We start from the raw sequence: 458,714 nt of genomic DNA on the forward strand, positions 1-458,714 counted from the left end.
GAAAATTCTCGACATCCACGTCTTCGCCGAGCCAGTCCGCATGGGTCTCGATATCGATCCAGACGAAGCAATCCCCCGGGTGGCGCGCGGCCAGCGCGGCAAACCCGGCTTCGTATTCCTTGCAGGTGCCGCACCACGCCGCGCACAGGCAGGCGACCAGACGCCCCTCGGGTCGGGCGGCAAGGGCCTGGCGGACGGCAGCGACATCTTGCTCGGGAAAGTAAACGGTCATAACGATGGAAACATGAGCCTCTGAAGTCACCGGGTGCGGCACATTGTATCGGTGCTCGCGCAATTGGCGCTGTCGCCCCTGTCGCCCCTGTCGTCTGTGTCGCCCCTGTCGCCCCTGTCGTCCATAACGCCGCTCGCATCGTTTCAGCCCAGACGCCGGAACAGATTTCCCGGTAGACGCTCCACAGCGCCCGCCAGTTCCAGCTGCAACAGTGCCGCCGCGACCGTATCCGGGCTTTTGCCGCTGCGCGCGCAGATGGCGTCGAGCGTGACAGGATCATAGGCGAGCGCCGTCCCGAGCGCGTCGGGTGCGGTGTCCGCCACGCCGCCGACGGCCCCGCCCGCCGGGTCCGACTGGCCCGTCAGATGCGCCAGGTCGGCGAACTCCTCGAACACGTCGCGCGGCGACTCCACCAGCTTGGCGCCATCGCGGATCAGCAGATGGCAGCCGCGCGACAGCGGCGCATGGATCGAGCCGGGGATGGCAAACACTTCGCGGCCGAGCTCGGCGGCCTGGCGGGCGGTGATCAGCGAGCCCGAACGTTCGGCTGCCTCGACCACCAGCACGCCGCGCGCCAGCGCCGCAATGATCCGGTTCCGACGGGGAAAATGGTGGCCGGCCGCCCGGGTTCCAAGGGGGAACTCGGTCACGATGGCGCCATGCGCCACCACCTCGTGCGCGAGTGCGCGATGGCTGGCCGGATAGACGATATCGGCACCGGTGCCCACCACGGCCACCGTACCGCCGGCGCCGCGCAGGCCCCCCGCATGCGCAGCCGCGTCGATGCCCAGCGCCAGTCCGGACACCACGGTCTGCCCTGCCGCCGAGAAGGCCGCCGCAAATGCCGCGGCATCGCGCACGCCCTGGGCGGTGGCCTTGCGCGCACCGACGATGGCAAGCCCGGGTCGCGCGAGGACGTCGAGCCGGCCATTCACGTGGAGCAGCAGCGGGGGATCGTGCAGATGGCACAGGCTGGCCGGGTAGGCCGGGTCGTCAAGCGCGAGCAGGAAATGACCGGGCGCCTCGCGCCAGGTCAGCGTGCGCGCAACCAGGGCCTCCATCGCCGGGTCCGGCGCCGCTGCCAGGGCTGCGGCCACTGCCGGCGGCACGGCACGCGCCAGCGTGGCCGCATCCTGATCCAGCACCGCCTGTGGCGTGCCATGGCTGGCCAGCAGCCGGCGCGCGCCGACCGGACCCAGGCCCGGCGTGGCGACCAGACGCATCCACGCCGCGACGTCCCTTTCGGTCAGGGGCGTGTGCGGCGGTGGTGAGGAAAGTGCGAGGGGAGCCGGCGCGGGCAAGCCCGCGCAGTCGTCGCTCACAGCCGGCAGGTCAGGCTGGCTGCCTAGTGCGGCGTACGCGCGTGGTCGCCGATCATGACGGTGCCCGCGGCATCGGTCACAAACGCGTAGGCCACGCCCGGGAACACACGGAACACGAAAGCCAGCCCGTAGCGGTCATCCGGCAGCACGATGGGCTTGTTCTTGTCCGTCGCGTCCTTGATCACGCCGCCATTGCGCGCGAGTGCCACCACATGGCCAGGCTCGAGCCCGGCGTTGGCGCCCTGGTTGAGCAGCACCACCTGCTTGGCGCCGCCGTACTGCACGCCCCCGTAGACCTTGGCCACGCGCGCGTCGACTTCCACCTCGGGCGCATGTGGCACGTAGCGCACCAGTTCGCGCGGCGGCTGCGGCAGCATCAGCGTGCCCACGCCCATTTCCTGCTGGGCCTGGGTAGCCTCGACCGTGGTCACCGCATCGGGGCCTTCCGGCCCGTGCGTGACACGCAGGTTGCCCTGGTATTCGGCCTCGAAGCCAAGGACTTGCCTGGTGATCGGATCGCGGATCGCCTGCACCGGCCGGAATGCCTGCCAGTCGCTGCCGACGGTGGCGTCGGCGGGATCGATGCCGCGCGCATAGCCGGCTTCGCCGCGGCCCATGTAGACGCGGGAGTCGGGCAGCGCCACGATGCGCGCAGAGGTCTCGAGCGTGCCTTGCGAAACGAACAGCGGGCGGATCAGGAACGGCTCGATGTCCTTGGCCGGAATGGTCAGGATGGCACCGCCCTCGGCCTCGTCGCCACGCACGCGCGGCGACAGGCGTACGGTATCGCCGCCGGCCGCACCGCTGGGCGCGGTGGTCGACAGGTAGGCGCGACCGTCGCGCTGAACCAGGTACAGGACCTGGCCCGGAAAGATCAGATGCGGATTGCGAACCTGCTGCCGGTTCATGCCCCACAACTCGGGCCAGCGCCACGGCTGGCGCAGGAACTTGCCCGAGATGCCCCACAGGGTATCGCCGCTGCGCACGGTATATTGCGAGGGTGCGTCCTTGGCGAGATCGGAAACGGGGATGCCTTGTTGCGCCGTGCGCTCGGCCTGGGCCTGCTGTGCCGGTGTCACCGTCAGCTGGGTCGGCGAAGCCGGATTGGCCGGCTCGGCGCCGTGGACGGCCATGCTCATTCCGGCAGTGATGCCGGCGACACTCAGCATGGCAAGGGTGAACGCGTGCAGCCTGCGGCGGGACGCCGCCTGTTCTTTGGTAAGATCGCGCATTTTCGTGAACCGGTCGGTGTAGCGACCGGATTGACCCTGGAGAGCGTGCCTGCTGCGGCGCGCCTTGAATTTTTGTACTAGCGCCCCGATTCTGCATGTAAATACCCGTCGCCGCAACGCGATGGAGTTCCTGAGTGCAGCCGGCGTTGCGCCCGAGCATCATGGCAAAACTGGACATCCTGACCTACCCCGATCCCCGTCTCCACATCGTGGCCAAGCCCGTCGCGGAGGTGGACGACCGCATCCGCCAGCTGGTGAAGGACATGGCCGAAACCATGTACGAGGCGCCCGGCATCGGCCTTGCCGCGACCCAGGTGGACGTGCACGAGCGCGTGATCGTGATCGACGTGTCCGAGACGCGCGATGCGCTCCAGGTCTTCATCAATCCCGAGATCGTCTGGGCCAGCGACAACCGCAAGGTGTGGGAAGAGGGCTGCCTGTCGGTACCCGAGATCTACGACCGCGTGGAGCGCCCCGACCGCGTGCGCGTGCGCGCGCTCAACGAGCGCGGCGAGACCTTCGAGCTCGATGCGGACGACCTGCTCGCCGTATGTATACAGCACGAGATGGATCACCTGCAGGGCAAGGTATTCGTGGAATACCTGTCGCCGCTCAAGCAGACCCGCATCAAGTCCAAGCTGCAGAAGCGCACCCGCGCACGGATGTAACAGTCCGCTGCCAGGGGCCCGGCCGCCGCGCCGGGTCTGCTATCGTAATGCTGTCCGAATAACACAAGTACCGGCCGCCATGCGGCCGGTACTGCTTTGTAGCGGAACAACTGCCATGTCCCAAGCCCAGCCACTGCGCGTCGCCTTTGCCGGAACCCCCGAATTTGCGCGTGTCGCCCTTGAGGCCATCCATGCCGCCGGCTTTCCCGTGGTCGCCGTGCTCACGCAGCCCGATCGACCCGCCGGCCGCGGCATGCAACTGCAGGCCAGCCCCGTCAAGCAGTTCGCCGTGGCCGAGGGCCTGGCGCCAATCCTGCAGCCGCGCTCGCTGCGGCGCCAGGGCAAGTATCCGGAAGAGGCCGGCGCAGCCGTGGACGCGCTGCTGGCCGCCGCGCCCGATGTGATGGTGGTGGCCGCGTACGGCCTGATCCTGCCGGCCGAGGTACTGACGCTGCCGCGCTTTGGCTGCCTCAATATCCATGCCTCGCTGCTGCCGCGCTGGCGCGGCGCGGCGCCCATCCACCGCGCCATCGAGGCGGGCGACGCCGAGACCGGCATTACGCTGATGCAGATGGACGAGGGGCTCGACACCGGTGCCATGCTGGCCAGCGAGGCCGTTCCCATCGGGCCGCTCGATAGCACCGGCACGCTGCACGACGCGCTCGCGGCGCTGGGGGGCCGCATGGTGGTCGATGCGCTGCACCGCCTGGCGGCGGGCACGCCGCTGCCGGCCACGCCGCAGCCGGCGGCCGGCGTGACCTATGCCGAGAAGATCGCCAAGGAAGAAGCCCCGCTGGACCTGACCCGACCGGCGCCGGCGCTGGCCAACCAGGTCCGTGCATTCAATCCGTTTCCGGGCGCCACCGTGCAGGTGGGCGAGACCGTCATCAAATGCTGGCAGGCGCTGCCGCTAGCCGCCGGGAGCGCCACGCTGCCGCACCCGCCCGGAACCGTGCTCAGCGCCGACGCGGCCGGCGTGATCATCGCCTGCGGCGACGGCACCGCGCTGCAGGTCACCGAGCTGCAGAAGCCCGGCGGCCGCCGCCAGCCGGCCCAGCAGTTCCTGCAAGGCATGCCGCTGGTGCCGGGCACGCGCTGCCTGATCCCGGGGCTCGCCATGGCGGGACACATGCAGGGCGCCGCGGTGCGTGCCCCGCAGGCATAATCGTCGATCGTCCCCTCCCGGCGGTCTTCGCGCGCACCCGCGCCTGCCATGCCCGGTATCACCGACTTGCGCGGGCCGGCACGCTCACGCGCCGCGTGGGCCAGGCGCGCGCCTGAAGTGCCGGGTCGATCGTGTGGTGGCCACGGCCTTTATCGGACCGGGCGCACGCCTGGCGTTTACCTGGCGCTAGACCCAGGGCTAGACCCAGCGCTAAACCCCTGCCGCGAACATTGAATTTCCCGGGGCCTGCCCCTATCTAACGGACATCGCGCGTCCGCATGGGCGGACTGGCGCCGATCGCTATACGGAGATCACTGCAATGTTCAACTGGGTCAAGACCTTCATGCTGATGGCCGCCATTACGGCGCTGTTCATCGTCATCGGCGGCATGATCGGCGGACGCGGTGGCATGATGCTCGCGCTGTTGATTGCGCTGGCAATGAATTTCTTTTCTTACTGGTTCTCGGACAAGATGGTCCTGCGCATGTACAACGCGCAGGAGGTCGACGCCAGCACCGCGCCGCAGTTCTACGGCATGGTGCAGGACCTCGCGCGCCGCGCCAACCTGCCGATGCCGCGCGTGTACCTGATCAACGAGGACGCGCCCAACGCGTTTGCCACCGGACGCAATCCGGAGCACGCGGCGGTGGCCGCCACCACCGGCATCCTGCGCGTGCTGTCCGACCGCGAGCTGCGCGGCGTGATGGCACACGAACTGGCGCACGTGCGCCATCGCGACATCCTCACCTCGACCATCGCGGCCACCATGGCCGGCGCCATCTCCGCGCTCGCCAACATGGCGATGTTCTTCGGCGGCCGCGACGAGAACGGCAACCGTACCAATCCGATCGCCGGCATCGCGGTAGCCATCCTGGCACCGCTGGCAGCGTCGCTGATCCAGATGGCGATCTCGCGTGCGCGCGAATTCGAGGCCGATCGGGGCGGTGCCGAAATCAGCGGCGATCCGCAGGCCCTGGCGAGCGCGCTCGACAAGATCCATCGCTATGCGCAGGGCATTCCGTTCCAGGCGGCCGAGGAGCACCCGGCCACCGCGCAGATGATGATCATGAATCCGCTCTCGGGCGGCGGCATCGCCAATCTGTTCTCGACACACCCGGCGACAGAGGAACGGATTGCCCGCCTGATGCATATGGCGCAGACCGGCGCCTATCCCGCCTGACTGGGCTGCCCGGCCCGCGCCGGGCGCCGCTCAGGGACTTCACTGCGCGCTGAAAACCGGGCGCGATCGCGGCAACGGGTAAACTGCCCGCTGTTTCCGGCTCTCGGCCCGGGACCAGCGGGTTTTTACTACCGGCCCGCGCCCTTGCCGACCCGCTTTTCCGTATTGGATTTCAGACTGTATGCGCCTGCCTCACGATTCCCTTGCCTTCCAGATGCTCGGCGCCGCCGCGGCGGTACGTGGCGTCAATGAGGGCACGGCACTGCCGCAGGCCATCGACGATGCCGCCGCGCAGTTGCGGCTCGACCGCGTGCGCGATGCCGCCACGCGCGGCGCGATCCAGGACCTTTCCTATCGCACCATGCGCCAGTTCGGCGCCACGCGCGCGCTCGTCACGCATCTGGTCACGCGGCCGCCTGGCCCGCTGGTCGATTCGCTGCTGGCCGTGGCCCTCGCGTTGCTGCTCGATGGCGAGCAGGGCGATGCGGACCAGCCTGGCCGCGGCTATAACAACTTCACGATCGTGGACCAGGCCGTCAGCGCGGCCGCTTCGGAGCCGAAGAGCGCGCACGCGCGCGGCCTCGTCAATGCGGTCCTGCGCCGCTTCCTGCGTGAACGCAAGGCGCTGCAGGCGCTGATTGCCCAGGACGACGAAGCCCGCTGGAATCTGCCGGCATGGTGGCTCAAGGCGCTGCGCGACGCGTATCCGGAGCGCTGGCGTGAGCTCGCCGAGAGCGTCAATGCGCGGCCGCCGATGACGCTGCGCGTGAACACCGCACGCCAGTCGATGCCGCAGTATCTGACGCGGCTGGCCAACGCCGGCATGGCCGGTGTGGTGATCGGCCCGCAGGCGGTACGCCTGGTGCGTGCGTTTCCGGTGGCGCAGATTCCCGGCTTTGCGGAAGGCGACGTGTCGGTGCAGGATGCCGGCGCACAACTGGCCGCGCCGCTGCTCGAAGTGGCCGACGGCATGCGCGTGCTCGATGCCTGCGCCGCACCGGGCGGCAAGACCGGCCATCTGCTCGAACTCGCGGATATCGAGGTGACGGCGGTGGAAAGCGACGCGCAGCGCGTGGCACGCATTCACGACAATCTCGCGCGCCTCGGCAAGCAGGCCCACGTCGTGACCGGCGACGCGAGCCGCCCCGGCGACTGGTGGGACGGCCAGCAGTTCGACCGCATTCTGGCCGATGTGCCATGCTCGGCGTCGGGCATCGTGCGGCGCCATCCCGATATCCGTTGGCTGCGCCGCGAATCAGATATCGCGAGGCTCGTCAACGAACAACGGCGCATCGTTTCCCAACTTTGGCCCCTGCTCAAGCCCGGCGGCATACTGGTCTATGTAACCTGTTCGATTTTTCCAACGGAGGGCGAACAGCAGGCGCAGTGGTTTGGTGCCCAGCTACCAGATGCGATACGATTGCAGGCGCCGGGGCAACTGCTGCCCGGCACGAAGGCGCCTGAACCGGCCGGTGGCAATGCTGCCGGCGAGGCAAGCCTGCCATCGGACCACGATGGCTTCTACTACGCCCGCTTCCAGAAACGCGCCTGACCCAAGCCGATGCCAATTCCGCTGCGCATGTCCGTTTACCGTGTCCATGGCGACGCAGCGCGCGGGTTTCCGGCGGTATGGCGCTGGTGGCTGGTGGCGGCGTGCCTGCTGCTTGCCCTGCTGTGCCATCCAGGGCGGAGCGCGGCGCAGTTGATCGAGACCACCGAGACCCGCGTCGAATACCAGGACGGCGGCTTCGACCTCGCCGCATCGTTCGACTTCGACCTGCCACCCGCGCTCGAGGATGCGCTGCATAAAGGCATCTCGCTGTATTTTGTGGTCGACTTCCAGCTGACGCGGCCGCGCTGGTACTGGTTCGACGAGAAGCCCGTCAATACCAGCCGCAGCGTGCGGCTATCCTTCCAGCCGCTTACACGCCAGTACCGGGTCTCCACCGGCGGGCTGCAATTGCCATTCACACGTCTCAAGAGCGCGCTGCAATTCATTCAGCATGTGCGCGGATGGCGCGTGTTCGAGCGCAATGCGGTCAAGCCGGGCGAAACCTACCAGGCGCAGGTGCGCATGCGGCTCGATCTGTCGCAATTGCCCAAGCCGTTCCAGATCAATGCGGTGAACACGCGCGAATGGAACCTGTCGTCAGACTGGAAGCACTTCCACTACACGGTGCCATCCAATCTCGATGCGCCGCCGTTGCCAGCGCCGGTGGTACCGTCATCGGCGCCGTCATCAGCGCCGTCCATGTCATCCACGTCATCCACGTCGTCCGCCCCCACTGCGCCCGCCATGCCCGCCGCGCCGGCGACGCCAGCAACACCGCCAGCCTCGGCGCCGCCGACATCCGCTTCCGCACCTGCCGCGTCCGCTGACCCACGCAGCACGCCGTTCTCGCAAACGGTATCGACGGTGCTGTCTCCGAGCCAACTGGTCCAGCAGCCCGCGAGCCAGCCATGAAGGCCAGCATGTGGGATAGCAGGTTCCGCCGCGTGCTCTATCGCATCGTGGCGAGCATCATCGTGTTTCTCGCGCTGGTGCTGGTGGGTCTGCTGGCCGGCGCCTCGGCCAATACCGAGTTCTTCGATCGGTATTTCACGCTGCTGTTCAAGGTCAACTTCGTCGTCGGCGTCCTGCTGATCCTGACCATCGGCGCGCTCGCGTTCACGCTATGGCTGCGCTATCGCCGCGGCAAGTTCGGCACGCGCCTGATGACCAAGCTCGCCGTGTTCTTCGGTGTGGTGGGCGTGCTGCCGGGCGTGCTGATCTACCTGGTGTCGCTGCAGTTCGTCTCGCGCAGTATCGAGTCGTGGTTCGATGTGCGCGTGGAAACGGCGCTCGAGGCCGGCCTGAACCTGGGCCGTACCACCATCGACAGCACCCTTGGCGACGTGCAGAGCCGCGCGCGCCTGATGGCGGACCAGCTCATGGGCGCTTCGGGCATGGCCACATCGCTGCAGCTCAATCGGCTGCGCGAGCAGTACGGCGTGCAGGAAGCCGCGATCTTCACCGGCAGCGGGCGCGTGCTGGCCACGGCGTCGAGCAGCTATGCCTCGCTCGTGCCGGACCTGCCGTCGGGCATGCTGGCCGAGCAGGCGCGGCTCGGCGGCGGCTATGCCGCGGTCGAGGGCGGCACCGAGCCGGCGAGCGCGGGCAAGCGGCAGATCGAGGGTACGCCGCTGTATCGAGTACGCGTGATCATCCCGCTTGGCGCGGCGCCAACACCGGCCCCGCAGGCAAACGCGAACACCAGCAGCACACAACGGCCGCCGCGCCTGTCGGTTGCGCCGGGCAAGGACCAGTGGGCCGGCTCCGGCCTGTCCGTCGAGCGCCGGCCCGAGGATGCCCCGCCCGCGGGCTTCGGGCTGATGGGCGACACCGTGCGCGAGGAGCGCTACCTGCAGGTCATCCAGCCGGTGCCCGCCGCGCTGGCGCGCAATGCCGACGAAGTCCAGCGCGCGTACCAGGAGTATCAGGAGAAGGCGCTGGGCCGCACCGGCCTGCGCAAGATGTATATCGGCACGCTTACGCTGACGCTGTTCCTCGCCGTGTTTATTGCCGTGATGCTGGCCTTGCTGCTCGGCGGACAGCTGGCGCGGCCGCTGCTGATGCTGCTGCAGGGAACCAAGGAGGTCGCGGAAGGGGACCTCTCGCCCAAGCGCGAACTCAAGAGCCGCGATGAGCTCGGCATGCTGACGCAGCAGTTCAACCAGATGACGCGCCAGCTGGCCGAGGCGCGGCTGGCGGTGGAGCAGAATCGCACCGCGCTCGAGCAATCCAAGGCGTACCTGGAAAGCGTGCTGCAGAACCTGACGGCCGGCGTGCTCGTATTTGACCGCCGCTTCGTGCTGCTCACGGCGAATCCTGGCGCCGAGCGCATCTTCCGGCAGCCGTTCTCGGCGGTGCTCGGTCAGTGTTTCGATCAGATTCCGAATCTGGCGGAGTTTGGCGGCATCGTGCGCCAGGCGTTTTCCGAGCAGACCACGAGCGAGGTGCTGGGCGGCGCGCAGCACTGGCAGAAGCAGATCGAGCTCTCGCAAGGCGACGAGGAGCAGGCGCTCACGCTGCTGGTGCGCGGCGCGCGGCTGCCGGCGGCCAACCGCGACGAACCCGGTTACGTGGTGGTGTTCGACGATATTTCCGACGTGATTTCGGCCCAGCGGTCCATCGCGTGGGGTGAGGTGGCGCGCCGCCTGGCCCATGAAATCAAGAATCCGCTGACCCCGATCCAGCTGTCGGCCGAACGGTTACAAATGAAATTGTCACCAAAACTTACGGAAAACGACGCGGATGTCCTAAAGCGCGGGGCTGCGACGATCGTTAACCAGGTAGCGGCGATGAAGCGCATGGTCGACGATTTCCGCGACTATGCACGTACGCCGCCGGCGGTCGTGCAGTCGCTTCAGCTCAACAGTCTGGTGGCTGAAGTCCTGCACCTGTATGGGATTGACGACCCTTCCGTACCCGAGCATCCGGTGATTCATCCGACGCTGGGCACGGCGTTGCCGGAGATAAAGGGCGATCCGACACAGCTGCGGCAGGTGATCCACAACCTGTTACAGAACGCCCAGGATGCGGTGGCGGAAAACGTGTCGGCGGGCAGGGCGTCGCCCCATATCACTCTGCACACTGAGACTGTAGAATACAAAGATTCTGCCGGCGAAGTGCGGCAGGCCGTCAAGCTGTCCATCGCGGACAATGGTCCGGGATTCGCGCCTCGCATTCTTAGCCGGGCGTTCGAACCGTACGTGACCACCAAAGCCAAGGGTACGGGTCTCGGGCTTGCGATGGTGAAGAAGATCATTGACGAACATGGCGCCCGCATCGAATTGCGTAACCGCATGGACGGGGCCGACATCATCGGGGCACAGATCTCGATCCTGTTCGTTAAACTGGCATAGTCAAACTTGCGCCGTCGTCATGACGATGACGGTGCTGCGGTGGGGTTAAGAGGGCAAGTATGGCAACCATCCTCGTAGTCGATGACGAAATGGGTATCCGGGAGTTGCTCTCGGAGATCCTGAGTGACGAAGGCCATGTGGTGGATCTGGCCGAAAATGCGCAGCAAGCGCGCGAGTATCGCGCGGGCAGCACGCCCGACCTCGTCCTGCTCGACATCTGGATGCCCGATACCGACGGTGTGAGCCTGCTCAAGGAGTGGTCCGCGCAGGGCTACCTCACCATGCCGGTGATCATGATGTCCGGGCACGCCACCATCGATACGGCCGTCGAGGCCACCAAGATCGGCGCGTTGAACTTCCTCGAGAAGCCGATCGCCCTCCAGAAGCTGCTGTCCGCCGTGGAACAAGGTCTGGCGCGCGGCATCGAACGTCCGCGCGTGGCCCCGGCCACGGCCAGCGCGACTCCCGCCGCCACGACCGTGCCAGATGCCGTGTCGCAGTCGGCCCCCGCCGAGACGCCAGCGGAAACCGCCAATGGCAACGCGGCACGACTGCCTGAGGCTGAGATGCACTTCTCCTTCGACATGCCGTTACGCGAGGCGCGCGACCTCTTCGAACGCGCCTACTTCGAGTACCACCTGATGCGGGAGCACGGCAGCATGACCCGCGTGGCGGAAAAGACCGGCCTCGAGCGTACCCACCTGTACCGCAAGCTCAAGCAGCTCGGCGTGGAGCTGGGCCGCAACAAGCCGGAGCCGACCGAACAGTGATGGGCTTGCGCAGATTAGCAATCGGTGAAGCGCTGGGCGCTTGACCGAGTCAAAAAGCGCTGCTATAGTTTCGCTTCTTTGGCCCGGTAGCTCAGTCGGTAGAGCAGAGGATTGAAAATCCTTGTGTCGGCGGTTCGATTCCGTCCCAGGCCACCAGGTTGAAAAAAACGGACGCTTCGGCGTCCGTTTTTGTTTTGTGGTTTTGCTGCGGCCTTCATCGCCGCTGCGCCAGCCAGATTCCCCCAGCGATCGCCACCAGTCCCACGTAGTGATACCACTGCGGCCAGTCGCCCAGCAGCAGCGTCGAGAGCAAGGCCGCAAACACTGGCGTCAAGGTGATGAAAAACACCGGCAACTGCGCGCCCGCGCGTGCCACGGCGCGATCCCAGGCGAAGTAGGCCAGCAGGGAAGGGACGGTTCCCACGTACAGCAGGATGCCGGCGACCTTGCCGGTCCATTGGAACGACTGCGTCATGGTTGCCAGTTCCCATGCCGTGAAGGGCAGGCTGACGGTGACACCGGTGACGATCTGCGCGAACAACAGCGTGGGCAGCGGGACCTCGGGCCGGTGTTTGCGCAGCAGCCACGTGAATGCGCTCCATGCCACGGTGGCGGCCAGCATGAACAGGTCGCCAGGGACGAAGTCCAGTTGCGTCAGGCGACCGAGCTCGCCGCGCACGAGCACGAACGAGACGCCGACCAGGCATAGCAGCGCGCCGGCCACGTGCCACGACTTCACGCGCTCGCGAAAGAAGATCGCGCCGATCAACAGCAGGAACAGCGGCGTGGACGCACCGATCAGCGTGACGTTGATCGGTGTGGATGTGGTGAGCGCCAGGTACTGGAACGAGTTGTAGCTGGCGATCGAGAGTACGCCCATCGCGATCAGCACCGCGGCATGCCGGCGCAATGTCGCCCAATGCTCAACGACACCACGCCAGGCATAAGGCGCCAGCAGCAGGCCCGCGATGACCCAGCGCACGAGGTTCAGCGTAATCGGCGGCACCGTACCGGCCGCGAGCCGGCCGACGATGGCGTTGCCCGCCCACGCGAACGGTGGGAAAGCCAGCAGAAACAGCGTAGTCCAGTCGAGGCGTCGTGTGGCGCTTGCGGGCATGGGGAGCGGTTGTTCTGATCGACGGCGCATTATGCGCCAGAAGCGCCATGCCGCCGTGAATGCCCATGCCAAGGCACTAGTCACTCATACAACTAGTCACTCATACACATGGCGCGCAAACGATGCAGGCGCCTGCAACCAGGGCGGTGGCCGCCAACGACGAGAATGCGATGATGCGCCAGGTCACAGCCGTCAGCTCTCGATGAAGGTGTTCCCCGGCAACGTTGTATCGGGCTGGCCATCGATTGCCGACACGCGATAGCCCGATGCTTCAGCAGAACAATATCCCGCCATGGCATCCTCCTCGGCCATCGACAGACCGTGCCACGCGCGCGCGACCGAGGATGGCGGCAGGGTACGGTGCACGTGCCGGATTTATCCGAACAGCTCTTCCGCCACCGTCGGATGCAAGGGCAGCGTGGTCTTCAGGTGCGACATCTTTACACCAAGGCGCAATGCCACCGCGAAGGTCTGGACGATTTCAGGGGCGGCGTTGTCCATGAGGTGGGCACCGAGTACGCGGCCGCTGCGGGCGTTGAAGACGAGCTTGAACACCGATGCCTGCGGGATGCCGCCGAAGCGGTTCTCGAGCGAGACGAAGCGTCTGATCTCGGTGCGGATCCGTTCCGGCTTGCCCGCCGCTTCGATGGCCTGGTCTTCCGTCAGGCCCACCGCGCCGATGGCCGGCTCGCAGAACACGGCGGTGGGGACGTAGTCGAAGTCGGCCATGTCGCCACGCTTGCCGAACAGCCGGTCCGCGACCCAGCGGCCCTGTGCGATGGCAACCGGCGTGAGGTGCAGCGTGTCGGTGCAATCGCCGACCGCATAGACCGAGCGCACGGTGGTGCGGAACTGGCGGTCGACGCGGATACCGCCGGGGCGTCCGTCGCGCGCGCCGCGTTCGATGCCGAGCGCATCCAGGCCCAGGCTGTCTACGTTAGCATCGCGGCCGATCGCCGCCAGCACCGCCTGCGCGCGTACCTTCTGCGTGCGACCACCCTGTTCGTAGCACACCTCGTACGCGCCGTTGGCCTGCGAGATCAGTCTGGTGTCGACATTGAGATGGATGCGTACGCCCTTGGCGGTCAATGCCTCCGCGAGCGCCAGCGAGATATCGCGATCGAAGCGTTGCAGCAGACGGTCCTGGCGCACCAGCAGGTCGACCTTCACGCCATAGCGCGACAGGATCGAGGCCTGCTCCACCGCGATATAGCCGCCGCCGATAACGATGATCGAACCCGGTACGGTCTGCCACGTGAACACGTCGTCCGAGGTGCTGGCCAGCTCGCCGCCCGGGATTTCGAGCTGGCGCGGGTGCGCGCCGGTGGCGATCAGCGTGCGGCGCGCATGCACGGTCTCGTTGCCGATGCGGATCTCTCCCGGCCCTACCAGCTCGGCCTCGCCATGCAGGATCTCGACGCCCGCTTCATGCAGGCGCTGCGAATACGAGGCGTTGAGGCGCGCGACCTCGGCGTTGACGCGCACGATGGCGTCGCGCCAGTCCTCCTTGCCACCCGTATGCGCGAGGCAGGTCGACAGGATGGCCGCCCAGCTCGCGCCATACGACAGCATCTTCTTGGGTACACAGCCGCGATTGACGCAGGTACCGCCGATCGCGCCGCGTTCGACCAGGATGGTGCGCGCGCCCAGCGACGCCGCGCGCCGAGCCGCCGCCACACCGCCCGAGCCGCCGCCGATGACGACAAAGTCCACTTCGCGCGGACGCGCCGGTTTGCGCGCGCGCGTGCGGCGCGGCACATTCTCGATGGGCGTCTCGGCACCGACCGCGCGGGCACGGCGCTTTTCCTGTCGCGCTTCCTGACGAGCGGCGCGCGATGCCGCACGGGCCGCGTCGCGGTCCGGCGCGATGGGTGGTGTGTCCGATGAAGGCTGGCGCTTGGGCATCCATATCTCCTTGATTCGCGGCTGGCGCCGCTTCTCCACAACACGACCAACACCGGCTCCACGTGGCGCAATTGGCTAGGACGCCGGCAACAGTTCTTCCTGCCGGATCGACGGCCAGGCGCGCAGAAAGGCCTCGCCGTCGCGGCGGCCCAGATCGTAGGCGGCCGTCATGCCATCCGGCCGCGTGTAATCCCAACTCGATATCGGCACGCGCTGCGACGGTTGCAGATACAGACGCTGCTGCCCCTGCGTGCGCATCACGAACCGTTGCGGACGCGGATACGGCCGCGTCACCAGTACCAGCACATTGCCGGGCGCGGGATCGAGCGCATCCACCGGGACATTGTCGACCAGACCGCCGTCGAGCACGGCCCGGCCGTCGCGGTGCAGCACCGGCGTGAAGGGCGGGGTGCACGCCGATTGCAGCAGCAGGTCGGCCAGCGCCTCCACCGACGCGCAGTCCTGTGCACGCACGAATTCGGGATGAAAGCCAAGCTTGCGGCCGAGGCGCGGGTGCAGCGTCTTGAGAATGTGCTTGTCGATGTTGTACGCGAGCAGCCCGGCTGCGACCGCGAGCCGCGGCCCGCTCCAGCGCGGGATATGCGCCACGCCGATGCGGATCTCGGGCGCCGACTGCAGCCGTGCAAGGCGGCCTTCGTCGAACAGCGACAGCAATGCGCCACGATAGATGCCGTAGTGCGGAAACACACGTTCGCGGCGCAGCAGGTTGCCCCAATACGCATTGCGCGCGTTGCCAGCCAGCACCTTGCGGTAATACGCCATGGTCTGGTGCGAGTCGTGCGCGTAGATCATGCAGGCGGTGGCCGCGCCCGCGGAAATCCCGGCAATCACGCGCGGCGCCAGGCGCAGCTCCGGCGCGACGGTATCCCACCAGCCCGCTTGCCACCAGCAGCGGTTGCCGCCGCCGGCAAAGACGATCTGGTCGAACGGTTGCGCCGGCATCAGAGCAGCGCGTAGGTGGTGGTGGCCTGCACGGCGAGCTTGCCGTCCGCACCGGTCAGTTCGATCTCGCCAAAAACCACCGTCTTGCCCAGGCGCAGCACGTTGGCGCGCACCTGCACATCGCCATCGATAACGGGACGCATGAAGTTGGTGGTGAGCGTGACCGTGGTCATCGGGCGGAAGCCGCCGAGCGCGCTGGAGATGGCGACGATCATCGCCGTATCGGCGGCGGACATCAGCACCTGTCCGCACACCACGCCGCCGGCATGGCGGAAGCGTTCATCGAATGGCAGGCGCAGCGTCACGCCGCCCGCATCGACCGCCTCGGTGCGCAGGCCAAGCTCGCGCACCCACGGCGCGAGCACACGCGCCAGCGTGGCATCGGCTTCGGCGACGGCATCGGTCACGGCAACGGACGACGGGCTCGGCTCTGGCATGGCGCTTCCTCTTCGGCGTGCGGGCTTGCGCCATGATACATGCGGGCCGCAACCCGCGTCAGAACCCGATCACGATCCTGTCAGGACCGTACCAGAACCCCGGGAGCGCATCATGCCGCGTTGTCGGCTTCCGCACGCGCCGAGGTGCGGCTGGCGTGCCAGCGCAGCACGCGCGGAATGACCACTACGCCCACCGTCATCGCGAGAATCGTCGCCGAAATCGGCTGCTTGATAAAGAGACTCCAGTCGCCCTGGCCGATCGACAGCGCATTGCGCAGCTGCTTCTCCGCCATCGGCCCGAGGATCAGGCCGACGATCACCGGCGCGGTGGGAAAGTCGAAGCGGCGCATCACCATGCCGAGCAGGCCGATCACGAACAGCAGGAACAGGTCGAACCACGACTGGCGGATACCGTACGCACCCAGACCGGCAAAGATCAGGATGCCGCCGTATAGCAGCGGCGTCGGTACGCGCAGCATGCGCACCCACAGGCCGATCGCCGGCAGGTTCAGTACCAGCAGCATGACGTTGCCGATATAGAGCGAGGCAAGCAGGCCCCACACCAGGTCGCCCGAGGTCTGGAACAGCATCGGTCCCGGTTGCAGGTTGTAGTTCTGGAACGCCGCCAGCAGGATCGCGGTGGTGTTGGAGGTGGGAATGCCGAGCGTCAGCAGCGGTGCCAGCGTGGCCGTCACGGCCGCGTTGTTGGCGGCTTCGGGGCCGGCCACGCCTTCGATGGCGCCCACCTTGCCGAATTCTTCCTGGTGGTTGGAGAGCTTCTTCTCGGTCGCGTACGAGAGGAAGGTCGGAATTTCCGCGCCGCCGGCCGGAATCAGGCCGAACGGAAAGCCGATCAGCGTGCCACGCAGCCAGGCCGGCACCGAACGGCGCCAGTCCGACTTGTTCATATGCACCGAGCTCAGCTTGTTGAAGGTGCCATCGGGCTGCGGGAAGAACGCGTTGAAGAGCGCTTCGCCCACGGCGAACAGCCCCACCGCCACCACCACGATGTCCACCCCGTCATAGAGCTCCTGGATGTTCATCGAATAGCGCGTCTGGCCCGACAGCGAGTCCATGCCGATCAGGCCGATGCCGAGGCCCAGGAACAGGCTGGTCATGCCGCGCAGCAGCGACGAGCCAAGCACCGCCGACACGGTGGTGAAGGCGAGCAGCATGATCATGAAGTACTCGCCAGGCCCGAACTGCAGCGCGACATCCGCGGCCACCGGCGCGAACATCGACAGCAATACGGTGGCGATGGTGCCGGCCACGAACGAGCCGATGGCGGCGGTCGCCAGGGCCGGACCCGCGCGGCCGTTCTTGGCCATCAGGTTGCCCTCCATGGCCGTGACCATGGTCGACGATTCGCCGGGCGTGTTCATCAGGATCGAGGTGGTCGAGCCGCCGTACATCGCGCCGTAATAGATGCCGGCAAACATGATCAGCGCGGCGGTCGGTTCCACCTTGGCGGTGAGCGGCAGCAGCATCGCCACGGTCAGGGCCGGCCCGATGCCGGGCAGCACGCCGATGGCGGTACCGAGAAAGCAGCCCACCAGGGCCCACATCAGGTTGATCGGTGTGATGGCCACCGCAAAGCCGTGCAGCAACTGGTTCAGCGTATCCATGTCAGTTTCCTGGAAGTCCGGTCAGAAGCCGGCAATCGGCAGCAGCGGCAGGTTGATGCCGAGCAGGAATTCGAACAGCACCCACATCGGTACCGTGATGAGCAGGCCGATCAGCGCGTCGCGCACGATACGGCGGCTGCCGTAGCCACGCGCCACACAGACCATCATCAGCGTCGAGGCAAACACAAACCCGAGCGTCCCGATCAGAACCATGTTGAGCACCAGGCCAGCCGCGACCCACAGGAAGCCCTTGAAGTTGTGCGGCGCCGAGGGCAGTTCCGCATCTTCTTCCGGCATGTTGCGGAATCCGCCGCGCACGCCCTGCCAGGTCAGCAGCGCACCGCACACGGCCAGCCCGATGGCGACCAGGGTCGGCACGAAACGTGGAGACAGGCCGGCGTAGCCTTCCTCGCCGGAGATACCGGGAAGGCCGGCGAAGAAGAACGCCGAGATCGCCAGTACGGCGATGCCGATGACAACGTGAGAGGGTTTCATAGAAGCTTCCTGCAGGAGCCCGCGGCGCGCACGGTGGTGGCGTCGGGTGACGTACATCGAGGGCGGGATTGCGATGGCGCACCGGAGCCCATGCCGCCCACGCGCGAAGGTGCGCGGCGACCGAACCGGACCAGGGGCGGACCGGGGTCAGACACGCATCAGACACGCATCAGACCGCGGCACTACCAGATCCAGACAAGGCGGCGACGGCCGGGACGAAGACCTGCCAGGGTCCCGGCCGCGGGGCGAGATTACTTGGCCACGCCCAGTTCGCGCAGCGTCGCACCCAGACGCGTGGATTCGCTGTCGACGAACTTGCCGAATTCGTCGCCGGTGAGCAGGAACGGCGTCCAGTCGTTCTTCTTGACCGCCTCCTTCCACACGTTGTTCTCGGTGGCCTTGACCACGGCGTCGATCAACGCCTTGCGCTGGTCGGCGCTGATGCCGGGCGCGCCATACACACCGCGCCAGTTGTAGATCTCCACGTTGACACCTTGCTCCTTGAGCGTGGGGATGTCGGCGGTACGGTCCTTCGACGTGACCGCAAGCGCGCGCATCTTGCCGCTCTTGATAAACGGCAGGAACTCGGACACGCCGGCAATGCCGACCGTCACGTGGCCGCCCAGGATCGAGGCGGACGCTTCGCCGCCGCCGGCAAACGGCACGTAGTTGATCTTCTTCGGATCGACGCCGGCGTCCTTGGCGATCAGGCCAGCCAGGATATGGTCGATCGAACCCTTGGAGCCGCCGCCCCAGCTCACGCTGCCGGGATTGGCCTTGAGCTGCGTGGTCAGGTCCTTGATGGTCTTCAGCGGCGAGTTGGCTGGCACCGTCAGCACCATGGTGTCGGCATACAGGCGCGCGATCGGCGTGGCGTTCTTCAGCGTCACCGGCGGATGGCTGGTCTCGATCGCACCCACCATGACGGCGCCGGTCACCACCAGCGCGTTGGGGTTGCCCTTGTCCGTGTTGACGAACTGCGTGAGGCCGATGGTGCCGCCCGCGCCGCCCTTGTTGTCATAGGACGCGCCCTTGGCCACGCCCGCGGCGATCATCGCCGCGCCGAGCGAGCGGCCGGTCTGGTCGTAGCCGCCGCCGGGGTTGGCGCCGATCATGACCTTGACGGTGTCCAGCGCCCACGCGGGGGCGGCCGTTACCGCCATGGCGAAGGTGGCCGAGGCAAGCGCAAGGTGGGCAATACGGTGAAGCGAGCGAGGCATCGCGGTCTCCTGTGTTTTTTGAGTATGGGCAAATGGCGTGAATCCGGGGCACGCGCGGGGCCCGGCGCATGGGCAGGATTCTAGAAGCGCGAAACTGTCAAAAGGCTGTCAATTCACGCGCGGAGCGCTCGGGGTTTACGTGATGTTGTCTGCCAATGTCTGGATGAGAGACAGGGCTTCGACGCGCGCCATCGTGATTTCGCCATTTTCGCCACACTCGCCGGAGCTAATGCAGATCTAAACATCTTTGACTTGGCGGCCGATAGACAACTCTCTACGATTGCTTCGGTGGCCTGCAACACTTAGTTACAGATACAAGACAGGCCGCGATCGGGGAACATCCGCAAGGCAGGACAAAGCGGGTGGCCATTGTGGTGTCATCAGGGGTCAATCATGGATACGACGATCAGGGCAGCCGACGGCTGGCCTGCGGAACTGGATGCGGATGGGGACCGCACCCTGTGGAAGAGCACGATGGCGGCCGCCAGCCAGGCCATGGAAGCGGCCAAGGGCATGCACCAGTCGGTGGGCCAGGCGCTCAAGCTCCAACGCAAGATCATGGCGCTGCGCGATGAACTGCATCGCGCCGAGGCCGAGCGCGATCTCTACCGCGATCTGCATTCGCGCACGGTCGACGAACTCAACCAGACGCTCGATCTCAGCCCCGCCGAATGGCAACGGCTGCGCGCCGAGACCGAAACCCTGCAGATCCGCCATCGCGCATACAAGCTGCTGGTCCAGCATTACGCGCGCATCGGCGCGATCATCGATCCGGCGATCTTTGCCGAACAACGCAGCCGTGTGCAGCAGCACATCCTGTTCCAGCGCCGCAAGGGCATCCCGGTGTCCGTGATCACGGTCGAGGATATTGCCTTCCTGCTGCGCTGATTGACGCGAGTGGCGGTGCGTCGCAGGGGGACGCTCCGTCAGCCGTGATCGCGCGTACGATCGGTGCGGAAGTAAAGCAGCGCCAGTGCCGGACAGGCAAAACCGATCCAGCTCGCCAGGGGCCAGCCGCCGCGCGCATACGCCCACGCACCGATCGACGATCCGGTGGCGCCGCCGATAAAGAAGATCGCCATGTAGAGGCCATTGAGACGGCTGCGGTGCTCGGGGCTGATGGCGAAGATGGCGCGCTGGCCGATCACGAGATTTGACGACACAGCGAAGTCGAGCACGATCGCGGCCGCCGTCAACGCGCCCAGCGACAGCAGCGAGCCTTCGGCCCCCACGCGGCTGAGCAGGAACGAGGCCGCGCCGAGGGCCAGCGCGAGCGCCGTCATCAGCCGCGTATGGCCCTTGTCGGCAAAGCGGCCAGCCATGGGCGCGGCAATCGCGCCGGCCACGCCGACCAGCGCAAACACGGCGATGCCTTTCTGCGACAGATGGAACGCGGGTCCGGCCAGATACAGCGGGGCCGTGGTCCAGAACATGCTGAACACGCCGAACATGGCCGCCTGGTACAGCGCGCGCCGGCGCAGCACGGGCTGGGTCCGGACCAGATGCCACATCGAGGCCAGCATCGGCAGATAGCGCACGCCCGGCGGCGGCTGGCGCCGCGGCAGCTTGCGCAGCAGCACCAGGCCGAGCAGCACCATCGCGACCGCCGACACCGCAAAGATCATGTGCCAGCCAAAGACGTCCGCGAACACGCTGGAGACCGGCCGTGCCAGCATGATGCCCATCAGCAGGCCACTCATGACATTGCCGACCGCGCGGCCGCGCGCGTGGTCCGGCGCCAGGTGCGCCGCAAACGGTACCAGCACCTGCGCGGCAACCGAGCAGAGCCCGATCGCGCAGCTCGCGAGCAGGAATACGCTGGCATGCGTGGCAAACCCCGCGGCGGCGAGGGCGATCGCATTGCCACCGATCAGCGTCACGATCAGGCGGCGATTCTCCACCAGGTCCCCGAGCGGCACCAGCAGCAGCAGGCCGACGCAATAGCCGATCTGGATCAGCGTGACGATCAGTCCCGCAATCTCGGGGGATAGCGACAGCGCATGCGCGATCGGCCCGACCAGCGGCTGCGCATAGTAGAGATTGGCGACGATCATGCCGCAGGCAACGGCAAGCAGCGGCGTCATCCAGGCGGCCTGCGGCGGCATCGCGACGGTAGCCGGCTTGGCCGGGGTGGATTCGGTGGCGGTGGACATCGTTTCTTCAGGAGGACGCCGGGGCGCACCGGCGTTGTATGTCACGCATGACGGCGCGGGCAGGGGAAAGAGCCGAGGCAGGCTGGCGTGGGACCCACGCGCCCGAAAAACGCGATTCTACGCGGGGTGGATAACACGCATTGTGTCAGGGTTAATACCAAAGCACGGCGCCGTGATCGACACCGAATGCCTTACCAGCGTCGGTTCAGCTGCACGCCGAAGATCGAGCCGCTGGCCTGGGAGGCCCAGGCGTCGGCGGGCGCGGCGAAGGTAATGCCGTCGACGTCGTTGGCGCGGCTATAGGTATAGAACGCGCGCAGATTGGTGTTTCCCGCCGACTTGCCGAGCGTGAAAGTCGGCGCCACCGTCAGCGCCGTACGCTGGCCGCCCACGCCAAACCCCGACGAGATCTGATCGTGCGCAACCTCGAAAGTCAGGCGGAACTGGTCATTGGCCACATATGTCGGGCGCACGCGCGTGGCCGCCCATTGCAGCGTGCCGATGGCCGAGCGATCGAGCTGCAAGCTCGACTCCACCGAGCCGCCAATGCCGGAGGGCGTCTTCCATTCCATCGACTCCGCCACGCGTACGCGCGACAGCTCGGTGCCCATACCCGTGTAGCCCGTCATGGCCAGGCGCGATCCCTGGCCATACTGCAGGCCCAGGCGATTGGTGCCGTACAGCACGTCCTTCTGTTCGTGCATGGCCGAGGCCCACCAGGCACTGCCGGTGTTTTCCATGGCCGAGAGCGGCTCCACGCGCGTAAAGCCGACCTGCACCGAGCCCTTGTCGTTGGTACCGACCGGTGCCGTGCGCACGGTGTGATAGCTCGGCAGGTTGGCGCCGTTGAGGTCGGACCGCGCCGTGTACTGGTAGTTGAGGCCGAAGTCGCCGAGCTTGGCATTGTCGACGCCGAATCGCAGCGACGGCGAACTCGGCGGCAGCAGCCCCGACGACATCAGGAACGGATTGGTATCGCGCCGGCCGGCCCAGATGCTGGCATCGTCGAGCACCTTGAGACCGCCGCTGGAGAAGCCGCTGACCGCGGTATAGAACTGCGGCAGCAGTGCATACGGATCGACCGCGGTGGCACGCCCATTGACGGACGTGGCATCGGTGCCGCGCGCCTGCGCGACCAGTTGTACCTGGGCGCCGCCACTGAGGTCGACCAGCGATTCCCGCACCTTGACCTCGCCCGTGCTGGTACAGGCAAGCCCGCCGCCCACACCGGTCGACGGCGTGCCGCCACCCGAGCAGGCGCGTGCATTGCGGGGCTGGTCCGCCGCCACGGCACGGCCACTGTAGCCCAGGCGCCAGACCGAGGCCCCGGCGGGATCGTCGGCCGGCAGTTGCGAGCGCAAGACTGGCGGCTTGTCGGACGGCGTGGCCTCGGCATTCTCGCCTGCCCCTGCCTGGGCGGTCGTGGCCGCATCGGCCGGCTGCGCGGGGAATTCACCGAGCCGGTGCGGAAACAGGACCAGCGGAGGCGGAGGTGGAGGCGGCGGGGCGAGTTCGTCGGGCGGGCCGACGAAGTCGGGATCGACATTGGCCAGCGTGGTGGCACCAGGGTTGTCCGCGGGCGCCGCATCGGCGCTGGGGGAGGCGGCCGTGGCTGCCTTGACTTCCGCCTCGGGCGCCACGGAGGGCTCGCCCTCCTGGGCGCCGATCAGGTCGCCGAGCGGATCGGCGGAGGTGTCGGCGGAAGTCGCGGTGGAAGGTGCGGCGGGCGCGGCGGAAGGAGCGGAAGTCCCGGTAGAAGGAGCGGGAGTCCCGGTAGAAGGAGCGGGAGTCCCGGTAGGAGCGCCGGCGGGCGCGGCTGCCTCGCCGGTGGACGACACCGCGGCCACGGCCGGCACCACGGTCCGGGTCAGCTGCGGCGGCGGCGCCACCGTGGGACCGGTCTGCGCACACGCGGCGACACCCCACGCGGCCATGATGGCAACCGTGAGACGACGGGAACGCAAGCGGGCAGGAAACGGTACGGGATGCTGCATGACTCAAGATAACCCACGCGAACCAAGTCCAGATGAAACGGCGCGGAACGTCGAGGGCGGGCTCAGTTTTTAACAGGCGACCTTTTGGACCGCAAGCGGGGTTACAAAATCCATCGGGCCGTCCAGTTCTCACAATACGAAAACCCGCGCCGATTGTGTGCGACATGTCCATGACAACGGTGCGCGAGTGCTCGCATCGACCGTTGCACAAGTACCAACGACTAGCGAAAACCCGGACGCTCGCAGCGACCCGTGACCAAAAGGCCACCGCTATAATCGGCAGACCCTGCCGCCCGGGACACATGCGACGCGTTTTCCGCATGTCGCTTCGCCGCGACAGCCAGCAATACAGATCTATAACGAGGAGATATCTGATGGAACGTCGTTCCTTCCTGTTGAAGGCGGGCGCTGTTGCCGCCACCGGGGCATTGGCCGCATGCGGCAAGGATGAAAAGGCGGCTGCGCCGGCCGCGGCCGCGAGCGGTCCCGCCGCGCCCGCCGTCATCGGCAGCAACCCCGCCGTGGAATGGCGCCTCGCGTCGAGCTTTCCGAAGTCGCTCGACACGATCTATGGCGGCGCCGAAACGCTGTCCACGCGCGTGAAGGAGCTCACGGACGGCAAGTTCAACATCAAGGTGTTTGCCGCCGGCGAGATCGTGCCGGGCCTGCAGGTGCTCGACGCCGTGCAGAACCAGACCGTGCAGATCGGCCATACGGCCGGCTACTACTACTTCGGCAAGAACCCGACGCTGTGCTTCGACACGACCATCCCGTTCGGCCTGACCGCACGCCAGCAGACCGCGTGGATGATGCAGGGCAACGGCATGAAGCTGATGCGCGAGTTCTTCAAGGAATACAACGTCATCAACTTCATGGGCGGCAATACCTGCGCCCAGATGGGCGGCTGGTTCCGCAAGGAAATCAAGACGGTGGCCGACCTGCAGGGCCTGAAGTACCGCGTGGCCGGTTTTGCCGGCGTGGTGCTGGCGCGCCTGGGCGTGGTGCCGCAGCAGATCGCCGGCGGCGACATCTATCCGGCGCTGGAGAAGGGCACCATCGATGCGGCCGAGTGGGTGGGCCCGTACGATGACGAAAAACTGGGCTTCTACAAGGTGGCGCCGTACTACTACTATCCCGGCTGGTGGGAAGGCAGCGCGCAGCTGTCGTTCTACGCGTCCGCGCCCGAGTACGAAAAGCTGCCCGCGCTGTACAAGCGTGCGCTCGAGACCGCCACCATCGAGGCCCATACCACGATGCAGGCCAAGTACGACACCTTGAACCCGCAAGCGCTGGCCCGCCTGCTGGAGAACGGCGTGAAGCTGCGCCCGTTCTCGCGCGAAATCCTGGAAGCGTGCTTCAAGGCGACGCAGGCCTCGTACGCAGACGAGTCCGCCAAGAACCCGTCGTTCAAGAAGATCTACGACGACTGGCGCGTCTTCCGCAACAACGAGGCGCAATGGTTCAACGTGGCGGAGCAGGCTTTCGCGCAGTTCAGCTTCACGCACAAGCTGTAAGCCGCGTCGCGATCTGTCAGCAGAAGAAGCCCGTGTTCGTCACGGGCTTTTTTGTTCCTTGTAGAATCCGCCGCAACCATCGGATCTTCCCATGCAACTCGGCGTTCTCTACGCACTGCTCGCGTACATCATCTGGGGCCTGCTGCCCCTCTATATCAAATCGGTCCACGGCGTGGCACCGCTGGAAATCCTGCTGCACCGCATGGTGTGGTCGCTGGTGTTTCTGGGTGCCATCCTGGCGTGGCGCCGGCACTTCGGCTGGCTGCGCGAGGTGGCCCGCAACCATCGGCTGCTGCTCGGGTTTGCCGCCAGCGCGTCGTTGCTGGCCGGCAACTGGTTCCTTTATATCTGGGCGGTCTCCAACAACCGCGTGGTGGACGCCAGCCTCGGCTACTTCATCAATCCGCTGTTCAGCGTGCTGCTCGGCGTGGTGTTTCTCCATGAGCGCCTGCGCCCGGTGCAGTGGCTGTCGATCGCGATCGCGGCGGCCGGTGTGCTATGGCTGACCGTGTCGGCGGGGCAGTTGCCCTGGATCGCGCTGGCGCTGGCCGGCACGTTCGGCGGCTACGGACTGCTGCGCAAGACCGGCGCATTGGGCGCATTGGAAGGGTTGTCGCTGGAAACCCTGATCCTGTTCCCGGTCGCGGCAACGGCGCTCGGTTACCTGATCCTTACGGGGCAGGACACCACGCGGCACGCAGCACCAGGTACGCAGGTCCTGCTGCTGCTGGCGGGGCCCATCACCGCCGTGCCGCTGCTGTTCTTCGCGGCCGGTGCCCGGCGCCTGCCGCTCTCGCTGCTCGGCCTGCTGCAGTACACCGGTCCGACCCTGCAACTGCTGCTCGGGATCTGGCTGTGGCATGAACCGTTTCCCGAGCAGAAGCAGATCGGCTATGCGCTGATCTGGGTATCGCTGCTGCTCTACGCGGCGGAAGGCTTCTGGCGATCGCGGCGGCCGGCGGCGCCGATTATCGAAGCCAGTAATGATGCGCGGTAAAAGTTAGGATGGATGATTTCTGCCGCTGATGTCATGGCGGTTTTATACTGTACATTTATACAGTAACCCAGTGACGCCATGACCCTGGCCGCGCGGCGCATCGCACATCTCGATATGGACGCGTTCTACGCGTCGGTAGAGCTGCTGCGGTATCCGGACCTGCGGGGCCAGGCGGTAGTGATCGGGGGCGGGCGCAATGCCATTCCCGAAACCCTGGCCGACGGTACCCGGCGTTATGCGCGCCTGCGCGACTACGCCGGCCGCGGCGTGGTCACGACATCGACTTACGAAGCGCGCGCACTGGGCGTGTTCTCCGCCATGGGCATGATGAAGGCGGCCAGGCTCGCGCCGGACGCAATCCTGCTGCCGCCGGACTTCGATGCCTACCGGCACTACTCGCAGCGCTTCAAGACCGCCGTCAGAACATTCACCCAACAAATAGAAGACCGCGGCATCGACGAGATCTATATTGATCTGACTGATGTTCCGGGCGAGGTCGCGGCGGTCGCGGCGCAGATCAAGGCGGCCGTGCATGCCGCGACCGGGCTGACCTGCTCGATCTGCGTGGCGCCCAACAAGCTGCTGGCCAAGATCGGTTCCGAGCTCGACAAACCCGATGGCCTGACCATCCTGACGCCCGCCGATATTCCGACCCGGATATGGCCGCTGGCGGCGCGCAAGGTCAATGGCATCGGACCCAAGGCGGCAGACCGGCTGACCGCGCTTGGCATCGGCACCGTGGGCGATCTCGCCCATGCCGATCCCGGCCTGCTGCAGACCCACTTCGGTCGCAACTATGCGGCGTGGCTTGCGCAGGTGGCGCAGGGCCACGACGAGCGCCAGGTGGTGGTGAGTTCGGAGCCCAAATCGATGAGCCGCGAGACCACCTTCGAGCGCGACCTGCATCCGCGCCACGACCGCCCGGCCCTGTCGGAAGCCTTCACCAGACTCTGCATGCGCGTGGCCGAGGACTTGCGGCGCAAGGGCTATGTGGGCCGCACCGTCGGCATCAAGCTGCGCTTCGACGATTTCAGGACGGTCACGCGCGACCTCACGCTGACCGCCCATACCGCCGATGGCGGCGCGATCCGGCGCGGCGCGACCGAATGCCTCAAGCGCATTCCGCTCGACCGGCGCATCCGTTTGCTCGGGGTACGCGTCAGCGCGTTATTGCCTGCCAGCCAAGCCGCGCACGAACCGGTGCAGGAAGAACTGCGCTTCGACGGCAACTGAAGCCGCACCGTACCGGCTTCAGCCCAGGCCCTTGGTCTGCGCATGCAGACGCACCAGCCCCAGCAGCGCATCGAGGTTTGGCGTACCAATGCCCACGCGCTGCCCGATCTCGCGTACCGACGCCACCAGCGCATCGATCTCCAGCACGCGTCCGGCCTCGGCATCCTGCAGCATCGAGGTCTTGAACGCCCCCAGGCGACGTGTTACCTGGCAGCGGTCCTCACCGCTCTGCGCAATCGGATAACCGATTGCCTCGCCGATGCGGCTGGCCTCCGCCATGACGTCGAGGCAGAAGCGGGCCACCAGCGGGTCATCCAGAATGCGGTCGCAGGTGGCGCCGGTCAGCACTGACACCGGGTTCATCGTCATATTGCCCCACAGCTTGAACCACGCGTCGCGCTGGATGGCCTCGCTACGTTCGATCTCGATGCCGCCCTGCAGCAGCTGGTCCGCCACGCGATCGACGCGCGGGTCCGGGCCGCCCGCGGGCGTGCCGAGGATCAGCCTGGCGCCGAAAGCATGCCGGATCACGCCGGGTTCCGGGCTCGACGCCGACAGGTGCACGACGCACCCGACGACCTGCGCGACCGGCAGCGCGTGCGCAATGCGGCCATCGGGATCCACGGTCTGCAGGCGCTCGCCCGATAACGGGCCCGGCCTTTCGAAGAACCACCATGGCACGCCATTCATGGCCGGCACGATGATCGTATGCGGGCCGATCAGGGGCGCGATGCGCTGGGCCAGCTCGGGCAGGGCGGGCGCCTTGACCGCGAGCAAGACGATGTCCTGCGGTCCGAGCCGGGCCGGATCGCCCTCCGCCCGGACCGGATAGCTCGCCTGCCCGGCCTGGTCGATCAGCGTGATGCCGCGCGCCTGCAGCGCCGCGAGTGTCTTGCCGCGGGCCAGCACGTTGACCGGATGACCCGCGCGCGCCATGCGGGCCGCGATAAAGCCACCAATGGCGCCCGCGCCAACGATACAAAGGGAGGTCATGCAGAAGCTCCTTTTACCGCTTTATCATTCGTGAGATTAATGTCCCGTAACGCATTTCGCATGGCTTGATTTCTCATACCGATGACCACAGTGCCGTCGCTACTGCAGGTTGTTGCGCATGATCAGCAGCCAGGGCGTATGCGAGTTGGTAAACGGGTCGAGCTTGCCGGAGTCGCCGAGTTCGATCACGTCCATCGACACCGATTGCTGGACGTTACCGCCGATCGCCCGCACCTCGCGCGCGGCGGGATCGACCTCGACCACGATATCGCAATGCATGGGCGTGGTGCCAAAGCGGATTTCCGATGGATCCTCGATGTACTTGTCGCGCCCGCGCGCGGCGCAGATCACGTCGCCGGGTCGTGGCAGCGCGGGAACGGGTTCGATATGGAAGGCCGGCGCAGGCAGGATGCCGTCGCGCGCATCCACCACATACATCGAATGTGACTGGCCGGTCAGGAATTGACGTTCATCGAGCCCCGCCTTGCGCATGACCCATGAAATAAAGACGGCCGACCAGGCCCACGCACCCTGCGTGATCTGCTGGCAGTTGGGCGACTGGCCCACGATATGCCAGTAGCGTTGCGCCATCGCACAGCCCTGCGCGGTCGCCTCCATGCCGGTGCCATCGGGAAAGCGGATGCAATTGGGATCGTTGCCTGCGTCGGCTTCGGTATCGGCGGATGGCGCGCCGGCAGTGTCGGCGCCGCCCGCATCGGCATCGAGGGCGGGTATCAGAGGCGCAGGCAGGGGGCTGCGCGTTACGCACGCGGTGTCGTCGCGCCCGATGCGTACTACCTGGCCGCCCCAGCGCTGCCATTCCTCGCGTGCGATCTCGACGATGCGCTCGCGCGGGGTTGCACCCGGGGTGGTGGCGATCTGTTCGCGGTCGGGCAGGGGCGCGGCCTGGGGTCGCGCCGGCTTGATCGGGGTGGCGCAACCACACAGCACAGCGACCGCCGAGACCGTCAACACGGCCTGAAACAAGCGCCCCAGGCCCTGTGGAGAAGATTGTGGAAGCTTGTGTGGAAAGCGCTGTGAATAACGCTGTGGAAATCTGGCGGAAAACCGGCGCGGCAGCATGGGAGGCACTTCGGGCGTCGGCCCCGACGAGGCAAGTACTGGCCTTGTGCGAGCGCCGTTCTTCAGCATGTCGTGGCAGCCTTCACAAGCAGGCTGCCGCCTGTGCGGTAGTCCGCGGCGCGGAGCCGGGCTACCTCTGTGGATAACGTTCCCCGCCTGGCGCACACCCCACCCGGCGAGGCGTCCGGTGGCGGCATGGCGGGGTCATGTGGGCGGGCTGTCATGCGACGGCCCGGCCAGCGTCACTGATTGACGGCGTCCTTGAACTTCTGGCCCGCCTTGAACTTCACGGTCTTGGCTGCTTCGACCTTGATTTCCTCGCCGGTGCGCGGGTTACGGGCCATGCGCTCGGCGCGCTCGCCCTGGCTGAACGTGCCAAAGCCAATCAGGCTCAGCGTGTCGCCCTTGGCCACGGCTTCCATGATGGCGTTCAGGGTTACGTTGAGGGCCTGTTCGGCCTTGGCCTTGGTCAGACCGTCCACGCCAGCAGCGATCGCGTCGATCAGTTCGGTTTTCGTCATGCTTCACTCCGTCTCGAGTTGAAAAATCACAGACGCCCGCCTGGGCGGATCCGGCTGGAACCCGCCTCGGCAAAGACGCCGCGGGCAACATCATACCGTGTCGGACAAGGCGCACCGGGACGAGAATGTTACGAATGCGCGCAGCGCCGCCGGGTGAGGCGGTCGGTTTGAGGAAATGCGGGCGCTTTCGGGAAGGCTTTGGCGCCGTCCTGGGGCCGGCATGGCGCGAGGTATGGGCGCCGCGTGCGAGGCCAGCGCAGTGCGGTATACGGCCGCCCGGCTCGCGCATGCCCGCAGGAGGCGCCAGGAGGCCCTCAGCGTCGCGCAGGCCCATCCCGGGGGCTCGGGGACGCGCGGACGTCCCTGGGCGCCTTGCGGCGCCTCTGAGGCCTCTGGCGCGTGTTGCGGCCTTTGGCCCGTTCGGGGCCGGCCTGGCGCGCTCATCACGGCTCGCGACGCCGGCCGCGACCCAGTCTCGCCCCAGTCGAGACGGCCAGTCGCGACGTATACGCGCGTTCCAGGCCACGCCAGCGCATGCGATGGCTGTCGCGTCGCGGACACAGATCCGCCCGCTTTTTCATCCGTCACGATTTTCCGCGCAGGGCAACCGGACGCGTCATTCAGAACGGGGCGTTCCGAGCGTATACGACGCTCGGGACCGGTCTCGTGCTTTCGGTTTACATCTTTCTTTCATGTATACAGATAGTAGTGATAGGTAAACGTCGCCCTGATCTGTGGATAACCACGTATACATCAGACAGATCAAGGACTTGCGTATACGGTAACCACAGGGACGGCGTGTTGGCCGGCGGGGATGACTCAGCCATTGGTATGAGGGCAGGCGAGGTATACCTCCAACTTGTTCCGTATACATCCCCATCCCAGCCCCAGGGAACCCACACCGAATCCGCGTACTTTTCCACAGCCGCAGGGGTGGTTATCCACATCGCGCGAATCTCGCCGCCTCCGTCTCAGCCTTTTCCGAACGTAATTCGGAAAATATCGGAATTTATCTTGATATAGGCCTGTTTAATATCTCTATTACTGGCGGATCTATGATGGACGCATAACAACCGTTTTAGATATTAATTGGCGCTTTATTTATTACTGCCTTTTCCCAAAGGTGGAAAAACGATGAATAGAACGCTCTCCGTACCCGGCTTGTTACACCCCGTCGCCGCCTCCGGGCGCCCGCTACAAAGGGGCCGCCACCGGCTCACCGCGACCGCGATCCATGCCGCCGCTTGCATGGTGGCTTCGGCCGCGTCGGCGCAAGCCCATCACCCGTCGTCCGTGCGCCCGCCAATGGAGGTCATTCGCCCGGCGCCACTCCCAAGCCTGCTGCCGTTCGGTCTTTCGCTGGCTGGCATTACGTCCTGGCGCGGCCGGGTGCGCCCCGATATTTCGGGCCGTGCCGGGCTGAAAATAGAAGGCCGCGGGAACCAGATTATTCGTGGGACAGATTCAGGACTTTTTTATGACAAGGACACGGCCAAACAGACCAATGTCGGCATTTCCAATACGACCTTCGGCCAGAGCGGCCTTAGCAAGGAGGGACTGTTTCACGACCTGGGCGGCACCCATACCGCGACCATCGAGCTCGATGGCGTCCGTTTCGAAGGCCTGTCGGGCGACGCGGGCAGCGTCTTCTCGCTGGCCGGTAGCGGCCCCGGCACGGTCATGAACGTCGTGGCGGGCAATGGCGGTGTCGCGGTCATCAACAACACCGTGCTCGAGACCGGCGCGGCCGTCGCGGTGCAGGCAGGGACCTTCGGTCTCGATGCGCGCAAGGGCTCGATCGTCTTCGAGGGAAACCGCCAGGGACCGCTGGCGAGGTATGGGCGGCTCGTGCGCAAGGGACTGGTGCGCAGGCAGCGGCCGGGCCTGCCGCCGGAGCAGCGACCTGGAGAACCCAACGCGGTGTTCCTCGGCCCTGGTGCGGTACTGAACCTCAATGCCGATGCCGGCCAGCGGATCGTCTTCGGCGACCCGGTTGCCTCCAAGCCCGGCGAGACCGTGACCATCGCCAAGACGGGAGCGGGCGAGGTCGTCTTCCACCGGGTGATCCGCGCCGACAACGGTATCGCCGTCGGGTCGGCGGTGCAGGCCAATACCACGGTCAATGGCGGCCGCTTCACGCTCGCGGACAATGCGAGCTTTGGCGTCGCCGACGCCGGCAGTATGGTCGTCAACGCGGGCGGCACGCTCAGCGGCAACCACTTGTCGCGCCTGCTTGCCCGCCGGGTCACGGTGCACGACGGCGGCACGCTCGAAGGCTCCGGCGGCCATTTTACGATCGATGCCCGCGGTGTGTCGCTGCGCGATGGCGCCCAGGTCACCGGAACCGGCAAGCTGGCGACAACCGGCGACATCGTGCTCGACGGCATCACCGCCGCGAGGGTCGACAAACGGGAGGCGCTGGAGATCGCCGGCCGGCTCACCGGCCCCGGCGGCCTGGCCAAGCATGGCGACGGCGTGTTGCATCTGAGTGCGGACAACACCTACACCGGCACCACCTATCTGCATGGCGGGGTGCTCGAGTTCTCCCGCCCGAACCAGCTCGGCACACTTGGCAACCCGATCGTCTTCGATGGCGGCACGCTGCGCTACCTGTCCGGCGGCTTTGGCTTTCTCGGTCGCAAGACGACGCTGCGCGAGCAAGGCGGCACGCTCGACAGCAATGGCTATTCCACCGAATTTCGCGGTGTGCTGGACGGCGCAGGCGATCTCACCAAGACCGGTGACGGCACCATCGTGCTGAGTGCAAGAAACACCTACACGGGTGCGACGCACGTTCGCGGCGGGACCTTGCGCGTGGATGGCGGCATCGCCAGCCCGTTGACCACCGTGAATAACGATGCAACGCTGGCCGGCACCGGTACGGTCGGCGGCAAGGTGGCCGTCGAGCCGGGCGGCCGGATTGCGCCAGGCGCCAGCGCGGGCACGCTGACGATTGCTGGCGACCTGGCCTTGTCTCCGGGTACCGTGCTCGACTACGAGCTGGGCCAGGCCGATACCGTGGGCGGCGCCCTGAACGACCTCATCAAGGTGGGCGGCAACGTGCGTCTCGACGGTACCCTGAACGTGGCGGCTTCCGCGGGCGGTCAGTTCGGACCCGGCGTCTACCGGCTGATCGACTATGGCGGCACGCTCGACGATCGCGGCCTGGAAATCGGCACGCTGCCGGCGGGTACGGCGGCCAGCACACTCCATGTGCAGACCGTCGTGCCGCGCCAGGTCAACCTGGTCAACCGGCAGGGCATGTCTTCGCTGACGTTCTGGGATGGCGGCAGCGGCCGTGGCCTGAACGATGGCCGCGTCGACGGTGGCAGCGGCACATGGTCCGCTGCGGCGCACGGCAACGACTGGGCCGACAGTACCGGCGCGGTCAACGGCGGCTGGTACCGCGATGGCTTTGCCGTGTTCCAGGGCGCGCCGGGAACGGTTGCGGTGGATAACGCCGAGGGCCCGGTGGTGACCGGCGGCATGCAGTTCGCCGTCGACGGGTATGTGCTCACGGGGCAGGCCCTGGCCACCGCGCAGCCGAAGACGGTGATCCGTGTTGGTGACGGCAGTGCGGCCGGCGTCGCGATGACGGCCACCATTGCCGCGCCCCTGGAAGGGGCGGGCGGTCTTGAAAAGACCGACGCCGGCCGGCTTGTGCTGACCGCCGCCAACACCCTTGCCGGCGGCACCACGATTCGCGAAGGGGCGCTACAGCTCGGCGACGGGGGCACCACGGGCAGTGTCATCGGGCCGATCGACAACCGCGGCACGCTGATCGTCAACCGCGCCGACGTGGTGACCCTCGATGCTGCCAGCGGAGCCATCGGCGGCCCCGGCGCGTTGGTCCAGGCCGGTCCCGGCACGCTGGTGCTCAACGGCGAGCATGCTTACAGCGGTCCGACCACGGTGGCGGCCGGTACCCTGATGGTGGGCGACAGCGCGCACGCGCAGAGCGCGCTGAGCGGCGGCGGGGCCCTTACCGTGCAGGCGGACGGGATACTCTCCGGCCATGGCGCGGTGAAAGCCTTGGTGCGGAACCATGGCGAGATCCGCCTCGGCGGCTCGTCGTCGGGCGCCGGCAGCGGCGTGCCGGTGACGTTCGGCATGACGGGTGGGCTCGATAACCGCGGCAACGTGAATATGGTCAACGGCGTGGTAGGCGATCGCCTGCGGGTGCAGGGAGACTATGTGTCGAACGGCGGGCGGGTGCAGCTCGATGTCGTGCTCGACGATGATGTCATGAACAGGCGCGGCGACCGGCTCGAGGTTTCATCCGTCACGCGCGGCAGCGGTGCCACGCGGGTCACGCTGCAGGCGGTGGGCAGCGCGGCGGTGCAAGCCAAGGCAAGGACCGACGGTATTCAGGTGATCGCCGTCGCCGACCGTCAGCGTTCGCCGGCCGGTGTGTTTGTACTGGATGGCCGCGTCGTGGCGGGACCCTATGAGTACCAGCTGTACCACGGTGGCGTGACGGACCCGCACGATGGCCAGTGGTATGTGCGGCCGAAGCAGGTAGAGTCGGACATCGACCCCCGGGTGCGGCGCAGCCCGGTTGCGCCGCCCACCCCGGCTGCGCCGCCCGCTCCGGCTGCGCCGCCCGCTCCGGCTGCGCCGCCTACCCCGGCTGCGCCGCCCACCCCGGCTGCGCCGCTGGTGCCCTCCCCGGAGGTCCGGACACCCGAACCATCGTCCGGATCGGCAGCCGGTCGGACCGCCGAAGCGACTTCACAGGTAACGCCGGCGGCAACGCCCGAGGCAACAGCCGCGACGCCCTCCGGGACGACCTCCGCCGCGCCGGCGCGCGCCGACTCCGGGGCAGCCTCGGCGTCGCTCGCCGCCGCGGCAGCGCCCGCCGACGCTATCCCGGTGGCACGACCGGTGTACCGGCCCGAAGTGGCCACCTATCTTGCCAACCGGCAGATGGCCGCGCAGATGTTTGTGCACAGCCTGCAAGACCGTGAAGACGATGGGGGGCTCTCCGGTAGCGAGGGGGCCGACTCAGGTCAGCGCGACGCGGGCCACCCCGGCGCCTATCCACGCGCAACGTGGCTGCGCACATGGGCCCAACGCGTGCGTGCCGGCCTTCAGCCTGACCAGGGCGGCCTGCAGGCCAGTACCGACGTGCTGGGCTTGCAGGGAGGCCTGGAACTCGCGCAATGGCAGCTCGGCTCCGCCGGCCGCCTGCATGTGGGAGCCATGGGCGGCTATGGCCATGCCAGCAGCCGTGGCGCGGCACTCGGCAACACGGCCGGCGCCACCGGCCAGGTGCAGGGCTGGCAGGCCGGGGGCTACGCTACGTGGTTCGCGGACGATACGCGTCGGCATGGTGCCTACGTCGACAGTTGGGTCCAGTACGGCTGGTTCAGCAATCGCGTGCAGGGCGACCAGCTGCCGACGGTGCGCTATCGCCATCAGGGCTGGGCGGTATCGGGCGAGGCCGGCTACGGCATTCCGCTCGGCCAGGGCTGGGTGGTCGAGCCCCAGGTCCAGTGGCTGTACCTCGATGCGCGCCACGACGACGTCACCGAGGCCAACGGCACACGCGTGAGCGCGAGCGGCGCGGACGGCTCGATCACGCGCGTCGGCCTGCGTGGCCGCCGCCAGTTCGCCACGGCAGGCGGCGGCAATGCGCAGGTATCGCTCGCTTTCAACTGGTGGCATACGCGTACCGGCAACGCCATGACGTTCGGCGAGGTCCCGGTCGGTGAACTCTATCCGGCCTCGCGCTACGAGCTGAAGCTGGGGGTCCAGGGTGCCTTGAGCCGGCGCTGGTCGGCGTGGGCCAACGTATCGGGCAGCCGTGCCGCGGGCGACTTCGAGCAATACGCGCTACGCCTCGGCGCCCGCTATGTGTGGTAACGCGGTGTGGTAACTGCATCGTGCCTGCGTGGCGACATCGTTCCTGTCATGCCACGCAGGTATCATTCGATGCGCGCCGGATTTCCCCGGCGCTCTACCATTCGGGACGGAACATGGCGGACAAGGGCGTGCGCAAGCATACGGACAGTGACGGCAAGAAGGACAAGGACATCAGGTCCGGCAAGTCCGGCAAGGATGTCAGGAAAGCGGACAAGAAGAAGACCGCGAGCGACCGTATCGAGGTGCGCCAGTCGGGCGTGCATGGCCGCGGCGTGTACGCGATCGGCGCCATTGCCGAGGATGAACGCATCATCGAATACAAGGGCGAGCATATTTCCTGGAAGGAAGCGCTCAAGCGTCATCCGCACGATCCGGACGATCCCAACCACACGTTCTACTTCAGCCTCGACGACGGCAGCGTGATCGATGCCAAGTACGGCGGCAATCGCGCACGCTGGATCAACCACGCGTGCGAGCCGAACTGCGAGGCGCGCGAGAAGAAGGGCCGCGTATATATCCACGCGCTGCGCGATATCGCGCCGGGCGAGGAGCTGTTCTACGACTATGGCCTCGTGATCGACGAACCGTACACCAGGAAGCTCAAGAAAGAATTCGAATGCCGTTGCGGCAGCCCGCAATGCCGCGGCACGTTGCTCGCGCCGAAGACACGCGGCAAGAAGAAGTAAGCGGCGGGCTACGGCCGGACCGGTGACGGCGCCGGGCGGGACCCGCGGGCCGGTTCAACCGCCACTCAGGCGCCGGTGCCGGCGGCCTCGCACGGGATCCGGATCACGAAGCGCATCGACGGGCGGCGCGGCGCGGGTTCGCCACCCTCGGCCGTCGCCATGCTCTCGTCGGCCCGGCCCTCATCGGCGCCGGCATGCACCGACGTCGTCTCGGTCAGACGATCGGCCTGGCGCACACTCTCACGCTCGGGCACGGTGGCCGGCACATCCTCGATGCGAATCGTGCCCTGATGCAGCGTGACGATTTCATGCACGATGGCCAGCCCCAGGCCGGCCCCGCTCGGCGCCGCCTGCCGCGCCACGCCCGGGGTGTCGTCGCCGCGGAAAAAGCGCTTGAAGACTTCATCGCGCCGCGCTGGCGGAATGCCGGGCCCGTTGTCCTCGATCATCACCACGGCCATGCCGCGATGACCCATGGTCTCGCCGCCGGCGCGCACCGTGATGCGGCCACCGGCCGGCACATACTTCACCGCGTTATCGATCAGGTTGCTGAGCGCCTCGCGCATCAGCAGGCGGTTGCCGCGTACCGTGGCAGGCGCGCCGCCGGTAAAGGTGGGGCCGGGCAGGATCTCGAAGCCCAGGTCGATGCGCCGCGCCAGAGCCTGTGGCACCCATTCGGCACCGATCTCGAAGGCGAGTTCGGCCAGGTCGAAATGCTCGACCGGCCCGAGCCGCTCCAGCGACAGACCCGGCTCCGCGCGCGCCAGCGACAGCAGCTGGTTCGACAGCCGTACCGCGCGGTCCGCGGCGGTCTGCACTTCGCGCAGCGCGTGCCGCGCGACGTCGAGCGTATCGGCCTCCACGGCGCGATCCGCATGCAGCTTGACCGCCGTCAGCGGCGTGCGCAACTGGTGGGCGGCATCGGCAATGAACTTGCGTTGCGCATCGAGCGCATCGCGCAGGCGCGACAGCAGCGCATTGAGGCCGCGAATCAGCGGTTCCACTTCGGCCGGCACCTGCGTTTCGTCGAGCGCGGCGAGCGAACGCGCGGTCTGCCGGTTGAGCTTGTCGGTCAGGATCTGCAGCGGCACCAGCTCTTCCTTGAGCACGTGCGACAGGATCAGGCTGCCCAGCAGCAACAGCAGCAGCAGCGGGACCGATACCGACAGCAGGATTTCATTGGCGGCGGTTTCGCGGCGGTCGAGCAGTTCGGCCACCTCCACCACGATGGGGCCGCGCGGGGCCACCCCCTCGGCCGACGTACCCAGTTCATCGGTAGCCGGACTCGGCAGCGTGACCGGCAGCCGTACCGCGCGCACCTGGCGGCCGCTGAACCACGCATAGAACAGCCGCGCGTCGTGCAGCGAGGTCTGTCCCGTGCCGTAGCCAAGCCAGGTGTCCATGCCGCCGATCAGGCCGTCGGGGCCGTGGATGCGCCAGTAGATGCGGTCGCTGCCTTCGGCCTCGACCAGCGTCTGGGCGATCATCGGGATGTCCTGTTCCAGGCGCGGGCCGGCAATGCGGATCTGCTGCGCGATATTGTTGGCCACGCCGTAGAGCGCGCGGTCGAACACCTGGGTGGTGTAGTGCGCGGCCAGCCAGTACGACAGCGAGCCGCTGGTCAGTACCAGCGCGAACAGCGGCGTGGCCAGCGCGCGCAGCAGGTGGATGCGCAGGCTGGGATTGGTCGAGACGCGCTGGCCACCGCGCGCACGCGTGCCACCGGACGCAGGTGACGACGTCGACGCGGGTGCTGAAGTCGAGGGCGGTTGATGACGCGGCCACATGACGGACGGCTTGTCTCAGGATGGCAACGGCAGGCCGCGGCGCACGCGCACCGCGGAATCAGTGTCCCGCACGCATCTGCAGCAGGTAGCCGAAGCCGCGCACGGTGACGATTTCCACATCGCTGTCTTCAAGCTTCTTGCGGACACGATGCACATAGACTTCGATTGCGGTATCGCCAACCGTATCGCCGCCTTCCCCGGCGGGATGCGCGAACGTGGCGAGGTGGTCCTGCATCTGCGCCTTGCTGACCACACGGCCCTGGCGCTGCAGCAGCAGCTCCAGCACCGCGAATTCGCGCGGCGACAATTCAAGCGGACGGCCATCAACGAACATGCGGCGATCGTTGCCCGACAGGCGCAGGCGGCCAAGCCGCACATCGCGCTCCGGCGCGGCCTCGCCGTGCTGGCTGCGCCGGAGCAGCACGCGCACGCGTGCCTCCAGCTCAGGCAGGGCGAAAGGCTTGACGAGGTAATCGTCGGCGCCCGCGTTCAGGCCCGAGAGCTTGTCTTCGAGTTCGTCGCGGGCGGTCAGGATCAGGACCGGCGTGGTGCGGTTGCGCGCGCGGTAACGTGCCAGCAGCGTCATGCCGTCGATACCGGGCAAGCCCAGGTCGAGAATGACGAGGTCGTGCTGGTCGCGCAGCAAATGGTCGGTGGCGTAGACGCCGTCATGGACCACGCGTACCTGATGGCCGGCGCGGGACAGGCCAGCTTCGACGCCACTGGCGATTTGACGGTCGTCCTCGATCAGCAGGATACGCATGGCTCTGAAGGTCTCGATGGGCACGTGCCGACTGTCACGCCGGCAGGGGCCCGGGGCAAGTCGACAATGTTGCCGATTGTACAGGGCCCTGCCTTTCAGCGACCTAACAGGCTGTGGCCCTTTGCGGGCCGGCCCGGCGGCCGCGGCGGATCAGCGCGCGAGCGGGGCCGCGGCGGACTCGATAAAGGTGGCGAGGTCGATATCGCGCTGGGTCAGGCCGTCGGCGTCGTGCGTGGACAGCGTGATGTCCACCCGGTTGTAGACATTGAACCACTCCGGATGATGGTCGACCTTGTCGGCCTGAAGCGCCACGCGCGTCATAAACCCGAACGCGGCATTGAAGTCCGCAAAACGGAACGATTTCTGGATGGCGTCGCGGCCCGCTACGGGCGTCCAGCCGGGCAGGCCGGCAAGCAGGCTCGCGCGAGCCTCTGGCGAGAGAGGAGTCATGATGGGCTCGATCGGAAAGACTTCGGCAAACGGAAAACCGGCCCGCCGGGCCAGCGGACGGGTGCGGTCCGATGGCCGGCATGCCGGCATTGTTTCACAACGGCAGGAGACGGTCAGATGTCGTCGCTGTCGCTCCAGCCTTCGCGCGTGCCGGTGTGCAGCACGCGGTCGCCGTCGGCAATGTCGCCGGCGCCGAGCGTCGGCAGCGCGCGCAGTGCCGGGTACAGCGGCGTGAAGTCCGGCCGCGTGGCGTCGAACAGCTGTTCGAAGCTGTCGATCACGAAATACGTTTTCTGGAAGGTGTCGATGCGATATCGCGTGCGCATGATGCGGCGCACGTCGAAGCCGATGCGGTTGGGGCTCGCGGCATCGAGGCTGTAGACCGATTCGCCCTGGCTCGACACGATGCCGGCGCCATAGATGCGCAGGCCGGCGGGCGTACGGATCAGGCCAAACTCCACCGTGTACCAGTACAGGCGCGCCAGCATGTCGAGCGCGCCGAGGCCGGCCGCCTTGAGACCGCCCTTGCCGTACGCCTCCATGTAGTCGGCGAAGATCGGGTTGATCAGCAGGGGCACATGGCCAAAGACGTCATGGAAGCAATCCGGCTCCTGCAGGTAGTCGAGCTGCTCGGGCTTGCGCATCCACCAGCTGGCGGGAAAGCGCCGGTTGGCCAGATGCTCGAAGAAGACCTCGTCGGGCACCAGCCCGGGCACCGCCACGATCTGCCAGCCGGTGGCGCGCATCAGGGTCTCGTTGAGCGCTTCGAAGTCGGGTACGCGATCCTTGTCCATGCCGAGCGTCGCCAGACCGTCGAGGAATTCGTCGCAGACCCGGCCGCGCAGCATGGCCGCCTGCCGTTCGTAGAGCTGGCGCCAGACCGCGTGGTCCGTGCTGGTATAGCGGTGCACCGGCTGGGCGATGGTGAAGTCCGGGCGCAGGGCCTGGCCGGACAGCAGGCCGGCCTCGAACTGCTCGCGCAGCTTGTCGGTCATGGTGCCGGCAAACTCGGCGGTCGCGCCTGCGCTGGCGGGTGCGGCGGCGGGTGCGGTGGCGGAAGGGGTCATCTCTACGGCTCCAGCGATGCGGAATTACTGCGTAGTCTAGCGAGGAGAGGGCGCGATCTGGCCGCAAAATCCACAGCGAATTGGCCGCCAATGCATATAATCTGCATCTGCGGCTATCTAAATGCGGGATTTGCGTATGACCGACCTCGATCCCTATGACCTCGCCCTGCTGGCCGCCCTACAGGTGGACGGCCGGTCCACCCACCAGCAACTGGCGGAGCGCGTGCACTTGTCGCCGAGCCAGGTGGGGCGGCGCATCGCCCGTCTGGAGTCCGACGGCGTGATTACCGGCTACCGGGTGAACCTGTCGCACCAGGCGCTGGGCCTGGGTGTGCTGGTATTCATCAGCGTCAAGCTGGCCCACCACGGCGACACCGCGGTGGAGCGGTTCCGCGAGGAGATCCTGCTGCTCGACGAGGTGCAGGAGTGCTACTCGGTGGCGGGCGAGGCCGACTACCTGGTGCGCGTGGTGGTGCCCGACCTGCCCACGCTGGCCGACTTCACCATGAAGAAGCTGATGCGCGTCCCCGGCGTGGAAAGCGTCCGGTCCAATATCGTGCTGACCGCGCTCAAGCGCGAGGGACAGCTGCCGCTGTCACATTTGCGCTGAAAAAGCTATCCGGCGGCGCCGGAATGTGCGCAGACTTGCGCTTGCCATCGCCCCATGTCACGCTCGCCGGGTGCCATCAGGGGGAGGGGACAAGCATGAAAAGAATCGTCACCGTCGGGCTTGCCGCACTGGCCACGATATGCGCGGCCGGTCAGGCATGGGCGGCGCAGATCACCCGCTTTTCCCCCGAAGGGGTCGTGCCGCGGGTGCGTCAGGTGGCGATCCGCTTCGACGAGCCGATGGTGCCGATGGGCGACCTCAAGGCGACTGCTCCGGCCGCGCTCTCGTGCCAGGGCGGCAATACCAGTGGCCAGGGGCGCTGGGTCGATGGCAGCAACTGGGTGTTCGACTTCGAACAGGACCTGCCGCCCGGGGTGCGCTGCAGCGTGCGCATCGCCAGCGGCCTGCGCAGCGTCGCCGGCAAGGGGTACACCGGCAAGCCCGAATACCGCTTCGAGACCGGCGGGCCCACCGTGCTGTCGGCGCGCCCGTCCGGTGGCCAGGTCGAGGAGGACCAGGTCTTTGCCATCCGCTTCAATGGCGCGGCCACGGCCGGCTCGATCCAGGCGCATACGTGGTGCCAGGCCGAGGGCCTGGGCGAACGCATTCCGGTCCGGCTGCTCGGTGGCAAGGACCGGGACACGGTCTTGCGCGCCATCTACTGGACCGACTACGCCAGGCAGAACCCCGATGCGATCCACCTGCTCGCGTGCCAGCAGCGCCTGCCCGCCGGCGCGCGCATGCAGCTGGTGTTCGATGCCGGCATCGCCACGCCCTCCGGCATTGCCACGCGCGAGGCGCGGCGCTTCGACTACACCGTGCGCGAGGCATTTGCGGCCGGCTTCACCTGCGAGCGCGAGCGTGCCGAGGCACCCTGCACGCCGTTGCGCCCGCTCCGCGTCACCTTCACCGCCCCGGTGCCGCGCAAGGCGGCCGAGCGGATCGTGCTGAAGACGCCCCAGGGCACGCGCAACCCGACGTTCGAGGCGGACCTGCCGGCCGATGCGCTGGTGGAGTCGGTCTCGTTTCCGCCGCCGTTCGCCGAAAACGCGACGCTGACCATCGAGGCGCCGAAGGATCTCAAGGACGACAGCGGCCGCGCGCTGGGCAACGCCGATCTGTTCCCGCTCAAGGTCACCATGGGCGCGTTGCCGCCGCTGGCCAAATTCGCCGCGGCACCGTTCGGCGTGGTCGAGCGCTTCGCCGACGTGCCGCGCGGCAAGGCGCCCGACGACTATCCGCCGCTGCTGCCGGTGACGCTGCGCAATGTGGAAGCGGATCTGCCGGCGACCACCGTGCGCGCGCAGGCCGGCACCGTGGCGCGGCTCAGGGTCGACGACGATGGCGCCATCCTGCGCTGGCTTGGCCTGGTGCGGCAGATGCACGAACAGACCTGGACCCGGCCGGAGCTCGATGCGGTGCTTGCCGGCAACTCGCCGTACGACGTGAGGAATCCGCGCAACGCGCCGCGGATCGAGACGCGCGCGGTCTCGCTGCTGGAGCGCGCGCCCGGTGTTCGCAAGCTCGATATTCCGCGGCCCGCCGGGGGCGACCCGCGGCCCTTCGAGGTGGTAGGCATCCCGTTGCCGGAGCCGGGCTTCCATGTGGTCGAAATCGCGTCGCCGCGACTCGGTGCCGCGCTGCTCGGCAAGCCGGCGCCGATGTACGTGCGCACCGCCGCGCTGGTGACCAACCTGGGCGTGCATTTCAAGCTCGCGCGCGGTGCCGCCGACGGGGACATGAGCGGCCTGGCCTGGGTGACGTCGCTCGACGAAGGCAAGCCGGTGGCCAACGCCGCGGTGGCCGTGCGCGGCTGCGACGGCAAGCTGCTGGCCGAGGGGCGCACCGACGCCAGCGGCATCGCCCGCTTTGCGCGCCTGCCGGACGTGCGCAGCCGCGGCTGCGCCAACGGACTGGACGGCTATTTCGTCTCGGCGCGCATCGCCGCCGACCATCCCCAGGCGCGCGGCAAGGCCGATATGGCCTTCGTGCTGTCGGGGTGGAATCGCGGCATCGAGACCTGGCGCTTCAATGTGCCGACCGACGCCAGCGCCACGCAGACGCTGCGCGCGCATACCGTATTCGATCGCACGCTGCTGCGCGCGGGCGAGACCGTCTCGATGAAGCATCTGTTGCGAACCGAGACCGTGCAGGGCTTCGGCCTGCCCGGCGGGGTGCGGGCCAGCCCCGCCAGGGTCGTGATCACGCATCAGGGCAGCGGGCAGACCTACGAGGTGCCGCTGCAATGGCGCGTCACCGCCACCGGCGGGCGCAGTGCCGAGAACACGTTCCAGATTCCCCCGGCGGCGAAGCTCGGGGTCTATTCCACCGCGCTGGTCTATGCCGATGGCCAGTCGCTCGACTCGGGCAGTTTCCGCGTCGAGGCGTTCCGCTTGCCGGTGCTCGCCGGCACGCTGCAGGCCGAGAAAGATCCCAAGGCCAGGGGCAATGCCCTGGTGGCGCCGGGCGCGGTCCCGGTCGGCATGGAAATCCACTATCTGTCGGGGGGCGGCGCTGCCGGCTTGCCGGTGCAATTGTCGGCGCTGCTGCGGCGCAAGGCCGTGACCTTTGCCGACTACGACGACTTTTCGTTCGACGCGCCGCGCGCACAGGCGCAGAGCGCGTCCGGCGACGAGGATGCCGCGCAGGAGTCGCCATCCGAGTCGGAACGGCTGGTCGCGGACAAGGTCCCGGTGACGCTCGACCGTAACGGCGCGGGCAAGGCTACGCTGAAGGACCTCCCGAAGATCGAGGAAGCCAACGACCTCGTGCTCGAGGCGGGCTTTGCCGACCCCAATGGCGAGATCCAGACGCTGCGCCAGACCGTGCCGGTGTGGCCGGCGGCGGTGGTGGCCGGCATCCGTGCCGGCAGCTGGGTCTCGGTCAGCCGGAAGATCGGCGTGCAGGGGCTCGCGCTCGATACGCAGGGCAAGCCGATGGCCGACATGCCGGTGCAGATCCAGGCGCGCCTGCGCATCACCACCTCGGCGCGCAAGCGCGTGGTGGGCGGCTTCTACCAGTACGACAACCGCAGCGAGAGCAGGGACCTCGGCACCGTTTGCGAAGCACGCACCAATGCCCAGGGCCGGGCCCACTGCGATGTGGCACTCACGCAGGCCGGCGAGGTGGAACTGGTGGCCGTGGTGCGCGATAGCGAGGGTCGCATGTCGCGCGCCGCCACCACGGTGTGGGTCACGCGCCAGGGTGAACTGTGGTTCGGCGGCGAGAACCACGACCGCATGGACGTGATTCCCGAGAAAAAAGCCTACGCGCCCGGCGAGACCGCCGTGTTCCAGGTACGCATGCCGTTCCGCCGCGCGACCGCGCTGGTGGCGGTGGAGCGCGAGGGCGTAATCGATACGCAGGTGGTCGCGTTGCGCGGCGACGATCCCACCGTGCGGCTCAAGGTCAGGCCGGAGTGGGGGCCCAACGTGTACGTATCGGTGCTGTCGCTGCGCGGACGCCTGCGCGAGGTGCCGTGGTATTCGTTCTTCACGTGGGGCTGGCGCCAGCCCGTCGACTGGTGGCGCGCGTTCCGCAGCGAGGGGCGCGAGTACGTCGCGCCGTCGCCGCTGGTCGACCTGTCCAAGCCGGCCTTCCGCCTCGGCCTCGCCGAGATCCGTGTGGGCAACGAGGCAGCGCGTCTGGACGTGGCGGTGACGCCGGACAAGACGTCCTATCCGGTCCGCGGCAAGGCCCGTGTCAACGTGCAGGTGAAGCTGCCGGACGGCAAGCCCGCGGCCAATGGCGAGGTGGCCTTTGCCGCGGTCGACCAGGCGCTGCTCGAACTGATGCCGAATACGAGCTGGAACCTGCTCGATGCCATGCTGCAGCGGCGCAGCTATGGCGTGGAGACCTCGACCGCGCAGATGGAGATCATCGGCCGCCGCCACTATGGGCGCAAGGCCGTGCCTGCCGGCGGCGGCGGTGGCAAGAGTCCGACGCGCGAACTGTTCGACACGCTGCTGCTGTGGAATCCGCGCGTGCAGCTCGATGGCGAAGGACGCGCCACGCTCGAGGTGCCGCTCAACGATTCGCTGACGAGCTTCCGCCTGGTGGCCGTGGCCGACCTCGGCGTGGGCCGCTTCGGCAGCGGCGGAGCCACCATCGCCGCCACGCAGGACCTGCAGCTGATCGCGGGCCTGCCGCTGCTGGTGCGCGAGGACGACCGCTACCGCGCGATGTTCACGCTGCGCAATACCACGCAGCGTGCGATGACGGTGGAAGCGAGCGCCAGGGCGACGCTGGTCGATGCCCAGACGCTGCCGGCCCAGACCGTGCAGGTGCCCGCCGGCGAGGCGCGCGAGATCGGCTGGGACGTGACCGCGCCCGCGATGCTCGCCTATAGCCGCAGCGGCACCATCCAGTGGGAGGTGCAGGCGAACGAGCGTGGCACCGGCAATGCGAGCGACCGGCTCAAGCTGTCGCAGCAGATCGTGCCGGCGGTGCCGGTGACCGTGCAGCAGGCCACGCTCGCGCAGCTGGCGCCGTCGCTGTCGATCCCGGTGCAGGCGCCGGCGGAAGCGCTGGCCGACCCGGCCGGCAAGCTGCGCGGCGGCCTGCAGGTGGCGCTGCAGTCGTCGCTGGCCGGCGGCATGCCGGGCGTGCGCGAGTGGTTCCGCGTGTATCCGTTCACGTGCCTCGAGCAGCGTACGTCGAAGGCGATCGGCCTCGGCGATGCCACGGCGTGGGATGCGTTGATGGCGCAACTGCCGTCGTATCTCGACGGCAACGGCCTGGCCTCGTACTTCCCGTTATCCAGCGATGCCAGCGCGGGCAGCGTGCCACTTACGGCCTACCTGCTCTCGGTCAGCGACGAGGCGGTGCGCGCCGGGCTGCCGATGCGCGTGCCCGAGGCACAGCGCCAGCAAATGGAGCGCGGGCTGGTCGCGTTTGTGGAAGGGCGCATCCAGCCGCCGCGCTGGGCGCCGCAGTCGGCGACGATGGACCTCGAGGTGCGCAAGCTCGCGGCGCTGGAAGCGCTCTCGCGCACCGGCCATGCGCAGGCGCGCATGCTCGGCTCGATCCAGATCCTGCCCGCGCAATGGCCGACTTCCGCGCTGATCGACTGGCTCGCGTTGCTGACCCGCATGCCGGATATCCCGCAGCACGAGGCACGCCTGGCAGAGGCGCAGCAACTGCTGCGCGGCCGCCTGACGGTGCAGGGTACGCGCCTGGCGTTCTCGACCGAACGCGATGACAACTGGTGGTGGCTGATGGCCAACGGCGACGTCAATGCGGCACGGCTGCTGGCGCTGGCAGCGCAGTTGCCGGGGTGGAAGGACGACGTGCCGCAGCTTGTCACGGGGCTGCTCGGCCGGCAGACGCGCGGTGCGTGGAATACCACCACGGCCAACGCGTGGGGCGTGCTGGCGATTGCGCGCTATGCGCAGGCGTACGAGCGTGTGACGGTGGCCGGCACCACGCGCGCGACTCTCGGTACCGAGAGTCGCGGCTTCGACTGGAGCCGTGCCACGCAGCGCGATGGCGTGGCCACCGGCATGGTGGACCTCGCGTGGCCGGCGGGCGGCCCGGGGCGACTGTCACCCTCGTCACCCGCGTCACCCCCGGCGGCGGCGCCGGGCACGCTGCAGGTCGAGCACACCGGCAGCGGACGTCCGTGGGCCACCGTGCGTGCGCTCGCGGCCGTGCCGCTGCGCGAGCCGATTGCCGCGGGCTACCGCGTGCGCCGCAGCGTCACGCCGGTGGAGCAGGCGGTGGCAGGCAAATGGTCGCGCGGCGATACCTATCGCGTCAGGCTCGATGTCGAGGCCCAGGCGGACATGACCTGGGTGGTGGTCAGCGACCCGGTACCGACCGGCGCGACCATTCTCGGTAGCGGGCTGGGACGCGATTCGGCCATCGCCACGCGTGGCCAGGGTGCGGGCACGAGCTACGCCACCTTCACCGAACGCACCCCGGAGGCATATCGCGCTTATTACGCATATGTGCCGAAGGGCGGGTTCGCGGTCGAATACACGGTGCGTCTCAATAACGCCGGCGAATTCGCCATGCCGCCGGCGCGCGTGGAAGCCATGTATGCGCCCGATGTCTTTGGCGCGCTGCCGGTGGAGCGTCTGACTGTGGGAGCGCGTCCGTGAGCTGGCTGGCAATGAAGATGCCCGCGCGCGTGCGGGAGTGGTGGATCGCGGGCACGCTGGCCGGCATCGTGTACGGCGTGATGCTGATGCAGGCCACGATGGCACTGCCCGCGGGATCGTCGGCGACGGTGCAGATCGTCTTCCAGCCGGTGTGGAAGGCCGCGATGACGCTGCTGCTGGCGCGCGCGGCACGCTTTCATCCCTACGTGCGCGAGCGCCGCTGGCTGATGGCGGCGTTGTTGCTGTCGTCGGTCGGCGATTTCCTGCTCGCCATGCCGGTGTTGCGCATCTCGTTTATCGGCGGACTCGGTGCGTTCCTCCTCGCGCATCTGGCGTATTTGGCGCTGCTGGTCCCGCTCGGTCCCGACCTGCGTCCGCACCGGCTGGTCGGCTGTGGCCTGGTGATCGGCGCGGCCGGCGCGATGCTGGGCCGGTTCTGGCCCAACCTCGGCGAGCTGATGCTGCCGGTCACGATCTATGTGTGCGTGCTCGCGGCGATGGCATGCGCGGCGCTGCTGGCAAAGCTGCCGACGCCGATGACCGCGCTCGGCGCGCTGTGCTTCGTGGTGTCCGATGCACTGATTGGCACCTCGCGCTTTCTGTCGGCGTTCGACACTTACCAGCTCGGCATCTGGTGGTTCTACGCGGCTGCGCAGGTGCTGCTGGTGGCGGGCATCGTGGCGGAGCGGGAGGCATAGCGCATGCGCCGCGTCGGCCCGCTCGCCTTCTGCAGGTGGATCTGCACGGTTGCGTCGCTGGCGGCCACGCCCGCGCTCGCGGTGCCGAACTTCCAGGCCGTCAAGGCCGACTGGCACAGCACCGACGTGATCGTGACCGACCGCCATGGCGAGACCGTGGCGCGCGTGCGCGACGACTTCCGGGCGCGCCGCGGCGACTGGGTCGCGCTGGCCGATATCTCTCCGGCCGTGCGCACCGCCATCGTGCTGTCGGAGGACCGGCGCTTCTACGCGCATAGCGGCGTGGACTGGCAGGGCGTGGCGGCGGCGGCCTGGGCCAACCTGTGGAACACCCGCACGCGTGGCGCCTCCACGCTGACGATGCAGCTCGCCGGACTGCTGGACGCCGACCTGCGCGCGGGACACGGCCGCACGCTCGGCCAGAAGGTCGGTCAGGCGATCAGCGCCACCTCGCTCGAGCGTGGCTGGGCCAAGGACCAGATCCTCGAGGCGTACCTCAACCTCGTGCCGTTCCGCGGCGAACTGGTGGGCCTGTCGGCGATGTCGCAGACGCTGTTCGGCAAGGTGCCGAGCGGGCTTGACGCGCGCGAAGCGGCGCTCGCGGTGGCGCTCGTGCGCGCCCCCAATGCCAGCGCCGCGCAGGTCTCGCGCCGCGCGTGCGGCATCCTGCGCGAGATGCAGTTGCCGCGCGAATGCGATGGCCTGGCCGGCTTTACCGAACTGGCCTTGCTGCGCGCCAGCGCCGCCGCCGCGTGGCGGCCGCCTGGCGCCAGTCTCGCGCCGCACCTGGGACGGCTGCTGGTGGCACGCGCGCCGGGAACCCGGCGCATCGTCTCCACGCTCGATGCGGAGATCCAGCGTGTGGCCGTGGCGAGCCTCGACCGGCATCTGCGTGAACTGGCCGGGCGCAACGTCGAGGATGGCGCGGTGGTGGTGATCGACAACGCCAGTGGCGATGTGCTGGCCTACGTCGGATCCTCGGGCACCTTGTCCGGGGCGGCGCAGGTCGATCACGCGGCCGCGCTGCGCCAGGCGGGCTCCACGCTCAAGCCGTTCCTTTACGCGCAGGCGCTCGAGGAGCGCCGGCTCACGGCGGCGTCGCTGCTCGACGACCGGCCCGTCAACCTGCCGACCGGCGGCGGCCTCTACATCCCGCAGAACTACGATCATCGCTATGCGGGCTGGGTCAGCCTGCGCGCGGCGCTCGGCGCATCGCTCAATGTGCCGGCGGTGCGCACGCTGGTCATGGTCACGCCGTACCGGTTTCATCGCCGCCTGGTGGCGCTCGGCCTGCCGCTGACGCAGGCCGGCGACTACTACGGCTACAGCCTCGCGCTCGGCAGCGCCGACGTGCCGCTGCTGGCGCTGACCAATGCCTATCGCGCGCTGGCCAATGGCGGTGCCTATGCGCCGCCGCGCCTGCGTGCCGACGCGCGTGCGGCCGCGCCCACGCAGGTGATGCTGCCCGCGGCCGCCTATGTGATCGGGGACGTGCTCGCCGACCGCCATGCGCGAGCGCGCACCTTTGGGCTCGACAGCCCCCTTACCACGCGCTTCTGGACCGCGGTAAAGACCGGCACCAGCAAGGACATGCGCGACAACTGGTGCGTGGGGTGGTCGCAGCGCTATACGGTGGGCGTGTGGGTCGGCAATGCCAGCGGCGCGAGCATGCACGACGTGTCGGGCGTATCGGGCGCGGCGCCGGTATGGCACGACGTCATGGCAGCGCTGCACGGCACGGTGCCGAGCCGCGCGCCGGCGATGCCGACGGGCGTGCGGCGCGTGGCGCTGACGTTCGACCAGGACCTCGAACCCGCGCGCGAGGAAGTGTTCCTGGCCGGCACCGCCCTGACGCGCGTGAGTGTGGGCAGTGCGCCCGCGCGCGCGGCCGGCGCCGCGATCGCCAGCCCCGCCGACGGCACCGTGTTCGCGCTCGATCCCGATATTCCGCCGGCCGCCCAACGCATCTGGTTCCATGCCGACGGCGTGGCCGGGGACACCGCCCGGGGTGTCGGCTGGCGCGTGGACGGCCGGCCGATGGCACGCGGCGGCATGGTGTCGTGGCTGCCCTGGCCGGGCCGGCATCGCGTGGAACTGGTCGACGCCGGCGGCACCGTGCTCGATCGCGTGGCGATCGAAGTGCGCGGCGCGGGCGTACGCGAGGAGGCGCGCGGGTCCGGGCGCAAGCGCGGGCGTTGAGCCATCCATAAGTCCGATAAATATTCTGTGCGTATATTGGCGGCAGATATTCAGCGTGAATATGTGTCATGGCGATGCGCCAGATGTGAACGGCAGTCAGGCACGGCGGGCGGACACACAGGTAGACCCAGCCCAGCACGCGTGCGCTATCGGCTTCACGTGCCTTCGGCGACAATCGTCACCTTCGTTCTCATTGCCTTCCCGGGGTCTCATGTCCGCAGCGACCATCGTTCCGCTCGATGCCGCGGCTACTGCCGCGCGCCTGCCTTATCCAGCGCTTGCCGCCGCCATTGCCGCCATGCTCGGCGAATTGCGCGCCGGCACCGCGAGCGCGCCGCCGCGTATCGCCTTGCCGGTGGGCGAGGGCGGCACGCTGCTGGTAATGCCTGCCCGCAACGGCACGCTGGCGATGACCAAGAACATCACGGTGCATCCACGCAATCCTGCGCGCGGACTGCCTTCGATTCTCGGCGAGGTAGTCGTGGCCAATGCCGACACCGGGGAGCGGCTGGCCATGCTCGACGGCCCCACCGTGACCGGTCGCCGCACCGCGGCGGTATCGCTGCTGGCCGCGCAGTCGTTTGCGCCAGCACCTGACGGTGACCTGCTGATCGTCGGCGCGGGGGTGCAGGCGCAGACGCACCTGGAAGCGTTTGTGGCCGGCCTGGGCGTGCGGCGCGTGTGGCTGCATTCGCGTACCCGCGACAAGGCCGCGGCGCTCGCCGCGCACGCGCGCGCGCTTGGGGTGGAAGCGGAAGTGACCGACGCGGTGGCGGACGTGCTGCCGCGCGTGTCGATGGTGGTCACCGTCACGTCGAGCCGCACGCCCGTGTTGCCCGACCTCGACAGCGGCCTGTGGACCGACCGGCATTTCGTGGCGGCGGTCGGCGCGTTCCGGCCCGACATGTGCGAACTGCCGCCGGCGCTGTGCCACGCGGCCGCGCGTAGCGGCCGGCTGCTGGCGGACACCTTGTTCGGCATCGAAGACGAAGCCGGCGATCTGCTCCAGGCCGGTATCGACTGGGCCACGGTGCAGCCGTTCGAGACCGCCATCCTTGCGGCGGCGACGATTCGTGCGCGCGTCGGCAGCCCACTCGTCTTCAAGAGCGTGGGCTATGCGTTGTGGGACCTGGCTGCCTGCATGCTCGCGAGTGGGGACGCCGTCACTGCCTGACCGGTGGTTTCAATTGTGCGTTTGCAGCATTTGGCCCTCGCTGTGCGAGGGTCTTTCGCTAACACCGGGCAAAGCGTTGCGCGGATGCATCTCGCATTGATGAAATCGCCCGTTTTCTCCGTCAATTTTTTGGGTTAACCCTCGCTTTAGGGCGTTCCTTCTAGCCATGCGTTTCATGTTTGAAACAGTCCGCCAGTGCGGAGCGGGATAATGCGTGCCTTGCAGCAACGATGAGGAGTAAGAGGAACCATGACAACGATCTATAAGAAGATGCTGGTAGCAGCCGCGGCCCTGACGATGGCCGGTCTGGCGCAGGCACAATCGGCGGGCAGCAACATCGTGAGCCTTGGCTGGTTCCGGGTCATGCCGACCGGACACAGCGAGAACCTGACCATCGATAGCCTGGCCGGCCGCCCCGTCAATCAGCAACGTCCCAACACCGGCGCCACGATCGATTCGGCGGACACGCTGGGTCTGTCTTTCGACCACTTCTTTACCGACAACTTCTCCGCCGAATTCGTGCTCGGCGTGCCGCCCAAGCACGATGTGAGCGGCGACCGCGGCTACGAGAAATACGGCAAGCTCGGCGAGGTGCGCCAGTGGAGCCCGGCGGTAGTGTTCAAGTGGCACTTCTTTGATGCCAAGACGCGCTTCCGTCCGTACGTCGGTATCGGCGTGAACTACACGTGGTTCACGGGCGAGACCGTGACCAACCAGACCTTCGTGCAGAACGAGTTCGGTCCTGGTTCACGCATGACGGCCAGTGCCACCCCATCGTGGAACCCGGTGTTCAACCTCGGTGCCAGCTACGCCATTACCGACAAGTGGTATGTCGGCGTATCGGTCTCGTACGTGCCGATGTCGACCCGGGGCAATTTCGAAACCACGCTCGGCAACGGCGCGGTGGTGCGTTCGCATACCAAGATCGACATCAATCCGGTGGTGACGTATCTCAACGTCGGCTACCGCTTCTGACGCGGACGGCATTGGCCGATGCGGCCATGCAAAAGGCGCCCCACGGGGCGCCTTTTTTGTCCGCATGCCGGCAGCCATACGCGTCTGATGCCGCTGCCGGCGGGTTCGAATTACTTCGTACCCTTGACCGGATAGCCGGCGCCTTCGATGGCCTGCCGCAGCGCACCCTGGTCGGCCTGACTGTCGACCTTGACCGCCTGCGTCGGCACATCGGCGCTGACGCGCGCCGCCGGGTCCACCGCCTGCACGGCACGCGTGATGGCGCCGATACAGTGGTTGCACGACATACCTTCGACCTGGAATTCAATCATTTGCTGCTCCTGAGGAAAGTGGGGACGACCGCCGTAGTGTGAACCTTCCCACCATGGCAAGCGCAAGCGGAAATCCCGCTCGGCGCCAGCCTTGACCTTCCAATGATGGTAAGGTCCACCATGCAGACATTCCTCTCTGCAATGGCAGGTTTCCATGTCAACTCCCGCTTCCGCCTCACCCTCCTCCTTTGCCGCCGCCGTGCCTGACAGTCCGGAATGGCGGTTTCCGGTCGACGGCATGACTTGCGCGTCGTGCGTGCGCCGCGTCGAAAACGCGCTGGCCAAGGTCCCGGGCGTGCACGATGCCACCGTCAACCTCGCCACCGAACAGGTCACCCTGCGCGCCGACAACGGCACCGCGCTGTCCGCCGCCGCCCAGGCGGTGGCCGACGCCGGCTACGCGGTGCCGCGCGAGACCATCGAGTTCGCGGTATCCGACATGACTTGCGCCTCGTGCGTCGGGCGCGTGGAACGCGCGTTGCGCGCGGTACCCGGTGTGGTCGATGCGCAGGTGAACCTCGCCACCGAGCGCGCCGCCGTCAGCGTGCTGCGTGGTGCCGTCTCCACCGAGGCCCTGGCCGATGCCGTGAGCCGTGCCGGGTACGGCGCGGCACCGGTCACCGCGCCCGTGGGGACGGCCGAGCCGGCGCGCCACGATTTCTGGTCCGGCCCGTACGCCGTCACGGTGCCGGCGTTGCTGTCGCTGCCGCTGGTCGCGCCCATGGTGCTGGCATGGTTCGGCATCGAATGGATGCTGCCGGGCTGGGCGCAATGGCTGCTGGCCACGCCGGTGCAGTTCGTCTTCGGCTGGCGCTTCTACAAGGCGGGCTGGAAAGCGGTGCGCGCGGGCGCGGGCAATATGGACCTGCTGGTCGCGCTCGGCACGTCGGCGGCCTATGTCCTGTCGGTCTGGATGTTGCTCGGCGGCCATGGCGGTCACGCCGGCCACCTGTACTTCGAGAGCGCGGCGGTGGTGATCACGCTGGTGCGGCTCGGCAAATGGCTGGAGACGCGCGCCAAGCGCCAGACCGCCGACGCGATCCGCGCGCTGGCGGCGTTGCGGCCCGATACCGCGCAGGTACGCCGCGACGGGCAGGTGGCCACGGTACCGCTCGCCGCCGTGCGCGTGGGCGATGAGGTGGTGATACGCCCCGGCGAACGCATTCCGGTCGATGGCGAGGTCGTCGAAGGCAGCAGCCATGTCGACGAATCGATGCTGACCGGCGAATCGGTGCCGGTGCCGCGACGCGAAGGCGACCGGGTGACGGGCGGGGCGATCAACGGGGAAGGGCTGCTGGTCGCGCGCACCACGGCGGTCGGCGCGGAAACGGTGCTGGCCCGCATCATCCGCATGGTCGAGCATGCCCAGGCCGCCAAGGCGCCCATCCAGCGGCTGGTGGACCGCGTCAGCGCGGTGTTCGTGCCGGTGGTGCTCGTGATCGCGCTGGCCACGTTGCTGGGCTGGGGTGTGGCCAGCGGCGACTGGTCGGCGGCGCTGCTCAACGCGGTGGCGGTGCTGGTGATCGCCTGTCCGTGCGCGCTCGGGCTGGCCACGCCTACCGCGATCATGGCCGGTACCGGCGCCGGCGCGCGCGCGGGCATCCTGATCAAGGATGCGGAAGCGCTGGAGGTGGCGCATCGCGTATCGGTGGTGGCCTTCGACAAGACCGGCACGCTGACGGTCGGCAAACCGGAAGTGGTGGCGCTGGTCGCGGCCGATGGCGACGACGCCGCCTTGCTGGGCCGGCTGGCCGCGTTGCAGGCCGGCAGCGAGCATCCGCTCGCGCGCGCGGTACAGGCCGCGGCGCAGACGCGCGGGGTGGCAGTCCCCGCGGCGCGGGACGTCCGCGCACTGCCGGGGCGCGGCATCGAAGGCCAGGTCGAGGGCGTGGCGCTGCAGCTCGGCAGCGAGGCGCAGCGCGCTGTCCTGGGGGCGGACGCCGGCCCGCTGCAGGCCGAGGCCGAGCGCCTGCGCGGCGCGGGCCGCACGGTCTCGTGGCTGATGGCGGTGTCGCCGCCGCGCGTACTCGGGCTGGTGGGCTTTGGCGATGCGCTCAAGCCGAGCGCCGCGGCCGCCGTGGCGCGCTTGCGCGAGGCCGGCATCCGCACCGTGATGCTGACTGGCGACAATGCGGGGGCCGCGCGCCATATCGGCGCCGCGCTCGGGCTCGACGAGGTGCAGGCCGAGGTGCTGCCCGAGGACAAGGCCGCGCGCGTCAATGCGCTGCAGCGCGACGGCGCGGTGGTGGCCATGGTCGGCGACGGCATCAACGACGCGCCGGCGCTGGCGGCGGCCGATGTCGGCATCGCGATGTCCACCGGTACCGACGTGGCCATGCATGCGGCCGGCATTACGCTGATGCGCGGCGATCCGCTGCTGGTGGCCGATGCGCTCTCGGTCTCGCACCGTACCGTGCGCAAGATCCGGCAGAACCTGTTCTGGGCGTTCGTCTATAACGTCATCGGCATTCCGCTGGCCGCCGCCGGCCTGCTCAATCCGGTGGTCGCGGGCGCGGCCATGGCATTCTCGAGCGTGAGCGTGGTGACCAATGCATTGCTGCTGCGGCGCTGGCGTGCCGCGGCGGCCGGGCCTGGCCAGGAGGGCGCACCATGAATATCGGGGAAGCGGCGGCCGCATCGGGCGTGACCGCCAAGATGATCCGCCACTACGAATCGATCGGGCTGGTTGCCGCACCGCCACGCAGCGAGGGCGGCTATCGCCGTTACGACGAGCGCGCCGTGCACACCTTGCGCTTCGTGCGCCGGGCTCGTAATCTCGGATTCTCGCTCGACGAGATTCGCGACCTGTTGTCGCTGTGGCACGACCGCGCGCGGGCGAGTGCCGATGTGAAGGCGCTGACGCTACGGCATGTGGCCGACCTCGAGACGCGCATCGCCGAGCTGAGCGCAATGCGCGACACGCTGCGCGGGCTGGCCGAGTCGTGCAACGGCGACGCGCGACCCGATTGTCCGATCCTTACCGATTTTGCCGGCGCGGACGGCGATGCATCGTGCTGTCATCCGCGCGACGCAGACTGACGGTGGCGGCACGCGCTGCGGTCGGGCGCCTCGCGCCTGGCTGCCTTTGCGGCCGTTCGATCGGGCCTGACGCACGACACCTCGCGCATCACGCATCGGGCCTTACGCTTCAAACATTACGGATCAAGCATTACGCATTGCGCATCACGCAGCGCAGCAACAATAACAGCAGGCATACCCAGCAATTCCAGCAAGGAGCGAGTGGGATGGATGAACCTGTGACGACCGCGGAGCCCGGCATGGCCCTGCCGCCAGCCACCAGTACCGCCCCCGCCGCCAGCATGCCGGCGGAGAGCCGCCAGCGCATGCGCGATGGCACCGAGCTGTTCCTGCGCACCTGGCTGCCCGACCCCATGCGCTTTCCCGATCCGCTCGGCACCCTGCTGCTCGTGCACGGCCTGGGCGAGCACTGCGGCCGCTACGATCACGTGGTGCAGGTGCTGTGCGGGCTGGGCCTGCGCGTGCGCGCCTACGATCAGCGCGGCCATGGCCGCAGCGGCGGCCCGCGCATGGTGGTGCCGCATGCCGATGCCTACGTCGACGACCTGGCCGAAATCCACGACGGGGCGGTGCGGCAATGGAACGAGTTGCCGATCGTGCTGGGCCACAGCATGGGCGGACTGGTGGCGGCACGCCTGGCCACCGCGCGCGTACGGCCGATCCGGGCGCTGATCCTGTCCTCGCCGGCGCTCGCGCTGTGGCTCTCGGGCCGCATGCTGACGCTGCAACGTGTGCTGATGGCCCTGGCGCCGCGGCTGCGCGTGCCCACGCGTCTCGATGCCGCCGCGCTATCGCACGATGCCGAGGTAGTGCGTGCCTACCGCACCGATCGCCTGGTGCAGGCCACCGTCAGCGCGGGCGTGCTGGAAACCTTCGTGCGTGGCATGGCGCAGGCGCAAGCCGATGCGCCGCGGCTGGAGGCGCCCACGCTGATGCTGGTGGCGGGCGCCGACCGCATCGTCGATCCCGCGGGCAGCCGCCTGTTCCACGACAACGCGCCCGCCGACCTGCGCGAGATGGTCTGGTACGAGGGCGCCTGTCACGAGTTGTTCAACGAGGCCGAGCCATGGCGTGGCGAGGCGCTCGCGGCCATGTCGGAGTGGCTGCGGCGGCATCTGGAACCGCAAGGGGCGGCGGTGCCCGTGCCGGCTCCGGCGGCGGCGGCGGCGGGGGCTACGGCAAGACCCTGACGGCCGCCGGCGGCCAGTCGTGCGATGATCTCCGGATTCCGATAACAAACCGATGCAGGACCAAGGGACATGGAGACATACGACTACATCATCGTGGGCGCCGGCTCGGCCGGCTGCGTACTGGCCAACCGGCTCACCGAGGATGCCGACGTCAACGTGCTGCTGCTGGAAGCGGGCGGCAAGGACGATTACCACTGGATTCACATCCCGGTCGGCTACCTCTATTGCATCGGCAATCCGCGCACCGACTGGCTCTATCGCACCGCCGCCGAGCCCGGCCTCAACGGCCGTTCGCTGGGCTATCCGCGCGGCCGCGTGCTGGGCGGCTCGTCCTCGATCAACGGCATGATCTACATGCGCGGGCAGCGTGAGGACTACGACGACTGGGCACGCATCAGCGGCGACGACGGCTGGAAGTGGGACAACGTGCTGCCGCTGTTCAAGCGCAGCGAGGACCATCACCGCGGCGCCAGCGAATTCCATGGCGGCGGCGGCGAGTGGCGCGTGGAAGCGCAACGCCTGCGCTGGGACATCCTGGAGCGCTTTATCGACGCGGCGGAGCAGGCCGGCATTCCGCGCACCGACGACTTCAATCGCGGCGACAATTTCGGCGTGGGCTACTTCGAGGTCAACCAGCGCCGCGGCATTCGCTGGAACACGGCCAAGGCGTTCCTGCGCCGCGCCGCCGACCGGCCCAACCTGACCATCATCACCGGCGCGCAGGTGAGCACGCTGACCTTCGACGAGGGGGCGGGGCGCCGCTGCACCGGCGTACGCTACCTTGGCGGCGGCGTCGAGCGCGAGGCGCGCGCGCACGAGGAAGTGATCCTGGCCGCCGGCGCCGTCAACTCGCCGCAGTTGCTCGAACTGTCCGGCATCGGCCAGCCGGAACGGCTGCAGTCGCTCGGCATCCGCGTGCGGCATGCGCTGCCGGGCGTCGGCGAAAACCTGCAGGATCACCTGCAGCTCCGTACGGTGATCAAGGTCGATGGCGTGCGCACGCTCAATACGCGCGTCGCGCACTGGTGGGGCAAGCTCGGTATCGGCCTGCAGTACGCGTTCAACCAGAGCGGCCCGATGAGCATGGCGCCGTCGCAGCTGGGCGCGTTTGCGCGCAGCGACGCCGGGCAGGCGCGGCCCAATCTCGAGTACCACGTGCAGCCGTTGTCGCTCGACAAGTTCGGCGATCCGCTGCATGCGTTCAACGCCTTTACCGCGAGCGTGTGCAACCTGCGTCCGACCTCGCGCGGCAGCGTGCATATCGAGGCCGCCGACTTCCGTGCGGCACCGCGCATCGCACCCAATTACCTGTCCACCGACGACGACCGCAAGGTCGCGGCCGATTCGATCCGGCTGACGCGGCGCATCGTCGCATCGCCCGCGCTGGCGCCGTACCGGCCGCAGGAATGGCTGCCCGGCACGGCGTTCGAAACCGACGAGCAGCTCGCCGAAGCGGCCGGCGCAATCGGCACCACCATCTTCCATCCGGTGGGCACGTGCCGCATGGGCCAGCCCGACGACGGCGACGCGGTGGTCGACCCGCGCCTGCGTGTGCGTGGCGTCGAGGGCCTGCGCGTGGTCGATGCATCGGTCATGCCGCTTATCACGTCGGGCAATACCAACTCGCCGACGATCATGATCGCCGAGCGTGCAAGCGACATGATTCGCGCCGATCGCAAGGCTCGCCATGCGCACACGGGCACCGTTTCGGCGCATGCCGACACGCCCGCGGATGTGGCGCAGACCTAGGCGCGGAAATGTCCGCGGCAATATCCGCAGCATTGTCCGCGGCAATGTGAGCGGTAATGTATTACGCCTAGTGCAAACCCCGATGTTTTGCGACGCAACAGGCGCAGACAATAGTCGCCGGTAAACGGTGCGCCAGCCTGCACATGTCACGCATGGGCAATATGGTTCGCACCGTCGACCGCGGTAGCCGCACCGCACAAATGCCATACGAAGGGCACCTATAACAACGCGGCAAACATGGCGACAACCGCGCCGGAGATCCAACCATTGTCAGTGCCGGGCACAATCCGGTGGCGCAGCAAAGGGCGGGCAGGAGACTATGAATCAGGAAAACATCCTGGAAACGAAGAACCTCACGAAAGAGTTCAAGGGGTTCACCGCAGTGAGCGACGTCAACCTGCGCGTGCGGCGCGGGTCGATCCATGCATTGATCGGCCCCAACGGTGCGGGCAAGACGACCTGCTTCAATCTGCTGACGAAATTTCTCGAGCCGACCCACGGCACGATCCTGTTCAACGGCATCGATATCACCCGCGAGAAGCCCGCGCAGATTGCGCGCCGCGGCGTGATTCGGTCGTTCCAGATCTCGGCGGTGTTTCCGCACCTGACGGTACGCGAGAACGTGCGCATCGGGCTGCAGCGGCAACTCGGCACGTCCTTCCAGTTCTGGCGCAGCGAACGTTCGCTCGATGTGCTCGACGCGCGCGCGATGGATCTGCTCGAACAGGTGGGCCTCACCGAGTTTGCCAGCACCGTCACCGTCAACCTGCCGTATGGCCGCAAGCGCGCGCTCGAGATCGCCACCACGCTGGCGATGGAGCCCGAACTGATGCTGCTCGATGAGCCGACGCAAGGCATGGGCCACGAAGACGTGGATCGCGTCACGCAGCTGATCAAGAAGGTCTCGGCCGGCCGCACCATCCTGATGGTCGAGCACAACATGAACGTGGTGTCGTCGATCGCCGACAAGATCACGGTGCTCCAGCGCGGCGCCATCCTCGCCGAAGGCCCGTATGCCGAGGTCTCGAAGGATCCGCGCGTGATGGAAGCCTATATGGGCACGGCCGACGCCGAGCTCCAGGGCGCGCACTGAACGCGAGGACACCGACATGACAACTTCGATGACTCCGGCCCTGGAGATCAGCGGCCTGCACGCCTGGTACGGCGAGTCGCACATCCTGCACGGCGTCGACCTCACCGTGAATCCTGGCGAGGTGGTCACGCTGCTCGGGCGCAACGGCGCGGGCCGTACCACCACGCTGCGCGCGATCATGGGCCTCACCGGCGCGCGCAAGGGTTCGATCAAGGTCAACGGCCACGAAACCATTGGCCTGCCGACGCACAAGATCGCGCACTACGGCATTGGCTATTGTCCCGAGGAACGCGCGATCTTCTCGAGCCTCTCGTGCGAGGAGAACCTGTTGCTGCCGCCGCAGCTCAAGGCCCGCAACGATGGCAAGAGCGGGCAGGCGGGGCCGAAGACCGGCATGAGCGAGGCCGAAATCTACGAGATGTTCCCCAACCTGGCCGAACGCCGCCAGAGTCAGGGGACCCGCCTTTCCGGCGGCGAGCAGCAGATGCTGGCGGTCGGCCGCATCCTGCGCACGGGTGCCAACCTGCTGCTGCTCGACGAAATCTCGGAGGGGCTTGCGCCCGTGATCGTGCAGGCGCTCGCGCGCATGATCCTGACGCTCAAGAAGAAGGGCTACACCGTGGTGATGGTCGAGCAGAACTTCCGCTTTGCCGCACCGCTCGCGGATCGCTTCTACGTGATGGAACACGGCACCATCGTCGAGCGCTTCGCCGCCGACGAACTGCAGGCAAAGATGCCTGTGCTCAACGAACTGCTTGGGGTCTGACCGTACCGGCGCGCATGCCGGACGATCACACGATTGCTGTTGGCAGGAACGGGTAGCTTTGCGCTGCCGCAACTCAGGAGACAAAACATGAAGATGACTCGGCTGGCGGTCGCAGTGGCGGCGACTGTATTGGGTACCGTTGCGACGGGCGCATCGGCGCAGGTTTCGAACGACACGGTGAAGATCGGCTTTATCACCGACCTTTCGGGCCTGTATGCGGATATCGACGGCCAGGGCGGCCTCGAAGCCATCAAGATGGCGATCGAGGACCACGGCGGCAAGGTACTGGGCAAGCCGATCGAACTGATGTCGGCGGACCACCAGAACAAGGCCGATATCGCCGCATCGAAGGCGCGCGAGTGGATGGACCAGCAAGGCCTCGACCTGCTGGTGGGCGGCACCAACTCCGGTACCGCGCTGGCCATGAACAAGGTCGCTTCCGAGAAGAAGCGCGTCTACATCAACATCGGTGCCGGCACTGCCCGCCTGACCAACGAAGAGTGCTCGCCGTACACGGTGCACTACGCGTACGACACGGTGGCGCTGGCCAAGGGCACCGGCAGCGCGGTGGTCAAGCAGGGCGGCAAGTCGTGGTTCTTCCTGACCGCCGACTACGCGTTCGGCCACTCGCTCGAGAACGATACCGCGGCCGTGGTCAAGGCCAACGGCGGCACGGTGGTCGGCTCGGTGCGTCACCCGCTGTCGGCGTCGGACTTCTCGTCGTTCCTGCTGCAGGCGCAGGCGTCCAAGGCACAGATCCTGGGCCTTGCCAACGCCGGTGGCGACACCATCAATTCGATCAAGGCCGCCAAGGAATTCGGCATCACCAAGACGATGAAGATCGCCGGCCTGCTCATGTTCATCAACGACGTGCACAGCCTGGGCCTGAAGAACACCGAAGGCCTGCTGATGACGGACAGCTGGTACTGGGACATGAACGACGATACGCGCAAGTTCGCCAACCGCTATTTCGGCAAGATGAAGAAGATGCCGAGCTCGCTGCAGGCGGCGGACTACTCGTCGGTGAGCACCTACCTGAAGGCGGTGGAAGCGGCCAAGACCGACGATCCGGACAAGGTCATGGCCGAGCTGAAGAAGATGAAGCTCAACGACTTCTACTCGAAGGGCTACATCCGCCAGGACGGCCGCTACGTGCACGACATGTACCTGATGCAGGTGAAGGCGCCGGCCGATTCCAAGAAGCCGTGGGACTACATGAAGGTGGCGGCCACGATTCCGGGCGACCAGGCGTTCACCACGCCGGCGGAATCGAAGTGCGCCCTGTTGAAGAAGTAAGCGCAGGCGGCTTCGCCCCGGCCGCATGAGCGGACGCGGGCGTGGCCACCCTTCCCGACCCCTTCCCGCCCCATTGGCTGCCCGCCTGCCGCAGGCAGCGCGGGGCGGGAAGAGGGGGAAGCAAACAGACTGACGGCACACACCGCCATGGACATTTTCGGTATTCCCCTTCCCGCCATGCTGTCCCAGCTGCTGCTGGGCCTCGTCAATGGCGCCTTCTATGCGATGTTGAGTCTCGGGCTGGCGGTGATCTTCGGCCTGCTCAACGTCATCAATTTTGCGCACGGCGCGCTGTTCATGCTCGGCGCGGTGCTTGCCTGGGCCGGCATGGAGTACGCCGGTCTCAACTACTGGGTGATGCTGGCGCTCGCCCCGCTCGTGGTCGGCGTGATCGGCGTGATCATCGAGAAGAGCATGCTGCGCTGGATCTACAAGCTCGACCATATCTACGGTCTGCTGCTCACGCTCGGCATCACGCTGGTGATCGAGGGCGTGCTCCGCTCGATCTACGGCGTGTCGGGTCTGCCGTACTCGCCGCCCGACGCACTGCAGGGTGCCACCGATGTCGGCTTCATGATCCTGCCGAACTATCGCGCGTGGGTCGTGGTGGCCTCGCTGGTGGTGTGCTTCGCCACCTGGTACGTGATCGAGAAGACCAAGCTCGGTGCCTATCTGCGTGCCGGCACCGAGAACCCCAAGATGGTGGAGGCGTTCGGCGTCAACGTGCCGCTGATGGTGACGCTGACATACGGCTTCGGCGTGGCGCTGGCCGCGTTTGCCGGCGTGCTGGCGGCGCCCGTTATCCAGATCTCGCCGCTGATGGGGCAGAACCTCATCATCATCGTGTTTGCCGTGGTGGTGATCGGCGGCATGGGTTCGATCATGGGCTCGATCCTGACCGGCCTCGGGCTTGGCGTGATCGAAGGCCTGACCAAGGTGTTCTACCCTGAGGCATCGTCGACCGTGGTGTTCTTCATCATGGTGATCGTGCTGTTGCTACGACCGGCCGGACTGTTCGGGAGGGAGAAGTGATGAGCGGACAGACGGGACAGACGGGACAGACTGCGGTGGCCGTTGGCGGCGACCGCGTCAAGGAAGGAACTGGCGTGCAGAAGAAAGTATTGTATGGCCTGCTGCTGCTGGGCCTGATCGCGGCGCCGCTGTTGGGCGCGTATCCGGTGTTCGTGCTCAAGGTGCTGTGCTTCGCGCTGTTTGCATGCGCGTTCAACCTGCTGATCGGCTATACCGGACTGCTGTCCTTTGGCCACGCGGCGTTCTTCGGCGGCGCGGGCTATGTGGCCGGGCAGGCGATGAAGGTGTGGGGCGTGACGCCGGAGATCGGGCTGGTGCTCGGTACCGCGGCCGGCGCGCTGATCGGTTATGTGGTTGGCTCGCTTGCGATCCGGCGCCAGGGCATCTACTTCTCGATGATCACGCTTGCGCTGGCGCAGATGCTGTTCTTCATCTGCCTGCAGGCGCCGTTCACGGGCGGCGAGGACGGCCTGCAGGGCATTCCACGCGGCAAGCTGTTCGGCGTGCTGTCGCTGTCGGACGACCTTACGCTGTACTACGTGGCGCTGGTCATCATCGTGGCGGCCTTTGCGCTGATCGTGCGCACCGTGCATTCGCCGTTCGGGCAGATCCTCAAGGCGATCAAGGAGAACGAGCCGCGCACCATCTCGCTCGGCTACGACACCGACCGCTTCAAGCTGATGGCCTTCGTGCTGTCGGCCGCGCTGTCGGGCCTGGCGGGATCGATCAAGGCACTCGTGCTCGGCTTCGAGACGCTGACCGACGTGCACTGGTCGATGTCGGGCTCGGTGATCCTGATGACGCTGGTGGGCGGTCTCGGCACACTGTCGGGCCCGGTGGTGGGCGCTTTCGTGATCGTCGCGCTCGAAAACAAGCTTGGCGATATCGGCGCGTTCCTGGCCTCGGCCACGGGCGTGGAATGGTTCAACGTGCTGGGCGAATCGGTGACGATGGTGACGGGTGTGATCTTCGTCATCTGCGTGCTCACGTTCCGCCGCGGCATCATGGGCGAACTCATCGCGCTGACCGAGCGAAAGAAGCGCTGAAGGCACTCAGGCGGCGCAGACATGCCCGGTTTTGGGGCTAGGGTTTGTTCTAGCTTGTTTCATACGCACCGCTTAGTTACATTGCATATACGGTTTTCGCAGGTTACTTGGAGGCGGAAGCGAGGAGACGACAGGCGCGCACCCGGTGTCGGGTAGCAAGTGCCAATAAGCATAAAAGGCGTTGCCGGCAAAGTTCGGCAACGCCTTTTTTATTTCCTTCGTCACGCAATTCCTCTCATCACGATGCTTTCCACCGCGCAGCGCTGGGTACGCCTGGCCGAAACCACCGATGCCGCGCTGCTCGACGACTGGCTTGCGATGCTGCGGCCGCTGCCCGTTCCCGAGGCCCGTGCACGCCGGCTCGCGCTTGCCGCGCTGCTGGCGCAGGGCGGGCAGGGACTCGCGGTGATGGCTGGCACCGATGCGGTGCAGGCGCTGATGCCGGCCACGCTGGTCCACGATCTCTCGCACGCCGGACGAGTGGCGATGGTGGCCGACTGGTGGTGCGCGGAAAGCGCCGCCTTGCCTGCCGCGTCCGTCGCCCCGGACCGCTCGCCCGCGCCACCCGGCTGGTTTGCCTGCTGCGCCAATCTGCTTGCCGACTGGTGTCGCGCGCACGGCATCCGCCATCTGCTCATCGCCCCCGCGCTGATTCCCGATGCGGCACGCACCGACGCCTACCAGCGCGACCCCAGTGGCCTGTGGCGGCGCGACTGCATGCCCGCGCCCAAGGCCCTTGTTTGAATCGGGCCACACTGCGGGTTAATCCCGCCTTTTCGCCACAAAACGCTGTGTTAGACTCGATTCGCATTCCCGACCGGGCGGTCGGCGAATGCGCGCTGCGCCTCCGGGGGTAAGAGACGCGCAGGACGGGAAAAGCGGGACGTACTTCGTTCCGGACAAGTCGGGCGTGGATGCCAGCGCTGCATCCGCAACACGCCACACAGAGCCTGCATCACAGGCCGATATCAGGAACTGGAGGCATCCGTCGGCCGGAAGTCGGCGGATGCCTTTTTTCATTTCTGGAGCCGAAGGAGAGGACATGACATTGAAGCGCGCCAGCTTGCTGGCCATTGCCGCCGCCTGCCTGTTCGCTACCGCTGCCAGCGCACAGGTCAAGGTCGGGGTCACGGTATCCGCCACCGGACCTGCCGCGTCGCTGGGCATTCCCGAAAAGAACACTTTCACCTTGCTGCCCCGACAGATCGGCGGCAAGACCGTCGAGTACATCGTGCTCGACGACGCGTCCGATACCACCACCGCGGTCAAGAACACGCGCAAGCTGATCAGCGAGGACAAGGTCGACGTGGTGGTCGGTTCCACGGTCACGCCGAATTCGCTGGCGATGATCGACATCGCCGCCGAGAACGAAACGCCGATGATCACCATGGCGGCCTCGGCGCGCCTGATCGAACCGATGGACAGCAAGCGCGCGTGGGTCTTCAAGACGCCGCAGAACGACTCGCATATGGCCACCGCCATTGCCGAGCACATGACCAACCATAACGTGAAGACGGTGGCGTTCATCGGCTTTGCGGATGCCTACGGCGACAGTTGGGCCCAGGAGTTCGCCAAGGTGGCGGAGCTGCGCAAAATTCGCGTGGTGGCCAACGAGCGCTTTGCCCGTACGGACACCTCGGTGACGGGGCAGGTGCTCAAGATGTTGGGCAGCAACGCCGATGCCGTGCTGATCGCAGGCTCGGGTACGCCGGCCGCGCTGCCCGCCAAGACGCTCAAGGAGCGTGGCTACAAGGGCAAGATCTACCAGACCCACGGCGTGGCCAATGCCGACTTCCTGCGCGTATGCGGCAAGGATTGCGAAGGCACGTTCCTGCCGGCCGGTCCGCTGCTGGTGGTCGAGCAACTGCCCGACAGCAACCCGGTCAAGAAGCCCGCGCTGGCCTACAAGACCGCCTACGAGCAGGCGTTCGGGCCGGTATCCACGTTCGGCGGCCACGCCTGGGATGCCGGCCTGCTGCTGCAGAACGCGATTCCCGAAGCGCTCAAGAAAGGGCAACCTGGCAGCAAGGAATTCCGCAAGGCGCTGCGCGACGCGCTCGAGCAGACCCACAACCTGCCGGTTTCGCACGGCATCATGAATATGAGCGCCACCGACCATCTCGGCATGGACCAGCGCGCGCGTGTCATGGTGCAGATCGTCGACGGCAAATGGAAGCTGCAGACGCGCTGATCCACGGAGGTCGGTGCGGCAGACGCCAGCGGGCGCATGATCCAGTGTCATGCGCCTTTTTTTTGCCCACTGGCACGGCGATTACCATCACGGCAGGCTTCGCTCTCACGGAAGACAATGGACCTCTCGATAGCCGCCATCCTCGCGCAGGATGGCATCACCTCCGGTGCGATCTACGCGCTGCTGGCATTGGCCCTGGTGCTGGTGTTCTCGGTCACGCGCGTCATTTTCATCCCGCAGGGGGAATTCGTTGCCTATGGCGCGCTCACGCTCGCCGCCATGCAGGCGGGCCACGCGCCGCAGACCACATGGCTGTTGCTGGCGATGGGGGCGCTGACCTTCGTCTATGAGTCGGTGACGGTGCTGCGCAGCGCGGAGCTACGGCGGCAACTGGCGCGGCGGCTGGCGGTACTGGCCGGCAAGTACCTGCTGTTTCCCGCCGCCGTGCACGTGGTGGTGCAGCACTACGGCGCGCAGCCGCTGCCGATGCTCGTGCAGATCGCGCTGACCCTGCTCGTGGTGATTCCGCTCGGCCCCATGCTGTACCGGCTGGCCTATCAGCCGCTGGCGGAAGCGAGCACGCTGGTGCTGCTGATCGTATCGGTGGCCGTGCATTTCGCGCTGGTCGGCCTCGGGCTCGTGATGTTCGGCGCGGAAGGCTCCCGGACCAATGCGTTCTCCGATGCGCGCTTCGACGTCGGCACGCTCAGCGTATCTGGCCAGAGCCTGTGGGTGATCGGCGTATCCGCGCTGCTGATCGCGGCGCTCTACTGGTACTTCGAGCGCACCATCCAGGGCAAGGCGCTGCGTGCCACCGCGGTCAACCGGCTGGGCGCGCGGCTGGTCGGCATCGGCACCACGCAGGCCGGGCGCCTGTCGTTCACGCTGGCCGCGGCCATGGGCGCGCTGTGCGGCATCCTGATCGCGCCGCTGACCACGATTTACTACGAGTCGGGCTTCCTGGTCGGCCTCAAGGGCTTTGTCGGCGCGATCGTCGGCGGCCTGGCGAGCTACCCCGTCGCGGCGGCTGGCGCGCTGCTGGTGGGCTTGCTCGAATCGTATTCGTCGTTCTGGGCTAGTGCGTTCAAGGAGGTGATCGTGTTCACGTTGATCCTGCCCGTGCTGTTGTGGCGCTCGCTGTCGAGCAAGGCCGTCGAGGAGGAGGAATGACGATGCTCACCGACAAGCCCATGGCCCAGGTCGCCGTGAAGCGCCAGGTCCCCAACTGGCATCGCCTGCTGACCGCGCTGTTCGTGCTCGTGCTGGCCGCGCTGCCGGTGCTGCCGACGCCGGAGTTCTGGATCACGCTCGGCAACTACATCGGCCTCTACAGCATCGTCGCGATCGGGCTGGTATTGCTGACCGGCGTTGGCGGCATGACCTCGTTCGGACAGGCCGCGTTTGTCGGACTCGGCGCCTACAGCACCGCGTACCTGACCACGCAGTTCGGTCTCTCGCCGTGGTTCGGCCTGCTGGCGGGGCTTGTCATCACGATGGCGTCCGCTTATCTGATTGGCCTGCTCACGATGCGCATGTCGGGCCACTACCTGCCGCTGGCCACCATCGCGTGGGGCCTGTCGCTGTTCTACCTGTTCGGCAATCTCGAGTTTCTCGGCAAGTACGATGGGCTCAACGGCATTCCGGTGCTGTCGGTGTTCGGGTTTCGCCTGCAATCGGGAAGAGCGATGTTCTGCCTGATCTGGATCGTGGTGTTGCTGGCCGTGCTGGCCACGCACAACCTGCTGAATTCGCGCCCGGGCCGCGCCATCCGCGCGCTCAAGGGGGGCAGCACCATGGCCGAGGCGATGGGCGTGCATACCGCCTGGATGAAGGTGGTGGCGTTCGTTATCGCGGCGGTGTTGGCGTGCCTCTCGGGGTTTCTGTACGCGCATCTGCAGCGCGCGGTCAACCCGACGCCGTTCGGCCTCAACTACGGCATCGAGTACCTGTTCATGGCGGTAGTGGGAGGCGTGGGGCACGTCTGGGGCGCGGTGCTCGGGGCCGGCGTGCTGACCCTGCTCAAGGACGTACTGCAGGGGCTGCTGCCACGGCTGCTCGGCGCCAACGGCAACTTCGAGATCATCGTATTCGGCGTGATCATGGTGCTGCTGTTGCAATATGCACCGGATGGCATCTGGGCCTTTTTGCGCCGGCTGGTGCCGGCCGGCCCGGTGGCGCGCGCACCGGACGCTGCGCCGGCGCTGCCGGTGCGGCACAAGCCGGACGCGGGCGAGGTAGTGCTGGACGTGCGCGCGGTGCGCAAGACGTTTGGTGGCCTGGTCGCGGTCAACGACGTCAGCTTCCAGGTCCGCGCCGGTGAGATCGTCGGGCTGATCGGTCCCAATGGCGCTGGCAAATCCACCACGTTCAACCTGATCACCGGCGTCACCCCGCTGACGGCAGGTGAGGTGCGCTACCGCGACACGCGCATTTCGGGACTTGCCTCACGCGATATTGTGCAGCGCGGCATCGGCCGCACCTTCCAGCATGTACATCTGCTGCCGAGCATGTCCGTGCTCGAGAACGTCGCCATCGGCGCCCATCTGCGTGGCGACTTCGCCGCGCAGGGCGGGGTGCTGGCGTCGGTACTGCGCATGAATCGCGGCGAGGAGCAGAAGCTGCTGTTCGAGGCGCGCCGGCAGCTCGAACGGGTCGGGCTGGCCGATCAGATGTACGCCGAGGCCGGCAGTCTCGCGCTTGGCCAGCAGCGCGTGCTGGAGATTGCGCGCGCACTGTGCTGCGATCCGGCGCTGCTTCTGCTCGATGAGCCTGCGGCCGGGCTGCGTTACCAGGAGAAGCAGGCGCTTGCGGACCTCTTGCGCCGGTTGCGCGGGGAGGGCATGAGCGTGCTGCTAGTCGAGCACGACATGGACTTCGTGATGAACCTGACCGACCGGCTGGTGGTGATGGAATTCGGTACGCGTATCGCCGCGGGTACGCCGGAGCAGGTGCAGCGGGACCCGGCCGTGCTGGAGGCGTACCTGGGCGGAGTGGAGTAGGCGAGGCAGCGTAGCGGCCGGCAGCACGGCAAGTCCCAGCGGGACTCATGTGGAACAAGCGCAGAACAGGAGCAGTGCAGCGATGGACCCGATTCTCGAAGTGAGCGATCTCCATATCCGCTATCGCAAGGTCGAAGCCGTGCATGGCGCCAGCCTGCGCGTGGGCGCGGGTCAGATCGTGACGGTCATCGGCCCCAACGGCGCCGGCAAGTCGACCCTGCTTAACGCCGTCATGGGCGCCTTGCCGGCCTATGGCTCGGCCAGCGGCCGGGTCAGTTACCTCGGCCAGGACATGGCCGGCATACCGGTGGAAGGACGCGTGGCGCGCGGCATGTGCCTGGTGCCGGAGAAGCGCGAGCTGTTTGCCTCGATGAGTGTCGAGGACAACCTCGTGCTGGGCGCCTTCCGGCGCAAGCGGGCCGGGGACAAGCGCTTCCTCGACCAGATGGATGTGGTCTATGACCTGTTTCCGCGCCTGCGCGAGCGTGCGCGGCAGGAGGCCGGCACGCTGTCTGGCGGCGAGCGCCAGATGCTGGCGCTGGGGCGCGCGCTGATGGCAAAGCCGCAACTGCTGATGCTCGACGAGCCTAGCCTGGGGCTGGCGCCGCTGATCGTCAGGGAGATTTTCCACATCATCGACCGTCTGCGCGAAACCGGCGTGGCCACGCTGCTGATCGAACAGAATGCGCGCGCCGCGCTGCAGGTGGCCGACTATGGCTATGTGATCGAGACCGGAGAGGTCGTGATGGCGGGTCCCGCCGCGGCGCTGGCCGGCGACCCCAAAGTCATCGAAACCTATCTCGGCCTGGCCCGACGCGCGGCCTGACATCACGCCACGCCCGTGTTTGCGCCGGGCGCAATGGCTGGGGCGAGGGGCGGTAGCGGGGCGGGATGCAGCGCGCTTCTGGCGGCAATGTGTTTCACGTGAAACACAGCACGCGCCGCTTGCGCCATGTTTCACGTGAAACATCCCAATGGCCGAAAGTCCGGCATGCGATTGCCGCTATAATTCGACATCCCAAATTTCCCGCGTCAAACCTCCCGGAGGAGGTGTCCCATGCTTTACCCAAAAGAATTCGATGTCATCGTCGTTGGTGGCGGCCATGCCGGCACCGAAGCAGCCCTGGCCGCCGCCCGCATGGGCTGCCAGACGCTGCTGCTGACCCACAACATCGAGACGCTGGGGCAGATGAGCTGCAACCCGTCGATCGGCGGGATCGGCAAGGGACACCTGGTCAAGGAAGTGGACGCCATGGGCGGCGCGATGGCCGCGGCCACCGATGAGGCCGGCATCCAGTTCCGCATCCTCAATTCGAGCAAGGGGCCGGCCGTGCGTGCCACACGCGCCCAGGCCGATCGCGTGCTCTACCGCCGCGCCATCCGTACGCGCCTGGAGAACCAGCCCAACCTGATGCTGTTCCAGCAGGCGGTGGACGACCTGATGGTGGAAGGCGATCGTGTGGTCGGTGCCATGACGCAGGTGGGCATCGCGTTCCGCGCCCGTGCCGTGGTGCTGACGGCCGGTACGTTCCTGGACGGCAAGATCCACGTTGGGCTCGACAACTACACTGGTGGCCGCGCCGGCGACCCGGCTTCGGTCTCGCTGTCGGCCCGGCTCAAGGAACTCAGGCTGCCGCAGGGCCGGCTCAAGACCGGCACGCCGCCGCGTATCGACGGCCGTACCATCGACTTTTCGGTCATGGAAGAGCAGCCTGGCGATCTTGACCCGGTGCCGGTGTTCTCGTTTCTGGGCCGGCCCGAACAGCATCCGCAGCAGTTGCCTTGCTGGATTACCCACACCAACGCCAGGACCCACGACATCATCCGGGGCGGGCTCGACCGCTCGCCGATGTACACCGGCGTGATCGAAGGGGTGGGGCCGCGCTACTGCCCAAGTATCGAGGACAAGATCCATCGCTTTGCCAGCAAGGAAAGCCACCAGATCTTCCTGGAACCGGAAGGTCTGACGACCAACGAGTTTTACCCCAACGGCATCTCGACGAGCCTGCCATTCGATGTGCAGCTCGCGCTCGTGCATTCGATCCGTGGCATGGAGAACGCGCATATCCTGCGCCCCGGGTACGCCATCGAGTACGACTACTTCGATCCGCGTGCGCTCAAGGCGTCGCTGGAAAGCAAGGCTATCTCCGGCCTGTTTTTTGCCGGCCAGATCAACGGCACCACCGGTTACGAAGAGGCGGCTGCACAGGGCCTGCTGGCCGGTATTAACGCTGGCTGCTACGTGCGCGAGCGCGATGCGTGGACGCCGCGACGTGACCAGGCTTACCTCGGCGTGCTGGTGGACGACCTGATCACGCGCGGCGTGACCGAGCCGTACCGCATGTTCACCAGCCGGGCCGAGTTCCGTCTGAGTCTGCGCGAAGACAACGCCGATATGCGCCTGACCGAAATCGGCCGCGAACTCGGCGTGGTCGACGATGCGCGCTGGGACGCGTTCAATCGCAAACGCGACGCTGTTTCACGTGAAACAGAGCGACTCAAGAGCACGTGGGTCAATCCCGCGATGCTGCCCGAGGCTGACGCCGTGCCGCTGCTGGGCAAGGCGATCGAGCGCGAGTATTCCCTTGCGGACCTGCTGCGGCGGCCGGCCGTCACCTATGACGCGCTGATGGCGCTGCAGGATGGCCGGCATGCGCCGGAGGCCCCCCTCGATGCGGAGCCGCTGCTGGCCGAGCAGATCCGCGAACAGATCGAGATCGGCATCAAGTACCACGGCTATATCGCGCGCCAGGCGGCGGAAGTCGACAAGCTCGAAGCCAATGAAGCGACGCGCCTGCCGGCCAACTTCGACTACACCGAGGTCCGCGGCTTGGGCTTCGAAGTGAGCCAGAAGCTCAACCAGCACCGTCCGGAAACGCTGGGCCAGGCTTCGCGGATCTCGGGAGTGACCCCGGCGGCGATTTCGCTGCTGCTGGTGCACCTGAAGAAAAAGGGCATGGGCCGCGGCACCGTTGGCAACCGGGGCGAGGCGGGCGCGAGCCCAGACGCCGGCGGCCAGGAGGCAGCCTGAGTGGCGGCCCCGATGCGTGGCACCCGGGGTGGGGCGCCTGGTGTCGCGGCTGCGGGTGCGCAGTCCGGAGCGCCGGCGGGCGGGGCCCCCGGCCGGAACGGCGTGGCCGATCCGGCGGCCCAGCGCGCGCGACTCGAAGCCGGCCTCATCGCCATCGGCCTGACGCTGGCGCCGGCGCAGGTCGAGACACTGCTGGCCTACCTGGCGCTGCTGGGCAAGTGGAACAGCGTGTACAACCTGACTGCGATCCGGCATGCCGACGAGATGCTGAGCCATCATCTGCTCGATTCGCTGGCGGCGGTGCCGGCGCTGGCACATGCCGCGCGGGATGGGGCCGTCGCGACAGCGGCGCGGGGCAGGGTGCTCGACGTCGGTTCGGGCGGCGGCATGCCCGGCTTGCCGCTGGCCATCGCCTGTCCGGATCTGTCGGTGCTGATGGTCGATATCGTGCAAAAGAAGACCGCGTTCCTGACGCAATGCCGCGCGCAACTGGGGCTGACCAATGCGTCCGCACACTGGGGACCGGTCGAACAACTGCAAGACACGCACGGCTTTGCCGTGATTACGTCGCGCGCGTTTGCCGAACTGACCGACTTCGTGACGCTGTCCGGGCATCTGCTGGCAGCGGGCGGCAAGCTGGTGGCGATGAAGGGCGTCTATCCCCAGGCCGAGCTGGACCGCATGGAAGCAGCTGGCCTGATGGCCGCCTGGCAGGTGGAAGCAGTGCCACGCCTGACCGTCCCTGAACTGGATGCGGAGCGCCATCTCGTGGTGCTGTCGCGTCGAGTGGATAATTAAGCACATGTCCGGGCCTGTCGCTATCGATATTCCCGGACCCATTGAGGAGCAGCTGGAGCCTATGGCCAAGGTATTCGTGATCGCAAACCAGAAGGGCGGCGTCGGCAAGACCACCACCACGGTCAACCTTGCCGCGGGCCTCGCCGCGCAGGGCCAGCGCGTGCTGCTGGTGGACCTCGATCCGCAGGGCAACGCATCGATGGGCTCGGGCATCGACAAGCAGCACCTCGAACACAGCGTGTATCAGGTGCTGGTAGGGCTCTCGACGGTCGCGCAGGCGCGCCAGCGCTCCGAGGCCGGCAAGTACGATGTGCTGCCCGCCAACCGCGAACTCGCCGGCGCCGAAGTGGAACTGGTCGAGCTCGACCAGCGCGAACGCCGTCTCAAGCAGGCCCTGGCCGAGGTCGACGAAGAGTACGACTTCGTGCTGATCGACTGCCCGCCCTCGCTGTCGCTGCTGACGCTGAACGGTTTGTGTGCCGCGCATGGCGTGATCGTGCCGATGCAGTGCGAGTACTTTGCGCTCGAGGGCCTCTCCGACCTCGTCAACACGATCAAGCAGGTGCACGCCAATCTCAATCGCGACCTCAAGGTGATCGGCCTGTTGCGCGTGATGTTCGACCCGCGCGTCACGCTGCAGCAGCAGGTGTCGGCCCAGCTCGAGGCGCACTTTGCCGACAAGGTATTCAAGACCGTGATTCCGCGCAACGTGCGGCTCGCGGAGGCGCCGTCGTACGGCATGCCCGGCGTGGCCTTCGACGTGTCGTCGAAAGGGGCCAAGGCCTATCTCGATTTCGGCGCGGAGATGATTGCCCGCGTCCGGCAACTCGGCTGAGTGCCGACATCCGAAGGATTGCGTTGATGAGTACCGCAAAGAAAAAGGGCCTCGGCCGCGGGCTGGAGGCATTGCTGGGTGGACCGGCCGAGATCGTCGAGAGCGCAAGGCAGGAGGGCGCGCCGTCGGTGCTGCGGCTGGAACAGCTGCAGCCGGGCAAGTACCAGCCGCGCACGCGCATGGACGAGGGTGCGCTGCAGGAACTCGCCGCGAGCATCCGCGCGCAGGGGCTGATGCAACCGATCCTGGTGCGCCGCGTGGCCGAGCCCGGACGCTACGAGATCATCGCGGGCGAGCGCCGCTTCCGCGCGTCGAAGCTCGCGGGGCTCGACCAGGTGCCGGTGCTGGTCAAGGACGTGGCCGACGAAGCCGCGGCCGCGATGGCGCTGATCGAGAATATCCAGCGCGAGGACCTCAATCCGCTGGAGGAAGCGCAGGGCATCATGCGCCTGATCCGCGAGTTCCGTTTCACACACGAGCAGGCTGCGGAGTCGGTGGGGCGCTCGCGCAGTGCGGTGTCCAACCTGCTGCGTCTACTGAACCTGGCCACGCCGGTGCAGACCATGCTCATGGCCGGCGATCTCGACATGGGACACGCACGCGCATTGCTCGCCGTCGATGGTGCCAACCAGATCACGCTGGCCAACCAGATCGTCAACAAGCGACTGTCGGTGCGCGAGACCGAGAAGCTGGTGGCGTCGACGCTGAAGCCGTTCGACCTCAAGTCGCTCAAGCAGAAGCGCGGCAACGGCACGCGCGACGTGGCGCGGCTGGAAGAAGAACTGTCCGATTCGCTCGGGCTGCCGGTGCAGATCAAGCTCGGCGCACGCGGCAAGGGACAGTTAACGATTCACTTCACCAGCAACGATGCGCTCGACGGTGTGCTTACGCGTCTGCGCGAGCCGGGCGGCGAGGCACCGGCCGCGTAAAAAAGCCGCTCGCACAAAAATTGGGCGATAGCCGGACAGGCGCGTGGCGACGCGATCGGCGCGCCTGCGTCCGGCGGCGGACACGTCGCGCGAATGCGTACCAATTCGCCATCATGCCTGCCGACGCACGCGCAATTCGATTACGTCCTACATCATTGCCGCGCAATTTCACAACAGCCATCATGGATGCGTGATAGCAACCGTTGTGCGAAATTCACTGCAAGCTAACTGAAAGCAGATTGACTCGCATCGACGATTGCTCGTAGAATCGTGCGGTTTGAATTCTGGCCGGGGTTGAAGAATTCCGGCCTGGAACGAGGCTACGCAGGTGGTGGTTCGAGACCGTCAGGAGTGGGACGATCGTCGTCGCGAGTCGGGAAGTTTGTCCGAGGAAAATTTGCCTGAGGACAGTATGGCCAAGCCGGCTCCCGATACGTGGGACGATACGTGGGACGACGATGACCGCGAACGTGAAGACCAGGTTGTCGACCCGCTGTCGCATGCCGAAGCGGTGAAGCTGCTTGGCGAACGCGCGTTGCGTCCGTCGCGCATGACACCCGGCAAGGTGGTACTGGCACAGGCAATCGTGACCCTGCTGTCGGCAATCGCCTGGGCCGTGTTTGCGCGTGAGCACGCACCGTATGGCTGGTCGGCGCTCTTCGGTGGCGCGGTATGCGTGATCCCCAGCGGCTTCTTCGCGTTACGTCTGTGGATGTCGCGCGCGCAGCCGTCGGTCGGCGGCCTGGTGGCCGGCGAGGCGATCAAGGTGTTCGGCACCGTCGCACTGTTCGTGCTGGTGGTGGTGCTATACCGCGAGCTGCGCTGGGTACCGATGCTCGTCACGTTCCTGCTGGCACTCAAGACATATTGGGTGGCATTGGCGATTCGTTGATTCGCCGGGCTGCCGACCGAGTGGGTTTCCATCTCAGATGGGGCCCTCATACGTGATATCAAGATTTTTCCGCGCGGCGCTTCACAACGGTGACGTGCCACGCGGCCAAGGTGGTGCCCGAACAATAACCGGCGTCCTGCCTCGCGGTGACCGGCCATGTGGCCGAAGGCGAAGCAAGACCCATACCGAAGCCCTGCCCCAAGGCGGTGCCGGTGCAAAGATTTCGCAATATACCGTTCCCTCTCGACATGTCAGAAGCTACTCAAGCCGCCGAGCAAGCGCTCTCACCCTCAGGCTATATCGCCGAACACCTGAAGAACTTGAATTCGGTGGGCGGCAAGCAGCATAACGTCGTGGACTTCAGCATCCTGAACTACGACACGGTCTTCTGGTCGGTGCTGTGCGGCGCCATCGCCGTGATCTTCCTGTACGCGGCCGCGCGCCGCGTCACGCCGGGGGTGCCGGGCCGCTTCCAGGCCTTCGTCGAGATGATCGTGGAAATGGTCGACGACCAGGCCAAGGGCATCATCCATGGCGACCGTTCGTGGATCGCCCCGCTGGCGCTGATGGTGTTCTGCTGGATCACCATGATGAACGCGATCGACCTGATTCCGGTCGACTGGGTGCATGGCGTGAACCATCTGCTCGGCCTGTTCCATATCCATCTGCCGCACCACCGCGCCGTGGCTACCGCCGACCTCAACGGCACCCTCGGCATGTCGGCCTCGGTGCTGGTGCTGATGATCTACTACAGCTTCAAGATCAAGGGCGTGGGCGGCTTCGCGCACGAACTGTTCTCGGCCCCGTTCGGCGCCAAGTGGTATCTGGCCCCGTTCAACCTGGTCCTGAACATCATCGAATTCCTGGCCAAGGCCGTGTCGCTGGGCATGCGGTTGTTCGGCAACATGTATGCCGGCGAACTGGTGTTCCTGCTGATCGCGCTGCTGGGTTCCATGTGGACGTTCGGTGCGGACCTGTCCGCGCTGGGCTTCGTCGGCCATGTGATCGCCGGCGCTGTCTGGGCCATCTTCCACATCCTGATCGTGCTGCTGCAGGCGTTCATCTTCATGATGCTGACGCTGGTGTATATCGGCCAGGCACACGATCACCACTGATTTCGGTTTTTGGGTTTTTTGGTTTTTTGGTTCTAAGTCTCTCTAAATTAAAGGAGTCATCATGCAAGCATTTCTCGCCAACATCCAGGGTCTGACCGCCATCGGTATCGGCATCATCATCGGCCTGGGCGCTATCGGCGCCTGCCTGGGCATCGCCCTGATGGGTGGCAAGTACATCGAAGCCTGCGCACGTCAGCCCGAACTGATGAACCCGCTGCAGACCAAGATGTTCCTGCTGGCTGGCCTGATCGACGCTGCATTCCTGATCGGCGTGGGCGTTGCCATGCTGTTCGCGTTCGCCAACCCGCTGCTGGCTGTCATTCAGTAAGTCTTTTCGGTCTGCATGATGCTGACGGGCGGCGCTGGCCTTCGTCCAATGGCCTGGCCGCCCTTGTGCATTTATCTGTAGTTTGATTACCGAAAGGAACACACCATGAATCTGAACGCAACGTTTTTTGCGCAGATGGTCGTGTTCTTCATCCTGTGGTGGGTTGTTGCCAAATTCATTTGGCCGCCGCTGGTGAAGGCGCTCGACGAACGCGCAAAGAAGATCGCCGATGGCCTCGCCGCTGCCGAAAAGGGCAAGGCGGAGCTCGAGCTCGCCAACAAGCGTGTGGACCAGGCCCTGGCCGAAGCCCGCACCGAAGGCGCGCAACGTGTCGCTGACGCAGAGAAGCGCGCCCAGCTGACGGCCGACGAGATCAAGCAGAACGCCCAGGCGGAAGCCGCGCGCATCATCGCCCAGGCCAAGGCCGAGGCGGAGCAGCAAGTGACCCGCGCGCGCGAAGCGCTGCGCGACCAGGTGGCTGTGCTGGCCGTGAAGGGCGCCGAGCAGATCCTCAAGCGTGAAGTGAACGCGCAGGTGCATGCCGACCTGCTCAATCAACTCAAGGCTGAGCTCTAATCATGGCAGAAACCGCAACCATTGCCCGTCCCTATGCCGAGGCGCTGTTTCGCGTCGCCGGCGCAGCGGGTGCAGGCAACCTGGGTGCATGGTCCGAGCTGGTGTCGGAAATGGGGCAGGTTGCCGCCAATCCCGACATGCGCGCGCTGGCCGACGATCCGAACGTTCCCGGCCAGAAGCTGGCCGAGTTGTTCCTGTCGGTGCTGAAGTCTCCGGTCAATGACGAAGCCAGACGCTTCGTGAACCTGCTGGTGGAAAACAACCGCCTGACGGTCATGCCCGAGATCGCCGAACAGTTCCATGCGCTCAAGAACGCCCGCGAGGGTTCGTCCGACGTCGAGATCACCAGCGCGTTTCCGCTGGACGGCTCGCAACTGAACGACCTGGTCGCCGCACTCGAACGCAAGTTCGGCCGCAAGCTGCACCCGACCGTGACGGTGGATTCGTCCCTGATCGGTGGCGTGAGCGTCAAGGTCGGCGACGAAGTGCTCGACACCTCCGTGCGCGCGCGCCTGGCTGCCATGCAGACCACGCTGACCGCCTGACCGCAACGGCCGACGGATTGAAGAATTAGGAGCATTGTGATGCAACTGAACCCCTCAGAAATCAGCGAGCTGATCAAGTCCCGCATCTCGGGTCTTGGCGCCGAAGCTGAAGTGCGCAACACCGGCACGGTGATCTCCGTGACCGATGGTATCTGCCGCGTGCATGGCCTGTCCGGCGTGATGCAGGGCGAGATGCTGGAATTTCCCGGCAACACCTTCGGCCTCGCGCTGAACCTGGAGCGTGACTCGGTCGGTGCCGTGGTGCTGGGCGAGTACGAACACATTTCCGAAGGCGACACGGTCAAGTGCACCGGCCGCATTCTGGAAGTGCCGGTGGGCAAGGAACTGCTGGGCCGCGTGGTCAACACGCTGGGCCAGCCGATCGACGGCAAGGGCCCGATCAACGCGAAGGAAACCGACGTGATCGAGAAGGTCGCGCCGGGCGTGATCGCGCGTCAGTCGGTGAGCCAGCCGGTGCAGACCGGCCTGAAGTCGATCGACGCGATGGTGCCGATCGGCCGTGGCCAGCGTGAGCTGATCATTGGCGACCGCCAGACCGGCAAGACCGCCGTGGCCGTCGACTCGATCATCAACCAGAAGGGCAAGGGCGTCTACTGCGTCTACGTGGCAATCGGCCAGAAGGCTTCGACGATCGCCAACGTGGTGCGCAAGCTGGAAGAGCACGGCGCCATGGAATACACGATCGTCGTGGCCGCCTCGGCCTCGGACTCGGCCGCCATGCAGTACCTGGCCGCCTACGCCGGCTGCACGATGGGCGAATACTTCCGCGACCGCGGCGAAGACGCGCTGATCGTTTATGACGACCTCACCAAGCAGGCCTGGGCCTACCGCCAGGTGTCGCTGCTGCTGCGCCGCCCGCCGGGCCGCGAAGCCTACCCCGGCGACGTGTTCTACCTGCACTCGCGTCTGCTCGAGCGTGCCGCTCGCGTGAACGAAGACTACGTGGCCAAGTTCACCAACGGTGCCGTGACCGGCAAGACCGGCTCGCTGACCGCGCTGCCGGTGATCGAAACGCAGGCCGGCGACGTGTCCGCGTTCGTGCCGACCAACGTGATCTCGATTACCGACGGTCAGATCTTCCTGGAAACCGACCTGTTCAACGCCGGTATCCGCCCCGCTATCAACGCCGGTATCTCGGTGTCGCGCGTCGGTGGTGCCGCCCAGACCAAGGTCATCAAGAAGCTGTCCGGCGGTATCCGTACCGACCTGGCGCAGTACCGTGAGCTGGCTGCGTTCGCGCAGTTCGCTTCCGACCTCGACGACGCGACCCGCAAGCAGCTCGAGCGTGGCCGCCGCGTGACGGAACTGCTCAAGCAGCCGCAATACCAGCCGCTGCAGGTATGGCAGCTGGCCGCGTCGCTGTACGCCGCCAACAACGGCTTCCTCGACAACGTGGACGTGAAGGACATTCTGCCGTTCGAGCGTGGCCTGCACGACCATCTGAAGACCAAGTTCGCCGATCTCATCAACCGCATCGAAGATACCAAGGATCTGTCGAAGGACGATGAGGCCGCCCTGCGCGCCGCGATCGAGGATTTCAGGAAGTCCGCCGCGTTCTAACCGCGTGATTCCACGGACCGTGGCGCGTGGCCCGCAAGGGCGCGCGGCACGGCACGAATGGAGAGGAAGATATGGCCGGAACGAAAGAAATTCGAACCAAGATCAAGAGCGTGCAAAACACGCGCAAGATCACCAAGGCGATGGAGATGGTCGCCGCATCCAAGATGCGCAAGGCGCAGGAGCGGATGCGTAATGCCCGTCCTTACGCCGAGAAAGTGCGGAACATCGCGGCGCACCTGGCTTCCGCCAATCCCGAGTTCAAGCATCCGTTCATGCAGGCGCGCGACGTCAAGCGCGCCGGCATGATCGTGGTGACGACCGACAAGGGCCTGTGCGGCGGCCTGAACACGAACGTGCTGCGTGCGGTGACCAACGAGCTGAAGACCCTGCAGGGCCGCGGCGTGGACGTGCAGTCCACCGCCATCGGTACCAAGGGCATGCAGTTCCTCGGCCGTATCGGCGCGAAGGTGGTTTCGCATGTCGTGCATCTTGGCGACACCCCGCATCTGGAAAAGCTGATCGGCGCGATCAAGGTCCAGCTCGACGCCTTCACCAACGGTGAAGTCGATGCCGTGTACCTGGCGTACACGCGCTTCATCAACACGATGAAGCAGGAGCCCGTGGTCGAGCAACTGCTGCCGCTGGCGGCCGACAAGCTGAGCCAGACCGAAGACGAAAAGCGCGCCTACTCGTGGGATTACATCTACGAGCCGGACGCCCAGACCGTGGTCGAGGAACTGCTCGTCCGCTACGTCGAGGCGCTCGTGTACCAGGCGGTGGCCGAGAACATGGCGTCCGAGCAATCGGCGCGCATGGTGGCCATGAAGGCTGCATCCGACAACGCGAAGAACGTGATCGGCGAACTGCAACTGGTCTACAACAAGACCCGTCAGGCAGCGATCACCAAGGAGCTGTCGGAAATCGTCAGCGGTGCGGCGGCGGTCTAAGGCGTCAAGAATTCAAGCTATCGGAGATACGAAATGAGTATCGGAAATATTGTGCAGTGTATTGGCGCCGTGGTGGACATCGAGTTCCCGCGCGATGCCATGCCGAAGGTGTACGACGCCCTCGTGCTGGAAGAAGCCGGCGACACGGGTTCGTTCGCCGAGAAGGGCCTGACCTTCGAAGTGCAGCAGCAGCTCGGTGACGGCGTGGTGCGTACCATCGCCCTGGGCTCGTCGGACGGCCTGCGCCGTGGCATGTCGGTGAAGGCCACCGGCGCCCCCATCTCCGTGCCGGTTGGCCACGGTACGCTGGGCCGCATCATGGACGTGCTGGGTCGTCCCATCGACGAAGCCGGTCCGATCGCCGCGGACGAAAAGCGCGCGATTCACCAGAAGGCGCCGAGGTTCGACGAACTGTCGCCGTCGGTCGACCTGCTGGAAACCGGCATCAAGGTGATCGACCTGGTGTGCCCGTTCGCCAAGGGCGGCAAGGTGGGCCTGTTCGGTGGCGCCGGTGTGGGCAAGACCGTGAACATGATGGAGCTCATCAACAACATCGCCAAGCAGCACAGCGGTCTGTCGGTGTTTGCCGGCGTGGGCGAGCGTACCCGTGAAGGGAACGACTTCTACCACGAAATGAAGGACTCGAACGTGCTCGACAAGGTGGCCATGGTGTTCGGCCAGATGAACGAGCCGCCGGGCAACCGTCTGCGCGTGGCGCTGACCGGCCTGACCATGGCCGAGCGCTTCCGTGACGAAGGCCGCGACATCCTGTTCTTCGTCGACAACATCTACCGCTACACGCTGGCCGGTACCGAAGTGTCGGCACTGCTGGGCCGTATGCCGTCGGCCGTGGGCTATCAGCCGACGCTGGCCGAGGAAATGGGCAAGCTGCAGGAGCGCATCACGTCGACCAAGACCGGCTCGATCACCTCGATCCAGGCCGTGTACGTGCCGGCGGATGACTTGACCGATCCGTCGCCTGCCACGACCTTCCTGCACCTGGACTCGACCGTCGTGCTGTCGCGTGACATCGCCGCGCTGGGTATCTACCCCGCCGTCGACCCGCTCGACTCGACCTCGCGCCAGCTGGATCCGCAAATCGTCGGTACGGAACACTACGAAGTGGCCCGCCGCGTGCAGCAGACCCTGCAGCGCTACAAGGAACTGCGCGACATTATCGCGATTCTGGGTATGGACGAACTGTCGCCGGAAGACAAGCTCGCGGTGTCGCGTGCGCGTAAGATCCAGCGTTTCCTGTCGCAGCCGTTCCACGTGGCGGAAGTGTTCACGGGTTCGCCGGGCAAGTACGTGCCGCTGAAGGAAACCATCCGCGGCTTCAAGATGCTGGTGGACGGCGAATGCGATCACCTGCCCGAGCAGGCGTTCTACATGGTCGGCACGATCGACGAAGCCTTCGAGAAGGCCAAGAAGCTCCAGTAAGCCTTGCCTGTCGTTCCCGCCGCTGGCGGGACGAAAGCGGTGACGCGCCGTACGTATCGGATGCATGGTGCGCGCGGCACCGCGCAGGGCAACGCGATTGGACAAAGGAGTTCACATGGCAACCATTCTTGTAGACGTCGTCAGCGCGGAAGCGTCGATCTTCTCCGGTCAGGCGAAGTTCGTGGCGCTGCCCGGTGAAACGGGTGAGCTGGGCATTCTGCCCGGCCATACGCCGCTGATCACGCGCATCACGCCGGGCGCGGTGCGGATCGAGAAGGAAGACGGCAGCGAAGAGTTCGTGTTCGTGGCCGGCGGCATTCTCGAAGTCCAGCCGAAGCACGTGACCGTACTGGCCGATACCGCGATTCGCGGCACCGACCTGGACGAAGCCAAGGCGCAGGAAGCCAAGCGTGCGGCCGAGGAGCTGATGCAAAACCAGAGCAGCGATCTGGATCTTGCGCGCGCTCAGAGCGAACTGGCCGTGGCCGCCGCACAACTGGCTGCGATCGCTCGTCTGCGTCGGAAGAAGTAACGCGCGGCGCTTTGCGCGGCGGTGGGAACCGCACCTGTTGTATTTTGGGTGCGACATGGAAAAAGGCAGCCGCACGGCTGCCTTTTTTCACAGAGCAACGCTATATTGCTTTGCCTGGACCAAAAAAAAGCGCGCGGGCCGGGGAGGCTCCGCGCGGACGGGAAAATCCCTTCGAGGGGTCAATTCGAAGGAACGGGTTCGATCCAGGTCAACGGGTGTTAGAAAAGACGCTTTTATCAAAGACGTCGATTTCAATAGACGCATGGGACGTTTGTCCACGGGACTCTCGTCCATCACAAAGGCTCGCGATCTCTAAGACTGATCTCTACGATCGATCCCTGAGCTCGTTCTATCGAAGCCTCGCGTCACCGGTCTTCCTGGTGGTCCGGGCCAGCGGCTTGCAATGTCTGCTGGTCCGGGTAATCAGGTTGCTGCTCGGGTCACTGCTCGGTTACTGCTCGGTTACTGCTTGGGTAACTGTGCCGGATTAAATCCCGGTTACTACGCAGATAAATCTAATTCGGGCTTTCTTCAGCCTGGCTCGCACCTTATAAATCAACGCTTTGAATCAACGCTTTGAATCAATGCCTTGAATCAATGCTTTGCCGGCGGTATCGCCACACACGATCTCGGGTGTGTCAATGCATTGTGGGGGAAACTTTAGGGTAAGGCAGTAACAAAATGTATCGTTTTGCAAGAAGTTGAAAGGCCGAGGACGAAAAATCCGGCGAACTGGCCACTTCAGAGCGATTCTCGCTAACACTTCGCCACTTTCATTCGCATTTTGTAGCGCCTTCCATGTTAAGACATTTTGGCGCTAGCGTACTGAATGCATTACGTTTTTTACGCTTCAATATTTGCGGGACCCTACTTTTGGGGGATAAGGATTTTGTCGGACCAGTAATTGTGTGCGATAACGCATCTACGGTTACGATTCGAAACGGTTATCGGTACACCTTGCCTTCCCGGCGGCAGCCTGCATCGCGCGCAGTGGCGCGCCGACCAGGCGGGCCAGGCGGTAAACTGCCGCACGCGTCCTACCGTTCCCCCTTCCCGCCATGGCCATCGATCCCCAACTGCTCGCTTACTACCACCGCATGGCCGAACGCTATGCCGGTCAACCGGCCGCGGTCACACCGGCCGCACGCCGTGCGCGTTTCGACGAGATAGCCACCGCGTCGCAATGGGCCGATGCCGACGGCATGGCCGTTACCGAACTGACGCTGCCGCTCGCCGGCGTCAGCCTCTCCGGACGGCTGTTTCGCCCCGCGGGCGTTGCGCGCCCGCGCCTGATCGCTTACTTCCACGGCGGCGGTTGGGTGGTGGGTTCGCCGCGTACCCACCATACGGTCGCGGCATTGCTCGCGGCCGACACCGGCTGTGCCGTGGCCAGCATCGACTACCGCCTGGCACCCGAACATCCATTTCCGGCGCCTTGCGACGATGCCACCGGCGCGGTGCGCTGGCTGGCCGGGCAGCGCGATGCGCTTGGGTGCGATCCCGGTTTCCTTGCGGTGGCTGGCGACAGCGCGGGCGGCCATCTGGCCGCGCAGGCAGCCGCCACGGTCAATGACGAGACCGATGCCGACCTGGTCCAGGCGCAGTTGCTGATCTATCCGGTCGCCGCACCGGTGCTCAGCACCGAGAGTTATCGCGCCTTTGCCGACGGGCCGGGTCTGACACGCGACGAGATGCAGTGGTACTGGACGCAATTTATCGGCGCCGAGGCGCTCGATCTCGGCGCGACCCATACCGACCCGCGCGTTCACCTGATGGCGCGGCCGCCACGCCGCCCGCCGCCCGCAAGCGTGGTGATGGTGGCGGCCAACGATGTGCTGCGTGACGATGGCCTCGCCTATGCCGACTTTCTGGTGCGGCACGACGCACCGCACCGGTGGTCACCATCGAGGCGAGCGGCATGACCCACGGTTTTGCGCGCCTCCAGCCGGACGCGCCGCGTGCGCGCGAGTGGATGCGGCGCGCGGCCGACGCGTTCCGCTCGCTCGCCGACGATATCTGAGCGTCGCGCGAATCCTTGGCGGGCGCCCGTCCCGTAGAATAGGCGGTCTTACGAGGACGACCATGACCGTACTGCAGAACGACACCTTCCTGCGCGCGCTGCGCCGGCAGCCGACCGAATACACGCCGCTCTGGCTGATGCGCCAGGCAGGGCGCTACCTGCCCGAATACAACGCCACCCGTGCCCGCGCCGGCAGCTTTCTGGGGCTGGCCAAGAATCCCGCGTACGCGACCGAGGTCACGCTGCAGCCGCTCGACCGCTATCCGCTCGATGCGGCCATCCTGTTCTCCGACATCCTGACCGTGCCCGACGCCATGGGTCTCGGCCTGTCGTTTGCCCAGGGCGAGGGCCCGCGCTTTGCGCACCCGCTGCGCACGGAAGCCGATGTCGCCAGGCTGGCCGTGCCGGATATGGCATCGCTGCGCTATGTCTTTGATGCGGTGGCGGAAATCCGCCGCGCGCTGGTGCGTGACGGCAAGCAGCGCGTGCCGCTGATCGGCTTCTCGGGCAGCCCGTGGACGCTCGCGTGCTATATGGTGGAGGGCGGCGGCTCGGACGACTTCCGTACCGTCAAGGGCATGATGTACGGCCGCCCGGATCTGATGCACCGCATTCTGGAGATCAACGCCGAAGCGGTAGCCGCATACCTGAACGCGCAGATCGAAGCCGGCGCCCAGGCCGTGATGATCTTCGACACGTGGGGTGGCGCGCTGGCGGACGGCATGTACCAGGCGTTTTCGCTCGCGTACATGCGCAAGGTGCTGGCGGGTCTGCGGCGTGAGCATGCGGGCGAGCATATTCCCGCCATCGTCTTTACCAAGGGTGGCGGTCTGTGGCTCGAGGACATCGCGGCCATCGGCCCCGACGCCATCGGGCTCGACTGGACCGTAAATCTCGCGCAGGCGCGGCGCCGTACCGGCGGGCAGATCGCGCTGCAGGGCAATATCGACCCGACCGTGCTGTTTGCTTCCGAGGAAGCGATCCGCACCCAGGTACGCGGCGTGCTCGACAGTTATGCCGCGGGCGGCGGCGCCGACGGGCACGTGTTCAACCTGGGCCATGGGATTTCGCAGTACACGCCGCCGGAAAATGTGTCGGTGCTGGTGGATGAGGTCCACGGCTACAGCCGCAAGCTGCGCGCGAGGGGTTGACGGCGTAACACCCGGTGGGCGGCGGAGGGCGCAGGCGCGGCAGCCATGGCGACGGCCGCGCGCGTCGTCGCAAGCGCCGCGATGACCGCCAATCCCCGCAATCGCCACCTGCCGCCGTGCGCGCGCTGCATGTTCGCATCGCGCCGCAGCGACGGGCCATCACCCGTTTGGGTGGTATCCCCAGAGGCGCATCGCGCAGGCTGTCAAGTAAACTATTTCGCGCTCTTTCGCCAAAAAGGTGCGCACCGGTGGCTGTCAAGGCTTGACTTATGCACACCGATAGGTTTGCCGCAGTGCAAGAGCGGGTTACCCCTTAACTCCGTTGGGGGATGTTGGCAAGTGCTTGATTTGAAAGGATTTGAATCTTCTTCAAACGGATGGCGCATGTCGGTGGAAGCCTTGATTTGCGGGCGTTGCGGGGCAGCGGCGGGGACTTTTCAACAAAGTTATCCACAGGCGGCCGGCGCGAAGTGGAAAACCATTCATCTATCATCGACTTAGGGTCACATTTGAAGTTTTACTTTAAGTTGATGTTGCGTTGCACACCGTCGCCGGCACGCCAGTTGCGCGCGCGGCGCATGCACAATCGCTGCGCACTACGCGTGCATTTTCGAGGTATCGCTCATGGCGCCTGACGAAGCGCCCGACGTGGCCGATGCGAACGGCGCGGCGCCCGTCGCAGCGCCGCCACAGACAAGCGGCGAACATTCGCTGCAATGGCCGCAGTCGTCGCCGCCGAAGATCGCCCGCGTCGCCCTCGATACGCCCGCCGACGACTGCTTCGACTATCTGGCCGAAACTTCGGTCGTGCCCGGCCAGCTCGTGGTGGTGCCGTTTGGCCGCCGCCATGCCGTCGGGGTCGTGGTGGCGCTCGCCGACCAGACCGACGTGCCCGAGGCACGCCTGCGCCCGATCACCGCGCGCATCGACTGGCTGCCGCCGCTGAGCCCGGACTGGCTTGCCCTCGCGAACTTTGCCGCGCGTTACTACCATCGCCGCCTGGGCGAAGTCATGCTGCCGGCGCTGCCGCCTTCGTTGCGCGAACCCGAGACCTGGGAGCGGCTGGGTCAGCGCGCGCGTACCACGCAGTACCGGGTACGCACGGGCCAGGCCGACGCGCTGCGCGGCGCCGTCCCGGCACGCGCCCGCTCCGTCCATGCGCTGGCACAGGCCCTGCTCGCGGACGAGGGCTGGATGACCCTGGCCGACGCGCGCGCACGCTGCACCGCGGCGCCGGCGCGCCTGGCCGAATGGGAGGCGGCCGGCTGGGTCGAGGCGACGCAGGTGCGGCGGCCGCTGCTCGCCATCGCGCCGGCGCAGGCCCCATCGGTGGCGCCGGTGCTGCACGACGAGCAACGCGCCGCGGTGGACGTTATCGGCAGCGCCACCGGCTACGCGCCGTTTCTGCTGCACGGTGTGACCGGCAGCGGCAAGACCGAGGTCTACCTCCATGCGATGGCCACGGTGCTGGAGGCCGCGCCGACCGCGCAGGTGCTGATGCTGGTCCCCGAAATCAACCTGACGCCGCAGCTGCAGACGCGCATCGCACAGCGTTTTCCGCACCTGCCGCTGGCCGTGCTCCACAGCGGGCTCGCGGACCAGGAGCGCAGCCTGCAATGGCTGGCGGCCCACGGTGGCGAGGCACGCATCGTGCTGGGCACCCGCATGGCGGTCATGGCGTCGATGCCGAACCTGCGATTGATCGTGGTCGACGAGGAGCACGACACCTCGTACAAGCAGCAGGAGGGCTTGCGCTATTCGGCGCGCGATCTCGCCGTCTGGCGCGCCAAGCAACTCGCTATCCCGGTGGTGCTGGGCTCGGCCACGCCGTCAATGGAGACCTGGTGGCGCGCCGAGCAGGGCGCCTACCGCAAGCTCGTGCTGCGCGAACGCGCGCAGGCGGAGGCCGCGCTGCCGGTGGTGCGGCTGATCGACCTCAACCACGAGCGCCAGCGCCAGCGCGCGCTGTACGAAGGGCTCTCGGTGCCGCTGCTCGATGCCATCGCGGCCCGCCTTGCGCGCGGCGAGCAGAGCCTGCTGTTCCTGAACCGGCGCGGATATGCCCCGGTGCTGGCTTGCGACAGCTGCGGCTGGCTGTCGGGCTGCCCGCGCTGCTCGGCGTACCTGGTGCTGCACCGGCCCGAGCGACGCCTGCGCTGCCACCACTGCGGACTGGAGGCACCGGTCCCTCATCACTGCCCGGACTGCGGCAATGTCGATATCGCGCCGCTTGGGCGCGGCACCCAGCGCATCGAGGAAGCGCTGGCTGCGCGTTTTCCACAGGCGCGCGTGGCCCGCATCGACGCCGACTCCACGCGCCGCAAGGGCAGCGCCCAGGCCATGTTCGACGAGGTGCACGCGGGCGAGGTCGATATCCTGGTCGGCACGCAGATGGTCGCCAAGGGCCACGACTTCCAGCGCGTGACGCTGGTCGGCATCGTGCATCCGGATGCCGCCATGTTCAGCCACGACTTCCGCGCGGCCGAGCACCTGTTTGCCTCGCTGATGCAGGTGTCGGGGCGGGCCGGGCGCGCCGGGCTGGCGGGCGAGGTGCTGATCCAGACCCGCTATCCGGACGCGCCGGCGCTGCAGGCGCTGGTCCGGCACGACTACGATGGCTTTGCCGCCAGCCAGCTGCGCGAGCGCCGGCAATCCGGCCTGCCCCCGTTTGCGTACCAGGTGCTGCTGACCGCCGAGCATGCCGAGCTCGACCGCTCGCTGGCCTTCCTTCAGGCCGCGCGCATGGCAGCCGACAGTTGCCCCGGCGCGGCCGAGGTGCAACTCCACGATCCGGTGCCAATGTCGATGGTGCGCATCTTCAACAAGGAACGCGCGCAGATGCTGGTCGAGGGCGGCTCACGCCCGACCCTGCAACGCTTTGTCGCGGACTGGCTGGGACTGCTCGGCCAGCTCGGCGCACCGGCGCGGGGCGTACGCTGGCAGCTGGAGGTCGATCCGCTGCGCATCTGACGGGTGCTACCCATGCTGCGGGCCGGGCAGGGGTGTGGCGAAAGTGCAACCTCTGCCGGTGCGATTCACCTAGTGGTTGCACTAGGTTGCACCTCGGATCTTTCCGAGCGTAAGATGCCGCCATTGTCAGACTCGCGCGCGTCGTGTCTGCCTGCATTCGGCATTCCTCGCTGTTACGCTTCTCCCGGAGATTTTCCGCATGGCCACCACCACGCTCGGCGTCAAACTCGACGACGCTTCGCGCGAGCGCCTCAAGCGCGTCGCCCAATCCATCGACCGCACGCCGCACTGGCTGATCAAGCAGGCGATCTTCGCCTACCTGGAGCAGGTCGAGCGCGGCCATGTGCCGCACGAAGCGGGCGCAAGCAGCGCGACGGACGCCGACGGTGCCGACGGTCATGACGCCGGCGGCGCCGACCTCGCGCCCCAGCCGTTCCTGGAATTCGCGCAGAGCGTGCAGCCGCAGTCGGTGTTGCGCGCGGCCATCACCTCGGCCTATCGCCGTCCGGAAAGCGAATGCGTGCCCGTGCTGCTGGAGCAGGCGCGCCTGCCGCAGGCGCAGGCCGACGCTGCCATCAAGATGGCCAGGACGCTGGCCGGCCGGCTGCGCGAGCAGAAGGTGGGCAGCGGCCGTGAAGGGCTGGTACAGGGTCTGATCCAGGAGTTCTCGCTGTCGTCGCAGGAAGGCGTGGCGCTGATGTGCCTGGCCGAGGCGCTGTTGCGCATCCCGGACAAGGCCACGCGCGATGCGCTGATCCGGGACAAGATCAGCGGCGCCAACTGGCAGTCGCATCTGGGCCAGAGCCCGTCGCTGTTCGTCAACGCCGCCACCTGGGGCCTGCTGCTGACCGGCCGCCTGGTGGCCACGCATACCGAGGCGGGCCTGACCAGGGCGCTGACGCGCATCATCGGCAAGGGCGGCGAGCCGCTGATCCGCAAGGGCGTGGACATGGCGATGCGGCTGATGGGCGAGCAGTTCGTGACCGGCGAGACCATCTCCGAGGCACTCGCCAACGCACGCAAGTACGAGGCCGAAGGCTTCCGTTACTCGTACGACATGCTGGGCGAAGCGGCCATGACGGAGGCCGATGCGCAGCGCTATCTGGCCTCGTACGAACAGGCCATCCATGCCATCGGCCAGGCCTCGCGCGGGCGCGGCATCTACGAAGGCCCGGGCATTTCGATCAAACTGTCGGCATTGCATCCACGCTACAGCCGCGCGCAACACGAGCGCGTGATCGGCGAGCTGTATGGCCGCCTGAAGGCGCTGACGCTGCTGGCGCGCCAGTACGACATCGGCATCAATATCGATGCGGAAGAAGCCGACCGCCTGGAGATTTCGCTCGACCTGCTCGAACGGCTCTGCTTCGAACCCGAACTCGCGGGCTGGAACGGTATCGGCTTTGTGGTGCAGGGCTACCAGAAGCGCTGCCCGTTCGTGATCGACTACCTGATCGACCTCGCGCGCCGCAGCCGCCATCGCCTGATGATCCGCCTGGTCAAGGGCGCCTATTGGGACAGCGAGATCAAGCGCGCGCAGGTCGACGGCCTGGAGGGTTATCCGGTCTATACGCGCAAGGTCTACACCGACGTGTCGTATATCGCCTGCGCGCGCAAGCTGCTGTCGGTACCCGATGCCATCTATCCGCAGTTTGCCACCCACAACGCGCATACGCTGTCGGCCATCTACCAGATCGCGGGCCAGAACTACTACCCCGGCCAGTACGAATTCCAGTGCCTGCACGGCATGGGCGAGCCGCTGTACGACCAGGTGGTGGGCACCGTGGCCAACGGCAAGTTCGGCCGGCCGTGCCGGATCTACGCACCGGTGGGCACGCACGAGACGCTGCTGGCGTACCTGGTCCGCCGTCTGCTGGAGAACGGCGCGAACACATCGTTTGTGAACCGCATTGCCGACGAAACCATCGCGCTCGACGATCTCGTGGCCGATCCGGTCGCCGTGGTCGAGACGATGCATCGCGACGAGGGCGCGCTCGGCCTGCCGCATCCGCGCATTCCGCAGCCGCGCGCGCTGTATGGCCGCGCGCGTGCCAATTCGGCCGGCATCGACCTGTCGAACGAGCATCGCCTGGCGTCGCTGTCGTCGGCGCTGCTGGCCGGCAGCAGCGAGCAGGTGCGTGCCGAACCGATGCTCGGCGCCGAGGTGCCACGCGAGGGCGCCAGCTTTGCCCCGGTGCTGAACCCGGCCGACCGCCGCGATATCGTCGGCGAGGTCAGCGAGGCCACGCCGGCCGAGATCGAGGCCGCGCTTGCCGCGGCCGTCAATGCCGCGCCGATCTGGCAGGCCACGCCGCCCGAGGTGCGCGCGGCCGCGCTGGAACGCGCCGCCGACCTGATGGAAGCGCAGATGCAGTCGCTGATGGGCGTGATCGTGCGCGAGGCCGGCAAGACCTTCTCGAACGCGATTGCCGAAGTGCGCGAAGCCGTGGACTTCCTGCGCTACTACGCGGTGCAGGTGCGCGAGACGTTCTCCAACGACACCCATCGCCCGCTCGGCCCGGTGGTCTGCATCAGCCCGTGGAACTTCCCGCTGGCGATCTTTACGGGCCAGGTGGCGGCCGCGCTGGCGGCGGGCAATCCGGTACTGGCCAAGCCGGCCGAACAGACGCCGCTGATCGCCGCGCAGGCCGTGCGCCTGCTGCGCGAGGCCGGCGTGCCGGCCGGTGCCGTGCAACTGCTGCCGGGTCGCGGCGAGACCGTGGGCGCGGCGCTGGTTGGCGACGTGCGCGTCAAGGGCGTGATGTTCACTGGCTCGACCGAAGTCGCGCGCCTGCTGCAGCGTAACGTCGCGGGCCGCCTCGATGCCGCCGGCCGGCCGATTCCGCTGATCGCCGAAACCGGTGGCCAGAACGCGATGATCGTGGATTCGTCGGCGCTCGCCGAACAGGTGGTGGGCGATGTCGTGACTTCCGCCTTCGACTCCGCGGGCCAGCGCTGCTCGGCCCTGCGCGTGCTGTGCCTGCAGGAGGACGTGGCCGACCGCGTGCTGGAAATGCTCAAGGGCGCGATGGGCGAGCTGACGCTCGGCAATCCGGATCGCCTGTCGACCGATGTGGGCCCGGTGATCGACGAAGACGCGCGTGCCGGCATCCTGCGCCATATCGAGGCGATGCGCGCCAAGGGCCGCCGCGTCCATCAGGCCGATCCGGATGTCGCGCAAGCGGCGGCGTGCCGCCATGGCACCTTTGTGCCGCCGACGCTGATCGAACTCGACAGCATCGAGGAACTGCAACGCGAGGTGTTCGGCCCCGTGCTGCATGTGGTGCGCTACGAGCGTGCCGCGCTCGACGCCATGATCGGTCAGATCAACGGCACCGGGTATGGCCTCACGCTCGGTATCCATACCCGTATCGACGAGACCATTGCCCATATCGTCGGCCGCGCCCATGTGGGCAACCTCTATGTCAACCGCAATATCGTCGGGGCCGTGGTGGGTGTGCAGCCGTTCGGCGGCGAAGGTCTGTCCGGCACGGGGCCGAAGGCTGGCGGTCCGCTCTATCTGCATCGCCTGCTGTCGGTGTGCCCGCAGGATGCGGTGGCGCGCGCGGTACGCGCGGCCGACGTGGCCCGCGCGGAAACCGAAGGCGCGGTGCCGGGGGTGGCTGCCGCTGCGGCCATGGCGCCGGCCCTGAGCGCGCTGCGCGGCTGGGCGCAAGGCAGCCAGCCGGAGCTGGCCGCGCTCTGCGACAGGTTTGCGGCGGCCTCGCCGGCGGGCCTCTCGGTCACGCTGCCTGGCCCCACCGGCGAGCGCAATACCTACTCGCTGCTGCCGCGCGAGCGCGTGCTGTGCCTGGCGCAGCAGGAGGGCGATCTGGCCGTGCAACTGGCCGCGGTGCTGGCGGTGGGTGCGTCGGCGGTATGGGCCGACACACCGCTCGCGCGGGGTCTGTTGGCACGCCTGCCCGAGGCAGTACAATCGCGCGTCCGCCTCGCTGGAGCGGCCGACTGGTCGTCGGCGGAGGCCGCGTTCGATGCTGTCCTGCACCATGGCGATTCGGACCAGCTGCGCAGCCTCTGCGAGCAGATCGCGGTGCGGCCGGGTCCGATCGTCGGTGTCCAGGGCCTCGCGCACGGTGAACCGAGTATCGCGCTCGAGCGTTTGCTGATCGAACGTTCGCTCTCGGTGAACACCGCGGCGGCGGGTGGCAATGCAAGCTTGATGACGATCGGCTGAGATCCTTGGCCGGCGTCTTGTCGAAGCGCGCGGCGGCACGGCGATCCCGTGGCGCTGCGCAACCAGGAACGGACCGGTGCTGCCTACGCCGGACCGCAATACACGCCGACTACATCGGCACATATGGGACCAAGGAGAACTGATGAGCACCACCTTCCACAAGACCGCCATGACGATCGCCATGGCCGTGGCCGGCCTGACCACCGCTTCGGCCGCGTTTGCCCAGGCGCAGGAAATCAAGCTGGGCTTTGCCGCCCCGATGACCGGCGGCCAGGCCCAGTACGGCAAGGACATGCAGAACGGCGTGGTCCTCGCGATCGAGGACATGAACGCCACCAAGCCGAAGATCGGCGGCAAGGAAGTGAAGTTCGTGCTGGTCTCCGAGGACGACCAGGCCGATCCGAAGACCGGTTCGGTGGTGGCACAGAAGCTGGTGGACGCGGGCATCCAGGGCATGCTCGGCCATTTCAACTCGGGCACCAGCATCCCGGCCTCGATGGTCTACAACCGCGCCGGCATTCCGCAGATCGCCATGGCGACGGCGCCGGAATACACCCGGCAGGGTTTCAAGACCACGTTCCGCATGATGACGTCGGACACCCAGCAGGGTTCGGTGATCGGCGCGTTCGTGGTGAAGAAGCTGGGCGCCAAGAATATCGCGATCGTCGATGACCGCACCGCCTACGGCCAGGGCCTGGCCGACGAGTTCGAGAAGGCCGCCAAGGCTGCCGGCGGCAAGATCGTGCGCCGCGAGTTCACCAACGACAAGGCAGTGGACTTCAAGGCCGTGCTGACCAACATCAAGCGCAGCAACCCGGACGTGATCTTCTATGGCGGCGCCGAGACGCAATCGGCGCCGATGGCGAAGCAGGTCAAGGAACTGGGCCTGAAGGCACCGCTGGTATCGGGCGAGATGTCCAAGACCGACAACTTCCTGAAGCTGGCCGGCTCGGCCGCGGACGGTACCGTGGTGTCGCTGGCCGGCCTGCCGCTGGACCAGATGCCCGGTGGCGCCAACTACGAGAAGAAGTACGAGAAGCGCTTTGGCAGCAAGGTGCAGACGTATTCGCCGTACGCGTATGACGGCGCCACGGCCATGATGACCGCGATGGTCAAGGCGGGCTCGGCCGATCCCGCCAAGTACCTGCCGGTGCTGGCTGCGACCAACATGCAGGGCGTGACCACCAAGACGCTGGCCTACGATGCGCGCGGCGACCTGAAGGACGGCGGTATCACCGTCTACAAGGTGGTGGACGGCAAGTGGACCGTGCTGGAAACCGTGGGCGGCAAGTAAGCCCACACCTGCGGCGCCCGGGCCAGTGGATGGCGCCGGGCAGCCGGCAGGTTGCAGGGGACCTCGACACCCGAGGGCCCGGCGCACGCCACCCGCGAGGGTGGCGTTTTTGATGGTGGGAGGCGTTTATTCCTCATCGTCGAGCGTGAGCACCAGCCGCGCCTGCTCCACCACGTCGCGGGTCTCCGCATCGCCGCGCGCGCCGGCCTCGAGGCCGGCCAGGCGCTGCAGCATGGTGTCGCGCTGGCCGCGCGCGGCGATCACCTCCGCGACTTCCAACGCGTCGGGCAGGGCCGCCAGCGTGGCCACCGCGCGCGCGTCGAGCGTGGGGTCGAGCAGGTAGGTCGCGAGCTGTTCGAACAACTCGCCGCCGCGTAGATGGGCCTCGACGTCGGCGCGGGCGGTCAGCCAGTCGCCATAGCGCTCGGCATCGTCCATCGCCACGTGCGTACGGGCGCCATCGAAGGCCGGCGGATTGCGCGCCAGAAACTGGCCGACCGCCTGCAGCCGTGCGGTATCGAGACGTGCCAGCAGCGCGCCGCGCACGGCCGGATGGGTGGCTTCGATCAGCGCATGACCGACGGCCTGGATATCGCCGAGATCGGCCGGGGCCCCTGTGAGGGCGTTGTCCACCGGGTTGTCGATGGCATCGGCCATGGCGTGGGGGGTGGCCGCGGCGGGGTTGCGGCCGGGCGCGCCGGCTGTGGCAAGACCTGCCGCGCCATCTTCCGCGCCTGGTATCGGCGGGGTCCCGGAGGCCGGCCGGTGCACGCGCACGACCACGGCCACCGTGGCTCCGGCCAGCAATAACAGCAACACCCCCTTTGCGATCCATCGCAGCATGTCGGTCTCCGTCGCTTGGAAAGCGGACACTTATAGCCGGGCGGTCCGGCGCCGCATATCGCTGCCCGTCCAATTGCGCTGGCGCGTATCCGTTGCCTCGGGGCGGGTGGGGCGGGTGGGGCGGGGTTGGTCGGTACCGCGGTGGCAGTGCCTCCGCGGGCCGTGGGTGGGGGGCGGGGTACCGATCCGGGGCGGCGTATGCAAGCCGAAACAGGCGGGTTTTCCCGCTTGTTCTCGTCTTCGACCGTCATGTCGATGGCGCATAATCGCGCACTTGCCTATTTTTTCTGCGAAGGAGCCGTCGGTGCAGGATGTGAGCTACGAGCACGCGATCGCGCTGGCCAGCGCGGGGCGCCTTGACGAAGCGCTCCACGTCGCCGATCAGCTGTGGCAAAGCCAGCCCGAGGTGGTCGACCATGCCACGCTGCGCGCGCAGCTGCATGCCGATGCGGGGAACGTGCCGGCGGCGCTGGCGGCGCTCGATCAGGCCATGGCCGCCTTGGCGGGATCCGCGCTGGCGCCGATGCATCGCTGGGCCTCGCAGGGTCTGCTCGCGCACCAGTACGGCACGCTGCTGCTGCGCGCGGACCGCGCGCGCGAGGCGCTGCACTGGCTGCACGAGGCCGCGCAACGCAACGGCCTGGCCACCGGAGAATGGGCCGCGCATTTCTACGCCGGGCTGGCGGCCTGCCAGGCTGGCGATGCCGAGCGCGCTGGCCGTTACTGGCACGACCTGCTCTATCGCGCGCCCGACCTCGGTGCCGCCGATATCCTGCCGCATGTGCAGGCTCATCTGGCCGAGGCGGCCGCCGCAGGCCAGCCGGCCGCGCCGCTGATGCGCGTATGCCTGGGCCGCATCGCGCTCGACTCGCCCGACCTGCTCGACCTCGCGCCGGAAGCCGGCGACGCGCTGGCCGCCGAACAGGCCGCCGCGGTACTGGCGGACCACCCCGATCATCCCGAAGCCCGCCGCCTGCGCGCGCCGCTACGCCTGGGCGCGGGCGACCTGGCCGGTGCGCTCGACGACATGGCCACGTACCTGCGCCAGCAGCCCGATCCGCAGGCACAGGTACGCGAGCTGGCCTGGCGCCACCAGGCTGCCACGACCGGTGCCGCCGAGGCAGCCGCTCCCGCCTGGCAAGGCTTTGCCGTGACCCAGGACGCCGACGATGGTGCCGGCTATTACCGGTGCGCCACCGCGCTGCGCGACTTCATCGGCGAAGTGCCGGCCGCCCGCGCGGCGCTGCGGCCGGCGCTGGAAGCGGCCTGCCGCACCGGCCTCGCGCGCTTCGAGCAGTACTTTGCCAGCGGCGATGGCGATGCGCGCGGCCATGGCGGCAACGCGGATCCGCACGTGTACTCGATGCTGTGCGGCCTGCTGGCCCGCAGCCTGCCCGCCGACGCCGCGCACCTGGAAGAACGGCTCGCGCTGCATCGCCAGGGGCTCGCCGCCAGCGAATTCATCGATCACTGGAACGGCATGCTCGATGCCTATGCCGATGCGCGGCAACCGCAGGAAGTGGTGCGGCTGGCGGGCGAGGTGCTGGAACACCATCAGGTGGAGCGCGATCCGGCGCCGGTGGCGTGGGCGTTCAGCCGCATGGTCGCGGCCTGGGCCACGATCGGCGGTGGTGACAGCGTGGCCACCGCACGCGAGGCGCTGGCGCGCATGGATGCCCGACTCGACGCGTTGCCGGTGGAGGCCCGCAGCGAAGCCGGCCACGCCATGGCGCATGCGCGGGCGGATCTTGCCGCGTTGCTGGCAGCGGCGGCGCCGACCATGGATCCGCACGACCGCACCGATGCCCTGGCGGAGATCGAGACGCTGCAGCGACGCGCGCTCGTGGTCGAGGACGCGTGGCTGTACAACCGCTTCGGCGGCGTCTGGCGCGACCTCGGCGATACCGAACGGGCGCTCGCGCTGTTCGAGGCCGCCATCGCGTTGACCGAGGGCGATGCCGGCGACCAGGCGCCCGCGCGCGTGCAACGCGCACGGATCCTGGTCGGCCAGGAGCGCTTCGAGGAAGCGCTCGCCGATTTCCAGGCCGCACACGCGGCATGGCAGGCCTGCGGCGAGGCCGGCCAGTGGGATGCCGAAAGCTGCCTGATGGCGGTGCAGGCCGCGCTCGGCCTGGCGCAACGCGACACCGCGCTCGCGTGGTTCGAGCGGGCGCGCGCGCTCGGCGCGGACAAGGGACGCACGCGCGGTCTTTATGCCAAGGTGGAAGCCTCGCTCAAGACCACACGCCCCGCCTGGAAGCTGTGGGGCGTTTGAGCCGCCCCGTTCCCGGGGCCGCCTTGCCCGAGCGTGCGGAATGAAAAATCTACAAAATCCGCATAGGGAAAGTTGGCCGATTTTGAAAGAAGTTGGCGCGATATTGACGCAGAATGCACGCAGTGTCGGACAAACCCCGACACGGAAACTTAAGTGCTTCCGTTACCATGTCGCCCATGAATGGATTGAGCCAACTTTTCCCGACGTTGCCACTGCCCCTGGGCGGCTTGTTCTGGGTCGGACTCGCGCTGATTGGTGCCGGACTGGCCGGTGAGCTGGGCCGGCGCTGGCTGGGTTTTCCGCGCATCGTCGGCTATGCCGTGGTGGGTTTGTTTGCGGGCACGCTGGGCCGCAGTATCGTCGACGACTACATGATCGCGCAGACGCGCGTGCTGATCGACATGGCGCTCGCGCTGGCGCTGTTCGAGCTTGGCCACCGACTGTCGCTGTCATGGCTGCGCGCCAACCGCTGGCTGCTGTTTACGAGTGCCGCCGAGAGCCTGCTCACCTGGGGTCTGGTGTCGTCGGTGCTGCAATGGCTGGGCGCTTCGCCCGGGGTGGCGATCCTCGCCGGCGGCATCGCCGTGAGCACGTCGCCGACCATCGTCCTGCAGCTCAAGAACGAGTTGCGCGCCGAGGGCCAGGTCACCGAGCGGCTGATGGCGATGGCTGCGCTCAACAGTATCTATGCCGCGGTCATCGTGCAGGTGGCCACCGGCTGGCTGCACTCCGAATACGGCAATATCGGCGCCGCGCTGCTGCATCCGCTCTACCTGCTGGTGGGCTCGTGCCTGATCGCGTGGGTCATGGGCAAGCTCGGCCACGCGCTCTACGCGCGCATGTCGGCCGACGATCACTACAGCTTTCTGGTCCTGGTCGGACTCGTACTGTTCACGCTGGCGCTGACGCGCGGCCTAAAATTGTCGATGCCGCTGACGTTGCTGATCACCGGTATCGTGTTCAAGCACCAGGACCGCCAGCCGCATGTGTGGCCTACGCACTTCGGTAGCGCCGGCAGCCTGCTCATCATCGTGATGGTGGTATCGCTGGGCCTGCCTCTGACCGCGCATGACTGGGTGGTCGGCGGCATGCTCGCCATCGTGCTGGTGGCGATGCGTCATCTGGCCAAGGTGCTCGGCGTGGTGTCGCTCGGTTCGTTCTCGGGCCTGAGCCTGCGCCAGTGCATGGCGCTTGGCCTGGCGCTGGGGCCGATGTCGGGCCTGGCGTACCTGCTGATGAGCGATGTGGCGCGGCTCTACCCCAGTACGGGCGCGCCGCTCGCCTCGATCATCCTGTGCGCGCTGGCCATCGAACAACTGCTGGGCCCGGTTCTCGCGGCCTGGGCCCTACGCTACGCGGGCGAGTCGCGCAGCAATGGAGGAGGGCGCTGATGTCGCTCGAACCGTTCAAGCATTCCGAGGCGCTGACCTTCGGCGTCGAGCTGGAATTGCAGCTCGTCAATCGTCACGACTACGATCTCGCACCGTTCGCGCCAGACCTGCTGCGCGCGCTCAAGGGCGCGCAGCATGCCGGCGACATCAAGCCGGAGATCAGCCCGTCGATGATCGAGATCAGCACGGGCATCTGCCATACCTATGCGCAGGCGCTCGAAGAGCTGACCGTCATGCGCGACCTGATGGGCGCGGCCTCGCGCTCGCTCAACCTCGGCATCTGCGGCGGCGGCACGCATCCGTTCCAGCAATGGTCGGAGCGCACCATCTCGGATTCGCCGCGCTACCAGTACATCTCCGAACTCTACGGCTATCTCGCCAAGCAGTTCACCGTGTTTGGCCAGCACGTGCATATCGGCTGCCCGAGCGCGGACGAATCGCTGTTCCTGCTCCACGCGATCGGCCGCTACGTGCCGCACTTTATCGCGCTGGCGGCGTCGTCGCCGTACGTGCAGGGGGTGGATACCGGCTTTGCCTCGGCGCGCCTCAATTCGGTGGCGGCCTTTCCGATGAGCGGACGCGCGCCGCACATGCTCACGTGGGACGCTTTTACCGCGTACTTCGAGAAGATGCGCAAGACCGGCGTGATCGAGAGCATGAAGGACTTCTACTGGGATATCCGCCCCAAGCCCGAGTTCGGCACGATCGAGGTGCGCGTCATGGATACGCCGCTGACGGTGGCGCGTGCGTGCGATATCGCGGCCTATATCCAGGCGCTTGCGCGCTACCTGTTGCTGTCGCGACCGTTCATGCCACAGGAGGACGACTACCTCGTCTACACCTTCAATCGCTTCCAGGCCTGCCGCTTCGGCCTGGAGGGCGAATACGTGCATCCGAACGAGCTGACGCGCATGCCGATCGCCGACCATATCCTGTCGATCTGCGATGCGCTGGTGCCGCACGCCGAGGCGCTCGGTTCGCTGCAGGCGCTGGCCAATATCCGCGCGCTGGCGGAACGGCGCGCGGGCGATGCGAGCTGGGTACGCGCCGCCGACGAGGCCGCGCATAGCCTGCGCGATACGGTGCGGCTGACCTGCGAACGCTGGGAAGCGTAGGTGCGCGGTGGGTTGCCCGCCTGGCTCGACCTGCTGGGTCTCGCCGAGGGTCTCCGCTTTCTGACGGCCCAGGCCGCCCACGCTTATCACGCTGACCGATTACCCGAGCCGATTGCGCGGGCTTACCGCGCGGCTTACTGCGCGCGCTCACGACCCACGCTGACGACGCCCGCCTATTGCACGGTATAGCCGCGTCCGGTCATGCAGGCCCGCCACGCCTGCCAGTATGTCCCCATCGCCTGCTGCTTGCCGGCCGCCATCTGCGCGTTGGCGGCCTCGGTCTGCCTGCGCTGCTGACGATGTTCCATTCCGCCCGCCATGGTGCCCGCTGCCGCGCCGATGGCCGCGCCCTTGCCGGCATCGCCGCCAATCGCGCCCGCCACCGCGCCCATCGCTGCGCCACCGGCCGCACCGCGTACCCGCTGACCGCTCGGCGGCGGTGCCGGCGCCGGGGCCACCGCCGCGACCTGGGCCGGATCGATGCCGGTCTGTTGGCGGGCCCAGCCATAGCAGGCGCTGTCGTCGCTGGCCTGTTGCTCGGCCGACTGGCCCTTGGCCGGATAGGCGACCGGTTTGGTTTGCGCATGCGCGCTCGCAAGCGCGAGGGCCGCGATGCCGATCATGGCCTTCGCCATTGGCCTGATGGTAGTCCTCGCCATTGCCCCGCTGAAGAATCTGACTCGCTTCATGTCCTGCTCCACACGCGATTGGTCTCGCGCATGGCCGCAAGTATTTGCAGCGGGCAGGGTCAAGTCAATTGAATAAATTCGTGCGCGCGCCGCGTGCGTGATGCGGAATCTTGTCACTGTCGCATGCTTGCGATGACACTGACATGGCCGACACTGTCGCCGCGATTGTTGTGTGGCATCCCCGTTCGCAGACGCAGGCTCAGGCGGGATAGACCGGCTCGCAGCGTACCTCCGTCCTGACCGAGTTCGCGATATAGCAGGCATCGTGCGCGGCATGATGGAGTTCATCGATGTCGGCACGCGTGGGTACGCGCTCGCCCGAGAACGCCACGTCGGGGCGCAAGGTGACCACCGTCATCGCCATGCGGCCTTCGGCATCGCGCGCCATCACGCCCACGGCCTTGTCCTCATAGCGATCCACGCAAAAGCGCCGCCTGGCCGCAAGCCCGAGAAACCACAACATATGGCACGCAGACAGCGAGGCCACGAACGCCTCCTCGGGATCGACCGCGGAAGCATCCGACATCGGCAGCGGCACCACATGCGGCGACGAAGAACCCGGCAACTCGACGCCACCGTCGAAGCGGATGCGATGCCGGCGGCTATAGCGGTTGTCGAGAAAATCCTGCCCATCGCGTTGCCACAGCAGTTCGGTCGTGTATTCGGACATGGAATAGGCTCGCTGCAAAGATGTCGTCGGGGGGAAATCCGTCACGCACCGTGCGGCACGCGTTCGCCATCGCGCTCGCCGCCGTGCAGGCCCAGGCGCTGGTTGGCGGGCACCGCCACATCGATCAGCCTGGGGCGCGGCAGGTTCAGCTGCTGCATCATTGCGATGAACTCGTCGCGCGTGCGGCCGGCCACGCGGCTGTTGTGAGCGCGTTCGTGGCCGACGGTCGACGAGGTGCGGCCCTTGTAGTCGTGCGCGGGAAATACCAGCGTGTCGTCGGGCAGGCGAAAGAGGCGCTGCGTCAGGCTGTCGTAGAGCGTGCCGGCATCGCCGGACTGGAAGTCGGTGCGGCCGCAGCCGTCGATCAATAGCGCGTCGCCGGTAAAGACGCGGCGCACGGTGCCCTGCGGCGTGTTCTCATCCCACAGGTAGCTCATGCTGCCGGCGGTATGTCCGGGCGTATGCAGGGCGCGCAGTACCTGCTTGCCGAAGACGAGCGTGTCGCCATCGATCAGTTGCTTCTGCGCGGGCTTGATATCGCAACCCGAGGGGGCGGCGGTGTGCGCGCCGGTCTGCAGGGCGACGTGGCCGGCCGAGGTGATATGGTCCGCGTGGGCATGGGTCTCGACCACCCACGCGAGGTGCGCGCCGGTGGAGGCAAGCAAGGCCATATCGCGCGCGAGTTGCCGGTCCACCGGGTCGATCAGCACGGCATCGTGCGTTTCCGCATCGATCAGCAGGTAGGTGAATGTGGACGAAGTCTCGTCGAACAGCTGATGGAAGGTCTGCATGGCGGCGGCCCCTGGCATGGCTTGGCGGGTGCGATGGCGTCTCTGGTCCGGCGACGTGAATCGCATGATACGCCCGCGCGTACGCTACGCCTATATGCGCACCCATGCGTGCCCGTACGTGTGCCCATACGTGTGCCCATACGTGTGCCTATCCGCGTGCCTATCCGCGTCTCCCGACGTTGCCTGTACCCAGCGCCGGCCACGGTGTAGCCCGCAGCCCATCAGCACTCCACGATATTGACCGCCAGGCCGCCGCGCGCGGTTTCCTTGTACTTGGTTTTCATATCGGCGCCGGTTTCGCGCATGGTCTTGATCACCGAGTCGAGCGACACATAGTGCGTCCCATCGCCGCGCAACGCCATGCGCGCCGCGTTCACCGCCTTGACCGCCGCCATCGCATTGCGCTCGATGCACGGAATCTGCACCAGCCCGCCGACCGGATCGCAGGTCAGGCCAAGATTGTGCTCCATGCCGATCTCGGCGGCATTCTCGACCTGCTCCGGGGTGCCACCGAGCACGGCGGCCAGCGCGCCGGCCGCCATCGAGCATGCCACGCCGACCTCGCCCTGGCAGCCCACCTCGGCCCCCGAGATCGAGGCGTTGAGCTTGTACAGCAGCCCGATCGCACCGGCCGTCAGCAGGAAATCCACCACGCCCTCGCGGCTGGCACCAGGAACGAAGCGGTCGTAGTAATGCAACACGGCCGGTATGATGCCGGCGGCGCCGTTGGTCGGCGCGGTCACCACGCGCCCGCCCGCGGCGTTCTCTTCGTTGACGGCGATGGCATAGAGATTGACCCAGTCCATCACCGAGAGCGGATCGGACAGCGCGCGTTCGGCGCGTTCGGTCAGGCTGCGATAAAGCTCGGGCGCGCGCCGGCGGACCTTGAACGGCCCCGGCAGTTCGCCATCGGTGCGGCAGCCGCGCGTCACGCAGCGCTGCATCACGTCCCAGATATGCAGCAGGCCGTCCGTGACCTCGGCTTCGGAGCGCCACACGAGTTCGTTCTCGAGCATCAGGCGCGCGATCGATTTGCCGCTGCCGCGTGCCATGTCGAGCATGGCGCGCCCGCTCGTGAACGGATGGGGCAACTGCCGGCTGGCGGCCAGCACCTGCGTATTGGGCGCACCCGCGGTTACCACGAAGCCGCCGCCGACCGACAGGTAGCGCGCCTCGCGCAACGGCGTGCCGTCCGCGTCGAACGCGTGGAACTTCATGCCATTGGGATGCTCGGCCAGGGCCTCGCGCCGATAGAACGCGATGTGTTCGCGCTCGACAAACGGCACCGTGTGCGTGCCCAGCAGCGCCATCGTGCGCGCCTGCCGCACCGCGGCGAGCCTGGCATCGATGCTGTCGGGGTCGATGGTGTCCGGTGCCTCGCCCATCAGGCCGAGCATGACACCCTTGTCGGTACCGTGGCCCTTGCCGGTGGCGCCGAGCGAGCCGTACAACTCCACGCGCACGTTAGCCACGCGCGCCAGCAGGCCATCGCGCTCCAGGCCCTGCGCAAACATCAGGGCGGCGCGCATCGGTCCCACGGTGTGCGAGCTCGACGGGCCGATACCTACCTTGAACAGATCGAAAACACTGACGGCCACGGTCTCTCTCCAGTATGGCGCGCGGGCTCTATACCTGCGCGTCGATCTCGGGCTTGTCCGGCTCACGCCAGAGCGTGCCGGGTGCCGGTTTGTCGCTCGGCGGCGCCTCGCGCTTGATCACGCTGACGGTGCCGTCGATTTCGAGGACGGCAAAGTGGACGTCGCCGATGTGCTCGCAGCCGGCGCGCCGCAGCACCTTGTGCAGCTCATGCATGCTGATGCGCTCGCGCCGCATCACGTCCTCGTAGATCTTGCCTTCGTGAATCAGGAGCTGCGGCTTGCCGCCCACGAAGGCCTCGAAGCGCCGGCTGCGCCAGGTGAAGTAGCCCAGCACCACGTCGGCCGAGAACAGCGTGACGGCGAGGATCAGGCCCGCCGCCACCGAGTTGTCGCCGGCGTTCATGGCGTTCTGCACCGCGTTGGAAATGATCAGCAGCAGGATCAGGTCGAACGGGGTGAGCTGGCCGATCTGGCGCTTGCCCGACCATCGCATCAGCACGAGCAGGGCGCCGTAGACGATCAGGCCGCGCAGGACGAATTCCCACCAGGGCGCTTCGAGGTTCCACATGGACGAGGTCTCCGCTCAGGATGCGCCGCGAACATGGGCGCCTCCTCAGCATAGCGCTTCGGCACCGCCGCTGTGTGTCCGGCGGCGCCTGACAGGCCGCCATCCCCGGCGGCCCGCGCTTACTCCTCGTACGCGCTCATCGGAATGCACGAGCAGAACAGGTTGCGGTCGCCGTACACGTTGTCGGCACGGCCGACCGGCGGCCAGTACTTCTGCGTGCGCAGCGAGGCCACCGGATACGCGGCTTCCTCGCGGGTATAGGCGTGCGTCCATTCGTTGGCGGTGACCACCGCGGCGGTGTGGGGCGCGTGCCTGAGCGGGTTGTCCTCGCGATCGAAGCTGCCGTCTGCCACCCGGCCGATCTCGGCACGGATCGCGATCATCGCGTCGATAAAGCGGTCGAGTTCGTGCAGCGATTCGCTCTCGGTCGGCTCGATCATCAGCGTGCCCGGCACCGGGAAGCTCATGGTCGGCGCATGGAAGCCGTAGTCCATCAGGCGCTTGGCCACGTCCTCGTTGCTGATGCCGGTGTCCTTCTGCAGCGGGCGCAGGTCCAGGATGCACTCGTGCGCCACCAGGCCGTGCTGGCCGGTATAGAGCACCGGATAATGCGGCGCCAGGCGGCGCGCCACGTAGTTGGCGGCGAGGATGGCGTTTTCGGTGGCGGCGGTCAGGCCGTCAGAGCCCATCATGGCGATATACATCCACGAGATCGGCAGGATGCTGGCCGAGCCGAACGGCGCCGCGGACACGCCGCCGATGCCGTTGTCGTCGCGGCGATAGCCGACGCTGTCCTGGTTGGGCAGGAAGTCCGCGAGGTGCGCGCCCACCGCCACCGGGCCCACGCCGGGGCCGCCACCGCCGTGCGGAATGCAGAAGGTCTTGTGCAGGTTGAGGTGCGACACGTCGCCACCGAACTGGCCCGGCGCGGCGGTGCCCACCATCGCGTTCATATTGGCGCCGTCCACGTACACCTGACCGCCATGGCGGTGCACGATCTCGCAGATCTGCTGCACGCCCTGTTCGAACACGCCGTGCGTGGACGGATAGGTGATCATGATCGCGGCCAGGTTGCTGCTGTGCTGCTGCGCCTTCTTCTCGAGATCGGCAAGGTCGACGTTGCCGTTATCGTCGCAGGCCACCACCACCACCTGCATGCCGGCCATCTGCGCCGAGGCGGGATTGGTGCCATGCGCGGACGACGGAATCAGGCAGATATTGCGGTGCGCCTCGCCCCGGCTCGCGTGGTACTTCTGGATGATCAGCAGGCCCGCGTATTCGCCCTGCGAGCCCGCATTCGGCTGCAGGCTCACGGCGGCATAGCCGGTGGCCGCGCACAGCATGGCTTCGAGCTGGTCGATCATCTCGCGATAGCCGACGGTCTGGTCGAGCGGCGCAAACGGATGGATGCGGCTGAACTCGGGCCAGGTGACCGGGATCATTTCGCTGGTGGCGTTCAGCTTCATCGTGCACGAGCCGAGCGGAATCATGGTGCGGTCGAGCGCCAGGTCCTTGTCGGCCAGCATGCGCAGGTAGCGCAGCATTTCATGCTCGGCATGGTGCGTGTTGAACACCGGATGCGTGAGGTACGCGCTGGTACGCGCGAGCGTGTCCGGATAGCCGGCGCCGGCAGCGGCCTCGATGGCATCGAAGTCGGGCAGCGGCTTGCCGTGCGCAAAGATCTCCCACAGCGTCAGCACATCCTCGCGCGTGGCGGTTTCATCGAGCGAGATGCCGATGCGCGTGCCGCCCGCATGACGCAGGTTGATGCCGTGCGACGTGGCGGCGGCGTGGATGGCTTCGGTCTGGAAGCCGGTATCGAGCGTCAGCGTATCGAAAAAGGTCTGGTTGAGCGGGGTATGGCCGAGCTGCCTCAGGCCCGCGGCCAGCGTGGCGGTGAGGCGATGCACGCGCTGCGCAATGCGCTTGAGGCCCTGCGGACCATGGTAGACCGCATACATCGACGCCATCACGGCCAGCAGTACCTGCGCGGTACAGATGTTGGAGGTGGCCTTCTCGCGGCGGATATGCTGCTCGCGCGTCTGCAGTGCAAGCCGGTAGGCGCGGTTGCCCTGCGCGTCGATGGTCACGCCCACCAGGCGGCCCGGCATCGAGCGCTTGAACGCGTCCTTGACCGCCATGTAGCCCGCGTGCGGGCCGCCAAAGCCGAGCGGCACGCCAAAGCGCTGCGAGTTGCCGACCGCCACATCCGCGCCCCATTCGCCCGGTGCGGCCAGCAGCGTCAGTGCCAGCAGGTCGGCGGCGGCCACCACCAGGCCGCCCGCGGCGTGCACGGCGTCGGCGATCGCGCGGTAGTCGGTCACATCGCCGTTGACGCCCGGATATTGCAGCAGCACGCCGAACGCATGCGCCGAGGCCGCTTCGGCGGCGGGGCCGACCCTGACCTCGATGCCGAGCGGCAGCGCGCGGGTGCGTACCACTTCCAGCGTCTGCGGCAGGACGTCATCGGCCACGTAGAAGGTATTGGAGGCATGCTTGTTGACGCGTTGCAGCAGCGTCATCGCTTCCGCCGCGGCGGTGCCTTCGTCGAGCATCGACGCGTTGGCGATATCGAGGCCGGTCAGGTCGGTCACCATCTGCTGGAAGTTCAGCATGGCTTCCAGGCGGCCTTGCGAGATCTCCGGCTGGTACGGCGTGTACGCGGTGTACCAGGCCGGGTTCTCGAAGATATTGCGCAGGACCACGCCCGGCGTGAGCGTGTTGTAGTAGCCCTGGCCGATAAAGCTCTTGAATACCTTGTTCTTGCTTGCCAGCCCGCGCAGCTTGGCCAGCGCGGCTTCCTCGGTCAGCGGTGCGGTGAATTCGCCCAGCGGCATGCCGTCGCGGCGGCGGATGGCGGCGGGAATCACGGCATCGATCAGCGCGGCGCGGCTGTCGTAGCCGAGCACCTTCAGCATGTGCTGCTGTTCGGCGTTATCGGGACCGATATGGCGGGTGGAGAACGCGTCGCGCGCCTCCAGGTCGGCCAGCGTGGGCCGGGATTGCGCGGCGTTCATGGGCAGCGGGGCGTTCATGGCAAGGAATCTCTTGGTCGCGGCAGTGCCGGTGGTCGGCCGGCGCTGCCAGGTACTTCATCGTTGCGCGCCCCGCTGGCTCGGCGGGGCGCGGCGTCAGTGTCAGGCGCCGACGCTGGCCTTGTAGGCGTCGACGTTCATCAGGCCGTTCACGTCGTCGGCGTTGGCCGGCTTGAGCTTGAACAGCCACGCGTCGAACGCGTTGGCGTTGACGCTCTCGGGGGCGGCGGTGGCAGCCTCGTTCACGGCGATCACTTCGCCGGCCACGGGCGCGTAGATGTCGGAAGCGGCCTTCACCGACTCCACCACGGCGAGCGCGTCGCCCGCGCCGACCGCACGGCCCACCTCGGGCAGCTCGAGGAAGACGATGTCGCCCAGCGCGTCCTGCGCATGGTCGGTGATGCCGATGGTCAGGGTGCCGTCGGCTTCGACGCGTACCCACTCATGCGACTCGGTGTACTTGAGGTCAGCGGGGAAATTCATGAAGGTTCTCCGGAAATCAGTGGTGTCTGTTCTTGGGTGACTTGGATGCCTGCCGGACAGCCATGCCGGCGGGCGGGTCTGGTGACCGTGGTGTGACCGTGGTTAGCGAGCCGGGGCCCGGGCGGACCATCAGCTCACGAGTGCCTTGCCATTGCGCACAAACGGCAGTTTAACCACAGTTGCGGTCAGTTTGCGGTCACGAATGGCCACCTGGACCTCGCTGCCGATCGCGACTTCCTTCGGTAACCGTGCGAATGCGATAGACAGCGACAGCGACGGGCTGAAGGTGCCGCTGGTGATCTCGCCGTCGCCGGCGGGGGTGATGACCTTCTGGTGCGCGCGCAGCACGCCACCCTTGTCGCGCAGGATCAGCCCGGCAAAGGTCTGGCGCTGGCCGTCGGCCAGCAGCGCGGCCTTGCCGGTGAAGTCACGCTCGCTTTGCAGATCGACGGTCCAGGCCAGGCCGGCGTCGAGCGGCGAGGTATGGATGTCCATGTCCTGGCCGTAGAGGTTCATGCCGGCTTCCAGGCGCAGCGTGTCGCGCGCGCCCAGGCCGGCCGGGCGCACGCCGGCGGCCTCCAGCTTTTCCCAGATGGCGGCCACGTTGGCCGCGGGTACCACCAGTTCGAAACCGTCCTCGCCCGTGTAACCGGTGCGGGCGACCATCAGTTCGCCCACGGCGGGGTCCTGCACCACCAGCGCATTGAACGGCTTGAGCGCGTCGGCAGGGCGGGTGGAGGGGAAGGCCGCGTACACGCGGCTGCGCGCATTGGGGCCCTGCACGGCGACGATCGCGAGCGCGTCGGTGCCGGCCGGCGCCACATCGCCGCGGCGCGGCGTGATGGTGACATCGCTGCCGGTGGCGGCATTGCGCGCGCGGATCCATTCGATATCGCCGAGCGCCGTGCTGGCGTTCACCACCAGGCGGAAGCGGTCCTCGGCAAAGAAATAGACGATCAGGTCGTCGATGACGCCGCCTTTCTCGTCGAGCATGCAGGAATACAGGGCCTTGCCCGGCGTCTGCAGCTTGTCGACGTTATTGGCCAGCAGGCCGCGCAGGAAAGTACGGGTATTGGCGCCGGTCAGGTCGACCACGCACATGTGGGAGACGTCGAACATGCCGGCGTCGCTGCGCACGGCGTGATGTTCCTCGATCTGGGAGCCGTAGTTGACGGGCATGTCCCAGCCGCCAAAATCGACCATGCGGGCGCCAAGGGCGCGGTGAATGGCGTTGAGGGGCGTGGCCTGAAGTGTCATGGAGTCCTCGGAGGCGGCGTGGTTCGGGTCGCGAAAACAATAAAGGGGTCATCCGTCGCGAACGCTTTCGCAGCGTCCGCGACGGATGACCCCTCTGTCCTCGATACCTGAGAGATTACGACGCGCCTGTGCGCGTCGTGCGCCCCTTCGGTGGACACGCTCATCATGCACGGATGCTATGACGGGTGTCGCTCTCCAGAGTTCTGCATGCATCGTGTGCATGTTGCATGCAGATCCGACCGGTCCATGGTGCCTGAGAGTTTTCGGGTGATACCCCTTCGGCGGCGCAAGTCTGCGCGCTCTCCCGGACGGATGCGCGTGAATGTACGGGAGCGCGGAGGGCGTGTCAACGCCGGGAGCGCCATCGCGGCCGCGCCAGGGAACGGTCGGCTGGGCCTTCCCTGCGCCCCGGCTGCCGGCCAGGCCGGGCGCGTGACGCCTCCGGAAGGCACCTGGAGGTAATTATTTCCTGTCCTTGGTAATGACGTTACCCACCACGCCGCCGACGGCTGCCCCGCCGAGCGTGCCCAGTGCACTGCCGTCGGTCAGCACGGCACCGCCGGCCGCGCCGACGCCGGCGCCGATTGCGGTATTGCGCTGGCGCGGCGTCCAGTCCGCGCAGCCTGCGAACATCGTGACGGTGACACCCACGAGCGTGGCGCGGGACAGGATCTTCGAGATCTTCATGATGGCCTCCATCGGTTGTTGAGGTTGTGGAACTCGTCGACGGCGCGGGCGCCCGGCAACGCGGGCCCCGTGCCTTCGTGCTCCTCAGAGGCAACAAACATGCCCCGGGTTGCGCATTGCTTACGCCCGTTGGCAGTTGTTACTTCCGTGAAACAGGTGGGCCGGCGGAGCGGTGCATGCGGCGATTGGCGGGGACGCGCGTGTTAACATCGTCCGCTTTGCACACCGCCCCCGCATCGCTCTCGCACGTGCCTGAGCCGGCACGTCGAGCCGGTGCCGCACGTCGGTGCCTCGGTGCGCCAGCGCCCCAGCCGCCTACCCCTCGCCACCTCTAGCCTCATGACCCACGGACTCAACGCCGCCCAATCCGAAGCCGTCCGCTACCTGGACGGACCGTGCCTCGTGCTGGCCGGCGCGGGCTCCGGCAAGACGCGTGTGATCACGCAAAAGATCGCGCACCTGATCGAGGACAAGGGCTTCGAGCCGCGCCATATCGCCGCCGTGACCTTTACCAACAAGGCGGCCAAGGAGATGCAGGAGCGCATCGCCAAGCTGATGGAGGGCAAGACCACGCGCGAGGGCAAGCGCATTCCGCTCAAGCAGCTCACGGTTTGTACTTTTCACTCGCTGGGCGTGCAGATCCTGCGCATGGAGGCCGAGCACGTCGGCCTCAAGCCACAGTTCTCGATCATGGATTCGGACGACTGCTTCGGCCTGGTGCAGGAACAGCTCGCCACCACCGACAAGAAGCTGATCCGCAGCGTGCAGAGCACCATCTCGCTGTGGAAGAACGGCATGATCGATCCGGAGGCCGCGATCGCGCAGGCCGCCAGCGCCGAGGAGCACCAGGCCGCGCTGGTCTACCGCAACTACGTCGCCACGCTGCATGCGTACCAGGCGGTCGACTTCGACGACCTGATCCGGTTGCCGGCCGAGCTGTTCGCGCGCGACGAGACCGTGCGCCTCAAGTGGCAGAACCGGCTGCGCTACTTCCTGGTCGACGAATACCAGGACACCAACGCCTGCCAGTACCAGTTGCTCAAGCAGCTGGCCGGTGGCTCGCACCTGCGCGCGCCGGCATTCACCGCGGTGGGCGACGACGACCAGGCCATCTACGGCTGGCGCGGCGCCACGCTCGACAACCTGCGCCTGCTGCAGACCGACTACCCCGACCTCAAGGTCATCAAGCTCGAGCAGAACTACCGCTCGACCGTGCGCATCCTGGAGGCGGCCAACGCGGTCATCGCCAACAATCCCAAGCTGTTCGACAAGAAGCTCTGGAGCGAACACGGCATGGGCGATCCGATTGCCGTGCACCCGATGAACGACGAGGAGCACGAGGCCGAGTCCGTGGTGTTTCGCCTGTCGGCACACAAGTTCGAACGGCGCGCGCAGTTCCGCGACTACGCCATCCTCTATCGCGGCAATCACCAGGCGCGCCTGTTCGAGCAGATCCTGCGGCGCGAGCGCATTCCCTATGTGCTGTCCGGCGGCCAGAGCTTCTTCGACAAGGCCGAGATCAAGGACATCTGCGCGTACCTGCGCCTGATCGCCAACCCCGACGACGATCCCGCCTTTATCCGCGCCATCACCACGCCCCGGCGCGGGGTGGGCAATACCACGCTGGAAGTGCTCGGCACTTTTGCTGGCCAGGCCAGGGTGTCGCTGTTCGAGGCCGCGATGATGGGCGGCATCGAGGGCAAGCTGCAGCCGCGCCAGCTGGAGCCGCTGCGCGTGTTCTGCGAGTCGATGGTGCGCCTGGCCGATCGCGCGGCACGCGATCCGGCCACCGAGGTGCTCGACGACCTGATGGAAGGTATCCACTACGAAGCGTATCTCTACGACACCTTCGACGAGCGGCAGGCGCAGTCGCGCTGGACCAATACGCTCGAATTCCTCGACTGGCTCAAGCGCAAGGGCACCAGGCCGGAAGCCGCCGATGGCGCCGAAGCGACCGGCTTCGACCATGCCGACGGCTTTGGCGACGAAGGCAAGAACCTGCTCGAACTCACCCAGACCGTGGCCCTCATGAGCATGCTCGAAGGGCGCGAGGAAGATCCCGATGCGGTGCGGCTGTCCACGCTGCATGCGTCCAAGGGACTCGAATATCCGCACGTGTTCCTGGTGGGCGTGGAGGAGGGCATCCTGCCCCACGCGCGCGAGGACGAAGACCTGGGCGACGACAAGATCGAGGAAGAGCGCCGCCTGATGTACGTGGGCATTACGCGCGCGCAACGCAGCCTGCAGATCAGCTGGTGCAAGAAGCGCAAGCGTGCGCGCGAGACCTATTCCTGCGAGCCGTCGCGCTTTATCGCCGAGATGAAGCTCGAAGAAGCGCCGGCCCCGGTCGACGCGACTCCGGCGATGAGCCCAAAGGACCGTCTCGCGGGCCTCAAGGCGCTGCTCGGCAACGCCGGCAAGACGGCCGCCGCCGAGAGTTGACGCCGAGAGTTGACGCCGACACCTGACGGCGAGAGCTGGTCCGGCGCCGGGCGGCGCCCCGGCACCGTGCAATACATCCGATACAAGCCGGACAAGACCCGTTACGCGCGCCCGCCTAGGATGGCGGTGCGCGAGACGTCTCGGCGTCTTGTGTCGCACCGCGCTCGCCCTTCGGTTGCGGTGCGGCCAGGCATGCGAGCCTGGCTTCTTCCCTGTTGAACGCTCCCGGCGCGGCAGCACCGGGGGCGCTTTTTTTCCGGACCGCCCGCCGGTGGCCGCCAAGGCATGGCGTGGGCATCACGTGTCGACGCTGATACAAAACGCTCTCGGCACGTCACTGGCAAACTGGTACAGTGATTCGCCGGCACCGCGACCCACCTGAAGCGCCCCTGGCCCGGCCCGCCATCTCGACTTGCCATGGAACTCTCCCCCTCGCTTCCCATCCGCCTGCTGATCGTCGACGACGATCCCCAGATTCGCGCCATGCTGGCCGAATATCTCGCCACCTTCGGCATGGAGGCCGACGGTGCCGAGGGGGGCGTGGCGATGCGGTCGGCGATGAGCCAGAACGCGTACGACCTGGTGATTCTCGATCTGTCGCTGCCCGGCGAGAACGGCCTCACGTTGTGCCGCGAACTGCGCGAGCATGGCGATACGCCGGTCATCATGCTGACCGCGCGCGCCGAGCTTGCCGACCGTGTGGTGGGCCTTGAAGTCGGCGCCGACGACTACGTCACCAAACCGTTCGAGATGCGCGAGCTGGTGGCGCGCATCCACACCGTGCTGCGCCGCAGCCGCGCCGACAGCAAGCGGCCGGCCGCCGTGGCGGGGCACGAGCTGCGCTTTGCGAGCTGGCGTCTCAACACCACGCTGCGGCAGCTCGTCGATGAAGAAGACACCGTGGTGCCGCTCTCGAATGCGGAGTTCCGCCTGCTGCTGACGTTTATCGAGCATCCCAATCGCGTGCTCGACCGCGAGGTGCTGATCAACCAGGCCCGCGGCCGCGACCTCGACGTGTTCGATCGCAGCATCGACCTGCTGGTCTCGCGACTGCGCCAGAAACTGCGTGACGATCCGCGCGATTCCGCGCTGATTCGCACCGTGCGCGGCGAGGGCTACGTCTTTACCGGCAACGTGGAGCACTGAACGCCATGCCCGAGCCGATTGCCCAGGAGGCGGGGGCGTCGGCGGTGCATCCCGAGATGCGCGCCGAACCTGTCCCGCTGGAACGCCGCCACGACTCGATGTTCGTGCGGCTGTTTCTCGTCATGGCGGCAATCATGCTGGCGGTGCATGTGCTCGGCGTGACCGTGATCGAAGGGCTGTTTCCGCGCCCCGGCTCCGAGCGCCACCAGCAGTTGATGCGCAAGGCCGCTTCCACTTCCGCGCCCTCTTCCTCTTCCTCTTCCGCAGCCGCGGCCGGTGACAGCGCGACGCCGGGATCGGACCAACCCTCCGGCCCGGCGCCGGATGCGCGGAGGCGTCCTGCGGCCGGCCAGGCCCCGGTGCCATTGCAACGCGTCGATACCGACGGCGATGGCGATATCGACGACGACGACTATGGTCCGCCGCTGCGGCCCGGCTTCCACCAGGGCCCGCCCGGCGAGCCGCCGCCCAATGGCATACCGCACCTGCGTGGCATCTGGCCGCCGCACCTCGGCATGGTGTTCCAGCTGGCGGCCATCCTGATCGCCTCGTGGGTCGGCGCCCGCCTGCTGGCGCGGCCGGTGCAGCAGCTCGCGCGTGGCGCGGGGCGCCTGGCGCAGGACGTTCACGCGCCGCCGCTCGACGAGCAGAGCGGCCCCGCCGAAGCCCGTGCCGCCACCCAGGCGCTCAATCGCATGCAGCAGCGCATCCGCACCCAGCTCGCGCAGCAGTCGCGCTTTCTGGCCGCGGTGTCGCATGACCTGCGTACCCCGCTCACGCGCATGAGCCTGCGCATCGAACGCATCGAGAACAACGACGTCCGCTATCGGCTGCGGCAGGATCTTGCCGAGATGAACGGCCTGATCGATGCCACCCTGTATTACCTGCGCGAGCGCGACGATGCCACCGGTCCGCGCCAGCGCGTGGATGTGCATGCGCTGTTGCAGGCGGTGGTCGACGATGCGCAGGAGATTGGCCAGGACGTGGTGCTGGTCGGCAGCGCGCAGCCGATGTTCGCGTATCCGGCCGAGTTGCGCCGCGCGGTGGTGAACCTGGTGGAGAATGCGCACCGCTATGGCGGTGCCGCGCAGATCGTGCTGTCGGATCGTCCCGAGCGCGTCGTCATCGACGTATGCGACAACGGGCCTGGTATTCCGCCGGCGGAACTGCAGCGCGTGCTGGAACCGTTCTACCGTGTGGAGTCGTCGCGTAGCCGGGCTACCGGCGGCGTGGGCATGGGCCTGGCCATCGCGGCCGATATCGTCGCGCGGCACGGTGGCGAGCTGACGCTGGCCAATCGGCTCGAAGGCGGCCTGCGCGTGCGCATCGACCTGCCACGCGCGTAAGACGTCGGGACGTCGGGCCGTCGGGCCGTCGGGCGCGGCGGGCCGCCTGCACCGCGCCGGGCGGACATCCCGTACCGGGCTGCGCTTGCGCGCTACGCCTTCTGCGGCACGCCGGCCTTGCCGATCGCCGCGAGCTGTACGTATTGCGAGCCGCGCAGGCCGCGTGTGAAGTCGAGCGTGAAGTCGCCGATATCGATGCGCGTCTGCATGGCGCGCCGCAATTCGAGCGCACCGGGTGCACGCGCCGCGGCGGCCACACGCACCAGCCATGCGGCGCCGATATAGCCGGCCAGGGTGGCAGGCGAGGGCGGTTCGTCGAGATACTGCTTCATGCGCGCGACATGTTCCTTGACCACGCGTAGCGTGGACTCCTGCGGTCCGGGCGCGACCTGCGTGAGGACAATGCCGCCCGCATAGCCGGTGCCCAGGATCTCGCGCGCCGAAGCCGGACTCACTGCCGACAGCCCCACCAGAAAGCCAAACCAGCCATTGGCCGCGAGCGCACGGCCAAGGTTGCCGTAGGCCAGCGTATCGCCCGCAATCAACACCGCGCCGGGCCGACTGGCCGCGATGCGTCGCGCACTGTCGGCGACATCCCTGCCCAGCACAAAGGCGCGCGTGGCGAGCTGCTGCTCGATGCGCGCCAGCCACGGCGAACCATCGGCGAGCGTCCCCGCCGCGAAATCGGGCGCTACCGCGAGCGCAATGCCGGAGAGCCCATAGCTGCGCAGCTGTCTGACCGCGGCATCGAGTTCCGACTCGTAGTCCACGCGGGTGTACCAGATGTTGTCCGCCGGCAGCGCAAGGCCGGACAGCGGCGCGACGATCTGCACGCCACGGCGCGCCAGCTCCGGCGCCGTGGTCAGGCCTGGCAGCAGGCCGTCGCCGGGACCGAACAGGACCTCGGCCTTCTCGTTCTCGACCAGCGCAAGCGCCTGCCGGGCCGCGCCGCGCGGATCCGGATCGGCATCGCGCACGATATGCACGATATGCAGTCCCGCGCCGCCGGCCTTGACGGCCGCGTTGGCAGCATCGAACTGGACCTTGGCGCCGGCCAGATAGTCGCGCGCGAGATCGGCCTGCGGGCCGGTGCGATCCACCAGTTGCGCCACGACGAGCTGCCGGCGCGGACTGGTCGCCGCCATCTGCGCGTACGCGGGCCCGGCGAGGCCACCGCTCAGCGCACTCACCGCGGCGAGCGCCGCCAGGCATCGGCGCCGGTCAGGCGAAGCCAGGTGTTCATGCTGCGGGGGAAGCGGGTGCGACTGCGACGGGACAGGGCGCATGGCAGCGAGCGTGAAAGGGATAGGGCAGGGCTCCGTACCACGCGACCGCGATACCGCAATATCGCGATACCGGGCGCGGTACGGCCAGGGAGCGGCGCGAACGCGAGGCAAAGCGCCGTGTGCCGGCCGGAGCGTAGCCCGCGATCATGTCCGCCATGTGACGCCGCACACGCAGTCCCCGCGGTTCCTGCGGCCGGCTTGACGTCCATCAACGTAGGTGCGGATTCGTGCGAATACGATTCCTGATTGTCGTCATCGATTGTTACGCCCCGCCATGTCAATCTCGAACTCCAGCGCTGCGCCAGACTCGCAGTCGGTGCCGGTACTCGCATCGATGTCAGGTGCCAGCGCTGCCACCACCGCCACCACCATCGCCGCCGCGGTCCCCGCAGGGTCGACCAACGAACCGTCCGCCCAGCCGCTCTCCCGGCCGTTCATCAAGTCCCCCGCCTTCGACCGCGCCGCGCTGGCCGACTTCCGCGCGCTTGCGGGCCGCATCGATGGCAACGGCCCGCGTTATACGTCCTACCCCACCGCGGACCGCTTTACCGCCGGCTATCCGGCCGAGGCTTATCTCGCCGCGCTCGCCGACTGCCGCCGGCAAGCCCCGGCACCGCTGTCGCTCTACCTGCATATCCCGTTCTGCGACAACATCTGCTACTACTGCGGCTGCAACAAGATCATCACCGGCGACCACAGCCGCAGCGCGCGCTATGTCATGTATCTGGCCAGCGAGATGGCAATGGTCGCGGCACAACTGGGTGAGCGTCGGCCGGTCATGCAGTCCCATTGGGGCGGCGGCACGCCAACGTTTCTCGATCCCGAGGAGATGCGCGCCGTCATGGCTGCGCTGACCGGGCACTTCGATCTGCTGCCCGATGGCGAGCATGCCATCGAGATCGACCCGCGCACCGTCGATGACGCGCGCATGAAGCTGCTGCGCGAGCTTGGCTTCAACCGCATCAGCCTGGGCGTGCAGGATTTCCATCCGGAGGTCCAGCAGGCGATTCACCGCGTGCAGCCCTTTGCGCAGACGCGCGACGCGGTATTCGCCGCGCGCCGGCTGGGCTTCCGCTCGATCAGCATGGACCTGATCTACGGCCTGCCGCACCAGACCACCGCGCGCTTCCAGGAGACGCTCGATCGGGTGCTGCTGCTGATGCCGGACCGCATCTCGGTCTACAGCTATGCGCATCTGCCGCACGTCTTCAAACCGCAACGGCGCATCGACGAGGCCGCGCTACCCGCACCGGCCGAGAAGCTCGAGATTCTGGCGTCGACCATTGAACGGCTGACGGCGGAGGGCTACGTCTATATCGGCATGGACCACTTTGCGCTGCCGGACGACGAGCTCGCGCGCGCCCAGCGCCAGGGGCGGCTGCAACGGAATTTCCAGGGGTACGCCACCCATGCGGGCTACGATCAGCTGGGGTTTGGCGTCTCCGCCATCGGCGCGGTTGCCGGTCGGTATGTCCAGAATGCGCGTACGCTGGACGACTACTACGGTGCCCTCGACGCGGGGCGGTTGCCGATCGCCCGCGGACTCGATATGACGGCCGACGACCACTTGCGCAAGGCCGTGATCGGCGAGCTGATGTGCAACGGTGCACTCGATCTCGCGCAGATCGAGGCACGCTTCGGCATCGATGCGGCAACCACCTTCGCGAGCGAGCTGGCCGAGCTCGACGCCCTCGCCGCGCAGGGGTTGGTACGCCGCGAGGCGGCGCGCGTCGAGGTCACGGCCCTGGGCCGCCTGCTGGTCCGCCGCATCGCCATGGTGTTCGACCGTTATTTGCGCGAAGCGGAAGCGGTGCCGCTGCGGTACTCGCGCGTGGTCTGAGTCCGACGCCGACGAACGGCGGATACCAATGACAAAGCCCACTTGCAGTCATGCAAGCGGGCTTTTTTTGCACCGGCACACCGGATGCCGGCGGCAGCGTCCGAGGCCGCCGCCGCAGCAGCAGCGGGGTTACTTCGCGGCGTTGGCCATGTAGTCGGCTGCGGCGATCACGTCGGCATCCGGACCGGCGTAGCCACCCTTCGGCGGCATCACGCCCTTGCCCTTCAGCGCGTAGTTGTGCACAGCGTCCATGCCTTCCTTCAGACGCGGCGCCCAGGCAGCCTTGTCACCGAACTTCGGCGCACCGGCCACACCTGCCGCGTGGCAGGCAGCGCAAACCTGGTCGTAGACCTTCTTGCCAACCTCGGCCGAAGCGGCCGCGGGCGCTGCAGCCGGCGCAGCCGCCGCCGGCGCGGCAGCAGCCGGAGCCGCGGCAGCCGGTGCGGCAGGGGCCGGAGCCGCCGCAGCAGGTGCTGCCGGTGCCGATGCTTCCGCCTGGGCGGGCGCGGGGGCGGCCGGTGCCGGCGCGGGCGGCTCGGGGAACTTGGCACCGCCGGCATCGGCCATGTAGACCACGGCGCGACCCAGTTCGTAGTCGGTGTAGTCGTCCGGCGTGGTACCGGCACGGGCCGGCATCGCGCCCTTGCCGTGCAGCACCGAGTTCAGCAGGCCATTGAAGCCCTGGCCGATACGCGCGGTCCAGTCTCCGGCATTACCGTACTTGGGCGCACCGGCGGCGCCGGTGGCGTGGCACGCGGCACAGACTTCCTTGTAGACCTGCTCGCCGGTCTTGAAGACGCGCGGCGCGTTGGGATCCTTGATTTCGAGAGAGGCAACCGGCTTGATCCGGTTATTGACCGCTTCCGCGCTTTGCGTCGAGCCGGCGCCTTCACGGCTGCCGTGTCCGACAAAGCTGACCAGCAGGATGATGACGACGATCGGGATAACAAAGGCAGCAATCACTACTGCAATCAACTGCTTGGGCGTCTTGATGGGAGACTCGTGATGGTCGTGTTCGTTTTGGACGTCACTCATACAGAACTCTCGATTTTGCAGGAAACCTGGTGCAGCTCGCGAATACGGCTTGCTTTATAAGGCCCCTTGGTCGGGGGTGGATTCTGTCGCCATCTGCGCCATCGGACTGTCCCGGGTCACGCTCGGGCAAGCTTGCCAGGAGGCAACGCAAGAGCCACGAATCGACGCAAATAGCGAGGGATTATAAGCCCAACGCCGGTGCGTCGGGGCCAAAAGCGGCGGCTCCGCGACCTCCGGACTTCCCCATCGGGCCACGCCCGCATGGACGCCGCCCGGCAAACGCTGTATCCTATGCGACTTTCCGGCAGCGGCATTCGCCCGCGGCCACCGTGGCTTCTCCGGATTTCGCGAGACTTGGTTACCAAATTGGTGACCAACCTGGCGATCAACTTGGTTACCAATCCAAGTTGTCAAACGCGATAGCGAGGAAGCGGCATCAGGAAGTAGCCCCAAGGCGCCCGTAGCTCAATGGATAGAGTACTGCCCTCCGAAGGCAGGGGTTGCTGGTTCGATCCCAGCCGGGCGCGCCAAATCACCGTTTCAGCCCTGCGATGTCCACGTCGATGACGGACGGAAGCCGTCCGCGCGCGTCCCTACATCCGCCCCGCCAGCAGTCCCGCCAACACCACCACCGCAACCCCCAGCCCCAACGCCAGCGTCTTCCAGAACCGCAACGGATCGCGTTCGAGCAGCGGTGGGGTGGCGCGCGGCCGGGAAGCGTCGGCCGGCGTGCGTAGGGCCTGCACGAATTCCGACAATGCCTCGGGCCGCTTGGCCGGGTTCGGATGCAGGGCGCGGTGGAGGGCTTCGTCGACCCAGGCGGGGAGGTCCGGCCGGCGCTCGCGCAGCGAGGTATAGCGCAGGCGCTTGAGGTCGGCGCGGTCGCGTACGCGTGTGACCTGCAAGCCGTAGGGCAGTTCGCCGGTCAGCATCTGGTAGGCCAGCGTGGCGAGCGAAAACAGATCGGCGGCGGCGGTGGGCGTTGCGCCGACAAAATACTCGGGGGCGGCGTACTGCAGCGTGCCGACGGGTGCGGCAGGGTGCGGCTGGCGCGCGCCTTCGGCGAGGCCGGCCACATGGACCGAGCCGAAGTCGATGATCTTGACCGTGCCTGCGCGGTCGATCATGACGTTTTCCGGGCGCAGGTCCTGGTGCAGCATTTCGCGCCGGTGAAACGCCTGCAGGCCGGTCGCCAGTTGTTCGATCAGACCGCGTACCACGTCGAGATCGGGGCGCGGATGGTCGATCATCCATTGCGTCAGGGTCTGGCCGTCGACGTACTCCATGGCCACGTACAGATGCCGGCGCGGCCGCTCGAATGCCTGTGGCTTGAGCACGTGCTGATTGTCGATGCGCCGGGCAACCCATTCTTCGAGCAGAAAGCCCTCCAGATGCGTCGCATCGTCATGGCGGTCGACCGCAGGCGTCTTGAGCGCGACGAGCTGGCCGGTCTCGTCGTCGGTCGCCAGATGGATGTGGCTTCGTGCGCTCGTGTGCAAGGCGCGCAGGATCGTATAGCCCTCGAACTTCATGCGCGGCGCCAGCGCGGGCGGCAGGGCCAGTCGTCCGGCCTGCGCGAACGCATGCTGCGCGTCGCCATCGGGCAACGATTCGATTTGTGCGATCTGGATGGTGACGTTGTCCTCGCTGCCCCGTTGCAACGCAAGGGCCGTCAGCGTGCGCGCGGCGAGATCGAGGTCGTTGCCGGCGGCATGCAAGGCGTCATGTACGTCGCTGGCTTCCAGATGCTCGTAGGCGCCATCGGTGGCCAGCAGGTAGATCTCGCCCGTTTCCACGCCGAAGCTGCGGTAGTCGATTTCGATGGTAGCGCCGGCGCCGAGTGCGCGGCCGAGATAGACCTCCGCGGACGATACGCGTACGCGATGGTCGGCGGTCAGCTGTTCCAGCGTGTGTGGGTGCAAGCGATAGACGCGGGTGTCGCCGATATGCAGCAGGTGCGCCTCGCGCGCCTTGAAGATCAGCGCACTGAAAGTGCAAACGTAGCCTTTGTCCGTATCGAAGCGCGCCTCGCCCTGGCGCGTCTGCGCGTACAGCCACGAATTGATGGCCGACAGCACGCACTGCGCCGCGCGGCGCACGGTCCACGCTTCGGACGTGCAGTAGTAGTCTTCGAGAAAGGTGCGTACGGCAGCGGCGCTGGCCACCTGGCTGACCGCACTGGAACTGATGCCGTCGGCTACCGCGAGCGCGACACCCTTTGCGGCCTGTTGATAACCGCCAGGCTGCCGCACGCCATGAAAGTCCTGGTTGACCGGCTTTTTGCCGGCCGCGGAATGCTGGCCCACACCGACCGCGAGCCCCCTTCGTTCGTCACGCTCACTGCGTTCGCTACGTACGATGCTTGCGTCAGGCCCGCCGCCAGCCAGCGCGTTGCGCTGCGCGGGTGCCGTGCGTGGTTCGGTGTGGGACAGGTCGCTCATCAGCCCAGCGCGCGCTTGCTGGCCGTCTTGTAGTGCGTGCTGTACAGCGTGGCACCGACAAACGTCAGGCCACCCACGAGGTTGCCAAGCACCGTGGGGATTTCGTTCCAGATCAGGTAGTCCATGATCGTGAAGTTGCCGCCCAGCATCAGGCCCGACGGGAACAGGAACATGTTCACGATCGAGTGTTCAAAGCCCATGTAGAAGAACACCAGGATCGGCATCCACATGCCGATGACCTTGCCCGAAACGGACGTCGACATCATGGCCGCGACCACGCCGGTGGAAACCATCCAGTTGCACATCACGGCGCGAATGAACAGCGTCAGCATGCCGGCGGCACCGTGCGCGGCGTAGCCGACCGTGCGGCCTTCGCCGATATGGCCGATCTTCTGGCCGATGGCATTGGGCGCCTCGGAGAAGCCGAAGGTGAAGATGATCGCCATGAAGATCGCTACCGTGATGGCGCCGGCAAAGTTGCCGCAGAACACCAGGCCCCAGTTGCGCATCACGCCGCCCCAGGTCGCGCCCGGACGGCGGTCGAGCACGGCCAGCGGCGCCAGCGTGAAGACGCCGGTCAACAGGTCGAAGCCGAGCAGGTACAGCATGCAGAAGCCCACGGGAAACAGCAGCGCGCCGACCAGCGCATTACCCGTATTGACCGTGATGGTCACCGCAAACGCGGCCGCCAGCGCGAGGATGGCACCTGCCATATAGGCCCGGATCAGCGTATCGCGGGTGGACATGAGCAGCTTGGACTCTCCGGCATCGACCATTTTGGTCACGAATTCGGTGGGGGCAAGGTAGGCCATGGGTATTCCTCTTCTGTTTGCTCGGTTGGCTCGAAAGAAAACAAAAGGCGTCCGCCCGCGTCGGCACGAGGCCGACGTGGAACAGGACGCCGTTATCCTTGATGTCTGCTTGGGTATGGACTTGCCGCGGGGCAGCGCTCCGTCGTTGCCCCGTATCAGGCCGTCGTCAGCCCGATGCGCGAGGTGGACGCACGTTCCGTGCCCGCGCCCGGGTGATGCATTGCACAAGATTCATGGCGCTGCTGGTGCACGATGCGCCCGTGTTTGGTGCAGATTGGCTGCCGCGCGCGCAAAGCGGTGCGGGTCCAACGGGCCGATGCGGCTCAATCGTGCGGCGGCAGCCGCAGGCCCGATAGCGAGAGCGTGGCCTCGGCGATGTCGACTAGGCGGCGATTGTTGTCCATGGACGCCTTCTGCAACGTGCGGAACGCGGCCTCCTCGGTGATACCCATGCGTGCCATCAACGCGCGCTTGGCGCGTTCGATGATCTTGCGTTCGGCCAGACCGCGCCGTGCCGCATCGAGTTCGGCTTCCGTCTGGGCCAGACGGGCCGCCTGTCGCCGTAGCAGGTCTTCCAGCGATACCGCGCCGGAGGCCAGGTGCGCGGTTGCATCCGACCCATCCGATGCCTGCGGCATCCCGCGCAAGGTGGGCGCGGCACCCAGCGGCGCATCGGCGTCGAAGAAGCGCTCCACGGCGTGCGTGTGCGGCGGCGGGTTGTCGAGCAACTGGCGCAGCAGGCCCGCCGCGTCGTTGAGGTCGGCCTGGCATTTGCGCACCTGCTCGTCGCAAGCCTTGCGCAGCCCTTGCACCAGTTGTTTTTCGAACGCCCACATATCGGCGATGCGCGCGCTGCAGACCTGATACCAGGTCTCGCTGGTCTCGGTGTCGAGCGCGCCCTCCGCGGGTGTGGTGAGCAACGTGCGCCGCAGCTGTTCGAGGGTCGCGACGGTCGTGCTGCCTTGCCATTGTCGCCACGCCGGCAGCAATGCAGGGTCGGCAAAGCGCTCCAGCATCTGGAAGCTGTTCTGCTGGGCGTCGATCAGATGATGGATACGCTGCTGCAGCGCTTCCGTGGACTTGCCCGACGCAAACGCCTGCGCGCCCACCGCGCGCTCCTGTCCCGCGGCTTCCTTGCCTTGCACGAGGTACACAAAGGCGACCAGCGGGCGTGCGATGCCCGGATAAATCGCCACGTCCGCGAGGTGGAAGATCAGCTCCAGCAGCGCGGCGATGAGGCGGCTGAATGCGGCGACGACTTCATGCGCGGTGGCGGTGCCTTCACCGATGCGTTGGCGCAAGGCCGGCAGCGTGGCGAGGTCGAGCTGCACCCAGGCCATCAGCGAGACCATCGACGCGTTGCATTGGGATTCGGGCTCGGCCTGGTGTGCAATGCTTTCGCCGAGTTGCGCTTCGAGCCGGACGGCGTCGCGCATGGCCGCCAGCCGTTCCTCGCAGAGGCGCTGGCAACCGGACGAGAGAAAGAGGCTGCTGGCGCCGCGCTCGCGTTGCAGCGCGTGGATGGTCTGACCGATCAGGCTGGCCAGCTCGACGCGCGCGCCCATACGACCGACGGCCTCCATCTCGAGCTGTTTCGATCTGAGTACGAGTTGGGAGGCGGTGAGAGGCATTGCGCGGCGCTAAGGCATCGGATGCCCGGACATTGGCAATAAATGTGCCAGTGCCCGGGAACGAGTCCAGGGAGGCGGCTCGGTGGAGGCGGCTCAGTGAAGGCAGTTCAGGGACGCAGGAGGTCGAAGCCTGCCAGCGTCACGATGCCGCTCAGTGCGACGAAGGCCGAGGAATCGCCTCCGATCAGCAGAATGGCGGCGGCGACCCACGTGGTCAGGGTAAAGGCGATGGTGCGTTTCATGATGCGGCGGCGGCAGGCAGGCCCGGCGCATCGATGGAATGGGGGCTGGCCGGGCGAAAAGCCTTGTCAGTATAAACCCGTATGCGCAGCATTGCCGCGGTGCAGCATGCAGCGCTTGACCTGGCACTTGACCTAGCGCTTTGCGTCGCTTCGCACCGGAAACAGCACCTGTGCCACCTTGACCGCCGCAGCCTCCAGCAGCGGACGCCGCTCCAGCATTTCGGCCAGCGGCAGGCGCGCGGAAGGCGCATGCACGGCGAGTCCGGCCAGGACCCGCCCGGAGCTGTCGCGGACTGGCACGGCCATCGCGTTCAGGCCCAGCGAGTCTTCTTCCTGGTTGATCGCAAAGCCCTGGTTGCGGATCTCGGCCAGCGCGGCGTCCAGGCCAGACACGGTGACGAGCGTGTTGCGCGTGTATGCGGTCAGGTCGAGCTGTGGCAACAACTGGCGACGTTGCGCCTCCGACAGGTGAGCCAGCAGCAGCTTGCCGATGGCGGTGCAGTGCGACGGTACGCGGCTGCCGGGGCGCAACTGCACGCGCAGGGGCCAGTGGCATTCGACGCGATCGACGTAGAGCACCTGCTCGCCATCGAGCACGCCGATATTGCAGGTCTCGCCAATCTCGTCGACCAGCTCGGTCAGGATCTGGCGCGTGGCCAGCGACTGACGCGGTGCCGCCAGCGCGGCCGCGCCGATCTGGCGCAGGCGCGCGCCAAACACGTAGCGGTCGGCGCCGGTTTCGCGCGTGACCAGATCGAGCTCTTCCATCTGGCGCACCACGCGGTGCACGGTCTGCTTGGGCATGGCCGTCAGTTCGGCCAGATCGCTCAGGCTCAACGGTCGCACCTGGTCGGCGAGCACTTCGAGAATGCCCACCGCCTTTTCCAGCGCGGAGCCTGTGGTGCGCGCGCGTTCGTTGTCTTCGGTATCCATCGTCAGGGGAAAATCTATCGCCATAGCGGTACCAGCGTGAGCAGCGCCGATGCCATCAAGACCAGCAACACATAGCGCCGGAAACCGGCGGCACCGGCCAGCGCAAACAGCCGCTCGCCGGCAAGGTGGCCGAGGATCATGCCGACCGCGGCAATCGCGTAGTCGCCCAGGCTCATTACGTTGAAAGCGCCGTGCAGCCCCAGCGTCGTGACCGAGACCACGCCAAGAATCAGGAAGACCGACGTGGCGGTCAGGCGGATGACGCGCGGCTCCAGATTCGGCATGGCCATCAGGCCCGCCATCAGCGGCGGCCCGGAGACGCCCGCCATGCCCTGGGCCACGCCCGCGCAGACGCCCACCAGCGTGAGCCGCGCCGGCGTCATGGTGCGGATCAGGCGCCGGCCCACCATGATGATCGCGATCGACAGCAGCAGGATGCCGGCCAGCGCCAGGCGCATGGCCGTATCCGGCAGCCACTGCAACAGCGCCAGGCCGGGCAGCATGCCGACCAGGCCGCCCGCGCAGATGCGCCCGAGCAGACGCCAGTCGAGCAGGCGATAGCCGCCCGCGACGATCGGAATCGTGCTCAGGGTCTGGAACAGCACGGCAATCGCCACCGCCTGCGCCGGCGTCCATACCAGCGACAGCAGCGGCACCGCGACCAGCGAGAAGCCGAGGCCGGACACGGCGCGTACGAGCGTGCCCGAGAACACGATGGCGGTGGTCGCCGCGAGCGGCAGCAGGGCCGTGCTAGACATCGGCGGACCCGGCGACGAGGGCCTCGACCCGCGCGGCCATCTGCAGCAGGCCGGCATCCTCGCCAAGGCGGCCGATCAGCTGGAGCCCGACGGGCAGGCCCTCGGAGATGCCCACCGGCACGGTGACGGCTGGCAGGCCGGACAGCGTCCACAGGCGTTGCGGCGCGCGTGAACCCGTGCCTTCGCTCCGCAGCGGCGCGAGGCCGAGGGTGGCCGGGGCCAGTGCCACCTCGCCGGGCTGCAGCATCGCATCGAGCCTGGCCGTGAATTCGGCCTGTTGCGCCACGGCGGCGTCGAAGCGCGCGGCGCTCACCGCTTCGCCCCGCGCCACCATCTCCAGCAGGCGGTCCGACACCTTGCCTGGTGCGCCACGCAAGGTGGCGCCATGGCGCTGCGCGAGTTCGTAGGTGAGCAGCGTGTCGGTCAGCTCGGTTTCCGCGGCGGCGATATCGGCGTCGATCGCCAGCGGTTCCAGTGCGTAGCCGGCCCGGCGCAGTTGCTGGTAACACGCGTCAAGGGCGGTCGAGACCGCGGGTATCACCTCCTCGGTGAACCACGGCCGCAATACGCGCAGGCGCGGCGTGCCGGCGATGATGGCGACGCCGGCATCGTCTGCCAGCACGCGATCCGCGGCGATCACGTGTGCCACACTGGCCGCCAGCACCCCGGCGTGATCGAGCTGTTGCGACAGGCACAGCACGCCGTCCGTCGCATAGCGGCCGTAGCTCGGCTTGAAGCCCACCACGCCGCAGTACGCAGCAGGGCGAATGATGGACCCGATGGTCTGCGTGCCCAGCGCGAGCGGCACCAGCCCGGCGCCGACCGCCGCGGCCGAGCCGCTCGACGATGCGCCCGGCGAGCGCAGCGCATCGCGCGGATGCACCGTGGCCGCCATCGCGGCGAGCGCGTATTCGGTGGAGGCCGTGGTGCCCAGCGGTACCGCGCCGGCGTCGAGCAGGCGGCGTACCAGCGCGGCATCGGTGGTGGGACGCCGGCCGCTGTGCACGCGCGAGCCCCACGGGCACAGCCAGCCCGCGGCATCGAAGACTTCCTTGATGGCGACGGGCCAGCCATGCAGCGGTCCGCGTGCCGAGGCGGGCAAGGCATCGAGTTCGGTGGCGCGCGCCATCGCGCGCTGCGAATCGAGTTCGACGAACGCATGCAGCGTGCGCTCACGCTGGCGCGTGCGGACCAGCGCGGAGGCGATGCGGGCCTGGACGCCGTCGGCAGCATGGGCGGGCAGCAGGGCAGGCGGCGACGAGGCGGCGGCCGGCGAGGCGTCGGTAAGTGGCTCGGTAAGTGGCTCGGCTGACGGCTCGGCTGGTGACGCGATGAGCGGGTCGGGCCTTGCCTGCGCCAACGGTTCCGGTAGCGACGGTGAGGACGAGGGCGTAATGTGGGAATCCATATCGTTATCAGTCCGACACCATCGCGGGCGCGGTTCCGTACGTCTTGCGCAGCTCGTCGTCGAGCGCGGTCAGTATGGTGCTCTCCAGTTCGCGGAAACCCGGTGTGGCGAGGGTCCGCGGGTACGGCAAATCGACGCGCTGGTCCAGCTTGATACGCCCCGGCCGGCTGGTCATGACCACCACGCGCGTAGCCAGGAACAGTGCCTCCTGCACGGAGTGGGTAACGAGCAGCACGGTCTTGCGATGCTCGCGCCAGATCCTGAGCAGCTCCTGCTGCAGGAAGCCGCGCGTCAGCGCATCGAGCGCGCCGAACGGCTCGTCCATCAGGATCGTGCTCGGCTCGGTAGCAAACACCCGCGCCAGCGCCACGCGCTGCTTCATGCCGCCCGACAGCGCATCGGGCCGCGCATCGCCAAAATCCTTGAGGCCGACCAGCTCCAGGTAGCGGTTGGCCACGGCCTCCCGCTCCTTGCGCGGCATGCCCTTCTGGCGCAGGCCAAAGGCGATATTGTCGCGGATGTTGAGCCATGGGAACAGCGCGTATTGCTGGAACACCATGCCACGCCGCATGTCGGGCCGCACCACCTTGTCGCCGTCGACGAGCACGGAGCCCGCGCTCGGCGCCTCGAAGCCCGCCACGATATTGAGCAGCGTACTCTTGCCGCAGCCGGACGGCCCGATCAGCGCCACGAATTCGCCGGCGGCGATATCGAGCGAGACCGGGCGCAATGCTTCCACGGGTTCGCCCGTGCGCGTGTGATACAGCTTGGAAACGTGTTGGATGACCACGCCCTCGCGGGTCGTGGCGGACACAGCGCGATCCATTGTCTTACTCCTTGTGGCCCAGCCGCTGGCCGAGCATGCGGAAGCCCGCGTCGATCAGGATGCCGAGCAGCGCGATGATCACCATGCCGGCCAGCACCTGGTCGGAACGCAGAATCTCCATGCCGTTGGCAATGAGGTAGCCGAGGCCCTTGTTGGCGGCCACCAGTTCCGCGGCGATGATCGCGGCCCAGCCGATGCCGAACGAGATGCGCAGGCCCACCAGGATGGTCGGCATGGCGGCTGGCAGGATGACCTGCCAGAACAGGCGTGCATCCGAATTGCAGCCGAGCACGCGGCCGGCCCGCACCAGCACCGGGTCCACCGCCTTGACCCCGGACACCGTGTTGAGCAGGATCGGGAAGAACGTGGCGATAAAGATGATGAACACCTTGCCGGCCTCGCCGATGCCGAACCACAGGATCGCCATCGGGATCCACGCCAGCGGCGAGATCGGCCGGAACAGTTCCACCAGCGGTTCGACCACGCGCGCCAGCCGCGGGCGGGTGCCCTGCAGCAGGCCGAGCGGAATGGCCACGCACGCGGCCAGCACCCAGGCGGCCAGCACACGGCCCAGGCTCGCGCCGATATCGCGGAAGATGGTGCCCGATGCGAACAGCTCGTACAGCGTGCGTGCAGTCAGTTCCGGCGATGGCAACACCGCCGGGCTGGGATGGGTCAGGACCACCACGATTTCCCATACCAGCACCACCGCGATCATCGCGGCGAGGTAAGGGAACGCGCGGCTTGCCACGGCCCGGGAAAGCGAAGCCATCAGCCTCTCCTATGCGTTGCGGTGAAGATCAGGGCTTCTCGGCCGCCAGCGCCTGACGCGCGGGCTCCGGGGCCAGCTTGGGCTCGTCGCCTTCCTGGAGGATGCCGGCCTGCTTGAGGAACGATGCATAGACCTTCATGGTGTCCGCATCCGGCACGATGTCGGTCGAGTAGACCGAGATGCCTTCCTTGAGCGAGTACTCGATCACCTTGGGCGGAAAGCCGATTTCCTTGGCCCACATCTCCACGGCCTTATGCGGCTCCTTGTTGATCAGCTTGATGGCGCGGATCTGCGCCGCCATGATGTCGCGCACGAGATCGGGGTTGGCATCGATAAATGCGGTGCGCCCGTAGAAGCCATCGCCGACGTAATGGCCGGACTTGAGCGGCAGGATCTTCTCGGCCTTGAGCAGCACGCGCGTCTTGCCGCTGGCGAGCGCCATCGAGATATGCGGATCCCACGTAATGCCGGCATCCACGCTGCGCTGTTCCACCAGCGTGCCGACCTGCGAGCCGGAGGTCTTGAACAGTTGCACGTCGGCCGCCTTCAGGCCCGCTTTCTGCAGCGCCTTGAGCAGGAGCGGATATTGCTGCGAACCTTCGCCGGGGTAGGCGATGCGCTTGCCCTTGAGATCGGCAATGGTGCGGATCGGGGAGTCGGCCGGGACCACGATCGCGGTCTGCTCGAGAATCGTGATGCCCAGCAGCTTGGCCGGCAGGCGCGCCGAGGCGACCACGGCCGGGCCCATGCCGGCGGAGGCGAGGTCGAGGTTGCCAGCCGCCATGGCCTGGTTCTCGGGCGCGCCGTACGGGAAGCTGTGGAACGCGAACGTGACGTTGTACTTGGCTTCCAGCGGCGCCAGGTAACCGGCGGCCTTGGCGATATAGATGGGCTGGGTGGCGGGCTGCACACCGATATTGACGACTTGCGCGGCGCTCGCGGACAACGCGAACGCGGCCAGTGCCAGGCCCACGGCGGCCCGTGCGGGGCGGGTCAAGAGACGACTGAACATGCTGACTCCCGGCGCACTGGCCGTCGGGGCTGTGCGCGATGATGGATCGGATTTTCAATTTTCGGGACGAATTGTCTCGAAAATTTGCTTCCCAATACGCAAGAGTCGGGCCAGCGTGAAACCGTGCGCAAATGGCCACGTTGGCCGTCTGGCGTGCGCCATTTGCGGGACGAATGGGCATGGGCGAGAGCGCGCGATGATGAACCATGGTGCGGCGCCCCGCTTTGGGGCGCCGCGCGCACGGTTGTGGTATCGGTCGCGGGGGTCCCGCATGTCGCGTCCGGGCCACCTCAGGTCTGCAACCATTCTGACGAATCCGTCTCGACCGGTCGCGGTGCCGTGCGCACCGGCCAAGGCCTGGCAAGGGTTTGCGGGCGATGGCGCGCGCATTGCATGAGAGGCCTCCCGGGCTTTGCGAGGTGGGAGGTGTGCCATGCCGACGATACCTGCTGGACATCTGGACGCACTGCGGCAGTCGGTGCGCGGGCGTGTGCTGCTGCCGGCCGACGACGGCTACGAGCTGGCGCGCACGGTATGGAACGCCACGGTCGACCGCCGGCCGGCCCTTATCGTGCAATGCACGGGCACGACCGACGTCGTGCAGGCGATGGCCTTCGCGCGCGACCAGGGCTTGCCCCTCGCGGTTCGCGGCGGCGGCCACAATATCGCCGGCAGCGCCATCTGCAACGATGGCCTGGTGATCGACCTGTCGATGCTGCGCGGCGTGAATATCGACGAAGCCGAACAGACGGCCTGGGTCAGCCCCGGCGCCACGCTGGCCGACTTCGATCACGAAGCCCAGGGGAGCGGTCTGGCCACCCCGCTCGGCATCAACTCGACCACGGGAGTGGCCGGGCTGACGCTGGGCGGGGGCTTCGGCTGGCTCACGCGCAAGTACGGCATGACCGTCGACAACCTGCTCGGCGCCAAGGTAGTCACCGCGGATGGCCAGAAGCATTGGGCCAGTGCCACCAGCGAGCCCGACCTGTTCTGGGCGTTGCGCGGCGGCGGCGGCAACTTCGGCGTGGTGACGATGTTCCAGTTCAAGCTGCACAAGGTCGGCCCGCAGGTGCACGCGGGCCTGATCGTGTTTCCCGCGGCGCAGGCGCGCAGCGTGCTGCAGCAGTACGGCAAGTTCACGCAGGCCATGCCCGAGGACTTCAACGTCTGGGCAGTTCTGCGCAAGGCGCCGCCGCTGCCGTTCCTGCCCGCCTCGGCGCACGGCACCGATGTGGTGATCCTGGCCACGTTCCACCTGGGCGAGGCCGCCCAGGCCGAAGCCGACTTTGCGCCGCTGCGCGGATTCGGCCAGGCGATTGGCGAGCATTTCGGGCCGGTGCCGTACACGGCGTGGCAGCAGGCCTTCGATCCGCTGCTCGGCCCTGGCGCGCGTAACTACTGGAAGTCCCACAACTTCAGCCGGCTCGACGACGCGGCCATCGATGCCATGATCGATTTCGCGCTGCGGTTGCCTTCGCCGCTGGCCGACATCTTTCTTGGCCACGTGGGCGGGGTGGCCAATCGCGTGCCGCCCGATGCCACGGCATACCACCATCGCGACGCGCGTTTTGTCATGAACGTGCATGCGCGCTGGGAACGGGCCGACGAGGACGCCAGGTGCATCGCGTGGGCGCGCGATTTCTTCAAGTCGACCGCGCCGTACGCCAGCGGCGGGGTCTACGTGAACTTCCTCACCGAGGACGAGGCCACGCGCACCGGCGACGCCTACGGCAGCAACTATGCGCGCCTGGTCCAGATCAAGCGCCAGTACGATCCCGCCAACCTGTTCTGCACCAACCAGAACATCGCGCCGACGCCATAGTCGCCATCGTCACCCATGCTGCCATGCGCGTTGCTATCATCACGCGCATGGCCAGCGCAATCGTCATCCCTCACCACGAGTACGAAATTACCGCGATCCGCGCGCAAGGCGCGGGCGGGCAGAATATCAACAAGGTGTCCAACGCGGTACACCTGCGCTACGACGTGCGCGCGTCCTCGCTGCCGTCCGATCACCAGGCGCGCCTGCTCGCGCTGCACGACCATCGCATTACGCGCGATGGCGTGGTGGTGATCAAGGCGCAGCAGCATCGCAGCCTGGAAATGAATCGCGAAGAGGCCATCCGGCGCCTGCACGAACTGGTGCAGAGCGTGGCCGTGCCGCCGCGCGCCCGCCGTGCCACGCGGCCGACGCTGGCCTCGCGCAAGCGCCGGCTGGAGGGCAAGACCCAGCGTGGCCAGGTCAAGGCGCTGCGCGGCAAGGTGTTCGACACCTAGGGACGTGGCGCATCGTCGCGCCGCCCGCGCGGCGTTTGCGTTCCCAGGCCGCGCTCCGCTCTCAGTCCGCACCCGCTCAGCCCGACCGCTCAGCCCCCTTGCATCAGCGCCTGCCGCACAAAGGTGGCCGCTTCATCGAGCGCGCGGCGCGCTTCAGGCAGGAACGGGTGGTAGATCTGCCAGACATGCGGCACGCCCTTCCAGATACGCAGGTCCGCCTTGCCGCCCGCGGCCCGCACCCGTTCCGCCAGGCGCCGCGAGTCGTCGAGCAGCACCTCGCGATCGCTGGCCTGGATGAACAGCGGCGGTAGCGCGGCCATCTCGGCGGCGCTCGCGTACAGCGGCGACACCAGTGGATTGGTGGCGCTGATATCGCCCAGGTAGAAGCGCGCCGCGCGCGCGATGGATTCGCCGTGGAACATCACGTCGCTGCGATCGTTGGTGCGCAGCGTCTCGCCGGTGGCCGCGAGGTCGGTCCATGGCGAGAACAGCAGCCCGCCCGCCGGCAGCGGCAAGCCCTCGCGCTGCAATGCGATCAGCGTGGCCAGCGCGAGCCCCCCTCCGGCCGAGTCGCCGGCGATGACGACATGCCGCGATGACAGGCCCTTGGCCAGCAGCGCGCGATAGGCCAGCACGGCATCGTCGAGCGCCGCCGGATGCGGATGCTCGGGCGCGAGCCGGTAGTCGAGCGAAAACACCGGCATGCGAGCCTTCGCCGCGAGTGCCAGGGTCAGCGGCCGATGTGTCTGCGGCGAGCAGAAGTAGTAGCCGCCACCATGCAGGTAGAACAGCGTGGGCTCGTCCGCGATCGCGTAGCCGTCGCGGCGCGTCCATTCGCCCGGCAGGTCGGGCGCGGTCGAGGCCTCGATGCGCCAGCCCGCCGGCACGCGCGCGTTGTGGCCAAACTGGCTCATGGCCCGGCGCGTCGCCGCGATATCGATCGATTCAGGCGGCGGCCCCGGCTTCAGTCTTTTGCGGAGTCCAAACGACAGCAGCAGGTTCTGCAGGCTCATGGGTGCACTCCATGCTTTACGAAAGCTTTCTCGCTCCTGGCGTGGGCCGCGCCGTTGCGGCCAGCGCCCCGGGCGACGCTGCGCCGGCGCTGGCGCCAACCAGCAGCCAGCGGATCAGCTGCGTGGACTGCTGCATCAGGCGGCGGCGTCCGGCGACATCGGCTTCGAGGTAATCGGCGGAGGTGTGGAACAGGTAATCCACCACATAGCGGCTGAAATCGTCGAGCGCGGCGCGTGGCAGGGCGGGACAGAGGTCGAGGCGCTCGATGTCCTCGGCCATCTCCGTGGCGATGGCACTCAGTAGGGCACGCACGGCCGCGCGCAGGGCCGTCTGCGGACCGGTGATGCCGCACACGCCCATCACGAAGGCGTCGGCATGCGCGCGCGCATATGCGAAAAACGCCTCGCACGCGCGCGTGGCCACCTCCTGCGGATTGTCGCGCGCCGCGGCCCAGCGCACCGCACGCAGCATCGGTCGCAGTTCGTCGCTGACCTCGGCGAGCGCGGTGATCGCAAGGTCCTCCATATCGCGGAAATGGCGATAGAAGGTATTCGGGTTGAGCCCGGCCTCGCGCGCCAGTTCGCGCAGGCCCAGCGCGGCAAAGCTGCGCCGCGCGGCTGCCAGCCGCAGGGCCGCATCGATCAGCCGGCGCTTGCCGTCGGCAATGTCTTCCATATCTGGTGGATACGCTATGGGTGGCTCGCTATGGGCGGCATTAAGGGTGGCCCGTTAAGGGTGGCGCATTAAGGGTGGCGCATTAAGGGTGGCCCATTAAGGGTGGCCCATTAAGGGTGGCGCATTAAGCGTGGCCTGGGCATGGGCAGGTGGCCCGGCTTTGCCGCGCACCGCGCCGGTTTGCCCATTCGAACGATCATTCGGTGCATATCGGTCGACTTGGTACGTCACAGGCGTTGACTTTGCCCGCAAAGTAGACGATTGTCTACTGGTGCTTCTGCGCGGCGCCTGCTTGCCTTCCCGTGGGGTGCGTGCCCGTATCGCGCATACGCCCGTTCGCATCCGTCTGGCCCGATTCCGACATGACCGCACGTTCGACCGCTGACTCGCCCGCCCGCACCGCCGCCATCGCTACCACCACCGCGCAACTCGAGCCCATCCCGCGCGACCCCGGCCTGCCGATCGTCGGTAACCTGCTGCAGATCACGCCCGGTGCGGTGGGCCAGCACCTGCTCGCGCGCAGCCGCCATCACGACGGCATCTTCGAGCTCGACTTTGCGGGCCGGCGTGTGCCGTTCGTCAGCTCGGTGGCACTTGCGGCCGAACTGTGCGATGGCCAGCGCTTTCGCAAATTCATCGGACCGCCGCTGTCCTACCTGCGCGATATGGCCGGCGATGGGCTGTTTACCGCGCACAGCGACGAACCCAACTGGGGCTGCGCGCACCGCATCCTGATGCCCGCGTTCAGCCAGCGCGCGATGAAGGGCTACTTCGATGTGATGCTGCGCGTCGCCAATCGCCTGGTCGACAAGTGGCATCGCGCGGGTCCCGATGCGGACATCGCCGTGGCCGACGACATGACGCGCCTGACGCTCGACACCATTGCGCTGTCCGGCTTTGGCTACGACTTCGATTCGTTCGCGAGCGAGCGGCTCGACCCATTTATTGTGGCGATGGCCGGCGCCCTCGGCGAAGCCATGAGCAAGCTCACGCGCATGCGCATCCAGGACCGCTGGTTCGCGGGCGCGGCGCACCGGCAGTTTGCGGCCGACATCGACTATATGCGCAACGTGGTCGACGACGTCATCCGCCAGCGGCGCGCCGCGCCCACGCCGGGTTCGGACCTGCTGAACCTGATGCTGGACGCGCGCGACCCGGAAACCGATGCGCGCCTCGACGATGCCAATATCCGCAACCAGGTCATCACGTTCCTGATCGCGGGCCATGAAACCACCAGCGGCCTGCTGACCTTCGCGCTGTACGAGCTGCTGCGCCACCCGGGCGTGCTGGCGCAGGCGTATGCGGAAGTCGATGCGGTCTTGCCGGGCGACACGCAGCCGGTCTATGCGGACCTCGCGCGCCTGCCCGTGCTTGAGCGCGTGCTCAAGGAAACGCTGCGCCTGTGGCCCACCGCACCGGCCTTTGCGATCGCGCCCTACGAAGACACCGTGATCGGCGGCCGCTATTTCCTGCCGAAGGACCGGCGTGTCTCCATCGTGCTGACGGCGCTGCATCGCGACCCCAAGGTGTGGGCCCATCCCGAGCGCTTCGATATCGACCGCTTCCTGCCCGAGAACGAGGCCCGGCTGCCGGCGCATGCGTATATGCCGTTCGGCAGTGGCGAGCGCGCCTGCATCGGGCGCCAGTTCGCGCTGACCGAAGCCAAGCTGGCACTGGCGTTGATGCTGCGCAATTTCGCCTTCAGCGATCCGTACGACTATCAGTTCCGGCTCAAGGAAACGCTGACCATCAAGCCCGACAACTTCGTGCTGCGCGCGCGCCGGCGGCGGCCCCACGAGCGCCTCGCGAGCGCGCCGGCGGCACCCGTCGAGCATGCCGCGGGTGCCACCGCACGCGTGCGCGGCCATGGCCAGGCGCTCACCGTGCTGTGTGCATCGAGCCTGGGCACCGCGCGTGAGCTGGCCGAGCAGATTCATGCCGGCGCGGTGGCGGCGGGCTTCGATGCGACCCTCGGCGATCTCGATACGCTGGTCGATGCGCTGCCGTCGCAAGGCCTCGCCGTCATCGTCGCATCCACCTACAACGGCCGCGCACCGGACTCCGGACGACGCTTCGAGGCGATGCTCGATGGCGAGCGCGCGTCCGGCTATCGCGCCGATGGCCTCAAGCTCGCGCTGCTTGGCTGCGGCAATTCGCAATGGTCCACTTATCAGGCGTTTCCACGCCGCGTGTTCGATTTCTTCGTCGCCGCCGGTGCCACGCCATTGCTCGCGCGTGGCGAGGCCGATGGCAATGGCGACTTCGACCACGCTGCCGAGCAGTGGCTCGCGCAACTGTGGCAGGCGCTGCAGGCCGATAGCGGCGTCACGCCGGCAGGGCTCGGCATCGAGGTGGATATGCGTAGCGTGGCGGCGATTCGCGCCCATACGCTGCCGGCCGGCACACAGGCCTGTACGGTGCTCGCCAACGAGGAGCTGGTGCAGGACCCGGCCGGGCTGTGGGATTTCGCGCGGGAGGCGCCGCGCACGTCGACGCGCCATATCCGCCTGCAGTTACCGGCGGGCACCACCTACGTGGCCGGCGATCATGTCGCCGTATGGCCACGGAACGCGCCCGCGCTGGTGACGGCGCTGTGCGAACGGCTCGACCTCGACCCGATGGCGATGGTCACGCTGTCCGCGCCGCAGGGCACGGCACGCGGGCTGCCGCTGGGCGAAGCGTTGCCGCTGGGCCAGTTGCTGACCCACTTTATCGAACTGCAGGACGTGGTCTCGCGCCAGACGCTGCGCGCGCTGCTGCAGGCCACGCGGTGCCCGGTCACGCGTCAGGCGCTCGAGCGCCTGGCTTCCGACGATCCCGGGCACGGCTACGCCGCGCAGGTCGCCGCGCGCCGGCTGGGGTTGCTCGATGTCCTGAGCGCGTACCCGGCCATCGAACTCACGCTGCCGGGCTTGCTTGCGTGCACGGTGCCGATGCGCCCGCGTCTCTATTCGATCGCGTCGTCGCCGCGCGTGTCGCCAGATGTGGTGACGCTGCTGGTCGGCACGGTGTGGGCGCCGGCGCTGTCCGGCCGCGGCCAGTTTCGCGGCGTGGCCTCGACCTGGCTGCAGGGGCTGGCACCGGGCGCGCAGATCGCGGCCTCGATCCGCACGCCCAATCCGCCTTTCGCGCCCGAGCCGGACCCCACGGTGCCGATGATCCTGATCGGGCCCGGCACCGGCGTGGCGCCGTTTCGCGGCTTTATCGAGGAGCGCGCCGCGCAGCAGGCGGCCGGCACCGCCGTGGCCACCAGCCAGCTGTACTACGGCTGCCGTCATCCGCGTCACGACTGGCTCTATCGCGACGACTTCGAACAGTGGGCGCGCGACGGCGTGGTGGAGATCCATGCCGCCCATTCGGTCGTCGATGGCGCGCCACGCTATGTGCAGGACCTGTTGTGGGCGCGACGCACCGATGTCTGGGCGCGACTGCAGGCCGGCGCCACGGTGTACGTCTGTGGCGACGGCCGGCGCATGGCACCCGCCGTCCGGCAGACCCTGATCGAGATTGCCGCGGCGGAAGGCGGCATGGAGGCGGCAGCCGCGTCCGACTGGCTCGCCGCCATGGTTGCGCAGGGCCGCTATCGGCAGGACGTTTTCAACTGAGCATCGCCGATCATCATGCGGGCGGCGAACCATGGGGCCTGGAATCGCGGGCTCGGGATCCGGCACCGCCAGATCACCGACTTCGCGGCTGACAGCATGGCCGACTTGGCGGCCGGCCCCCCACGCAACTGACTCGCACCCGACCACGCGCCTGACCAGTCCCGAGCAGGCACTTGGCAGAAATCCGCTGAACCTTGTCCGCTGCACCGCACGCGCGCGCCGTACGCTGAACCCCATCCTCCCCGTTCATTCCGGAGACTCCGATGGCTGTTGCCGCAATCCGGCAGGCGCGCGTGCTCGCGCTGTGCCAGGCGCTCTATACCGCTGCAATCTCGGTCGACCTCACGCTGACCGGCCTGGTCGGCTACACGCTGGCGCCAGACAAGGCGCTGGCGACCTTGCCCTTCGCGCTGATTACCGTGGCATCGGCACTGACCGCGATTGCGGCCGCCTTCCTGATCGACCGGCTCGGCCGTCGCGCCGCCTTTGTGCTGGGCGGGCTGGCCTGCACCGCCGGCGGGCTGGTATCGGTGTGGGCGATCTACCACCATGACTTCGTCGCGTTCTGCGCCGGGACCGCGCTGGTGGGCGTATTCCAGGCGTTCGCGCGTTTCTATCGGCTCGCCGCCGCGGATACGGCGGCGCCGGCAGACAAGCCGCGCGCCATCTCGGCGGTATTGACCGGTGGCGTGATCGCGGCGGTGTGCGGGCCCGCCATTGCCGCGTGGAGCGCCGACCTGATGCAGCCGCTGCCATTTGCGGGCTCCTATGGCGTGGTGGCCGTGTTCGGCCTGCTCACCGTGCTGCTGCTTGCCCTTGCGTACCGCGAGCCGCCTGCCGCGGCGACGGGTGCGGTCGACGATGGCCTGCCGGCGCGCCCGCTGGTGCAGATCGCGCGCCAGCCGATCTTCCTCGCCGCCTTTGCCAACAATGGCATCGGCAATGCCGTGATGATGTTCGTGATGACCGCCACCCCAATCGCCGCGGTGGCGTGCCATCACAGCATCGGCCAGGGCGCGCAGATCATCGAGTGGCACCTGGTGGGCATGTATGCGCCGTCGTTCTTCTCGGGCTGGCTGCTGCAGCGCTTCGGCAACCCCGTGATGCTGATGGCGGGTATCGCACTGTCGGCGCTCGCTTCCGTGATCGCGCTGTGCTCGACGAGTCTGTCTGCGTTCTTCGTGGCCCTGTTATGTCTCGGCGTGGGGTGGAATTTCATGTTCGTCGGCGGCACGACCCTGCTCGCCGGCAGCTATCGCAGCGTCGAGCGCGCCCGCACGCAGGCCGCCAGCGAATTCTCCACGGCGGTGCTGACGGCGCTGGCCACGCTCGCCGCCGGCCAGGTACTCGCGCATTGGGGCTGGACCGGGGTGAACCTTGCCGCGCTGCCGTTGCTGGCCATCGCGCTGCTGTTCACCCTGGGCTGGATGCAGCGCGAACGGACCGCACCCGCGCCGGCGCGCGTATGATCGTCGGCGAGCGCTCCCCTTGCCGCAGAGACCCGTACCCGCCATGCCTTCCGACCTCCGCCTCGTTACCGATGCCTCGCGTGCGGTGGTGATCGTTGCACCCGATCCCGCGCAGGAACTCGACGTGACCGGCCCGAGCGCGGTGTTCGGCGCGGCCAGTCGCCTGTGCGGCAAGGGCCGCGCGCGCCAGGGGGGAACCCCCTATACGGTGCATATCGCCAGTGCCAGCGACGACGGCATCGTGCGCACCGAAAGCGGCGTGCGCATGCTGGCGGAGGCGCCGTATCACCGCATTGCCGAGGCCATCGGCCGACCCATCGACACGCTGCTGGTCGCGGGCGGGTCGGGTCATGCGCAGGCGGCCGCAGACGCGCGCCTGGTGGCGTGGATCCGTGCCCAGGCCGACGCGGTACGGCGCGTCGGCGCGGTATGCACCGGCGCCTTCGTGCTGGCGCAGACCGGCTTGCTCGATGCGCGCCGCGTCACCACGCACTGGCGCCATGCGGCGCGCCTCGCCGCCCGGCATCCACAGCTCGAGGTCGATGCCGACCCGATCTGGGTCCGCCAGGGCCGCTTCTATACCTCCGCCGGGGTGACGGCGGGCATGGATCTCGCGCTGGCGCTGGTGGAAGAGGACCTGGGCTACGCGGTGTCGCTCGAAGTCGCGCGCGAACTGGTGCTGTTCTTGCGGCGGCCGGGCAACCAGGCGCAGTTTTCCACCTCGCTGCGCGCACAGGCGGCGCAGACTCCGGTGCTGCGCGAGTTGCAGGGCTGGATGGCGGACCATCTCGCGGATGACCTGTCGGTGCCCGTGCTGGCCGAACGCGTGGCCATGAGCCCACGCAATTTCGCGCGCGTGTTTGCGCGGCAGGTCGGCGAGACCCCCGCGCGGTATGTGGAACAGCTACGGGTGGAGGCGGTACGCCGCCTGCTGGAAGGCAGCGACCGCCGGCTGGAGGGCATTGCGCACGCCACCGGCTTCGGCAACGCGGACATCATGCGGCAGGCGTTCCTGCGCCACTTGCACACCACGCCGGAACGCTACCGCGCGGCATTCCGTGCGCATGGCGCCAACGGCACCAGTGGCGTGGAAGCCGGCCGCGCGGAGGGCGTCCACGGCGACCGCCGGGGTGCCGCGGACGCGGCCTGAGGCTTACCGGCCGCTGCCCTGCAGGGCAGCGATACGCGCTTCGATCGGCGGGTGGCTCGAAAACAGCGCAAGCCACGACTTGCCGCCCGAGATACCCATCGCCTGCATGTTCTGCGGCAGGCCATCGGCATCGAGGCCGCCCAGGCGGCGCAGCGCATTGACCATCGGCGCCGTATTGCCCATCAGGCCGGCCGCGCCGGCATCGGCGCGGAATTCGCGGCGTCGCGAGAAGGCCGCCACGATGATGCTGGCCAGGATGCCGAACACGATTTCGCAGACCACCACGGTGATCATGTAGCCGATGCCCGGGCCGCTGGATTCTTCGTCGTTGCGGCGCAGCCAGGAATCGACGAAGTAGCCGACCACGCGCGCAAAAAAGATCACGAACGTGTTGACCACACCCTGGATCAGCGTCAGCGTGACCATGTCGCCATTGGCGATGTGCGCCACCTCGTGCGCCAGCACGGCCTCCACTTCCTCCTGCGACATCGATTGCAGCAGGCCGGTGGAAACCGCCACCAGCGAGCTGTTCCGGGTCGCGCCGGTCGCAAAGGCGTTGGGTTCGCCATCGTAGATGGCCACTTCCGGCATCGGCAGGCCCGCGCGCGTCGCGAGCTTTTCCACCGTCTGCACCAGCCAGAACTCGGTGGTGGTGCTCGGGTGCGTGATGACCTGCGCGCCGGTCGACCATTTGGCGATGGTCTTCGACATCAGCAACGAAATAAAGGCACCGCCAAAGCCCATCAGCGCGGCGAATACCAGCAGCATGCCGAGGTTGAGACCGTTGGCCGTGAGGTAACGGTTCACGCCAAGCAGGCTGGCCGTGATACTGAGGACGAGCATGACGGCGAGGTTGGTCGCCAGGAACAGGAGAATACGTTTCATGGTTGTGGGGCAAGACTCGAAAAGTCGCGGACAGGCCGCGGGAGCGCGGCACGCCGACGGCGCACCACGCGGATCGTGGACGGCGCACGGCATACCTGCCGCGCGCGAAAGCGGGTCAGCCGCGCGGTGGGCGCGGCAGGCGAGGCAGGTCGGGGTCCGGCAAGGTCATGCCGGCATAGCGTGGCACGGTGCCGCGCGCATCGTGGACTACCATGCGAAGCGCGGCGGCCGGCAGTAACTGCTCGGCAAAGTCGGAAGCGGGTGAAGACGGCTCGGCGGTGTCGCCCGACGGACGGGAGTCGGCGGGAATGTCGCCATCGCCACCATCGATGCCAGTACCGTTGCCGGTCGTTGCGCTGGCCACGGCGAGGTCGGCAAGTGTGTCGGCCGGCACCGTGATGGCGGTCGTGGCCCGCGCCTCCTGACCGGTTTCCACCGATACCATCGCGGCGCCAATGCCAGCCCAGGCCTGCAGGGGCAGGAAGGCAAGCAGCGCGATCGTCAGCATGAGCCGGAGGGTATGCACGGTAAAAAGGTGGTGCGGGCGATGATGGCAGGAATTCTACAGGATGCCGTGCAAGACATCTGCGCGCCGCTCGACCATCTCGGCTTGCCAGCTGGTGCCAGACCACACCCGCAGCACGGTCATCACGCCCGCGCACAGATTGGACTACACTCGCATAACCCTGTAATCGCTACAGGGATTGCCCTTCAGGAGTGATGTCATGCGTATCGGCGAGTTGTCCCGCCATAGCGGTTGCGACGTCGAAACCATCCGCTACTACGAGCGCGAAGGGCTGCTCGATGCCCCGCAGCGCGAAGACAACGGCTATCGCCGCTACGGCGACGGTCATCTCGTGCAGCTCAACTTCGTCCGCCACTGCCGCTCGCTCGGCATGAGCCTCGCGGACGTGCGCCGGCTGCGCGACTTCCAGCGCAATCCGTCGCTGGCCTGCGACGATATCAACCATTTGCTGGACCGCCAGATCGAGCAGATCCATACGCAAAGAGTGGCGCTTGAGGCGCTTGAAGACCAGCTGCGCGCGCTCCGGCATACCTGCGTTACCCCGCATCCGGCCAGCGAATGCGGCATCCTGCAGAACCTCCAGCAGGCAGCCGAAGGCGCGCCCTGCGAGTGCCACGCGCCGCAGTCGGCCCAGCACTGAGCCGCGCGATCCCCGCCCACCGCATCGTCTTCCACCCCGCCGCCGGCGCTGGCTGACATCGCCGCTCGCGCCGGCACGGCGCCATTCGTCACCGGGTCCAGCGTTTCACGGCGTGCAACGCACCATTCGTCGCAGCGGTATTTCTCGTGACGAACGGACCCACTAACCTTCAGCCTGTCCTTGCATCGCCACGTAGATGGCAGATGACGCAGCCCGCAGTGATTCGTACCGGGGTGCACCAAAAAGAAGCTGTTATCAGTTGAAGGAGTCCCAAATGAACGCCAAACGCATGCTTGGTGGCGCTCTCGTGTTGGCTGCCGTTGCCGGCTTTACCGCCTCGACCGCCGCGATCGCTGCCCCCGCCGCCGCCAAGGTCGGCAAGTTGAAGGTCTATGCAGACGCCTCGCGCGCCGGCCAGTTCGACGTCTACACGGACGGCGCCAAGATCGGCAAGTTCGATCCGTACACGGACGGCGCGCGCCAGGTCGGCGACAAGTTCGACGTCTTTACGGACGGCCTGCGTCAAGGCAAGTTCGATACCTTCAGCGAAGGTACGCACAGTTTCAGCGGCGAGATTTCCGCGTCCGCGCTCGACAACGCCCGCAACGGCGATCTGTACGGCTATCGCGTCTGATCGCCGGTCGCGCATGCCCTGTGCGCGACCAAGTCGGCCAACTGGAGGTGTCTCCGCTGGCCGCACCGTTTTCTCTCCCACCTGCCCGGCCGACCTCCTCCTCCTTCTCTCTCCGCCGGGCAGGTGATTTTTCCCCGCCTCAGTCTCTTCCCACGTTTCTAGCCATTACAGCTGCTTCGCGGCAAACGTATCGCATTTGCGGATATCGCCCGAGGTCAGGCCTTGTCGCAACCAGCGTACGCGCTGCTCGCTGCTGCCATGCGTGAACGCTTCCGGCACCACATAGCCCTGCGCCTGACGTTGCAGGCGATCGTCGCCGATGGCGGCGGCTGTCTTCAGTCCTTCCTCGACGTCGCCCGGTTCCAGCAACTGCTGGTTGGCGCGCTGCGCGGTCGCGGCCCATACGCCGGCCAGGCAATCGGCCTGCAGCTCCAGCCGCACCGACAGCTGGTTGGCCTGCGCCTCGCTCATGCGCCGGCGCGCGCTATCCACCTTCTGCGAGACGCCGAGCAGATTCTGCACATGGTGGCCGATCTCGTGCGCGATCACGTACGCCTGCGCAAAGTCGCCGCCGGCGCCAAAGCGCTGGCGCAACTCGTTGTAGAAGGCCAGATCGATATAGACCTTCTGGTCGCCAGGGCAATAGAACGGGCCCATTGCCGACTGGCCGGTGCCGCACGCGGTCGGGGTTGCGCCGGAAAACAGCACAAGCGTCGGCGGCGCATAGCGACGGTTCAGCTCGGTCTCGAAGATGTGCTCCCAGGTCCGCTCGGTATTGCCGAGCACCTTGCGCGTGAACACGGTGAGCTGGTCGGTGGCCGGCGGGCGATGCGGCGCCTGCGCCTGGGGCACATGCTGTTGCTGCTGGCCCTGGATGACCGAGGCACCCTGGAAAATCAGCGAGGGATCGATGCCAAAGAAGTACGACGCGGCCAGTGCCACGATGACGGTACCAATGCCGATCGTGCGGCCACCGATGGGCAATCCGAATCCGCCGCCACCGCCGTAGCCGTCACCGCGGCGGTCTTCTACATTCTGGCTTTCGGCTTCGTCGTCGAGACGCATGGGAACTCCGTGGGGTCAGTCAAGCCGGCGGCCACCAGGCCTCGACCTGGCAGCCGCCATCTGCCGTGGAGTATAGCAATGGCGCCCTTGACCACCCCTGGCGAGCCCGGCGCTTCCGCGCTCAGGCCCGGGCCGGTTCGCGTGCCAGCGCGGGCGTGCCCACCGCCAGTTCGGCGCCGACCTCGGCCACCCGCAGCAGGTTGGTCGTGCCGCCCTGGCCAAACGGCATGCCGGCCGCAATCGTGATCTGGTCGCCGGGCTCGGCGTAGCCTTCGATCAGCGCGGCGCGCGCGGCGGCTTCCACCATCTCGTCCACGCTCTGCACGTCGGGGCTCACCGTCGAATGCACGCCCCACGTCATGGCCAGGCGGCGCGCGATCTCAACGTTGGGCGTGATGCTGACGATCGGCGCGCACGGCCGTTCGCGGGCCGCGCGCAGCGCCGTGGCACCCGACGAGGTGTACGTCACCGTGGCCTTGGCGCCGATGATCTGCGTGACTTCACGCAGCGCCGCACAGATCGCATCCTGCCGCGTGGAGAGCGGCGCCTCATGCTGGGCGTCGAGCATGTTGCGGTAGAGCGGGTCGCGCTCCACCTCGTTGGCGATGCGATCCATCATCGCCACCGCTGCCACCGGATAGCGGCCATTGGCGGACTCGGCCGACAGCATCACCGCGTCCGCGCCGTCGTAGATCGCGCTGGCCACATCGGACGCTTCCGCGCGCGTGGGCACCGGCGAATCGATCATCGACTCGAGCATCTGCGTGGCAATCACGATCGGCTTGCCGAGCTGGCGGCATACACGCAGGATGCGCTTCTGCACACCCGGCACGCGCTCCGGCGGCAACTCCACGCCAAGATCGCCGCGCGCCACCATGACCGCGTCGGAGACGCGCACGATCTCGTCGAGCTGCTGCAGCGCCGCGGGCTTCTCGATCTTCGACAGCACGCCGGCGCGCGTGCCGATGATCTCGCGCGCCTCCGCGATATCGGAGGGCCGCTGCACGAACGACAGCGCGATCCAGTCCGCGCCGAGCGACAGCGCAAACTCCAGGTCCTTGCGATCCTTCTCCGTGAGTGCCGGAATCGGAATCACCGCATCGGGCACGTTGACCCCCTTGCGGTCCGACAGCGTGCCGTTGTTGACCACGCGGGTCACGATGCTGCCGCTGGAGACCGCCTCGATATGGAGACGCACCTTGCCATCGTCGATCAGCAGCGACTGGCCCGCGCTGGCGGCGCGGAACAGTTCGGGGTGGGGCAGGCAGACGCGCGTGGCATCGCCGGGCGTCGGGTCGCTGTCGAGCACGAAGCGGTCGCCGGCGCGTACCGCGACCTTGCCTACCGCAAACGTGCCGATGCGCAGCTTGGGACCCTGCAGGTCGGCGAGGATCGCGATCGGGCGGCCGGTCTCGGCCTCCACGCGCCGCACGGCGTCATAACGCTGGCGGTGGTCCTCCTGCGTCCCGTGGCTGAAGTTGAGCCGGAACACGTCGGCGCCCGCCTCGAACAACTGGCGGATCACCGCAATATCGCTACTCGCGGGACCGAGCGTCGCGACGATCTTCGCTTTGCGCTGGCGTCTCATGGTTGTCTCCTTGGCTGGTATATCGCGCGTCAGACCACGAGGATCGCGCGGAAGTCGTTGACGTTGGTGCGGGTGGGGCCGGTCACGATCAGGTCGTCGAGGCCGGCAAAGAAGCCATAGCCATCGTTGTTGGCGAGGTGAGCACGTGCGGAGAGGCCGCGCGCCGCGGCGCGCGTGAGCGTATCGGGGCCGAGCAGCGCACCGGCATTGTCCTCGGAGCCGTCGATGCCGTCGGTATCGCCGGCGATCGCATGCACGCCGGGCAGACCGTCGAGCGCCACCGCGAGCGACAGCAGGAACTCGGCGTTGCGGCCGCCGCGGCCGGTGCCACGCACGGTCACGGTGGTCTCGCCACCGGACAGCAGCACGCAGGGTTTGGCAAACGGCTGGCCGTGCGCGACGATCTGCCGCGCGAGCGCCGCATGCACCTGCGCCACGTCGCGTGCTTCGCCTTCGATGCAGTCAGACAGGATATGGGCGGTCAAGCCGAGCTGGCGCGCGCGCGCGGCGGCCGCTTCCAGCGACTGCTGGGCGGTAGCCAGCGTCACGCTGCGGTGGCCGGCAAAGCGCGCATCGCCAGGCTTGGGCGTCTCGCCGGCGCCGCTCTCCAGATGCGCGCGCACCGTGTCCGGCACCTCGATGCCGTACTTGGCGATTACCGCGAGCGCGTCGGCGCAGGTGGTGGCGTCGGGTAGCGTGGGGCCGCTTGCAATCAGCGTGGGATCGTCGCCGGGGATATCGGAAATCAGCAGCGTCTCCACGCGTGCCGGCGCGCAAGCCAGCGCGAGGCGGCCGCCCTTGAGCGCCGACAGGTGCTTGCGCACGCAGTTCATCTCGCCGATGTTGGCGCCGCTGCGCAGCAGCGCCTTGTTGACCGCCTGTTTGTCCGCGAGCGTCAGGCCCGGTGCGGGCGCGGCCAGCAGCGCGGAGCCGCCGCCCGAAATCAGGCACAGCACGAGGTCGTCGGCGGTCAGGCCACGCACCAGCTCGACCATGCGCTGCGCGGCGCGCTGGCCTGCTGCATCGGGTACGGGGTGCGCGGCTTCCACTATCTCGATGCGCCGGCAGTCGGCACCATGGCCATAGCGCGTGACCACCAGGCCGGACAGCTCGCCCTGCCAGTGCGCCTCCACGGCCAGTGCCATCGCGGCGGCGGCCTTGCCGGCGCCGATCACCACGGTGCGTCCCCTGGGCGGGGCCGGCAGGTGAGGCGGCAGGCAGTGCGCGGCGCTGACCGCGGCGATGGCGGTATCGAACAGGTCCTGCAGGAGGGCACGCGCCTGCCTGGCATCGCGATAGTCGATGGACTGGCGCGTGGGGCTCAACAACGCGGCATTGGCGTCTGAGGTGAACATGGAGAATCCTGATACGGTCGCCGCGCGCCACATGGGCGCGCGGTGACGAGCGTTGCTGGGCAGGTGCGGTCGCGCGGGGGGCGCACCAGACTCCCGCGCGGCGCGACCCCGAGTCGCTACCGCTTCGAGGCGGCTGGTGTTACGCCCCGGCGTTAGACCCGGCGTTACGACCCGGTGTGGCGCACCGGTGTTGGGGGCTTACTTCGGCGTCTTGGCGATCTCGTGGTTCGACATGATCTCGATGGCCCGGCACAGCGCCGAGTGATCGGCCTTGCCAAAGCCATTGGCTGCGCACGCATTGAACAGCTCCTGCGCGGTCGCCGTATTGGGCAGCGATACGCCCAGCGCCTTCGCGCCCTGCAGCGCAAGGTTCAGGTCCTTCTGGTGCAGCTCGATGCGGAAGCCCGGGTCGAAGGTACGCTTGACCATGCGCTCGCCATGCACTTCGAGGATGCGCGACGAGGCAAAGCCGCCCATCAGCGCCTGGCGCACGCGCGCGGGATCGGCGCCGGCCTTCGAGGCAAACAGCAGCGCCTCGGACACGGCCTGGATATTGAGCGCGACGATGATCTGGTTGGCCACCTTGGTGGTCTGGCCGTCGCCATTACCGCCCACCAGCGTGATGTTCTTGCCCATCAGCTCGAACAGCGGCTTCACTTCGTCGAACGCTTCCGCCGGGCCGCCGACCATGATCGTCAGCGAGGCCGCCTTGGCGCCCACTTCGCCGCCCGACACCGGCGCGTCGAGGTACGACGCGCCCAGCTTGTTGATGCGCGCGGCAAAGTCCTTGGTCGCGATCGGCGAGATCGAGCTCATGTCCACCACGATCTTGCCGTAGGTCGCCTCCTTTCCCGCGGCCTTGTACGCGGCGGCCACGCCGCGCTCGCCAAACAGCACGGCGTCCACGTGCGGGGTGTCCGGCACCATGATCACCACGATGTCGGCGCGCTTGGCCACTTCCTCGGCGCTGGTGCAGACCGTCACGCCGGCATCGACCAGGGCCTGCGGCGCCGGATTGACGTCATGCACGAACAGCGTGTGACCGGCGGCACGCAGATGGCCCGCCATCGGCGCGCCCATGATGCCCAGGCCGATGAAGCCGATGTTGCGTTGGTTTGCCATGAAATGTCTCCTCTATTGAATGATGAAAATTCCGGTGCCGCGCCGGGGTTACCGCACGCCGTGCGCCGCGCGCCAGCCCAGGCCTTCCTCGGTCGAGGTGCGCGGCTTGTACTCGCAGCCGATCCAGCCCTGGTAGCCGATCTCGTCGAGCAGGCCGAACAGGTAGCGGTAGTTGATCTCGCCCGTGCCCGGTTCGTTGCGGCCCGGGTTGTCGGCCAGCTGCACGTGGCGGATCTTCGGCAGGTTGGCCTTGATCGTCGCCGCGAGCTCGCCTTCCATGCGCTGCATGTGATAGATGTCGTACTGCACGTACAGATTGGGCGCGTTGACCTGGTCGATCAGGTCGATTGCCTGCTGCGTGCGCGACAGCACAAAGCCCGGAATATCGAATGTGTTGATCGGCTCGATCAGCAGATCGATCTGTTCGGCAGCAAGCGCCCTGGCCGCAAAGCGCAGGTTCTCGACCAGCGTCTCGTGCGCCGCCTCGCGCCGCACCCCCTGCGGCAGGATGCCGGCCAGGCAGTTCAGCTGGCGCACGCCCAGCACCTTGGCGTACTTGATGGCTTCGCCCACGCCGTCCTGGAATTCGCTCACGCGATCGGGATGACAGGCAATGCCGCGCTCGCCCGCTTCCCACTTGCCGGCCGGCAGGTTGTGCAGCACCAGGTCGAGCTGGAAGCGGCTCAGCCGGTCCGCAATCTGGTCGGCATGGAACGCGTACGGGAACAGGAACTCCACGCCGCGAAAGCCGGCGCGCGCGGCGGCCTCGAAGCGGTCCAGGAAGGCCACTTCGTTGAACAGCATGGTCAGGTTGGCTGCGAGTTTCGTCATGGTGTTGTCTCCTCGGACCGGCGCGCTCAGGCGTTGGCCACTTCTTCCGACAGGATCGCCTCGTCGGCTTCCTCGATATCCTCGATCGGCTCGAATTCGTTGATGTTGTCGATCTCGGTGCCCATCGCGATATTGGTCACGCGCTCCAGGATCACCTCGACCACCACCGGCACCGAGAACTCGGCCATCAGCTCGCGCGCCTCGGCAAACGCCGGTGCGATGTCCTCGGGCTTGAACACGCGCAGCGCCTTGCAGCCGAGGCCTTCCACCACCTTGACGTGATCCACGCCGTAGCCTTCGAGCTCGGGCGCATTGACGTTGTCGAAGGCAAGCTGCACGCAGTAGTCCATCTCGAAGTTGCGCTGCGCCTGGCGGATCAGACCCAGGTACGAGTTGTTCACCACCACGTGGACATAGGGCACCTTGAACTGCGCGGCCACGGCCAGTTCCTCGATCATGAACTGGAAGTCGTAGTCGCCCGAGATCGCCACCACATCCGAGTTCGGCGATGCGGTCTTTACGCCGATCGCGGCCGGAATGGTCCACCCGAGCGGGCCGGCCTGGCCGCAGTTGATCCAGTGGCGCGGCTGGTTCACCGAGAGGAACTGCGCGGCGGCGATCTGCGACAGGCCGATCGTGGTCACGTAGCGCACATCGCGCGGGAAGTACTGGTTCATCTCGCGGTACACGCGTTGCGGCTTGACCGGGACGTTGTCGAAATCGCTCTTGCGCTTCATGGTGCGGCGACGCTTCTGCACGTCGGCGACCCATGCCTTGCGGTCGGGCAGGCGGCCCGCCATCTTCATTTCGCGCGCGACTTCCACAAACAGTTCCAGCGCGGCCCTGGCGTCGGACACGATGCCCAGGTCGGGGCCGAACACGCGGCCGATCTGCGTCGGTTCGATATCGACGTGCACGAACTTGCGGCCCTTGGTATAGACGTCGATGCTGCCGGTATGGCGGTTGGCCCAGCGATTGCCAATCCCCATCACGAAGTCCGAGGCCAGCAGCGTGGCGTTACCGTAACGGTGCGAGGTCTGCAGGCCGACCATGCCCGCCTGCAGCGGATGGTCGTCGGCGAGCACGCCCCAGCCCATCAGCGTCGGCACCACCGGCACGTTGACCAGTTCGGCAAACTCGACCAGCAGCTCGGACGCATTGGCGTTGATCACACCGCCGCCGCAGACGATCAGCGGGCGCTCGGCCGCGTTCAGCATCGCGATGGCCTTCTCGATCTGCGCGCGCGAGGCGGCCGGCTTGTACGGCTGCAGCGGCTGGTACGTTTCCGGATCGAATTCGATCTCGGCCACCTGCACGTCGAACGGCAGGTCGATCAGCACCGGGCCCGGACGCCCCGAACGCATCAGGTGGAACGCCTGCTGGAACACCTGCGGCACCAGCGCCGGTTCGCGCACGGTCACGGCCCACTTGGTCACCGGCTTGGCGATCGATTCGATATCGACGGCCTGGAAGTCTTCCTTGTAGAGGCGCGCGCGCGGCGCCTGGCCGGTGATGCAGAGGATGGGGATCGAGTCGGCCCAGGCCGAGTACAGGCCCGTGATCATGTCGGTGCCGGCCGGGCCCGAGGTCCCGACGCACACGCCGATATTGCCCGGCTCGGCGCGCGTATAGCCCTCGGCCATATGCGAGGCACCCTCGACGTGGCGCGCCAGCAGGTGCTTGATCGAACCGGCGCGGCGCATGGCCGAGTAGAACGGGTTGATGGCGGCGCCCGGAACGCCAAACGCGGTGGTGATGCCTTCCTTCTCGAGGACGGCGATGGCGGCGTCGACGGCTCTCATCTTCGGCATGATTTGTCTCCAATGATGGTGGTGGATTTCTGTTGGGAACGATCCTAAGGCGCGTGCCGGCCGCGATAAACGGAACCGCGATCAATTGATTCGATACCTGTGGTTTGGAATGCTGGCATTGCCCGTCAAGAATATGGCGTATCAGGCATTCACACGGCGCTGCAACAAATCCCCCCACAGCGTAGGGAATCCGTGCGAACTCGCACATTTGCGCTACCCGTCGCATCACATGCCAGCCAAAATGTCGGGTTGCGATTTGTCCCCGATGTTTCCGCTCACATTTCCGCCATGTACGCCCGGTTGCCGCCTACCTACGAACTGATTGAGGCACTCCGCAACGCCGACCCCGCTACGGCCTCCGTTGCAGGGACGACCAGTGCACTCGCGCGCCTGCTGTGGGCGGCTTTTGTCGCCGCGCTGGTGCCGGCGGTCATGACCGGCAGCGCGCTCGCGTACTGGCACCTGCTGCTGCGGCAGGCGCCGCCCGCGTGGCTGCCCGAGGCGTTTCAGGTGGCATTGGCGGCCAGCGCGGCCTGCTACCTCGGCGCCTGGCTTGCCCGCATGGCCGTCGGTCGCGGCGCATGGCGGCACCCGCTGCGCTGGTTATCGGCGCGCGTCGATGCCCAGAGTTCGGTGGAGAATGCGCTGCTGTTGCGGCTCGGGCGGATTCCGCCGCTGCAGCTGCGCGCGCGCCAGCGCCGCATCGCGCTGCAGGCAAGGATGTGGGAAGGCGCGGCGCGCACGGTGGCGCTGCTGCTGGCGGTGGGGCCGGCGGCGTTCGTGTTGTTCAATGGGCTGGCCGATGCGCCCGGCACGGCCGCAGGCTTCGACGTGCAGCAGATCGTCGCGGTTTATGGCGCGGTGCTGGTCACCGGTGCGGCCTTCGCGCTGTTTGCCCAGTTGCAGTGCTCGGGACCGCTGCGGCGGCTGGCCCATGTCCTGGCCGAGGCGGCCGAGATCAACGAAGCGGTGGGGCGCGGTCTCTGATGCCCGCCCGATGGCGGCTTCAGGCGCGCCCTGATACCTGCCCCGATACCTGCCCCGATACCTGCCCCGATACCCGCCCCGATACCCGCCCCGATACCCGCCGTGATGTCACCTGATGCCGTCTGATGCCGTCTGATGCCATGCGCGGGCGCGCATGACGCCCATCGCAAGCATGGGATGCGCAAGTGCCTGCCGATGCCTCACAATGTGCCAGCAGGAGACACAGGCAAGCTGGCCAACATGGATAAATTCAAACAGATCGAGGCATTTATCGCCGTGGTGGAGCAGGGCAGCATGGCGGCCGCCGCGCTGACCCAGAACGTGACGCCGGTCATGATCGGACGGCGCATCAATGCGCTGGAGGCGCGCATCGGCGTCAAGCTGCTGCATCGCTCCACACGACGCATCGTCGTGACGGAAGAGGGCGCGGCGTTCATGGAGCAGTGCAAGAAGGCGCTATCGGACCTCGACCGGGCCGAGATGCTGATTGCCGAGGGCCGGCACAAGGCCACCGGGCACCTGATCGTCTCGGCGCCGGCGGCGTTCGGCCGCAAGCACGTGGCGCCGCACGCGCCCGCGTTTCTGAGCGCCAATCCGGACGTGCGCATTTCGTTCAACCTGACCGATCGCGTGGTGGATCTCGTGCGCGAGGGCTATGACGTGGGCATCCGCATCGGCGGCGCCATCGACCCCAACTTTGTCGCGATCAAGCTCTCGTCGAACAAGCGCGTGGTCTGCGGCACGCCAGCGTATTTCGCCAGGTATGGCGTGCCCCATACGCTCGAGGATCTGGAGCACCACAACTGCCTGTCGTTCAACCTCCAGGGCGGCCAGCAGCGCGGCTGGTACTTTCAGCAGAACGGCAAGACCGTGACCGTGCGGGCCACCGGCAATCTCGATTGCAACGACGGCGAGCTGTTGCATCGCTGGACGGGGGAAGGGCTCGGACTCGGCTGGCGCTCGACCTGGGAAATCCTGCCGCAGCTGGAGAGCGGGGAATTGATCACCGTGCTCGACGAATTTGCGCTGCCCGACTACGACATCCTGGCGGTGTACCCGCAACAGCGGCCGGTGCCCGCCAAGATCCGCTTTTTTATCGAGCATCTGAAGACACAGTTTGCGCGGCCGGGATATTGGAGCGGTCGGACAGAGGACTAGCAGAGAGAGGAAGAACGAGGAAAAGGAAGAACGAGGAAAGGGAGAACGAGGAAAGGGAGAACGAGGAAAGGGAGAACGAGGAAAAAGGCAGGAAGACGGCAGGAAGACGGGGAGAGAGGGGGGAGGCGAAAGAGAAAAAAAGAAAGCCCGCAGAGCCATTGCGGTCTGCGGGCAGCCCTTCTTGCGAAGGACGGGGAGAGCCGATGAAGTGCGCCCCCGCAACTTCATGGCCAGACGAATAATGCGCCTGGGCCGGCCTCCCGACCTTGATCGAAATCAAGTCAGATGCAATCCGTTACGCCAGCAGCGCGGCGACGAGGTCCTTGCCGCGCGCGGGATCGGGCATTTCATCGAAATGCAACGCCGCCTCGACGTGCGCGAGGTGGTCCACCATCAGCGCCACCGCGCGTTCCACATCGCCGGCGCGCGCCGCCTCGATAAAATCGCGGTGTTCGTCGGACGAGCAGGTGGCGTCGCGCCGCGATTGGTACAGCATGGTGATCACCGCGCTGCGCATCGACAGTTCCTGCATGATCTCCGTCAGCACCGTGTTGCCGACCACTTCCGCCAGCACGATGTGGAAATCGCCAAGCAGCCGTGTACGGGTCTGGGCGTCGTTGCCGCCCAGCGATTTGCGCTCGGCGGCCAGATGCTTGTCGATACGCTTGTAGTCGGCCGGCGTGGCCTTGCTCACGAACTCGCGCGCCAGCGCCGCTTCCAGGATGCGCCGCACCGCAAACACCTCGCGCGCTTCCTCCGCGCTCGGCTTGGCGACAAAGGCACCCTTGTCGGGCACGATCTGGATGACCTTGTCCTTCGACAGCATCAGCAGCGCCGCGCGCACCTTGGTACGGCTCACGCGGTAGACGCTGGCCAGCGCCTCCTCGCGCAGCTTGGTGCCGGGAGGCAGGCGGTGCGAGACGATGGCGGCGACGATATCGTCGGCAATCGCCTCGGCGGTCATGTCTGGATCGATATGCTCGGGCATGGTGGCGCGCATCGGGCGTGGCCCCGCGCGTAGACGGGAATGCCGAGATTCTAGCGCCCCACGGCGGTCCCGGGCAGCCGGGCATCGGCTGCGCTCTCCGGACCGGGCACGGCCGGCGCATGCATGCCTTCGTCGAGCTCGCTCGCGGCGATGGTGCGGTTGAGCACGCCATGCGCGCGTTCGCGATCGATATCCTTCTCCCACGACGCCACCACCACGGTCGCCACGCAGTTGCCGACCAGGTTGCCAAGCGCCCGGGCAATGCCAATAAACCAGTCGACCGACAACACCAGCACCAGCCCGATGGCCGGAATGGCCGGGTGCGCGGACAGCGTGGCGGCCAGGATCACGATGGCCGAGCCCGGAATGCCGTGGGCCCCCTTGGACGTCACCAGTGCCACCGCCAGAATGCCGAGCAGATCGCCGAGCGCGAGCGGCGTGTTGGTGGCCTGCGCGATAAACACCGCGGCCAGCGTCAGATAGATCGAGAACGCATCGAGGTTGAACGAGTAGCCAGTCGGGATCACCAGGCCGACCACGGACTTGCGAATGCCCATGAACTCGAGCTTGCGCATGACCTGCGGCAGCACGCTGTCGGACGATGCCGTGCCCAGCACCACCAGCAGCTCGGCGCGCAGGTAGCGGATCAGCTTGAAGATCGAGAAGCCGCACATGCGCATGATCCCGCCCAGCACCGCCACCACGAATACGAGCACTGCGCCGTAGAACAGGATGACGAGAAAGCCAAGCTGCTTGAGCGAACCGATGCCGTACTTGCCCACCGTGAACGCCACCGCGCCGAGCACGCCCAGCGGCGCAAGCTTGATGATGAAGCCCATCATGCGGAACAGTGTCTGCGAGAACGTGTCGATCAGCCGCACCAGCGGCTGGCCCGGTACACCGACCAGCGACAGCGCGCAGCCAAACAGTACCGAGATCAGCAGCACCTGCAGCACGTCGCCGCTGGCGAAGGCGCCCATCACGGTATTCGGAATCAGCTTGAGCAGGAATTCGACGGTGCCGGTGCTGCGCACCTTCTCGGCGCCCTGCACGTAGGCGGCCATGGCCGACGCATCGAGCGACTGCGGATTCACGTTCATGCCGGCGCCCGGCTGGAACACGTAGGCCAGCACCACGCCAAGGGCCAGCGCGATGGTGGTCACCACCTCGAAGTACACCACCGCCTTGATGCCAACGCGGCCCACCTTCTTCAGTTCGCCGGCGCCGCAGATGCCGGCCACCACCACACAGAAGACGATGGGGCCGATCAGCATCTTGATCAGCTTGATAAAGGCGTCGCCGAGCGGTTTGAGCTTGGCGGCAAATTCGGGCGCCAGCAGCCCGAGTACCGTGCCAAGCACGAGGGCGATCAGAACCTGGCCAAAGAGGGAGCGGGTGAATCGGGTGTGCAGGCGCGCGCCCGACGCGTGCCGCGTTTGAACTCCATGCTGCATTGCTGTCTCCGTGCGGGCCGATCGCTGCCGGCCCTGTCTGGTTCAGGAACGCCGGCATGTCAATGGTCGATGCCGGCCGGCCGCACGCTGGTCCGGGGCCTCGCGTGGACGGCCCCCCTGTTGAGGCGGAGTCCACGCAACCGGCTGTCCGGACCGGATTGTCCGCAGCCGATTGTTCGTGCGTGCAGGCCAATATAGTGCATATAAATTTTGTATGCAATTTTTGAATTCACTGTGCTACCATGAATCGCAGAGAATAAGGCTCGGGGCCGTGCTGCCTGTGCGCAGCGCAGGGGAAGGGGAGGCGGGAACGTCGGTGAAGCCGGCGCTCCCCCAACCCCGCCAGGCCGGCAGCCTTGATCCATCGAGCAGGAGACTACGCATGGCAGCACATCCAACGCCCGACGCCGGCCCGCGCCTGGGTGCACGCATCATGGACTGGGCCGACGCCCTCGCCGTCCACACCGAGCAGCCCGGCATGCTCACCCGTACCTACCTGACCGACGCGCATCACGGCGCCGCCGCGCAACTGAGCGCGTGGATGGCGGCCGCCGGCATGACCGTGCGGCGCGACGCCGCCGGCAACGTGATCGGCCGCTACGAGGGCACCACGCCCGAGGCGCCGGCGCTGCTGACCGGCTCGCACTTCGACACGGTACGCGACGCCGGCCGCTACGACGGCAACCTCGGCGTCATTCTTCCCATCGCGTGTATCGCCGAATGGCATCGCGTCGGGCGCCGCTTTCCGTTCGCCATCGAGGTGGTCGGCTTTGCCGAGGAGGAAGGCGTGCGCTTCAAGGCCACGCTGCTCGGCAGCCGAGCCATTGCCGGGACATTCGATACGCGTGTGCTCGACAACCTCGACGACGAAGGCCGCACCATGCGCGACGTGATGGCCGCCGCCGGCTTCGACGCCACGCGCCTGCCCACGGCCGCACACGAGCGCGCCAAGGTGCTCGGCTTTATCGAGGTGCATATCGAACAGGGTCCCGTGCTGCTCAACGAAGGACTGCCGGTCGGCGTGGTCACCGCGATTTCCGGCGCGTCGCGCTTCCTGGTGGAGCTGGAAGGCCTGGCCGGCCACGCCGGCACGGTGCCGATGGACATGCGCCGCGACGCCGCCATGGCGGGCGCCGAGATCGGCCTGTACATCGAACGCCGCTGCGGCGGGAAGCCGGGACTGGTGGGCACGGTCGGCCAGTTCAACGTACCCAACGGGGCCACCAACGTGGTGCCTGGCCGCGCGGTATTCTCGATCGATATCCGCGCCGGTGCCGATGCCGAGCGCGCAGCGGCCGTGGCCGACGTGCTGGCGGAGATCGAACGGGTTTGCGCCCGCCGCCAGGTGCGCGCGCAGATACGCAAGACGCATGAAGCCGCGAGCGTGCCCTGCGCGCCGTGGCTGCAGGCGCAATGGGCCGCCGCGATCGAGCGCGCGGGCGTGCCGGTGCGGCACCTGCCGTCGGGCGCCGGGCACGATGCGATGGCCATTGCCGCCTTGACCGACGTGGCCATGCTGTTCGTGCGCTGCGGCAACGGCGGCATCAGCCATCACCCCACCGAAACCATGACCGCCGAAGACGCCCAGGTGGCGGCGGACGTATTTACCACGTTCGTCGAGCACTTCCGGCCCGCGCCATGACTCCGCAGTGATCCTGTTCTCCCCATACGAGCCATATCATGACCGCACGCGACAACATGAACCCCATCGAATCCACGCTCACGCAGTTTGTCGATGAGCATCGCCCGCAGCAGGAGGCCTTTCTGGCCGAACTGGTGAAGGTACCGTCGGACAATCCCCCCGGCGACTGCGATGCCCATGGCAAGCGCGCGCGCCAGTTGCTCGAGCAGCTCGGCTTCACGGTCGAGGCGTACAAGGTGCCGGACGACAAGGTCAAGGCCGCGGGGATGATCAGCGCCACCAACCTCGTGGTGCGCAAGCGCTTTGGCAGCGGTGGCCCGACCATCGCGATGAACGCGCACGGGGATGTGGTACCGCCGGGCCTCGGCTGGACGCGCGACCCGTACGGCGGCGAGATTGCCGACAGCGAGCACGGCCCGGTGATGTATGGTCGCGGCGTGGCGGTGTCCAAGTCGGACTTCGCCACCTATACCTACGCCACCCTGGCGCTGATGGCCGCCGAGAAGCAGGGCGCCCAGCTCAACGGCACGGTCGAACTGCAATTCACCTATGACGAGGAAACCGGCGGCGACATCGGGCCCAGGTTCCTGCTCGACGAAAACCTGACCAGGCCGGACTATGCGATCTCGGCCGGCTTTTCGTACGGCATCACCTCGGCCCACAACGGCTGCCTGCATGTGGAAGTCACCGTGAAGGGCAAGCAGGGTCATGCCGCCATGCCGCACACCGGCGTCGACGCGATCGAGGCCGCCACTCACATCCTGCAGGCGATCTATGGCCTGCGCGCCGAACTGGCCACGCGCAAGAGCAAGGTCCCCGGCATCGACCACGCCACGCTGAACGTGGGCCTGATCAAGGGCGGCATCAATACCAACGTGGTGCCCGACCTCGTTACCTTCCGCGTGGACCGCCGCATGATCCCCGAGGAAATCGGCTTCGACGCGGAAGGCGAGCTGCGCGCGGTGGTGGAGCGGGCCGCGCAGGACCGGCCGGGTATCGAGGTCAAGGTCGAGCGCATCATCCTGGCCGAGCCGCTGTCGGAACTGCCCGGTGTGGACAAGCTGATCGGCGCCCTCAAGTCGCGCGCGGAAGCGGTCTTCGGCGTGGACATCCCGGTCCACGGCGTGCCGCTCTATACCGACGCGCGCCACTACACGAGCCACGGCATTCCGACCGTGCTCTACGGCGCCGGGCCGCGCACGCTGATGGAGGCCCGCGGACACAACTCGGACGAGAATCTGCGGCTCGACGACCTGAACCGTGCCACCAAGGTGGTGGCGCTGGCCCTGGCGGACCTGATGCGCTGACCTGATGCGCTGACCTGCGGGCTAACTGACCTACTGACGCGCCGCGGCAGCAAGCCGCAACATCACGGCGCGCCCGCACATGGTCAGGCCCGCCGTACCATTCCGTAGTACCCCTGCCCGCGCGACTTCGGTCGCGCTTTTTTTATGGCAGCGTGCCCTGATTGCCGCACGCGCGCCGGCGCGGCTCATGCCTCCTTGGCCAGCCCCGTCAGCCAGCGCCGCACGATCTTTTCCTCCTCCTCGTTCAGGCCGGCGCGCAGATGCGCCTCGAGCGCCTGGGCGTGCTCGCGGCAGTCGGCCAGCAGGCGCCGGCCGTGTTCCGTCAATGCGATGGTCTGGATGCGTCCGTGCTCCGGATGCGGCTGGCGCACGATCGCTCCCATCTTGTCGAGGTTGGCCATGATGACGCTGACGGTCTGCGGCGTCAGCAGCGACAGGCGCGCCACGTCGGCATTGGACAGCCCGGGATAGGCGCCCAGCATGGTCAGCACCACGAACTGCGGCTGCGTCACGCCGACCGTGCCGAGCGCGCGCTCCAGCCGCAGCCGATTGGCCGCGTTGGCCTGCCGCAGCAGGTAGGCCAGGTACCCGGCCTCGCCTCGCTTGCCTTCGCCGGCGGCAGGCAACGGTGCCCCTGAACCCGCCATGGTCTTTTGCATATTGTCAGAGCTCTTATATCATTATCAGTGCTCTGACAATATACCCGAACCCATTGACCCATATGAAGACCGCACCCATCACGTTCCAGGATTTCACCCGCGCCGCACCGGAGGTCTATGCCGGCCTGGCCGCCGTCGGCAAGGCGATCGACGCCGCCGGCGTCGACAAGGCCCTGAGCGAACTGCTCAAGCTGCGCGTATCGCAGCTCAACGGCTGCGCGTTCTGCCTGCAGTTTCACCTCGATGTGGCGCGCCGCATCGGCGTGGACGCCCGCAAGATCGACCTGCTGGCGGGCTGGCGCGATGCCGGCGTGTTCAGCGAACGCGAGCAGGCCGCGCTGGCGTGGGCCGAGGCGTTGACCGGCCTTGGCGACCACGTCGGCTACGCGGCAGCGCAGGCGCAGGTACGGGCTCACTTCGAGGGAGGCGAATTCGTGCACCTGACGGCGGCGATCGCTTCGATCAATGCCTGGAACCGCATCGCGGTGGGGCTCCATATCGCCCCTTGAGCGGCCCGCCGGATGCCGATCTGGATGCCGATCCGAACGCCGACCATGCCCCGCCGCGCAGACGCTTCTATATAGTGCGGGGTGAAACTTCCCGAAAGAGGCCCGCAATGATCACGATTTACCACAACCCACGCTGTTCCAAGTCGCGCGAGACCCTCGCGCTGGTGGAAGCCGGTGCCCAGCGCCTGGGCGAATCGGTGGAAATCGTGGAGTACCTCAAGACGCCGCCGACGCTCGCGACGCTGCGCCAGCTCCATACGATGCTCGGCGTACCGGTGCGCGCGATGCTGCGCGACAACGAGGCTGCCTACCAGGAGCTCGACCTTGCCGACCCGGGACTGACCGATGCCGAATTGCTGGCGGCAGTGGCGGACAACCCGATCCTGCTGCAGCGGCCGGTGGTCGTGCGCGATCGCCGAGCCGTCATCGGGCGTCCGCCGGAGAACGTCAACACGCTGCTCGCCTGAGCGGCGCGACCAGTTGCCGCCACCGGAAGCAAACCGGCCCCCAACGCAATGTGGGGGCCGGCCGGTCAGACGAGGGGGATCGCTTCAGGCGAGTCGTCTTAAGGAACACCCAGCCAGTGCATGGCCTCCTGACCGAAAGAGATCCCTGCCAGCACGACCAGCAGCACGACCAGCGTGACCGTGCTCACGTAGAGGGTGGCCTTGGCGATTTCCGCGTCCTCGTTGGCGGAATGCGAGCCGGAAATGTTGGAAATGCGTTCGGTGGAAATGCGTTCGTCGGAGCGTCCGTGCGGCCAATGCGTCCAGTGTGGCCAATGCAGCCTGCCGGTCCAATCCTTGATGTGGTGTTCAGGATGAAAGCGCATGATCTACACCTCCTCGGGCATAGCGGCCCGGGTTGCCATCGGCACACCTCTACTATAGGCAAACCGGCGCAAAATGTGCCCCGTACCCACCGTACCGGCTCGGCCCGCCTGTGTTGCCACTAGGGTGCAGATGCCGGAGGTGGGGGATCGCTTTCGTCGGAAGTGTTGCTGGAGGCTGCTTCTGTCACCTGCGCCAGCATGGCCTCGCGCTCGCGCAGGGCGGCCAGCATGTTGCAGAAAAGCGCCCCCTGTTCCAGCGCATCGTCGATTGCAACGTGCGTATGAGGCAGCGGGTCCTTCCAGTGGTCCGGCAGCGCTGGCTTGACGGTCTTGCGAAACGGCAGCCCGGTCAGCGCAAAGCCCAGCGTCTTGATATCGAGCGCGGCCCAGCCGAACGGCGACCGGCCGGCAAAGCGCATCATGTACCAGAACATCCAGGTGAAATCGAAGCCGGCCGGAAATGCCACGAATACCGGCTTGCCCGGCAAGCGCTCGACCCATTCCACGTAGCGGACCATCGCCTCCTCCGGCCGCTGCAGGTCGCGCCGGCAGGCGGCCCAGGCCTCGGGCTGGGTTTGCCACCACTGCATCTGCACGGGATGGCCGACCGCGCCGGGCAGCGTTTCCAGGTTGGCCGAGAACGTGTCGATCACGGTCTTGTCCGCGCGCATCGCCGCCGAGGCGAACGACAGCATCGAATGCGGTCCCGGGATCGGGCCGTCCGCCTCGACGTCGGTGCTGACGTAGATCTCGGGACGGGTATCGGGAGCCTGGCGTTTCGCCATCGGTCAGTCCGCCCCGACCACGCGGTCGCCCACATACGGGTTGGAGCGCCGCTCCTCGCCGAAGGTCGAGACCGGACCGTGCCCTGGCACGAAGGTGACATCATCGCCGAGCGGCCACAGGCGCGTGCGGATCGAACGGATCAGGTCGGCGTGATTGCCGCGCGGAAAGTCGGTGCGGCCGATCGACCCGGCAAACAGGACGTCGCCGACGATCGCCAGCCGGTTGGCGCGGGAAAAGAACACTACGTGGCCGGGTGTATGGCCGGGGCAGTGGTAGACCTCGAGCGTCTCGCCGCCAAAGGTCACCGTGTCGCCGTCCTCGAGCCAGCGGTCGGGCTCGAACGCCTCCGCCTGGCCGAAGCCGAAGCGGCGGGTCTGCTCGGGCAACTGCTCGATCCAGAAGCGCTCGTCCTGCTGCGGTCCCTCGATCGGAATGCCGAGTTCGCGCGCCAGCGCCGCCGCGCCCGCGCAATGATCGACGTGACCATGCGTGAGAAAAATCTTCTCCAGCGTCACGCCTTGCTCCTTGACGGCGGCATGGATGCGGTCGAGGTCGCCACCGGGGTCGCACACCGCGGCGCGGCCAGTGGTCTCGTCGATCAGCAGCGAGCAATTCTGCTGGAACGGTGTCACGGGGATGAGAAGAACTTTCATGGATCCGAAGGCAATTCGCGTGGCCGCGGCAGGTGGGTCATTGTAGCCGCGTGCCGGTTTGAGCCGCCGCGCCTTGCCGCCATCGCGCGTTCGAAGGCAATGAGAGTTATCTTAAAAGTGTGTCAGACATCACCCGTTTTGCGCGCTGCCGCAATCCCCGCAATCCCTTGCCTGGCCAAGGATTGCGGGCCTTTGACAGTTTCTGACAAGTCGATTTCTTAAATTTCGTAACAAAATCAACGGCATAGCGTCTGGTGGTCGGTGTTAGACTGCGCCGATGCTCAATCTGTCCGTATTCCGCCCCGCCGTTTTCGAGGGGGCCAATCGTCTGCTCCGCCGGTGCGCCGTCATTGCGTCCGCCCTGGTGATGGCCGCGTGCGCGACGCCGCCGGGCGGCGACGGAACGGACGCGACGAGCACCAGCAATGCCATTTCCACCACGGGCTCGGCCGCCGGCACGCGCGCCGGCCGCCAGGCAAAGGCCGATGCCAGGAACGACAAGTCCGCCGCGAAGACCGCCGAGCACGGCGACGAGCGGGGTAGCTGGGACCTGTTCGGCTGGGGCAAGCAGGATGGCGACAGCGCCGGCCAGACCTCGCTCGACGGCCTGCGCCCGGATCTCGGCACGTTTGAGCAGCGCGGCATGGCGTCGTGGTACGGCAAGGGCTTCCACGGCCGCAAGACCGCCAACGGAGAGCGCTTCGACATGCGCGCGATGACCGCCGCGCATCCGTCGCTGCCGCTCGATAGCTGGGTGCTGGTGCGCAACCTGCGCAACAACAAGGTGGCGGTGGTCCGCATCAACGATCGCGGGCCCTATCACGGCAACCGCATCCTCGACCTGTCCTATGCGGCCGCCAAGCGCCTGAACTTCGTCGACCATGGCGCCACGCAGGTGGAAATCCGCCGCCTGTCGCGTACCGAAGTGGCGGCGTTGGGGCCGGAGATCGACGCGGGTGCAACCGAAGCCGGTGACGGCACCGGCGCGGACGATCTGAGTCCGCCCGAAACCGCCAGTACGCTGGCGCCCAAGGCCAGGAAAGCCAAAGCCAAGGCCAAGCCGGTCGTCAAGCACAAGCGCTGAGGCGCTGAGCCGAGTCACTGACGTGCCGGCGCGCTTGCCCAGTGTGAGGCGCCTGGCGTGAATCCACCTGGCGCCACCTGGCGGGTATGCCACCGCGCGCCGCGCCTTCCCAACCTCCGGATGTCCCTCCAGCGTGCGCGCCAATCCGACCCGGTCACTCCTCGCCGCCCTGATCCTCTTCCTGCGCCGACGGCTCGCCCGCACGCCGCGCCAGTGCGCGCTGATAGAGCGCCTGCGTGCCCGCGCCGGTGATGGCGCTCGCCAGCTTGGCCGCGCGCTTTGCCGGCAGCTCCGCCAGCAGCAGGTCGAGCACGCGCACGGCATGCGCGTCGGGCGCGTCATCGGCACCTGCGCTGGCGCGCGGCGCGCCTTCCACCACCAGCACGAATTCGCCCTTGCCACGCGTGGCCTCGCCCGCGAGCCAGGCCGGCGCGTCGGCAGCCTTCAGCACGGGCGTTTCCTCGAACAGCTTGGTCAGCTCGCGGCCGATCATCAGGCGGCGCTCGGGCACGGCCGCCGCGAGCGCGGCAAGCGTATCGGCAATCCGATGCGGGGCCTCGTAGAGAACCCATGGATGATCGAGCGGCGCCAGGGCGGCGATCGCCTCGGCGCGCGCCTTGGTCTTGCCGGGCAGGAAGCCGACAAAGGTAAAGCGCCCCTCGCCGTGCTCCAGCATGTCACCGGCCACCGACAGCGCGGTCACCGCGGCGCTCGGGCCGGGCAAGGGCACCACGCCCAGGCCCGCCGCGCGCACCGCTTCCACCAGACGCGCGCCCGGATCCGAAATGCCGGGCGTACCGGCGTCCGAGACATAGGCAATGCGTTCGCCGGCCGCCAGCCGCTCGACGATGCGGCCCGCGGCTTCACGCTCGTTATGCTCGTGCACGGCGACGAGCGGACGCTGCAGGCCCACGCGGCTCAGCAACTGAGCCGTATTGCGCGTGTCCTCGCACGCAATGGCATCGGCCAGGCCGAGCACGTGGAGCGCGCGCAGGGACAGGTCGGCGACGTTGCCGATCGGTGTGGCCACCACGTAGAGGGTCCCGGTTGGGTAGGTCTGGCCTGCTGCCAGCGAGCTCCAGTCAGCCATGCTTGAGAACTTCCCTTGAATCGTTCATTCAAAATCACCACGACGCAGGCCGGCGCGCAGGCCGAGGCGCGCGCGCTGGCCTGGCTGGAACGCCAGGGCCTGACGCTGGTGGTTCGGAATTATCGCTGCAAAGCCGGCGAGATCGACCTGATTCTGCGCGCGTCCGACGGTACGCTGGTGTTTGTGGAAGTGCGCAAGCGGCGCGGCGCCACGCATGGCGGCGCCGCGGCGAGCGTGACCCTCGTCAAGCAGCGACGGTTGCTGGCCGCCGCCGAGCACTACCTCGGCACCCTGGAGCGATGGCCGCCATGCCGATTCGACGTGGTGGCGATGGAGGCAGGACGGCTCGAATGGCTGCAAAACGCCTTCGATCTCGATGCGGCTGCGTCATAATGCGGCGGAAATCGCCGGCTCCTGCCGCCAGGGCCGGCGGGCATATCGACATAGAGGAATAGCGGGCAGAATCACCCCATGAGCATCGAGAGTATCCAGCAGCATTTCCTGGACAGCGCCGACACTGTGCGCCAGGCCGCCACGACGATGGCGCCGCAGATCGACGCCGCCGTGGAACGTACCGTCGCCGCACTGACCAGCGGCAACAAGATTCTTGTGTGCGGCAATGGCGGGTCCGCCGCGGACGCGCAGCATTTTGCCGCCGAGCTGATCGGCCGCTTCGAGCGCGAACGCCCGGGCCTGGCCGCCATCGCGCTGACCACGGACAGCTCCATCCTCACGGCGATCGGCAACGACTACGATTTCACCGTCGTGTTTTCCAAGCAGGTGGAGGCCATCGGCCAGCCCGGCGACGTGCTGCTGGCGCTTTCCACCTCGGGAAATTCGGAGAACGTCATCGCGGCCATTCACGCCGCACGCCAGCGCGAAATGCTGGTGATCGCGCTCACCGGCAAGGGCGGTGGCCGCATTGGCACCATGCTCGACGAATTCGATATCCACCTGTGCGCGCCGAGCGACCGTACCGCGCGCGTGCAGGAGGTGCATCGCGTGACGTTGCATTGCCTGTGCGATGGCATCGACGAAGCGCTGCTGGGCGAGGCCTGATGCCAGGCTGCCGCCCCCGCCACCAGGCTTGCCACCAGACTTATCCCGGGTTGTCCACAGCGTCTTCCACAGCCCGCCCGCTCTTTATCCACGCTTTGTCCACCGGCAGGATGCCGTTATCCACCGGTTATCCACAACACGCTTCCGACTTTTGCCCAGAGCCAAGGACCGCATGAAGAACGTGCCTCTCCCACCATCCGCTTCCGTCCAACGCCACACCGCCGGCCGCACCCGGCGCCTGGCGCGCACCGCCGTCACCGTTGCTGCCCTGGTGGTCTCCGCCACCCAACTGGCTGGCTGCTTCCCGGTGCTGGCCGGCGCCGTGGCCGGTGGCGTGCTGCTTGCCACCGATCGCCGGCCCACCGGTACGCAGGCCATCGACCGTGGCCTGCAACTCGAAATCGAGAACACCATCAAGACGCGCTACAGCGACGGCCAGGCCAGCGTCAGCGTGACGGTCTACAACCGCAAGGTGCTGCTGACCGGCGAAGCGAGCAGCGAGCAGGTCAAGCAGCAGATCGACCAGTACGTGCGCGGCCTGCCCAACACGCGCGAGCTGATCAACGACCTGCAGATCACCTCGACGCCGGGCTTCATGACCGCCAGCAACGATGCGTACCTGACCAGCAAGGTCAAGACGCTGCTGGCCACCGCGGAGGGCGTGCCTTCCAACTCGATCAAGGTGACGACGGACAAGGGCGTGGTGTACCTGCTCGGCGTGGTGACCCAGAAGGAAGGCGACCTTGCGACCGACGTCGCACGCAACGCCAGCGGCGTGGTGAAAGTGGTCAAGGCGTTCGACTACGTGAGCGAGGAAGAGCGCGCCCGTCTGGACGCCGCCGCGACCTCGCAGAACGGCAACCCGGGCGACACGCCGGTGGGGCAGCCGGCGCCGGTGCAATCGGTGCCGGGCAGCGCGCCCAACGCGCCCGTCACCAACGACGCGCCCGCCGGTACCCCGGCCCCGGGTACGCCCGGGGCCACGGGCACCAATGGCACCGTCAGCACGCCGGTGGGTTCGCCGGTCACGCTGCCGCCGGGCCGCAATCTGCCCTGAGGCAAGCGCCATGATGCGCACGGGGATCGCCATGCCCGCCATGACCGCCATCATCGGCAGGCGCGCCGCGCGGCTCCGCGTATGGCTGGCGGGCGGGGCGTGCCTCGTGCCATGGCTGGCCGTCGGCCAGCCGGCGGAGCCGGATACGCGTACCACCGTCGGCGCACAGGCCCTGCGCACGCTGCAGGCGCGTCAGCAGGCGGCCAGTTGCGCGGGGTGCCATGGGCCCGACGGCCGCGCGCCGGCCGGGAGCCCGATTCCAGGCCTGGCCGGGCGGCCGCAAGCCGAGCTGACCGAACGAATGCTGGCATTCAAGGCGGGGCGGCGCAGCGGCACCGTCATGCCGCAGCTCGCGCGCGGCTACAGCGATACCGACATCGTGGCCATGGCCGCGTGGTTCGCCGAACAGAAATAGCGCCATGCAACGACGAACGTTTCTTGGCGCGCTGTCCGGCGCCGCATCTCTCGCTGCGCTGGGTACGCTCGCTGGCGTCGCCGGCCTGACCGCGCGCCAGGCGCGGGCCGCCGCCCCGGCCCGCGTGGTGGTCATCGGCGGCGGCTATGGCGGCGCCACCGCGGCGCGCTACCTGCGCGTCTGGAGCGGCAACGCGATCGACGTCACGCTGGTCGAGCCGGACGCGTCGTTCGTCTCGTGCCCGCTGTCGAACCTCGTCATCGCCGGGGGGCGCGGCATGGCGGATATCACGCGGCCGTATGACATGCTGGCCAGCCGCCACGGCGTGCGCATCGTGCGCGATACGGCGACCGCCATCGACGCCGACCGTCGCACGGTCCGGCTCGCCGGCGGCTCCACGCTGCCGTACGACCGCCTGGTGCTGTCGCCGGGCGTGGAAATGCAGACCAGCGCGATTCCCGGCCTGGCCGGCCCCGGCGGCGACCAGATCCTGCACGCGTGGAAGGCCGGGCCGCAGACCACGGCACTGGCGCGCCAGCTCGCGGCCATGCGCGATGGCGGCACCTTCGCCATCACCGTGCCGCTGGCGCCGTATCGGTGCCCGCCCGGCCCTTATGAGCGCGCCAGCCTGGTGGCGGACTACCTCAAGCGCAACAAGCCGCGCGGCAAGGTGCTGATCCTCGACGCCAACCCGGACATCACCTCCAAGGGTGCGCTGTTCCGACAAGCGTGGCAGACCCGTTATCCGGGGATGATCGAATACCGGCCGCAGTACGAGACCGTGGACGTGGACCCGGCCACGCGCACGCTCAAGTTCGAGGTGCAGGACGACGAGACCGCGGACGTGATCAACCTGCTGCCGCCGCAGCGCGCCGGCGCCATCGCGGTGGCCAGCGGCCTGGCCACCGCCAATGGACGCTGGTGCGAGGTCGATTTCCTGACCATGGAGTCGCTCGCGATACCGCGTATCCACGTGCTGGGCGATGCGGTGCAGATCGCGCCGCTGATGCCCAAGTCCGGCCATATGGCCAACCAGCACGCCAAGGTGGCGGCGGCGGCGATCGTGGCGCTGCTGTCGGACCAGGCGCCGAACCCGGTGCCGGTCTACAACAACACCTGCTACAGCTTCACCTCGACGGACGAGGCGGTGCATATCGCCAGCGTGCACCGCTACGATCCGACCCAGAAAACCATGCTGACCGTACCCGGCGCAGGCGGGTTATCCACAGCCCCGAGCGCGCTCGAGGGCCGTTACGCGCAGGCGTGGGCGCAGAGCATCTGGGCGGACATGCTAGGCTAGCGGACCCATCCGTGTCCCTGCCATGCAAGCCAAAGACCGTCTACTCGCCCTCGGCATCATCGTCGTGTGGGGCGTCAATTTCGTCGTCATCAAGGTCGGACTGAACGGCGTGCCGCCCATGCTGCTGGGCGCGCTGCGCTTCAGCCTGGTGGCGCTCCCCGCCATCTTCCTGGTGCCGCGTCCGCGCGTGCCGTGGTCCCGGCTGGTGGCCTATGGCGCCACCATCAGCCTGGGGCAGTTCGCGTTCCTGTTCTATGCGATGGCCGTCGGCATGCCGGCCGGGCTGGCGTCCCTGGTGCTGCAATCCCAGGTGTTCTTCACGGTGGCGTTTGCCGCGTTGTTCCTGCGCGAGCCGGTCCGCTGGCATCATGTGGCGGGGATGGCGGTGGCCGCCGCGGGCCTGGTCCTGATCGGCAGCGGCGTACAGACGCATGCCGGTGGTGCCGGCGGCATGACGGTGGCCGGCTTCCTGCTGACGCTGTGCGGCGCTGCCTGCTGGGCCACCGGCAATATCGTCAGCAAAACGATCGGGCCGGTGGACCTGCTCGGCCTGGTGGTGTGGGGGGCGCTGGTGCCGATCGTGCCGTTTGCGCTGCTGTCGCTGGCGTTCGAGGGACCGGCCCGCATCGTCGACAGCCTGTCCCATATCTCCATGCTCGCCGTGCTGGCGGTGTGCTACCTCGCGTTTGCGGCCACCATCTTCGGCTACACCATGTGGGGCCGCCTGCTGACCCGCTACCCGGCCAGCAAGGTGGCACCGCTGACGCTGCTGGTGCCGCCGGTCGGGCTGATCTCGTCGCACCTGCTGCTCGGCGAGGATCTCAGCGCCGCGCAGTGGGGCGGGGCGGTGGTCGTGATGGCGGGCCTGCTGCTCAGCGTATTTGGCGGGCGCCTGGCGATTTCACGGAAGTTCGCGCGGCGATAGCTGCCGGATGCCCTGCCCGGAGCGCGGGTTAACCCTGATCGCACGGGCTCTCCCCGACGGCGCGGCATATCGATATCACGGGACCGTCCGTAAAGTGGCGGATTCTTCAGGCAAAATATCGGACTGGCCGCTTACGCCCGGGATACATCGGGCATCGCCCCCGACGGTGGCCAGCGCGTGCCGCGACCGGATTGCCCGGATGCGGCGCTCTTTGCCGTCCCCACGGCTTTATGAGCTTGGAGCCAAAACAATGAAGCAGTTCGTAATTGCAACGCTGATGCTGGCGGGTGCCGCGTCGGCCCACGCCGCGGTCGATGCAGCCAAGGCGCAGGATATCGCCAACAAGAACGCATGCATGGGGTGCCACCAGGTCGACAAGAAACTGGTCGGCCCCGCATTCAAGGACGTTGCCGCCAAGTACAAGGGCGACAAGGGCGCGCTGGCCAAGCTGAGCGCGAAGGTCAAGAACGGTGGTTCGGGCGTATGGGGTCCGGTGCCGATGCCGGCCAACGCCGGTGTCAGCGATGCGGACATCAAGACCGTGGTGGAGTGGGTTCTGGCCGGCGCACCTGCCAAGTAATGCCGCGCTAGCGTACCAGCCCTGACGAGAAGAGACGGCGGCGGGCCCCGGGCCCGCTGCCCGCAACAGCAGTAGAGCAGCAGTAGACAAGAGACGAAATGAACCAGAAACGACGAGACGTCCTCCGGGTCACCGCGGTGCTGTCGCTGATGGCGGCCACCGGCCTGATCAGCGAGGCGCAGGCCGCCGAATGGAACAAGACCGCTTTTGACGGCAAGAGCGTGGCCGACGTGATCAAGGCGCTCGGCGGCAGCGGCACCGAGAAAAGTACCGCAATCACCTTCACTGCCCCGGACATCGCCGAGAACGGCGCGGTGGTACCGGTGGCCGTGACGAGCAATATCCCCGATACCGAGCAGATCGCGATTCTGGTCGAAAAGAATCCCAACACGCTGGCCGCGGACTTCACCATTCCGGCCGGCACCGAGCCGTTCGTCTCCACGCGGGTGAAGATGGGGCAGACCTCGGTCGTGTACGCCGCGGTCAAGGCCGGCGGCAAGTGGTACGTGGCATCGAAGGAAATCAAGGTCACGCTGGGCGGCTGCGGCGGCTGAACGCCACCACGCCCCGACCATTGCCCCCATCCACGACCAGCAGGAGAGAACACCATGGCAGATCCGATGCGCGTCCGCGCCACCGAGAACGGTGGCGTCGTCGACGTCAAGATTCTGATGAAGCACGATATGGAAACCGGCCAGCGCAAGGACGCGAACGGCAAGACCATTCCGGCCTGGCATATCCAGACCGTGGTCGCCCAATGCAAGGGGCGCGAGGTCTTCCACGCCCAGTTCGGGCCGGCCGTATCCAAGGATCCGTTCCTGAACTTCAAGTTCAAGGGCGGCGCCAAGGGCGACAAGGTCACCGTGACCTGGGTCGACAACCGCGGTGACAAGCGCACCGACGAAGCGACCATCGCGTAAGCGCCCGGCGCGCGGCAATACAGCAAGACAAGGAGCCAAGATGCGGCGAGCATTCTTCAAGGCCACCGCGGCACTGGCCGCGATCGGGTTGTCGGCCCGGGCGGCGGCGCAGTCGGCCCCGGCCGCGCGCGGCAAGGGTAGCCAGGTGAAGGTGGTGTACCAGCTGTCGGAAGGCATCGACCAGGCCGTGCGCGCGATGGGCAATTTGCGCAACCACCTGAACGGCGCGCCCGGCACCAAGATCGTGGTGGTGGCGTTCGGCTACGGCGTGGACTTCCTGCTGGAAGGCGCCAAGGATTCGCGCGGCAACACCTTCGATGCGCCGGTGGGCGCGCTGGCAGGCGATGGCGTGGAATTCCGCGTCTGCCACAACACGCTGACGGCGCGGCGTATTCCCGAGTCGAGCCTGTTGATGGAAGCCAAGGTGGTGCCGGCTGGCGTGGTGGAAGTGGCGCGCCTGCAGTTCGACGAAGGCTTCGCCTACATCAAGCCCTGAGCCGGGGCCCGGAACCCGTTCCCGCGCCGGCATCGCACCGGCAGGCGCGCGCGGACCGGACCATCGAAAGACAAAAAAAGCGATCGGCCACGCCCCCGCGCACGGCAAGATCGCCAGGAGAAATCCCATGCAGAACAATCGACGCCGTCCAGGCGCTGCGCTGCTGGCCATGGCGGGTACCGTTGCCGCCGTGGCTGCCACGGTCGCCGCGTTGCCCGTGCAGGCACAGGGCAGTACCGCCGAAGAACTGGCCAAGTATCGCCAGATGCTAGCCGAAGGCAATCCCGCAGAGCTGTGGGAAGCCGCCGGTGAGGAACTGTGGAAGAAGCCGGCGGGCCCCAAGAACGCGTCGCTGGAGCAGTGCGACCTCGGCAAGGGCCCCGGCGTGACCAAGGGCGCGTATGCCGAACTGCCGCGCTACTTCAAGGACACCGGCAAGGTGATGGACCTCGAGCAGCGCCTGGCATATTGCCGCGTGACGCTGCAGGGCCTGACGCCCGAGCAGGCCACCGCCAATCCGTTCTCGTCGTCGGGCAAACCGTCGGATATCGAGCGCCTGGCCGCGTATCTGGCCGGCGAGTCGCGCGGCGTCAAGATGAACGTCCAGCTCACGCATCCCGAGGAAAAGAAGGTGTACGCGCTGGGCCAGAAGATGTTCTTCTACCGTGGCGGCGCCTACGACTTTGCCTGCGCCACCTGCCATGCGGTGGACGGCCAGCGCATTCGCCTGCAGGACCTGCCGAACCTGCTGCACGCATCGGGCGCGCAGGCGGCATACACGACGTGGCCGGCCTATCGGGTCTCGCAGGGCGAGGTCCGCACCATGCAGCATCGCCTGTACGACTGCCTGCGCCAGCAGCGCTTTCCCGAGCCCGCCTACGGCTCCGATGTGATCACCGCGTTGAGCCTGTTCCTGGCGAAGAATGCCAACGGCGGCACGTACGATGGTCCGAACCTGAAGCGCTGAAGCGGGAGAGCTGACGATGAATCGAATCCAGTCATGGATGCTGGCGGCCGCGGTTGCCGGCGTATCGACCCACGCGCTGGCGCAGGATGCCAAGCCCGCGCGCGAGGGCAGGCCAGCCGCCACCAAGGCGGCCAGCACCGGCGCCACCGATGCCGAGTTGCGCAAGATGATCGAGGACTCCTTCACCTCGAAGGGGCCGGCCACGGTGGAAGGCGTGCTCAACCAGGACGCCGCGCAGAAGGCATGCAGCCGCTATCCGGACCGCACCAAGGTGCCGGCCGCGGTGGCCAGGAAGGTGGAAGCCGGCGAGCTCAGGCAGATCAAGTACCCGGCCGACAGCAACTGGATCGGCGACTGGAAGGAAGGCGAGAAGGTTGCGCAGAACGGCCGTGGCATGCAGTTCACCGACAAGGTCGGCAGCGTCAACGGCGGCAACTGCTACGCGTGCCACCAGCTGACCAAGGCCGAGATCTCGTACGGCAATATCGGCCCGTCGCTGTACCAGTACGGCAAGCTGCGCGGCAATTCCGAAGCGGTGCTGAAGTACACGTGGGGCAAGATCTGGGACTCGAACGCCTTCACCGCATGCTCCAACATGCCGCGCTTTGGCCATAAGGGCATCCTCACCGAGCAGCAGATCCGCGACGTGATGGCGCTGTTGCTGGACCCGGCCTCGCCGGTTAATCAGTAAGCCATGCGCATCGGCCGCCTGCTTGGCCTGCTGGCACTGACGTGCGGCCTGCTGTCCGCCGCCGGCGCCGGTGCGGCCGAGGTGGGCGACGTGATCCGGCTGCCGGCGCTGAAGCTGCTCGATGGCCGCACCGTGCCGCCTTCGCAATGGGCCGGCCGGCCCGTCGTGGTGGAGGTGTGGGCCTCGTGGTGTCCGTTCTGCGCATTGCAGAATCCGCGCCTGCAGGCCCTGTATGAGCGTACCCACGCAGCCGGGCTGCAGATGCTGACCATCAGCATCGACAAGGACCCGCAGGTGGCCACGGCGTACCTGAAGCAGCACGGCTATACCTTCCCCGCCACCATCGACTCGCCCGCCTTGCGCGACGCCTTTGGCCCGCGCAGGGGCCTGCCCGAACTCTACGTCCTCGACGCACGCGGCCGCGTGGTCCAGAAGGAAGTCGGCGAGATGCTCGACGACGACGTCGCCGCGCTCGCCCGTTACGCCAAACCATGAATCGCCGCGAATTCCTCCAGGTGCTGGCCGTCGCGGGTGCCGGCGGCATGACCTTCCCCGCCGCCGAAGCCCAGGCCGCCAACGCCGCGCAGTCCCTGTACGACGTGCCGCGCTTCGGCAACGTCCACCTGTTGCACTACACCGATTGCCATGCGCAACTGCGGCCGGTGCATTTCCGCGAGCCGAGCGTCAACCTCGGTGTCGCGGAATGGGCCAACAAGCCGCCGCACCTGGTGGGCGAGGCGTTCCTGCGCCAGTACGGGATCGCGCCCGGCAGCGCGGCCGCACATGCCTTTACCTGTCTCGACTTCACGGAGGCCGCGCGCCGCTATGGCAAGGTCGGCGGGTTTGCTCACCTCGCCACGCTGGTGCGCCACATGAAAGCCAGCCGGCCGGGCGCATTGCTGCTCGATGGCGGCGATACCTGGCAGGGCTCCGCCACGGCGCTGTGGACCAAAGGGCAGGACATGATCGACGCGGCCTTGCTGCTGGGCGTCGACATCATGACCGCGCACTGGGAAATGACGCTCGGCGCCGAACGCGTGCGCGAGGTGGTGGACAAGGACTTCAAGGGCCGCGTGGCCTTTCTGGCGCAGAACATCAAGACCAGCGACTTCGGCGATCCGGTCTTCGACGCGTACACCCTGCGCGAGATGAACGGCGTGCCGGTGGCCATCATCGGCCAGGCCTTCCCGTACACGCCCATCGCCAATCCGCGCTACCTGGTGCCCGACTGGACTTTCGGCATCCAGGAAGAGAACCTGCAGCAGGTCATCGACGCGGCGCGTGGCAAGGGTGCCCAGGTGGTGGTGCTGCTCTCGCACAACGGCATGGACGTCGACCTCAAGCTAGCCTCGCGGGTGCGCGGGCTCGACGCCATCCTCGGCGGACATACCCACGACGGCATTCCCGCGCCCGTGCATGTGCGCAACGGTGGCGGCACCACGCTGGTGACCAACGCCGGCTCCAACGGCAAGTTTCTCGGCGTGCTCGATTTCGATGTGCGCAACGGCAAGGTGGCGGACTTCCGCTACAAGCTGCTGCCGGTGTTTGCCAACTACCTGCCGGCCGATGCCGAGATGAACGGCCTGATCGCCCGCGTGCGCGCGCCGTACGAAAAGCAGCTCGGCGAGGTCCTCGCGGTCAATCGCGGCCTGCTATATCGGCGCGGTAACTTCAACGGCACCTTCGACCAGTTGATCCTGGATGGCCTGATGGCCGTGCAGGACGCCGAAATCGCGTTCTCGCCGGGCTTCCGCTGGGGCACCACGCTGCTTCCCGGCGAAGCGGTGACGATGGAGGCGCTGATGGACCAGACCGCCATCACGTACCCGTACACCACGGTCACGGCCATGACCGGCGAAACCATCAAGACCGTGCTGGAGGACGTGGCGGACAACCTGTTCAACCCGGACCCGTACTACCAGCAGGGCGGCGACATGGTGCGCGTGGGCGGGCTCCAGTACACCATCGACCCCAACCAGACCATCGGCCACCGCATCCAGGACATGCGCCTCAACGGCCGCCCGCTCGATGCCGGCAAGGCCTACAAGGTCGCCGGCTGGGCCCCCGTCTCGGAAGAGGCTCGCCAGGCCGGCGGCGCACCGATCTGGGACGTCATGGCGCAATGGCTGCGCACCAGCAAGGAAGTCACGGCCCGTCCGCTCAACGTGCCAAAAGTGGTCGGCATGGACGGCAACACCGGCATGACGGCCTGACCGCCCCCGATTGAAAGCCGCGACGGTTTTAGGCTACAATTCGCGGCTACGGGCCGATAGCTCAGCTGGGAGAGCGCTGCGTTCGCAATGCAGAGGTCGGGAGTTCGATCCTCCTTCGGTCCACCACTATTCAGCGCCCAACCGTTCCCGGTTGGGCGTTTTCCTTTGCGGAATCCGCACACCACGCGGAGGTCCCGGCCGTTCTGCGTGTGCCACCAGCCGGTCGCTCGACCGCCACGCCGCAACCAGTTCGCCCCTATTCCACCCTATCTTCTCTCGACCTGCGCCAACTTCTTCGCCGCTAGGGCCTCCCGGCGGGACCTTCCGTCTTGCGCCTGAAAACCCGAAATGGCTCGACCAGAGGGCGAGCGCTGCCACGAGGTGCCAATGCGAGACAGGCGCTGGAATTCGAGAAACTGCGCGGCGCGAACCGCATGGCCGAGATCGGCGCGAGTGCAGACGCAGCGTGGAACCGCATTGAGGAGAAAATCAGGAACATCGCGCCCCTGGATGATGCGGCGATTGTCCGCCACATTCGCCGCATATAACGCGGAGAATAAGGTGTTTAATCTCCGCATGGATAGCGGAGAAAAGCTTTACATCTGGCAAGCCGGCGACTGGCCGAAATGGCGCTACGACCTGTCGGCGCTCGCTGGGCCGTTGACCGAGGTCAGCCGCGCCCAGGGCGTGCTGCTGGGCCGTCTGGCCGACGTGGGCATGGCGCTGCGCGATCAGGCCAGCCTTGCCGCGCTGACCGAGGACGTGGTCAAGACCAGCGAAATCGAAGGCGAAGTGCTGAACGTGGAATCCGTGCGCTCGTCCATCGCCCGGCGTCTGGGCGTGGACATTGGCGCGGTCGCGCCGGTGGATCGGCGCGTCGAAGGTGTCGTGGAGATGGTGCTAGATGCCACTTCGCGTAGCGCCGAACCGCTGACCGCCGAGCGCCTGTTCGGCTGGCATGCAGCCTTGTTCTCGACCGGGTACTCGGGCATGAACAGGCTCGCCGTGGGCCAGTGGCGTGACGATGCCGCCGGACCGATGCAGGTGATTTCCGGCCCGGTGGGACGGCGCCAGGTTCACTGTCAGGCACCGCCCGCCGACGTGCTGCCCGCCGAGACGGCACGGTTCCTGGCATGGGCCAACGAGGAAACCGGCGAGCCCATGCTCATCAAGGCCGGGCTGGCGCATCTGTGGTTCGTGACGCTGCACCCCTTCGACGATGGTAACGGACGCATCGCCCGCGCCGTGGGCGATCTGTTCCTGGCCCGCGCCGACGGCAGTCCGCAGCGCTTCTACAGCCTGTCGGCGCAGATCCAGCGCGAGCGTAAGGACTACTACGACGTGCTGGAGCGCACCCAGAAGGGCACGCTCGACGCCACCGCCTGGTTGTCGTGGTTCCTTGGTACGCTCGGGCGCGCCGTCACCAGCGCGCAGTCCACGTTGGACGCCGTGCTGGTCAAGGCGCGTTTTTGGCAACGCTGGGCGGGCACGTCGCTGAACGAGCGGCAGGCGAAGCTACTCAACCACCTGCTCGATGGCTTCGAGGGCAAGCTCACCAGCAGCAAGTGGGCCGCCATCGCCAAGTGCTCGCCCGACACCGCGCTGCGCGACATCACGCAACTGCTGGACCTGGGCGTGTTGAAGAAATCGCCCGGCGGCGGCCGCAGCACGGGCTACGAGCTGGCCGACCAGTAGGCGCATGGCGCGGATGCAGTGATCAGACGGGCAGCGATGCCAAGGCATGCAGCAACGATCTGCTCTGACTGGCAGGATTTGCCTTCACATCGATACCCCGATCTTGGACCTCAGTCGCTGTGCGATCCCCAGCGTACCCACCGCAGCGAGACCGCACCGGTTCCCGATGCGGCCGTCGGCCCACGCCGCTCCCGCTCCCCGCTGTCAAACGGTGCTACCGTATGACTCACACGCGACACCCGACCACCTTCAAGTCATGCGCGATAGCCGTCTGGAAGACATTTCTATAGTTGCCGATGACACCGTCCACCAGCGCCATCTCGCCGGGCGGCGCAGCACGCTGGTCAGTGTGGGAGTCAATATTGGCCTGACGGCCGTGCAGGGCGTGATTGGCGTGGTGGCCGGTTCGCAGGCGCTGATTGCCGATGCCGCCCATTCGCTGTCCGACCTCGTGTCCGATTTCGTGGTGCTGATCGCGGGTCATCACAGCCGCAAGGACGCCGATACCGATCATCCCTATGGCCACCAGCGCTTCGAGACCGCAGCCTCGCTCGCGCTGGGCGTGCTGCTGCTGGCGGTCGGCGTCGGCATGCTCTGGTCCGCGATCAACAAGATCGAGCATCCGGACGGCGTGCCGCCGGTCAAGCTGGTAGCGCTATGGGTGGCGCTCGGCGCGCTGGCCGCCAAGGAACTGCTGTTCCGCTACATGTTGCGGGTGGCCGAGCGCGTGCGCTCGAGCATGCTGGTGGCCAACGCCTGGCATGCGCGTTCCGATGCGGCGTCGTCGCTGGTGGTGGCCTTGGGGATCGGCGGCAACCTGCTCGGCTACCACGTGCTCGACCCGGTCGCGGCCATCGTGGTCGGGTTGATGGTGGCCCGCATGGGCCTGCGCTTCGGCTGGCAGGCGCTCGACGAACTGATGGACCGCGCCGCCGACGACGAGACCGTCACCGCCTTGCGTCAGATCATGCTGACCACGCCCGGGGTGCTGGGCGTGCACGACCTCAAGACCCGCAAGATGGGCGACATGATTCTGGTGGACGTGCATCTGGAGGTTCGCGCCGACCTCACGGTCGAGGCCGGCCACGCGATCGCGCTGGCCGCGCGCGCACGGGCGATGGAACGCGACGACGTACTCAATGTGATGACGCACGTCGACCCGGTGCGCGTACGGCAATAAGGCCGGCAGGCGGGCGGCGCCAGGCAGCGACTACCCGGCGACTACCCGGCGCCCCCCCCCAGCGCCCACCCAGCCACTAACCGGCGGCTACCCTTGCCTCAGCGCAGCTCCGCCCGCCGGTACAGGCTCAGCCCCACCGCCAGGAACGCCAGCATGCCGGCGCAACTGCGGTTGATCCACGTCAGCGTACGCGCCGACAGCGTCCGCACCGCATGGCGGCCGCCCAGCGCGTAGATCGTCATCACGATCAGGTTGATGGTGGCGCTGATCAGCGCCAGCACCGTGTACTGCAGCGCGATCGGGCCATCGGCGTGCACGAACTGCGGCAGAAACGCCGATACGAACAGCAGCGCCTTGGGATTCGACAGCGCCACGAACAGCGCGCGCAGGAACGCGGCGCGGCCGCTGGCCGAGGCGTCGCCCCGTTCGGCCACCAGCGTGTGGGTCGGCGAGCGCCAGATCACCCATGCCAGATAGAGCAGATACACCGCGCCGATCCACTTGATGGCCTCGAACAGCCGCTCGGACGCCAGCAACAGCGCGCCCAGGCCGCAGCCCACCGTGCCGATCAGGATCAGGTCCGCCAGCACCGCGCCGGCCATACCGCACGCAGCCACCCGCATGCCGCGCGTGGCCCCGTTATTGAGTGCGAGCAGCACCGTGGGTCCGGGGGTGACGATGACCGCAGAGACGGCAATCGTATAGAACAAGAGCGTGGTGGCATCCATCTGGGCAAACTCCGGCGGCAGGACGGTGAACGAAGCGTAAGCCGACAGTGTGCCCGCATCCGCCGCCAGATGCATTCGCCACCTTGTGGAAAACCACGGGGACAACGCTGTGGCCTGCGTGGGCATGCGCTGTGGGACGTATACGTATAACCGCGGGACAAGTCGGCGCCCATTCCGGGCCGTAACGCGAGGGCTGTGGATGACCCCACGTATACGCACATCGTTGCCCAACCCCTTGTCTGTGCGCCAAACCACTGACGCAAAAGCGAAAGTTACGGTTATCCACGGCCGGGCAGGCCTTCTATCTATTACTACTATTGTTGTATACGTAAACAATACGGAACTACATAACCAGGACCATTGCGCCGGACGCAAAATCTCCACAGCACTGTTGCTACCACGCACGTCCCGGTCGCACCCCGCTCGCATCTCCGCAGCGGCAGCGCCTAGAATGGCCGCTCCATCGGCAGATGCCTCGCAGGCCGGTCACGCCATGAACAAGAACCATGCACCGGACGACTTTCGCCCCATCTCCTTCCAGTGGGCGCTGGCACTCGCCTTTGTGGCGTGGTTCATCGAGATCGTGATCAGCATCGTCCTGCGGCCAACGCTGATCCGCCATGGCATTCAGCCGATGGCGGCCGCCAGCGTGATTCGCGTGCTGTGCTATGGCGGCGTGTTTTCCTTCATGCTCCACGGCAGCCGCATGAGTTACGGGCAACTGCTGCATCCCACTCGCGCGAGCCTGCGCGCCACGCTCGGCATGCTGGCACCGCCCATCCTGATGCTGGTGCCGGTAATCCTGCTGGTGGATGTGGCGATGATGTGGGTACTGGTGCAGGTGCTGCCGATGTCCGACGGCGAAGCACGCTGGCTCTCGCGTGGCATATCGGGTGGCATCGGCAGCTGGGTCCTGGTGTGTGCGATCGCGCCGATGATCGAGGAGATGTTCTTTCGCGGCATCCTCCTGCGCGGCATGCTCCGGCGCTATGCCACGGCCGACGCGATCGTCTACTCGGCGTTCGTCTTCGGCTTTGCGCACCTCAACGTCTACCAGTTCGTCGTCGCGTTCTCGATGGGCCTGTTCGCGGCGGTGCTCTACTGCCGCACGCGTTCACTCTGGCCCGGCATCGTGCTGCACGCGGGTCTCAATACCGGGGTGATGGTGTGGTCGACCGCCAGCGCGGCCTGGGTCGATCCGGAGACGGGCTTTCCACCGGTCTGGGCGTGCGTGGCCGCTGTGACCAGCGGCTTGCTGGGCGCGTGGATACTGCGCCGGGTGTTGTGGCCGGCGCGGCCCGAGGCGGAGCTTTCGACGGACGTCGATCCGACCTTGCCGCCGCCGGACGCGGTCTGAGTCCGCTGTCCGCCTGGCGGTCGGCGTGGCGCGGCGTAGCGTGGTGTTAGTACGGTGTTGGTGCGATGTTAGTGCGGCACCTTGAAGTCCTTGCGTGCGCGCAAGGCCTCGGTGCGCGTCCAGCAGCCTTCGACGTGGTCGTTGACCAGCCCCATGGCCTGCATCAGCGCGTACATCGTGGTCGGGCCCACGAACTTCCAGCCACGCTTCTTGAGGTCCTTCGAGAGCGCGATCGACTCGGGCGAGGTGGTCATGGTCGCAAGCGCTTCGCGCGTCAGCTTGCGCGGGCGGCTCTTCGGATCGGGTTCATAGCGCCAGAAATATGCGGCCAGCGACGATTCGGTCTCAAGCAGTTCCAGCCCGCGCTGCGCATTGTTGATGGCCGCCTCGATCTTGCCGCGATGGCGCACGATGCCGGCATCGCCGAGTAGCCGTTCGATATCGCGCTCGCCAAACCGCGCCACCTTCTCCATCTCGAAATTCGCAAACGCCTTGCGGAACGCCTCGCGCTTGCGCAGGATGGTCAGCCAGCTCAGGCCCGACTGAAAGCCTTCGAGGCAGAGCTTCTCGAACAGCCGGCGGTCGTCCGCCACCGGGAAACCCCATTCGTTATCGTGATAGTGGCAATAGTCCTCGAGGGTGCCGCACCAGCTGCAGCGTTCGCGCACCGCGACGGAGGATTCATTCTTGGCCATGCAGGGTGGCTCCTGTACGTTCTTGTGGTGGTGGACAGCAGCGAGCATGATCGCAGCAATCGGCCGGCGTAAGCCAACAATTTCCAACAGTTGGTTCCGCAACGGACAACAGTTGGGCCAGTGGATACCACGGTGGCGGGCGCCGGGCGGCGAAGGAGGGAGCCACTTCCGCGCCGGACCGGATGGTCCGACGCGGGAGAGGCAGGCAAGGCGGATGAGCCGGGAAGGGAGGAGACGGGACGGGAGAGGGGCCATGCCGGACCGGCATCGGCCCCCCGGGGGCATCAGGCGATCGCCTTGCCGGTACGGTCGTGCATGAACAGCAACGCGACAAAGCTCAGTGCCGCCGCGGCAATCGCGTAGTACGCCGGCGCCAGCTTGTCGCCGGTCGAGGCGATCAGCCACGTCACGATCAGCGGCGAGAAACCGCCGAAGATCGTCACCGCAAAGTTGTACGCGAGCGAAAGGCCGGTGGATCGCACATCGGTCGGGAACTGCTCCGCCAGTACCGCCGGTGCGGGGCCCGTGAAGGCCGCGAGCAGGATGCCGAGCACGATCTGCACCTGGAGCAGCGTGGTCGTGGTGGGCGACACGTTGAGCCAGTGGAACAATGGGTACGCCAGCACGCCGATGATCAGCGCGACGGTGCCGAGCATGCGCTTGCGGCCGACCCGGTCCGACAGCATGCCCATCAGCGGGCACAGCACCAGAATGATGGCGCCGCAGATCGCGGTGGACTCGAAGGTCGCGCCGAGCGGCAATCCCAGTTGCTGCTTGGCATACGACGGCATGTAGAACACCAGCACATAGGTGCACACCGTCCACAGCACGGTCACGCCGAGCCCGGCCACGACCTCGCGCGGATGGTCGCGCAGCACCTGCGACAGCGGCGAGAACTTGACCCGGGCGGCGCGGCGCTCGGCCTGACGCGCCTCGAACTCGGGCGGCTCTTCCAGTTGCGAGCGGATATACATGCCGACCGGCGCGATCAGCAGGCCGAACAGGAACGGAATGCGCCAGCCCCAGGCATCGATCTGCGCCGGTTCGAGCCCGTTGGTCACCAGCGCGCCCATGGCGGCACCGAGCATGAACGAGATACCCTGGCTGGCCTGCTGCCAGCTCGCGTAGGCACCGCGCTCGTGATCCGGCGCGTGCTCGATCAGGAAGGCGGTGGCACCGCCCACCTCGCCGCCGGCGGAGAAGCCCTGGATCAGCCGCGCGAGCACGATCAGCGCCGGCGCCCACGGCCCGATGGTCGCGTAGGTCGGCGTCAGGCCGATGATCGCGGTGCCCAGGGCCATCAGCAGGATGGTGAGCGTCAGGGCCGCCTTGCGGCCGACGCGGTCGGCATAGACGCCCAGCACGATGGCGCCCACCGGCCGCATCACAAAGCCCACCCCGAAAGTGGCCACGGTCAGCAGGAACGAGGTGATGTCGTTGCCGGTGGGAAAGAACAGTCGCGCGATGATGACCGCGAAGAAGCTGTAGACGGTGAAGTCGAACCATTCGAGCCCGTTGCCGATGGTGGCGGCGACGATGGTGCGTCGTCGCGCCGCGGCGCTGGGCAGGGAAGCAGTGGAGGCGGTCGCTTGCATATGTTTTAGGAATCGAAAGTGCCGGAGGAAAGTGCGGGGCAGGCGCCGGGGAAAGGGCGTGTAGCGCCAGGATGGTGTCGGCGGCGCCCACCCTCATATTAAGCGATTCCTTACATCGGACTGCAAGCGGTCAGACACTGACGCCGATGGCGGGCGATGGCGTGCCAACGAGGCGTCAACGCGGCGCCAATGGCCCGACCAGGGCGTCAAGCGGGCGTCAATGGCGCGTCAATGGCGCGTCAATGGGGGCGTAAATGAGACGTCAATGGGACGTCACTGCGGCGTCACTGCGGCGGCTGCGGCCGGTGCGGGGCGGTCGGCGCCGCTGGCGGCGGCACGTCATGGGGATGCTTGCGCGTGAACCAGAGCCAGGCGGCGCTGGCGAGCCAGCCGGTCACGAACACGGTATCGCCGGCGTGGTTGAGCAACGCCGCCGCCGCGGGGTGTCCGAAGACCGCGGCCAGCAGGTCCGCTGGCAACCGCGCGGCAATCCACAGCAATACCGCGGGCCCGCTGCCGTAGACACCGGGCTGCCACCACAGCGCGTGGGGCAGGTCATGCCGGGGCGAGATGCGCTTGACCACGAGATTCTCCAGCGGACCGTCCTGAACGGTCGCGTCCTGCGTTGCGGGGCAGCGCTTCCGCGCGGCGATGCGTCGCGCACGCCGGCCGCGGAGCCAGCAAGCTCCCTGTCTTTGCATCATAGGCCGAATCGGCGTAACGAAAACATCTCACCCGCGTGACACGTGTGCGCCTTGGTGCGCTGGCGCACCCTCGGCTCATCTTGCGGCAGGCGCCGCCCACCGGCTCTTCAAGTTTTTTGCATGACCTCTTCGTATTTGGCAGGCTCCAATGCGGTGCATCTTGGCCACACTGGAAGCATCCAACCAAAGCATCTGAAGGGTGCAACCATGCTTCCCGCAATCTATGTCTCCCACGGATCGCCCATGCTGGCGATCGATCCCGGCCCCACCGGCGCCGCCTTCGACGCGCTCGGCGCCCGCCTGCGTGCGCTCGCGCCCAAGGGCGTAGTGGTGATCTCCGCGCACTGGATCTACAGCACGCTGGCCGTCAGCACGCGCGAACGCCAGGAGGCCTGGCACGACTTCGGCGGTTTTCCGCGCGAGCTCTACGCGCTGCGCTATGACGTACCGGGTTCGCCGGCGCTGGCCGCGCGCGTCAAGGCGCTGGTCGAGGCGGCCGGCATTACCGGCGCGCGCTTTGTCGCCGAAGATGCCGATCGCCCGCTCGACCACGGCGCCTGGATGCCGCTGCGCTACATCTTTCCCGATGCCGACGTGCCGGTCGTCCAGCTGGCGCTCAATCCGTACCTGCCGCCCGCGCGCCAGATCGAGATCGGGCGCGCGCTCGCCGCGCTGCGCGAGGAAGGCATCCTGGTGATGGGTTCAGGCAGCTTTACGCACAACCTGCAGGAAGTCTTCGGTGGCGAGCGGCCCGTGCAGCACGGTACCGAGACGGCGCCCTATGTGGAGGCGTTCCGTGACTGGATGCGCGCGGCGCTCGACGAAGCGCTCGCCACCGGCGATACCACACGCCTGGCCGACTACCGCGCGCAGGCGCCTTATGCGCGCCGGGCGCATCCGACCGACGAGCACCTGCTGCCGTTCTATGTGGCGCTGGGTGCCGCGCTCGGACCTGAAGACCAGGCCGGCGATGCCAGCGTGGCTCGCGTGGCCGACGAGGTGACCTACGGGGTGCTGGCGATGGATACCTTCGTGTTCGAAGGCATCGGCGCGGGAGTGGCCGTACCGGGTTGACCGGACGCGTTAAAGCGCCGCGGCGGTGACCCCGCCGAGGGCCCTTACTGGAAGGGCCGACCGGAAGCCCGACCGGAAGCGCCACCAGCAGCCCCCGGCGCAGGCGTTGGATGAGTGCTAGCCAAGGTAGCGCCGCGCCGCGCGCGCACCGAATACCGCGATCCAGCCCATTGTCAGCGCGACCAGCGCCAGGCCGATCCGCAGGTTGGACAGGTGTGCCACGCCGCCGATCAGCACCGGGCCCAGCAACAGGCCGATATAGGCAAAGCGCGCCACGCGCGCGATCGCTTCCGCCGGCGCCACGCCGGGCAGCCGCGATGCCGCCACGAAGAAGATCGGCACCATATTGGCCGCGCCCAGGCCCATCAGCGTAAAGCCCGCCAGCGCCGCCACCGGCACCGGCACGGTCAGGGCCAGCGCGATGCCGGCAAAGCCCAGCCAGGCGCTTGCCGTCAGCGTGCGCGCATCGCCAAAGCGGGCACGCAGCCAGTCGCCACCAAAGCGGCCGGCGGCCATGCCGCCGGAGAAAGCTGCATAGCCAAAGCTCACCCAATCGGGTGAAGCGGTGGCGACGTCGCGCATATAGACGCTAGTCCAGTCGTACATCGCGCCTTCGCCGATCAACCCGAGAAAGGCCATCAGGCCGAGCAGCCATAGCGCACGCGTGGCATGTTCGCGGTGGTGCGCCGCCGATGGCGCGACCGGATGGTCGGCCAGCAGCCCGGCGTGGTACCCCACGGCGACCGCCGCGGTCAGCGCCGCCATCATCGCCGCATGCGCCAGCGGCGCCACGCCGACCGACAGCATCAGCCCGCCAAACGATGCGCCCGCCATGCCGCCCAGGCTGAACATGCCGTGCAGGGAGGACATGACGGGCCGGGTGCGGCTGGCTTCCACCGTGGCCGCCTGCGCGTTCATGCCGACGTCGAAGCCGGCATTGCACATGCCGAACAGTAGCAGGGCCGGCAACAGCAGCACGTAGGACGGCATCGCGAGGATCGCCACGGTGGCCACGGCGTAGGCCAGACCGCTCAGCATCGACGCGCGCGCGCTGCCCACCCGTGCCACCCAGCGCCCTACCGGGCCCATGGCGAGGATGGCGCCACCGGCGACGGCAAGCATGGCAATCGACAGCATGGCGTCGGACAGGCCAAAGCGCGCCTTGATGGTCGGGATGTGCACGCCCCAGGTGGCGAAGGTGGCGCCATTTACGAAGAACAGCGCCATGGTGCCGCGTGTGGCACGCGCCACGCTACGTGCGGACGGGGCGGCGGCTGCGGTGGCGCCGGGCTGGGCGGCGGACTGGGCGGCGGGCTGGACGCCGGACTGCGCGGCGGGTGTTTCGGGCGAAAAATCGGACATCGGGGCGGATCGACTGCGAGCAATGCGGGCCTGCACGGGGCCGCTGACCGGGCCCATCAGGGACTACCGAGGGCTACCGAGGGCTACCGAGGGCTACCGAGGGCTACCGAGGGCTACCGAGGGCTGCCGAGGGCTGCCGATGGCTGCTGACGGTGCGGTGCGTGGCCAAAGACGGCGATGGTCTCACATCGGCACGACGCGCGGCTGTCGTCGTCTGTCGGATGTCGATGCCACCCCGTCAACACGCCCGGGCCTTCACGCGGGTACCGCCTCGGCGCGCAGCAGCCCACGCCGGTGCAACGCATAGCTGAATGCCAGCAACCCGCCGAGCGCGAGCGCGACCATCGACCACAGCATCAGCCAGTAGCCGCCGGCCGCGCGCCACATCAGCGCCCCCAGCCATGGTGCAACCGCCTGCATCAGCAGCACGGGCGTCATCATCAGCCCATTGAGCGTGGCGTAGTGGCTGCGCGAGATCAACTCGGGCATGGCCATCGCACGCAGCATCGTGTTCACGCCATTGGCGCAGCCATACAGCACCGCCGCCACCATCAGCCACAGGCCATTGCCGAGCGCGAGGCAAGCCAGCCCTGCACTCATCACCGCATAGGTCGGCAAGGAGAGCCGTACCGGGTGCCGCACCGGCCGGCGCATCATTAACAGCCGGCCTGCCACCTGGGCCGGGCCGATCAGCGCCGCCACCGCGAGCTGTTGCGCCACCGGTAAGCCCTTCTCGGTCAGCATCGGAATCAGATGGGCGCCGAGCAGCGAGGCAATGACCGCGGTGGCAATAAAGGCCAGCACCACCGCCCAGAACACAGGCTCGCGCAGCGTGGCACGCGCAATGCCAGGGTTTGCGGCGGCTCCCGACGCAGCGGCCGGCGCCGCATGGTAGGTCGGATGGAGCGCGTAGCGCAGACGCGCATGCAGCGGCGCGCAAACCAGCAGGTTGAGCGCGGCAAAGCCGACCAGCGCCGGCCGCCAGCCGACATGCAGAACCAGCCATTGCGCAAGCGGAATGAAGATAGTGCTCGACAAGCCGGCCAGCAGCGTCACATGCACGATCGGCTTCTGATAGCCGTCGCCGTACGCCTGTCGCAGCACCACGAAGGCGGGTTCGTACAGCGTCGATGCCATGGCGAGACCGAGCGGAATCCACATCAGCAGGAAGACCGCCGGCGACGGCGTCCACGCCCATAGCAGCAGGCCCAGCGCGCCCAGTACCGAGCCGCACCCCATGACCTTGCGCGCCGGCACGCGGTCCAGCAACCGGCCCACCGCGAACGAGCACAGCGCCCACACCAGCAACCCGAGCGAGAAGCCGCCTGCCAGGAACGGCTTGCCGTACCCGAGTGCGGCCTGCATCGGGTCGATAAACACCGTGAACGAGAAGTAGAGCGTGCCCCAGCTGATGATCTCGGTCAGTCCGAGCGTCCAGACGAGGTGACGCGGCACCTTGGATGCGCCGCTGTCTAGCCGGGGCCCCGCGCGAGCGCCGCCGCCAGATGGCGGCTCAGGGGACGTCATCGGCAAGATCGGCTGGACCCTTCAGTTCGACTGTATTGCCGTCGGGGTCGGTGACGTAGATGGACGGGCCAAGACCCTCGGCGCCATACCGCTGCACGGCCTCGCCGGCATCCACGCCATGAATACGCATATGCGAGCGGACCACATCCGCATCGAACGGATCAATACGCAGGCAGAAGTGATCGAGGTTGCGGCCTTCGGCGCCGGGCCCCGCGCCGCCACCGCGTCCAAGCGGGCCGTCGAGCGACACCAGGTCGATCAGCGCGCTGCCCGCCCGCAATTGCGTCAGCCCGAGCGCGGGCTGCTCGCGTTCGACATGGCAGCCGAGCACGTCCACATAGAACCGCACCAGCCGCGCCACATCGGCGGTGCGCAGCACGAGATGATCGAGACCGACGATATGGAACATGATGGGCAGCCTGCTATCGGTGAGATCGGATGCAATCGGTCAGATATCGGGAATCAGGCGTTTGCCCAGGCTGACCGCCGCATCGCGGCCATAGCCGAGCTTGTCGTAGAACGCCATCACGGCATCGTTGCCTTCGCGCACAAGCAGGTTGATCTTGGGGCAGCCCCGCTCGATCAGCAGCGCTTCCGCGCGCGCCATCAGCATACGCCCATGGCCGAGGCCCTGGAAAGCCGGATCGACCGCGAGGTAGTAGACCCAGCCGCGATGACCGTCAAAGCCGATCATGGCCGAGGCCATCACGCGGCCGTCGGTCTCGCCCACGAGAAACAGCTCGGGCTGCTCGGTCAACTTGCGTGCGATATCGCGCTGCGGGTCATTCCACGGGCGGGTCAGGCCACAGGCCTGCCACAGCGCGATAACGGCGGCTTCGTCGGTCGGTTGGAAGGGGCGGATCAGCATGAAGGGCTCGGCATGGAGAGCGAGGGCCGGAAAGCGGGGACGGCCAAAACGAAGGGGAGGGTCCAAAGCCCCCAGTGTAGCCGGGCTTCATGACGCCTCCCCTCGTGCCTGGCCGTGCCAGCGTCTCGCTGGCACGGCCAGGCACCGACCCTACTCAAGCCATACCCAAGCCGGCCTGAAGCTGCCCTTCAAGCTGCTCCCGCAGCTGCCCTGCAAGGCGCCCCTCAAGCTGCCTGCCGACCGCTCTCCGGATGGCGGAACTGCTCCAGCAGCCTGGCCCACTTGCCACGCACGGCCGCCAGGTTGTTGGCCTTGACGTGGCCAAAGCCGCGAATATCGTCCGGCAGGTTGGCCAGGGCAACTGCCGTCTCGTGGTTGGCCGGCGTCAGCCCTGCCACCAGTTCGTCGAGCAGGGCCCGATACTCGCCGATCAACGCGCGCTCGGTGCGGCGCTCCTCGGTGCGTCCGAAAATATCGAACACGCCGCCACGCAGCCCCTTCAGCCTGGCCAGCAAGCGGAACAGCGTCATGGTCGACGGCCCGAACCGACGCTTGATCAGGTGACCCTTGTCATCGTGCCTGGCCAGCAGGGGTGGCGCCAGCCAGAAGTTGAGCTGGTAGTCGCGGCCCGGCTCGCCCTCGAACTGCGCACGCAGTTTGTCGAGGAACACCGGATCGGTATAGAGCCGCGCCACCTCGTACTCATCCTTGTACGCCATCAGCCTGGCCAGATTGCGTGCAGCGGCCTCGGTCAGCGGCAGCGGCTTGCCCGCGCCTACCAGCGCGGACTCAGCCGCACGCACGCGCTGCACCACCGCGCGATACTGCTCGGCGTAAGCCGCGTTCTGATACCTGGTAAGCAGCTCCGCGCGGCTGGCGATCAGTTTTTCGAGCAGCGCACCGCTCGAGGTGGGCAGCTTGACCACATCGGCGCCTTCGGCCGAGGTCTTGAGCTTGCCCGTCAGCGACAGCACGTGCTCGGGGTCGTGTGCCATATGACGGCCCCAGTCGAAGGCCGCCTTGTTCTTCTCGACGGACACGCCGTTGAGTTCGATGGCACGTTCCAGCGCCTGCAGGCTGAGCGGGATCCATCCCTTCTGCCACGCATAGCCGAGCACCAGCGGGTTGGTATAGATGGCATCGCCGAGCAGTGCCACGGCGAGCGCGCTCGCGTTGATGAAGTCGCACGACTCGCCCACCGCATTGCGCAGGTCCTGCTCCGCCGACAGGCCCGGGAATTGCCATTTGGGATTCTTGATGAACTCGGCGGTCGGCGTCTGCGCCGTGTTGACCACGGCACGCGTGCGCCCCGCCTGCGTCTTGGAGATGACCTCGTCGGTGGCCGACACGATCGCGTCGCAGCCGATCACCAGATCGGCCTCGCCCATGGCGATGCGCGTCGCATGCAGATGCTCGGGCCGCGCAGCGATCTGCACATGCGACAGCACCGCGCCCCCTTTCTGCGCCAGGCCTGCCATATCGAGCACCGTCACGCCCTTGCTTTCCAGGTGCGCAGCCATGCCGAGCAGCCCGCCGATCGTCACCACGCCGGTGCCGCCCACGCCCGTTACCAGCACGCCGTACGGGTGGTGGAGCGAGGGCAGGGTCGGCTCCGGCAGCGTCGGCAGGCCCGACATCGAGACGCCATGCGCCTCGGGCTTGCGCACCTGAGCGCCTTCCGCCGTGACAAAGCTCGGGCAGAAGCCGTTCAGGCACGAGAAGTCCTTGTTGCACGACGACTGGTTGATCTGGCGCTTGGTGCCAAGTTCGGTTTCCAGCGGCTCCACCGACAGGCAGTTCGACTTGACCGAGCAATCGCCGCAGCCCTCGCACACGGCGTCGTTGATAAACGCGCGCCGCGCCGGATCCGGATAGGTGCCGCGCTTGCGGCGCCGGCGCTTTTCCGTGGCGCAGGTCTGGTCGTAGATCAGGATGGTGCAGCCCGGTACCTCGCGCAGCTCGCGCTGGATCCGGTCGAGCTCCTCGCGCCCATGTACGGTCACACCCTCGGGCAGCTTGATCGCGCTGTTGTACTTCTCGGGCTGGTCCGTCACGATGACCAGCCGCTTCGCGCCTTCCGCATGCACCTGGAAGGCAATGTCCTGGACCGACAGCTGGCCGTCGACCGGCTGGCCGCCGGTCATTGCCACCGCATCGTTGTAGAGGATCTTGTAGGTGATGTTCACCCCGGCCGCGATCGAGGCGCGGATGGCGAGCAGGCCCGAGTGGAAGTAGGTGCCGTCGCCAAGGTTGGCAAACACGTGCTGGTCGCCCGCAAACGGCGCCTGGCCGATCCACGCCACCCCTTCGCCGCCCATCTGGCTGAACGTGCTGGTGTTGCGGTCCATCCAGACCGTCATGTAGTGGCAGCCGATGCCGGCCAGCGCGCGCGAACCCTCGGGCACGTTGGTCGAGGTGTTGTGCGGGCAGCCCGAGCAGAACCACGGCTTGCGCTCGGCGGTCACGCGCGGCGTGGCCAGCGCCCGTTCCTTGGCTTCGATGATGGCAAGGCGGGCCGCGATGCGCGCGCGCACGTCCACCGGCAGTTCGAACTTCTCGAGCCGCGTCGCAATCGCCTTGGCGATGATCGCGGGCGACAGTTCATAGTGCGCGGGCAGCAGCCAGTTGCTCTGCGGAATCGACCATTCGCCGCCGGCGTTGTCCTTCTCGTCGAACTTGCCGTAGACCTTGGGGCGTACGTCGTCGCGCCAGTTGTACAGCTCTTCCTTGAGCGCGTACTCCATGATCTGGCGCTTTTCCTCGACCACCAGGATTTCCTGCAGGCCCTCGGCAAAGGCGCGCGCGCCGTGGGCTTCCAGCGGCCATACGCAGCCCACCTTGTAGAGGCGGATGCCGATCTGCGCGCAGGTCGCGTCGTCGAGACCCAGGTCGCAGAGCGCCTGGCGCGTATCCAGGTAGGCCTTGCCGGCCGTCATGATGCCGAAGCGCGCGTGCGGCGAATCGAGCACGATGCGGTCGAGCTTGTTGGCGCGTACGTAGGCCAGGCCTGCATACCACTTGTAGTCGAGCAGGCGCGCTTCCTGCACCAGCGGCGGATCGGGCCAGCGGATATTGAGGCCGTCGGGCGGCATGATGAAGTCTTCCGGCAGCGCGATCTGCACGCGATGCGGATCGAGCTCCACCGATGCCGACGATTCCACCACGTCGGTGACGCACTTCATCGCCACCCACAGGCCCGAGTAGCGGCTCATGGCCCAGCCGTGCAGGCCGTAATCCAGGTACTCCTGCACGTTGGACGGAAACAGCACCGGCAGGCCGCAGGCCTTGAAGATATGCTCGGACTGATGGGCGAGCGTGGAGGACTTGGCCGAGTGATCGTCACCGGCCAGCACCAGCACGCCGCCATGCGGCGAGGTGCCGGCGGAGTTGGCATGCTTGAAGACGTCCCCGGTGCGGTCCACGCCGGGACCCTTGCCGTACCACATGCCGAACACGCCGTCGAACTTCGCGTCCGGATACATGTTGACCTGCTGCGAGCCCCACACCGCGGTCGCGGCGAGGTCTTCGTTGAGCCCGGCCTGGAATACCACGTTGTGCGCCGCCAGGTGTTTCTTCGCTTTCCATAGCGACTGGTCGAGCGCGCCGAGCGGCGAACCGCGATAGCCGGAGATGAAGCCCGCGGTGTTGAGGCCGTTGGCAACATCGCGCTCGCGCTGCAGCATCGGCAGGCGGACCAGGGCCTGCGTGCCGCTGATATAAATGCGGCCGCGTTCCAGCGTGTATTTGTCGTCGAGGGAAACGTTATCGAGCGCGCGACGGATGGCGTCGCTGACCGGGGCGGTCAGGGGTGCATTCATGGGAGAAGGCTCCTCTATGGGGCATGCTGTCGGGATCACCGACACATCAGTTATGGGCAGTCGTGCCGCGTTCTCTTGTGGAGGATAGGCAAGACCGTGTCTCTGCGCGGCATGGTAGCACCGCCGCCACGCCGGCGGTACCTCGCAATGCAGCATAAAACGGGCCAGTGCCCCCGGAATCTCCCTAGCCACTGAACCTTCGCGTGTACACTGCGTTGCATTCCATACGGCGCGCGCCCGCCCCGGAACAAAGGGAGCAAGATGCGCATGCGCCGCACCGGACGGTGCAACCCGCCGGACGGTGCAACTTTTCCCGATTCCATCATGAGCAATATTCCCCGCCAGGGCACCGCAACCCTGGCCGTGCTGATCGACGCCGACAACGCGGCGCCCGCCATCGTCGAAGGCCTGCTGGCCGAGGTAGCCAAGTACGGCGTAGCCGCCGTCAAGCGCATCTATGGCGACTGGACCAAGCCCAACCTCGCCGGCTGGAAAGAAAAGCTGCTGTCGCACTCGATCCAGCCGATCCAGCAGTTCCGCTACACGGTGGGCAAGAACGCCACCGACAGCGCGATGATCATCGACGCGATGGACCTGCTCTACACGGGGCGCTTCCATGGCTTCTGCATCGTCTCGTCCGACAGCGACTTCACGCGGCTGGCCTCGCGCATCCGCGAGCAGGGACTGATCGTCTACGGGTTTGGCGAGCGCAAGACGCCCAAGCCGTTCGTGACAGCGTGCGACAAGTTCATCTATTCGGACGTGCTGCGCGCGGAAGTGGAAGCCGAAGGCGCCGCCGCCCCCACGCGCCGCCGCAGCACCGGCGAGCTGCGCCAGGACGCGCGTCTCGTGCGGCTGCTGCAGAACGCCTCGCAGGCAGTATCGGACGATGACGGCTGGGCCACGCTCGGCGGCATCGGCAACCATATCGCCAAGCAGGCGCCCGAATTCGACTCGCGCAACTACGGGTACGGCAAGCTGTCCGAACTGGTGCTTGCCACCGAGCTGTTCGAGGTGGAAACGCGTAACGGCGGCAACAACAAGACCATCTGGGTTCGCCTGAAGAAGCGCGGCAAGAGGCCGGCACCGGGCGCACAGATGGCCGAGTTGCCGGAGCGGTCCGAGACCGCCGGGCTGGCGGAGGCATCCGAGCCGCGCGACATGCGTGACCGACGCGAGATTGCGGAGCCGGCGCCGGTGGCGCCCGAGCAGCAGGACACGGCTGACGATACCGAGCAGGTGGACGCGGAGGTGGGCGCCGAGGTGGGCGCCGAGGTGGACGCCGAGGTGGACGCCGAGGTGAATGAGGGGGGTTACGAGGGGGGGCGCAACGACGTGCTCGACGAGGGGGCGATGGGCGCCACCGCATCGACGCTGATCGCGGAAACCGTGGACGAGGTGCCCGCGGACACCAACGGCAAGGGCAAGTCGCGCGGCAAGCGTGCCAGGCGGCCGGAGGTCACGCTCGGAGACAACCCGTGGCCGATCGAGGCCTCGGTGTTTGCCGCACCGGGTACGACCGTGCTGTCGGCGCAGCCGCAGGCCACCCCACCGGCACCGGAGCCGACCCCTGCGCCAACGCCTGTACCGGCCACAGCGCCTGCTGCCGAACAACCGGCCGGCAAGGCGGGTGCGCCAAAGACTGCGGCGTCACCCGCCGCGTCCAAGCCCGCCGCAAAAAAACGCGCCGCACCGAGAAAGCGCGCGGCCAGCAAGACCGCCGGATAGTTCCGGCATGCGCGGCGGGACCACGGCCTGCCGCGCGCCGTAGCGCTACACGGCACCGCTGGGCATCGTCAGCCGTGGCGCGCGCAAGCAGCCGCACGCGCACGCAACCCGTTTCGCCGTCCGGCCGTTACCGCACCAGCTGGTTGATCTCGATAATCGGCATCAGCACCGCCAGCACGATCAGCAGTACCACCACCCCCATCGTCAGGATCAGCAGCGGTTCCAGCAGGCTGGTCAGGAACAGCGTGCGCCGCTCCAGCTCCTGCCCCTCTCCGGTGGCGGCGCGTTCAAGCATGATCGGCAGATTGCCGGTGGCCTCGCCCGAGCGGATCAGATGGACCAGCACCGGCGGAAACTGGTTCTGTGCCGCCAGCGCGCGCGCCAGCGAGGCGCCTTCGCGCACGCGCGTGGTGGCATCGTCCACGTTGGCGCGCAAGGCCTCGTTGGTCAGCGTCTCGCCCGCGGCCTGCAGGCTGCGCAGGATCGGCACGCCGGCCGATACCAGGATGGCCAGCGTGCTGGCAAAGCGCGCCGTGTTGTAGCCCCGGATCAGCTTGCCCATGAGCGGTGCCGTCAGCAGCCAGCGGTGCCACGCCAGCCGCACGTCGGGCTGCCTGAGCAGGCTGCGTACCAGCAGCGCGGCCGCGCCGATGACGCCGAGCGCCGCCCACCACCAGTTCCGCACGAAGTCCGACAGCGCCAGCATGACGATCGTCAGGGTCGGCAGCTTCTGCTTGGTATTGGCAAACACGCTGACCACCTGCGGCACCACATACGACAGCAGGAAGATCACGATCGCAAATGCCACCACCGTGACGATGGCCGGATAGGTGAAGGCGAGCCGGATCTTCGAGGTCAGCGTATTGCGCGTCTCGATATACGTGGCCAGGCGCTCCAGCACCAGCCCCAGGTGGCCCGAATGCTCGCCGGCCGATACCAGCGCACGGTAGATATCCGGAAAATCCTTGGGGTGCTGGGCCAACGCCACGGACAGCGAGCTGCCCCCCATGACTTCGGCGCGAATCCCCGCCAGCAACTCGTGTACATAGGTGCGTTCAGCCTGGTCGGCCAGCGCGCCCAGCGCTTCGTCGAGCGGCAGGCCGGACACGATCAGGCTGGCCAGCTGGCGCGTGAACAGCGCCTGCTCCTGCGTGGTCAGGCGGCGCACCAGCACGCCGGCCGCGCCGCGCTGTGCGGTGCCGCTGCCGGCGAGCGGATCCACGGTGATCGGTGTCAGTCCGCGCGCGCGCAGTTGCGTGCGCGCCTGCTTGGGACTGTCGGCCTCGATGACGCCGCGATCGGCGCGGCCGGCGGCGTCGGCCGCTTCGTAACGATAGGCGGGCATGCTCCGTGCGGCTCCGGCTATTCGCGCGTCACGCGCAGCACTTCCTCGAGTGCCGTGGCGCCACTGTCGATCCAGCGCTGGGCGTCGCCGCGCATCGTATGCATGCCCTTGGCGAGCGCGGCCTGCTTGATCTCGGACTCGGGCACCTGGCGATGGATCATGGTGCGGATCTCGTCGTCGACGGTCAGCAGTTCGTACACGCCCATCCGGCCCTGGTAGCCCGAGTGGCCGCATTTGTCGCAGCCCACGGCATGCCACACGCGCTGCAGCGGCTTGCCGTCGGGATGCGCCTCGGCCTGCAGCACGCCGGCTTCGGCGGCGGTCACCTCGATCACTTCCTCGCGCTTGCAGTGCGGGCACAGCCGCCGTACCAGCCGCTGCGCCAGCACACCGAGCAGCGACGACGACAGCAGGAACGGTTCGATCCCCATGTCCACCAGTCGCGTGACGGCCGAGGCCGAGTCGTTGGTGTGCAGCGTGGCCAGCACCAGGTGGCCGGTCAGCGACGCCTGCACCGCGATCTGCGCGGTCTCCAGATCGCGGATTTCACCGATCATGACCACGTCCGGGTCCTGGCGCAGGATCGCGCGCAGGGCTTTGCCGAACGTCATGTCGATGCGCGGATTGACCTGGGTCTGGCCGATGCCGTCGAGGTCGTATTCGATCGGATCCTCGACCGTCATGATATTGGTCGTGTGCGAATCGAGCCGCGACAGCGCCGCGTAGAGTGTGGTGGTCTTGCCGGAGCCGGTCGGCCCCGTCACCAGCACGATGCCGTGCGGCTGGTGCACGAGGTGGTCAAAGCTGACCAGCGTCTCGCGCGACATGCCGAGCTTGGCGAGGTCGAGCCGGCCCGCTTCCTTGTCGAGCAGACGTAGCACCGCGCGCTCGCCATGCCCGGTCGGCAGCGTGGAGACGCGCACGTCCACCGGACGTCCCCCCACGCGCAGCGTGATGCGGCCATCCTGCGGCAGGCGCTTCTCGGCAATATCGAGCTGCGCCATGATCTTGATGCGCGAGATCAGCGCGCCGTGCAGCGCCTTTTTCGGCCGCACCACGTCGCGCAGCGTGCCGTCCACGCGGAAGCGCACCACCGACGACGATTCGAACGGCTCGATATGGATATCGGACGCGCCTTCGCGCGCCGCCTGCGTGAGCAGCGCGTTGATCATGCGGATGATCGGCGCGTCGTCCTCGGATTCCAGCAGGTCCTCCACCGCGGGGATGTCCTGCATCAGCCGCGACAGATCGACTTCGCCTTCCACTTCGCCCACGACCTGGGCGGCGCTGCCGTCCTGGCGGTTGTAGGCGTCCGACATGGCGCGTTCCAGCGCGTCGGGCTCCAGCACGCGCAGCCGCAGCGCGCCATGCACGCGTGTGAGCTCGGCCAGCGCCGCCGGGGCCGTGGCACGGCTGACCCAGACCTCGAGGCCGTCGGTACGCTGGTGCGCGATCAGCAGCCGGGCCTCGCGGGCAAAGCTGTACGACACCAGGCGCGCGGCCATGGGCGAGGGCGGCTCAAGTGCGTCGATCGCCTCCGGGGCGATCTCGGTCTCGTCTGGCGGGGGTGGAAACGTCGGTGGCCATGACAGGACTTTAGTTGATGGGTCCGCGCGCGAACGCATCGGCCAGCGCCAGCGCCGGGTTATTGCCGCGTGCCGCCTGCGGGCGCGCCGCGCCGGCCGGCGCGGCGCGCGGCGGGATCTGGGTCGGCGTCGGGGCAGAGGTCGTGGCCGGTGCCGCCGGCTGGGGTGCTTGTTGCGCCGATTGTGGCGCCGATTGTGGCGCCGGCGTTTGCACCGACGGCTGCACCGCTTGCGGTACCGGTTGCTGCGCCGACTGCACGGTCTGCACGCCGGCGGCGGCCGCCGGCTCCGGCAGTTCGCGCGGAATCTGCGGCTCGTACGTGGCCACGCGCCGGGTCTGTATCTGCACGGTGCGCTGCGGCGGCAAGGCCTGCGAGATCGGCGCGGCGGACGGTTGCGGCACCGGCACCGGCTGGACCGGTTGCGGTACCGCGGGATCCGTCACCTGCGGTGGCGGCGTGTACGGCTGCGCGTTCTGCGGCAGCGGCAGCGGCGGTGCCAGCGGCGCGGCACTGCGCGGATCGACGAACGGGGCGGTCGGATTGTCCGGCGGCGGCAGCACCGGCTTGTCCTTGTCGTAAATCATGATGTTCGGCGACACGTAGCCGGTCTGCAGATTGCGCATGTAGTCGTAGCGATCCTGCGCCAGGCGGTCGGTCTGGCTGCCGGTGCGGATGATGTACGGCCGCAGGAACACCAGCAGGTTGGTCTTGGAGCGGCTCTTGTTCTCGTAGCGGAACAGGCCGCCGATCCAGGGCAGGTCGCCCAGGCCGGGCACCTTCTGCACGCTGTCGTTGTTGCTGTCCTCGATCAGGCCGCCCAGCACGATGATCTGGCCATCGTCGACCAGCACGTTGGTCTCGATCGAGCGCACATTGGTGGTCGGACCCGACGTGTTGGTGAGCGTGCCCTGCACCACCGACGACGACTCCTGGTAGATCTGCATCTTGACCAGTCCGCCTTCGGTGATCTGCGGGCGCACGCGCAGCGTGATACCGACGTCCTTGCGGTCGAACGTGTTGAACGGCGTCACGGTCGAGGTATTGCCGGTCTGCGCATACGAGCCGGTCGTGATCGGGATGTTCTGGCCGATCAGGATCTTGGCTTCCTCGTTCTCGAGCGTAATCAGGTTCGGCGTCGACAGGACGTTGGTGCTGGTCACGCTGCTCAGCGCGCGCAGCAGCGCGCCCAGGCCGAGCGCGCGGTTGACGATGCCGAGGTTCAGGCCGGCCAGGTCGGGCACCAGCTGGCTCGCCGCCACGATACCGGCCTGCTGGTTGTTGTTGATGGCCGCGACCGCGCCGGTCAGGTTGATGATGTTCTGGCCGCCGGTGCCGAAGTTGGTGCCGGCAAAGACGCCCGTATTGCCGCCCGACGACTGCAGCAGGCCTTGCCACTGGATGCCGAGCTGGCCCAGGTCGTTGCCCGTCACCTCCACGATCATCGATTCGATATAGACCTGCGCACGGCGCTGGTCGAGATCGTCGATCACCGTACGCAGGTTGCGGTAGACCGCCTCGTTGGCCGTGATGATCAGCGTGTTGGTCGATGGGTCGGCCTGGATGATGCCGCCCGTGGTCGGCTGCTGGTTGGTGGCGAACGAGGCCGAGAAGGCATTGCTGCCGCCGCCGCCAAAGCTGGAGCCGCCCGAGCCGCTGGAGCGGCCACCAAAGCCGCCATAGCCACCGCCACTGCTGCCACCGGCGAACTGGCTCCCGGTCGAGGACGTCGGCGTCTGCGCATAACCACCGCCCGCGACGCCGGCGGCCCCGCCCTGGGCGCCGGGCTGGCCGGTGGTGGCAAAGCTGGCGTCGGCGGCGACGATCGCGCGCAGCGTGGCGGCCAGCTTCACCGCATCGGCATTGCGCAGCGGCACTACCCAGATATTGCCCGGGCGCGCATATGGCTGGTCGATCTTCTCGATCAGCGTGCGTGCCTGCTGGACGCGCGCGCGGCTGGACGCGCGGATCATCAGCGAATTGCTGCGCGGCTCGGCCACCACGGTCGTGCGCAGGCTGGCGTCGCCAGAACCCGCGGTCGCCGCGCCGCCGGCAGAGGCGGGGTCGAGCAGGCGCTGCAGCGTGAGCGCCGCGTCGCTCGCGATCGCATTCTTGAGCGGAACGATCTCCACCTCGCCGCTCGCCGGCGCGTCCACGGCGGCAATGATGCGTGCCAGCCGGCGCAGGTTGTCGGCATAGTCGGTAATGACCAGCGTGTTGTTGGCGGGATAGGCGGTGATCGTGTTATTGGGCGCGATCATCGGCCGCAGCACCGGCACCAGATTGTTGGCCGACTCGTAGTTGAGGCGGAACACCTGCGTCACCACCTGGTCGCCGCGGCCGGCCCCGCCGCCGATCACGGTGGGCGAGCCCTGCAACTTGGCATCGGCTTCCGGCACGACCTTGGTGAAGCCGTTGCTCTCGACCATCGCATAGCCCTGCATGCGCAGGACCGAGCCGAGCGTCTCCAGCGCCTGGGCGCGCGACACCGGCTGTTCGGTCACCAGATTGACGGTGCCCTTTACGCGCGGGTCGATCACGAAATTCTTGCCCGTGGCCTGTCCCACCGCCTTCACCACGGAGTCGAGGTCCGCATTGACGAAGTTCAGCACGACCTGGTCGCGATTGGGCGGGGACACGTCAGGCTGCTGCGCCCAGAGCGGAGCCGGCGCGAGCAGGGAAAGACCGCACAGCAGGGCGGTGGCGCGCGCACAGGCAGTGCGGATCAGGTGTCGGTGTGCTTGGGTTTTCATCATCAGTTTCAGCTGGCTTCCGCTCGGTCCGCTATCAGAAGTTCAGCCTTGTCACGTTGTCTTCTCGTCTGCCCAGCAGGCTCAACAGGCCTGCCAGCTGTGCGGCGGCCTCCGGGTCGGCATGGGCCGTCCCGGTAAAGCGCGCCTGTCTTCCCAGCGTGCCGCTGCCCTCCAGGTACAGCGGGCCCGCCAGGGTCTTCAATTCCATCCTGCCAGCAGCGCCGGTCCAGTCGATCTCCGCGCGGTAGCTGCCCAGCGGCCGCAAACGGCTGACCGCCGATGATACTTGTTCGATCCTGAGGGTCAGGTGACCCTCGCGCGTGCCGTCGGCAAACCGACCCTGCAGGCCCGACCAGTCCAGCCGCATCTGGCCGTCCGGACGCAGCGTATTAAACGGTGCGCCAACGCCCTCCAGCAGCGAGGCGGGCAGGCTGATGGCGCCGGTCTGCACGGTCCAGCGGCGTGGCGTCACCGTCAGCGCTACCGGAGCCGCCAGCGCCCGGTCGTGCGACACCACCACCCGCAGGGTGCCCTGCAGCAGCGGCCAGCCCGACACGGCCCAGGTCAGCCGTCCCGGCAGGACCGTCGCGGTCTGGCTGCCCGCGCCGGCGGAGAGCGCCAGCGTCGCGCTGCCATGCCAGATCGTGCCCGCCGCATCGGCCAGCAGTACGCGCTGGCCGGTGCGCGTCGCCACGCTGTCGGCCAGCCAGGCGGCCGGCAACTGCACCACCAGCGTGATGGCAACCACTACCAGGCCCAGCAGGGTCCAGCGCACGCGCCGCCAGGCATGCGACTCGCGCCGGCGTCGACGCGGCAGCCGCAGGGACTCCAGCCTCGCCATCACCGGGATCCGTTGCCACCGGGGCCTTGCAGCGTGGCCGTGACGTTGACCAGCGCCGTGGCGCCAACATAGGTAAAGCGCGCGTCGGTCACCTTCAGCCGCTGCTGCAGCCGGACGTCCTGCAACCAGCTCGATACCGCGCCGAATGCCGCCTTTTCCAGTTGCACCTGCACCGCGTTGTCGCCGGTGGTCGCCAGGCGCGTGGCCTTGAGTCCGTGCTGGCCGAGGCTGTCCTGCAGCGCCTGCGTGAGCGCATCGCCGCGCAGCGACGGCGCCGGGCTGGCGGACAGGCCGCGCGCTTCCTGCGCCAGCGTCTCCATTTCCACAAGGTCGGCGCGCAGAGCGGGCAGGCGCTTCGCCAGCGCCACGCGTCCGCTGGCGGCGGGCTCCCACAGCAGCGTGTAGCCGATCACCAGCAGCAGCACCAGCGCCCCTCCGCCCAGGATGGCCTGTTCGCGCGGATTGCGCGCTTCCCAGAACGTATCGAAGCGTTCGCGCCAGCGCTCGGGGACGCGCGGGCGTAGCCGTGCGAGCCGGGCGAACGGATTGCCGCGGGCCTTGCCGCCGCGGCCGGGGTTCGTCGTGTCTTTCATGATCCGGGCTTCACCGTCCAGCGCGAGCCGGCCGGCGCGGGCGTGCCGGTGGCGCGCGCGAGGGCGTCCGGCGGGTTCTTGTCTTCTTCCATCTGCAGGCCGGCCTGGCGCACGGTGTTGCGCAGCGCATTGGTGTCGGTGCCGGGCTTCAGCGTCACGTACATGGTGCGGCCGCGGTATTCGAGCGCCTGCAAGGTGTCGGGCGCGAGGCCGCGCGCGGCGCCGGCAAAGCGGTCCGCGAGCGGCAGGAAGTCATCCGGGGTATTGCGGCCGGAGGCGAGCCGCAGTTGCTCCACCTGGCGGCGCATCTGCAGCGGCGGGTCGATCACCACCGGAATCTGCGGGAACGCGCTCTTCAGCGCCTGCAATTGCGCGGCTTCCAGCCGGTCGCGCTCCTTGCGCAGCATCAGCCAGTGGACGTTCATGCCGATCAGCTGTACCAGCAGCACGCCGCAGGCCAGCGCCAGCGGCAGGCGCCATGCGCGCAGGTTCCAGCGGTCGATGCGGCCCTGCGCGAATTCAAACTGGGCGAGGTCGAGATCGCGCTGGCGCAGGCAATCCTCGGCGCCTTCCAGCCAGACCCGCCAGTCGTCGAGCGGACGCGGGGCACGCCCGGTATGGCGTCGCTCGTATAGCGCCGGAACCGGCGCGTGGGCCAGCGCGGCGCGGTCGCCATGCCAGCGGCCGGCCGGAGCGAGGGCCTGCCATGCGGCGAGCGCGTCGTCGCCGAGCAGCAGACCATAGCCTTCGTACGCGCCGGTGCGCACGGTGATCTGCCAGAGCCGGCCGTTGCCGATGCGGGTTGGCGGAGCGTTCTCCAGCAGCTCGGCCGATGGCGCCAACGCGGCGGTGGCGGCTTCCACCACCAGCGTGGCCAGCTGCACTGGCGCGACGTCGGGACCGGCCGCGGCGGCTTCGGTCGGTGTGTCGTCGGCCTCGTCTTCCGGTTCCGCGAGCGGATCGGGCTCGGCCCCCACCGCCTCGGTGGCGAGCTTCGGCTCGTAGCGGCGCAGCACCTGCGGTGAAGCCAGCGGCGTCAACGGCAGGCATAACTGCGCCGGCACCACATGGCGCCGGCGATGCTTGTGTTCGGCAAAGGCGTCGAGCACCGCGCGCAACCAGGCGCGGTCGGCCACCATCAGCAGGCGGCGGCGCGCGCCCCGGGCCGGTGCCCCCGGCTCGAGGCCAGGACCCAACGCGATATGGCACGGCTGCGCATCCGAGGCGAGGACATCCTCGACCAGGTTCGGAAGCGCCAGCTTGAGCCGCGCCGGCGGTAGCGGTGGCACCATCGCCGTCGTGAGCAGCACATCGCTGGCGGCCACGATCAGCACGAGGCGGTCCGCGGCCGGCAGTTCGCCGACCGACGCGTGGCCTTCACGCAACAGATCGAGCGCGGCAGTCTCGCCCGCCCGGCGGTTCTTGTCCGCCACGGGCGTGCGTACCAGGGCAAACGGCATCGCGCCGAGCTGCCACGGTTGCGGCTGGTCATGCGGCCGTTGCGGCAGGCGGACGTAGAGGGTGGTACTCAAAGTTTCCTTGAATTCATGGCTCTTGTTGCGCCGGATCGTGTCGCGCCGGATCGGGCCGGATCACCCCGGCTGCGCCGGATTCTATCGCCGGCGGCCCGCCCGCTGGCGGCTTTGCTGACGGAAAGGCATCTGCGCCCGAGCGCTATCGCATCTTGCCGAATATGGTTTCGCTGGTCGGGATGCGGGCCCGCCCGGTTCTGCCTGCCCGGTTCCGCCGGTTCGCTCGGCCTGCCGGCTTCTGCCGCCTCTCTTCCGCCGTTTGGGTTCCCCCGCTTGGGTTCCCCCGCTTGGGTTCCCCCGCTTGGCTTCCCCCGCTCGGCTCCCGTCCCCCGTCCCCGGGTCGGGCGGCACCGCCCGGCCTTGCCCTGGGCGTAGGCGCAGCAACATACCTTGCCTGTGTGACTAACTCGCGTCAATAGCATGCTGTCTGATTGCGTTTGCGCCAAAACGACGCTAGCCAGTCGCAGCGGCCCGGCCGCTGCCTACCGCACTTCCGGCAGCCGGTCGGCATCGTGGACCCAGATCACGCGCGTGGTATTGCCACTGCCCAGTACGTCGGCGCGGAACACCAGCGACACCTGCAGACGGTTGGCACGCTCATGCCGCACCAGTCCGTAGATGAAGAAATAGTGGGTACGCACGTCGAGCTGGTTGTTCACGTTAGTGGGGTTGGCCTGCGGCGCCACGGCGGACAGCTGGGTGGTGATATCGCCCGTGTTGTTGAAATAGGCACGGTCGCGCTGGCGGACCAGTTCGCGCGCGCGGTCGAGCGACAGCTTCTCGATCACGGCGGACAGCACTTCCGGCTCCGCCGTATTGGCATTGACCTTGGTACGCTCGGGCAGCACCGCCACGAACGGCTCCAGTACGGCCACCATGTCGGGCGTATAGCCGGGTACCGCCAGCAGGTCGTCCACCGTATCGGGCGGCCGCGGCGCCGGCTGGCCGTCGGAACTGGTGTTGCGCGCGGCGCGCAGCAGGTACTGCGCGGTGGGCTCGGCCAGCCCGGCATTGAGCCCGACCGTCTGCAGCAGGCGCTGGAACTGCGTCAGGGCGGTCTGGTCGATGCTGGCCGAACGCCCCGTGCCGTCAGGATTGGCCGACCAGAGCACGAGGTTGGTCAGGTTGAAACGTGCCTGCGCGTCCATGATGCGGCCCGACAGAAACGAGGTCTCGCCGGCCTGATCGGTGCGCAGCCCGGCGCCGAGGAAATCCGACAGCCTGGTTTCCGCCACCGGCACCGACCACGGCTCGCCGATGTAGTCCACCTGCGAGCGGCGCTGGTCGTCGCGCAGGATCAGGCGCGCCCAGTCCACCGCCGCGCGCTCGATCCAGGCGGCCTGGGCCACGAGGCGCTGGTTTTCGATCGAACGGATCTGCACCTGCTGCCGCCACAGCATGCCGGACACCACCACCACGGCGAGCGTCACCATCAGCAGCGCGGTGACCACCGCGGCCCCGCGTTGCCGCGGCCGCCGGGGCAGGGGAGAGATCGAACGCGCGCGCATGGTCATAGGCCGGTCATGCAGACTTTCTGAAACTGGCGCGGCGTATCGCCGTCGCCCATGCGCGCGAAGATCGTCAGTTCCACCGCGCGCAGCGCGGTCGAGGTGGCGACGTTGCCGATGCCGGTTTCCACGTCGCTCGCGCCGGTGGCAGCGGCCAGCGTCGACTGGGCCGCGGCCACCGCGCTGGCGGCGGCATTGCCCTGGATCAGCGCGCCATAGATGCGGCCGGTGTCGGCCTGCCACCCGCCGGGTTCCACCCAGGCGCGCGCCGACAGGCTGTTGACGTCGTTGACCAGCGGCCGCACCTGCATCGCACGCCCGGCGGCCTGGCGCATATTGAGCAGCGCGCCGCGTACCTCGTTGCGCGTGGTCAGGTACGGGCTGGCGGCACGCACCACGGTATTGCCGTCGAGCCGGTAGGCAATGACCTGCCACGCGGTCGGCTGGCCGGTCTCGCGGCGGTCGCGCACCATCAGCAACTGGCCCGGGCCCAGTTCGAGCGGGCTGGCCTGCAGCAGCACGGGCGTGGCCAGGTGCTCGCAGTCGGCCTGGAACTGGCCGTACAGCACCTTGAGCGCGTCCAGTCGCAGGTCGTGGTCGGTCAGCCGCTCGCGGCTGCGCGTGAGCGAATCTAGCGCGCGCCAGCCGATCACGGCCATGACTGCCAGCAGCGTGATGGCGACCAGCATCTCCAGCAGCGTAAAACCGCGGCGGCCATGCGGGCCATGCGGGCCATGCGGGCCACGTGGGCGGCGGGCGGGGCTGGCGCGCTCAGAGCATGTTGCGCGTTTCATTGGGAACGATCGTGACCAGCCAGGCAAGCCGCACGGATTTGTTGCCGGCGGACGGGTACACCGCGATCTCCACGCGGCGGAACGACGGATTCGGTGTGCCGGAGACGGTTTCCTCGCACCACAGCGGCGTGCCGCCCTGCGGGCAGTCGTAGCCGCGCGTGCCCGGCGCGGGCCAGGTTTTCGACAGGCGCAGGGTGGCGAAGTGGTTCTCGGCGCTCCATTCGGCCAGCATGCGGCTCTGCAGCGCCATGCCGGACTCCACCATCGAGCCCATTGCGCGCATGGCGGCGGTCAGCGCCACCGCCAGAATGGTCAGCGCCACCAGGACCTCGATCAGCGTGAAGCCCGCGGCCGGGCGACGGCAGGGTTGCGCTCGCTTCATGGCAGCGCCGTGGCGGTATAACGGCCGCTGCCGTCGCCGGTCACGTCCACGCGGATGGGGCCGCGCACGAGGACCAGCCGCTGCGGACCGTCGACCAGCTCGCGGCCGAACACGAGGCGCATCGCGCCATTGCCGCCATTGCCGGCGGAGCGCCCGCCCTCGGTAATGGTCACGCCGTCCATCGCCAGCCGCCATCGGCCCGGGGCGAAGACGTCGGCGCGCATCGGCTGCCAGCCCTGGGGCGTGGCTTCCAGGAAACGCCAGCCGGACCGGTCGCCCTCCCATGCCAGCGGCCGGGCGCCGAGCTGCGCTTCTTCCTGGGCAAGTTCGAACAGGCGGGCGATGCGCTGGCCGTCGTCCAGCACGCGGCCGCGCTCGTTGGGCGAGGCATTGACCGCCACCAGCGAAATGACGATGCCGGCGATCACCATGACCACCAGCAATTCCAGCAGGGTGAAGCCGGCCGGCCGGCGCCGTGGAAAGAGAGCGGCAGGGCCGCGCGACGACGCCGGCAACATGAGCGGGGAGGGGCTTATTCCCAGTTGCCGATATCGGCGTCGTTGCCATTGCCGCCGGCCTGGCCGTCGGCGCCGAAGCTGAACACGTCGATCTCGCCGCGCACGCCCGGGTTCAGGTACTGGTACGGGTGGCCCCAGGGATCCTTGGGCAGCTTCTCGAGGTAGCCTTCCCCTTTCCAGTTGTTGGGCACCGGCTCCGTGGTCGGCTTGCTCACCAGCGCCGGCAGGCCCTGCTCGGTGGTCGGGTAGCGGCCGTTGTCGAGGCGGTACAGCTTGAGCGCCTGCATGATCGAGGAGATGTCCTGGCGCGCGGCCACCACGCGGGCTTCGTCCGGGCGGCTCATGATCTTGGGCACCACCAGCGCCGCCAGCACCCCGAGAATCACGATCACCACCATGATCTCGATCAGGGTGAAGCCACGCACGCGGTGGGCGCGGGAACAACGGTTCAGCCGGGTCGGACGGGTCGGTTGCGAACGGGGTGCGGAGGTGACGAATCTGTGCATCGTGTCTGGCCTTGTGCCGTGTCTGCCGGGTCATCCGCGCCGGGCAACATCGGCGAGGCCGGAATGGCCAGCCAGTATAACGCCACGGGCATGACCGTTTTATGTGCGGGCGCATTCCGTTGCACATTTCGTCGAACGTTGTCGCGAACATATCTTGCATTCGCGATGCACCTTATCTATCATTGGCCTCACGATGCAACTGACCCGCTTTTCCGACTACGCGTTGCGGATGCTGATGTATGTCTCCCGCGGCGACGGCAGCCGGCCGATCACCATCGCGGAGGTCGGCCAGCAATTCGACATCTCGCATAACCACCTCGTCAAGGTGGCGGCGCGATTGTCGAAGCTCGGCTGGATCGCGGCCACGCGCGGACGCCACGGCGGCCTGCAACTGGGCCCCGGGGCCGAGCGCCTGTCGGTCGGCACCATCCTGCGCGAGCTGGAAGGGCACAAGTCGGTGATCGACTGCTCGGATCCGCCGTGCGCGCTCAACGGCAACTGCCGGCTCAAGCGCGCGCTGGAAGAGGCAGAGGAAGCGTTCTACCGGTCGCTCGACGGCCTCACGCTCGCCGATGTCTCCGGCAACAGCCGTACCGCCGAGTCGATCATCAGTCTGCATCGCGATTACCTGAGCCGGCGCACGGCCTGAGGTCGCCCGAATCAACCGGGTACCGCATCCGCGCGCGCCGGCTTTATTGTGAGCAAAATCATGCATATTGGATGCATGATTAAACCGGAGTTATTCCAGATGCTGTCCGCTGCTTCCCGCCCCTACATCGACGCGAGCGTTCCCGTCCTCCGCGAGCATGGCCTCGCCATCACGACGCATTTCTACCGCGAGATGTTCGCGGCGCGCCCCGAGCTGACGCGCCTGTTCAACATGGGCAACCAGGCCAACGGAGCGCAGCAGCAATCGCTGGCGGCGGCGGTTTTTGCCTACGCGGCCAATATCGACCGTGCCGACGCGCTTGCGCCGGTGCTGGAGCGCATCGTGCACAAGCACGTCTCGGTGGGGGCTGACGCCGGCGCACTATCCGATCGTCGGCAAGTACCTGCTCGGCGCCATCTCGGCCGTGCTCGGCGCCGCCGCCACGCCCGACCTCATCGCCGCCTGGGACGAAGCCTACTGGCTGCTCGCCGGTGAACTGATCGCCGCCGAGGCGCGCCTGTACCAGCGCAGCGGCATGGCCCCGGGCGAGCTGATTCCCGTGCGCGTGGTGGCCCGCGAGGACCAGGGCGAGACCGTGGTCGCATTCACGCTGGCCGCCGCGGATGGCACGCCGTTGCGCGATTTCGCCCCTGGCCAGTACATCACCGTCGAGGTGAACTTTGCCGACGGCGGCCGTCAGCTGCGCCAGTACTCGCTGTCCGGCGAGCGCGGCCTGCCCACCTGGCGGATCTCGGTCAAGCGCGAGGCCGGCGGTGCCGAAACCCCGGCCGGCGCCGTCTCCAACTGGCTGCACGACAACGTCGAGGTCGGCACGACCCTGCACGTGAGCGCGCCTTACGGCGACTTCGCCCCCGAACTGGACGACAAGGCGCCGCTGGTACTGCTGTCCGCGGGTATCGGGGTCACGCCCATGATGTCGGTGCTGCGCACACTCGCGGTGGAGAATCCCCATCGGCCGGTGCTGTTCGCCCACGCCGCGCGCCATGGCGGCCATCACGCGCACCGCAACGATCTGGTCTGGGCGCGTGGCCGGATGTCGAAGCTTCATACGCACATCAGCTACGAGACGCCGGCCGCGACCGACGTCTCCGGGCAGGACTACCATCACGCCGGCACCATGCCGATCCGCGCGCTGCTCGATCATCAGGACACCGCGCACTTCGCCGACGGCCGCTTCTATATGTGTGGCCCGCTCGGCTTCATGCAGGCACAGCGCCATGCCCTGATCTCCGCCGGCGTGCCGGTCGAACATATCCACCGCGAGGTGTTCGGCCCCGACCTGCTCGACGATCTGCTTTGATCGGGTGAGCGCGGGCAACTGTCGGTCGTGTGTGACAGACAGTTGCCTTGTGGCTCTGGTACGCTTGTCGCTGAATCGACCCGACCACCCGTACCCGTGCCTGCGATCTCCCGGCCCTTGCGGCCTGCATTCCGCCTCGACCCCTCCGCCGCCTGGCTGCCGCGTCTGGCCAGCCTCGTCTGCTTCGTGGCGCTGTGCGCGCTGGCCACGCACTGGGTGCTCACGTTCAGTGCGATGAAAACCATCGCGGTACCGCAGACCGCGCGTGTGGCCCAGACCGAGGCGATGGAAACCGGTGCGCTCGGTACACTGTTCGGCGGCACGGTGCAGGCCGGCGTACGCGACGTCAAGCTGATCGGCGTGGTGGCCGATGTCGACGGCGGCGGACCGAGCGCCGCGATTCTCGCGCTCGACGACGGCACGCCCAAGGCTGTGCGCGCGGGTGCCGCACTGTCGTCGCAGATCAAGCTGGTCGAAATCCGCAGCCGCGGCATCGTGATCGAACGCAACGGCGTGCGCCAGGAAATCGCGCTGCCGGTGCAGAACGTGGCGGTGCCGGGCAAGATCGGCAGCGTCGCCGCGGCGCCTCCGTCGGGCGCGGCCGCGCCGCTTTCCACACCAATGCCCGCGCCGGCCCCGCCGGCGCCCGTGGTAACGCAGGCCGCGCCGGTACAGTCGGCCCCACCATCGGCCCAGCCATCCGCGCAGCCGCAACCCCAGTCCCAATCCTTCCAGCCGCCGCAGTTCCAGCACGGCCAGAGCATTCCGGCCCCGCCCGGGTATAACCCCCAGGGCATTCCCAACGAGCAGGCCGTGCCGCGCCAATAATGCGGCGCCGCGCAATATTTGACTTTGATTTCGCGCGATTACGGCATTCCCGCCCATCTGTGAGCCCGGTAACATCGTATTAAATCCGCCAACTTCGTCATCAGGTCTGCGTTCTAATCCGTACATGCCCAACGCATGAAAAGGAGCACGGACAATGCTACGCAACCACAAGACGCAGACCATCAAGACCTTCCTGGCCGCTTCCGCGGCGTTCCTCGCCGTGGGCACTGCCTTTGCCCAGACGACCCCCGCACCGACGACGTCGACCGCACCCGCCGCCACCCAGGCGATGCCCGCTCCGGGCGGCGCGCGACATCACGGTGGCAAGCATCATCACCATGGCGGCGGCATGTGGCTGAAGTCGGTGGACACCGACGGCGATGGCACGATCTCGAAGGCAGAGGCCGACGCGCTGTTCAACAAGATCGATACCAACCACGACGGCAAGCTGGACAAGTCCGAACTCGCGGCCTTTCACAAGGCGCAGTGGGAAGCCCGGCGCAGCCAGATGAAGGCCGAGTTCGACGCCAGGTTCAAGGCAGCGGACAAGAACGGCGACGGCGCGCTGACACGCGACGAAATGAAGGCCGCCTTCCCGCGCATGGCCAGCCGCTTCGACCAGATCGATGCCAACAAGGATGGCAAGGTCACGCAGGATGAAATCCGCTCGGCGATGCAGAAGATGCACCGCGACCGCATGCAGCATCGCGGCCCCGGTGCCTCGGCACCGGCCGGCGCACCGTCCACTAGCGGCAGCTGAGCGATCGGCCGCGAGGCCTCGGCGAAACTCACGACGCGACCTTCGGGTCGCGTTTTTTATTGCCGGCGCAAGGCGTTGGCACCACTCTTGCCTCTCTTTCGCGGCCGCACGAGGTCGTGCGAGCTAGGGAAAGTACGGGTCCGGCATCAAAAAAATTGCAGGCTTGTGCACGACTTGTTAAATTTGCGCAAAAAAATTGCCGACATACATATTGCGGAGCAACAAACCGTGAGCAAGGTGGAGCTGGATAAGATCGATCGAAAGATCCTCGAGGTATTGCAGACCAACGGGAGGCTGACCAACCTCGAAGTGGCGGAGCGTGTGAATCTGTCGCCGAGCCCCTGCCTGCGCCGCATCCGGCGGCTCGAGGAAATTGGCGTGATTCGTCAGTACGCCGCCTTGCTGGAGCCCAACAAGATCGGGCTCGGGCTGCTGGCGTACATCAACGTCAGGCTGGAGAAGCAGGGCGGCACGCCCAAGGGCAAGGCGCCGCTCGACCTGTTCCGCGCCGCCATCGCCACCTGGCCCGAAGTCGCCGCCTGCCACGCGATGACGGGCGAGATGGATCTGCTGCTGAAGGTCTATGTCGAGGACATGGAGCACTTTGCGCGCTTCATGCAGGAACAACTGCTCGCGCATCCGTCCGTGATCGACGTCCGCTCGAGCTTTGCGCTCGAATCCATCAAGGACACCACCGCCCTGCCGGTGGCCGGAGGCTGACGTTTGCTGCGGCGGACCGCATTACGCCCGCCGCCCGCACGCCTGGCACCCAGTTCAGGCCCCGAAAGCAAAACGGCGCACCATCGCGGTGCGCCGTTTGTCTGTTGCTGCCAGGTCGCGCGGGACCGTCAGACCGTGCGTTTCTGCGGTAACAGCGACCGCCAGAAACGCAGGCCAAAGCGGCGCGCGTCGCGCAGATTGCGCCGGACCATGTAGTCGAGGTCGGCGACCTGTTCGTCGAGCGCCTCGGTCAGCCGGCTGACCGTATCGGCCGGCGGCAGTTCCAGGTACGCATCGGCTTCGCCGTACGCGTACTGCACCTTCATGCCGGCCTTCTTGGCGATATGCATCATCGCGGCGTTGCGCGACAGGCAGTGCATGTAGAGCGTACGCACATTGTTGTTGCGGCCGTGGATGGCGGCGCGTTGGAACAGGGCGCTGCCGATGCCACGGCCACGCGCGCTCCGCGAAACCGAGACGCCGAATTCGGCCACGCGGCCCTGGGCATTGTCACGCAGATTGGCAAAATGGCCGACGCCGACCAGTTCCAGATGCTCGTCATACACGCCAAACACACTGTCATGATCGAAGTCGATGCTGTCGACGTACGCCTCGATCACGTGGTTGCCCACCGACTGGCCAAAACGGAGCAGGCGATCCTCCTCGCCGAGGGCGAGAAAATGCTTGGCAAGCCGGGAGCGATGATGAGCAGCCAGCTCGCGCACCAGGACGGTGGCACGCTGGGCAGCCTGACTGGCCTCGGCGGCACGGCGAAGATCTTCGTCGGAGACGGCACCGACGGCCTTGCTCAGTTCGAGCGGATTCACTTGGGTTTCCTTGACAGGTATTCAGTATAAAAATAGCGTCCGTATCGGCCCGGAAAACCCGAGGCCCGGAAAACCCGACTTCGAGCAAGCGCTCGGGTAGACCTTCGAGCAAACTTCGGGCAAACCTTCGGGCAAACACTAGGTTGCTGCATTGCGGAAAGTATTGTAGTGGATTTGTCAGCCTCGCGTAAGTTACCGTCGCGCCATCCCGGGCCCGCCCGCGGGCGTGTTTATAAAAATCAACAATTTCAACCACTTACCTGTGCGCCTGCGGCGTCACGTGTTGTCGCGCTGTGGATTTGCTGCAACGCGACACGGACGCCCGCTTCGCCGCCTAGAAAATTTTGACCGCTCCGAATGCTCCCGAATCGATCGACGAGCCGCCGATCGTAGTGATTTATGCGCATCCTGCGCCACGCCGCTCACGCGTCAATCATCCGCTCGCGGAAGCCCTGGCAGAGTTGCCGCACGTGGAAGTCCGTGATCTCTACCGCCACTATGTCGACTACGACATCGACGCCGTGGCCGAGCAGCGCGCCGTCTCCGCCGCCGATGTCATCGTGCTGCAGTTCCCGCTGCGCTGGTATAGCGTGCCGGCGCTGCTCAAGCTGTGGCTCGACGATGTGCTGGAATTCGGCTGGGCCTATGGTCCGGGTGGCACCGCGCTGCGCGGCAAGTCGATGCTGGTCGTGGTCAGCACAGGTGGCCAGGCCGACGCCTACGGCCCGGATGGCATGCACGGCCGGCCCATCGAGGACTTCCTGCTGCCGCTGCAGCAGACCGCCACCCGCTGCGGCATGGACTGGCTCGACCCAATCGTCCTGCACGACGCCGACAATGCCGACGCCGACGCGCTCGCGCACCATATCGAACACGTCGCACGCCATCTGTCGCCGTCCTCGCCGCTGCCGCCCGATATCGAGCCGGAGACAGAAGCCTCGCAGGAGGTCGAGCCATGAATCAGCACGACTTCCTGATCGCCCTGCTGGTATTCCTTGTGGCCGCCGTGGCGGTGGTGCCGCTGGCGCGCCGCCTCGGCCTGGGCGCGGTGCTGGGGTATCTGCTCGCGGGCGCGGCCATCGGGCCGTTCGCGCTGCGTCTGGTCACCAATGTCGAATCGATTCTCCACTTCTCCGAATTCGGTGTGGTGATGATGATGTTCGTCATCGGGCTCGAACTCGAGCCGCGCAAGCTGCGCGTGCTGCGCAAGACCATCTTCAGCTACGGCACCATCCAGCTGGCGGCGTGCGCGTTGGCCATCGGCCTGCTCGCGGCGCTGATCGGCGCGCCGTGGCAGGTTGCGCTAGTAGCCGGGCTTGGCCTCGCGCTGTCCTCCACCGCGATCGCGTTCGCCACACTCGCCGAGCGCAACCTGATGGGCACGCCGGCGGGAGCCGCCAGCTTCGGCATTCTGCTATTTCAGGACATCGCCGCGATCCCGATGATCGCGCTGCTGCCGCTGCTGGCCATGGATGCGCCGGCGGCGGTAGGCGCGGCCGGCACCGGTACCCCGCACTGGATCACGGCCGTCAAGGCGGTGGGCGTGATCGGTGCCGTGGTGGTCGGCGGCCGCTACCTGGTCCGGCCGGCGTTGCGCTTTATCGCGCGTACCGACATGCGCGAGATGTTCACCGCGTTTGCGCTGCTGCTGGTGGTCGGCATCGCGCTGATGATGGACGCGGTAGGCCTGTCGATGGCGCTTGGCACCTTTGTGGCCGGCGTGCTGCTGGCGGACTCCGAGTACCGCCACGCGCTCGAGGCCGATATCGAGCCGTTCAAGGGCCTGCTGCTGGGCCTCTTTTTCATGGCGGTCGGCATGTCGATCGACTTCGCCATCCTGGCTCAGGCGCCCTGGCGCGTGCTTGGGCTCGTGGCCGGCTTCGTGCTGGTCAAGACGGGTGTCCTCGTGCTGCTGGCGCGCCGCTTTGGCGTCGCCCGCAGCCAGTGGCTGCTGTTCGCCCTGCTGATCTCGCAGGGCGGGGAATTCGCGTTCGTGGTGTTCTCGGTCGCCGGCGGCGCCGGGCTGCTGCCGGCGCGGATCGAGGCGCTGCTGGTGCTGATCGTGGCACTGTCGATGGTGGCCACCCCGCTGCTGCTGCTGCTGTATGACCGCTTTGTCGCGCCAGGCATCAAGAGCACGCGCCGACCGGATGATGTGATTCCGCCGCAGAACAACCCGGTGATCATCGCCGGCTTCGGCCGCTTCGGCCAGATCATCGGTCGTTTGCTGTACGCGCAGGGCATCGGCGTCACCGTGCTCGACCACGATCCCGACCAGATCGAATTCCTGCGCGAGTTCGGCATGAAGGTGTTCTATGGCGACGCCACCCGCGTCGATCTGCTGGAAGCCGCCGGCGCCGGCAGCGCCAGGATCCTCGTGGTGGCCATCGACGGCATGGAAGACAACCTGCAACTGATCGATCGCGTGCGCGAACGCTGGCCCGATCTCAAGATCTACGCACGGGCCCGCCATGTCTCGCACGTCTACCAGCTCAAGGACCGCGGCGTGGATACCTTCGAGCGCGAGATGTTCGAAGGTTCGCTGATGATGGGCCGGCGTGTGCTGGAAGGGCTCGGCTTCGACCCGACCGACGCGCGCAATTCGGCGCTACGCTTCCGCCGGCACAATATCGCCGCCATCGACCGCTTCTACCCGCACTACACCGACAAGAAGAAGCTGTTCTCGCTGGCACGCCAGGCGCGCGACGAGCTTGAGGAAATGTTCCGGCAGGATCGCGAACAGCGCAAAAAGCGCGAAGAATCGGAGTGGACCTGAATCGGAGTGGACCGGCGACCCGGCGCGATGCCGCGCACGCACCGGCGCGCCGGTGCGCTAGCGCGGCGGCCGCGCCAGCCCGCCTTCCAGCAGGTCGATCACCATCTCCGCAAACGCGGCGTACGACAGCCGGCCGCCGGGCTTGAGCCAGGTGAAGGTCCAGTTGATCATGCCAAACACCGTCATGGTCAGCGCGGTCTGGTTCTCCGCGGTCACCCGCGTGGGATAGGCCAGCCGCAGCTGTCGGCCAAAGGCGGCCACCACATCGCGCTCGCGCTGCAGGATCTGGTCGCGCTGTGCCGCGGCCAGAAACTTCACGTCGTTGATCAGCGCGATATGCCGGGTCTGCGAGGTTTCGTACTCGCCCAGGAAGGCGCGCAGCAATTCGGCAAAACGTTCCTGTTCGGAGCGGCCCTTGCGTTCGCCCTCGGCGGGCACCTCGGTGGCGATCCGCATCAGCCGACGCGTGTAGCGGTCGAGCAGGTCGAACAGGATCGCTTCCTTGCTCTCGTAGTAGTGGTAAAGCCGCGCCTTGGACGTACCGCATGCGGCGGCCAGGTCCGACATCGAGGTACTGGGATAGCTGCTCGCGGCAAAGGCGGCCGCGGCCAGCTCCAGAATCTGTTCGCGCTGCGCCTCGAAGTCGGGCGCCTTGGTTCTGGCCATGGAGGCTCGGGTCCGTGCGGTTATTCGGCGCTCAGGGCCGGATGGCGGCGCAGCTCGCAGGTCTGCAGCGAGTCGGCATTGCCGCGCAGCTCCAGTTGCCCGCTGCTGACCAGCTCGCGGCAGCGCCAGAACACAAACCAGTCGCTGGCCAGCAATCCCTCGATGGCGCCCATCACGCTCCCCACCACCTGTGCCGCCGGGGTCCACGCGTCGGGAGCGCGTTCCAGGATCACGTCATCCACGTTGTGATAGGCGGCCGGTACGATGGTGTTGCCCTTCCACAGCCGCACATCGGCGTTCTCCTTGACGTTCTGCTGCCATTCGTAGCCCAGCCGGCCCAGCCGCAGGACCGACACCGGAGCGATGGTCGAGAAACGGCGCGCGAGCCGGGCTGCCGGATACATGCCGATGGCCGTGAGATTGCCGTGCACGGGCGCTTCCAGTTCACGCAGGTCCATCGCCACCTCGTTGATCCGCTGCGGCGCCTGGTACAGGTGCGACACCACGCGGCGCAGCATCAGCTGGTCCGAGGCGCTCTGGCCGTGCCAGATGGCGACCTCCATGTCGTCGCGCCGCAGCGCCTGCAGCTGGTCGAGTGCCTGGCGCATTTCGGCTGCGAAGTCGATGTCGGTGTGCGGCGCCACGCGCTGCCAGAATCCCGAGCGGATCAGCCCGGTGCTGTCGACATCGACGATGGGACCGACTGCGAGGTCGTCGCGCAGCACGACCACCGGATCGGGGCGCGCCGCCTGTGCCAGTGCCTGGCGCATGGTGTTGCCCGCGACATCGCCGTTGACGACATGGATATATTGCATGGCCGTGATGGTATGAGTAAGTCGACGCGTCCCGGATCGCCGGCGCCGCAGGGCAGCGGCGCGTCTTGTTCGCCATTGTAATCACGGCGCGCGGCCAAGCGCGACCCTTCAGCGTTCGTCGTAGCTCACCACCACGCGTGGCGTGAGCGCGCGCGCCTGGCAGGTCAGCACGAATCCCTTGTCCATCTCCCACGCCTCCAGCGTGTAATTCTTCTCCATTGCCACCTGGCCCTCGAGCACCCGCGCACGGCAGGTACAGCAGACCCCGCCCTTGCACGCATACGGCAGATCGAGGCCGGCCGCCAGCGCGGTGTCCAGTACCCTGGCTCCGTCCATCGGCAGGCGCATGCGGTGCTGCTTGCCGTCCAGCACCACCACCAGTTCGGCGGTGCCGGCCGGGGCGCCATGCCCGGCGTGGTCGTCCGGCCGGCGTTGCTGCGGGGTGACGGGCACCCCGAAGCGTTCGGCGTGGATCCGATGCGGATCCACGCCGGCATCGCGCAACGCCGCCTCCACCTCGTCGATCATCGAGGCCGGTCCGCAGACGAAGGCCGCGTCGATATCGTCCGCCGGAATTAGCGTGGACAGGAATGCCGCCACCCGTTCGCGGTCCAGGCGGCCATGCAGCAGTTCCACCTCCTGCGGCTGGCGCGACAGTACGTGGTAGAGCGTGAAGCGCGACAGGTACTGGTTCTTCAGGTCCTCGAGCGCCTCGGAAAAGATGATGCTGTCCACGGACCGGTTGCCGTAGACCAGCGTGAACCGGCTGGCAGGCTCATGCGCCAGGGTGGTGCGGATCAGCGATAGCACCGGCGTGATACCGCTGCCGGCCGCAAACGCGACGTAGTGCCGCGCGGCGCCGGCATCGAGCGGCACATGGAACCGGCCGTCCGGCGTCATGACCTCGAATGCCTGGCCCGGCGCCACGGTGTCGTGCAGCCAGCGCGAGAACACCCCGTCCGCGACACGCTTGACCGCCACCCGCAGTTCGCCGCGCTGATCGTAGTCCTGTACGCCGCAGCAGATCGAGTACGAGCGGCGCAGTTCGTGCCCGTTCACCGCGGCCTTCAGCGTGAGGAACTGCCCCTGCGTGAACCGGTATGCGTCGCGCAGCGCGGCCGGCACCTCGAACGCGATCGAGACCGTATCGGCGGTTTCCGGGCGCACCTGCGCCACACGCAACGGATGGAACTGTGGGGTCATGGCTCAGTAGGGTTTGAAATAGTCGAACGGCTCGCGGCAGTCCAGGCACCGGTACAGCGCCTTGCAGGCGGTCGAGGCAAAGCGCGCCAGCTCCTCGGTATGCGTGCCGCCGCAGCGCGGGCAGGGTACGCCCGCCGCCGCTGCGCCGGCGCCCGTCGCGGCCCCGATCCGCCCCCGGCCGACAAAGCGCAGGGGCTGCGGGCCGCTGGCCGCCTGCGCGCCCGGCGGCGCAATGCCGTACTCGCGCAGGCGCGCGCGGCCCGCCGCCGAAATCCAGTCGGTGGTCCAGGCCGGTGCCAGCTCGGTCCGCACGCGCCAGGGCGCGAGGCCGGCCCGATCGAGCGCGTGGCCGATATCGGCCTCGATCTGCGCCATCGCCGGGCACCCCGAGTAGGTGGGGGGTGATCACCGCTTCCAGCGTCGCGCCATCGGCGCCGAGCCGTACCTCGCGCAAAATGCCGAGATCCCGGATCGAAACCACCGGGATCTCGGGGTCGGGCACGGCTTCGAGCGCCGCCCAGGCCCGCGCGATGCGATCGCCGCCGTGCGGCGCGCCTGGCATCCTCACCGCGTCGCTCCGCGTTACCATTGCGCGCCGGGATGGGCGCGCGCCAGGCTCTGCATCTCGCCCAGCAGATAGCTCATATGTTCCGAATGCACGCCGAGCTTGCCCGTGGACAGGAAGGCCGTGGGCGCGGGCAGGCGCAGCGTGGCCGCCTCCACCACCTCGCGCACGGTGGCGTCCCATGCGCCGTACAGATCGGCCGGTGCCACCCCGACGCCCTGCGTGGCCGCTTCGCGTTCCACGCCGTCGGCCTCGAAGCATTCGTTGGTGTACGGCATCAGGTGGTCGAGCGCCTGCTGCATGCGGGCGTGCGACGCTTCGGTGCCATCGCCGAGCCGCACCATCCAGCCCGCCGCATGCTGCAGGTGGTAGCGCGCCTCCTTCACCGATTTGGCGGCAATCGCCGCCAGGCCAGGGTCGCGGCTGGCCTCCAGCGCCGCCCATAGCTCGGTCATCAACGCGCTGTAGAGGAAATTGCGCACGGTCGTCACCGCATAGTCGCGCGGCGCGCGCGCGGTGCCCGCCAGCGGGCCGTGGTGCGGCAGCTCGAGCAGCGTCCAGTTGCGGAATTCGCGCTCGTCGCGCCAGTACGCGTAGTCGTCTTCCTGGCGCGCGCGCCCGGTCAGGTCCTCCTCGAGCGTGCCGGCGTGGGTGTAGAGCAGGCGCGCCTGCCCGATCAGGTCGAGGCTGATATTGGCCAGCGCGATATCTTCCTCGAGCGCGGGCCCGTGGCCGCACCACTCGGCGTTGCGCTGGCCGAGGATCAGCGCATTGTCGGCCAGGCGCAGCACATATTCCAACCCGGTCGTGCGCGCCAGCGACAGCTCGTCGTCGACAACGGTGGAGAGCGATGACGTCATGATGCAGCCCTACATGTGATTGACTTCATCCGGCAACGCATAGAACGTCGGGTGCCGGTAGATCTTGTCGGCCATGGGGTCGAACAGCTCGGCCTTCTCTTCGGGCGCGCTCGCGGTGATCGCCGTCGACGGCACCACCCAGATCGAGACACCCTCCTGGCGCCGCGTGTACACGTCGCGCGCCATATGCAGCGCCTGCCGGGCGTCCGCCGCGTGCAGGCTGCCGCAATGCTTGTGCTCGAGTCCCTGCTTGCTGCGCACGAACACTTCCCACAGCGGCCACTCCTTGCGCCCGGCCTTGTGCACCTCCTTGTGCACCTCCTTGCGCCCCTCGTCGTGCATCTCTTTGCCATCCATCTGCATTCCTCCTCAGGCCGCTTTGGCGTCGTCGTGCCGCGCGGCATGGGCCAGCGCCGCCTCGCGGACCCAGGCGCCTTCCTCATGCGCGCGCACGCGCGTGGCCAGGCGCTCGCGGTTGCACGGCCCGTCGCCGTTGATCACGCGCCAGAATTCGTCCCAGTCGAGCGGGCTGTAGTCGTAGTGGCCACGCTCCGCATTCCACTGCAGGCCGGGGTCCGGCAGCGTCACGCCCAGCACGCGCGCCTGTTCCACCGTCGCATCGACAAACTTCTGGCGCAGGTCGTCGTTGGAAATCCGCTTGATGCCCCAGGCCATCGTCTGCGCGCTGTTGGTCGAGGCCGCGTCGGGCGGGCCGAACATCATCAGCACCGGAAACCACCAGCGGTCCACCGCGTCCTGCACCATCGCGCGCTGCGCCTCGGTGCCGCGCATCATCGCCAGCAGCGCGTCAAAGCCTTGGCGCTGGTGGAACGACTCCTCCTTGCAGATGCGGATCATGGCGCGCGCATACGGGCCGTAAGAGCAGCGGCACAGCGGGATCTGGTTCATGATGGCGGCGCCGTCTACCAGCCATCCGATCACGCCGACATCGGCCCATGTGAGGGTGGGGTAGTTGAAGATCGACGAATACTTGGCGCGGCCCGTATGCAGCGCATCGACGAGGGCCTCGCGCGAGACGTCCAGCGTCTCCGCCGCGCTGTAGAGATAAAGTCCGTGCCCGCCTTCGTCCTGCACCTTCGCCAGCAGGATCGCCTTGCGCTTGAGCGACGGCGCGCGGCTGATCCAGTTGCCCTCCGGCTGCATGCCAATGATCTCGGAATGCGCGTGCTGCGAGATCTGGCGCACCAGCGTCTTGCGGTACGCCTCGGGCATCCAGTCCTGCGGCTCGACCTTGTGATCCGCCGCGATGCGCGCGTCGAACGCCGCCTGGCGGTCGTCGACGTTCACTTCCACGGCGTGGGGCTGGCCGGGCAGATCCAGGCTCTGGGTGTACATGACGCCTCCTTGCCTCCGGGTTGGGGACAGCCGTGCGCGGCACGGCGGCAACGTGGCTACTATATATATAAGCCGACCGGTCGGTCAATTTAAGTGGGGGCCGATGGACGGAATCTGCGGCGGCACCGGCGCACCAGGCTGCCGGGGGCCTGATATGGCGCAAGCCGTAGGCATTTGCCTGCGCATTTTCAGTGTGAGGTTACTTACGCTGCGCAATCGGCGGAGTAGTATCCATACGAGTTCACTTGGGAGACAGCGCAATGACGAAAGCAGCTTACGGCAGGATCGTGGTCGCGGTGGATGGGAGCGCAACGTCGGATCTCGCGCTCGATGAAGCCATCCGCGTGGCCGGCAGTAGCGGGGCGACCGTACTGGCGATGTTCATCGTCGATCGCGGCGTGATGTTGTTCGACGCCGGCTATTTCGATATCACGCAGATGGAGCAGGCGTACGTGGACAGCGGCAAGAAGGCGCTGGAATCCGCCGCGGCGCGGCTGACGGCCGCCAACATCCCGTTCGAGACGCGCCTGGTGACTGAACCGGCGGTAGTTGGCGATGTCGCCGCGTCGCTCTCCGAAGCCGCGCGCGAGTGGGGCGGCGATCTGCTCGTCATCGGCACGCATGGCCGGCGCGGTGTGCGGCGGCTGGTGCTTGGCAGTGTGGCCGAAGCGGTGATTCGCCAGGCAACGATGCCGGTGCTGCTGGTGCGCGGCCAGGTCGCCGAATAGGCGTCCGGTCGGCCCGGCGCTCAGTCCCGGCAGTCAGTCGGCAAGATCAGCCCGCATCAGCCTGCAAAGCGAAAGTGCCCGCTGCGCAGGCAGATCTGGCGCGCGTGGGTCAGCTCGAACAAGGTTTCGGCCAGTTGCTCGATGCGTGGACGATGGGTCGTAAACGCCGCCACCAGGTCCTCCTTGCGCGGCGAACGCGCGCCGAAATGACTTTCCAGGGCTTCGGCCGTGATCGAGTAGAGGGTGTCGTTGCCATCGACCAGGGCCGGACACGAGAGCGTCAGGCTGGTGGCGCAATAGGTGGGAGCGCTGCTCGGAAACGATACGTCGGCCATGGCAATACCTCGTTCGGTAGGACCGCGGGTGTGTCGGAGAGTTATCCACACATTCTAGGATATGGCCGTGCTCCGCAAAGGGCTGTGCAGGGCCGCCACCGCCGCGCGCATGGTTTGCACCGCAGCATGGCCGGCATCGATGCCCGCGCCCGCAAAGCGCGCCTGTTCGACCAGGAACAGCTCGTGCTCGCCGAGCGCTCCAGGCGCTTCCGGCAGCGGCAGGGCCGGCTTGCCGATACTGCCGCCAGGCCGCGCAGCTACCTCGGCCAGCCGTGTTTCCACTTCGGCCAGAAGCATTTGCACGGGCTCCGCGGGCGGCGCGGCTGCCTCGCCTGCTTCCACCCCCGCCCGCACCACGCCCGCCAGCGCGGCCATGCGGCGCGCGGCGGCATGGATCTGGCGATGCGCGCCCGCAAGGTCCGCGCTCATATCGGCGGCGCCCTGGGCAAGGGTCTCCTCGGCGCGCGTCGAAGCGCGCCCGGCTGCTACCCGCAGCGCCTCGAGCCGGGCCGTCGGGGCCGCTAGCGTGCGCGCGGCCGCGATGGCCGCGCGCAGATAAACCGCATTCACCGCGAGTGCATCTAGACTGTGCCGGAAAGCGCGCGACAACTCGGCGCGTGGCGACAGCACGTAATAGCTGGCCAATGCGATGAGGCAGCCGAGCGCGGTATCGATGCCCCGTAGCGCCGCCACGACGCTGCTGCTGGCCCCGGCCGGCTCGCCCGTCCACGAGAACAGGATGACCGCTGGCGTCAGGCAGAATGCAAACGCGGCGGCATTGCCCGCCAGCCGGCCCGCATAGGCGCCGGCCAGAAACATTGCGCTGATGCCGAGCGCCGCTGGCGCTGACGGTTGCGTCAGGCTGATCAGGCAGGCCACCAGCGCGCCCCCGAGCGAGCCGGCAAAGCGCTTGAACGAGATCTGGCGCGTAGTCTGCAGCCGTGGGCTCAGCACCATGATCACGGTCACCGCCACCCAGTAGCCGTGGCCCAACTGCCAGATCTGCGCGGGTAGCAGACTCAGTCCGCCGGCCAGCGCCAGGCGCACCGCATGGCGCGTCACCTGCGCATCACGCGCCGCGAGCTCGGTCATCCAGAGCCCCACCTGGTCGATCGCATCCGGCAGCCCGCGCCGCGGCCATGCAAAGCTCTCGCGCCACTGGGCGAATGCCGGTAACTGTCCAAGCGCCGCCAGCGCCGAGCGGTAAGTCGGTGGTGCGCCCGCATTGTTGTGCTCGCTGCGCAGACGCCGCAGTTCCTGCGCCAGCATCGCGCACAGCGCGGGCAGGTCAGGGGCATGCTGGGACAGGTTTTGCCGCACCAGTTCGTCGATATCCGCGAGGCATCGCGCCATGTGGGGCAACGGCAGGCGGTGATCGCTTCCCGCGCGTTCGCGCAATTCGGCGACCACGATCAGCAGGGCGAAGATGGCATCCGCCACGGCCACGGCATAGGCGTAGCGCAGCATGCCGACCGGATCCCGCCAGCCGCGCCGCGCCTGCACGGCGGCGCGCGCGGCTTCGATGCGCCGCCGGATTTGCTGCTTGTACGGCATGGTGTCGGCCGGGAAGGCGGGCGCGGCAAGGGCGGTGGCAAAGCGATGCAGCGCCTCGTATGCAGCGGCGATCTGCGCCCGCGGCCGCGCGTCGCGCTGCGAAGGAATCAGCAGCAGGCTTACCAGGCACGCAAACAGCCCGCCGCGCAGATAGTCGACACTCGCGGTCATGGCGTGGACCAGCATCGGCACGTCGGCGACGGGCGGCTGCAGGCAAGCCGCGATCAGCACCACGTACAGGAGCTTGAAGCACAGCGACGCCGCCGCTCCCCGCAATTCGGCCAGGCCCGCTATCACGCCGCCCACCAGCACTACCAGCAACGCCAGCGCGGGCATCGCCGAGACTGCCGTGCCAAGCGCACACACCAGACCGCCGCCGATTCCGACCGCGCCGAGCACGCGCATGCGCGCCGCCGCAGTGCCCTCGCGGTCCGCCAGGCAGGTCCAGATCGATGCGGTGGCCGACCAGAGGTAGCTGCTATCGCCCACCAGCCAGCCGGTGCCCGCCAGCGCCAGAAATGACAACGCGTAGACCACGCCGCGCCGCGCGAATGCGGCACCGGGCCAGTATCGGAGCAGGCACGACAGGAAGGCGGACATGGGCAGCAACGGACGCTTGGGGACGATACAACAGATGCATCACACTGTAATGGATGCAATGTTGCGTCGCAACAAAATGGCTTCTATGGCCGCGTTTGCGCCGCAACTGTGCGGCGGCGCACCACGCATGGGAGGAAGTGGCCCTGAATGGTGCGGACCAAGCGGGTGGCGCCGCATTATTGAAAAAAGTGCCGGTGATCAGGCGTTTGCCGCGTGTCCGTTCCGGGTCAGGACAAAAAATAGGCAAAAAAAACCCGCGCAGGTTAGTGCGCGGGCTGGAATCCACCGAGGTGGTGGAGGAGACAGACTTCAATATACACGACTTGTTGCGACGCACCAAGTAGTGTTTGTTTAAATGGCTGCAAGTGCGCACATTCATGTTGCGGTCACGCAACAAGCTAGCGAAAGAGATAGGCAATCCACACCGCGGCGACCAGCCCCACCAGGTCCGCGAACAACGCGCAACCGAGCGCATGGCGCGTGTTACGCACATTCACGCTACCGAAGTAGACCGCCAGCACGTAGAAGGTGGTCTCCGTCGATCCCTGGATGATGGCCGCCAGACGGCCCTGGAAGGAATCGACGCCATAGGCCGTCATCACGTCGACCATCAGCCCACGCGCGCCGGCGCCCGACAGAATCTTCATCAGTCCGACCGGCAGCGCTGGCACGAAATCCGTATTCAGCCCGCTCCAGGCGAACAGCGCCGTCAGGCCATGCATCAGCACATCCATGCAGCCAGTGACGCGGAACAGTCCGATCGCGACCAGGATCGCCACGAGATAGGGAATGATCTGCACCGCCACGCCAAAGCCTTCCTTGGCGCCATCGATAAAGGCGTCGTACACATTGATGCGCCGGATCGCGCCGCATACGAGGAAGACCACGATCAGCGACAGGATGAAGCCACTCCCCGCCAGCGCGGTCATCTGGCTGACCTGCTCGGGCGGGGCGTGACGCAGCCATAGCAGCAACCCGCCGAGCAGGCTCGCGACGATGGCAAACGCCACCAGCACCGCAGGCTTCAGCAGATTGAGCCGCTGCACCCACGCCACGGCCAGAAATCCCGCCAGGCACGAGGCGCCGGTCGCCAGCAGGGTAGGCAGGAAGATATCGGCTGCATTGAAGCCCACCAGCCCCTGCTTGACCGCAATGGCCTGCCGGATGGCGATGACCGAGGTGGGGATCAGCGTCAGGCCCGCCGTATTGAGCACGATGAACATGATCTGCGCATCGGTCGCCGTATCGGGCTTGCGGTTCAGCGACTGCAGCTCGCGCATGGCGGTCAGGCCCAGCGGCGTGGCGGCGTTGTCCAGGCCGAGCAGGTTCGCCGAAACATTCATCATCATGGCGCCCTGCGCCGGATGGCCGGGCGGCACGCCGGGAAAGAAATGCCGCAGCAGCGGGTTCACCAAGCGGGCGAACAGGTCGATCACGCCAGCCCGTTCGCCCACGCGCATGACGCCGATCCACAGGCTCATCACGCCGGCAAGCCCGAGCGAGATCTCGAAAGCGGTGCGGGCGCTGTCGAACAGGCTCGCAAGCATGGCGGGGAAGACCGCGGTGTCGCCAAGCGCCAGCTTTACGCAGGCGGCAAGAAAGGCAAGCAGGAAAAATCCGAGCCAGACCAGGTTCAGGGCCATGGGATATCAGGAGCCGGCAAAGCTACGCATCATAGCGCGGCCGGGCCTTGTATCAGGTCATCCCGCGATCAACGCCGCGCCGCGCTTGACCAGCAATTCGCGCAGGATCGAGCGATGGCAATGCGCCTCGTCCTCGCAATAGCAGCCCATCGAAAAATTGGTCTGATGAGAGAGTGCCGCCAGCAGATCGAGCGTACGGCTGGCGTCGGGCGCGGCCATTTCCGCCCGAAAGCGCCGCACGAACGCGCGCCATGCCTTGTCGTCGCCGGCATCCTGCGCGGCCAATGCTTCCGCCACCAGTTCGGGCGTCGGCGAGAGCAGCGGATACCAGACGTCGTAGTAGTCGCGCCTGCCAAACTCGGACTTGGGCACGCCCCGCGGCGGCCGCCGCACGGTGCCGAGCCGCAGTCCTTCATCCTGGCTGCGAGGGGAACCCAGACGGACGATGCGAATGGCCATGACGCACGCACTCCTCGACAGTGGCGGCCCGCGCGGGCCGGACGCGGACCATTGTCGCGCGCCTTATCAAGATGCGCACACTGGTCCCTCGCATCGTTTGCGCTGCATCGCAAAAAAGGGCTTGCCAAGATGGGGCGGCCCGCTTAATATTCGCCCCCTCGCAACACAACGCCGAACGGAAACGACCAGACGGCGCGGGTTTGCGGGTGGTAGTAGAGGTAGAAGCAGGAGTCGGCGGAACGTCAGCGCAGCAAAATAAAACTGACGAAGCTGTTGACGAGTAGTGAAAAGCGCAGCATAATCTCGCTTCTTCGCTGCTGACGCAGAAACAAGCGCAGCAGCGGCGCGAACGGCAAAGCCGGAAGCGCAAGGTTCTTTAACAAACAAACAACCGATAAGTGTGGGCGCTTGATGACGGACGCACCGGAGTCTCGATCTGATCGAGGGTTCGGGAAGCTTCAAAAGTTATCAGTGCTCGCACAGTAAAACATGTTGGTTCTGTCTTCGGACGGAGCCAGTCAGTTTTCTGAGAGTGAGCGACCGCTCGAAAGAGCGAGGTGCTTCGGCACCACACAGGTATTGAACTGAAGAGTTTGATCCTGGCTCAGATTGAACGCTGGCGGCATGCCTTACACATGCAAGTCGAACGGCAGCGCGGACTTCGGTCTGGCGGCGAGTGGCGAACGGGTGAGTAATACATCGGAACGTGCCCTGTTGTGGGGGATAACTAGTCGAAAGATTAGCTAATACCGCATACGACCTGAGGGTGAAAGCGGGGGACCGTAAGGCCTCGCGCAATAGGAGCGGCCGATGTCTGATTAGCTAGTTGGTGGGGTAAAGGCCCACCAAGGCGACGATCAGTAGCTGGTCTGAGAGGACGATCAGCCACACTGGGACTGAGACACGGCCCAGACTCCTACGGGAGGCAGCAGTGGGGAATTTTGGACAATGGGGGCAACCCTGATCCAGCAATGCCGCGTGTGTGAAGAAGGCCTTCGGGTTGTAAAGCACTTTTGTCCGGAAAGAAATCGCTCTGGCTAATACCTGGGGTGGATGACGGTACCGGAAGAATAAGCACCGGCTAACTACGTGCCAGCAGCCGCGGTAATACGTAGGGTGCGAGCGTTAATCGGAATTACTGGGCGTAAAGCGTGCGCAGGCGGTTTTGTAAGACAGGCGTGAAATCCCCGGGCTCAACCTGGGAATTGCGCTTGTGACTGCAAGGCTAGAGTGCGTCAGAGGGGGGTAGAATTCCACGTGTAGCAGTGAAATGCGTAGAGATGTGGAGGAATACCGATGGCGAAGGCAGCCCCCTGGGACGTGACTGACGCTCATGCACGAAAGCGTGGGGAGCAAACAGGATTAGATACCCTGGTAGTCCACGCCCTAAACGATGTCAACTAGTTGTTGGGGATTCATTTCTTCAGTAACGTAGCTAACGCGTGAAGTTGACCGCCTGGGGAGTACGGTCGCAAGATTAAAACTCAAAGGAATTGACGGGGACCCGCACAAGCGGTGGATGATGTGGATTAATTCGATGCAACGCGAAAAACCTTACCTACCCTTGACATGCCACTAACGAAGCAGAGATGCATCAGGTGCCCGAAAGGGAAAGTGGACACAGGTGCTGCATGGCTGTCGTCAGCTCGTGTCGTGAGATGTTGGGTTAAGTCCCGCAACGAGCGCAACCCTTGTCTTTAGTTGCTACGCAAGAGCACTCTAGAGAGACTGCCGGTGACAAACCGGAGGAAGGTGGGGATGACGTCAAGTCCTCATGGCCCTTATGGGTAGGGCTTCACACGTCATACAATGGTGCGTACAGAGGGTTGCCAACCCGCGAGGGGGAGCTAATCCCAGAAAACGCATCGTAGTCCGGATCGTAGTCTGCAACTCGACTACGTGAAGCTGGAATCGCTAGTAATCGCGGATCAGCATGCCGCGGTGAATACGTTCCCGGGTCTTGTACACACCGCCCGTCACACCATGGGAGTGGGTTTTGCCAGAAGTAGTTAGCCTAACCGCAAGGAGGGCGATTACCACGGCAGGGTTCATGACTGGGGTGAAGTCGTAACAAGGTAGCCGTATCGGAAGGTGCGGCTGGATCACCTCCTTTCCAGAGGCGCGTGTCCTGGAGTCAAGCGTTCACACTTATCGGTTTGTTTGCTGTTACAGCCAAGGGTCTGTAGCTCAGGTGGTTAGAGCACCGTCTTGATAAGGCGGGGGTCGTAGGTTCAAGTCCTACCAGACCCACCAAGTTATCGCGGGGGGATTAGCTCAGCTGGGAGAGCACCTGCTTTGCAAGCAGGGGGTCGTCGGTTCGATCCCGTCATCCTCCACCACTACCCTGGTAGTCCAAATGAAAGCGCTGCTTCGAGAAGCAAGAGAGAGCGCTTTCATTTGGCATTGCCAAGCAATCGCAAGATTGGCTGTTCTTTAACAATATGGGATGTAGTAAAGGTGTCGCGTGCGCATTGATGAGATGCGCGGCAGTATGCGCGATACCGGGTTGTGATTGTATCAACCAAAATGTAATCCAGTGATCGAAAGATGACTTGGAATACGGCACAAACGCGAGAACTCAGACCTGTAGTGAGCGTGTCGGAGGATGTAAATCCTGGAGACACACTTGTTATAGGGTCAAGCGAACAAGTGCATGTGGTGGATGCCTTGGCGATCACAGGCGATGAAGGACGCGGTAGCCTGCGAAAAGCTTCGGGGAGCTGGCAAACGAGCATTGATCCGAAGATATCCGAATGGGGAAACCCGGCCCGAATGGGTCATCCCTTGCTGAATACATAGGCAAGGGAAGCGAACGCGGCGAACTGAAACATCTAAGTAGCTGCAGGAACAGAAATCAACCGAGATTCCCAAAGTAGTGGCGAACGAAATGGGAAGAGCCTTGTACTCTTTAGCAGTGGTGTTAGCAGAACGGGATGGAAAGCCCGGCCATAGCAGGTGATAGCCCTGTATGCGAAAACACGATTGTGGAACTAGGTGTACGACAAGTAGGGCGGGACACGTGAAATCCTGTCTGAAGATGGGGGGACCATCCTCCAAGGCTAAATACTCGTGATCGACCGATAGTGAACCAGTACCGTGAGGGAAAGGCGAAAAGAACCCCGGGAGGGGAGTGAAATAGATCCTGAAACCGCATGCATACAAACAGTCGGAGCCCTTTCGGGGGTGACGGCGTACCTTTTGTATAATGGGTCAGCGACTTACATTCAGTGGCAAGCTTAACCGATTAGGGAAGGCGTAGCGAAAGCGAGTCCGAACAGGGCGTTGAGTCGCTGGGTGTAGACCCGAAACCAGATGATCTATCCATGGCCAGGTTGAAGGTGCGGTAACACGTACTGGAGGACCGAACCCACTAGTGTTGAAAAACTAGGGGATGAGCTGTGGATAGGGGTGAAAGGCTAAACAAATCTGGAAATAGCTGGTTCTCTCCGAAAACTATTTAGGTAGTGCCTCGTGTCTCACCTTCGGGGGTAGAGCACTGTCATGGTTGGGGGGTCTATTGCTGATTACCCCGCCATAGCAAACTCCGAATACCGAAGAGTGCAATCACGGGAGACAGACATCGGGTGCTAACGTCCGGTGTCAAGAGGGAAACAACCCAGACCGCCAGCTAAGGTCCCCAAGATTGGCTAAGTGGGAAACGAAGTGGGAAGGCTAAAACAGTCAGGAGGTTGGCTTAGAAGCAGCCACCCTTTAAAGAAAGCGTAATAGCTCACTGATCGAGTCGTCCTGCGCGGAAGATGTAACGGGGCTAAGCCAGTCACCGAAGCTGCGGACGCAAGCAATTGCGTGGTAGGAGAGCGTTCTGTAAGCCTGTGAAGGTGTCTTGTAAAGGATGCTGGAGGTATCAGAAGTGCGAATGCTGACATGAGTAGCGATAAAGGGGGTGAAAGGCCCCCTCGCCGTAAGCCCAAGGTTTCCTACGCAACGTTCATCGGCGTAGGGTGAGTCGGCCCCTAAGGCGAGGCAGAGATGCGTAGCTGATGGGAAGCAGGTTAATATTCCTGCACCGTCGTATGATGCGATGGGGGGACGGATCGCGGAAGGTTGTCCGGGTGTTGGAAGTCCCGGTCCCTGCATTGGAGAAGGCGCTCAGGCAAATCCGGGCGCGGAATTCAAGGATGTGGGGCGAGCGGCTTTATGCTGCGAAGCAATCGGAAGTGGTTCCAAGAAAAGCCTCTAAGCTTCAGTCATACGAGACCGTACCGCAAACCGACACAGGTGGGCGAGATGAGTATTCTAAGGCGCTTGAGAGAACTCGGGAGAAGGAACTCGGCAAATTGGTACCGTAACTTCGGGATAAGGTACGCCCTGGTAGCTTGACTGGCCTGCGCCAGAAGGGTGAAGGGGTTGCAATAAAATGGTGGCTGCGACTGTTTAATAAAAACACAGCACTCTGCAAACACGAAAGTGGACGTATAGGGTGTGACGCCTGCCCGGTGCCGGAAGATTAAATGATGGGGTGCAAGCTCTTGATTGAAGTCCCGGTAAACGGCGGCCGTAACTATAACGGTCCTAAGGTAGCGAAATTCCTTGTCGGGTAAGTTCCGACCTGCACGAATGGCGTAACGATGGCCACACTGTCTCCTCCCGAGACTCAGCGAAGTTGAAGTGTTTGTGATGATGCAATCTCCCCGCGGCTAGACGGATAGACCCCATGAACCTTTACTGTAGCTTTGCATTGGACTTTGAACCGGTCTGTGTAGGATAGGTGGGAGGCTTTGAAGCGAGGACGCTAGTTCTCGTGGAGCCGTCCTTGAAATACCACCCTGGTTTGTTTGAGGTTCTAACCTTGGCCCGTGAATCCGGGTCGGGGACAGTGCATGGTAGGCAGTTTGACTGGGGCGGTCTCCTCCCAAAGTGTAACGGAGGAGTTCGAAGGTACGCTTGGTACGGTCGGACATCGTACCTAAAGTGCAATGGCAAAAGCGTGCTTAACTGCGAGACCGACAAGTCGAGCAGGTGCGAAAGCAGGACATAGTGATCCGGTGGTTCTGAATGGAAGGGCCATCGCTCAACGGATAAAAGGTACTCTGGGGATAACAGGCTGATACCGCCCAAGAGTTCATATCGACGGCGGTGTTTGGCACCTCGATGTCGGCTCATCTCATCCTGGGGCTGTAGCCGGTCCCAAGGGTATGGCTGTTCGCCATTTAAAGAGGTACGTGAGCTGGGTTTAAAACGTCGTGAGACAGTTTGGTCCCTATCTGCCGTGGGCGTTGGAATCTTGACGGGGGCTGCTCCTAGTACGAGAGGACCGGAGTGGACGTACCGCTGGTGTACCTGTTGTCTCGCCAGAGGCATCGCAGGGTAGCTATGTACGGAAGAGATAACCGCTGAAAGCATCTAAGCGGGAAACTCGCCTGAAGATGAGGATTCCCTGGAGGCTTGACCTCCTTGAAGGGTCGTTCGAGACCAGGACGTTGATAGGCTGGGTGTGGAAGCGCAGTAATGCGTTAAGCTAACCAGTACTAATTGCCCGTAAGGCTTGATCCTATAACTGGTGTGTCTTGCCCAGTGACGAGTTCAGCTGTGCCGCCTTGGCCAGTACAAGCACAACCCCAATACACAAGCAGTACCCAACCTTTACTACACCCCGATTCGCCGCGCTGACCGCATTCGCGTCAGCCCGGCAACCCCTCATGCCTGGTGACCATAGCGAGTTGGAACCACCCCTTCCCATCCCGAACAGGACCGTGAAACAACTCCGCGCCGATGATAGTGCGGACTACCCGTGTGAAAGTAGGTCATCGCCAGGCTCTTATCCCCAGAACCCCCCAGCTTTACCGCTGGGGGGTTTTGTTTTTTACGCGTCGCAAGCCAACTGCTGGCGCTATGATCGTGGCTGTCGCTCAATGAATCCCTGCCAATGACGGCTGCAGACGATCAATCCTGGTTTCTCTATCTGCTCGAGTGCGAAGGCAACTCGATCTATACCGGCATTACGACGGATGTTCAGCGCCGCTATGCGGCGCATGTTGCCGGTATCGGCGCCAAGTACACGCGTGCCAGGAAGCCGGTACGGTTGCTGGGCTGGATGCGCTTTGCGACCAAATCGGAGGCGTTGAAAGCGGAGATCGCGACCAAGCGGATGACTGCGCAGCAGAAGCGCGCCTTTTGCGATGGGCTCGAGACCGAGCCCACGCCGACCTGAAAAGACCTGAAGAAAGAATAAAAAAACGCCGGCTAGCGCCGGCGTTCTGCTTTGATGCCACCCGAGCGCTTAGACCAGCGTCAGCGTGACGTCGATGTTGCCGCGCGTAGCGTTCGAATAGGGGCACACCTGGTGCGCGTCTTCGATCAGCTTCTGTGCGACCTGGCGATCCATGCCCGGCAGCGAAATCTTCAGTTCGGCCGAAATGCCGAATCCGTTGGGGATCTGACCAATCGAAACCGCGCCGTCGATCTTGGCGTCGGCCGGAACGTTGATCTTCTGCTGGCCGGCGACAAAGCGCATGGCACCGATAAAGCAGGCGGAATAGCCCGCGGCAAACAGTTGCTCGGGGTTCAGGCCGCCGCCGGCACCGCCCATTTCCTTGGGCACCGCGAGCTTGATGTCCAGTTGACCGTCGGACGTCTGGGCGCGGCCATCACGGCCACCCGTAGCAGTTGCGTGGGCGGTGTACAGGACTTTTTCCAATTTCATTTGTCGCTCCTTGATATGCCCCGAGGGCAGGTTGATCTCACGCATTTCACATAAGCCGCACAGGCGGCGGTTCAAACATCGGTCCGCGCGTTCTCCAGCGTAGACCGCAAATCCTGCAAACGCAGTGTCAGCGCCTGAATTTCCTCGACCGTGCACTGCGTAGCGCACAACATCTTCTCCGGAATGCCAGCGGCGGCCTGCTTGAGATGGCGGCCGGCCGGCGTCAGGCTGACCACTACCCGCCTTTCATCCGCGGGGTCGCGCCCGCGCGTCACCAGGTCGCTTGCCTCCAGTCGCTTGAGCAATGGGGTCAAGGTGCCCGAATCGAGGGTCAACCGGCTGCCGAGCTCCGACACCGTCAACGGCGCCTGTTCCCACAACACCAGCATCACCAAATATTGCGGATAAGTAAGTCCAAGCTCACCTAGGATCGGCTTGTACACCTTGGTCATAGCCAGCGACGACGAGTACAGCGCAAAGCAGAGCTGCCGGTCCAGAAGGAGCAGTTCGTCTGCGGCGGAGGTGTCATTGACGTGGTCCATGGCACATATCTTATACGCAATTCAATTGCGTGCAAGATAAATTTTGCGTTGCCCATACGTCATGTGGGGACATTGTTCGACCAGATACCACGCCTTCATGCGAAGCGCTCCGGACCCTTAAGTCTGGTTTAAGTCTGCGTCTCTAGGATGACATCGTCGCGCAAGGAATCCCCCAGCGCCAGGACAACAGAAAGGATGGACATCATGATTCGTCAGACGCTTGCTCGCTCTGCCTTCGGTATCGCAGCACTCGCCGCTATCGCCGGGGGCTACACCTACCTGCAGAAGGAAGTCATCACGCCGGGCTATGCGGCGCCCACGCCGGTGGTTGCCCAGTCGTCCCCGGTGGCGGTGGCAACGCCGACCGACTTCTCGTCGATCGTTGACCAGTACGGTCCGGCGGTCGTCAATATCAGCGTGACGGCGCGCGCCCAGCGTACCTCGGCACAGGGTCCGGGCATGGACCCGGACGATCCCCTCTTCCAGTTTTTCAAGCGTTTTGGCCCGCAGTTCCAGATGCCGCAGAATCCGCAGCCGCAACTCGTGCGCGGGCTGGGCTCCGGCTTTATCGTGAGCCCGGACGGTCTGATCCTGACCAACGCGCACGTGGTGGATAACGCCACCGAGGTGACCGTCAAGCTGACCGATCGTCGCGAGTTCAAGGCCAAGGTGCTTGGCTCCGATCCGCAGTCCGATATCGCGGTGATCCGCATCGACGCCAAGAATCTGCCGACCGTGCGCCTGGGCGATCCGTCGCGCACTCGCGTGGGTGAGCCTGTACTGGCGATCGGCTCGCCTTATGGCTTTGAGAATACGGTGACGGCAGGCATCGTCAGTGCGAAGTCGCGCTCGTTGCCGGACGATACCTATGTGCCGTTTATCCAGACCGACGTGGCGGTGAACCCGGGCAATTCGGGCGGGCCGCTGTTCAACCAGCGCGGCGAAGTGATCGGCATCAACTCACAGATCTATAGCCAGACCGGTGGCTACCAGGGCCTGTCGTTTGCAATTCCGATCAATGTCGCGACCAAGGTCGAGGAGCAACTGGTGGCGCACGGCAAGGTCACACGCGGTCGGCTTGGCATCTCGGTGCAGGAAGTGAACCAGGCGCTGGCGCAGTCGTTCAATCTGCCGAAGCCGAGTGGGGCACTGGTCAATTCGGTCGAGGCCGATAGCCCCGCAGCCAAGGCGGGCCTGAAGCCCGGCGATGTGATCGTGCAGATCGGCGACGACGCCATCGACCATTCCGGCGACTTGCCCGAACATGTGGCGGACATCAAGCCGGGTACCGATGCGCAACTGAAGATCATTCGCAAGGGCGAGCCGATGACGCTGACCGTCAAGGTGGGCGCGGCGAAGGATGCAGCCGTCGCGCAGAAGGGGAATTCGGGCGAAGCGGGTGGTCGTCTGGGCCTGGCCGTGCGACCGCTGACGCCGGCCGAGAAGCGCGATAGCGGCATCGACGGGGGTCTCGTGGTCGAGGACGTGGCTGGGCCGGCGGCACGGGTTGGCATCCAGCCGGGCGACGTGATTCTGTCGCTGAACGGTACGCCGATCAGCTCGGCCGACCAGCTGAAGTCGCTCGTGGCGAAGTCCGGCAAGCAGATTGCGCTGCTGGTGCAACGCGATGACGCACGCATCTTCATCCCGCTCGACCTGGGCTGATCGGGCAGACCGGAAGGTGGTGCGCGGGTATGCGCGCGATGGGCGCGAGCGGTGTCGAGGGAGCGCGGGAGCGGTATGCGCAGGGCAGGTAGGCCGTCCTCGCGCCGCCCCCGCGCGTACCTCGGAGGCCGTCGCCGACCGAGCCGGAGTACGTCGATGGAGTACGTAGCGTATACCTCCCGCAAACCCTTGCCACAGGCCGCTTTCAGGGCAATAAAACACACCCGTAACGCGCGCGAACAGGTATGATCTCGACTGCGATGCATGAAGCGTGTGGTGGCTTTGGCCACCACGTCTGGTTCCTGCTGAATCGACAGAAGAAGGAAGTCTATGCAGTTGGATTTCAACCGCGCCCCTGCCGTGCCGGGTACCGAACGGGTCCGGCACCCCTCGTCGGGCAAGTCGACGAGCGCGACGTCGCCACGGCGACGCAAAAAGGTTGAGCCGCCCCACTGGGAGCGCGGCTATCGTTCCCACTACTACCGCAACGAGCGCGGTGAGAAACTTGGCGAAGTCCGCTTGTCGGATCGCGGTGAAGTGCCCGTGGTCTACCGCTGGGCCGCCGGCAACTATTCGGGCACCGAAGGTTCGCTCGTGCATGCGCGCGCGCGCGTCGAGGAAACCGTTGGCTTTGGCATGCGGCAGCTCTCGCTGTTCTGACGCCACTCTGGACTTGTTCTCGCGGCTGCGTCAATGCGCCAGTCGAGCCGAGATAGTCGCATCAAGTTTGCCGACCAAGTTAGCGGACCAAATTAGCGGCCAAGGTAGCGAACCAAGGTAGCGAACCAAGGTAGCGACCAGCCTAATCGAGCCGCCGCTGTACCAGCATGAACACTGCCGCCAGCAGCGACAGTGCCGCGATCAGACGGTAGAGATCCTCGCAGGCAATCAGGCGCGCCTGCTGCGCCACCATTCTGCCGAGTTCGGCCAGCGCCCCCGCATGAGCGTGGCTGATATCCATCCCGCGTGCGACCAGCGTGGCCTGGGTCGACGCCATCCATTGCGCCGTTTCCGCGGGCCGTTGCCCGAGCGCCTGCACAAGGCTGTCATGCACGGCGAACTCCCGGTTCTGCAATAACACCGCCCCCAATGCCGACGCGAACGAGCTGGCGACCTGCCGTAGCAGGTTCTTGCTGCGGTAACCATGGCCGAAGTCTTCCGTGCTGAGCGAGCGGAATGTCAGACCCGCGATCGGGATGATGACCATCACGCCGAACAGGCCCTTGCCGACCAGGCCGACGATCAGCCCCGCTGGGCCGATATCGGGCGGCATGCATGAGAAGTACCACGTGGCCGCCGCCATCACGAGCAGGCCGCTCACCATGATCGGCTTCTTGCGCGGCAGGCGGCGCGCCACGCGCAGATACGCCATGATGCCGAGCAGGCTGATGCCTGCCGCAAAGGTATTGAGCCAGCCGGTGGTGGCCAGCGGAAACCGCAACGCCTGCTCCGCGAACACCGGGAACACGTAGTTGCTCAGATTGCTGATCATGTAATAGACGAAGTACATGGCCAGCCCAGTCAGGTACACCGGGTCGCGCAGGACGCGCAGTGGCAGCACGGGCGTGGGGTGATGCCATTGCTGCCAGAGAAAGATCGCCAGCAAGCCGAGGGCGAGGGCGGTAATGGCGGCCAGCCGCAACGGGTGCGAGAAGATGTCGAAGCGCGCCTCGGTCAATACCGCCTGCAGCGTGACGATGGCCACGCCGAACAGCAGCAGCGGCGCCAGCGCGGGGCCATCGACATCCGGCCGGGGTTCGGCATCGGGCAGCAGCAGCCACGCGCCCACCGTGGCCAATGCCGCGAACGGCAGCACGCCGTAAAAGACGTCCTGCCATACGCCACGCTCGATCAGGATGGCGGCGAAGGCCGGAGCGAGCGCAGAAGCACCGAAGATCCCGAGCATGAAGATGCGCGTGGCGCGCGGCCGGTCGACGGGCCCGAACAGCAGGTTGACCAGGATGCGACAGCTTGTGAACAGCGCGCCGCCACCCACGCCCTGGATAAAGCGCGCCGCCACCATTTGCGGCAGCGCCGGACTCGTGGCCGCGGCGAGCGTCCCCGCGATAAAGACGAGCAGCGCGCCGGTAAGGTAACGGCGATAGCCGAAGCGTTGCGCGAGCCAGTCCTGCTTGAGAATCATCAGCATGCTGCCGACCGCATAGGCGGCCTGCACGAGCGCGAAGCTGCGGGGGTCGGCGTCGATGCCGCCCACGATATGGCTCGATGCGAACACGAACATGATGTTCTCGAGAAACTCGACGCCCGTGGCGAGGCCGAGCAGCATCATCAGCAGCGTCTGGCGGTGCCGATGGCCCAGCACGCGCATGCGGCGCATGCGCTGCCACGGTGAAGCCTGCGGGTTCAAGACTGTTCGGCTTCCAGCGCCGCGAGCGATTGGTGAAGCTTGCCGAGCGTGCGGGTGGCGGTGGCAAGGCCGCTCTCTCCAAACGGTGCCCAGGCACTGGCATAGGCGGCGTGCACGACGGGAATGGCACGGTCAAGCAGGCGCTGGCCCGCTGGCGACAGGCTCAGCTCGAGGCTGCGCCGATCGTGCTCGGAGGCGGTGCGGCGTACCAGCCCGCGGGCTTCGAGGCGATCGACCAGCCGCGTCATCTGCGTGCGCGTGGCGTCGATGGCGATGCCGAGTTCCGACGGGATATTGGACGCGCCGGCGTCGGTGGCCAGCATGCTGAGCACGAGGTACTGGCCGAGATCGAGTTCGAAGTCGGCGAGCGCGCGCTCGATGTGGTTGCGCAGCAGGCGCGCGGAACGCAGCAGCAGGCGGGAGGCCAGGATCAGATCGCGCGGTGCTTGCGGATGCAGGGCGCAGAACCGGTCGATGCGTTGTTCGAAAGACATGGGAATATTAATTTCATATGTAATAGTTACGTATGAAACTATATACCGGATGACGGCGCGATGCAATGACCGCCCCAGCCACCCCGCCCCAGCCGCTCCGCCCCAGCCAACCCGCAGCATCGGGCGCAGGCGAGGGCATTGTCAGCGTTGCGCGGCCTGCCGGCTGACGTCGTGGAGCGCGCGCCGCAGCGCGTAAAGCTGGCGTGGTGGAATCTTGCCGGCGCCGATCGCACCGGCGCTGCCATAACGCAGCGCGACGTAGCGCGCGGTGAAGGTTTCCAGGGCCGCCGCCGCGTGCGGCAGGGCGGCCGCCGCGCGTTGCGCGAAGTCCTGCGGGCCCTCGGCCGCGCCACGCTCGCAACCATGGCGGGCCAGTACGCGGCAGAACTGCGCGTAGATTGCCTGCAACGGATCGAGCCGGCGGCGGCGCAGCCAGAGCGGTACCAGGCCGAACAGGGTCAATGCCGCGAGTCCGCCAACCAGCAGTTGCGGCAGACGATCGTCCATGCCGAACTGGCGTAACAGCGTCAGTTGCCGATTGTGGTCGTAATCGAGCACCCAGCGCTGCCACGTGTAGACCAGGCCATCGAGACCCCAACGCAAATCGCGCAACCAGCCCGGCTGGCGCAGCGCCCGCACCGCGCTGCCCTCGTCGCCGGCGAGCGCCGCGTCCACACCCTGTTCGACGCGGCTCGGTGCGACCGCGCTGGTGGGATCCACGCGCACCCAGCCGCGGCCGTCGAGCCAGACTTCGGCCCAGGCGTGCGCATCGGACTGGCGCACGATGTAGTGCTGGCCGATGGTGTTGTACTCACCGCCCTGGTAGCCGGCGACGACGCGCGCGGGCACGCCGGCCGCGCGCATGAGGAAGACGAAGCTGCTCGCGTAGTGCTCGCAGAAGCCGCGGTGCGTGTCGAACAGGAACGTATCGACCTGATCGTGGCTTAGCGGCGGCGGCGACAGCGTGTAGTAGAACGCCTCGCCCGCGAACATGCGCAGCGCCGCCTGCACGCGCTGGGCGGGATCGGCGAACTGGCCGGCCCAGCGCGCCGCCAGCGCACGGCTGCGCGGATTGCCGGGCGGCAACTCGAGCGCCATCATGCGCAGGCGCGGGGACAGGGGCTGCGGCGTGTGCGCAAACGCCGAGCGGGCGCGGTAACGCAGCGCGCGATCGACGGGATTACGCGCAAAGAATTCGCCATCGGTCGACATGCGCGCGCCCAGGGACGCGCCAATGGCCACGCCGCGATCGAGCAGGTAGAGCCACGGTTGCTGGCTGGCTTCGAGCGTGACGTGATAGTCGACCATGCCCGGCGGCGCGGTATGCGCGGCATCGTCGGGCAACGGGGGCGCGGCGGTGATGATCCGTTGCGCCTCGGTGGTGCGCCATGCCTCGCCGTCGTAGCGCCACAGCACCAGCGCGCGCCAGTAAAGCGCGCTGGCGGGCAGGGGCTTGCCGGCGATATCGGCGCGGAACGCGACATCGGTCGAGCGGATCAGTTGCCCGATGCTGCCGGGCCGCATGGTGTCGGTGATGCCCGTGCGTGCGGTCGGCTCGGTTTGCGGCAGGCGCCAGAGCGGATGGTCGAGGCGTGGAAACAGCACGAACAGGAACAGCGCCCACGGCAGGCCGATCAGCGCCATGCGGCCGAGCAGGGGCCAGATCGCAAGCCGCCCCCGGGCTTCGGGATGATGGAGCAGCAGCCAGTTGCGCAGGATCCAGGCGCCGATCGCCATGCTGTACAGCGCAAGCCAGAACGGCTGGTCCGACAGATAGAGCGTGAGCAGCAGATAGAACGACAGCTGTGTGACCATCGTCGCATCGGACAACTGCCGGCACTCCAGCAGCTTGAGGATGACGAACGCCGCCAGCAGCGCCACGCACAGGTCGCGGCCGAGGCTGCCGCCGGCTTGCCAGACCAGCGCGGCCGCGATGCCGAGCACGAGCAGGGCGCTCGCGCCGAGCATCAGGCGCGAAGGCAGCGGCGCGCGTTGCCGCCACAGCAGCCAGCGCCACGCGAGCAGCACCAGCAGCAACAGGCTCACGGAGACCGGCAGCGTGCGCGCCTGCGGCGCCAGCACAAGCGCCAGCTGGCCCATCAGCATGCCGTGCTCCTGGTGGGCGAGCGGCCGCGGGCGTTGGGCTTGGGTGGGCTTCATGACGGCCGGCGGTCCTGACGCAGGATCGGTTCGCGCGGCGTGGGTCGCCCGGACCGGCGGTCTCGCTCAGGCTGCTCAGGCCACACCGGCCGCTCAGGCCGCTCAGGCCATAGCGCCAGCGCCTCGAGACAGGCGCGGCGGTGCGCGGCGCCATGGCCCGGCGCGATTTCCACCGCGGGCAGGCGCAGGCCGAGGTCCATGTCGTCGCCGGCGGCCACGACCCACGCGCACAGGCGTGCAAGCCGGGCCTCGTTATCGAGCGTGTCCGGCAGCGTGTGCCAGTCGAGCCAGCAGGCGGGATCGCGCGTCGCCTGGCCGGTGCGGGTCAGCCAACGGCCGGTACGGGCACTGTGCTTCCACGCGATGCGATGGAGCGGATCGCCGGTGCGATAGCGCCGCAACTGGTCGATACCGTCCTCCCCCGCGACCGCCAGCGCGCCGTCGTCGGCGTCGTCGGGGCGCGCCAGCAGCGGCAACGGGGGCGCGCCTGCTTCGGGCGCCGGATAGACCATCGTCGCGAGGGGCATGTCGGCATAGCTCCAGACGCGGAACAGGCCGAATGGAAAGCGGCTGACAAGCGTGACGCGCGGCAGCACAAGCCGGCCGCGGTGCGTGGTGGGGACGTGCAGCGCGAGCGTGCCGCTGGCGCAGGCATCGAGTGTCAGGGTGGCGGGCGCGATGTCTGCCTCGGCCACGGTACTGCGCGCGGCGCGGCCGCGCCGGTGACGCTGACGCCTGACATGCGCCTCCACCCCGATGCGCGCGATGCGGTCGTGGTTGTCCACCTGCAGCGCAAAGCAGGCCATGTCGCCGGCAAACGCCGGTGAGACCGCGCCGGCCGAGACCGCGAGGTCGAGCATATTGCGATAGGCGGTCCACATGCACGCCATGGCAATGCCGGCCAGCAGGAACGTGAGCGCGAAGCCGAGGCTGATGTTGTAGTTGAGCGATGTCATCAACATCGTTAGCAAAAGCACGCCAAAGCCCACCCCGCCACGCGTGGGCAGGATGTAGAGACGCCGGCGGTGCAGCGCGACCACGCCGTTGACCGGCGCGTGGCTGCGTCGCAGCCAGTCGCCTGGCGAAAGGAGGGGCGCGGAGGCACGCCGCATGGCGAACGAGCGGGGCCGGCGGCTCAGGGAATCGGCACCGATGCCAGCAGGCGGTCCACGGCCGTGGCCTGGTTCCGCGCGCCGCCGCTGCCGGACGGCAACAGCCGATGGCCGGCCACGGCCGCGAATACGGCCTGCACGTCCTCGGGTATCACCATCTCGCGCTGTTCCAGCAATGCCCAGGCGCGTGCACAGGCCAGCAGGGCGAGGCCGCCGCGTGGCGACAGGCCCGCCGCGAAGCTGCTTTCCGCGCGCGTGGCCTGCACCAGCGCCAGCACGTAGTCGACCAGCGCCGGTGCGGCGTAGACCTTGGCGGCGGCGGCCTGCAAGGCCACCACCTGTTCCGCGTCCATGACGGGTGTGGCCTCGGGCGTGGTGGCGCCGCCGAGATACAGCACGCGCTCGAACGACGGGTCGGGATAGCCGAGCGAGATACGCATGGTAAAGCGGTCCAGCTGCGACTCGGGCAGCGCGTGTGTGCCGATCTGCTCGAGCGGGTTCTGCGTCGCGATCACGAAGAACGGCTGCGGCAGCGCATGGGTGGCACCGTCATGCGTGACCTGCCGCTCGGCCATGGCCTCCAGCAGTGCGCTTTGCGTCTTGGGCGGGGCGCGGTTGATCTCGTCGGCGAGTACCAGCTGCGCGAACACGGGGCCACGGTGGAAACGGAACTCGCCGGCCTCGCGCAGGAACACCGAGACGCCGATCAGGTCGGCCGGCAGCAGGTCGCTGGTGAACTGCACGCGCTGGTACTGCAGCCCCAGCGTGCGCGCGAGCGCGTGGGCAAGCGTGGTCTTGCCCACGCCCGGCACGTCCTCGAGCAGCAGATGGCCGCCGGCGAGCATGCACGCGAGCGACAGGCGTACCTGGCGCGGTTTGCCCAGCACGATGCGGCCGAGCTGCTGTTGGGCCTCGGCCAGCGAGGCGACGATCCTTGGGCGGGCAGTCACGTTGACCTGTCTAGTCTTTGTCTGGTCTGGCGATGGATTGGAGTGGCCTCGCATGCGTCGCCGGGACTCGCGCGGCACGGATGCCGGGGGCGATGCGGGCGGACCTGGCCATTGTAGCGGCGCGCCGCGGCGGGGGGACGGTCTGTTGCCGCACGTTATCCCGCCTATAGATAAATTGAATGTCCGGAACTGACGCCAATTTGCACGATGGCACGCTGGTTCTGGCATTATCGGCATGTCGGCGCGTCGTCGGCGCATGACAGTTTCAGATTGCTCTTACCTGCCGCAGTGACTTTTCTGCATGCTTTCTGCATGCCTCTTCCGCAATGACTCTTCCACAAGTGGCCGCACCTGACGCGTCCGTTTCTCTGGAATTCGATTCCTCGGCGCCGCTGGCCGACCGGGCCGGGCTGGCCAGCCTGGCGCGCGCGTTTCACGCCGGCGGCTATGTGATCCTGCGTGGCTTTGCCAGCGAGCAGACCTGCGCCGACCTCGAGGCCGTGACGCGCGCCCACCTTGCTGCCGCGGTGCCGCCCGTGGAATTCGAGGCCGACCTCGGCTATCCGGGCGCGCCCGCGTCGCGCCAGTCGGCTGGCGGCGCTACCGTGCGCCGGCTGCGGCAGGCCTACGGCCGCGACGAGGTATTCCGGCGCTGGGCCGCCGATCCGCGTATCGTGGCGACCGTGGAGGCACTGCTGGGCGAACCGGCGCGCCTGACGCTGGCGCACCACAACAGCGTGATGACCAAGCATCCGCATTACGGCAGCGAGACCGGCTGGCACCGCGACACGCGTTACTGGTCGTTTGTGCACCCCGAACTGGTGACGGTCTGGCTCGCGCTCGGCGACGAGGATGCGCGCAATGGCGTGCTGCGCGTGATACCGGGTTCGCATCGGGCCAGGCTGGATCCCGCGCAGCTCGATGCGGCCGAATTCCTGGTGGAATCCCATCCGGCCAGCCAGGACTTGCTGCGCGGCACGGTGCCGCTGGTACTGCATCGCGGCGACGTGCTGATCTTCGACAGCCGGCTGTTCCATAGCGCCGGCCGCAACCAGTCGGATGCGGTCAAGCTGTCGCTGGCGTTTGCCTATTTTGGCGCGAGCAACCGGCCCGTCGCCGGGACCCGCTCGGCCGAGTTCGGCAGCGTGGAGCTGCCGCCCGTCACGCTCTGACCGGACCCTGGTTCAGGTACGCAGCTGGACCAGGCCTGAAATCTTCCCGGACGCTTCCAGCAGCGGCGGCAGGAAGCGCTCCACCATCTCCGGCGCGCTGGTGCGGTTGGCCTGGCCGCTGATATTGATGGCTGCGATGACCTGGCCGGAGCGGCTGCGGATCGGCGCGGCAATCGACACCAGTCCTTCCTCGAGTTCCTGATCGTTCTGCGCCCAGCCGCGCGTGCGAATGTCCGCGATCAGGGTCTTGAGCTGGTCGATATCGGTTACCGTGCGGCTGGTACGCGCGCGCAAGTCGGACGCCCGCAGCACGCGGTCGAGCTCGGCGTCGTCGAGGCCGGCCAGCAACACCCGTCCCATCGACGAGCAATAGGCCGGCAGGCGGCTGCCGATCGACAGGTTGATGGTCATGATCTTGCGTGCCGGTACGCGCAGCACGTAGACCACCTCGGTGCCGTCGAGCACGGAGATCGAGCAGCTTTCGTGGACGGACTGCGATAGCGCTTCCATGATCGGCTCGGCCAGATTCCAGAACGGCATCGACGTCAGGTAGGCAAAGCCGAGATCGAGGATCTTGGGGGTCAGCCGGAACAGGCGGCCATCTGCCTGCACGTAGCCGAGGCCGACCAGAGTCAGCAGGATGCGCCGCGCGCCGGCGCGCGTGAGGCCGCTGGCCTGCGCGATTTCCGTGAGCGTCTGGGCGGGATGCTGTGCGTTGAAGGCTCGGATGACCGAGAGGCCGCGCGCGAACGATTGCACATAGCTGTCGCTGGGTTTTTCCGCGGCGGCGCCCGGAGGCGCACTGGAGTCGTGATCGGCTTGGCTCGCCATCGATCTGGCACAAAGGAATATGAGTGGGGGGACGGGGCCTGAGCCCTGCTCGCGGCGCCCGAAAGGCCGAAAGCGTAGTGGAATTATGCCGAAATCGCCAGCGTGGACCGGTCCGTCGCGTGGCGGCGATGGTTTTGACGGCGGCATTGGACTGACCGCCGGCGGCGCGCGCGGCGCCGATGCGCAAGCGGAATTGAGGCCCGGCGCGGCCCGTGATCGCGCTGACGGACGCCGCGCTCTCGCTCATAATGCACGTTTGCACAATGTTGCTGGCACGCGTCACAGGCGAATGCCAGGCTGTATAGGAATCCGTACCCGGTGAACGAAACAATCCAGTGGAATGATTGGGAGGCGTTCTGCAGTGTGGTCGAGCAAGGCACCTTTACGGCGGCGGCGGCGCAACTGGACTGTCCGAAGTCGCGCGTATCGGCCGCGGTTGCGCGGCTTGAAACCGCGATCGGCGCCAAGTTGCTCGAGCGTACGACTCGCCGCATGCGGCTGACCGATGCGGGCGGGGCGGTCTATCGCGATGTGGCGCCGCTGTTTGCGCGCCTGCGCGAGATCCGGCAGGAAACCCTGGCCCGCGAGGAACGCGTGCAGGGCATGTTACGCATCGCCACGCCCTATGAATTCGGTGCCCAGCAGCTGGGGGGCGTGATCTGCCGCACGCTGGCCGCGCATCCGGCGCTCGATATCACGGTGGAAATCTCGCAAGGCCTGGTCGACCCGATCCGCGAGGGATTCGATATCGCGTTTGTTACGGTGGAGTCGGACCTGCCGGATTCGGGCACGATCGCGCGCCGCATCTGGCACGTGGAGCGTGGCCTGGTGGCGGCGCCGTCGCTGGCGGCGAGCCTGCCGGCGCAGATGCAGCCGGAAGACCTGTCGAACATGCCGACCCTGGCCACGCCAGGTGCTGCCTTCTGGGAGTTCACTCGCAATGGGGAGCGGATTTCGGTGCCGATTCGCCCGCGCATGCAGACCTACAACGCCGAGTTGCGACTGCAGGCCGCGCTGGCGGGACTTGGAATCGCGCGGGTACCGATGACTTACGCGGAGACGGAAATCGCACAGGGGCGGCTGGTACGGGTCATGCCCGAGGTGCCGTTGCCGCCGCTGCGCGTATTTGCCTTGTTGCCGGATCGTCGCCTTCAGCCGCGCAAGGTGCGCGCGTTCATGGAGGCCATCGAGTCGATGATGGGGGACGACGAGGCGGGCAAGCTGAGCTGGTAAAGCTGGAGAAAGCTGGCGAGGTGGCCTGACTTAGGCGCCTTCGCCGAATGCATCGCGCTGTTCGGTCACCGTGCGCGCACCGTCGCTGTACGGGCTGCGCGGCTCGGTTACCGAGCGGGCGCCGTCCGAGTACGGGCTGCGGGGGTCGTTGATGCCACGGGCGCCATCGCTGTACGGATCGCGCGCGCCAATGTGGCCGATGCTGCCGTCGAGGCGGGCCAGGTCGGTGACGGGTTGAGCTGCGTGGGCAGCGCTGGCGGCTAGGGTGAGGCCAAGGGTGCAGAGCACCGCGGCGGCCGTGCCTTGGAGCTGGGAGAGGGTCTTCATATCGTGCTGTGCTGGTAATTCTTTGTGTGATGCCGTGGTCGTTGCCACGGTGGCTGTAATGTAGGCGCCAGCACGCGCGGGAAAAAGGGCTTATCCACGACAGTCTGTCCATGTGTCTGGACAATCGGTATTAACCCTGATGCCGTCCTGCTCTTCCGGACTCCCGGCCGCCCCAGGGCGAGGCGCCGGAATACCCTCACTGGAGGTGATTAAAGCATCATACCGAGCCCAGGCTGATGCGGGCGATGACCATCAGCAGGATCTGGGCAATCACGAACAGGATCAGCGGCGAAATATCGAAGCCGCCCAGACGCGGCACGATGCGGCGCAGCGGGCGCAGCAGCGGCTCGGTCAGGTGGTAGATCGCGGGCGTCACCGGGGACTGCGGGTTGACCCACGACAGGATGGCCATCAGCAGCGTGACCCACATGATCATGCTGATGCCCCACTTGAGCACATGCAGCACGGCCACGGCGAGAATGACCGGCAGGAAGCCGAGCGGATCGCCCCCGAACAGCAGCGTGCGGCAGACCAGGTAGACCACCGCGGTCAGCCACGCGGCGATCAGCGTGGCCCAGTCCACGCCGCCGAAGCCCGGGATGATCCGCCGCAGCGGCCGCACCAGCCAGTCGGTGACCTGGAAGATGCCCTGCGAAATCGGATTGCGGGAAGGCAGGCGCGTGAGCTGCATCCACAGGCGCAGCAGCAGCGCCATGCCGAACAGCGTGAAGACGATATCGAGCAGGAACTGGACGATTTCCGTGAACATCGGGCGGATTTCCGTTGGCGGTTGAAGGTGTCTGCGACCGCACAGATTCTGCCACACCTCGCTATGCGCGCGACCGTACGTGGGGCGGGCATCGCCTGGCGATTCTCCAACCTATAATGAGCGACGATTTTTTCCGGCCACGATTTTCGCGTGGCGCCCCTGCCCGACCCCACAACATGACCCGAAAAGCCGCCGCCCAACCATTGACCAAGCAGGAGTTCGAGGCCTTGTCCGACTTCCGCTACCAGTTGCGGCGTTTCATGCGTTTTTCCGAGGATGCTGCCCGCGCCGAAGGCGTGACCGTGCAGCAGTACCTGCTGATGCTGCATATCCGCGGATTTCCGGATCGCGACTGGGCCTCGGTGGGCGAGCTGGCCGAACGCATGCAGACCCAGCAGCACGGCGTGGTGGCACTGGTGAATCGGTGCGAGGCGGCCGGACTGGTGACGCGCAAGGTCAACGCCGACGATCGCCGCATCGTGGAGGTGCACCTGCTGGCCAAGGGCGACCGCAGCCTCAACCGTCTGGCCATGCGTCACCGCGCGGAACTGGAGTCGTTGCGTCATACGTTCCGCGTGGCGCGGATCACGGCGTTCAACGACGATGGCGAGGCCGAGCGGCCCTAGCCGCAGGCCTGCATCGCGCCCTCGATGCGGCCATCCCGGCGCGGTGGCACCGGGGGCCTGGCGCGGAGCTCAGCCCAGCGTGTCGGCGAGGAAGGTCAGTGCGCGCCCATGCGCGAGCGCGGCCGAGTGGCGATGGTACGAACCACGCGCCCAGCAGTTGAAGCCGTGATCGGCCTGCTCGTACACGAATACGTCCGTACCGGGTTTGCCAGCGACGGCCTTGCGGATATCGGCGACGTGATCGAGCGTGATGTGCGTGTCGCGCGCGCCGAAGTGGAATTGCACCGGCACCTTGAGATTGGCGGCTTCCTGCAGGTTGGCGTGAATGCCGCCACCGTAGTACGGCACCGCCGCGTCGACCAGCCCGCGTGCGGCCGCCAGGTACGACAGCAGGCCACCGAAGCAGTAGCCCACCGCGGCGACCTTGCCGCCCGCGCCGATTTCCGCGCGCAGTGCCTGGATGGTGGCCGCGATATCGGAGACGGCCGCGTTCACGTCGACCGACTTGCGCAGCGTCATGGCTTGCTCCATGTCGGCGCTGGCGTAGCCGAGTTCCACGCGCGGGGCCTTGCGCCAGAAGATATCGGGCGCGAGCACGACGTAGCCATCGGACGCGTACTGGTCGGCCACCGAGCGGATATGCGCGTTGACACCAAAGATTTCCTGAACGAGCACGATGCCAGGGCCGCCGGGCTGCTTGCCCGCGGGCGGCAGGCTCAGATAGGCGTCGAAACCGCCGTCGTTGGTCTCTACGCGAATCCAGCGGCTGTCGGGCGTGGTTGTCATGATGTGAACTCTCCGGATAAGGAAACTGCGAGGTAACTGCACGAGGCAAGGCGCAAGTTTGCCACTGGTAGTGGCTTCATGCAGGCGCCATGCGGCGCGCGCTTTCAGTTGGCTTACAGGCACGGTCCGGCGCGACGTGTGGCCGCGCGCGGGCCGTGGCGGGCCGCCTTCACTTTCGCGGTTTTCCGACAGCCAACGGTCAGACGCTGTGCAAAGGTGGAGCGTTACCTGTTAGCTCTTCCTTGCCATGGACACCAGACCGATTGTCGTGTTCCCGGGCTTCATGCCCGGGCCGCTGGCCGCGATGCGTGCGATGGGTGCGTTGCGTGCATCGTCGGCACGGATGGCCTTGCTGACCATGGTGGCGATCTGCGCGCTGCGCGCGGTTTCCGCCCACGCCGAGGGCAGGCACGATCGGCAGGATCGGCGGGACCAGTTATTGCGGCGCGACCAGCTTATCGAGAACCAGCAGCTCGATCGCCTGCAGGAAGACCGGGAACGCGCGCTGCGCGCCGTGCCGCCGCCGGATGGCGCCGATCTCGATGCCGTGGCTCCCGCGGTCACCGCGCCCGCCATCGATGTGCCATGCCGCGAGATTCGCGAGATTCGCCTCAATGGCGATGCGCAACGTGTGCCGGCCGACGTGCGCGCGCATATCGAACAGGCCTTTGCCGGTCGTTGCCTCGGTGTCGCCGAGCTCGAGGCGATTCTCGCGCTGCTGACGCGCAGCTTCATCGAGCGCGGCTATGTCACCACGCGCGCCTACCTGCCAGCGCAGGACCTGCGCGCCGGCACGCTCACCGTGACGGTGGTCGACGGGGTCATCGAGCGCTATGACGTGGACAGCAACCGGCCCCGCGCGATCTGGCCGCGCGGCGTTTTTCCCGCCAACCCGGGGCAACTGCTCAACCTGCGCGATCTGGAGAACGCCATCGAGCAGATCAACCGGCTGGCGTCGAACGATGCCAGGCTGGAGTTGCGGCCGGGCAGTGCACCGGGCCAGACCGTGGTGGTGGTGCGCAATCGCGCGACACGGCCGCTTCATCTGCAGGCGTCGCTCGACAACATGAACCCTGCCGCGACCGGGCGCAATTCGCTGTCGGCCACGCTTACCGCGGACAGCCTGCTCGGGGCCAACGAGCTGTTCGCGCTCACGCGTCGTCAGTCGGTCTTTCCGCTGGAGGGCGGACATCGCGCCGAGGCCACCGCGTTCTATGCGCAAATGCCGTATGGATACAACCAGTTCTCCATGCAGATTGCACGCAGTGGCTATGTCAACACGGTCACGCTGCCGAGCGGACGTACGCTCAAGGTGGAGGGGCGGACCGATGTGGTGGCGATGGGCGCCGAGCGCGTGGTGCATCGCGGTCAGTTCAGCAAGCTGCAACTGTCGGCGCGGCTGACGATGCAGACGGGCAAGACCTGGGTCGCCGGACAAGCCCTGCGGGTGAGCAGCCGCGATTTCACCTTCCTGGATGTCGGCGTGCAAGGCAGCACCGCCGTGCTCGGCGGTTCGCTCGCCGGCCGCTTCGGGCTCGTGCAGGGCCTGGCCGCGCTGGGTGCCTATCACGATCCGCCGGGTCTGCCGAAAGATGCGCCGCATGCGCAGTTCAGCAAGCTGACCTTGATGTTCGGCTATGGCCGGCGCATCGGCATCGCGGGCCGGACCCTGGTCGTGTCCTCGCAATGGAACGGGCAGTATGCCGGCGACACCTTGTACGGTACCCAGCAGATCCTGATCGGCGGGCCGTCGTCGGTGCGTGGATTCCTCAACCATACCCTCGCCGGCGACCATGGCTACTACGTGCGTAATGAGCTGAGCCTGCCCTGGCAGGCCGCCGCCTGGAATGTGCGCGGGCGCCTCTATGCGGGCCTCGACTGGGGCACCGTGATCAATCGTGCGGCCGGCATTCCGTCGGGTGCGCTGACGGGTACCGCGGTGGGGCTGGCGATGACGTGGAAGCGTGTCAGTCTCGACGCCTCGGCCTCGCGCGCGGTGCGCACGCCGTACCCCCGAATGCGCGAAGGCACGCTGTTCGGGCTGCGCCTGACCGGCGAGATCTGACGCGCATCGTGCCGGACAAAAAAATGCCGGAAACCGACGGGGACGGTTACCGGCATGCGGGCCGCGGGGCGGCCACAGTACTACGTATCTACGTATCCGCGGTGGCGGGTCAGCGGCGGCGCCACTTGCCGCGGTGCCGCCTGACCGGCGCAATGGCTGACTGGCGCAACGGGCAAGGCAATTACCAACGCAACTGAACGTTCTTCTCGCCTGGGCTCAGCGTGGTGCGCTTCGACGTCCCGTCGTAGGTGGCAATCACCTGGTACGCGCCGCGCGGGCCGCGAATCAGGCAGCGCGGACCGGTTGCGTTGAATTCCGCGAGCTGGCGGCCATTGCGCAGGAGCTTGACGTTGACGTCGGCAAGATATTCGCCACGTGCGCCCTGCGTAAACAGCAGGCCCATGTCGTAGTGGCTGGCCTCCGAGCGCAGTTCCTGCTGCTCGTCGGCGGCAATGCCACCGCAGACATAGGCAAACGGACCGGACGTGGACGATGTGATCTCGGCTTGCGCTGCCAGCGGCGCCGCGAGCGCGGCGGTGGCGGCGAGCGTGCCCGCCATGCAGGCCAGTCGGGTGCGGATTGACACGGTTTTCATCTTGGCTTCCTCCTGCGGCGCGGCCGTGCAACGGCCGGAACAAAGGCGTCCGCTCTGTATGACTCCAGTACACACGCCGCGCGCCGCGGCGTCTGTCCGTGTTTGGCTGAATCTGGCGCGGGAGGATGCCGATGGACCATGCGCCGGCCAGGCGTCTTATCGATAAGTGCTGGCCGGCGGGCGTGCCGCGTTCAATAGGGCGTGGACTGGCGGAAGCGGATGTTCCAGTTGTCGGTATAGGCACGCACCACCGCGCCGTCGCCACGAATCAGCATGCCGTTTTCGGCGTTGCGCTGCTGGGCAGACTTGGTGAAGTTGAACGAGCCGGTGAACACGGCCTGGTCGTCGAAGACCATGACCTTGTTGTGAGCGATGGCCGGCTTGGTATCGACCACCACGGGAATGCCCGCATGCTTCAGGAACGTGGCGCTGGTATAGCGCTCGGAGACCTGGCTCTTGTCGACGATCACCCGCACGTCCACGCCGCGCCGGTGAGCCTGGGCCACCGCCTCGGCGATCGGCGCGCTGGTAAACGAGTAGGCCTGGATCAGCAGCTTGTGGCGCGTCCTGCCGATGGCGTCCACCAGCAAGTCCTGGCAGCTTGCCCCATCGGGCACGAAGCAGAGGGTGTAGGTGCTGCCGTTGACGAACGGCGCGGGCCGCGCGGCGGGCGCGCCGATGGCATCGACGAGGTTCTCCAGCGTGGAGGCCAGGCGCGCGTGGGCGATGCCGGTGGCGGTGAGCATGACCGGCGCGAGCAGCACCAGCGCGGCGCGGCGACGAATCTGGGAGCGCGGGTGAGTTTGCAGAAAAGCAGGCAAGGAAGAAGGCACGGAAGAAAACACGGAAGGAGGTACGGAACGAGGCACGGCCGGCCGGCAATGTAGCAGGGCATGCCGTCACGGGCAACCGGCATCACACATGCTTACCAGTTGTCTATGATGAAGGAAGCGTCCAACCCAGGAGACATGACATGACGAACCATACGTACAAGCTGGTTGACATCGTCGGCACTTCGGCCGATGGCTGCGATGCGGCGATTCGCAATGCCATCGCCAAGGCGGGCGAGACCATCAAGAACATCGACTGGTTCGAGGTGGTGGAGACCCGCGGCCATGTGGCCGACGGCAAGGTGGCGCACTTCCAGGTCACGCTGAAGATTGGCTTCAGGGTGAACTGACTGGTGTCTTGAGCATTCTTTGGATTCGCCGCTGACCAGAATCAGGATTCAGCCAGAGGCAAGAGAAGCCGTCGCATGGATAGTTGAGGTTCCACATCCAGCGAGGGCTTTGCATGAATCGAATCTATTGCGTGGTTTGGCACGCGGCCTCCGGCACGTTGGCGGCAGCGGCCGCGTCGGCGCGGCGAGGCGGCCATCGCCCAGGATGCGGCAGCCGGTCCGGGTGGACACTTGCCATCGGCATGTGCGTGGCCACGCCAAGCGTGCTGGCGCAGTCGGTGTCGGTGGCAACGGGTACGGCGGCCAGCACCTATGTCACGCATGGCGGTGTCACGGTGGTCGACATCGCGCGGCCCGATCCGGCTGGACTGTCGCACAACCGCTATGAGCGGTTCCATGTGAACGCGGCCGGGTTGATCCTCAACAATGGCGTGGCCGCCGGCACCTCGCAACTGGCCGGCCGGCTCGACGCAAATCCGCACCTGGCGGAAGGCAATGCCCGCGCCGCCGGCGTGATTCTGAACGAAGTGGTCGACCACGCCCCGAGCGTACTGGCGGGCCTGACCGAAGTCGCGGGTGCGCGCGCCGATGTGGTGCTGGCCAACCCGCATGGCATCACGTGTGCCGGGTGTGGATTCCTGAATACGACGCGCGTGACGCTGAGCACGGGCGTGCCGTACCTCGATGCCAGTGGTGGCCTGGCCGGGTTCGATATCGGCCAGGGTCAACTCTCGATCGAGAAGGCGGGGCTCGATGCGAATGACCAGTGGCTCCAGCTGCTGGCACGCGCGATCAAGGTGGATGCCGTGGTGCGCGCCGGCGAACTCGTGGCCGTGGCGGGGGCCAGCCGTGTGGACCGCAACGGGCAGGTGCTGGGCAAGCTCGCGGGCAGCGGACCGGCCGAGCCGTTCGCGCTCGACAGCACGGCGCTGGGCGGGATGCATGCTGGCAAGATCGCGCTGGTATCGACGGAAGCGGGCAGCGGCGTGCGCCTGCGCGGTGCGGCGAGTGCCACGCAGGCCGGCTTCCGGGTCGAGGCCGAGGGCCGGATTCTCGTCGCGGGTCAGCTCGAGGCCGCGAAGGATCTGTCGCTGCATGCGGGCGAGTCGTTCGTCAACGAGGGCGCGATCCGGGGCGACGACCATATCCACATTCGTGCGCCCAGTGTGGAGAACGTGGCGGCCGGCGCCGACGCCGGCACGTGGCTGTATGGGGCGGACAGCATGGACCGGCACGGCAGGCCGACCCAGACGCGGCATTTTCTGTATCCACCGTCGATGCGCGCCGCCACCATCCACGCCCGCCATGCGGTAACGCTCGATGTGGGCAGGCGCGGGCGCAACGTCGGCGGCACCGTGACAGGGGGCAATGCGGTGGTCCTGACGGGCCAGGCCGCCGATGGGAGTACGCGCTTCCTCAACCAGGGTGTACTCGAGGAGACGCAGCTGCACGGCAGCGCCTGGCGGCCTTATCGGGCCACCTTCCTGCCGCGGCTGGCGGCGAGGATCGAGGCGCCGTCCGTGCGCGCCACCAATCTCGCACTGGAAAACCGCGGCACGCTGACGGCCACGCACACGCAAGCCGCGGTGATCGCCGGGCAGGAGGTCCAGCTGCATCTGCAATCGCTCGCCAACCTGGGCGGCACGATCGCCGGCACGCGCCGGCTGGAGGTGACCACGCGCGGCGATATCGTCAACGAATCGGGCGATATCGAAGGCGGCGCGGTCGCGCTGCGCGCACAGGGAAACGTGGCGCACTACACCTCGCCCGGTACCGTGCGCTGGAATCAGGAATACGAGGCGGGGCGCGGACCGGCGGCGACGATCGCCGCGGCCGATGGGCTGACGCTGGAGGCGGGCGGGCAGGTCCGGCAGTACGGGGCGGATCTGCTGGCCGGTGGCCGGCTGACGCTGCGCGGCGCGCACGGCATTCTGGTCGACACGGCGCAAGCCAGTTTCGGCCGGACGTCCGGCAGGCGGGCTGGCAACGGCGTGGCGAGCACCGATCGCACCGAGACGCAGTCATTCGTGCGGCATCGACGCGCCCGCGTGTTTGCCGGCGATGGCCTGACGTTGTCCACACGCGGCGACGCGATCCTGGCCGGCGCCATCGCAAGCGTCTTTGGCGAGGCGACCATGCGGGTCGGCACCCTGAACATCATGGCGCGCGAGGACGTGACCCGTACGGAGGCCAGTCACAGCGCCAGGGGCCTGGGGGTGGACGGCTCGCTGTATGGCCGCAAGACGTCGGCGAGCACCACCGAAGCGCGTCAGCCGGTCGGGACGATCCTGCATGGCTACGGCGGGCTGAGCGTGCACGCGGCGGGCGATGTCGATGTGACCGGCGCGTGGATCGACGTGAGCGGCGCAGGCACGATCGTGTCGGAGGGCGGGCAGGTACGTCTCGGTGCCGGCCTGGGCCGGGCTGCGTACCAGGGGCAGAGCGACACGCTCCACGTCCTGCGGTTCGATGCGTCCCGGCAGGAAGCCGGCGTCCGGCTCGCGGGTGCCGATGGCAGGCAGGGGGCGGCGGAGAAGCGTACGGCGACACCCGCGCGGCTGAGCGTCGGCGCCGACCTGACGTTGCGCGCGGAGGGCGGCGCAATCGGCTTGCTGGGCAGCCTGGTGGAGAGCCATGGCGACATGACGGTGCGGGCGCGCGATGTGGTGCTCGACGCGCTGGCCACGCGCCATCGGTCCGCCGCGTCCGATGCCGATTGGGCGCTCGGATGGATGGCCCGCGCCGATGCGGAGGGGCAGGCGCGCGGCGATGCCAGTCTGGGTAGCCGGGCTAATCGGGGTAAGGGTCCACACTGGAAGGCGGACCAGCCGGACTGGATGACCTTGCGCGGCAGGGCCGATGCGTCGTTCCGTGGCGCGCTCGATCTGTTCCGCAGCGGATCGACGGGACAGGTCGCCCGCGAAAGCGGCTCGTTGCGCGCGGGCCTGACGGCCGGGGGTGGGCTGCAGGTGGAAGCGACAGGCAAGCTGATGACGCGCGCGTCGACGATGGCCGCCGGCGCGACGATGCGACTGGCTGCCCACGACATCGAAACACTGGCGGGTGGCAACGAAAGCCGCCACGTGACTGCCACCCGGGATACCACGCTGGGTTGGTTCCTGACCCTTGGCGCGAGCGCGCAGGGCGGCCTTGGCGCGCTCGGCGACGGCGAGCAGCCCATGGGCCTGCCGTCGGCGAATGTCAGTGGCGAAGGCGGCATGATGCTGGCGCACGGCGAATCGGAGCGGTTGCGGGCGGCCTCGGTGGCGGTGGTGTCGATCCTGCGCGCTGGCGGCAACCTCGAGCGGGTGGCGCAAGGCAACCTGCGCGACGTGGGTACGCATGTCGAGGCGGGGGGCGACCTCGTGCAGACGGCGAACCGCATCGCGAGCGAGGCCGCGGAGGAGCAGGACCAGAGCGCGACGGACAGCCGGACCCAGGCGCTGCGTGCCGGCATCTATGGCTCCGTGTCGGTCGGCTTGCCCCAGTACCGGCCCGGCGAAGGGGCGAGCGCGGCCAGGACGGGGCTGGGCGCAGGCGCGGGCGGTGTGCTCGGCTATCGGCAGGACGCTGCGCAGGCGCGCGACGCGGCAAGCCGGCCTGTGGCCGCGCTGCTCAAGGCCCGCAATGTGTCGAGTACCTCGTCGGCCGGGACGACGCTCGCCGGGACCGTGATCGAGGCCAGCGGCGACGTCCGCATCCGCGCGCGGTCGCTGGACTATCGGGTGGCGCGCGGGTCGGCGCGGCGGGACAGCAGCGATGCTGCCTCTGGCGGCGACTTGCGCGCCGACAAGCTGAACCATGCGATCAGTCTCAGCGTGGATCATCGGCAGGGGCAGTCGAGCCGGAGCGAGCAGACGGCGCAGGTTGGCCGCATTCATGCCGGGGGCGCGCTGATGTTGAAGACCGACGACGGCATGACGCTGGAAGGCAGCGAGCTGCTGGCCGGCGGCAACATGGACCTGATTGCCCTGGCCGGCGATCTGACCTACCGGGCGTTCTCGCTTACCCGCGAGCGGAGCGAGGATCATCATGCCGGCAATGGCTCGGCCACGCTGGGAGCGGGATTCGCAGGCGCCGAAGGCGGCCATGGCGCCGGCTCGACCCGCATCGCGGAGGCCTTGCCGCTGCGCGGCGGCATGCGGTCGGAACAGGGGAGCATCTATCTGGCGGGAGGCTTGCGGACGATGCTGGCAGGCACCCGCGTGGCGGCGCCGTCCGGCAAGGTGGACCTGCGTGGGAATCACGGCCTGTTCCTGAAGGCCGTGTACGAGAGCGGGCAGCGGCATGCCACCCGGACCGACGCGCACGCCGGCGTCGGCAACCTCGGTGTCAGCAGCGGGGGCGGCTTCCATGGCGTGCGCATGCGCGACCGGGTCAAGGCGTTTGCCGTGCAGGTGACAGCCCGGGATGCGATCCGGCTATTCACGCGGGGCGACGCGTGGCTGGAAGGGCCGGTATGGTCGGCGCCGACGGTCAGGAAGACGGTATGGGGCGGCACGACCGAGGTGGAGGTAAAGCCCGAGCAACTGCGCGAGAAGAATGACGATGCGGTGGTGCCAGGTTTCATCGCCCCGCTGCGCGCCGCGCGCGGGCGCGCGCCGACCATGCGGCGGGCCGGCCTGATGGCGGGCGGCGCGCAGGGCCGGTACGACCAGCGCTTTGTCTTTCTGCTCGGCGCTGACGATGCCGCGACCGGCCTTGCCGCGCGTCGGCTGGCGGACAAGCACGCGGGCACGCAGATGGTGCGCGTGGGGCGCGACGGCAAGCTGCTCGATCCGTTGCTGCCAGGTGCCGCGCATGGGCGGGTGAAGTTCACGATGGTCGGGCATGGCGATGGCAAGGCTGCGACGCTCGGCGGGATGGGACCTTCCGAGATGGCGGATCTGGTGAGTACGGTCATGCAGCGCAATCCGCGAGCCACGCTCGCCAAGCTGAACCTTGCCGGATGCGATACCGAATGCATGACCGGGCCGGCCCGGAAGGCGTTGCAGAAGCGCGGTCTCGAGCCCGTGGTGACGGGCGAGGAGGGTCTTGCGAAGATCGACGGCGCTGGCCACAAGGTGGCCGCGAAGCCGGGTGACACGCAATCGCTCGGTGGCGGGGTTCCCGCCAGGCATCCGCCCCACGTGGATGCGGACGAGATCGAAAGTCATATCTTTGACAGGATGCGCCGGCAGTTCGATCCGGATCAGGCCGCCGACGAAGAGGCGCAGGCCCGCCGACGGGTCGCGGACCGGGGCATGGGCTGGTCGACCGCAGGGGAGCAACGCCTGCTGGCCAGGCTCTCGACGGAGATCACGAGTCCCCGCGATGACGATGGTGGCTGGCACACCGCGATGGCGCGTGCGCTGCATCCATTGCCGGACTTCGAAGGCACCACCTATCTGGCGGGCGCGTTGCCGGTGGATGTGTACGGAAAACGCATCGTGCGCGGCGATGTGGTGGCGAGCCGTGACTTCCTGCCCAGTCTGGCATCCGTGACGCAGATCCAGGAGTACGTTGCCGAGCTGGTGCCGCAGGTGGGGGCGGGCGAAGAGAAGCCCGTGTTCATTGGCATCGAGGGCAAGCGTGGCAAGCCCGTTGGCGCCTATGCGCCCGACAACAGCGAAGGGCAAAAGTCGTTGGTCATGTTCCCGCGTGGCGTCAAGTTCAAGGTGCGCGATATCCGGGATACACCCGATGTCACCTACGTCTGGTTTGCCGAGACGGACGAGGCCACGCACGGCATCTACAAAGATCCGGCGAGCGGAGCCGAGCATCGCGATTATCGCCACCGCATGGTGGTCCCGCTCGAGTCCGATAGCGCGGTGAAGCATGCCGCGGAGCGGCTTGCCAACAAGCACGCGGACACCATCGCGATTCCGCTGGGGGCCGATGGTCGCCTCGACCTCGGCGATACGCGACTGACGCGCGGTGGCTCACGCAAGATCAGTCTGGTAGGGCACGGGGAGCCGGAAAAGCTGGGCGGTAAAAGCGTGGCCGAGCTGGCCGATCTGGTTCAGCAGGTCAACCGCGCATCGAGTCCGTGCAAGGTCAGCCTGGTGGGCTGCAACAGCATTCCGCTGGGCGTCAGCCTGCAGCGCGAGTTGACCAGGCGGGGCGTGCATGCGCAGGTCAGGGGCACGTACTCCCACGTGGCGGTGGCCGATGACGGGAGCGTGTTCCCGATCGATGGCAACAACCCCGACGCGCTTGGGGCCGGGGGCCGATAGCGGCGCCAGCATGGGATGGGCCGCTCGCCCTTCGAAGCCGCGATGGCGGGCGTCAAGTGAGCGGGGCGATCGAGGGAGGCGACCAGGGGCGCCAACCCACGGCGCCAACCCCGGGGCGTAACCCCGGGGGCGCCAACCCGGGGGCATCAATCGAACTGATATGACCATAGCAGGTTGATGCGCGGCGAGCGACGGTCGGCATTGACGGGCTTGTCCGCCACGGGCTGCGCCACCGATACGTCCATGGTGTAGAAGCGCCGGTCGGAAAAGCGCAGGCCGATGGCGACCGATGCGAGGCTGCGATGCGACAGCGAGACGCTGTTGGAGAACACGCGCGCCATGTCGTACGAGATAAACGGCTGCAGCGTCTTGAGGTAGGTGAAGTCGACGGTGAACAACCGGTTGATCTCGGCCGAGGCGCCATAGCCCTTGTCGCCCGCCACTTCACCGGCGGGATAGCCGAGGCCGAAGAAGCGCCCGCCAAAGCTGATCTGCTCGCTGGAGGCCAGCCGCTGGGCGCTGTACTGGCCGGCGGCGGAGAACGCGACACCGAAGCCCGCGGGCAGGTCGTTGGCCTGTGACACCAGCAGCCGCGTGCGCAGGAAGCTGAGGTCGTTCTGATTGTTTTCGCGATTGGCACCGAGGCCGTCGATGCCCTTGAACAGCCCGAGCGTGGCGCTGCGCGTCACACCCTGGCCACGGAACTGGTAGGCGAGTTCCGCGCTGGCCACGCGCACGTTGGTGGCCAGCGTGACCTGCCGGCCCGCGCCCGGCTGTACCGCCTGGGTATAGCGCTCGAACTGTTCGTTGAGGTAGAAGCCGCCGGTAGCGGTGAGCGAATGGCGATTGTTGAGAAGGAATGGATAGCTCAGCGAGGTGCCGACGCGCTTGCTGTCGTTGACATAGCGCGACTCGAAGCCGATCGGAGCGAGCGTGGCGTTCTGCGGATTGCCGCGGTAGTGCATGGCATACAGCTTGGCCAGCATGCCTTCGGTGCCGAGCGGCTGCGCATAGCTGGCCGCGTAGTACTCCTCGCTGTCGCGGCCCCTGGGGTATAGCGCCGATACCGAGATCTGCTCGCCCAGCGGCGTGAGGCTGTTGGTGGTGGCGGTGGCGATACCGCGCACGCCCGGCGACACGTATTCGAGGCCGGTGCCGAACGTGAACGGCTTGCGCTTGACCTCGAGCACCATCTCGGAGGCACCGTCGGTGGTGGTCGGCGGCTGCACGGTGGCGGCGACCTGCATGCCTGGCTGCTGCGCCAGCACGTTGACATAGTGCTCGAAGCTTTCGCGGCGCAACGGGCGCTCGCGCTTCAACTGCTCGGCGATCTTGCGCAGGCGGCCTTCCGCCGGGCCGGGTTTGCCGCGTACCACCACGTTGGCGACGTAGCCCTCGACCACGGTGACCAGCACGTTGCCATGCTCGAAAGCTTGCGCCGGCACGAAGGCGAATGACAGCGGATAGCCGGCATTCTGGTACATGGCGGTGACGTCCTCCGCGGCCTTGAGCAGTTCCGCCACGGTGATCTCGCGGTTGGCGAGCGGCGCGAACCTGGCGGCGATCTGGTCGAACGGCAGCGTCTTGACGCCCTCGATCTGAAAACGGCGAGGCGTCAGGCGCGCGGCCAGCAGGTTCTGCAGCGCGTTATCGGGACGCTCGACCTGCACGGTGACGTTGCTTTGTGGCGGCTTGCTCGGCTCGATGCGTGGCAGGGTCTGGGTCGGATCGCCCTGGACCGGGCTGCGTTCGGCAAAGGCGAACGGATGGTGGCAGGCGCCGACGCCGATCAACAGCGCGGCAACACGGATACGTGTACGCATGGCATTACCCCAGGAAAAAATGCATTGCGGCTGTCGCATGGCGCGCCACGCGCGACAGGGGTGCCGCTCCCCCTGCCGCCATGTCCGGTGGCTGTCATGCCTTGCTGGATACGCCGCGACGGCAGGTGCCGTCGCGGTGGAGGCGGCGCTTAGCGCCGGTTGCCGCCAAGTGCGCCGGTGAGGCCGCCGAGCAGGCCGCCGACCGCGCCCGTGACCGGGGCCAGCGGACCACCTCTGGTGCCACCAGTGCCAGCAGCGCCGCCCGCACCGCCCGTGCCGCCCGCGCCGCCGCTGGCGGGAGCGTTGCCGCCGGTGAGGCCACCGACGAGACTACCGACCGCGCCGCCGACGAGGCCGGTAACGGGTGCCAGCGGGCCGCTGCTGGCGCCGCCGCTGCCGGCGCCGCCCGTCAGTCCAGCCGTCACGCCGCCTACGAGGTTCGTGACCGGGGCGAGCGGGCCGGCACCGGCGCCGCCGGTGCCACCGCCGGTGAGACCTCCGGTGAGGCCACCGACGAGACCGGTGACCGGCGCGAGCGGACCGGCGCCCGTGCCACCGCTGTTGCCGCCAGTGAGGCCGCCAGTGAGGCCGCCGACCAGGCTGGTGACCGGCGCGAGCGGACCGCCGCCGGCACCGCCGCTGCCGCCGCCGGTGAGGCCGCCGGTGAGGCCGCCGACGAGGTTGGTGATCGGTGCCAGCGGGCTGCCGCCGGTGCCACCGTTGGGGTTGTTGACGACGCCGCCGAGCGCGGCGACCGTGGTGCCGGTATCGGCAACGATGCCGCCTGCACCGGACACCACCGGCGTGTGGGTCTGCTGGATCGTGTTGCCGCCGTTGGCGAGGGCGCCGCCAAGCGTGGCAAGCAGGTTGCTGACGGGTACGCCGAGACCGGTGGCCGCACCGACGTTCTGCGTGACGCTCGTGAGTTGCGAGGTCAGTGGCACGATGGCGCGGCTCACCGTGCTGGTGACCTGTTCGACCGGGCCGGTGGAGAGCACGTCGCCGACCTTGTCGCCGGCATTGCCAACCGCGCCGCCCAACTGCGTGACAAGGTTGCCGACGGGCGCGGTCACCGCGCCGAGCGGCGCGAGCGGGCCGCTGCCGAGACCGCTCACCGCCACGCCCGTATTGGCGACCGCATTGCCTACCTCGCCGACGACGCTGCCGGTGCTCGCCACTGTCGTGCCGAGCGGATTGGGGTTGTCCGGCATATTGCCGAGCCCGTCCTTCAGGCCATCGCCGAGCGCGCCGACGGCACTGCCGACCGAACCCAGCACATCGCCGAGGCCGGTCTTGGTCTGTGTCGACACGACCGGCAGCGGCGCGTTCTTGACCTGTTCGCCAACGTCCTTGACCGCGTCGCCCACGCCGTTGAGGATATTGCCGGCGTTGTCCACGACCACGCTGTTGGGCGTCTTGACGACGGTCTCGCCCCCGTTGTTGCCGCCATTGTTGCCTCCGTTGTTCGCGCCGTTGTCGCCGCCGGTGTTGCCTCCAATGTTGCCGCCGTTATTGGCGGTATCGGTGCCGCCGCCGGCAGCGCCCGTGCCCCCACCGAGGGTACCCGTGCCGCCGCCGCTGCCGGAAGCGCCCGCGGTACCCATCGACGTTGACCCGCTGCCGCTCGCACACCCACCCATTGCCAGCAGGGACCCTACCAGTGCCGCCAGGGCGAGCCGGTTGGCGACGCGATTCACTACATGTTGGTTGCGCATGACCTGTTCTCTCTTGTCTGATTTTCCCGAATCAAGGACTCACGACGCGTGTTGCCGCTGTTGTCTGCTGATGTGCCGGCGCGCCGTACCCGTGAGTCGATAGCGCAAGCGATGTGCCAGTGGCATGCGGATCTACTGCCTCAGTGGGGGACGATCGTGCCAGCCCGCGTGGCACAAGGCTTTGCGCGCAACGACTGAAACGCGCGCATGAAGCGCAGGGAGCCGGCACGCGGCGGGTTTCGCGTTACGTGTTACGTAGCACGTAACGCGCACGGGACCACGCGGGAGCGGGGCGCAAGCATCGGGGGCGCGCCGCGACGCGGCGCGCAAAGCCGCATGGCGCAAGGCATGGCGGCATCCCGCACAAGATCGTTTGAGACGCATGTCAGCGGCTGGCACGCGCTTTGCGCTCAGGGCCTTCACACCGACGTCGACGCGGACCCCTTGCACAGCACAACAGAGGAGAAATCATGAAGGTCACGACGCAACGCCAGCGTTCCCTGAACGCGATGACCATTGCCTGCGCGGCCGCGCTTGCCATGCTTGCGGGCTGTTCCTCGAGCGGCGGTGGCAGCGGCGCCAATCCGGGCGATCCCACGCAACCGACCACGCCGAACAACCCAACGCCGCCCGCACAGACGCCGCAGACCACGCCACTGGGCCAGGTCGGCAACGGCGCCGGCAATACGGTGGTGGCGACCGGTAACGCCGTGAGCGAGATCGGCAAACAAGTGCAGGACGCCAATCTGCCGCTGGTACCGGATGCCACGCAGAACGCCACCGGCGGCGTGCTGATCAAGGCGGGCGAGACCGTGGCCACGCTCGGCGATGGCGTGCGCAATGGCCTGGGCAGCATTGGCGCGGTGGACAACCCGCTGGGCGTGACGGTTGGCAGCACGGGCAACGTCGTGCAGAAGGCCGGACAGACCGTGTCTTCGGTCGGCAATGTCGTGACCTCGCTGGGCACCGATCAACTCGCGCCGCTGGCACCGGTGGTGAATCCGGTGGGCGGCCTGGTGCAGCAGGTCGGCGGCGTGGTGGAGGGCGCCGGCACACAGCTTGGCAGCGCGCTCAACACGGGACCGGTGGCGCAACTGACGGGCACGGCCAGCAAGGCGATCGTCCCGCTCACCACGCAACTCACCAATGCTACGCAGACCGTTGGCGGTGCCGCCGGTGTTGGCGCGCCGGTGAACAACCTGCTGGTGACGTTGGGCGGCACTGTGGCCAGCGGCGGCAGCATGCTGACCAACACCAATACGCCGGTCGTTGCGCCGCTGGGTGGCGTGGTGACGGAAGCGGGCAAGACCGTGGCCGCGGCAGGCGTGCTGCTCAATGGCAATGGCAGCGGTGGCGGCAATCCGCTCGGCGGTTTGCTCAACACGTTGCCGCTTACAGGTTTGACGGGTGGTGTCGGCGGTGTCGGTGGATCGGGTAGCGCAGGCGCCAGCCCGCTCGCTCCGGTCAACGGACTGCTGGCGCCGGTAACGGGTCTGCTGGGCGGGCTTGGCGGCGCGGCGGGCGGCACCGTTGGTGCGGGTGGCAGCGGGGGCGGGAGCCCGCTGGCCCCGGTCAATGGCCTGCTCGCGCCCGTGACCGGTCTGGTGGGAGGGCTGACTGGGGGGCTCGGTCAGGGCGTGGGCGGCGCGGGTTCCGGTACCAGGAATCCGTCCACGCCAGCGACCGGCACCGGTCTGCCCAATCTGCTCGGCCTGGCGCGCTGACACGCGCGGCGGTTGCCGCGCAACCGGCTGACAGGGATTTCCCTATTCCCCTATTTACGGTGCGCTGTCGTCCTTACCCCGCGCGGCGCATCCTTTTATTCGCGGTATGCAGCGTCCTGCTCATGCGAGCGGCGGGACGCTGCAATGGTCAGGACAATTACGGAAAAACCGCGATGGTCTGATCTATTGCTCTTTAAAAATTCGGTGAATTCAGCAAGGGCTCACTCTGCAAGCGAGCGTTGCTTCAAACGTCTGTCAGGGATTAGTCTCGGAGCATCCTTAGTCCGAATGGGGGGTATGGCGGAGGCTTGGTATGGCTTATAAATTCATTACCAGCAAATAAATAATCAATAGTCAATCCACCAAAGAGTTGGATCAGGACGGGATAAAAAAAGCAACGCTGGAGTCGCGAACTGTGACATTGACGTCGGGAGTCAGATCATGAAAAAAGTGCTGGTGCGCTTCAACAAGCGACAACGCGGTGCGACCGCGATCGAATACGCCCTCATCGTGGGTCTGGTAGCGCTGGGCATTGCAGCAGGTGCTACGCAACTCGGTTCGGACATCAGCTCGGGTTTTTCTTCGCTGGGTACCACGGTCAAGAACCTGATGGCGGGTTTTGCGCCTAGTAAAACCTGAGGGCCCGAGTCACGCGAAAAGCGTGCGCGCGGCAATCGACGCACCGGAATCGAATGCATTGAAGCGTTGGCCAGAACCGTGGCAAGCGAGGCTGTCGTCCATCGCGGTGCCGCTCTCGTGCCAGCGGCATGTGGCATCTGCTTTTGCCGCATGAACCGACGGCACCGCGCATGACCGGCCAGGGCCGGCGTGCAGGTGCCGTTCGCTTCGATCGTTCGCTCCAGTCCGGCTGTCTCGCTGGCACGCTTGCCCATGCGGATGGCGTTCGCCATCGATGAACCGTCTCTCATTCAGGGTCCGCGTCACCGGTTTGGCGCGCAGGAATATGCTGCTACGTGGAAACCGGGGCCAGCGCCGCACCGCGGGGGTCGCGGCGCTGGAGTTCGCCGTCGTGTTGCCGATCTTCCTGGTGGTGGTATTGGGAATCGTCTACTACGGCATCGTGCTGGCACTGCAGCAGTCGCTCACGCTGGCTGCGGCGGAGGGCGCGCGCGCCGCGCTGCGCTACCCGCTGTCCGCCAATGGCGGCAACGCGGGGGCTACCGTCGCCTTGCGTGTCCAGGCGGCTGCGCAGACGGCACAGGCAACGTTGCCGGATTCCATCCGTACGCTCGTCAGCAGCACAGGCATTGCGCAGGCCGTTGCATGCAGCACGCCGGCGGGCGCGGTCTGTGTGCGCGTGACCCTGAACCTGCCTACCAGCACGCTGCTGCCTTCCGTACCGCTGGTGCCGGTGCCCGATACCTTGACGGGCAGCGCCATCGTGCAGCTGTCGCCGGACACATAGCGCATCCGCATCGCTCACTTCCACCCCACTGATATCGCTCCATGACGTGATCACGTAGCCGCATGGCTTTACCGATTCACCGCATCTCATTACAACAACACAGGGTCAATGCATGAGCAGCAAGTACATACGGATGATCGCCATCGGCCTGCTCGTGCTCGCGGGCCTGCTGGCACTGCTGGCGTGGCAGGTGGGGCGGCAGACCAGACCGGTAGTCGCGCCGCAGGGCGCGGCTGCGCTGCATCCGGTGGTGATCACGACCCGGCCCGTAGCAGCCGGCAAGCCAATCGCCGCGGATGCGGTCAAGATCGAGCAGCTTCCCATCGATCCCGCCGGTGCCTATCGCGACGTGACGCGTGTGGTGGGACAGGTGCCGCTGGTGGACCTCGGCGCCAGCGTGCCCGTGCTCGAGAGCCAGATGCTGGGTGGACTCGCACGGCAGGTGCCGGAAGGCGAGCGCGCGGTGGCGGTGGCCGTGGATGAAGTCATTGGCGTGGGCCATCAGGTGCAGCCCGGAGATTTTGTCGACGTGTTCGTGGTGCTGCGCCGCGATGGACAGGAGGTGCCGGAGAGTCAGACCCGCATGCTGCTGTCGCGGCTACGCGTGCTCGCGTATGGGACCGGCGCCGTCAACGAGGCGCCCAGGCATGAGGCCGAACAGATGATGACGCGCCGCGAAGGCGCCCGGACCGCGGTACTGTCGGTGCCGCTGGCGCGGGTCGACCAGCTCGTGATGGCGCAGACCGCCGGCCGCCTGCTGCTGGCGTTGCGCAACCCGAAGGATGCGGAGGTACCGAGCGACGGCATGTTTGCCGAACCGCCGGGCGTACTGCAGGCCCGCGCGGGGGTGCCGCCGGAGGCGGCGCGTTCGGCCGCGGATCGTGCCATGGCGGGTGTGGCGCTGACCAGCATGCTGGGCCCGCCTTCCGCGTCGGGCGCTTCCGCCGCATGGCGAGCCGCGCCGGCTGCCGCCGTGCGATCCGCACCGGTCGCCGCGGCGCCGCCGCGGCGCGAGCCCGCCCACCAGAGCGCCGGCGTGGAAATGATCCGCGCCGGCAAACGCGATATCGAATGACGAGCCGTACGGTGCCCAACATGATGCAATTCCGTGCGGATGCACGCCTTGACCGAGGGCTGACATCGGTCGTTGCCACCGCATGGATGGCGATGTGCCTGTGGATCTCGCCGTGCGCGCACGCGCAGGACGCCACGGCGGGCGGACGTACGCTGCGCATGCTGGCTGGCGCGCAGCAGGAGCTGCGTCCCGGGCAAGGGCTCGAACGCGTGGCGGTCAGCAACCCGGCGGTCGCCGATGCGCTGCTGCTGAAGCATCGCAACGGGCCGCCCTCGGTACTGGTGGTCGCCAAGGCGCCCGGCACGACCGATCTCATGATCTGGCATGCCAATGCCGCGCCGGTCAGCTATGCGGTGCTGGTGGATGCCGTGGCGCCCGATCCGGCCGGTGCCGAGATGGCACTCACTACCGCCGGGGCGGCGATCAGCGGACAGTCGGCCGATGCGGCGGCGGCCGCGCGCGTGCAGCGTGCCGCGCGTCATGCCACGGCCGCGCGCGGCGCCGACGCCAAGGGCGCTGCGCTGGTGGTCGACAAATCGACGGTGCCGCTGTCCGGTACCGTGCAGGTCGACGTCAAGGTGGTGGAGATCAGCAAGACCGTGCTGAAGGAAGTCGGCCTCAATTTCCTCAAGCGCAATGGTGGCTTTACGTTCGGCACGTTCAGTCCGTCCACCATTTCGAAGATCACGCCGAGTCCCGACGGCATGGCGATCGAGGGCACGGTACCGATCGCGAGCGCGTTCAACCTGGTGGCGACTTCGCTGTCGGACCGCTTCTTTGCCAACCTGAGCATTCTGGAGTCCAACGGGCTCGTGCGCGTGCTGGCGGAACCGAGCCTGGTGACGCTGTCGGGCCAGAGCTCGAGCTTTCTCGCGGGCGGCGAGATTCCGATTCCGGTGCCGCAGGCGCTCGGCACCACCACGATCCAGTTCAAGCCGTTCGGCATTGGCCTGACGGTATCGCCGACCGTGATTTCGCGCGACCGCATTGCGCTGAAGGTGGCGCCGGAGGCAAGCGACCTCGATCCTTCGCGCGGCATCCAGCTCAACGGCGCCTTCGTGCCGGCCATTGTCACGCGGCGTGCCGATACCACCGTCGAGCTTGGCGACGGCGAGAGCTTCGTGATCGGCGGGCTGGTCAGCCGCAATACGGTGAGCAACGTCAGCAAGGTACCGTTCCTCGGCGACCTGCCGATCATCGGCAGCTTTTTCAAGAACCTGAACTTCCATCAGGAAGACCGCGAACTGATGATCGTCGTGACGCCGCGCCTGGTGAAGCCGCTGGCGAAGGATGCGCCAGCCGTGGCGGCGGTGGGAAACGATGGCCGCACGCGCGCGAGTCCCAACGTTTGGGGCCGCTTCGTGGCCGGTGAATACGCCGATCCGACCCTGCCGGGTTTCTCGCGATAGGACACGGATCACGATGATGCAGCGAGATGTGGAGATCGATTACTTCCTGCTGAATACGCGCCGCGACGCGGTGCGGCAGTGGCTCGGCGGCGCGCTCGCGGGTGTGGGGGCGTTGGTGGCGGAAGACGGTTCGCACGAGACGTTCGTCGATCAGGTGGGCGCGATCCGGCCAGGCCTGGTGTTCCTGGACTTCGCGGCGGAGCGGGCGCAGGCCTCGGCGCGACTGGCCGAGCATATCGTGCGGTTGTTCCCGTCCCTGCCGCTGGTGGCGGTGGGCCATGCCTCGGAACCCGACGCGATGCTGGCGGCGCTGCGCGCGGGCGTGCGCGACTTTGTCGACCTGCGTGGCGAGCCGGGCGACGCGACCGCGGTGGTGCGGCGCCTGATGTTGCCGCGCGCGCAGGTCAAGCCGGCGGAGCCAACCCGGCGCGGCAAGATCGTGGCGCTGCTGGGCGCGCGGCCCGGCGTGGGGGTGACGAGCCTGGCGGTGAACCTGGCCGCGTCGGTGCGCCGCAGCGCAGCCGCGGAAGTGCTGTTGCTCGACCTCGGCCTGCCGGTGCGCGACGGGGCCCTGTATTGCAATATCGCGCCCGAATTCCACTTCGTCGAAGCCGTGCGCAACCTGCGCCGCTTCGACCAGGTGTTTGTGCAGACCGCGCTGGCACGCCATGCCAACGGGGTCTCGGTATTGCCGTTGCCGGCCACGCTGGGCGAGTTGCGCGACATCTCGTATTCGGAGGCGCTCGCGCTGCTGGAACGGTTGCGCGCGTTCTTCGATCTGCAGGTGATCGATCTGGGCGGCTTTACCAATATGGACTTCATGGCGCAGATCGTCGACGCCGCGGATCATGTACTGGTGATCGCGGAGCAGAGCCTGGGCGCGATCGTGTCAGCGGCGGAACTGCTGCAGGAGCTCAGGAAGCGCGAGATCGAGCGTGACGACCTGCGCCTGGTGGTCTCGCGCTTTGACGCGCGGCTTGGCATCGACGCCGCGCATATCGCGGAGCGTGTGGGTGTGCGGGCGGTGGAAGTCCTGCCGGAGCGGCGCGAAGCGCTGCTGCTGGCGACGAATCGTGGTGCGGTACTGGCCGACGATGCACCTGCCGATCCGTATGTGCGTGCCGTGGGCGCACTGATGGCGCGGCTGGGTTACCAGGCGGGACCGGTGGCCGAGCGTGGCCTGCTGGCCCGAATGAAGGAGAAACTGCCGGACGCATGGCGCGTTGCGCGCACGCCGAGGGCTGGGAACTGACATGACGCAAGCGATCGAATTCTCGGACAACGCCCCCGCTCCGTTTCCTGTTTCGCAGGAGTTCCATACGATCAAGGAAGCGGCGCACGAGCACCTGCTGACCCGCATCGAGGAACTTGGCGCCGAGTTCGGCCGGTGGTCGCGCGCGGCGATCCAGCGCTTTGTCGACCTCGAGCTGGAGAGCTTTACGCGCTTGCGGCGTATTCCGATCAACGAGGTGGAGTTGCGCCAGATCTCCGAGGCACTGACCAACGAGCTGGCTGGCTTTGGCCCGATCGAGGATCTGCTCAACGATCCGGCGGTGGAAGACATCCTGGTCAACGGGCATATGGATGTCTATGTATCGCGCCATGGCGTGCTGGAGCGCATTCCGGTGCGGTTTGCCGATGGCGGCCACCTGCTGCGCATCGTGCGGCGTATCCTCGCGCCGATTGGGCGGCGCCTCGACGAATCGAACCCGATGGTCGATGCGCGTCTGCCGGACGGCGGCCGCATCAACGTGATCATCCCCCCGCTGGCGCTGGAAGGGCCGGTGGTATCGATCCGCAAGTTCCGCAAGGACCCGCTGACGCCAGCGGACCTGCAGTCGCTCGGCACCATGAATGCGGACATCGCCGAGCTGCTGGAGGCGGCCGTGAAGGCGCGCTGCAATATCCTCGTGAGCGGCGGCACGAGCTCGGGCAAGACGTCGCTGCTCAACGCGCTGGCCACCTTTGTGCCTGCCACGGAACGCGTGATCACGATCGAGGACACCGCGGAGCTCGCGCTCAACCATCCGCATGTGGTACGGCTCGAGAGCCGTCCCGGCGGTTTCGAGGGCACCGGTGTGGTGACCATCCGCGATCTGCTGCGCAACAGCCTGCGCATGCGTCCGGACCGCATCATCGTGGGCGAAGTGCGCGGCGGCGAGGTGCTGGAAATGCTGCAGGCCATGAGCACCGGACACGATGGCTCGATGGGTACGATTCACGCGAGCAGTCCGCGCGAATGCCTGTATCGCCTGGAGATGCTGGCGGGCTTTGCGGGCTTCCAGGGCAGCGAGATCAGCCTGCGCCGGCAGATTGCCAACGCGATCGACTTCATCGTGCAGATCGGCCGCCTGTCCAATGGCAAGCGCCGCATCCTGTCGATCACGGAAATCACGGGCCTGGGCGACAACATCATCTCCACCCAGGAGCTCTGGCGGCACGAGCCCGTGATGGGTCCAGACGGGACCGAGACCGATCGCTGGCAGTCGCTCGGCCTGCTGCCCCACTCGCCCAAGCTGGCGCGCATGCGCCCGACCGGGTTCCTGCTGGACGATCGCTTCGATGTCTAGCGCCGGCCTCATGCTCGCCGCCATCGCGCTGGTGATACTCGGCGCGGGCTTGCTGCTGCTTGCCACCGCGCGCGGCCGGGCGCAGGCGGAGGTCGCCCGCGCGCACTTGCAGGCGCAGACCGAGCAGGTGCGGGCGCGCTACGCCAGCGCGGTGGAGCCGGGGCCGCAGTCGACCACGCGCGACCTGCGCCGGCGCTGGGCCGACCTGCTGCGGCGCGCCGATCTCGCCGACACGCGCCGCACCTGTCTGCGCTGGGGCGTGCCGCCGCTGCTCGCGGTGGCGCTGGGCGCGCTCGCGGGCGGCACCCTCGGTGCGGCGGCGATGCTGGTCATGGCCGTGGCGCTGCTCGCGTTCCTGGTCTGGCTGCGGATTCGACGGCTGAAAGAGAAGATGCTGCGCCAGTTGCCGGGTTTTCTCGATGGCGTGGTGCGGCTGATGGCGATCGGCAGCAGCGTGCCGGCGGCATTCCAGAATTCGGTGGCCAATACCGAGGCACCGCTACGGCACTGCCTGGTGCAGGCGATCCATCTGCAGCGCGCGGGCAAGGAGCTCGACCAGGCGGTGCTGCAGGTGGGCCGCCTGTATCGCGTCGACGAGCTGATCATGGTCGCCGCCGTGCTGCGGCTATCCACGCGCTATGGCGGGCGCGCCGATGTGGTGATGGAGCGCACGGCAACCTTTATGCGCGATCACGAGGAAGCGCAGCGCGAATTGCTGGCGCTCTCGGCGGAGACGCGACTGTCCGCGTGGGTGCTCGGGCTGCTGCCGATGGTGGTCGCGGGCGCGCTGTTCGTGATCAATGCCGGCTACATCCTGCAGATGTGGCGTGACCCGGCCGGGCGCGCGATGCTGCTCACCGCCGCCGGACTTGAGGTCGTGGGCGCCTTCATGCTGTACCGGCTGGCCAGGTCGATCTAGGAGCGCGCATGGAGACCTCGACCCTCTTCTCGCTGAGCCTGCTGTTGCTAGCCCTGGCGGCGGTTCTGCTGGCGTGGCCGCTGCTCGGGCAATGGCGGCGACGCCAGGCCGCCGAGCAGGTCATCGACAACGCGCTGGTGCGGCAGGCGGCGGCACAGGCGGCACAGGCGGCCGCGGGAGCCACCGCTAACGCCTTGCCGCCGGCACAGCATGCGGCGGCGATGGCGGCGGCGCGGCCGGCCGCGACGCAACTGGGTGCCCAGCTCGGCGAGAAGCTCGAGAAACGCTTTGACCAGCATTGGCTGGAGACGCGGCTCGGCCGCGCGGTGGTGACCGCGGAAGAGCAGCAGTTGCTGGAGCAGTGCGGCTACTACGGCGCGCGCACACGGGCGATTTTCGGCGGGGTGCGGGTGGTGCTGCCGCTCGCGCTGGCACTCGGAACGCTCCCGTGGCATCTGCACGAAGGTGTGGGACATGCCTTTACGTGGGGCTTTGTGGTCTTTGCACTGGGCTTCTTCGCGCCCAAGGTGTGGCTGCGCCGGCGCGCGCGGCAGCGCTTTGCGCAGGTGGACGAGGAATTGCCGGTGCTGATCGACATGCTGCGGCTGCTGCAGGGCGTGGGACTTTCGATCGACCAGAGCCTGCAGATCATCGTGGTGGAGTTTGGCGCGTTGCTGCAGGTACTGGGGCCGGAACTGCAGCGTGCCAACCAGCAGTTTGCGTCGGGGCGCTCGCGCGAGCAGACGCTGCTGCGCATCGGCCGGCTGTTCGACAACGAGGATCTCAAGGGCCTGATCACGCTGCTGACGCAGGTGGATCGGCACGGCGGCGCGGTGCAGGAGCCGCTGCGGCAGTTTGGCGAGCGGCTGCAGGTTGCGCGCAAGGCGCGCATGAAAGACAAGATTGGCCGGCTGACGGTCAAGATGACCGGCGTCATGGTGATCAGCCTGTTGCCGGTGCTGCTGATCATCACGGCCGGGCCCGGCTTTCTGGGCGCGATCCGGATGCTGGCACATATGAATGGGGTCAAATGATGAGGCAAGCGGTAATTTGCGCGCGGACGGTTGCATGGAAGGTGGTGGCGACGGTGACCCTGCCGGTGGCGCTGACAGTGGTGCTCGCCGGTTGCGCCGGCCTTGGCAACAACGGCGCCGAGCGCATGGCGGAGCAGGCCGAGGCACAGATCGAGCTGGCCCGGCTGCGCGACAAGGAAGCCCGCGCGGAATACAACGACCAGGCGGTCTATCTCGGCCTGATCGGCAGGATGCAGCAGGAGGGGCTGTACTACGCGTCGCTTGCGCATATCGATGCCTATCAGAAGCGCTATGGCGCCAATGCCGAGATCAGGCTGATGCGCGCCGATGCATTGCGCGAGACCGGACAGGACGAGGCCGCCACGCTCGCGTACCGCGAGCTTGTGAGCACCGACCGGGCCGCGCGCGCCTATCACGGTCTTGGCCTGATCGCCGGGCGGCAGGACGATTTTGCCCATGCCGTCATGGCGTTGCGCCAGGCGGCCGCGCTCGATCCGATCAACGCGCAGATCGCCAACGATCTCGGCTATGCGCTGATGCGCGGCGGCGCGTTGCAGGAAGCGCGTGTGCCGGTGATGCAGGCGCTGCAGCTCGACGGCTCCAATCCGCGCATCGTCAGCAATGCGGCGGTATGGATGCTGGCCGATGGCAAGCGGACACAGGCAAACGCGATGATGCAGCAGGCCAACCTGCCCGAGGCCACGCGCACTGCCATTCGCAAGGAGGCGGACCGCGTGACGCGGGCCGCTGCGGGGCGCGCGGGCACCCGACCCGCGGCAAGCAAGCCGCTCGCCATGTCGACCGAGTCGCGCAGTCCGAACCCATGACATCCACAGGAGCCGCCATGTTCCCATTCCATCGTCGTTCGCGCCTCGGGCGTCCCGGAGGTCCCGGACGCATCGCGCGGGGCGCCACGGCGCCCCGCATGCCGTCCCTTGCCCTGCGGCCGGTGCTGGCCTGCGTGTTCGGCCTGGCGTTGTGCCTGCCGCTCACGCAGGCGAGGGCCCAGCCGGCGCAGCCCGCCGAGGCGCAGGCCGTGCTCGATCACGCCGCGCAGCAACCTGTGGGCAGCACCACGCGCGCGCTGCTCGAGATCCAGCGCAGCGGTGCGCAGGCCGGCCCGGGCCTGCCCATGAGCGGCGAGCAGGCGGCGCTGGCGTATGAACGCCATATGGCGAGCTTCCGCTACGCGATTCCGGAGTTCTTTACCAGCCAGGCCACCGGCAGCGCCTTGCGCGGCGGGTCCGGCGGCGTGGTGGTGAATGGCAAGTAGGGGCGACGCCATGCCACGCGGGCTTGCGCTCTCCATCTGCCCCGGCGCCGTCGCGCGCGGGCGCGGGGTTGGTACGCGCCGGTGGCAGGCGGGCGCGATCAGCGTGATGGCGGTGATCCTGCTGGCCACCATCGGGGTGGCGGCGATGATCTCCGTCGATGTGGGCTATGTCTTCTACAGTCAGCGGCAGTTGCAGAAGATGGTGGACCTGGCGGCGGTGTCAGGCGCGCAGCAATTGAAGCGCGCGGACGAGGTGCCGGTAGTTGCGGCCAGTGTGCTGGCGTCGGTGCAAGGCGCCGCGAGCCAGAACGGGTATCCCGCCGGGGTGGCGAATGGCTGCGCCGATGCGACGGCGGGTGGCGCGGATGGCATGACGAGCTGCCTCGGCCTGTGGGATCCGGGCAATCCGGCCAATGGCGACAGCACGCGGCATTTCAACGCGGCTTACGATCCCGCCCGGGTCACGCCCAATGCGGTGCGCGTACAGGCCACGCTGACGCTGCCCGTGCTGTTCGTGTTTCCGGGGTCGGGCGGACGACAACTGCGGGCGGAGGCCATTGCGGCGGCCAGTCCGCCGGTGGCGTCGTTTTCGGTTGGCAGTGGGCTGCTCGATGTCGACACGGCCAATGGCTTCCTGAGCGCGCTGCTGGGTCCCAACGTGGTCGTGAAGTTCTCCGCGGCGGACTGGTCCGGACTCGTCAATACGCAGATCACGCTGGAGCAATTGCGGCTCGCGGCCGGGGTGGGCACCATCGACCAGTTGCTGGGCCTGCAGTTGTCGTTGCCCGACTTCGACGCGCTCGTACTGAAGGCCGCCGGCCGCGACGCGCTGCTGAGTACCGCGCTCGGCAGTCCTCCCACCACGCTTGGCGCGGGCGGCGCCGGTGCCGTCATCCGATTGTCCCAGTTGCTCGATCTGGGCCTGCTGGCACCTGCGGCATCTTCCGCCGCGGAGGTGGGGCTCAACGTGGCGACGTTACTCGGACTTGGCGCGCAGGTCGCGCGCGGGGACATGGCGACGGAGCTCAACCTGGTGCTGTCGCTGCCCGGTGAGCTGCTGGGCGTGAAGACGATGCTGAAGGTCATCCAGCCGCCGCAGTTCGCGGTCGGGCCGGTGCGGCAGACCAGCGGACCGATACCATGGGCGACATCCGCCGTAACGGGGCAACTGGGCGTTGGCGTGATCGCACAGGCCAAACCGTTGGACCTGTCCGTGCCATTACTGCCGCCATTGAAACTGGAACTGCGGCTGCCCCTGTTCGTGAAGGCCGCACAGGCATCCGCCGCGTTGACCGGCCTGCAATGCAGCGCGGCTTCGGCCGACCGGCGCGCGACGCTACAGGTGCAGCCGCAACTGGCCACGGTGTGCCTGGCCAATGACGCCGGCACCGACTGTGCAACCGGGCCGGCGACGCTCGGCGTGATACCGCTGGTGGGGACGCTCAAGGCGACGGCGACGTCGTCGCCGGTGTCCTTCTCCGGCACGAACCTGACGCTGGCGCCGGCGACCCAGAGCCAGGTGGCGGCGCAAAGTCCGCTGGCGGATCTCGTATTGCAGCTGGTTGCCAGCCTGCAACTCCAGCTGGACGGCGGCGTGGGGGGCATTGCGCAACCGCTGGTGGACGCCGTGCTGGCCGCGGTCAAGCCCGTGGTGAAGCTCGGGCTGGCGCCGCTAGTCGACGTCATCGACGACATCCTGGTCCATACGCTGGCCTCGCTTGGCATTCAGCTGGGCAACGCCACGGTCTGGATGCATGGCATCGATTGCAACAACGCTGAACTGGTGTACTGACGACGACAAACATGAAAGCCGACCGCTGGGCCTATGAGAGCCTTGAAGTCTATGTGTGGGAAGGCAAATATGAGATTGCCGACCGGGTGGCGCGCTTTCTCACGCCGCTGGGGGTCGAGGTCATTCGCGCGGGCGCGCTCGATGCGCTGCCGTCCGAGCCGCGCACCAAGCCGTGCGTGGCGGTGATCAGCGCTTCCGCGCTGGGCACGGCCAAGTTCACGCTCGACTGGGAGGCCGCGCATGGCATGCCGGTGGTGTGGGTGGCCGCGCCCGACCGTGAAGTCGATCCCGGCCGCTTTCCGCCCGAGTACGCGCACATCCTGCCCCACGATTTTTCCGGCCCCGACCTGCGCGCGCAGATCGGCAAGCTGCTGCCGCAACTGCTCGCGGCCGCGGACACCGGCCCCGATGTGGCCGACCTCGTGGCGGGATCGCCAGCCATGATGCAACTGCTGCAACAGGTCGATACGTTTGCCGACTTCGACAGCAATGTGATGCTCTACGGTGAGACCGGCGCCGGCAAGGAACGTATCGCGCGACTGTTCCACGAGCGCAATCGCACCTATGGCAAGGGCCCTTTCATTGCCGTCAACTGCGGCGCGATCCCGGATGGCCTGTTCGAGTCGCAGTTCTTCGGCCACGCCAAGGGCGCCTTCACGGGCGCGATGTTCGCCCATCGCGGATTCTTCGAGCAGGCCAACGGCGGCACGCTGTTCCTCGACGAAATCGGCGACCTGCCGCTGTTCCAGCAGGTCAAGCTGCTGCGCGTGCTGGAAGAGAATGCGCTGACGCGGCTCGGCTCCGCACTGCCGGTAAAGCTCGACTTCCGTCTGGTGGCGGCCACCAACAAGGATCTGCGCGAGGCGGTGGGCGCGGGCCGCTTCCGCGCCGACCTGTATTTCCGCCTGGCCGTGATCGAGCTGCGCATCCCCAGCCTGGAGGAGCGCGGCGCCGCCGACAAGGTGGCGCTGCTGCAGTCGTTTCTGCGCCATATGCTGGGTGCGCCGGGCTACGACGCGCTGCCGCCGATGCCGGACTGGCTCAAGGGCGCTGTGGGGACCGCGTTCTTCAACGGCAACGTGCGCGAACTGCGCAATCTGGCCGAGCGGATCGGCATTACCGTGCGGCAATGCGGGAGCTGGGACGAGGCGCGCATCCGCCCGCTGTTCCGTACCCTGCGGCCCGGCGCGTTCGATGGCAATGACCGTGGCGCGGAGCGCGGCGAGCGTGGCGACGCGGAGGAGCGCCGCCGCATCATCGCCGCGCTGGACGCCAATGGCTGGCGCCGGCAGGACACCGCGGCGTGTCTCGGCATCAGCCGCAAGGTGCTGTGGGAGAAGATGCGCAAGTACCAGATTGCCGACAGCGAGGCCGCCGACAGCGAGACAGAATCCGCCTGAAGGCCGGCGCGACGTTATGATGCGGCACTTGTTGTCGTACCGACGTTGTTCAAGGATTCAGAGTGCGCTTTCTCCACACCGCCGACTGGCATCTTGGGCGGCTGTTCCATGCCCGTAGCCTGATCGAGGATCAGGCCCACATTCTCGACCAGTTCGTCGCCCTCGTGCGCGACGTACGGCCGGACGCCGTGCTGATTGCCGGCGACGTCTACGACCGCGCGGTGCCGCCGCCGGACGCGGTGGCCCTGCTCGACGATGTGCTCGCCCGTATCGTGGTGCAGGCCGGCGTGCCGGTGGTGATGATTGCCGGCAACCATGACAGCGCGCAACGGCTCGACTTTGGCGCGCGCCTGATGACGGCGCAGGGCCTGCACGTGGCCGGCCGCACCAGCGCGGCCGCCAGTTGCGTATCGTTGCGCGACAAGCACGGCGAAGTCCGCATCTATGCGTTGCCCTATGCCGAACCCGCCGTGGTGCGCGACGCGCTCGGCCTGGAGCTGCCCAGCCACGAGGCCGCGCTCGCCGCGCAACTGGACGCCATCCGCGCCGCGCATCCGGCCGGCGTGCGCTCGGTGGCGGTGGCTCACGCATTCGTGGTGGGCGGCGCGGTGAGCGAATCGGAGCGGCCGCTGTCGGTGGGCGGTAGCGGGGCGGTGGCGGCGGAGGTGTTCGCGGGCTTCGACTTTGTCGCGCTCGGGCATCTGCATCGTCCGCAGACCATCGGCGCGCGCGTGCACTATGCGGGTTCGCTGCTCAAGTATTCGCTGTCGGAGGCCAGCCATGCCAAGAGCGTGTCGCTGGTGGAACTCGATGGCGACGGTGCGGTTCGCATCGAGCCCATTGCGCTGCAACCGGCGCGCAACCTGCGCGTGCTGGAAGGCAAACTGGCGACGCTGATTGACGGTGCCGCGGCCGATCCGCAGCGCGACGACTATATCCATGCGGTGCTGACGGACACCGGCGCGCTGCTCGACCCGATGGCGCGCCTGCGCCAGGCCTACCCCAATGCGCTCGCCATCGAGCGCGCCGTGCTCGCGCGGACCGGCAGCGCGGGCGAAGCCGGCCGCCGTCTGCGCGAACTCGATACCGGCGCGCTGTTCGCGAGCTTCTTTCGCGAAGTGGCCGACGCGGATCTCGATCCGGACCAGCGCCGTACGCTGGATGACCTGCTAGCCGCAATGACGGCAGCGGAAAGGGAGTCGGCATGAAACCGCTGCACCTGAGGCTGCAGGCGTTCGGACCATTCGCCACCAGCGAGGAGATCGATTTCACGCGGCTCGGCGACCAGGCCTTCTTCCTGATTCATGGCCCCACCGGGGCGGGCAAGACCACGCTGCTCGATGCCATCTGCTTTGCGCTGTATGGCGATACCTCGGGCGGCGAACGCGATCCGCGCGACATGCGCAACGCCAATGCCGATCCCGCGCTGCGCACCGAAGTGACGCTCGAATTCGCGCTCGCCACCAGCCGTTACCGCGTGACGCGCTCGCCCGCGCAGGAGCGCCCCAGCCAGCGCGCGGCGGGCACGCTCGTGCGCGAGACGCCCAAGGCCCAGCTCGACGAGATGGGCGATAACGGCTGGGTCAGCAAGGCCACGCAGCCGAACCGCGTGAGCGATGCGGTGCGCGATCTGCTGGGCTTTGACAGCGCGCAGTTCCGTCAGGTCATCGTGTTGCCGCAGGGGCGCTTTCGCGAATTGCTCACGGCACGTTCGCAGGAGCGTCAGGCCATTCTGGAGCGGCTGTTCCAGACCGAAATCTATCGCCGCGTGGAAGCGCTGCTCAAGGAGCAGGCGGCCGCGATCCGGCGCGAGGCCGACAGCATCGCGCTGCGCCGCAAGACCCTGCTGGAGCAGCATGAACTGGCATCGACGGATGCCCTGGCCGCGCGTGTCGCCGGACAAGAGGACGCGCTGGCGCATCTGACGCAGCAGGAGCAGATGGCGCGCGCCGACAGCGATGCCGCGCGTGCCGCGCTGAGCAAGGCCGAGCTGGAGACGCAGCAGCTGAAGAAGTGGCGCGAGGCGGAGGACGCGTATGGACGCCTGGCCGCGCGCCGCGAGGCAATGGCGGCGGAGCGCACCCGCTTGCGCACCGCACAGCGCGCGGCGCAGGTAACGCCGCTGGCCGAGCATCTGGCCACCGCGCGGCGCGACCAGGCGGAAGCAAGACAGGCGCTGACCCGGCACGACGACGCCGTGGTCACCGGCACGCAGGCGGCGCATCAGGCGGCGGCCGCGCTGGCGCACCAGCAGGCGCGCGCCGAGGCGCGCCAGGCGCTGCAACGCGACATCGCCGCCGCCGAGGGCATGTTGCCGCGCGCGAGAGAGATGGGTGCGTTGCGGCAGAGGCTGGCGCAGGCACGGGACGCCACGGCACGGGTGACCGCGCTGCGCGACCAGGCGGCTGGCGTGGTGGTCGACCATGCCAGCCGCCAGCAGGCGCTCGACCTGGAACTGGAACAGGTCCGGCGCGAGGCGGCCGCGCTGCAGGCGCTCACGTTGCAGCTGGCGCAGGCCAGGGAGCGCCAGACCCGTCTGGCGCGCCATGCTGCTGCGGCGGCGGCATTGCCGGCGCTGCGCGAGGCGTTGCAGGCGGCAACGCATGCCGAGCGGCGTGCCGCGGCGGCGCGTGACGGCGCGCGCCAGACGCTGGTCCATGACGAGCAGGCCTGGCGCGCTGGCCAGGCCGCACGGCTGGCCGCCGACCTTGCGCCCGGTCAGGCGTGCCCGGTGTGTGGCGGCACGGAACATCCCACGGTCGCGGTACACGCGGATCTGCTGTCGGTGAGCGATGCCCAGCTCGACGCGAGCCGCGATGCGGTGCGGCGCGCCGATGAAGCGGTGATGGCGGCCGCCGCCGCCCGCCAGGCCGCGCAGGGCAATCTCGCGCAGGCGGAAGCGCGCCTGGCGGACCTGGCGGAGCTGGTGGACGTGGTGGACGTGGTGGACGTGGCGGAAGCCCCGGGCGCGCGGGATCAGGGAGGGGAGGCCGCCGCGCAGGCGCTCGCCGCGGCGCAGCGCGCGCAAGCGCGGCTGCAGGCGCTGGAGCCGGCCAGCCGCGCGGCGCGCACCAGCCATGAGGCCGCGGTGGTGCGCGCGCGCGACGCCGAGGTGGCCTTGCAGCGCGAGGCGCAGGCCGCCGCACAGCTCGAAGGCGAATGGCGGGCCGCATGCGCGCAGGTACCGGAGGACTTGCGCGATCCCGTCGCGCTGGAAGCCACGCTGGCGCGCGTACGCGCCCAGGCGGCGGCCCTCGACGCGGCCTTGCAGGCGGCCCAGGCCGCCGAACGCGAGGCGGCCTCGCGGCTGGCGGCGGCGGTGGCCGCGCGCGATGCCGCGCGCACGCACCTGACCCAGGCCGATGCCCGCCACGCGCACGCCGAGGGCGCGCTCGCGCAGGCCATTGCCGCGGCCGGCTTTGCCGACGCGGCGACGTGGGAGGCCGCCTGCCTGCCGCCGGCCGCGATGGTGGCGCTCGACGAGGCCGTACGCGATTTCGAACTCGAACTGGCGCGCGCGGCCGATCGGCGCGAACGCGCCGAGGCAGAAGCCCGCGATCTGCAGGTCCCCGACCTGCCGGCCCTGCAGGCGGCGCGCGATGCCGCGGCGGCGCGGCTGGAAGCCGCGATTCGCCAGCGCGGCGAGCTGATGGCCGCGCGCGACGCCTTGCTGCAATGCCAGCGGCTGCTCAACGCGCTGGACGCGGACGGGCGCGAAATCGAGAGCCGGTATGCGGTACTGGGACGCCTGTCGGAAGTGGCCAACGGCAACAATCCGCGCCGCATCACGTTCCAGCGCTTCGTACTGGCATCGCTGCTCGACGAGGTGCTGGAGGCCGCGTCGCAACGGCTGATGCGCATGAGCCGCGGCCGCTATACCTTGCAGCGCATGCGCGAGCAGACCGACCAGCGCGCGGCCGGTGGCCTCGACCTGGAAGTGTTCGATCACGATAGCGGCAGCACGCGGCCGGCCAATACGCTGTCGGGTGGGGAAGGCTTCCTGGCCTCGCTGTCGCTTGCGCTCGGGCTGGCCGACGTGGTGCAGTCGCGCGCCGGCGGCATCCAGCTCGATACGCTGTTCGTCGACGAAGGCTTCGGTACGCTCGATCCGGAAAGCCTCGACTTCGCCATCCGGACGCTGCTCGATCTGCAGCAGGCGGGGCGGCTGGTCGGCATCATCTCGCACGTGACCGAGCTGCGCGAACGCATCGACGTGCGGCTCGAGGTCCGGCCGGGTGCGGCGGGCAGCCACGCGGTGCTGCGACTACCCTAGATCGGGGTGGCCCGTGGGCGCGGGAGGGCGGCTTGACCGGGGTTGATCGCAGGTGTAATCTGTTCATTGTGCGAATTCAAGTTCTAATAGCGAACAAACTGGATTCCACGCCGAACACCTTGCAGCCATCAGGCCGCATGCGCCCAGACAACGTCAAGATTGTCGGACCCTGTCCCGCCCTCAGCCGTACATACGACAGGAGCGGACTTTCCGTCCAGCCAGACTCCGGAGACATGCTTTGCGTGCCGCGTATTGTGGCCGGTCCCGGAACCCTGCCCGGACCCTTCCGTGATTGGAACGCAAGTGATCAACAAGATTTATGACTCGGTGGAAGCGGCAGTGGCCGGCATCCACGACGGCGCCACCATCATGATCGGCGGCTTCGGCCTGGCAGGCATGCCTGCCCAGCTGATCGACGCGCTGATCGCGCAGGGCGCGCGCGACCTTACCATCGTCAACAACAACGCCGGCAACGGCGAGACCGGCCTGGCCGCGCTGCTCAAGGCCAAGCGCGTGCGCAAGATCATCTGCTCGTTCCCGCGCCAGGTCGACTCGTACGTGTTCGACAGCCTGTACCACGCCGGCGAAATCGAGCTGGAACTGGTGCCGCAGGGCAACCTGGCGGAGCGCATCCGCGCCGCCGGCGCCGGCATCGGCGGCTTCTTCACGCGGACCGCGTACGGCACGCCGCTGGCCGAAGGCAAGGAAACGCGCATCATCGACGGCAAGGGCTATGTGTTCGAAAAGCCGATCCATGCCGACTTCGCGCTGATCAAGGCCGAGTGCGCCGACCGCTGGGGCAACCTGACCTACCGCAAGACCGCGCGCAATTTCGGGCCTATCATGGCCACGGCAGCCAAATGCGCCATCGTGCAGGTGAGCCGTATCGTCGAACTTGGCGAGCTGGATCCCGAGCATGTCGTCACCCCGGGCGTCTACGTCAAGCGTGTGGTGAAGATCGACGGCGCCGCTGGCGCGACGAACCCCAAGGCTGCCTGAGCGCGCACAAGGAGAACCGAACATGCAACGCCTGACCCGCGATCAGATGGCCGCCCGCGTGGCCAACGACATTCCCGACGGTGCCGTGGTGAACCTCGGCATCGGCCTGCCCACGCTGGTGGGCAATCACCTGCCCGCCGACCGCGAAATCCTGCTGCAGAGCGAGAACGGTGTGCTGGGCATGGGCCCGGCACCGGCGCCCGGCCAGGAAGACGGCGACCTCATCAACGCCGGCAAGCAGCCCGTGACGATCAAGGCCGGTGGCTCGTACTTCCACCATGCCGACTCGTTCGCGATGATGCGCGGCGGCCATCTCGACTTCTGCGTGCTGGGCGCGTTCCAGGTCTCGGAGAAGGGTGACCTCGCCAACTGGCACACCGGTGCCGAAGGTGCGATCCCCGCCGTGGGCGGCGCGATGGACCTGGCCATCGGTGCCAAGGAGGTGTTCGTGATGATGGAGCACCTGACCAAGCAGGGCGAGAGCAAGATCGTGCCCGAATGCACCTATCCGCTGACCGGCATCGGTTGCGTGACGCGCATCTACACGGACCTCGCCACCATCGACGTGACGCCGGACGGCCTCGTCGCGCGCGACCTCGTCGAAGGCCTGAGCTTCGACGAACTGCAACGCCTGACCGGCGTGCCGCTGAAGCAGGCCGTCGCGGCCTGATCCCCAGCCCAGCCACCAGAACCGAGAGAGACAGAACATGACCGAAGCCTTTATCTGCGACGCGATCCGTACCCCCATCGGCCGTTACGGCGGCAGCCTGTCGGCGGTGCGTCCCGACGACCTCGGCGCGGTGCCGCTGCGCGCGCTGCTGGCGCGCAACACCGGCCTCGACGCGGCGGCGATCGACGATGTGATCTTCGGCAACGCCAACCAGGCCGGCGAAGACAACCGCAACGTCGCGCGCATGTCACTGCTGCTGGCGGGCCTGCCGGAAGTCGTGCCGGGCTCGACCATCAACCGCCTGTGTGGCTCGGGCATGGACGCCACCGGCACCGCCGCACGCGCCATCAAGGCCGGCGAAGCCAACGTGATGATCGCCGGCGGCGTGGAGAGCATGAGCCGCGCGCCGTTCGTGATGGGCAAGGCCACCTCGGCCTTCTCGCGCGATGCGCAGATCTTCGACACCACCATCGGCTGGCGCTTCGTCAACCCGGCCATGCGTGCCGCGTACGGCGTGGACTCGATGCCCGAGACCGCCGAGAACGTCGCGACCGACTACAAGATCAGCCGTGAAGACCAGGACCTGATGGCGCTGCGCAGCCAGGAGAAGGCTTCGCGCGCGCAGGCCGACGGCACGCTGGCGCAGGAAATCACCGCGGTGACGATTCCGCAGAAGAAGGGCGATGCGATCGTGGTCGAGCGCGACGAGCATCCGCGTGCGACCAGCATGGAAGCGCTGGCCAGGCTGCGTGGCGTGGTCCGTCCCGATGGCACGGTGACCGCCGGTAACGCTTCGGGCGTGAACGACGGCGCCTGCGCGCTGCTGCTAGCCAGCGAGGCTGGCATCAAGCAGCACGGCCTGACGCCGCGTGCACGCATCGTCGGCATGGCGACCGCGGGCGTGGCGCCGCGCGTGATGGGCATCGGTCCGGTGCCGGCCACGCAAAAGGTGCTGAAGCAGCTCGGCATGACCATCGACCAGATGGACGTGATCGAGCTGAACGAAGCCTTCGCCGCGCAAGGCCTGGCCGTGCTGCGCCAGCTCGGCGTGGCCGACGACGACAAGCGCGTCAACCCCAATGGCGGCGCGATCGCGCTGGGCCACCCGCTGGGCATGAGCGGCGCGCGCCTGGTAACGACGGCGATGTACCAGCTGCACCGTACCGGTGGCCGCTTTGCGCTGTGCACGATGTGCATCGGCGTGGGCCAGGGCATCGCCATGGTGATCGAGCGCGTGTAATGCCACGGGCGCCGGCAACGCGTGGCTACGCGGTTGCCGACGCTATCGCGACACGCCCGGAACATGTTTCGCAATATGCGTGTGCGCGCGTTGACATGTGCATACATTGAAGCGTGCGCTTAATGTTCTGCGCTTTCCGCCGTTATTGCTGGTGGGAAGCTTCAGTGGTGTCTCTTCCCCAACGAGGTAGAGCAAATGCGGCCGGGCCGACAGGCTCGCCGGCCTTGCCGCATCTTTTTTCTGATGGACCCGGCGCTTCCTGCCGGTGCGGAGTATTGAGATGTCCCTTCCCGTTGCCACGCTCGTAACCGGTGCCAGTTCCGGTATCGGTCGCGCCATCAGCGAAATGCTGCTGGCCGATGGCGTTACCCAGGTGATCAACGTCGACTACGTCGCGCCCACCTGGTCGCACCCTAACATGACCTTCTTCCAGGCCGACCTGACCAATGCCGCGGCAACGCGCGCGGTGGCGGAGCAGGTGACCGCGCGCTTTGCCGTCACGCGGCTGGTGAACAATGCCGGCGCAACGCGCCCCGGCACGGCGGACACCGCCACGGTCGAGGATCTGGACTATGTCGTGGGCCTGCACCTGCAGGCCACGATGCTGCTGACCCAGGCTTGCCTGCCCGCGATGCGCGCGGCCGGTGCCGGCCGCATTGTCAACATGGCCTCGCGCGCGGCGCTGGGCAAGCCGGAACGGGTGGTGTATTCCGCCACCAAGGCCGGCCTCGTTGGCATGACCCGAACGCTGGCGATGGAGCTGGGCGGGGACGGTATCACCGTCAACGCCGTGGCACCGGGTCCCATCGCCACCGAGCTGTTCCGCCGGAGCAATCCGGAGGGCAGCGAACAGACACGGCGGATCCTTGCGAGCATCGCCGTGAAACGCATGGGAACGCCGGAAGATGTCGCGCGTGCCGCGCTGTTCTTCCTCTCGCCCGATAACGGTTTCGTGACGGGACAGGTCCTGTACGTCTGCGGCGGAACCACGCTGGGCGTCGCACCCATTTAAGCGATTCAGCACATGCCTGCGGCTGCACGACGGCCGCATGGCACCATCGATCCTGGAGTCAAGATGAGCAATTCCCAACATCCTTCGAAGGTGCGCAGACACCTGCTGGCCGCCGGCGTGGCACTTGCCACCGGCTTTGCCCTTGCTGGCGGCGCGTACGCGCAAGGCAACTATCCGAGCAAGCCGATCACGCTGATCGTGCCGTTCTCGGCGGGCGGTACCACCGACATCCTGGCACGCATCGTCGGCCTGGAACTGGGCAAGGCGCTGGGCCAGCCCGTGGTGATCGACAACCGTCCGGGCGCGGGCGGCAACATCGGTGCGAGCCTGGCCGCCAAGGCCCCGGCCGACGGCTATACGCTGTTCATGGGCACCATCGGTACGCATTCGATCAACCAGTCGCTGTACTCGAAGCTGCCGTTCGATCCGGTGAAGGACTTCGCACCGATCACGCGTATCGCCATGGTGCCGAACGTGGTGGTGGTGAACCCGAAAGTGCCGGTCCACAACATCAAGGAACTGATCTCGTACGTGAAGGCGAATCCGGACAAGCTGTCGTTCGGCTCGTCGGGCAGCGGCTCGTCGATCCACCTGTCGGGCGAACTGTTCAACATGATGACCGGCCTTCATATCCAGCACATCCCGTACAAGGGTAGCGCGCCGGCCGTGAACGACCTGCTGGGCAACCAGATCGGCCTGATGTTCGACAACCTGCCGTCGTCGTACCCGCACGTGAAGGCCGGCAAGCTGCGTGCCATCGCCGTGACCTCGGCCAAGCGCTCCCCGGCACTGCCGGACGTGCCGACCGTGGCCGAAGCCGGCGTGCCTGGCTACGAAGCGACGTCCTGGTTTGCGCTGTACACCGTGGGTGGCACGCCGCAGCCGATCGTCGACCGCCTCAACGCCGAAGTGGTCAAGATCCTCGGCATGCCGGATGTGAAGAAGAAGCTCGCCGAGCAGGGTGCCGAGGCAAATCCGGAAAAGCCGGCCCAGCTGGCTGCCTTCATGAAGACCGAAGCCGCCAAGTGGGCCAAGGTCGTGAAGGCCTCGGGCGCGACGGTGGACTGAGCGACGTCCTCCCTCGTAGTGTCGGAAGCCGGCCGCCAGGCCGGCTTTTTTATTTTCTGCACGCTCCGCATGTCACTTCGCAGTTATAAACAATAAAAAAATCACTGCAAAAAAATATCGGATTACTTGTACTTTATTAAATCCGAATATGTTTACAGCGGTAAATAAATGCCTTGTGAAAATGATGCCGGTAGCCTACTAAATATCTGAAAGGCCGCGCACGTATTGGGTTTACGGGAATCATCCGAATAAGACCAGCGCAATCTTTCAAGAATAAAGATAGTGGGAGAAGGCGTGATGAAAAGAGTCAGAAAATACCGCAACGCCCTGTGCGCGGCGCTTCTTTTTTCGGTTCATGCAGCCACGGTGTCGGCAGCGGAGTGGCAGGAAGGCACCACGTATTCCGCCGGCACCACGGTGACCTACAACGGCCGCACTTACCAGGCGTTGCAGACCCACACCGCGTATCCCGGTGCGGGGTGGACCCCGGCGAGCACGCCCACGCTGTGGCGCGATCTGGGTTCCGCCGCGCCGGCACCGGCACCCGCGCCATCGCCAACTCCGACGCCTGCTCCGACGCCCGCTCCGGCGCCTGCGCCGGCCCCGAGTCCCACGCCCGCACCGGCGCCCACCCCCGCGGGTTGTTTTGCGCCGTGGTCGAGCACCACCGCCTATGCACAGGCCGGGACGCGCGTGACCTATAACGGCCGCAACTATCGCAACAAGTGGTGGACGCAGGGCGATAACCCGGCCCAGTCGGGGGCATACGGCGTATGGGAAGATCTTGGCGCGTGCGGCGGCGGTACGCCGAGTCCCGCGCCGGCGCCCGCACCGAGCCCGAGCCCGACCCCGGCGCCTGCACCCACGCCGACGCCCGCGCCGACGCCGACGCCCACGCCGACACCCGCCCCGGCACCCGCCCCGGCACCTACCCCGACCCCGACCCCGACCCCGAGCCCGACGCCGACGCCTGCGCCTGTGCCTGTGCCGACCCCGACACCCGCGCCGACACCTGCGCCCGCGCCGAGCCCCGCGCCCACGCCGAGCCCCGCACCCGCGCCTGCGCCCGGGCCATCGAGCGGGCGCGAAGTCGGCGGCTATTTCGCGCAATGGGGCATCTACGACCGCAACTACAAGATCAAGAACATCGATACCTCGGGGTCGGCAAAGATGCTGACCTTCCTCAACTACGCGTTCGGCAACCTGTATCCGAAGAACGGTGGCTACGAATGCGACATCATCAACAAGGCCGACCCCGGCGCGACCGATCCCAACCATCCCGATGCAGGCAGCGGCGGCGATTCGTGGGCGGACTACCAGAAGGGCTTCTCCGCCGGCGAATCGGTCAACGGCACGTCGGACCCCTGGGGCTATGCGTGGGACGATCCCCGCAACGGCAAGTCGGGTCCGCTCAAGGGCAACTTCAACCAGATCAGGCAACTGAAGGCAAAGCACCCGCAACTGCGCGTGGTGATCTCGCTGGGCGGGTGGACGTGGTCCAAGTGGTTCGGACGCGCGGCCTCGACCGACGCGCTGCGCAAACAACTGGTGACCTCCTGCATCGACGTCTACATCAAGGGCAACCTGCCGTTCGACGCCAGCGCGAATGCGGGCGGCGAGGGGGTCGCGCAGGGCGTGTTCGACGGCATCGACATCGACTGGGAATTCCCGGGCGGTGGCGGCCAGCCGTACAACGTCGTCGACCCCAACGACAAGAAGAACTACACGCTGCTGCTGGCCGAGTTCCGCCGCCAGCTCGATGCGATCGGCGCGCAGACCGGCAAGCGTTACCTGCTGACGGTGGCGATCGGCGCCGGCACCGACAAGATCGAGAACACCGAGCCCGGCGAATACAGCAAGTCGCTCGACTGGATCAACATCATGTCCTACGACTTCCATGGCGGCTGGGAGGCTACCGGCCCCACCGACTTCCACGCGCCGCTCTACAGCGATCCGGACAGCCCCAACAGCAAGTCCACCTATGGCGCCACCTACAACGTGGACGGCGCGGTCAAGGCGCTGCTGGCCAAGGGGGTGCCCGCGTCCAAGCTGGTGGTGGGCATTCCGTTCTACGGGCGCGGCTGGACCGGCGTGACCGCGGGCCCGCAGGGCGACGGGCTGTACCAGAAGGCGACCAAGGCCGCGCCGGGCAAGTACGAGGAAGGCATCGAGGACTACAAGGTGCTGAAGGCCGCGCCGGGACAGGTCTACGAGCATCCCGTGGCAAAGCAGACGTGGAAGTTCGACGGCAAGACCTGGTGGTCCTATGACTCGCCCACCGCGGTGCGCGGCAAGGTGAACTACGCCAGGCAGCAGAACCTGCGCGGCGTCTTTACCTGGGAACTCGATGGCGATACGGCCGATGCGGAACTGCTGAAGGTGATGGACGAATTCAGCAAGTAGTCCGGTGCGACCACGAATGAAGCGAGGGCGTCATGGCTACCTGGACACTATGGCGGCGCGCCGGCCCCGGCGTCGTAGGGACGCATGCCGCGCGTCGTGGCTTCACGCTGCTCGAACTGCTGGTGGTCCTGCTGATCCTGGCCCTGCTGGCCGGCTACGTGGGACCGAAGCTGTTCGGTGAAGTCGGCAAGGCACGCAGCAAGACGGCCGCGTCGCAGATGAAGGGTCTGACCAGCGCGCTCGATCGCTACCGGCTCGACACCGGTCGCTATCCGAGCGCGGAAGAGGGGCTGCCGGCCCTGATGACGAATGCCGGCAATGCGCCGGGCTGGGACGGTCCCTACCTCAGCGGCGAGCTGCCGCCGGATCCGTGGGGCAAGCCCTACGTGTACCGCGTTCCGGGCGACAACGGCAGGGACTACGATCTTCGCACGCTGGGCGCCGACGGCAAGCCCGGTGGCACCGGCGAAGACGAAGACATCATCGCAAAATGATGCCGGGAGCGGCGGCGATGCGTTACCGCGTAATCATCGACGACGGCGGCAAGGAGCAGGAACTCGAACTCGACGCCGAGGACGAGCTGCAACTGAGCCAGGCCGTGAAAGACATGGGACTGGTGATGGTGAGCGCGTCGCCCGCCACGGGGGGCGGGCTCAAGCTTGCCCTGCGCAAGGCCACTTTCGATCGTTCCTTGTTCACGCAGGAACTGATCGCGCTGCTCGAGGCCGGTCTGAGCCTGGTGGAGACGGTGGAGACGCTGCGCGACAAGAGCAAGGACGACGTCAACCGGACCGTGCTGCAGCGTATTACCGGCGCGCTCTACGAAGGGTTGCCGCTGTCGCGGGCACTCGAGCGCCAGCCCGCGGAATTTCCGCCGCTCTATGTGGCCACCGTGGCCTCGGCCGAGCGCACCGGCGACCTGGCCGAAGCGCTCAAGCGCTATCACCACTACGACGCGCGGCTCGCGGCGGTGCGCAAGAAGGTCTTCTCGTCGATGCTGTACCCGTCGATCGTGATCACCGTCGGCGCCCTGATCATTCTCTTCATGGCGTTCTTCGTCGTGCCCAAGTTCAGCGAGGTGTTCGGCTCGATGAAGGAGCCGCCGCTCTCCGCACGCATGATGGTGTGGTGGGGACAGATGGTCCACCAGCATGGCCTGGCGATACTGGCGGTGCTCGTGGCCTGCCTGGTCGGCATCGGGCTCGCGTTTCGCAGCGGTGCGTTTCGCGCGCGGCTGATGGGCACGCTGATGCGGCTGCCGAGCCTGGCCGCATACCAGCGTCTGTTCGCGCTGACGCGCTTCTATCGCACGCTCGGCCTCCTGCTCTCGGGCGGCATGTCGGTGGTGGCATCGCTCGACCTGTCGGCACAACTGCTGCCGGCGCAGATGCAGGGCGCGCTCGCGCAGGCCCTTGACGATATCCGCGCCGGCAAGGCGTTCTCGGCCGCGTTGCCGGCGGCGGGCCTGACCACGCCGGTGGCCGAGCGGCTGATCCGCGTAGGCGAACAAAGCGGCGAGTTGGCCGGTATGATCACGCGCTCGGCCGAATTCTGCGACGAGGAACTCGACCGGGCGATCGACACGCTGATGCGCGTGGTCGAGCCGGTCCTGATGCTGGTTGTCGGTGGCATCGTGGGCACGGTGATCTTCCTGCTCTACATGCCGATCTTTCAGTTGGCCGGAAGCGTCGGGTGAAAACGTGGAACAGCAGCCAGCGGTATCGGGCACACAAGGCACACAGGGCTCGCAAGGGACGGTGGGAGCGGCTGGCGCGTCGATGCAGGCGCGCGTCTGGGAGGAAGTGGGCAAGGAGCCGGAAGATTATTTCCGGCGTGTCACCGGCGCGATCGGTCTGCGCGGCTTCGATGCCGCGGCGCTGGAGGCGCTTGCGCCCCGCTTCGACCTGCTGCCATTCGCCGAGGCCACGGCGCGCCGCTGCCTGCTGGCCGAAGAGCATGCCGGCGCGGCGAACGGCGCCAGTACGGACGGCGGCGCCAGTGCCGACACTGCCGACCGCGGCGATCGCCTGGTCCTCGTTCTCGCCGACCCCTTCGATGCTCATCTGCGTGCCTGGGCCATGCAGCGCATCAAACGAGCCTTCACTTTCGCCTACTGCGTACCAGCCGATCTGCTGGCCTACCTGGCGATGCACGAGGCCGCGCACCAGGCCCTCACCCAGATCCATGTTGGCAGTGCCGAAGCCGTTGCCGCCGACACCGGCGTCGAGATCACGCTCGCGACCCTGGCTGCAGACGTCCACCCGGTGGTCAGGCTGGTCAACTCCTCGCTCTATGACGCACTCAAGGCACGCGCATCGGATATCCACATCGAGAGCACGGCGACGGGGCTGGTGATCAAGTACCGCATCGACGGCGTGCTGCAGACCACGGCCACTGCCGCCGGCATCGACGTCGCCGAGCAGGTGCTGTCGCGCCTGAAGGTGATGGCGGACCTCGATATCGGCGAGCGTCGCGTGCCGCAGGATGGCCGCTTCAAGGCATTGATCAACCAGCGCGAGATCGACTTCCGCGTCTCGATCATGCCGTCGATCCACGGCGAAGACGCGGTCCTGCGCGTGCTCGACAAGCAGCGCGGAGAACAGAGCAACGCCGCGCTGCGCCTCGATTCGATCGGGCACGAGCCCGATATCGTCGATGCCATCCGCGGCATCGCGCACGAGCCTTACGGACTGATCCTGGTGACCGGGCCGACCGGCTCGGGCAAGTCCACCACGCTCTACGCCACGCTGTCGGAGATCAACACCGGCGACGAGAAGATCATCACGATCGAAGATCCGGTGGAATACGAGCTGGCCGGTGTGCTGCAGATTCCGATCAACGACAAGAAGGGCCTGACGTTTGCACGCGGGCTGCGCTCGATCCTGCGCCACGACCCGGACAAGATCCTGGTCGGCGAGATTCGCGATGGCGAGACCGCGGGCATCGCGGTGCAGGCCGCGCTGACGGGGCACCTGGTGCTGACCTCGGTCCATGCCAACAACGTGTTTGCCGTGCTCGACCGCTTCCTGCATATGGAAGTGGACGTGCACAGCCTGGTCGAGGCGCTGCTCGGCGCGATGGCGCAGCGGCTCATGCGCAAGAACTGCCCGCACTGCGTGCGCGATGACGTGCTGCCCGACGAGGCCACGCTCAAGGCCTCGGCGCTGACGCGGGAGCAGGTGGCCGGATGGCGCTTTCGCAAGGGTGCCGGGTGCGAGGCGTGCCGGCATACCGGCTATCTTGGCCGGCAACCGATCGCGGAGGTGCTGCGCTTCAATGATCTGCTCAAGCAATGTTTCGTGGAACGGCGGCCGGTGCTCGAACTCAAGCAGGTGGCGAAGGACAGCGGCTTTGTGCCGATCCGCGAGATTGCCCTGCGTGCGGTGGCCGATGGCCGCACCACGCTGGCCGAGGTCAATCGCGTGACCAAGGTGGACTAGCCATGAACCTCGGCCGCTTCCTCCCTCCCTTGCCACGCCAGCACAGCGCGCAGCAGGGCAATGCACGCCGGGATGGCGCAGGCGCCCGCACGGCGGGTACAGCGGGCGCGGGTGTGGCCGGCAAGGCCGTTACCGCGCGGCGCAACCAGTCGACGCTCTGGCTCGATGGCACGCGCGCCTGCGTGCTCGGCCCAGCCGGCGGCATCTTGCGCAATCTGCCGCTCGACGCTGCTGGCGATGTGGCAGCAGCGCTCAAGGTGCTCGACAGCCTGATCGTGAAATCCGAGAAGACATTGCTTGGCGTGCCGCGGCTCAGGGTGCTGCTCGGTGCCGGGTTCGTGCAGTACGTGGTGGTGCCGTGGCAGTCCGGCCCGCCCAATGCCCGACCGGCGGACTGGATACCGCTGGCGCGGCGGCAGCTCGTCCAGCACGGCGTGGCAGGCGGCGAATCCTGGCGCCTGGCGATCTCCGACGGACCGTGGGGGCAGAGCCGGCTGGCGGTGGCGGTACCCGAGCCGCTGTGCGCGGGCATCCAGCGCCTGGGCAAAGCGCGCGGCATGCGTGCGATTGCGATCGAGCCAGCGTTTACGCTTGGCGTGGCCAGTTACGCGCGACGTATGCACGAAGGCGAGATTGCGATTGTCGAGCTCGAACCGGCGGGCGCGCATACGGCGCTCGCGCAGATCGGCTTTCGTCGCGGCGGGCAATGGACCGGCTTCATTGCGCTGCCGGTCGCCGGCGCGCTCGACGCGGTGCTGCGCGACGCCGGCATGCTGTGCGCGGCCGGCACACCGGAACACGTCTACGTGATTGCCTCCACCGGCGCCGCGAGCGACGCGTTCCGGCCGGTGGCGCAGACGCCCGGCGTGGAATGGTGGCCGGCCCCGTGGGGAGCGATCGAATGAAAGCCGCGCCTATGGACCTGATGCGTGCCAATGTGCCGGGCGTCGCCTGGGGGTTGACGGTGCTGGCCATCGCGGCACTGTTGCTGGTGGCGGTCATGCAGTACCTGGACGGACTGCGGCAGACCGGCGCGGCGCTCGATGCGCGCGAGAGCACCGTCGCGCGGCAGGAGCAGCAGCGGCAGGCCATCAGCAAGGCGCACCGCACGCGTAACGATCCGCGCGCGGCGGCATTGATGGCGCAGCAGCGCTATGCGGTGGAGCCGGCACGGCAGTTGATCGAAGATGGCTGGCGTCCCGATATCGCGTTTCTCTCGCTGGAGGTAAAGACCGCCACGCGCGAGATCACCATGATCTTCGAGACCCGCTCGGTGCAGGAGGCGCTGTCCTATGCGGACTGGATCGAAGCGCAGCCCGTCACGGAGAATCTCGTGGTCAAGCGGCAGGTGGAAAAGCCGGGCCCACCGGTGAAGTCCGTCGAGACCACGTTGCAGGTGACATGGCGCGCGTTCCAGCCCGGCGCCGCGCATGCGGGGCCAGCGCCGGCCTCGCTGGCCGCACCATCGGCCGCACCATCGGCGGCACCATCGGCCCGCGCGGGAGCCGCACCATGAACCGCGTCGCATGGGAACTGCGCCGCGGCATGTGGCGGCTGGGCAGGCTGGGGGCGCTGGGCCTGCTGCTGCTGGGCGTCACGCTCGTCATCGCGCTGGTGGAGATCGTGCCGCTGCGCAACGATATCGCACGCCGGCAAGCGGACCTCGACGCGCGCACGCTTGCGTTGCGCGAGCCACCGCCGCCGCCGCCGGACGAGGCCATCGGGCCGAGCAACGCGAATCAGCGCTTTTTCCGCTTTCTGCACAGCTTTCACGCGATTGCCGCCAGCAACGGACTGGCCATTCCGCAGGTGTCATATGGCACCACGGCCGAGCCCAGGAGCACGGTGCAACGCTACCTGATCGAGACCTCGTTCCAGAGCAGCTATCCGCAACTGAGCGGCTTTATCCGCGAGCTGCGGCGCCTGCCGGGCACGCATTGCGAGCATGTGAGCGCGGCGCGGCCCAACATTGGCGTGACGCAGCTCGACATCCGCATGCAATGCGTGTTCGCGGTGGAGTCCGCATCATGACCGGCCGCGCCACACACGGTGCGCGGATCTCCAGACCGGTACTCGGACTGCTGATCGTCACGCTCGGCCTGATCGCGTTCGTCTACTGGCGCGGCGAGCGCGACGACGCCGGTGGGCAGGACGGCGCGGCCCCGGACCTGCCGGCCAGCGTGGCCATGCATCCGATCCAGCCCGGCTCGTGGCAGGCGGCGCCGCCGCTGCCGTCGGGACCTGCATCGTCGGCACCGGCCGGTGCCCCTGACGGCACGCCGATGGTGGACGTCTTTCCGAGCCAGACATGGCTGCCGCCGGCCCCACCACCCCCACCCGCCACCGCGGCGGCGGCGGCGGGACCCGCGGCGCAGGAGCCGCCGCCGTTGCCATTCGTCGTGCGCTCGCTGTGGCTCGACCAGGAGGGCGACCTGTATGTCGTCCTGGCGGCGTCGAACAACGAATTTGCGCTCTGCACGCGCTGCCGCACCAAGGGGTTCCTGCGCCGTGGCGATGTCCTGCTGAATGCCTGGCGTATCGAGGAGATCAACAGCCGCACCGTGCGGCTTCTGTATCTGCCCATGAAGCGCCGGCAGCAACTGTCCTTGGGGGGGGTAGGAAAATGAGCCGACTCAAACAGGTGACGATGCTGGCCCTGATGCCGCTGCTGGTCGGTTGCGCGAGCGAGTTGCGCCACCAGGATCTGGAGAGCCGGTTGGCCGGCCTGCCGCCCGACGCGGCGCTGGAAGTGCTGGCGCAGGAATCCGCGCAGTATCCCGACGATATCGAGATCCGCAGCCGCTACCTGCAGATGCGGCGCCAGCTGACGAGCGACTACCTGACGCGGGCCACCGTGGCCTACGAGGCCGGGGACAGCACGCAGGCACTGGCATGGGCGCAGAAGGCGCAGCAGACCGCGCCCGGCGACGATATCGCGCGCTCGACGGTGGCATGGATCGAGAAGCAGTCCGCGCTCGATGCCGCGATCCGCAATGCCGAAGCGCTGCGCGGCGAGCGGCCCGAGGAAGCGCTGGAAATCCTGGGCGACGTACTGGCGCGCCAGCCCGGCAATGTGCGCGCGGCCAACCTGCGCGACGAGCTGATGACGGTACGGGGCCAGCAGCTGGCGCCCAAGCTCAATCGCGACCTCGACCAGCCGATCTCGGTGCAGTTTCGCGATCAGCCGCTGATCAGCATCTTCGAGCTGGTGTCGAAGATCACGGGGCTCAACTTCACCTTCGACAAGGACGTGCAGGGCACCGCGCCCACCACGATCTTCGCCACCAATACGCCGGTGCGCCAGGTCCTGGCGCTGGTACTGCAGGCCAACCAGCTCGCGAGCAAGGTGATGAGCGGCAATTCGCTGCTGGTCTATCCCAGGCGGCAGGACAAGGATACGGAGTACCGCGACCTGGTGGTGCGCACGTTCTACCTGCAGAACGCGCAGGCGCCGCAGGTGCTGGCCGTGCTCAAGCAGATGGTGAAGACACGCGACGTGGTGCTCGACGAGCGCACCAACGCCATCATCATGCGCGACGCGGCCGACACCATCAAGGTGGCCGAGCGCCTGATCGCGGCGATGGACGTCACCCCGGCGGAGGTGGTGATGGAGGCCGAAGTGCTGGAGGTCAGCGCGTCGGACCTGCTGAACCTCGGCATCCAGTATCCGAACGGCGCCGAGTTCTCGCTGCAGACCTTCGATGCCAATGGCAGCGCACGCGCACCGGGCTACATCACGCTGGACCAGCTGCGCCATCTCAACAGCAGCGACGTGCTGGTGCGGATCGGCTCGGTGGGGGTGAACTTCCTGCAGACCCACGGGCTGACCACCACGTTGGCCAACCCGCGCATCCGTGTGCGCAACCGCGAAAAGGCCAAGGTACTGATCGGCGACCGCCTGCCGGTGGTGACCACCACGCTGTCGAGCAACTTCAGCTCCGAAAGCGTGAACTACCAGGATGTGGGACTGACCCTCGAAGTCGCGCCAGTCATCGTCGGCAATAACGAGGTGCAGGTCAAGCTGCGGCTCGAGGTCTCCAACGTGACGGACACCATCACCACCAGCAGTGGCCTGGTGGCCTACCAGATCGGCACGCGCTCCGCGGAAACCGTCATGAGCGTGCGCAACAACGAGACGCAGGTCCTGGCCGGCCTGCTGCAGCGGAACGAGCGCGGCACGGGTTCGGGGCTGCCGGGCCTGAGCCGGATCCCCGTGCTCGATCGCATCTTCGGCACGCGCGTCAACGACGATCACAAGACCGAGCTGATCCTGTTGCTGACCCCGCGCGTGGTGCGCAACCAGGCCATTCCGGCCGGCAACGTGGTGGCGTTCGACTCCGGCACGGAGGCGCGCATCAGCACCGAGCGCGATGCCTTCGGCAGCAACGAGAGCGTTCGCATTCCGCCCCGCGGGGTGGCGACGCCCCCGCCGCCGCTGCAGCCGCCCGGCGGCAAGCAACAGTAGGAGGCGTGCGATGAGCCGCGGCTTTACGCTGATGGAACTCCTGGTCACGCTCGCCATCATCGCGGTGCTGGCGATGGTGGCCATGCCGCTCACGCAGATCGCCGCCCAGCGCGATCGCGAGGAGGAACTGCGCCGCCAGCTCTGGCGCATCCGTGATGCGATCGATGCCTACAAGACCGCCGCCGAGGCCGGCAAGCTCGATCGCGCCGTGGGCGACAGCGGCTATCCGCCCTCGCTCGACGTGCTGGTCGAGGGCGTGGCGGACAAGACCAGCCCGACGCGCGCGCGCATCTATTTTCTGCGACGCATTCCGCGCGACCCGATGTGCGACTGTCCGAGCCGCGGCGATGGCCAGACCTGGGGCAAGCGCAGTTATGCGAGTCCGCCCGATTCGCCGAGCGAAGGCGACGACGTGTACGACGTGTATTCGCTCGCCGACGGCGTGGGACTCAACGGCATTCCCTACCGCAGATGGTGAACGTCATGACTCCCCGCTGGCAGGTCTTCCGGCACGCCATGCGTGCCCGCACGCTGTGCCGCGCTTTCACGCTGATCGAACTGCTGGTGGTGATGGCCATCATCGCCACGCTGCTGACGCTGGTGGTGCCGAACTACTTTGGCCAGTCGGACAAGGCGCGCGACACGGTACTGCGCGAGAACCTGACCATGCTGCGCGACTCGATCGACCGTTTTCGCGCCGATCAGGGGCGCTATCCGCAGAGCATGGACGAACTGGTCGAACGGAAGTACCTGCGCGAGGTGCCGATGGACCCGGTCACGCGGAGCCGCACCACCTGGCAGGTAGTGGCGCCGCCGGACGGCAAGCCGGGCGTGTACGACGTGCATAGCGGCGCAAAGGGCAAGGGCAAGGATGGCACCGACTACAGCGGCTGGTAGACGAGCCGGGCAACGCGCGCAACGTGGGCGACATCGGTGCGGGTGCCCACCGCGCGTACGCTCGCGCGGCTTCGGCGTGCTGTGGGCGCTGCTGTGCGTGGCGTTGATGGGCATCTACCTGATGCAGGCGGGACAGATGTGGTCCACGCTCGCGCAGCGCGCGAAGGAGGACGAGCTGCTGCGTCGCGGCGATGCCATCCGCCGTGCGATCGAGAGCTATGTGAAGGCCGACACGAGCGGGACCTATCCGAAGTCGTTCGAGGAATTGATCAGCGATCCGCGTGTGTCGTTTGCGCGCCGCCATCTGCGCGCGGCCTATGACGATCCGGTGACCAATGGTCCGTGGCAGGTCATTCGCGGCCCTGCGGGCGAAATGTACGGCGTGTACAGCGCATCCACCGATGCGCCGCTCAAGCGCGACGAGTTTCCCGACCAGTACGCGAGCTTTGCGTTGCAGACCAGCTATGCCGAATGGAAGTTCACGTTTTTTCCGAGCACAGGGTTGATGCGGCGATAGCCCTGCTTACCGTATGGAGGTCACACGATGTCATCGATCCGAAGCAGCCTCTTGCTGATACCCGCGGCCATGGTGCTCCATGCCGGCGCCGGTTATGCCCAGCAGGCGTGGCAGGAAGGGGCGACGTATGCCAGCGGCACCACCGTGACCTATAACGGGCGCCAGTACCAGGCGCTGCAGACGCATACCGCGTTCGTGGGGGCGGGCTGGAATCCGGCGGCGTCACCGACGTTGTGGAAGGATCTCGGTCCGGCGGGGACGCCATCGCCATCGCCAGCGCCAACGCCAACGCCAACGCCAACGCCGACCCCGACCCCGACCCCGACCCCGACCCCGACCCCGACCCCAACACCAGCTCCCGCTCCCACCCCGGCCGGTTGCTACGCACCGTGGTCGGCCACGCAGGCCTATGCGCAGGCCGGCACCCGCGTGACCTACAACGGCCGCAACTATCGCAACAAGTGGTGGACGCAGGGTGACAACCCGGGGCAATCGGGATCGTGGGGTGTTTGGGAGGACATGGGCGCGTGTTCGGGTGGCGGGACGCCAGCGCCAACGCCAGCACCGACGCCCACGCCCACGCCAGCGCCCACGCCAGCACCAGCACCAGCGCCAGCACCAGCGCCGGCACCGGCACCCTCGCCAGCACCAGCACCAGCACCAGCACCGGCACCAGCACCAGCACCAGCACCAGCACCGGCACCAGCACCGGCACCGGCACCGGCACCGGCACCGGCACCAGCACCAGCACCGACGCCATCGCCATCGCCCGCGCCCGCCCCGGCGGCGTACAAGCCCAGGATCACCTATGTCCCCGCGCCGGCAGGCTACCCGAGCACAGCACAGCTCGCCGCCGACGAGAAGGCGCTGATCGACCAGTCGCAAGGCCAGATCGAGCGCATTCGCGAGGCATTGCGCGTGTTGCCCGATGAAGAGGTCGATGCCGTGGTGCCGGGCCGCGCCGCCAATCCGTCCAATGTGCGGCGCGTCGAGGCGATCCTGCCCGAGCAGGCGTTCGATGCCCTGTTCCCGGTGCGCCATGTCAAATACTCGTACATCAATCTGCTGCGCGGCATCGCCAAGTTCCCCGCGTACTGCGGCGACTACCAGGACGGCCGCGATGCGGTGGCGATCTGCCGCAAGCTGCTGGCCACCTCGTTCGCGCACTTCGTGCAGGAAACCGGCGCCAACTGGGAGTCGCTGACGCCCGCCCAGGCGCGCGCGGGCAACCCTGACCACGACAACGCGGTGCTGGCCAGGATGCCGCAGGACACGCCCATCCCATTCTGGCGGCAGGCGTTGTGGTTCCTGCGCGAGTCCGGCTACGAGGAGGGCTCGGCGGTGGGCGCCTATCAGCAATGCGAGCCCGGATCGCATGCCACCAACTGGATCTTCTATCCGTGCGCGAAGAACAGCGCGGGCCGCTACCTCGACTACTTCGGACGCGGCAGCAAGCAGCTGTCCTGGAACTACAACTTCGGGCCGTTCTCGTATGCGCTCTATGGCGACGTCAATATCCTGCTCGACAACCCCGGGCGGGTGGCCGACACATGGATGAACTTCGCCTCGGCGGTGTGGTTCGCGGTCACGCCGCAAACGCCCAAGCCGCCGATGACATGGGTGGTGGACGGCACGTGGAAGGCGAACAGCGTCGACCTTGCCAACAACATGAAGCCCGGCTTCGGCGCCACCGTCTACATCATCAATGGGGGCATCGAGTGCGGTGGCGGTGGCGCGGAACGACCGCAGGTGCTGAACCGGATTGCCGCGTACAAGGAAATGACGCGCGAGCTCGGCGTGACCATTCCGCCGGACGAGCCGCTCGGCTGCGCCAATATGCGCGGCTTCCAGGAGGGCTCGGCGGGCGCCGTGAAGGGCTATCTGGACAAGGACTGGTCATGGCGCGACGGCAAGCCCGCCATTGCGTGCAAGCTGGTGGATTACCAGATGCCGTTCTCGCTGGTGAATACCGGCGACTACAAGGCCTGCGTCGACTATTTCTTCCGCGGCAAGGTTGAGTACAACGGACAGGTCGTGATCGACAATACCAAATAGCGCGCAGGTCGGTGCTCCGTTCAGCGTGGCGGTGCCGGCCGGGCGCGGGCGCGATAGCGCTCGGCCAGCGTTTTCACGCGGGTGACATAGGTCCGTGTTTCGGCGTAGGGCGGCATGCCGCTGTACCGGTCGATGGTGGCCTCGCCGGCGTTGAAGCTGGCCAGCGCCAGGTCCACATTGCCGTGGAAGCGCTTGAGCAGCCAGGCCAGGTACGCCACGCCGCCACGGATATTCTGCGCGGCGTCGAACGGGTCGCTGACGCGGAAACGGTGCGCGGTGGACGGCATCAGCTGCATCAGGCCCTGCGCGCCGGCCCGCGAGATGGCATGGGGTTTGTAGCCCGATTCCGCATGGATGACCGCGCGCACCAGCGCGGCTTCCACGCCGAAGGCGGAGGCGGCGCGTTCGATGTCCTGCCCGTACGACACGGTGTCCAGAATGGGTGCCGCCATGGCGGGATCGCCGGCGGGCCCGCACAGATAGCACGTCTCCAGGAATGTCAGCTCCACCACCTCGATCACCGCCGCGCCCCGGGTACCGCCCACCGGACGCGTATTGGAGTACTGGCGGATGCCGTCTTCCTCGGTGACATAGATGCGGCTGACGGTCTTGCGGAGCGCGGGCCGCGTGGCAGGCGGGGTGGCGGAAGGGAGGGGGGAACGGTCGACGAAGCGCGCGAGCGAGGCGCTACCCGTGCCGACACGCGTGCATCGGTCGCCCGCGATCCGGCTGCTGCTGTAGCGCACGGAGCGGTCCGCGGCCTGGCATTCGAACATGGCGGCGGCCGCGCGCGGCAACAGAATCAGACTCACCATAACCGGGAGCGCGCGCACCAATGCCCGCGCGGGGCACCATGGCGGTTTGCGGGTGCACCGGCATCGCACGACAACCTCCCGGGCTGGCAGCCTGTTCGATACTTACGCCAAGCATAGGCCGACATCCGCGCCAGCGCGCGCAGCATCTGATGGTGATGGTGGCGATGGTGGCGGTGGTGGCGATGGTGGCGGTGGTGGCGATGGTGGCGGTGGTGGCCTTATTGCCGCCGTCAGGTGTGGCCACCCATAAAAAACCCGCGACATCGTCGCGGGCGAATTCCCTGACCCCTGTCGAGGTGGGAGGAGACAACTGGTTGGGCGGTCAGGACAGGCTGTACTTCACGACCTGTTCTTCCACGCCGACAAAGCGCACCAGCTGGCGCAGGCCGCTGGCGTATTCCTTGATATGGTGGCCCTCCGGTGTATCGGGCAGGCGATAGTAGATCGGTGCAGAGGTAGCGCGCCGCTGGAGCGGACCCGGTCGGGTAGTGGGCTGCGCCCTTCCTGTGTTCAGGTCTGCACTGAGGTCGGCACTCAGGCCGCCATCCACGACACCATCCACGACACCATCCGCGGCCGCGAGCGGATCGCCAAGGAGGTCCACCACGGTCGGCAGGGCGCCACGAAGCTCACCGCTACGCAGTTCGCCACTACGCAGTTCGCCGCTACGCAGTTCGCCGCTGTGAAGGTTAGCGACGTGAAGGTTACCGAGATCCGGTCTTGCGTTCATGAAGGACTCCCCGGAAACGCATGACGCGGAACGTTGGGCCGGCAAAAGGGCACGCGCATGCGGGTTGCAATGTATGGAATGTATTGCATATTTACGGGGAATGCCATTTCGTATTTTTTAAATCTGGTTCGCGTTAATCGACTAAATTGTCACAAATGCGTTGCCGGTAAATTTGCGGCCATCATGCCGGTCTCATGCCGTTAACGGCATGACTGGCGCGGACTTGCGCGCTACCATAGCGCGGTCCCGGCGTACCCCGGCTCCTGTCAGCAAACTCCGTGCCCGCGCAGCGCACGTTCCGGAAGACCCGCTCCGAATGTCCACCCAGCACGCCTTACTGATTTCACTTATCGAGAAGCCATCGTCCGGATACGACCTCGCACGGCGTTTCGACCGGTCGATTGGCTATTTCTGGCATGCCACGCACCAGCAGATCTATCGTGAGCTGGGCCGTATGGCGGAGCACGGCTGGATCGCAGTGGACGACGGCGGCGCCGTGTCAGATGCGGAGGAGGCGGAAAAAAAGAATCGTAAAAAGGTGTACCGGGTCTTGCCGGCCGGACGCCAGGAGTTGGCGCGATGGGTGCTTGCGCCGGGGCATGGACTGGACCAGCGCGAGGAGATCCTGGTCAAGCTGCGCGCGGATGCCGCGATCGGCCCGCTCGGCCTGACCGACGAAATGCAGCGATTGATCGCGTTGCACGAGGCGCGGCTCGAGACCTATCGCACCATCGAACGCAAGGATTTTGCGGTGCCGCGTCTGGATCGCGCACAGCAGCTGCGGTATGCGCTGCTGCAGCGGGGCATCCGCTTCGAGGAGGACTGGGTAGCCTGGGGGCGTGAACTGCTGCCGTTGCTGGCCACTGCCCCGAGCCCTGCGGTACCGGCGCCCCCGGCCGCCGGCAAGGACTGAACGCCGCCGCTCAGGACACGCTGGTCACGGCGTGACCGCTGCTGGCACCGGCATCGGCCAGGCCCAGGCGGCGGCGAGCCAGCGCGTACTCTTCCACGAACCGGCGCACCAGCTCGGCAGCCGGTACCACGCGCTTGATCGCACCGACGCCCTGGCCGGCGCCCCAGATGTCCTTCCAAGGCTTGACGCGCGTCGAGCCGAAGTTCATCTGCGACGGATCGGATGCCGGCAGCGCATCGGGGTCGAGCCCCGCGCGCACGATGCTGTCGCGCAGGTAGTTGCCATGCACGCCGGTAAAGAGATTCGAGTAGACGATATCGTTGGCGGTGCTGTCCACGATCATCTGCTTGTAGGCCTGGTCGGCATTCGCCTCCAGCGTCGCGATAAAGGCCGAGCCGATATAGGCAAGGTCGGCCCCGGCCGCCTGCGCCGCGAGAACCGCGTCGCCGCTGGCGATGGCACCCGACAGCAGCAGCGGGCCATCGAACCATTCCCGGATTTCATGCAGCAGCGCAAACGGGGACAGCGTGCCCGCGTGGCCGCCCGCGCCGGCGGCGACCGCGATCAGTCCGTCGGCCCCTTTCTCGATGGCCTTGCGCGCGAACGTATTGTTGATCACGTCGTGGAGCACGATGCCGCCGTAACTGTGCACCGCCTGGTTGACCTCCGCGCGCGCGCCCAGCGACGTAATGACGATCGGCACCTTGTAGCGCACGCACAGTTCCAGGTCGTGTTCCAGGCGATCGTTGGAACGGTGCACGATCTGGTTGACCGCGAACGGCGCCGACGGACGGTCGGGGTGGCGCGCGTCGTGTTCGGCCAGTTCGCTGGTGATGCGGTCGAGCCAGACTTCGAGCTGTTCCGCGGGCCGGGCGTTGAGCGCCGGGAACGATCCCACCACGCCCGCCTTGCACTGCGCGATCACGAGGTCGGGATTGGAAATGATGAACAGCGGCGAGCAGACGGCCGGTAGTGACAACCGGTGTTGCAGCAGCGCGGGCAGGGCCATGGCGGGGTCTCCGTAAGTCCGAATGGTGGCGCGGGGGTGGTGTCGATGGCGGCGGCAAGTCCGTTACCGCGAGGGTCGTCGCTTGATGTGCGGCATTTCATGCGCCCCTTTCATGCGCGCTTTCATGAACGCTTTCATGAACGTTTTCTTGAACGTTTTTATGCAACTGGTTGCATGATGCTGGCAAAGGTAGCACGCGGGAACGCCCGTCGCAAGCCGGACGCGTGGGCAACGCGCGCAAGTCGTTCGAAACGCGTGTCGGGTGGCGAGTTGTGGCGCCTTGTCTACAATGAGCGCATTGCCCCGCAGGCGTCACGAAAGAGAGTCAGTGAGCACCAACTTGAGTGCCGACCATATCGGCGCCGTTCCCCTCCCGCCTGGCCGGTCGGAAGACCTGTTCGATGCCGACCTGGCGACCTGGCGCACGCAACCCGAGCGGGCCTTCGACGGGTGGCTGGCCCATCACGGGTTTGGCCACGGCACGGCCGTGGTGTACCGCTCGATGTGGGGCAAGCTGCTGCGCTGGTCGGGCGAGCAGGGCCTGCTGCCGCTGACCTGGTCGGCCGGACAGATCGCCGACTTCCTCGACGCGCAGAATCTGCACAAGACCCATCGCTATCGCTATGCGCGCCTGATCGAGCGGGTGTTCCAGCATCTGTCGCTGCTGCAGCAGGACCTGCACAATCCCGCCAGCCAGGCGGTGCGGGCCAGGCTGGCCGATGGCGAAAACGATCCCACCGCGTTTCTGCTGCCCGGCGAGCGCGACCTGCTGGTGGCCCGCATCCTGGCCCCGGCCGCCGGCATGCGGCTCGATGGGCGCAAGGGCCTGTCGCCGACGCAATGGAAGCGCGCGCGCGATGTGGCGCTGGTGTCCGTGCTGCTTGGCGGGGGTCTCAAGGTGGCGGAGGTGCGCGCGCTGCGCATCGATGCGATCGACGGCGTGGCCGAGCGCGAAGGCCAGGGTGCCCTGGCGCTGCGCATGGTGCGCACCGACAATGGCCGCGCCTATACGGTGCCGCTGTTCCCCTTTGCCCATGTGCCGCTGCGGCGCTGGCTGGCGGTCCGCGCCCAGGCCGGCACGCTGGGCGACCTGGCCTTTCCTGCCATGGCGAGCGGGCGCGCGATGCATCCGGCCTCGGTTTACCGGCGTGTGGAAATGCTGCTCGACGAAGCCGGCGTGCTCGCCGGCCGCAGTGAGCGGGCTTCCCCACAGACGCTGCGCAATACCTGTGGTGCCATTCACTTTGACGCGGGCGCCTCACCGGCGGCGGTGGCCCAGCTGCTCGGCATGCGCGATCTCGAATCGGGCTGGCGCTTGCATGCGGCGTACCAGGCGTGGCGGTCGCGCGCGGGTTTGCCGCCTGCGCTGCACCCTGCCGAGTCCGAGGGCGGACGCGACACCGGTGTATCTTCGGCGTAACCTGTCACAGGTATGATGGCCGCCCGCTCAACGCTTTTGCCTTCTGAACGATTCCATGTCTGAGACCCTACTGCTGACCGGCGCCACCGGCTATATCGCTTCCCATACGTGGGTGGCGTTGCACCGCGCGGGCTACAACGTGATCGGCCTCGATAATCTTTGCAACAGCAATCGCGTGGTGGTGGAGCGGCTGGCGCGGATTACCGGTGCGCCGCCCAACTTCGTCGAGGGCGACGTGCGCAATCGCGCGTTGCTGGACCGGCTGTTCTCCGAGCACCGGATCCGCGGAGCGATTCATTTCGCCGCGTTGAAGGCGGTGGGCGAATCGGTAAGCCAGCCACTGGCGTATTACGACAACAACCTCAACGGGCTGCTGACGCTTTGTTCGGCCATGGACGCCGCCGGGGTGCGCCAGCTGGTTTTCAGTTCCTCCGCCACCGTATATGGCAATCCGCATACGGTGCCGATCCTCGAGAATTTTCCGCTGTCCGCCACCAATCCCTATGGGCAGACGAAACTCATGGGGGAACAGATACTGCGTGACCTCGAACGTTCCAATCCCGCCTGGCAAATCGCCTACCTGCGCTATTTCAATCCGGTCGGCGCGCATGAGAGCGGGCTGATTGGCGAGGATCCGGGCGGCGTGCCGAACAACCTGATGCCGTATGTGGCGCAGGTGGCGGGCGGACGGCGCGAGAAACTGATGGTCTTTGGCGGCGACTATCCGACGCCGGATGGCACCGGCGTGCGCGACTATATTCACGTCAGCGATCTGGCCGACGGCCACCTGGCCGCGCTGGTGTACCTGCGCGAACGCGGCGCGGGCATGACGGTAAATCTCGGCACCGGCCGCGGCTACAGCGTGCTGGAGGTGGTCAAGGCGTATGAGCGCGCAAGCGGCAAGCCGGTGCCCTACGAAATCGTGGACCGGCGCCCCGGCGATATTGCCTCGTGCTATGCCGACCCGGCACTGGCGCAGGAACTGCTGGGCTGGCGCGCCCGGCACGATATCGATCGCATGTGCGAGGATTCGTGGCGCTGGCAGTCGATGAATCCGCGTGGCTTTGCCGGCTGAGGACGACAGCGGGCGTGGCGCGGTAGCGATGGCAAATAAGCGTGACAAACAACGGTGACAAATAAGAAAAAACCGGGCATCGGCCCGGTTTTTTCTTGTCGCCGCGACTCAGCGGATGAGGAAATCCTCGACGCTTTTGCCGTTGGCCAGGGCCTGGGTCAGCCAGCCCGGGCGCTTGCCGCGGCCGGTCCAGGTATTGCCGGCGCCGTCACGATAACGCACCGGCACCTTGCGGCTGGCCTTCTTGCCCGCGACGGGTTTGCTGCCAAAACCGAGATCGTCGGCGGTCAGGCCATATTGTTCGATTTTCTCGCGAATATCGGCGATCACGGCCGCCTGTTCGCGGGCCTTGATCTCCTCAGCCTGCTTCTGGAGTTCGCTGATTTTCTGAACGATTTCCTGATAGGTCGCCATCGTATGCCTCGTATTCCTTGCCTGCCTCGATTGATGTTGCCCGGATAAATCAGGGCTCGGTGAATGCCGTGAAGAATTATAACTACTCATCGCAACTCTGCAAATCCCCTGTCTGTTAGTCCGAGAAAAGACTGCGAAATCAGCCCATTTCAAATGAGACGATGAACTTTCTCCGGCCGCACTGGTCGCGGGGGGTTATTTTGTTGACGCCCCTGTCATATGCGTGCCGAATTTGTAAAAATCTCTGTAAATCGGTGCGGATCTACCGGCAGTGCGCCATGGCGGCACGGCGACCCCGCCGAGTGTTCAGCAAGCGCTTAAGCCGCTCGACCCCCGAAAGATTTTAGGCACACATGTTGAGGATTTGTGTCTGTGCCCGCGGCGGGTTTGTCGCCGGGTTTGCACCGCACGCGCGCTTGCATGCAAGCTGGTACTGATACCGAAAATCAATATCGACGGGCGGGTGAAGTGCAGGAGGCGGCATTCCCGTTAAGGGTATTTGCTCCATTGCTCAAGGATGTACTGCCATCGCCGTTATCCCCCCTGAGCGGATTGCCACGTAGTCATCCGCCGGAACGGGGGTCGAGGGAGTGCCCTCGCGGTTTCCACCTAATGGCTTCGGCGCATCATGTCTTTTCACCAAAATATCCAGATCAAGACCCTGCTGAGGGGTGCGATGGCCATGTTGACCGCGATTCTGCTGCTGGTCGGCGCAGCCGGCCTGCATGGCATTTCGCAGTCGAACGACGCCCTTAAGGAAACCTATTCGAATCAGCTGGCGTCGGCGCAGGCGCTGAGCGAGGCCATTCTGGGTACCACGCGCATGCGCCTGGCGCTGGACCGTGGCGTCATGCCCGGTTCTGAAACCGAAGAGCCGAAGAAACACGTGGATCGCTCGATGGTGTTCGTCGAATCCTCGGAGAACGCGTGGAAGCACTATATGAGCCTGCCCCAGGGCGACGAGGAAAAGGCGCTGGCCGCCGAACTCGGGCGCAAGCGTCAGGATTTCATGGAGAAGGGCATCGTGCCGTTGCAGAAGGCGCTGCTGGCGCAGAACCGCGAGGAGTCGTCGCGCGTGGCGCGCGACGTGTTGCCGGACCTCCAGCGCGCGATGGCCGCCGCGCACGAAAAGCTCGAGAAGTTCCAGATGGAAACGGGCAAGAACAACTTCGAGGGCGCGCAGGCACGCTTCACGTCTATTCGTATGCTGACCATCGCGCTGACCGCGCTCGGCATCCTGATCGCCGTGGCCGGCACCATTGCGCTGCATCGTGCGATCGTGCGTCCGGTGGAGGAGGCGCTCGGCGTATTCGAGCGCATCGCGCGCGGTGACCTGACTTCGCGTATCACGAGCATGTCGAAGAACGAGATCGGTCGCATGATGCAGGCGCTGGTCGCCATGCAGGAAAGCCTGACCGGCATCGTCGCCGAAGTGCGCGGCGGCACCGATGCGATCGCCTCGGCCACCCAGCAGATTTCCGCCGGCAATACCGACCTCTCCCAGCGCACCGAGGAGCAGGCGTCGTCGCTGGAGCAGACCGCCGCCAGCATGGAAGAACTGACCACGGTGGTGCGCCAGAACGCCGACAACGCGCGCCAGGCCGGCGTGCTGGCCGGCGAGGCGTCGCAGATCGCCCTCAAGGGCGGCGACGTGGTCGGTCGTGTGGTCGATACCATGAACGAGATCAACAACGCCTCGCGCAAGGTGGTGGAGATCATCGGCGTGATCGAGGGCATCGCCTTCCAGACCAATATTCTGGCGCTCAACGCCGCGGTGGAAGCCGCGCGTGCGGGCGAGCAGGGCCGGGGCTTCGCGGTGGTGGCCGGCGAGGTACGCAGCCTGGCGCAACGCTCGGCCAACGCGGCCAAGGAAATCGAGGCGCTGATCAGCGAATCGGGCCAGCGCGTGGAATCGGGTACGCGCCTCGTGGCCGAGGCCGGCCAGACCATGGGCGAGATCGTGCAGGCGGTGCGCCGCGTGACGGACATCATGAACGAGATCGGGGCAGCCTCGCAGGAGCAGACCACCGGTATCGAGCAGGTCAACCAGGCCGTGAACCAGATGGACGAGGTCACGCAGCAGAACGCGGCCCTGGTCGAGGAAGCCGCTGCCGCCGCCGGTGCGCTCGAGGAGCAGGCGCAGAAGCTCAAGAGCGTGGTGTCGGTGTTCACACTCGCGGCAAGCGGCACGCGACCCGCCCCTGCCGTGGCCGCAGTGGTGGCACGTGTGGCCTCGGACCTGCCGGCCCCAGCCTTGCCGGCAGGCACGAGCGGCGCGCGCAAGCCGGCGCGTGCGGCCACGGCGCGGCCCCCGGTGGTACGCAAGCCGCGCGTGACGCGCCTGCTGCGTCCCGATGTGGCGGTTGCCGCGTCGACAAACGCCACCGACGACAACTGGAGCGCGTTCTAAATGGCGACGATTTGAGCGGTCTCCTGTTCACACGGCGTCGGCAAAATGCCATGATTCGGGCTTTTGTTCCGCCCGACGGTCTGCGTTGCACACGCGTTCCACAGGTTCGCTATTCCGGATTCGCGCAAGCCAATGATTGCCACGACTTCTAGTCTCCTGCTGCTCGCAGTCCTGCTCGGCCTGGCGGCCGCGCTCGGCGCGCGCGCGGTCAGGCTGGATGCCAGCCGCGACGGCAGGTCGCTGCGCAGGCTGGCGTGGTCGGCCGCACTGGTGTCGCAGGCCACCATCGGCATGCCGCTGTGGGTGGCGATTGCATCGGGCACGCTGACCGCGTTGCAGGACCCGGCCGACACGGCCGCGGCACTGGTGTCGGCAGCCGCGGCGACCATCGCCTCCTCGCAAGTGTTCGCGCTGCTGTTGCAATGGCTGCGTGGCGCCACCCGGGCGTGGCGCGTCGCCGCGGCGATGGCGATGGTGACCGGCGCCGGCATGATCGCCGTGGCCGGGGCGCGCATGGGCCGGCTGTGCGGCAGCGGTTCGCTGACCGGGCGCGCATGCCTCGACGCCGCCGTGCTGCCCGACCCCGGCTGGCTGGGCGGCGGCATCGCCTTGCTCTGCTTTGCCATGTTTGCCTTTCATCGCGCGCAGCAGCGTGGGTGGGTGCCCGCGCCCGCGCGCATGGAAACCAGTATGCTCGACGACAGTCCCGACGACTTTCCCTCGGCCGCAACCGCGCCGCGCGGCACCGGCACGCGGCGCCGCGGCGGCACCCGCATTCCCGGCCTGACGGTACGGCCGACCGCGCGTGGCCAGGATACGGTGGGCGAGTACAGCGTTGCCACCGACCTGCCCGACCGCGCGGCATTCGGCCGCTGGCTGGATCAGACCCTGGCGCAGGCGCGCCTGACCGATACCGGCTGTGCGGTTCTCCTGATCCATATCGCCGACTTCCGCGAGGTCGATGAAGTGTTCGAGGTTCGTGCCGACGACATCCTCGCGCAGGATGCCGGCGCGCTGGCGCAGGCTGCGCTCGAACCGCACGACTTCCTGGCGCGCCTGGCGCGCGACGAGTTCGCGGTGGGCGTGCCGGAGCTGGTCCATCACAGCCGCGCGCATGACCTCGGCTCGCGCGTGCTTGGCTCGCTGGCGGAATTCGTGGCGGCGCGGGGCCTGCAAATGCAGATCGGCGTCAATATCGGTATCGCGATCTATCCGCGCGACGCCCAGACCTCGGAAGCGCTGATGCAGGCCGCGCGCGTCAGCCTGTCGGAAGCACGCGAGAGCGGCTCCAACCAGGTGCGCGTGTTCAATTCCGCCGCCGGCGAGCGCGCGCGCCGCATGCGCGTGATCCGGCGCGACCTGTGGCTGACCATCCAGGACGATGGCCTGTCGCTGCAGTATCAGCCCAAGTTCGACGTCAGGCAGCGCACCGTGGTGGGCGCCGAGGCGCTCTGCCGCTGGCGGCATCCGACCCTCGGCGTGGTCAATCCGGCCGAATTCATCATGGTGGCCGAGCAGTCCGGGCAGATCGACAAGCTCGACGACTGGGTGATCGCGCGCGTCTGCGCGCAAGTTCGCCAATGGCAGGATGCCGGCCTGCCCGTGGTGCCGGTGGCGATCAACGTGTCCGGGCTGCGCTTTGCCAGCCGTAACTTCCCGCAATACCTGCTGGAGCAGATTCACCAGCACGATATTCCGCCGTCGGCGATCACGCTCGAAATCACCGAAACCGCGGCCATGAAAGACATCGGCAAGTCGCTGGAGACGCTGGCCGAACTGCAGGCGCTCGGTATTCACGTGGCGCTCGACGATTTCGGCAGCGGCTACTCCAGCCTGGGCTACCTCAAGCGGCTGCGCGTCGGCACGCTCAAGATCGACCGCACGCTGATCGGCGGGCTCGACGCCGACCCGCAGGGCCGGGCCATCGTCGGCTCGATGGTGGCGCTGGCGCACGAACTGCGCATGAAGGTCGTGGCCGAAGGGGTGGAATCGGCATCGCAACTGGAAATCCTGCACGCGATGGGATGCGACGAGGTGCAGGGCTACCTGATGGCCCAGCCGCTCGACGTGTCGTCGTTCGCCGAAGTCCTGCGCGATGCGCGGCCCTTGCGTCTGTAAGTCCGCTATCGACTGGATACCGCGCCATTAGAGTGTTTACTCTAATTCCTCCTGTCCCCGCCTCGCCGCACTAAAGGGGACGGCGGCGGCGACGATATGTTCATGACAGGCTCACGCCTGCCGTCCAGGACCGCTTCCGGAGCTTGCCCATGTCCCGCCCCACCATCCTTGTCGTCGACGACTCGCCGTCCATTCGTCGCATGATCGGCGCCTGCCTGCGCGCGGCCGGCTACGAGGTCACCGAGGCCGCCGATGGCAAGGAGGCCCACGAGGTCGCGCTCGAAGGCGGCTTCGGCATGCTGGTGACCGACCAGGTCATGCCGGGCATGGACGGACTCTCGCTGATCCGTGCGTTGCGTGGCACCGCCCACTACGCAAGTGTGCCGATCCTGATGCTCACCACCGAGGCCGACGGCCAGATCCGCGAGCAGGCACGCACTGCCGGGGCTTCCGGCTTTCTGGCCAAGCCGTTCGATCCCGACCAGCTGATCGCTTCCGTCGAGGCATTGCTGGCCCCTCCCACGGTGGGGTAAGTCCGGGGTTGAAGTCGCCCTTCATCCACCCGCTCAGCAGCCGTTAACACGGGAGGACGATATCGCGCGCCGCGCTACGGCGCGGGCTGCGGATCGGCATGCGCACGACCGGGGCGCCCATGGGTGACCCTGGCAGCGATCAATACTGCCAGCGGGGAGCAACATGACTATCCAGACCAGGGCTGACAAGAACGATGGCGCAGGAGAAGAATTCCTGGCCTTCCGGCTCGGCCGTGAAGAGTACGGAATCGACATCCTCAAGGTGCAGGAGATCCGTGGCTACGAGTCGGTCACGCAGATCGCCAACGCGCCGGACTATCTCAAGGGTGTGATCAATCTGCGCGGCACCATCGTGCCGATCATCGACCTGCGCATCAAGTTCCGCCAGGAGCAGGTCACCTACGACCAGTACACCGTCGTGATCATCGTCGACCTGAACCATCGCACCACCGGCATCGTCGTTGACGGCGTGTCCGACGTGCTGACGTTGTCGCATTCCCAGATCAAGCCCACGCCGCAGCTCTCGGGCGGCATGGAAACCGACTATATCCGTGGGCTGGGCTCGGTGGAGAACCGCATGCTGATCCTGGCCGATATCGAGAAGCTGATGGACGTGGAAGATCTCGCGGCCATCGACGCGGCGGCTCGCACCGCCTGAAGGAACCCTGCGAGGGGAGCGGAAGCCGGTGCGTCGCGGCCCGGTTTCGGCCGCCACCGGCCAGACATGCGGACAGCCAGTGGTGGAACGGGGATAAGTGGCCGACGTGGCCACGACAAACAATGCGGGAGAGCGCAGTCATGTCTCCCGGCTTTTTCTGACAGAAGGGGGTAGTTCTATGCAGTGGTTCAATCAACTACGCGTTACGACCAGGCTCATAGCCGGCTTCCTGGTCGTATCCGTCATCGGCGCCATCCTGGGCCTGCTTGGCGTGATCAACATGGGACGCATGGCGGAGTGGACCGGCAAGATCTACAACGAGGACCTGCAGGCGCTCAAGGCCGTGCAGGACGGCAACATCAACCTGGTGTACGCCAGCCGTGCGCAGATCGCGCTGCTGTCGGCCTCGACCATGGGCGAGCGCGCGGCGGAGAAGGAGCGCATCGAGAAATCGCTGGCGACGATGGACGCCCGCGTCAAGGAAGCCAAGGGTTCCTTTGCCACGGCGGAAGGCCAGGTGCTGGTCAAGCAGTACGACACGCTCGTGCCGCCGTTCCGCGATCGCATGACCAAGTACATCGCGCTGGTCAACAAGCAGCCGCTGGATACCTCGCAGTTCGAAAGCACCGTATTCACCGAGAGTGCCGACCTGCTCAAGGACAGCCGCACGCTGGAGGATGTGCTGTTCAAGATGGTCAAGCGTCGCGACGACCGTGCGCGCGCCAATATGGATGAATCGAGCGGCGTCTACAAGAGCTCGCGCGTGCTGATGCTGGCCCTGGTGCTCGGTGGCGTGGTGCTGTCGGTGCTGCTGGGGCTGTTCCTGGCCCGCGCGCTGTCGCGCCAGCTCGGTGGCGAGCCCGGCTATGCCGCCGGTATCGCGAGCCGGATCGCCGACGGCGATTTCTCGGCCAAGGTCGACTTGCGCAAGGGCGACAAGTCCAGTCTGCTGCATGCGATGAGCGAAATGCAGCAGCAGCTGTCGCGCATGGTGCGCGACTTCAAGGACGCGGCGGAATCGATCGGCACCGCCTCGCGCGAAATCGCCGCGGGCAACAACGACCTGTCGCAGCGTACCGAACAGCAGGCCGCCTCGCTCGAGGAAACCGCCTCGAGCATGGAGGAGCTGACCAGCACCGTGCGCCAGAACGCCGATAACGCGCGCCAGGCCAGCGGCCTGGCGGCCAATGCCTCGGAAACCGCCGTGCGCGGCGGTGAGGTGGTGGGCCGCGTGGTGCAGACCATGGACGAGATCAACGAAGCCTCGCGCAAGATCGTCGACATCATCGGCGTGATCGAAGGCATCGCTTTCCAGACCAACATCCTGGCGCTCAACGCCGCGGTGGAAGCCGCGCGTGCCGGCGAACAGGGCCGTGGCTTTGCCGTGGTGGCGGGCGAGGTGCGCAGCCTGGCGCAACGCTCGGCCAATGCCGCCAAGGAAATCAAGGGCCTGATCGGCGATACCGTGGCCCGCGTGGACAACGGCTCGACGCTGGTCGGCGAAGCCGGCCAGACCATGGGCGAGATCGTGCAGGCGGTCAAGCGTGTGACCGACATCATGGGCGAGATCAGCGCCGCCTCGGCGGAGCAGAGCTCGGGCATCGAGCAGGTCAACCAGGCCGTGGCGCAGATGGACGAAGTGACGCAGCAGAACGCCGCGCTGGTGGAAGAAGCCGCCGCCGCCGCCAGCTCGCTGCAGGAGCAGGCCAGCCGCCTGCAGGATTCGGTGTCGACGTTCCGCCTGGCCCAGGAAGAAGAAGCCCGGGCCGGCGGCCATACGCTGCCGGGTGCCGCCGGCCATGCCGTGGTCCCGGCCGTGCGTTCGCTGGCCAAGCCGGCGGCCCGCCTGACCACCTCGGGCAAGCCTGCCGCGCGCGGCAAGCGTGCCGCCGGTGCGGCAGCCGCGGCTGGCGCGGCTGCGGCGGCGGCCACGGATTTCGAGGAAGTGGACGGCAACGATGCGCCGCCCCTGCGCCCGGCGGCGGCCGGCGCTTCCGACAACGGCGACTGGAGCGCGTTCTGAGCGGCCATGTAAGCCATTCGTGAACCTGCTGTTGCGCGACGCGTCCCCGTCCACGCGCCCTCCCCGCTGCCGCGGGGAGGGCGCGCGCCGGGGCGCTTTTGTTCCATGACATCATGACCACCGACATCAACCTGTCCTTGTCAGCCGAGGCGACGGCGCGACTGAGAGCGGATTTCGACGCGTTTGTAAGGGTCTCGACGGGACTCGACGGGCAGTTCGTACCGCCCGCCTTCGACGACTTCCTGCGCGCGCGCCTGCTGCAGCAGGACGGACCCCTGACCGAGCGCGCCGTCATGCGGCTGCTCGCCAGCGGCGAGTATGGATGGGCCAGGAAGGTGTTCGACAAGCAGTTGCCGAACGCGCTATCCGCGCTCATGCGCGATGCACAGCGTTTCGGCTTCGGCCTCGCGGTGCAACCGGAATGGACGCCCGCGCAACGCGTGGAGCACGCGCGCGAATGGGCCACGCAGATCCTCACCGAAGCCGGTGCCGATACCACCTTCACGGAAGCGCTGGCGGCGCAGATCGCGGCGTCGGCGGTGGATATCCGCACCATCGAGGAACGCATGCGTACGCCGGCCTGGCGGCTGGCGGACAGCCTGCGGCAACGCGCGTACGACCTGATGTATGCCTTGCAGACGGAACAGAGCGAGGCGCTCGGCCGCAGCAAGGTGGGCGAGCTGCGCGCGCTGCTCGGGCTCGCGCTCGAATACGGTTCTGTCAGCGCCGACGAGGCCGGCCGCGTTCTGGAGCAGGTGGAACGCGCGCGGCCGCATCTGTTCCGCGAGGCGCCGGACGATATCTTCGCGCGTCTTGCGGCCTGGTTGCGGCAGCTCTTTAGCCAAGGCGCCCCGGTGCGTCAATAGTGGAATCTCAGCAGGTTTGCGCGGTGTCCGAGCGGCGCGATGGCGCGGCGTGCCTGCGTGGTACCTCATGCGTCACAGCGCGGTGTCGGCGTGGTGCCGGACGAGTATCCGCGGTGACATGTGGCATGTGAAAAGTTGAGGTCGGACAACTTGCCCGTTACAAAGTTAACGACCTATGTCTTTTCTGTACGACATTTGTTCTCCCCCAACTCAAGTAGGGATTGGCATTGCGGGGCGAAAGCCGATATAAACGTAACAGTTTCACTTACACTCTGTAACAGTTGTAACGCTTCAGAGATGCGGTGTAACCGGGCGTAGTTCCTATTGTCGTACGTCGTACCCATCGAACACGCACACCAACGATCTGGTCGCCGGCACAGCAGCACCGTGCAGGTAAGCGCCGGACAAGCGGTCGAGGGGTTTTTTGGTAGCGGGGAAAAATTGGAAAGCAGTGAAGTTCTCCAGGAGATCAGGGAGGTCAACCTCGCCTATCTGCTGCTCGCGCAACGACTGGTGCGCGAAAACCAGGTGGAAGCCATGTTCCGGCTTGGCGTCAGCAAGGAAATCGCTGACATCCTCGCCAAACTGACTTCAGCGCAACTCGTCAAGCTGGCGGCATCGAACATGGTGGGACGTGTCAGGAATTTCGTGTGCTGAGGTCGGTTAAAAGATCTCAGCTGATGGCGGCGGTGAATCGCTCGCCGAACAGAATGGCGAACTGATTGACTGCTTGCCGCCAGGTGATAGGCGGCATCTTCCAATCCTTTTCGATGTTGCGCAAGGCCAGAAACAGCAGTTTGCTGGCGGCTTCGTCGCTCGGGAAGTGGCCGCGGTTCTTGACGATCTTGCGCAACTGCATGTGCATGCTCTCGATGGCGTTCGTCGTATATACGATTCGACGCACCTCGGGCGGATAGGCGAAGAAGGGGATCACCTGTTCCCATTGGCGCTGCCACATGGCCGCGACGGTAGGGAATTTGCGCCCCCACTCGCTCTGCGCAAAGGCGTCGAGCGCCGCTGCCGCCGCCTCGGCCGTGGCGGCCTGATAGATCGGCTTGATCGCGGCAGCCAGCGACTTGCGGTCCTTCCAGCTCGCCAGATTCAGCGAATTGCGGATCAGATGCACGATGCAGGTCTGGATTTGGGCGGCCGGATAGACCGCCTCGATCGCTTCGGGGAAGCCGCGCAAACCATCGACCACCGCGATCAGGATGTCGTGCAAGCCGCGGTTCTTCAACTCGTTGAAGACCTTCAGCCAGAACTTGGCGCCTTCCGTTTGCTCGATCCACAAACCCAGCACTTCCTTGCGGCCGTCGGCGCGGATGCCCAACGCCAGATAGACCGCCTTGTTCTTGACCGTGCCTTCGTCGCGGATCTTCAGCCGCAGCGCGTCAAAGTACACGATCGGATACATGGCCTCGAGCGGGCGTTGCTGCCATTGCTCGACGTCGGCCAGCACCTCGTCGGTGACCGTGGAAATCAGATCGGGCGACACCTGCAGCCCGTACAGTTCCAGCAGATGGCCCTGAATCTCGCGCACGCTCATGCCGCGCGCATACATGCTGATGACGTGGTCGTCGAAGCCCGGCAGCCGGCGTTGATACTTGCCGACCAACTGCGGCTCGAACGTCGCCTGCCGATCGCGTGGAATATCCAGCGTCAGTTCGCCGTTGGGCGTGAGGACCGTCTTGCGGCTTGTGCCGTTGCGGTGGTTGCCCGCCTTGCCTTGCTCGGCCTCGGTTTCCAGATGGTGGCTCAACTCGGCCGCGAGCATGCGCTCGGCCAGTTGCTTCTTGAGCTGGCCGGCCAAGCCCGATTCGCCCAGGATCGACTCGGCATCCTTGCTCTGCACCTGGGCAAGCAGTTGATCGATCAGCTCATCGGGGAACAGCTTCGGCGCCTTCGGGTTCTTGCTCTTCTTGGTCACGGTTGCATCGGTCATAGGACGTTATTTCCGTTATCGTCTCATGGCCTCGGCACACTAAAAATCTGACAGGCCCACATGGTGCTGTGCAGGTTCCGCTTCGACGACCATGCGCTGCTCTCCACACTCACACACACGGCCAAGAGCCATGATATGCAGCAGATTCACGCTGCTATCCTGCTGGCCCGGCAACCTGTGGAGTCGCTCAATTGACCGCGCTCCTGCAGACCCAGCCGGCCCGCACCTTCACGGCCACACCCGTTCCCAACCGCAAGAGTGTCCTTCAGGACGCCAACCAGACCCAGCTTGCCATCGAGCTGATCGGGCTGGGCGCGCGCCTGCAGGTGCTCGAAGCCGAGACCACGCTCTCGCGCGACCGGTTGATCCGACTCTACAAGGAGCTCCGGGGCGCATCGCCGCCCAAGGGCATGCTCCCGTTCTCGACGGACTGGTTCACGACCTGGCTGCCGAATATCCACTCCTCGCTGTTTTTCTCCGCGTACCAGTTCATGGTGCAGGAAGGCGAGACGTCGGGCATTCGCGCCGTGGTGGCGAGCTATCGCCTGTACCTCGAGCACGTTTCGCTGCTGGGCGGCGAAATTGTCTTAAGTTTCACCCGTGCCTGGACGTTAGTACGGTTTTTCGAGAGCAATATGCTGCAGCTTTCCACGTGCACGTGTTGCGGCGGACAGTTCGTGACGCATGCCTATGAGCCGCACGCGAACTTTGTCTGCAGCCTGTGCCGTCCGCCCTCGCGGGCCGGTAAAGTCAAGAAGCTCTCGAAGGACGCCGTAGCCGCACAGACCGAAGCCTGATTCCTGGGCGACGTCGGCGGCGGCAAGGCGGGCCCTGGGAGACGGGTGCGCGGTGACCCCGCGCGTCCATACGATGGGCCCTTGTGCGTGCCTGACGCGTGTTTTTAAGACGGGGATCCGATCGTGCTAGTAGTTCTTGGCTATATCGTCGTGCTGGCTGCGGTGCTGGGCGGTTATGCCATCACCGGCGGCCATATGGGCGCGCTTTACCAACCGGCGGAACTCATCATCATTGGTGGTGCGGCGGTTGGCGCATTCATCAGTTCCAACAGCGGCAAGGCCATCAAGGGGACGATGAAGGCCATGCCCAAGCTTCTGCGTGGCTCCAAGTACAACAAGGAGCTGTATCTGGACGTGATGGCGCTGCTGTATGTGCTGCTGTCCAAGGCCCGCCGCGAGGGCATCCTGTTCCTCGAGAAGGAAATCGCCGATCCGGCCGCGAGCAGCGTGTTCAGCCAGTATCCGCGCATCCTGGCCGATCCGGTGATGATGGAATTCCTCACCGACTACCTGCGCATGATGGTCAACGGCAACATGAACGCCTTCGAGATCGAGGCGCTCATGGACCACGAAATCGAAACGTATCGCCACGAAGCGGAAATTCCCGCCCACGCGCTGTCGCGCGTCGGTGACGGCCTGCCCGCGTTCGGCATCGTTGCCGCGGTGATGGGCGTGGTGCACGCGCTGGCTTCGGCCGACCTGCCGCCGTCCGAGCTGGGCGCGCTGATCGCCCACGCGATGGTCGGTACGTTCCTGGGCATTCTGCTGGCGTACGGCTTTGTCTCGCCGCTGGCCTCGCGCATCGAGCATCAGGTGGACGAGAGCGTGAAGATGTACGAGTGCATCAAGGTCACGCTGCTGGCTTCGCTGAATGGATATGCACCGCTGGTGGCGGTGGAATTCGGCCGCAAGGTGCTGTACTCCACCGTGCGCCCGTCGTTCCTTGAACTCGACGACCACGTTCGCGAAGTCAAGAGCCTGACCTGACGGGAGAGCAGTCATGAGCAGCGCCCAAGATCTGCGGCCCATCGTCATCAAGAAGGCCAAGTCGCACGCGAAGCCGCACGGCAATCACAGCTGGAAGATCGCCTACGCCGACTTCATGACGGCGATGATGGCGTTCTTTCTGGTGCTCTGGCTGCTGAGCTCGGCATCGCCGAAGGCGCTCGTCGGTGTGGCGGAGTACTTTCGCACGCCGCTCAAGGTAGCGATTGCCGGCGGCGACAAGAGCAGCATGTCGAAGAGCGTGGTGCCCGGCGGCGGCAAGGATCCGCTGGCCAAGGACGGCGAGGTCATGCGTGCGCAGACCAACGATCCGAGCTTCGAGCAGCGCCGCCGCGAGCAGGTGGAGTCCGAACGCCTGCGTGCGCTCAAGAACCGGCTCGAGCAGACCATCGAAAGCAATCCCGTGCTGCGCGCGTTCCGTCCGCAGCTGTTGCTCGATATCACCAGCGAAGGCCTGCGCATCCAGATTCTCGATACGCAGAACCGGCCGATGTTCCGGACCGGCAGCGCCGCGGTGGAGCCGTACATGCGCACGCTGCTGCGCGAGATCGGCCCGGTGCTGAACGAAATGCCGAACAAGGTCAGCCTGTCGGGCCATACCGACTCGCAGACCTACATGGCCGGCGAGCGCGCGTACAGCAACTGGGAGCTGTCGGCCGATCGCGCCAACGCCTCGCGCCAGGAACTGATCGCGGGCGGCATGAACGAGGGCAAGGTTCTGCGCGTGCTCGGCCTGGCGGACACCATGCCGCTGGACCGGAACGACGGGATGGCGCCGATCAACCGGCGCATCAGCATCGTCGTGCTGAACAAGCGGGCGCAGACGCAGTTCGAGGCCGAGAACGCAAGCGCCGCCGATGTCTCGGTGGCGGCGCAGAAGGGCAAGGTCGGTCAGGACCTGCAGGCGGGTATTGCGGCGGCGGAGGCGCGGCCGGCATCGGCGGCGGCTGGCAAGCCGGCGGCGCCCGCGGCAGCAGGCAAGAGCGAATGAGGCGTGCCGCCCGCGGGGGCGGCGCATCTTCCAGGGCAATTTAGCGGATCAGGACGGCCATGTCTGTCGATATCGATATCACCCAGTTCTATCAGACCTTCTTCGAAGAGGCCGAGGAACTGCTCGTAGAAATGGAGCAACTGCTGCTCGGGCTGGACATCGACGCCCCCGACGCGGAGGAGCTCAATGCGATCTTTCGCGCGGCGCACTCGATCAAGGGCGGTGCCGCCACGTTCGGCTTCTCGGCGCTGACCGAGACCACCCACATTTTCGAGAACCTGCTCGACCGTGCGCGCCGGCAGGAAATTGCCCTGACGCGGGCCATCATCGACACCTTTCTGGAAACCAAGGACGTGTTGCAAGACCAGCTCAACGCCTATCGCAACGGGACCGAACCCGATCCGGAAACCCTCGCGCGGATTTGCGCGGTCCTGCAGCAGCTCGCCCAGGAAGCGGGTGGCGAAGCCGCGGCGCCCGCGCCGGCTGCGGTCGCGGCGCCGGCTCCCGCTCCGGCGGCAGCGCCCGCGGCCGGCGCCGGCAACCTGAAGGTGCGCCTGCTCAAGGTATCGGCGGCCGACCAGGCCCTGCTGCGTGAGGAAATCGCCAACCTCGGCGAGATCACCGGCCAGCAGGAAGCCGATGGCGAACTGACCATCTGGCTGAACAGCCAGTGCAGCGCCGACGACATCATCGCGGTCTGCTGCTTCGTGATCGACGGCGACCAGATCGTGGTGGAAGCCGCCGATGGCGCGGCCCCCCCCGCCGCCGCACCGGTCGCCGCCCCGGCGGCGGCCCCGGCGCCCGCGCCCGCACCGGTGGCAGCGGCCCCGGCGGCGGCCAAGGAAGCCCCCAAGGACAAAGCCAAGCCCGCGGCGGCGGCGGCCCACAGCCCGGACGCCGGTTCGATCCGCGTGCCGACCGAGAAGGTCGACCAGATCATCAACCTCGTCGGCGAACTCGTGATCACGCAGTCGATGCTGGCGCAGACTGCGTCGTCGCTCGATCCCGTGCTGTTCGACCGTCTGTTCTCCGGCATGGGCCAGCTCGAACGCAACGCGCGCGACCTGCAGGAAGCGGTGATGTCGATTCGCATGATGCCGATGGACTACGTGTTCTCGCGCTTCCCGCGCCTGGTGCGCGACCTCGCCAGCAAGCTCGGCAAGCAGATCGACCTGGTGACGTTCGGCAAGGCCACCGAACTCGACAAGGGCCTGATCGAGCGGATCATCGACCCGCTGACCCACCTGGTGCGCAATAGCCTGGACCATGGTATCGAAACGCCCGAGAAGCGCATCGCCGCCGGCAAGGAACCGACCGGCCAGCTGATCCTGTCCGCGCAGCACCATGGCGGCAATATCGTGATCGAGGTCAGCGACGACGGCGGCGGCCTCAACCGTGAGCGGATTCTCGCCAAGGCCATCCAGAACGGCCTGCCGGTCTCGGAGAACATCAGCGACGAGGAAGTCTGGCAACTGATCTTCGCGCCGGGCTTCTCCACCGCGGAAGTGATCACCGACGTGTCCGGCCGCGGCGTCGGCATGGACGTGGTGAAGCGGAATATCCAGGAAATGGGCGGACATGTGGAAATCTCCTCGCGTCCGGGCAACGGCACCACGACCCGCATCGTGCTGCCGCTCACGCTGGCGATTCTCGACGGCATGTCGGTACGCGTCGGCGAGGAGACCTTCATCCTGCCGCTGAATTGCGTGATGGAGTCCCTGCAACCCAAGTCCGACGACGTGCACACCGCGGCCAATGCCGAACGCGTGATGAACGTGCGCGGCGAATACCTGCCGCTGCTGGAGCTGCACCGCGTGTTCAACGTGAACGGCGCGCTGCAGGAGCCGACCCAGGGCATCGCGGTGATCCTGCAGGCCGAAGGCAAGCGCTTTGCGCTGCTGGTGGACCAGCTGATCGGCCAGCACCAGGTGGTGCTGAAGAACCTCGAAACCAACTATCGCAAGGTGCCTTGCATTTCCGCCGCGACCATCCTCGGCGACGGCAGCGTCGCGCTGATCGTGGACGTGGCCGCGCTGCAGCGCACGGGCGTGCGCCGCCAGGACCCGGTGATCGCTTAAGGCAATTTACAGACAAGGAGCACAGACATGGCCGGCATCGGACACATCGATACCCAGGGGAGCGAAGCCTCGGGCCAGGAATTCCTGGTCTTTACGCTCGGCACCGAGGAGTACGGCATCGACATCCTCAAGGTGCAGGAGATCCGCAGCTACGAGACGGTGACCCGCATCGCCAACGCGCCCGACTTCCTCAAGGGCGTGACCAACCTGCGCGGCGTGATCGTGCCGATCGTCGATCTGCGCATCAAGTTCCGCCTCGGCAACGTGCGTTACGACCATCAGACCGTGGTGATCATCCTCAACGTGGCTGGCCGCGTGGTGGGGATCGTGGTCGATGGCGTGTCGGACGTGCTGACGCTGACCGGCGACGATATCAAGCCGGCGCCGGAGTTCGGCGTGTCGGTGTCCAACGAGCACCTGACGGGTCTGGGCTCGGTGGACAACCGCATGCTGATCCTGATCGACATCGAACGCATGATGACGAGCCCCGAAATGGAGCTCGTCGAGGCGGAGGCGGCCTGAGCTGTCCCGTCCGACTGATACCAGCAACACACGCCCCCCGGGCGCGCCCCCATACCGACTACCGCCATGACGCAGCTCCGTTCTTCCTCCAGTACCATCGGGAAGCCAGCGGGCGCTGCTTCGCCCGCTGCGCCAGCGATGCCTCCCGTCATCACGCCCCTGCGCGATGACATGCGCGATTTCCTGCTGACGGAGCGGGATTTCGAGAAGATTCGCGCGCTGATTCACCAGCGCGCCGGCATCTCGCTGGGCAGCCACAAGCGCGAGATGGTCTACAGCCGTCTCGCGCGGCGGCTGCGCACGCTGCAGCTGACAGACTTCGGCAGCTATCTCGCCATGCTGGAGTCCGACAGCGGCTCGCAGGAGTGGGAGTTCTTCACCAACGCGCTCACCACCAACCTGACCTCGTTCTTCCGCGAGGCGCATCATTTTCCGCTGCTCGCCGAACATGCCAGAAAGGTCGGGCGGCCGTACAGCGTCTGGTGCGCGGCTGCCTCCACCGGCGAGGAACCGTATTCCATCGCCATCACCCTGGCCGAGGCGCTCGGCGACCGCGCGGGTACCGTGCTGGCAACCGATATCGACACGCAGGTATTGGCCAAGGCCCGTAACGGCGTCTACACCACCGAGCAGGTGGCGCGACTTTCGCCGGAACGGCTCAAGCGCTTCTTCCTCAAGGGCACCGGCGCGCGCGCGGGTGCGGTCAAGGTCAAGCCGGATCTGGCATCGACCATCACGTTCGAGTCGCTCAACCTGCTGGCGCCCGACTGGGGCATCCGCGAGAAGTTCGACGCGATCTTCTGCCGCAACGTGATGATCTACTTCGACAAGCCGACGCAAGGCCGCATCCTGGAGCGCTTTGCACCGCTGCTGAAGCCGCATGGGCTGCTGTTTGCCGGCCATTCCGAGAATTTCTCGTACGTCACGCGCGCCTTCCAGCTGCGCGGCCAGACCGTGTACGAGCTGAGCGGCCGCTCCGGCGGAGGAGGTGCGTGATGCGAACCCCGCAGATGCCGGAAGCGATTGCCACGCGCAAGTATTTCGACCGCGAGTTCGGCAAGCAGGCGATCAAGCTGCTGCCAAACGAGTACTACGTGAGCGGCGACGACGTGGTGCTGACCACGGTGCTCGGCTCGTGCGTGGCCGCTTGCATTCGCGACGAGGTGACCGGCGTCGGCGGCATGAACCACTTCATGCTCCCCGACGACGAGAATGCCGGACCCGACCGCGTACTGTCGGCCTCGATGCGGTACGGCTGCTATGCGCTGGAAGTGCTGATCAATGAACTGCTGAAGTTGGGCGCGCGACGCGAACGGCTCGAAGCAAAGGTTTTTGGCGGTGGCGCGGTGCTGGCGAACATGACGACCCTCAATATCGGGGACCGGAATGCCGATTTTGTACTGAAGTACCTGAAGACGGAAGAGATTCGCGTGGCGGCGCAGGACCTGCGCGGCCCGCACGCCCGACGGGTCAGCTATTTCCCCAGAACGGGGCTGGCGCTGGTGCGCCGGCTGACCCGTCAGGACGATACGGTAGTCGTGGAGCGCGACGAACGTGCCCTGGCGCGCGCGCTGTCCACCTCCACAAAGACGCCCGCACGAGGCGGCGTGGAGCTGTTTACGCGGCAGACGACGACAAGACCGTCGTCCTGAAGAACGAAAGAAGCAGAACTATGACCGCCGCTAAGATCAAGGTGCTGTGCGTGGACGACTCCGCGCTGATCCGCAGCCTGATGACGGAGATCATCAACAGCCAGCCGGACATGGAGGTGGTGGGTACCGCCCCCGACCCGCTGGTCGCGCGCGACGCGATCAAGCGGCTCAATCCGGATGTGCTGACGCTGGACGTGGAAATGCCGCGCATGGACGGGCTCGATTTTCTCGAGCGTCTGATGCGCCTGCGGCCGATGCCGGTGCTGATGGTGTCGTCGCTGACCGAGCGCGGCTCGGAAATCACGATGCGCGCGCTGGAGCTGGGCGCCGTCGACTTTGTGACCAAGCCCAAGCTCGGCATCCGCGATGGGCTGATCGAGTACACCGACACCATCGCCGACAAGATCCGCGCTGCCTCGCGGGCGCGCGTGCGCGCCGCGGCCGTGGTGCCGGCGGGCGAGACCGCACCGCCGCCGTTGCTGCGTAGCCCGCTGCTGTCGACCGAGAAGCTGATCATCGTGGGCGCATCCACGGGCGGCACCGAGGCCATCAAGGAATTCCTGATGCCGCTGCCGCCGGATTGTCCCGCTGTCATGATCGTGCAGCATATGCCGGCCGGCTTTACGCGTTCGTTCGCGCAGCGGCTGAACGGCCTGTGCCGCATCACGGTCAAGGAGGCCGAGCATGGCGAGCGGGTGCTGCCGGGCTATGCCTATATCGCGCCCGGCGATTCGCACCTGCTGCTTGCGCGCAGTGGCGCCAACTACGTGGCGCACCTGTCGCAGGACCCCCCGGTCAACCGTCATCGCCCGTCGGTGGACGTGCTGTTCGATTCGGCGGCCGAGCATGGCGGCAAGAACGTGACCGGTGTGATCCTGACGGGCATGGGCAAGGATGGCGCGCGGGGCATGCTGCGCATGCGCGACGCCGGCGCCTACAACCTTGCGCAGGACGAACAGACCTGCATCGTGTTTGGCATGCCGAAGGAGGCGATCGCCGCCGGCGGCGTGCATGAAGTGGTGCCTTTGCAGTCGATGAGCCAGCGCGTGATGGCGCACCTGGCCACCTTCGGCGCACGGGCACAGCGTGTGTAAATCCAAGGGGCCGGCCGCCGCCCGCAGGCGGCAGCCGGTCCCGATCGTAATCATCCACAACGTTTTTTTGGAGCCGTAGAGTGGACAAGAACATCAAGATCCTGGTGGTCGACGACTTCCCGACCATGCGTCGGATCATCCGTAACCTGCTCAAGGAACTGGGCTTCACCAACGTCGAGGAAGCCGAGGACGGCGCCGCCGGCCTGGAGAAGGTGAAGGACGGCAGCTTCCAGTTCGTCGTGTCCGACTGGAACATGCCGAACATGGATGGCCTGACCATGCTGCAGTCGATCCGCGCGATTCCCGAGGTTGCCAAGACCCCGGTGCTGATGGTGACGGCCGAGGCGAAGAAGGAAAACATCATCGCGGCGGCGCAGGCCGGCGCCAACGGCTATGTGGTCAAGCCGTTCACCGCCGCCACGCTGGACGAGAAGATCACCAAGATCTTCGAGAAGCTGGGTAAGGAGTAAGGTGACGCCATGTCGACGACTCAGACTTCCATCGACTCCGCCGAGCAGATCATTCATCGCATCGGCAACCTTACGCGGATGCTGCGCGACAATATGCGGGAGCTGGGGCTCGACAAGGAAATCGAGCGCGCGGCCCAGGCCATTCCTGACGCGCGCGACCGCCTCAGCTATATCGCGACCATGACCGAGAAGGCTGCCGAGCGCAGCCTCAATGCGGTGGAAATCGCGCAGCCGCTGCAGACGGCGCTCGAGGAGGGCGCCGAGGCGCTCGACAAGCGCTGGGAAGAGTGGTTCGCCAAGCCGGTAGAGCTGCAGGATGCGCGCGCGCTCGTGCTCGACACGCGTGAGTTCCTGACCGACGTACCGGTCAAGACGCGCGCGACCGGCAGCCAGCTGCTCGAGATCATGATGGCCCAGGACTTCCAGGACCTGACCGGCCAGGTGATCAAGAAGATGATGGACATGATCCGCTCGCTGGAGCAGGAGCTGCTCCAGGTGCTGATCGACAACGTGCCGGCCGATCGCCGTGTGGAAACGCAGAACAATGCGGCCACGCTGCTCAACGGTCCGCAGATCAATCCGGAAGGCAAGGCGGACGTGGTGTCCGACCAGTCGCAGGTGGACGACTTGCTGGCCAGCCTCGGCTTCTGAGCGGTGCGCCCTCTCCCGGCCGGCGGGTACGGGCCGGAAGAGGGTGGCCTCCCGCCGCCGTCGCCGCACCGTCGGCACGGCAAGTCTCCATCACGGCGCCGGTTTGCAGCCCCGCCCGGTCACGCACCCGTGCGCCGGTGCAGCACCGTCGTATAGCTGAAGCGATCGGCCGGTTGCAGGCTTACCGATACCTCGATCAGCGCGCCAGCCTGATCGTAGTACTGGCGCACGAATTCGAGTGCGTGCGCGCCGGCATCGGCGGCAAGTTTCTGGCTTAGCGCGGCCGGCACCCCCACCGCGCGAACGGTCTGGCGAATCTCCGTCACATAGCCATGGCTGACCTCGCAGATCAGGTCGCAGATCAGCTGCTGGGTCTGGCGCAGCTTGCGGCGGATCTTCTCGCCGTCCGCGCTGCGCACATAGACGTGATACCAGGTCATGGCATGGTCCGGGCGCGCGGGGTCGATGCGCGCGGCCTGGATTTCCATCCAGCGCGTGCCCGGCTCGCAGCCCAGGTGCCGGGCGAGCTCGACGTCCACCACGAGATGGCGAATGCTGTGGATCGCGCGCTCGGTGTTGGCGCTGTACTGCATCAGCTCTTCGACGGTGGAAATGCTCGGCGTGTACTCGGGCGCGCGTGGCGTCAGCGACTCCACGCGCGTGCCGACGCGCTTGCGCCGCGAGATCAGTCCCAGCGTCTGGATCTGGTCGAGCGCCGCGCGCACGGTGCCCCGACTCACGCCGTATTGCTCGGCAAGATCGAGTTCTCCGGGCAGGCTGCTGCCCACAGGGTAGGTGCCCGACGAGATTTCGCCGAGCAGCTGCCCCGTCAACTCGAGGTAACGCGGCTTCATGAAATGCAGATGGCCCTGGCGGGCCGAATGGAAATGGCCCGCCGATTATATCGCCGGCGTCGCGTCATTCGAGCTTGATATTGGCGTCCTTGACCACCTTCGCCCAGCGCGCCATCTCCTGCTTGACATAGTCCATGAAGCCACCGGGCGTGGAACCGGTGGGGATATAGCCAAGGTCGTTCATGGTCTTGCGGAAGTGCGGATCGGCCAGCACCTGCGCCACCGCCTTGTTCAGCGTATTGATTACCGGCGCCGGGGTCCCCGCCGGTGCCAGCAGGCCATACCAGCCTTGCACTTCGTAGCCCTTGAGTCCCGCTTCCTGGATGGTCGGGGTATCGGGCGAGAGCGTCAGCCGTTCGGTGCTGGTGACGCCGATCACGCGCAGCTTGCCGGCGCGGGCCTGGTTCAGGCTGTCCGGTCCGGCAAAGACCGCGTTGACCTCGCCACCCATGGCCGCCGCGATCGACGGGCCGCCGCCCTTGTAGGGCACGTGCAGCAGCTTGACGCCGGCCATCGTCGAGAACAGTTCGAGCGCGAGGTGGCTGGTATTGCCGTTGCCCGCCGAGCCCACCGATACCTGGCCCGGATGTTCCTTCGCATAACTGATGAGCTCGGGCACGGTCCTGGGGCCGAACTTCGGATTGGTGTAGAGCACCAGCGGCAGCTTGGCAACCATCGAGACCGGCGCAAAGTCCTTGACCGAGTCGTACGGCAGGTTCGGGTACAGGGCGGGGTTGATTGCATGCGCGGCCAGCACCATCACCAGCGTATAGCCGTCGGGATTGGCGCGGGCCACGTACTGCGTGGCGATCGAGCCGCTGGCGCCGGCCTTGTACTGCACCACCACCGGCTGGCCAAGCACTTTCTGGAGGCCGGCCGACAGCGGCCGCGCGACCACGTCCGCGGTGCCGCCGGGCGGATAGGGAATGACCAGTTCGATCGGCCGGTCGGGGAAGGTGGCCGCGCTGGCGGCCGCGGCGGCAACGAACATCGCGCCGCCTAGCAGTTGCTTGATCCGGATATGCATGTGTCTCGCTCCATCTGTCTTGTTTGAATGATTTACCCCGTTCGCATGGCGCCTACAGGCGGATCATGTCGTCGGCAAAGGTCAGCCTTGCCTCCGTCACCGCCTGCAGTGCTTCCTGCGTGAGTCCCTCCACCATCGCGCGTACGACGAATCCTGCTTCCGGCTCCACCGAGACGATGGCAAGGTCGGTGTAGACCACGTCGACGGCAGCCTTGCCGGTCAGCGGGAACGTGCAGCGCTCCAGCAGTCTTGGCTTGCCATCGCGCGTGGTGTGTTCCATCACCACGATGACCTTGCGCGCCCCGGCCACCAGGTCCATGGCGCCGCCGATACCGGGCACGCCTTCGGTGTCGTCGGTGGCCCAACTGGCGATGTCGCCGTCGCACGAGACCTGGAACGCGCCCAGGATGGTGGCGTCGAGATGGCCGCCGCGCATCATCGCGAACGACAGCGACTGGTCGCAGATCGACGAACCTGGAATCAGCTGCACACGCGCCTTGCTGGCATTGATCAGGTCCTCGTCGCCTTCGTCGCCGGGCGTGAGGTCGCCGATGCCCAGAATGCCGTTCTCGCTGTGCAGGACGATCTCTTTGCCGGGATCGAGGTATTTCGCGACCAGCGTCGGCATGCCCAGCCCGATGTTGACGTAGCTGCCTGGCGCGATATCGTCGGCCACGCGCCTGGCCACGCTGTCGCGGCTCAGTTTCCGGATCTCGTTCATTGCTGGCTGTCCTTCCGCACGACCCTGCTGACAAAGATGCCCGGCGTGACGATGTGCTCGGGCGGCATGAAGCCGAGTGGCACGATGTCGTCCACCTGGGCGATGGTGCACCGCGCGGCGGTGCACATGACCGGCCCGAAGCCGCGCGCCGCGAGACGGTAGGTCAGGTTGCCCCAGCGGTCGGCGTGATAGGCCTTCACGAACGCAAAGTCCGCATGCAACGGTTCCTCCAGCACGTAACCGCGGCCGTTGTAGACCGTCTGCGGCTTGCCCTCGGCGATGGGTGTGCCGTAGCCGGTGGGGGTGTAGAACGGGCCGAGGCCGGCGCCGGCCGCGCGCATGCGCTCGATCAGCGTGCCCTGCGGCACCAGTTCGAGCGCGATCTTTTTTGCCTGGTACAACGCGCGGAAGACGTCACCGCCGGACGACTTGGGATAGGTACAGATCATCTTGCGCACGCGGCCCGCGGCCAGCAGGGCGGCCAGACCCGTGGTGCCGGTGCCGGCGTTGTTGCTGATGATGGTCAGGTCCCTGGCGCCCTGCTCGATCAGCGCGTGCAGCAACTCGCGCGGCAGGCCGGCATCGCCAAAGCCGGTCACCATGATCGAGGCGCCGTCGGGAATGCCGGACACCGCGTCGCGCAGGGTCGGGGATATCTTGTTGATCATGTCTGGGTTCTGGTGGCGTCTGTTTCCGTTACAGCGTGGCGGCGGTGCCGAGGATGGCGGTGGACTGGCTCGACAGGGTGGCGCCGTTGCCATGCACCAGGGCCAGTTCGGCCCGCTGCTGGCGCGCACCGGCCTCGCCGCGCAACTGGCGCACGGCCTCGATGACCAGGAACACGCCATACATGCCGGGGTGCCCGAACGACAGGCCGCCACCGTTGGTATTGACCGGCAGCGAGCCGCCCGGCGCGATATTGCCGCCGGCAACGAAGCGGCCGCCTTCGCCCTTGGGGCAGAAGCCGAGGTCTTCGAGAAACAGGATGGTGTTGATGGTGAACGCGTCGTACAGGCACAGCAGGTCGATATCGTCCTTGCCGACGCCGGCCATGGCATAGGCACGCGTCCCCGACTCCGTGGCCGCCGTGACAGTCAGGTCGTGCATCGACGAGATCTGCCGGTGCCATACCGCCGTGGCATTGCCGAGCACATAGGCCGGGGCGTGTGGTGTGTCCCTGGCGCGGTCGGCGCGGACCAGCACGAAAGCGCCGGCGCCGTCGGTCAGCAGGCAGCAGTCGCGGATGGTCAGCGGATCGCAGATCATGCGCGAGGCCAGTACGTCTTCCACCGTCAGCGGATCGCGCGAGTACGCCTCCGGGTTGAGCTGCGCCCATGCCCGCGCGGCAACCGCGACTTCGGCGAGCTGTGCGCGCGTGGTACCGAACTGCGCCATATGGCGCGCAGCGGCGAGCGCGTAGGCGCTGATCGGCTGCATGGGCTGGTAGGGTGTCTCATAGGGCTGCGGGTCCAGGACCTGGCGCATCTTCGTGACCGCGGCACGGTCGACGGCGCCGGTGCGCTGCGTGCTGCCGTAGCAGACCAGGACCGCGTTGCACTCGCCCGCTGCCAGCGCGTGCATGGCGGGGAGGAGATGCGCAACGAAGCTCGAACCGCCAAGCATGGTGCTGTCGAGGAAGGTCGGCCGGATGCCGAGGTATTCCGCGACGGGCATGCCCCACATCGTGGCGGATGCGCTGCAGGTGCAAAGGCCGTCGATATCGGCCATGGTCATGCCGGCGTCGGCTACCGCGCGGGCGGCGGCTTGCGCCAGGATTTCCATTTCGGTAAAGCCATGCGCGGCGCCCATGCCAGCCTGGCCAACACCGACGATCGCGGTGGCGCCGCGCAGAGGGGAGCGACTCATGCGCGCACCTCCGGCACGAATACCACGAGGTGGCTGTCGCCCTGCTGGCGCAGCGTGGCGCGCACGCGGTCGCCGATGCGCGGCGCGGCCGGGTCGGCCGCTTCCACCTGGCTCATCATGCGAAAGCCGTCATCGAGATCGACCAGGCACAGGTTGCGGTCGCCGCCGGCCTCGGCGGGACGACGCATGACAGTGGTCGAGTAGATCGTGCCGGTGCCGCCGGGCGCGACCCAGTCGAAGGACCCGGCGCCGCAGGCGAGGCAGTTGACGCGCGGATAGAACACCATTGCGCCGCAGTCGCGGCACTTCGGCACGCGCCATTCGCCGGCCTGCAGATAGCGGAAGTAGGTTTGCTCGGGGCCCGCCGGCTGGGTGTCGTCGCGGGAATCGGATGTGGCCATCGTGGCTCCTCGTTCTCAGATGGGGTCCCAGCACACGACGTCGGGCGAGCGCTCGAGGGCATGGAAGCTGGTCTGCATGGCGGGGATCGCGACCTGCGCGATCGACTCGGGGGTCCAGCCATCGCTGCAATGCACCGAGCGGATCGGGCGCGGCTGGCTGAACAGCAGGATCTCGTTGGCACGCACACCGAAAATCTGGCCCGTCACCGCGCTGGCGGCATCGCTGACCAGGTAGACCGCCATCGGGGCGATCTTGTGCGCTTCCATTTTCTTGAGCTTCTCCACGCGCGCCGCTTCTTCCGGCGTGTTGGCGGGAATCGAATCGGTCATGCGGCTCCAGGCGAAGGGCGCGATGCAGTTGGAGCGCACGTTGAACTTCTGCATGTCCAGCGCAATGGACTTGGAGAGCGCCGCGATACCGAGCTTGGCGGCAGAGTAGTTCGACTGGCCGAAGTTGCCGATCAGCCCGGAGGTGGAGGTCATGTGCACATACGCTCCGCCATGCTGCGACTTGAAATGCGGGGCGGCGGCACGGCTGACGAAGAACGTGCCATGCAGGTGCACGTCGATGACGGCGCGCCATTCCTCCTCGTACATGTTGTGGAAGAAGCGGTCGCGCAGGTTGCCCGCGTTGTTGATCACGCCGTCGATGCGGCCGAAATGATCGAGCGCGCTCGCGACGATATTGGCCGCGCCGTTCCAGGTGGTCACGCTGTCGGTGCTGGCGACGGCCGTGCCACCCGCGGCGCGGATCTCCTCGACCAGCCGGTCCGTGACGGCGGTGTCGCCGCCCTGTCCGGTCAGGGACACCCCCACGTCATTGACGACGACCTTTGCACCGGCCCGCGCCAGCGACAGGGAAATGCCCCGGCCGATTCCGCCGCAGGCGCCGGTCACGACGACTACCTTGCCTTCCATCTTGTCTGCCTCGCTGTCCATCGGCACTGCCGCTTTGCCCGGGAGCCTGCGCGCTGGTGCCTGTTCGTTTATGTTCGAACATATTCTGTGGGATGAACATATGGATGTCAAGGCGGCGCGAGTCTGCGGACGGCATGTATGGCCGGGTCGACTTTCTCCGGAACCGTTTGCCGCGCGAGTCCGGCGAAACTGCGGGGCCGGGCTTACGGGACCGACAGCGTCCGCATGTCCCGCACCAGCTCGCGGTCGTCGATCGGCCAGTGCAGGAGGGCGGCGACCACGCCGAGCCCCATTGCGCACAGCCATACCAGGTCGTACGAGTGCGTCGCATCGAACACGAGGCCACCAAGCCATACGCCGAGGAACGAACCGAGCTGGTGGCCAAAGAACACGAAGCCAAACAGCGTGGCGATATAGCGCACACCAAAAATCTGCGACACGATGCCGTTGGTCAGCGGCACGGTGCCGAGCCAGAGAAAGCCCATGACCGCGGCAAACGCATAGAGGCTGCAGGAAGTGAGCGGTAGCAGCACGAACAACGCCATTGCCGAGGTGCGCAGCAGGTAGATGCCGGCCAGCAGGTACTTGCGCGTATGCCGCGCGCCGAGCAGGCCGCACACGTAGATGCCAACGACGTTGGACAGCGCGATGATGGCGAGCGCCGCCATGCCGTCGGTCGGACGCATGCCCTTGTCGACCAGGTAGGCGGGCAGATGGCTGGCGATAAAGGCCAGCTGGAAGCCGCAGGCCAGAAAGCCGAAGTTGAGCAGCCAGAAGCCGGAATGGCCGAAGGCTTCGCGCAGGGCCGGCAGCAGGCGCGGCTGCGGTGCGGCATCGCTGGCCGAACCGGTTGGCGCGCCCGATGCGGTGCGGCCCGGCAGGCGATCGTTGAACGGCAATCCCAGCGGCAGCAACAGGGCCGCGACGATCGCCAGCGTGAGCAGTGCCTGATGCCAGCCCACCGTGGCCAGCAGGGCCTGCGCGGTGGGTACCAGCAGGAACTGGCCGATGCCGCCGATCGCGCCAGCCACTCCAAGCGCCCAGCTGCGGCGTTCCGGCGCCACCATGCGGCTCAACGCGGCATAGACCACGCCGAACGTGGTGCCGGATTGGGCGATGCCGATGCAGACGCCGGCGCTCAGCACGAACGTGTGGTTGTCGGCGGCCTGCGTCATCAGCAGTATGCCCAGCGCGTACAGCACCAGGCCGGCGATCATCACCTTCGACGCGCCGAAGCGGTCGGCAATCATGCCGGTGAACGGCTGCATCAGGCCCCAGGTCAGGTTCTGCACGGCCATGGCAAAGCCGAAGCTTTCGCGGGTCCAGCCGCGCTCCATGATGATCGGCAGCATGAACATGCCTTGCACATGGCGCACGCCGAGCGCCAGACCCATGATCAGGCCGCCGGCGAGCACGATGATCCAGGTCTGGTGCCACCAGCGCGAGGTGGGGGGAGACAGCGCGGAAGAGGTCATGGGTGGGCCAGGGAATGAACGCATGGGCGTGATGGCCTTCATTTCACGTAAGCAGGGCGCAATGTTCAACCGACATTTTTGCCGTCCAGACATTCCCGTTACGCATGGCAGCGGACGAGCGGGAGTCGTGTTGTAATGCTGACGTCGATATCAGCATGAGGGACAGGCATGTCAACGCCACTTGCCAGACTGTTCTCGCTGGACCTGCTCAAGGGATTTGTCGCGGTGGGCCGGCGGATGAGCATTACCCAGGCAGCCGATGACCTGTGCCTGACGCAGTCCGCGGTAAGCCGGCAGATTCGCGCACTGGAGGATCAGCTACGCGTGCAGCTGTTTGTGCGCCAGCACCGCGGCGTGGCATTCACGCCCGAGGGAGAACGGCTGTTTCGCAGCGCCGATGGCGCACTGCAGCAGCTGCAGGATGTGGCTGGCGAGATTCGCCGCAGCGATGGTCATCAGCCTGTCACGGTGACCGCGAGCATCGGCGTGTCGGGGCTGTGGCTGCTGCCGCGGCTGAGCCAGTTGCAGCGCAAGTATCCGCATCTCGACGTGCGCCTGTCGGCGAGCAACCAGGTCAGCGAATTGCGTGCCGACGGCATTGACCTCGCTATTCGCTACTGCCGTGCCGCGGCCGCGCCGCCCGGCGCGTTGCGGTTGTTTGGCGAGACGCTGGTGCCGGTGGCCCATCCATCGTTGGGGGCACACCATGCCGCTTCGATCGACGCGCTGGCGCAATTTCCGTTGCTCGAATTCGACGATCCCCGGCCATGGCTGCAGTGGCGCAGCTGGCTCAACCAGCGTGGCTATCGGCAGGCCAGCAAACGGGGCATCCTGCGCTTCAATCTGTACGACCAGATGATCCACGCGGCGTTGGCGGGGCAAGGCGTGGCGCTCGGTCGCATCGAGTTGCTGGAGCCGCTGATCGCGGGCGCCCAACTCGTGATGGTGGAACGGATGACGGGCGCCGTTCCGAGTCCAAACGCTTATTGGCTGATCCACGCCGCCGAGCATCCGCGCACGGACGTGCGCCGGGTGGCGGAGTGGATCGAGGCGGAAGCGAGAAAGGTCGATGCCGTCACGGCCTCGTTCGCGCGGGGCCAGCCCACCTGAGCCAAGGCATCGCCGCGGCCTGCTCAGCCGAGCGGTCGACGTGACAGACCACGCGATTGTCGCGCCCGGGCGCACTGAGAAAATAATCCCCGGGCTCGACGATACGCAGTGCGTCCCCGGCGGTCAGCACCACGTCCGGCGACTGCCGTGGCTGTCGCGATTCCATGGTGATCCACAACACGCCCTCCCGGCAATGAATGGTCGCGCCGGGCCGCAGGGCCGTGGCATGGCAAGTGTTTTCGATGCGCAGCGTTTGCATGAGAAGCTCCAATAGGCATCTCCAGTGTGGCGTCTGCCCATTCGCGTGCCATGAGAAATCCAGTCACGCCGCATGCGCAACGCGCATGGGATCGTCGCCTTCTCCACCGGCCAGCCCGGGCGCGCGCGCGTGCGTTGCCCATGCGAGACAACGGCATGCGCAAGATCGTTGGCGCTGGCAGAATGCCGAAGGCTCCACGCCGACGGCGTGGATTTTTCATGCGGTACTTACACAAACTTCAGCCCCCATGAAAGTTCGTCGTTGTTCTGGTGCATCCATGCACCGTTCTGCTTCCATTCTCCTGGCCACGCTTGCCTTGGCATGCACCACGGCCAGTGCCCAGGGATTGCAGGTGCCATCCGTATCGCCGGCGGTTGACAGTGCCTACACGCAGTTGGAGGCAGCGCCCGTGGTGAAGAAGGTGCTGGCCGATATCCAGGCCGACGATGCACGGACGCTCGGTGAGTTGAAGACGATCACGCAGATTCCGGCGCCGCCGTTCAAGGAAAAGGTGCGCGCGGAATACTTCCTGTCGCGGCTCAAGGCGCTGGGGCTGTCCGATGCGCATATGGACAGCGAAGGCAATGCCATCGGCATCCGCAAGGGTACCGGCACCGGGCCGAAGCTCGTGGTCTCCGCGCACCTGGATACGGTGTTCCCGGAAGGCACAGACGTCACCGTCAAGGCGCGCGACGGCAAACTTTATGCGCCCGGCATTGCCGATGACACACGTGGCCTCGCGGTGCTGCTGTCGATGATCAAGGTGCTCAACGACAACAACGTGCGCACCACGGGCGACCTGATTTTCGTCGGCAACGTGGGCGAGGAGGAACTCGGCAACTTGCGTGGCATGAAGACGTTGTTCCGCGCCTATCCCGATATCGATGGCATGGTCGGCCTGGAGCCGGGTACCGGGGCGAGCGTGCTGTCGCAAGGGACCGGCAGCCATCGCTATGAAGTTACCTTCCGTGGGCCCGGTGGTCATAGCTTCGGTGCATTCGGCCTGCCGAGCGCGATCCAGGCGATGGGGCGGGCCATCGGCAAGATCAGCGATGTGCGTACGCCGACGGACCCAAAGACCACCTTTACGGTCGGCACGGTGGGCGGCGGCACGTCGGTCAATGCCATTGCCGGCGACGCACGCATGGCGATCGATATCCGCTCGAATGGCACACCTGCCTTGCTCGAGACCGAAAAGCAGATCATGGCTGCGATCGAGGCTGGCGTGAAGGAGGAGAACCAGCGCTGGTCGGCCGAGGCCAAGAACCAGATCACGTTCGAGAAGACCCTGATCGGTGACCGGCCCGCCGGACAGACGCCGACCGATTCCGTGATCGTGCAGTCGGCAATTCGCGTCATTCGCGGCAACAGCAAGGAAAAGCCGGCGCTGCGCGGCGGCAGTACCGATGCCAATGTGCCGATGTCGCTCGGTATTCCTGCCGTGATTCTTGGCAGCGGCGGCAAGGCGGGCGGCTCGCACTCGCGCGACGAGTGGTTTGATCCGGCCAATGCATGGGAAGGCGCGCAACTGGCGACGACCACGGTGCTGGGGCTGGTGGGTGTGGAAGGCGTGGTGCCACCGGTGCTGCCACGGCGGGCCAGGTAGTCGCGTGCTGGCGTTACCTTCCGAGCGCGTGGCGCGGGTCCGGTTCCACGCTGACGGTGCGGCGAGAGATGTACCCCGGAGCGCGGCACGCCGAGCGTGAGTCGCAACGGCTCCCGTCATCATCAGATTGGATGATGACGGGAGCGGAACCCTTGCCGCGCGACGTAGTCGATGGGTGCCCACAAGAGTGGAACACGGATTGCAAGCAGTGGCTGGAAGCAGGCACTAAGGGCAAGGCAGTCAAGCAGAGCCCGAATAGGGGGGCGCCGGACAAAAAAGGGGCACGGCCAATGACGGCCGCACCCTCTGTGCGTCGGGCTTGTGCGTACAGGCGTACTAGTGCATTTGCGCCCCCTTGCCTGACGCGCCATTCGATGCGTTGGCGGGCGGCCTGTCGGAGAACGGTACCACGACATCCAGCCACGCGCGGATCTCGGCGGGAGGATCCTTTTCAGCGCGGATGTCATACAGGACGTCTTTGCCGAGGCTCACATAGCTCGTCGTGAAAGCCTGCGACGGGTCGCGACTGTTATCCACGAGCACTGCCGCATCGGCGATTGGTATCGCATGGCGAATGGCCTGCTGGGTACGACTGAAGCGACTGACGAGCTTGCGCTGCGCGACATCGTGACCGCCTCGCGATACCCTTAGGGCGACGCGCGTGCAGGACAGTGTCGCATTGGAAAGTCCCACGAAGGTCAGCACGACAAAGTAGCCGGCGGCTTGAAGCGTCTTGATCAGCTCGGCCTTGCTTGCATAGCTACCGTCAAATCGCCTGCGCCAATGCGAGAAAACCGTTTCGATTGCAAAGGGCACTTGCTGCGCCGTGGCATGAGCCGTAAAGCTCTCCACACCTTTTTGTGACACAGACATCCATTTGGCGTCGGTGTCGCGCAGTCGAATGGCCCAGGATGGCAGGTCGCCTTGCCCATCGGGCGGAGGCAGGATGGAAGCCATCATGCGGTCTGCATTGATCATCGGCACTTTGAGGTCGCTGGCAAGACACTCGTACCACATGGTGGATTTGCCAGCCCCGTTATGGCCCGCCACGATGATTGCCAAAGGCTTGCCACAACTCCTCGAGCAGATATCTGCAAGGACGTCGGCGTCCAACGTCTGGTTCATCGAAACATCGGTCATGCCGAGACGACCTCCGGCGTGAATGTGTCGCCGATGAACTGACCGCGCTCGGCTCGTCCGTGCCACATGCGTACAACGCGGGAAGGATCGACCGGGTCGGCGACGAAGAGAGCGACATCGTCGCCGAAGTTCAGCTTGACACCGGCGGTACCGAGCCGTTTGACAAACGCCTGGAGCACGACGGCACTTTCCTGGACGCCACGCTCGACTTCTTCGGCGCTGGGCTTGCGCACCATCACCGTTACCGCGCCGCACGTCGACGCGACGTACTCGCACTGTTCCTCCGCCTCGGCGTGATCGACCGGCGGCTCGTGTGTTGCGGCAGTGGTGCCGGCGGTGTTGGGGGCAACGCGTGCATCGGTGGTACTGGCGGCGCTCGTTGCGTCGGCAGCGTTCGTGGCGATGGCGGGATGAAGCATCTCAAGCATCTCAGGCGTGTTCGACATGATCGACCTCTCCAAGGAAAAATGGAGTCATTGACTCCGTCAAAATGTGAGAACGATTCTGCGCCGGAATGTTGGGGTTTGGTGCGCGCAGACACACACCGACACAAAAATCAGAGTCGTCTCATTCGCTGTTTAGCGAAATACAGAGTCATGTATTGCGCTTGCCCGCGAAAAGCTTCATATCGACACGAAGAATTCTTCAGAACGGCGCACCGCGGGCTCGGCTAACCTGCGGCTATCGACACGCTCGCCGGATGATCGCTCGATGCCGCGCTTGCTCCTATCATCGATCCTGCGATCGCTCTCCTCCTCGATCGCGCCATCGATGCCGCCATCGCCCCCGACGCGCCGTAGGTTCCTGGTGCGCGTCCGCCTGCGCAACCAGATGCGAACCCACATGCGCACCCACATGCGCACCCACATGCGCACCCACACGTCCGTCATTGCCGCGCTGGCATCATGCGTCATGCAGGCGGCCATCGCGGCCGACAAGCAGCCGGTGTCGTTCATCGATCCGGAAGACGGCGCCTTCGATACGAGCGACTATCTGCTGCATCACAAGGGCGCCCTGGTGGTGCCCACAGTGATTACCGAGCCGGCGGTGGGCTACGGTGGCGGTCTCGGGCTGATGTTCTTCTCGCAATCGATGGCCGAGGCGGCGGCAAGCACAAGAGCCTCCAGCCATGGACTGACACCCCCCAACATCACGGCCATCGGCGGCGCCTACACGGAGAACGGCACCTGGGGCGCCGGGCTTGCGCACTTCCATACCTGGCGCGGCGACAGCATCCGCTACCTGGGCGCACTCGCCAAGGTCGACGCCAATCTCGACTACTTCGGCCTGCGCAACCAGCCGCGCGCGTACGCGCTGCGCGGCGTGGCGCTGCTGCAGCAGGTGCTGTTCCGGCTCGGCAACTCGCCCTGGTACCTCGGCCCGCGCTATATGCTGTTCGACTCCAGCGCGACCTTCCGCGGCAACGGTGCGCCCGAGCTGGGTAGCATCGAGAAGGACCAGCGCATCGGCAAGGGTGGCGTCGTGCTGGACTACGATACGCGCGACAACATCTTCTATCCGGGCCGGGGCGTCTATGCCGAAGTGGAGATGCAATTCGCGCGCGGCGGCTTTGGCAGTACGCAGTCGTTCGACACATACGACGCGCGCGCCTTCACCTGGCTGCCGGTGGCACGCACGTTGATCCTCGGCCTACGTGCCGACACGCGCTTCTCCAGCGGTGATATCCCGTTCTACGCGCAGCCGTTCGTCGATCTCCGTGGCGTACAGAAGGGCCGCTACCAGGACCGCAACGCGGTGGTCGCGGAGGTCGAACTGCGCTGGGATATGACGCCACGCTGGTCATTGCTGGCATTCTCGGGCGTGGGCCGGGCGTACGGCAGGTGGTACAGCTTCAGCGATGCCAGCACGGTGGCGAGCGTCGGCACCGGCTTCCGTTATCTGATCGCGCGCAAGCTCGGCCTGTCGATGGGCATCGATGTTGCCCATAGCCGCGATCAGAACGCGTTCTACATCCAGATTGGCAGCGCCTGGCATTGACGACCACCGCCCGCCTCCCCGGCGTGGCCGGCCACGCCCGCGTCCGGCCCTTCAGCGCGCCCGCAACGCGTCGACGATATTCATGCGCGCCGCCCGCAACGCGGGCAGGAACCCGCCTATCAGGCCCATCGCCATGGAGAACAGCAGCGTCTTGACGAAGACCGACGGTGTCAGCAGAAAGCGGAACGACAGATCGGCAAAGGTCTGGAAGTTGGTGGTCGAGAACGAGGCAAACTGCATCAGCGCTGCCCCGCACAGGCCGGCGATGCCGCCGGCCAGCCCAAGCAGGATCGCCTCCAGCAGAAACGCCGCCAGCACGTTGATGCGCTTGAAGCCGAGCGCCCGCAGGGTGCCAATCTCCGCCACGCGATTGGCCACCGACGCATACATCGTGATCATGGCGCCGATCATCGCGGCGATCGAAAAGATGGTGGTAAGCGTGACGCCGAGGATATTGATGAAGGTGGACAGCGCGCGCGACTGGTCGCTGTAGAAGGTCTGCTCGCGCTTGGCTTCGTTGGCCAGGCGCGGGTCGACATCGATATCGGCGCGGAAGCGCTCGAACATGTCGCTGCGTGCGAGGCGCACCACCATGGCGGAATAATTGGTACGGCGGAACGACTGCATGAGCTGGTCGACATCGCCCCAGATTTCCGAATCGAAGCCACTGCCACCGGCATCGAAATGCCCGACCACGGTCCAGTCGCGCTGGGCAAAGCGCAGGTGGTCGCCGATCTGCGTATGGCCAAAGCCCTTGGCGATGCTGCTGCCGACGATGATCTCGGAAGACCCTGGCCGGAACATGCGGCCCGCCACCAGGTGGATCTGCGGGCGCAGCGCGACGCCCATCGGGGAGACGCCGCGGATCACCACGTTCGAGGCCTTGTCGGAGCCGAGCTTGTTCAGCGAGAACAGCACCACCGCCTCCTTGGACGACATCGGGCGGCCATCGCCGCCGATCGCTACCGCCGGGTGCATCTCCATGATGCTGGCCTGGTCGCGATAGATCGAGCTCTGGATCTCCGTCTCCGCGCCCTTGCGAATCACCACCACGTTGTCCTGCTCGCCGGTGGTCACCAGTGTCTGCTTGAGGCCGGCATCGAGCATCAGCATGGTGGCGTAGACGAACACCACCAGCGCCAGCCCGCCGGCGGTCAGCGCCGTGGTGAGCCGGCGCGCCCACAGGTTGCGTGCGATGTAGCTGACCGGAATCGCCATGCCGTTGCCCGTCAGCCGATGGCCCGCAGGCCCTCGACGATGCGCACGCGCGCGGCCTGGATGGCCGGCACCACGCCTGCCGCCACGCCCACTGCAAGGGCGCACAGCGCCTGCAGTTGCATGGTCTGGGGTGACACGCTGAATACCGGAAAGACCCCACCCACGGCCTGCTTGAAGAACGCGGCCATGGGCGGCGTGGCCAGCATGCCGAGCGCGCCGCCCACCATGCCCAGCAGGATCGATTCACCGAACACGATCAACGCCAGGAACCCCGGCCCGAAGCCAAGCGCCTTGAGCGTGGCGTATTCGACCGTGCGTTCGCGTGCGCTCATCGCCATCGCGTTGGCCATGACCGCCATGATGATGACGATCACCACGTACGACACCAGCCGGATGGCCGCGATGATCTGGTTGGACATCGCCACAAAGCCGAGCTGGAACGCCTGCTCGGTTTCCGTCAGTGTCTCGGCCAGCGAGTTCTTGAACACCGCATCGACATTGCGGGAAATCGTCGCGGCGTCGTCGGGATTGTCGATGCCGATGACGAACACGCCGACCTGGTCCGCCTGGCGCGCCACACGCTTGCGCACGGTTTCATTGAGGTAATCCCAGTGGAAGATCATCGTGCGCGTGATCGTGCTCGGATCGCGGCCCTCGAAGATGCCACGTACCACGAACTCCCACGTGCCGGGATAGATCGTGCCCTTGAGCGGAATGACATCGCCGACCTTGAACCCATACTGGTCCGCCAGCTGCCGGCCGACCAGCGCCCCCTTGCGGTCGCGCTGATAGTCCACGCGCTGTGCCGGCGGCAGCACGAACTCCGGGTACAGGTCGAGGTAGTTGTCCGAGACCGCGAACTGGGCGAAGAAATTTTTGGGATCGCGATACGTCCCGCCAAACCAGCTGGAGCGCGCGATGGTCGTTACCCCCTCCACGCCGCGAATACGGTTCTCGTAGCTCAGCGGCAACGGAAACACCAGCGAGATGGCATTGCGCGTCACCAGGCGCGCATTCGAGGCCGCCGCGGCGCCGGCGTACCAGGCGTCCACCACGGTCTGCAGCAGGCCGAACGCGAGTACGGCGATCACCAGCCCGAGCAGCGTCAGCGAGGTACGCAGCTTGTGGCGCGTCAGATTGCGGGAAATCAGCTTGAGCCCGTACATGGCTGGTGCCGCCTCAGGGATGCAGTTGGCCACGGGCCGGGTTACCGCTCGTCGGGTCGCCCTTCGGCAACTCGCCCCTGGATAACTCACCCTTCATCAGCTCGCCTTTCTCCAGATGGACGAGCGACCGTGCGGCATTGGCGGCCTGGGCATCGTGGGTCACCATGATGATGGTCTTGCCGAGTTCGCCGTTCAGGCGCTGCATCATGCTCAGGATCTCGGTTGCGGACGCGCGATCGAGGTCGCCGGTGGGCTCGTCCGCGACGATCAGCATCGGATCGGTGATCAAGGCACGTGCAATGGCCACGCGCTGCTGCTGGCCGCCTGACAGCTCGGAGGGGTAATGATCCATGCGGTCGGCCAGGTTGACCATGTCGAGTACGAGCTCCACGCGCGCGCGTCGTTCCGCGCGCGGGAGGCGCGTCATCATCAGCGGCAGCTCCACGTTCTCGAATGCCGTAAGCACCGGCATCAGGTTGTAGAACTGGAAGATAAAGCCGACATGGCTGGCCCGCCAGTCCGCCAGCGCGGCTTCCGGCAAGTGCGTGATATCGAGCCCGTCGACCAGCAGCTCGCCGCTGTCCGGCCGGTCGATGCCGGCAATCAGGTTCAGCAGGGTACTTTTGCCCGAGCCCGACGGCCCCATCAGCGCAATAAAGTCGCCTTCGGCGATTTCCAGCGAGATATCGGTCAGCACCGGTACGATCTGTGCGCCGCGCCGGTACGACTTGGCAACGTGGCGGATATCCACCAGCGGCGTCGTCATGCGCGCACTCCCCGCAACGTTGGCATGCTCATGACTTCCTGGCCGCGGTGACGCGGGTCCCGTCCCGTACCTTGTCGTCGGGCGACAGTACCAGCGTATCTCCCACCTTGACACCCTGCACGGCAATCAGATCGCCCACCTTGGCGCCCGTGGTCACCGGCACTTCACTCGCCTTGCCGTCGCGGATCACGAAGACCACCTGCTTGCCGTCGCGCGTGACCACGGCAGCCGGTTGCACGGCGACCACCGGCTTGCGGTCCTCGGGTGGGGCCGGCCTGGAGAGAAAGGCGATCTTGGCGCTCATGTCCGGCAGTACGCGCGGGTCCCGGTCGACAAAGCGGACCTTGACCAGCACGGTCGCCTTGGAACGATCGACCGTCGGCACGATGCGCGAGACCTGACCGGCAAAGCGCATGTCCGGCAGCGCGTCCAGCAGCAGCTCGCACGGCTGGTTGAGCGTGATTCGCGCGATATTGGACTCGGCCACGTCGGCTTCCACTTCCAGCGTATCCATGTCGGCGATGGTCACGACCGCGCCCTTGGTGTCCGACGCCTGCGAGAACGGCGTGATGTTGTCACCGACGTTGGCATGCTTGATCAGCACCACCCCATCGAACGGCGCGCGAATCACGGTCTGGTCGACCGCCACCTGCGCCGCGCGCGCATTGGCCTCGGCCGAGGCGATCGCCGCGGTGGCGTTGCTGACGGACGCACGCGCCTTGTTGACGCGGGCCAGGTCGGCGTCGTACTGCGCCTGCGAGATGGCCTTGGGCTCCAGCAGGATCTGCGAGCGACGCAGATTGATCTCGGCATCGCTGAGTTCGGCCTTCTGCAGGGCCAGATTGGCCCTGGCCACTCCCACCTGCGCGGTGGCCTGGGCCAGCGTCGCTTCCACGTCCCGGCTTTCCAGGCGGGCGATGACTTCATCCTTCCTGACGCGCGAGCCTTCCAGCACGCCGAGCCACTCGAGCCGGCCCTGCGCCTTGGAGGCCACGGCCGCCTTGCGTTGTGGCACGACGTAGCCAGTGGCATTGAGCAATGTGTAGTTCTGCGTCGGATAGGCGCTGGTCACGGTGGCGGTGGTCACGGCCTGCGGACTTGTCAGGCGCAACCCGATGCCGATCAACAGCAGCACGACCACGGCGATGATCGTGTTGCGCAGCCACGGGCGCCGGCGGCGCGGTACAGTCGCGCTGGCGCTGGCTTTTGCTCCGGTACTCGCCGCGGTACTTGCCGCGCCGGTACGGCGGTCGATTTTCAGCCTGGACAGATCCTGGTCAGCCAATTTGGTGGGCCCTTCCCGATGGGTGAGGACGCCTGACCGTTGGAGATGGGAAATGTCGGGCGTCGCAGAGGTGATCGAGACGGCCAGTATAGCGCCGCGGCCCGCGCTTCAGGAGCCGGCCCGGCTGCCGCCGCCATCGCGCTCGCCACTGGAACTGTCGCTGCGGTCTTCGTAGACCATGTCTTCATCGTCGAAGTCGTCGACCAGGCGGAAGCCCGCATTCTGCTTGGCCAGTGCGGATGGCAGGCTGACCGCGTCGGCGAGCACGACCTGCATGCCACGGCCGGCCGCATACCCGAGGAAGGTGTGCAGGGCAAAGGAGCCGGCGCGGCGGATGGCCCCTTCATGCAACGGCGCGAGTACGTTGGGCGGGGCGCTCACGACGAGGTCGACCTCGGCGACGAGCGAGTGCTGTGCCGGCACCGTGCCGAGCAGGACCGCCACCGGTTTGCCCCGGAAGCTCACCACCACATACTCGGCGTCCTTGCGGTTCTCCTCGATCATTTCCGCCAGGCCGGTGGCGATCGATGCGCCCGCATCCGCCAGGAAATCGCGATTGCCGTAGGCATTGCGCGCGCACGGCGACAGCGCCCGTGCATTGTCCAGCTCCGCCTGATTCGCGGGCAGGGTGAGGTATTGCCGGGCCCAGTTCCGCATGAGTTCGGCAATATCCCGCAGCGCTTCCGTCTGCGTGGCATGGAGGTGCTGCACCGTGAACGGCTCGTGCGAGATGCGCCAGCCGTCGCCGTGCCGCAGCAGGGGCATCACGATGCGCGGGACATAGTCGCGGAGGTTGAGCCGATAGAGCCCCAGTACTCCGCGCCGCCTCAGGGCCGCGGCATCGGCATCCGCCCCGCACGTGTTCAGCAGCTCCGCCGCGGGTACGGCGCGCGCGGCATGCGTGGCCAGGTCCATGGTCCGCGCGAGCGAAAAGCGCTGCAGCACATCGGCATGGCGGAACGCCCGCAGCGCGTCTGCCCGGCGCGTATCGTTGGGTCCGGTCTGGCTCCGCACGGCGGCGACAAAGCGGGCTTCCAGGCCGGCATTGACCCCGGCGACGCCGGTGGTGCCGCTGCCGAGCGCCTGGTCGACGATGCGGCCAAACGAGGCCAAGTCCCAGCGGGCCGGAAACAGTTGCTGGTACAGCGTGACGATGTCGGCGACGCGGGGCATGCAACGCGTCTGCGGCGGAGTCGGCGGCGGTGGCCGCGCGGCCGACGGCGGTGATTGCTCCATGGTCTGCCGCCGCCGGCGTACGCCGGCAAGCGATTCAAGCGGAACTCCGCAGACGCGCGCGGCGGCGTGCACCGCAAAGGGATTGCGGCCGTCGGCGATGGTGCGTTCCAGCTGCATGACGTCGACGTCGGCACGTAGGCGGCCGCTCACCATCGTCTTGCGCCCGGACGGAAGCGGAGCGCCCGCCAGCGCCAGGAAATCCTGGTGCGCCGCCGCCACGGCGGGCGCTGCCGGCAAAGGAAGCGGGGCCGGCTCGCAGAGATGAAATAACGTGTTGACCACCGCGAAGATCGGGATGTCGTTGCATCGGACGCCGCGCGCGTGCCGGCTGGATCGATGCGCCACGCCGAACAGGATGTTCGCAAGTCTGGCAACGCGCGCGGTGGTGGCGTTGCGGATGGATACGGTGTCGGCCAGGTATGCTGGCCACGGCACGGTAGCAGGCGCGGTCGCATGAAGCAGCTGGTGCTGTGCGTCATGCTGGATCAGCTGGATGTCGACGGCCTGATCGACATGAAAGGAAAGCGCTACGGTCAGGTATCGCGCCGCCGCGGTCGGCTCCAGCGTGGCGATCTTCCGCGGCGATGACAGGTTGGGCAGCGCGCTCGCGCCAGTCCCGACCATGCTGATGAACAGATCCGGTCCGTACTCGATAACGGCGCGGGTGTCCGCGTCGACGTCGAACGTGAAGGCCAACTGCGGGATGTCCTCATCGTCGGCATTCCAGTAGCCGCCAAAAACTGCCGCGAGGTCGAACGCGTCGCCGGCGGGAATCGTGCAGTCCGTCGTGCATGCCAGCGAGGTGCGCGTCACCTGTAGCGCGCGGATCGCATCGTGGGCACGGAGCGCGGCAAGTTCGACGGCGGTGCGGCTCCGACGCAGCGTGACGGGGAGCGTGCGCGTGGCGGGTGCGGTAAGGACCCGCATGCTCAGCGACGACGGTATGCGGATCGACGAGATGGCATGGTCCAGGCCGGGCGGCAGACGGTCGATGAGCTGGCCGGGCGCAAAGCACATGCGCTTGCCCTGGAACGCGTCTTCCTCGAAGACGCATGCGGTCGGCAATAGCTTGAGGGAGCCGACATTGCCGAAGGGCAGGCCGCGCCGGGCGAGCCCGGCGTTATCGGTCGACTGGGAAAGATAACGGATGCGCCCGGTGAACCGCGCACCCGACGAGACCGCGACCAGGGCGTCGTCATCTAGCTGGATGCGCCGCACCGGAAACTCGACAAGCCCGCGCTGTTGCGCGAGTTGATGCAGATCGAGTTCACCATCGGGCGCGACACATAGCCGTGGCGGCACCCCTCCCTTGCTGGCGAATACGCAGGCGTCGGCGTGCACGATGCCCGGCCCGGCGATCCAGCCCAATGCCGCGCTCGCGATGGCGATCCGCAGCAGACGAACGGCGCGGGCAAGTCGAAATGGAGCCATGCTGACGATTCCTGATCCGGTACGCCTAGATTCCCGGATCATCATAGGCAGCACGGTCAGGCCGGTATGTGGTCGAACCGCGAGATTTGGGCCAGGCTGCTTGCATCGGCCCGGCGCACGTCGCCGACGTGATCGGCGTGCATGGCACGACAGCGCGGCGATCACCGTGGCACGGTCGCCGCCAAGGACGCCGCACGGTCGTCAGCGTTGCCCGTCGTCGACGATCCTGAAGCCGGTGCGCCCCGACTCCAGCAGCGGCACGTCGGTGGCGGCCTCGGCGCGGATCGACGTCACGCCACGCGCGCGCGCCAGTTGAACGAACGCGTGCAGCACATAGGCGCCGCCGCCGCGCAGTGCACCGTCCACGAGCGGAAACAGCACGTTGAACGGTGCGCTGACGACGAAGTCGATTCGGGCCTCCCGTGGCGTGGCGCGGGCCGGCGGCAGCGTCGCCGCCAGTACCGAGACCGGGCGTCCTTCGAGCCGCGCGATCAGGTAGATGCTGTGCTCGTCGTCCTCGCGGGCGGCGTCCTCGATGCCCATCGCGATCGAATTGCCGGCCGCGGCGAGAAACTGCCGACGGGTGTAGACGGTTTCCATGCGCGCGTCGCGCGGCGTGCCGGCGTCGCCGACAGGCGGGCAACTCGCGGCGGCGGGATCGGCCGCGTCCTGTGCCGGTGCCGTGTGGTGGAGGTAGTCGTAGGCCCACGCCTGCATCGTTTGCCGCAACGAAGCCAGCCGCGTGTGGTCGTGCGGACTGATGATCTCGAGGGAAAACGGGCTGTCGACCGGTTCGTCCCGGCCCTGCCGGTGCATGCGCGGGACCACGACGATCGGACGATACTCGTCGATATCGAGCCGGTAGCTGCCGAGCAGTCCGATCCGCATGAAAGACATCGGCCGCATCATGTCCTGCGGCGCGATGCACGCCGCTGCACCGGCCTCGGTTGCGGCCTCGGTAGCCGCGGCTTCGAGGTCGAGACGGCGGACCACGGCATAGGTCTGCAGCACATTGGCAAGGTGAAAGGCGGCCACCGCGTCCGCCAGGCGCCGGTCGGCGGTGCCGGTGGGGCGCTGCACGACGTCGATGAAGCGGCGTTCGTCCTCGCGGCTCACGGCCGGCACGCCCGTGGCACCGCGCTGCAGTACGCTCTCGATGATGGCGCGGAACTGCGCGAGCGTCCACATGCCCGGAAAGAGCGTCTGATAAAGCGCGATGAGTTCCTTGACGCGCGCCATGCAGGCGCCGGGGTCGGCCGGATTGCCCGGGTGGCGCCGCATGCGCGGATGGAGGACGAAGTCGATCGGTACGCGGCACACGCGCATTGCCGCATACAATGCCGCGGGACCATGCACGTCACGCACGGTGCGCGACAGTTGTGCCGGGGCAGGGAGCGCCTTGGTTGGACCGGCGATCAATGGCGTCGCCGGACGACCGGCAATCAACGGAGTCGCCGGACGACCGGCGATATGGATCATCGACGCCGGCAGCGGCGGCGTGGTCGGCGTCGGCGCCGGACCCGCCGGCGAGGCGCAGGTCTGGATGGGCAGGACATGGAGATCGCCGCAGGGGACTTCACGCACGACGCGACTGCCGGGCTGCGCCACTGCCAGCGTCAACTCGACCAGCGCTGCAGCGCGCGTTTCCGACAGATTGCGAATCGACAGGATATCGCCCGGCGTGTTGCCCCAGGGCAGCTGCAGGATGGGCATGCCTGCCCGGTAGACCTGGTCGGTGCCACGCAGGTACACCTGGATCGCAAGCATCATGCCGGGCAAGAAGGCCATGCCGATCACCGCGAACGGATTTCGGTCCCGGATCGGCAGGCTGGCCAGCGGAGCGGGCTGCGTGCCGGCGGTCACCCTGACATTGCCGTCGTGGAAATGCACACGCGCGATATTGCCGAGCTGCAGCCGCAGGTTGCTCTCCTTGTCGATGCGGAACACGAGCAATGCCATGGCCACGGCGCCTGCATCCTCGGACCAGTACTTGCCGAAGATGGCCGGCAGGTCGTAGGCCTCTGACGAGGGCAGGGGGCACCATGTGCTGCAGTTCACGCGGGTCCGCGCCACCTGCACCGCGCGGATGGCCCGGTCCAGGCGGAGCTTGCGCAGCTCCACGATGCTGGTGTCGCGGTACAGCGTGACCTGCCGCTCGCCGTCGCCGACGCCGGTGAATGCCGTTGCGCTGAAGGACCCCGGCACCTGCAGATAGGAAACCCGCCGGCCCGGCACCGACAGCCCTTCCACACGCTCTCCCGCCGGAATGCAAAGGCGCTTCTCCGTGGCATTTGCCTTGCCGAACAGACACGCGGCGGGGGGGCGCCAGACCACGGAGGCGTGGATCCGGCTCGCGCCAAAATGGGCGAGCTCCGATGCGCTAGTGGTCTTGCGCACGCGCCAGATATGCCGGGTGAAATCCGGCACGTCACCGATCAGCAGTTCGTCGCCGTCGTCGACGCGGATCTTCGCCAGCGGGTATTGAAGCGTGCCCTTGTCCATGGCGAGGCTGTCGAGATTCAGGATCTCGCCCGGTTCCAGGCACGCCTTGAGTGGAAAGGACGGATCGTCAGCGTAGATGCAGGAAGCACCCGACGCAGCCATCGGTGCCGCGCACAGGCCGAGGCAAGTGAGGCGGGTAAGACCGGTGAGTCCGGTGAGCCCTGTGAGCCCTGTGAGGTGGATGAGGCCGGTGAGCCGGCTCAGGCAGGTCAGGCTCATTCGCGCGCTCCATCAGGTGGCCGAAGGTTGCTCCCTCAGGCCCACAGTAGACCGCGGGCAACGCGCGAATAATCGCTATATGCCGAATCTGACGTCGGCGCGGCGCCCTGCGCTACTTGCGCGGGGCGGGCGCGTTGGCGCGGAACGCCGGCACCTCGCGCAGTCGCTCGACGATCGCGGCCACATGCGGCCACTGGTCGAGCGGCAGGCCCGCGCGCTCGGTATTGATCGCCTGCGGGAACAGGAAGATGTCACCGACCGTCGGTGTGTCGCCGGCGACGAAGCGGCCGGGCTGGCGTGCATGGCGTGTGCGCAGCAACGCTTCCACCGCGCCCAGCCCTTCACGTATCCAGTGGCGGTTCCACTCGCCGATGGCAGGCGCGTCGAGGCCCAGCGTGCCGAGCCGCGCGGCCACGCGCGGCGGCACCAGTGCATGGATTTCCGCGGCAATGGCCAGCGCGACCGAGCGGGAAAATGCGCGCGCCTCCAGATTGGCCGGCAGCAGGGCAGGGTGCGGATAGCGTTCGTCGAGATACTCGACGATCGACAGCGACTGCGTGATCAGCGTGCCGTTCTCGGTCAGCAGCGCCGGCACCAGCCCCTGCGGGTTAACGTCGAGGTATCCCGCCTGGCGGTTCTCGGCGTCGGGCCCGAAAATCGACACCGGCAGCACCTCCGGCGCGAGGCCCTTGAGTGCCAGCGCGATGCGGACGCGCGAGGTGGCCGAGGAAACTTCGTTGGCATATAACTTCATGGCAATGCTCCTGGTCTGCATGGTCAGCGATCAAAGGTCAGCGATCAAAGGTCAGCGATAAAAGCAACCGGAAGGGCCGCGCTCAGCCGAAGGTAAACACGTAGGCCTGCGCGCCTGGGTCGAGGAAGCGGATCTCGAACGTGTGTTCGCCGACGTCGCCGGCCTGGCGCACCAGCTGGTAGAGCCGCGTGGCCGTGACCGCGCCATTGCCGGCGGCATCGGTATCGGCGCCATGGCTGTTGCCGGGCGCCTTGCCGTCGATGGTGACGAGAAAGCGCACGGCCTTGCCATCGGCGGCCGGCCCGAGCACGAGGTGCAGGTCGCGGGCACGGAAGCGGAACACGATGCCGGCATCCGCGCGGTTCGCGGTGGCCTGCTCGGCGCCGACCGTCCAGTTGCCCTGCAACCCCCACTGATTGAGGCGCGGCGTGCCGGCCGCGTAGTCGCGCGGCGCGTCTGGCCGCACGCCGCCTGGCGAGACCAGGCCGGACCCCTGCTGGTAGCCGAGATAGGTCTCACCCGAGCGAACGTTGTCCAGGTCGGGCGCGGCCTGCGCGCCGCTGGCGTCGGGCGTGACCGTATCGCGTGCCACCGACGCGCTGCCGGCTTCCTTCAGCAGGGCCTGGATGACCTGTTCCGAACGCGCATAGTCGCCCTCGCCAAACTGGTGGTGGCGGATCTGGCCCCGTGCATCGACGAAGTACGCGGCCGGCCAGTAGCTGTTGTGGAACGCGCGCCAGATGCGGTAGTCGCTATCCACCGCGACGGGAAAGCCGATGCGGAAGTCGGCGAGGGCACGGCGAATGTTGTCCAGTTTCTTCTCGAACGCGAACTCGGGGGTATGCACGGCAACGAGCTGCAGGTCCGGATACTTCGCGGCCCATGCGCGCAGATACGGCAGCGTGCGGATGCAGTTGATGCACGAGTAGGTCCAGAAGTAGACCAGCGTGGGTTTGCCGCGCAATTGCTCGCGCGTGAGCGGCGGCGAGTTCAGCCATGCGACCGCGCCGTCGAGCGACGGCAGCTCGCCCTCCACGGGCAATGCACTGCGATATCCCTGGTTCATGTCGGTACGAATGTCGTTGGCGGCCAGCAGCACGCCGTTGCTTGCCGGCGCGGCGTCACGGCGCGCATGCAGATGATCGATCAACGCCTGCTCCAGGCGGCCGGTGCGGTCGCCAGTCAGGCGTGCGAGCACGCCGGTATCGGCGCCGAAGCCGATCGCCAGCACGCCGCCCAGCACGCCCACGCCAAGGCCCCGGCGCAGATGCTGTGCCACGCCCGCGGAGCGGCGCATGGCGCCGTGCAGCATCGGTCCCAGCAGACGACCGCCCAGTCCCAGCGCGAGCGCCAGCGAGGTGGCGGCCCCGACGGCATAGGCGGTCAGCAGCAGCGTGGTCTCGGCGCTAGCACCCTGCAGCGCGGCACCGGTCAGCACGAGGCCGAGGATCGGCCCGGCACAAGGCGCCCACAGCATGCCGGTGGCAATGCCGAGCAGCAGCGAGCCGAGCACGCTGGCGGCGGTGGAGGGGGATGCCGAGGCGGATGCCCGCGTGGACGCCATGCCGCCGGCCCGCTGGCTCAGCCCATTGCCCAGGGCGACCAGCGGGCGCGCCAGCGCATCCGCCAGGCGCGGCACCAGCAACGCGATGCCGAATGCTGCCAGCAGCGCCAGCGCGACGATGCGCCCGTACTCGTTGAGATGCACCACCCAGCCGCCCGCCACCGAGGCCAGCGAGGCCACCGCGGCAAAGGTCAGCGCCATGCCGGCCAGCAGCGGCAGCGTGCTGGTGGCAAAAGGCCGCCCGGCACGGGCAAAGACGAAGGGGAGCACGGGCAGGATGCAGGGGCTCAGGATCGTCAGTGCGCCGCCCACAAAGGCAAGAAGCAGGAGAGTCATGATCGGTGTCCTCGGGCTGCGTTGGTCATGCCCGCCATGAGACCGCGCGCGCTTATCCGCGATGTGTCGCCGGCGGTCGCGTTCGTAAGCCAGTGTGCCCGGACGGGCGCCGGATACATTGCGATACACAACATTGCGGATACAAACGAATACAATGCGTCGCAGGCCATCTTCATTCATTCCGCCAGGCAGACTCCATGGACGCGCATGTTGATCACATCCTTATCGTCGACGACGACCGGGAAATCCGGGAACTGGTTTCCACGTACCTCACCAAGAACGGACTGCGCGTGACGATGGCGCCGGACGGGCGCCATATGCGGCAGTTCCTGGAGACCAACGCCGTCGACCTGATCGTGCTCGACGTGATGCTGCCCGGCGACGACGGCCTGGTGCTCTGCCGCGAGCTGCGCAGCGGCAAGCACAAGGCCACGCCGATCATGATGCTGACCGCGCGCGACGACGAGACCGACCGCATCATCGGCCTGGAGATGGGCGCCGACGACTACCTGGCCAAGCCGTTCGCCGCGCGCGAGCTGTTGGCCCGCATCAAGGCCGTGCTGCGCCGCACGCGCATGCTGCCTCCAAACCTGCAGATCACCGAAGCCGGCCAGTTGCTGGCTTTCGGCGACTGGCATCTCGACACCACCGCACGCCACCTGATCGACAAGGATGGCACCGTGGTGGCGCTGAGCGGCGGCGAGTATCGCCTGCTGCGCGTATTCGTCGATCATCCGCAGCGCGTGCTCAACCGTGACCAGCTGCTGAACCTGACGCAGGGACGCGAAGCCGAGCTGTTCGAGCGTTCGGTCGATCTGCTGGTGAGCCGCCTGCGCCAGCGCCTGGGCGACGCCGCGCGCGAGCCGATCTATATCAAGACGGTGCGCAACGAGGGTTACGTGTTCTCGGTGCCAGTAGAAATCAAAGAGTCGCGCCAATGAGCGGGGCCGCGCTGTTGCAGCGGCTGCGGCCGTGGCCGCGCTCGCTCGGCTCGCGGCTGTTCGTGATCCTGCTGGCGGGACTGATCGTGGCGCATGCGATGTCCTTTGGCGTGCTGTTCTACGAGCGCTACATGTCCGCGCGCGAGGTCATGCTCGGTACGCTGGAAACCGATGTGGCCACCTCGCTCGCCATCCTCGACCGCCTGCCCGCCGCCGAGCGGCCGCAATGGTTGCCGCTGGTCAACCGCGGCAACTACCAGTACGTGCTGGGCCCGGGCCTGCCCGGCGTGCCGGCGCTCACGCAGCGCAGTCGCGATATCGCCGCGCGCATCACCGAGGCGAGTGGCGGGCGCTTCAAGGTCCGCGTTGAATCGATCCCGAACGAGGGCAAACGGCTGCAGGCCCACCTGACGCTAAGCGATGGCAGCCCGCTGACCATCGATGTCCATCCGCGCATGACGCCGGTGGCGCAATGGTTGCCCTATGTGCTGGTGGCGCAATTGCTGTTGCTGATCCTGTGCTGCTGGTACGCGGTGCGCCAGTCTATTCGTCCGCTGGTGGCCCTGGCCGATGCGGCCGATGCGCTCGACCCCAACGCCAAGGGCCCGCCGCTGGCCGAGACCGGGCCCACCGAGGTGGCACATGCCGCCACCGCGTTCAATGCCATGCGCAACCGCATTGCCAGGTTCGTGGAGGAGCGCGTGCAGATTCTGGCCGCGATCTCGCACGACCTGCAAACGCCGATCACACGCATGAAGCTGCGCGCGGAAATGGCCGAGGATTCGGTCGAAAAGCGCAAACTCGTGAGCGACCTTGCCGAGATCGAGCGCCTGGTGCAGGAAGGGCTGGCCTACGCGCGCACGACGCAGGGCGATAGCGAGAAGCCGTCGCGCGTCGATATCGGTTCGTTTGTCGAAAGCCTGGCCTATGACTACCAGGACACCGGCAAGGACGTGACCATCCTTGCCAATGCCTCCGGCGCGGTGATCACGCGCCCACATGCGCTGCGGCGCGTGCTGACCAACCTGATCGACAACGCCATCAAGTTTGGCGGCGCGGCCGAGCTCGAGGTCGAGCGCCACCAGGAGCAGGTGATGATCAGGGTCATGGACCGCGGCCCGGGCATTCCCGAGGACAAGCTCGAAGCCGTGCTGCAACCGTTCGTGCGGCTCGAACACTCGCGCAGCCGCGAGACCGGCGGCACCGGTCTCGGTCTGGCCATTGCTCATCAACTGGCCATCGCCATTGGTGGATCGCTGACCTTGCGCAATCGCGTGGGTGGCGGGCTCGCGGCTGAAATCCGGCTCGGCTGAGTTCCTGATTCCCGCATCGGTCGCACGCACATCATGTCGTCCCGGCGCCGCTCATGGCGCAGGGACGGTGGACGACGGGGGAACAGCTTTCCCGCCGCCCCATCCCCTCCCCATCCCTCCCCATTCCTCCTCATCCGTCAGCATTCGGCGCCCGGCGTCACTCGCGCGTGACGCGATGTATCCCGTCTGTTTCGCCGACCGCCGGTTTTGCAAAGTTTCTTGTCGGGCCGAGCGACAGATACATGGCGATACATGGGCCGGTCCGGCCCGTCACATAATCCGCTCACCGCGCGTGTCCGCGCATTACCGCCGCTGTGCGGAGCCGCCATGACCTTGCCCGACCATATCCTCGTTGTCGATGACGATCGCGAGATTCGCGAACTGGTGGGAACCTACCTGGAAGGACAGGGCCTGCGCGTCTCGCTGGCGGCCAATGGCCAGCAGATGCGCGCTGCGCTCGACAAGGGATCGGTCGATCTTGTGGTGCTCGACCTGATGCTGCCCGGTGAAGACGGTCTGGCGCTGTGCCGCGACCTGCGGGCCGGCGAAAAGCGCCATACGCCGGTCCTGATGCTGACCGCGCGCAACGAGGAGACCGATCGCATCCTCGGCCTGGAAATGGGCGCCGACGACTACCTCGTCAAGCCGTTCGCGGCGCGCGAACTGCTGGCCCGCATCCGCTCGGTGCTGCGCCGCACGCGCATGCTGCCGCCCAACCTGCAGGTGACGGAGGCGGCCACAATTCTGTCGTTCGGCAGCTGGCGGCTCGATACCACGGCTCGTCACCTGGTCGACGAGCGCGATGTCATCGTCGCGCTCAGCGGCGCGGAGTATCGGCTGCTGCGCACGTTCCTCGATCATCCGCAGCGTGTGCTCAATCGCGACGAGTTGCTCAATCTGACGCAGGGCCGCGACGCCGAACTGTTCGAGCGCTCGATCGACCTGATGGTCAGCCGCCTGCGGCAGCGCCTGCGCGACGATGCGCGCGAACCCCGCTATATCAAGACCGTGCGCAACGAGGGCTATGTGTTCTCGTCCGCGGTGGAAATCCGCGAGGCACGCGCATGAAGCTCGCAACCCATACCCTGCGCTGGTGGCCGCGCACGCTGTTCGCGCGGCTGATGGTCGTGCTCGTGGTGGGGCTGACGCTGGCCCAGGGGCTCTCGTTCGGGCTCGTGCTGATCGAGCGCATGGACGCCGCCAACAAGCTGATGCTCGGCAATCTGGAACTCGACGTGGCGGGGTCGGTGGCCATTCTCGATCGCTTGCCTGCCAGTGAGCGACCCATGTGGCTGGAACGACTGCGGCGCGGCAACTACAGCTACCTGCTCGGCACCGGCGCACCGGGCCAGCCGATCACCGACCCGGCCTCGCGGCGTGCCGCCGCCGCCATCACGCAGGCGCTGGATCATCGCTACGCGGTGACGGCGATGGCGGTGCCGGGGCCGCGCGAGCATCTGCAGGTTCACCTGCGCCTGTCCGACGGCAACCCGCTGACCATCGACGTCATGCCGGGCGGCATTGCGCTGTCGACGTGGCTGCCGGTCCTGTTCTGCGTCCAGCTGACCTTGCTGGCCGCTTGTGCATGGATCGCCGTGCGGCTGGTCACGCGGCCGCTCAAGCAACTGGCGCAGGCCGCGGAAAAGCTCGGACCGGATCTCAAGGCGGATCGCATTCCGGAGCAGGGTCCGGCAGAAGTCGTGCATGCGGCCACCGCGTTCAATGCGATGCAGCGGCGCATCGCCGGCTACCTGTCCGAACGGCTCCAGATCCTCGCGGCGATCTCGCACGATCTGCAGACACCGATCACGCGCATGCGCCTGCGCCTGGACCTGATGGAAAAATGCGAGACGCGCGGCAAGCTGCACGAAGATCTGCGCGCGATGGAACACCTCGTGAGGGAAGGGGTGGCCTATGCACGCACGCTGCATGGCGGTGCCGAAACACCGGTACGGATCGATCCCGATGCGTTGCTCGACAGCATGGCCTGCGACTATCGCGACGGCGGTCAATGTATCGCCATCGAAGGCAAGGTGGACGCGCCCATCGTGACGCGCCCGCAGGCACTGCGACGCATCCTGACCAACCTGATCGACAACGCGCTCAAGTTCGGCACCGAGGTCACGGTCGCGGTGACCCGGGGTGGCGACGGAGGGGTCGTCATCGCGGTGCGCGATCGCGGCCCCGGCATTCCCGACGCCGAGCTCGAACGCGTCATGCAGCCGTTCTATCGGCTGGAAGCGTCGCGCAATCGCGGCACGGGGGGCACCGGCCTGGGGCTGGCCATTGCCCAGCAGCTCGCGCAGGCGCTCGGCGGCAGCCTGGCGCTGTCAAACCGCGCCGATGGCGGCCTGCAGGCGACCTTGTCGTTGCCCGCCTAGTTACCGGCGTAGTCACTGCCGTAGTTAGCGGCCCGCTTGGTCCATTTGTACGCCTGTGTATCAGCCGACGCCGACGATACGTGGCCTGACAGAAACGGCGCCAGGCCGATACGGGCGCGATACGTCGATGTCCTTAAATGCATTCCGTGGCCACGACACATCGACAGCGATGCCAGGCCGCGGAACACCAACCTGAACCGCATACGAACTCTTGAGGATATCGATCATGACCCGCAACTTCGCCCAACGCCTTGTGCTCTCCCTCGCCCTCGCTGCCGCCGCCGCAGGTGCCCAGGCCGCCGGTATCGGCGCCCGCGACGTGTACAGCGACGGTGCCCGTTCCGTCACGGATGCGCGCAGCCCGTACTACGACGGCGCGCGCTCGGTCACGGACGAGCGCAGCCCGTTCACCGACGGTGCCCGCTCGGTGAACGAACCGCGCAGCCCGTATTCGGACGGCGCCCGCAACGCGGATCCGTACCTCGACGGCGCGCGCACGGTCGCTGGCCTGGACCGCACCGGCGTGTCGGCCGACCCGGCCCGCACTGCCGATCCGTACCTCGATGGCGCCTACGCCTGACTGGCAGCGTTGCCGTACCGCCGATCCATCGAACCACCGTCCCTGACACTGAACGCAAGGAGCGCATCATGACCCGCATCGAAAATGTCCTGTACACCGGCAAGGTCCACACCAGTTCCGGCGGCCGCGACGGCGAAGCCCATAGCGACGACGGCCGCCTGAACATCCAGCTATCGTCGCCCGGCACCACCGGTTCGGGCACCAACCCCGAGCAGCTGTTTGCCGCGGGCTGGTCGGCCTGCTTTATCGGCGCCATTGGCCTGGCCGCCAACAAGGCGAAGATCAAGCTGCCGGAAGACCTGAGCGTGGATACCGAAGTCGACCTGGGCAAGAACGGGGACGCCTACCTGCTGCAGGCACGCCTGAACGTCCGCATCCCCGGCGTCGATCGCGAAGTGGCGCGGCAACTGCTGGACACGGCGCACAACACCTGCCCGTACTCCAAGGCCACGCGCGGCAATATCCACGTGGAGATCAACCTCGCGTGAGACCGCGCCCGGTGCCGGGCATCGTGCGATGCCCGGGCAGTGTTAGCACCCGCAACCTTCGTTGCGGGTATTTTTTGGTTCTACGCCGCTTTAAGGGCTGGTCTCTACCGAGGCCGCCATACGCTGCGAGATATGATTCCAGTCATCGTGCGCGGGCAATTGCCGCGATGGACTGCGGCTGCGCGCGAGACTGGAGACTTTCATGGCACGCACATCAGCGATTCTTCTATACGCCGCAGTAAATTTGGCCGGGACTCTGGCTTTACCCTGCACCGCAGAGACGGTCCGCCAGACTGACGTCGCGCAGCGCGGACACGAGGTGATGCCGTTTTCCCTCGCGGCGACCACCCACGTCTTTACCAAAACCGCAGACGGCGGCGTTCAGCAGGTCATCACCAGGCGCGACGACTCCAATCAGGCCGCGCTGATTCGCCAGCATCTTGCGATGATTGCGCAGCAGTTCGCCGTCGGCGACTTCAAGGGGCCGGAACATATTCACGGCCAAGACATGCCAGGTCTGACTGCGCTTCGCGCGGCGAAGACTGGCGAGCTGAGAGTCGCCTATCACGACCTGCCCAATGGTGGCGAGATCGTCTATCAAAGCAATGAACCTCAGTTGGTTGCCGCGTTGCACCAGTGGTTTGACGCGCAACTGGCCGATCACGGTCATGACGCCATGGCGGGACAGGGCTCAGGCGCAATGCATCATCACGGGAGCGGCGCTGAAAAGGCTCAATAGCAAACCGTGGTCAAGAGCCTGCCGGAGGATACGTCTAATCCCAACGACTGCCGTCCCGGTTGGCTGCCTGCCATCCACATGGCCGCGGGATTGCACGAGTATGACGCGGCGGGACTTGGGCCCCGCTCGGCAATTCGTGCTGGAGCGTGGTCTCTAATGCGTTTGTGCCCGGCTAGCAATGGGGGAAAGCGCGGTCGTATCGACATCGCGACAAGATTTCCTGTAACGCTTACATAACTTCATGGCGTGATCTACCATCGACTCGCTACGCCTTTGTAGCAAAAACAATACAAATAAAGGTAGACCCATGCCGTCCAACATTTGTCGTGGAATCCAGCGCCCAGGGGTGTGCGCACCGCAAGTTTCCTCCATCACGCTGGCCGTCGCACTGCTCTTCCCGGTTGGCGCCTCGGCGGCCGTGTACTCGGTCAGTAACGAAGCCGAACTCCGTACGGCACTCGCGAACGCCAATGCCGATAGCGACGCCAGCGCCACCATTCGCCTGACGTCAAGCTTTCTGATTTCGGACCCCACGGCATTCGTTGCGCCGAGCAAGCCAATCACTATTGATACCCAGGGATTCGTGCTGACGAAAGCCGGGTCTGGCTTGTTCACCACCAGCACCACTGCTCCGCTGACCTTCAACGGCACCTACGTGGGTGCGGACGGTGCGACGCCTGGCAACGCAATTTCGCTGACCACCCCGAATGGTCTCGTGACCAACAATGGTTCGATCACCGGTGGAACCCAGACCACGGCAGGCAACGGCGGCGGTGCCGGCGTCGCCTTAAATACTGGCGTTACGCTCACCAATAACGGAAGCATCAAGGGTGGTGCTGCCACGGGGTGGGCAGGCGGGAATTTGTCCTCGCTGAGCGCCGGTGTTTCCGTGGCCAGCGGAGCCGACGTCGTCAACGCGGCGTCCGGCACTATCGTCGGTGGCGACGGATTCGGCGGCGTTGCCGGCGCGGGCGTCGCGTTCTCCTCGTCGCCGAGCCGCGCCACGCTGGTGAACTATGGAACGATCCGTGGCGGTGCCGACCTGAGCGGCGGCACCGGCGGAGGTGCTGCCGTCCGCTTGACAAGCGGCGTCTACACCATCGAAAACAGGGGGATGCTGGAGGGTGGGCGCGGTAATGCCGCTGTCTACGCCACAGCAGGTGGCGCAAGTGCTGCTACTACCTTGATCAACTCCGGAACCGTGCTTGCCGGCGAGGGTTCCGACACGGCAATCGATTTCGGGTCCACCAACGGTGGCTTCTCGATTCTGGAACTGCAAGCAGGTTCGCGCATTGTCGGAAACGTGCTCGCGAAGGTGACGGCAACCAACGACACCTTTCGCCTGGGCGGCGACACCAACAGCGTGTTCGACGTCTCCACCATCGGCGACACGGCGCAGTACCGCTACTTCGACAAGTTCGAGAAAACCGGCGCCAGCACCTGGGCGCTGATCGGCACGGGCACCTCTCCCACGGCGTGGACGGTCAACCAGGGCACGCTGCAGATCGGCAATGGCGGCACCAGCGGCAGCATCGCCAGCGGTGTCGTTCTCGCTGCCGATACCACGCTCGCCTTCAACCGGTCGGACGCCTATACGTATGGCGGCATCGTTTCGGGCGCGGGTGGGCTGGCGCAGAACGGCACCGGCACCACGGTGCTGACGGCGGCACAGACCTACACCGGCCCCACGACGATCAACCTGGGCACGCTGGCCATCGACGGCTCGATCGCGAGCCCGGTGACGGTGAACGCGGCCGGTACGCTGTCCGGCACCGGCACGATTTCCGGGAATGTCACCAACGCCGGTACGGTCACGCCGGGCGGCGGATCGGGCGTCCTGACGATTGCCGGCAACTACATCGGCAATGGCGGCACCGTGCGCGTAAACACCGTGTTTGGCGGCGACAACTCGGCTACCGGGCGCCTGGTGGTGACCGGCGACACGTCGGGTACCGGCCAGATCCGCGCGGTCAATGTAGGCGGCGGCGGGGCGGCCACCGTCGAAGGCATCAAGGTCATCGACGTGCAGGGCGCATCGAATGGCACCTTCACGCTGGCCGGCGACTATACGTTTCAGGGCCAGCCGGCCGTGGTGGCGGGGCCGTACGCGTACCGGCTGGTCAAGAACGGTGTGTCCACCCCGACCGACGGCGACTGGTACCTGCGTTCGACGCTGGCCGAAGCCCCGGCCGCCGGCACCCCGGCGGCGGTGATCAACACCCCGCTGCTGGCGCCGACCGTGCCGCTGTACGAGGCCTATTCCAGCGTGCTGCAGCGTTTCAATGAACTTGGCACACTGCAGCAGCGCGTGGGCAACCGGTCGTGGTCGCCCAACGCCGCCGTGCAGGCCGAGCAGGACGCCGGCAAGCCGATCATCGGCCGGGGCGCCTGGGCGCGCGTGGAAGGCTCGAACACCCATATCGATCCGTCCACCAGCACCACCAGCGCCAGCTACAACGTCCGCATGTGGAAGTTCGAGGGCGGTGTGGATGCGCCGGTCGTCCAGAACCAGTCCGGCACGCTGGTGGTCGGCCCGACGTTCCACTACGGCATTGCCAACTCCAGCGTCTCGTCGATGTTCGGCAACGGCTCGGTCGATGCCACCGGCTACGGTTTTGGCGGAACAGCTACGTGGTATGGCAACAATGGCTCGTATGTGGATGCCCGCGCCACGGTGACCTGGTACGACACGGACATCCGCTCGTCGACGCTGGGCACCAAGCTGGCCAACGGCAACCGCGGTAGCGGCGTGGCCACCAGCGTGGAAGCTGGCCATCAACTGGCGCTGGGTGGCAACTGGTCGATCACGCCGCAGGCGCAGCTGGCCTGGTCGCAGGTGCGCTTCGACGCGTTCACCGATCAGTACGGCTCCAGCGTGTCGCGCGACAACGGCAACAGCCTGGTCTCGCGCCTCGGCGTGTCCCTGGACCACGAGACCAAGTGGGCCGGCGCCAACGGCAAGGCCACCCGCTCGCACGTGTACGGCATCACGAACCTGTACTACGACTTCCTGCATGGCACGTCGGCGCGCGTGGCGGATATCAGCGTGGTCAGCAAGGAACAGGCGCTGTGGGCCGGCCTGGGCGTGGGTGCGTCGCTGAACTGGAACGCCGACCGCTACGCGGTCTACGGCGAACTGCTGGCGCGTACGAGCTTGCAGAACTTTGGCGACAGCAATGCCATCGGCGCAAAGCTGGGGGTGCGTTACCGCTGGTAAATCCTAGCGAACTATGGCCGGGCGCGGGCTTATGGAGGTATGCCCGGCCGCATTTCAGCGCGGGAATGGCTAATGGGTCAAGGCACTGTACCTAAGCGCCGCCCGACTGCCATGTCAACGGACATGCCGATTGTGCGCCAACACCAAATGGACGGGGTTGCATCAAGACCGATTCCCACCTTCCTGGCGGATTGCCCGACGGCCGGGATCGGGCCGACGCAACCCATATAGGCGACTCGATGCGCCTAGAGACCTGATGCTTGCTGGAGCGGCCCCACGTATCTGATAGTTGCCGGTGCCATATATCAGTACCCGTCGCCGTACGATTTCACCGTTGGGCCGGCGAAAGTTCGCATGGAACCCAAGAAAGAGGAGGCTGCTACAATACTGGTAGACAATCTGTGCTCCTGCAGTGATGCCGGCCGTATGGAACGCCTGGGGCTTGTACACCGGAGCACCCAGGAAAACGTCGTAAGAAGCGCCACCGAATTTCTGCGTGCCGATGCCGCCCCGCATGCCAATCACTGCGCCAGCCAGTTGTGTACCAACCAGGCCCCGCGTGGATGGACCGTGCACCCGGCCATAATCCATACCGACGTAGAGTGCCTGCCCGCTGCCACCGAGCGGCGCCTGCAGTTCATTACGCCAATAGAACCCTCGTTCGCCCGCAAGTTGGCTTTCGCCATCGAAGCCACGCACCGTATAGCGGCTGCCGATAGTCAGGTCATCGACGTAGTAGAGCCGGTCATTGGTGAACTGGCCCCGCACCGTGGTCACATATCGGAACGGCTGGTCCGCGACCTTGAACGGCACTGACAGGTTGGCATCGAGGACCATCATGCGGAAGCGCCATGTCGGACCATCGTCAGCGGCCAGCGCATCAGGCTGTGCTCCGAATGCGCCGATGCCCTGACGGAATGCCAGCGTGGCATCGAGCTGCGACTGGCCGAAGTAATGACGGTCGGTCAGCCCGAACTCGAGAATCGTGTTGTTGCGATGCTGCTGCGGAATCTCGGCGTCTTCGATATAGCTCTTGCCGAACCGGCGCGTCAGCCGCACCTGCATGCCGAACACATCGTTCTGGCTGCGGCTCAGCACCCGGTGCAGTTTCAAGTCGACGTTTTCAGACTTGCCACTGGAAACGAACGTCGTGTTCACCCCCGCGATCTGCTGGAAGTAGTTGCTGCTGTAGGCCGACAGCGTCGCCGTCCAGTAGCCCCACGGAATCGAGTAGAAGCCGTTCCATCCCCGTGTACCGTGCTCCTTGTTGCTAAACATCAGATCCTGGTTGTACCCGATGTTGAACATGTCGCTCAGGCCCAGCGGGTTGTCGATACCCACGCTTACGTTGCCCTGCCACTTGCCCGTGGAACGCGATCCGGAATTGTCGACGGAGGCTACCAGCGTCCATGGCTTGCCGCGTTTGACAGCGATCACGACGTCGCTGCGCCCCGGCACCGAAGTCGGCACGATCTGCATGTTGACATCCTGGCTGGCCACGCGCTTCATCTGCTCAAGACCTTGCTCCAGATCGCGCAGATTCAGCAGTTCGCCAGGGCTGGTCGGGAAGGCAGTCTTCCAGGTACCCCAGAGATCGGGCTCGCTGAAGCGGATGTCGCCGATCACGCCCGGAATCAGGGCCAACTTCAGCGTGCCCGATGACAGGTCCTGCTCAGGCACTAGCACGCGCGTGGTGACGTAGCCTTTTGACAGGATCGTTTGGGATATGCCCTTGACCAGCGTTTCAACGCCTTGTTTGCCGATGCACTGACCCTGGTAGTGTTCGAGCCAGAGTCGCGCGAACGCGAAGGGGTCCATCGGCAGGGCCGAGGCGCCGCTGGCTTGCAGGTCGCCCGGCAGGTCCTTGGGGACTTCGAGGATGAAGCGGTCGATGCGGAAGCACGGCTCTTCCGTTGGCAGTGGCGGATACTCGGCCCGTGCGATGGCCTCGGCACGCACGGCCGGTGCATCGACAATGGCGGCCCGTTCTCGGGCTTCCTGTTGCTGGCGGTTGCGTTGCTCCTGCTCGGCGTTGCTCAGGGCGGCGGCTTGGCCGGGGGTCGGCGGGACTTGCGCCGTCACGGCTGAAGGCAAGCTCGAAAGGCCCAACACAAGTGATGCGGCGGTGGCAATGTGCGACGGTTTGAAGGACATCGATGTAATTGGGGCCCGACGGGACTTTCGCACCCATCAAAGCATGGCGAACGATCCGAATTGGAAGCGACTTGGTGATTGCCCTAACGGCTCAGCTGCGGGTTCGACTGCCGGCGCGACTGCAGACTCGGAAGCTGCCGCTTCGGGCGCCGAAGCGGCCTTCAGCGATCCCTCGTCCTTCACACGCAGGACCGATCACGCGGCTACGCATTTGTTGTTTCAATCAGTCTTCGCTTAATAGTTCCCAGCCACGGAGAAGGTTTTCAAACTGAGCCAATCTCATAGACAACGCAGCAAAATTTTGAACATTTGACTCGAAGACCCATCGATTCAATCCGAGACTGCGTGGCTGATCTATCCGGGCCGCCTTTGCATCCGCTAATGCTTCCAGCAATGTCGGATACTGTGCCAACCAATCTACGTCCTTGCTTTTACCTAGATTCGCCTGAATCTCGGCCTCAAGCAATTGAGCGTACTTCTTCAGTTTGATCGCGTCCATTTAGCGTAGCCCCTTAATTTTTCCAATCTTTTTGACCCACGCGTCACTTGGTAGGCAATGTTCTAAGGACCTCCCTCACTCGGTAGTGTCCATCCCCAAAGTAGCATTTCAAATTGCGCTAATCGTTCAGCCTGTGCTAGCTCCGTTTGCGCCGCGATCTCCGAAGTGAGCAGCAGCCCCGTTGACCATGCAGGGATTGGGGCGGCTCAGGCGCGACATTGGGTCCGACGTACACTGCGCGAGGCGAGATAACCTGCCCCCCATTGTTTGCCGTCACGTCAGGCCGCTGCCGCCAGCGCCCGCTCAAGCGCACCTTGCAGCGTGGGGCCGTCGAGGTCCTGGCCGATCAGCACCACGCGTGTCTCCTGTGCCTCGCCGGGGCGCCAGGGTCGATCGAAGTAGCTGTCGAAGCGCTGGCCCACGCCATGGAGCACCAGGCGCATCGCCTTGCCGGGTAGCGTGGCAAAGCCCTTGACGCGATAGATCGTATGGCCGGCCACCAGTTGCTGGAGCGCGCCGATCAGCGCATCGCGTTCGACCGTGCCGGCCTGCACCACCACCGAATCGAACGCGTCATGATGGTGGTCGGCATGGTCAGGGTCGTCCGCGTCGCCGTGATGGTCCACACGCAGGTGGATGGTGTCCTCCGACGCGCGTTGCAGGCCGAGCAGGCCGTGCACGTCCAGCTTGCCAGCCTGCGCCGGCACGATTTTCACCTCGGCAGGAATCTCGGGGCGCACCAGCGCCTCCACCGCCGCGATCTGCGCGGCGTCCATCAGGTCGGTCTTGTTCAGGATGACGAGATCCGCGCTGGCAAGCTGGTCTTCGAACAGTTCGTGCAGCGGAGATTCATGGTCGAGATTGGGATCGGCGCGGCGCTGCGCATCCACCGCGACCGGATTGGCGGCAAACTGCCCTGCCGCGGCGGCCGGGCCATCCACCACCGTCACCACGGCATCGACCGTGAACGCATTGCGGATGCTGGGCCAGTGGAACGCCTGCACCAGCGGTTTGGGCAGTGCCAGCCCCGAGGTTTCGATCAGCACATGGTCGATCTGGTCGCGCCGCTCGAGCAGTTGCTCCATCACCGGAAAGAATTCTTCCTGCACCGTGCAGCACAGGCAGCCGTTGGCGAGCTCGTAGAGCTGGCCGGTGGGCTCGCCCTGGTCGTCGCAGCCGATGCCGCAACCCTTGAGGATTTCGCCGTCGATGCCGAGCTCGCCGAACTCGTTGACGATCACCGCAATGCGGCGGCCATTGGCGTTGTCGAGAATATGGCGCAGCAGCGTGGTCTTGCCGCTGCCGAGAAAGCCGGTGACGATGGTGGCGGGAATCTTGGCGCTTTGCATGCGGTTACCTGTGAGTCGGAAGGGGAGAAAGCGGGGAAGCGTGGGCGCGATGGGTGGCGCGGCGCAAGCGTCGCCACCCCACCACCACGCCGCTCAAGGACACGACGAGGCCGACCGTGGACAGCAGCCAGACCACGATATCCCAGAGCGGACGGTGCCGCGTGAGCACGACAAAGTCGTAGCTATGCGCGGCGTGGAACAGCCAGCGATATAGCCGCCGGCTGTGGTCGCCACGGCCGAGTACCTGGCCGGTGGCGGGATCGAGATAGGCCCAGGTGCGGTCGGCATCGTCAAAGCCCACGCGCACTACCGGCAGGCGGCGGACGGTATGGTGCGAGTACCAGTAGGCGTCGGGCGCGGTCTGCAGCGTGCTCTCGACCACGCGCGCCGCGGGCAGCAGGGCGGCGGCGGCCTGGGCCAGACGGGCCTGGTCCCACGCCAGCGGCGTCGCGGTGCGGGCGTCGAGCGCACGGATCGCGTCGGGTGCCGATGCCGCCAGCAACACCGGCACGCCGGCCACCCACTGCATGCGCACCTCCCGCACGTCGGCGCTCCGATCACCGCTGCTCCGTTCACCCCCGCTCCGATCACCGGCGCGTTGCAGCAGGGCGTGCCAGTCGGGCGTCGGAAAGGTCGGCTCGGCATGCGCGCCATACCGCTGCAATGCCGCACTGTCGAAGCCGCGTCCGCTGAACCAGCGATTTGGATTGACCGAGAGCCAGCCGCTGATCAGCCACGCCAGCAGGAACAAGGCACCCACCAGGCCGGCCACGTGATGCCATGCCATCCAGCCGTGATACGGCGAGGTGCCGCCCATGCTGCCGTGGGCAAAGCGGCGGCGCACGCGCAGCCGCAGCCAGCCGATCCAGATGCCCGTCACCGCCACGGCGATGCAGGCGCCCGCGCTCCACAGCACCAGCTGACGCCAGCGCGGGGCGTGCTGCCGGATCGGTGTGAAGTACAGCCAGTGCGGTACCGCCCCCAGCCAGTTCCAGAACCGCTCGCTGCGATGGGTATCGCGCACGACTTCGCCGGTGCGGGCGGAGACGTAGAGTTCGGTGCCGCGTCCGTCGTCGATGCCGATGCGATGCAGGGGGCGCCATGCGTTGAGACTGTTCGGCACAGTCCATTGATCGCGCTCGGCCGTGTCCAGCCAGCGCGCCGGCCGGCCCGCAAAGCGCTGCGCGATGGCCTGCGCGGCCATGGCGTCGACTTCGGTGATGACGCTGCCGTCGCTGGCCGATACCGTCCGCGGACGCCCGCCTTCATCGACGAAGCGATAGACCGGCTGCGCGCCCGCCATCTCCAGCCGCAAGCTGCGTGGAAAGGCGGTAAGCCCGGCGGCGCGCAGCGCGGCATCCGGCGTCACGGCGATGCGCTGCGGATCGAGCGGTGGCAGTCCCGCCAGGCGTTCGGCCTCGGTCAGCGCGGGAAAGCCCACATACATCATGACCAGCCCGGAGCCAAACCACATCGCGATCAGCAGGCAGCCGGCAATCCCCATCCAGCGATGGATGAGATAGAGCCAACGCCGCAGCTTGTGCCACATGTCCCTGGCCTCAGAAATAGAAGTTGGCCGACAGCTCCGCCGAGCGCGGGCGCCCCAGCAGCCATTGCTGGCCGCCGTTGGAGAACGACTCGGCGTAGTCGCGGTTGAGCAGGTTATAGATGCGCAGGGTCAGTGCCGCCTGCCGGGTGACGCGCCATGACAACGCCGTATCGACGGTCGTGTAGCCCGGCACCCGCACACGATTGGCATTGTCGGCATAGCGGCCGCCCACGTAGCGCAGGCCGGCCGCCGCCGTCCACTGCGGTAGCACGTTCCACGTCAGCCATGCGTTGGCCGCCTGTTGCGGCACGCTGGTCGGCACATTGCCCGCGCGCGAGATTAGCACGCCGTTCACGGCTTCGTTGAAGTCGTCGAAGCGCGCTCGCAGTACCGTGCCGTTGATGTCCAGGCGCAGGCCACGCAGCAGCTCCACACTGGCGGACGCCTCCAGGCCGCGTGAAGACTGCGCACCGACCTGCTGCGTGACGGTCGGATTGAGCGGATCGCGCGACAGCAGGTCGTGCTTGCGGATCTCGTAGGCGGCAAAAGTCCATTCGCCGCGCTTGCCCCAGAAGGCCTGCTTGACGCCGACTTCCACCTGCTTGCCGGTGGCGAGGTTGAAGCTGCGCTGGGCATCGCTGGTGGTGATCAGCGCGCCGAGGGGATCCGTGGCCGTAGCGTATTGCGCGTAGACCGCGAGGTCGGGCGTGAACTGGTACACGGTGCCGGCACGCCAGGTTGTGTTGGCGAATGACTTGTCCCACGACGAGCCGGCCAGCAGATCGGTGCGCGTCAGCGAAGCGTGGTCGAAACGTACGCCGCCGATGACCGACCATCGTTCGGTAAGAGCGATGCGGTGTTCGCCAAACAATGCGTACTGCGTGGTATGGGTGCGGAAGCGCGGCGAGGTGACGATGCCGGGGGGGCTGAAGAACAAGCCGGGGTCGAAATCGCGCGCATCGACCGTGGAAGTACCGCCATAAGGCGAGTTGTTCGAATGGGTGAAGTGGATGCGATTGACGTCAAAGCCGACCGTGGTGGCATTGTCCAGGCCGAACAGCCGGCTACGCACGGTCATGTCGGCGCGGTTGCCGATCTGCTCCTGGTCGTGCAGGATTTCCAGGTAGTCGCCGCGCCGCACCCGGTCGGTGGCCGGCAGATAGGTATAGCTCTCGCTGTCGCGCCAGTGGCGATGGCTCGTCAGGTAGTAGAACTGGTTGCGCACGGTGACGCGCTCGTTCGGCGTCCACTCGGCATGGAGCCGCGTCCAGCGGTCGCGATAACTGATCCGGGCATCGCCGACGTTGTAGTTCTTCTTGCGCAGCGAAGTATCGAGGCTGCCGTTGACCAAAGGCGTGCCCAGATACTGCTGCGGATGCTGGGTGCCGTCGTCGTACGACAGCGTCAGGTTGACATCGCGGTTGACGTCCAGCCGTACCGATGCCGACACCATCAGGTTGTCGGCATCGCCGCGGTCGACCCAGCCCGCCGAGCGGTTGTAGGCGGTGGCGAAACGGTACGACAGATTGTCGTTGACCTTGCCGCCGCTGTCGAAGGCGACGCGCGCGGTCTTCTCGGTACCGCCGGTAATCTGCAGTTCGTTCTCGATCGGGCCGCGCAACGGTTGCTTCGGGACCACGTTGATCACGCCGCCGATCGCGCCCTCGCCGTACATGACCGACGCCGGGCCGCGCAGCACCTCGATACGGTCGGCCGCCCACGTGTCGAACGGGAACGTCACCGTGCCCGACGCCACGTACATGCGCGTGCCATCGTAAAGCTGCATGACCGAGCCCTGGCCCGCGAAGCCGCGTGCGGCCAGCGAGGTGCCGCCGTTGCCGGGAGCCGGATTGGCGGTAATGCCGGTGGCTCGCGTCACGGCCTCGCGCACACTCTGATCGCCGCGCGCGCGCATGGTCTCGCCGCTGATGACTTCGACGCTGGCCGGCGTCTCCAGCGGCGTCAGTCCCAGGCGGCTGCCCGTGTACGCCTGCCGGGATAGCGCCAGTCCGGGCTGCGCGGATTCGCTGACGACGACGGCAGGCAGTGAGGTCTCGCCGGTTGCGGCCGCGCTTTGTGCCACGTTTCTGGCCACGCTTCCGGTCGCGTCTTTGGGCGCGATCTCCGCGACGATCTCGGCGACGATGTCGGCCAATGCATAGGGACTACTGAGGCTGGCAAGCGTGCCGAGCGATGCGATGACGGCACGGCGGGGGCGGCGATGGGCCGGGCGTGACGACCGGTTGGCCGGGCGCAAGCAGCCGGCGGAGGGCGCGGACGGGTTGTATGTCATCGTAAAGCCGGGCGACCCCGCCCGGGCAAATGGTGTCGATGAGGAATACAGGCCGGTATCCGGGCTGACAGGCAGGGAGCGCTGGACTCCCGGAATGGGTCGCCTTCCCGCGCGGCTATCTCTTGCGCAGTGGCTGTCGAAGCGCCTGCCGGCGCCCGACCCGATCCATTCCAGACCTGCTTACCGTTGCGGGGGCAGCACAGGCCTTGCTACGCCGGTCAGCCGACGTCGCGCACCTGTTTCCCGTTTCACCCACGACCACGTGGGCACCTGCATTGCGGTCAGGCGCGCACTGGGCGTGCCATCGGCGCGCATTGTACTCAGAACTCGCGGCGACAAGTAATTCCGATGGCTCCGCCATTGGCAGGCGCGGGCCGGCTCTCGGTTCGGCGAGACCTGAGCCCGCACGACCGCCGGCATTCCTGCCGCCTGCCGCAATGTGCGGGGCGTTCCGCTATCCCGCCTTGTGCGCGGGTTTGCCCGCAATCCCCGCGCCCGCTTCCGGCGACAGGCGCGCGAACATCGGCAGCGATGCCAGCACCACCATCGCCGTGGCCAGGAAGGCGCAGGCAAAGTCGAAGCGATTCGCGCTGGTGCGCCCGCCCCACAGCATCGTCACCTGCAGCGAGCCGGCCGCGATCGCCACGCCTACCGCCTTCATCATCTGCTGCGCCGTGCCCTGGAACGAAGTTGCTGCGGAGAGCTGCGCCTGCGGCACGTCGGCAAAGGCCAGCGCACCCATCGAGGCAAAGCTCAGCGAGCGTGACAGCCCGCCCAGCAGCAGCACCACAAAGATGGCCGCCGCGGGCCAGGCCGGCGACAGCGCCGTGCACACCAGCAGCACCGCGCCGAACGAGACGCTGCCGACCATCAGCACGGTGCGCACGGACATCTTCTTGAGCGCGAAACGCGTCATCGGCCGCATGCAGAACGACCCCAGCGCGCTCGCCAGCGAGATCAACCCGCTGACCGAGGCGCTCAGGCCAAAGCCGACCTGCAGCGTCAGCGGCACCAGAAAGGGCAGCGCACCGGCGCCGGCGCGGAACAGGCTGCCGGCCACCGTGGCGGCATGGAAGGTCGGGATGCGCAGCAGCGAGAAGTCGATGGCGGGATCCGCGCGGCGCCGGCAATGGCGGACCGTCAGCCAGAACAGCAGCAGGCCGGCGACGATGCAGGCCACCGGCACGATGCCGGGCAACAGGCCCCGGCCGACGGTTTCCACGCCAAGCATCAGAGCCGTCAATGCCGCCGCGATCAGCGTCATGCCGGCCAGGTCGGGCGCCGGCGGATGCTCGGGTGCGGAGGGAGGAATCAGCCACGCGGTGAGCGCCAGGCCCACCGCGCCGACCGGGACGTTGATCCAGAACACCGCGCGCCAGGACAGCACGTCGGTCAGGAAGCCGCCGACCGGCGGACCCAGCACCGGCCCCAGCAGCGCGGGCATGGTCAGCCAGGTGGTGGCGGACAGCAGCTCCTCGCGTTTGACGCCGCGAAACAGGATCAGCCGGCCCACCGGCACCATCATCGCGCCGCCGATCCCCTGCAGGATGCGCGCCGCAATCAGCGCGGCCAGGCCATTGGAAATGGCACACAGCACCGAGGCGATGGTGAAGGTGGCGATCGCCGTCATGAACACCCGGCGCGCGCCGAAGCGGTCGGCTATCCAGCCGCTGACCGGAATAAACGCCGTGAGCGCGATCAGGTACGAGGTGATCGCGCTGCTCAGGTGAACGGGATTGACCTGCAGGTCGCGCGCCATGCTCGGCAGCGCCGTGGCTACCACGGTGCTGTCCAGGTTCTGCATGAACAACGCGCTCGCCACCACCGCCGCGGTGATGCGGAAGTTGGACGCGCGGGAATCGGAGGTGCCGGGCATGAAGAAGGGTTGAGCCAGACCGGACCGCAAACGGCGGCCGCGGATGGCAAGCGCAAATTATACCCACGGAGATTGCACAATCGCGCCGCATGGGTTCCAATGTTTGCCCACCAGCCGGAATTACCAAGCGCATGTCGACCGAAGCCCCCACCCCCCGCCAGCCGATCCGTGCCCTCACGCCGCTCGAAGGCCGCGTGGTGGCGGTGCTGCTCGAGAAGCAGTACACGGTGCCGGACACCTACCCGCTCTCCCTCAACGCGCTGACCGCTGGTTGCAACCAGAAGACGGCGCGCGCGCCGGTGATGAATGTCAGCGAGGACCAGGTCCTGGCCGCCATCGACGGCCTCAAGTCGCTGAGCCTGGTATTCGAGGGCAGCAGTAGCCGGGTGCCGCGTTTCGAACAGAACCTCGGCCGCGTGCTCGGGGTACCCAGCCAGTCCGCCGCGCTGCTGACCATTCTGCTGCTGCGCGGGCCGCAGACCGCGGCCGAGCTGCGTCTCAACTCGGCCCGGCTGCACGCGTTTGCCGATATCTCGTCGGTCGAGGCCTTCCTCAATGAACTGGCCGAGCACGCTCCCCCCTACGTCGTCCGCCTGCCGCGCGCGCCCGGCGAGCGCGAAAGCCGCTGGTCGCACCTGCTGTGCGGCGAGGTTGCGCTGCCGGAAGCTACCGCCGGCGGCGACGCCTCGGTGCCGCCCTCCGAATTCGAAGCCCTGCGCATCAGCCACCAGGAACTGACCGACAAGGTCGCCCGGCTGCAGGCGCTGGTGGAGGAGATGGCAAGCCAGTTGGGGATGCCGACGGAGCGGGCGCCAGACCAGGGGTCAGACCAGGCGTCTTAGTGCCTGGGCACAAGGGGTATTTCTCCCGCATTTGCCGAATTGTCCGGTTAAACGCGCCATGCGGGCCGGATTCGCAACATTTGCCCGCAAGTCCCTAAAGCTTGCGCGCCAGGGGGCCGTTAACACCGTCGCCCCCCTCATTCCTGAAACAGGCCCCGATTTCCCTCCCTTTTCCTCCTAATGGCAGCCCGGCCGGGATTTGATAATCCATGGTGACGAAGGGCCGTCCGCGCGCTTCGTATTGGAGCGTCCATGTCCGAGGAAAGCGATCTCGAGAAAACCGAACCCGCCACACCCCGGCGCCTTGAAAAGGCGCGAGAAGAGGGGCAGGTGGTGCGTTCGCGCGAGCTCGGTACCTTCGTGATGCTCATGACCGGCGTGGCTACGCTGTGGCTGTTCGGCGGCACGCTGGGCCGCGAACTCAATATGGCGATGCACGCCAGCCTGGCGTTCGAGCCCGCCACGGCGTTCGATACCAACCGCATGCTGTCCCAGTTTGCCGTGGTGGTGTGGGATTGCCTGCTGGTGTTCCTGCCGCTGCTGTTGATCTTTGGCGTGGCTGCCCTGCTGGCGCCGCTGGCCTTGGGCGGCTGGATGTTCTCGACCAAGCTGCTGACGCCCGATTTCACGCGCCTGTCGCCGCTCAAGGGCCTGGGCCGGATGTTCTCCTCGCAGTCGCTGGTGGAACTGGCCAAGGCCATCGCCAAGTCGCTGCTGGTGGGGGCGGTAGCGGCCTGGATGCTGTGGCGCAAGCTGCCGGAAGCCATCGGCCTGATGAACGCGCCGATCCAGGAAGCATTGCTGCATATGAGCGGGCTGGTGCTCTACGTCTGCGGCGTGGTGGCCGGCTCGCTGCTGCTGGTGGCGGCCATCGACGTGCCATGGCAGCTCTGGACCTTCTACAAGAAGCTTCGCATGACCAAGGAAGAGGTCAAGCAGGAGCACAAGGAAAGCGACGGCGACCCGCACGTCAAGGGCCGCATCCGTCAGCAGCAGCGTGCCATGGCGCGCCGCCGCATGATGACCGAGGTGCCCAAGGCCGACGTGGTCGTCACCAACCCGACCCACTTCGCCGTGGCGCTCCGCTACGAGGAAGGTCGCATGAGCGCCCCCCGCGTGGTGGCAAAGGGCACGGACGAAGTGGCCGCTCGCATCCGGGAGCTTGCCGTCGAGCATCGCGTGCCCGTGCTGTCCGCGCCGCCGCTGGCGCGCGCGCTGCACCGCCATGTGGAACTTGGCCAGGAAATCCCGTCCGGGCTCTATACCGCCGTGGCCGAAGTCCTGGCCTGGGTCTTTCAACTCAAGCACTGGCATTACGCCGACGGTCCGCAGCCGAGCGGACCGACGGAACTGCCGGTGCCCGATGAACTCGCCGTACCGGAAAGCCGCGCATGAACGCACTGACCAACTTCTTCAACCTGCCTGGCATCCGTGGGGGCGCGCAGGCGAAGGCACTGGCCGGACCGCTGCTGATCATCATGATCCTCGGCATGATGATCCTGCCGCTGCCGGCGTTCGTGCTCGACCTGCTGTTCACGTTCAATATTGCGCTGTCGATCATGGTGCTGCTGGTCGGCATGTACACGCAGCGCGCGCTGGACTTTGCCGCCTTCCCCGCGGTGCTGCTGTTCTCCACGCTGCTGCGCCTGTCGCTGAACGTGGCCTCCACGCGCGTGGTGCTGCTGGAAGGCCATAGCGGCCCGGACGCGGCCGGCAAGGTGATCGAGGCCTTCGGCCACTTCCTGGTCGGGGGCAACTTCGCGGTCGGTATCGTGGTGTTCGCGATCCTCGTGGTGATCAACTTCATGGTGATTACCAAGGGTGCGGGCCGTATCGCCGAGGTGGGCGCGCGCTTCATGCTCGACGCGATGCCCGGCAAGCAGATGGCGATCGACGCCGACCTGAACGCCGGCCTGATCAATGAGGAAGGCGCCAAGAAGCGCCGCGCCGAAGTCGCGCAGGAATCGGACTTCTACGGTGCCATGGACGGTGCCAGCAAGTTCGTGCGCGGCGATGCCGTGGCCGGCCTGCTCATCATGTTCATCAACCTGGCCGCCGGCATGGTGGTGGGCATGGTGCAGCACGACCTCGACTTCAGCACTGCCGTGCGCAATTACACGCTGCTGACCATCGGCGACGGCCTGGTGGCGCAGATCCCGGCACTGGTGATCTCGACCGCCGCCGGTGTGATCGTCTCGCGCGTCTCCAACGAACAGGACGTCGGCCAGCAGCTCACGGGCCAGCTGTTCTCGAATCCGCGCGTGATGTTCCTGACCGCCGCGATCATCGGCCTGATGGGCATCATCCCGGGCATGCCACACTTCGCGTTCCTGCTGCTGGCGGGCGCGCTGGCCTGGTTCGGCCGCTACGTCATGCAGCGCGAGCAGGTGGCCGAGCAGCAGCAGAAGACGCGTGCCGAACGCCCCCCTGTGGCGGCCCCGGAAACCACCGAAGCCACGTGGGACGACGTTACGCTGGTGGACCCGCTCGGCATGGAAGTGGGCTACCGCCTGATCTCGCTGGTCGACCGCGCGCAAAACGGTGAACTGCTCGGCCGGATCAAGAGCATCCGCAAGAAGATCGCGCAGGACATCGGCTTCCTGGTGCCGGTGGTGCATATCCGTGACAACCTCGAGCTGAAACCCAACGCCTATCGCATCACGCTCAAGGGCGTGGAGATCGGCCAGGGCGAAGCCACCCCGGGCCAGTGGATGGCGATCAATCCCGGCCAGGTCACCGGCACGCTGCCTGGCGCCGCCACGCGCGACCCGGCCTTTGGCCTGCCCGCGGTGTGGATCGACGCCGGCCTCAAGGAACAGGCGCAGGCGTATGGCTACACCGTGGTGGATGCCAGCACCGTGGTGGCTACCCACCTCAACCACCTGATCCAGATGCACGCGTCGGAGCTGCTTGGCCGCCAGGAAGTGCAGGCGCTGCTCGATCGCATCGCCAAGGACTCGCCCAAGCTTACCGAGGACCTGGTGCCCAAGACCATCTCGCTCACGGGTCTGCAGAAGATGCTGCAGAACCTGCTGGACGAAGGCGTGCCGATCCGCGACATGCGCACCATCCTCGACGTGGTGGCGGAACACGCGCCCAAGGTCAGCGACCCGACCGAGCTGACCGCGCTGGTGCGCGTCGCGCTCGGCCGCGCCATCACGCAGCAACTGTTCCCGAACAACGCCGACCTGCAGGTGATCAGCCTCGACGCGGGTCTGGAACGCGTGCTGACGCAGGCGCTGTCCAACGGCGGCGGCATCGAACCCGGTCTGGCCGATGCGCTCCTGCAGCAGGCGCAGGGCGCCGTGGGCCGCCAGGAACAGCTGGGTCTGGATCCGGTGCTGCTGGTGCCGTCGCCGCTGCGGCCGCTGATGGCGCGCTTCCTGCGCCGTACGCTGCCGCAATTGAAGGTGCTGTCGCATGCAGAAGTACCGGACAACCGCAATATCCGCATCACCGCGATGATCGGCGGCGCTGCCTGAGGAAATAGAACATGAGCGTGGCAAAGTTTGTGGCGGCGAATGGCCGCGAAGCGATGCGCAAGGTGCGCGAGGCCATGGGTCCGGACGCCGTGGTGCTGTCCAATCGCACCGTGGAGGGTGGCGTGGAGATCGTGGCGATGCGCGATGCCGATCTCGGTGCCGTCTCGGCCACCGCCATTCCGTATGCCGAGCCGCAGCCGGCCTTCACCGCATCGATCGCATCCGCCGCATCGATCGCATCGACCGCACCGGTCATGCACGATGCGCCGGCCATCGGCGATCTGCGTGGCGAGCTGGCCTCGATGCGCGCGATGCTCGAACGTCAGTTCGCGGGTCTGTCGGGCGGTGCGCCTGGCGTGGCTGCCGGCGATCCGCTGCGCGAGTCGCTGTTCGAATGGCTGGTCAACGCCGGCTTCTCGGGCCAGCTGTCGCGCACGCTGCTGAGCAAGCTGCCGGTGGGTCACGACCGGCCCGCCGCCATGGCTTGGATCCGCCAGGAGCTCGCCAATAAGGTACCGGTGCTCACCGACGAAGACTCGCTGTTCGCGCAGGGCGGTGTACTCGCGCTGATCGGCCCGACCGGCGTCGGCAAGACCACCACCACCGCCAAGCTGGCCGCGCGCTTCGTGCTGCGCCACGGTCCCGAGCGCCTGGCGCTGCTGACCACCGACAGCTTCCGGATCGGCGCGCACGAGCAGTTACGCATCTACGGCGACATCCTGGGCGTGCCCGTGCATGCGGTAAAAGATGCCGCGGACCTGCGCTTTGCACTGACCGCGATGAAAGACAAGCACCTCGTCATTATCGACACCGTCGGCATGAGCCAGCGCGACCGCAGCCTGTCCGACCAGATCGCGATGCTGGCCGGCGTGCAGGCCCCGGTGCAGCGCGTGCTGCTGCTCAACGGCGCCAGCCACGGCGATACGCTCAATGAGGTGGTGCACGCCTACCGTCATGACGCCGCGCCGAATGCCGGCGGGATCGACGGCTGCATCATCAGCAAGCTCGACGAAGCGACCCACCTCGGCTCCGTGCTCGATGTGGTGATCCGCCATCGCCTGCCCGTGTTCTACGCGTCCACCGGCCAACGCGTGCCCGAGCACCTGGAACTTGCCCAGGGCGCGGCCCTGGTGGAACGCGCGTTTCTCACGCCGCGCCGCGGTTCCCTGTTTGCTGACGCCGATGCGGCACGCCGCCAGGCGGCCGCGGCCGAGGCGGCGCCGACCGCCGCACGCCAGGGCGCCGGTGCCGACGACGTGCTGCGTTCGCTGACCGACAGCGCCAATGCCGTCGGCGTCTGCGTCGACGAGCTCAACGCACCGCAATACGGCTTTGAACTGGCCCGCTCGCTGTGGCAACAACGCGGCATCGGCGGTCCGGCGCTGCGCCAGATCGCCCAGCAGGTGCGCCTGACCATGTGCCGCGATGCCGCGCGCGCATGCGACCGCTATGTGCTGGCCGTGACCGGCACCGCCACGCTGCCGACGCAAGGCCGCCGTGCGCCGCAACTGCTGCAGCAGACGCTGTGGCTGGCCGATCGCGACGGCATGCCGCTCGCGACCACCATGGTGCCGGCGGCGCGTGCGCGCCAGACCATGGCCGAAGCCGAGGCCGAGGCGGAAGCCGCCACCGTGCGCGCGACCCTCGCCGCCGCCCGTACCGTGGTCAACGTCAATAGCTCGCTGCCGTCCACCACCACGCTGGCGCGCTGGCAACAGATCAACGAGCGTTGGGTGGCGTCGGTGCGCAAGACCTCGCGCGTGATCGCCGACGGCATTGCCAACAAGCTCGACACCGTCGCCGACACGCTGACCTTCCATGCCATCGGCGAACAGTCGTGGCGCGAGCGCGATGCCGTGCATTGGCTCGGCCAGTGCCTGGTGCGCGTGCCCGAAGGCCAGGTCCGTACCGCGTCGCGCGGCAAGGGCGGCGTCGAGGTTGGCATCGATGCCTGCCTGGTGGTGTCGCGCCTGGTCGACCGCGATTCCGGCGAGACGCTCGCCACCGACTACGTGCTGTGCGATCCGGCGCTTGCCGACGATGCCGCGCACGTGGTGCGCTGGTCCCGCTGGGCCGAAGCCGCCGACGAACAGTTCCGCACGTTGCGCCACGCCATCGAGCACTTTGCGCAGGACGCGGACACCGATGGCAGCGTCGACGTCAATGCCAGCCTGGTTTCCGTGCAGCTCGGCCTGACCACGCTGCGCCTGCAGCATGCTCCGAGTCCGACCGCGCCGGCCTTCCTGTCGCGGCTGGCCGGCCGCGCCCAGGCACGCGTCAATGCGCCGGTCGCCGGCACCGTGCTCAACGAAGGCATGGGCCGCCTGCTCGCACTGCTCGACGTGCTGGAAAATTATCCGGGCCGCCAGAACGTGGCCACGGCGGAAGACATGGGTGCGTCGGCAGCGACGGCCGGTGCGTTGGGTGGTGCGTTGGGTGGTGCGCTGGGTGGTGAGACCGCGGGGGCGCTGGGTGCCGTGGCATCGCAGCCGGCCATGCCGCACGCCGCCGCCCAAGCCGCCGCACACACCGCCGCATATTTTGCGGCTCCGCTCGACACCATGGCGGACACCGTGCCGCAATTCGCGTCGCTGGGGGGAGTAAGCCTTGACCATGTTGGGCTCCGATCAGGCCGAAAGCCTGCGCCGCATGCTCGCCCCGCGCGTGACGCGGCGCATCGCGGTGGTGGGCAGCGAACCTGGCGCCGGCGCCACCACGGTGGCGCTGGGCCTGGCCAACGCGCTGGCATTGCAGGGCGAGCGGGTGCTGCTGGTCGACGAGGACCGGCGCGGCGAGCGTGCCACGCGCCTTGCGGGCGCCACGCCCGCGGCCACCCTCGCCGATGTGCTGGCCGGCCGTACGCCGCTGGCCACCGCGCTCGGCACGCGCCCGTCCAGCGGCGTGGCAGTACTGCCGGCCGGGCAGGTACCGGCGGGCGCGACGCTGGATAACCGCACCGTGCCCGATATGCGCACGGTCATCATCGACGCCTGCACGGAGGCCGACGGCACGCTGTCCGCCACTGCGGGCGACGCGCACAACTTCGTGATCGTGATGCGGCCCGAGGCCGCGTCGATCACCGCCGCTTATGCGTGCATCAAGCGGCTGCATCACCTCTATGCGTGCCGGCGCTTCCACCTGATCGTCAATATGGCGACCAGCGAGGCGGCGGTCAGCGCGATTACCGGGAACCTGGCGCGCACCGCGGGCCAGTATCTCGGCGTGGAAGCAACCAGTGCGGGTGCGTTGCCAGTGGATCCACTGGTCGTGCGCGGACTGCAGCTCGGACGCTGCGTGGTGGAGGCCTTTCCGGCCGCCGCGGCCACCACGGCGCTGCGACGCGTGGCCAGTGCCATCAATGGCTGGCCGCTGCGTGCGGAAACAGCGGCACCGCGCGGCATGGCTGCAGCCATGCCGGCGTGAGGACAGAACAAGAAGTCATCGAGAACAAGACCGACCCCAAGCCAGCCAGCCAGCCCCAATGAGAGGCCCTGGCCCAGAAACCAAGCATTTACGAGAATTCCACCATGTATACGATTCAGGGAAAGCTCGAACAGGCAGACGTGGTCAAGACACATGCGCCGCTGGTGCGACGGATCGCGTTGCAGCTGGCGGCCAAGCTGCCGGCCAGCGTTCAGATCGACGACCTGATCCAGGCCGGCATGATCGGCCTGCTCGATGCGGCCAAGCGTTATGAGGACAATCACGGCGCGCGCTTCGAGACCTATGCGAGTCAGCGCATCCGTGGCGCCATGCTCGACGAGGTGCGCGCCAACGACTGGCAGTCCCGCAGCCTGCGGCAGTTCACGCGCCGCATCGAACGTACGCAGCGCAGCCTCGAACAGAAGCTCGGCCGCACGCCGGTCGATTCGGAAGTGGCGGCGGAGATGGAGCTGCCGCTCGAGGAATACCAGCAACTGCTCAACGAGGTGTACGGCTGTCAGCTGCTGCACTACGAGGACTTCGAGCGCTCGGGAGAAGAAGACTTCCTCGACCGCCACCTCGGTGTGTCGGAAGAAGCCAACCCGCTGACGGTGCTGATGGAAAGCGGCATGCGCGAAGCGCTGATCCGCGCCATCGACAAGCTGCCCGAACGCGAGAAGCTGGTGCTGTCGCTGTGCTACGACCAGGAACTCAACCTGCGCGAGATTGGCGCCGTGCTCGAAGTGACCGAGTCGCGCGTATGCCAGATCCGCAGCCAGGCCATCACGCGCCTGCGCAACCAGCTGCGCGGACTGCTGTGATGGCGCGCGGCCCGATTCTCGCCCCGACTCTCGCCCCGATTCTGGCGACGACTGCGCTGTGCGGCCTGCTGACCTCGGCCCCCTCGGCCGCCCAGGTCCGCCAGGTCGGGTACGCACAAGGCATGACGCGAACCACGCTTGAGGTCGGGTCGCGCCATGCGTGGACCAACTCGGTGGTCGGTCCTACCATCTCGGGCCGTGGCCAGCGCGCGGTATCGGCACCGCTGATGCCGAGCGGTGTCATGCCGCAATCGGAGGGCGTGATCACTTCGGTGCGCTGGCGCTACAGCTTTCTGCGCGTGCCGCCGGTGGAGATGCAAGCCTATCTGTGCAATGCCGACCGTTGCGTCCTGCTGCCATCGGCCGAAGGCAAGACCGACGCATTCCGTGGCGACGATGCCAGCAAGGGCTTCGTGTTCGCCTTCCGCGTGCCGGGGCAGGGCATCCTGCCCACGTTGCGTGGGCGCAGCAACGAGGTCACGGTCAGCTATCGATAGGGAATCGACGCCGGCATGCGGCGCGATATGGGCGAGCGCTGTGGGGGAAGTGGTGCGGGGGGAGGGTATGGGGACGCTCAAGGACTGCGACCCGACCCAAGCCAATCGCGGCACCGCCCTTGGCCCGCATCGTATCGACACGGTGGGGCGGAGTCGGTAGAGCGGTAAGCGGAATGCGGTAAGGATCGGTGGCCGAGTCGCCGTGGCACGCGGCGTCAGCCGGCAGCCAGCGTCACCCCGGTGCCGGCGCTCTGCGCCTTGCCGTCGCGGCCATACATTTCGTTGGCGACTTCGCCGCCCTGGCGCAGCACCTGGATCGCTTCCTGCGTGAACTCGAGATGGGCGTTGACGATCGCGCCATTCACCTCGTTCGACTGCTTCGCCTTCTGCGCGAAGAACACGATCTTGCGCCATGCATCGGCCACCGCCGGTTCGACCTCGCGGCCGATCAGCAGGCCACCGGGGCCAACGCGCAGGCCAAGCGCGATCATCTGTGCCTCGCGCGCGGCGGTTTCGCGGGTCAACGCCTGAGCCAGTTCCATCTTCCTGCTGAGCAACTCGCTCAGTACCTGGAAATCGCCACGCTTGAGGGCGTCGCGTTCCTCCGCAAGGGCGCGGCCAAAGGCCACGATGGCGTCAGCTTCACGCTTCAGGGTCTGGATCAGGGTTTGAGTCATGTCAGCGAGGTTAGTGAGTATCGCCCTGGGCGAGCTCGCGCAGCGACGCGAGCAGGCCGTCGGCAATCTTGCTGGGATCGATCTTGATCCGGCCTTCGGCGATGGCCGTGCGGATCTCTTCGACCTTGGCGGTATCGATATCGTCGTCGGTGTCGTTGACGAGGCGTGCACCGATCTCCCGGACCTGCGCCGCCAGCGGGCTGACGCGCACGCCGGTCAGGGCGGCGGGATCCTGCGCCGTCGTCGCGTTGGACGCCGGCCGGGCGCTATCGCCGGCAGCCTTGTCCGCCGGCCTGGACGTAGTGGATTGGTTGATCTTCACGGGGTATTCCTTGCTGGTTTCCTCTGACTTAACGGACGCGGGTCACCGGAACTTTAGGATTTCGGTGTGCCGTTGCGAGCGCTTTTCCACACTTTTTGGGGGGATCGTACGCATTCTCGCACGACCCTTCTACGCCGGACGCGTCACTACCCCAACCAGCCGTCATCATCGGGAAAACCGGCGACAACTTTCATCTTCTGCGTTGAATCGGATTTGCTATCGGCAAGTGGGACCGGCTATTGCAAAACGACCGTATCAGCGTTGCGTACCACCGCATTCACCACCTGACCGTTGCGCAGCCGCACCGGTACGGCCGTGCCGGGCGCGGCGTCCGTCAGCACCTTGCCTTCGCTGCTGAGCTGGAACGACTCGCCCTCGACCGTGACCGTGACGGTCTGGCCCGAGCGCACCGCGATCGCCCGCTTGATCAGGTCGGTGCGCATCGGCGAGCCGGCGGCGATGCGATTGGCCGCCACGGCGCCGGCCACCTGCGCCGGATCGGTAACGACGGCGCGCGGCAACGTGCCGAGGTCGCCCTGGCGGACCTCGAGGTCCGCCACCTCGATGGGCTCACCGGGCGCGAGCGCGCGCGAGGCCACGTAGTAATCGGTCAGGACGGAGACGCGCGCCTGGATATAGCGCGTCCACGGCCGCTCGCCGCCGCAGCGCACGCCAACATTGACGCGGCCCCATGGCGCCGAGCCAGCAGGCAGGAACGGGTCGGGCGCCACGCATTCGGGCGCGCGTCCGCCCGACGGCGGAATGACCTGCACGCTGACCTTGCCTGGCAGCCCCACGGCCTGCTTCAGCAAAAACTGTTCGACAGCCGCGCGCACGGGGTCGTCGGGAAAGGAATAGGCGGGCGCCACGGGCGTGACCTGCGCGGGCGAGGCCAGCGCGCCGTGCGCGATGGCAAGCCCGGCCAGGGCGAGCAGCCTGGCGATCTGGCGGAATCGATTCATGAAAGGCATCCCAGCAAGGATGGTGGCCTGCGCCGGTATTGGCCAGCGCGGCCGATGACAACTTCAGTGAGGCCCATTGTAGGCAGCCTCGCGCGAGAGCGAGGGGCGAATTGCGCGGATTTCCCGCTCTTATTCAAACGATTGGCGTGACAAGCCGGCCCCTAAGATGGCAACCCTGAAGAAGCCCCGTCCGGCCCGTATACCGTCGGCTCGGGGGTCTCTCCCCCCTGAAGCCATAGCAGGAAAGGCAGACATGATCGACAGACTCGATGCGGCATTGCGCTTTCAACAGGAGGCGCTGAGCCTGCGGAACCAGCGGCAATCGGTGATTGCTTCCAACATCGCCCACGCGGATACGCCGGGGTACAAGGCGCGCGACTTCGACTTCGCGAGCAAGTTGTCCCAATCGGTGGAGCGTGGCCAGCGCAACGAGGGCCTGTCGCTCTCGACGACGCAGGTGCGCCACCTGCCGGCGCAGGCGCCGGCAGCGGACAACGACGACCTCCAGTACCGCATTCCGCTGCAGTCGAGCATCGACGGCAACACGGTGGAAATGGACACCGAGCGCGTCGCCTTTGCCGACAACACGGTGCATTACGAAATGGGTCTCACGGTGGTCAGCGGCAAGATCAAGACCATGCTGGCCGCGATCCAGAGCTAACCACGCAGGAGTCGCAACATGCCATCGATGAGCATCTTCGACGTATCGGGTTCCGCCATGGCGGCGCAGTCGCAGCGCATGAACGTCACGGCGTCGAACCTCGCCAACGCGGACAGCGCCGTAGCGCCCAACGGTCAACCCTATCGCGCCAAGCAGGTGATCTTCGGCCTTGCGCCCACGCCCGGCCAGACCGACGTGGGCGGCGTGCAGGTCGAGGGCGTGATGGAAGACCCGTCGCCGGCGCGACTGGTCCATAACCCGTCGCACCCACTGGCCGACGCCAACGGCTACGTGACCATGCCCAATGTGAACCCGGTGGAAGAGATGGTCAACATGATCTCGGCATCGCGTTCCTACCAGGCCAATGTGGAGGTGCTCAACACCGCCAAGACCATGATGCTGAAGACGCTGACCATCGGTCAGTGACGAGCGAAACAATCTCCAGGACTAGCCGGACAACGACATGACAGCGCCCGTAAGCAACAACAGCAACAGCTCCGCGATCAACGACGCCCTCAAGGGCGGCAGCGCAAGCGCGGCCGAGATCCAGAGCAACTTTCTGACGATGCTGGTCACGCAGATGAACAACCAGGATCCGCTCAACCCGATGGACAACTCGCAGCTGACTTCGCAGATTGCGCAGATCAGCACGGTGAGCGGCCTGCAGAACGTCAACGAAACCCTCAACGCGCTGCTCGCGCAGACCTCCGCCAGCCGCGCCATGGATTCGGCCAACCTGATCGGCCGCACCGTGATGGTGCCCGGCTCCAAGGCGAGCATGGAGGCGGGCGTGCCGAGCAAGATCGGCGTCGATCTGCCAAGCACGGCCGACTCGGTACAGGTCCAGATCCTGGACAAGAGCGGCAACGTGGTGCGCACCATCGACATGAAGGGCCAGATGGCCGGCGTGCACGACGTGGCCTGGGACGGCAAGGACGACAAGGGTGTGCCGCTGGCGGACGGCGAGTACGCGGTCAAGGTCACCGCCACCGCCGACGGCAAGGATGTCAGCCCGACCGCGCTGGTCTACGGCAAGGTGCAGGGCATCAGCGGCGACAGCACCGGCGTGCTGGTCAACCTCGAGGACGGCACCACGGCGAACGTCAACGACGTGCGCCGCATTTCTTAATTTTTTTCACCCGGTCCGGGCATACGCGCGGGCAATTTCGAACGACAGCCTACACATAGGGGAAAATCATGGGTTTTGGTCAAGGGGTAAGCGGTCTCAACGCCGCCGCGTCCAACCTGGACGTGATCGGCAACAACATCGCCAACGCCAACACGGTTGGCTTCAAGTCGTCGACCGCGCAGTTCGCGGACGTCTACGCCGGCTCGAAGGTGGGCCTGGGTGTGCGCGTGAATGCAGTGGTGCAGTCGTTCGCCAACGGTAACGTCGCGGCCTCGGGCCGCGACCTCGACGTTGCCATCAGCAACGGCAATGGCTTCTTCCGCCTGGTGGACCAGGACGGTGCGGTGTTTTATTCGCGTAACGGTCAGCTGCAGAAGCTGCCGGACGGCCGTCTGGTCAACGCCAGCGGCCTGCAGGTGACGGGCTACCCCGCCGGTCAGACCACGGGCGTGCCGCAGCCGATCACGATCTCGAACGCGCAGATGCCGCCGGTGGCCACCACCACCATCAATGCGCAGTTCCAGCTCGACTCGCGCAGCACCGTGCCGACCCAGGCCTTCGCCACCACGCCCGCCGCGCCGCCGGCACCGGCCGTGATGCCGACCAAGGACATGTACAACTACAGCAACCCGGTCACGGTGTACGACTCGCTGGGCAACAAGGTGCAGCTGACCGCCTACTTCTCGAAGAGCGGCGCGGCCCCGACCGTCGCCGGCGGTACCGACTGGACCATGCGCCTGGTCGACGCAGACGGCAATGTCGTCGGCGGCACGCCGGTGACGATGGCGTTCGACAACGCTGGCGTGATGAGCCAGACCGTGCCGGCCAATCCTGTCATCACCATGCCGGCCGCCAATGGCGCCGCCGCCCTGAACATGCAGCTGAGCCTGGCCGGTTCCACGCAGTTCGGCGCCGACAACGATCCCAAGAGCATCGTGCAGAACGGCAATGCCTCGGGCTCGCTGCTGGGCTTCAGCGTGCAGGCGGACGGCACCATCCTCGGCGCGTACTCCAACGAGAAGACCCAGTCGCTCGGCACCATCGCGCTGGCCAGCTTTGCCAACGCGGAAGGCCTCAAGCCGGAAGGCAACAACGCATGGAGCGCCACCGGTTCGTCGGGTCCGGAACTGCTGGGCTCGGCCGGCGGCGGACTCGGCACGCTGCAGTCGAACGCCGTGGAAGAGTCCAACGTGAACCTGTCTGGCGAACTCGTGAACCTGATCGTGGCCCAGCGCAACTATCAGGCCAACGCGCAGACCATCAAGGCGCAGGACACTGTCCTGCAGACCCTGGTCAACATCTGACGCACGCTGACGGACCGCCATGGACCGCATGATCTACACCGCCCTGTCGGGCGCCAAGCAGATACTCGACCAGCAGGCCGCGGTATCGAACAACCTGGCCAACGCCTCCACGCCGGCCTTCCGCGCGCAGATCAACATGTATCGCGCGGTGCCGGTGGTCGGGCAGGAAACGCAGACCCGCTCGTTCACGCTCGCGTCCACGCCGGGCGCGGACATGAAGGCTGGTCCGCTGACCTACACCGGGCGCGACCTGGACCTGGCGTTCACCGGCAACGGCTGGCTCGCGGTACAGCTGCCGGACGGCACCGAGGCTTACACCCGCGCGGGCTCGCTGCAGGTGTCGGCCGACGGCCAGCTGGTGACCTCCACCGGCCTGCAGGTGCTCGGCGAGGGCGGGCCCATGGCGGTACCGCAGAACGCGCAACTGACCATCGGCGGCGACGGCAGCGTGTCGGCGCGCGGCCCGGGCGACCAGCCAAACGGCCTCGCGCAGCTGGGCCGCATCCGCGTGGTCAACGCGCCGCCAGATTCGCTCGCCCGCGGTGACGACGGCCTGTTCCGTCTGCGCCCCGGTGCCGAGCCGCTGCAGGCCGACCCCAACGCCAAGGTGATTTCCGGCGCGCTGGAAGGCAGCAACGTGAATCCGGTGGAAGCGATGGTCGACATGATCGCCAACGCGCGGCGCTTCGAGATGCAGATGAAGATGATCTCGGGTGCCGACGGCAATGACCAGCGGGCCAACGCACTGCTGTCGAACAACTGATGCGCGTAGCGCGCTCACAAGCAGATACAGAAGGAAAACCATGATCCGCTCTCTCTGGATTGCCAAGACCGGCCTCGATGCGCAGCAGACGCAGATGGACGTGATCTCGAACAACCTGGCCAACGTGTCGACCACGGGCTTCAAGCGCAGCCGCGCGGTGTTCGAGGAACTGATGTACCAGACGATCCGCCAGCCCGGCGCGCTGTCGTCCGACCAGACCCTGCTGCCCTCGGGCATGCAGCTCGGTACCGGTGTGCGCCCCGTGGCAACGGAACGCATCCATACCCAGGGCAACCCGCAGCAGACCGGCAACTCGCGCGATGTGGCGATTCTCGGCCAGGGCTTCTTCCAGGTGACCATGCCGGACGGCACCACCTCGTACACGCGTGACGGTTCGTTCCAGGTCGACCAGAACGGCCAGCTCACCACGTCGAGCGGCTTTGTGCTGAACCCCGCCATCACGCTGCCGGCCAACTACACCTCGCTGAGCGTTGCACGCGACGGCACGGTGACGGTGACCACGCCGGGCAACACCGCCGCCGTCAACGTCGGCCAGATCCAGCTCGCCACGTTCCCCAATCCGACCGGCCTCGAAAGCCTCGGCGAGAACCTGTATGCGCAGACCGACGCCTCGGGCGCGCCCAACACCTCGGTGCCGGGCCTGAACGGTGCCGGCACGCTGCAGGGCGGCTACGTCGAGTCGTCCAACGTGAACGTGGTGGAAGAACTGGTCAGCATGATCCAGACCCAGCGCGCTTACGAAATCAACAGCAAGGCCGTGCAGACGTCGGACCAGATGCTGCAGCGCCTGACCCAGATGGGATGATAGTCATGACGATAGCCACCTCGGTGTCCCGCATGGGAACGCTCGCGCTGTATTGCCTGGCCGGCATCGCCGTGCTGGCCACCGGTGGCTGCGCGCTGATTCCGAAGGATCCGCTCGTGCAGCTGCCTACCACCGCGCGCGCGGAGCAGCGCCCGGTCATGGCGCCCTCGGGTTCGATCTATCAGGCCTCCTACGCGGGCAATCCGCTGTTCGAGGATCGCCGTCCGCGCAACGTGGGCGACATCCTGACCATCGTGATCAGCGAAAACGTCAACGCGAGCAAGAACTCGGGTACCAATGCCAGCCGCACCGGCAACAGCGCGCTGACGTTCACCGCGGTGCCGAAGGCGCTCGGTGGCCTGTTCAGCTCGTCGCAGAACGCCGATATGTCCGGCACCAACGGCATGAAGGCCAGCGGCGGGGCGTCCGCGGCCAATACCTTCAACGGCACCATCACCGTGACCGTGCTCGAGGTCCTGCCGAACGGCAACCTGGTGGTCTCCGGCGAGAAGCAGATGGCCATCAACCAGGGCGCGGAATTCATCCGGTTCTCCGGCGTGGTCAACCCGCGCACGATTACCGGCGACAACGCCGTACCGTCCACCCAGGTGGCGGATGCACGCATCGAATACACCGCCAAGGGGTATATCGACGAAGTGCAGAACATGGGCTGGCTCCAGCGCTTCTTCCTCAATGTCTCACCGTTCTGATCGCGCCATGTTTTTGCCTCCGATGCCTTTCCAAAAGCCAGGCTCGCTGTTGGGCATCCCGCCCGTCCTCGCTCCCCGCTCAGGTCGTGCGGCTTTTATTGCTGTCCTGCTGTTCGCCCTCATGCTGGGCGCAAGCATGGGCAGCGCGCGGGCAGAGCGCCTGAAGAACCTGGTCAACTTCCAGGGTGTACGTGACAACCCGCTGGTCGGCTATGGCCTGGTGGTGGGTCTGGACAATACCGGCGACCAGACCACGCAGACCCCGTTCACCACGCAGAGCTTGACCAACATGCTGTCGCAGCTCGGCGTGACGTTGCCCGCCGGCCGCAACATGCAGCTCAAGAACGTGGCCGCCGTGATGGTGACCGCCACGCTGCCGCCGTTTGCGCAGCCGGGCAGCCAGATCGACGTGGTGGTGTCGTCGATGGGTAATGCCAAGAGCCTGCGCGGCGGCACGCTGCTGATGACGCCGCTCAAGGGCGCCGACGGCCAGGTGTATGCGCTGGCGCAGGGCAACATGCTGGTGGGCGGCGCGGGCGCGTCGGCCAACGGCAGCAAGGTGCAGGTCAACCAGCTCGCCGTCGGCCGCATCGCCAACGGTGCGGTGGTGGAACGCGCGGTCCCGTCGTTCCAGCCGGAGGGCGGCTACCTCAACCTCGAACTCAAGGACACCGATTACGGCACCGCCGAACGCGTGATCGAAGCCATCAACCGCACCATGGGCCCCGGTGTGGCCCAGCCGCTCGATGGCCGTGTGGTGCAACTGCGCACGCCGGTCTCGCCGGCGGAGCGGGTCAACTTTCTGGCGCGCATCGAGAACATCGATGTCTCGCGCGGCAAGGCCGCGGCCAAGGTCATCCTGAACGCGCGTACCGGTTCCATCGTGATGAACCAGGCGGTGACGGTGGAGGATTGCGCCGTGGCCCACGGCAACCTGTCGGTGGTCATCAATACGCAGCCGGTGATCAGTCAGCCCGCACCGTTCAGTGGCGGGCAGACGGTGGTGGCACCGGTCTCGCAGATCGACCTCAAGCAAGGCGGCGGTTCGCTGCAGATCGTCAAGGCTGGCGCGTCGCTTGCCGCCGTGGTCAAGGGCCTGAACGCGCTCGGCGCGACGCCCGCCGACCTGCAGACGATCCTCGAAGCGATGCGTGCCGCGGGCGCGCTGCGTGCGGAACTGGAGATCATCTGATGGCGCTGGACACTTCGGCAGGCGATATCTCGCAGCGTTTTGCGCTCGATACGCAAGGCTTTGAAGCGCTCAAGAACCAGGCGCGCGCCGGCAACAACGAGAACACGCTGAAGGCCGCCGCCAAGCAGTTCGAGGCCGTCTTCACGCAGATGGTGCTCAAGAGCATGCGCGATGCCACGCCGCAGGACGGCATGTTCGACAGCGAGCAGACCAAGCTCTACATGTCGATGATGGACCAGCAGCTGTCGCAGCAACTGTCGGCACGCGGTATCGGCCTGGCCGACGCGATGTACCGCCAGCTCGCGCGCGCGGCCGGCGTGCAGGTGCCGCAGACGATGGCGACCATGCAGAACGGCGTGACCGGCGCCCAGGCGGCCGCCGGCGCGCAGAACGCGCAGATGGCCGCCATGCTCGACAGCCGCGGCGCCACCGACGCCGACGGCCCGGCGCCGGCTACACCCCCGCTGGGCACCATTCTGCCCGGCAACGCCTGGAGTCCGACCACCGGCATTCGCCAGTACCAGGCGGCCGGAGAATGGCAGGGCGGCCAGAGCGACCTGGGGCAGTTGCCGGACGACTCCCCGGCGCATATCAGCGAATTCGTCAACCGCATGGCCGGACCCGCGATGGCCGCTTCGCGCGCCAGCGGCGTGCCGGCCAAGCTGATCGTGGGCCAGGCCGCGCTCGAATCGGGTTGGGGCCGGCGCGAGATCGCGTATCCGGACGGCAGCACCACGCACAACGTGTTCGGCATCAAGGCCGGCGCCAACTGGCGCGGTCCGGTGGCGGAAGTCATGACGACGGAATACGTCGACGGCCAGCCGCAGAAAGTTCGTGCCCGCTTCCGTGCTTACGGCTCGTACGAAGAGGCCTGTGCCGATTACGCGCGCCTGCTGACCACCAATCCGCGCTACGCGGGCGTGGTGGCGGCCAACACCGCGGACGAAGCCGCGCACGGCCTGCAGCGCGCGGGCTACGCCACCGATCCGGCCTACGGCGAGAAGCTGGTGCGGATCATGAAGAAGGTATCGGGCTGACGGCCGCGCACGAGATTGGCGCGGGAGGTTCGCGCGGAAGGTTCGCGCGGGAGGTTGGTGCGCCGTGGCCGGGGTGGGTTCGCGCGGCCCGTTCGCTCCAGGTACGTCCTCGCGCGATGCGCAAGGGCGCGCATCGTGCCGTCTTTGTCCGGCAATCGGTGCGTAAATTGCCGTGAAACCTGTATCAGCCGTCGTACAGGAAATGCTGCGAAAGGATCCAGGCGCCGCTAAAGTCCCGCCGCCTTCCTGCCGTTATCTTGCACATTCACCGCCTTCGGCCGTGTGCCGAAGGTAGCCAACTGATCCGGGGTCAGAGCAAATGTCTCTCTTCAATATCGGTCTTTCGGGGCTCAACGTTGCGCAGAACGCGCTGTCGACGGTCGGCCACAACTTCGCCAACGCCGCTACGCCGGGCTATACCCGCCAGAACACGATCATCGCGTCGGCCGGCGGCCAGTACCTCAGCACGGGCTTCTACGGCCAGGGCTCCAACACCTTGTCGGTGCAGCGCGTCTATGACTCGTTCCTGACCAACCAGCTGCGTGGTGCCACCGCGGCCAGCGCGCAGCTGTCTACGTATTCCGATCAGATCTCCCAGATCGACGACCTGCTCGCCGACCAGAAGGGCGGCCTGGCTCCGCTGATGCAATCGTTCTTCAAGAACGTGCAGCTGGTATCCGACACCCCTGCCGATCCGGCCGCGCGCCAGGGCCTGCTGTCCGCGGCGCAAGCGCTCGCCGGCCAGATCAAATCCGCCAGCGACTACTTCAAGCAACTGCAGGATGGCGTCAACACGCAGGTCTCGACCACGGTCGACCAGATCAACGTGTACACCAAGCAGATCGCCAAGCTGAACACCGAAATCACCCGCATGACCGCGCAGGGCAACGGCCAGCCGCCCAACGACCTGCTCGACCAGCGCGATCAGGCAGTGTCGCAGCTGAGCCAGTTGATCGGCGTGAAGGTCACGGTGCAGGATGGCGGTACCTCGTACAACGTGCTGACCGGTAACGGCCAGCCGCTCGTCATCGGTTCGGACTCGTACGACATGAAGGCGGTGAAGTCGGCCTCGGACGGCAGCCGCACCGAAGTCGCCTATACGCTGCCGAACGGCTCGATTCAGGAAGTCGACGAAGGCACGCTTACCGGCGGTTCGCTGAGCGGCCTGCTGCAGTACCGCAGCGAGACGCTGGATGGCGCCCAGAGCGCCATCGGCCGCATCTCGCTCGCGCTGGGCCAGACCTTCAACGACCAGCACAAGCTCGGTATCGACCTGAACGGTAACATCGGCACCGACATGTTCGCGCTCGGCACCGCGACCATCTACAGCAATACCCGCAACACCGGTACCGCCACGGCGACCGCCCAGATCACCAACGTCGGCAACCTGACGACCAGCGACTACACGCTGCGGTTCGATGGCACCAACTACACGCTGCTGCGCAAGTCCGACAACAAGGTCGTCGCGACGCAGGCCGGTCCGGGCGCTGCCACCATTACCGCCGACGGCTTCTCCGTGCAGCTGACGGCGGGCATGGCCGCCAACGATTCGTTCGAGATCCAGCCGACGCGCAACGCGGCCTCGGGCTTCGATGTGCTGATCAGCGACCCGGCCAAGGTGGCGGCGGCATCGCCGGCCCGTGCCGACGTCAGCACCGCGCCGCCCAATGTCGGCACCGGTACCGCCAAGCTGACCAACGTGGCGGCGGGCTTTGGCCTGCTGCCGAGCCAGATCACGGCAACGTGGAACAGCACCACCAACCGCTACGACTTTACCGACAACACCGGCGCGCCGCTCGCGCCGCAGCCGGCACCGGTCGCCAATGGCGCTGCCACCGACTACACCATCGGCGGCCTGACTTTCAGCTTCAGCGGCACGCCGTCGAATGGCGACAAGATCCTGCTGTCGAACAACTCGGGCGCGGTATCCGACAACGGCAACATGCTGGCGCTGGCCAAGCTGCAGACCGCCAAGACCATCAATGGCGTGTCGAGCTTCAACGACGCCTACGCCCAGCTCGTCAACGACGTCGGCAGCAAAGCCCAGGCGATCGATATCCAGTCGACCTCGCAGGACAGCATCACCACGCAGATCTACAACGCGCAGCAGTCGGTGTCCGGGGTGAACATGGATGAAGAGACGGTCAACATGCTGAAGTTCCAGCAGCTGTACCAGGCCAACGCCAAGGTGATCCAGACCGCCAGCACGATCTTCGACACCCTTATCTCGATCGCCTGACGCCAGGCGCATCTACGGAACTGAAGGAATCTCGCCATGATCCGCGTAGCCACCTCCACCCTGTACACCCAAGGCCTGGCGTCGATGAACAACCAGCAGGCCTCGCTGCTGCACGTTCAGCAACAGCTCGGCACCGGCCGCCGCGTGCTGAGCCCGTCGGACGATCCGGTCGCCGCCAGCCGCGCGCTGGGCGTCTCGCTCGCCGGCGCGGTCAACAACCAGTACGCAACCAGCCGCAAGCAGGCCAACAGCACGCTCGGGCTCGAAGAAAACACGCTGCAGACGGTCACCACGACCATCCAGAACATCAAGACGCTGCTGGTGAATGCCGGTAACGGCACCATGTCCGACAACGATCGCGCCTCGCTGGCCACGGCCCTGCAAGGCCAGTACGACCAGCTGCTGGGCCTGGCCAACGCGGACGACGGCAACGGCAACTATCTGTTCGCCGGGCTGCAGAGCGGCACCGTGCCGTTCACCAAGAACGCCGCCGGCGGCGCCGTGTACCAGGGCGATACCGGCAACCAGTTGCTGCAGGTCGACGTCGCCCGCCAGATGCAGGCCGGCAACAACGGTGCCGAAGTCTTCCAGAGCGTGACCGCCAACGCCGGCTACGTGCTGCAAGCCGGCAACAACACGGGCACGGCCACCTACAGCGCCATCTCGGCATCGGACCCGACCGATCCCCTCTATGGCCACTCCTTCACGCTGAGCTTTGCCAACGTGGCGGGCGTGACGCAGTACACCGTTACGGACAACACCACCGGCAACCCGGTGGTGGCAGGCGTGCCGTATGCCGATGGCGTGAACATCGACGTCGGCGGCGTGTCGTTCTCGGTAAAGGGCGCCCCGGCCGCGGGCGACATCATGACCATCAAGCCGGCGCAGCAAGCTGGCACGGACATGTTCGCCAACCTGCAGAACGTGATCGACGCGCTCAAGCAGCCGCTCAACACGGACGCCGACAACGCCAAGCTGCAGAACGTGATCGCCACTGGCATCCGCCAGTTCAACAACTCGCTGGACAACGTACTGACGGTCCGCTCGTCCGTGGGCTCGCGCATGAACGAACTGGATTCGCTGGACGCGATCGGCACCAATCGCGACCTCGGCAACCAGAAGACCCTGTCCGACCTGACCGAGCTGGACTACGCTGCTGCCATCAGCGAGTACTACCAGCGCTCGACGGCCCTGCAAGGCGCGCAATCGTCGTTCATGCAGATCCAGGGGATGAATCTGTTCCGGTTCCTGTAAGGGAAGGGCGGGCCGGCCTGCGTACTTGTCCTTTGACAACAAAGTCATAAAGGTCGCGTCAAGGAAGTCGTAAATCCGCGCACTTTTGCAACCCGCGCCTCCTTATGAGGCGCGGGTTTTGCGCTTTTATCGACCGCACACACGGATGGCTCGACGAGCGCGTCCCCGCTTGAACCGCCGGGCAGGCGCCAATGTATCAATCGCCGCCGAGGCTTCTGGATAGGCTCGCGCTGATCCTGGTTGCGCCTTGCTGCGCGCATTCTTCGTCCAGGGAACCACCCGGGGCGCCACCAACGCCAATCGCTCCGACGACATTGCCACCGGCGGTCAGGACCACCCCGCCGGCGAGGAGGATGACGTTGGTGACGCTACTGAGGGCCGGGCCCGTCGGCGTCTTCGAGATTTTCTCCGTTAGCGCCCCGGTTGTACTTGCCCCGAAGATCGGCCCCAGCGTCACCGCTGTATAGGCCTTCTTGAACGCCGTTTCGCGCGTATGGACGGTGCTGCGATCTCCCTTCAGAAGTACGCGTTCCACACCTTGGGCGTCGACGACCGACGCAGACACGCGGTAGCCACGAGATTCGCAAGCCCGAACGGCCTCCTGTGCGGCTTCTGTTGCCAGCGTCAACGATAGCGGTACGTCCGGGACCAGAGGCTGGCCGGCAAGCGCCAACGGGGAGGACGCGGCCAATGCGGCCAGAGCGAGCCAGTGAAGGCGTTGTTCCTTTTTCATTTTGCGCTCCCGGCTTCGGCGAAACGGCTCTTGATCAGCGCGGCGATCGGGCGTGCGTCCTCCTCAAGGGCGAAGTGGCCCGTGTCGAAGAACCGCACGTCGACATCCTTCAGGTCCTTCTTGAATGCCTCGGCACCCGCCGGGGTGAAGAACGGATCGCCCTTGCCCCAAACGACGAGCGTCTTCGGTTGATTCGCTCGGAAGTACTGGTGCCACTCGTCGTATTTGGCGACGTTGGTCTGATAGTCCCTGAAGAGCGCCAACTGGCGCTCCGCACTACCTGCGCGGTCCAGTAACGCCTGGTCATGAGTCCAGGTATCAGGACTGATGGCATCCGGGTGACGGGCGCCCGCCGTGTATTGGAACCTGGTGGTGTCGGCGAGCAGCATCTTGCGCGCGCCTGAGTCATCGCCTTTTTGCCACAGCGGCATGAAGACATCGATCGCCGTCTGGCTCACGCCTTCCAGGTAGGCATTGGCGTTCTGAAAGATGAGTCCCCGGACGCGATCCGGCGCTTTGGCTGCCAACCGCAGACCTACCGGACCGCCGTAGTCCTGCATGTAGAACACCGCCTTCGTGACGCCCAGCTTCTGCAGAAGCCGGTCGGTCGTTTGGGCAAGGTTGTCGAAGGTGTAGGGGTACTGCTCGACGGTTGGCGCAGCCGAGTACCCAAAGCCGACGTAATCAGGCGCGATCACGTGGAACTTGTCCGAAAGCAAGGGAATCAGCTCGCGGAACATGTGCGAGGAAGAGGGAAAGCCGTGAAGAAGCACGATCGTGGGGGCCGACGGAGCTCCCGACTCTCGATAGAAGATGGACAGGCCATCGACTTCGACCCTGCGCGACTGGACCGACGGAAAGCTGGCAGAAGCGTCGTGCGCTGCCGCTGACTGAGGCATAACCGCGCACATCAGCGCGGTTACCCCGAGGGCACCAAAGATCCGACGCAATGAAAAGAGTTGGTCATTCATGGGGGGTTGTTCCTGACAACGGTCGTAAAGGTTGACATCTCCGGTCGACATCTCCGATGGAAACCAGAAACGCAACCTATATAGGTTACAGCCACATGAGGTAACCGTACAACGTTTTTTTTTGAGTTACAGTGTCGTCGTGTTACGAGAAGGAACAGAAACGATGGAGCCTGGTACAAAAGGAAGCGATGTCGAGCCAGCCCGCCCTCTCTTGATCGGCGGGCATCCGGCCATCGACTTCGTGAACAGTTGCTATGGATCAGGGAGCAACCGGGTGGATTGGCTCTCTAGTGGGGCAACCCTGCAGCGATGGCTCGAGTTGAGCGGCTCGTCGCTCGCGCCCATCTTTGCCGCAAGCCAGACGCTGTCAGCCGCAGATCTGGATAGCGCCGCTGGTAAGGCGCGAGACCTTCGTGAGTGGGTGCGGGGCCTGCTTGCGGCGTGGAGCGCCAGTGGCGCGTCCGCGGTGCCGAGATCCGCGGTCAAGCAAATGAACACCTATCTGGGCCTTGCCAACTTGCGCCAGGCATTTGTCTCCGCTGGCGATGGCTTCGCGTTACGAACCGAGCGCGTCATGAGCGGCCCCAATGGGCTGGTCGCCGAACTTGCAGCGCAGACGGCCGATCTGCTGGCCAACTATCCTGCGAGCCGGACGCACAAGTGTGCCAATCCGGAATGCACGTTGTGGTTCATCGACCTGAAGCAGGGACCGGTGCGTCGCTGGTGTTCGATGGCGATTTGTGGAAATCGTATGAAGGTGGCCGCTCATCGTGCCCGCGCTCGGGCACGCGAATGACAGTTGCTCGCTGCGCCAATGCCTGCCACCGGCAAGCTCGGCCAGCATGGACGCGCGCAACGTCGCATGGAAGCGCATTTCAAGACGCGCGCATGACACGGCGCAATGCGCGCCACTTTCACCCGCGGCGGCTCGTGACCGTTCCATCCCGTGCCACCGGTCAGCCCCTGTGAGGCAAGCCTGCAACCGTAGGACCTTGGTCCAATGGAAGGTCAGCAATGATCGGCCTACCGTGTCAAAGGCAAACTCTGGGAGCAAAGCATGAAGCGCGTAACTATTCTGGCCGCCGCAATCCTCGCGTTGTCCACGCTGACGGCCTCCGCTCAAACGACAAGCGGGTCGAAGGCGCAGCCGCCGAGCGATGAAATTGTCCATATGCGCCAGGAAATTGCGGCCGCGAGAAAGGCGTACAGCGACAAGGTCGCCGCGGCGAAAAAAACCTACGACGAGGCGAAGGCAGCCGCAGCGAAGGAACGCGACGCCGCGATTTCTGCCGCGCGAGCCACGGCGAACCAGAAGAAGTCGTAGCGTCGCGTCCGCTTGCCTTTGCCCCCTGATGACCGGACGGGTGTATCGCATGCCTTGCTACGATGGTTGCAGATGCGCTTCGATTGCCGGTCAGTGGTGAGACCCGCCATCAACCCATGGTGATCGCCACCGCCTTGGTATTGAGGTAAGCCTCAACTGCCTCCGGCCCGCCCTCGCTGCCGACGCCCGAATCCTTGATACCGCCGAATGGCAGTTCGGGGGAAGGCGTGGCAGCCTGGTTCACCCACAGCATGCCGACTTCCAGCTCCCGCGTGAGTGTATGAAGGGTAGCCAGCGAGCGTGTAAAGGCGTAGCCCGCCAGGCCGTAAGGCAGGCGGTTTGCCTCGGCCATCGCATCGTCGAGCCGGGTGAAGCCCTGCACTGCCGCAATCGGTCCGAACGGCTCCTCGCCGAAGAGCATCGCGTGCGGGGGCACCGCGTCGATCACGGTCGGCGCGTAGAAGTAGCCGTCCCCCGGCAGTCGTTGTCCGCCGACCAGCACGCGGGCTCCCGACGCTTCCGCGTCCCCCACGAGCCGCTCCATCGCGGCGATGCGGCGGTCGTTGGCCAACGGGCCCATGCGCGTGCCGGGGTGCAGTCCATCGCCGACCTTGATACCGCACGCATGGTTTGCCAAGGCACGCACAAAGGCCGGACGAATGGCCTCGTGAACCAGCAGGCGTGATGGTGCGATGCACACCTGGCCGGCATTGCGGAATTTTGCGGCGGCCAGACACTGCACGGCGAGTTCGAGATCGGCGTCCTCGCACACGATGGCCGGCGCATGCCCGCCCAGCTCCATGGTCACGCGCTTCATGTGCGATCCTGCCAGCGCGGCAAGCTGCTTGCCGACCGCAGTGGAACCCGTGAAGGAAATCTTCCGTATTGCCGGATGCGTGATCAGATACCGCGAAATCTCGGCGGGGTCGCCGAACACGAGCCCGACCACGCCTGCGGGTAGCCCGGCGTCGAGCAATGCCTGCATCAGCGCGGCAGGCGCCGCCGGGGTTTCCTCGGGCGCCTTCAACAGGAACGAACATCCGGCGGTCAGGGCGGCGCCCAGTTTTCGCACGACTTGCGTGAGCGGGAAGTTCCATGGCGTGAAGGCGGCGACCGGACCGACCGGTTCCTTGACGACGAACTGGAGTTGCGTGCGCGGACTGCGCGACGGCACCGTACGCCCATAGATGCGAGTGCCTTCGTCGGCGAACCACTCAAGAATATCCGCTGCGGCTGCGGCTTCCGTGCGCGCCTCGGGCAGTGGCTTGCCTTGTTCCACGGTGATCCGTTCCGCGAGCGACGCTTGACGATCACGAAGCAGCGCGGCCGCCCTGCGCATGAACGCGCCACGCTCGACCGCGGGCACGTCGCGCCAGTGTGTGAATCCGGCGGCGGCCGCGGCGACCGCGCGTTGCAGATCGGCTTCGGTCGCGCATGCGACGCGCCCAACCGCGGTGCCGGTCGCGGGATTCAGCACGGCGAGCGTGCTGCCGTCGGCCGCATCGACCCATTGGTTGTCGATCAGGAGTCGGGTATCGAGATGAGACATGATTCAACAGTGTCGGTGTGGTCGCGCCAGCCGCCTTAGCGCGGCTCGCATCCCTGGATGGTGATACGGTGCATTTCGCGGCGATGGCCGGGATAGTCGTTGATGGCGTAGTGCATCGTGCAGCGGTTGTCCCAGAACGCGATCGATCCCTTTTGCCAGCGGAAGCGGCAGGTGTTCTCCGGCCTGGCGCTGTGCTCGTACAGGAAGTTGAGCAACGGCAGGCTTTCGTCGCGTGTCATGCCTTCGAACGACCACGTGAACGGCCGGTTCACGAACAGGCATTTGCGTTCGGTCTCTTCGTGCGTGCGCACCACGGGATGTACGACGTGGCTGACCCCCACCGTTTCGAGCAGTTTCGTGGAACGGGTCGCATTGCGCCCTTGGGCATTGCCGGTCAGGAATTCGTTGGTATGGATCGCGCGCAGACCGCTCAACTGCTTTTTCATGGCGTCGGACAACGTATCGTAGGCGCGATAAAGGTTGCACCAGAGCGTATCGCCGCCCACCGGCGGAACTTCGCGCGCATAGAGCACCGAGCCGAGCGGCGGCGTCTGCTGATAGGTCTCGTCGGTATGCCAGGTGTCGCCGATGATGTCGGTGTCCTTCGGCTCCTTGATGACCGGCATGATCTGCGGATGGGATGCCAGGGTCTGATAAACCGGGCTGGAGCTGATTGCACCGAATTGCTCGACGAAGGCGATGTGCTCCTCCTTCGTCAGCACTTGGTCCCTGAAGAAAATCACGCAGTTGTCCAGCAGGCATTGGCGCACGTCGCGCAGCACCGCGCCGGAGAGGGGTTTCGATACGTCGATGCCCAGGATCTCGGCGCCAATCGTGCCGGTCAGCTTTCGAATTTCCATGATGTCTCGTCCTCGTTGTCATCGGTTCTGGAAGAAGCCGTGGCAGTATAATTATTCGAAAAACAGCCAGTCCAATACACTTTGATACCAATATTCATAGGGATATCGGATAAATGATTGATGTGAGGAGGCTTCGGTATTTCGTTGCCGTGGCGGAGGAGCAGCACTTCAGCCGGGCGGCGGAACGGCTGGGTATCAGCCAGCCGCCGCTGAGCGAGCACATCCATGCGCTCGAGCGCGAGCTGGGCGTCTCGCTGTTCCAGCGCACCACGCGCAGCGTCACGCTGACCGACGACGGCCTCAATTTCCTGCCCCACGCGCGGCGCATTCTTCGGGACATCGACCGCTGTGGCGAAGTGATACGGGACGCGCGCTGGGAGAAGCTCAGCACCTTGCGCATCGGCATCCTCCACGCGCACGCCTACACCTTTCTGCCGGCGCTGCTGGCCGCCTGGTCACGAGAGCGGCCCGAGGTGCGCCTGAGCCTGATCGAGCATGCCACCCAGGACCAGACCTCGGTGTTGATGACGGGCGACGTGGACCTCGCATTCGTCCGGGAGCCGGTGCATGAACCGGATCTCGTCGCGACGCGCCTGTTTTCCGAGCCGTACTGGATCGCGATTCCCGAGGACTGGCCGGTTGCGCGGGCCGACGGAATTTCCGTGACCGAACTGCAGGACCGCCGGATGATCGGCTTTCCGAGCCATCACGCGAGTGGCAGCACGCGCACGCTGTTTCGTGACTTTCTGATGAAGCACAAGGTGAAGACGGCGGACTTTCAGCAGGTGCGCACCATGCATGCGGCGCTCGCGCTTGTCGCCGGCAATCAAGGCTTCACCCCGGTGCCGCGGTCTCAGCGGACGCTGGCCTTGTGTGGGGTGCGTTATCTGCCGCTGGTCGAACCGCCCCCGCAGCTGTCCGTCGCGCTCGTCCATCGCCGGCAATTGGTCACGGAACTCGCGCAGGAATTCGTGGCTTTCAGCGCGACCCACTTCCAGAACCCCGACTGGTGGCGCTGACGCCGGCCCATCGCGCCACACGTGCTGCAAGGCCATGCCGATTGATAGGCCAAGGGATGGTAATCGCGGGCTAAAAGTGTATTTGTTGTCGTCGTGCTCGAATGATAATTTGCTGTCCAGGGTCATCAGGGACGCGCAGGAGTCGTCAAGGCCGCCTCTTGCAGCCAACCCTGGGACACCAAATCACGACAGGTCCGGCCGCCGGCCGGGCACGAGATCATGGGAGACAGCATGTTTTTCGGCAAATCAATCCGGCGGGGTGCGCTCGCCCTCGCGCTTTGTGCAGGCTTCACCGGCGCGGCGCAGGCACAACCATCGAGCGGCTGGCCCGCGCGGCCAATTACGTGGATCGTCGGCTATGCGGCCGGCGGCACGACCGACATCGTGGCGCGTGTCATCGCCACCAAGGTTTCGCAAGACCTGGGTCAAAGCGTTGTCGTCTCGAACAGGCCCGGCGCCAACAGCAATATTGGCGCGCAGGCAGTCAAGCGCGCCGAGGCGGACGGCTATACGTTCTACGTGGGTAGCACTGCCAATGCGATCAATCTCGCGCTCTACGCGAATCCCGGCTACGACACCGTCAAGGACTTCGCGCCGGTCGCGCTGTTTGTGACACTGCCGAATATGCTGGTCGTCAATCCAGCGCTGCCGATCAAGACCGTGGCCGACTACATCGCCTACGCCAAGGCCAATCCCGGCAAGCTGACGTGTGCGTCCTCCGGTGCGGGATCCAGCATTCACCTGTCGTGCGAACTCTTCAAGATGCGTACCGGCACCAAAATTCTGCATGTGCCGTTTACGGGCAGCGGCCCTGCAATGACGGCTTTGCTGGGCGGACAGGTGGACTCGGTGTTCGACAACTTGCCAACGGTCAAGCCCAATGTCGATGCCGGCAAACTGCGCGCGCTGGGCGTGACGAGCGCGAAGCGGGCGGCATCGGCGCCGAACGTTCCCACCATTGCCGAAGCCGGCGTGCACGACTACACGATTAACGCGTGGTTCGCGCTGTTTGCGCCTGCCGGCACGGACAAGGCAATCGTTGCCAGGATGAATGCCGCGGTCAATGCCGCCCTCAAGGACGAAAGCATTCGCGCCATGCTGGCGCAGCGCGGCGCCGACGTGCCCGAAGGCGCCAACACGCCGGAAGAACTCAAGGAACACGTGAAGCGCGAAGTCGACAAGTGGGCCGCCGTGGTCAAGGCGTCGGGCGTGAAGGTCGAATGAGGCCGCGATGAACGGACAACGAACGATTCTGATCACCGGAGCCAGCCGCGGGATCGGCCTGGCGACCGCAATTCGCGCGAGTCGGGACGGACACCGGGTGATCGGCGTGGCCAGGTCGGCACCGGAGGCCTCGTTTCCCGGCGAGTTTTTTGCGATGGATCTGGCAGATGTCCACGCTACCCAGGCGGGTCTGGCCGAGATCGCGGGCCGGTATGCCATCGACAGCGTGGTCAACAATGCCGGGCTGACGACATCCAGCACGCTCGAGGAAACCAGCATCGAGGAACTGGATCGTGTGCTCGCCATCAACCTGCGCACGCCGCTCATGTGTGTGCAGGCGTGTCTGCCTTCGATGATTGCGTCGGGCCAGGGCGCCATCGTCAACATTGCGAGCCGCGCGGCGCTTGGCATGCCGCGCCGAACGCCGTACGCCGCGGCAAAAAGCGGCTTGATCGGGTACACGCGCACGTGGGCACTGGAGCTTGGCAAGCACAATATCACCGTCAACGCGGTCGCGCCCGGACCGGTACAGACCGCGCTATATCAGCGCAACAATCCGATGAGTGTGGACGAGCGGGCGGCGCTGGAGAATCGGATTCCACTGCGGCGCCTCGGGCAGCCCGAAGACGTTGCCGGCACGATCTCGTACTTTCTCTCCGCCGACGCGCGCTTCGTCACCGGACAGGTGCTGTACGTTTGCGGGGGCCTGTCGATTGGGGCGGCGCCGATTTAGCGCAGGCCATCGTACGCACGAGCGCACGCGCTTACGACGTCCCGCCGGGTAGCCGTCCCCCGGTCGGCGCCTTTCTCAGCGACTGCTCCACCATCTCCCGGAACGCGGCCGCATGGGGGGACATCCGTCGCGATGGATTGCTGACGATGCCGATGGTTCGCGTCAGCCGGAAGTCCGACAAGCGGATCATTTTGGCGCCCGTGGCCCGCCGCGACACGGCGAGCTGCGGCAACAAGGCAATGCCGAGTCCCGCTTCGACGAAGGCGAGCAGCGAGGCGATATGCGCGGCCTCGTGGGTATGCGGCAGGTAGAACCCTTGATCGGCCAGGGCGCGGTTGATCAGCTGGCGGTTTCCGCTGCCTCGGCTCAGCGCGACCCAGGTCTCGTTACCGAGCGACGCCAGGCGAATGCTGCGGTGCTTCGCCAGTCGATGATCCCTGGCCACGACCAGCACGAAGGGATCGTCGAGGACCGGAGCGAAAACGAGCTCCGCGGAAGGCTCGGGCAGAAAGGCGATGCCGAAGTCGGCCTCGCCGTCACGCACCTTGTCCATGGCGACGGCGGCCGAGTCGTCCAGCACATGCACCTTGACCCCGGGAAGCTTGCGGTCGATGGCGCGGATCGCCTCCGGCACCACCCCGAGCGCCACCGAAGGGATGCATGACACGGTTACCCGCCCCGGCGAGCCGGCGGTGCGGCGTGCGACGTCGAAGGCAGCCGCGTCGAGGTCGTCCAGCGCGGCCCGTGCCCGTTCCCGGAACGACCCGCCGATATCCGTAAGTCGCACCGAGCGCGAGGTCCGTTCGAGCAGGCGGACGCCAAGCCGCTCCTCCAGCAACTCCACCCGCCGGCTGAGCGCCGGTGCCGAAATACAGAGCGCTTCCGCCGCGCGTCGAAAGCTCATTCTGTCGGCGACTTCGAGAAAGGCCCGGAGCTGGTCCAGATCGAGACCGTTCTGTTTCATGGCACGATGATTCCAAACATTGCAATTGTTTTACCGCCCGCGTGCGGCGAGTATAAACGCCCTCCCACTATGGCCTCACCATGGCCTCACGACGGCAACGGCGATGACACGCAACTTCTCTTCCTCTTCTGGCGCTGGCAGGACTGTCAGGATGGTCTGCGCGGCGGTAGCGACAATCGGGCTCGTGTTCCCCGCCCTGGTGCAGGCGGATACGCTGACTGCCATCTCCTCGGGCGGCTTCGCCGAGGCCTTCAAGACGCTGGCGGCGCGGTACAACGCGCAGAAGCCCGCGGTCCCCGTCGAACTGGCCTTCGGCCCCTCGATGGGCAAGACCGAAAAGGCCATCCCGGCCCGGTTGGCGCGGCATGAGTCCATCGATGTCGTGATCATGGTCGGCGACGCGCTCGACAAGCTCATGGCCGAAGGAAAGCTGGAGCCTGGTAGCAAGACCGTGCTCGCTGACTCGAAGATTGCCTGCGCCGTGCCCGCCGGCAAGCCGCATCCCGACCTGAGCGGCGTGGCAGCGGTACGCCAGGCCTTTCTCGACGCCCCTTCGGTGGCCTGGTCGGATAGCGCGAGCGGCGAATATATCCAGCGTGACATGCTGGGCCGCCTCGGTATCGAGGCCGAAGTGAAGAAGAAGGGCAAGCAGATCCCGGCCACGCCGGTGGGCGAGATCCTGGCAAAGGGCGAGGCCGCGTTCGGCTGCCAGCAGCACAGCGAGTTGCAACCGGTGCACGGCATCGAGATCGTCGGTGAGCTGCCCGACGAACTGCAACTGGTGACGCCTTATTCGGCCGCCATCGTCAAAGGCAGCAGGCATCCGGCGGAATCGAAGGCGTTTATCCAGTATCTGGCCGCACCTGCCAATGCCAAGGTCATCCAGGCCACCGGGCTGACGCCCAAGGCGCACCAGTCAGCGCACCAGTAAGCGCACCCGTAAGCGCACCCGTAAGCGCTCGACGGCGCGCGGTGGCGGCGGCGCACCTGGCCGCCCGCGTATCGAACCGCAGCCGGAGACCAGCGCCGTCTCCGGCTGCCAGCCGCTATACGTCCGTCCGTGTCATGCACCGGCGCTGCAACCAGCGCACGGGCGCGCCGATCACCGGCATGTCGCGCCACAGCGCGGCGGCGTCCCAGTAGTCGCAATGCACGCGCACGCGCCCATCTTCGGCAAAGCGCAGGTGAGAGCAGCCGGGCACCGAGAACGCGCTGCCGCGTATGGCTCCCGTGAAGAGCCAGGTGACAAAGCCCTCGTCGGGCCCGGTCAGGTGGCTCTGGATGGCAAAGCGGGGCGCCTCGATCGTGTCGAACATATGCTCGAAAATCGCGCGGATGGCCAGGTGGCCGCGTACGCTGTTGAACGGGTCGGTAAAGTACGCGTCCTCGATATAGAAGCGCGCGACGTCCTGCACGGACTGGGGCGTCAGCGTGGCGTACCAGTCGAGCAGCGCCTTCATTGCCCCAGGATGGACGATGGTGGAGGTCATATCGTAGTCAGGACGTTTTCATCAGTCGTTGCAGCAACGCCAGCCGCAAGCTGTACGGCAGCATGCTGAGTACGCGCATCGCCAGCGTAAAGCGCGAGGGAAACGCAATCTCGAACTGACCGCGCGCCAATCCGGACAGGATCGAGGCCGCCGCTGCTTCGGGAGTTTGCAGCGCGGGCATGGTGAAGTCGTTGCGCGCCGTCAGCCGCGTCTTCACAAAGCCCGGGTTGACCAGATAGACGCCCAGCCCATGCGGATGCAGTTCAGCATAGAGCAGTTCGGCCAGATTGATCAGGGCGGCCTTGGTGGGCCCGTATATCGTGGCGTTGGGCAAGCCCAGATATCCGGCCACGCTGGCGAGCACCACCACGCTGCCGGTACCGCGCGACATCATGGGCGGCAACACCGCGGCCAGGCCGTAGTAGACGCTGCTCAGATTGGTCTCGATGGTACGCCGTGCTTCCTCGGCATCGATTTCCCATGGGCGCAGCGGACGATACTCCGCCGCGCAGAAGACGACCATGTCCACGCCATGCCACGTCTCGCACAGGGCATCGTGCGTCGCCACCCAGTCGGCCGCGATGCGAGCATCCATGGGCAGCGCCACGCCACGCGCGTGATCGGCCACCACCGAGGCCAGCGCATCGGCCCGCCGCCCGGATACCGCCACCTTGGCGCCATGGGTCAGCAGCGCGCGCGCCAGCTCGGCGCCAATGCCGCTGGAGGCACCGACGATCCAGACACGCTTGTCGGTCCAGTCGGTCCAGCGTGGATTCATGGCAAAGCCTCGCATGATCGATCCCGCATGCATCAAGGTGCAGGACGGCGGAAGAAGACGGTCACCTGTCCAACCTCGAAGCCGAACTTGGTGACGCGCGCACGGTTGATCATGGTGCGCTCGTCCATCAATACCATCCAGTCGTCAAACTGGAGGTCGTAGGTTTTGCCATCGACGGGGAGCTGCAGCGTGTAGCGCCACCGCAGCACGTTGCCGGCCGCCTGGCCGTCGGCCTGGCCCACCACATCGGGCGCCGTGCCTTGCCAGCTGCCATCGGGCCCGCGTGTGAGGGTCCATCGGCGCTGCTGCGTGGTGCCGTCGCTGTAGCGGAAATCCTCGTCGAGGACAAAGCGGCCGCCCTGCTCGCGACCTTCCAGATCGACATGGAAGCGCTTGACGATCTCGCCGTTGCGCTTCTGGAACATGCCCCAGGCTTCGGTGCGGCCGGCGAAGAAGCTGGCGACGTCGAACCGTGGTTTCTGATCGGCGTAGTGGGACACGTCAGGCGTCGAGCACGCCGCGCATAGCGCGGCAGCGCCTGCCGCACACAATCTGGAAAGGTAGGTCATCGCGATGGCTCCGGTGAGACGTGGGGCGCTGCCCGTAGCAGCGCCAGGGCGGCAAGCTTGAGCAGGCAGGGCAGGCCGGCATATATCCCTGCCAGGGCGTGTCCGCCGGACCCGACCGCCGGCGTGCCGGGCTGATAGCCGAGCCATGCCAGCACGGGCAGCGTCAAGCCCGAGATCGCCAGGCACAGCTTGCCCAGCAGGCTCCACACGCCGTAATACGCGGCAGGTCCCTCGCTGGCCGGAATACGTGCGGCAAGCAGCACCGGCGGCAGCGCGAGGTCGGCGCCCAGGGCCAGGCCCGACAGCGCGCACACCAGCAGGAATGCCGATACGTCGCCGGGCCCGAGCAGACCGGCCCAGGCAAATGCCACCACCGCCAGCACCATGGCCATGCGCCACGCATGCATCGGGCCCACGCGGCGAGCCAGATGCACCCAGCCGGGCAGGCCTGCCGCACCTGCCACGAAGTACAGCGCCAGGCATGCGGCCACCCGCTCGGGCGCGCCGAGCCTGTCCTCGATAAAAAAAATGGCCAGGGTCGCGGGGATCGACACGGAGAGGCCATTCAGGAAATAGGGCAGAAGCAGGGTGCGGAACGCGTGGTTGTCGCGCATCGCACGCCATGTCATCCGCGTGGTGGTGTGGAGGGCGGCGGCGGTGTGGGTAGCGGCGGCGGTATGAGCCGCTGCCGCGCGCCACGGCGGTGCCACCCGCACCAGCAGCCACAGCGCCACGACCAGCAGCACGGCGAAGAGCGCGGCAAACGCGGTCATCGCCATGCGCGGCGTCGTGTGCGGTGTCGTGTGCGGCGTGGCCATCCACCAGGCCGGCAGCGCGGTGGCCAGCAACACGCCGACCAGCCCGGCCCCTTCGCGCCACGCCGCGGCGCGCGCCAGCGTGCGGTCGTCGCCGAGCCGGGCGCCCCACGCCAGGTACGCCACGTTGAGCAGACTGTGCGCCAGATACACCACGATCAACGAGGCCGCGAGCCATGCCGCCAGCCACGGGTCGGCGCCCGCTGGCGGCAGCCACAGTGCGGCAAAGGCGGCGGCCATGCACATGGCGCCAAACCACATCGCTCGCCGCAGGGCGTTGCGCCGCGCCAGCGCATCGATCCACCAACCCAGCAGCGGATCCTGCGCGGTATCCACCAGCCGCGCGACAAACAGCACCATGCCGGCGAGCGGCAACGACATGCCGAGCCGCGTGGTGTAGTAAGCAGGCACCTGGACGTACACCGGCAGCGCCACCATGGCCAGGGGCAGGCCGAGCGCACCGTAGGCCGCCAGTCGGGCGACAGTCGGCTGGCTCATGGCGATTGCCCCAGCAGTTGCCGGCGCAGCGTTGGCGCGCGTGTGGCCGGATCGAGCCAGATGGCAAAGAACGCGCGTGCCAGCGCAGGATCCCGGATCTGGCCGGTCGCGCGATCGTTGGCGTAGAAACGCGCGCCCTCGGCTGGCAGATAGATACCGGTCAGGCGTTCGCCGGCCTGGACATCGGGCAGTACCTGCGCCAGTGCCGCATGCCAGCGCTCGGCCTGGTCTTCCGGCATGGTGTTGCCGTGGATGCGCCGGATCTCGGCCATGCTGGTGTCGACCAGCCGTTGGCTGCTCAGGCTGCGCGCGTAGGTGATCCGCAGCGCGAGCGGCGTGTCCAGCGTGACGTCGGCCTGCGCGGACCACAGTTGCGCGGTGTAGATGCGCATGCCAAGCCAGCGGTATTCGCCCTCGCCGATCATGCGCGAGTCGGCAGCCTGCGGCAACGCCTCGCGCCACATCTCGGCCGCCGCGCCGGCAAGCGGCACCAAGGCCAGGACGAACGCGATCAGCAGACGCGACATGCTAGCCCTCGCGCGTGAGCAGAAACTGCATCACGTCGGTGCGGCCCTCGTCGAACCCGGCCTCGCAGTAGCAGAAGTACAGATGCCAGAGCCGCAGGAACGCCGCATCGAAGCCCAGCGCGGCCACCTCGTCGCGCCGGGCCGCGAAGCTCTGGCGCCAGCGCCGCAGGGTCTCCGCATAGTCCTTGCCGAAAGCCAGCACGCCGTGCGCCGCCAGGCCCGAGCGCCGGGCAACCTGCGCCAGGCGCTCCGGGCCTGGCAACATGCCACCGGGAAAAATGAACTCGCGAATGAAGTCGCTGCTGACGCGATACGCGTCGAAGCAATTGTCGGCAATCGTGATGGTCTGGATCAGCGCCCGGCCGCCGGGGCGCAGGCGCTCGCGCACGATATCGAAGTAATTGCGCCAGTAGGCCTCGCCCACGGCCTCGAACATCTCGATCGAGACCACGGCGTCGTAGGTACCGCTGAGATCGCGATAGTCGCACAGCGCCAGCGTAACGCGATCCTGCAGGCCGGCATCGACCACGCGCTGCCGCGCCAGCGCCAGTTGCGACGGCGAGATCGTGACGCCATGCACCTCGATGCCGCGCCGTGCCGCGTGCAGCGCAAAGCCCCCCCAGCCGCAGCCGATTTCCAGCACGCGCATGCCGGGCCGCAGGTCCAGGGCGGCCAGGATATGGGCGTACTTGGCTTCCTGCGCATCGTGCAGCGAGAGGTCGGCGTTGCCGGCAAACAGTGCCGCGGAGTACGACCACGTGTCGTCGAGCCAGAGTGCGTAGAACGGATTGCCCAGATCATAGTGCGCGTGGATATTGCGCCGGCTGCCGCTGCGCGAGTTCCGTCGCAGCAGATGACGCAACTGGTACCAGCGACGCGACAGCCAGGTCCCGGTGACGGTGCGCGGCAGCGCGGGCTGGTTGCGGATGGCCAGGCGCAACAGCGCGGTCACGTCGGGGCTGTCGATCCACGCGTCGCGCCAGGCTTCGGCAAAGCCGATATCGCCGGCGCGCAGGATCTTGCCGCACGCGCGCCAGTCCCGCAGCGTCAGACGCGCGCCGGGCGCGGCATGCGGATCGCCAAAGATCGACTCGCGGCCGTCTGGCAGCGTGAGCACCAGATGGCCCGTGGCCAGGCGAGCCAGCATGGCCAGGAATGCGCCGGCCAGCAGTGGCATGTCGCCCTGGCCGGGACGAGACAGGGTGCGAGGACCGAAGGAGGGACGGTTCATGGGCGAATGTCGTCGAGCGGGGAATCTGGCACGGCAGGCGCGCCGGCGGCGCCGTGCGATGGCGGGCGCTTGCCGTGGAATGGCACGCCACGCCACCACAGTCGCAATGCCTGCCAGTGAATGCGTAGCGTGACGGACAGCGTCATCCACGGCTGGCGCAACAGGGCGGTCATCATCGCCATGCCTGTCAACGGTTGCTTGTGGCCGGCGATCGAGGTGCGCAACAGCAGGCTGACGTCGTCGAAGTAGTCGATGCCGACGAACGCCGTGCCGTCCGTTTCGCGCAGATGGAACGCGTAGTGGCCCAGCACTTCGTTGAAGGGGGATACGTGCAGGCACTTGCGAGTGCAGAGCACGGTCCGCTCGTGAATCGGCCCCTCGTCCGGTGCGGTCACCAGGTAGGTGTGACGGCCGTCGAACGTGTTGTTCACCTCGGCCACCAGCGCGCGCAGATGGCCATCGCGATCGTGGCAATACCAGAAACTGACCGGATTGAACGCATAGCCGAAGATGCGCGGAAGCGTCTGCAGCCAGATCTCGCCATCGTCGGGCAGCCCGGCCGCCCGCAGGCGGGCGCGCATCCAGCCGGCAAGATCGCCGCCGTCGCGCGGGCCGTAATCGCGCGTGCGCAGGCTGACGATGCCTGGGCGGTCTATGCCGAACCACCAGCGCTCCAGCCGCGGCAGCGCGTCCACGTTCAGTCGCACGCAGAAGACCGGGTAGACAAAGCGGTTGCGCACGGGCCGCAGGCGGTCGTGCAGCACCCGGCATTGGAGCAGCCACGCGTCGGGCTTCATGGCCGGGCCCATGCTGGCGACGCGCCAAAGTCGGCCACCACGCGCAACGCGGATTTCAGGCCGTCTTCATGAAAGCCGTAGCCGGTCCATGCCCCGGCATACCACGTGCGGCGCTGTCCTTGCAGCGTCGGCAACGCGCGTTGGGCGGCAATCGCGCGCAGGTCGAAGAGGGGGTGATCGTAGTGAAAGCGCCGCAGTTCCGTGCCGGGTGCCGGCTCGCGGAATGGATTGAGCGTGACCACCACCGGCGTGCGAAATGGCAGTGGTTGCAACTGGTTCACCAGGTAGCTGACGCAGACCGCGCGCGCGGACTCGTCGCGCTGACCGCCCAGGTAGTTCCACGCGGACCATACGCGCGGACGACGCGGCAGCAGCGTGGGATCGGTGTGGAGGATGGCAAGGTTGGACGCATAGCGCACGGCGCCCAGTACGTCGCGCTCGGCATCGCTGGGATCGGCCAGCATGCGCAGGGAGTCGGGCGCATGGGTGGCCAGCACGATGGCGTCGAACCGTGAAGTGCCGTCGTCGGTCGTGACGCTGACGCCTGCTTCATCTCGCCGGATCGCGCGCACGGGGCAGCGCAGGCGTATGTCGTCGAGCTGCGCCGCCAGCCGGCGTACGTATTCGCGGCCGCCGCCGGCCACCGTGCGCCATTGCGGGCGATTGTTGATCTGCAGCAGCGCGTGGTTCAGGCAAAAACGCAGGAACGTGGTGGCGGGAAAATTCAGCACGTCGGCGGTGGCGCACGACCAGATCGCGGCGGCCATCGGCAACAGGTAGTGCTGGCGGAACGGCTGGCCGTAGTTGCCGGCCACCAGCAGATCGCCGAGCGAGCAGCCGGTGCGTTCGGCAAGCGCGAGATTGCCGCGGGCCGCGCCGTTGAAGCGGACGATATCGCGCAGCATGCCCAGGAAGGTCGGCGAGAACGCATTGCGGCGTTGGGCAAACACCGTGTTCAGGCTGGTGCCTGCCCATTCGATACGACCCTGGTCCATCGACACCGAAAACGACATGTCGCTCGCGTGCGAGGCGACGCCGAGCTCGTCGAACATCGCGATCAGGTTGGGATAGGTGCGCTCGTTGAATACCAGAAAGCCGGTGTCGACGGGCGCGGTGTGCCCGTCCAGCGTGACATCGACCGTATTGGTATGCCCGCCCAGATAGTCGCCCGCTTCGAACAGCGTGACCTGGTGGCGGCGCGACAATAACCAAGCACTGGCCAAACCGGAGATGCCGGCGCCCACGATGGCGATACGCAGACCCTGTTGTGTGCTGTTTAAGGCATTCACGACCCGCCACCCTTATGTTTTCGTGTATGGTCGGCCGCGTTTTCCGCCGCCGGTGTTAAGATAAGGCTACCGATTCGGCAAGAAGATTACTACATAGTAGCGAGATTTACTAATGAGTATTTTCGGCAGGCTCAGCTTCAAGGACCAGGCGTTCCAGCTGCGCGAGGACGCCATCCTGGACGCGGCCACACGCATCCTGGCGAGCAAGGGGTTCGACCTGATGACCATGGACGACGTGGCCACCGAAGTCGGCATCTCCAAGCCAAGCCTCTACAAGCATTTCAAATCGAAGGACGATCTGGTCGCGGCGGCGATGATTCGCCTGATCGACGGCGCACTGGCGTTTCTCGACGGCCTGCCGGACGATCTGGATGCGGTGGGACGCCTGCGCGCGTTGCTGGAGTGGGCGTTGCGGGTGCGGCTCGCGGGTGGGTTGCCGTTCCTGCCGTCCACCAGCCCGAGCGTGCGCGACATGCTGACGCGCAATCTTGGCTATGTGGCTCGTGTGCTCAAGCTCAACGGGCAATTGAAGGGGCTCGTCGCCAGGGCGAAGAAGGCCGGCCAGCTCGATGCCAGCCTGCCCGACGACGTCATTCTGTTCAGCTACTACTCACGCACGTGCGATCCGGCCGTGGAGTATCTGCGGATCTACGGCAAGCTCGACGACGAAGCGATTGTCAGCCATATGCTGGACGTGTGCTTCGGCGGGATCGGCGTCAACTAGGCTCTGGCTCGCGCGAAAACGTCGCGCCGCCCGTGGGGCGGATGTAGCGCGGCGTGGGCAAGCCCATCGCCCTGGCCGCATTCAGGATGCCGTCCTCGATCGCGCCGGCGTCGCGCACTGACTGGTATTCGCCATCCTTGAAGATGACGTTGGCGCCGTAGACCACCATGAATCCTTCGGCCGCTTCCTTGGCGTCGGCAGGTACCGAGAACGTATGAACCGAGCCGCCGGGCTCGTACAGGTAGCTGCCGGCGGTCTGACGGTCGTCGGGGTACTCGGTATAGTTCCATTCGCCCCGGGTGGTGAAGAAATGGACGGTGCCGGTGTGAAAATGCGGCGGCAGCGTGGTGCCGGGTTCGAACTTGCCGTACAGCACCCAGACCCCGTTCTCGCGGTCGAGGAAAAGCGGGATGATGGTGGAGCCCGGTTCCGAGCCGGCAAATTCGACAGCCTCGCGAATATTGACGGTCAGCAGGCGATCCTGATGGGTAACGGCCTTGGGTAATGCCATGGTGCCAATCTCCTGAGACGACGGGGGTATCGCGTCATGTCGCGCCATCGTCGGTAAAAAAAATCCTCAGAGCAGGCCAAGCGCGCGCAGCTTGGCATCCGGTGCCGAATACGGGCGTTCGCAGATGATCTTGTCCGACTCCGGCCCAAACTCGAACGTGGCCGCCATGCGTACGCGAAAGGTGCGGCCCGTCGGCGCGAAGGTCTTGCCGTTGGCCTGGAGCGGGCCGAGATGCGTGCCCTGCAGCCAGAACTCCACCAGCACCGTGTCATCGGCGGCCGCGATGCAGATGATCTCGTTCGTGAGGTCGGGGAAAGGGATGCGCGATGCATCGAAGTAGCCGCGTACCTCGGTTTCGCCATCGAAGACCGCGCCGCTGCCGTGCATTTCGTAGCGCGGGTGCGCAAAGGTATCGATAACGGCGTCCCAGTCGTGCACGCATTCGAGGGCCATGTGATCGCGCACGGTATGGATGCGTGCGGCGTCAAGCGCTGCTGACATGAAGAAAAGCTCCTGTGATGAATACCGGTGTTCGGGGTTTGGTGTTTCGATGAGCGAGGCGCGCATACGCGCGCGGCGTGGGGCTCAATCCAGCTTGATATGGGCCTGCGTGGCGATCGCCTTCCACATCGGGATGTCGCGCGCATTGGTCGCCTGTTGTTCGGGGCCCGGCACGTACCTGGCCGTGATGCCCAGCGACAGCAGCTTGTTGGCCACCTCCGGGTCCTTGAGCGTGGTCTCCAGCACGTGCGACAGCTTGTCCACGATGGGCTTGGGCGTTTTGGCCGGCACGTACATCACCCAGGTCAGTTCGCGGTCGAAATCCACGCCCTGTTCCTTGTAGCTCGCGACGTTCGGCAGGCTCGGCGAGCGTCGCGTGCAGACGGCCAGCGCCTTGACCTTGCCTTCCTTCACGAACGGCGTGGCGGTCACCATATCGACGAAGCCCACCGAGATATGGTTGCCGAGAATGTCGGTCACGATCTGCGAGGTGCCCTTGTACGGCACATGCTGCATGCGCATGCCGGTCTTCTGGCTCAGGACCTCGCCGCAGAAGTGGCCGGTGGAACCGGCCCCCCAGCTTGCATACTGGATTGGCGTGCCATCCTTGCGCGAGAGTGCGATCAGTTCCTTGAGGTTGTTGGCCGGATACTGGTTGGCCGCAATCATCACGATGGACGAGCTGCCGATGGCGCCCAGGCTCTGGAAGTCGCGCACCGGGTCGTACGGCAGCTTGGCGTAGGTGGCCGGCGCGAGCTGGTGCGTCGACATGCCGCCGATCATGATCGTGTACCCGTCCTGACCTGCCCCCTTCAATAGGGCCAATGGGCTTCTGTTTGCAGGGGGCAGGTCAATTGCCCAGACAGAATCCGGCATGACGGATTCTCATGCTGGCTGTTGGGGTGGGAAGCATCAGAAGGCCCGCGTGTGTCAGGATTTATGTTGCTCCAAACGGAAAGGAATGGCTGCCGGATGCATAAAGGGAGCTATCGGATTCATGCAAGGTTCCGTTGTGGCAGTACAACATCATCGTTTGTAAGTGAGTACATACACGATCTAGATTCCAGCTATGACTGTTCTCCTGTTGTTATAAAAAGCCTGCGGAATTCAGAGAAAAGAAAAATGCCGATCGGACCGATCCGCAACCTATAAGCTTTCTCCGCAAACTTAGAAGAGATTCCCTGCTGACACCAATTCCGTCCGAGAACGGACAAAAATAACTATGAAAATAGGCGCTCTTATTGCCTTCCTGCTAGTACTAACGACGTGTTCGGCGCATGCCCAGTAAGTCCAATCCCAGAGTTGCGCGATCCTGACGCGATCTCATTCGAAAATGGCAACCGCTGGAGATCTGATAGGCTTACTGTGGAATATCAAGAAAAACTTGCCTGTGTACGAAACGCGGTCACTCCAGCGGGTGGCATCTTGGCTACAGGATCCGCTTGGCGCTCGTCGGCCTATCAGGCGTACTTGCAGGCGATCCTTGCGAAGGCGGTGAACTGTCAAAATGGCAAGGCCGCAGCGAAGTGAACGGGCCTGAGTGTGATGAGGTTAGAGCGGACGTCAGCAGTGAGATGGCTCGACACAGCCTTAAGCGAGGACAACTGGTCGCGGCGCAATGTACTTCGCGCCATGAGCACGGTATGGCGTTCGATGTCACTCCCCAAGGCTTATCTTGTCCACAGATCGATGATACTGCCGCACAATGTAGTGTTAGCCGTCGAGCCGTAAGCGGTGAGGCATGGAATTTCCAGTGAGAGATTCAATGAAAAAGCACTTTTTTCTCGGACTAATGTTATCCATAACAGCGGCCGCCTCCATGGCCGCTCCCGCTGCATCTGTATCCCTCACCATCTTCAAACGAGGTGGGAGCACCGTGTACCAATACACAGTTACAAACAACACCGACGTGCCAATCCTCAGCGTTTCGATCGGACTGACGTCGAAAAAATTGCCTAATCTCAAGTCCAAGATTTGGAAGAGCGATATAGCGGCGTACTGGTCCGTATATAACCGCACCGGTGTAGAACCGAATTATTTCGCCATTGATGCATCTCGGTGTACGCCATTTGCTGGAATGGTATGTGCGCTTCAATATTATCCAGACTCCGATGATGCGATTGAAGACGTGAAAGGGTATGTCGTCTTCGATTGGGTGGGTGCTTACCAACCCGGTGACTACAGCACTTTGCCTCCAAGGCCGGACACGTCTCTCATACTCCCTCGTACGTCGAGCTCTGTAGCCGAGCTCATTGTTCCAGCACCGGACGCTTCACTGTCAACTAGTTATGCGTTAATAGAGTTTGCCGGCACCGTTGCCGAGCGTGCTCCATTCCCCGAGGTTGTTGGTGGCTCAACGCTCGTACCGATCAACAGCGTCACCGCGTCAAAAACAAATGCTGCTCCGGCAAGGAAAGTCGTTCCGGCCGTTCGCCCACCGTTCGCTAGCAAATGAACAGCGGGCTGATGCGAGCGTTTGTGCGCAAACGTGTTCTAGATATCTGACGAAGGCTATGGTCCGCGGGGCAGGAGTGGGTGTGGTTGAGGCCCTTCGGGTTGATATCTCCACTCCCGTGGCAGATGCAGGTGTCAGCTATCTGCCGGCGAAACAAGCTCGGCAAACCACGCAGACCAATAATAGTGCGAGTGCCTACCGTGCTTCGCCGTTCGACGTTGATCGATAGCCGGACGCGGGCGAGGTGGCGGGCGCCACCTTCAACGCTTCCATATCGAGCATTGCTCCGGCCAGCAGTTTCTTCAGCCGGGCATTCTCCACCTCAAGGTCCTTGAGCCGGCGGGCTTCCGAGACTTCCCTGCCACCGAACTTTACGCGCCAGGTGTAGAACGACGCGTCACTGAACTCGTGCTTCCTGCACAGTTCCTTGACCGGCATACCGGCCTCGGCTTCCTTCAGAAACCCGATGATTTGCTGTTCCGTAAAGCGCTTCTTCATGTTCGTCTTCTTCTCCGAAAGCGAACTTTACTAGACTCCGGCTGGCGCCTGTTTGCAGGCGCAGGTCACCCCTTACCGCCAGCACCATAGATGACCAGCCGAACGCGCAATACCGGTGCCGATACGCCCGCCCGCGTCACCATTCGTGACGTGGCGCGCGCGGCTGGCGTGTCGCTGGGCACGGCGTCGCGCGCCCTCAATCGCAGCGGTCCCGTCAGCGAGGCCGCGCTGCAAGCCGTGGAGCGCGCGGCAAAGGCGCTGGCCTATGCGCCGGACCCGATCGCGCAGAGCATGCGCACCGGCACGTCGGGCGTGGTGGGCCTGCTGGTGTCGGACCTTGCCAACCCGCTCTATGCACGCATCATCACCGCGGTGGAAAGCCGTTTGCAGCGCGAAGGCTATGCCATGGTGGTGGGCAACACGCACAACAGCAAGGCGCAGGAAGAATTGATGGTGGACCTGTTCCGCCGGCGCCGCGTGGATGGCCTGATTCTGGGTCCGTGCGAAGTGGAGCGCGCCGATTACCTTGAACAGGTCTCGCGCGACCTCGCCGTAGTGGCGATGGACCGCGACTTCGGCGCGCATGGCGCCGGGGTTCATGTCGATCATTTTCGCGGCGCATACGAAGCGTGCCGCTATCTGCTCGACCTCGGACACACGCGCATCGCGCTCATGACATCCGATGGCGCCTTGCGCCCCGGACGCGAACGCATCGAGGGATATCGCGCGGCACTCAGGGAGCGTGGCGTGGCGGTGGACGAATCGCTGGTGCGCGCCAGCCGCTCCGCGATGGATCTGTCGTTCAGCGACGCCCTGGCGCTGCTCTCCGCCAAGGCGCGTCCCACCGCATTTATCTGCCTGGGCACGCGCATCCTGTCCGGCGTTCTTCAGGCCACGCGCCAAAGCGGCCACCGCGTGCCGCACGATGTCAGCCTGATCTGCGTCGGCGACGGCGATCTGCCGCAACTGTACGCGCCGGCCATCACCGCGATCAGTTGGGATCTGGAAGCCGTGGGCACGGCCGCGGCCGAGATCCTGCTGGGCGCGATCGGCGGTGGCGACGAGCGCGCCGAGACCAGGGCAAAAGACCAGACCAGGGCGCACGGGCGACAGGAGGTGCGGCTGACCACGCAGATCATCCTGCGCGAATCGTGCGCGCCGCCACCCGCCATCGAACCTTGGTAGCGCCTTAGCCCTTCGCCCTTGGCCCTTGGCCCTTAGCCCTTGGCCCGTAACCGCCTGCACCCCTGGACGCTCACTCGGGCTGAATCCCCGCCTGCTTGACCAGGCTGGCCCAGCGGTCCACCTCGCCACGCATGCGCTCGCCAAGCTGCGCCGGCGACGATGCCTTGAGGTCGATGCCCTGGCTGTCGAGGCGCGCCTTGGTCTGCGGGTTGGCCAGCGCCGCGCGCACTTCCTCCGATAGTCTGTTGATCACCGCAGGCGGGGTACGCGCCGGCGCCACCAGGGCCCACCACTGGCTGACCTGCATGCCCGGCAGCCTGGCTTCGGCCGCGGTCGGCACGCCGGCGAGCGCCGCCAGCCGATTCGGACCCGTCACCATCAATGCGGAGATCTTGCCGGCGCCGAGCAGCGCGCTGCCGCTGGCGAGGGTCGCAAAGTGCCCGGCGACCTGTTGCGCCGACACGTCCGTCAGCGCCGGGGCGGAGCCGCGATACGGCACGGCGTCGATCGCGAGGCCGGCCTGCGTCTCCAGCATCTTGGCCGCGAGGTGGCTCAGCGTCCCGTTGCCGCTGGTGGCGAATTGCAGCGGCGGTGTGCCCGCCTTGTGCGCATCGGCAAGAAAGCGCTGGATATCGCCGGGCCGATAGCGCGTGCTGTCGGCAAAGAGTACCAGCGGCGATTCACCCAGCAACGAGATGGGCGAGAGGTCATGCAGGACGTCGTACGACATCTGGCGGAATACTGCCGGCGCGACCGCATGCGCGAGTTCGACCACGCCCAGCGTATAGCCATCCGGCGTGGCCTTCGCCACGGCATCGATGCCGATGCGTCCCGAGGCACCGGCGCGGTTGTCCACCACCACCGGCTGCTTCATCGATTCGCTCATGCGCTGCGCGACGGCACGGGCGAGGGCATCGGTGCTGCCGCCCGCGGCCCACGGTACGATCACGCGGATCGGCTTGTCGGGAAAGGCCGCGTGGGCAACGGGCAGCAGTGCGCACAGCAGGCTCGATACGGAGAGCGTCAGTGCAGCGGTCAGGCGTCTTGGGTTCATGGGTGCTCCGGCAGTGTGTGGTGATCAGATTTGCGCGGGGTCGCGGTCGCCGCGCGCGGTCAACATCAACAGGACCGTTTCGGTGGCGGCGATCCGTCCCTGGGCGCTAAGTGCCTGGGTCGCGGCAAAGCCCGCGCCCGCGCACCACTCGACCCAGAAGCCGGCGCCGGCCAACGCGCGCGTGCCCTCCCGCGCGGCGGCATCGTCGACGACGAGGGCACCGCCGCCGGACCGCGTGATGGCATGCACCTGCTGCGCGGTCACGGTCGACCCCGCCGTCGAGAACTGACGCGTGCGGCCGGCAAAATCGCCTTGCAGCGAGGCCCCCGCGAGTACCCGTTGCAGGCGCGCAAATGGCTCGATGGCCCATAGCTTCGGCATCCGTGCCAGGCGGCCAAGTGCCACCAGATCGCGCAGCGCGCTGTAGATGCCCCAGAGCAGGTCGCCGCGCGCGGTCGGCACCATCACATGGTCGGGCAGGCAGCCTTGCGCCACCCACTCCAGCGCCACCGCGCGATATCCCTCCACGCCAAAGACCGGACTGCCGACTGCCGGCACGCTGAAATTGGTCAGCGCAAAGGCGCCATCCTCCCTCACGCGTCTGCGCACATGATCCCAACGCGCATGTCCGGTCTCGCAAATGACCCGGCGGGCGCCGTAGCAACGCAGCGCGGCATCGAATACGGCCGGCAATTCCCGATAGGTCGCCACCTCGCACTCAAGCCCGGCCGCCGCGCAATAGGCCGCGGCGGAGACGGCCGCGTTGCCGCTCGACGCAAGCACCACTTCGCGCGCACCGGTATCGAGGGCGCGGCAGATGGCCTGCGCCGACATGCGGTCCTTGTGCGAACCGGTGGGATTGGCGCCCTCGTTCTTGATCCACAGCGATGCCACGCCTGCCTGCGCTGCCAGCTGCGGCACCGGTAGGCAAGGCGTGTTGCCTTCGCCTAGCGACACGCCGTCCAGATATGGCAGCCAATGCCCCCATGTATAACTTCCGCTTTTTGCGGCAAAATCCAGCTCGCCGTCGCCATGGTGGCGATAGACGCCTTCGAGACTGCTCGGCTGGCCGGTGCGGGCACAGGCCGGGCAGCCTTCCGGCAGGTCGGCGAGAGGATACTCGGCGTGACAGGTAATGCATCGCAGTGCATGCAACGCGGGGTTTGCCACCGGACGGGCGGCTGGTTGGGGACGGCTTGGATCCATGGAGACTGGGCAAATGGTCATGGCCGCAGTCTATGTGAGGCGGTACGGGGCAAGCGAAGGCGATTTGTGGTTTTGATTAAGTAAAACTTATAGGATGGATGATGGCAACGGACCCTGAGGCGCCAATCAGTGCCCGCCAGATCGAGGTGTTCCGCATGGTCATGCGACTGGGCTCCGCACGCCGCGCCGCTGCCGCGCTCCATATCAGCCAGCCGGCGGTGACCCAGATCGTGCTGCAACTGGAGAAGGCGGCACGGCTGCGCCTGTTCGACCGGACCAAGGGCCGCATGGTGCCGACGCCGGAAGCCACGTCACTGATGGACGAGGTCGATCGTGTCTATGTCGGCCTTGACGCCGTGCAGCGCAAGGTGAACCACCTGCGCTCCAACGAGGACACGGTGCTGCGCGTGGGCGCGCTGCATGCGATGGCCTCCAGCGTCATGCCGGCGGCCGTGACGGATTTCATTCATCACTATCCGCGCGTGCGCTGCCAGCTCGAGGTGGACAGCTCCCGCGGCCTGCGTGAACGCCTGCTGCAGCGGGAGCTCGATATCGCCTTTATGGGCGATGAGGCCGACACCAGCGGCCTGACGGCTTCAGAGTTCTACGCGGTCCAGGCGGTCTGCGCCGTGCCCGCGACGCACCCGTTTGCCGCTCGCGCCCGGGTCGGCGTCGAGGATCTGGCCGAAGCGCCGCTGATCGGGCTAGACAGCACGGACCCGGCGCAGCGCCAACTGGAAGCCTCCCTGGCCGGGCAGGGCGTGACACCGCGCTTTGTGGCGACCACCCCCTATAGCCATACGCAGTGTGCGCTCGTGCTGGCCGGCGCAGGCCTGGCCATTACCAATCCACTGGTGGCGCGTGTCTATGTGCCGCTGGGGCTGCGCAGCGTACCGCTGGTGGCGCCGGTGCGCTTTCGCTCGGTGCTGGCGTTTCATCCGGCGCAGGGACAATCGGCGGCGGCGCAGCAGTTTGTGAGTTTCTGTCGGCAACGGCTGGCCGACCTCGGGTAGGCCAGCCGTTGCCGGCAGTGCGGCGTGCTGCCGGGGCACTGGGTCGCCCGTCACGCCAGCGCGCGATGCCGGCGTGGACGCAGCGTGGCGGGCAACGTGTCAAGCCAGCACGAATGGCAATTGCCGCTGCCGCTTGCCGGTCAGGCGGAACAGCGCATTGGCGACCGCCGGCGCGAGGCCCGGCACGCCGGGCTCGCCCAGCCCCGTGGGCGGATCCTCGGACGGCACGAAGTGCACATCGATCTGCGGCGTCTCCGGCATGCGTGGCGGCGGGTAGTCGGGGAAGTTGCTGTTTTTCACCACGCCGTTCTCGATGTCGATCGCAAAGCCGGGCTTCATCATCGCCATGGCGAATACGCATGCACCTTGTACCTGCGCCTCGGCCGTCAACGGATTGACCACGCGATTGGCATGCACGCCCGCAGTCACGCGATGCACGCGCGCTTCGCCCTTGCCGAGCGAGACCTCGACGACGTAGGCCACCGCGGTATCGAACGACTCGTGCAGCGCCACGCCCCAGGCACGCCCCTTGGGCAGCTTGCGCTTGCCATAGCCGGACTTGCCTACCGCCAGTTGCAGCGCCGCGCGATGCCGCGCGTGTGTCCTGGCATCGAGTTGTGCCATGCGCCATGCCACCGGATCCTGCTTTGCCGCGGTAGCCATCTCGTCGATCAGCGTTTCCTTGACGAAGCCCGTATGGGTATTGCCCACCGAGCGCCACCACAGGACCGCGACATCGACTTTGGGGTGGTGCACGGTCAGGTGCAGCGGCAGTCCGTAGTCGTTCTGCACGATGCCTTCGGTCATGGTGGAATCCACGCCATGTTTGACCAGCGCCGGCTCGAACGGGGTACCGGTGATGATCGACTGGCCGACGATCGTATGCTGCCACGCGACCACCTGACCCCTGGCGTCGAAGCCGATGCGCGCGCGATGGACGTGCAGCGGACGGTAATAGCCGCCCTTGATATCGTCCTCGCGGCTCCAGATCACCTTGAGCGGTTCGGTATGCCCCTTCGCGATCCACGCGCGCAGCACGCCGGCAGCTTCCGCCACATAATCGGCGGTGGGCACGGCGCGGCGGCCAAAGCCGCCACCCGCCATCATCGTGTTGAGCGTGACTTTTTCTGGCGGCAACGACAGCGTATGCGCGATGGCCGCCTGGTCGATGGTCTGGAATTGCGAGCCGATCCACGCCTTGACGCTGGTGGCCTTGCCGCCGCTGACCTCCGCCTGGAAGGTGCAATTGAGCGGTTCCATGGGGGCGTGCGCGAGGTAGGGCAGCCGGTACTCGGCATCGATCACGCGTGTGGCGCGCGCCAGGGCCGACTGGATGTCGCCGCCCTCCAGCGGGCGCGCCACCAGCCCGGGCTGCGTGGCGAGCTTGCTGTATTCCTCGAACAGCGCCTGCGTGCTGACCTTCGAGCCCGCATCTTCCCATTCGATCTGCAAGGCGTCGCGGCCGAGCTTGGCCGGCCAGTAGCCGCGCGCCACCACCGCGATGCCATTGCCGCCGCGATCCACCGGAACCTGCAGCACATCCACCACGCCGGCAATCGCGCGCGCCTTGTCATCCTTGAACGACTTGACCTTGCCGCCAAAGCGCGGCGGATGGGCGACCACCGCCACCACCATGCCGTCCAGTCGCGTATCGAGTCCGAACACCGCGTCGCCACGCAGCTTGGACGCCGCATCGAGCCGTGGCGTGGGCTTGCCGATGATGCGGAACTGCGAGGGGTCCTTGAGCGTAACGGCCTGCGGCACCGGCAGGCGCATGGCCGCGCTGGCCAGTTCGCCGTAGGTGGCGCGGTGCGTGCCGGAGGTCACCACGCCCTGGGCGGCCACGCAGCGCTCGGGCGCGACTTGCCACTGCTGCGCGGCGGCCGCCACCAGCATCGCGCGCGCCCGTGCGCCAAGCTCGCGATACTGTTGATAAGAGTGAGCCAGCGCGGTGGAGCCGCCCGTCATCTGGATGCCGAAGCCGGGGTCGCGGTAGGCATCGCCGGCGGGGGGCAGCACCGAACGCACGTTCTTCCAGTCGACCTCGAGTTCGTCGGCCAGGATCATCGGCAGCGCGGTATGCACGCCCTGGCCGAATTCGAGACGGTTCACCGCGATGGTGACGGTGTTGTCCGGCGCGATGATCAGGAAGGCCTGTGGCGGGTAGGGCGTTCTGGTGGCTGCCCCCTCGTCGGCGGCGGCCGCGACGGTGGCGGGTAGCACGCCAATGCCGAGCGCGAAGCCGCCGCCGGCCAGGCTGGTCAGTTTGAGAAAGCTGCGCCGCGAGAGCGGTGCGATGCCCGCATTGGTTGCGGACGCCGACGGTACGCCGGGGCGGGCACCGCCCGCCAGCGCTTCAATGCCGCGATTGCGCACGGTCTGCTCCTTCAGGCGAGGGCACGCGCGGCATCCTTGATGGCCGCGCGAATCCGTTGATAGGTGCCGCAGCGGCAGATGTTGCCGGCCATGGCCTGGTCGATATCGGCGTCGGTCGGCCGTGGCCTGGTGCGGAGCAGCCCCACCGCGCTCATGACCTGTCCGTTCTGGCAGTAGCCGCACTGCGCGACGTCATGCCGGATCCATGCATCTAGCACGGCGCGACCGACCTTGTCCTCGCCCATGCTTTCGATGGTCTGGATCTGCATGCCGGCGGTGGCGGAAATCGGCATCACGCAGCTGCGCGTGGCGGCACCGTTGAGGTGCACCGTGCAGGCGCCGCATGCAGCCATGCCGCAGCCGAACTTGGTGCCGGTCATGCCGAGGTTGTCGCGCAAGGCCCATAGCAGCGGCGTGGAAGGGTCGGCGTCAACGTCGTGCGTCTTGCCGTTGATTGTCAGGGTAGTCATGGGGGCGGTAACTCCTGGAAAGCTGCCGTGCGGAGGGGCGCCCGGCAGGACATGCCATCAGACGGGGATGGGGTTCTCGGCGATGCTCTGGTTGAACGCGTGCACCAGCCCATGCTCGCCCAGTCCGGGGGTTGTCGCGCATGGCGCGAATCGACTCGACGAAGACTTCCGGCTCCTCGGTCGCCAGGCCTTGCATGGTCTCGGCGATAAAGTCTTCCAGCGGCATGGCGCGCGGATCGCCGCTCTTCTTGATCAGGTCGGTGTCGACCCAGGGCGGGGCAATCTCCTGCACCGTCACGCTGGTGTCGCGCAGCATGAAGCGCTGCGACAGCGCATAGGAGTGCAACGCGGCCTTGGACGCCGAGTACACGGCATTGGTCGCGATCGGCACATAGGCCAGCACCGACGTGTTGTAGAGGATGGTGGCGCGCGGCTGGGCCTTCAGGTGCTCGACCAGGGCCGATGTCATCAGCACCGCGCCGAGCAGGTTGGTGTCGAGAATGCGGCGGGACACGCCTGCGTCGATCGAGGTGGCGGGGTCGTCGAACGGCATGATGCCCGCGTTGTTGACCAGCACGTTGAGCGTCGGGTACCGGGCGATCAGCGCCTTGCCCACGCGCGCGATGTCGGCGGCATCGGCGATGTCGAGTTCCACGCCCTCCATGCCGGGGTGCGTGGCGGCGATCTCGTCGAGCAGCGCCTTGCGGCGGCCGGCGACGATGACCTTGTTACCGAGGGCATGGAAAGCCTTGGCGAGCGAGAGGCCGATGCCGGAAGTGCCGCCCGTGATGAAAATGGTATTGCCGGTGAGTTGCATGGCCGACCTCAGGCGTCGTAGCGCGGCGCGGCCACGCGGGAGGACAGGTTCGGCGACATGGCCTCGCGTGCGGTTTCCCACGCCTGCCACTGTTTCTCGTCGTGCAGGGACGGGATCGAGGCAAAGGTGCCGGCGTCCAGATCGTGCAGGGCGGCGTCGACCAGCGTCTCCGGCGTCATCACCCAGCTTTCCGGAAGATTGGAGGCGGGCATGCCGGCGGTATCCCAGAACGCGGTGCCGGTCGCACCGGGTAGCACCACCTGCACCTTGACGCCGGTCTCGGCCAGTTCCTTCTTCAGCGAGCGGCTGAAGGCCAGCACGAACGCCTTGGAGCCGCCGTACACGCCGTTGAGGATCTCCGGGGCGATGGCCACGATCGAGGCGATATTGATGATGGTGCCGGTGCCGCGCGCTACAAAGGCCGGTGCGGCGGCATAGCAGAGCCGCATGATCGCGGTCACGTTGACGTCGATCATGCGTTCCATGTCGTCGACAGCCGACTGCGCCAGCGTGCTGGCGCCGCCGAAGCCGGCGTTATTGACCAGCACGCTGATCCATTGGTCGGTCGCCAGACGCGTCTCCACGGTACGGAGGTCGGCACGGTCGGTCAGGTCGGCGACCATGATGTCCACCTTGACGCCGTGGCGGCTGCCGAGCTTCTCCGCCTGCGCGCGCAGGCGATCTTCGTTGCGTGCCACGAGCAGCAGGTCGTGGCCGCGTGCCGCGAGGCGGTCGGCATAGATGGCACCGATGCCGGACGATGCGCCGGTGACGAGTGCGGTTCCGATGGGTGAGGGCATATTGCTGTCCTTGGACTGATTGCGGATGGCTGACCATGTGGCGGGGTGCTCACGGTGACGCCAAGCATAGACAGGCGCCTGGCCGCGCGACTGACGTATTGACGGAGTTTCCGGACACGGCGCGAGCGTGCGGAAAATCAGGACATCCGCGAAGCAAATCCGGACAGCACGGTGTCCGAACTTGACGGCCCGATGGCATGTGAATACATTGGGGCCGTCAGTGAAAAGCAAACGAGGGCCGTTGATTCAAGGCGATAACTTATGCGACAGATCGGCTTGATACTTGAAGACGGCTTCCAGATCATGGGCTTCACCGCGCTCACGGCGTTCGAACTCGCCAATGTGGAGCTCGGTGAGGATGGCTACCGGATGACGGTGCTGTCCCAGTCCGGCGGCACGGTGCACTCGACCATCGGTGTCGGCATCGAGACCACCGCCTTCGGCGAGATGCCCGATACCTTGATGGTGGCCGGCATCCGGGCACCCGGCCCGATGAGCCCCGCGCTCAGGTCGTTTATCGCGCGCGCCGGTGACGAGGCGCGCCGTGTCGCGGGCGTATGCACGGGCGCATTCGCGCTGGCCGAGGCCGGCCTGCTCAACGGCAAGACCGCCACCACCCACTGGCTGCATGCACGCCGCCTGCAGGAGCGCTTTCCGGAAGTGCGCGTGGACGAAGACCGGATCTTTGTCCAGGACGGCAATATCTGGACCTCTGCCGGCATGACCGCGGCCATGGACCTGGCGCTTGCGCTGATCGAAAGCGATCATGGCGCCGCGCTGGCGCGCAACGTCGCGCGCCGCCTCGTGGTTTATCACCGGCGCCTCGGTGGCCAGTCCCAATTCTCCGCCTTGCTGGAACTGGAGCCGCGCAGCGATCGCGTCAGGCGCGCGCTCACCTATGCCAAGGAACATCTGCGCAACCCATTGACGGTGGAGGAGCTGGCCGACGCGGCGAGCCTGTCGCCGCGCCAGTTCAGCCGCATCTTCCGTGAAGAAACCGGCCAGTCGCCGGCCAAGGCGGTCGAGATGCTGCGGCTGGAGGCTGCACGCGCCATGCTCGAGGATGGGCGTCATCAAATGGATACGGTGGCGCGCGACACCGGCTTTGCCGATCGCGACCGCATGCGGCGCGCCTTTGTGCGCGCCTACGGCATGCCGCCCAGCACGCTGCGACGCGGTTTTGCCACGGTGACGGCGGACGAGGCCGAATGACCTAAAGATAGGCGCATTCGTCATATCGGGTCCCGGCGGCCGCGGCTACGCTTCGTGGATCGCCCTGACAAGATCATGACACCATGACCCGATCGTTCCCCATCGAGACCTCGCATGGCCGCCTGGCCGCGCGTGAAACCGGACCCGCGGGCGGCATCCCGCTCGTCCTGCTGCAACGCTTTCGCGGCACCATGGACGATTGGGATCCGGCGTTTCTCGACGCGATCTCGGCCGACCGTCGCGTCGTCTGGTTCGATAGTGCCGGCGTCGGCAGATCGGCGGGCAAGACGCCCGAATCGATCGCCGGCATGGCGGCGGTCGCCGCCGAGGCGATCGAGTCCCTGGATGTCCCCCACGCGGACGTGCTCGGCTGGTCGCTCGGCGGGGTGGTCGCACAGCAGCTGGCGCTGGACGCACCCCACCTGGTGCGCCGCCTGATCGTGGCGGGGTCCAGCCCGGGCGGTATCAAGGACGGTCCGCAGCCTCATCCGCGCGTGCCGCAGGTCATGACGCGGCCCGTCAACGGCACTGAGGATTTTCTGTTTCTCTTTTTCCCCGAGACGGAAGCGGCCGTCACCGCGGGCCGCTCGTCACTGGCACGCATCGCGGCCCAGCCCGATCGCGGTCCCGCCGTGTCGGCCGAGGCCTTTATGGCACAGGTCAAGGCCATCTCGTCATGGGAGGGTGTGCTGCATCGTGCGGCCGAACTGCGTTTGCCCATGCTGGTGGCCAATGGCGCGCATGACGTCATGTTGCCCGCGTATCGTTCCTACGTGCTATCGCAGCAGGCGCCCGATGCCAAACTGGTGCTCTACCCGGACGCCGGCCATGCGTTCCTGTTTCAGGAAATCGAAAGCTTCGCCGCCGAGATCGACTGGTTTCTTTCCTGAGCCGGTCGATGCGCGCGGCAGCACGCCGGCCAAGCATCCATCGTTCGATCGATGGCGCGGCCGGCTGCCGCTGCCCCGTAGCGGCGGGTTCAGATCACGTCGAGTAGCGCGGCATCCGCGCCGGCCCGTTCACCGCTGGCCTGCTGCGTTGGCGTTGCGGGACCGTCGGGCGAGAACCGCGCGGGTGTCAGCCGCCGCCGGTCGATCTCCACATTGAACACATCGAAGCGGTTGTAGTACCCCACGATATCGTGGAACTGCTTCGGCTCGATGCACGCGTTGAGGTCGAACGTCGCATACGCGAGCCCTTCCTCGGTTTGCAGCGTATCGCCGATCACGGCCCCGGTGGGATCGAGGAACTGCGTGGCCGCGCGCGGTGTGTTCTCCAGCACCTCGATCGCCTGGCGGTCGCCGCTGGCGGCAAGCGCATCGAACATGGTCCGGTCCAGAAAGCCGGCATTGAGAATGCCGAAGGCCTTGGCCTCGAACGAATGGCCGCCGGCACGAATGCGATTGGCCGCGAGGTTATCGAAGTTCTGGCCGGAGCCGGGCATGCGCGTGGGCCAGATCGCCGGCCACGCCGAGATATGGATCTGTTCGCCTTGTGCCGCCAGCGAATACCGCGCGAGCGGGTTGGTATTCTCGCCGCAGATCAGTGCACCGATGCGGCCGATGCGGGTATTGCTCACGCGCAGGCCGTGGCCGTCGCCCGGAGCCCACACCATCTTTTCGTAGAAGGTGGGCACCAGCTTGCGATGGTGATTGAGGAGCGTGCCGTCGTCGCCGATCAGGACATTCGAATTCCAGATGCAGCCGACGCTGACCTCGGTGCTTTCACTGAAGCCAAGCGAGACGAGGACGCCATGGCGCCGCGCCGCGGCCTGGATCTGCGCCATCTCGGGGCCGTCCACCAGGATGCTGTTCGACACCATGCGCCGGAACCAGTCGTGGTTATAGATCGGTGCCCACAGGGCCGCCCATACCGGAAAGCCCGGCACGAACGATTCCGGAAACACGACCAGCTCGGCGCCATGGCGCGCGGCTTCCTCGATCAGCGAGACCGCCTTGGAGACCGTGGCGGCGGCGTTCATATACACGGGCGCGGCATGCGCGGCCGCGACCTTGACGATAGGTAGAGTCATGATGGTGTGTGCAGTAGCAGGTTAGTGCGCCACGGCCTCGGCCGCGCCGATGCCCGTTTCACGGCGCACGGAAAGTTCGGCCCAGCGCGACTCGGAGAGCCGGCTGCGGCTGAGCAGGGAAAACAGGAAGACCAGGAAAAAGCCGAACGGGATGGAAATGATCCCGGGGTTGCGCAGTGCGATCAGCGGCTTGCGCAGGCCCACGATGCTGCGCGCGTCGTCGGGAATCGCTGCCACGGTGGCCTGCGCCGCACCAAGCTGCCCAGCCAGCTTCTGCCGTTGCGTCGCGTCCTGCGTGTTCTCGATCTGCCGCGCAAGCGTGGTCGCCGTCTTCATGGCCGCTTCCCTCTGCAGCAGCGGATAGGTCATGTTGGGCGAGACCAGCACCAGCCCGATCGAGAGCAGCGTGCCGCCGACCACACCCGCCACCACGCCAGCGGTATTGCAGCGCCGCCAGTACAGCGTGCACACCAGCGCGGGCAGGTTGGCCGAGGCCGCCACCGCGTAGCCGAGGCCCACCAGCTGCGCCACGTTCTGGCCCTTGGCGGCGATGCCCGCGCCCACCGAGATCGCGGCCATCAACAGGGTGGCGACACGCGCGGCCGCGACCTGTTCGCGTTCCGTGGCCACGCCATTCTTGATGGCACCGACGTAGACATCGTGAGCCAGCGACGACGCCGCTGCCAGCGTCAGGCCCGCGACCACGGCCACGATGGTCGCGAACGAGACCGCCGCGACGATGGCGAGCATGAAATTGCCGAGCAGGCTGTCCGGTCCGCCGCCCAGAAACTGGGCCAGCATCGGCGCAGCGAGGTTGCCGCCCTTGTCCATGGCGAGAATGGCCTTGGGGCCCACGTTCAACGCGGCGGAAAACCCGATCACGACGATCAGCAGGTGACACAGGCCGATGGCGAACATCGCGTACAACGCCGACTTGCGTGCGGCCTTGGCGTTGGGCACCGTAAAGAAGCGCATCAGGATATGCGGCATTGCCGCCGTGCCCAGCACCAGGGCCATGCCGAGCGAAATCTGCTCCAGCGGGTTCTTGAGGTACAGGCCCGGGGCCAGCAGCCGTTGTCCGGCGTCGGCCACGCTGAGCGACGAGCCACCCCCCACCAATCCCTGCACGTGCTGCTGGATGGCCGCATCGCTGATCACGCCACGGAAGAAGGCTTCGATATTGAAGCCATACGGCATCCACGACAGCATCACCAGGATCAGGCAGAACGAGATCAGCAGGATCGCCTTGAGCACCTGCACCGAAGTGGTGGCACGCATGCCGCCAAACAGCACGTACATCAGCATCAGCACACCCACGGCCGTTACCGACAGCTCGTACGGAATGCCGATCAGCGCGCGCACGATCACGGCACCGCCGACAATCTGCGGCACCATGTAGAACAGCGCCACCAGGATGCTCGATACCGCCACCACCAGCTTGGTGGCGCGGAAGTTGTTGCGGAACGCCAGCACGTCACCGAGCGTGAACTTGCCGAGGTTGCGGCAAGGCTCGGCGATCAGGATCAGCACCGGGATAAAGGAGACGAAGAAGCCCACCACATAGCTGATGCCATCCAGGCCATACAGCGCGATCAGGCCCGAGACGCCGAGGAAGGCCGCCGCGGACAGGTAATCCCCCGCGATGGCGAGCCCGTTCATGCGGGCACCGATGCCACCGCCCGCGGTATAGAAATCGCTCGCGGTCGCATTGCGGCGTGCCGCGACCCAGGTAATGCCGAGCGTGAGCAGAAACAGCACGGCAAACACGCCGAAGGTCAGGCCGCGATTGTCGGCGCTGACCAGCGTGGGGACGTTGGCCAGGGCAGCGCCGCTGGCCGCGCTGAGCGGCAGGGCGCACAGGATGCGTTTGAACATGGCGGCCCCTCAGGCGACGGCGCGTTGCGCCACGGCGCCGGCCGGGCGCGGTGCCATGGCTTCCCTGGCGCCGGTGGTGAGTGCCGCGGCCATGGCATCGAGGCGGCGCAGTTGCACCGCATAGCGCCAGGCGATGGCACCGCCGATAAAGTACTGCGCCACGTTGTACCAGAGACCGAGCGTGGTGGACGGCGTGATCCGGATCAGCAGCAGTTGAGGCGCGAACGTGGAAATCAGCGGCAGCGAGAAGAAGAACGCCATGCTGATGGCAAACAGCCGGACCATCACGATCCGCCGCTGGCGTACCAGCTCGGCAAACTGTGGATGGTCGAAGAGCGCGTGATAGTCGGTCGACTTGGGCATGACGAACCTCAACGGTTGGGAAGGGAAGGGACCGCGCTCCACTGGCATGGGCGCGAGGCGGGGACACCCTGCGGTGCCGCTGCGACGGAAGATTAGAGACGCCAGCCGCGCGTGAAAAGCCGAACTTCCGCGCCCCGCCTTGCAAATTTGCAAGGCACCGCTCGCCCTTGTCTGGGGCGGATTGCACAGGGAAAGTGCCTAGAGGGTTTTCCCTGAAACGGCGGGTATGCTTGCAGAAACCCCTGCAGGCTTTTTGCGCCATGTCCCAAATCAACCCGAACTGGCACGACCTGAAAATCTTCCTGGAAGTGGCGCGCGCCGGCACCTTGGGCGGGGCCGCCCGCCGGCTCAAGTGCGACCAGTCGACCATCAGCCGTCACATCAGCAGGCTGGAAGAAGCGATCAATGCACCGGTATTCGAGCGCGACAACCAGGGCCTGCATATCACCGCGCGCGGGCAGGCCCTGCTCGAGTATGTCGAGGCGATGGAATCCAATGTGGTCGCGCTCGGCGAATTTCTCGGCGGCTCGCACAAGGAACCGTCCGGTACGGTGCGCGTTGGCACCATGGAGGGGATTGCGTCGCTATACCTGTCCGGCGAGTTTGTCCGCTTCGCGCAGCGATACCAGAAGATCGCCGTCGAGCTGGTGACCACCACGCAACAGATGCATGTGAACCAGCGCGAGGCGGATGTGTTCCTGAGCTTCTTCCCGCCCGACGGCAAGTCGCTCGACGTGGTGCCGATCGGTGCGTTCCCGCTGCATCTCTATGCTTCGCCCGATTACCTCGCCCGGCATGGCACGCCGCAAAGCCCCGGCGACCTGCACGACCATGCGTTCGCGACCTACGTCGACGACCTGATCCAGCTCGATACGGTGCGCTGGCTCGACGAAGCCATCACGCGGCCACGCATCGGCTTCCAGTCGTCGAGCATGATCGCGCAGTTGTTCGCGGCGGCGGCAGGGGCCGGCATCGTGATGCTGCCGTCGTTCTCCCGGGCGGAACGCTTCGGTCTGGTCAAGGTCCTCGAAGGCCAGGTCAAGGCAAGCCGGACCATCTGGATGACGGTCCATCGGGACTTGCAGTATCTGCCGCGCATCAAGGCGGTCACGCGTTTCCTCGCAGAAACGATCTCGCGTGATCATCCGCTGCCACGCAGCGCGCAAATCCGCATCGGGACGGGTAACTGAAGTCGAGCGATGCCGCACGGGGTGCGGCATCGGATGCGCTAGTCGGCCAGCGGAATCCTGGCCTTCCGTACGAAGTCGCCCCAGTACTGCTTCTGCGCAACCAGCCAGGCGCGAAATTGGGCCGGAGACTGGCTGAACACTGGCACCAGGCCGGCGGCGCGCAGCTTGGCATCGTACTCGGGCTCCTGCGACATCTCCTTGATCGCCTGATTCAGCTTGTCCACGATCTCAGCGGGCGTATGCGGCGGCGCCGCGATGCCTAGCCACGCGATGGCTTCGAACCCCGGTATCGTTTCCGACAACGGCGGCACGTCAGGCAGCGTGGGGGAACGCTGCGGCGTGGTTACGCTCAACGCGCGCAGGCGCTCGCCCCGAATCTGGGCCAGCGGCGACGGCAGCGAGTCGATAAAGAACGTCACCTGACCACCCAGCACATCGGTGATGGCCGGCGCGGCTCCCTTGTAGGGGACGTGCAGCAGCTTGATGCCGGTGGACATCGCGAAGTATTCGCTGATCAGGTACGGCGCGCTGCCGATGCCGAACGACGCATACGAGATCTTGCCAGGCTCCCGGCGTGCCGCCGCCACGAGGTCGGCCACGGATTTGTATGGGCTCGCGGCGGACACCACCATCACATACGGGAACGATACGACCTGCGAGATCGGGGTGAAGTCGTCGATGGGGTCGAACGGCATGGACTTCTGCAGGTTCGGCGATACGGTATGGACGGTGGCCGACATCAGCAACAGGGTGTAGCCGTCGGCGGGCGCACGCGCCACCGACTGCGAGCCAATCTGCCCGGTCGCACCGGGACGGTTCTCCACGACCACGGATTGGCCCAGGCGGGCGCCAAGCCGCTCCGCCAGCAGGCGCGCCACCATGTCGACCGTGCCGGCCGCTGCCCAGGGCACGACCAGTTTGATCGGCCGGGAAGGGTAGCCGGACGGCGTACCGGACTGCGCGCCGGACTGTGCGCCGGCGGATGGCGCGACCGTGAGCAGCACCATGGCGGAAAGCGAGAGCAACCAACGTTCCATTTGTCGTTTCATGTCCGGCTCCTGACAACGAGAGGGGGATACAAGCACAAAGGCCGCCCGAGACACGAGGTCTGGCGGCCGTGTAGGTCATGACAGGCTGGTCTCCGGCTGGTAGCCGTACTTGTCGCGGGCATGTTCGGGCGATATCAGTCCGTTGCGCAAATCGTCTTCGATTGCCGCGCGTGAGCGCCGCCTCGGGTCCCCGTAGCCGCCTCCTCCGGGGATATGGCTGACGATGCGGTCACCCGCGCGCACGATGACCTGTCGTCCCGCATCTTCGCGCGTACCGCGGATCGAAAGGAATCCGCAGGGTGCATTGCCGCCGCCCAGCACACCTTCCGGCGGATAGATAAAGCGTCCGCCGCGAAAGCTCGCAAGCACGTCCCCCACAGGGCCGAGATCGTCCTCCAGCAAGCGCAGGACGTACTTCTGGCCCAGGCCACCGCGGAACATGCCAGGACCCGCGGAATCTTCCCAGAGCGCGCGTTCTTCCACGATCATCGGTACTTCGCTCTCGATGACCTCGGCCGGCGTATTGCCCACGTTGTAGGGGAAGGCCAGGCAGGACACCCCGTCCTTGCGGGCGCGCGCGCCGAGTCCGCCGCTGGAGACGTTGAACGGTGCAAAATCGGCCCCATCGCGGCGCTTCCCGAACATGTACTGGCCCCACATCGGCGTGGCTCCGGCGCCTGCGCATACGCGGTCCGGGGCGGCCTGTGCCACGGCGAGGTAAACCAGATCGGGCAGGAACGTCCCGATCGCGGTGCGGCCAAAGACCGGCGCGGGGAACGTGCAGTGCAGCACGCTGCCCTCGTCCGCCACCACGCGGATCGGACGCAGGGTGCCTTCGTTGACGGCGACCGGCAGGTTCAGCATGCATAGCACGCCAAACACGGTGTACGCGGCCGTATAGGACAAGGTGCAGTTGATGGCGGGTTTGACCTGCGGCGACGATCCGCTGTAGTCGACGGTAATCTCGTCGCCATCGATGGTCACCGCCGTACGGATGACGATGGTCTCCCCGCCCACGATGTCGATCTTCGCCTCATGCCGGAACGTCCCCTGGGTCAGCTTGCGGATTTCCTGCCGTGTCACCGCTTCGCTGCGCGTGACGATCTCGTCGGCCAGTCCGTCGAGGTCGGACCATCCCATCTCGTCGCAAATCTCGCGCATGCGTTGCCCGCCGACGTGGCAGGCGGACACCTGCGCGCCCAGATCGCCGATGACGGTTTCGTGGGAGCGCACATTGCGCTCGATAAACGCCAGCACATCGGTATTGATATCGCCGGCGCGATAAAACTTCAGCGGCGGAATGCGCAGGCCTTCCTCATAGTTGTCCCGGCTCTCGGTGGTGGCGCGCCGGCCGCCGATATCGACGTGGTGGCAGCACGTCACCACATAGCCGATGCAGATCGTGCCGCGGAAGACCGGAATCAGGATGCTGACATCGTTGTGATGTCCGCTGCCGGCCCAGGGGTCGTTGCCGATCAGTACGTCGCCCGGTGACAGCGTGGACGGCGGATGCTGCCGCAGAAAAGACTTCAGCATCGAACCGAGCGGGCCGCACAGTCCCGGCGTGCTGTCCGGCGTCTGTGCCAGCAGGCGCCCCTGTGAGTCGAAGATGGCGCAACCGTAGTCGCCGATATCGCGGACCACGGTCGAGAACGAGGTACGACGCAACGTCGAACCGAGCTCGCCGACGATCGACACCAGTCGTCGCCACAGCATTTCGAGCGTGACCGGATCGATATGGAAGCCGGCTTCCTGGCGGTCCGGCTGTGCATGATGCTGTTGCATACTGTTCTGCTGCATGGTTCCCCCTTCAGGCTGCAAGTTTGACGATCAAGCTGCCGTGCGCGTCCACGTGGGCACGCGCACCACTCGGGATGACCGTGGTGGACTCGTTCTCCTCGACGATGGCCGGCCCGGGAAAACTGACGTCGGGGGCGATCGCCATGCGGCGATGCACGTGAAACTCGGTCCACGCGCGCAGCTTGGGACAATACGCCCGGCGCGTGCCGATCTTGCCATCGCCGCTTGCGGCGGCGTCGGTGCCCGCGACTACCGGCACACGCCGGCTGGCGCTTGCGGTCATGCGGAAGTTCATGATTTCGAGCGGCAGATCGGTGAAGATGCGGCCGTACAGCTTCTGATACGTGCGTTCGAAGGCGGCGCGCATGGCGGCGATGGTCGCCTCATGATCGCCACGCTCCGGAAAGGTCGCGGTTACGTCGTAGCCCTGGCCGAGATAGCGCATGTCCACGCTGCATTCGAAAGTCACGTCTGCCGGGGCTACGGTGCGTGGCAGACGCTGCGTGCATTCGGCTCGCATGTCGCGATAGATCTCCGCCAGGCCATCTGCCGACAGTGTCGACAGCAGCGTGCGACGCGACCGTACGGCACCATACGTAATCGGCGCGACGATCATGCCGAACGCCGCCGCGACACCGGCGCGCGGGGGAATGAGCACGGTCTCGATGCCAAGCCGCGCGGCTAGGTCGCAGGCATGCACCGGGCCGGCCCCGCCAAAGCCGACCAGCGCGCAACTGCCGGGGTTCTCCCCCTTCTCGCTCACGTAGGCCTTGGCCGCGGAAGCCATGTTCTCGTTGACGATGGCGTGTACGCCGAACGCCGCCTCGTCGACCGAGATATGCAACGGCTCGGCCAGACGCGATGCGATGGCGTGTTCCGATGCCGCCTTGTCGAGCTTCATACGGCCGCCAAGGAAGTGTTCGGCGTCGAGGTAGCCGAGCAGCAGGTCGGCGTCGGACACCGTCGGCTCCGTGCCGCCCTGCCCGTAGCACGCGGGACCAGGGACCGCGGACGAGCTCTCGGGCCCCACCTGCAGCGTGCCGACCGCGGTCGGCCTGGCGATGCTGCCGCCGCCCGCACCGATCTCGATCAGGTCGACCACCGAGATCCGCACCGGAATGCCGCTGCCCGGCTTGAATCGATGGATATGTGCCACCTCGAAGTCGTTGGTGAGGATGGCCTTGCCTTGCTCGACCAGCGCGAGCTTGGCCGTGGTGCCGCCCATGTCGAAGGCCAGCACCTTGTCGAGCCGGGCCAGCCGCGCAAAATGCGCGGCGCCGAGCGTGCCGGCCGCCGGTCCGGATTCGATAATCTGCACCGGGAACTCACGCGCGAAATCCACCGAGTTGATGCCGCCGCTCGACTGCATCATCAATAGTTCGCCATCGAAGCGACGCGCCTCCAGCCGCTGTTGCAGCCGGGTCAGGTAGCGCGATGCCACCGGTTTGGCGTAGGCGTTGATGGTGGTGGTGGTGGTCCGCTCGTATTCCTTCATCTCGGGCAGCACCTCGCACGACAGGCTCACCGGACAACCCGGTGCCATCTCGCCGATGATCTCCCGCACACGCAGTTCATGGGCGGGATTGCGATACGAGTGGAGCAGGCAGACCGCGAACGATTCGCAGCCTTCCTCGAGCAGCTTGCCGACGGCAGCGCGCACGCTGTCCTCGTCGAGGGGCGTCAGGACCATGCCGGTGGCATGCATCCGCTCGCTGACCTCGGCGCGGAGATAGCGCGGGACGAGCGGTGTCGGAAAGTCGATCTGCAGATCGTAGGCATCGAAGCGCTTTTCGCGGCCGATCTCGAGCACGTCACGAAATCCCCTGGTGGTGATGAGCGCGGTCTTTGCGCCCTTGCGTTCGATCACAGCATTGATGACCAGTGTGGTGCCGTGCACCATCGCGTCGAGTCCACCATCGTGGGCACCGGTGCGGCTCGCCAGCTCGGCCACGCCTTGCTCGATGGCACGAGACGGATCGTCTGGTGTGGTCAGGGTCTTGTAGATCTCGACGGTGCCCCTCGCCTCGTCGATCTGCACAAAATCCGTGAAGGTCCCTCCGATATCGCTTCCCAAAGTCCTCACGTCTCGCTCCTTTGTGGTCGGATGAGGAAATCCTAAGGTTCACCCTGACGTTTAGGAATTCCCAAACGGCTAAAACCGGCGTTAACATTTTGTTCATACGCAGGCCGCGCCGGGCGGCACCGCGGGTCTCCGGGGAAGGGACTGATGGACAAGCTGAGGGCGATGCAGTTCTTTATTGCGGCCGCGCAGGGGCACAGCTTTACGCAGGCCGCACGGCAACTCAACGTCAGTGTTCCCGCCATCACGCGCATGATTGGCGAGCTGGAGCGCAGCCTCGGCGTCAGCCTCTTCGACCGCAGCGCGCAGGGCGTGGCGCTCACGGCCGATGGCGCGTCGTATCTGGAGGCCTGCACGCCGCTGCTCGAACGCCTGGCGCTTGCCGAGGAGGCGCTTCGTGGCGCCGCCAGCCGGCCGCATGGCACGCTGGTTGTCGGTGCGCCGCCGATCATTTCGCAGCACTGCATTCTTCCCGCACTGCAGGAATTTCACGCGCGCTACCCCGATATCCAGATCGATGTGCGGACCGTCGACCGGATCCACGCTCCGGAAGCAAGCGCCGCCGAGATCATGGTGCTTTATGGCTGGCCGCAGCAGCCTGGCATGGTGCAACGGCATCTGGCGGACACCCGCCTCCTGATCTGTGCATCGCCCGCCTACTGGGCCAGCCGCGGCATGCCGGAGTCCATTGCCGAGCTCAAACACCATGCCTGCCTGCTGTTCCGCGACCAGGAGGGCACAGTGATGGACTACTGGGAGCACGAGCGCAACGGTGTCAAGCAAGCCGTGGCGGTAGGCGGGTGGCTGATCAGCAGCCATCGCGACGTGGTGCTCGATGCGGCGATTGCCGGGATGGGCGTGGGCCGTTTCACGGATCTCACGATACGCGAGCCGCTGGCGAAAGGCCTGCTCGTGCCCGCGTTTGCGGGGTGGGAAACCACGCAGTCTCCGCCGATCCAGGTGATGTACCGTTCCAGTCAGAGGCGACTGCCGCGCATCCGCGCGTTTATCGAATTCCTCACCGAGCTGTTCGCCCGGCTCGAGTCGCAACGGCCCCCGGGGCTGGCAATCCATGTCGATGCGGAGCGGCCGCACTGGTATCGCCGACGGCATAGCCGTGCGTCGGCGACACCCACGACGACGACCGAGGCAAAGCCGGTGCGCGGTGGCAGCCGCTGAGTCCATGCGCTGGCTTCATGCGCAGATTGCGAAGACGCCGTTCGCCGCATGTCCTATATTCGAGTGTCACGGTACGCCCAAGACAGGTGACATGAGAACGCGAGACTTCAAGCTCTATATTGGCGGCGAGTGGGTGGCTGCCGATGAGAACAGGCATTTTGACTGTGTTAGCCCGGTGGATGGCAGTGTGTGGGCGGCGGCGCCGTACGCGAGCCTCGTGCAGGTCGACGCCGCCGTCCGGGCCGCCCGCGCCGCGTTCGAGTCGGGACCGTGGAGCATGGCGCTGCCGGCAAGGCGTGCGGAGCTGCTGCGCCGGCTCGCCGGCATGATCGAAGCCGGCGTGGACGAGCTGGCGGAAGCGCAGGTGCGGGAGAACGGCAAGCTGATCCGCGAGGTCCGTGGCCAGACGCTGGCTTTGGCCAAGTATTGCTACTACTACGCCGGGCTGGCGGAGACACTGCAAGGTGACTGTATTCCGCTGAGCGTGCCGGACATGTTGAACTATACGGTTCGCGAGCCGGTAGGCGTGGTCGCGGCGATTACGCCGTGGAACAGCCCGCTGTCCTTGCTGATGTGGAAGATGGCGCCGGCACTGGCTGCGGGCAATACGATGGTGGTCAAGCCGTCCGAGGTGACGCCGATTTCCACGCTGCTGCTGGCCGAGATGGTGGAGAAGGCCGGCTTTCCGGCCGGTGTCTTCAATGTGGTGACGGGGTGGGGCGATACCGGTGAGGCGCTGGTCAATCACAGTGGCATCGACAAGATCGCCTTCACGGGCTCCACCGCAGTGGGCAAGAAGATCGCCGAGAAGGCGGGCGCCAGGCTGGTCAGGACGACGCTGGAGCTGGGGGGCAAGTCTGCCAACATCGTGTTTCCGGATGTCGATATCGACGGGGCCGTGAACGGTGTGCTCGCCGGCATCTTCGCCGCCACGGGGCAGACCTGCCTCGCGGGTTCGCGCGCGCTGATTCACGAAGATATCTACGAGCGCTTTGCCGAGGCGCTGATCGAGAAGACGAAGCGGATCATCATCGGCGACCCACAGGATATGGCAACAGAGATGGGAACCGTCGCCTGCCGTCCGCAATTCGAGAAGGTGATGCGTTATATCGAACTTGCCAGGGAAGAAGGCGCCACCTTGCTGACCGGCGGCAAGAAGCCGGACTTTGCCAAGGAAGGCTCGCTCTTCGTGGAGCCGACCATCTTCGGCGACGTGGTCAACTCCATGCGCATCGCGCAGGAGGAAGTATTCGGCCCCGTGCTCTGCCTGATCAGGTTTCGCACCGCAGAAGACGCCGTTGCCATCGCCAACGACACCAGGTTCGGTCTTGCTGCCGGTGTCTGGACCCGCGATATCCGGCGCGCCCACCAGGTCGCGTCCCGCTTGCGGGCCGGTACCGTATGGATCAACACCTACCGCAAGACAAATTACGCCTCGCCGTTCGGCGGTTTCAAGGAAAGCGGCGTGGGCCGTGAGAACGGCATCGAAACGATGAAGGAGTACACCGAAGTGAAGAGCGTCTGGGTCAACTACGGCGATCCCATCAAGGACCCCTTCAACCCACGCGCCTGAAGCCGGCGGCACGGCTTGCCGCGCCGCCGGAGACCTCGCGCCGCTTGAACGCCGGTTGCGGTCGCAAGGCAAAAAGCCTGACCACCGCCGGGATCGTCAGGCGGGTTGGCATGGGCGTACCCCGGCTGGCGCTGATGGAACCGGCGATCAGGACTGGAAGAACGGTACCGGGATCATCAGCTTGTTTTCCTGGCTGACCAGATAGGCGGCATCGGCGCTCAGCTTCAGGTACTCGGCCCATGCGGGGTCCTTCTGCAACGCCTGGCGCCTGGCTTCCCGATCGGCAGCACTGTCGTAGACCCAGATATGCATGTAGCTGTTGACATTGCCGGTGTCGGTCTGCGCGTAGGCCAGCGGCTTGCCCAGGTGGCGACTCTGGATTGCGTAGCCGTGCTCGGCATACAGCGCCAGATGCTTCTTGATCGTGCCGGGGCGGCAGGTGTAGGTGCGAACGTCTAACAGCATGGTCTTTCCTTGAATGATGCGGGGATGCAAACTCAATCGACGGTGGCGCCGGACTGCTTGACCAGCACGGCCCAGCGCGACACCTCCTGATTGACATATTTCTGGAACGCAACCGCGTTGTCGCCGACCGGATCCGCACCGAGACCCTTGAGCCGCTCCTGTACCGCAGGATCGGCCACGCTCTGGACGATGGCCTGCGACAGCTTTTCCACCACCGCCGGAGGTGTGCCGGCCGGCGCGAACAGACCGAACCACGAGCGTGCGGACATGCCGGCAAACGGCGTTTCCGCGAACGCGGGCACGTCGGGCAGCGCGGCGTGGCGCGCGTTGCCGGTCACCGCGAGCGCGCGCAGCTTGCCGCCCTGGACCTGCGACAGGACTTCGGGCAGATTGGCAAACATCACCTGCACCTGGCCACCCATCAGGTCATTGATTGCCTGCGATCCGCCCTTGTAGGCCACATGCGTCATCTTGGCGCCGGTGAGCGTGCTGAACTGCTCGCCAGCCAGATGCGACGCCGTACCGGTACCGCCCGATGCATAGTTGACGCGCCCGGCGTTGGCCTTGGCGTAGGCCGCCAGTTCGCTGGCCGACCTGGCTGGCACCGATGGGTTCACCACCAGCAGCAACGGTACCGAGGCAAGATTCGACAGCCCCACGAAATCGCGCGTCAGGCTGTAGTCGAGCTTCTGGTACAGCGAGGCATTGATGGCATGGCTCGACGTCGCCATCAGCAGCGTGTAGCCGTCGGGCGCCGAGCGCGCGGCGGAGACGGCGCCAATATTGCCGTTGGCGCCCGCCTTGTTCTCCACCACGACGGACTGGCCGAGCCGGCTCGACATCGCCTGCGCGACGGTGCGCGCGATCACATCCGTCGCGCCGCCGGCGGCAAACGGGACGATGACGCGCAAGGGGCGATCGGGATAATCCGCCATGGCGTGGAAGGTGGTGGTGGCCAGTGCGATGGCCACGGCGAAGCTCCGCAACGGAGCGATGGCGCTGAACATGTCTGTCTCCTGTGCCGCTGGTTTTTATTGGATGCCAGGAGAAAAAAGCGCTCCGGCTCCTATGGGCGACACTCTACGCAGCCGCATGCCGGCAGCGTTAGGACGGATCAGACGATGGATTGGACTTTTCTGCGCGGACCTTCCCCCGCATCATTCCAGCGGCCGGCAATGCTTCTTGCGAAAGTCCCCGGGTGTCATGCCGGTCTGCTTCTTGAAGAAGCGCGCGAAGTAGGCGGGATCCTCGATATTGAGCCGAAACGCAATATCGGCGATGCCAATTTCGGTATTGCTGAGCCAGCGCTTGGCTTCGAGCACGACGCGCTCCTGCACCACCTGGCTGGCGGTGCGCGCCAGTGTGCGCTTGACCGCATCGTTCAACTGCCGTTCGCTCACGCCGAGCGCATCGGCGTACTGGCCAATCGCGTCAAAGCGCAGGTAATGCGTCTCCACCAGCATCGTAAAGCGCCGCGTCAGTGCCTGATGCGGGCCCACGCCACCGGCGGGCTCGTTGTCGGGACAGAGACGGCGCAGACGCGTCAGCAAGATCAGCAGGCACGCCTGGATGACATCCGGGAACCCGGCCTCCCGCTCGCGCGATTCACGCGCCATCTCGTCGAGCAACGGCAGCATGCTGTCATGCTGGGCTTGCGACAGATACAACGCGCTGTTGCCACGGGAGGGATGAAAGAATGGAAACTTGGCCACATCGTCGGCCCGCGGAAACATGCGCGCGAAGAAGTCGATGCTGAAGTTCAGCACATAACCGTGGGGCTTGACCGACGAAGTCCATGCATGGACCTGTCCGGGCGACAGAAAGAACACCGCATGGTCGCGCACCTCGAATTGCGCGAAGTCGAGCATATGCATCCCGCTCGCGCGTGTCATCCACAGCAGATGGTAGTAGTTGTGCCGATGCAGGAAGCCGCGCGGAATGTCGTCTCGGTCCTCGAGCCGCACGAGATCGAAGTAAAACGCCCCCTCGCCCGCGAAGTCCGAGGTCTCGAAGGTGGGGAATTCACCAGCGGCATGGGAGGGGATGGCGTCGGGCAAGCGCGGGGTTCCTCATGGTCTGGGTTGCGGTCACGAACGTCATGCTATCGTAAATCGTCACGGCCGCTTCCTGCCAATCTCCGCGATCACGAATTCCATCAGCACGCGTGCCCGGTTTGGGATGCGCCTGCCAAAGGCGTGCAACGCCTGGAGCGGAATCGGCTGCAAGGGGACGTCCGGCAGTACCACGCGCAGGCGGTCGGCATCGAGTTCGGCCTGCACGGCGGGGCGCATCATCTGCGCGATACCTGCGCCGTGGACGGCGGCGATACGCATGGCTTCGCCGCTGTCCGACGCGAATATGCCGGCCGGGGGCATAACGGGGCCGTCCGCAAACAGAATCGGTGTCGTCTTGCCGGCCAGCCGGTAGACGATATGGCGGTGTTGCGTCAGGTCGGCCGGCTGACGCGGTGTGCCATGCCTGGCCAGGTAGTCCGGCGCCGCCACGAGGGCCAGCGGTACCTCGGCAATCGGCCGCGCGTACAGGCCGGCGCTATCGACGTGGCCAGCCCGAAGCGCAACATCGAAGCCCTCCCTGACCAGATCGACGTGCTGGTCGCTAAGGCTGATATCGAGTTGCAGTCGTGGGTGCCGCGCCATCAGCTTCGAGATCAGCGCGGGCAGCAGCATGCGCCCGATATCCGTTGGCATGCTGACGCGCAGCGACCCGATCGCCGCCGACGGGGTGGAGAACACTTCGTTCGCTTCTTCCAGCCCGCGCACCAGCGGGGCGATCCTCTCGTGATACGCCTTGCCCTCGTCGGTCAATTCGAATGCGCGCGTGGAGCGGTGGATCAGCCTGGCGCCGACACGCGCTTCCAGCCGCGCGATGCTTTTCGATATGGCCGACGGGGTCGTACCGAGCAATTTGGCTGCCCCGGTGAACGAGCCTGCTTCCACGGCGCGGACAAAGGCGGACAATCCTGGCAGGCTTTCGGTGGTCATTGATGACAAAGTGGCACAAGTGATGCGGCCATTGTAGGACTGCCCATGGTCTTTCGTCGCGCGTAGATTCTGTGCATCGTCATCCCGGATGCACATCATGAGCACACTTGCAGGAAAAATCGCCGTCGTCACCGGCGGCAACAGCGGCATCGGCTTCGCCATCGCGCAGCGCTTTGTCGCGGAAGGCGCGCGCGTGCTGATCGTTGGCCGGCGCGCCGACGCGGTCGCAGCGGCGGTCGCGGCGTTGGGCGACGCCGCCCACGGCCTGGTCGGCGACCTCACCGACCTTGCCACGCACGATCGCGTGGCATCGACGATCGAAGATCGCTACGGGCGCGCCGACATCTACGTGGCGAGCGCGGGCATGAATATCATCACGCCCTCGGAACAGGTCCCGGTAGCCGACTACGACGTCCAGTTCGCGACCAATACGCGCGCGGTATTCTTCGGCGTCCAGAAGATCGCGCCACGGCTGCGTGATGGCGGGGCTATCGTGCTGATCAGCTCCATCGCCAGCGCCAAGGTGCTGGACGGGCACGCAGTGTACGCCGGCAGCAAGGCCGCGCTGGAGGCCTTTGCGCGGAGCTGGGCACTGGAGTTCAAGACGCGGGGTATCCGCGTCAATGTGATCAGCCCCGGGCCGGTGGATACCCCGATCCTCGGCAAGCTCGGTATCGCCGCGCACGAGCGGCCGGGCTTCGAGGCCGCCGTGGCGAGCGCGATTCCGCTCGGCCGGCTCGGCCAGCCGCAAGAAGTCGCCAACGCCGCACTGCTGCTTGCCAGCGATGCCGGCAGCTTTATCACGGGCGTCAATATGCCGGTCGATGGTGGCTTGACGCTGGCGTAAGCACCACGCGTCCGGGCCGCCTGCAGGGCTGGCGGCGTGCTCGAGTCTGCCCGCGCCGCGGCCTGGTCCGCCGCGTTTGTATGCCTTCGTATCAGGACCCCACCGCGATACGTCGCCTCACACCCGGGCCGGGCCGACGCTACGTGGGCGATACTTGCGTGCTCTTGAATACGTGTCATGGACGGGAGCGACGTGGTGCTCCCACTCTGTCAACTTCGATAGGAGCAATCTCATGACACGCCTTCAATACACCTCGTTTGCCGCAACCGCCGTGGTCTCCGGCCTGGTATGGGCACTCTCGGCGGCATTCCCCGCTGCCGCGCAGGCCGCGGACGTCCCGCATGCGTTGACACGCGCGGACGTGCGCGCGGATCTGGAAGCATGGCAACGCGCGGGCCTGGCCGACGACTTTCGCCGCAATGCCGGGCCCGACTTCAATAGCCCGGACTTTCAGAAGCGGCTGGATGCATACCGCGCGACGCGCATGGGCGCGCGGTAGCGCAGACCGGGGCGGACGAGCGCCGACGAGGGCGTGGGTCGGGCGACGACGGGCGGCGCAAGCCACGCCGCGCGGACTCGGCTCGTGCCATTTGCCCACATGCGGGCAATTCCGATCAGCGTGCCACTTCGCATCTGCCAATCTCTCCTCTCGATCCGGATCGCATTCAAGAGGACCTAATGCAGGCAAGACTTAACGAAACAGAGATCTTTTTCGACATCGACGGCGAGGGATTGCGCGCCGTGCGCGGCAAGCTGGTGGCGAAGCCCGTCATCGTCGTTCTTCATGGCGGCCTGGGTTTCGACCACGGATATCTCAAGCCCGGCATGTCGGCACTGCGCGAGCATGCGCAATTGCTGTATGTGGACCTGCGAGGGCAGGGACGGTCGGGGCGTCCTCCGCTGGAGACATGCACGCTAGCGCAAATGGCCGACGACGTTGCCGCACTGTGCGCGCATCTGGGGATCACGAACGTTCACGTGTTTGGCCACTCTGCCGGTGGCTTTGTGGCGATGCATATGGCCTTGCGGCATCCGCGCCTGGTGCGGAGCCTGCTGCTGTGCGCGAGTTCGCCGACCGTGCAGCCGATTACCGACGACACGGGTGACCCAGCGCCCTCGCTGGCATCGCGCGCATCTCCCGAGCTGTTGGCGGTGGCGGGCCGGGTGTTCGGTGGCGATATCACGGAAGACAGCGTCGAAGCGTTCTTCCGTGAAGTCGGCCCGTACTACGCGGCGCCTGAGCACATGAACATCCCGCGCGAACTGATGCCGCTCAGCATTCCGTCGATCGAGATGATGCGGCATTTCATGACGGTCATCGCCCCGGACTACGATCTCCGTCCGATGCTCGGCAAGATCACCACGCCAACGCTGGTAATGGTGGGCAAGCATGACTGGGTATGCCCGCCGCGCGCCAGCCGCGCAATCGCACGGGGCATACCGGGTGCGGTCTTGCTCGAATTCGAAGGGGCGGGCCACTTTCTGTTTTCGGAAGTCCCCGGCCCGTTCCTTGAGGCCGTGGCCGGCTTTCTTGAGCCATTCATCTGAGTGCAGGGCAGGCCGGGCTCCGTGCGGTGCGCCGTCATGTCTGCACCAGCGTCAACGTGCATTGTCCACCGCAGGGAGGGGCGGCGAGAGCCGGAGCGGCATCCCATCCGACCACAATGCTGCCCAGATGCTGGCCCCCGGTGCCGGTGCCATGCTCTGCCGTGGCGAGGGTGTCGTGGCCCGCGGGTACGGAGCCAGGTGCGCCAGCCCATGCCGGCGCATGGCGCCAGCCGGCGGCGGCGTGGCTGGCCACTCCTTGCGCCGTCGGATGGGAAGTATTGCGCGTGCCATGGGCGTTGTTCGGGCCGAATGAGTAAATCAGGCGGCAATAGCCGCCGGGCCCGATGACGGAAGCAGGAACGTGTGTGTGGCGGTGCAGCGTGGCGCCGTGATGGGGCGCCACGATTGCCACCGGTGTGGCCTGCATGAGATTGCGATCGATGAATGAATAGTCGCAGTCTCCGGTCAGCAGCCAGCTCCGTCCGCCGGGACTGGCCTTGTTCTCGACGGCCATCACGATGCCCGAGTTGTTACGACACGACCCGTGCCCCACCGCCAGGCGCAGATCGATGTCTGGCCCGAGCGGCGCACTGGCGATGGTGCCTGCCGCAAGCTTGAGAACCGCGAATGTTCCCCCGTGAGCGATGACGTCGCAGGCAAAGGCGAGGTGCAGGGGTCCGACTTCCTGCAAGGGCGCGACCCAGTTCATCCGCAGGGCGGGATAGCTGCCGGACCTGGTGATATACGCGCCGGCCCAATGGTCGGCATCCCAGTGCGAAAGCACGATGGGTGGGGTATTGGTAAAGCAGAACTCAAGATGCGCGGGGGTCGTGTGTCGGTTTCGGTAAACCCCCGCACCCAGATCGAAGTAAAGGGTTGGTCTGTCGCTCAGCAGGGCGTTGGCATTGCCCTGGCCCACATCGTATGCGGCAAGCCGATCCGCAATACCCCTGGCGAGCAATACTTCCAGATCGTGAATCGACATGGCCGGCAAATGCTCCGGCGAGAAACTTGCGCTGAGGTTGCGGGCAATGCTGGGGTCGGGCAGGCTTCCCTTTACATGGATGGAAACGGGATTGGCAAAGAGCGAATCGTAGAGCGCCGCCTCTTGTGCGCCCGGCATATCGGCGTTGACGCGCAGCAGTTCAATCCATGGCCACTCGAGTCTGGCAAGCCCGCTGCCTGGCCTGCCGGTATCCTCATAGGTTGGCTCGTGGATGCCAAACACGTCGCGCCGGGCCGACTGCTCCACCTCGATCCGGTACAGCGGCGCATGTTCCAACGGGCTCTGCGGCGGGGTCTCCTGGAGAGCCTGTCTCCAGGCCGATGCCAATTGATCCGTGTCCGTGGCCTGGAAGGCAGGATTGCCTCGTCGCATTTCACCATCCAGCCAATCGGCGTCTACCGCATCGAATGCCAGTAGCACGGTCATGGCGTCGGGCGCCAATTCGACATGGTCGAGGCGCGCATACATCCGCTCCGGGAGTGTTTCCGACCGAGGCGCCTCGCGTAGCAAGTGGGCATTCATGTTCGACTCCCGGCGAGATCCTTCCGGGGTTGGGCGCTGCCAGGCATGGTCAGGCGCCGACGCGTGCCGACGCGCGCCGGCCATGCCGCCGCTATCGACACTTTCCCGAGCCTTACGTGCAAGCATCAACGATAGTGCAGCGCACCGCATTGGCAGTGACATTCTGCCAATGACTGTGCGCTGCCGAACATTCCGACGATCGCTCGCCCGCCATGCCCATCCGTGGTGCCCAGCCGAGTGACGGCGGGCACCGAGCGTCGGCTTAGTGCTCGATCACCGGCGCATGAACCGGCGCGATCGACGGGTGGGCGCCCTGGGTGCGCTGGGCGGCCTTGTGCACCATGGTGTAGGCGTAGTCGATGCCCATGCCGTAGGCGCCCGAGTGCTCCTTGGCCAGGCCGGTCACGGCGTCGTACGTGTCCTTGTTCTTCCAGTCGCGTTGCCATTCCAGCAGCACCTGCTGCCAGGTGACCGGCACCACGCCAGCCTGGATCATGCGCTGCATGGCGTAGTCGTGCGCTTCCTTGGTGGTGCCGCCCGAGGCGTCGGCCACCATGTAGATCTCGTAATCGCCTTCGAGCATGGCGCTCAGCGCGAAGGTCGTGTTGCAGACCTCGGTCCACAGGCCGGCCACGACGATCTTCCTGCGGCCGTTGGCCTTGAGCGCGTCGCGCACCTTCTGGTCGTCCCACGAATTCATCGAGGTACGTTCGAGCGTCTCCTTGCCGGGGAACACGTCGAGCAGTTCGGGATAGGTGTAGCCGGAGAACGACTCGCTTTCCACGGTAGTGATGGTGGTGGGCACATCGAAGATCCTGGCCGCCTTGGCCAGGCCCACCACGTTGTTCTTCATGGTCTGGCGGTCCATCGACTGCACGCCGAAGGCCATCTGCGGCTGGTGGTCGATGATGATCAGCTGGCTGTTGCGCGGGGTCAGGACTTGCAGCTTGGCATTGTTGGCGTTCGACATGGGGGCTCTCCAGAAAGATGATTCAATAAGTTTGAGGTCTTATGGGGCGGCGCGGGCTTCGCTTGCCGACTTGCCTGGCGGCTTCCTCTTCCGCCTGACTGGCTGCTGGCCGCGTATCGCGCTGTCCATGTGCAGAACTATAGCGGTCGCCCGGCGAACGGAAGAAGGCTATCGCTGTCATAGTTATTCAAATTTATTGAATATGCCTTCGACGTGGAAGATGTGGGAAGCGGGCAAAAAAAGCCGCCGGGCAGGCCGGCGGCTCCGATGTCGATGCGCAGCGCTGCTATTCCGCCGCGGCGGCGCAGGCCAGGCGCACGCGGCGCTTGTGCAGACGGGTCGAGATCTGCGAGGTCACCAGGCTGCCCACGCCGCATACGCCCATGATCCAGGCCATCGTCCACGGCGTGCCATCCGCGCACCAACCCACCATCGCGGCGCTCAGGATGCCGCTGCCATAGTGCATGGCGCCAACCAGCGAGGACGCCGCGCCGGCCTTGTGCGGAAACGAGGAAAGCGCGCCGGCCACCGAATTGGCCACGATAAAGCCGTTCATGGACATATAGAAGAACAGCGGAACCACCAGCCCGGCTAGTCCGCCCCAGCCGAACCTGGCATTCACCGCGACCGTCACCCCCGAAATTGCCAACACCCACGTCCCGAAATGGAACAGGCGCTCGCTGCCGATCTTGCGCAGCAGGCGTGCATTGGTGAAGTTGGCCGCCATCATGCCGATGATGTTGACGCCGAACAGCAGCCCGTAGGCTTGCGGCGAGACGTGGTAGTAATCGATATACGCGAACGGCGTGCCGATCACGAAGGTATAGATGCCGCCATAGAAGAAGCCGCCGGCCAGCGCATACCCGACCAGGCGTGCATCCTGGAACAGCGACACGTAATCCGCCAGGACGTAGCGCATGGATGTGGTCACACGGCGCGCCGGCGGTAGCGTCTCGGGCAGATAGCGCAATGCCACGATGGTGAGCCCCCCGACGATGGCCAGCGTCCAGAAAATGCCGCGCCAGTTCCAGAAGCCCATGATCTGGCCGCCCAGCAGGGGGCCGAAGAGCGGCGCCACCCCCATGATGAGGAACAGCGTGGACAGCATGCGTGCGGCTTCCTCGCGCGCATAGAGGTCGCGCACCATGGCGCGCCCCAGCACCGGGCCGGTGCATGCGCCGAGGGCCTGCAGCGCGCGCCAGCCCATCATCTCCCAGACGGAGCCCGAGATCGCGCAGCCAACCGATCCGATCATGAACAGCACCAGCCCGAGCGCAATCGGCAGACGACGGCCGCGCCGGTCGGAAACCGGTCCCCACAGCAGTTGTCCGGCGCTAAAGCCCACCAGGAACGCCGACAGGGTCAGCTCGATGCTTGCTCCGGTGGCATGCAGCTCGCGGCTGATGGTCGGCAGCGCGGGCAGATAGACATCGGTCGAAATCGACCCGAACGACATCAACGCGCTGAGAATCAGCATCAGGCGCACGCTGACGCCGGGGCGCTCGCCCATCTCCGGCAGGGCGGGCGCAGCCGAGGGCGGCGGCATCGGGGGGAACGCTGTGGACGAAGGGAACGAAGGGGACGAAGGAGATGGAGGGGACGAGGGTGACGAGGGTGACGACATGGGGGCAGGCCTGGAGTGGGGCGCGCTCTGCGGCGCGCCTGTGCCGGGGCGAACCCGTTGCTCGCCCACGCCTCTCCGATTACCGGAAGGGCATTTTCCGCACCCTCGGATGCTACCGGGTTTGCCCGAGGAGATTAAGCCCCTGTTGTTGCATGCACTATTGAAATTCGGCGCTCAATGTGTCTATGTCCGATATCGCCGCATCGTCGTTGCGCCTCCCCCCGCGCTACAGGTCACCGTCGCTTGCAATCTCACGCAACTGCGGCCCCCTGCGTCCGCGACAGGCTCAGCAACACCGGTACCGACTTTGCCGTCGGCGTGCCGCAACCATCCCCGGTGCTTTCCAGCGGCACCAGCGGGTTGGTTTCCGGGTAATACGTGCCGATGCAACCCGGCGGAATGTCGTACGGCACCAGCCGGAAATCCTCGACGCGGCGTTCGATGCCGTCGCCCCAGACACTGGTGATATCCACGTGCTGGCCCGCCTTGAAGCCCAGCCGATCGAGGTCTGCCGGGCTGATAAAGACCACGCGGCGCAGGCCGAACACGCCGCGATAGCGATCGTTGAGCCCGTAGATCGTCGTGTTGTACTGGTCGTGCGAGCGCGTGGTCATCATCACCAGCAGGCGCTCGCCATGCTCGGCACGCGCGCGGCGGATCGGCGTGTCCTTGTCGATGGCGTGGACGATGAACTCCGCCTTGCCCGATGGCGTAGCCCAGATGCGATCGCGCGCGGGCGGCGTGAGATGAAAGCCGCCGGGTACGGCAATGCGCGCGTTGTAGTCCTCAAAACCTGGAATTACTTTCTCGATGGCATTGCGGATGCGCGCATAGTCCTGCGCATACCAGAGCCAGTCGATAGTCTTGCTGCCAAGCGTAGCGTCGGCCACGCGCGCCACGATGGCGATCTCGGAGAGCAGGTGCGGCGACGCCGGCTGGTTCATGCCGTACGAGATATGCACCATGCAGACCGAGTCCTCGACTGTCACGCCTTGCGCCACGCCGTTCTGCATATCGATCTCGGTACGACCCAGCGTGGGCAGGATCAATGCATCGCGACCATGAACGAGGTGGCTGCGGTTGAGCTTGGTGGCGATATGCACGGTAAGGTTGCACTGGCGCATCGCGGCGTGCGTGCGCGGCGTGTCGGGCGTCGCGGTAGAGAAGTTGCCGCCCAGGCCGACGAAGACCTTGACCTTGCCCGCCAGCATTGCCGCGATGGTATCGACCACGTCATAACCGTGCTCGCGTGGCGGCGCAAAGCCGAAGGCAGCCTGCAGGCGGTCGAGGAACTCCGGCTCGGGTTTCTCCTCGATGCCGACGGTGCGGTCGCCCTGCACGTTCGAATGACCGCGCACCGGCAGCAGGCCCGCACCAGGCCGGCCGATATTGCCGCGCATCATCATCAGGTTGGACAGGATCTGAATGGTCGGCACCGAGTTCTTATGCTGCGTCAGCCCCATGCCCCAGCACGCGATCACATTCTTGCCGCGTGCATAGACGGCCGCCAGCGCGTCGATGTCCTCGCGCGTGGTGCCCGACTCCGCCACGATGTCGGGCCAGCTCTCCGCACGCAGGTCGGCGACGAAAGCGTCGAAGCCGTTGGTATGCATGCGCACGAACTCGTCGTCGATCAGCGCCGGCTCGCCACGCGCACGCGCGGCATCGTCCATTTCCACCAGCCGCTTGGCCATGCCCTTGATCAGTGCGAAGTCGCCACCGAGTCTCGGCTGCACAAACATCGAGGCGATCCGGGTACTGCTGCCCGTGATCATCTCGGATGCATGCTGCGGGCTCGTAAAACGCTCCATGCCACGCTCGCGTAGCGGATTGATCGACACGATGGTCGCGCCACGCCGCGCGCACTCGCGCAGCTCGCCGAGCATGCGCGGATGGTTGGTGGCGGCGTTGTGGCCAAAGATCAGGATGGTGTCGGCGTGTTCGAAGTCGTCGAGCACCACGGTCGCCTTGCCGACGCCTACCGTCACCGGCAGTCCGCGGCTGGTGGCCTCGTGGCACATGTTCGAGCAGTCGGGAAAGTTGTTGGTGCCGTACGCCCGCACAAACAGCTGGTACAGGAACGCGGCCTCGTTGCTGGCGCGCCCCGACGTATAGAACGCTGCCTGATGCGGATGGTCGAGCGCACGCAGATGGCGCGCAATCAGCGCGAAGGCTTCTTTCCAGTCGACCGCCACATAGCGGTCCGCCACCGCGTCATAGACCATCGGATGCGTCAGGCGGCCGTGCTGTTCGAGCTCGAAGTCGGTCTGCTCGAGCAGCGAGGTAACGGTATGCGCGGCGAAGAATTCCGGCGTCACGCGCTTGCTGGTGGCTTCGGCCGCTACGGCCTTGACGCCGTTCTCGCAGAACTCGAAGGTCGATCCGTGCTCGCGGTCCGGCCACGCACAGCCTGGGCAATCGAAGCCGTCGGGCTGGTTCTGCCGGAACAGCGTGACATACTTGCCACCGGCCACCTTTTCCTTCACCAGGTTGATGGCGACATACTTCAGCGCGCCCCAGCCAGCGGCCGGGTGGGTGTAGGGGGCGACGTATCCCTCTTCGGGGTTCGGCTTGCTCATGGCGTTCATTCCTCTGGTCTCGCCTTCCACTGCGAAGGCAACGGTGCAAGCGTAGGAGGGCCGCGCCCGAAGCGGTGGATACAACAGACCGGACGCGCAAAGGACACAGTGGACGTAGCTCGCGACGTCAGTGGCGCAGGTGAGCTGTATTGCACGACGAAGTGAACGTCTGTATTCCACGGCGCTTGCGATAACGCCTACAGTGCACATGTCACGATCGCGGCCAGAGTCAGGACGCTTCCATCCCTCTACTCACCCCGGTACTGACGTGGCACTGGTGTCCGGAGCTAGCCGGGGTGAAACGCGTATCGGCATTTGCTGCACGCTGCGGCTCCGGACACTTTTTTTGTACCGATACGGATGCGCGGACCCCGCAGGCTCAGTGGCGAGGACGCGTGGCGGCGTCTGCCAACTGGCCAAGGGTTTGCATGGCGCGATCGATCTCGCCCGTCCATTCGCCGCTGAAGTTCAGCCGTACGAAGCAACGATAGCGATGATCGGTGCCGAACAGCTTGCCCGGTGCAACGGTAATGCCGCAGGCAAGCGCCCGGCGATAGAGCGCCAGCGAATCGGCCCCTTCGGGCAACTCGACCCACAGCAGATAGCCGCCGGTCGGTGTGTGCGCGCGCGTGCCGTCGGGAAAGAAGCGACGTACCGCAGCCTCCATGATGCTGGCGTTCTGTGCGATACGCCGACGCAGGCGCCGCAGATGATGGTCGTAGCCATCGTTGCGCAGGTACTCGGCCAGTGCGAGCTGCACGCTCGGCGGCGTGGTAATGGCGCTGAGGAATTTGAGCTTTTCCACCTGCTGGCGAAACCGTCCCGGCAGTGCCCAGCCGATCCGATGACGATGCGTCAGGCAGCGCGAGAAGGATCCGCAGTGCAGGACCATGCCACGCGTGTCGTACGTCTTTAGCGAGGTAGGATGCTGGCTGCCGGTATGGAGCTCGCTGTATTCGTCATTTTCGATGACGGGAATGCCGCGCGAAGTGAGTAACGCCACAAGCTCGCGCTTCTTGTCCTCGGGCATCTGCCGGCCGAGCGGATTGGAGAAATTGGCCGTCAGCAGGCAGGCGGCAACCGGCTCGCTTGCCATCGTGAGCGTCAGGGCGGCCATATCGATGCTGCCCGACGCGTCGCAGGGCACCTCGATGGCCCGCATGCCAAGGTGAAGAATGGTTTCCAGCATGCCGTAGTGGCACGGCGATTCCACTACCACCGCGTCGCCGGCACGCGCCACCGCCTGCAGGCACAGGCGGATCGCTTCCGTGGCGCCGCACGTCACGATGAATTCGTCGGGATCGGCATACTGGCCGCGCTCCACATACCGCCGTGCCAGCTGACGGATCAGCGCGGGGTGGCCGGGCGGCAGTCCGTCGAGCATGGCGCTGTTGCCGCAGCGGCGCGCCTGCACCGCGACGTATTGCGCAATGCGTTGCGATGGCAACAGCGCGGTGTCCGGATAGGGCGAGCCGAGCGGCAGCGCGTTGTCATGCTGGATGGCGCGCAGGGTGCCGAGGACCAGTTGCGTGAGATCGATGTCCGCATCGTCATCCGCGCCGGTCGTGGCATGAGACGTCGACACCGCTGGAATCTCCAGACGCGGTCGCACGAAGAATCCTGACTGCGGACGGCTTTCGATAATGCCGCGCGACTCCAGCAGCAGATATGCGCGGACCACGGTATTGACGCTGATGCGGTGCTGCTGGCTGGCCTGGCGTACCGATGGAATGCGCTCGCCGGCGCGAAAGATGCCTTGCTCCACGGACCGCTCGATGGCATCGGCCAGACGGTGATAGAGCATGCCGGAGGTATCGGCGTCGAGGTTTCCCGCGTAGACGGGTTGCGCGGTATCGAGCGTGGTCGCGATCATGAGTAAGCTCCCGAGAGACCGCGATATGCCTGGCTCGGCGGCGCGGTAACGTTGCGATGCGTACGAATGCTGCGTATGGCTGGTGTACTGCATCGCCACTGTAGGGAGCCGGGGCGGACAATTTCCGATCAAAAAGATGACAGATCTGTCATCGAAGCCGGTCCAGGCGCATCGGTGCGCCATGAACCGGCCATGATGTCTGCGTCTACGTCCTGAATCGCTTGAGCAGGGCGCGGGCCGTATCGGCCGACGAGCCCGGGTTTTGTCCCGTGATCAGCAGGCCGTCTTCCACCACATGGGACTGCCAGTCGGGTCCGCTCGAATACTTGGCGCCGTTCTGCTTGAGCACGTCCTCGACCAGATAGGGCACCACTTCCACCAGTTGCACTGCCGCTTCCTCGCTATTGGAAAAGCCGGTGACAGACTTGCCCTCTACCAGCGGGTTGCCATTCGCCGACTTGGCAAAGCGGAGCGCGCCGGGGGCATGGCAGACCATCGCGAGCGGCTTGTGGTTGGCAATGGTGCGTTCCAGCAGTCCGATGGACTCGGCATCGTTGGTCAGGTCCCAGAGCGGGCCATGGCCGCCGGGGTAGAACACCGCGTCGAAGCTGTCGTGGGCCACCTCCTTGAGCGGCCGCGTCGCGGCCAGATGCGCCCTGGCCTCGGCGTCCGCCTCGAAGCGTCTGGTATCTGCGGTCTGGAAGTCGGGTTCGTTGCTCTTGGGATCGAGCGGCGGCTGGCCGCCCTTGGGCGATGCGAGCACGATTTCGGCGCCGGCGTCCTTGAAGACGTAATACGGTGCGGCCAGCTCCTCGAGCCAGAAGCCGGTCTTCTTGCCCGTATTGCCCAGCGTGTCATGCGAAGTCAACACCATCAGAATTTTCATCATTCACCTCATGGAAGCGACTCAGGGGGCATCTGCCGCTGAAGAAACTGTGAGATGCCTCGGACGAGTGTAGGCGCTCGCCATGCCATCGCCGTGGCGACGGTTCAACATTACATTTAGGTCAGAAACAGCTATGACAAATGCCGCGCCCATAGAATGGGTCCGTCGCAACGCTGAATGCCACGGAGGCCATGCCCATGAAATGTCCTGTTTGCCCGGATGCCGTGTTGACCCTTGCCGACCGCCAAGGCATCGAGATCGACTATTGCCCGCAATGTCGCGGCGTCTGGCTCGATCGCGGCGAGCTGGACAAACTGCTGCAACGCGCGCTCGACACTTCGTTCGACAAATCGCCGCGCGCGGCGCGTGAAGGCCACGAGTCGTCGGATTATCGTTATCAGCAGCAGAACCGGCGCGATCATGGCTACGGCCACGCCAGGCGGCGCAAGTCGTGGCTCGAAGAGATCTTCGACTGACCTTCGGCCGGGCGTCGGGCCGACCTCGCGCGATGTAACAGTCCATCACGCCACACCAGGCCCGACCAGCGGGTTTGCTACACTCGCGGTTCGCGACTTTCCGAGTTCCCGAGTTCCCCTTACCGATTCGCCACTGCCTCGATGCGGCGTCTTCTGCTGATCTTCCTGTTGCTTGTGCTGCCGTGCCAGATGTCCTGGGCCGCGGCGGCACGCTATTGCCAGCACGAAGCCGCCACGAGCGCGAACTGGCATATCGGCCATCACGAGCATCGGCACGAGGCCAAGAGCGAGCATGACAAGAAGCCCGTGATCGATATCGATTGCGGCGTCTGCCATCTCGCCTCGCTGCCGCTCGCATGCGCGGCGCTGTCGGTCGAATCCGCCGTGGCGCGCGTGCATGCGCCAGCCCGCTCCGTGGAGCCCAACTTCCGCTCGCGCCATACCGGGGCGCCCGATCGTCCCCAGTGGCGCCGTCTCGTCTGACCGGCGAGACGACGTGCTCCTGACCTGCGCCTGACCTGCGGCTGACCTGCGCCTGTGCTGCGCCTGATCTGCTGAATCGAGGCCCGCGCCGTTTCGCCGAATTCCCCCGGTAACTGAACCTGGTGCAATTCGATGCGAAGACTATTGTTGCCGCTTGGGCTGGCGGCCGCCTGCAGCCCGTTGTTTCTCTCATCCCCCGCCGCGGCACAGAATCGGCCTGACGCCGCCGCCGGTGTAACCACCACCCCTGCGACCGCCGTCGCCACCGGCGTCGCCACGGCCGAGCCGGCCGGACCGCTGACGCTCGAAGCGGCGCTCGCGCTGGCCGCGGCGGGCAATTTCACGCTGTCGGCCGCGGGCCGGGAAGTGGATGCCAGCGAGGGCGCCATCATGCAGGCGCGCACGATTCCCAATCCGGAACTCGCCACGCTGGTGGAAGACACCAGCCGTTCCACACGTACCTCGACCGCGCTGCTGAATATCCCGATCGAGCTCGGCGGCAAGCGTTCGGCGCGCATTGCCGCGGCGGAACGCGGACGCGAGGCCGCGCAGGCAGCGCTCGGCGGCATCCGCGCGGACCTGCGTGCCGCGGTCATCGAAGGTTTCTTCGGCGTGCTGATCGCGCAGGAGCGCGTCAGGCTCGCCACCGGCTCGGTGGACATCGCCGCGCGCGGTACCGATGCGGCGGCACGCCGGGTAGCGGCCGGCAAGATCTCGCCGGTGGAAGAGACCAAGGCGCGCGTCGAGCAGGCCAACGCCGAGCTGGAGCTGGCGGAAGCCAAGGCCGAGCTGCAGAGCGCACGGCAGGCGCTGGCCGCGCTCTGGGGCAATGCCACGCCGCGCTTCTCCGAGGCGGCGGGCGACCTCGATGCACTGCCATCGCGGCCTGCGCCCGACGCATTGCGCGCGGCGCTCGACGAGGCGCCGGGCATCGTGGCCGGGCGCGTGGAGTCGGAACGCCGGCAAGCGCTGATCAATCTGGAGCGCAGCCGCCAGTATCCCGATATGACCCTCAGCGTCGGCGCCAAGCGCGAGAACGAAAGCAACCGCAACATGGCGGTCATCGGGGTCTCGATCCCGCTGCCGCTGTTCGACCGCAACCAGGGCAATCTGTACGAGGCGATCCGCCGCGCCGACAAGGCGCAGGACGAATACCTCGCCACACGCATCCGCCTGACCAACGAGCTGTCGATGGCGTCGAACCAGCTATCGGTCTCGCGGGCCTCGGCACAGACGCTCAAGGGTACGGTCCTGCCCGCCGCCGAGCAGGCCTACCGGGCGGCGACCACCGGCTTCGAAGCCGGCAAATTCAACTACCTCGACGTGCTGGACGCGCAGCGCACGCTGTTCCAGGCGCGCATTCGCTATCTGGGCGTGCTGGCGCGCACCTACCAGTCGGCAACCACCATCGACCGCATTCTCGGTCGTTAAACGGGTCACGGATCATGGCAATGTCAAACAAGCAATGGAAGATGATCGTCGCAATCGCCGTTGTCGGCGTGCTGGCGACAGCCGCAATACTGCTGGCGGGGCGCACGGGCGCCGACGATCACGAGCACGGCGAACATGCGGAAGACGCCGCGCATGGCGCGCACAACGAGCCCGGCGAACGCGGCGAACGCGACGAGCATGGCGCCCATGGTGTCGGCAACGAGCCCGCGAGGCCCGCTCCCGCCGCAAATGCCAGTGCACCCGAGACTGTCCGGTTGACCGCGGATCAGGTAGCGCAGGCCGGTATCGCCATTGCGGCGGCGGGACCTGGCAGCGTCCAGGCCAGTCTCGAGTTTCCCGGCGAAATCCGCTTCAACGAAGACCGCACCGCCCATGTAGTGCCACGGCTGGCGGGCGTGGTGGAAAGCGTGCCGGCCAATATCGGCCAGGCCGTCAGGAAGGGACAGTTGCTGGCCGTGATCGCGAGCACGGCACTGTCGGACCAGCGTAGCGAACTGCTGGCCGCGCAACGCCGGCTCGAACTCGCGCGTACGACTTACACACGCGAGAAGAGGCTCTGGGAAGAAAAGATCTCCGCCGAGCAGGACTACCTGGTCGCGCGCAATGCGCTGCAGGAGGCCGAGATCAGCGTGCATAACGCACGTCAGAAGCTCACCGCCATCGGTGCCGATGCGGGCAGCGGCGCGCTCAACCGCTTTGAGCTGCGCGCGCCATTCGACGGCATCGTCGTCGAGAAGCATCTGGCCCTGGGCGAGGCGGTCGCGGCCGATGCCAATATCTTCACGATCTCGGACCTGAACTCGGTGTGGGCGGAGTTCGTCGTGTCGGCGCGCGATCTCGGCAGCGTACGGGTGGGGGAACGTGCGTCGATCCGCTCGACGGCATTCGACGGTACGGCGGAAGGCAAGGTGTCCTATGTGGGATCGTTGCTGGGCGAGCAGACGCGCACCGCCAAGGCGCGCGTGACGCTGACCAATCCCGGCATGGCGTGGCGCCCCGGTCTGTTCGTGACGGTCAGCGTACGCGGGGCGGACGTGACGGTGCCGGTGGCGGTATCCGCGGATGCGGTGCAGGAGATAGAGGGACGCACGGTGGTCTTCGTCGCCACGGCAGATGGCTTTGCGGTGCGGCCGGTCAAGACCGGGCGCAGCAACGGCAAGCTGGTGGAGATCGCCGACGGACTCGCGGCGGGCGCGCGTTATGCCGCCGCCAACAGCTTCGTGCTCAAGGCGGAACTGGGCAAGTCCGGCACGGAACATAGCCACTGATACGGGAGACACGCATGTTCGAACGTATCATCGGCTTTGCCATTGCGCAGCGATGGCTGGTGCTGCTTGCCGTGCTGGGCATGGCGCTGCTGGGTGGGTACAGCTATACGCGCCTGCCCATCGACGCCGTGCCCGATATCACCAATGTGCAGGTGCAGATCAACACGCAGGCACCTGGCTATTCGCCGCTGGAGGCGGAACAGCGCATTACTTACCCGCTGGAAACGGTGATGGCCGGCCTGCCGGGTCTGGTGCAGACGCGCTCGCTGTCGCGCTACGGCCTGTCGCAGGTCACCGTGATCTTCAGGGACGGCACCGATATCTACTTCGCGCGGCAGCTCGTCAACCAGCGCATCCAGGAAGCGCGCGACCATCTGCCCGCCGGCGTCACGCCGGCCATGGGACCGATCTCGACCGGCCTCGGCGAGATCTACCTGTGGACGGTGGAAGCGGACAAGGACGCGCGCAGGCCGGACGGTTCCGCCTATTCGCCGACCGACCTGCGCGAGATCCAGGACTGGGTGGTGCGGCCGCAGTTGCGCAACGTGGCGGGCGTGACCGACATCAACGCCATCGGCGGGTTCGATCGTCAATACCTGGTGGCACCAAGCCTGGAACGGCTCGCGTCTTATGGCCTGACCCTGACCGATGTGGTCGAGGCACTGGGCAAGAACAACGATAACGTCGGCGCCGGCTATATCGAGCGGCGCGGCGAGCAGTATCTCGTGCGCGCGCCGGGGCAGGTGCGCTCGATGGAGGATATCGGCGACATCATCGTCGGCACCGCGCAGGGGCAACCTATCCGCGTGCGCGATATCGGCGCGGTGGAAACCGGGCGCGAGCTGCGTACCGGCGCGGCCACCGAGAACGGCAAGGAGGTGGTGCTCGGCACCGTCTTCATGCTGATCGGCGAGAACAGCCGCGCGGTGTCGCAGGCGGTTGCCAGGCGCGTGGACGCGATCAACCGGACGCTGCCGGATGGGGTCAAGGTGGTCACGGTGTACGACCGCACGCGCCTGGTCGACAAGGCCATCGCCACGGTCAAGAAGAACCTGCTGGAAGGCGCGGTGCTCGTCATCGTCATCCTGTTTCTCTTCCTTGGCAATATCCGTGCGGCGATCATCACCGCGCTGGTCATTCCGCTCTCGATGCTGTTCACGTTCACCGGCATGATCCAGTACCGGGTCAGCGCCAACCTGATGAGCCTGGGCGCGCTCGACTTCGGCATCATCATCGACGGCGCGGTGGTGATCGTGGAAAACTGCGTCAGGCGGCTGGCCCATGCCCAGGCTGGGCACGGCCGCGCGCTGACGCGTGCCGAACGCTTCAAGGAAGTCTTCGCGGCCGCGCGCGAGGCCAGGCGGCCCCTGCTGTTTGGCCAGCTCATCATCATGATCGTCTACCTGCCGGTGTTTGCGCTGACCGGAGTGGAAGGCAAGATGTTCCATCCGATGGCCTTTACCGTAGTCCTGGCACTGGTCGGCGCGATGATCCTGTCGATGACCTTTGTGCCGGCGGCGGTGGCGCTGTTTATCGGCGACCGCGTGGCGGAGAAGGAAAACCGGCTGATGGCGTGGGCGCGCGCCGGCTATGCGCCGCTGCTCGACCGCACGCTGGCCAACACGCCGGTGGTGTTCACGGCTGCCGCCATGATCGTGGTGATGTGCGGCGCGGTGGCTACGCGGCTCGGCAGCGAGTTTATTCCGAACCTCAACGAAGGCGATATCGCCATCCAGGCGCTGCGCATCCCCGGTACGAGCCTGACGCAGTCGCTCGAGATGCAGAAGCAGATCGAGCGAACGCTGGTAGCGAAATTCCCGGAAATCGAGCGTGTGTTTGCGCGCACCGGTACCGCGGAGATTGCATCCGACCCGATGCCGCCCAATATCTCCGACGGCTACATCATGCTCAAGCCGCAAGACCAGTGGCCCAAGCCGCGCAAGTCTCATGACGCACTGGTGGCGGCCATCCGCGAGGAGGTAAGCCGGCTGCCCGGCAACAACTTCGAGTTCTCGCAACCGATCCAGCTGCGCTTCAACGAGCTGATCTCGGGCGTGCGCTCCGACGTGGCCGTCAAGATCTTCGGCGACGACAACGCGGTACTGGAAACCACCGCCAACCAGGTGGCGGCTGTGCTCCAGACCATTCGCGGCGCCACGGAAGTCAAGGTGGAACAGACCACCGGCCTGCCGATGCTGACGGTCAATATCGATCGCCAGAAGGCCGCGCGCCACGGGCTCAATATGAGCGATGTGCAGGACGCGGTGGCGATCGGCATCGGCGGGCGCGAGGCGGGCACCTTCTTTGCAGGCGATCGTCGCTTCGATATGGTGGTGCGCCTGCCCGACGCCGTGCGCGACGATATCGAAGCCCTGCGGCGCTTGCCGGTGCCGTTGCCAAAGGGTGCGGATGCACGCGCCACCTTTATTCCCCTGAGCGAGGTGGCCACCCTGGAACTCGCGCCGGGGCCCAACCAGGTATCGCGTGAGGACGGCAAGCGCCGCATCGTGGTGAGTGCCAACGTGCGCGGTCGCGATCTCGGTTCCTTCGTGCCGGAAGCCGCGGCGGCGCTGGAGCGTCAGGTGCAGATTCCGACGGGCTACTGGACGGCATGGGGCGGCACGTTCGAGCAGTTGCAGTCCGCCACGGCGCGGTTGAAGATCGTGGTGCCGGTGGCGTTGCTGCTGGTGTTTGTGCTGCTGTTTGCGATGTTCGGCAACCTCAAGGATGGGTTGCTGGTGTTTACCGGTATCCCGTTTGCGCTGACGGGTGGCATTCTGGCGCTATGGTTGCGCGGCATTCCGCTGTCGATTACCGCCGCGGTGGGCTTTATCGCGCTGTGCGGGGTGGCGGTGCTGAATGGCCTGGTCATGCTGTCGTTTATCCGCGGCTTGCGCGAGGCCGGGCAACCGCTCGATGCCGCGGTCCGCGAGGGGGCATTGACGCGTCTGCGGCCGGTACTGATGACGGCGTTGGTGGCATCGCTGGGGTTTGTGCCGATGGCGATCGCAACCGGCACCGGCGCCGAGGTCCAACGGCCGCTGGCCACCGTGGTGATCGGCGGCATCCTGTCGTCCACGGCCTTGACGCTGCTGGTCTTGCCGGCGCTGTACCGGTGGGCGCATCGGCGCGACGAGGGCGAAGCTGCGGCCTGATGGCAACGGCGCCCCCTGCCCATGAGCAGGGCCTCGCGGTGCGATGCGCCCTGCTCGCTGCCCGTTGCTGGCGGTCCCTTGCCGGTCCCTTGCCGGTCCCTTGGCGGTCCCTGGGCGCTTCCTGGGCGCTTCCTGGGCGCTTCCTGCGCGAGCACGTCGCCGCATCCATTCCGAACGGTCATCAACACCCGCTTCTCCCGGATGTCCGCATCGATTTGCCCCTACTCGCGTAGGGCTCAGTTTCCGGCGTCACGTCCGTTAATGTGCGCACAATGACCGAATCTGGCGGCTTCAATGTTTTTGCCAGATCACAACGACGGGAACGGGCTCGGTATTCGGCGCGTCACCCGCCATGCCGGCCGGCATGGCGCAATCGGGAAAACGGGAGGAGAGCTGTGAGTTTCCGCAACCTATCCATCAAGACCAAGTTGCTGGCCGGATTTGGCATATTGGCGCTGGTCGTCCTTGTGGTGTCGGGCCTGTCCCTGCATGCCCTCAATCGGGCCATCGCTGGCTTTGACGATTACATCCACGGTCTCAACGCCCGTGGCGAGATGGCGACGCTCGTGCGTACCGCAGTCGACCGGCGTGCGATCGCCGCACGCAATCTCGTATTGGTAAAAACCCCGGAAGACGTCGCGCTGGAGAAGGCAGAAGTCCTGCGCGCGCATGACGATGTGGCCAGATACCTGGGCAAACTCAACGACATGATCGCCCATAGCGATGCCAGCCAGGAAGCGCGCACTCTGGTGGCCGAAGTCAATCAGGTCGAGGCTAAGTACGGACCTGTGGCGACCGCCATCGTCAATCTCGCGCTCGCCAGCCAGCATGACGCGGCGACTGCCAAGATGAACGCCGAATGCCGGCCATTGCTGGCGGCGCTAGTCAAGGCGACCGATGCGTACGCCAGCTTTACGCGTGAGCGCCAGCAGGAAATGGTGCAACGCCTGCAGGACGATTACCAGACGCAACGCAACCTGCTGATCGTGGTATCGATCGCGGCCGTGGCATTCGGCCTGATCGGCGGCCTGTTGCTGACCCGCGCCATCACGGGGCCGATCCAGCGCGCCGTGGAGCTGGCGCGCACGGTAGCTCGCGGCGAGCTGGGTACGCATATCGAAGTCAATTCCGACGACGAAACCGGGCGCCTGCTGGCCGCGCTGCGCGACATGAACGACCGGCTCACCGAGACCGTGGCGCGCGTGCGGGAGTCGAGCGGCAATATCAGCATCGCGACCGGCGAGATCGCGGCGGGCAATATGGATCTGTCCGCGCGCACCGAGCAGCAGGCGGCCTCGCTGGAGCAGACCGCGGCCAGCATGGAGCAGCTGACCGCCACGGTCCGACACAATACCGAGAACGCGCGCGAGGCCAGCGAGCTGGCACGCAGCGCGGCCGATGTTGCGCAGCGGGGCAGCGGCACCGTGGGCCGCGTGGTGGAGACCATGGCTGGCATCAGCGCAAGCTCGACGAAGATCGCCGACATCACGGGCATCATCGAGGGCATTGCGTTCCAGACCAACATCCTTGCGCTCAACGCCGCGGTGGAAGCCGCGCGTGCCGGCGAGCAGGGGCGCGGCTTTGCCGTGGTGGCCAGCGAAGTGCGTGGTCTGGCGCAG

At 66.6% G+C, this 458,714-nt stretch carries 388 protein-coding genes, 5 tRNA genes, 3 rRNA genes, 9 pseudogenes and 3 riboswitches (2 of these 408 running past the window's edge); of the genes and pseudogenes, 225 read left to right on the top strand and 180 right to left on the bottom strand.

Going from position 1 to position 458,714, the window contains the following annotated elements:
• The 3 genes from DFLDMN_RS12665 to DFLDMN_RS12675 all read right to left on the bottom strand — a co-directional run.
• On the bottom strand, positions 1-232 hold the 5' portion of the coding sequence (locus DFLDMN_RS12665; RefSeq protein WP_423195300.1) for a thioredoxin family protein. It extends 176 nt beyond the left edge of the window; 232 of the gene's 408 nt are visible here — the first part of the coding sequence; its start codon is at positions 230-232; its stop codon lies beyond the left edge, outside the window.
• Positions 233-375: 143 nt separating this feature from the next.
• On the bottom strand, positions 376-1,455 hold the full coding sequence (gene dprA / locus DFLDMN_RS12670) for a DNA-processing protein DprA (RefSeq protein WP_423195301.1): 1,080 nt from the start codon (positions 1,453-1,455) through the stop codon (positions 376-378).
• 122 nt (positions 1,456-1,577) lie between these two features.
• A complete protein-coding gene (locus DFLDMN_RS12675; protein ID WP_423195302.1) occupies positions 1,578-2,687 on the bottom strand; it encodes a LysM peptidoglycan-binding domain-containing protein in 1,110 nt (369 codons plus the stop codon).
• On the opposite strand from DFLDMN_RS12675, the gene DFLDMN_RS12680 reads away from it, so the two are divergent.
• The 9 genes from DFLDMN_RS12680 to DFLDMN_RS12720 all read left to right on the top strand — a co-directional run bounded on the left by DFLDMN_RS12680 (position 2,676) and on the right by DFLDMN_RS12720 (position 11,630).
• On the top strand, positions 2,676-2,867 hold the full coding sequence (locus DFLDMN_RS12680; RefSeq protein WP_423195303.1) for a hypothetical protein: 192 nt from the start codon (positions 2,676-2,678) through the stop codon (positions 2,865-2,867). The genes DFLDMN_RS12675 and DFLDMN_RS12680 overlap by 12 nt on opposite strands.
• A gap of 80 nt (positions 2,868-2,947) precedes the next feature.
• Positions 2,948-3,454 (top strand): peptide deformylase, encoded by a 507-nt coding sequence (gene def / locus DFLDMN_RS12685; RefSeq protein WP_423195304.1) that lies wholly within the window; start codon positions 2,948-2,950, stop codon positions 3,452-3,454.
• A 115-nt stretch (positions 3,455-3,569) separates the two neighbouring features.
• Positions 3,570-4,619: a methionyl-tRNA formyltransferase gene (gene fmt / locus DFLDMN_RS12690; protein ID WP_423195305.1), complete on the top strand. Its 1,050-nt coding sequence runs from the start codon at positions 3,570-3,572 to the stop codon at positions 4,617-4,619.
• 319 nt (positions 4,620-4,938) lie between these two features.
• The gene (gene htpX, locus DFLDMN_RS12695) at positions 4,939-5,799 is read left to right on the top strand and encodes a zinc metalloprotease HtpX (RefSeq protein WP_423195306.1); all 861 of its coding nucleotides are present in this window, start codon (positions 4,939-4,941) and stop codon (positions 5,797-5,799) included.
• 181 nt (positions 5,800-5,980) lie between these two features.
• A complete protein-coding gene (rsmB, locus tag DFLDMN_RS12700) occupies positions 5,981-7,351 on the top strand; it encodes a 16S rRNA (cytosine(967)-C(5))-methyltransferase RsmB (protein ID WP_423195307.1) in 1,371 nt (456 codons plus the stop codon).
• 9 nt (positions 7,352-7,360) lie between these two features.
• The gene (locus DFLDMN_RS12705) at positions 7,361-8,263 is read left to right on the top strand and encodes a DUF4390 domain-containing protein (RefSeq protein ID WP_423195308.1); all 903 of its coding nucleotides are present in this window, start codon (positions 7,361-7,363) and stop codon (positions 8,261-8,263) included.
• Positions 8,260-10,704: a sensor histidine kinase gene (locus DFLDMN_RS12710; protein ID WP_423195309.1), complete on the top strand. Its 2,445-nt coding sequence runs from the start codon at positions 8,260-8,262 to the stop codon at positions 10,702-10,704. The genes DFLDMN_RS12705 and DFLDMN_RS12710 overlap by 4 nt, the downstream gene beginning before the upstream one ends.
• A 59-nt stretch (positions 10,705-10,763) precedes the next feature.
• Entirely contained in the window at positions 10,764-11,474 is a 711-nt protein-coding gene (locus DFLDMN_RS12715; RefSeq protein WP_423195310.1) for a response regulator, read from the top strand.
• 80 nt (positions 11,475-11,554) lie between these two features.
• Positions 11,555-11,630, top strand: a tRNA-Phe gene (locus DFLDMN_RS12720).
• Positions 11,631-11,688: 58 nt separating this feature from the next.
• Here DFLDMN_RS12720 and DFLDMN_RS12725 read toward each other — a convergent pair.
• From DFLDMN_RS12725 to DFLDMN_RS12760, 8 genes are all read right to left on the bottom strand, one after another.
• A complete protein-coding gene (locus tag DFLDMN_RS12725; RefSeq protein ID WP_423195311.1) occupies positions 11,689-12,591 on the bottom strand; it encodes a DMT family transporter in 903 nt (300 codons plus the stop codon).
• Between the two features lie 192 nt (positions 12,592-12,783).
• Positions 12,784-12,957 carry a hypothetical protein gene (locus DFLDMN_RS12730; protein WP_423195312.1) on the bottom strand — a complete coding sequence of 58 codons (174 nt, stop codon included), beginning with the start codon at positions 12,955-12,957 and terminating at the stop codon, positions 12,784-12,786.
• Between the two features lie 9 nt (positions 12,958-12,966).
• Entirely contained in the window at positions 12,967-14,358 is a 1,392-nt protein-coding gene (locus DFLDMN_RS12735; RefSeq protein ID WP_423198400.1) for a dihydrolipoyl dehydrogenase family protein, read from the bottom strand.
• Positions 14,359-14,571: 213 nt separating this feature from the next.
• Positions 14,572-15,459, bottom strand: coding sequence for a patatin-like phospholipase family protein (locus DFLDMN_RS12740; RefSeq protein ID WP_423195313.1), 888 nt, complete (start codon positions 15,457-15,459; stop codon positions 14,572-14,574).
• Positions 15,459-15,896, bottom strand: coding sequence for a PaaI family thioesterase (locus DFLDMN_RS12745; RefSeq protein ID WP_423195314.1), 438 nt, complete (start codon positions 15,894-15,896; stop codon positions 15,459-15,461). Before DFLDMN_RS12745 ends, DFLDMN_RS12740 begins: the two co-directional genes overlap by 1 nt.
• Before the next feature lie 110 nt (positions 15,897-16,006).
• A complete protein-coding gene (locus tag DFLDMN_RS12750; RefSeq protein ID WP_423195315.1) occupies positions 16,007-17,521 on the bottom strand; it encodes a tripartite tricarboxylate transporter permease in 1,515 nt (504 codons plus the stop codon).
• A gap of 21 nt (positions 17,522-17,542) precedes the next feature.
• Positions 17,543-18,016: a tripartite tricarboxylate transporter TctB family protein gene (locus tag DFLDMN_RS12755; protein WP_423195316.1), complete on the bottom strand. Its 474-nt coding sequence runs from the start codon at positions 18,014-18,016 to the stop codon at positions 17,543-17,545.
• Between the two features lie 251 nt (positions 18,017-18,267).
• Positions 18,268-19,236: a Bug family tripartite tricarboxylate transporter substrate binding protein gene (locus tag DFLDMN_RS12760; protein WP_423195317.1), complete on the bottom strand. Its 969-nt coding sequence runs from the start codon at positions 19,234-19,236 to the stop codon at positions 18,268-18,270.
• A 393-nt stretch (positions 19,237-19,629) separates the two neighbouring features.
• On the opposite strand from DFLDMN_RS12760, the gene DFLDMN_RS12765 reads away from it, so the two are divergent.
• Positions 19,630-20,124, top strand: a complete 495-nt coding sequence (locus DFLDMN_RS12765; RefSeq protein WP_423195318.1) for a hypothetical protein — start codon at positions 19,630-19,632, stop codon at positions 20,122-20,124.
• A 38-nt stretch (positions 20,125-20,162) separates the two neighbouring features.
• Here the strand turns inward: DFLDMN_RS12765 and DFLDMN_RS12770 are convergent, their stop codons facing one another.
• Positions 20,163-21,389 carry an MFS transporter gene (locus DFLDMN_RS12770; RefSeq protein WP_423195319.1) on the bottom strand — a complete coding sequence of 409 codons (1,227 nt, stop codon included), beginning with the start codon at positions 21,387-21,389 and terminating at the stop codon, positions 20,163-20,165.
• 191 nt (positions 21,390-21,580) lie between these two features.
• Complete coding sequence (locus tag DFLDMN_RS12775; RefSeq protein ID WP_423195320.1) at positions 21,581-23,383, bottom strand: carbohydrate porin; 1,803 nt, start codon at positions 23,381-23,383, stop codon at positions 21,581-21,583.
• Between the two features lie 374 nt (positions 23,384-23,757).
• Between DFLDMN_RS12775 and DFLDMN_RS12780 the strand changes: the two genes are divergently transcribed.
• From DFLDMN_RS12780 to dinB, 3 genes are all read left to right on the top strand, one after another.
• Entirely contained in the window at positions 23,758-24,897 is a 1,140-nt protein-coding gene (locus DFLDMN_RS12780) for a TRAP transporter substrate-binding protein (protein ID WP_423195321.1), read from the top strand.
• 91 nt (positions 24,898-24,988) lie between these two features.
• On the top strand, positions 24,989-25,894 hold the full coding sequence (gene rarD / locus DFLDMN_RS12785; RefSeq protein ID WP_423195322.1) for an EamA family transporter RarD: 906 nt from the start codon (positions 24,989-24,991) through the stop codon (positions 25,892-25,894).
• Between the two features lie 78 nt (positions 25,895-25,972).
• Entirely contained in the window at positions 25,973-27,127 is a 1,155-nt protein-coding gene (dinB, locus tag DFLDMN_RS12790) for a DNA polymerase IV (RefSeq protein WP_423195323.1), read from the top strand.
• Between the two features lie 18 nt (positions 27,128-27,145).
• On the opposite strand, the gene DFLDMN_RS12795 is transcribed toward dinB, so the two are convergent.
• From DFLDMN_RS12795 to DFLDMN_RS12805, 3 genes are all read right to left on the bottom strand, one after another.
• Positions 27,146-28,120 carry a 2-dehydropantoate 2-reductase gene (locus tag DFLDMN_RS12795; protein ID WP_423195324.1) on the bottom strand — a complete coding sequence of 325 codons (975 nt, stop codon included), beginning with the start codon at positions 28,118-28,120 and terminating at the stop codon, positions 27,146-27,148.
• Positions 28,121-28,219: 99 nt separating this feature from the next.
• The gene (locus tag DFLDMN_RS12800) at positions 28,220-29,203 is read right to left on the bottom strand and encodes a DUF2272 domain-containing protein (RefSeq protein WP_423195325.1); all 984 of its coding nucleotides are present in this window, start codon (positions 29,201-29,203) and stop codon (positions 28,220-28,222) included.
• Between the two features lie 242 nt (positions 29,204-29,445).
• The gene (locus DFLDMN_RS12805; protein WP_150373355.1) at positions 29,446-29,724 is read right to left on the bottom strand and encodes an HU family DNA-binding protein; all 279 of its coding nucleotides are present in this window, start codon (positions 29,722-29,724) and stop codon (positions 29,446-29,448) included.
• A 1,305-nt stretch (positions 29,725-31,029) separates the two neighbouring features.
• Here DFLDMN_RS12805 and DFLDMN_RS12810 point away from each other — a divergent pair.
• Positions 31,030-35,589, top strand: a complete 4,560-nt coding sequence (locus DFLDMN_RS12810; protein ID WP_423195326.1) for an autotransporter outer membrane beta-barrel domain-containing protein — start codon at positions 31,030-31,032, stop codon at positions 35,587-35,589.
• A 113-nt stretch (positions 35,590-35,702) separates the two neighbouring features.
• Complete coding sequence (locus tag DFLDMN_RS12815; RefSeq protein ID WP_423195327.1) at positions 35,703-36,275, top strand: SET domain-containing protein; 573 nt, start codon at positions 35,703-35,705, stop codon at positions 36,273-36,275.
• A gap of 65 nt (positions 36,276-36,340) precedes the next feature.
• Here the strand turns inward: DFLDMN_RS12815 and DFLDMN_RS12820 are convergent, their stop codons facing one another.
• The 4 genes from DFLDMN_RS12820 to phhA all read right to left on the bottom strand — a co-directional run bounded on the left by DFLDMN_RS12820 (position 36,341) and on the right by phhA (position 40,342).
• Positions 36,341-38,062, bottom strand: coding sequence for a sensor histidine kinase (locus DFLDMN_RS12820; protein WP_423195328.1), 1,722 nt, complete (start codon positions 38,060-38,062; stop codon positions 36,341-36,343).
• 58 nt (positions 38,063-38,120) lie between these two features.
• Positions 38,121-38,825, bottom strand: coding sequence for a response regulator transcription factor (locus tag DFLDMN_RS12825; RefSeq protein ID WP_423195329.1), 705 nt, complete (start codon positions 38,823-38,825; stop codon positions 38,121-38,123).
• 150 nt (positions 38,826-38,975) lie between these two features.
• Positions 38,976-39,275 (bottom strand): 4a-hydroxytetrahydrobiopterin dehydratase, encoded by a 300-nt coding sequence (locus tag DFLDMN_RS12830; protein ID WP_423195330.1) that lies wholly within the window; start codon positions 39,273-39,275, stop codon positions 38,976-38,978.
• A gap of 113 nt (positions 39,276-39,388) precedes the next feature.
• Complete coding sequence (phhA, locus tag DFLDMN_RS12835) at positions 39,389-40,342, bottom strand: phenylalanine 4-monooxygenase (protein ID WP_423195331.1); 954 nt, start codon at positions 40,340-40,342, stop codon at positions 39,389-39,391.
• Between the two features lie 136 nt (positions 40,343-40,478).
• Here phhA and DFLDMN_RS12840 point away from each other — a divergent pair, with 136 nt between their 5' ends.
• The 6 genes from DFLDMN_RS12840 (at position 40,479) to DFLDMN_RS12865 (ending at position 52,099) form a co-directional block, all read left to right on the top strand.
• A complete protein-coding gene (locus DFLDMN_RS12840) occupies positions 40,479-40,952 on the top strand; it encodes an Lrp/AsnC family transcriptional regulator (RefSeq protein WP_423195332.1) in 474 nt (157 codons plus the stop codon).
• 95 nt (positions 40,953-41,047) lie between these two features.
• Entirely contained in the window at positions 41,048-47,053 is a 6,006-nt protein-coding gene (locus tag DFLDMN_RS12845) for an MG2 domain-containing protein (protein WP_423195333.1), read from the top strand.
• Positions 47,050-47,751 carry a lysoplasmalogenase gene (locus DFLDMN_RS12850; RefSeq protein ID WP_423195334.1) on the top strand — a complete coding sequence of 234 codons (702 nt, stop codon included), beginning with the start codon at positions 47,050-47,052 and terminating at the stop codon, positions 47,749-47,751. The genes DFLDMN_RS12845 and DFLDMN_RS12850 overlap by 4 nt, the downstream gene beginning before the upstream one ends.
• Before the next feature lie 3 nt (positions 47,752-47,754).
• Complete coding sequence (pbpC, locus tag DFLDMN_RS12855; RefSeq protein ID WP_423195335.1) at positions 47,755-49,950, top strand: penicillin-binding protein 1C; 2,196 nt, start codon at positions 47,755-47,757, stop codon at positions 49,948-49,950.
• A gap of 211 nt (positions 49,951-50,161) precedes the next feature.
• The gene (locus DFLDMN_RS12860) at positions 50,162-51,124 is read left to right on the top strand and encodes a delta(1)-pyrroline-2-carboxylate reductase family protein (protein ID WP_423195336.1); all 963 of its coding nucleotides are present in this window, start codon (positions 50,162-50,164) and stop codon (positions 51,122-51,124) included.
• A 249-nt stretch (positions 51,125-51,373) separates the two neighbouring features.
• A complete protein-coding gene (locus tag DFLDMN_RS12865) occupies positions 51,374-52,099 on the top strand; it encodes an OmpW/AlkL family protein (protein WP_423195337.1) in 726 nt (241 codons plus the stop codon).
• Between the two features lie 110 nt (positions 52,100-52,209).
• Here DFLDMN_RS12865 and DFLDMN_RS12870 read toward each other — a convergent pair whose 3' ends face one another.
• Positions 52,210-52,410: a heavy-metal-associated domain-containing protein gene (locus DFLDMN_RS12870; RefSeq protein WP_423195338.1), complete on the bottom strand. Its 201-nt coding sequence runs from the start codon at positions 52,408-52,410 to the stop codon at positions 52,210-52,212.
• A 154-nt stretch (positions 52,411-52,564) separates the two neighbouring features.
• Here DFLDMN_RS12870 and DFLDMN_RS12875 point away from each other — a divergent pair, with 154 nt between their 5' ends.
• The 32 genes and pseudogenes from DFLDMN_RS12875 to DFLDMN_RS13030 all read left to right on the top strand — a co-directional run bounded on the left by DFLDMN_RS12875 (position 52,565) and on the right by DFLDMN_RS13030 (position 93,990).
• Entirely contained in the window at positions 52,565-55,024 is a 2,460-nt protein-coding gene (locus DFLDMN_RS12875; RefSeq protein ID WP_423195339.1) for a heavy metal translocating P-type ATPase, read from the top strand.
• A complete protein-coding gene (gene cueR, locus DFLDMN_RS12880) occupies positions 55,021-55,449 on the top strand; it encodes a Cu(I)-responsive transcriptional regulator (RefSeq protein WP_423195340.1) in 429 nt (142 codons plus the stop codon). Before DFLDMN_RS12875 ends, cueR begins: the two co-directional genes overlap by 4 nt.
• Before the next feature lie 206 nt (positions 55,450-55,655).
• Positions 55,656-56,639 (top strand): lysophospholipase, encoded by a 984-nt coding sequence (locus DFLDMN_RS12885; protein ID WP_423195341.1) that lies wholly within the window; start codon positions 55,656-55,658, stop codon positions 56,637-56,639.
• Positions 56,640-56,708: 69 nt separating this feature from the next.
• Positions 56,709-58,388 carry a GMC family oxidoreductase gene (locus DFLDMN_RS12890; protein ID WP_423195342.1) on the top strand — a complete coding sequence of 560 codons (1,680 nt, stop codon included), beginning with the start codon at positions 56,709-56,711 and terminating at the stop codon, positions 58,386-58,388.
• Positions 58,389-58,707: 319 nt separating this feature from the next.
• Positions 58,708-59,481: an ABC transporter ATP-binding protein gene (locus tag DFLDMN_RS12895; RefSeq protein WP_423195343.1), complete on the top strand. Its 774-nt coding sequence runs from the start codon at positions 58,708-58,710 to the stop codon at positions 59,479-59,481.
• A 16-nt stretch (positions 59,482-59,497) separates the two neighbouring features.
• On the top strand, positions 59,498-60,247 hold the full coding sequence (locus DFLDMN_RS12900; protein WP_423195344.1) for an ABC transporter ATP-binding protein: 750 nt from the start codon (positions 59,498-59,500) through the stop codon (positions 60,245-60,247).
• Between the two features lie 87 nt (positions 60,248-60,334).
• Positions 60,335-61,543 carry an ABC transporter substrate-binding protein gene (locus DFLDMN_RS12905; RefSeq protein ID WP_423195345.1) on the top strand — a complete coding sequence of 403 codons (1,209 nt, stop codon included), beginning with the start codon at positions 60,335-60,337 and terminating at the stop codon, positions 61,541-61,543.
• Between the two features lie 147 nt (positions 61,544-61,690).
• Positions 61,691-62,575, top strand: coding sequence for a branched-chain amino acid ABC transporter permease (locus DFLDMN_RS12910; protein WP_423195346.1), 885 nt, complete (start codon positions 61,691-61,693; stop codon positions 62,573-62,575).
• On the top strand, positions 62,575-63,621 hold the full coding sequence (locus tag DFLDMN_RS12915; RefSeq protein WP_423195347.1) for a branched-chain amino acid ABC transporter permease: 1,047 nt from the start codon (positions 62,575-62,577) through the stop codon (positions 63,619-63,621). Before DFLDMN_RS12910 ends, DFLDMN_RS12915 begins: the two co-directional genes overlap by 1 nt.
• Before the next feature lie 243 nt (positions 63,622-63,864).
• Positions 63,865-64,365 (top strand): hypothetical protein, encoded by a 501-nt coding sequence (locus DFLDMN_RS12920; protein WP_423195348.1) that lies wholly within the window; start codon positions 63,865-63,867, stop codon positions 64,363-64,365.
• Positions 64,366-64,663: 298 nt separating this feature from the next.
• The gene (locus DFLDMN_RS12925; protein WP_423195349.1) at positions 64,664-65,812 is read left to right on the top strand and encodes an ABC transporter substrate-binding protein; all 1,149 of its coding nucleotides are present in this window, start codon (positions 64,664-64,666) and stop codon (positions 65,810-65,812) included.
• 117 nt (positions 65,813-65,929) lie between these two features.
• Positions 65,930-66,982, top strand: a complete 1,053-nt coding sequence (locus DFLDMN_RS12930; protein ID WP_423195350.1) for a branched-chain amino acid ABC transporter permease — start codon at positions 65,930-65,932, stop codon at positions 66,980-66,982.
• A gap of 20 nt (positions 66,983-67,002) precedes the next feature.
• Positions 67,003-68,811: an ABC transporter permease subunit gene (locus tag DFLDMN_RS12935; protein WP_423198401.1), complete on the top strand. Its 1,809-nt coding sequence runs from the start codon at positions 67,003-67,005 to the stop codon at positions 68,809-68,811.
• 82 nt (positions 68,812-68,893) lie between these two features.
• The gene (locus tag DFLDMN_RS12940) at positions 68,894-69,637 is read left to right on the top strand and encodes an ABC transporter ATP-binding protein (RefSeq protein WP_423195351.1); all 744 of its coding nucleotides are present in this window, start codon (positions 68,894-68,896) and stop codon (positions 69,635-69,637) included.
• Positions 69,638-69,868: 231 nt separating this feature from the next.
• Positions 69,869-71,842, top strand: coding sequence for a tRNA uridine-5-carboxymethylaminomethyl(34) synthesis enzyme MnmG (gene mnmG / locus DFLDMN_RS12945; RefSeq protein ID WP_423195352.1), 1,974 nt, complete (start codon positions 69,869-69,871; stop codon positions 71,840-71,842).
• 102 nt (positions 71,843-71,944) lie between these two features.
• Positions 71,945-72,640 (top strand): 16S rRNA (guanine(527)-N(7))-methyltransferase RsmG, encoded by a 696-nt coding sequence (rsmG, locus tag DFLDMN_RS12950; RefSeq protein ID WP_423195353.1) that lies wholly within the window; start codon positions 71,945-71,947, stop codon positions 72,638-72,640.
• Positions 72,641-72,701: 61 nt separating this feature from the next.
• Positions 72,702-73,475 carry a ParA family protein gene (locus tag DFLDMN_RS12955; RefSeq protein WP_423195354.1) on the top strand — a complete coding sequence of 258 codons (774 nt, stop codon included), beginning with the start codon at positions 72,702-72,704 and terminating at the stop codon, positions 73,473-73,475.
• 26 nt (positions 73,476-73,501) lie between these two features.
• Entirely contained in the window at positions 73,502-74,404 is a 903-nt protein-coding gene (locus DFLDMN_RS12960; RefSeq protein ID WP_423195355.1) for a ParB/RepB/Spo0J family partition protein, read from the top strand.
• Between the two features lie 412 nt (positions 74,405-74,816).
• A complete protein-coding gene (locus DFLDMN_RS12965) occupies positions 74,817-75,296 on the top strand; it encodes an ATP synthase subunit I (RefSeq protein ID WP_423195356.1) in 480 nt (159 codons plus the stop codon).
• A 248-nt stretch (positions 75,297-75,544) separates the two neighbouring features.
• Positions 75,545-76,411, top strand: coding sequence for a F0F1 ATP synthase subunit A (atpB, locus tag DFLDMN_RS12970; RefSeq protein WP_423195357.1), 867 nt, complete (start codon positions 75,545-75,547; stop codon positions 76,409-76,411).
• 61 nt (positions 76,412-76,472) lie between these two features.
• Complete coding sequence (gene atpE, locus DFLDMN_RS12975) at positions 76,473-76,739, top strand: F0F1 ATP synthase subunit C (RefSeq protein ID WP_011299478.1); 267 nt, start codon at positions 76,473-76,475, stop codon at positions 76,737-76,739.
• Between the two features lie 105 nt (positions 76,740-76,844).
• The gene (locus tag DFLDMN_RS12980; protein WP_423195358.1) at positions 76,845-77,315 is read left to right on the top strand and encodes a F0F1 ATP synthase subunit B; all 471 of its coding nucleotides are present in this window, start codon (positions 76,845-76,847) and stop codon (positions 77,313-77,315) included.
• Between the two features lie 2 nt (positions 77,316-77,317).
• Positions 77,318-77,860 carry a F0F1 ATP synthase subunit delta gene (locus DFLDMN_RS12985; protein WP_423195359.1) on the top strand — a complete coding sequence of 181 codons (543 nt, stop codon included), beginning with the start codon at positions 77,318-77,320 and terminating at the stop codon, positions 77,858-77,860.
• A gap of 39 nt (positions 77,861-77,899) precedes the next feature.
• Positions 77,900-79,441, top strand: coding sequence for a F0F1 ATP synthase subunit alpha (atpA, locus tag DFLDMN_RS12990; protein ID WP_423195360.1), 1,542 nt, complete (start codon positions 77,900-77,902; stop codon positions 79,439-79,441).
• A gap of 71 nt (positions 79,442-79,512) precedes the next feature.
• A complete protein-coding gene (atpG, locus tag DFLDMN_RS12995) occupies positions 79,513-80,388 on the top strand; it encodes a F0F1 ATP synthase subunit gamma (protein WP_423195361.1) in 876 nt (291 codons plus the stop codon).
• A 33-nt stretch (positions 80,389-80,421) separates the two neighbouring features.
• Positions 80,422-81,828, top strand: coding sequence for a F0F1 ATP synthase subunit beta (atpD, locus tag DFLDMN_RS13000; RefSeq protein WP_423195362.1), 1,407 nt, complete (start codon positions 80,422-80,424; stop codon positions 81,826-81,828).
• Positions 81,829-81,943: 115 nt separating this feature from the next.
• On the top strand, positions 81,944-82,360 hold the full coding sequence (locus DFLDMN_RS13005) for a F0F1 ATP synthase subunit epsilon (RefSeq protein WP_423195363.1): 417 nt from the start codon (positions 81,944-81,946) through the stop codon (positions 82,358-82,360).
• A gap of 1,058 nt (positions 82,361-83,418) precedes the next feature.
• Positions 83,419-84,380, top strand: a pseudogene (locus tag DFLDMN_RS13010) (alpha/beta hydrolase).
• Between the two features lie 62 nt (positions 84,381-84,442).
• Positions 84,443-85,531, top strand: a complete 1,089-nt coding sequence (hemE, locus tag DFLDMN_RS13015; protein WP_423195364.1) for a uroporphyrinogen decarboxylase — start codon at positions 84,443-84,445, stop codon at positions 85,529-85,531.
• 624 nt (positions 85,532-86,155) lie between these two features.
• Positions 86,156-88,501 (top strand): primosomal protein N', encoded by a 2,346-nt coding sequence (locus tag DFLDMN_RS13020; protein ID WP_423195365.1) that lies wholly within the window; start codon positions 86,156-86,158, stop codon positions 88,499-88,501.
• Between the two features lie 199 nt (positions 88,502-88,700).
• Positions 88,701-92,696: a trifunctional transcriptional regulator/proline dehydrogenase/L-glutamate gamma-semialdehyde dehydrogenase gene (gene putA / locus DFLDMN_RS13025; RefSeq protein WP_423195366.1), complete on the top strand. Its 3,996-nt coding sequence runs from the start codon at positions 88,701-88,703 to the stop codon at positions 92,694-92,696.
• A 142-nt stretch (positions 92,697-92,838) separates the two neighbouring features.
• Positions 92,839-93,990 (top strand): branched-chain amino acid ABC transporter substrate-binding protein, encoded by a 1,152-nt coding sequence (locus DFLDMN_RS13030; RefSeq protein WP_423195367.1) that lies wholly within the window; start codon positions 92,839-92,841, stop codon positions 93,988-93,990.
• A 126-nt stretch (positions 93,991-94,116) separates the two neighbouring features.
• On the opposite strand, the gene DFLDMN_RS13035 is transcribed toward DFLDMN_RS13030, so the two are convergent.
• Positions 94,117-94,833: a hypothetical protein gene (locus DFLDMN_RS13035; RefSeq protein ID WP_423195368.1), complete on the bottom strand. Its 717-nt coding sequence runs from the start codon at positions 94,831-94,833 to the stop codon at positions 94,117-94,119.
• 304 nt (positions 94,834-95,137) lie between these two features.
• On the opposite strand from DFLDMN_RS13035, the gene DFLDMN_RS13040 reads away from it, so the two are divergent.
• From DFLDMN_RS13040 to DFLDMN_RS13050, 3 genes are all read left to right on the top strand, one after another.
• Positions 95,138-97,108, top strand: coding sequence for a hypothetical protein (locus DFLDMN_RS13040; RefSeq protein WP_423195369.1), 1,971 nt, complete (start codon positions 95,138-95,140; stop codon positions 97,106-97,108).
• Between the two features lie 167 nt (positions 97,109-97,275).
• A complete protein-coding gene (locus DFLDMN_RS13045) occupies positions 97,276-98,499 on the top strand; it encodes a cation:proton antiporter (RefSeq protein ID WP_423195370.1) in 1,224 nt (407 codons plus the stop codon).
• Entirely contained in the window at positions 98,499-99,614 is a 1,116-nt protein-coding gene (locus tag DFLDMN_RS13050) for a YbdK family carboxylate-amine ligase (protein ID WP_423195371.1), read from the top strand. The genes DFLDMN_RS13045 and DFLDMN_RS13050 overlap by 1 nt, the downstream gene beginning before the upstream one ends.
• Before the next feature lie 173 nt (positions 99,615-99,787).
• Here the strand turns inward: DFLDMN_RS13050 and DFLDMN_RS13055 are convergent, their stop codons facing one another.
• From DFLDMN_RS13055 to DFLDMN_RS13095, 9 genes are all read right to left on the bottom strand, one after another.
• Positions 99,788-100,249 carry a YMGG-like glycine zipper-containing protein gene (locus DFLDMN_RS13055; protein WP_423198402.1) on the bottom strand — a complete coding sequence of 154 codons (462 nt, stop codon included), beginning with the start codon at positions 100,247-100,249 and terminating at the stop codon, positions 99,788-99,790.
• Positions 100,250-100,502: 253 nt separating this feature from the next.
• Complete coding sequence (locus DFLDMN_RS13060) at positions 100,503-100,973, bottom strand: OsmC family protein (RefSeq protein ID WP_423195372.1); 471 nt, start codon at positions 100,971-100,973, stop codon at positions 100,503-100,505.
• A 41-nt stretch (positions 100,974-101,014) separates the two neighbouring features.
• A complete protein-coding gene (locus tag DFLDMN_RS13065; protein ID WP_423195373.1) occupies positions 101,015-101,764 on the bottom strand; it encodes an MBL fold metallo-hydrolase in 750 nt (249 codons plus the stop codon).
• Between the two features lie 221 nt (positions 101,765-101,985).
• The gene (locus DFLDMN_RS13070; protein ID WP_423195374.1) at positions 101,986-103,362 is read right to left on the bottom strand and encodes an L-serine ammonia-lyase; all 1,377 of its coding nucleotides are present in this window, start codon (positions 103,360-103,362) and stop codon (positions 101,986-101,988) included.
• Between the two features lie 28 nt (positions 103,363-103,390).
• Positions 103,391-103,930 carry a DUF421 domain-containing protein gene (locus tag DFLDMN_RS13075; protein WP_423195375.1) on the bottom strand — a complete coding sequence of 180 codons (540 nt, stop codon included), beginning with the start codon at positions 103,928-103,930 and terminating at the stop codon, positions 103,391-103,393.
• A 119-nt stretch (positions 103,931-104,049) separates the two neighbouring features.
• Positions 104,050-106,965: an aminomethyl-transferring glycine dehydrogenase gene (gene gcvP / locus DFLDMN_RS13080; RefSeq protein ID WP_423195376.1), complete on the bottom strand. Its 2,916-nt coding sequence runs from the start codon at positions 106,963-106,965 to the stop codon at positions 104,050-104,052.
• 102 nt (positions 106,966-107,067) lie between these two features.
• On the bottom strand, positions 107,068-107,448 hold the full coding sequence (gene gcvH, locus DFLDMN_RS13085) for a glycine cleavage system protein GcvH (RefSeq protein ID WP_423195377.1): 381 nt from the start codon (positions 107,446-107,448) through the stop codon (positions 107,068-107,070).
• A gap of 129 nt (positions 107,449-107,577) precedes the next feature.
• A complete protein-coding gene (gene gcvT / locus DFLDMN_RS13090; RefSeq protein WP_423195378.1) occupies positions 107,578-108,705 on the bottom strand; it encodes a glycine cleavage system aminomethyltransferase GcvT in 1,128 nt (375 codons plus the stop codon).
• 84 nt (positions 108,706-108,789) lie between these two features.
• A riboswitch (glycine riboswitch) is annotated at positions 108,790-108,914 on the bottom strand.
• Between the two features lie 21 nt (positions 108,915-108,935).
• Positions 108,936-109,022, bottom strand: a riboswitch (glycine riboswitch).
• A gap of 145 nt (positions 109,023-109,167) precedes the next feature.
• Complete coding sequence (locus DFLDMN_RS13095) at positions 109,168-109,392, bottom strand: YMGG-like glycine zipper-containing protein (protein ID WP_423195379.1); 225 nt, start codon at positions 109,390-109,392, stop codon at positions 109,168-109,170.
• Between the two features lie 339 nt (positions 109,393-109,731).
• Between DFLDMN_RS13095 and DFLDMN_RS13100 the strand changes: the two genes are divergently transcribed.
• From DFLDMN_RS13100 to DFLDMN_RS13110, 3 genes are all read left to right on the top strand, one after another.
• Positions 109,732-111,834 (top strand): UvrD-helicase domain-containing protein, encoded by a 2,103-nt coding sequence (locus tag DFLDMN_RS13100; RefSeq protein WP_423195380.1) that lies wholly within the window; start codon positions 109,732-109,734, stop codon positions 111,832-111,834.
• A 417-nt stretch (positions 111,835-112,251) separates the two neighbouring features.
• The gene (locus DFLDMN_RS13105) at positions 112,252-112,980 is read left to right on the top strand and encodes a response regulator (protein ID WP_423195381.1); all 729 of its coding nucleotides are present in this window, start codon (positions 112,252-112,254) and stop codon (positions 112,978-112,980) included.
• Between the two features lie 56 nt (positions 112,981-113,036).
• The gene (locus DFLDMN_RS13110; protein WP_423198403.1) at positions 113,037-114,326 is read left to right on the top strand and encodes an ATP-binding protein; all 1,290 of its coding nucleotides are present in this window, start codon (positions 113,037-113,039) and stop codon (positions 114,324-114,326) included.
• A 92-nt stretch (positions 114,327-114,418) separates the two neighbouring features.
• On the opposite strand, the gene DFLDMN_RS13115 is transcribed toward DFLDMN_RS13110, so the two are convergent.
• On the bottom strand, positions 114,419-115,612 hold the full coding sequence (locus DFLDMN_RS13115) for an ABC transporter substrate-binding protein (RefSeq protein WP_423195382.1): 1,194 nt from the start codon (positions 115,610-115,612) through the stop codon (positions 114,419-114,421).
• Positions 115,613-115,886: 274 nt separating this feature from the next.
• Between DFLDMN_RS13115 and hemN the strand changes: the two genes are divergently transcribed.
• On the top strand, positions 115,887-117,452 hold the full coding sequence (gene hemN, locus DFLDMN_RS13120) for an oxygen-independent coproporphyrinogen III oxidase (RefSeq protein WP_423195383.1): 1,566 nt from the start codon (positions 115,887-115,889) through the stop codon (positions 117,450-117,452).
• A gap of 129 nt (positions 117,453-117,581) precedes the next feature.
• Here the strand turns inward: hemN and DFLDMN_RS13125 are convergent, their stop codons facing one another.
• Positions 117,582-118,487, bottom strand: a complete 906-nt coding sequence (locus DFLDMN_RS13125) for a c-type cytochrome (protein ID WP_423195384.1) — start codon at positions 118,485-118,487, stop codon at positions 117,582-117,584.
• Positions 118,488-118,941: 454 nt separating this feature from the next.
• Between DFLDMN_RS13125 and DFLDMN_RS13130 the strand changes: the two genes are divergently transcribed.
• Positions 118,942-119,017 (top strand) — tRNA-Arg (locus tag DFLDMN_RS13130).
• 63 nt (positions 119,018-119,080) lie between these two features.
• Here the strand turns inward: DFLDMN_RS13130 and DFLDMN_RS13135 are convergent.
• The 10 genes from DFLDMN_RS13135 to DFLDMN_RS13180 all read right to left on the bottom strand — a co-directional run bounded on the left by DFLDMN_RS13135 (position 119,081) and on the right by DFLDMN_RS13180 (position 129,322).
• Positions 119,081-120,928, bottom strand: a complete 1,848-nt coding sequence (locus tag DFLDMN_RS13135; protein ID WP_423195385.1) for a protein kinase domain-containing protein — start codon at positions 120,926-120,928, stop codon at positions 119,081-119,083.
• Positions 120,928-121,740 (bottom strand): formate/nitrite transporter family protein, encoded by an 813-nt coding sequence (locus DFLDMN_RS13140; RefSeq protein ID WP_423195386.1) that lies wholly within the window; start codon positions 121,738-121,740, stop codon positions 120,928-120,930. Before DFLDMN_RS13140 ends, DFLDMN_RS13135 begins: the two co-directional genes overlap by 1 nt.
• A 323-nt stretch (positions 121,741-122,063) precedes the next feature.
• Positions 122,064-123,371, bottom strand: a complete 1,308-nt coding sequence (locus tag DFLDMN_RS13145) for a nitrate- and nitrite sensing domain-containing protein (protein ID WP_423195387.1) — start codon at positions 123,369-123,371, stop codon at positions 122,064-122,066.
• A gap of 107 nt (positions 123,372-123,478) precedes the next feature.
• A complete protein-coding gene (locus DFLDMN_RS13150) occupies positions 123,479-123,613 on the bottom strand; it encodes a hypothetical protein (protein ID WP_423195388.1) in 135 nt (44 codons plus the stop codon).
• A gap of 132 nt (positions 123,614-123,745) precedes the next feature.
• Complete coding sequence (locus DFLDMN_RS13155; protein WP_423195389.1) at positions 123,746-124,546, bottom strand: IclR family transcriptional regulator; 801 nt, start codon at positions 124,544-124,546, stop codon at positions 123,746-123,748.
• Positions 124,547-124,560: 14 nt separating this feature from the next.
• The gene (locus tag DFLDMN_RS13160; RefSeq protein WP_423195390.1) at positions 124,561-125,304 is read right to left on the bottom strand and encodes a sulfite exporter TauE/SafE family protein; all 744 of its coding nucleotides are present in this window, start codon (positions 125,302-125,304) and stop codon (positions 124,561-124,563) included.
• On the bottom strand, positions 125,297-126,712 hold the full coding sequence (locus DFLDMN_RS13165; protein ID WP_423195391.1) for an amidase: 1,416 nt from the start codon (positions 126,710-126,712) through the stop codon (positions 125,297-125,299). The genes DFLDMN_RS13160 and DFLDMN_RS13165 overlap by 8 nt, the downstream gene beginning before the upstream one ends.
• A gap of 7 nt (positions 126,713-126,719) precedes the next feature.
• Positions 126,720-127,538: an ABC transporter ATP-binding protein gene (locus DFLDMN_RS13170; RefSeq protein WP_423195392.1), complete on the bottom strand. Its 819-nt coding sequence runs from the start codon at positions 127,536-127,538 to the stop codon at positions 126,720-126,722.
• Between the two features lie 4 nt (positions 127,539-127,542).
• On the bottom strand, positions 127,543-128,310 hold the full coding sequence (locus DFLDMN_RS13175; protein ID WP_423195393.1) for an ABC transporter permease: 768 nt from the start codon (positions 128,308-128,310) through the stop codon (positions 127,543-127,545).
• 28 nt (positions 128,311-128,338) lie between these two features.
• The gene (locus DFLDMN_RS13180) at positions 128,339-129,322 is read right to left on the bottom strand and encodes an ABC transporter substrate-binding protein (protein ID WP_423195394.1); all 984 of its coding nucleotides are present in this window, start codon (positions 129,320-129,322) and stop codon (positions 128,339-128,341) included.
• A 433-nt stretch (positions 129,323-129,755) separates the two neighbouring features.
• On the opposite strand from DFLDMN_RS13180, the gene DFLDMN_RS13185 reads away from it, so the two are divergent.
• Positions 129,756-131,144: an FAD-binding oxidoreductase gene (locus DFLDMN_RS13185; protein WP_423195395.1), complete on the top strand. Its 1,389-nt coding sequence runs from the start codon at positions 129,756-129,758 to the stop codon at positions 131,142-131,144.
• A gap of 47 nt (positions 131,145-131,191) precedes the next feature.
• The gene (gene arfB / locus DFLDMN_RS13190; RefSeq protein WP_423198404.1) at positions 131,192-131,599 is read left to right on the top strand and encodes an aminoacyl-tRNA hydrolase; all 408 of its coding nucleotides are present in this window, start codon (positions 131,192-131,194) and stop codon (positions 131,597-131,599) included.
• 89 nt (positions 131,600-131,688) lie between these two features.
• Here the strand turns inward: arfB and DFLDMN_RS13195 are convergent, their stop codons facing one another.
• On the bottom strand, positions 131,689-132,612 hold the full coding sequence (locus DFLDMN_RS13195; RefSeq protein ID WP_423195396.1) for an alpha/beta hydrolase: 924 nt from the start codon (positions 132,610-132,612) through the stop codon (positions 131,689-131,691).
• 16 nt (positions 132,613-132,628) lie between these two features.
• Positions 132,629-133,288 carry a TetR family transcriptional regulator gene (locus DFLDMN_RS13200; RefSeq protein WP_423195397.1) on the bottom strand — a complete coding sequence of 220 codons (660 nt, stop codon included), beginning with the start codon at positions 133,286-133,288 and terminating at the stop codon, positions 132,629-132,631.
• A gap of 362 nt (positions 133,289-133,650) precedes the next feature.
• Here DFLDMN_RS13200 and DFLDMN_RS13205 point away from each other — a divergent pair, with 362 nt between their 5' ends.
• The 3 genes from DFLDMN_RS13205 (at position 133,651) to DFLDMN_RS13215 (ending at position 139,512) form a co-directional block, all read left to right on the top strand.
• Positions 133,651-136,893, top strand: a complete 3,243-nt coding sequence (locus tag DFLDMN_RS13205; protein WP_423195398.1) for a bifunctional cytochrome P450/NADPH--P450 reductase — start codon at positions 133,651-133,653, stop codon at positions 136,891-136,893.
• Positions 136,894-137,156: 263 nt separating this feature from the next.
• Positions 137,157-138,362 (top strand): MFS transporter, encoded by a 1,206-nt coding sequence (locus tag DFLDMN_RS13210; RefSeq protein ID WP_423195399.1) that lies wholly within the window; start codon positions 137,157-137,159, stop codon positions 138,360-138,362.
• 43 nt (positions 138,363-138,405) lie between these two features.
• On the top strand, positions 138,406-139,512 hold the full coding sequence (locus DFLDMN_RS13215; RefSeq protein ID WP_423195400.1) for a GlxA family transcriptional regulator: 1,107 nt from the start codon (positions 138,406-138,408) through the stop codon (positions 139,510-139,512).
• A 3-nt stretch (positions 139,513-139,515) separates the two neighbouring features.
• Here DFLDMN_RS13215 and htpX (DFLDMN_RS13220) read toward each other — a convergent pair whose 3' ends face one another.
• Positions 139,516-140,397 carry a protease HtpX gene (gene htpX, locus DFLDMN_RS13220; protein ID WP_423195401.1) on the bottom strand — a complete coding sequence of 294 codons (882 nt, stop codon included), beginning with the start codon at positions 140,395-140,397 and terminating at the stop codon, positions 139,516-139,518.
• Positions 140,398-140,512: 115 nt separating this feature from the next.
• Positions 140,513-140,905 carry a hypothetical protein gene (locus tag DFLDMN_RS13225; RefSeq protein WP_423195402.1) on the bottom strand — a complete coding sequence of 131 codons (393 nt, stop codon included), beginning with the start codon at positions 140,903-140,905 and terminating at the stop codon, positions 140,513-140,515.
• Between the two features lie 217 nt (positions 140,906-141,122).
• Here DFLDMN_RS13225 and DFLDMN_RS13230 point away from each other — a divergent pair, with 217 nt between their 5' ends.
• Both DFLDMN_RS13230 and DFLDMN_RS13235 read left to right on the top strand, forming a co-directional pair.
• Positions 141,123-141,563: a Cd(II)/Pb(II)-responsive transcriptional regulator gene (locus DFLDMN_RS13230; protein WP_423195403.1), complete on the top strand. Its 441-nt coding sequence runs from the start codon at positions 141,123-141,125 to the stop codon at positions 141,561-141,563.
• A gap of 274 nt (positions 141,564-141,837) precedes the next feature.
• On the top strand, positions 141,838-142,197 hold the full coding sequence (locus tag DFLDMN_RS13235) for a hypothetical protein (protein WP_423195404.1): 360 nt from the start codon (positions 141,838-141,840) through the stop codon (positions 142,195-142,197).
• Positions 142,198-142,362: 165 nt separating this feature from the next.
• Here the strand turns inward: DFLDMN_RS13235 and ypfJ are convergent, their stop codons facing one another.
• The 6 genes from ypfJ to gcl form a co-directional block, all read right to left on the bottom strand.
• Entirely contained in the window at positions 142,363-143,262 is a 900-nt protein-coding gene (ypfJ, locus tag DFLDMN_RS13240) for a KPN_02809 family neutral zinc metallopeptidase (RefSeq protein ID WP_423195405.1), read from the bottom strand.
• A gap of 121 nt (positions 143,263-143,383) precedes the next feature.
• Positions 143,384-144,850 (bottom strand): pyruvate kinase, encoded by a 1,467-nt coding sequence (gene pyk, locus DFLDMN_RS13245; protein ID WP_423195406.1) that lies wholly within the window; start codon positions 144,848-144,850, stop codon positions 143,384-143,386.
• Between the two features lie 29 nt (positions 144,851-144,879).
• Positions 144,880-146,205, bottom strand: coding sequence for a glycerate kinase type-2 family protein (locus DFLDMN_RS13250; protein ID WP_423195407.1), 1,326 nt, complete (start codon positions 146,203-146,205; stop codon positions 144,880-144,882).
• A 198-nt stretch (positions 146,206-146,403) separates the two neighbouring features.
• On the bottom strand, positions 146,404-147,327 hold the full coding sequence (gene glxR, locus DFLDMN_RS13255; RefSeq protein WP_423195408.1) for a 2-hydroxy-3-oxopropionate reductase: 924 nt from the start codon (positions 147,325-147,327) through the stop codon (positions 146,404-146,406).
• A 48-nt stretch (positions 147,328-147,375) separates the two neighbouring features.
• Positions 147,376-148,158, bottom strand: a complete 783-nt coding sequence (hyi, locus tag DFLDMN_RS13260) for a hydroxypyruvate isomerase (RefSeq protein WP_423195409.1) — start codon at positions 148,156-148,158, stop codon at positions 147,376-147,378.
• A 26-nt stretch (positions 148,159-148,184) separates the two neighbouring features.
• Positions 148,185-149,969 (bottom strand): glyoxylate carboligase, encoded by a 1,785-nt coding sequence (gene gcl / locus DFLDMN_RS13265; RefSeq protein ID WP_423195410.1) that lies wholly within the window; start codon positions 149,967-149,969, stop codon positions 148,185-148,187.
• A 288-nt stretch (positions 149,970-150,257) separates the two neighbouring features.
• On the opposite strand from gcl, the gene DFLDMN_RS13270 reads away from it, so the two are divergent.
• Together DFLDMN_RS13270 and DFLDMN_RS13275 are read left to right on the top strand one after the other, a co-directional pair.
• A complete protein-coding gene (locus DFLDMN_RS13270) occupies positions 150,258-150,956 on the top strand; it encodes a hypothetical protein (protein WP_423195411.1) in 699 nt (232 codons plus the stop codon).
• A 240-nt stretch (positions 150,957-151,196) separates the two neighbouring features.
• Entirely contained in the window at positions 151,197-152,114 is a 918-nt protein-coding gene (locus tag DFLDMN_RS13275) for a LysR family transcriptional regulator (protein WP_423195412.1), read from the top strand.
• A gap of 295 nt (positions 152,115-152,409) precedes the next feature.
• On the opposite strand, the gene DFLDMN_RS13280 is transcribed toward DFLDMN_RS13275, so the two are convergent.
• Both DFLDMN_RS13280 and DFLDMN_RS13285 read right to left on the bottom strand, forming a co-directional pair.
• Complete coding sequence (locus DFLDMN_RS13280; protein WP_423198405.1) at positions 152,410-153,102, bottom strand: GntR family transcriptional regulator; 693 nt, start codon at positions 153,100-153,102, stop codon at positions 152,410-152,412.
• A 50-nt stretch (positions 153,103-153,152) separates the two neighbouring features.
• Complete coding sequence (locus DFLDMN_RS13285; protein ID WP_423195413.1) at positions 153,153-154,556, bottom strand: C4-dicarboxylate transporter DctA; 1,404 nt, start codon at positions 154,554-154,556, stop codon at positions 153,153-153,155.
• A gap of 382 nt (positions 154,557-154,938) precedes the next feature.
• On the opposite strand from DFLDMN_RS13285, the gene DFLDMN_RS13290 reads away from it, so the two are divergent.
• Both DFLDMN_RS13290 and DFLDMN_RS13295 read left to right on the top strand, forming a co-directional pair.
• Positions 154,939-156,198, top strand: coding sequence for an allantoate amidohydrolase (locus tag DFLDMN_RS13290; protein WP_423195414.1), 1,260 nt, complete (start codon positions 154,939-154,941; stop codon positions 156,196-156,198).
• Positions 156,199-156,254: 56 nt separating this feature from the next.
• The gene (locus DFLDMN_RS13295; RefSeq protein ID WP_423198406.1) at positions 156,255-157,505 is read left to right on the top strand and encodes a M20/M25/M40 family metallo-hydrolase; all 1,251 of its coding nucleotides are present in this window, start codon (positions 156,255-156,257) and stop codon (positions 157,503-157,505) included.
• Between the two features lie 185 nt (positions 157,506-157,690).
• On the opposite strand, the gene DFLDMN_RS13300 is transcribed toward DFLDMN_RS13295, so the two are convergent.
• The gene (locus DFLDMN_RS13300) at positions 157,691-158,164 is read right to left on the bottom strand and encodes a MarR family winged helix-turn-helix transcriptional regulator (RefSeq protein ID WP_423195415.1); all 474 of its coding nucleotides are present in this window, start codon (positions 158,162-158,164) and stop codon (positions 157,691-157,693) included.
• 62 nt (positions 158,165-158,226) lie between these two features.
• On the opposite strand from DFLDMN_RS13300, the gene DFLDMN_RS13305 reads away from it, so the two are divergent.
• Both DFLDMN_RS13305 and arsC read left to right on the top strand, forming a co-directional pair.
• On the top strand, positions 158,227-158,673 hold the full coding sequence (locus DFLDMN_RS13305; protein ID WP_423195416.1) for a carboxymuconolactone decarboxylase family protein: 447 nt from the start codon (positions 158,227-158,229) through the stop codon (positions 158,671-158,673).
• A 107-nt stretch (positions 158,674-158,780) separates the two neighbouring features.
• A complete protein-coding gene (arsC, locus tag DFLDMN_RS13310; RefSeq protein ID WP_423195417.1) occupies positions 158,781-159,140 on the top strand; it encodes an arsenate reductase family protein in 360 nt (119 codons plus the stop codon).
• A 98-nt stretch (positions 159,141-159,238) separates the two neighbouring features.
• Here arsC and DFLDMN_RS13315 read toward each other — a convergent pair whose 3' ends face one another.
• The 3 genes from DFLDMN_RS13315 to DFLDMN_RS13325 all read right to left on the bottom strand — a co-directional run bounded on the left by DFLDMN_RS13315 (position 159,239) and on the right by DFLDMN_RS13325 (position 160,944).
• Positions 159,239-159,505, bottom strand: coding sequence for a hypothetical protein (locus DFLDMN_RS13315; RefSeq protein WP_423195418.1), 267 nt, complete (start codon positions 159,503-159,505; stop codon positions 159,239-159,241).
• 119 nt (positions 159,506-159,624) lie between these two features.
• Complete coding sequence (locus tag DFLDMN_RS13320) at positions 159,625-160,290, bottom strand: exonuclease (RefSeq protein WP_423195419.1); 666 nt, start codon at positions 160,288-160,290, stop codon at positions 159,625-159,627.
• Between the two features lie 3 nt (positions 160,291-160,293).
• Complete coding sequence (locus DFLDMN_RS13325) at positions 160,294-160,944, bottom strand: MBL fold metallo-hydrolase (protein WP_423195420.1); 651 nt, start codon at positions 160,942-160,944, stop codon at positions 160,294-160,296.
• A gap of 277 nt (positions 160,945-161,221) precedes the next feature.
• On the opposite strand from DFLDMN_RS13325, the gene DFLDMN_RS13330 reads away from it, so the two are divergent.
• Positions 161,222-162,028, top strand: a complete 807-nt coding sequence (locus DFLDMN_RS13330; RefSeq protein WP_423195421.1) for a septal ring lytic transglycosylase RlpA family protein — start codon at positions 161,222-161,224, stop codon at positions 162,026-162,028.
• Positions 162,029-162,182: 154 nt separating this feature from the next.
• Here the strand turns inward: DFLDMN_RS13330 and rsmI are convergent, their stop codons facing one another.
• A complete protein-coding gene (gene rsmI, locus DFLDMN_RS13335; protein WP_423195422.1) occupies positions 162,183-163,118 on the bottom strand; it encodes a 16S rRNA (cytidine(1402)-2'-O)-methyltransferase in 936 nt (311 codons plus the stop codon).
• Between the two features lie 15 nt (positions 163,119-163,133).
• Here rsmI and DFLDMN_RS13340 point away from each other — a divergent pair, with 15 nt between their 5' ends.
• The 18 genes and pseudogenes from DFLDMN_RS13340 (at position 163,134) to DFLDMN_RS13425 (ending at position 176,616) form a co-directional block, all read left to right on the top strand.
• Positions 163,134-163,511: a YraN family protein gene (locus tag DFLDMN_RS13340; protein ID WP_423195423.1), complete on the top strand. Its 378-nt coding sequence runs from the start codon at positions 163,134-163,136 to the stop codon at positions 163,509-163,511.
• Between the two features lie 78 nt (positions 163,512-163,589).
• Positions 163,590-164,177, top strand: coding sequence for a phosphoheptose isomerase (locus tag DFLDMN_RS13345; protein WP_423195424.1), 588 nt, complete (start codon positions 163,590-163,592; stop codon positions 164,175-164,177).
• Positions 164,178-164,349: 172 nt separating this feature from the next.
• Complete coding sequence (locus tag DFLDMN_RS13350) at positions 164,350-165,234, top strand: BON domain-containing protein (RefSeq protein WP_423195425.1); 885 nt, start codon at positions 164,350-164,352, stop codon at positions 165,232-165,234.
• 10 nt (positions 165,235-165,244) lie between these two features.
• Complete coding sequence (locus tag DFLDMN_RS13355) at positions 165,245-165,649, top strand: c-type cytochrome (RefSeq protein WP_423195426.1); 405 nt, start codon at positions 165,245-165,247, stop codon at positions 165,647-165,649.
• 4 nt (positions 165,650-165,653) lie between these two features.
• Positions 165,654-166,949: an FCSD flavin-binding domain-containing protein gene (locus DFLDMN_RS13360; protein ID WP_423195427.1), complete on the top strand. Its 1,296-nt coding sequence runs from the start codon at positions 165,654-165,656 to the stop codon at positions 166,947-166,949.
• A 22-nt stretch (positions 166,950-166,971) separates the two neighbouring features.
• Positions 166,972-167,874, top strand: a complete 903-nt coding sequence (locus DFLDMN_RS13365) for an EamA family transporter (RefSeq protein ID WP_423195428.1) — start codon at positions 166,972-166,974, stop codon at positions 167,872-167,874.
• Positions 167,875-168,124: 250 nt separating this feature from the next.
• Complete coding sequence (locus DFLDMN_RS13370) at positions 168,125-168,454, top strand: c-type cytochrome (protein WP_423195429.1); 330 nt, start codon at positions 168,125-168,127, stop codon at positions 168,452-168,454.
• Between the two features lie 98 nt (positions 168,455-168,552).
• Positions 168,553-169,008 carry a thiosulfate oxidation carrier protein SoxY gene (soxY, locus tag DFLDMN_RS13375; protein WP_423195430.1) on the top strand — a complete coding sequence of 152 codons (456 nt, stop codon included), beginning with the start codon at positions 168,553-168,555 and terminating at the stop codon, positions 169,006-169,008.
• A gap of 54 nt (positions 169,009-169,062) precedes the next feature.
• Positions 169,063-169,374: a thiosulfate oxidation carrier complex protein SoxZ gene (gene soxZ, locus DFLDMN_RS13380; protein WP_423195431.1), complete on the top strand. Its 312-nt coding sequence runs from the start codon at positions 169,063-169,065 to the stop codon at positions 169,372-169,374.
• Between the two features lie 40 nt (positions 169,375-169,414).
• Positions 169,415-169,870 carry a DsrE family protein gene (locus DFLDMN_RS13385; RefSeq protein ID WP_423195432.1) on the top strand — a complete coding sequence of 152 codons (456 nt, stop codon included), beginning with the start codon at positions 169,415-169,417 and terminating at the stop codon, positions 169,868-169,870.
• Positions 169,871-169,997: 127 nt separating this feature from the next.
• Positions 169,998-170,837, top strand: coding sequence for a sulfur oxidation c-type cytochrome SoxA (soxA, locus tag DFLDMN_RS13390; protein WP_423195433.1), 840 nt, complete (start codon positions 169,998-170,000; stop codon positions 170,835-170,837).
• A gap of 16 nt (positions 170,838-170,853) precedes the next feature.
• Positions 170,854-171,528 (top strand): sulfur oxidation c-type cytochrome SoxX, encoded by a 675-nt coding sequence (gene soxX, locus DFLDMN_RS13395; RefSeq protein WP_423195434.1) that lies wholly within the window; start codon positions 170,854-170,856, stop codon positions 171,526-171,528.
• A gap of 3 nt (positions 171,529-171,531) precedes the next feature.
• Positions 171,532-172,023: a TlpA disulfide reductase family protein gene (locus DFLDMN_RS13400; protein WP_423195435.1), complete on the top strand. Its 492-nt coding sequence runs from the start codon at positions 171,532-171,534 to the stop codon at positions 172,021-172,023.
• Positions 172,020-173,741, top strand: coding sequence for a thiosulfohydrolase SoxB (gene soxB / locus DFLDMN_RS13405; RefSeq protein WP_423195436.1), 1,722 nt, complete (start codon positions 172,020-172,022; stop codon positions 173,739-173,741). The genes DFLDMN_RS13400 and soxB overlap by 4 nt, the downstream gene beginning before the upstream one ends.
• Before the next feature lie 50 nt (positions 173,742-173,791).
• Positions 173,792-173,867 (top strand) — tRNA-Ala (locus tag DFLDMN_RS13410).
• Positions 173,868-174,009: 142 nt separating this feature from the next.
• A pseudogene (locus tag DFLDMN_RS13415) lies at positions 174,010-174,214 on the top strand (hypothetical protein); the annotation flags it as partial.
• Positions 174,215-174,317: 103 nt separating this feature from the next.
• Positions 174,318-175,436: a Fic family protein gene (locus DFLDMN_RS13420; RefSeq protein WP_423198407.1), complete on the top strand. Its 1,119-nt coding sequence runs from the start codon at positions 174,318-174,320 to the stop codon at positions 175,434-175,436.
• A 256-nt stretch (positions 175,437-175,692) separates the two neighbouring features.
• Entirely contained in the window at positions 175,693-176,616 is a 924-nt protein-coding gene (locus tag DFLDMN_RS13425; protein ID WP_423195437.1) for a cation diffusion facilitator family transporter, read from the top strand.
• A 98-nt stretch (positions 176,617-176,714) separates the two neighbouring features.
• On the opposite strand, the gene DFLDMN_RS13430 is transcribed toward DFLDMN_RS13425, so the two are convergent.
• A complete protein-coding gene (locus DFLDMN_RS13430) occupies positions 176,715-177,344 on the bottom strand; it encodes a LysE family translocator (RefSeq protein WP_423198408.1) in 630 nt (209 codons plus the stop codon).
• 493 nt (positions 177,345-177,837) lie between these two features.
• Here DFLDMN_RS13430 and DFLDMN_RS13435 point away from each other — a divergent pair, with 493 nt between their 5' ends.
• Positions 177,838-178,701 (top strand): CPBP family intramembrane glutamic endopeptidase, encoded by an 864-nt coding sequence (locus DFLDMN_RS13435; RefSeq protein WP_423195438.1) that lies wholly within the window; start codon positions 177,838-177,840, stop codon positions 178,699-178,701.
• A 68-nt stretch (positions 178,702-178,769) separates the two neighbouring features.
• Here DFLDMN_RS13435 and DFLDMN_RS13440 read toward each other — a convergent pair whose 3' ends face one another.
• From DFLDMN_RS13440 to DFLDMN_RS13450, 3 genes are all read right to left on the bottom strand, one after another.
• Positions 178,770-179,396 (bottom strand): DNA-3-methyladenine glycosylase I, encoded by a 627-nt coding sequence (locus tag DFLDMN_RS13440; protein WP_423195439.1) that lies wholly within the window; start codon positions 179,394-179,396, stop codon positions 178,770-178,772.
• Between the two features lie 284 nt (positions 179,397-179,680).
• Positions 179,681-180,991, bottom strand: coding sequence for an MFS transporter (locus tag DFLDMN_RS13445; RefSeq protein ID WP_423195440.1), 1,311 nt, complete (start codon positions 180,989-180,991; stop codon positions 179,681-179,683).
• A gap of 284 nt (positions 180,992-181,275) precedes the next feature.
• A complete protein-coding gene (locus tag DFLDMN_RS13450; RefSeq protein ID WP_423195441.1) occupies positions 181,276-181,575 on the bottom strand; it encodes a hypothetical protein in 300 nt (99 codons plus the stop codon).
• A gap of 327 nt (positions 181,576-181,902) precedes the next feature.
• On the opposite strand from DFLDMN_RS13450, the gene DFLDMN_RS13455 reads away from it, so the two are divergent.
• Complete coding sequence (locus tag DFLDMN_RS13455; protein ID WP_423195442.1) at positions 181,903-182,769, top strand: DODA-type extradiol aromatic ring-opening family dioxygenase; 867 nt, start codon at positions 181,903-181,905, stop codon at positions 182,767-182,769.
• 117 nt (positions 182,770-182,886) lie between these two features.
• On the opposite strand, the gene DFLDMN_RS13460 is transcribed toward DFLDMN_RS13455, so the two are convergent.
• From DFLDMN_RS13460 to DFLDMN_RS13480, 5 genes are all read right to left on the bottom strand, one after another.
• Positions 182,887-183,996: an MFS transporter gene (locus DFLDMN_RS13460; RefSeq protein WP_423198409.1), complete on the bottom strand. Its 1,110-nt coding sequence runs from the start codon at positions 183,994-183,996 to the stop codon at positions 182,887-182,889.
• 390 nt (positions 183,997-184,386) lie between these two features.
• A complete protein-coding gene (locus tag DFLDMN_RS13465; RefSeq protein ID WP_423195443.1) occupies positions 184,387-185,658 on the bottom strand; it encodes an MFS transporter in 1,272 nt (423 codons plus the stop codon).
• Positions 185,645-186,067, bottom strand: a complete 423-nt coding sequence (locus DFLDMN_RS13470; protein WP_423195444.1) for a VOC family protein — start codon at positions 186,065-186,067, stop codon at positions 185,645-185,647. The genes DFLDMN_RS13465 and DFLDMN_RS13470 overlap by 14 nt, the downstream gene beginning before the upstream one ends.
• Before the next feature lie 39 nt (positions 186,068-186,106).
• On the bottom strand, positions 186,107-186,526 hold the full coding sequence (locus DFLDMN_RS13475; protein ID WP_423195445.1) for a GNAT family acetyltransferase: 420 nt from the start codon (positions 186,524-186,526) through the stop codon (positions 186,107-186,109).
• A gap of 224 nt (positions 186,527-186,750) precedes the next feature.
• Complete coding sequence (locus DFLDMN_RS13480) at positions 186,751-190,344, bottom strand: indolepyruvate ferredoxin oxidoreductase family protein (RefSeq protein WP_423195446.1); 3,594 nt, start codon at positions 190,342-190,344, stop codon at positions 186,751-186,753.
• 324 nt (positions 190,345-190,668) lie between these two features.
• On the opposite strand from DFLDMN_RS13480, the gene DFLDMN_RS13485 reads away from it, so the two are divergent.
• Positions 190,669-192,072, top strand: a complete 1,404-nt coding sequence (locus DFLDMN_RS13485) for an NYN domain-containing protein (protein WP_423195447.1) — start codon at positions 190,669-190,671, stop codon at positions 192,070-192,072.
• A 127-nt stretch (positions 192,073-192,199) separates the two neighbouring features.
• Here DFLDMN_RS13485 and gspF read toward each other — a convergent pair whose 3' ends face one another.
• The 11 genes from gspF to gspG (DFLDMN_RS13540) all read right to left on the bottom strand — a co-directional run bounded on the left by gspF (position 192,200) and on the right by gspG (DFLDMN_RS13540) (position 204,429).
• A complete protein-coding gene (gene gspF, locus DFLDMN_RS13490; RefSeq protein WP_423195448.1) occupies positions 192,200-193,417 on the bottom strand; it encodes a type II secretion system inner membrane protein GspF in 1,218 nt (405 codons plus the stop codon).
• 17 nt (positions 193,418-193,434) lie between these two features.
• Positions 193,435-194,922 (bottom strand): type II secretion system ATPase GspE, encoded by a 1,488-nt coding sequence (gene gspE, locus DFLDMN_RS13495; protein WP_423195449.1) that lies wholly within the window; start codon positions 194,920-194,922, stop codon positions 193,435-193,437.
• Positions 194,923-195,013: 91 nt separating this feature from the next.
• A complete protein-coding gene (gene gspD, locus DFLDMN_RS13500) occupies positions 195,014-197,755 on the bottom strand; it encodes a type II secretion system secretin GspD (protein WP_423198410.1) in 2,742 nt (913 codons plus the stop codon).
• 34 nt (positions 197,756-197,789) lie between these two features.
• Positions 197,790-198,596, bottom strand: coding sequence for a type II secretion system protein N (gene gspN, locus DFLDMN_RS13505; RefSeq protein ID WP_423195450.1), 807 nt, complete (start codon positions 198,594-198,596; stop codon positions 197,790-197,792).
• Positions 198,596-199,189: a type II secretion system protein M gene (locus DFLDMN_RS13510; protein WP_423195451.1), complete on the bottom strand. Its 594-nt coding sequence runs from the start codon at positions 199,187-199,189 to the stop codon at positions 198,596-198,598. The genes gspN and DFLDMN_RS13510 overlap by 1 nt, the downstream gene beginning before the upstream one ends.
• Positions 199,186-200,721: a type II secretion system protein GspL gene (gspL, locus tag DFLDMN_RS13515; RefSeq protein WP_423195452.1), complete on the bottom strand. Its 1,536-nt coding sequence runs from the start codon at positions 200,719-200,721 to the stop codon at positions 199,186-199,188. Before gspL ends, DFLDMN_RS13510 begins: the two co-directional genes overlap by 4 nt.
• A gap of 482 nt (positions 200,722-201,203) precedes the next feature.
• A complete protein-coding gene (gene gspK, locus DFLDMN_RS13520) occupies positions 201,204-202,229 on the bottom strand; it encodes a type II secretion system minor pseudopilin GspK (RefSeq protein ID WP_423198411.1) in 1,026 nt (341 codons plus the stop codon).
• A 2-nt stretch (positions 202,230-202,231) separates the two neighbouring features.
• Positions 202,232-203,023, bottom strand: a complete 792-nt coding sequence (locus DFLDMN_RS13525; protein WP_423195453.1) for a PulJ/GspJ family protein — start codon at positions 203,021-203,023, stop codon at positions 202,232-202,234.
• Positions 203,001-203,405 carry a type II secretion system minor pseudopilin GspI gene (gene gspI / locus DFLDMN_RS13530; protein ID WP_423195454.1) on the bottom strand — a complete coding sequence of 135 codons (405 nt, stop codon included), beginning with the start codon at positions 203,403-203,405 and terminating at the stop codon, positions 203,001-203,003. Before gspI ends, DFLDMN_RS13525 begins: the two co-directional genes overlap by 23 nt.
• Positions 203,402-203,923, bottom strand: a complete 522-nt coding sequence (locus tag DFLDMN_RS13535; RefSeq protein ID WP_423195455.1) for a prepilin-type N-terminal cleavage/methylation domain-containing protein — start codon at positions 203,921-203,923, stop codon at positions 203,402-203,404. The genes gspI and DFLDMN_RS13535 overlap by 4 nt, the downstream gene beginning before the upstream one ends.
• 14 nt (positions 203,924-203,937) lie before the next feature.
• Positions 203,938-204,429, bottom strand: coding sequence for a type II secretion system major pseudopilin GspG (gspG, locus tag DFLDMN_RS13540; protein ID WP_423195456.1), 492 nt, complete (start codon positions 204,427-204,429; stop codon positions 203,938-203,940).
• A gap of 193 nt (positions 204,430-204,622) precedes the next feature.
• On the opposite strand from gspG (DFLDMN_RS13540), the gene DFLDMN_RS13545 reads away from it, so the two are divergent.
• The 5 genes and pseudogenes from DFLDMN_RS13545 (at position 204,623) to DFLDMN_RS13565 (ending at position 208,707) form a co-directional block, all read left to right on the top strand.
• A complete protein-coding gene (locus DFLDMN_RS13545) occupies positions 204,623-205,078 on the top strand; it encodes an RrF2 family transcriptional regulator (protein ID WP_423195457.1) in 456 nt (151 codons plus the stop codon).
• A gap of 99 nt (positions 205,079-205,177) precedes the next feature.
• A pseudogene (locus DFLDMN_RS13550) lies at positions 205,178-206,399 on the top strand (globin domain-containing protein).
• Between the two features lie 105 nt (positions 206,400-206,504).
• A complete protein-coding gene (locus DFLDMN_RS13555) occupies positions 206,505-207,227 on the top strand; it encodes a hypothetical protein (RefSeq protein ID WP_423198412.1) in 723 nt (240 codons plus the stop codon).
• A 154-nt stretch (positions 207,228-207,381) separates the two neighbouring features.
• Complete coding sequence (locus DFLDMN_RS13560; RefSeq protein ID WP_423195458.1) at positions 207,382-207,987, top strand: EF-hand domain-containing protein; 606 nt, start codon at positions 207,382-207,384, stop codon at positions 207,985-207,987.
• Positions 207,988-208,215: 228 nt separating this feature from the next.
• Complete coding sequence (locus DFLDMN_RS13565) at positions 208,216-208,707, top strand: Lrp/AsnC family transcriptional regulator (protein WP_109585244.1); 492 nt, start codon at positions 208,216-208,218, stop codon at positions 208,705-208,707.
• A 128-nt stretch (positions 208,708-208,835) separates the two neighbouring features.
• Here the strand turns inward: DFLDMN_RS13565 and DFLDMN_RS13570 are convergent, their stop codons facing one another.
• A complete protein-coding gene (locus DFLDMN_RS13570; protein WP_423195459.1) occupies positions 208,836-209,534 on the bottom strand; it encodes a GNAT family N-acetyltransferase in 699 nt (232 codons plus the stop codon).
• Positions 209,535-209,905: 371 nt separating this feature from the next.
• On the opposite strand from DFLDMN_RS13570, the gene DFLDMN_RS13575 reads away from it, so the two are divergent.
• Positions 209,906-210,493, top strand: coding sequence for an NAD(P)H-dependent oxidoreductase (locus tag DFLDMN_RS13575; protein ID WP_423198413.1), 588 nt, complete (start codon positions 209,906-209,908; stop codon positions 210,491-210,493).
• Positions 210,490-212,310, top strand: a complete 1,821-nt coding sequence (gene kefC, locus DFLDMN_RS13580) for a glutathione-regulated potassium-efflux system protein KefC (protein ID WP_423195460.1) — start codon at positions 210,490-210,492, stop codon at positions 212,308-212,310. The genes DFLDMN_RS13575 and kefC overlap by 4 nt, the downstream gene beginning before the upstream one ends.
• Before the next feature lie 57 nt (positions 212,311-212,367).
• Here the strand turns inward: kefC and DFLDMN_RS13585 are convergent, their stop codons facing one another.
• From DFLDMN_RS13585 to paaA, 7 genes and pseudogenes are all read right to left on the bottom strand, one after another.
• The gene (locus tag DFLDMN_RS13585) at positions 212,368-212,976 is read right to left on the bottom strand and encodes a TetR/AcrR family transcriptional regulator (RefSeq protein ID WP_423195461.1); all 609 of its coding nucleotides are present in this window, start codon (positions 212,974-212,976) and stop codon (positions 212,368-212,370) included.
• Between the two features lie 20 nt (positions 212,977-212,996).
• Positions 212,997-213,791: a DUF1835 domain-containing protein gene (locus tag DFLDMN_RS13590; protein ID WP_423195462.1), complete on the bottom strand. Its 795-nt coding sequence runs from the start codon at positions 213,789-213,791 to the stop codon at positions 212,997-212,999.
• A 108-nt stretch (positions 213,792-213,899) separates the two neighbouring features.
• Complete coding sequence (gene paaE / locus DFLDMN_RS13595; protein ID WP_423195463.1) at positions 213,900-214,994, bottom strand: 1,2-phenylacetyl-CoA epoxidase subunit PaaE; 1,095 nt, start codon at positions 214,992-214,994, stop codon at positions 213,900-213,902.
• Between the two features lie 3 nt (positions 214,995-214,997).
• Positions 214,998-215,583, bottom strand: a pseudogene (gene paaD, locus DFLDMN_RS13600) (1,2-phenylacetyl-CoA epoxidase subunit PaaD).
• A complete protein-coding gene (gene paaC, locus DFLDMN_RS13605) occupies positions 215,577-216,419 on the bottom strand; it encodes a 1,2-phenylacetyl-CoA epoxidase subunit PaaC (protein WP_423195464.1) in 843 nt (280 codons plus the stop codon). The pseudogene paaD and the gene paaC overlap by 7 nt, the downstream one beginning before the upstream one ends.
• 9 nt (positions 216,420-216,428) lie before the next feature.
• Positions 216,429-216,761 carry a 1,2-phenylacetyl-CoA epoxidase subunit PaaB gene (gene paaB / locus DFLDMN_RS13610; RefSeq protein ID WP_423198414.1) on the bottom strand — a complete coding sequence of 111 codons (333 nt, stop codon included), beginning with the start codon at positions 216,759-216,761 and terminating at the stop codon, positions 216,429-216,431.
• A gap of 27 nt (positions 216,762-216,788) precedes the next feature.
• Positions 216,789-217,775 carry a 1,2-phenylacetyl-CoA epoxidase subunit PaaA gene (paaA, locus tag DFLDMN_RS13615; RefSeq protein ID WP_423195465.1) on the bottom strand — a complete coding sequence of 329 codons (987 nt, stop codon included), beginning with the start codon at positions 217,773-217,775 and terminating at the stop codon, positions 216,789-216,791.
• Positions 217,776-218,035: 260 nt separating this feature from the next.
• On the opposite strand from paaA, the gene DFLDMN_RS13620 reads away from it, so the two are divergent.
• Complete coding sequence (locus DFLDMN_RS13620) at positions 218,036-218,503, top strand: universal stress protein (RefSeq protein ID WP_423195466.1); 468 nt, start codon at positions 218,036-218,038, stop codon at positions 218,501-218,503.
• Between the two features lie 56 nt (positions 218,504-218,559).
• Here the strand turns inward: DFLDMN_RS13620 and DFLDMN_RS13625 are convergent, their stop codons facing one another.
• The 4 genes from DFLDMN_RS13625 to DFLDMN_RS13640 form a co-directional block, all read right to left on the bottom strand.
• Positions 218,560-218,838, bottom strand: coding sequence for a DUF1488 domain-containing protein (locus tag DFLDMN_RS13625; RefSeq protein WP_423195467.1), 279 nt, complete (start codon positions 218,836-218,838; stop codon positions 218,560-218,562).
• Positions 218,839-218,892: 54 nt separating this feature from the next.
• A complete protein-coding gene (locus DFLDMN_RS13630) occupies positions 218,893-220,992 on the bottom strand; it encodes an FUSC family protein (protein ID WP_423195468.1) in 2,100 nt (699 codons plus the stop codon).
• A 398-nt stretch (positions 220,993-221,390) separates the two neighbouring features.
• A complete protein-coding gene (locus DFLDMN_RS13635; RefSeq protein WP_423195469.1) occupies positions 221,391-222,635 on the bottom strand; it encodes a nucleoside recognition domain-containing protein in 1,245 nt (414 codons plus the stop codon).
• 57 nt (positions 222,636-222,692) lie between these two features.
• Positions 222,693-223,094: a DUF488 domain-containing protein gene (locus DFLDMN_RS13640; RefSeq protein WP_423195470.1), complete on the bottom strand. Its 402-nt coding sequence runs from the start codon at positions 223,092-223,094 to the stop codon at positions 222,693-222,695.
• 581 nt (positions 223,095-223,675) lie between these two features.
• Here DFLDMN_RS13640 and DFLDMN_RS13645 point away from each other — a divergent pair.
• From DFLDMN_RS13645 to DFLDMN_RS13670, 6 genes are all read left to right on the top strand, one after another.
• Positions 223,676-225,207: ribosomal RNA gene (locus tag DFLDMN_RS13645) — 16S ribosomal RNA — on the top strand.
• A 63-nt stretch (positions 225,208-225,270) separates the two neighbouring features.
• Positions 225,271-225,347: transfer RNA gene (locus tag DFLDMN_RS13650), tRNA-Ile, on the top strand.
• Positions 225,348-225,357: 10 nt separating this feature from the next.
• Positions 225,358-225,433, top strand: a tRNA-Ala gene (locus tag DFLDMN_RS13655).
• Between the two features lie 296 nt (positions 225,434-225,729).
• A 23S ribosomal RNA gene (locus tag DFLDMN_RS13660) occupies positions 225,730-228,608 on the top strand.
• 149 nt (positions 228,609-228,757) lie between these two features.
• A 5S ribosomal RNA gene (rrf, locus tag DFLDMN_RS13665) occupies positions 228,758-228,871 on the top strand.
• The 16S, 23S and 5S rRNA genes sit together here with 2 tRNA genes alongside, the layout of an rRNA operon.
• A gap of 110 nt (positions 228,872-228,981) precedes the next feature.
• The gene (locus DFLDMN_RS13670) at positions 228,982-229,266 is read left to right on the top strand and encodes a GIY-YIG nuclease family protein (RefSeq protein ID WP_423195471.1); all 285 of its coding nucleotides are present in this window, start codon (positions 228,982-228,984) and stop codon (positions 229,264-229,266) included.
• 69 nt (positions 229,267-229,335) lie between these two features.
• Here DFLDMN_RS13670 and DFLDMN_RS13675 read toward each other — a convergent pair whose 3' ends face one another.
• Both DFLDMN_RS13675 and DFLDMN_RS13680 read right to left on the bottom strand, forming a co-directional pair.
• Entirely contained in the window at positions 229,336-229,758 is a 423-nt protein-coding gene (locus DFLDMN_RS13675; protein ID WP_423195472.1) for an organic hydroperoxide resistance protein, read from the bottom strand.
• Positions 229,759-229,829: 71 nt separating this feature from the next.
• Positions 229,830-230,300 (bottom strand): MarR family winged helix-turn-helix transcriptional regulator, encoded by a 471-nt coding sequence (locus DFLDMN_RS13680; protein WP_423195473.1) that lies wholly within the window; start codon positions 230,298-230,300, stop codon positions 229,830-229,832.
• Between the two features lie 204 nt (positions 230,301-230,504).
• Between DFLDMN_RS13680 and DFLDMN_RS13685 the strand changes: the two genes are divergently transcribed.
• The gene (locus tag DFLDMN_RS13685) at positions 230,505-231,965 is read left to right on the top strand and encodes a DegQ family serine endoprotease (RefSeq protein ID WP_423195474.1); all 1,461 of its coding nucleotides are present in this window, start codon (positions 230,505-230,507) and stop codon (positions 231,963-231,965) included.
• 330 nt (positions 231,966-232,295) lie between these two features.
• The gene (locus DFLDMN_RS13690) at positions 232,296-232,625 is read left to right on the top strand and encodes a hypothetical protein (RefSeq protein WP_423195475.1); all 330 of its coding nucleotides are present in this window, start codon (positions 232,296-232,298) and stop codon (positions 232,623-232,625) included.
• Between the two features lie 142 nt (positions 232,626-232,767).
• Here DFLDMN_RS13690 and DFLDMN_RS13695 read toward each other — a convergent pair whose 3' ends face one another.
• The 5 genes from DFLDMN_RS13695 to DFLDMN_RS13715 all read right to left on the bottom strand — a co-directional run bounded on the left by DFLDMN_RS13695 (position 232,768) and on the right by DFLDMN_RS13715 (position 239,049).
• Positions 232,768-234,303, bottom strand: coding sequence for an MFS transporter (locus tag DFLDMN_RS13695; RefSeq protein WP_423198415.1), 1,536 nt, complete (start codon positions 234,301-234,303; stop codon positions 232,768-232,770).
• A gap of 26 nt (positions 234,304-234,329) precedes the next feature.
• Positions 234,330-234,827, bottom strand: coding sequence for a MarR family winged helix-turn-helix transcriptional regulator (locus DFLDMN_RS13700; protein ID WP_423195476.1), 498 nt, complete (start codon positions 234,825-234,827; stop codon positions 234,330-234,332).
• A 141-nt stretch (positions 234,828-234,968) separates the two neighbouring features.
• Entirely contained in the window at positions 234,969-236,987 is a 2,019-nt protein-coding gene (locus DFLDMN_RS13705) for a transglutaminase TgpA family protein (RefSeq protein WP_423195477.1), read from the bottom strand.
• Positions 236,984-238,099 carry a DUF58 domain-containing protein gene (locus DFLDMN_RS13710; RefSeq protein ID WP_423195478.1) on the bottom strand — a complete coding sequence of 372 codons (1,116 nt, stop codon included), beginning with the start codon at positions 238,097-238,099 and terminating at the stop codon, positions 236,984-236,986. Before DFLDMN_RS13710 ends, DFLDMN_RS13705 begins: the two co-directional genes overlap by 4 nt.
• Positions 238,100-238,122: 23 nt before the next feature.
• Complete coding sequence (locus DFLDMN_RS13715; RefSeq protein ID WP_423195479.1) at positions 238,123-239,049, bottom strand: AAA family ATPase; 927 nt, start codon at positions 239,047-239,049, stop codon at positions 238,123-238,125.
• A 326-nt stretch (positions 239,050-239,375) separates the two neighbouring features.
• On the opposite strand from DFLDMN_RS13715, the gene DFLDMN_RS13720 reads away from it, so the two are divergent.
• The gene (locus tag DFLDMN_RS13720; protein ID WP_423195480.1) at positions 239,376-240,221 is read left to right on the top strand and encodes a phytanoyl-CoA dioxygenase family protein; all 846 of its coding nucleotides are present in this window, start codon (positions 239,376-239,378) and stop codon (positions 240,219-240,221) included.
• Positions 240,222-240,233: 12 nt separating this feature from the next.
• Here the strand turns inward: DFLDMN_RS13720 and DFLDMN_RS13725 are convergent, their stop codons facing one another.
• Positions 240,234-241,052, bottom strand: coding sequence for an IclR family transcriptional regulator (locus tag DFLDMN_RS13725; protein ID WP_423195481.1), 819 nt, complete (start codon positions 241,050-241,052; stop codon positions 240,234-240,236).
• A 318-nt stretch (positions 241,053-241,370) separates the two neighbouring features.
• Between DFLDMN_RS13725 and DFLDMN_RS13730 the strand changes: the two genes are divergently transcribed.
• Complete coding sequence (locus DFLDMN_RS13730; RefSeq protein ID WP_423195482.1) at positions 241,371-242,285, top strand: LysR family transcriptional regulator; 915 nt, start codon at positions 241,371-241,373, stop codon at positions 242,283-242,285.
• Between the two features lie 30 nt (positions 242,286-242,315).
• On the opposite strand, the gene DFLDMN_RS13735 is transcribed toward DFLDMN_RS13730, so the two are convergent.
• Together DFLDMN_RS13735 and DFLDMN_RS13740 are read right to left on the bottom strand one after the other, a co-directional pair.
• Complete coding sequence (locus tag DFLDMN_RS13735) at positions 242,316-242,612, bottom strand: hypothetical protein (RefSeq protein WP_423195483.1); 297 nt, start codon at positions 242,610-242,612, stop codon at positions 242,316-242,318.
• Between the two features lie 217 nt (positions 242,613-242,829).
• Entirely contained in the window at positions 242,830-243,381 is a 552-nt protein-coding gene (locus DFLDMN_RS13740) for a YggT family protein (RefSeq protein ID WP_423195484.1), read from the bottom strand.
• Positions 243,382-243,557: 176 nt separating this feature from the next.
• Between DFLDMN_RS13740 and DFLDMN_RS13745 the strand changes: the two genes are divergently transcribed.
• Complete coding sequence (locus tag DFLDMN_RS13745; protein WP_423195485.1) at positions 243,558-244,007, top strand: MarR family winged helix-turn-helix transcriptional regulator; 450 nt, start codon at positions 243,558-243,560, stop codon at positions 244,005-244,007.
• A gap of 69 nt (positions 244,008-244,076) precedes the next feature.
• On the opposite strand, the gene DFLDMN_RS13750 is transcribed toward DFLDMN_RS13745, so the two are convergent.
• A complete protein-coding gene (locus DFLDMN_RS13750) occupies positions 244,077-244,793 on the bottom strand; it encodes a dienelactone hydrolase family protein (RefSeq protein ID WP_423195486.1) in 717 nt (238 codons plus the stop codon).
• Between the two features lie 247 nt (positions 244,794-245,040).
• Between DFLDMN_RS13750 and DFLDMN_RS13755 the strand changes: the two genes are divergently transcribed.
• Positions 245,041-246,858 carry a ShlB/FhaC/HecB family hemolysin secretion/activation protein gene (locus DFLDMN_RS13755; RefSeq protein ID WP_423195487.1) on the top strand — a complete coding sequence of 606 codons (1,818 nt, stop codon included), beginning with the start codon at positions 245,041-245,043 and terminating at the stop codon, positions 246,856-246,858.
• 181 nt (positions 246,859-247,039) lie between these two features.
• Here DFLDMN_RS13755 and DFLDMN_RS13760 read toward each other — a convergent pair whose 3' ends face one another.
• Both DFLDMN_RS13760 and DFLDMN_RS13765 read right to left on the bottom strand, forming a co-directional pair.
• Complete coding sequence (locus tag DFLDMN_RS13760; protein WP_423198416.1) at positions 247,040-247,417, bottom strand: hypothetical protein; 378 nt, start codon at positions 247,415-247,417, stop codon at positions 247,040-247,042.
• A 227-nt stretch (positions 247,418-247,644) separates the two neighbouring features.
• The gene (locus DFLDMN_RS13765; protein WP_423195488.1) at positions 247,645-248,274 is read right to left on the bottom strand and encodes a phospholipase D family protein; all 630 of its coding nucleotides are present in this window, start codon (positions 248,272-248,274) and stop codon (positions 247,645-247,647) included.
• 152 nt (positions 248,275-248,426) lie between these two features.
• On the opposite strand from DFLDMN_RS13765, the gene DFLDMN_RS13770 reads away from it, so the two are divergent.
• Together DFLDMN_RS13770 and DFLDMN_RS13775 are read left to right on the top strand one after the other, a co-directional pair.
• The gene (locus DFLDMN_RS13770) at positions 248,427-248,633 is read left to right on the top strand and encodes a dodecin (RefSeq protein ID WP_423195489.1); all 207 of its coding nucleotides are present in this window, start codon (positions 248,427-248,429) and stop codon (positions 248,631-248,633) included.
• Between the two features lie 248 nt (positions 248,634-248,881).
• Positions 248,882-254,848, top strand: coding sequence for a C80 family cysteine peptidase (locus DFLDMN_RS13775; protein WP_423195490.1), 5,967 nt, complete (start codon positions 248,882-248,884; stop codon positions 254,846-254,848).
• Positions 254,849-254,994: 146 nt separating this feature from the next.
• On the opposite strand, the gene DFLDMN_RS13780 is transcribed toward DFLDMN_RS13775, so the two are convergent.
• Entirely contained in the window at positions 254,995-256,671 is a 1,677-nt protein-coding gene (locus DFLDMN_RS13780) for a ShlB/FhaC/HecB family hemolysin secretion/activation protein (protein WP_423195491.1), read from the bottom strand.
• Positions 256,672-256,820: 149 nt separating this feature from the next.
• Positions 256,821-258,386: a collagen-like triple helix repeat-containing protein gene (locus DFLDMN_RS13785; RefSeq protein WP_423195492.1), complete on the bottom strand. Its 1,566-nt coding sequence runs from the start codon at positions 258,384-258,386 to the stop codon at positions 256,821-256,823.
• A gap of 470 nt (positions 258,387-258,856) precedes the next feature.
• Here DFLDMN_RS13785 and DFLDMN_RS13790 point away from each other — a divergent pair, with 470 nt between their 5' ends.
• From DFLDMN_RS13790 to DFLDMN_RS13950, 33 genes are all read left to right on the top strand, one after another.
• On the top strand, positions 258,857-260,110 hold the full coding sequence (locus DFLDMN_RS13790; RefSeq protein WP_423195493.1) for a collagen-like triple helix repeat-containing protein: 1,254 nt from the start codon (positions 258,857-258,859) through the stop codon (positions 260,108-260,110).
• Positions 260,111-260,551: 441 nt separating this feature from the next.
• Positions 260,552-260,749, top strand: a complete 198-nt coding sequence (locus DFLDMN_RS13795; RefSeq protein ID WP_423195494.1) for a Flp family type IVb pilin — start codon at positions 260,552-260,554, stop codon at positions 260,747-260,749.
• 325 nt (positions 260,750-261,074) lie between these two features.
• Positions 261,075-261,536, top strand: a complete 462-nt coding sequence (locus DFLDMN_RS13800) for a TadE family protein (RefSeq protein WP_423195495.1) — start codon at positions 261,075-261,077, stop codon at positions 261,534-261,536.
• A gap of 112 nt (positions 261,537-261,648) precedes the next feature.
• Complete coding sequence (gene cpaB / locus DFLDMN_RS13805) at positions 261,649-262,611, top strand: Flp pilus assembly protein CpaB (RefSeq protein WP_423195496.1); 963 nt, start codon at positions 261,649-261,651, stop codon at positions 262,609-262,611.
• Positions 262,612-262,697: 86 nt separating this feature from the next.
• Entirely contained in the window at positions 262,698-264,020 is a 1,323-nt protein-coding gene (locus DFLDMN_RS13810; RefSeq protein WP_423198417.1) for a type II and III secretion system protein family protein, read from the top strand.
• A gap of 16 nt (positions 264,021-264,036) precedes the next feature.
• Positions 264,037-265,272, top strand: a complete 1,236-nt coding sequence (locus tag DFLDMN_RS13815) for a pilus assembly protein (RefSeq protein WP_423198418.1) — start codon at positions 264,037-264,039, stop codon at positions 265,270-265,272.
• 1 nt (position 265,273) lies between these two features.
• A complete protein-coding gene (locus tag DFLDMN_RS13820; RefSeq protein WP_423195497.1) occupies positions 265,274-266,590 on the top strand; it encodes a CpaF family protein in 1,317 nt (438 codons plus the stop codon).
• Entirely contained in the window at positions 266,583-267,509 is a 927-nt protein-coding gene (locus tag DFLDMN_RS13825; RefSeq protein ID WP_423195498.1) for a type II secretion system F family protein, read from the top strand. The genes DFLDMN_RS13820 and DFLDMN_RS13825 overlap by 8 nt, the downstream gene beginning before the upstream one ends.
• An 8-nt stretch (positions 267,510-267,517) precedes the next feature.
• On the top strand, positions 267,518-268,543 hold the full coding sequence (locus DFLDMN_RS13830) for a type II secretion system F family protein (RefSeq protein ID WP_423195499.1): 1,026 nt from the start codon (positions 267,518-267,520) through the stop codon (positions 268,541-268,543).
• A 125-nt stretch (positions 268,544-268,668) separates the two neighbouring features.
• Entirely contained in the window at positions 268,669-269,370 is a 702-nt protein-coding gene (locus tag DFLDMN_RS13835; RefSeq protein WP_423198419.1) for a pilus assembly protein TadD, read from the top strand.
• Between the two features lie 98 nt (positions 269,371-269,468).
• Complete coding sequence (locus DFLDMN_RS13840) at positions 269,469-269,816, top strand: DUF3613 domain-containing protein (RefSeq protein ID WP_423195500.1); 348 nt, start codon at positions 269,469-269,471, stop codon at positions 269,814-269,816.
• A 10-nt stretch (positions 269,817-269,826) separates the two neighbouring features.
• The gene (locus tag DFLDMN_RS13845; protein ID WP_423195501.1) at positions 269,827-271,608 is read left to right on the top strand and encodes a TadG family pilus assembly protein; all 1,782 of its coding nucleotides are present in this window, start codon (positions 269,827-269,829) and stop codon (positions 271,606-271,608) included.
• An 11-nt stretch (positions 271,609-271,619) separates the two neighbouring features.
• Positions 271,620-273,008: a sigma 54-interacting transcriptional regulator gene (locus DFLDMN_RS13850; protein ID WP_423195502.1), complete on the top strand. Its 1,389-nt coding sequence runs from the start codon at positions 271,620-271,622 to the stop codon at positions 273,006-273,008.
• A 62-nt stretch (positions 273,009-273,070) separates the two neighbouring features.
• Positions 273,071-274,216: an exonuclease SbcCD subunit D gene (locus tag DFLDMN_RS13855; protein ID WP_423195503.1), complete on the top strand. Its 1,146-nt coding sequence runs from the start codon at positions 273,071-273,073 to the stop codon at positions 274,214-274,216.
• Entirely contained in the window at positions 274,213-277,281 is a 3,069-nt protein-coding gene (locus tag DFLDMN_RS13860) for an AAA family ATPase (RefSeq protein ID WP_423195504.1), read from the top strand. The genes DFLDMN_RS13855 and DFLDMN_RS13860 overlap by 4 nt, the downstream gene beginning before the upstream one ends.
• A 303-nt stretch (positions 277,282-277,584) precedes the next feature.
• A complete protein-coding gene (locus tag DFLDMN_RS13865; protein WP_423195505.1) occupies positions 277,585-278,280 on the top strand; it encodes a 3-oxoacid CoA-transferase subunit A in 696 nt (231 codons plus the stop codon).
• A gap of 22 nt (positions 278,281-278,302) precedes the next feature.
• The gene (locus DFLDMN_RS13870) at positions 278,303-278,950 is read left to right on the top strand and encodes a 3-oxoacid CoA-transferase subunit B (RefSeq protein WP_423195506.1); all 648 of its coding nucleotides are present in this window, start codon (positions 278,303-278,305) and stop codon (positions 278,948-278,950) included.
• Between the two features lie 37 nt (positions 278,951-278,987).
• Positions 278,988-280,190: a 3-oxoadipyl-CoA thiolase gene (gene pcaF / locus DFLDMN_RS13875; protein WP_423195507.1), complete on the top strand. Its 1,203-nt coding sequence runs from the start codon at positions 278,988-278,990 to the stop codon at positions 280,188-280,190.
• A gap of 280 nt (positions 280,191-280,470) precedes the next feature.
• Positions 280,471-281,202, top strand: a complete 732-nt coding sequence (locus tag DFLDMN_RS13880) for an SDR family NAD(P)-dependent oxidoreductase (protein WP_423195508.1) — start codon at positions 280,471-280,473, stop codon at positions 281,200-281,202.
• Positions 281,203-281,265: 63 nt separating this feature from the next.
• Positions 281,266-282,270, top strand: a complete 1,005-nt coding sequence (locus tag DFLDMN_RS13885) for a Bug family tripartite tricarboxylate transporter substrate binding protein (protein WP_423195509.1) — start codon at positions 281,266-281,268, stop codon at positions 282,268-282,270.
• 297 nt (positions 282,271-282,567) lie between these two features.
• Positions 282,568-284,673 carry a glycosyl hydrolase family 18 protein gene (locus tag DFLDMN_RS13890; protein ID WP_423195510.1) on the top strand — a complete coding sequence of 702 codons (2,106 nt, stop codon included), beginning with the start codon at positions 282,568-282,570 and terminating at the stop codon, positions 284,671-284,673.
• Positions 284,674-284,705: 32 nt separating this feature from the next.
• Positions 284,706-285,167 (top strand): type II secretion system major pseudopilin GspG, encoded by a 462-nt coding sequence (gene gspG, locus DFLDMN_RS13895; protein ID WP_423195511.1) that lies wholly within the window; start codon positions 284,706-284,708, stop codon positions 285,165-285,167.
• A 17-nt stretch (positions 285,168-285,184) separates the two neighbouring features.
• Positions 285,185-286,369 carry a type II secretion system F family protein gene (locus tag DFLDMN_RS13900; RefSeq protein WP_423195512.1) on the top strand — a complete coding sequence of 395 codons (1,185 nt, stop codon included), beginning with the start codon at positions 285,185-285,187 and terminating at the stop codon, positions 286,367-286,369.
• A 4-nt stretch (positions 286,370-286,373) separates the two neighbouring features.
• A complete protein-coding gene (locus tag DFLDMN_RS13905) occupies positions 286,374-288,113 on the top strand; it encodes a GspE/PulE family protein (RefSeq protein WP_423195513.1) in 1,740 nt (579 codons plus the stop codon).
• A 2-nt stretch (positions 288,114-288,115) separates the two neighbouring features.
• Complete coding sequence (locus tag DFLDMN_RS13910) at positions 288,116-289,018, top strand: hypothetical protein (protein ID WP_423195514.1); 903 nt, start codon at positions 288,116-288,118, stop codon at positions 289,016-289,018.
• Positions 289,015-289,629 (top strand): hypothetical protein, encoded by a 615-nt coding sequence (locus tag DFLDMN_RS13915; protein ID WP_423195515.1) that lies wholly within the window; start codon positions 289,015-289,017, stop codon positions 289,627-289,629. The genes DFLDMN_RS13910 and DFLDMN_RS13915 overlap by 4 nt, the downstream gene beginning before the upstream one ends.
• On the top strand, positions 289,626-290,144 hold the full coding sequence (locus DFLDMN_RS13920; RefSeq protein WP_423195516.1) for a hypothetical protein: 519 nt from the start codon (positions 289,626-289,628) through the stop codon (positions 290,142-290,144). The genes DFLDMN_RS13915 and DFLDMN_RS13920 overlap by 4 nt, the downstream gene beginning before the upstream one ends.
• Positions 290,141-290,740, top strand: a complete 600-nt coding sequence (locus DFLDMN_RS13925) for a hypothetical protein (RefSeq protein WP_423195517.1) — start codon at positions 290,141-290,143, stop codon at positions 290,738-290,740. The genes DFLDMN_RS13920 and DFLDMN_RS13925 overlap by 4 nt, the downstream gene beginning before the upstream one ends.
• A complete protein-coding gene (locus DFLDMN_RS13930; protein ID WP_423195518.1) occupies positions 290,737-292,578 on the top strand; it encodes a secretin N-terminal domain-containing protein in 1,842 nt (613 codons plus the stop codon). The genes DFLDMN_RS13925 and DFLDMN_RS13930 overlap by 4 nt, the downstream gene beginning before the upstream one ends.
• 10 nt (positions 292,579-292,588) lie before the next feature.
• Positions 292,589-293,056 carry a type II secretion system protein gene (locus DFLDMN_RS13935; protein WP_423195519.1) on the top strand — a complete coding sequence of 156 codons (468 nt, stop codon included), beginning with the start codon at positions 292,589-292,591 and terminating at the stop codon, positions 293,054-293,056.
• Positions 293,057-293,061: 5 nt separating this feature from the next.
• Positions 293,062-293,475: a prepilin-type N-terminal cleavage/methylation domain-containing protein gene (locus tag DFLDMN_RS13940; RefSeq protein WP_423195520.1), complete on the top strand. Its 414-nt coding sequence runs from the start codon at positions 293,062-293,064 to the stop codon at positions 293,473-293,475.
• A gap of 76 nt (positions 293,476-293,551) precedes the next feature.
• The gene (locus DFLDMN_RS13945; RefSeq protein ID WP_423195521.1) at positions 293,552-293,992 is read left to right on the top strand and encodes a type II secretion system protein; all 441 of its coding nucleotides are present in this window, start codon (positions 293,552-293,554) and stop codon (positions 293,990-293,992) included.
• A 27-nt stretch (positions 293,993-294,019) separates the two neighbouring features.
• On the top strand, positions 294,020-296,047 hold the full coding sequence (locus DFLDMN_RS13950; protein ID WP_423195522.1) for a glycoside hydrolase family 19 protein: 2,028 nt from the start codon (positions 294,020-294,022) through the stop codon (positions 296,045-296,047).
• Positions 296,048-296,067: 20 nt separating this feature from the next.
• Here the strand turns inward: DFLDMN_RS13950 and DFLDMN_RS13955 are convergent, their stop codons facing one another.
• Both DFLDMN_RS13955 and DFLDMN_RS13960 read right to left on the bottom strand, forming a co-directional pair.
• Positions 296,068-296,862: a lytic transglycosylase domain-containing protein gene (locus DFLDMN_RS13955; RefSeq protein ID WP_423195523.1), complete on the bottom strand. Its 795-nt coding sequence runs from the start codon at positions 296,860-296,862 to the stop codon at positions 296,068-296,070.
• A gap of 322 nt (positions 296,863-297,184) precedes the next feature.
• Positions 297,185-297,376 carry a hypothetical protein gene (locus tag DFLDMN_RS13960; protein WP_423198420.1) on the bottom strand — a complete coding sequence of 64 codons (192 nt, stop codon included), beginning with the start codon at positions 297,374-297,376 and terminating at the stop codon, positions 297,185-297,187.
• A 532-nt stretch (positions 297,377-297,908) separates the two neighbouring features.
• On the opposite strand from DFLDMN_RS13960, the gene DFLDMN_RS13965 reads away from it, so the two are divergent.
• The gene (locus tag DFLDMN_RS13965) at positions 297,909-298,505 is read left to right on the top strand and encodes a PadR family transcriptional regulator (RefSeq protein WP_423195524.1); all 597 of its coding nucleotides are present in this window, start codon (positions 297,909-297,911) and stop codon (positions 298,503-298,505) included.
• Positions 298,506-298,515: 10 nt separating this feature from the next.
• Here the strand turns inward: DFLDMN_RS13965 and DFLDMN_RS13970 are convergent, their stop codons facing one another.
• Positions 298,516-299,514: an NAD(P)H-dependent flavin oxidoreductase gene (locus tag DFLDMN_RS13970; protein WP_423195525.1), complete on the bottom strand. Its 999-nt coding sequence runs from the start codon at positions 299,512-299,514 to the stop codon at positions 298,516-298,518.
• Positions 299,515-299,869: 355 nt separating this feature from the next.
• Between DFLDMN_RS13970 and DFLDMN_RS13975 the strand changes: the two genes are divergently transcribed.
• Together DFLDMN_RS13975 and galE are read left to right on the top strand one after the other, a co-directional pair.
• On the top strand, positions 299,870-300,934 hold the full coding sequence (locus DFLDMN_RS13975; RefSeq protein WP_423198421.1) for a tyrosine-type recombinase/integrase: 1,065 nt from the start codon (positions 299,870-299,872) through the stop codon (positions 300,932-300,934).
• 55 nt (positions 300,935-300,989) lie between these two features.
• The gene (gene galE, locus DFLDMN_RS13980) at positions 300,990-302,009 is read left to right on the top strand and encodes an NAD-dependent epimerase/dehydratase family protein (protein WP_423195526.1); all 1,020 of its coding nucleotides are present in this window, start codon (positions 300,990-300,992) and stop codon (positions 302,007-302,009) included.
• Between the two features lie 108 nt (positions 302,010-302,117).
• Here galE and DFLDMN_RS13985 read toward each other — a convergent pair whose 3' ends face one another.
• Positions 302,118-302,423: an H-NS family nucleoid-associated regulatory protein gene (locus tag DFLDMN_RS13985; RefSeq protein WP_423195527.1), complete on the bottom strand. Its 306-nt coding sequence runs from the start codon at positions 302,421-302,423 to the stop codon at positions 302,118-302,120.
• A 628-nt stretch (positions 302,424-303,051) separates the two neighbouring features.
• Between DFLDMN_RS13985 and DFLDMN_RS13990 the strand changes: the two genes are divergently transcribed.
• From DFLDMN_RS13990 to flhD, 7 genes and pseudogenes are all read left to right on the top strand, one after another.
• Positions 303,052-304,833, top strand: coding sequence for a methyl-accepting chemotaxis protein (locus DFLDMN_RS13990; protein WP_423195528.1), 1,782 nt, complete (start codon positions 303,052-303,054; stop codon positions 304,831-304,833).
• A gap of 132 nt (positions 304,834-304,965) precedes the next feature.
• Positions 304,966-306,951 carry a putative bifunctional diguanylate cyclase/phosphodiesterase gene (locus tag DFLDMN_RS13995; protein WP_423195529.1) on the top strand — a complete coding sequence of 662 codons (1,986 nt, stop codon included), beginning with the start codon at positions 304,966-304,968 and terminating at the stop codon, positions 306,949-306,951.
• Positions 306,952-307,100: 149 nt separating this feature from the next.
• Entirely contained in the window at positions 307,101-307,484 is a 384-nt protein-coding gene (locus DFLDMN_RS14000) for a response regulator (protein WP_423195530.1), read from the top strand.
• A 163-nt stretch (positions 307,485-307,647) separates the two neighbouring features.
• Positions 307,648-308,142, top strand: coding sequence for a chemotaxis protein CheW (locus DFLDMN_RS14005; RefSeq protein WP_423195531.1), 495 nt, complete (start codon positions 307,648-307,650; stop codon positions 308,140-308,142).
• A 178-nt stretch (positions 308,143-308,320) separates the two neighbouring features.
• Positions 308,321-310,165, top strand: a complete 1,845-nt coding sequence (locus tag DFLDMN_RS14010; RefSeq protein ID WP_423195532.1) for a methyl-accepting chemotaxis protein — start codon at positions 308,321-308,323, stop codon at positions 310,163-310,165.
• A 113-nt stretch (positions 310,166-310,278) separates the two neighbouring features.
• Positions 310,279-311,031 carry a DUF4088 family protein gene (locus DFLDMN_RS14015; protein WP_423195533.1) on the top strand — a complete coding sequence of 251 codons (753 nt, stop codon included), beginning with the start codon at positions 310,279-310,281 and terminating at the stop codon, positions 311,029-311,031.
• Positions 311,032-311,472: 441 nt separating this feature from the next.
• Positions 311,473-311,661, top strand: a pseudogene (flhD, locus tag DFLDMN_RS14020) (flagellar transcriptional regulator FlhD); the annotation flags it as partial.
• Positions 311,662-311,704: 43 nt separating this feature from the next.
• Here the strand turns inward: flhD and DFLDMN_RS14025 are convergent.
• Complete coding sequence (locus tag DFLDMN_RS14025) at positions 311,705-312,973, bottom strand: IS256 family transposase (RefSeq protein WP_025647994.1); 1,269 nt, start codon at positions 312,971-312,973, stop codon at positions 311,705-311,707.
• Between the two features lie 54 nt (positions 312,974-313,027).
• Between DFLDMN_RS14025 and DFLDMN_RS14030 the strand changes: the two are divergent.
• From DFLDMN_RS14030 to cheZ, 11 genes and pseudogenes are all read left to right on the top strand, one after another.
• Positions 313,028-313,168 (top strand): annotated as a pseudogene (locus tag DFLDMN_RS14030) (flagellar transcriptional regulator FlhD); the annotation flags it as partial.
• A complete protein-coding gene (gene flhC, locus DFLDMN_RS14035; protein ID WP_423195534.1) occupies positions 313,165-313,770 on the top strand; it encodes a flagellar transcriptional regulator FlhC in 606 nt (201 codons plus the stop codon). The pseudogene DFLDMN_RS14030 and the gene flhC, both read left to right, overlap by 4 nt.
• A gap of 123 nt (positions 313,771-313,893) precedes the next feature.
• The gene (gene motA / locus DFLDMN_RS14040; protein ID WP_423195535.1) at positions 313,894-314,757 is read left to right on the top strand and encodes a flagellar motor stator protein MotA; all 864 of its coding nucleotides are present in this window, start codon (positions 313,894-313,896) and stop codon (positions 314,755-314,757) included.
• A 13-nt stretch (positions 314,758-314,770) separates the two neighbouring features.
• Complete coding sequence (motB, locus tag DFLDMN_RS14045; protein WP_423195536.1) at positions 314,771-315,766, top strand: flagellar motor protein MotB; 996 nt, start codon at positions 314,771-314,773, stop codon at positions 315,764-315,766.
• A gap of 59 nt (positions 315,767-315,825) precedes the next feature.
• Positions 315,826-317,844: a chemotaxis protein CheA gene (cheA, locus tag DFLDMN_RS14050; protein ID WP_423195537.1), complete on the top strand. Its 2,019-nt coding sequence runs from the start codon at positions 315,826-315,828 to the stop codon at positions 317,842-317,844.
• Positions 317,845-317,871: 27 nt separating this feature from the next.
• A complete protein-coding gene (locus tag DFLDMN_RS14055) occupies positions 317,872-318,366 on the top strand; it encodes a chemotaxis protein CheW (RefSeq protein ID WP_423195538.1) in 495 nt (164 codons plus the stop codon).
• Positions 318,367-318,504: 138 nt separating this feature from the next.
• Entirely contained in the window at positions 318,505-319,362 is an 858-nt protein-coding gene (locus DFLDMN_RS14060) for a CheR family methyltransferase (RefSeq protein WP_423195539.1), read from the top strand.
• Positions 319,362-320,018: a chemoreceptor glutamine deamidase CheD gene (gene cheD, locus DFLDMN_RS14065; protein WP_423195540.1), complete on the top strand. Its 657-nt coding sequence runs from the start codon at positions 319,362-319,364 to the stop codon at positions 320,016-320,018. Before DFLDMN_RS14060 ends, cheD begins: the two co-directional genes overlap by 1 nt.
• A 20-nt stretch (positions 320,019-320,038) precedes the next feature.
• The gene (locus DFLDMN_RS14070) at positions 320,039-321,112 is read left to right on the top strand and encodes a protein-glutamate methylesterase/protein-glutamine glutaminase (RefSeq protein WP_423195541.1); all 1,074 of its coding nucleotides are present in this window, start codon (positions 320,039-320,041) and stop codon (positions 321,110-321,112) included.
• Positions 321,113-321,192: 80 nt separating this feature from the next.
• Positions 321,193-321,582: a chemotaxis response regulator CheY gene (gene cheY, locus DFLDMN_RS14075; protein ID WP_423195542.1), complete on the top strand. Its 390-nt coding sequence runs from the start codon at positions 321,193-321,195 to the stop codon at positions 321,580-321,582.
• 9 nt (positions 321,583-321,591) lie between these two features.
• Positions 321,592-322,233, top strand: a complete 642-nt coding sequence (cheZ, locus tag DFLDMN_RS14080) for a protein phosphatase CheZ (RefSeq protein WP_423195543.1) — start codon at positions 321,592-321,594, stop codon at positions 322,231-322,233.
• A gap of 119 nt (positions 322,234-322,352) precedes the next feature.
• On the opposite strand, the gene DFLDMN_RS14085 is transcribed toward cheZ, so the two are convergent.
• From DFLDMN_RS14085 to DFLDMN_RS14120, 8 genes are all read right to left on the bottom strand, one after another.
• Complete coding sequence (locus DFLDMN_RS14085; RefSeq protein WP_423195544.1) at positions 322,353-323,087, bottom strand: GntR family transcriptional regulator; 735 nt, start codon at positions 323,085-323,087, stop codon at positions 322,353-322,355.
• A gap of 64 nt (positions 323,088-323,151) precedes the next feature.
• A complete protein-coding gene (locus DFLDMN_RS14090) occupies positions 323,152-324,114 on the bottom strand; it encodes a Bug family tripartite tricarboxylate transporter substrate binding protein (protein WP_423195545.1) in 963 nt (320 codons plus the stop codon).
• A 52-nt stretch (positions 324,115-324,166) separates the two neighbouring features.
• Positions 324,167-324,835, bottom strand: coding sequence for a 3-oxoacid CoA-transferase subunit B (locus DFLDMN_RS14095; protein WP_423195546.1), 669 nt, complete (start codon positions 324,833-324,835; stop codon positions 324,167-324,169).
• Positions 324,832-325,503, bottom strand: a complete 672-nt coding sequence (locus DFLDMN_RS14100; protein WP_423195547.1) for a 3-oxoacid CoA-transferase subunit A — start codon at positions 325,501-325,503, stop codon at positions 324,832-324,834. The genes DFLDMN_RS14095 and DFLDMN_RS14100 overlap by 4 nt, the downstream gene beginning before the upstream one ends.
• 28 nt (positions 325,504-325,531) lie before the next feature.
• The gene (locus DFLDMN_RS14105) at positions 325,532-326,701 is read right to left on the bottom strand and encodes a thiolase (protein ID WP_423195548.1); all 1,170 of its coding nucleotides are present in this window, start codon (positions 326,699-326,701) and stop codon (positions 325,532-325,534) included.
• The gene (locus DFLDMN_RS14110) at positions 326,698-327,102 is read right to left on the bottom strand and encodes a Zn-ribbon domain-containing OB-fold protein (RefSeq protein WP_423195549.1); all 405 of its coding nucleotides are present in this window, start codon (positions 327,100-327,102) and stop codon (positions 326,698-326,700) included. Before DFLDMN_RS14110 ends, DFLDMN_RS14105 begins: the two co-directional genes overlap by 4 nt.
• 15 nt (positions 327,103-327,117) lie before the next feature.
• Complete coding sequence (locus tag DFLDMN_RS14115) at positions 327,118-328,041, bottom strand: SDR family NAD(P)-dependent oxidoreductase (protein ID WP_423195550.1); 924 nt, start codon at positions 328,039-328,041, stop codon at positions 327,118-327,120.
• A gap of 182 nt (positions 328,042-328,223) precedes the next feature.
• The gene (locus tag DFLDMN_RS14120) at positions 328,224-329,495 is read right to left on the bottom strand and encodes an MFS transporter (protein WP_423195551.1); all 1,272 of its coding nucleotides are present in this window, start codon (positions 329,493-329,495) and stop codon (positions 328,224-328,226) included.
• 168 nt (positions 329,496-329,663) lie between these two features.
• Between DFLDMN_RS14120 and DFLDMN_RS14125 the strand changes: the two genes are divergently transcribed.
• On the top strand, positions 329,664-330,605 hold the full coding sequence (locus tag DFLDMN_RS14125) for a LysR substrate-binding domain-containing protein (RefSeq protein WP_423195552.1): 942 nt from the start codon (positions 329,664-329,666) through the stop codon (positions 330,603-330,605).
• Here the strand turns inward: DFLDMN_RS14125 and DFLDMN_RS14130 are convergent.
• Positions 330,571-330,864: a DUF2917 domain-containing protein gene (locus tag DFLDMN_RS14130; protein ID WP_423195553.1), complete on the bottom strand. Its 294-nt coding sequence runs from the start codon at positions 330,862-330,864 to the stop codon at positions 330,571-330,573. The genes DFLDMN_RS14125 and DFLDMN_RS14130 overlap by 35 nt on opposite strands.
• 277 nt (positions 330,865-331,141) lie before the next feature.
• On the opposite strand from DFLDMN_RS14130, the gene DFLDMN_RS14135 reads away from it, so the two are divergent.
• On the top strand, positions 331,142-332,470 hold the full coding sequence (locus tag DFLDMN_RS14135; RefSeq protein ID WP_423195554.1) for a M20/M25/M40 family metallo-hydrolase: 1,329 nt from the start codon (positions 331,142-331,144) through the stop codon (positions 332,468-332,470).
• Positions 332,471-332,806: 336 nt separating this feature from the next.
• On the opposite strand, the gene DFLDMN_RS14140 is transcribed toward DFLDMN_RS14135, so the two are convergent.
• The 3 genes from DFLDMN_RS14140 to DFLDMN_RS14150 form a co-directional block, all read right to left on the bottom strand.
• On the bottom strand, positions 332,807-333,610 hold the full coding sequence (locus DFLDMN_RS14140) for a zeta toxin family protein (protein ID WP_423195555.1): 804 nt from the start codon (positions 333,608-333,610) through the stop codon (positions 332,807-332,809).
• Positions 333,607-334,056, bottom strand: a complete 450-nt coding sequence (locus DFLDMN_RS14145) for a hypothetical protein (RefSeq protein ID WP_423195556.1) — start codon at positions 334,054-334,056, stop codon at positions 333,607-333,609. The genes DFLDMN_RS14140 and DFLDMN_RS14145 overlap by 4 nt, the downstream gene beginning before the upstream one ends.
• Before the next feature lie 177 nt (positions 334,057-334,233).
• On the bottom strand, positions 334,234-334,524 hold the full coding sequence (locus DFLDMN_RS14150) for a hypothetical protein (RefSeq protein ID WP_423195557.1): 291 nt from the start codon (positions 334,522-334,524) through the stop codon (positions 334,234-334,236).
• Between DFLDMN_RS14150 and DFLDMN_RS14155 the strand changes: the two genes are divergently transcribed.
• Positions 334,523-335,608: a BamA/TamA family outer membrane protein gene (locus DFLDMN_RS14155; RefSeq protein ID WP_423195558.1), complete on the top strand. Its 1,086-nt coding sequence runs from the start codon at positions 334,523-334,525 to the stop codon at positions 335,606-335,608. The genes DFLDMN_RS14150 and DFLDMN_RS14155 overlap by 2 nt on opposite strands.
• Before the next feature lie 51 nt (positions 335,609-335,659).
• Here the strand turns inward: DFLDMN_RS14155 and DFLDMN_RS14160 are convergent, their stop codons facing one another.
• The 8 genes from DFLDMN_RS14160 to DFLDMN_RS14195 all read right to left on the bottom strand — a co-directional run bounded on the left by DFLDMN_RS14160 (position 335,660) and on the right by DFLDMN_RS14195 (position 348,085).
• On the bottom strand, positions 335,660-336,826 hold the full coding sequence (locus tag DFLDMN_RS14160; protein ID WP_423195559.1) for an ABC transporter permease: 1,167 nt from the start codon (positions 336,824-336,826) through the stop codon (positions 335,660-335,662).
• Between the two features lie 11 nt (positions 336,827-336,837).
• Positions 336,838-337,992 carry an ABC transporter permease gene (locus DFLDMN_RS14165; protein ID WP_423195560.1) on the bottom strand — a complete coding sequence of 385 codons (1,155 nt, stop codon included), beginning with the start codon at positions 337,990-337,992 and terminating at the stop codon, positions 336,838-336,840.
• Positions 337,993-338,005: 13 nt separating this feature from the next.
• Positions 338,006-338,758 (bottom strand): ABC transporter ATP-binding protein, encoded by a 753-nt coding sequence (locus tag DFLDMN_RS14170; RefSeq protein ID WP_423195561.1) that lies wholly within the window; start codon positions 338,756-338,758, stop codon positions 338,006-338,008.
• Positions 338,759-338,786: 28 nt separating this feature from the next.
• On the bottom strand, positions 338,787-340,043 hold the full coding sequence (locus DFLDMN_RS14175) for an efflux RND transporter periplasmic adaptor subunit (RefSeq protein WP_423195562.1): 1,257 nt from the start codon (positions 340,041-340,043) through the stop codon (positions 338,787-338,789).
• Between the two features lie 108 nt (positions 340,044-340,151).
• Entirely contained in the window at positions 340,152-342,710 is a 2,559-nt protein-coding gene (locus tag DFLDMN_RS14180) for a hypothetical protein (protein WP_423195563.1), read from the bottom strand.
• Positions 342,711-342,911: 201 nt separating this feature from the next.
• On the bottom strand, positions 342,912-345,431 hold the full coding sequence (locus DFLDMN_RS14185) for a hypothetical protein (protein WP_423195564.1): 2,520 nt from the start codon (positions 345,429-345,431) through the stop codon (positions 342,912-342,914).
• A gap of 112 nt (positions 345,432-345,543) precedes the next feature.
• Positions 345,544-346,185, bottom strand: coding sequence for a maleylacetoacetate isomerase (maiA, locus tag DFLDMN_RS14190; protein WP_423195565.1), 642 nt, complete (start codon positions 346,183-346,185; stop codon positions 345,544-345,546).
• A gap of 82 nt (positions 346,186-346,267) precedes the next feature.
• Complete coding sequence (locus DFLDMN_RS14195; RefSeq protein ID WP_423195566.1) at positions 346,268-348,085, bottom strand: cytochrome c biogenesis protein CcdA; 1,818 nt, start codon at positions 348,083-348,085, stop codon at positions 346,268-346,270.
• Between the two features lie 197 nt (positions 348,086-348,282).
• Here DFLDMN_RS14195 and DFLDMN_RS14200 point away from each other — a divergent pair, with 197 nt between their 5' ends.
• The 8 genes from DFLDMN_RS14200 (at position 348,283) to DFLDMN_RS14235 (ending at position 357,744) form a co-directional block, all read left to right on the top strand.
• Positions 348,283-349,026 (top strand): response regulator, encoded by a 744-nt coding sequence (locus DFLDMN_RS14200; RefSeq protein ID WP_423195567.1) that lies wholly within the window; start codon positions 348,283-348,285, stop codon positions 349,024-349,026.
• Positions 349,023-350,339: a sensor histidine kinase gene (locus DFLDMN_RS14205; RefSeq protein WP_423195568.1), complete on the top strand. Its 1,317-nt coding sequence runs from the start codon at positions 349,023-349,025 to the stop codon at positions 350,337-350,339. Before DFLDMN_RS14200 ends, DFLDMN_RS14205 begins: the two co-directional genes overlap by 4 nt.
• Before the next feature lie 327 nt (positions 350,340-350,666).
• Positions 350,667-351,407, top strand: coding sequence for a response regulator (locus tag DFLDMN_RS14210; RefSeq protein WP_423195569.1), 741 nt, complete (start codon positions 350,667-350,669; stop codon positions 351,405-351,407).
• Entirely contained in the window at positions 351,404-352,720 is a 1,317-nt protein-coding gene (locus DFLDMN_RS14215) for an ATP-binding protein (RefSeq protein WP_423195570.1), read from the top strand. Before DFLDMN_RS14210 ends, DFLDMN_RS14215 begins: the two co-directional genes overlap by 4 nt.
• A gap of 226 nt (positions 352,721-352,946) precedes the next feature.
• Positions 352,947-353,300, top strand: a complete 354-nt coding sequence (locus tag DFLDMN_RS14220) for a hydroxyquinol 1,2-dioxygenase (protein ID WP_423195571.1) — start codon at positions 352,947-352,949, stop codon at positions 353,298-353,300.
• 68 nt (positions 353,301-353,368) lie between these two features.
• Positions 353,369-353,788, top strand: coding sequence for an organic hydroperoxide resistance protein (locus DFLDMN_RS14225; RefSeq protein ID WP_423195572.1), 420 nt, complete (start codon positions 353,369-353,371; stop codon positions 353,786-353,788).
• 202 nt (positions 353,789-353,990) lie between these two features.
• A complete protein-coding gene (locus tag DFLDMN_RS14230; RefSeq protein WP_423195573.1) occupies positions 353,991-354,527 on the top strand; it encodes an aspartate carbamoyltransferase in 537 nt (178 codons plus the stop codon).
• Between the two features lie 307 nt (positions 354,528-354,834).
• Entirely contained in the window at positions 354,835-357,744 is a 2,910-nt protein-coding gene (locus DFLDMN_RS14235) for an autotransporter outer membrane beta-barrel domain-containing protein (protein WP_423195574.1), read from the top strand.
• Positions 357,745-357,906: 162 nt separating this feature from the next.
• Here DFLDMN_RS14235 and DFLDMN_RS14240 read toward each other — a convergent pair whose 3' ends face one another.
• From DFLDMN_RS14240 to DFLDMN_RS14265, 6 genes are all read right to left on the bottom strand, one after another.
• A complete protein-coding gene (locus DFLDMN_RS14240) occupies positions 357,907-359,898 on the bottom strand; it encodes a ShlB/FhaC/HecB family hemolysin secretion/activation protein (RefSeq protein WP_423195575.1) in 1,992 nt (663 codons plus the stop codon).
• 223 nt (positions 359,899-360,121) lie between these two features.
• Complete coding sequence (locus DFLDMN_RS14245; RefSeq protein ID WP_423195576.1) at positions 360,122-360,397, bottom strand: hypothetical protein; 276 nt, start codon at positions 360,395-360,397, stop codon at positions 360,122-360,124.
• A gap of 278 nt (positions 360,398-360,675) precedes the next feature.
• Complete coding sequence (gene cobW, locus DFLDMN_RS14250) at positions 360,676-361,746, bottom strand: cobalamin biosynthesis protein CobW (protein ID WP_423195577.1); 1,071 nt, start codon at positions 361,744-361,746, stop codon at positions 360,676-360,678.
• Between the two features lie 4 nt (positions 361,747-361,750).
• Complete coding sequence (locus DFLDMN_RS14255) at positions 361,751-363,295, bottom strand: PepSY domain-containing protein (protein ID WP_423195578.1); 1,545 nt, start codon at positions 363,293-363,295, stop codon at positions 361,751-361,753.
• Between the two features lie 10 nt (positions 363,296-363,305).
• Positions 363,306-365,588 carry a TonB-dependent receptor gene (locus tag DFLDMN_RS14260; protein ID WP_423195579.1) on the bottom strand — a complete coding sequence of 761 codons (2,283 nt, stop codon included), beginning with the start codon at positions 365,586-365,588 and terminating at the stop codon, positions 363,306-363,308.
• A 33-nt stretch (positions 365,589-365,621) separates the two neighbouring features.
• Positions 365,622-365,877: riboswitch (cobalamin riboswitch) on the bottom strand.
• 165 nt (positions 365,878-366,042) lie between these two features.
• Positions 366,043-367,464, bottom strand: a complete 1,422-nt coding sequence (locus tag DFLDMN_RS14265) for an MFS transporter (RefSeq protein ID WP_423195580.1) — start codon at positions 367,462-367,464, stop codon at positions 366,043-366,045.
• A gap of 131 nt (positions 367,465-367,595) precedes the next feature.
• Here DFLDMN_RS14265 and DFLDMN_RS14270 point away from each other — a divergent pair, with 131 nt between their 5' ends.
• The 7 genes and pseudogenes from DFLDMN_RS14270 to DFLDMN_RS14300 all read left to right on the top strand — a co-directional run bounded on the left by DFLDMN_RS14270 (position 367,596) and on the right by DFLDMN_RS14300 (position 376,529).
• On the top strand, positions 367,596-368,306 hold the full coding sequence (locus DFLDMN_RS14270) for a YceH family protein (RefSeq protein ID WP_423195581.1): 711 nt from the start codon (positions 367,596-367,598) through the stop codon (positions 368,304-368,306).
• 252 nt (positions 368,307-368,558) lie between these two features.
• Positions 368,559-369,701 carry a flagellar biosynthesis protein FlhB gene (gene flhB, locus DFLDMN_RS14275; protein WP_423195582.1) on the top strand — a complete coding sequence of 381 codons (1,143 nt, stop codon included), beginning with the start codon at positions 368,559-368,561 and terminating at the stop codon, positions 369,699-369,701.
• The gene (flhA, locus tag DFLDMN_RS14280) at positions 369,698-371,788 is read left to right on the top strand and encodes a flagellar biosynthesis protein FlhA (RefSeq protein ID WP_423195583.1); all 2,091 of its coding nucleotides are present in this window, start codon (positions 369,698-369,700) and stop codon (positions 371,786-371,788) included. Before flhB ends, flhA begins: the two co-directional genes overlap by 4 nt.
• An 11-nt stretch (positions 371,789-371,799) precedes the next feature.
• Positions 371,800-374,181: pseudogene (flhF, locus tag DFLDMN_RS14285) on the top strand (flagellar biosynthesis protein FlhF); the annotation flags it as partial.
• A 220-nt stretch (positions 374,182-374,401) separates the two neighbouring features.
• The gene (locus tag DFLDMN_RS14290) at positions 374,402-375,211 is read left to right on the top strand and encodes a MinD/ParA family ATP-binding protein (protein WP_423195584.1); all 810 of its coding nucleotides are present in this window, start codon (positions 374,402-374,404) and stop codon (positions 375,209-375,211) included.
• 104 nt (positions 375,212-375,315) lie between these two features.
• On the top strand, positions 375,316-376,032 hold the full coding sequence (locus DFLDMN_RS14295; RefSeq protein WP_423195585.1) for an RNA polymerase sigma factor FliA: 717 nt from the start codon (positions 375,316-375,318) through the stop codon (positions 376,030-376,032).
• Positions 376,033-376,154: 122 nt separating this feature from the next.
• Positions 376,155-376,529: a flagellar protein FlhE gene (locus tag DFLDMN_RS14300; protein WP_423198422.1), complete on the top strand. Its 375-nt coding sequence runs from the start codon at positions 376,155-376,157 to the stop codon at positions 376,527-376,529.
• 215 nt (positions 376,530-376,744) lie between these two features.
• Here DFLDMN_RS14300 and DFLDMN_RS14305 read toward each other — a convergent pair whose 3' ends face one another.
• From DFLDMN_RS14305 to flgA, 3 genes are all read right to left on the bottom strand, one after another.
• On the bottom strand, positions 376,745-377,206 hold the full coding sequence (locus DFLDMN_RS14305) for a flagella synthesis protein FlgN (RefSeq protein WP_423195586.1): 462 nt from the start codon (positions 377,204-377,206) through the stop codon (positions 376,745-376,747).
• A 10-nt stretch (positions 377,207-377,216) separates the two neighbouring features.
• Entirely contained in the window at positions 377,217-377,528 is a 312-nt protein-coding gene (gene flgM, locus DFLDMN_RS14310; protein ID WP_423195587.1) for a flagellar biosynthesis anti-sigma factor FlgM, read from the bottom strand.
• Between the two features lie 236 nt (positions 377,529-377,764).
• Positions 377,765-378,490, bottom strand: a complete 726-nt coding sequence (gene flgA, locus DFLDMN_RS14315; protein WP_423195588.1) for a flagellar basal body P-ring formation chaperone FlgA — start codon at positions 378,488-378,490, stop codon at positions 377,765-377,767.
• A 253-nt stretch (positions 378,491-378,743) separates the two neighbouring features.
• Here flgA and flgB point away from each other — a divergent pair, with 253 nt between their 5' ends.
• From flgB to flgL, 11 genes are all read left to right on the top strand, one after another.
• On the top strand, positions 378,744-379,151 hold the full coding sequence (gene flgB, locus DFLDMN_RS14320; RefSeq protein ID WP_423195589.1) for a flagellar basal body rod protein FlgB: 408 nt from the start codon (positions 378,744-378,746) through the stop codon (positions 379,149-379,151).
• A gap of 18 nt (positions 379,152-379,169) precedes the next feature.
• Positions 379,170-379,577: a flagellar basal body rod protein FlgC gene (gene flgC, locus DFLDMN_RS14325; RefSeq protein WP_423195590.1), complete on the top strand. Its 408-nt coding sequence runs from the start codon at positions 379,170-379,172 to the stop codon at positions 379,575-379,577.
• A gap of 37 nt (positions 379,578-379,614) precedes the next feature.
• Positions 379,615-380,280 carry a flagellar hook assembly protein FlgD gene (locus DFLDMN_RS14330; protein ID WP_423195591.1) on the top strand — a complete coding sequence of 222 codons (666 nt, stop codon included), beginning with the start codon at positions 379,615-379,617 and terminating at the stop codon, positions 380,278-380,280.
• Positions 380,281-380,348: 68 nt separating this feature from the next.
• A complete protein-coding gene (gene flgE, locus DFLDMN_RS14335) occupies positions 380,349-381,584 on the top strand; it encodes a flagellar hook protein FlgE (protein WP_423195592.1) in 1,236 nt (411 codons plus the stop codon).
• Positions 381,585-381,603: 19 nt separating this feature from the next.
• Positions 381,604-382,347 (top strand): flagellar basal body rod protein FlgF, encoded by a 744-nt coding sequence (gene flgF / locus DFLDMN_RS14340; protein WP_423195593.1) that lies wholly within the window; start codon positions 381,604-381,606, stop codon positions 382,345-382,347.
• A 40-nt stretch (positions 382,348-382,387) separates the two neighbouring features.
• Positions 382,388-383,173: a flagellar basal-body rod protein FlgG gene (gene flgG, locus DFLDMN_RS14345; RefSeq protein WP_423195594.1), complete on the top strand. Its 786-nt coding sequence runs from the start codon at positions 382,388-382,390 to the stop codon at positions 383,171-383,173.
• 5 nt (positions 383,174-383,178) lie between these two features.
• Positions 383,179-383,883 carry a flagellar basal body L-ring protein FlgH gene (flgH, locus tag DFLDMN_RS14350; RefSeq protein WP_423195595.1) on the top strand — a complete coding sequence of 235 codons (705 nt, stop codon included), beginning with the start codon at positions 383,179-383,181 and terminating at the stop codon, positions 383,881-383,883.
• Positions 383,884-383,890: 7 nt separating this feature from the next.
• Entirely contained in the window at positions 383,891-385,075 is a 1,185-nt protein-coding gene (locus tag DFLDMN_RS14355; protein WP_423195596.1) for a flagellar basal body P-ring protein FlgI, read from the top strand.
• Positions 385,075-386,112 (top strand): flagellar assembly peptidoglycan hydrolase FlgJ, encoded by a 1,038-nt coding sequence (gene flgJ, locus DFLDMN_RS14360; RefSeq protein WP_423195597.1) that lies wholly within the window; start codon positions 385,075-385,077, stop codon positions 386,110-386,112. Before DFLDMN_RS14355 ends, flgJ begins: the two co-directional genes overlap by 1 nt.
• 319 nt (positions 386,113-386,431) lie before the next feature.
• On the top strand, positions 386,432-388,351 hold the full coding sequence (gene flgK / locus DFLDMN_RS14365; RefSeq protein WP_423195598.1) for a flagellar hook-associated protein FlgK: 1,920 nt from the start codon (positions 386,432-386,434) through the stop codon (positions 388,349-388,351).
• A gap of 39 nt (positions 388,352-388,390) precedes the next feature.
• A complete protein-coding gene (gene flgL, locus DFLDMN_RS14370) occupies positions 388,391-389,605 on the top strand; it encodes a flagellar hook-associated protein FlgL (RefSeq protein WP_423198423.1) in 1,215 nt (404 codons plus the stop codon).
• Positions 389,606-389,801: 196 nt separating this feature from the next.
• Here the strand turns inward: flgL and DFLDMN_RS14375 are convergent, their stop codons facing one another.
• Positions 389,802-390,338, bottom strand: a complete 537-nt coding sequence (locus tag DFLDMN_RS14375; protein ID WP_423195599.1) for a GlcG/HbpS family heme-binding protein — start codon at positions 390,336-390,338, stop codon at positions 389,802-389,804.
• Complete coding sequence (locus DFLDMN_RS14380) at positions 390,335-391,309, bottom strand: alpha/beta fold hydrolase (RefSeq protein ID WP_423195600.1); 975 nt, start codon at positions 391,307-391,309, stop codon at positions 390,335-390,337. Before DFLDMN_RS14380 ends, DFLDMN_RS14375 begins: the two co-directional genes overlap by 4 nt.
• 163 nt (positions 391,310-391,472) lie before the next feature.
• On the opposite strand from DFLDMN_RS14380, the gene DFLDMN_RS14385 reads away from it, so the two are divergent.
• Both DFLDMN_RS14385 and DFLDMN_RS14390 read left to right on the top strand, forming a co-directional pair.
• The gene (locus DFLDMN_RS14385; RefSeq protein ID WP_423195601.1) at positions 391,473-392,105 is read left to right on the top strand and encodes a CGNR zinc finger domain-containing protein; all 633 of its coding nucleotides are present in this window, start codon (positions 391,473-391,475) and stop codon (positions 392,103-392,105) included.
• 261 nt (positions 392,106-392,366) lie between these two features.
• Complete coding sequence (locus DFLDMN_RS14390) at positions 392,367-392,633, top strand: hypothetical protein (protein WP_423195602.1); 267 nt, start codon at positions 392,367-392,369, stop codon at positions 392,631-392,633.
• Positions 392,634-392,742: 109 nt separating this feature from the next.
• On the opposite strand, the gene DFLDMN_RS14395 is transcribed toward DFLDMN_RS14390, so the two are convergent.
• Positions 392,743-394,182 (bottom strand): NAD-dependent succinate-semialdehyde dehydrogenase, encoded by a 1,440-nt coding sequence (locus tag DFLDMN_RS14395; protein WP_423195603.1) that lies wholly within the window; start codon positions 394,180-394,182, stop codon positions 392,743-392,745.
• A gap of 35 nt (positions 394,183-394,217) precedes the next feature.
• Positions 394,218-395,042, bottom strand: a complete 825-nt coding sequence (locus DFLDMN_RS14400) for a TauD/TfdA dioxygenase family protein (RefSeq protein WP_423195604.1) — start codon at positions 395,040-395,042, stop codon at positions 394,218-394,220.
• A 113-nt stretch (positions 395,043-395,155) separates the two neighbouring features.
• On the opposite strand from DFLDMN_RS14400, the gene DFLDMN_RS14405 reads away from it, so the two are divergent.
• From DFLDMN_RS14405 to DFLDMN_RS14415, 3 genes are all read left to right on the top strand, one after another.
• Positions 395,156-396,061 carry a LysR family transcriptional regulator gene (locus tag DFLDMN_RS14405; RefSeq protein ID WP_423195605.1) on the top strand — a complete coding sequence of 302 codons (906 nt, stop codon included), beginning with the start codon at positions 395,156-395,158 and terminating at the stop codon, positions 396,059-396,061.
• A gap of 231 nt (positions 396,062-396,292) precedes the next feature.
• The gene (locus DFLDMN_RS14410; RefSeq protein WP_423195606.1) at positions 396,293-397,285 is read left to right on the top strand and encodes a Bug family tripartite tricarboxylate transporter substrate binding protein; all 993 of its coding nucleotides are present in this window, start codon (positions 396,293-396,295) and stop codon (positions 397,283-397,285) included.
• A 7-nt stretch (positions 397,286-397,292) separates the two neighbouring features.
• Positions 397,293-398,018 (top strand): SDR family oxidoreductase, encoded by a 726-nt coding sequence (locus tag DFLDMN_RS14415; protein WP_423195607.1) that lies wholly within the window; start codon positions 397,293-397,295, stop codon positions 398,016-398,018.
• A 31-nt stretch (positions 398,019-398,049) separates the two neighbouring features.
• Here the strand turns inward: DFLDMN_RS14415 and DFLDMN_RS14420 are convergent, their stop codons facing one another.
• Positions 398,050-398,982, bottom strand: a complete 933-nt coding sequence (locus DFLDMN_RS14420; RefSeq protein WP_423195608.1) for a LysR family transcriptional regulator — start codon at positions 398,980-398,982, stop codon at positions 398,050-398,052.
• Positions 398,983-399,166: 184 nt separating this feature from the next.
• On the opposite strand from DFLDMN_RS14420, the gene DFLDMN_RS14425 reads away from it, so the two are divergent.
• The gene (locus DFLDMN_RS14425; protein ID WP_423195609.1) at positions 399,167-399,913 is read left to right on the top strand and encodes an extracellular solute-binding protein; all 747 of its coding nucleotides are present in this window, start codon (positions 399,167-399,169) and stop codon (positions 399,911-399,913) included.
• A gap of 115 nt (positions 399,914-400,028) precedes the next feature.
• Here DFLDMN_RS14425 and DFLDMN_RS14430 read toward each other — a convergent pair whose 3' ends face one another.
• From DFLDMN_RS14430 to DFLDMN_RS14465, 8 genes are read right to left on the bottom strand one after another with little or no spacing between them, the layout of a single operon-like run.
• Positions 400,029-400,472, bottom strand: a complete 444-nt coding sequence (locus DFLDMN_RS14430; protein ID WP_423195610.1) for a nuclear transport factor 2 family protein — start codon at positions 400,470-400,472, stop codon at positions 400,029-400,031.
• A 7-nt stretch (positions 400,473-400,479) separates the two neighbouring features.
• Positions 400,480-401,250: an SDR family NAD(P)-dependent oxidoreductase gene (locus DFLDMN_RS14435; RefSeq protein ID WP_423195611.1), complete on the bottom strand. Its 771-nt coding sequence runs from the start codon at positions 401,248-401,250 to the stop codon at positions 400,480-400,482.
• A gap of 32 nt (positions 401,251-401,282) precedes the next feature.
• On the bottom strand, positions 401,283-401,819 hold the full coding sequence (locus tag DFLDMN_RS14440; RefSeq protein ID WP_423195612.1) for a DUF3833 domain-containing protein: 537 nt from the start codon (positions 401,817-401,819) through the stop codon (positions 401,283-401,285).
• Positions 401,816-403,132, bottom strand: a complete 1,317-nt coding sequence (locus DFLDMN_RS14445; RefSeq protein ID WP_423195613.1) for an MFS transporter — start codon at positions 403,130-403,132, stop codon at positions 401,816-401,818. The genes DFLDMN_RS14440 and DFLDMN_RS14445 overlap by 4 nt, the downstream gene beginning before the upstream one ends.
• Positions 403,129-403,659 carry a chalcone isomerase family protein gene (locus tag DFLDMN_RS14450; protein WP_423195614.1) on the bottom strand — a complete coding sequence of 177 codons (531 nt, stop codon included), beginning with the start codon at positions 403,657-403,659 and terminating at the stop codon, positions 403,129-403,131. Before DFLDMN_RS14450 ends, DFLDMN_RS14445 begins: the two co-directional genes overlap by 4 nt.
• A 1-nt stretch (position 403,660) precedes the next feature.
• Positions 403,661-404,890, bottom strand: coding sequence for a class I SAM-dependent methyltransferase (locus DFLDMN_RS14455; protein WP_423195615.1), 1,230 nt, complete (start codon positions 404,888-404,890; stop codon positions 403,661-403,663).
• Positions 404,887-405,687: a DUF1365 domain-containing protein gene (locus DFLDMN_RS14460; RefSeq protein ID WP_423195616.1), complete on the bottom strand. Its 801-nt coding sequence runs from the start codon at positions 405,685-405,687 to the stop codon at positions 404,887-404,889. Before DFLDMN_RS14460 ends, DFLDMN_RS14455 begins: the two co-directional genes overlap by 4 nt.
• On the bottom strand, positions 405,684-406,976 hold the full coding sequence (locus tag DFLDMN_RS14465; RefSeq protein WP_423195617.1) for an NAD(P)/FAD-dependent oxidoreductase: 1,293 nt from the start codon (positions 406,974-406,976) through the stop codon (positions 405,684-405,686). Before DFLDMN_RS14465 ends, DFLDMN_RS14460 begins: the two co-directional genes overlap by 4 nt.
• Before the next feature lie 112 nt (positions 406,977-407,088).
• On the opposite strand from DFLDMN_RS14465, the gene DFLDMN_RS14470 reads away from it, so the two are divergent.
• Positions 407,089-407,700 carry a TetR/AcrR family transcriptional regulator gene (locus tag DFLDMN_RS14470; RefSeq protein ID WP_423195618.1) on the top strand — a complete coding sequence of 204 codons (612 nt, stop codon included), beginning with the start codon at positions 407,089-407,091 and terminating at the stop codon, positions 407,698-407,700.
• Here the strand turns inward: DFLDMN_RS14470 and DFLDMN_RS14475 are convergent.
• From DFLDMN_RS14475 to DFLDMN_RS14485, 3 genes are all read right to left on the bottom strand, one after another.
• A complete protein-coding gene (locus DFLDMN_RS14475) occupies positions 407,693-408,211 on the bottom strand; it encodes a 2,4'-dihydroxyacetophenone dioxygenase family protein (RefSeq protein ID WP_423195619.1) in 519 nt (172 codons plus the stop codon). The two genes, DFLDMN_RS14470 and DFLDMN_RS14475, sit on opposite strands and share 8 nt — an antisense overlap.
• 66 nt (positions 408,212-408,277) lie before the next feature.
• Positions 408,278-408,712: an ester cyclase gene (locus DFLDMN_RS14480; protein ID WP_423195620.1), complete on the bottom strand. Its 435-nt coding sequence runs from the start codon at positions 408,710-408,712 to the stop codon at positions 408,278-408,280.
• Between the two features lie 84 nt (positions 408,713-408,796).
• Entirely contained in the window at positions 408,797-409,588 is a 792-nt protein-coding gene (locus DFLDMN_RS14485) for a Bug family tripartite tricarboxylate transporter substrate binding protein (RefSeq protein ID WP_423195621.1), read from the bottom strand.
• A gap of 889 nt (positions 409,589-410,477) precedes the next feature.
• Between DFLDMN_RS14485 and DFLDMN_RS14490 the strand changes: the two genes are divergently transcribed.
• Positions 410,478-411,167, top strand: a complete 690-nt coding sequence (locus DFLDMN_RS14490) for a hypothetical protein (protein ID WP_423195622.1) — start codon at positions 410,478-410,480, stop codon at positions 411,165-411,167.
• Positions 411,168-411,419: 252 nt separating this feature from the next.
• Here the strand turns inward: DFLDMN_RS14490 and DFLDMN_RS14495 are convergent.
• A pseudogene (locus DFLDMN_RS14495) lies at positions 411,420-411,665 on the bottom strand (transposase); the annotation flags it as partial.
• A 90-nt stretch (positions 411,666-411,755) separates the two neighbouring features.
• Between DFLDMN_RS14495 and DFLDMN_RS14500 the strand changes: the two are divergent.
• Positions 411,756-412,850 (top strand): LacI family DNA-binding transcriptional regulator, encoded by a 1,095-nt coding sequence (locus DFLDMN_RS14500; protein WP_423195623.1) that lies wholly within the window; start codon positions 411,756-411,758, stop codon positions 412,848-412,850.
• Between the two features lie 70 nt (positions 412,851-412,920).
• On the opposite strand, the gene DFLDMN_RS14505 is transcribed toward DFLDMN_RS14500, so the two are convergent.
• Together DFLDMN_RS14505 and DFLDMN_RS14510 are read right to left on the bottom strand one after the other, a co-directional pair.
• The gene (locus DFLDMN_RS14505) at positions 412,921-413,904 is read right to left on the bottom strand and encodes a tripartite tricarboxylate transporter substrate binding protein (RefSeq protein ID WP_423195624.1); all 984 of its coding nucleotides are present in this window, start codon (positions 413,902-413,904) and stop codon (positions 412,921-412,923) included.
• 24 nt (positions 413,905-413,928) lie between these two features.
• The gene (locus DFLDMN_RS14510) at positions 413,929-415,110 is read right to left on the bottom strand and encodes a pyridoxal-phosphate dependent enzyme (RefSeq protein WP_423195625.1); all 1,182 of its coding nucleotides are present in this window, start codon (positions 415,108-415,110) and stop codon (positions 413,929-413,931) included.
• 101 nt (positions 415,111-415,211) lie between these two features.
• On the opposite strand from DFLDMN_RS14510, the gene DFLDMN_RS14515 reads away from it, so the two are divergent.
• On the top strand, positions 415,212-416,123 hold the full coding sequence (locus DFLDMN_RS14515) for a LysR family transcriptional regulator (protein WP_423195626.1): 912 nt from the start codon (positions 415,212-415,214) through the stop codon (positions 416,121-416,123).
• A 99-nt stretch (positions 416,124-416,222) separates the two neighbouring features.
• On the opposite strand, the gene DFLDMN_RS14520 is transcribed toward DFLDMN_RS14515, so the two are convergent.
• The 4 genes and pseudogenes from DFLDMN_RS14520 to DFLDMN_RS14535 form a co-directional block, all read right to left on the bottom strand.
• Positions 416,223-418,499 carry a molybdopterin cofactor-binding domain-containing protein gene (locus tag DFLDMN_RS14520; protein WP_423195627.1) on the bottom strand — a complete coding sequence of 759 codons (2,277 nt, stop codon included), beginning with the start codon at positions 418,497-418,499 and terminating at the stop codon, positions 416,223-416,225.
• A gap of 11 nt (positions 418,500-418,510) precedes the next feature.
• Complete coding sequence (locus DFLDMN_RS14525) at positions 418,511-418,969, bottom strand: (2Fe-2S)-binding protein (protein ID WP_423195628.1); 459 nt, start codon at positions 418,967-418,969, stop codon at positions 418,511-418,513.
• Between the two features lie 57 nt (positions 418,970-419,026).
• Positions 419,027-419,786, bottom strand: a pseudogene (locus tag DFLDMN_RS14530) (SDR family oxidoreductase).
• Positions 419,787-419,794: 8 nt separating this feature from the next.
• Positions 419,795-420,586 carry an SDR family NAD(P)-dependent oxidoreductase gene (locus DFLDMN_RS14535; RefSeq protein WP_423195629.1) on the bottom strand — a complete coding sequence of 264 codons (792 nt, stop codon included), beginning with the start codon at positions 420,584-420,586 and terminating at the stop codon, positions 419,795-419,797.
• 261 nt (positions 420,587-420,847) lie between these two features.
• On the opposite strand from DFLDMN_RS14535, the gene DFLDMN_RS14540 reads away from it, so the two are divergent.
• Together DFLDMN_RS14540 and DFLDMN_RS14545 are read left to right on the top strand one after the other, a co-directional pair.
• A complete protein-coding gene (locus tag DFLDMN_RS14540; RefSeq protein WP_316867830.1) occupies positions 420,848-421,798 on the top strand; it encodes a GlxA family transcriptional regulator in 951 nt (316 codons plus the stop codon).
• 83 nt (positions 421,799-421,881) lie between these two features.
• Complete coding sequence (locus DFLDMN_RS14545; RefSeq protein ID WP_423195630.1) at positions 421,882-422,688, top strand: alpha/beta fold hydrolase; 807 nt, start codon at positions 421,882-421,884, stop codon at positions 422,686-422,688.
• Between the two features lie 89 nt (positions 422,689-422,777).
• On the opposite strand, the gene DFLDMN_RS14550 is transcribed toward DFLDMN_RS14545, so the two are convergent.
• Genes DFLDMN_RS14550 through DFLDMN_RS14560 form a run of 3 tightly spaced genes read right to left on the bottom strand, consistent with a single transcriptional unit; the run spans position 422,778 to position 426,068 of the window.
• Entirely contained in the window at positions 422,778-423,830 is a 1,053-nt protein-coding gene (locus tag DFLDMN_RS14550; protein WP_423195631.1) for a carbon-nitrogen hydrolase family protein, read from the bottom strand.
• Positions 423,831-423,851: 21 nt separating this feature from the next.
• Positions 423,852-425,705, bottom strand: a complete 1,854-nt coding sequence (locus DFLDMN_RS14555; RefSeq protein WP_423195632.1) for a solute symporter family protein — start codon at positions 425,703-425,705, stop codon at positions 423,852-423,854.
• A gap of 9 nt (positions 425,706-425,714) precedes the next feature.
• Complete coding sequence (locus tag DFLDMN_RS14560) at positions 425,715-426,068, bottom strand: DUF485 domain-containing protein (protein WP_316867825.1); 354 nt, start codon at positions 426,066-426,068, stop codon at positions 425,715-425,717.
• Positions 426,069-426,328: 260 nt separating this feature from the next.
• On the opposite strand from DFLDMN_RS14560, the gene DFLDMN_RS14565 reads away from it, so the two are divergent.
• Entirely contained in the window at positions 426,329-427,258 is a 930-nt protein-coding gene (locus DFLDMN_RS14565) for a LysR family transcriptional regulator (protein ID WP_423195633.1), read from the top strand.
• Between the two features lie 38 nt (positions 427,259-427,296).
• On the opposite strand, the gene DFLDMN_RS14570 is transcribed toward DFLDMN_RS14565, so the two are convergent.
• The 3 genes from DFLDMN_RS14570 to DFLDMN_RS14580 form a co-directional block, all read right to left on the bottom strand.
• Positions 427,297-428,307, bottom strand: a complete 1,011-nt coding sequence (locus DFLDMN_RS14570) for a Bug family tripartite tricarboxylate transporter substrate binding protein (RefSeq protein ID WP_423195634.1) — start codon at positions 428,305-428,307, stop codon at positions 427,297-427,299.
• A 75-nt stretch (positions 428,308-428,382) separates the two neighbouring features.
• Positions 428,383-430,092, bottom strand: coding sequence for a hydantoinase B/oxoprolinase family protein (locus DFLDMN_RS14575; protein ID WP_423195635.1), 1,710 nt, complete (start codon positions 430,090-430,092; stop codon positions 428,383-428,385).
• 25 nt (positions 430,093-430,117) lie between these two features.
• A complete protein-coding gene (locus DFLDMN_RS14580; RefSeq protein ID WP_423195636.1) occupies positions 430,118-432,190 on the bottom strand; it encodes a hydantoinase/oxoprolinase family protein in 2,073 nt (690 codons plus the stop codon).
• A 144-nt stretch (positions 432,191-432,334) separates the two neighbouring features.
• Between DFLDMN_RS14580 and DFLDMN_RS14585 the strand changes: the two genes are divergently transcribed.
• Together DFLDMN_RS14585 and DFLDMN_RS14590 are read left to right on the top strand one after the other, a co-directional pair.
• A complete protein-coding gene (locus DFLDMN_RS14585; RefSeq protein WP_423195637.1) occupies positions 432,335-433,366 on the top strand; it encodes a LysR family transcriptional regulator in 1,032 nt (343 codons plus the stop codon).
• A 91-nt stretch (positions 433,367-433,457) separates the two neighbouring features.
• Positions 433,458-434,939: an aldehyde dehydrogenase gene (locus tag DFLDMN_RS14590; RefSeq protein WP_423195638.1), complete on the top strand. Its 1,482-nt coding sequence runs from the start codon at positions 433,458-433,460 to the stop codon at positions 434,937-434,939.
• 147 nt (positions 434,940-435,086) lie between these two features.
• Here DFLDMN_RS14590 and DFLDMN_RS14595 read toward each other — a convergent pair whose 3' ends face one another.
• From DFLDMN_RS14595 to DFLDMN_RS14610, 4 genes are all read right to left on the bottom strand, one after another.
• Complete coding sequence (locus DFLDMN_RS14595; protein WP_423195639.1) at positions 435,087-435,404, bottom strand: NIPSNAP family protein; 318 nt, start codon at positions 435,402-435,404, stop codon at positions 435,087-435,089.
• Positions 435,405-435,436: 32 nt separating this feature from the next.
• Positions 435,437-436,411 carry a Bug family tripartite tricarboxylate transporter substrate binding protein gene (locus DFLDMN_RS14600; protein ID WP_423195640.1) on the bottom strand — a complete coding sequence of 325 codons (975 nt, stop codon included), beginning with the start codon at positions 436,409-436,411 and terminating at the stop codon, positions 435,437-435,439.
• Positions 436,412-436,561: 150 nt separating this feature from the next.
• The gene (locus DFLDMN_RS14605) at positions 436,562-437,461 is read right to left on the bottom strand and encodes a helix-turn-helix domain-containing protein (protein WP_423195641.1); all 900 of its coding nucleotides are present in this window, start codon (positions 437,459-437,461) and stop codon (positions 436,562-436,564) included.
• Positions 437,462-437,518: 57 nt separating this feature from the next.
• A complete protein-coding gene (locus DFLDMN_RS14610) occupies positions 437,519-438,556 on the bottom strand; it encodes a LysR substrate-binding domain-containing protein (RefSeq protein ID WP_423195642.1) in 1,038 nt (345 codons plus the stop codon).
• Between DFLDMN_RS14610 and DFLDMN_RS14615 the strand changes: the two genes are divergently transcribed.
• From DFLDMN_RS14615 to DFLDMN_RS14625, 3 genes are all read left to right on the top strand, one after another.
• Positions 438,504-439,253 (top strand): SDR family NAD(P)-dependent oxidoreductase, encoded by a 750-nt coding sequence (locus DFLDMN_RS14615; protein ID WP_423195643.1) that lies wholly within the window; start codon positions 438,504-438,506, stop codon positions 439,251-439,253. The genes DFLDMN_RS14610 and DFLDMN_RS14615 overlap by 53 nt on opposite strands.
• A gap of 232 nt (positions 439,254-439,485) precedes the next feature.
• Entirely contained in the window at positions 439,486-439,752 is a 267-nt protein-coding gene (locus DFLDMN_RS14620) for a DUF4148 domain-containing protein (protein ID WP_423195644.1), read from the top strand.
• Between the two features lie 179 nt (positions 439,753-439,931).
• Entirely contained in the window at positions 439,932-440,801 is an 870-nt protein-coding gene (locus DFLDMN_RS14625) for an alpha/beta fold hydrolase (RefSeq protein ID WP_423195645.1), read from the top strand.
• 34 nt (positions 440,802-440,835) lie between these two features.
• Here DFLDMN_RS14625 and DFLDMN_RS14630 read toward each other — a convergent pair whose 3' ends face one another.
• From DFLDMN_RS14630 to DFLDMN_RS14655, 6 genes are all read right to left on the bottom strand, one after another.
• Positions 440,836-442,329 carry a hypothetical protein gene (locus DFLDMN_RS14630; RefSeq protein WP_423195646.1) on the bottom strand — a complete coding sequence of 498 codons (1,494 nt, stop codon included), beginning with the start codon at positions 442,327-442,329 and terminating at the stop codon, positions 440,836-440,838.
• Between the two features lie 262 nt (positions 442,330-442,591).
• Complete coding sequence (locus DFLDMN_RS14635) at positions 442,592-443,299, bottom strand: hydrolase (protein WP_423195647.1); 708 nt, start codon at positions 443,297-443,299, stop codon at positions 442,592-442,594.
• A gap of 286 nt (positions 443,300-443,585) precedes the next feature.
• Positions 443,586-444,845: a Bcr/CflA family multidrug efflux MFS transporter gene (locus DFLDMN_RS14640; protein WP_423195648.1), complete on the bottom strand. Its 1,260-nt coding sequence runs from the start codon at positions 444,843-444,845 to the stop codon at positions 443,586-443,588.
• A 329-nt stretch (positions 444,846-445,174) separates the two neighbouring features.
• Entirely contained in the window at positions 445,175-447,502 is a 2,328-nt protein-coding gene (locus DFLDMN_RS14645) for an FdhF/YdeP family oxidoreductase (protein ID WP_423195649.1), read from the bottom strand.
• A 379-nt stretch (positions 447,503-447,881) separates the two neighbouring features.
• Positions 447,882-449,306 (bottom strand): PLP-dependent aminotransferase family protein, encoded by a 1,425-nt coding sequence (locus DFLDMN_RS14650; protein WP_423198424.1) that lies wholly within the window; start codon positions 449,304-449,306, stop codon positions 447,882-447,884.
• Between the two features lie 274 nt (positions 449,307-449,580).
• The gene (locus DFLDMN_RS14655; RefSeq protein WP_423198425.1) at positions 449,581-450,261 is read right to left on the bottom strand and encodes a type 1 glutamine amidotransferase domain-containing protein; all 681 of its coding nucleotides are present in this window, start codon (positions 450,259-450,261) and stop codon (positions 449,581-449,583) included.
• 197 nt (positions 450,262-450,458) lie between these two features.
• On the opposite strand from DFLDMN_RS14655, the gene DFLDMN_RS14660 reads away from it, so the two are divergent.
• The 6 genes from DFLDMN_RS14660 to DFLDMN_RS14685 all read left to right on the top strand — a co-directional run.
• Positions 450,459-450,737, top strand: a complete 279-nt coding sequence (locus tag DFLDMN_RS14660; RefSeq protein WP_423195650.1) for a zf-TFIIB domain-containing protein — start codon at positions 450,459-450,461, stop codon at positions 450,735-450,737.
• 141 nt (positions 450,738-450,878) lie between these two features.
• On the top strand, positions 450,879-451,220 hold the full coding sequence (gene czcI, locus DFLDMN_RS14665) for a cation efflux protein, CzcI family (protein ID WP_423195651.1): 342 nt from the start codon (positions 450,879-450,881) through the stop codon (positions 451,218-451,220).
• Between the two features lie 132 nt (positions 451,221-451,352).
• Positions 451,353-452,651 carry a TolC family protein gene (locus DFLDMN_RS14670; protein WP_423195652.1) on the top strand — a complete coding sequence of 433 codons (1,299 nt, stop codon included), beginning with the start codon at positions 451,353-451,355 and terminating at the stop codon, positions 452,649-452,651.
• A gap of 14 nt (positions 452,652-452,665) precedes the next feature.
• Positions 452,666-453,940, top strand: a complete 1,275-nt coding sequence (locus tag DFLDMN_RS14675) for an efflux RND transporter periplasmic adaptor subunit (protein WP_423195653.1) — start codon at positions 452,666-452,668, stop codon at positions 453,938-453,940.
• Positions 453,941-453,954: 14 nt separating this feature from the next.
• On the top strand, positions 453,955-457,095 hold the full coding sequence (locus DFLDMN_RS14680; RefSeq protein WP_423195654.1) for a CusA/CzcA family heavy metal efflux RND transporter: 3,141 nt from the start codon (positions 453,955-453,957) through the stop codon (positions 457,093-457,095).
• 395 nt (positions 457,096-457,490) lie between these two features.
• Positions 457,491-458,714 carry the 5' portion of a methyl-accepting chemotaxis protein gene (locus tag DFLDMN_RS14685; protein WP_423195655.1) on the top strand. 408 nt of this gene lie beyond the right edge of the window, so only the first 1,224 of its 1,632 coding nucleotides appear in the window; it begins with the start codon at positions 457,491-457,493; its stop codon lies off the right edge, out of view.

This window comes from Cupriavidus sp. H19C3, from assembly GCF_049393815.1.
Lineage (GTDB): Bacteria > Pseudomonadota > Gammaproteobacteria > Burkholderiales > Burkholderiaceae > Cupriavidus.

What these genes read in the sequence shown, in the direction of transcription:
- dprA (WP_423195301.1), bottom strand. Translation starts at nt 1,455, where the DNA reads ATGCGTCTGGTCGCCACGCCGGGCCTGGGTCCGGTCGGCGCGCGCCGG.
- DFLDMN_RS12675 (WP_423195302.1), bottom strand. Translation starts at nt 2,687, where the DNA reads ATGGCCGTCCACGGCGCCGAGCCGGCCAATCCGGCTTCGCCGACCCAG.
- def (WP_423195304.1), top strand. Translation starts at nt 2,948, where the DNA reads ATGGCAAAACTGGACATCCTGACCTACCCCGATCCCCGTCTCCACATC.
- fmt (WP_423195305.1), top strand. Translation starts at nt 3,570, where the DNA reads ATGTCCCAAGCCCAGCCACTGCGCGTCGCCTTTGCCGGAACCCCCGAA.
- htpX (WP_423195306.1), top strand. Translation starts at nt 4,939, where the DNA reads ATGTTCAACTGGGTCAAGACCTTCATGCTGATGGCCGCCATTACGGCG.
- rsmB (WP_423195307.1), top strand. Translation starts at nt 5,981, where the DNA reads ATGCGCCTGCCTCACGATTCCCTTGCCTTCCAGATGCTCGGCGCCGCC.
- DFLDMN_RS12705 (WP_423195308.1), top strand. Translation starts at nt 7,361, where the DNA reads ATGCCAATTCCGCTGCGCATGTCCGTTTACCGTGTCCATGGCGACGCA.
- DFLDMN_RS12710 (WP_423195309.1), top strand. Translation starts at nt 8,260, where the DNA reads ATGAAGGCCAGCATGTGGGATAGCAGGTTCCGCCGCGTGCTCTATCGC.
- DFLDMN_RS12715 (WP_423195310.1), top strand. Translation starts at nt 10,764, where the DNA reads ATGGCAACCATCCTCGTAGTCGATGACGAAATGGGTATCCGGGAGTTG.
- DFLDMN_RS12725 (WP_423195311.1), bottom strand. Translation starts at nt 12,591, where the DNA reads ATGCCCGCAAGCGCCACACGACGCCTCGACTGGACTACGCTGTTTCTG.
- DFLDMN_RS12740 (WP_423195313.1), bottom strand. Translation starts at nt 15,459, where the DNA reads ATGCCGGCGCAACCGTTCGACCAGATCGTCTTTGCCGGCGGCGGCAAC.
- DFLDMN_RS12745 (WP_423195314.1), bottom strand. Translation starts at nt 15,896, where the DNA reads ATGCCAGAGCCGAGCCCGTCGTCCGTTGCCGTGACCGATGCCGTCGCC.
- DFLDMN_RS12750 (WP_423195315.1), bottom strand. Translation starts at nt 17,521, where the DNA reads ATGGATACGCTGAACCAGTTGCTGCACGGCTTTGCGGTGGCCATCACA.
- DFLDMN_RS12755 (WP_423195316.1), bottom strand. Translation starts at nt 18,016, where the DNA reads ATGAAACCCTCTCACGTTGTCATCGGCATCGCCGTACTGGCGATCTCG.
- DFLDMN_RS12760 (WP_423195317.1), bottom strand. Translation starts at nt 19,236, where the DNA reads ATGCCTCGCTCGCTTCACCGTATTGCCCACCTTGCGCTTGCCTCGGCC.
- DFLDMN_RS12765 (WP_423195318.1), top strand. Translation starts at nt 19,630, where the DNA reads ATGGATACGACGATCAGGGCAGCCGACGGCTGGCCTGCGGAACTGGAT.
- DFLDMN_RS12770 (WP_423195319.1), bottom strand. Translation starts at nt 21,389, where the DNA reads ATGTCCACCGCCACCGAATCCACCCCGGCCAAGCCGGCTACCGTCGCG.
- DFLDMN_RS12775 (WP_423195320.1), bottom strand. Translation starts at nt 23,383, where the DNA reads ATGCAGCATCCCGTACCGTTTCCTGCCCGCTTGCGTTCCCGTCGTCTC.
- DFLDMN_RS12780 (WP_423195321.1), top strand. Translation starts at nt 23,758, where the DNA reads ATGGAACGTCGTTCCTTCCTGTTGAAGGCGGGCGCTGTTGCCGCCACC.
- rarD (WP_423195322.1), top strand. Translation starts at nt 24,989, where the DNA reads ATGCAACTCGGCGTTCTCTACGCACTGCTCGCGTACATCATCTGGGGC.
- dinB (WP_423195323.1), top strand. Translation starts at nt 25,973, where the DNA reads ATGACCCTGGCCGCGCGGCGCATCGCACATCTCGATATGGACGCGTTC.
- DFLDMN_RS12795 (WP_423195324.1), bottom strand. Translation starts at nt 28,120, where the DNA reads ATGACCTCCCTTTGTATCGTTGGCGCGGGCGCCATTGGTGGCTTTATC.
- DFLDMN_RS12800 (WP_423195325.1), bottom strand. Translation starts at nt 29,203, where the DNA reads ATGCTGCCGCGCCGGTTTTCCGCCAGATTTCCACAGCGTTATTCACAG.
- DFLDMN_RS12805 (WP_150373355.1), bottom strand. Translation starts at nt 29,724, where the DNA reads ATGACGAAAACCGAACTGATCGACGCGATCGCTGCTGGCGTGGACGGT.
- DFLDMN_RS12810 (WP_423195326.1), top strand. Translation starts at nt 31,030, where the DNA reads ATGGAGGTCATTCGCCCGGCGCCACTCCCAAGCCTGCTGCCGTTCGGT.
- DFLDMN_RS12815 (WP_423195327.1), top strand. Translation starts at nt 35,703, where the DNA reads ATGGCGGACAAGGGCGTGCGCAAGCATACGGACAGTGACGGCAAGAAG.
- DFLDMN_RS12820 (WP_423195328.1), bottom strand. Translation starts at nt 38,062, where the DNA reads ATGTGGCCGCGTCATCAACCGCCCTCGACTTCAGCACCCGCGTCGACG.
- DFLDMN_RS12825 (WP_423195329.1), bottom strand. Translation starts at nt 38,825, where the DNA reads ATGCGTATCCTGCTGATCGAGGACGACCGTCAAATCGCCAGTGGCGTC.
- DFLDMN_RS12830 (WP_423195330.1), bottom strand. Translation starts at nt 39,275, where the DNA reads ATGACTCCTCTCTCGCCAGAGGCTCGCGCGAGCCTGCTTGCCGGCCTG.
- phhA (WP_423195331.1), bottom strand. Translation starts at nt 40,342, where the DNA reads ATGACCCCTTCCGCCACCGCACCCGCCGCCGCACCCGCCAGCGCAGGC.
- DFLDMN_RS12840 (WP_423195332.1), top strand. Translation starts at nt 40,479, where the DNA reads ATGACCGACCTCGATCCCTATGACCTCGCCCTGCTGGCCGCCCTACAG.
- DFLDMN_RS12845 (WP_423195333.1), top strand. Translation starts at nt 41,048, where the DNA reads ATGAAAAGAATCGTCACCGTCGGGCTTGCCGCACTGGCCACGATATGC.
- pbpC (WP_423195335.1), top strand. Translation starts at nt 47,755, where the DNA reads ATGCGCCGCGTCGGCCCGCTCGCCTTCTGCAGGTGGATCTGCACGGTT.
- DFLDMN_RS12860 (WP_423195336.1), top strand. Translation starts at nt 50,162, where the DNA reads ATGTCCGCAGCGACCATCGTTCCGCTCGATGCCGCGGCTACTGCCGCG.
- DFLDMN_RS12865 (WP_423195337.1), top strand. Translation starts at nt 51,374, where the DNA reads ATGACAACGATCTATAAGAAGATGCTGGTAGCAGCCGCGGCCCTGACG.
- DFLDMN_RS12870 (WP_423195338.1), bottom strand. Translation starts at nt 52,410, where the DNA reads ATGATTGAATTCCAGGTCGAAGGTATGTCGTGCAACCACTGTATCGGC.
- DFLDMN_RS12875 (WP_423195339.1), top strand. Translation starts at nt 52,565, where the DNA reads ATGTCAACTCCCGCTTCCGCCTCACCCTCCTCCTTTGCCGCCGCCGTG.
- cueR (WP_423195340.1), top strand. Translation starts at nt 55,021, where the DNA reads ATGAATATCGGGGAAGCGGCGGCCGCATCGGGCGTGACCGCCAAGATG.
- DFLDMN_RS12885 (WP_423195341.1), top strand. Translation starts at nt 55,656, where the DNA reads ATGGATGAACCTGTGACGACCGCGGAGCCCGGCATGGCCCTGCCGCCA.
- DFLDMN_RS12890 (WP_423195342.1), top strand. Translation starts at nt 56,709, where the DNA reads ATGGAGACATACGACTACATCATCGTGGGCGCCGGCTCGGCCGGCTGC.
- DFLDMN_RS12895 (WP_423195343.1), top strand. Translation starts at nt 58,708, where the DNA reads ATGAATCAGGAAAACATCCTGGAAACGAAGAACCTCACGAAAGAGTTC.
- DFLDMN_RS12900 (WP_423195344.1), top strand. Translation starts at nt 59,498, where the DNA reads ATGACAACTTCGATGACTCCGGCCCTGGAGATCAGCGGCCTGCACGCC.
- DFLDMN_RS12905 (WP_423195345.1), top strand. Translation starts at nt 60,335, where the DNA reads ATGAAGATGACTCGGCTGGCGGTCGCAGTGGCGGCGACTGTATTGGGT.
- DFLDMN_RS12910 (WP_423195346.1), top strand. Translation starts at nt 61,691, where the DNA reads ATGGACATTTTCGGTATTCCCCTTCCCGCCATGCTGTCCCAGCTGCTG.
- DFLDMN_RS12915 (WP_423195347.1), top strand. Translation starts at nt 62,575, where the DNA reads ATGAGCGGACAGACGGGACAGACGGGACAGACTGCGGTGGCCGTTGGC.
- DFLDMN_RS12920 (WP_423195348.1), top strand. Translation starts at nt 63,865, where the DNA reads ATGCTTTCCACCGCGCAGCGCTGGGTACGCCTGGCCGAAACCACCGAT.
- DFLDMN_RS12925 (WP_423195349.1), top strand. Translation starts at nt 64,664, where the DNA reads ATGACATTGAAGCGCGCCAGCTTGCTGGCCATTGCCGCCGCCTGCCTG.
- DFLDMN_RS12930 (WP_423195350.1), top strand. Translation starts at nt 65,930, where the DNA reads ATGGACCTCTCGATAGCCGCCATCCTCGCGCAGGATGGCATCACCTCC.
- DFLDMN_RS12935 (WP_423198401.1), top strand. Translation starts at nt 67,003, where the DNA reads ATGGCCCAGGTCGCCGTGAAGCGCCAGGTCCCCAACTGGCATCGCCTG.
- DFLDMN_RS12940 (WP_423195351.1), top strand. Translation starts at nt 68,894, where the DNA reads ATGGACCCGATTCTCGAAGTGAGCGATCTCCATATCCGCTATCGCAAG.
- mnmG (WP_423195352.1), top strand. Translation starts at nt 69,869, where the DNA reads ATGCTTTACCCAAAAGAATTCGATGTCATCGTCGTTGGTGGCGGCCAT.
- DFLDMN_RS12955 (WP_423195354.1), top strand. Translation starts at nt 72,702, where the DNA reads ATGGCCAAGGTATTCGTGATCGCAAACCAGAAGGGCGGCGTCGGCAAG.
- DFLDMN_RS12960 (WP_423195355.1), top strand. Translation starts at nt 73,502, where the DNA reads ATGAGTACCGCAAAGAAAAAGGGCCTCGGCCGCGGGCTGGAGGCATTG.
- DFLDMN_RS12965 (WP_423195356.1), top strand. Translation starts at nt 74,817, where the DNA reads ATGGCCAAGCCGGCTCCCGATACGTGGGACGATACGTGGGACGACGAT.
- atpB (WP_423195357.1), top strand. Translation starts at nt 75,545, where the DNA reads ATGTCAGAAGCTACTCAAGCCGCCGAGCAAGCGCTCTCACCCTCAGGC.
- atpE (WP_011299478.1), top strand. Translation starts at nt 76,473, where the DNA reads ATGCAAGCATTTCTCGCCAACATCCAGGGTCTGACCGCCATCGGTATC.
- DFLDMN_RS12980 (WP_423195358.1), top strand. Translation starts at nt 76,845, where the DNA reads ATGAATCTGAACGCAACGTTTTTTGCGCAGATGGTCGTGTTCTTCATC.
- DFLDMN_RS12985 (WP_423195359.1), top strand. Translation starts at nt 77,318, where the DNA reads ATGGCAGAAACCGCAACCATTGCCCGTCCCTATGCCGAGGCGCTGTTT.
- atpA (WP_423195360.1), top strand. Translation starts at nt 77,900, where the DNA reads ATGCAACTGAACCCCTCAGAAATCAGCGAGCTGATCAAGTCCCGCATC.
- atpG (WP_423195361.1), top strand. Translation starts at nt 79,513, where the DNA reads ATGGCCGGAACGAAAGAAATTCGAACCAAGATCAAGAGCGTGCAAAAC.
- atpD (WP_423195362.1), top strand. Translation starts at nt 80,422, where the DNA reads ATGAGTATCGGAAATATTGTGCAGTGTATTGGCGCCGTGGTGGACATC.
- DFLDMN_RS13005 (WP_423195363.1), top strand. Translation starts at nt 81,944, where the DNA reads ATGGCAACCATTCTTGTAGACGTCGTCAGCGCGGAAGCGTCGATCTTC.
- hemE (WP_423195364.1), top strand. Translation starts at nt 84,443, where the DNA reads ATGACCGTACTGCAGAACGACACCTTCCTGCGCGCGCTGCGCCGGCAG.
- DFLDMN_RS13020 (WP_423195365.1), top strand. Translation starts at nt 86,156, where the DNA reads ATGGCGCCTGACGAAGCGCCCGACGTGGCCGATGCGAACGGCGCGGCG.
- putA (WP_423195366.1), top strand. Translation starts at nt 88,701, where the DNA reads ATGGCCACCACCACGCTCGGCGTCAAACTCGACGACGCTTCGCGCGAG.
- DFLDMN_RS13030 (WP_423195367.1), top strand. Translation starts at nt 92,839, where the DNA reads ATGAGCACCACCTTCCACAAGACCGCCATGACGATCGCCATGGCCGTG.
- DFLDMN_RS13035 (WP_423195368.1), bottom strand. Translation starts at nt 94,833, where the DNA reads ATGCTGCGATGGATCGCAAAGGGGGTGTTGCTGTTATTGCTGGCCGGA.
- DFLDMN_RS13045 (WP_423195370.1), top strand. Translation starts at nt 97,276, where the DNA reads ATGTCGCCCATGAATGGATTGAGCCAACTTTTCCCGACGTTGCCACTG.
- DFLDMN_RS13050 (WP_423195371.1), top strand. Translation starts at nt 98,499, where the DNA reads ATGTCGCTCGAACCGTTCAAGCATTCCGAGGCGCTGACCTTCGGCGTC.
- DFLDMN_RS13055 (WP_423198402.1), bottom strand. Translation starts at nt 100,249, where the DNA reads ATGGCGAAGGCCATGATCGGCATCGCGGCCCTCGCGCTTGCGAGCGCG.
- DFLDMN_RS13060 (WP_423195372.1), bottom strand. Translation starts at nt 100,973, where the DNA reads ATGTCCGAATACACGACCGAACTGCTGTGGCAACGCGATGGGCAGGAT.
- DFLDMN_RS13065 (WP_423195373.1), bottom strand. Translation starts at nt 101,764, where the DNA reads ATGCAGACCTTCCATCAGCTGTTCGACGAGACTTCGTCCACATTCACC.
- DFLDMN_RS13075 (WP_423195375.1), bottom strand. Translation starts at nt 103,930, where the DNA reads ATGTGGAACCTCGAAGCGCCCTGGTGGGAATTCGTCCTGCGCGGCCTG.
- gcvP (WP_423195376.1), bottom strand. Translation starts at nt 106,965, where the DNA reads ATGAACGCCCCGCTGCCCATGAACGCCGCGCAATCCCGGCCCACGCTG.
- gcvH (WP_423195377.1), bottom strand. Translation starts at nt 107,448, where the DNA reads ATGAATTTCCCCGCTGACCTCAAGTACACCGAGTCGCATGAGTGGGTA.
- gcvT (WP_423195378.1), bottom strand. Translation starts at nt 108,705, where the DNA reads ATGACACTTCAGGCCACGCCCCTCAACGCCATTCACCGCGCCCTTGGC.
- DFLDMN_RS13095 (WP_423195379.1), bottom strand. Translation starts at nt 109,392, where the DNA reads ATGAAGATCTCGAAGATCCTGTCCCGCGCCACGCTCGTGGGTGTCACC.
- DFLDMN_RS13100 (WP_423195380.1), top strand. Translation starts at nt 109,732, where the DNA reads ATGACCCACGGACTCAACGCCGCCCAATCCGAAGCCGTCCGCTACCTG.
- DFLDMN_RS13105 (WP_423195381.1), top strand. Translation starts at nt 112,252, where the DNA reads ATGGAACTCTCCCCCTCGCTTCCCATCCGCCTGCTGATCGTCGACGAC.
- DFLDMN_RS13110 (WP_423198403.1), top strand. Translation starts at nt 113,037, where the DNA reads ATGCGCGCCGAACCTGTCCCGCTGGAACGCCGCCACGACTCGATGTTC.
- DFLDMN_RS13115 (WP_423195382.1), bottom strand. Translation starts at nt 115,612, where the DNA reads ATGCGCCCTGTCCCGTCGCAGTCGCACCCGCTTCCCCCGCAGCATGAA.
- hemN (WP_423195383.1), top strand. Translation starts at nt 115,887, where the DNA reads ATGTCAATCTCGAACTCCAGCGCTGCGCCAGACTCGCAGTCGGTGCCG.
- DFLDMN_RS13125 (WP_423195384.1), bottom strand. Translation starts at nt 118,487, where the DNA reads ATGAGTGACGTCCAAAACGAACACGACCATCACGAGTCTCCCATCAAG.
- DFLDMN_RS13135 (WP_423195385.1), bottom strand. Translation starts at nt 120,928, where the DNA reads ATGAGCGACCTGTCCCACACCGAACCACGCACGGCACCCGCGCAGCGC.
- DFLDMN_RS13140 (WP_423195386.1), bottom strand. Translation starts at nt 121,740, where the DNA reads ATGGCCTACCTTGCCCCCACCGAATTCGTGACCAAAATGGTCGATGCC.
- DFLDMN_RS13145 (WP_423195387.1), bottom strand. Translation starts at nt 123,371, where the DNA reads ATGCCTCTCACCGCCTCCCAACTCGTACTCAGATCGAAACAGCTCGAG.
- DFLDMN_RS13150 (WP_423195388.1), bottom strand. Translation starts at nt 123,613, where the DNA reads ATGAAACGCACCATCGCCTTTACCCTGACCACGTGGGTCGCCGCCGCC.
- DFLDMN_RS13155 (WP_423195389.1), bottom strand. Translation starts at nt 124,546, where the DNA reads ATGGATACCGAAGACAACGAACGCGCGCGCACCACAGGCTCCGCGCTG.
- DFLDMN_RS13160 (WP_423195390.1), bottom strand. Translation starts at nt 125,304, where the DNA reads ATGTCTAGCACGGCCCTGCTGCCGCTCGCGGCGACCACCGCCATCGTG.
- DFLDMN_RS13165 (WP_423195391.1), bottom strand. Translation starts at nt 126,712, where the DNA reads ATGGATTCCCACATTACGCCCTCGTCCTCACCGTCGCTACCGGAACCG.
- DFLDMN_RS13170 (WP_423195392.1), bottom strand. Translation starts at nt 127,538, where the DNA reads ATGGATCGCGCTGTGTCCGCCACGACCCGCGAGGGCGTGGTCATCCAA.
- DFLDMN_RS13175 (WP_423195393.1), bottom strand. Translation starts at nt 128,310, where the DNA reads ATGGCTTCGCTTTCCCGGGCCGTGGCAAGCCGCGCGTTCCCTTACCTC.
- DFLDMN_RS13180 (WP_423195394.1), bottom strand. Translation starts at nt 129,322, where the DNA reads ATGTTCAGTCGTCTCTTGACCCGCCCCGCACGGGCCGCCGTGGGCCTG.
- DFLDMN_RS13185 (WP_423195395.1), top strand. Translation starts at nt 129,756, where the DNA reads ATGCCGACGATACCTGCTGGACATCTGGACGCACTGCGGCAGTCGGTG.
- arfB (WP_423198404.1), top strand. Translation starts at nt 131,192, where the DNA reads ATGGCCAGCGCAATCGTCATCCCTCACCACGAGTACGAAATTACCGCG.
- DFLDMN_RS13195 (WP_423195396.1), bottom strand. Translation starts at nt 132,612, where the DNA reads ATGAGCCTGCAGAACCTGCTGCTGTCGTTTGGACTCCGCAAAAGACTG.
- DFLDMN_RS13200 (WP_423195397.1), bottom strand. Translation starts at nt 133,288, where the DNA reads ATGGAAGACATTGCCGACGGCAAGCGCCGGCTGATCGATGCGGCCCTG.
- DFLDMN_RS13205 (WP_423195398.1), top strand. Translation starts at nt 133,651, where the DNA reads ATGACCGCACGTTCGACCGCTGACTCGCCCGCCCGCACCGCCGCCATC.
- DFLDMN_RS13210 (WP_423195399.1), top strand. Translation starts at nt 137,157, where the DNA reads ATGGCTGTTGCCGCAATCCGGCAGGCGCGCGTGCTCGCGCTGTGCCAG.
- DFLDMN_RS13215 (WP_423195400.1), top strand. Translation starts at nt 138,406, where the DNA reads ATGCCTTCCGACCTCCGCCTCGTTACCGATGCCTCGCGTGCGGTGGTG.
- htpX (WP_423195401.1), bottom strand. Translation starts at nt 140,397, where the DNA reads ATGAAACGTATTCTCCTGTTCCTGGCGACCAACCTCGCCGTCATGCTC.
- DFLDMN_RS13225 (WP_423195402.1), bottom strand. Translation starts at nt 140,905, where the DNA reads ATGCTGACGATCGCGCTGCTTGCCTTCCTGCCCCTGCAGGCCTGGGCT.
- DFLDMN_RS13230 (WP_423195403.1), top strand. Translation starts at nt 141,123, where the DNA reads ATGCGTATCGGCGAGTTGTCCCGCCATAGCGGTTGCGACGTCGAAACC.
- DFLDMN_RS13235 (WP_423195404.1), top strand. Translation starts at nt 141,838, where the DNA reads ATGAACGCCAAACGCATGCTTGGTGGCGCTCTCGTGTTGGCTGCCGTT.
- ypfJ (WP_423195405.1), bottom strand. Translation starts at nt 143,262, where the DNA reads ATGCGTCTCGACGACGAAGCCGAAAGCCAGAATGTAGAAGACCGCCGC.
- pyk (WP_423195406.1), bottom strand. Translation starts at nt 144,850, where the DNA reads ATGAGACGCCAGCGCAAAGCGAAGATCGTCGCGACGCTCGGTCCCGCG.
- DFLDMN_RS13250 (WP_423195407.1), bottom strand. Translation starts at nt 146,205, where the DNA reads ATGTTCACCTCAGACGCCAATGCCGCGTTGTTGAGCCCCACGCGCCAG.
- glxR (WP_423195408.1), bottom strand. Translation starts at nt 147,327, where the DNA reads ATGGCAAACCAACGCAACATCGGCTTCATCGGCCTGGGCATCATGGGC.
- hyi (WP_423195409.1), bottom strand. Translation starts at nt 148,158, where the DNA reads ATGACGAAACTCGCAGCCAACCTGACCATGCTGTTCAACGAAGTGGCC.
- gcl (WP_423195410.1), bottom strand. Translation starts at nt 149,969, where the DNA reads ATGCCGAAGATGAGAGCCGTCGACGCCGCCATCGCCGTCCTCGAGAAG.
- DFLDMN_RS13270 (WP_423195411.1), top strand. Translation starts at nt 150,258, where the DNA reads ATGTACGCCCGGTTGCCGCCTACCTACGAACTGATTGAGGCACTCCGC.
- DFLDMN_RS13275 (WP_423195412.1), top strand. Translation starts at nt 151,197, where the DNA reads ATGGATAAATTCAAACAGATCGAGGCATTTATCGCCGTGGTGGAGCAG.
- DFLDMN_RS13280 (WP_423198405.1), bottom strand. Translation starts at nt 153,102, where the DNA reads ATGCCCGAGCATATCGATCCAGACATGACCGCCGAGGCGATTGCCGAC.
- DFLDMN_RS13285 (WP_423195413.1), bottom strand. Translation starts at nt 154,556, where the DNA reads ATGCAGCATGGAGTTCAAACGCGGCACGCGTCGGGCGCGCGCCTGCAC.
- DFLDMN_RS13290 (WP_423195414.1), top strand. Translation starts at nt 154,939, where the DNA reads ATGGCAGCACATCCAACGCCCGACGCCGGCCCGCGCCTGGGTGCACGC.
- DFLDMN_RS13295 (WP_423198406.1), top strand. Translation starts at nt 156,255, where the DNA reads ATGAACCCCATCGAATCCACGCTCACGCAGTTTGTCGATGAGCATCGC.
- DFLDMN_RS13300 (WP_423195415.1), bottom strand. Translation starts at nt 158,164, where the DNA reads ATGCAAAAGACCATGGCGGGTTCAGGGGCACCGTTGCCTGCCGCCGGC.
- DFLDMN_RS13305 (WP_423195416.1), top strand. Translation starts at nt 158,227, where the DNA reads ATGAAGACCGCACCCATCACGTTCCAGGATTTCACCCGCGCCGCACCG.
- arsC (WP_423195417.1), top strand. Translation starts at nt 158,781, where the DNA reads ATGATCACGATTTACCACAACCCACGCTGTTCCAAGTCGCGCGAGACC.
- DFLDMN_RS13315 (WP_423195418.1), bottom strand. Translation starts at nt 159,505, where the DNA reads ATGCGCTTTCATCCTGAACACCACATCAAGGATTGGACCGGCAGGCTG.
- DFLDMN_RS13320 (WP_423195419.1), bottom strand. Translation starts at nt 160,290, where the DNA reads ATGGCGAAACGCCAGGCTCCCGATACCCGTCCCGAGATCTACGTCAGC.
- DFLDMN_RS13325 (WP_423195420.1), bottom strand. Translation starts at nt 160,944, where the DNA reads ATGAAAGTTCTTCTCATCCCCGTGACACCGTTCCAGCAGAATTGCTCG.
- DFLDMN_RS13330 (WP_423195421.1), top strand. Translation starts at nt 161,222, where the DNA reads ATGCTCAATCTGTCCGTATTCCGCCCCGCCGTTTTCGAGGGGGCCAAT.
- rsmI (WP_423195422.1), bottom strand. Translation starts at nt 163,118, where the DNA reads ATGGCTGACTGGAGCTCGCTGGCAGCAGGCCAGACCTACCCAACCGGG.
- DFLDMN_RS13345 (WP_423195424.1), top strand. Translation starts at nt 163,590, where the DNA reads ATGAGCATCGAGAGTATCCAGCAGCATTTCCTGGACAGCGCCGACACT.
- DFLDMN_RS13350 (WP_423195425.1), top strand. Translation starts at nt 164,350, where the DNA reads ATGAAGAACGTGCCTCTCCCACCATCCGCTTCCGTCCAACGCCACACC.
- DFLDMN_RS13355 (WP_423195426.1), top strand. Translation starts at nt 165,245, where the DNA reads ATGATGCGCACGGGGATCGCCATGCCCGCCATGACCGCCATCATCGGC.
- DFLDMN_RS13360 (WP_423195427.1), top strand. Translation starts at nt 165,654, where the DNA reads ATGCAACGACGAACGTTTCTTGGCGCGCTGTCCGGCGCCGCATCTCTC.
- DFLDMN_RS13365 (WP_423195428.1), top strand. Translation starts at nt 166,972, where the DNA reads ATGCAAGCCAAAGACCGTCTACTCGCCCTCGGCATCATCGTCGTGTGG.
- DFLDMN_RS13370 (WP_423195429.1), top strand. Translation starts at nt 168,125, where the DNA reads ATGAAGCAGTTCGTAATTGCAACGCTGATGCTGGCGGGTGCCGCGTCG.
- soxY (WP_423195430.1), top strand. Translation starts at nt 168,553, where the DNA reads ATGAACCAGAAACGACGAGACGTCCTCCGGGTCACCGCGGTGCTGTCG.
- soxZ (WP_423195431.1), top strand. Translation starts at nt 169,063, where the DNA reads ATGGCAGATCCGATGCGCGTCCGCGCCACCGAGAACGGTGGCGTCGTC.
- DFLDMN_RS13385 (WP_423195432.1), top strand. Translation starts at nt 169,415, where the DNA reads ATGCGGCGAGCATTCTTCAAGGCCACCGCGGCACTGGCCGCGATCGGG.
- soxA (WP_423195433.1), top strand. Translation starts at nt 169,998, where the DNA reads ATGCAGAACAATCGACGCCGTCCAGGCGCTGCGCTGCTGGCCATGGCG.
- soxX (WP_423195434.1), top strand. Translation starts at nt 170,854, where the DNA reads ATGAATCGAATCCAGTCATGGATGCTGGCGGCCGCGGTTGCCGGCGTA.
- DFLDMN_RS13400 (WP_423195435.1), top strand. Translation starts at nt 171,532, where the DNA reads ATGCGCATCGGCCGCCTGCTTGGCCTGCTGGCACTGACGTGCGGCCTG.
- soxB (WP_423195436.1), top strand. Translation starts at nt 172,020, where the DNA reads ATGAATCGCCGCGAATTCCTCCAGGTGCTGGCCGTCGCGGGTGCCGGC.
- DFLDMN_RS13420 (WP_423198407.1), top strand. Translation starts at nt 174,318, where the DNA reads ATGGATAGCGGAGAAAAGCTTTACATCTGGCAAGCCGGCGACTGGCCG.
- DFLDMN_RS13425 (WP_423195437.1), top strand. Translation starts at nt 175,693, where the DNA reads ATGCGCGATAGCCGTCTGGAAGACATTTCTATAGTTGCCGATGACACC.
- DFLDMN_RS13430 (WP_423198408.1), bottom strand. Translation starts at nt 177,344, where the DNA reads ATGGATGCCACCACGCTCTTGTTCTATACGATTGCCGTCTCTGCGGTC.
- DFLDMN_RS13435 (WP_423195438.1), top strand. Translation starts at nt 177,838, where the DNA reads ATGAACAAGAACCATGCACCGGACGACTTTCGCCCCATCTCCTTCCAG.
- DFLDMN_RS13440 (WP_423195439.1), bottom strand. Translation starts at nt 179,396, where the DNA reads ATGGCCAAGAATGAATCCTCCGTCGCGGTGCGCGAACGCTGCAGCTGG.
- DFLDMN_RS13445 (WP_423195440.1), bottom strand. Translation starts at nt 180,991, where the DNA reads ATGCAAGCGACCGCCTCCACTGCTTCCCTGCCCAGCGCCGCGGCGCGA.
- DFLDMN_RS13455 (WP_423195442.1), top strand. Translation starts at nt 181,903, where the DNA reads ATGCTTCCCGCAATCTATGTCTCCCACGGATCGCCCATGCTGGCGATC.
- DFLDMN_RS13460 (WP_423198409.1), bottom strand. Translation starts at nt 183,996, where the DNA reads ATGGCGCTGTTCTTCGTAAATGGCGCCACCTTCGCCACCTGGGGCGTG.
- DFLDMN_RS13465 (WP_423195443.1), bottom strand. Translation starts at nt 185,658, where the DNA reads ATGACGTCCCCTGAGCCGCCATCTGGCGGCGGCGCTCGCGCGGGGCCC.
- DFLDMN_RS13470 (WP_423195444.1), bottom strand. Translation starts at nt 186,067, where the DNA reads ATGTTCCATATCGTCGGTCTCGATCATCTCGTGCTGCGCACCGCCGAT.
- DFLDMN_RS13475 (WP_423195445.1), bottom strand. Translation starts at nt 186,526, where the DNA reads ATGCTGATCCGCCCCTTCCAACCGACCGACGAAGCCGCCGTTATCGCG.
- DFLDMN_RS13480 (WP_423195446.1), bottom strand. Translation starts at nt 190,344, where the DNA reads ATGAATGCACCCCTGACCGCCCCGGTCAGCGACGCCATCCGTCGCGCG.
- DFLDMN_RS13485 (WP_423195447.1), top strand. Translation starts at nt 190,669, where the DNA reads ATGAGCAATATTCCCCGCCAGGGCACCGCAACCCTGGCCGTGCTGATC.
- gspF (WP_423195448.1), bottom strand. Translation starts at nt 193,417, where the DNA reads ATGCCCGCCTATCGTTACGAAGCGGCCGACGCCGCCGGCCGCGCCGAT.
- gspE (WP_423195449.1), bottom strand. Translation starts at nt 194,922, where the DNA reads ATGGCCGCGCGCCTGGTGTCGTACAGCTTTGCCCGCGAGGCCCGGCTG.
- gspD (WP_423198410.1), bottom strand. Translation starts at nt 197,755, where the DNA reads ATGAAAACCCAAGCACACCGACACCTGATCCGCACTGCCTGTGCGCGC.
- gspN (WP_423195450.1), bottom strand. Translation starts at nt 198,596, where the DNA reads ATGGCGAGGCTGGAGTCCCTGCGGCTGCCGCGTCGACGCCGGCGCGAG.
- DFLDMN_RS13510 (WP_423195451.1), bottom strand. Translation starts at nt 199,189, where the DNA reads ATGAAAGACACGACGAACCCCGGCCGCGGCGGCAAGGCCCGCGGCAAT.
- gspK (WP_423198411.1), bottom strand. Translation starts at nt 202,229, where the DNA reads ATGCGCGCGCGTTCGATCTCTCCCCTGCCCCGGCGGCCGCGGCAACGC.
- DFLDMN_RS13525 (WP_423195453.1), bottom strand. Translation starts at nt 203,023, where the DNA reads ATGAAACGCGCAACATGCTCTGAGCGCGCCAGCCCCGCCCGCCGCCCA.
- gspI (WP_423195454.1), bottom strand. Translation starts at nt 203,405, where the DNA reads ATGAAGCGAGCGCAACCCTGCCGTCGCCCGGCCGCGGGCTTCACGCTG.
- DFLDMN_RS13535 (WP_423195455.1), bottom strand. Translation starts at nt 203,923, where the DNA reads ATGTTGCCGGCGTCGTCGCGCGGCCCTGCCGCTCTCTTTCCACGGCGC.
- gspG (WP_423195456.1), bottom strand. Translation starts at nt 204,429, where the DNA reads ATGCACAGATTCGTCACCTCCGCACCCCGTTCGCAACCGACCCGTCCG.
- DFLDMN_RS13545 (WP_423195457.1), top strand. Translation starts at nt 204,623, where the DNA reads ATGCAACTGACCCGCTTTTCCGACTACGCGTTGCGGATGCTGATGTAT.
- DFLDMN_RS13560 (WP_423195458.1), top strand. Translation starts at nt 207,382, where the DNA reads ATGCTACGCAACCACAAGACGCAGACCATCAAGACCTTCCTGGCCGCT.
- kefC (WP_423195460.1), top strand. Translation starts at nt 210,490, where the DNA reads ATGAATCAGCACGACTTCCTGATCGCCCTGCTGGTATTCCTTGTGGCC.
- DFLDMN_RS13585 (WP_423195461.1), bottom strand. Translation starts at nt 212,976, where the DNA reads ATGGCCAGAACCAAGGCGCCCGACTTCGAGGCGCAGCGCGAACAGATT.
- DFLDMN_RS13590 (WP_423195462.1), bottom strand. Translation starts at nt 213,791, where the DNA reads ATGCAATATATCCATGTCGTCAACGGCGATGTCGCGGGCAACACCATG.
- paaE (WP_423195463.1), bottom strand. Translation starts at nt 214,994, where the DNA reads ATGACCCCACAGTTCCATCCGTTGCGTGTGGCGCAGGTGCGCCCGGAA.
- paaC (WP_423195464.1), bottom strand. Translation starts at nt 216,419, where the DNA reads ATGACGTCATCGCTCTCCACCGTTGTCGACGACGAGCTGTCGCTGGCG.
- paaB (WP_423198414.1), bottom strand. Translation starts at nt 216,761, where the DNA reads ATGCACGACGAGGGGCGCAAGGAGGTGCACAAGGAGGTGCACAAGGCC.
- paaA (WP_423195465.1), bottom strand. Translation starts at nt 217,775, where the DNA reads ATGTACACCCAGAGCCTGGATCTGCCCGGCCAGCCCCACGCCGTGGAA.
- DFLDMN_RS13620 (WP_423195466.1), top strand. Translation starts at nt 218,036, where the DNA reads ATGACGAAAGCAGCTTACGGCAGGATCGTGGTCGCGGTGGATGGGAGC.
- DFLDMN_RS13625 (WP_423195467.1), bottom strand. Translation starts at nt 218,838, where the DNA reads ATGGCCGACGTATCGTTTCCGAGCAGCGCTCCCACCTATTGCGCCACC.
- DFLDMN_RS13630 (WP_423195468.1), bottom strand. Translation starts at nt 220,992, where the DNA reads ATGTCCGCCTTCCTGTCGTGCCTGCTCCGATACTGGCCCGGTGCCGCA.
- DFLDMN_RS13635 (WP_423195469.1), bottom strand. Translation starts at nt 222,635, where the DNA reads ATGGCCCTGAACCTGGTCTGGCTCGGATTTTTCCTGCTTGCCTTTCTT.
- DFLDMN_RS13640 (WP_423195470.1), bottom strand. Translation starts at nt 223,094, where the DNA reads ATGGCCATTCGCATCGTCCGTCTGGGTTCCCCTCGCAGCCAGGATGAA.
- DFLDMN_RS13670 (WP_423195471.1), top strand. Translation starts at nt 228,982, where the DNA reads ATGACGGCTGCAGACGATCAATCCTGGTTTCTCTATCTGCTCGAGTGC.
- DFLDMN_RS13675 (WP_423195472.1), bottom strand. Translation starts at nt 229,758, where the DNA reads ATGAAATTGGAAAAAGTCCTGTACACCGCCCACGCAACTGCTACGGGT.
- DFLDMN_RS13680 (WP_423195473.1), bottom strand. Translation starts at nt 230,300, where the DNA reads ATGGACCACGTCAATGACACCTCCGCCGCAGACGAACTGCTCCTTCTG.
- DFLDMN_RS13685 (WP_423195474.1), top strand. Translation starts at nt 230,505, where the DNA reads ATGATTCGTCAGACGCTTGCTCGCTCTGCCTTCGGTATCGCAGCACTC.
- DFLDMN_RS13690 (WP_423195475.1), top strand. Translation starts at nt 232,296, where the DNA reads ATGCAGTTGGATTTCAACCGCGCCCCTGCCGTGCCGGGTACCGAACGG.
- DFLDMN_RS13695 (WP_423198415.1), bottom strand. Translation starts at nt 234,303, where the DNA reads ATGCGCCGCATGCGCGTGCTGGGCCATCGGCACCGCCAGACGCTGCTG.
- DFLDMN_RS13700 (WP_423195476.1), bottom strand. Translation starts at nt 234,827, where the DNA reads ATGTCTTTCGAACAACGCATCGACCGGTTCTGCGCCCTGCATCCGCAA.
- DFLDMN_RS13705 (WP_423195477.1), bottom strand. Translation starts at nt 236,987, where the DNA reads ATGAAGCCCACCCAAGCCCAACGCCCGCGGCCGCTCGCCCACCAGGAG.
- DFLDMN_RS13710 (WP_423195478.1), bottom strand. Translation starts at nt 238,099, where the DNA reads ATGCGGCGTGCCTCCGCGCCCCTCCTTTCGCCAGGCGACTGGCTGCGA.
- DFLDMN_RS13720 (WP_423195480.1), top strand. Translation starts at nt 239,376, where the DNA reads ATGACTCTTCCACAAGTGGCCGCACCTGACGCGTCCGTTTCTCTGGAA.
- DFLDMN_RS13725 (WP_423195481.1), bottom strand. Translation starts at nt 241,052, where the DNA reads ATGGCGAGCCAAGCCGATCACGACTCCAGTGCGCCTCCGGGCGCCGCC.
- DFLDMN_RS13735 (WP_423195483.1), bottom strand. Translation starts at nt 242,612, where the DNA reads ATGAAGACCCTCTCCCAGCTCCAAGGCACGGCCGCCGCGGTGCTCTGC.
- DFLDMN_RS13740 (WP_423195484.1), bottom strand. Translation starts at nt 243,381, where the DNA reads ATGTTCACGGAAATCGTCCAGTTCCTGCTCGATATCGTCTTCACGCTG.
- DFLDMN_RS13745 (WP_423195485.1), top strand. Translation starts at nt 243,558, where the DNA reads ATGACCCGAAAAGCCGCCGCCCAACCATTGACCAAGCAGGAGTTCGAG.
- DFLDMN_RS13750 (WP_423195486.1), bottom strand. Translation starts at nt 244,793, where the DNA reads ATGACAACCACGCCCGACAGCCGCTGGATTCGCGTAGAGACCAACGAC.
- DFLDMN_RS13755 (WP_423195487.1), top strand. Translation starts at nt 245,041, where the DNA reads ATGGACACCAGACCGATTGTCGTGTTCCCGGGCTTCATGCCCGGGCCG.
- DFLDMN_RS13760 (WP_423198416.1), bottom strand. Translation starts at nt 247,417, where the DNA reads ATGGCGGGCACGCTCGCCGCCACCGCCGCGCTCGCGGCGCCGCTGGCA.
- DFLDMN_RS13770 (WP_423195489.1), top strand. Translation starts at nt 248,427, where the DNA reads ATGACGAACCATACGTACAAGCTGGTTGACATCGTCGGCACTTCGGCC.
- DFLDMN_RS13780 (WP_423195491.1), bottom strand. Translation starts at nt 256,671, where the DNA reads ATGCGTACACGTATCCGTGTTGCCGCGCTGTTGATCGGCGTCGGCGCC.
- DFLDMN_RS13785 (WP_423195492.1), bottom strand. Translation starts at nt 258,386, where the DNA reads ATGCGCAACCAACATGTAGTGAATCGCGTCGCCAACCGGCTCGCCCTG.
- DFLDMN_RS13790 (WP_423195493.1), top strand. Translation starts at nt 258,857, where the DNA reads ATGAAGGTCACGACGCAACGCCAGCGTTCCCTGAACGCGATGACCATT.
- DFLDMN_RS13795 (WP_423195494.1), top strand. Translation starts at nt 260,552, where the DNA reads ATGAAAAAAGTGCTGGTGCGCTTCAACAAGCGACAACGCGGTGCGACC.
- DFLDMN_RS13800 (WP_423195495.1), top strand. Translation starts at nt 261,075, where the DNA reads ATGCTGCTACGTGGAAACCGGGGCCAGCGCCGCACCGCGGGGGTCGCG.
- cpaB (WP_423195496.1), top strand. Translation starts at nt 261,649, where the DNA reads ATGAGCAGCAAGTACATACGGATGATCGCCATCGGCCTGCTCGTGCTC.
- DFLDMN_RS13810 (WP_423198417.1), top strand. Translation starts at nt 262,698, where the DNA reads ATGGCGATGTGCCTGTGGATCTCGCCGTGCGCGCACGCGCAGGACGCC.
- DFLDMN_RS13815 (WP_423198418.1), top strand. Translation starts at nt 264,037, where the DNA reads ATGCAGCGAGATGTGGAGATCGATTACTTCCTGCTGAATACGCGCCGC.
- DFLDMN_RS13820 (WP_423195497.1), top strand. Translation starts at nt 265,274, where the DNA reads ATGACGCAAGCGATCGAATTCTCGGACAACGCCCCCGCTCCGTTTCCT.
- DFLDMN_RS13825 (WP_423195498.1), top strand. Translation starts at nt 266,583, where the DNA reads ATGTCTAGCGCCGGCCTCATGCTCGCCGCCATCGCGCTGGTGATACTC.
- DFLDMN_RS13830 (WP_423195499.1), top strand. Translation starts at nt 267,518, where the DNA reads ATGGAGACCTCGACCCTCTTCTCGCTGAGCCTGCTGTTGCTAGCCCTG.
- DFLDMN_RS13835 (WP_423198419.1), top strand. Translation starts at nt 268,669, where the DNA reads ATGGCGGAGCAGGCCGAGGCACAGATCGAGCTGGCCCGGCTGCGCGAC.
- DFLDMN_RS13840 (WP_423195500.1), top strand. Translation starts at nt 269,469, where the DNA reads ATGCCGTCCCTTGCCCTGCGGCCGGTGCTGGCCTGCGTGTTCGGCCTG.
- DFLDMN_RS13845 (WP_423195501.1), top strand. Translation starts at nt 269,827, where the DNA reads ATGCCACGCGGGCTTGCGCTCTCCATCTGCCCCGGCGCCGTCGCGCGC.
- DFLDMN_RS13850 (WP_423195502.1), top strand. Translation starts at nt 271,620, where the DNA reads ATGAAAGCCGACCGCTGGGCCTATGAGAGCCTTGAAGTCTATGTGTGG.
- DFLDMN_RS13860 (WP_423195504.1), top strand. Translation starts at nt 274,213, where the DNA reads ATGAAACCGCTGCACCTGAGGCTGCAGGCGTTCGGACCATTCGCCACC.
- DFLDMN_RS13870 (WP_423195506.1), top strand. Translation starts at nt 278,303, where the DNA reads ATGCAACGCCTGACCCGCGATCAGATGGCCGCCCGCGTGGCCAACGAC.
- pcaF (WP_423195507.1), top strand. Translation starts at nt 278,988, where the DNA reads ATGACCGAAGCCTTTATCTGCGACGCGATCCGTACCCCCATCGGCCGT.
- DFLDMN_RS13880 (WP_423195508.1), top strand. Translation starts at nt 280,471, where the DNA reads ATGTCCCTTCCCGTTGCCACGCTCGTAACCGGTGCCAGTTCCGGTATC.
- DFLDMN_RS13885 (WP_423195509.1), top strand. Translation starts at nt 281,266, where the DNA reads ATGAGCAATTCCCAACATCCTTCGAAGGTGCGCAGACACCTGCTGGCC.
- DFLDMN_RS13890 (WP_423195510.1), top strand. Translation starts at nt 282,568, where the DNA reads ATGAAAAGAGTCAGAAAATACCGCAACGCCCTGTGCGCGGCGCTTCTT.
- gspG (WP_423195511.1), top strand. Translation starts at nt 284,706, where the DNA reads ATGGCTACCTGGACACTATGGCGGCGCGCCGGCCCCGGCGTCGTAGGG.
- DFLDMN_RS13900 (WP_423195512.1), top strand. Translation starts at nt 285,185, where the DNA reads ATGCGTTACCGCGTAATCATCGACGACGGCGGCAAGGAGCAGGAACTC.
- DFLDMN_RS13910 (WP_423195514.1), top strand. Translation starts at nt 288,116, where the DNA reads ATGAACCTCGGCCGCTTCCTCCCTCCCTTGCCACGCCAGCACAGCGCG.
- DFLDMN_RS13915 (WP_423195515.1), top strand. Translation starts at nt 289,015, where the DNA reads ATGAAAGCCGCGCCTATGGACCTGATGCGTGCCAATGTGCCGGGCGTC.
- DFLDMN_RS13920 (WP_423195516.1), top strand. Translation starts at nt 289,626, where the DNA reads ATGAACCGCGTCGCATGGGAACTGCGCCGCGGCATGTGGCGGCTGGGC.
- DFLDMN_RS13925 (WP_423195517.1), top strand. Translation starts at nt 290,141, where the DNA reads ATGACCGGCCGCGCCACACACGGTGCGCGGATCTCCAGACCGGTACTC.
- DFLDMN_RS13930 (WP_423195518.1), top strand. Translation starts at nt 290,737, where the DNA reads ATGAGCCGACTCAAACAGGTGACGATGCTGGCCCTGATGCCGCTGCTG.
- DFLDMN_RS13935 (WP_423195519.1), top strand. Translation starts at nt 292,589, where the DNA reads ATGAGCCGCGGCTTTACGCTGATGGAACTCCTGGTCACGCTCGCCATC.
- DFLDMN_RS13940 (WP_423195520.1), top strand. Translation starts at nt 293,062, where the DNA reads ATGACTCCCCGCTGGCAGGTCTTCCGGCACGCCATGCGTGCCCGCACG.
- DFLDMN_RS13950 (WP_423195522.1), top strand. Translation starts at nt 294,020, where the DNA reads ATGTCATCGATCCGAAGCAGCCTCTTGCTGATACCCGCGGCCATGGTG.
- DFLDMN_RS13955 (WP_423195523.1), bottom strand. Translation starts at nt 296,862, where the DNA reads ATGGTGAGTCTGATTCTGTTGCCGCGCGCGGCCGCCGCCATGTTCGAA.
- DFLDMN_RS13965 (WP_423195524.1), top strand. Translation starts at nt 297,909, where the DNA reads ATGTCCACCCAGCACGCCTTACTGATTTCACTTATCGAGAAGCCATCG.
- DFLDMN_RS13970 (WP_423195525.1), bottom strand. Translation starts at nt 299,514, where the DNA reads ATGGCCCTGCCCGCGCTGCTGCAACACCGGTTGTCACTACCGGCCGTC.
- galE (WP_423195526.1), top strand. Translation starts at nt 300,990, where the DNA reads ATGTCTGAGACCCTACTGCTGACCGGCGCCACCGGCTATATCGCTTCC.
- DFLDMN_RS13985 (WP_423195527.1), bottom strand. Translation starts at nt 302,423, where the DNA reads ATGGCGACCTATCAGGAAATCGTTCAGAAAATCAGCGAACTCCAGAAG.
- DFLDMN_RS13990 (WP_423195528.1), top strand. Translation starts at nt 303,052, where the DNA reads ATGTCTTTTCACCAAAATATCCAGATCAAGACCCTGCTGAGGGGTGCG.
- DFLDMN_RS13995 (WP_423195529.1), top strand. Translation starts at nt 304,966, where the DNA reads ATGATTGCCACGACTTCTAGTCTCCTGCTGCTCGCAGTCCTGCTCGGC.
- DFLDMN_RS14000 (WP_423195530.1), top strand. Translation starts at nt 307,101, where the DNA reads ATGTCCCGCCCCACCATCCTTGTCGTCGACGACTCGCCGTCCATTCGT.
- DFLDMN_RS14005 (WP_423195531.1), top strand. Translation starts at nt 307,648, where the DNA reads ATGACTATCCAGACCAGGGCTGACAAGAACGATGGCGCAGGAGAAGAA.
- DFLDMN_RS14010 (WP_423195532.1), top strand. Translation starts at nt 308,321, where the DNA reads ATGCAGTGGTTCAATCAACTACGCGTTACGACCAGGCTCATAGCCGGC.
- DFLDMN_RS14015 (WP_423195533.1), top strand. Translation starts at nt 310,279, where the DNA reads ATGACCACCGACATCAACCTGTCCTTGTCAGCCGAGGCGACGGCGCGA.
- DFLDMN_RS14025 (WP_025647994.1), bottom strand. Translation starts at nt 312,973, where the DNA reads ATGACCGATGCAACCGTGACCAAGAAGAGCAAGAACCCGAAGGCGCCG.
- motB (WP_423195536.1), top strand. Translation starts at nt 314,771, where the DNA reads ATGAGCAGCGCCCAAGATCTGCGGCCCATCGTCATCAAGAAGGCCAAG.
- cheA (WP_423195537.1), top strand. Translation starts at nt 315,826, where the DNA reads ATGTCTGTCGATATCGATATCACCCAGTTCTATCAGACCTTCTTCGAA.
- DFLDMN_RS14055 (WP_423195538.1), top strand. Translation starts at nt 317,872, where the DNA reads ATGGCCGGCATCGGACACATCGATACCCAGGGGAGCGAAGCCTCGGGC.
- DFLDMN_RS14060 (WP_423195539.1), top strand. Translation starts at nt 318,505, where the DNA reads ATGCCTCCCGTCATCACGCCCCTGCGCGATGACATGCGCGATTTCCTG.
- cheD (WP_423195540.1), top strand. Translation starts at nt 319,362, where the DNA reads ATGCGAACCCCGCAGATGCCGGAAGCGATTGCCACGCGCAAGTATTTC.
- DFLDMN_RS14070 (WP_423195541.1), top strand. Translation starts at nt 320,039, where the DNA reads ATGACCGCCGCTAAGATCAAGGTGCTGTGCGTGGACGACTCCGCGCTG.
- cheZ (WP_423195543.1), top strand. Translation starts at nt 321,592, where the DNA reads ATGTCGACGACTCAGACTTCCATCGACTCCGCCGAGCAGATCATTCAT.
- DFLDMN_RS14085 (WP_423195544.1), bottom strand. Translation starts at nt 323,087, where the DNA reads ATGAAGCCGCGTTACCTCGAGTTGACGGGGCAGCTGCTCGGCGAAATC.
- DFLDMN_RS14090 (WP_423195545.1), bottom strand. Translation starts at nt 324,114, where the DNA reads ATGCATATCCGGATCAAGCAACTGCTAGGCGGCGCGATGTTCGTTGCC.
- DFLDMN_RS14095 (WP_423195546.1), bottom strand. Translation starts at nt 324,835, where the DNA reads ATGAACGAGATCCGGAAACTGAGCCGCGACAGCGTGGCCAGGCGCGTG.
- DFLDMN_RS14100 (WP_423195547.1), bottom strand. Translation starts at nt 325,503, where the DNA reads ATGATCAACAAGATATCCCCGACCCTGCGCGACGCGGTGTCCGGCATT.
- DFLDMN_RS14105 (WP_423195548.1), bottom strand. Translation starts at nt 326,701, where the DNA reads ATGAGTCGCTCCCCTCTGCGCGGCGCCACCGCGATCGTCGGTGTTGGC.
- DFLDMN_RS14110 (WP_423195549.1), bottom strand. Translation starts at nt 327,102, where the DNA reads ATGGCCACATCCGATTCCCGCGACGACACCCAGCCGGCGGGCCCCGAG.
- DFLDMN_RS14115 (WP_423195550.1), bottom strand. Translation starts at nt 328,041, where the DNA reads ATGGACAGCGAGGCAGACAAGATGGAAGGCAAGGTAGTCGTCGTGACC.
- DFLDMN_RS14120 (WP_423195551.1), bottom strand. Translation starts at nt 329,495, where the DNA reads ATGACCTCTTCCGCGCTGTCTCCCCCCACCTCGCGCTGGTGGCACCAG.
- DFLDMN_RS14125 (WP_423195552.1), top strand. Translation starts at nt 329,664, where the DNA reads ATGTCAACGCCACTTGCCAGACTGTTCTCGCTGGACCTGCTCAAGGGA.
- DFLDMN_RS14130 (WP_423195553.1), bottom strand. Translation starts at nt 330,864, where the DNA reads ATGCAAACGCTGCGCATCGAAAACACTTGCCATGCCACGGCCCTGCGG.
- DFLDMN_RS14135 (WP_423195554.1), top strand. Translation starts at nt 331,142, where the DNA reads ATGCACCGTTCTGCTTCCATTCTCCTGGCCACGCTTGCCTTGGCATGC.
- DFLDMN_RS14140 (WP_423195555.1), bottom strand. Translation starts at nt 333,610, where the DNA reads ATGACCGATGTTTCGATGAACCAGACGTTGGACGCCGACGTCCTTGCA.
- DFLDMN_RS14145 (WP_423195556.1), bottom strand. Translation starts at nt 334,056, where the DNA reads ATGTCGAACACGCCTGAGATGCTTGAGATGCTTCATCCCGCCATCGCC.
- DFLDMN_RS14155 (WP_423195558.1), top strand. Translation starts at nt 334,523, where the DNA reads ATGCAGGCGGCCATCGCGGCCGACAAGCAGCCGGTGTCGTTCATCGAT.
- DFLDMN_RS14150 (WP_423195557.1), bottom strand. Translation starts at nt 334,524, where the DNA reads ATGACGCATGATGCCAGCGCGGCAATGACGGACGTGTGGGTGCGCATG.
- DFLDMN_RS14160 (WP_423195559.1), bottom strand. Translation starts at nt 336,826, where the DNA reads ATGGCGATTCCGGTCAGCTACATCGCACGCAACCTGTGGGCGCGCCGG.
- DFLDMN_RS14165 (WP_423195560.1), bottom strand. Translation starts at nt 337,992, where the DNA reads ATGTACGGGCTCAAGCTGATTTCCCGCAATCTGACGCGCCACAAGCTG.
- DFLDMN_RS14170 (WP_423195561.1), bottom strand. Translation starts at nt 338,758, where the DNA reads ATGACGACGCCGCTGGTGGATATCCGCCACGTTGCCAAGTCGTACCGG.
- DFLDMN_RS14180 (WP_423195563.1), bottom strand. Translation starts at nt 342,710, where the DNA reads ATGGCTCCATTTCGACTTGCCCGCGCCGTTCGTCTGCTGCGGATCGCC.
- DFLDMN_RS14185 (WP_423195564.1), bottom strand. Translation starts at nt 345,431, where the DNA reads ATGAGCCTGACCTGCCTGAGCCGGCTCACCGGCCTCATCCACCTCACA.
- maiA (WP_423195565.1), bottom strand. Translation starts at nt 346,185, where the DNA reads ATGAAGTTATATGCCAACGAAGTTTCCTCGGCCACCTCGCGCGTCCGC.
- DFLDMN_RS14195 (WP_423195566.1), bottom strand. Translation starts at nt 348,085, where the DNA reads ATGACTCTCCTGCTTCTTGCCTTTGTGGGCGGCGCACTGACGATCCTG.
- DFLDMN_RS14200 (WP_423195567.1), top strand. Translation starts at nt 348,283, where the DNA reads ATGGACGCGCATGTTGATCACATCCTTATCGTCGACGACGACCGGGAA.
- DFLDMN_RS14205 (WP_423195568.1), top strand. Translation starts at nt 349,023, where the DNA reads ATGAGCGGGGCCGCGCTGTTGCAGCGGCTGCGGCCGTGGCCGCGCTCG.
- DFLDMN_RS14210 (WP_423195569.1), top strand. Translation starts at nt 350,667, where the DNA reads ATGACCTTGCCCGACCATATCCTCGTTGTCGATGACGATCGCGAGATT.
- DFLDMN_RS14215 (WP_423195570.1), top strand. Translation starts at nt 351,404, where the DNA reads ATGAAGCTCGCAACCCATACCCTGCGCTGGTGGCCGCGCACGCTGTTC.
- DFLDMN_RS14220 (WP_423195571.1), top strand. Translation starts at nt 352,947, where the DNA reads ATGACCCGCAACTTCGCCCAACGCCTTGTGCTCTCCCTCGCCCTCGCT.
- DFLDMN_RS14225 (WP_423195572.1), top strand. Translation starts at nt 353,369, where the DNA reads ATGACCCGCATCGAAAATGTCCTGTACACCGGCAAGGTCCACACCAGT.
- DFLDMN_RS14230 (WP_423195573.1), top strand. Translation starts at nt 353,991, where the DNA reads ATGGCACGCACATCAGCGATTCTTCTATACGCCGCAGTAAATTTGGCC.
- DFLDMN_RS14235 (WP_423195574.1), top strand. Translation starts at nt 354,835, where the DNA reads ATGCCGTCCAACATTTGTCGTGGAATCCAGCGCCCAGGGGTGTGCGCA.
- DFLDMN_RS14240 (WP_423195575.1), bottom strand. Translation starts at nt 359,898, where the DNA reads ATGTCCTTCAAACCGTCGCACATTGCCACCGCCGCATCACTTGTGTTG.
- DFLDMN_RS14245 (WP_423195576.1), bottom strand. Translation starts at nt 360,397, where the DNA reads ATGGACGCGATCAAACTGAAGAAGTACGCTCAATTGCTTGAGGCCGAG.
- cobW (WP_423195577.1), bottom strand. Translation starts at nt 361,746, where the DNA reads ATGCAAAGCGCCAAGATTCCCGCCACCATCGTCACCGGCTTTCTCGGC.
- DFLDMN_RS14255 (WP_423195578.1), bottom strand. Translation starts at nt 363,295, where the DNA reads ATGTGGCACAAGCTGCGGCGTTGGCTCTATCTCATCCATCGCTGGATG.
- DFLDMN_RS14260 (WP_423195579.1), bottom strand. Translation starts at nt 365,588, where the DNA reads ATGACATACAACCCGTCCGCGCCCTCCGCCGGCTGCTTGCGCCCGGCC.
- DFLDMN_RS14265 (WP_423195580.1), bottom strand. Translation starts at nt 367,464, where the DNA reads ATGCCCGGCACCTCCGATTCCCGCGCGTCCAACTTCCGCATCACCGCG.
- DFLDMN_RS14270 (WP_423195581.1), top strand. Translation starts at nt 367,596, where the DNA reads ATGTCGACCGAAGCCCCCACCCCCCGCCAGCCGATCCGTGCCCTCACG.
- flhB (WP_423195582.1), top strand. Translation starts at nt 368,559, where the DNA reads ATGTCCGAGGAAAGCGATCTCGAGAAAACCGAACCCGCCACACCCCGG.
- flhA (WP_423195583.1), top strand. Translation starts at nt 369,698, where the DNA reads ATGAACGCACTGACCAACTTCTTCAACCTGCCTGGCATCCGTGGGGGC.
- DFLDMN_RS14290 (WP_423195584.1), top strand. Translation starts at nt 374,402, where the DNA reads ATGTTGGGCTCCGATCAGGCCGAAAGCCTGCGCCGCATGCTCGCCCCG.
- DFLDMN_RS14295 (WP_423195585.1), top strand. Translation starts at nt 375,316, where the DNA reads ATGTATACGATTCAGGGAAAGCTCGAACAGGCAGACGTGGTCAAGACA.
- DFLDMN_RS14300 (WP_423198422.1), top strand. Translation starts at nt 376,155, where the DNA reads ATGACGCGAACCACGCTTGAGGTCGGGTCGCGCCATGCGTGGACCAAC.
- DFLDMN_RS14305 (WP_423195586.1), bottom strand. Translation starts at nt 377,206, where the DNA reads ATGACTCAAACCCTGATCCAGACCCTGAAGCGTGAAGCTGACGCCATC.
- flgA (WP_423195588.1), bottom strand. Translation starts at nt 378,490, where the DNA reads ATGAATCGATTCCGCCAGATCGCCAGGCTGCTCGCCCTGGCCGGGCTT.
- flgB (WP_423195589.1), top strand. Translation starts at nt 378,744, where the DNA reads ATGATCGACAGACTCGATGCGGCATTGCGCTTTCAACAGGAGGCGCTG.
- flgC (WP_423195590.1), top strand. Translation starts at nt 379,170, where the DNA reads ATGCCATCGATGAGCATCTTCGACGTATCGGGTTCCGCCATGGCGGCG.
- DFLDMN_RS14330 (WP_423195591.1), top strand. Translation starts at nt 379,615, where the DNA reads ATGACAGCGCCCGTAAGCAACAACAGCAACAGCTCCGCGATCAACGAC.
- flgE (WP_423195592.1), top strand. Translation starts at nt 380,349, where the DNA reads ATGGGTTTTGGTCAAGGGGTAAGCGGTCTCAACGCCGCCGCGTCCAAC.
- flgF (WP_423195593.1), top strand. Translation starts at nt 381,604, where the DNA reads ATGGACCGCATGATCTACACCGCCCTGTCGGGCGCCAAGCAGATACTC.
- flgG (WP_423195594.1), top strand. Translation starts at nt 382,388, where the DNA reads ATGATCCGCTCTCTCTGGATTGCCAAGACCGGCCTCGATGCGCAGCAG.
- flgH (WP_423195595.1), top strand. Translation starts at nt 383,179, where the DNA reads ATGACGATAGCCACCTCGGTGTCCCGCATGGGAACGCTCGCGCTGTAT.
- DFLDMN_RS14355 (WP_423195596.1), top strand. Translation starts at nt 383,891, where the DNA reads ATGTTTTTGCCTCCGATGCCTTTCCAAAAGCCAGGCTCGCTGTTGGGC.
- flgJ (WP_423195597.1), top strand. Translation starts at nt 385,075, where the DNA reads ATGGCGCTGGACACTTCGGCAGGCGATATCTCGCAGCGTTTTGCGCTC.
- flgK (WP_423195598.1), top strand. Translation starts at nt 386,432, where the DNA reads ATGTCTCTCTTCAATATCGGTCTTTCGGGGCTCAACGTTGCGCAGAAC.
- DFLDMN_RS14375 (WP_423195599.1), bottom strand. Translation starts at nt 390,338, where the DNA reads ATGAAAAAGGAACAACGCCTTCACTGGCTCGCTCTGGCCGCATTGGCC.
- DFLDMN_RS14380 (WP_423195600.1), bottom strand. Translation starts at nt 391,309, where the DNA reads ATGAATGACCAACTCTTTTCATTGCGTCGGATCTTTGGTGCCCTCGGG.
- DFLDMN_RS14385 (WP_423195601.1), top strand. Translation starts at nt 391,473, where the DNA reads ATGGAGCCTGGTACAAAAGGAAGCGATGTCGAGCCAGCCCGCCCTCTC.
- DFLDMN_RS14390 (WP_423195602.1), top strand. Translation starts at nt 392,367, where the DNA reads ATGAAGCGCGTAACTATTCTGGCCGCCGCAATCCTCGCGTTGTCCACG.
- DFLDMN_RS14395 (WP_423195603.1), bottom strand. Translation starts at nt 394,182, where the DNA reads ATGTCTCATCTCGATACCCGACTCCTGATCGACAACCAATGGGTCGAT.
- DFLDMN_RS14400 (WP_423195604.1), bottom strand. Translation starts at nt 395,042, where the DNA reads ATGGAAATTCGAAAGCTGACCGGCACGATTGGCGCCGAGATCCTGGGC.
- DFLDMN_RS14405 (WP_423195605.1), top strand. Translation starts at nt 395,156, where the DNA reads ATGATTGATGTGAGGAGGCTTCGGTATTTCGTTGCCGTGGCGGAGGAG.
- DFLDMN_RS14410 (WP_423195606.1), top strand. Translation starts at nt 396,293, where the DNA reads ATGTTTTTCGGCAAATCAATCCGGCGGGGTGCGCTCGCCCTCGCGCTT.
- DFLDMN_RS14415 (WP_423195607.1), top strand. Translation starts at nt 397,293, where the DNA reads ATGAACGGACAACGAACGATTCTGATCACCGGAGCCAGCCGCGGGATC.
- DFLDMN_RS14420 (WP_423195608.1), bottom strand. Translation starts at nt 398,982, where the DNA reads ATGAAACAGAACGGTCTCGATCTGGACCAGCTCCGGGCCTTTCTCGAA.
- DFLDMN_RS14430 (WP_423195610.1), bottom strand. Translation starts at nt 400,472, where the DNA reads ATGACCTCCACCATCGTCCATCCTGGGGCAATGAAGGCGCTGCTCGAC.
- DFLDMN_RS14435 (WP_423195611.1), bottom strand. Translation starts at nt 401,250, where the DNA reads ATGAATCCACGCTGGACCGACTGGACCGACAAGCGTGTCTGGATCGTC.
- DFLDMN_RS14440 (WP_423195612.1), bottom strand. Translation starts at nt 401,819, where the DNA reads ATGACCTACCTTTCCAGATTGTGTGCGGCAGGCGCTGCCGCGCTATGC.
- DFLDMN_RS14445 (WP_423195613.1), bottom strand. Translation starts at nt 403,132, where the DNA reads ATGAGCCAGCCGACTGTCGCCCGACTGGCGGCCTACGGTGCGCTCGGC.
- DFLDMN_RS14450 (WP_423195614.1), bottom strand. Translation starts at nt 403,659, where the DNA reads ATGTCGCGTCTGCTGATCGCGTTCGTCCTGGCCTTGGTGCCGCTTGCC.
- DFLDMN_RS14455 (WP_423195615.1), bottom strand. Translation starts at nt 404,890, where the DNA reads ATGAACCGTCCCTCCTTCGGTCCTCGCACCCTGTCTCGTCCCGGCCAG.
- DFLDMN_RS14460 (WP_423195616.1), bottom strand. Translation starts at nt 405,687, where the DNA reads ATGAAGCCCGACGCGTGGCTGCTCCAATGCCGGGTGCTGCACGACCGC.
- DFLDMN_RS14470 (WP_423195618.1), top strand. Translation starts at nt 407,089, where the DNA reads ATGAGTATTTTCGGCAGGCTCAGCTTCAAGGACCAGGCGTTCCAGCTG.
- DFLDMN_RS14475 (WP_423195619.1), bottom strand. Translation starts at nt 408,211, where the DNA reads ATGGCATTACCCAAGGCCGTTACCCATCAGGATCGCCTGCTGACCGTC.
- DFLDMN_RS14480 (WP_423195620.1), bottom strand. Translation starts at nt 408,712, where the DNA reads ATGTCAGCAGCGCTTGACGCCGCACGCATCCATACCGTGCGCGATCAC.
- DFLDMN_RS14485 (WP_423195621.1), bottom strand. Translation starts at nt 409,588, where the DNA reads ATGCCGGATTCTGTCTGGGCAATTGACCTGCCCCCTGCAAACAGAAGC.
- DFLDMN_RS14490 (WP_423195622.1), top strand. Translation starts at nt 410,478, where the DNA reads ATGAAAAAGCACTTTTTTCTCGGACTAATGTTATCCATAACAGCGGCC.
- DFLDMN_RS14500 (WP_423195623.1), top strand. Translation starts at nt 411,756, where the DNA reads ATGACCAGCCGAACGCGCAATACCGGTGCCGATACGCCCGCCCGCGTC.
- DFLDMN_RS14505 (WP_423195624.1), bottom strand. Translation starts at nt 413,904, where the DNA reads ATGAACCCAAGACGCCTGACCGCTGCACTGACGCTCTCCGTATCGAGC.
- DFLDMN_RS14510 (WP_423195625.1), bottom strand. Translation starts at nt 415,110, where the DNA reads ATGGATCCAAGCCGTCCCCAACCAGCCGCCCGTCCGGTGGCAAACCCC.
- DFLDMN_RS14515 (WP_423195626.1), top strand. Translation starts at nt 415,212, where the DNA reads ATGGCAACGGACCCTGAGGCGCCAATCAGTGCCCGCCAGATCGAGGTG.
- DFLDMN_RS14525 (WP_423195628.1), bottom strand. Translation starts at nt 418,969, where the DNA reads ATGACTACCCTGACAATCAACGGCAAGACGCACGACGTTGACGCCGAC.
- DFLDMN_RS14535 (WP_423195629.1), bottom strand. Translation starts at nt 420,586, where the DNA reads ATGCCCTCACCCATCGGAACCGCACTCGTCACCGGCGCATCGTCCGGC.
- DFLDMN_RS14540 (WP_316867830.1), top strand. Translation starts at nt 420,848, where the DNA reads ATGCGACAGATCGGCTTGATACTTGAAGACGGCTTCCAGATCATGGGC.
- DFLDMN_RS14545 (WP_423195630.1), top strand. Translation starts at nt 421,882, where the DNA reads ATGACCCGATCGTTCCCCATCGAGACCTCGCATGGCCGCCTGGCCGCG.
- DFLDMN_RS14550 (WP_423195631.1), bottom strand. Translation starts at nt 423,830, where the DNA reads ATGACTCTACCTATCGTCAAGGTCGCGGCCGCGCATGCCGCGCCCGTG.
- DFLDMN_RS14555 (WP_423195632.1), bottom strand. Translation starts at nt 425,705, where the DNA reads ATGTTCAAACGCATCCTGTGCGCCCTGCCGCTCAGCGCGGCCAGCGGC.
- DFLDMN_RS14560 (WP_316867825.1), bottom strand. Translation starts at nt 426,068, where the DNA reads ATGCCCAAGTCGACCGACTATCACGCGCTCTTCGACCATCCACAGTTT.
- DFLDMN_RS14565 (WP_423195633.1), top strand. Translation starts at nt 426,329, where the DNA reads ATGTCCCAAATCAACCCGAACTGGCACGACCTGAAAATCTTCCTGGAA.
- DFLDMN_RS14570 (WP_423195634.1), bottom strand. Translation starts at nt 428,307, where the DNA reads ATGAAACGACAAATGGAACGTTGGTTGCTCTCGCTTTCCGCCATGGTG.
- DFLDMN_RS14575 (WP_423195635.1), bottom strand. Translation starts at nt 430,092, where the DNA reads ATGCAACAGCATCATGCACAGCCGGACCGCCAGGAAGCCGGCTTCCAT.
- DFLDMN_RS14585 (WP_423195637.1), top strand. Translation starts at nt 432,335, where the DNA reads ATGGACAAGCTGAGGGCGATGCAGTTCTTTATTGCGGCCGCGCAGGGG.
- DFLDMN_RS14590 (WP_423195638.1), top strand. Translation starts at nt 433,458, where the DNA reads ATGAGAACGCGAGACTTCAAGCTCTATATTGGCGGCGAGTGGGTGGCT.
- DFLDMN_RS14595 (WP_423195639.1), bottom strand. Translation starts at nt 435,404, where the DNA reads ATGCTGTTAGACGTTCGCACCTACACCTGCCGCCCCGGCACGATCAAG.
- DFLDMN_RS14600 (WP_423195640.1), bottom strand. Translation starts at nt 436,411, where the DNA reads ATGTTCAGCGCCATCGCTCCGTTGCGGAGCTTCGCCGTGGCCATCGCA.
- DFLDMN_RS14615 (WP_423195643.1), top strand. Translation starts at nt 438,504, where the DNA reads ATGAGCACACTTGCAGGAAAAATCGCCGTCGTCACCGGCGGCAACAGC.
- DFLDMN_RS14610 (WP_423195642.1), bottom strand. Translation starts at nt 438,556, where the DNA reads ATGCCGCTGTTGCCGCCGGTGACGACGGCGATTTTTCCTGCAAGTGTG.
- DFLDMN_RS14620 (WP_423195644.1), top strand. Translation starts at nt 439,486, where the DNA reads ATGACACGCCTTCAATACACCTCGTTTGCCGCAACCGCCGTGGTCTCC.
- DFLDMN_RS14625 (WP_423195645.1), top strand. Translation starts at nt 439,932, where the DNA reads ATGCAGGCAAGACTTAACGAAACAGAGATCTTTTTCGACATCGACGGC.
- DFLDMN_RS14630 (WP_423195646.1), bottom strand. Translation starts at nt 442,329, where the DNA reads ATGAATGCCCACTTGCTACGCGAGGCGCCTCGGTCGGAAACACTCCCG.
- DFLDMN_RS14635 (WP_423195647.1), bottom strand. Translation starts at nt 443,299, where the DNA reads ATGTCGAACGCCAACAATGCCAAGCTGCAAGTCCTGACCCCGCGCAAC.
- DFLDMN_RS14640 (WP_423195648.1), bottom strand. Translation starts at nt 444,845, where the DNA reads ATGCCGCCGCCCTCGGCTGCGCCCGCCCTGCCGGAGATGGGCGAGCGC.
- DFLDMN_RS14645 (WP_423195649.1), bottom strand. Translation starts at nt 447,502, where the DNA reads ATGAGCAAGCCGAACCCCGAAGAGGGATACGTCGCCCCCTACACCCAC.
- DFLDMN_RS14650 (WP_423198424.1), bottom strand. Translation starts at nt 449,306, where the DNA reads ATGCTCTATCACCGTCTGGCCGATGCCATCGAGCGGTCCGTGGAGCAA.
- DFLDMN_RS14655 (WP_423198425.1), bottom strand. Translation starts at nt 450,261, where the DNA reads ATGAAAATTCTGATGGTGTTGACTTCGCATGACACGCTGGGCAATACG.
- DFLDMN_RS14660 (WP_423195650.1), top strand. Translation starts at nt 450,459, where the DNA reads ATGAAATGTCCTGTTTGCCCGGATGCCGTGTTGACCCTTGCCGACCGC.
- czcI (WP_423195651.1), top strand. Translation starts at nt 450,879, where the DNA reads ATGCGGCGTCTTCTGCTGATCTTCCTGTTGCTTGTGCTGCCGTGCCAG.
- DFLDMN_RS14670 (WP_423195652.1), top strand. Translation starts at nt 451,353, where the DNA reads ATGCGAAGACTATTGTTGCCGCTTGGGCTGGCGGCCGCCTGCAGCCCG.
- DFLDMN_RS14675 (WP_423195653.1), top strand. Translation starts at nt 452,666, where the DNA reads ATGGCAATGTCAAACAAGCAATGGAAGATGATCGTCGCAATCGCCGTT.
- DFLDMN_RS14680 (WP_423195654.1), top strand. Translation starts at nt 453,955, where the DNA reads ATGTTCGAACGTATCATCGGCTTTGCCATTGCGCAGCGATGGCTGGTG.